Origin of the sequence: Pseudomonas linyingensis (genome assembly GCF_900109175.1) — a bacterium.
GTDB lineage: Bacteria > Pseudomonadota > Gammaproteobacteria > Pseudomonadales > Pseudomonadaceae > Geopseudomonas > Geopseudomonas linyingensis.
In genome coordinates this window covers 112,081-467,980 of record NZ_FNZE01000001.1, presented here as the reverse complement: position 1 = coordinate 467,980, position 355,900 = coordinate 112,081, and the positions used below count along the sequence as shown (strand labels likewise).

The window sequence follows — 355,900 nt, the reverse complement described above, 5'->3', positions numbered from 1 at the left end:
GCGGCGTCACAGCACGTTGGGGCACATCAGCCCGGAGGCCTTCGAGGCCCGGATGAGTGCTTAAACCCGTGTCCACGACTGCTGGGCAAGATCAACCAGTTGATCGACCTGCTGGAGCAGCGCACCGACGTGGCCATCCGCCATGGCGCACTGCGCGACTCGACGCTGCATGCCCGCCCGCTCGGCAGCAGCCGCCTGCGCGTGCAGGCCAGCCCCGACTACCTGCGTCGCCACGGCACGCCGCGCACGCCCGAGGAGCTGGCCGGCCACAGCCTGCTCGGCTTCGTCCAGCCGGAGACGCTCAACCAGTGGCCGCTGCGCCATACCCAGGGCGAACACTGGAGCATCCAACCGGCCCTGCGCGCTTCGAGCGGCGAGACCCTGCGCCAGCTGGCACTGGCCGGTGGCGGGCTGGTCTGCCTGTCCGACTTCATGACCGCCGCCGACCGCGCCGCCGGCGCCCTGGTGCAGGTGCTGGCGGAACACACCGTGGAAGTGCGCCAACCGATCCACGCGGTGTACTACCGCAATACCGCGCTGGCCTCGCGCATCGCCTGCTTCCTCGACTACCTCGGCGAGCGGATCGGTTGAGGCGGCGGAGCCGCTGTTGAAGGGCCTATTCGTGACTTTCGGGCAAATATCTTTGGCCCCTCACCCCATTTTTCCGCACGAGTCGGCGGCGGACACTGCGCGCCATTCCCTCACTCGCGGAGAAATCCATGCCCATTGCCCTGCTCGCGCTCACCTTGAGCGCATTCGCCATCGGCACGACGGAGTTCGTCATCGTCGGCCTGCTTCCCACCATTGCCGCCGATCTCGGCGTCGACCTGCCGTCGGCGGGCCTCCTGGTCAGCCTGTACGCCCTCGGCGTGGCGGTCGGCGCACCGCTGCTCACCGCGCTCACCGGCCGGGTGCCGCGCAAGCTGTTGCTGCTCGGCCTGATGGTGCTGTTCACCGTCGGCAACCTGCTGGCCTGGCAGGCGCCAGGACACGAGTCGCTGATCGTCGCGCGCCTGGTCACCGGCCTGGCCCACGGGGTGTTCTTCTCCATCGGCTCGACCATCGCCACCAGCCTGGTGCCCAAGGACAAGGCGGCCAGCGCCATCGCCATCATGTTCACCGGCCTCACCGTGGCGCTGGTCACCGGCGTGCCGCTGGGCACCTTCATTGGCCAGCACTTCGGCTGGCGCGCGACCTTCCTCGCGGTGTCCGCCCTCGGCGTGATCGCCTTCGTCGGCAGTCTGCTGTTCGTGCCGCGGCAGATCGCCCACGGCACGCCGGCCTCGCTGCTGCAGCAACTCAAGGTGCTCAGGGCGCCGCGCCTGCTGCTGGTGTATGCGATGACCGCGGTGGGCTACGGCGGCTCGTTCGTCGCCTTCACCTTCCTCGCGCCCATCCTGCAAGAGATCAGCGGCTTCAGCGTCGGTGCGGTGAGCCTGGTGCTGCTGGTCTACGGCGTGTCGGTGGCGGTGGGCAACATCTGGGGCGGCAGGCTGGCCGACCGCCGCGGGCCGATCGGCGCGCTGAAGCTGATCTTCCTGCTGCTCGCCGCCGTGCTGCTGACCCTCACCTTCACCGCCGCCAATCCCTGGCTGGCGCTGGGCACGGTGCTGCTGTGGGGCGCGGTGGCCTTCGGCAACGTGCCGGCGCTGCAGGTGTACGTGGTGCGCCAGGCCGAGCGCCACACCCCGCACGCGGTGGACGTGGCCTCGGGGCTGAACATCGCCGCCTTCAACCTCGGCATCGCCGGCGGCGCCTGGGCCGGCGGGCTGATCGTCGCCCACCTCGGCCTGATCCACACCGCCTGGATCGGCGCACTGACCGTGCTGGTGGCGCTGGCGTTGACCGCCTGGAGCGGGCGCCTGGATCGCGGTGAGCCACTGCCGCAGACGGCTGGTGTCGGAGTAGTTGCCGGGCACTGACCGGGGCATCGCGCAATCGCCAATCTGGTGTCATGACCTCCCATCTCTGGACGCGAAGCGTCCCTGGCCGGGTGCCCACGCGGGAGCGTGGGCACCCCAGTTGGGCAATTCAATGCCGATTTCAGCGCGGATATGACTCAAATCGGCATTTAGATGCCTTTCGCCTCACTCCCTCCTCGCCACACCTGCCCCTGTAGGGGCGAATTCATTCGCCAGAAGACCCCGCCAAGGCGAATGAATTCGCCCCTACAAGGACGCGGCCCCTCCCCCGCCGAGTGGTCGACGTCCCACCCTCGAAAAATTCCCCTCAGGATAAAAAAATTCATCACAGGTATGGACGCGGCGATTTTGTTCGCTTATAAAAACACCAGCACGAAAAATATATTCCCAGCAGTCAAAAATATTCAGGGATGAATTCGGGCTTCACCGACAAATTTTCCGCCTTGCAACCGCTGCCTCCACCTCCAGAGGACTCGACATGCAACACGCTCAGAACCAGTACGTGATCAAGATCAGCTGCCCGGCCACTTCCGGCATCGTCGCCAGCGTGACTTCCTTCCTCGCCGACAACGGTTGCTACATCAGCGAGATGGCGCAGTTCGACGACGAGATCAGCGGCACCTTCTTCATGCGCGCCGTGTTCCGCTTCAATGCCGGCTTCGCCGGCGATATCGAGGCGATCAGGCAGGGCTTCGTCGATGTCGCCGGCAAGTTCGACATGAACTGGGAGCTGCACGACGCCGCCAAGCCGATGCGCGTGCTGCTGATGGTCAGCAAGTTCGATCACTGCCTGTCCGACCTGCTGTACCGCCACCAGAAGGGCGAGCTGCACATGCAGATCACCGCCGTGGTTTCCAACCACCTCGACCTGCGGCCGATGGCCGAGCGCGAGGGCATCCGCTTCATCTACCTGCCGGTGACCAAGGACACCAAGGCCCAGCAGGAAGCCGAGCTGATGAAGATCGTCGACGAGACCCAGACCGACCTGGTGGTGCTGGCGCGCTACATGCAGATCCTCTCCAACGATCTGTGCAAGCAACTTTCGGGCCGCGCCATCAACATCCACCACTCGTTCCTGCCCGGCTTCAAGGGCGCCAAGCCCTACCACCAAGCCTTCGAGCGCGGCGTGAAGCTGATCGGCGCCACCGCCCACTACGTCACCGCCGACCTCGACGAAGGCCCGATCATCGAGCAGGAAGTGCAGCGCGTGGACCACAACTACGCACCGGACGCACTGGTCGCGGTCGGCCGCGACACCGAAACCGTGGCCCTGTCCAAGGCGGTCAAGTACCACCTGGAGCACCGCGTGTTCCTCAACCACGACAAGACGGTGATCTTCCGATGAACAGCGCAGCTCCCGGCCAACTGATCGACGGCAAGGCCGTCTCCGCCCAGGTCCTCGCCGAAGTGACCGCCGATGTCGCCGCACTGAAGGCGCAAGGCGTCGAGCCGGCGCTGGCGGTAGTGCTGGTCGGCGACGACCCGGCCAGCCACGTCTACGTGCGCAACAAGGTGCTGCGCGCCGGCGAGGTGGGCATCCGCTCCCTCGAGTACCGCCTGCCGGCCGAAGCCAGCGCCGCCGAGGTGCTGGCGCTGGTCGCCGAGCTGAATGGCGACGCCTCGGTGCACGGCATCCTGGTGCAGCTGCCGCTGCCCAAACACATCGACGAAACCGCGGTGCTGCAGGCCATCGACCCGGCCAAGGACGTCGACGGCTTCCACAGCGAGAACGTCGGCGGCCTCAGCCAGGGCCGCGACGTGCTGGTGCCGTGCACCCCGGCCGGCTGCATGCGCCTGCTGCGCGACACCCTGGGCGATCTGTCCGGCAAGCACGCGGTGGTGATCGGCCGCTCGAACATCGTCGGCAAGCCGATGGCCGCCCTGCTGCTGGGCGCCGACTGCACGGTGACGGTGCTGCACTCGCGCAGCAAGAACGCGCAGGCGCTGTGCCGCAAGGCCGACATCGTGGTCGCCGCCGTCGGTCGGCCGCGGATGATCGACGCCGAGTGGATCAAGCCCGGTGCGGTGGTGATCGACGTCGGCATCAACCGCATCGAGGAAGACGGCAAGAGCCGCCTGGTCGGCGACGTCGACTTCGCCAAGGTGCAGCCGCTGACCGCGGCGATCACCCCGGTGCCGGGCGGCGTCGGGCCGATGACCATCGCCCTGCTGATGCAGAACACCGTGACCGCGGCGCGCCAGCAGCACGGCACGCATCTCTCTGCCGGTACGCCGTTGCAAGCGGTCGCGCAGTAATTTTTCGACGGCCTGCCAAGGCCGTAGCGAGGAGGCAACATGCCTTTCAGTCTTCTTAAATACGGCCTGAGCTCGGAATACCCGGTGGACGTCGATCTGCCGGCGCCGAAGGAGCTGAAGTCGTCCTACGACGTGGTGATCATCGGCGGCGGCGGCCACGGCCTGGCCACTGCCTACTACCTGGCCAAGTACCACGGCATCACCAACGTGGCGGTGCTGGAGAAGGCCTACCTGGGTGGCGGCAACACCGCGCGCAACACCGCGGTGATCCGCTCCAACTACCTCACCTCCGAGGGCGTGAAGTTCTACGCCGAGTCGGTGCGGCTGTTCAAGGAGCTGTCCAACGAGTTCGACTTCAACATCATGTACTCCGAGCGCGGCCAGCTGACCCTGGCGCACACCGACGCCACGGTGCGCGCCTTCCGCCAGCGCGCCGAGGTGAACAAGCACTTCGGCGGCCGTACCGAGATGATCGACCGCCAGCAGATCCGCGAGCTGGTGCCGACCCTCAACCTCGACCCCGGCCACCTGCCGGTGCTCGCCGGCCTGTGGCATATCGACGGCGCCACCGCGCGCCACGATGCGGTGGCCTGGGGCTACGCCAAGCAGGCGGCCAAGCGCGGCGTGGAGATCCACCAGCTCACCGAGGTGCTGGACTTCGTGATGGAGAACGGTCGCGTCGCCGCGGTGAAGACCAACCGCGGCACGGTCAAGTGCGGCTGCGCGGTGCAGGCCATCGCCGGGCACAGCTCGCTGCTGCTCAACAAGCTGGGCATCCGCGCGCCGATTCACAGCTTCCCGCTGCAGGCGATGGTCACCCAGCCATTCAAGCCGTTCCTCGACCCGCTGGTCAGCTCCTCGGCGCTGCACTGCTACGTGCAGCAGACCGGCCGCGGCGAGGTGGTGTTCGGCGGCGGCTCCGACCCCTATCCGCTGTACAACACCCGCTCGACCCTCGACCTCAAGGAAAGCCTGCTGGCCCACGCCATCGAGATGTTCCCCTTCCTGGCCAACGCCAAGCTGATGCGCCAGTGGGCGGGGACCACCGACATGACCCCGGACTACAGCCCGATCATGGGTCGCTCGCCGGTAGACAACTACTACCTCGACGCCGGCTGGGGCACCTGGGGCTTCAAGTCGACGCCGATCTGCGGCAAGACCATGGCCGAACTGGTGGCCAGCGGCGGCAGGACGCCGGAGCTGATCAAGCCGTTCGCCCTGGAGCGTTTCTCGACCTTCCAGCAGGTCAACGAAATGGGCGCCACCGCCGCCAGCCACTGAGGAACCCGCGATGAAGATCATGCCCTGCCCCCTGAACGGTCCGCGCAACATCAGCGAATTCACCTACGGCGGCGAATTCAAGCAGATGCCCGATCCGGCCACCTGCAGCGACGCCGACTGGGCCGACTACGTGTTCAACAGCGACAACCGCGCCGGCCTGGTGGTCGAGTGGTGGATGCACAACGCCTCCAGCTACTGGTTCCTCGCCGAGCGCCACACCGTCACCGACGAGATCGTGCGCACCTTCGATCCCAAGGAAATCTTCACCCGGCGCGTCGACTTCGCCGCGCCCGCCCAAGCCCGGGAGGCCACCGTATGACCGCCTTCAGCCGCCTGCCCGCACCCATGGGCCTGCTGATCGACCGTGATCAGCCGCTTCGCTTCAACTTCGACGGCAAGCCGTACCAGGGCTTCGCGGGCGACAGCATTGCCAGCGCCCTGGCCGCCAACGGCCGCTGGCTGCTGTCGCGCTCGTTCAAGTACCACCGCCCGCGCGGCCCGCTGACCATGGCCGGCCAGGACGCCAACACCCTGGTGCAGTTGCCCAGCGAGCCCAACGTGCTGGCCGACCTGCAGCCGCTGGCCGAAGGCCTGACCGTCACCGGGCAGAACTTCGCAGGCTCCCTGGACAACGACCGCGACGCCCTGCTCGGCAAGTTCTCCAAGTTCATGCCGGTCGGCTTCTACTACCGCTCCTTCTACAAGCCGATGGGCATCTGGAAGGTGTGGGAGCCGATCATCCGCAAGAAGGCCGGCCTCGGCGTGCTGGACCTCAAGTTCCAGCCCGAGTACCACGACAAGGCCTTCCTGTTCGTCGACCTCGCCGTGGTCGGTGCGGGACCTGCCGGCCTGACCGCCGCGCTGCACGCCGCCAACGCCGGCGCCAAGGTGCTGCTGATCGAGCAGCAGGCGTATCTGGGCGGCGCCCTGGCCTGGGCGCGCTTCGACGTTGCCGGCCAGCGCGCCGACGCGCTGCGCCGCGAGCTGGTCGACGCGGTGCAAGGTCACCCGAACATCCAGATCCTCAAGGAGGCCACCTGCAACGCCTGGTTCACCGACAACTTCCTGCCGGTGATCCAGGGCAACCGTCTGTACAAGGTGCGCGCCAAGCAGTGCATCGTCGCGTCCGGCGCCTTCGACCAGCCGGTGGTGTTCCGCAACAACGACCTGCCGGGGGTGATGCTGGCCAGCGCCGCGCAGCGCCTGATCAAGCTGTACGCGGTCAAGCCGGGCCAGCGCGCGGTGGTGCTGACCGGCAACGACGACGGCTATCTCGCCGCCCTCGACCTGTTCGAGGCGGGCGTCGACGTCGCCGCGGTGGTCGACATGCGCGAACTGCCGGCCGATGCCGCCCTCGTCGCCGCGCTGAAGAAGACCGGCATTCCGCTGCACAGCGGCAGTACCGTATACGAGGCGCTGCACGCCAAGGGCATGCGCCACGTCACCGGCGTCGACGTGCGACGCATCGTCGGCAAGGGCCAGGTGGCCGGCAAGGGCATGCAGATCGACTGCGACCTGCTGTGCATGTCCGCCGGCTACATGCCGGTCTACCAGCTGCTCTGCCAGGCCGGCGGCAAACTGAGCTACGACGACACCCAGGCCGCCTTCGCCCTCAGCGGCCTGCCGCAGAACCTCGGCGTGGCCGGCTCGGTCAACGGTCGCCACGACCTCGACAACCTGTTGCGCGAAGCCGCCCAGGTGGCCAACGCCGCCTGCGCCAGCCTCGGCCTGCAGGAGGCAGCCGCGCCGGCGCGCTTCGCCGCCGAGCCGCGGGTCAACTACGACTGGCCAATCTTCCCGCACCCGGACGGCAAGGACTTCGTCGACTTCGACGAGGACCTGCAGGTGCGCGACATCGTCAACGCCACCCGCCACGGTTATCGCGACGTGCAGCTGGTCAAGCGCTTCTCCACCGTCGGTATGGGCCCTTCGCAGGGCCGCCACTCGGCGCTGCCGACCGCGCGCCTTGTGGCCCAGGCCACCAACCGCAGCGTCAGCGAGACCGGCGTGACCACCGCGCGTCCGCCGTTCGTGGCCGAGAAACTGGCCCACGTCGCCGGCCGCGGTTTCGACCCGTACCGGCAGACCGCCATGCACCAGCGGCATGTCGAGCTGGGCGCCAAGATGATGCCGGCCGGCGTCTGGCAGCGCCCGGCCTACTACGGCAAGCCGGAGGAGCGCGAGGCGTGCATGCAGGCCGAGGCCCGCCACGTGCGCGAGAAGGTCGGCCTGATCGACGTCTCCACCTTGGGCGGCCTCGACGTGCGCGGCCCGGACGCCGCCGAACTGCTCAACCGCCTCTACACCTTCGCCTTCGCCAAGCAGCCGGTCGGCCGTTCGCGCTACGCGCTGATGACCAACGAGCACGGCGTGGTGATCGACGACGGCGTGTGCGCGCGCTTCGCCGACCAGCACTTCTACGTCAGCGCCACCACCAGCGGCGTCGACCGCATCTACCAGCAGATGCTCAAGTGGAACGCCCAGTGGCGCCTCAACGTCGACATCACCAACGTCACCGCGGCGATGGCCGCGGTCAATCTGGCCGGGCCACGCGCGCGCAACGTGCTGCGCAAGCTGTGCACCGATGTCGACCTCAGCGCGGAAGACTTCCCCTACCTGGCGGTGCGCCAGGGCACGGTTGCCGGCATCCCGGCGCGCCTGCTGCGGGTCGGCTTCGTCGGCGAGCTGGGCTACGAGATCCACGTGCCGGCGCGCTACGGCGAATACCTGTGGGATGCGCTGATGCAGGCCGGCGCGAAGGACGAGATTCGCCCATTCGGCGTCGAGACCCAGCGCCTGCTGCGCCTGGAGAAGGGCCATGTGATCATCAGCCAGGACACCGACGGCATGACCCATCCGGCGGAGATCGACATGGGCTGGGCCATCGCGCGCAGTAAGCCGTTCTTCGTCGGCAAGCGCTCGGTGGAGATCCTCGAGGCGCAGCCGCTCAAGCGCAAGCTGGTCGGCTTCGTCCTGCCAGCCACCTCGGCCAAGCCGCTGGAAGGCCATCTGGTCCTCAACGGGCCGGACATCAGCGGCAACGTGACCTCCTGCGAGTACTCGCAGACCCTCGGCCAGATCATCGGCCTGGCCTACTGCGCCTTCGAGCAGAGCGCGCCGGGCAGCACGCTGCCGATCCGCGTCGAAGGCGGCGAGGTGGTCCAGGCCACGGTGGTCAAGCTGCCCTTCTTCGATCCCGAAACCCAACGTCAGGAGCTGTGATCATGGCCGCACTGCAAGCCCAGCAATTCATCGAACGCAGCCCGCTGTACCGCCAGCAGGCCGACGCCACCCTCGGCCGCCTGGGCGACAGCGTGATCGTCGCCCACTACGGCGAGCACGACGAAAGCCCGCAACTGCAACGCTGCGCGCTGCTCGACCTGACCAACCTGGCGCGCGTCGGCTTTCGCGGCGCCGCGGCCGCCGAGTACCTGCTAGAGCGCGGCTACCAGTTGCCGGAGGCACCCAACCGGGCGCTGACCCAGAGCGACGGCAGCCACGTGGCGCGCCTGTCGCAGACCGAGTACCTGCTGCTCGGCAGCCTGCGCGACGCCGGCGCGCGCATCGCCGCCGAGGAAGCCGGCTGGCAGTTCTCCGAGACGGCCAACTACCTGCTGCCGCGCCAGGACAGCCACGCCTGGCTGCTGCTCACCGGCGCGCACATCGCCGAGGTGATGGCCAAGCTGTGCGGCGTCGACCTGCGCCCGGAAGCCTTCCCGGTCGGCGCGGTGGCGCAGACCTCGGCGGCGCGGATCAACGTCATCGTCGTCAACCTGCCGGAAGGCGAACTGCCGTGCTTCCAGATCCTCTGCGACCGCGCCTCGGTCGCCTACTTCTGGGACGCGCTGCTGGACGCCATGGCCGAGTTCGGCGGGCAACCGGCGGGGATCGATGCGCTGCTGTGAGCCGCCGCACCAACCGTAGGGTGGGTTAGCCGCACCGCGGCGTAACCCACCATCGATGCCACCCAGCATCGCCATGGCCGGCCTGGCGGCCGGTCGGTGGGTTACGGCCTGCGGCCTAACCCACCCTACGATCCACCTGCCCCGGAGCTTTTCATGACCATCGCCGAAGACCTCGAAACCGGCCGGGACACCGACTACATGGTGCCCGCCCTGCAGCGCGGCTTGAGCATCCTGCAGATGTTCAACGCCCACCAGCGCACCCTTGCCAGCAATGACATCGCCGAGCGCCTCGGCGTCAGCGTCTCGGCGATCTACCGCATCCTGCACACCCTCGACGAGATGGGCTACCTGCGCAAGATCGCCAAGAACACCTGGGAACTCGGCCCGCAGGTGGTCTCCGACGGCTTCAGCTACCTGGCCAGCCGCGACCTGGTCGACCTGGCCCTGCCGCACCTCAACGCCCTGCGCGACCGCACCTCGCTGTCCTGCCACCTGAGCATCCGCGAACACACCGACAGCCTGTACCTGTACCGCGCCTTCGCCGCCCAGCGCCTGTCGGTCAACATCCCCATCGGCACGCGCATCCCCTGCCACTGCACCGCCATGGGCCGCATCCTGCTCAGCGGCCTGACCCCGCCGGTGCTCGACGCCCTGTACCAGTACGTGCGCCTCGACGACTACCCGCCGCCGGCGCCCAAGACCCTGCCCGAGCTGCAGCAGCTGATCGGCGAGGACCGCCAGCGCGGCTGGGTGCTGCACCGCTCCGACTACTCCACCGCCATCGCCACCGGCATCCGCAACCACCTCGGCGAAGTGGTCGCCGCGATCAACCTGTCCGGCCCGGAAGCGGTGATGGACAGCGAGGAGTCGCAGGCGCGCTTTCGCGAGGCACTGCTGCTGACGGCTGAGCGGATTTCGGCGGAGTTGGGCGGCTAACGGGCCTCTCAGTTCCGACACTTTTCCGCGAGGTACCCACGCGCTGGCGGCCAGGCCGGGAGCCAGCGCCCTCCGGCCGTCGCGCTCCTGCCCTTGTCGCCAGGCAGCACTGTGCGATCAAGGTCCGCGAAGGTCATGGGTGCCTCCAGAAAGGGGTTGGTGCAATCACTCCCAATCGCTTAATCGAAATAAACGAAACGACGGGTGGCGGATAGCCACACCATGCCGGTCAGCCCCTCGCCAGATGCCTGTCGATCAACCCCGCCACCTCCGCAGCATGGGTAAAGCCCAGGTCGTGACCGCCGCCGGTGAAGACGTGCAGCTCGGCGCGGGGCAGCAGCTCGGCGAGGCGCTGGCCGACGCGGACGGGGCTGATCGGGTCGGCGTCGCCCCAGAGCAGCAGCACGGGCATGTGCAGCTCGGCCAGCCGGGAAGTGAGATCGGTGCGGTCGTCGACGAACCAGCGCGGCAGGCTCGGGTTGGCGGCGGCGAAGTCCGCGCGCCAGTCCTGCGCGCCCAGGGCGGACATGTCCACCCCGCCCGAGGTGACGGTCAGCACCAGATGGGTGACCCGCTCGGGCCGCTCCAGCGCCGCGCACACCGCGACGATACCGCCCATGGACTGCGCCACCAGCGCGGTAGGCTGGTCGATCTCCGGCAGCACACGGGCCACCAGATCGGCCATGCCGGTCACGCTCGGGTCGGGTGGCGTACTGCCGAAGCCGGGCCAGCCGATGTGGACCTGCTGCGCCGGATGGGCAAGGCACTCGGCGGCCGGGCGCCAGAACTCGGTGTTGCCGGAGGCGCCGGGGAGGAAGAGGAGTTTGGAGGGGGATGTGGTCACGGCTCGATCCTTGAGGATGCTCGATGGCGGATACGCTGCGGGTATCCTGCCCTACTCGCTGAAGCGTCAGGAATCTGCTCGGCGACGCTTTGCCAGGATAACGAAATGGATCGTCGCCGCGATCGGGGCAGCGAATACGAAGCCTACAAGGCTTGCCTGGCCAATGAGCACACCGAGGCAGCAGGCAGCTACCCCCAGCCCAAGGCCGAGCAACTGAGCGGGCTTCCCCGGCCAGTGCCGATCTGCGATCAGGTGGAAAACAAGGTTTGCCACCGAGACCACGCCCCAACTGCCAAACACAATGACAGACGTGCCTAAAAGCCAGTCGCCCCTGCCCAGGCCGCTGCTACTGGCCAGCAGCGTTGGTACCAGAAAGAAAGCCCCGAAGCACAGGGCGGCAATGGCCGGGCCAAACAGGCATACGAACTCAAGCAGTATGAGCGCGCGCTTCATAAGGTGGCCTGCCTGAGGAAGCGGTCAGTCATGGTGCGACTTTGCCAATGCGATTGCGGCCTGAATGGCCGCACGCGCTTGCGGGCTGTTCTTCCAGCAGGTAGAGCCGACGATAGCCGAGGCCTCGGAAACGATGTCCAGCGCATTCGCCTCGCTCAACTGGACAAGCGACGCGAACCCTATCTGCTCAAGGCGGGCCACTACCGTGGGGCCGACGCCCTTCACGCCCAGCAGTGCCTTACGTTCTTCCGGTGAAAATGGCATGAATCTCTCCATAGATACATGACGCTTGAAGGGCGAGGCCGCCCGTGCGGTGGCCTAGTCTATCTCCAGCAGCACACGGGCCACCAGATCGACCATGCCGGTCACGCTCGGGTCGGGCGGTGTGCTCCCGAAGCCGGGCCAGCCGATATGGCGCTCGCTGGCCAAGCGCCTGGACATGACCATGCGCTTCATGGCCGGCCATGTGCGGCAGGCGGTAGACAACTCCAATCCCTTTGCCCTGTGTGCACGAGAAAGACCGTGATTACGTCGGTTTCATTTCCGCGCTCGACACAGTTTCCGCCGGTTTCAGCTACCTGGCCAGCCGCGACCTGGTCGATCTGGCAGTCCGCGCCGCGGGCACTATGCTCCTTGGTAGCAGACCGACCGAGGCGCAGACATGACAGCGAAACGACCATGGGCCTTCCTGCTCGCCGGGCTGCTGGGCGCCGCCCCCGCCATCGCCCAGGCCTGGGAACTGGAGGGGGTGAAGACCCTCACCGCCCACACCCGCGACCAGCAGCGCATCCCCTTGGGCAGCGTGCGCTTCGAGCCGCGCGGCGACGGCTCGGTGGCCTTCACAGTCGCCCTGGACCCGGCGCGCTTCACCGATCACTTCCTGTCCATGAAGGAGTTCAAGTGCCTCGATGGCCAGGGAGAAGTGGTCTGCCACGTGCCCTACCCCTACGCCCAGCCGGGCATCGTCAGCGCCGATGACCTGGCCTGGCTGGAGCACAGCCTGATGTTCCTCTACAAGCTGCCGAGCGAGTTCGGCGCCCGGCTGTCGAACGGGCTGTACTTTGCGCTGCAGCGCACCGATCGGGGTCTGCTGGGCAGGCCGCAGGCCATCGATCTCAACCAGATCAGTGCACCGCCCGACGACCCGGCGCTCGCCCCCTTCACCCCCGACCTGCGCGACGACATCGCCCCCGGCGTGCGCTGGATCGAATCCCTGAGCATCGAGTAGCGCCCGCCCCCCTCTACTGTGGTCAAATCCACGGCCATCCGCCTGAGCCGCCGACCGGGCCGGCCCGACGAAAAACCGGGACACGAAAGAGGGAACCCATGGGCTTCAATCTCCTGCTCGCGCCGCTGCTGGCCGGCGGCGCCTGGCTGGTCTGGCGCGGCAAGCGCAAACGACGGCTGGCCTATATCGAAGGCTACCGCTTCCATCCGGCGATCAAGCGCAAGGTGCAGGAGCGCTATCCGCACCTGAGCGAGGCGCAGGTGGAGCGCGTGTTCGACGCCCTGCGCGACTACTTCCATATCTGCAACCAGGCCGGCCGACGCATGGTGTCGATGCCCTCGCAGGTCGTCGACGTGGCCTGGCACGAGTTCATCCTGTTCACCCGCGCCTACCAGGCGTTCTGCGACCAGGCGCTGGGGCGCTTTCTCCACCACACGCCCACCGAGGCGATGCAGACCCCGACCCTGGCGCAGACCGGCATCAAGCGCGCCTGGCGGCTGGCCTGCGCCCGGGAGGGCATCAGCCCGGCAACGCCCGTGCAGCTGCCCCTGCTGTTCGCCATCGACGCCCTGCTGAGCATCGAGGATGGCTACCGCTATTCGCTGAACTGCCAGGACCGCTCTTCGCCGCTGTACGGCGATGGCTACTGCGCCGGGCATATCGGTTGCGCCTCCGGCTGCGGCGGCGACTCGGGCGGCTCTTGCGACAGCGGGAGCGACTCCGGCGATGGCGGAGGCGGTTGCGGCGGCGATTGAGCGACCTGCCGGGGCTCGTTACTGGCGACCGCCCCTGCCCTTCAGAACACCTGCAGCAGCCGCAGGTTGATCCGGCTTTCTTCACGGAAACCGTTGTCCACCGTCAGGTCGCGGCCGACGGTGGCGGCCAGCTGACTGCCGGGCCGGAAGAACCAGGCGAAGCCCGCCGACCACTTGCCGGTACGCTGGCTGTCGTTCAGCCAGGAGCTCTCCAGACAGTTCTCGCCGCCGTGCTGCCATGACAGCCCCGCGCGCAGGTCGAGGGTGTCGCCGAGCGGGTAGCGCAGGAAGCCCTGGTACTGGTAGCTGGGCTTCTGCTCGTGGTGCCACTTCTGCGATCCATAACTGTCGTTGTCCTCGTAGAAGGTCACGTCTGCCGCCAGGTCGAGCGCCAACTTTTCGCCGATGCCGGTAACGTAGCCAGCCTGCAGAGTCAGCTTCCAGCGGTTCTCGCCGAGGTTGAGCGGCTGGTCGTGATCGTAGCGGCCGGCGGGGATGAACAGGTAGGGGGTGATGGCGAAGAAGCGCCGCCGCTCCGGCTGGTTGAGCAACCACACCGGCATGGCCAGGATCGGATCGGCCAGGCCGCTGCTGTCGCCCAGCGCGTTGCCGTCGTGGCGGCCGTCGAGGCGGCCGAACGGCAGCAGGATCTGCGGCGCGACGCGGTAGCCACCGAGGTCGGCGTAATGCACCAGGCGCAGGATGCCGATCTGCGAATCGAGCCCCGGCGAGCCAGCCACGCGGTGGCCGTCGCGGTACAGATGGTCGCGCTCGGCCTGCTGCAGGTAGAGCAGGCCGAGGGTGGTGCCGGCGGCGGCCGGCACGTAGTCGCCGGCGTCGAGGTCCAGTGCGCTGGCCGGCCGACTGCAGGACAGGCCGGCGCCGAGCAGCAGCAGGCCCCACAGGATGATCCACAGCTGCGCGTCGATGCGCGGCGCACGGTGCAGGCAGGTAAGGCTGGTGGGCAACATGGTGCTTCCTCTCTCTTGTTGTTATTCACAGGCACACAGATAGCCGCGCGGGCGCGTTGCGCGCGGCCGCTGACGGATGCGCAAATGGGGAGCGGGGATTGGCGCCGCGACAGGCCGCAGCGCCTCCGGGATTACTGCGCCGGGAAACGCGGATCCCAGAGCAGGCGGGTGTGCGCCTCCTCGTACTGCATACCCTCGGGGAAGCTGACCAGCTCCAGCTGCAGGCCCCAGGGGGCGAGGAAGTACACCCAGGTCAGGCCGGCGGCCGGGCCGTCGGTGAAGGTGCTCGGCGTGTCGAGCACGGTGACGCCCCGCTCCTTCAGGTAGGCGAGCGCCTGATCCATGTCGTCGACGTAGAAGGCCAGGTGGTGACCGCCGACGTCGCTATTGCGCGGCAGACGGCGGTTCTGGTCCGGCGCGCTGTATTCGAAGATCTCCAGGTTGGTGCCGTTGCCGCAGCGGACCATCTGGAAGTCGCGGATGCTGGCGCGCGGATGTACGTTGAGGTGGCGCTCCATCCAGTCGTCGTCGAACCTGAACTCGCCGAAGGTGAAGTACGGCTCGCAGCCGAGCACCTCGACGAAGAAGGCCACCGCCTCGGCCAGGTTGGGGACGGTGATGCCAATGTGCTGCAGCCCGCGCATGCCGGGCAGGCCGCGCGCTGGGGTCGCGAAAGTCATGTCGATGCTCCTGAAAAACCGTTCTTGTTGTTGGCGTACCCCGCCGATCAGCCGCGGGCGGGGCGCAACTGTCATCGCAGGATGCATGCCAGGCCCGTTCTGAGTGGCCAAGCAGCTGATTTTGAAAGGCTTTCCCCAGATCAGGAGCGGGCCGCGCAGCCGCGGCCGAACGGGCCGGCTGTCAAGCCGACTTACAGCTGTAACTACCGCCGTTACAGGCATTACAGGCTTCGCAGCGACGCCGCGGCGGGGGTAGACTGGCAGTTCGTTGCACACACCGATGGCGCGCCCGCGAGGCGTCGCCGCCACAAGAACAAGATCGACACTGCGGATACCGACGGCCCTTTGCCTGGCCAATGCTGTGCCGGTGATCCGAGGAGGCTGCATGCGAATCACCCTGCCCGGCAGTGCGCACATCGACGCCGTCCTGTCCCACGCCGACGCCACCTCGCCCCTCGCCGGCCCCGGCTTCGACCCGCTGATCTCCCGCTCGTGGAAACGCTGCATCGAGGACTACGGCCTCGACCCGGCCAAGCCGGCGCCGCCGCGCTTCGTGCCGCGCCAGGTGCTGCTCGACCACCAGGACCAGGCCGACGAGCTGCTCAACGTGGCCCGCGCCGGCGTCGAGCAGCTGTACCGGCACATCGCCGAACTGGGCTACGTGGTGCTGCTCACCGACAGCCGCGGCATCACCGTGCAGTTCCTCGGCCACCCCGACGACGAGAGCGCCCATCGCAAGACCGGCCTGTACCTGGGCGCCGACTGGAGCGAGGACCACGCCGGCACCTGCGCGGTGGGAACCTGCATCAAGGAGCAGCAGGCGCTCACCTGCCACCACCGCGACCACTTCAGCGCCCACCACATCAGTCTGACCTGCACCGCGGTGCCGATCTTCAACCCGCAGGGCCAACTGCTCGCCGTGCTGGACATCTCCGCGCTGCACTCGCCGCCCTCCAAGGATTCGCAGACCTTCGCCCTGCAGCTGGTGCGCCAGTACGCGCGGATGATCGAGGACGCCTACTTCCTGCGCCGCTACCGCGACCAGTACATCCTCTGCCTGGACAGCTCGCGCGAGTTCGTCCTGATCAACCGCCACTACCTGCTGGCGATGGCCGAGGACGGCAGCCTGCTGGCGGCCAACACCGCCGGCCGCCAGCTGCTCGCCCAATGCGGCCTGGAGTTGCCGCTACGGCCCTCGGCGCTGGCGCCCAGGGTCGGCGTGGAGCAGCTGTTCGACTGCGAGCTGGCCGATATCCTCGGCATTCCCTACGCCAGCGCCGACCACGTGCGCGCCTTCCGCACCCACCGGCAGAACGCGCTGTATTTCGCCGCGCTGATGGAGCCGCGCCGCGCTGCGCCTACCGCGACGGCCCCCAGCAGCGAGGCACCACGCTGCGCTCTCGACGAGCTGGCCGACGACGACCCGCTGATGCGCAAGATGCTGGCGCGCGCCAAACGCCTGTGCGACGAGCCGCTCAACGTGCTGCTCAACGGCGAGACCGGCACCGGCAAGGAGCGCCTGGCGCGCGCCCTGCACGACAGCAGCCGGCGCGCCAGGGCGCCGTTCGTGGCGATCAACTGCGCCGCCGTGCCCGAGTCGCTGATCGAGAGCGAGTTGTTCGGCTACCAGCCGGGCACCTTCACCGGCGCGCGCAGCAAGGGCATGCGCGGCCTGATCCAGCAGGCCGACGGCGGCACCCTGTTCCTCGACGAGATCGGCGACATGCCGCTGCACCTGCAGACCCGTCTGCTGCGCGTGCTGGCCGAACAGGAAGTGATGCCGCTGGGCGCGGAAAAGCCGGTCAAGGTGGACATCCGGGTGATCGCCGCCAGCCACCGCGACCTGCGCCAGATGATCGACGCCGGGCAGTTCCGCGAGGACCTGTTCTACCGCCTCAACGGCGCCATCCTGCGCCTGCCGGCGCTGCGCGAGCGGGCCGACAAGGGCTACCTGATCGAGAAGGTGTTCGCCGAACTGAGCGAGCAGCGCCAGCGTCCGGCGCGCATCCGCGGCGACGCCATGAGCGCCCTGCTCGGCTACGCCTGGCCGGGCAACATCCGCGAACTGCGCAACGTGCTGCAGTACGCGCTGGCCACCTGCGAAGGAGCGGAAATCACCGCCGCCGACCTGCCCGAGGAATGCCTGCAGGGCGTCGGCGCGCGCCAGCCCGAGGCGCCGGCGCCGGTGCTCGAGGTGGCGACCGGCGACCCTGGCGCGCAGCTGGTGGAAACCCTGCGCCGCCACCGCTGGAACGTCAGCGCCGCCGCCCGCGAACTGGGGCTGTCGCGGCCGACCGTGTATCGCTGGATGAAGGTCTACGACATCGTGCCGCCCAACGCCCAGGGCTGAGGCGGGCGGCAGCACCACGACGGTCACATGGATGGCTTACGGGCCTGCTCAACCCGCTGTAGGGGCGAATTCATTCGCCAAGCAGGCCAATGGCCTGCCCTTGAGGGCTCCGGGGGGCGCTTCGCACCCCTTGGCGAATGAATTCGCCCCTACAGACCGGGAGCTCTCGCTCTATTCCGGTTTCGGCAAGCCCGCCGCCGCCAGGCTGCGCCGGTAGCAGGCATCCAGCCTCTCGGCTACCGCCCAGACCTCGCCGACGCATTCGTCCAGCGCCACGTGGCTGGTCGCCCGGCAGCGGCTGTCCAGCGCGCAGTCGCGGTAGAAGGCGTTGACCACCGCCACCATCTCCTCACGCAGGTTCTCCATGAGGATGGCGCCGTGCGCCAGGGCCACATGGCGGCCGTCGCTGCCGCGCTTGCGCCAGCGCTGCGCGGTGCCGACCAGCTTGCGCTGGCCCAGGGTGACGTTGAAGCGCCCATCGCAGAACGCCCCCTCCACCGCGCCCAGATCCGGCGCCTGGCCCAGTTCGAGCAGCCACTCGCAGAGCGGATCGCACAGGCGTCGATAGGCGTTCTCGATGCGATGCTGTTCGGCCTCGTCGACCGGCACCGCCCAGGCCAGGGCGACGTTGAGCACCGCCGACGACTGCGGCACCGGCTCGCCACCGGTGTCGCGCAGGGCCACCGGCCAGCCCAGCTCGGCGCAGGTCGCCGCCGCGCGGGCGAAGCCGTCCAGCCGCTCGAGGCGGCGCGGCATCACCAGCGCGGCGTCCTGCGGGCGCCACAGCAGCAGCGCGCAGTCGATGTCGCCGGCGTGCACCCGCTCCAGCAGCGCACGCTCGGCATCCAGGCCGGCCTCGACCGGCAGGCGTTGTATCAGGGTCATAGCACCTCACTGTTGTCGATTGGTCGCCACAGCATGCGCGAGGCAGATCCGGGCAGGCTGAAACCCCGAACGCAGGATGCGTGCCATGCTCGGAAAATCCCGCCGCAGCCCCGCCAGCGCTGGCCGATCCAGCGGAGCAGCCCGGCAAACCGGTGCGGCCGATCGCAGCCCGCGCGCCACGCGCAGCAATAAAGCTGTAAAGGCGCTTACAGGTGTAACGCTTCACCGGCGCGTCGAGCGCGGCGGCAAGCCCCGTATTCCGGGCATTTAGCGGCTGGCCCGGCTCTTGCTCATGTCTGGTGAATAACCCAGACACTTCCCCAACCAGCGGAGATCGATGTGGAGTTCCAACACACTGCCGGCAAACAGGCCAAGGTGGCAACCGGCACCAAGTTGCGCGGCGCCGACAAGGTCGCGCGCATTCCGGTGAAGATCATTCCGACCGAGGAGCTGCCGAAGAAACCGGACTGGATCCGCGTGCGCATTCCGGTCACCCCGGAGGTCGAGCGGGTCAAGCAGCTGCTGCGCCAGCACAAGCTGCACAGCGTGTGCGAGGAAGCCTCCTGCCCGAACCTCGGCGAGTGCTTCTCCGGCGGCACCGCCACCTTCATGATCATGGGCGACATCTGCACCCGCCGCTGCCCGTTCTGCGACGTCGGCCACGGCCGGCCGAACGCGCTGGACCCCGACGAGCCGAAGAACCTGGCCGTGGCCATCGCCGACCTGCGCCTGAAGTACGTGGTGATCACCTCGGTGGACCGCGACGACCTGCGCGACGGCGGCGCCCAGCACTTCGCCGACTGCCTGCGCGAGATCCGCGCACTGTCGCCGGGGGTGCAGCTGGAAACCCTGGTGCCGGACTACCGCGGGCGCATGGAAATCGCCCTCGACATCACCGCCAGCGAGCCGCCGGACGTGTTCAACCACAACCTGGAAACCGTGCCGCGCCTGTACAAGTCGTCGCGCCCGGGCTCGGACTTCGAGTGGTCGCTGGACCTCTTGCAGGAGTTCAAGCAGCGCGTCCCCGGCGTGCCGACCAAGTCGGGGCTGATGCTCGGCCTCGGCGAGACCGACGAGGAGGTCATCGAGACCATGCAGCGCATGCGCGAGCACGAAATCGACATGCTGACCCTCGGCCAGTACCTGCAGCCCTCGCGCAACCATCTGCCGGTGCAGCGCTTCGTGCACCCGGACACCTTCGCCTGGTTCGCCGAGCAGGGCGAGCAGATGGGCTTCAAGAACGTCGCCTCCGGTCCGCTGGTGCGCTCGTCCTACCATGCCGACCGGCAGGCCCGCGGGCTGTGAACAACGACGACAACACAGAGGAGAAGCAAGCATGGGTATCTTCGACTGGAAACACTGGCTGGTCATTCTGCTAGTCGTGCTGGTTCTGTTCGGCAGCAAGCGCCTGCGCAGCCTGGGCAGCGATGTAGGCGAGGCGATCAAGGGTTTCCGCGGCTCGGTGGCGGACAGCCCAGACCCGCAGCTGCCCTCCCGCGAAGACCGTTCCTGAACCACCCACGACAGCGCGGCTGCGCCACTCCCGACGCAGCCGCACTGTCCCCCTTCGACGGCAACCGGCGCGGCCGCATCGCCAACCGCGCCGAAGTGCGCCGCAGGTGCCAGCCGCAAACGCAGAGGCCGGCATCCAGATGCCGGCCTCTTATGCAAGGTTATGGACCGCCGCGCCCCTTGCTTAGCGTGGCAGTCCGGTTCGGGATACGCCTCAGGAACCCGCTTCCCCACCGCCCTCGATGCGTTCGCACAGCGCATCAAGAAACGCGGCCGCCGGCCCACCGTTGACCGCGCGGTGGTCGAAGGTCAGCGACAGACCGAGGAAGTCGCACTCCACCAGGCTGCCGTCGGCGCCGCGCTGCAGGCGCTGCTGGATGCCGCCGATGCCGACGATGGCCACCTGCGGCACGTTGAGGATCGGCGTGAAGTAGTGCACCCGCGACAGCCCCAGGTTGGACACGGTGACGGTCGCCCCGGTCAGCTCCTTGACCGACAGCTTGCCGGCCAGCGCCTTGTCGGTCAGCGCGCGGCGCGCCTCGGCGAGACCGTCCGGGTCGAGGCGCTCGGCATCGAACAGCGCCGGCGCCACCAGCAGGTCGTCCGGCAGCGGGATGGCCAGGCCCAGGTGCACCGCCGCATGGCGGGTGATCAGGTTGTCCTGCAGGGTGGCGTTGAGCGCCGGATGCTCGCCCAGGGTCTGCACGATGGCGTGCAGCAGCAGATCCTGCAGCGAGGCCTGACTGCCGGACGCCTTGAGCCGCGCACGGCGCGCCTGCAGCGCGGTCAGCTCGCACTCGGCATGGTGGGTGAGCTGGGCGGCGGTGTGCAGGCTTTCGCTCATCTTCGCCGCGATCATCTTGCGCATGCCCTTGAGCGGCAGGCTGCTGCCGCCCGACTCGGGCGGCGTGTGCATCTGGCCCATGGGCTACTCCACCGCGCCGATGGTCGCGCCCTTGGCGATCACCGCGTCTTCCTGCTCGAGGATCTTCAACACGCCGGCCACCGGGGCCTCGATCTCGAACTGGGCCTTCTCGGACATGATCTCGGCGACCAGGTCACCCGGGGCCACCTCGGCGCCATCGCTGACCAGCCATGAGGTGATCACCGCTTCGGCGTCACCGTCCCACAGGTCATCGGCAATCACGATTGGGGTCGTCATGGGTTACTCCTCGCTCTTCAGGTTCTGGTAGGCGGCCACGATCTTCTCGGCACTGGGCAACGCCCACTGCTCCATGACCGGGGTGAAGGGGATCGGGATGTCGGGGAAGGCCACCCGCTGCGGGCGCGCCTTGAGCATGCCGAGGTCGTGCTCGACCACGCTGGCGATGATCTCGCCGCTGACGCCATAGCTGTGATAGTCCTCGTCGACCACGATCAGCCGGCCGGTCTTGCGCACCGAGGCGATCACATGTTCGCGATCCAGCGGCACCAGGCTGCGCAGGTCGACCACCTCGGCGCTGACGCCGTCCTTGTCCAGCTGCTGGGCAGCGCGCAGGGCGTGGTGCACGCCGGCGCCGAGGCTGACGATGGTCACGTCCGTGCCCTCGCGCACGGTCGCGGCCTTGCCGATCTCGACGGTGTAGGGCTCCTCCGGCACCGCCACGGTGGCGCCCTTCTCGGTGCCCAGCCAGCCCATGCCCTGCAGGGCCTTGTGGAACAGGAAGATCACCGGGTTGTCGTCGCGGATCGCCGCGGTCATCAGGCCCTTGGCGTCGTAGGCGTTGCTCGGCACCACCACCTTCATCCCCGGCAGGTGGGCGAATGTGCCGTACAGGCACTGCGAGTGCTGGCCGGCGTCCGAGTAGCCGGCGCCGGTGGAGGCCATCAGCACCATGGGCACGCGCACGTTGCCGCCGGAGAAGTAGGTGTTCTTCGCCATCAGGTTGTAGATGGCGTCCATGCACACGCCGAAGAAGTCGACGAACATCAGCTCGACGATCGGCCGCATGCCGTCGGAGGCGGCGCCCACCGCGGCGCCGATGAAGGCAGTCTCCGAGATCGGCGTGTCGCGCACCCGCACGCTGCCGAATTCCTCGTGCAGGCCGCGGGTGTTGCCGAACACCCCGCCGAGCTGGCCGATGTCCTCGCCCATCACGAACACGCGCGGGTCGAGGCGCATTTCCTGGGCCACCGCCTCGGCCATGGCGCGGGCGACGGTGAGTTTTCTTTCTTTGATGGCTGCGGACATGTCGCAACTCCTCTGTAAATGGGGGTCAGTGACAGGCAGCGGCAGGCGCGGCGGGCCTGACGATGATCTTCACGTTCTGATCCTTGTTGTTCACCAGTTCCTCGAAACCCTGTTCGAGGATGTGCGCCAGCTCGATCCGTCCGGTGATCAGCGGGGTTACGTCCAGGCGGCCGTCGGCGATCAGCGCGATGACGTCGGCGAACTCGCCGTTGTAGGCCAGGGCGCCGATGATCTGTTTCTCGGTGGCGACGATCTCGAAGAAGTTGAACTCGCTGGGTTCCTCGAAGATGCCGACCATCACGCAGCGGCCGCCCTTGCGGATCACGTCGATGGCCAGCTTGGCGGTGGCCTTGTGGCCGATGCACTCGAAGGACACCGCGGCGCCGTAGCCGTCGGTAAGTTCGCGCACGGCGGCGATGGCGTCGCACTGGCTCGGATCGATGACCTCGCTGGCACCGACTTCCAGCGCCTTGGCCTTGCGCGCCGAGGACATTTCCAGAGCGATGATCCGCGCCGCGCCGGCGGCTCGCGCGCACATGATGGTGCACAGGCCGATGGTGCCGGCGCCGACCACCACCACGGTCTGGCCGAGCAGGCTGCCGGCCTTCTTCACCGCGTGCATGCCCACCGCCAGCGGCTCGATCAGCGCACCGGCCTCGCTGGGGAAGCCATCCGGCAGGCGGTAGAGCAGGTTGGCCGGCACGTTGACCAGCTCGGCGAAGGCGCCGTTGTTCATCAGCCCGGTGAAGGCGAGGTTCTCGCAGAGGTTGTACTGGCCCTGCTCGCAGAACCAGCACTGGCCGCAGTGCTGGCAGGCATCGGCGGCCACCAGCTCGCCGGCCTGGAAACCGCTGACACCTGCGCCGAGGGCGACAATCTCGCCGCTGAATTCATGGCCGAGGATGCACTGGCCCTTGAGGCCGGTGAGCGGATGGGCGCTATCGGTGGGAATGAACACCGGACCGGCCAGGTACTCGTGCAGGTCGGAGCCGCAGATGCCGCACCAGTGCACGCGGATCTGCACCCAGCCGGGCTGCGGGCTGCCCGGCCGGGCGACCTCTTCCAGGCGGATGTCCTTGCGTCCGTGCCATACCGCGGCCTTCATCGTCAGTTTCTGGCTCATCTCGATAACCCTTGTTGTCGTTGTCGTGGCGGCGATCAGACGAACACCTTGTCCATGGCCTCTTCCGGCGCCGGGTAGGCGCTCTCGCGGGCGAACAGCACCGCCTCGTCGACCCGGCCGCGAGCGCGCGCGGCCATCTCGTCGGCCTCGCTCTCGCTCAGCACGCCGTCGGCGAGCAGGCGCTGGCGGTAGGCGGGGATCGGATCCTTCGCCATCAGGGCGTCCTTCTCGCCGGCCGGGCGGTACTGCTCGCCGTCGCCCATGAAGTGGCCGGCCAGGCGCGAGGTCTCGATCTCGATCAGGCTCGGCCCGCCGCCGCTGCGTGCCCGCTCGATGGCCTCACCGGCGGCGGCGAAGATGGCGTCGGCGTCGTTGCCGGGGACGAACACCCCCGGCATGCCGTAGGCCGCCGCGCGCACGTAGTTGCGCTCGATCGGGGTGGAGGACTGCTTGGCCACCGAGATGCCCCAGGCGTTGTCCTCGATGACGAACACCACCGGCAGCTTCCACAGCGCGGCCAGGTTCAGCGTTTCGTGGAAGGCGCCTTGGTTGGCCGCGCCCTCGCCGATGTAGGCCACGGCGACGCCCGGCTTACCCTGCATCTGGCGTGACAGCGCCGCGCCCACCGCCGGCCCCATGCCCTGGGCGATGATCCCCGAGCAGCAGAAGTTCACCCGCGGGTCGAACAGGTGCATGTGCCCGCCGCGCCCGCCGGACAGGCCGCTGGCCTTGCCGAAGATCTCGGCGACCATGGCGTTGAGGTCGACGCCCTTGGCCACGGCGATGTGGTGCGGGCGGTGGGTGGCGGTGACCACGTCCTCGGCGGCGAGGTGCGCGCACACGCCGACGGCGCACGGCTCCTGGCCGTTGGACAGGTGCATCTCGCCGGGGATCGGCCCCTTGGCCATGTTGAAGACCGGGGTCTTGCCTTCCATGTAGATGCGCTCGATGGACTCTTCCAGATAGCGGCTGACGAGCATCTGCTCGAACATCCACAGTCGCTGCGCGTTGCTCGGTACGGTCATGTGATCGGCTCCGTGTGGGGGATCAGAGGGCGCGCTGGCTGATCAGCTTGCCGATGTGGTCGGCCTGGCGCAGGGCCAGGGCGACTATGGTCAGGGTCGGGTTCTGTCCGCCGCTGGTGGTGAACTGGCTGCCGTCGGAGACGAACAGGTTGGGAATGTCGTGGCTTTGCCCCCACTTGTTCACAACGCCGTCGGCGGCCTTGGCGCTCATGCGGTTGGTGCCCATGTTGTGGCTGGCCGGGTAGGACGGCAGGCGGATCACCTCGCTGGCGCCGACCGCCTCGTAGCACTTGCGGGTCTGCTCGACGCCGTGGTCGCGCATGGCGACGTCGAAGGGGTGGTCGTCCTTGTGCACCACCGGTACCGGCAGGCCGTACTGGTCCTTCTCGGTGCCGTGCAGGGTGATACGGTTGCTCTCCACAGGCAGGTCCTCGCCGCACAGCCAGACGCCGGACATGTGGTCGTAGCGCTCCATCTTGGCGGTGAAGCCGCGCCCCCAGCCCTGCGGGGTCGGGTCGAGGAAGGCCGACATGAACGGCAGGCCGAGGGAGAGGATTTCCAGGCGGTAGCCGCCGACGAAGCCGCGCGCGGGGTCGTTGTAGGACTCGTCGGAGATGATCCCGGCGCAGGTGGTGCCGCGGTACATGTGCACCGGCTTGGGCATCACCGCGTAGATCCCGGCGGTGGTATGGCACATGTAGTTGCGCCCGACCTGGCCGGAGGAGTTGGCCAGACCGTCCTTGAAGGTCGACGACTCGGAGTTGAGCAGCAGACGCGGCGACTCGATGGAGTTGCCGGCCACGCACACCACCCGCGCCTTCTGGCGCTGCTGGCGGCCCTCGGCGTCGGCGTAGACCACCGCGTTGACCCGGCCGCGGGCGTCGTGCTCGATGCGCAGCGCCATGCTCTGCGGACGCACCTCGCAGTAGCCGGTGGCTTCGGCGCGCGGGATGTCGGTGTACAGGGTCGACCACTTGGCGCCGATGCGGCAGCCCTGCATGCAGAAGCCGATCTGCTGGCAGCCGGGACGGTTGTCGTAGGGCTGGGTGTTGATCGCCATCGGCCCGGACTGGATCTCCTTGTAACCGATGCGCTGGGCGCCGCTGGCCAGCACCTTGAAGGAGTTGTGCCACTGGTGGTACGGCATGCCGGTGGTAGGCCCGGTCACGCCCATGTGCTGCTCGGCCTTGGCGTACCAGGGCTCCAGCTCCTCGTAATCGAGCGGCCAGTCGAGCAGGTTGGCGCCCTTGATGTCGCCGTTCTCGCTGCGCATGCGGAACTCGAAGTCGCGAAAACGCAGGGCGACGCCCGCCCAGTGCACCGAGCTGCCGCCGACCGCCTTGACGATCCAGGCCGGCAGGTTCGGGTGGTTGCGCGCCACGTCCCAGCTGCCGGTGGCGATGCGCTTGTCCAGCCAGGAGATCTTGTTGAACATCGCCCACTCGTCGTTCTCGATGTCGGACATCTCGTAACGCTTGCCGGCCTCCAGCACCACGCTGCGGATGCCTTGCTTGGCCAGGGCATTGGCCAGGGTGCCGCCGCCGGCGCCCGAACCGATGATGACGACGACATCGCCGTCGTCCTGGGAGAATTTCGCTGCCATGGGGTTATCCCCTCATTGTTGGAGTTGGTGAGCTGCGAACGGGAGAAGCGCTCAGAGCCAGTCGAGGTCGTTGAAACCGCGGTGTACGTAACCGCCTTTCTCGACCGACGAGCCCTCGTAGCCGAACAGGCCGAACAGCGCGGTGTTGTCGTAGAGGCCGAACATCAGCGCGCTGCGCACCTCGCGGAAGAACGGCCCGGTCTCGATGGCGCGCAGCAGGGCGACGCGGTCGTTCTCGGCGAGCGCCTCGAAGGCCTTGCCGTGACGCTCGCGGGCGCTGGCCTGCAGCTCCTTGAGGCCCTGGCTGACCAGCGCGCCCTGCTTGTCGAGCAGCGCGGCCAGCGGCGTGGCGTAGTGCAGATCGTTCAGGCGGTCGTGGGGATAGATGTCGCGGCCCATCTGCAGCAGGCCGGCGGGCAGCTTGGGCAACGCCTCCTGCGGCGCCTCGTCGGCGAGCAGGGTGACCGGGATCAGCTGGGCCGTGACGGCGGTGGCGCCCAGCAGCGCCAGCGACTGGGCGGACAGGGACATGAAACGCCGGCGGCTGAGGCCGGCGTTCGGGACGGAAGAGTCGTGCATGGCAGCGCTCCAGACTGTTGCCGGCGCATCTGCAAGGTGGGGTCAGACATGGCCGGCGCTCATTGTTTTGTTGTCGAGGAGCCTGTTGCGACTCCTTGAACAGTCATGAGCAGCTTGCGTGCCAAAGTCCGAATAGAATGATAAGTCGTTGTTTTAAAAAGACTTTATATTGTGCAAACGATAGAACCGGAAGCGCCGGGACGACTTGCCTGTAAAGTGGATTCCATTACACCTGTAAAACCGTTGTAAGGCGTATTACACGGCTTGCCACCGCTAGTCCCTAACCGGGGACGCCCATGCCTCGGCTGGCCCACCCCATGCATGGTTAGTCGGCAACCCTGATTCCCTTCACTGCGAGAAAGGCATGTTCGAACTCAAGACCCTGGCGCTGTACCTGCTGACCGCCGTCGCCGAAATCCTCGGCTGCTACCTGCCCTGGCTGTGGCTCAAGCAGGACAAGAGCGTCTGGCTGCTGGTGCCGGCCGCGGCGAGCCTCGCCCTGTTCGCCTGGCTGCTGTCGCTGCACCCTACCGCCTCGGGGCGCGTGTATGCCGCCTATGGCGGCGTGTACATCTTCGTCGCCATTCTCTGGCTGTGGGGTGTCGACGGAATCCGGCCGACCGGATGGGACCTGCTGGGCGCCACGGTGGCGCTGAGCGGCATGGCCATCATCATGTTCGCGCCGCGCGCGAGCTGAGGCCGCCCACCCGATCCGCGCGCCGCGCCTATAGTGGCTAAGGCAACCTCGCGCGGAACGCCCCATGCAAATCACTCTCGCCCGTCACGGCAAGCCGGACCTGAAGCTCGACTCCTGGGTCGCGCCGATGGCGATGCCGGACTGGCTGCGCCATTACGACCAGGCGGGGATAGTCGCAGGCGAGGCGCCGGCCACGACCCTGGCGCAGGCAGCGGCCGCCGGGGTGCTGGCGAGCAGCACCCTGCCGCGCTGCGTGCAGTCGGCGCAGCGGCTGGCGCCGGGCCGGGAGTTTCTCCGCGAGGCGCTGTTCTGCGAGGCCGAGCTGCCCTATCCGCACTGGCTGTACCCCAAGCTGCCGCCGCTGGCCTGGGAAGCGCTGTTCCGCCTGGCCTGGTTCTACGGCCTCAGCGCCCTCGCCAGACCGCGCCTGGCCACCGAGCTGCGCGCCCACGAGGCGGCGCAGCGGCTGATCCAGCTGGCCCGCGAGCACGACTCGGTGTTTCTGGTCGGCCACGGTCTGATGATCCTGCTGATCGCCCGCGAACTGCTGGCCCTCGGCTGGCGCGGCCCCAAGCGGCCGGTCAGCGGTTACTGGCAGTGCAGCGTGTACCGCGCGTCGGACTGATCCGCCGCCCGGCACAGCACCGGCTCAACTCGGGCGCTTTTCCGCGATCCAGATGGTGTGGCGGGTGCCCTTGTTGCCGTGGGCGTAGACCTTCACTTCCTCGGCCTTGAAGCCGGCCTTGCTCAGCCTCGCAGAGAACGCGCGGTCGGCGCTGGCCGACCACACGGCGAGGATGCCACGCGGGCGCAACGCCTGGGCACAGGCATGCAGGCCGTCGAGGGAGTACAGCCAGTTGTTGGCTTCTTGGGTCAGCCCTTCGGGGCCGTTGTCGACGTCCAGCATGATCGCATCGAAACCGTGCGGCTCGGCCTGCAGTAGCTTGGCGACGTCCTCGTTGACCACCCGGGCGCGCGGATCGCGCAGCGGATTGCCGGACTTCTCGCCCAGCGGGCCGCGGTTCCACTCGATCACCCCGGGCACCAGTTCGGCCACCACCACTTCGCCGTTGTCGCCCAGGTGCTTGAGCGCGGAGGCGAGGGTGAAGCCCATGCCCAGGCCACCGATCAGCACCCGCGGGTCGGGGCGCGCGGCGACCTTCTTGCAGGGGATCTCGGCCAGGGCATCCTCGGAGCCGTGCATGCGCGTGTTCATCAACTGGCCGCCGTGGCCGCCCTGGATCTTGATGACGAAGTCGTCGCCGTGCTCGAACAGGCACAGGGCACCGCCGTTGTCGGGAATCGGGGCGGTGTCGAGCAGGACAAAACGTTTCATGGCGCATCTCGTGAAGGGGTCGAGCGGGTCGACCGGGATCGGGCTGTGGCCTCGACGATCTTCGGCCGGCAGCGAAAGCCCGCCATTCTAGGCCCTCGCGCGACTGGGCCGGCAATCCATCTTCAATCGCAGGGAAATCCGCCGGGGACGGCCGGCGGATTGCGCACCCTCGCGAACTCAGGCGCGGATCACTTGATCCCCTGGCCGAGCATCACGCCGTTGACCATCTGGCCGTAGAGGTTCACGCCGTCGTTGGCGTGGTACTTGTCGCGGGTCTTTTCGACCGAGCCGTCGATCAGCCGCGGGTCCTGCGGGCGCTCGTGGCTGTTCATGAACGCCGCCACATGCCAGGCCTCCTCGTCGCTGAGGCTGCCGCCCTTGCCCAGCGGCATGTTGTGCTTGATGAAGCCGGCGGCGGTGTTGATCCGGTGCATGCCGGCGCCCCAGTTGTAGGAGTCCTTGCCCCACAGTGGCGGCAGCACGTAGTCGTTCCCCGATTTCTGGCCCTGGCCGTTGTCGCCGTGACAGACCGCGCACTGCGCCGCGTAGATCTGCTCGCCCCTGGCCAGGTCGTAGCCGCCCTTGGGCTCGGCCACCACCGGATACAGGCGCCCCGGCAGCGCCTTGCCGGTGGGTGCGCCGGTGGCCAGCCAGTAGGAGTAGGCGGTCAGCGCATTGATCACATGGCTGTCCACGGCCGGCGCCTTGCCGTTCATGCTGAACTGGAAGCAGCCTTGGATGCGCTCGGCGTAGCTGTTGACCCGATTGTTCTTCTTCCGATAGGCCGGATACATGGGATAGGCACCCCACAGCGGCGCGGAATCGGCCTTGCGACCCTGATCGAGGTGGCAGTTGGTGCAGTTCATGCCGTTGCCGACGTATTCCGCCGCCTGGTTGCGGGTATCGACGAAGATCGCCCGACCATCCTGCACCAGCTGGCCAAAGGCGTCGGCCGGCAGGTCCTGCTCCTGCGGCGGCTGGAACACGCTCGCTGCGGCAGCCGCTGCCGGAACCGGTTGCATCTGCGACTGATCCTCCATCGCGATCTTGGCGGCCTGGACCGGTGCCACGATGGCCAGGGCGAGGAGTGCTGGCATCAAGATTTTCATTGCGCGGCTCCCTGGGGGTTCAGGCTGGCGAAGTAGTCCGACACGGCCGTGACCTCGGCATCGCTCAGCGCGCGGGCGACATGTCCCATCAGATCGGCGGGATCGTTCTTGCGGGTTCCCTGGCGCCAGGCATTGAGCTGGGCGCTCAGGTACTGGGCGGACTGGCCGGCCAGTGGCGGGAAGGTGTCGCCGACGCCTAGGCCACCCGGGCCATGACAGGACACGCATTCGGGGATGTTGCGCTCCCAGGCGCCACGCAGGGCGAGCCTCGCCCCGCTGCCCTCGGCCTTCTCGGCCCGACCGGTGCGCGGATACGCGGGGGCCGGCAGAGCGGCCAGGGTCCGGCTCACGGCGTTGATCTCGTCGTCGCTCAGGGCCGCGGCTATCGGCTGCATGATCGGATTGGCCCGCGTCCCCGAGCGGAAGTCGCCGATCTGCTTGGCCAGGTAGCCGGCCGACAAACCGGCCAGGCGCGGAAATCCCGCCGCCGCCATGCCCATCCCATCGGCGCCGTGGCAACCGGCGCAGGCCATGGCTGCGGGATTGGCGCCGCCTTGCGTGAGGAGTTTCTGTCCATCGGCAGCCTGTACCTGGGCCGCCAACAGCAGCGCACACAGGCCGGCCAGAGGCAAGCGGGAGAAAGTCATAGGGAGCCTCGTCGCGATTATTTTTATCGGAAGGCGACCCGGCCTCTGCGGCAATGACTGCTCGAGTGAGCGAGCTGGCCGTGCGGCAGGATGTCGCGGAGCCAAAAATAGCACAGCCACCCGACGAGCCGACACAGATGGAATATGTATATACCAAAAAGTTCTATGCAATCCACAACGCCCTGCGCGTGCCAGGCAGCCACGGGGCATGCGCCCCGCGACCGCCGCGCCGCAGGCGCCAGACTCAGCGGTCGCTGCGCAGCGGGCCGTACTCCACCGGCACCCAGGCGTAGCCCTCACCCTCGACGCGCACGTGGCCAATGCCGGGGAACGGCAGGTGCGCGCCGGCCACCCACAATTTGTCGAGCGCCGCGTCGGCGAACACACGCTGGCGGGTGGCGATGGCCTGGGCGCTGTCGACGTCAAACTCGATGGAGACCTCCGGGCGGGCGAACTGCACCGCATGGCTGTGCACGATGTCGCCCCACACCAGCAGGCGCTGCTCGCCCGAAGCGAACAGGTAGCCGCTGTGCCCCGGCGTATGGCCGTGGCTGGCCACGCTGGTCACCCCGGCGATGCCCGGGCCCTGCTCGCCATAGCGCTTGAGCTTGTCCGCCGCAGCATAGGGCGCCACCGCGGCCTGGGCCATCTTGAACATGCCCTGGCTGGCCTCCGCCGCCTTGGCCGCCACCTCGGCGCTCAGCCAGTAGTCCGCCTCGGCCTGCGGCACGTGCACGCTGGCGTTGGGGAAGGCCATGCCGCCGTCGGCGTTCAGCAGGCCGCAGGCGTGATCCGGGTGCAGGTGAGTGAGCAGCACCGTGTCGATCTGCTCCGGCGCGTAGCCAGCCGCCTTGATGTTGGCCTGGATCACCCCGAGGGTCGGCCCGAAGCACTGCGCCGCGCCGGCATCCACCAGCACCAGTTGGCTGCCGGTGTTGATCAGGTAGGCGTTGACCGCGGTCTGCACGCCCTTGCTCGACTCGACGAACATCCGCGCCAGCAGCCTCTGGATGTCCTCGGCGCTGGCGCCCTTGAGCACCTGGGTGTCAAGGTCGACATAGCCGTCGTACAGCGCGGTCACCTCGAACTCGCCCAGCGCCATGCGGTAGAAGCCCGGCACCTGGGTCTGCTGCTTGGCCACCGGCGCGGCGCTGGCCGCCAGCGGCAGGGCCGCGGTCGCGGCGGAACCGGCGAGCGCCACGGCGAGCAGGGCATGGCGGGCGATGTTGCGGGATAGAAGCATGCTGCAGATCTCCATTCAGAAGCAGGGGCACGACCGCCCCGGATTGGCGCACTCACTGCGCCGCACGAACCCCGCCCGTTATGCGAAATCGCCGCCGGCTTGTCCAGTGCGTCGGGGCAGTTGCGTAGCCTCGGCGCTCAGCCCGCGGCTCGGCGCAGCAGTTCGCGGGCCGCGGGGCTGCCCGGCTTGGCGTCGACACGCTCGGCGGCGAGGCCGCGGGCCAGCGCCTGCTGGCCGTCGCGCAGGGCTGCCTCGAGCAGGGTCAGGTCGATCAGGTCGCGCTGCGCGTGGCTGCCGCCGAAGCGCTGGGCGATGCCGCGCAGCGGGCGCAGCAGCTCCACGCTGCGCGCCGGGTCGCCTTCGACGAGGGCGAGGATCGCCTTGCACAGCGGCGCGCCGACATCGCGGGTGAACATCGCGTTGTCACCAGCGCCCTGCATCGCCCGCGCCTGGGCGGAAAGCAGGGCCTGGATCGCCTCGCCGCGCTGGGCGCAGGCGAAGGCCATCATCGCGTGGGCGTCGTTGAAGGCGTAGTGGCCGCTGTCGGCGAACGGCAGCCAGCGCTCAGCCACCCCGTTCCAGCGCTCGCCGACATCGACGCCGCGCAGGTACAGGCGCCAGAGCAGCGCCGAGGCGTCCACCAGGTCGAGCGCCAGCGGCGACTCGCTGCCGACGATGGCGCTGTCGAACAGTTCGAGCACCGCGTCGAACTCGCCCAGGTCCAGATGGAACAGCGTGAGGTGCCACCAGTTGTGGATGGCGAAGAAGTTGTCCTCGGCCCACTGCGCCTGGCGGTCGCGCATCCAGGCGATGCCCTCGTGCTGGCGGCCCTGCATTTCCAGCATATGGGTCACCGCATGGTGTGCCCAGGCGTCGCGCGGCTCCAGCAGAAGTGCGGCATGGCCACTGGCAGCCGCGCGAGCATAGGCGCCGGTCTCCTCCAGGCCGAAGGCGTGCATGCCGAGCAGGGCATGGAAACCCGGCATCGCCGGCGACCAGGCGGGAAAGGCTCGCGCGATACGATCGCGCAGCATGCGCGCATCGCCGACGTAGAAGTCGAGCACGTGGCCGGCCAGCAGGCCGAGGCCGTCGAGCGGATAGGCCAGGGTCAGATCCTCCAGCACCCGTCGCGTCGCATGCCAGTTCCCCTCGACCAGCTGCTCGATGGCGGCCAGATGCGCCTGCTCGCGGTCGTTGACCGTCCATTGCCGCGCCAGTTCGAGGTCGGCGCGCGCCACCGGCCAGCCACTCGGCTCGCTGCCGAGCAGATGCAGCCAGGCATGCATCACCCTGGCCATGACGAAATCGGGACGCTCGGCGCAGGCCACCTCGATGGTCGCCAGCGGATCGCCGCAATAGCACTGGAACTGGTGCAGCGCCTGTTCGTAGTGCTGCACGCTGCTCGGCACCGCACCGCTGAGCGGGTTGCCGAGGCTGTCTTTGCTGGTGTTCATCGTCGCCTCCCCGTCGCTGCCAGCCGCTCGCCACACAGCGAACGCGCTGCTTGACGGCGAGCGCAGCGCGGCAGTGAGTTCGCTGCGCGCAGGCAGGACTTTTTTCAAGCGCATTGGGAAGGAAAGTAAAGTCGCTGGGGGCCAGCCGTGCAAGGCGCCCCCGACGCTGGCGCGCCACTTGCATCATGTGAGGCATCCCATCCGACCGGAGGTCCCATGCAAATCCGCCTCGCCACCCCTGCCGACATCCCGGCACTCTGCACACTGCTCGACCAGCTGTTCGCCCAGGAAGCCGAATTCACCCCGGACCGCAGCGCGCAGCAGCGCGGACTGGCGGCGATCATCGACGATCCGGCGGTCGGCGAAATCCTCGTCACCGTCGCGGACACGCGCATCGTCGCCATGGTCAATCTGCTCTACACGGTGTCGACCGCACTGGGTGCGCGGGTGGCGCTGCTGGAGGACATGGTGGTGGACACCGGCGCGCGCGGCGCGGGCATCGGTTCGGCGCTGCTGGAGCAGGCCATCGCCCATGCGCGGGACAGCGGCTGCCGGCGCATCACCCTGCTCACCGACGACGACAACGCGGCGGCGCAACGCTTCTATGGCCACCACGGCTTCACGCGTTCGCCGATGCGCCCGCTGCGACGGGCGCTGTAGCGATCGACTACGCTGCACAGGCTGGCGTGGGCAGGTAACCACGCCGGTCATCCGGCGGAGGAGACGAGCGATGTCCATCAGGTACTGGCTGCTGGCCGGCGCGGTGCTGGCCGTCCAGGGGTGCACCCCGTGGTCCGGCACTGCGCAGGAGCGCCAGATCCTCACCGTGCCCCTCGTGGCGACGAACCACAATGCCGGCAAGATCGCCCAAGCCACCCTGGTGGCCGAGGGCGAGCGCACCGGCATCTCCTTCATCATCGGCGGCGTACCGGACGGCACCAGCCGGCCGGTGCATCTGTACACCTTCATCTACCCCGGCCGCTGCGAGCGCCTCGGCCCCACGCCTGCCTGGGAGATGAACCAGATCGTGCTCGCCGATCGCATCGGCCGCGCCCAGGCCGGCTGGCGGCTGTCGAAGCGGGTGGAGGTGCCGCTGGAACAGCTGCGCAGCGGCGGCTACAGCCTGCTGGTGCGCAACAGCCCCGCCGATGGCAGCTGGGACCTGTTCTGCGGCGAGATCGAATAGCCGGCTGCCACCGTTCAGCCGTCCCCGGCTCGCGCCAGCAGCGGGCCGAGCAGCGCGCACATGTTGCGCCAGTGTGAACCCTCCCAGTAGATGCGCTGACAGGCGTCGCAGCCGAGAAAGCGCGAGTAGAGCCAGGCGGCGCGCGGTGGCACGCGCGCGCGGGCCAGCTCGGTGTCGAGTTCGTGCAGCGGCAGGTTGCAGTGCACGCACAGGGTGAACGGCCGCGCGCTGCGCGCCAGGTCGAGGCGCTCGAACAGTTCGCGCAACTGCAGCGCCGGCTTGAGCGCATGCACGTAGCAGCCGTGACTGACGATGCGCCGCTTGAGCAGTTCGCGGTCGCGGGTCAGCACGATGCGCTGCTGCGCGGCGGCCAGTGAGGCGATCTGGCCGTCCTCGAAGTCGTTGTCGTAGAGGGTGTCGAAGCCGCTCATGCGCAGCAGGCGGGCCAGGCCACCGAGATGGGCGTCGGCGATGAAGCGCAGCGCGCGCAGCGGCTGGGCGCGGACTTTGAGCAGCGGGGTGATGTCCAGCGTCTCGAAGCGCGGGTAGACCGCCACCCGGTCGCCATCGTGGATCGGCCGGGCGAAGTCCACCGACTCGCCGTTGACCAGCACCAGCTCGACCTCGGTGTGCGGCACGCCGAGCGCCTCGATCATGTGCTTGACCGTGGCCGCCTGCGCACACGCGCAGGTAAACGCCTGCCCGCGCCGCTCGGCCGGCAGGAAGTCGTTGAGCTCCTCGTAGAAGCGAAAAGTGGCGCTGACCATGGCGGACAGTATGGCAGGCGCAGAAGGCGCGCGCGGCGTACCTGCATCTGCATCTGCACCTGCACCTGCACCTGCACCTGCACCTGCACGAATGTCGCCGTGCCGGGCACTGCCGAGTGTGCGACCGGGCCGGAACATTCATCGCTGTTCAACACGGGCATGGCAGAATTTCGCCCGTCCATCGTCCATCCCGCACCAGGAGTCCGCATGCCCCACCGAGAATCCCCCGCCGCCGCCAGCGGTGCCGCCCGGGCGTGGGAGGTCTTCCTGATCTTCCTGCGTCTGGGCCTGACCTCCTTCGGCGGGCCGGTTGCGCACCTGGGCTACTTTCGCGAGGAGTTCGTCAGCCGTCGGCAGTGGCTGAGCGAGCGCAGCTACGCCGATCTGGTCGCCCTGTGCCAGTTTCTGCCCGGGCCGGCCAGCAGTCAGGTGGGCATGGCCCTCGGCCTGTCGCGCGCGGGCTATGCCGGCGCGCTGGCGGCGTGGACCGGCTTCACCCTGCCTTCGGCCATCGCCCTGATCCTGTTTGCCCTGGGCCTGGCGAGCTGGGGCGATGCGCTGCCCGGCGGCCTGCTGCACGGGCTCAAGGTGGTCGCCGTGGCGGTGGTGGCGCAGGCGGTGTGGGGCATGGCGCGCACCCTGTGCAGCGACGCCCCGCGCCTCACCCTGATGGCGCTGGCCGCCTGCGTGGTGCTGCTGTGGCCCACCGCGCTGGGCCAGATCGGGGTGATCCTGAGCGCCGCGCTGGTCGGCCTGCTGTGCTTCAGACCCGCACCGGGGACAGCCCACCAACCGCTGCCGATCGCCACCGGGCGACGTGCCGGCGCGCTGTGCCTGGTGCTGTTCCTGGCCTTGCTGCTCGGCCTGCCGCTGCTCGCCGAGCTGTGGCCGCGGCCGGCGGTGCAACTGGTCGATGCCTTCTATCGCGCCGGCGCGCTGGTGTTCGGCGGTGGCCATGTGGTGCTGCCCCTGCTGCAGACGGAAGTGGTGCCGCCCGGCTGGGTCAGCAACGACGTGTTCCTCGCCGGCTACGGCGCCGCACAGGCGGTTCCCGGCCCGCTGTTCACCTTCGCGGCGTTCCTGGGGGCCTCGCTGCACGGCGAGTCCGGCGGCTGGAGCGGCGGCCTGCTGTGCCTGGTCGCCATCTTCGTGCCCTCCTTCCTGCTGGTGGCCGGCGCACTGCCGTTCTGGGAGCGGCTGCGGCGCAGTGCGCACACCCAGGCCGCGCTCGCCGGCGTCAATGCCGCGGTGGTCGGCCTGCTGCTGGCCGCGCTGTATAACCCCGTGTGGACCAGCGCGATCCACGGCCCCGGCCACTTCGGCCTGGCCCTGCTGGCGCTGATCGCGCTGATGGTCTGGAAGCTGCCGCCCTGGCTGGTGGTGCTGCTCGGCGGCGGCGCCGGCTGGCTGCTGAGTCTCGTGGCCTGAAGCTCGTGGCTTGAACCTGGCTCCAGCTGACGCGGTCCGGCCCGTCCGACTGACGGCGCCCTGCTCCGCGCCAACGCCGCCGGTGTGGGCGTGCACAGCGCCTAGACTGGTGGCAGGGTGCCCTGTCTCGAATCTCGGAGGTCGCATGCCCGCCAGTGAGCCCAGCGAACTCCTCGAACTCGAGCGGCTGGTCGACAAGCTCGGCAATCTGCTGCAGGTGCGCGAGCTGTGCCGGGTGGACGTCGGCACGCGCAGTCTGCCGGTGTACGCGATCAGCCTCGGCAATCCTGCGCCGAGCGCGCCGGCGGTCGGCTACTTCGGCGGCGTGCACGGCCTCGAGCGGATCGGCGCGACCGTGGTGCTGTCCTTCCTGCGCAGCGTGACGACGCGCCTGCGCTGGGACAGCCTGCTGCTGCAGCAGCTCGAGCGCATGCGCCTGGTGTTCATGCCGGTGGTCAACCCCGGCGGGCTGTGGCGCGGTACCCGTGCCAATCCGCAGGGCGTCGACCTGATGCGCAACGCGCCGCTGGACGCCGAGCAGCGCGTCGCCTTCCTGGTCGGCGGCCAGCGCCTGAGTTCGCGCCTGCCCTGGTACCGCGGCCCACGCAGCGCGCCGATGCAGGCGGAAAGCCAGGCGCTGTGCCGCGTGGTCGAGGAGGAGCTGCTCAGCCACCGCTTCAGCATCGCGGTGGACTGCCACTCCGGCTTCGGCCTGCACGACCGCATCTGGTTTCCCTACGCCGGTACGCGCCGGCCGATCCCGCATCTGGCGGAAATGCACGCGCTGAGCGAGCTCCTCGACCAGACCCACCGCCATCATCCCTACGTGTTCGAGCCGCAGAGCTGCCAGTACCTGACCCATGGCGACCTCTGGGACCACCTCTACCAGCGCGCCTGCAGCGACCCGACGCGGGTGATGCTACCGCTGACCCTGGAGATGGGCTCCTGGCTGTGGGTGAAGAAGAACCCGCGCCAGCTGCTGTCGCTGCAGGGCCTGTTCAACCCGCTGCTCGGCCACCGCGAGGCGCGCGTGCTGCGCCGCCAGGTGGAATGGCTGGACTTCGTCGGCCGCGCCGCCTGCGGCTACCAGGGCTGGTGCCCGAGTGGCGAGGAACGCGAGCAGCACCGCCAGCAGGCCCTGCGCCGCTGGTATCCGTGGCGCTAGGCGTGGCCACCTGGATCCTGCTGCGCGGCCTGACCCGCGAGAGCGGCCACTGGGGCGCCTTTCCCGCGCAACTGGCGGAGTGTCTGCCGGATGCGCGCATCCTCACCCTCGACCTGCCCGGCAACGGCGCCCTGCACCGCGAAGCCAGCCCGCTGCGCGTCGCCTCCATGGTGGTCGCCTGTCGCACCCAGCTGGCGGCACTGGGCATCGACGGCCCGGTGCACCTGCTGGCCATGTCGCTGGGCGCGATGGTGGCGCTGGCCTGGGCCGCCGCCCATCCGGCGCAGGTCGCCGGCGGCGTGCTGATCAACAGCAGCTTTGCCGGCATCAGCCCGTTCTACCGGCGCCTGCGCCCGACCAGCTACCCGACCCTGCTCGGCGTGCTGGCCCGCGCCGATGCCCATGCCCGCGAGGCGGCGATCCTGCGCCTGACCAGCCGCCGCGCCGATCCGGCGGTGCTGGATGCCTGGGTCGCCCTGCGCCAGCGCCACCCGGTCACACCGCGCAACGCCCTGCGCCAGCTGGCGGCGGCGGCGCGCTTTCGCCTGCCGCAGCAGCGCCCGGCCGTGCCCCTGCTGCTGCTCAGCGGTGCCGGCGACGCGCTGGTCGACCCACGCTGCTCCGCCGATCTGGCCGCACACTGGCAGCTGCCGCACGTCCAGCATCCCGGCGCCGGCCACGACCTGCCACTGGACGACGGCCCCTGGCTGGCCGAGCGGATCGCTACGTGGCTGGCAGGGGACGATGGTGCCGCCCGTGAGCAAGCAGCGTCTGCCGCATCCCTGGCCATCGCGCACCGGGAGTAGCGGAACCTCGCTGCCCAGCTTCGGCAAGGTGGCCACCAGAGCAAAGCCGTCGGAAAATTGTCGCCATAACTGATAAGGAATTGCGTTAACTCAAGGAAACAGCGGTTTTCGCCGTTAAAATCATTCGCGACAGGGACGCTCTGAAAAGCCATTTACCGTCACTCCCTCCAGGGCAGAAACCCAGGTGCCACGGGACTTATGGACTAACACCCGTACAGGAATGACTCCTTCCGCAGCGCTCCCACAAACGAAATCAGGCCGATACCCAACAAAACCTGCCGGCTGTCGTCAAATTCAAGGCGTCAACTTGACTTGCAGGTGATCCGCATCAGACTTGCCCATGTGGTTCCGTGGAATACCGATGCGGATGTTTGAGCGAGTTCTGCCATCGGTCAGTAGTGGGGAGATTCATATGAGTGATGCAACTGCAATTCCCCTCCCGATCCAGCACCCGGCCAACGACATCGCGCGCGCGCGCCGCGCCCGCGATGAAGCCGAGGTCGAACAGGCGATTACCGCGCGCATGGCGCGCTATGAGCACTGGTGCTCGGAGCAGAGGACAATGATTCCCCAGGCGCAGGAAGCCCTGGTCAGACTGTTGAAGACGGCCCTGCACGGCACGGGCGACGGGCAAAGCGAGATCTGCCGAGACTTCCTGCTCGGCCTGCGCAACGGACAAGAGCACCTGTTCAATCTGTCCAGGCTGCGGCGCCTGGAGATCGAGCAATGGCAGGACTGCATGGCGGTGCTGCAACTTCATCACTACTCCCGGTCGCCGCTGCACCTGGCCATCCAGGACGGCGAGCGGATATGGCAGCAGCTCAAGCTCACCGATCTGCCTCGAACACAGCACGGCGACAGCTGACGGCGCTACTGGCGAGCGGTCAGACCCTTCTCCCGCTCCGACTGCATTCCTCCAAACGGGGTCGCTGGCTGCACAGCCGTGCGCGTGCGGCTTCCGCTGTGGCAAAGTTGCGCACTGTCGCATCTTTCCCCACCTTGCGAGGTCGCTACGCCGGCATGGACATCAAGCAGCTGCGTTTTCTCGTCGCCCTCGACGAAACCCGCCACTTCGGCCAGGCGGCGGCGCGCTGCCACGTCACCCAGCCGACCCTGTCGATGCGCCTGCGTAGCCTGGAGGAGGAACTGGGCCTGGAGCTGGTGCGCCGCGGCCAGCGCTTCGAGGGCTTCAGCGCCGAGGGCGAGCGCATCCTCGCCTGGGCGCGCAGTCTGCTCGCCGCGCAGGACGGCCTGTACGCCGAGGCGGCGGCCTGTCGCGGCCAGCTGGTCGGCACCCTGCGCCTGGGCGTGGTGCCGCTGGCCGGTTTCGATCCGTTGCGCCTGGTGCAGCTGTTTGCCCGCGAGCACCCGGAACTGCGTTTCCAGCTGTTCGCCCTGAGCAGCGAGCAGATCCTCGAGCGTCTCGGCCGCAACCAGCTGGACCTGGGGATTTCCTACCTCGACCGTCTCGACCGCGAGCACTTCGCCAGCCTGGAGCTGGCCGAGACGCGCATGGGGCTGCTGCACGACCGCCGGCACTTTCGTTTCGAGCAGGCGTCGCTGCGCTGGGAAGCGCTGGCCAGCCTGCCGCTCGGCCTGCTGTCCAGCGGCATGCACTTTCGTCAGTCCATCGATCATGCCCTGCGCAGTCGCGGTCTCAGCCCTCAGCCACGGCTGGAGACCGACGCCGTGCACCAGTTGCTGCAGGCGGTCAGCGCCGGCCTGTGCTGCGCGATCATGCCGCTCAACGGCGGCCTCGACGAGCTGACAGAACACCTGAGCCTGACGCCCATCGAGGACGCCCACACCCTCGCCCCGCTGGGGCTGATCCTGCGCCGCAGCGCGCCGCGCTCGGCGCTGGCCGAGGCCTGCTTCGCCGAGGCGAGCACGCTGCTGGCGCAGCCCACGGCATAAGGGGACTCTCACCAGCCAGTGCCCCGACGCCGGACTCTGGGCGCCCTACTCCAGCCCGCCGACGAAGCCGTCCAGCGGGTAGGCGATGGTGTAGTCGACGCCGAACTTGGCGCTCTCTCCGGCGGCCAGGGTCTTCTCCCAGGCCACCACGCCGCGACGCTGCTGCCAGGCCTGGATCGTCGGCGCGGGGTCGAAGGCGGCGCGCACGGTGATCTCCTCCGAACCGCTGACCGGCGACGATTCGAGCAGCAGCACCGCTACTGGGCTCTTGTGGGTGTTGGTGAGGGTGAACACCTCGGCGACGCGCTGCTCGCGGCGCTTGTCGAACACCCCGGTGGTGCCCGCCTGGCCCTCGACCTGGTCGACCGCGACACGCAACTGGTCGTCGCGACCGAAGGAAAACACGAAGCGCTCGGCGCTGGCCGGGCTCCAGTACGCGGAGCCGACGTAGCTGCCATCGCGGAACAGCTGGGTATCTCCGGGCAGCCAGACGCCCTCCGGACGTTCGGCCTCGGCGGTCACCACCGCGACCTTTTCGAGACGCGGCGCGATGCGCAGATGGTGCTTGGCTGGCAACGTCTGCCGGGCCAGGCTGACCGACACCTCGCGGCCATCGGCCGGCAGGCTGACCGGCGTCGGCACCACGAACTCGCTGGCGAAGGCGCCATGGTTGACGAAGGTCGGCGGCTGGTAGTCCGCCTCGTCGCTGGGAGCGATGGAGGCCGGTGCGGCGGCGCCGGCCAGTGGACCGAGCGTGCGGGCCTTGGACTCCATCGCCGACATCTGCGCCGGCATCGGCGGCTGCCAGGTCAGCACCCAGGGTTGCGGTTCGGGGCCGGCGGGTGACAGTCGCGGCTGGGTGGTCGACAGGGTCAGTTCGACGTTGTGCCAGTCTTCGCCGGTCCGTTGCGCGACGCTGGCCAGGCGCTCCAGATCCAGGGTGGCAGCCTGGGTATCCAGCGCTGCCCGATAGGCAGGCTTCCAGCCGGCATTGGCCACCTGATAGCTGAGCTTCAGCTCGCCGGCCCGGGCTGCGCTGAGCATCACGGTGACGCTGCGCGAATCGCGGATGCCGCTGCGCAACTGGCCGAGATCGCGCTGCAGCACGTCGATCTGCTTGGCCAGCTCGCGCTTCTGCACCGTCAGGCCCTGAATCTTGGCCAGGGCGGCGCTCGCCCCCTGGCCTATGGCGTCGACCATGCCGGTCAAGGTCTTGGCATCCGTGGGCAGCCCCTGCCCCTCCGTCGGCACGCCGGCTTCGCTGCTGAAGCGCTGGAGATAGCGCTTGACCAGCTCGGCTGCCGCAATCTCGGCATCCAGCGCGGCCTGCTGGTCCTGCAGGGCGAGGATCCGTGCGTCCAGCTCCGCCTCGGCGGGGTTGAGCGCAGCGGCGCCGGCGGCGTCCTGGGTGACGATCTGCCCCACGCGCACGTGCGGACCGGCCTCAGCGCGCAGGGTCTGCGCATCGAAGCGCGCCGGCAGTCCGGAGAACACCACCTGGGTCATGCCCGGCGCCACCTGGGCGGTACGCACCACCGTGGCGCTGCCGGGATGCAGCACCACGGCGGCGATCGGCGTCGCGACCTCGGCCAGCACGCAGGTACTCAGGGTGGCGGGGAACAACAGGGCTACTGTCGCCTTCAGGCGCATGGCGGGACTCCTCCCATGAGTGACGATAAGGGCCGGGGACCTCGGCTCGCAGGAGGGCGACGGGAGTTGCCAGGATTGCTCCGGCCTTCCCTGTCGGCTGTCCCTGTCCCGGCCGACCGAGGCTATGCCAGCGGCGCGGGCCTGTCCATGCGCCAGGTCGCGGCATGCATACACCCCGTGATAAACCCGCCCGATCACCACATCGGTCACAGTGATTGGACGCCTCGCCGGCGAGCGACCTAGGCTGACGAGGTCGAACAGTCGCCGAGGGCTCCGCCCATGCCACGCGCCTCCGCTCTCCCCGTCATCCCGCCGGCCAGCGCCCTGCCGGCGAACGGCTATGCCTACGCCGAACTGGCACAACCCGCCCGGGTGGCCGCCGCCGCGCTGGCCGAGGAGTGCGCGCTGGCGATCAGCTACAACGGCCTCAGCCAGGCGGTGATGATGGTCACCCCGCAGGATCTGCACGACTTCGTGCTCGGTTTCACCCTGAGCAGCGGCCTGATCGACAGCCTCGATGAGCTCTACGACCTGCACATCGATGGCGACGGCGCCGCGCGGCACGCCGAGGTGCAGATCTCCAGCCGCGCGTTCTGGGCGCTCAAGCACCAGCGTCGCCAGCTGGCCGGCAGCAGCGGCTGCGGGCTGTGCGGGGTGGAGGCGCTGGAACAGGCGCTGCCGGCGCTCGACGCCCTGCCGGGCAGCCCGCTGCCACCCGCCGCGCACCTGTCCGGGCTGCGCGAGCGCATCGGCGCGGCGCAGACCCTGGCCCGCCACAGCGGCGCGGTGCATGCCGCGCTGTTCGTCGACAGCGACGGCGCCATCGCCCTGTGCCGCGAGGACATCGGTCGGCACAACGCGCTGGACAAGTTGATCGGCGCGCTGCCCGGCGCGGCCAGCGCGCCCGACGCGGGCTTCGTCGCGGTCACCAGCCGCTGCAGCCTGGAGCTGATCCACAAGGCGGTGCGCGCGCGCATCGCCACCCTGGTGTGCCTGTCGGCGCCCACCGCGCTGACCGTGCAGTGGGCGCGCGCGCACCGCCTCAACCTGATCCATCTGCCCCACCACAGCGCGCCGCGGGTCTATAGCCCGGCGCCCAGCCACTCCTGAGTATCGAGACCGACCATGCCCCGCGCCGACCGCTTCCACCCCGATGCCCGCTTCCAGCCCTACGCCGGCCCGGCCGGCGGCTGGGGCGCCCTGCGCAGCGTGACGCGCGCCTGGCTGGGCAGCGACAACGCCCTGAAGAACATCCGCACCCTGCTGAAGACCAACCAGAACGGCGGCTTCGACTGCCCCGGCTGCGCCTGGGGCGAGGCGCCGGGCAGCCACATGGTCAATTTCTGCGAGAACGGCGCCAAGGCGGTGAACTGGGAAGCCACCCAGCGCGGCATCGGCGCCGAATTCTTCGCCCGCTACAGCGTGCGCCAGCTGCGCGAGCAGAGCGACTACTGGCTGGAATACCAGGGCCGCCTGACCGAGCCGCTGCGCTACGACGCCGCCAGCGATCACTACGTGCCGGTCTCCTGGGACGCCGCCTTCGCGCTGATCGCCAGCGAACTGCAGGCCATGGAGCATCCCGACCAGGTCGAGCTGTACACCTCCGGGCGCGCCAGCAACGAGGCGGCCTTCCTCTACCAGCTGTTCGGCCGCGCGCTGGGCAGCAACAACTTCCCCGACTGCTCGAACCTGTGCCACGAGGCCAGCGGCGTCGGCCTCGGCCAGAGCCTCGGCGTGGGCAAGGGCACCGTCACCTACGCCGACTTCGAACACGCCGACGCCATCTTCGTGATGGGCCAGAACCCCGGCACCAACCACCCGCGCATGCTCGAACCGCTGCGCGAGGCGGTGCAGCGCGGTGCTCAGGTGGTGTGTTTCAACCCGTTGAAGGAGCGCGGCCTGGAGCGCTTCCAGCACCCGCAGAAGGCGCTGGAGATGCTCGCCAACGGCGACGCGCCGACCCACAGCGCCTACTTCCGCCCTAGGCTCGGTGGCGACATGGCCGCCCTGCGTGGCATCGCCAAGTTCCTCCTGCAGTGGGAGCGCGAGGCGCAGCAGCAGGGCCTGCCGGCGGTGTTCGACCACAGCTTCATCGCCGAGCACACGACCGGCATGGACGACTACCTGGCGGCGGTGGACGCCACGCCCTGGGCGCAGATCGAGACGCAGTCGGGCCTCGCCCTGGCCGAGATCGAGCAGGCCGCGCGTATCTACCGCCAGGCCGGGCGGGTGATCGTCTGCTGGGCGATGGGCATCACCCAGCACCGCCATTCGGTGGCGACCATCCAGGAAATCGCCAACCTGCTGCTACTGCGCGGCAACGTCGGCAAACCAGGCGCCGGCGCCTGTCCGGTGCGCGGCCACAGCAACGTGCAGGGCGACCGCACCATGGGCATCAACGAGCACCCGCCGGCGGCGCTGCTCGATGCGCTGGAAAAGCGCTTCGCCTTCGCAGTGCCCCGCCAGCCGGGGCACAACGCAGTGGCGGCGATCAACGCCATGCTCGCCGGTGAGGTGAGGGTGTTCGTCGGCCTGGGCGGCAACTTCGCCCAGGCCACCCCGGACACCCCGCGTACACACCAGGCGCTGCAGCGCTGCGCGCTGACCGTGCAGATCAGCACCAAGCTCAATCGCAGTCATCTCACCACCGGCAAGCAGGCGCTGATCCTGCCCTGCCTGGGGCGCACCGACATCGACCGCCAGGTCGGCGGCCCGCAGGCGGTCACGGTGGAGGACTCGTTCAGCATGGTGCATGCGTCCTGGGGCCAGCTTGAGCCGCTGTCCCGGCAGATGCGCTCGGAGCCGGCAATCGTCGCCGGCATCGCCGCCGCGACGCTGGGCAAGCAGCCGGTGGACTGGTTGTGGCTGGTCGAGGACTACGCGCGCATCCGCGCGCTGATCGGCGACACCATCCCCGGCTTCGCCGACTTCGAGCAGCGCCTGGCCCAGCCGGGCGGCTTCTACCTGGGCAACGCCGCGGCGCGCCGGCAGTGGCATACCGCCAGCGGCCGCGCCGAATTCAAGGACCACGCGCTGCCGGACGATCTGCTGCCGGAAGAGGTGCGCAGCCAGGCGGCCCAGCCGGACCTGATCCTGCAGACCCTGCGCTCCCACGACCAGTACAACACCACCCTGTACGGCCTCGACGACCGCTATCGCGGGGTGAAAGGGATGCGCGAGGTGGTGTTCGTCAATCCGGCGGACATCCAGCGCCTGGGTCTGCAGGCGGGACAGCAGGTCGATCTGCTGTCGCTATGGGACGACGGCATCGAGCGGCGGGTGCGGGGCTTCACCCTGCTCGCCTACGACACCCCGCTCGGCCAGGCCGCGGCCTACTATCCGGAAACCAATCCACTGGTGCCGCTGGACAGCTTCGGCGACGGCAGCCACACGCCGACCTCGAAGTTCGTCGCCATCCGCGTGCTGCCGGCGCGGGCGTCGGGGTTGATCGCCCAGGCGGGTTAAACAGGCGCTGAAGCCGAACGGCGCGTCAGCGCCGCTTGCCGCCGAGCAGCGAGCCCATCAAGCCACGCACCAGCTCGCGACCAATCTGGTTGGCGGCCTGGCGCATGGCGCTCTTCATCGCCTGGCCGACCGCGCCGCCGAGCAGCTCGCCGGCCATGTCGCCGAGCGACTTGTCCTGCTCCGCCGCCTTGCCCCTGGCCACCGCTGCCGGCGCCTCGGCCTGGGCAGCGCGGGAGCTGAGCAGTTCGTAGGCCGACTCGCGGTCCACCGCGCGGTCGTAGCGTCCGGCCAGCGGCGACTGGCGGATCAGTGCGGCGCGCTCGCTCTCGCTCAGCGGGCCGATGCGCGACTGCGGCGGGGCGATGGCCACGCGCTGCACCATCGCCGGGGTGCCCTTGTCCTCCAGGGTGCCGACCAGCGCCTCGCCGATACCCAGTTCGGTGAGCACATCCAACGTCTCGAACTGCGGATTGGGCCGAAAGCCGTCGGCCACCGCACGCAGGGATTTTTGCTCCCTGGCGGTGAAGGCACGCAGGCCGTGCTGGATGCGCAGGCCGAGCTGGGCGAGTACCGCGTCGGGCAGGTCGCCGGGCGACTGGGTAACGAAGTAGACGCCGACGCCCTTGGAGCGGATCAGCCGCACCACCTGTTCGAGGCGCTCCTGCAGAGCCTTGGGGGTGTCGGCGAACAGCAGGTGCGCCTCGTCGAAGAACAGCGCCAGCAGCGGCTGCTCGGCATCGCCGCGCTCGGGCAGCTGCTCGAACAGTTCCGCCAGCAGCCAGAGCAGGAAGGTGGCGTAGACCTTGGGCGCCTCGTGCACCAGGCGGCTGGCGTCGAGCAGGTGGATGCGTCCGCGGCCGTCCGCCGCCGGCTGCAGCAGGTCCTCGAGCTGCAGCGCCGGCTCGCCGAACAGCGCCTCGGCGCCCTGCTGCTCGAGGGTGGCCAGCTTGCGCAGCAGGGCCTGGGAAGATTGCGCCGTGAACAGCGCGCGGTCCTCGCCGAGCACCTCGGGATGCGCCTGCAGGTGGTTGAGCAGGGCCTTGAGGTCCTTGAGATCGAGCAGCAGCAGGCCATCGCGGTCGGCCACCTGGAAGGCGGCGTACAGCGCGGCCTGCTGGCTGTCGGTCAGCTGCAGCAGGGCGCCGAGCAGCAGCGGGCCCATTTCGCTGAGGGTGGTGCGCAGCGGGTGGCCGCTCTCTCCGGCCACGTCCCACAGGGTCACCGGGTAGGCCTGCGGCCGGTGCGCGAGCCAGGGCATGCTGGCGATGCGCTCGGCGATCTTGCCCTTCGGCTCGCCGGCGGCGCCGAGGCCGCACAGATCGCCCTTGATGTCGGCGGCGAACACCGCCACGCCGGCATCGCTGAACAGCTCGGCGAGGCGCTGCAGGGTGACGGTCTTGCCGGTGCCGGTGGCGCCGGCGATCAGCCCGTGGCGGTTGGCCAGGCGCAGCAGGTGGCCGACGGGCTGCCCGGCCGGATCGGCGCCGAGCAGCAGTTGACGATTCTCAGGCATCTTCCATTTCCCCGTTGGTATGGCGGTCACGACCCGCCATCACCCTCGGGCGACCGGCCGCGCCTGCCGGTCGTCGTTCACTCGTTCGGTTGGCCCTTTTCGTGCTGGGCGAACTCCTTGACCGCACGCAGGACGTCGTGACGGCTGATCAGGCCGACCAGGCGGCCATCCTCTAGCACCGGCAGACGCCGGCGCTGGCCGCGCAGGAAGGTCTCCGCAGCGTCGATGATGTCGGCATCGGCGTCGATGGTGTCGACCGCCGGGGTCATGTAACCGCCGACCGAACCGTGGGCGTCGTCGAAGTAGGCGCCAGCGAGAATCGCCCGCAGGCAGTCGCTCTCCGAGAGCATGCCGATCAGATAGCCTTCCGAGTCCACCACCGGCGCACTGGCGAGGGAGTGTTCGAGCAGGCGGTTGATGGCGGTGAACAGGTCCATTTCCGGGCGAAAGGTCACCAGGTGGCGCGTCATGTAGGCGCGGACCTTGATTGACTTGAGCATGGGCTTACTCCTTTGTCCTTGCGTATCGCTAACGACCACGCCAGCGGGCAACACGCCCGCGCGGGTCTTGAGTCATGCCGTTATGGCAACGGTTGCGCCAGCGGCGGCGAATCAGTCGAACACCACGGTCTTGTTGTCATGCACCAGCACCCGGTCCTCCAAGTGATAGCGTAGCCCACGGGCCAGCACCCTCCGTTCCACGTCCTTGCCGATGCGCACCATGTCCTCGGCCTGCTGGCGATGGGTGACCCGCGCCACGTCCTGCTCGATGATCGGGCCGGCGTCCAGCTCCTCGGTGACGTAGTGGCAGGTCGCGCCGATCAGCTTGACGCCGCGCTTGGCGGCCTGGTGGTAGGGCTTGGCGCCGGCGAACGAGGGCAGGAAGCTGTGGTGGATGTTGATCACCCGGCCGGCGTAGTCCTGGCACAGGGTCGGCGGCAGGATCTGCATGTAGCGCGCCAGCACCACGCAGTCGGCCTGGTGCTCGGCGATCAGCCGGCTGACCTCGGCGAAGGCCGGGGTCTTGTCCTGCGGGTCGACCGGCACATGGTGATAGGGAATGCCGTGCCACTCGACCATGCTGCGCAGGTCGTCGTGGTTGGAAATTACGCAGGGAATCTCGCAGTACAGCTCGCCGCTGTGCCAGCGGTGCAGCAGGTCGGCCAGGCAGTGCGACTCGCGGCTGGCCATCAGCACCACGCGCTTCTTCACTGCCGAGTCGTAGACCTGCCAGCGCATGCCGAACTCGCGGGCAATCGGCGCAAAGGCATGGCGAAAACCCTCGAGATCGAACGGCAGGGAGTCTGCACGGATTTCGTGGCGCATGAAGAACCAGCCGTTATCCAGATCCGAATGATGACTCGCCTCGGTGATCCAGCCGTTGTAGGTGGCCAACAGGTTGCTGACCTTGGCCACGATGCCGACGCGGTCGGGGCAGGCGATGACCAGCCGGAAAGTACGCATGGGGTAACTCCGCAAACATCGAAGGGGCCATTCTAGCCAGACGGCGGGAAAACTACAGCAGCGCCGCGGCAGGAAACTGCGGGAAAACTTGCAACATACTGCAGGCGTGCGCCACCACGCGCAATTACCGAAACTCGAATTATTTTCCGGCAAACACTCCGCAAACGGCATCCGGCTATTTACTCGGCATTATCCAGTGCCTATTATTCGTCCACACCTGTATTTCCTGCAGACCTGTTTACCAAGGTAACGACAATGTCCCTGATCAACGAATTCCGCTCGACCGAAGCCGCCATCAAGCAACTGCAGGAGCGCCTGCAGGCCCTCAAGCAGGATGACAAACTGCAGAAGGAGCTGGACTTCGAAGCCAAACTCCGCGAGCTGATGGCCGAATACGGCAAGTCCCTGCCGGATATCCTCGCCCTGCTGGATAGCGAAGGCAAAGTCGTCAAGGCTGGTCGTCAGCCGCGCGCCGCCAAAGTTGAAGCGCCGGTCAAGCGTACCCGCAAGGTCAAGCAGTACAAGAACCCGCACACTGGCGAAGTTATCGAAACCAAGGGCGGCAACCACAAGACCCTGAAAGAGTGGAAAGCCACCTGGGGCGGCGACACCGTTGAAAGCTGGGTGACCCTGCTCGACTGAGTTCGCTCCATTTAGTGCACTGCAATATAAAAAAACGCCAGCCTTGCTGGCGTTTTTTGTTGGCGTATCCGCCGTCAGGCAATAAGTGCACAGTCGCGAAGCGTTTTCCATCCGGAGCCGGGAGGCCGGGACAGCCCCCGCCGGAGTTTCCTGCCCGACCGCCGCTCAGGGCAGCCCGTAGCGCTGGCGCAGCAGTCCGGCATAAGCCTGCCACTCGGCGAGCAGGGCCTGCTGGCGAGTATCGGCGTCCGGCAGCAACTCGGCCAATGCACTGTCGAACTCGGCCAGGGTATTGGGCGCACCGGCACGACTATCACTCAGACGCAGACGACAGAATTCCTGCCAGCGTTGTTGCTCGGCAGCACTCAGGGTTTGCGGAAAGTTGCGCGCCCGATATCGGAACAGCAACTCCTCGAGACGCTCATCAGCAAACAAACCGTGGCGCTCGACCAGTCGTGCTGGATCGCTGTCGCGCACCTGCACACACAAACCGCGATCGCGATCACCGATAAAGCCGTCATACAGGCGCTGCTCCGGATCATCGCTGGCGGTAAAGCCATTGTCCGCAAAGATTGCCGGCAACTTGCCCTTCCACACGGCCTGTCGCTGTTCCAGCAACTGCGCCTGACGCTGGCAGGCCGACATATCCACCCCCAGACGCTGGCAATCTTCCTCGCGCAATACCTTGAGCGGCGCCAATACCGGGCAGCGATTGACCTGGACCAGTTTCAGCGGCACGGGCAGTTCGCCTTCGCCCAGTTCATCGCGACGGGTATACAGGCGCTGGGCGAGAGCTTCAGCCGGCAACTCCAGCAATGGCGCAATATCCGCCTGCAGGTCACAGACAATCAACGCATTGCGATTGCGCGGATGCCAGGCCAGCGGCAATACCACCGCCAGGAAATGCCGCTCTGCGGAAAAACGTCCGGATATATGCACCATGGGTTGCAGCAGGCGGACCTGCTCGAGGACCCGCTGCTTGCTGCGCAACTGATAGCACCAGTCGTACAGCCGCGGCTGACGCTCACGCAACAGGCGCGCCAGGGCGATGGTGGCGCGCACGTCGGCCAGCGCGTCGTGGGCCTGGCCGTGGTCGATACCGTTGGCGGCGGTCAGGCGCTCCAGCTTGAGGGTCACCCGCCCCTCGGCCTGCGGCCACTCGATCCCCTGCGGACGCAGGGCGTAGGCGGTGCGCAGCAGGTCGATCAGGTCCCAGCGGCTGTTGCCGCCCTGCCACTCGCGGGCATAGGGATCGAAGAAGTTGCGGTACAGGCTGTAGCGGGTGACCTCGTCGTCGAAGCGCAGGCTGTTGTAGCCGGCCGTGCAGGTGCCGGGGCGGACCAGTTCGGCGTGCAGACGGGTCATGAACTCGGCTTCACCGAGTCCCTCGCGCGCCAGTCGTCCGGGGTCGATGCCGGTGATCAGGCAGGACATCGGGTGCGGCAGGATGTCGTCGCTGGGCTGGCAATACAGGTTGAGCGGCTCGCCGATCTCGTTGAGCGCCTCGTCGGTACGAATGCCGGCCACCTGCAGCGGCCGGTCGCGACGCGGGTCGATGCCGGTGGTTTCGTAGTCGTACCAGAAGATGCTTGCGGTCACGGTAAGGGCTCCAGAATCAAGGCTGCGGCAGTCTACCCCGAATCGCCCGGCCGCCGGCCTGCCCGCGACAACGCCGACAGTTGCCGCATCGGGCCAGGCCCCGCTAGCATCCATTCTTTCCCCCAATGCAGCCCGCGCCCATGCCACCCGCCACGCCCGCCACCTCGCTGCTGGATACCCGCCTGCGGGTGGAAACCCCGGAGGGGGTCGATCTGCTGCTGAGCCCGGCCAGCGCGCTGACCCGCGCGCGTGCCTTCGCCGTCGACCTGGCGCTGCGCGCGGCCCTGTCGCTGGCGCTACTCGGCGTGCTCGGCCGGCTCGGCGAACTGGGCATCGGCCTGGGCCTGATCCTGCTGTTCCTGCTCAACTGGTGGTACATGGTGCTGTTCGAGGTCCTCAACCAGGGCCGCTCGCCCGGCAAGCAGCTGTTCGGCCTGCGCGTGGTCCACGAGGACGGCACGCCGGTCGGCTGGGGCGCCGCGCTGCTGCGCAACCTGCTGCGCTTCGTCGACATGCTGCCGCTGGGCTACTGCTGCGGCCTGCTCGCCAGCCTGGCCAACCCGCGCTTCCAGCGCCTCGGCGACCTCGCCGCCGGCACCCTGGTGATCCACCAGCCCCGCGCGCCGGCAGCCGTGCAACTGGAGCCGATGACGCCGCTGCCGGCGCCCTTCGCCCTCAGCGCTGCCGAACAGCGTGCCGTGCTGGCCTACGGCGAGCGCCAGCGCCAGCTGTCGCCTGCCCGTCGCGAGGAGCTCGCCGGACTGCTGGCGCCGCTGCTCGGGGTCACCGCCGAGCAGGCGCCGCTGCGCCTGCAACAGATCGCCGCCGACCTGCGAGGGACGCCATGAAACAGGCGCAGTTCGAAACCCGGCACCAGGCCGACTGGCAGGCCCTGGCCGGCCAGCTCAAGCTGCTCGAGCAGGGCCGGCCGCTCGGCGCGCAGGCCGGCGAGTTCGCCGCCGCCTACCGCCGCCTGTGCCAGCAACTGGCGCTGGCGCAAGGCCGCGCCTACAGCACCAGCCTGGTCGAGCGCCTGCAGCTGCTCACCCTGCGCGCCCACCAGCAGCTGTACCGCCCGCGGCAGAACCTCGGCCCGCGCCTGCTCGGCTTCCTCATCCACGGCTTCCCGCGCCAGGTACGCGCGGCCAGGCGCAGCATCCTGCTCGCCAGCCTGCTGTTCTACGGCAGCCTGCTGGGCATGGGCCTGCTGGTCTATCTGTTTCCCGACCTGATCTACAGCCTGCTGTCGCCGCAGCAGGTGGCCCGGATGGAGCTGATGTACGACCCCGACGCCAGCCGTCTCGGCCACTTCAGCGAGCGCGGCAGCAGCGACGACTGGCTGATGTTCGGCTTCTACATCATGAACAACATCGGCATCGCCTTCAAAACCTTCGCCAGCGGCCTGCTGCTGGGCCTCGGCTCCTTGTTCTTCCTGCTGTTCAACGGCCTCAACATCGGCGCCGTCGCCGGCCACCTGCTGCGCATCGGCTATGACCAGACCTTTCTGAGTTTTGTCGTCGGTCATGGCGCTTTCGAGCTGACTGCCATAACCTTCGCCGGCGCCGCCGGCCTGCAGCTGGGCGGCGCCCTGCTCGCCCCCGGCCCGCGCAGTCGCCGGGCCGCCCTGCGCGAGACCGCCAGGGGCTGCGTCGGCCTGGTCTGCGGGGTGATCGGCCTGCTGCTGGTCGCCGCCTTCATCGAGGCCTACTGGTCGTCGGTCACGCAGTTTTCCGCAACGGTCAAATACCTGGTCGGCGCGATGCTCTGGCTGCTGGTCGGCGCCTACTTCCTGCTCGGCGGACGCCAGCGCCAGGCGGCCTAGGAGGGTTGCCGGCGGTTGCCGTGCACCACCGGGCAGGGCGGGACCGTTACCCAACACAGGGAGTCGTCGTGATCGTCGTTGCCTCATCCAGCCGCCCTTGCCGGCCGGCGCCGCGCTGCCGGAGCCACGCATGCCGCTGAGCGATGCCGCGGTGGCCGTGCGCCCGCGCAGCCCGTGGGAAGCCGTCGATCTTGGCGTGCGCCTGGCGCAGCGCCATGCCGGCCTGCTGCTGGCCAGCTGGGCGCTGCTGACCGTGCCGCTGCTGGCCGTGTTCAGCCTGCTGCTGTGGCGCTACCCGAGCGTCGCCCTGCTGCTGTTCTGGTGGCTGAAGCCGGCCTTCGAGCGCCTGCCGCTGCACATCCTCTCGCGCGCCCTGTTCGGCGCCACGCCCACCCTCGGCCAGGCCCTGCGCGCCTGGCCCGGCCTGCTGCGCGGCGAGCTGCTGGCCAGCCTGACCTGGCGCCGCTTCAGCCTGAGCCGCAGCTTCACCCTGCCGCTGCTGCAGCTGGAGAACCTGCGCGGCCAGGCGCGCCGCCAGCGCCTCGATGCGCTAGGCCGGCGCAGCGGCGTGGCGCGCTGGCTGACCCTGCTCGGCATACACATCGAGCTGCTGCTGTGGACGGGCCTGCTGGTGCTGATCTACCTGCTGCTGCCGACCGACTTCGCCAGCGAAAGCAGCTGGCTCGCCCTGCTGCTGCGCCCGCCGGAGGAGTGGCTGTGGCTGGAGCACCTGAGCAACGCCTGCTACGCCCTGGTGCTGGTGGTCTGGGAGCCGATCTACGTCGCCTGCGGCTTCAGTCTGTACCTCAACCGGCGCAGCGAGCTGGAAGCCTGGGACCTCGAACTGGCATTCCGCCGCCTGCTCGAGCGCCTCGGCCAGGCCAGCCTGGTGCTGCTGCTGAGCCTCGGCCTGTGGCTGCCGCACGGCGCCGTCCTGGCGCAGGAAACCGAGCAGACAGCAATGCCCGTCAGCCTGGCCGGCAGCGCCACCTGCCTGCTGCCCAGCGAAGACAACCCCGGACCGCAGGCCCCGCGCCTGACCCACCAGCCGCTCGACAGCCAACAGGCTCGGCGGGAGATCCAGGCCCTGCTGGCGGCGCCGCCGTTCCACCGCGTCGAGGAACGCATCGACTGGGGCTGGAGCGCGGCCGACGAGCCCGACGCGCCGCCGCTGATCCGCACGCCGGCGTGGCTGCAGGGCGCGACCGCGGTGATCGAGGTGCTGCTCTGGGCCCTGCTGGTCGCCGGACTGGCCCTGCTGGCCTGGCGCTACCGCGACTGGCTGCGCCTGTTCGCCGTCCGCGGCCAGACCGCGCGCGAGGCAGACGCGGCGCCGCCCGCCCAGCTGTTCGGCCTGGCCGTCGACCCACGCAGCCTGCCGGACGATCTGCCCGCCAGCGTCGAACAGCTGTGGGCGGTCGATCCGCGCGCCGCCCTTGCCCTGCTCTACCGCGGCCTGCTCAGCCACCTGCTGCACCAGCGCCGGCTGCCGCTCAGGGCGGCGCACACCGAGGGCGAGGTGCTGGTGCTGCTGCAGGGCCTCGACGACCCGGCGCTCGACGCCTTTGCCCGCCGCCTGCTCGACGCCTGGCAGGCGCTGGCCTACGGCAGTCGCCCGCCGCCGGCCGAACTCGGCCCCGAGCTGTGCGACGCCTGGCGCCAACTGGGCCTGAACAGCCGCGCGCAGGCCGGGGTGGCGCCATGAATGCCCGCCAACGCCTGTGGGCAGGACTCGCCGCACTGGCCCTGCTCGCCGCCCTGGCCTTCCTCCTGCTCGCCCAGCTCGACCCGCAGCGGCGCACGGTCGACCTCGGCCCGGCGCCGGAGGCCAAGGCCAATCCCTATCTGGCCGCCGAGCACTTCCTGCGCCAGCGTCAGATCGCGGTCGAGCGCGCCGACAGCCTGGCGCAGATCCTCGCCGACACCCCGGCCGCCGGCCACAGCCTGCTGCTGCTCGGCTCGCGCCAGCAGCTGAGCGCCGCGCAGAGCCAGCGCCTGCTCGACTGGACGGCCGGAGGTGGCCACCTGCTGGTGGTCGCGGAGGCCAACTGGAGCGCACAGCGCCAGCGCAGCGACGACCTGCTCCTCGACCTGCTGCAGATCCGCCGCCTGCCCAGCAGCAGCCTGGACGACGAAGCCCCCGGCGAGCTGACCGAAGTGGGTCTCGAAGGCGAAGTCGAAGATCCCTGGCCCGAACTGACCAAGCTGTACCTGGAGAACGAGGACGCGCCGGCCTACTTCGCCTTCGATACCCGCTACCACCTCGAGGACAGCGGCAACCGCGCCCATGCCTGGGCCAACAGCGCCGAGGCCACCCACCTGCTGCAGCTGGCCCACGGCGATGGCCTGGTCACCGTGCTCAGCGACGGCAAACTGTGGCGCAACAGTCGCATCGGCGAGTACGACCATGCCTGGCTGCTCTGGTACCTGACCCAGGACAGCCGGGTCACCCTGCTGCAGCGTATCGACGGCGAAGCCCTGCCGTGGCTGCTGCTGCGCCACTTCCCCGCGGCGCTCATCGCCCTCGCCGTGCTGCTGGCCCTGCTGCTCTGGCACTTCGGTGTGCGCCACGGACCGCTGCAGGCCGATGCGCCGCCGGCACGCCGCCAGTTGGGCGAGCACCTGCACGCCTGCGCCGAGTTCCTCTGCCGCCAGCAGGGCCACGCCGCCCTGCTCGCCCGCCTGCAGGCCGAGGTGCGCCAGCGCGCCCGCCAGCGCCATCCCGGCTTCGAGCGCCTGCCAGTCACCGAGCAGTGGCAACTGCTCGCCCGCTTCAGTCGCCAGACGCCCAGCCAGATCGGCCAGGCCATGCGCCCGCTCGGCGAGCAGCGCATCCATCCCGCCCAGTTCACCCGCCAGGTCGCCCACCTGCAACGAATCAGGAATGCCCTTTGATGAGCGAAGAATCCAGCCTGCCCCTCGACGGCGAGCCCGCCGCGGCCACCCCCCAGCCCGCTACCGAAACCGCGGCCAGCCAGCTGCAGCGCGCCACGCAACTGGTCCAGGCGCTGCGTGAGGAGCTGGGCAAAGCGCTGATCGGCCAGCAGACGGTGATCGACGACGTGCTCTGTGCCCTGCTCGCCGGCGGCCACGTGCTGATCGAGGGCGTGCCCGGCCTGGGCAAGACCCTGCTGGTGCGCGCCCTGGCGCGCTGCTTCGGCGGCCAGTTCGCGCGCATCCAGTTCACCCCCGACCTGATGCCCAGCGACGTCACCGGCCATGCCGTCTACGACCTGGCCAGCGAGCAGTTCAAGCTGCGCCGCGGCCCGGTGTTCACCAACCTGCTGCTCGCCGACGAGATCAACCGCGCCCCGGCCAAGACCCAGGCGGCGCTGCTCGAGGTGATGCAGGAGCGCCAGGTCACCCTCGAGGGCAATGCCCTGGCGGTGCCGCGGCCGTTCATGGTGCTGGCCACCCAGAACCCCATCGATCAGGAAGGCACCTACCCGCTGCCGGAAGCCGAGCTGGACCGCTTCATGCTCAAGCTGCGCATGGACTATCCGGCGCATGCGGAGGAACTGGAACTCGTCCGCCAGGTGACCCGCTCGGCGCGCAGCGACATGCTCGAGGTGACCGCCCTGCGCCCGCTGCTGCGCGAGCGCGACGTGCCGGTGCTGCAGAAGATCTGCGCCGAGCTGCCGATCGACGCCCAGGTGCTCGACTACGCCGTGCGCCTGGTGCGCGCCACCCGCGACTGGCCGGGCCTGGTGTTCGGCGCCGGGCCGCGCGCCTCGATCGCCCTGGTGCGCTGCGCGCGCGCCCGCGCCCTGCTGCGCGGCGGCGAGTTCGTCACCCCCGACGATCTCAAGGCCTGCGCCCCGGCGGTGCTGCGCCACCGCGTGCGCCTGGCGCCGGAACTGGAGATCGAGGGCCAGGACGTCGACCGGGTGCTCGCCCAACTGCTCGATCAGGTCGCCGCGCCGCGCTCATGAAACCCTCGCCACGCCTGCTCGCCCTCGCCGCCGCCCTGCTGCTGGCCGCCATCCTGCTCGGCGCGCTGCCGCTGCTCGGCATCGCCCTGCCCGCCTGGCTCGACGGCCTGTGGTGGGGCAGCCTGCTGGCCCTGGCCGGCGTGGCGCTGTTCGATGCCCTCTGGCTGCGCCGCCGGCCTTCGCCGACGCTGCAACGCCAGCTGCCCGGCCACCTGGCGCTGGATCGCGGCAGCGAGGTGGTGCTGCGCATCGCCCCCGGCGCGCAGCCGCCGCGCTGGCTGGAACTGTTCGACCACGTGCCGGCCGCGCTGGAGTTCAGCGACCTGCCGCAACGCATCGCCCTGTCGGCCGAGCAGGGTGCCGAGCTGCGCTACCGGGTACGCCCGCGCCAGCGTGGCGACTGCCGGTTCGCGCGCTGCGAGATCGGCCTGCCCTCGCCGCTCGGCCTGTGGCAGGCGCGCCGCTATGTCGAGCTGCCCGGCCACAGCCGCGTCTACCCGGACTTCGCCCGCCTGCACGGCGCGCAACTGATGGCGGTGGACAGCTGGCTCGGCCGTCTCGGCGTGCGCACGCAGCCACGCCGCGGCAGCGGCCAGGAGTTCCACCAGTTGCGCGATTTCCGCAGCGGCGACAGCCTGCGCCAGATCGACTGGAAGGCCACCGCGCGCAAGCACCAGCCGATCGCCCGCGAATACCAGGACGAGCGCGACCAGCAGATCGTCTTCCTGCTCGACAGCGGCCGGCGCATGCGCAGCCAGGACGGCGACCTCAGCCACTTCGACCACGCCCTGAACGCCTGCCTGCTGCTCGCCCACGTCGCCATGCGCCAGGGCGACGCGGTCGGCCTGCTGACCTTCGCCGGCGACACGCCGTGCTACCTGCCGCCGGCCAAGGGCCGCCAGCAGCTCAACGCCCTGCTCAACAGCGTCTATGACCTGCAACCGGGCCAGCTGCCGGGCGACTTCCAGGCCGCCGCCAGCGAGCTGCTCGCCCGCCAGCCGCGCCGCGCGCTGGTGGTGCTGCTCAGCAACCTGCGCGACGAGGACGACCAGCAGCTGCCGCTGGCCGCGGCACAGATCGCCCGTCGCCACCGCCTGCTGATCGCCAGCCTGCGCGAGGAGGTGCTCGACCGCCAGCGCCGGCTGCCGGTGGAAAGCTACAGCGACGCACTGAGCTACTGCGGCACCGTCGACTACGCCGCCGCGCGCACCCGCCTGCACGAGCGCTTTGCCGCCCAGGGCCTGCCGGTACTCGACGTGCGCCCCGGCGAGCTGGGCCCGGAGCTGGTCAATCGCTATCTGCAGTGGAAGGCCGCCGGCACCCTCTGAACCGCCTGTCACGCCCCTGTCACCGGTTTGCATGTGTAGTGGCGCTGGCGCTAGGCTGAACCCATTGAAGCCGACCGCCCCGCGCCTGCGCGCTCACCGGGCATCACCCACTCCGGCCGAGGAATCCGACATGCAATTGCAGCAGCTGCTGGTGGTGATCGATCCCACCCAATCTTCGCAACCGTCGCTCGAGCGCGCCGCCTGGATCGCCCGCCACAGCGGTGCGGCCATCGAGCTGCTGATCTGCGAATACAACGGCGCGCTGGACAGCGGCCTGATGTTCGAGGCGCCCGCCCTGGACAAGGCCCGTCACGCGCTGCTGGCCCAGCGCCGCGACTGGCTCGAGCAACTGGCCACACCGTTGCGCCAGGAAGGTCTGCAGGTCACCAGCGAAGTGCGCTGGGGCAAGCCGCTGCACAAGATGATCATCGCCCGCTGCGCGGAGCTGAAACCCGACCTGCTGCTGAAGACCGCCCACAGTCACGGCCTGCTGCATCGCCTGCTGCTGAGCAATACCTGCTGGCAGCTGATCCGCTACTGCCCGACGCCGCTGTGGCTGGTCAAGCCGCAGGGCGAGTGGCGCGGCCAGCGCCTGGCCGTGGCCCTCGATCCGACCCACAGCGCCGACAAGCCGGCCAGCCTCGACCACCAGCTGATCGACGCGGCGCAGACGCTGGGCCAGACCCTCGGTCTGGAGGATCATTACCTGCACAGTTACGCACCGCTGCCGCGCACCCTGGTGTTCGATGCCGAGCTGGTGGCCGATTACGAGTACTATGTCGAACGGACCGGCGAGCGCCATCGCGAAGCCTTCGAGCAACTGCTCGACGGCCATGCCATCGGCAAGCCACGCACCCACCTGCTGCAGGGCTTCGCCGAGGAAACCCTGCCGCGCTTCGTCGACGAGAATGCCGTCGACCTGCTGCTGATGGGCGCCATCGCCCGCGGCCACCTCGATACCGCCCTGATCGGCCATACCGCCGAGCGGGTGCTCGAAGGCGTCAACTGCGACCTGCTGGTGCTCAAGCCGCAGGGCGTGGCCGCCCACCGAGCCGGATGACCGTCACGGATGACCCTGCCCCGCCGCGCGCGGGGCCACCTGCTGATCGCGCACCCGCCACAAGCGGGGCGCCAGCATTTTTCAGACCTTATCCAGGAGTGCCCTGATGCCCTCACGCCGTACCAAGATCGTCGCCACCCTCGGCCCTTCCAGCAGCTCGCCGCAGGTGCTCGAGCAGCTGATCCTCGCCGGGATGAACGTCGCCCGCCTGAACTTCTCCCACGGCACCCCGGACGAGCACAAGGCGCGCGCCCGGCTGGTCCGGGAACTGGCGGCCAAGCACGATCGCCACGTCGCCCTGCTCGGCGACCTGCAAGGGCCGAAGATCCGTATCGCCAAGTTCGCCAACAAGCGCATCGAACTGCAGGAAGGCGACGCCTTCCGCTTCTCGATCAGCCACCCGCGCGACGCCGGCACCCAGGAAGTGGTCGGTATCGACTACCCGGACCTGGTCAAGGACTGCAAGGTCGGCGACGAGCTGCTGCTCGACGACGGCCGGGTGATCATGGTCGTCGACCAGGTCACCGCCACCGAGCTGATCTGCTCGGTGACCGTCGGCGGCCCGCTGTCCGACCACAAGGGCATCAACCGTCGCGGCGGCGGCCTCACCGCCCCGGCGCTGACCGACAAGGACAAGGCCGACATCAAGCTGGCCGCCGAGATGGAGCTGGACTACCTCGCGGTGTCCTTCCCGCGCGACGCCGCCGACATGGAATACGCCCGCCGCCTGCGCGACGAGGCCGGCAGCGACGCCTGGCTGGTCGCCAAGATCGAGCGTGCCGAAGCGGTAGCCGACGACGAGGCGCTGGACGGCCTGATCCGCGCCAGCGACGGCGTGATGGTCGCCCGCGGCGATCTGGGCGTTGAGATCGGCGATGCCGAGCTGGTCGGCATCCAGAAGAAGATCATTGCCCACGCCCGCCGCCTCAACAAGTTCGTGATCACCGCCACCCAGATGATGGAGTCGATGATCCACAGCCCGATGCCGACCCGCGCCGAGGTTTCCGACGTGGCCAACGCCGCGCTGGACTACACCGACGCGGTGATGCTCTCGGCGGAAAGCGCCGCCGGCGACTACCCGGTGGAAGCGGTCAAGGCCATGGCGCGCGTCTGTGTCGGCGCCGAGAAGCACCCGACCAGCCAGAAGTCCAGCCACCGCATGGGCCGGAGCTTCGAGCGCTGCGACGAGAGCATCGCCCTGGCGGCCATGTACACCGCCAACCACTTCCCCGGCGTCAAGGCGATCATCGCCCTCACCGAAAGCGGCTACACCCCGCTGATCATGTCGCGCATCCGCTCCTCGGTGCCGATCTTCGCCTACTCGCCGCACCGCGCCACCCAGGCGCGCGTGGCGATGTTCCGCGGCGTGCAGACCATCCCCTTCGACGCCGCAGCACTGCCGGCGGAGCAGGTCAGCCAGGCGGCGGTCAACGAGCTGCTCAAGCGCGGAGTGGTCGAGCCGGGCGACTGGGTGATCATGAGCAAGGGCGACAGCTACGACACCATCGGCGGCACCAACACCCTGAAGATCCTCCACGTCGGCGAACCGCTGGCCTGATTGCCTAGGTAATCCAGCCGACCACGAAAGGCCGCTCCCATGAGCGGCCTTTTGCTTTGCCGGCCAACCGCTCCGCCCACGGACTGTTCGCCAATCGACCAAGGTCGACCGCAGGCGGGTGTCCGCACCGCCACCTGCACGCTATACTTCGTCGCCGTTTTTTTGCGCCGCCTGCGGTGGCGCGCCGTGAAGTTCCGCCTGTACAGAGGACCGCGTTCCATGGCCGTGATCAAGCAAGACGACCTGATCCAGAGCGTCGCCGACGCCCTGCAGTTCATCTCCTACTACCACCCCGTCGACTTCATCCAGGCCATGCACGAGGCCTACCTGCGCGAGGAGTCGCCGGCTGCGCGCGACTCCATCGCCCAGATCCTGATCAACTCGCGCATGTGCGCCACCGGCCACCGCCCGATCTGCCAGGACACCGGCATCGTCACCGTGTTCGTCCGCGTCGGCATGGACGTGCAGTGGACCGGCGCGACCATGAGCCTGGACGACATGATCAACGAGGGCGTGCGCCGCGCCTACAACAACCCGGACAACGTCCTGCGCGCCTCGATCCTGGCCGACCCGGCCGGTGCCCGCAAGAACACCAAGGACAACACCCCGGCGGTCATCCACTACTCCATCGTCCCCGGCGACAAGGTGGAAGTGGACGTCGCGGCCAAGGGCGGCGGCTCCGAGAACAAGTCGAAGATGGCCATGCTCAACCCGTCCGACTCGATCGTCGACTGGGTACTGAAGACCGTGCCGGAAATGGGCGCCGGCTGGTGCCCGCCGGGCATGCTCGGCATCGGCATCGGCGGTACCGCCGAGAAGGCCGCGCTGATGGCCAAGGAAGTGTTGATGGAATCCATCGACATCCACGAGCTGAAGGCCCGCGGTCCGCAGAACAAGATCGAGGAAATGCGCCTCGAGCTGTTCGACAAGGTCAACCAGCTGGGCATCGGTGCCCAAGGCCTCGGCGGCCTGACCACCGTGCTCGACGTCAAGATCATGGACTACCCGACCCACGCCGCCTCGCTGCCGGTGTGCATGATCCCCAACTGCGCCGCCACCCGCCACGCCCACTTCGTGCTCGACGGCTCCGGCCCGGCCGAGCTGGAAGCGCCGTCGCTGGACGCCTACCCGGACATCGTCTGGGAAGCCGGCCCGAGCGCCCGCCGCGTGAATCTGGACACCATCACCCCGGAAGAAGTGCAGAGCTGGAAGCCGGGCGAGACCATCCTGCTCAACGGCAAGATGCTCACCGGCCGCGACGCCGCGCACAAGCGCATGGTCGACATGCTCAATGCCGGCGAAGAGCTGCCGGTGGACCTCAAGGGCCGCTTCATCTACTACGTCGGTCCGGTCGATCCGGTGCGTGACGAAGTGGTTGGCCCGGCCGGCCCGACCACCGCAACCCGCATGGACAAGTTCACCCGCCAGATCCTGGAAAGCACCGGCCTGCTGGGCATGATCGGCAAGTCCGAGCGCGGCCCGATCGCCATCGACGCGATCCGCGACAACAAGGCCGTGTACCTGATGGCCGTCGGCGGCGCCGCCTACCTGGTCGCCCAGGCGATCAAGAAGGCCAAGGTGCTGGCCTTCGCCGAACTGGGCATGGAAGCGATCTACGAGTTCGACGTCAAGGATATGCCGGTCACCGTGGCCGTCGACACCAACGGCGAGTCGGTGCACATCACCGGCCCGGCGATCTGGAAGCAGAAGATCGCCGACAGCCTGGCGGTGGAAGTGAAGTAAGCTTCCCAAGGCACAGGAAAACCCCGGACCGGCCCCGCCGCTCCGGGGTTTTCTTTTTTAGCGCCAGCGATCCATCAGATTGACCACCAGCCGATCCAGCCAGCCCCACAGACGCTGCGAGATACGCATCGCCAGTGGCCTGGCGAACCAGTCGTCGAGGGTGATCTCGCGGCTGAGCGCGAAGTCGTTCTCGAAGCTCGCCGCCAGCGCCGTGGTCAGGCCGGGGTCGAGCGCCTCGATGTTGGCTTCCAGGTTGAAGCGCAGGGTCCAGTGGTCGAAGTTGCACGAACCGATGCTGACCCAGTCGTCGACCAGTACCGCCTTGAGGTGCATGAAGCGCGGCTGGTACTCGAAGATGCGCACGCCACTCTTCAGCAGGCGGGGATAGTAGCGCTGGCCGGCGAAGCGCACCGGACCATGGTCGGTCAGCCGGCCACTGAGCAGCAGGCGCACGTCCACCCCGCGCTGCGCCGCCTTGCGCAGGGCCTTGCGCACCCGCCAGCTGGGCAGGAAGTACGGCGTGGCCAGCCAGATGCGCTGGCGGGCATGGCCCAGGTTGCGCAGCAGCGAACGCAGGATGTCACGGTGCTGCTGCGCATCGGCGTAGGCCACCCGGCCGAGGCCCTCGCCAGACAATGGTCTGGCCGGCAGATGGGCAAGCGGGCGGATGAACGGGCGCCAGGCACAGGTGTCGACGCACGCCTCCCACTCGCGCTCGAACAGGATTTGCCAGTCGACTACCGCCGGGCCGGCCACTTCCACCATCAGCTCGTGCCAGCGACTGACCGCCGACGCCGGCAGCCAGAAATCGTCGGTAGCCCCGGCACCGCCGACCCAGGCCAGTTGCTGATCGACCAGCAGCAGCTTGCGATGGTCGCGGTACAGATTACGCACCCCGTGCCGCCAGCTGATCGGGTTGTACAGGCGCAACTGCACGCCCGCCAGGCGCAGCCGCGTACTCAGGCGGCTGCCCAAGCGCCGGCAGCCGAAGGCATCGAACAGGCAGCGCACCGGCACACCGCGGGCGGCGGCACGGCACAGGCAGTCGACCAGCTGCTCGGCGCAGACACCGGCCTCGACCAGATACAGCTCCAGCTCGACCTGGCTGCGGGCCGCATCGATGGCCGCGAGCAGGCGGGGAAAGAACTGCTCGCCATCGATCAACAGCTGGAATCGGTTGCCCCCGCGCCAGGGGAAGACGGTTTGCGGCATGGCGCTAGCGAAACACGGCAAAGGCAGGGAACGGGCTGGGCATCGAATCCTCGCGCGGCAATCGGTTCAGCGCACCATAGCTGGCCGTTCGTCGGGGCTCAAGGAAGCCGCCGGCACAAATGACGACGCCGGCGAGCCCAAGGGCTGCGCCGGCGTCGTCTGCGGGCGAAAGGAACTCAGCGCGGCAGGGTGTAGTCGGCCGGGCCCATCAGGTCGAGGCCGCACTCCAGCTGGCTGATCCAGTCGAGGAAGGTGTTGATCATCGCCGGACCGACGAAGGCGCGACCGTGCTGCGGCACGATCATGCTCACATCCATCTTGCGCACCATGTCGGCCCACAGGCGGCAGACCTTGTTGCTGGCCATGTAGCGGCGGTGGAAGCCTTCCATGCTCGACAGGTGAGCGGCGAAGTCGGTGACCGGCTGGGCGTCGTCGACCAGGGAGGCACCCATGTCGCCGGAGAAGAGGATCTTGCTGATCGGATCGTAGAGCTGGAAGTTGCCCACCGAGTGCAGGAAGTGCGCCGGCACGGCCTTGAGCTGGCTGTTGCCCAGCGGAATGCTCTGGCCACGATCGGGCAGCGCGATGATGCGGTCGTAGGTGGAGATGCCGTGGCTGACCGCCAGGTAGTTGGCGGTCAGGTGCGGCAGGAAGCGGGCCCACAGGCGCGAGCAGATGACCTTGGCCTTGGTGTGCAGCAGCCACTTGTCCAGCGCGGCGATGATGTCCGGGTCCTGGTGCGAGGCGAAGATGTAGGTCAGGTCCTGCACCGGAATGTGCTTGGACAGCTCCAGCGACAGCGGGGTGTAGGTCAGGTCGCCGCCCGGATCGAGCAGCATGTATTGCTCGTTGTCGACGATCAGGAACTGGTTGGTCTGAACACCCTCACCGACGACCAGATTGTCGAAACACAGGCACTGGTGGCTGCCGTTATCAAACAGGACGATGGGCTCGCGACGCATGACTACCTCAATTTCTAAGTTTGACCCAGCTTAACGAGGCCGGGTTTCAAGTTCACTGACGTGCATCAAGCATGCCAGCACCGCCGGCCTCGCCGCCGTTGCGAGCACTGTACGCCGCACGAACGTCCGCACGGTGCGCGCGCGGTCACAGAAGCATCACTGGCGCGTCACCGCGCCGACATCCCGGCTTGCCAGCATGGCCCTGCACACAACATGGAAGCGGCCGCAAACGGCTGCCCGGAGGTTCTGCATGTCCGCCACTGCACTGTCCTGCGAGTCCAGCCCCACCCGCCGCCTGCAGGCCGAACGCCTGCACGGCAGCGAAGCCCTGATCGAAGCCCAGGCCCTGCGTTACCGCGTGTTCGGCGAGGAGTTCGGCGCCCGCCTGGAGGGCGCCGAACTGGGCCTCGACTGCGACGGTTTCGACGTCCACTGCAGCCACCTGGGCGTGCGCGACCTGGCCAGCGGCGCGCTGGTCGCCACCACCCGCCTGCTCGACCACCACACCGCGCGCAAACTGGGACGCTTCTACAGCGAGGACGAGTTCCGCCTGCACGGCCTCGCCAAGCTCGACGGCCCGAGCCTGGAGATCGGCCGCACCTGCGTCGCCGCCGAGTACCGCAACGGCGCCACCATCGCCGTGCTGTGGAGCGCCCTGGCGGAGATCCTCAACGAGGGCGGCTACCGCTACCTGATGGGTTGCGCCAGCATCCCCATGCGCGACGGCGGCATCCAGGCCCGCGCGGTGATGCAGCGCCTGCGCGAGCGCTACCTGTGCACCGAGCACCTGCGCGCCGAGCCTCGCCAGCCGCTGCCGGCCCTCGACGTGCCGGACAACCTCACCGCCGAACTGCCGCCGCTACTCAAGGCCTACATGCGCCTGGGCGCGAAGATCTGCGGCGAGCCGTGCTGGGACCCGGACTTCCAGGTCGCCGACGTGTTCATCCTGCTCAAGCGCGACGAACTCTGCCCGCGCTACGCCCGCCACTTCAAGGCGGTCGGCTGATGCGTCGCTTGCGTTTGTATGCCCGCCTGCTGCGTCTGCTCGCCGTACTCGGCGAAGGCGCGCTGTATTCCGGCTGGGTCGGTCTGCGCGAGCGCCTGGGCGGCGCGCCGATGGAACTGCGCCAGCAGCTGACCTGCCGCTTCATGCGTCACCTGCGCAATACCCTGCCGCTGCAGGTGGAGATCCGCGGCCAGCTGCCGGACGCACCGGCACTCTGGCTGGCCAATCACGTGTCCTGGGTCGATATCGCCGTGCTCGGCGCCCTGCGTCCGCTGTCGTTCCTCGCCAAGGCCGAGGTCGGCCGCTGGCCGCTGGCCGGCTGGCTGGCGCGCCAGGCCGGCACCCTGTTCATCCGTCGCGGCGCCGGCGACAGCCTCGCCATCAGCCGGCAGCTGGCCGAGCAGCTGCAACAGGGCCGCCACCTGGCGATCTTCCCCGAAGGCACCAGCTCCGACGGCAGCGACGTGCTGCGCTTCCACGCCCGCCTGCTGGCCGCAGCGGTGGATAGCGGAGTGGCGGTGCAACCGGTGGCGATCCGCTACCGGCGCGACGGCCAGCGCGATCCGCTGGCGCCCTTCATCGGCGACGACGAATTGCCCGCACACCTGTTGCGTCTGTTCGCAGCCGAGCGGGCGATGGTGGAGATCACCCTGCTCGCGCCGATCGCCAGTCAGGGACTGACGCGCAGCGAGCTGGCCCGCCGCAGTCAGGACGCGATCGCCGCGGTGGTGTGCGCCGAGAAGCAGCCGGCTGCCATTCGCGAGGCCGCCTGAATCAGGCCGACCGCGCCGCCCGGGCAAAGTCGATCAGCTCGGGATAGAAGGCGCGGAAATCCTCCAGCAGCTGCGGGTACAGCCGCTCCAGCTCGACCAGCGCACCGTCCAGGCCCTCGGGTCGCGACAGGCGCCGCTGCATGTTCAGCAGCACCCGCTCGAGCACGATGAACTCGCGGTAGCTGCCCAGCCAGTCCTGCTCGGCCATGCGCGGGGCGATCAGCGCCAGGCGGCCGGGCAGCTGCGCCTCGGCGGCCAGGGTGCGGTACACCCGGTCGGTGAACAGCGCCAGCGGCTCGTCGGCATAGTCGTCCCAGTGGCAGGCCAGGCAGTGGTCGAAGAACAGGTCGAGGAGGATGCCGGCATAGCGCCGCCGCTCGGCAGGAAAGCGCGCCACGGCCACCCGCACTACCGGATGGGCGTCGGTGAACACGTCGATGCGCCGGTGCAGACGGATGGCGGCTTCGATATCCGGCGCGTAGTGCCCCTGCAGCGATCCCTTGACGAAGTCGCCGTACAGACTGCCGAGCAGTTGCCCCGGCTGCGGGCCGCCGAGGTGCAGGTGGGCTAGATAGTTCATGACGCCAGCTTAACGCGGCGCCGAGACGCTCGATAGTTGCGCTGGGCATGAGCAGGTAGATGCTCAGCGCAAATGAATATTTGAATATCGCGAAACACAAATATATATTTCGCTCCATCGCGATAAACCATTACAGCAGCCCCATGTCATTCGATACCGACGAAATCATCAAGGCCCTCGCCCATCCCGTGCGCCGCCAGATCCTCCACTGGTTGAAGGATCCCGAGCAGTACTTCGCCGACCAGGACCATTCGCTGGAGATCGGCGTGTGCGCCGGGATGATCGACCGCCGCACCGGCCTGTCGCAGTCCACCGTGTCGGCGCACCTGGCCACCCTGCAGCGCGCCGGTCTGGTGACCAGCAAGCGGGTCGGCCAGTGGAACTTCTTCAAGCGCAACGAGGAGACCATCCAGGCCTTCCTGCGCCGGCTCGATGACGAACTCTGACCCTCCCTCCTCCACCCCAGGAAACCAACCATGCCGACACTTTTCGACCCCATCCAGATAGGCGATCTGCAACTGCCCAACCGCGTGATCATGGCCCCGCTGACCCGCTGCCGCGCCGAGCCCGGCCGCGTGCCCGGCGCGCTGATGGCCGAGTACTACGTGCAGCGCGCCAGCGCCGGCCTGATCATCAGCGAAGCCACCTCGGTCACGCCGATGGGCGTCGGCTACCCGGACACCCCCGGCATCTGGTCCGCCGAGCAGGTACAGGGCTGGAAGAACGTCACCCAGGCCGTGCACGCCGCAGGCGGGCGGATCGTCCTGCAGCTGTGGCACGTCGGCCGCATCTCCGACCCGAGCTACCTGGACGGCGAGCTGCCGGTGGCGCCCAGCGCGGTGCAGCCCAAGGGCCACGTCAGCCTGATCCGCCCCATGAAGTCCTTCGAGACCCCGCGCGCATTGGAAACGGAAGAGATCGCCGGCATCGTCGAGGCCTACCGCAAGGGTGCGGAGAATGCCAAGGTCGCCGGCTTCGACGGCGTGGAGATCCACGGCGCCAACGGCTACCTGCTCGACCAGTTCCTCCAGGACAGCACCAACCAGCGCAGCGACCAGTACGGCGGCTCGCTGGAAAACCGCGCGCGGCTGATGCTGGAAGTGACCGATGCGGTGGTGTCGGTGTGGGGCGCCGGCCGGGTCGGCATGCACCTGGCGCCGCGCGCCGACGCCCACGACATGGGCGACTCCAACCGCGCGGAAACCTTCGGCTACGTCGCCCGCGAACTGGGCAAGCGCGGCATCGCCTTCATCTGCGCCCGCGAGAAGGAAGGCGAGGACAGCCTCGGCCCGCAGCTCAAGCAGCTGTTCGGCGGCGTGTACATCGCCAACGAACGCTTCACCAAGGAGCAGGCCAACCGCTGGCTCACCGAGGGCAAGGCCGACGCGGTGGCCTTCGGCATCCCGTTCATCGCCAACCCCGACCTGCCGGCCCGCCTGGCCGCCGATGCGCCGCTGAACGAGCCGGACAGCAGCACCTTCTACGCCTCGGGCCCGGTCGGCTACCTGGACTACCCGACCCTGTAATCCCCCGCGACATGAAGAAGCCTCCGCTGCGCGAGCAGTCGGGGGCTTTCATTAATCGATAAAAAATCAGCGCGCGTTGAGCTGCCCCTGCAGATTTCTCACCTGAGCCTGCAGGGTGGTGATGTTGCGGGTTACCTGGGCGCGGAAGGCATCCAGCTCGGCCGTGCCGGTGTTCGCCGGGCGGTTGTCCAGCTGGCTGCGCAGTACCAGCAGATCCGACTCGAGACGGCTGATCGCCTGGTTCGGATCGCCCTGCTTCTTCAGCGCGGCAACCTCGCTGGCGAGGCTGTCCACGCGCCCTTCCAGGTTGGACACCTCGCCCTGCGCTGCCTTCAACGCCGCCTGCTCGCCGGCCAGGCTCTGCAGCCGGCCGTCCAGACCCGCGACGCTACCCTGCTGCTCCTTGAGCGCGGCAGCCAATTGGGCGGCACTGCCCTGCTGGCTCTTCAGTTCGCCGCGCAGCTGCTCCAGCTGGCGACCCTGACTGCCCTGCTGCTCGCTGGTGGTCTGTTGCTGCTTGCCGAGCTGGGCCAGCTTGTTTTCCAGCTGCTTGATGCGCAGCTTGAGCGCCTCGCTCTCGCTGGTGACGCTGGACTCGGTGGCCACCACCTTGCCGGAAATGTCCTTCAGGCGTCCCGCCGCATCCTCGCTGATGCGCGCGAAGCTTTCCTGGGTCGCCACCAGCTGCTGCTCCATGCGGGCGATCTGCTGCTGGCTCCACAGCGCCAGCCCCCCCAGGGCCAGCAGCAAAGCACCGACCAACATGCCCAGCAGCCGACTCGAGCCGCTGCGCGGGGCGACGGCGGCCGGCGCCGCGGCGCGCAACCGCGGGAGCGGCGGCTCGTCGGCCGGCAAGGCGCTGTCACGGCGATCGGAGGTCAGACTGGGCAGATCGTCCAGTTCGTCGAGGGAATCGTTACGCATGCCATCACAACCTGTAAGTGAACCCGTGTGCCCGGGGAGCCTGCGCAGTATACCGGCTGGCCCGTGGGGCAGGCCTGGCGCCTTGCCGCGGTGCAGCGTGCACTGCAACGAGGCCTGTCCCGCACTCAGACCCGCCGCAGCCCGCGCGGTTCGGACTGCAATAGCTGGTATGAGGCTTGCATTACCTGCATCAACCCATGCAGCCCTCAGATTGCATCAAGGAGAAACCCCATGGAACTGAACAAGGCCGTGCTCGATTGCATGCAGAAACTGCGCCGCCGTCTGCGTGAAGAGCTGGGGACCGACATTCACCTCAGCCAGAGCGACGTGATCAGCGCCCTGCTGGCTGCCTGTGCGCACAGCGACTCGCTGCAGACCCACCAGCTCGGCGCAGAGCTGGCCCGCCTGAGTGGCACCGCGCCCAGCGAAGCTCCCCAGCCGGATCCGCGTACGCAACCGCTGTATCGCGGCCAGGTGCCCACGCCGACAACCGCCAGCGCGCCGCCGCCCGGCGGCGAAGAGCGCCAGGTGCGCATCTACCGCGGCCAGCGCATCTACGTCTGAACCTGCGCCTCACGCCCCCGACGGAGCCACCAGCCAGCGTCGGGCCGCGTGCTCCACGTGGCGGGTGAGGCCGTCCAGGCGCTCGCCACCCAGTCGCCAGCTGTGCCAGTACAAGGGCACGTCGACCGGCCGCCCCGGCAACACCTCCTGCAGGCTTCCAGCAGCGATCTGGCCGGCCACCTGCAGCTCGGGAATCAGTCCCCAGCCAAGGCCGGCCTCGGTCATGCGCACGAAACCTTCGGATGACGGGCACAGGTGGTGGAGGAAACCGCCCTCCACGCCCAGCGCGGCCAGATAGCGATGCTGCAGGCGGTCGTCCGGGCCGTAGACGATGGCCGGCACCCGCGCCAGCGCCACACCACTGACCCCGTCGGTCAGGTAGCGGGCGATGAACTGCGGACTGGCCAGCGCCCGATAGCGCATGCTCCCCAGCGCCAGGGCCCGTGCGCCCGCCACCGGCCTGGCAGTGGCGCACAGACAGGCCGCCACCTCACCGGCACGCATGCGCTTGAGCCCCACCGCCTGATCCTCCACCAGCAGATCGAGGAGCAGGCCCGACGCGTGGCAGTAGCTGCTGACCGCCTCCGCCCACCAGGTCGCCAGGCTGTCGGCGTTCAGCGCCACGCGCAGGCGCTCCGGCCGCCCCTCCTCGTCCAGCGCCGGCACCAACTGCTGCAGGTCACCCTCGAGCAGGCGCACCTGCTGCACATGGTTGAGCAGGCGCTGGCCCAGCGCCGTGGGCTGCGGCGGCGTGCTGCGCACCAGCACCGGCTGGCCGAGGCGCATTTCCAGCAGCTTGATGCGCTGCGACACCGCCGACTGCGACAGGCCCAGGCGCTGCGCGGCGCGCTCGAAACCGCCCTGCTCCACCACAGTGGCCAGGGCAGCGAGCAGCTTGTAGTCGAACATATCGATTTACCTAATACCTGATCAGCAACATTCGTTTCGCTTATACAGACCCACTGCCTAGAGTGGCCACTCCTTTCCCCTGCGGAGTTGCCCAGATGTGGCAGAGTTACAGCAACGGCCTGCTGGTCGCGGCCGGCCTGATCATCGCCATCGGCGCACAAAACGCCTTCGTCCTCGCCCAGAGTCTGCGCCGCGAGCACCATCTGAGCGTGGCCGCGCTCTGTGTGCTGTGCGATGCGCTGCTGATGACTGCCGGGGTGTTCGGCCTGGCCAGCGCGCTGGCGCAGAGCCCGCAGCTGCTGGCCATCGTCCGCTGGGGCGGCATCGCCTTCCTGCTCTGGTATGCCGCCCAGGCGCTGCGCCGGGCCTGCTCGCCACAGAGCCTCGCCCAGCCGGAGCAGGACGTGCCGCGTTCCCGCCGCGCGGTGCTGCTCGCCGCCCTCGCCGTGACCCTGCTCAACCCGCACGTCTATCTGGACACGGTGCTGCTGATCGGCTCGCTCGGCGCCCAGCAGGCGGTGCCCGGTGCCTATGCCTTGGGCGCGGCCAGCGCCTCGCTGCTGTGGTTCGCGACCATCGCCATCGGCGCCGCCCGCCTGGCTCCCTGGCTGGCGCGCCCGGGCACCTGGCGGCTGATCGAGCTGGGCGTGGCCGCCATGATGCTCGCCGTTGCCGTGCAGCTGGCGCGCCCGCTGTGGAACGCATAACCCCACGGGTGCTGCGTGGATAAGGTGGGGGGCCGGTGCTATGATCCGAGGTCGACGGCGCGCCTTAGCGCTGCGGCAGTCCCGTAAACACGGAACTGCCAGGCCGGCCCCGTGAGCCGGCTTCGCGCACCTTGCGCTTGCATACACCTGACGATGATAGGGAGATAAACCCATGGCTTTCGAACTGCCGCCGCTGCCTTACGCACAAAACGCCCTCGAGCCGCACATTTCCGCCGAGACCCTGGAATACCACTACGGCAAGCACCACAACGCCTACGTGGTGAACCTGAACAACCTGGTCCCGGGTACCGAGTTCGAAGGCAAGACCCTGGAAGAAATCGTCAAGACCTCCTCCGGCGGTATCTTCAACAACGCCGCCCAGGTGTGGAACCACACCTTCTACTGGAACTGCATGAAGCCGAACGGCGGTGGTCAGCCGACCGGCGCCCTGGCTGATGCCATCAACGCCGCCTTCGGCTCCTTCGACAACTTCAAGGCCGAGTTCAGCAAGGTCGCCATCGGCACCTTCGGTTCCGGCTGGGGCTGGCTGGTGAAGAAGGCCGACGGTTCCCTGGCCCTGGCCAGCACCATCGGCGCCGGCTGCCCGCTGACCAGCGGCGACACCCCGCTGCTGACCTGCGACGTGTGGGAACACGCCTACTACATCGACTACCGCAACCTGCGTCCGAAGTACGTCGAGGCGTTCTGGAACCTGGTCAACTGGGACTTCGTGGCTGCCAACTACGCCGCCTGAGTCGCCTGAACGATCCGCAGAAGCCCGGCCCTTGCCGGGCTTCTGCGTTTACAGACCTTTTCAAGCCCATCCGGCGGCCAGCGGCAATAGTTCGCACCCCGGCCATTCCCCTTTGACGCCTCCTGAGCAACTCCCCAATACTCCGCACCGCTTCGCCGAGCCGGAAGTGCCCTACAAGGAAATGTCCACTTGTCGTCTGACGCCCGGAAAACCCTTTCGCGCCGGTTGCTCGGCGTGGCTCTGCTGGTCGCCATCGTGCTCGACCTGCTGTTCAGCGGCGCGCAGATCGCCTACGACCTGCGGCAGACGCGCCAGGCTATCGAGCGCGACGGCGCGCAGCTCCTCGACATGTTTCGCGCCGCCTCGATCCAGGCGGCCTACCGGCGCGATCAACCCCTGGCCCTGCAGGTGGTGGAAGGTCTCCTCGGTCATCCCGGGGTCCGTCAGGCGCGCATTCAAGACGGCAACGGCGCGCCGCTGGCAGTCCGCGAGCACGCCACGCCCCCAGCGGCGCAAGCCTGGCTGAGCGATCCGCTGTTCGGCCACCAGCAGCAGTTCACCCTGCGTCTGAGCGGCCCGCCGCCTCGCTACGAGCCCTACGGCGAGCTGGCGCTCACCCTCGACGCCGCCTACCGGGGCGGCGAGTTCTTCGCCACCAGCCGCGTCATCCTCGCCACCGCGCTCACCCGCGTGCTGCTGCTCGGCCTGGCGCTGCTCCTGCTCTTCCGCCGGCAGCTGACCCACCCGCTCAGCCGTCTGCTCGAGCACCTCGCCCGCATCGACCCGGAGCGCCCCGACCATAATCCGCTGCCACCGCTCAAGGGCCACGAGCGCGACGAGCTGGGCCGCTGGGCCGACAGCATCAATCGGCTGCTCGCCACCATTGCCCGACACAATCGCCAACGCCGTGAAGCGGAAGGCCACCTGAAGCGCCTGACCCAGTTCGACCTGCTGACCGGCCTGCCCAATCGCCAGCTGCTGCAGCAGCAGCTGGGCCAGATCCTCAGCGATAGCGCCCGCACGCAGGGCCGCGTGGCCGTGCTCTGCCTCGGCCTCGACGACTTCAACCTGATCAACGAGAAGTACGGCTACCAGAGCGGCGATCGCCTGCTGATCGGCGTCGCCGAGCGCCTGCGCGCGCTCGACCCGCGCCTGGGTAGCCTGGCGCGACTGGGCAGCGACCAGTTCGCCCTGGTCCAGATCGCCGTCGAGCAGACCTACGAAGCCGCCGAGCTGGCCCAGCGGGTGCTCGACGACCTGGCCCGACCACTGTTCATCGACAGCCAGCCCATCAGCCTGCGGGCCTCGCTCGGCATCACCCTGTACCCCGAAGACGGCGACAACAGCGAGCGCCTGTTGCAGCGCGCCGAACAGACCATGACCCTGGCCAAACAGGGCGCGCGCAGCCACTACCAGTTCTTCCTCGCCAGCCGCGACCGCGAGATCCGCCGCCGCCGCCAGCTGGAGGACGACTTGCGCCAGGCCCTGCACAACGGTCAGCTGGAGCTGTACTACCAGCCGCAGGTGGCGGCAGCCGACCAGCGCATCGTCGCGGTCGAAGCCCTGCTGCGCTGGCGTCATCCACAGCTGGGCTTCGTTCCGCCGGACCAGTTCATCCCGCTCGCCGAGCAGAACGGCCTGATTCTCGAGATCGGCGACTGGGTGCTGGAGCACGCCTGCCGCCAGCTGCACGACTGGCACGCGCAGGGCCTGGTCGGACTGCGCATGGCGGTCAACCTGTCCACTGCCCAGCTGCGCAGCGACAAGCTGCCACGCCAGGTGACCGGCCTGCTGCAGCGCCACGGCCTGCCGGCGCACAGCCTCGAACTGGAGATCACCGAAACCGGGCTGATGACCGATGTCGCCGCTGCCGCGCAGCAGCTGCACAGCCTGCGTCTGGCCAAGGTACTACTGGCGATCGACGACTTCGGCACCGGCTATTCGTCGCTGAGCTATCTGAAGACCCTGCCGCTGGACAAGATCAAGATCGACCGCAGTTTCGTGCGCGACCTGACCCGCAACGAGGACGACGCCACCCTAGTGCGCACCATCATCCAGCTGGCGCACAACCTGAACATGACGGTGATTGCCGAAGGCGTGGAGACTGCCGAGCAGGAGGCCTACCTGATCGCCCATGGCTGCCAGGAGAGCCAGGGCTACCTGCACTGCCGGCCGCTGCCGGCGCTCGAGGTGACCCGCTTCATGCTCAATGCCGCACGGCGCCAGCGCTCCCACGGCGGCGCGCCGGCGCAGTTCGCCGCCGACTGAGTCGGCTAGACGCCGCGGGTCAGCAGCCAGACCGCCAACGCCCCGCCCAGGCAGAGCAGCGCGCCACCCAGCGCCTGCCAGCGGAAGGCGCGGGCCAGCTCGTCCTCGCCCTTGCAGGAGAGCAGGAACGGCAGCGCCTCCTGCGGACGACGCAGGTGGTTCTGCTCCGGCGCGCCACTCGCCGCCCGGTGGCGGTCCTCGGCCTCCAGCTGCGCAGCCAGGCGCACCAGGTGCCACTCCTGATCGTCGAGCGCGCCGTTGCCATCGCGATCGAAGCGCCCCAGCAGGCCCTGGAAGTCCTGCTTCCACTCGCGCACCACCGCCGCCTGGGCGGCGGCCAGGTCCAGCCCCTGGCGTCCGCCGCCACTGGTGCGGAACTCGCCCAGCGCATACAGCGGGTCGCCGACGTGCAGGCGCTCCTCGATGTAGCGGTAACGCTTGCCCATGCCCAGCAGCTGGCCGAGCAGGCCGTGGCTGTCCTCGCGGCGCGGGTGGCGACGATCGCCGTGCCAGCTCTCGCGGCGGGCCGGGCGCACCTCGGCGCCGACCGGGTTGATCAGGCACTGTCCGGAGCTGTCGGCCAGACTCAGCCAGCCCTCGCTGCTGGCCGACTCGAGCAGCCGCCAGGACTTGCTCTTGCCGCTCTCGCGGTACTCCTCGATGCGGTAGCGCCACCACAGGCACGGCTTGCCGGTCAGCGGCGCGACCAGCGGCTCGCTCGGGCCCTCTTGCAGCACGCCGTACAGCTCGACGTAGCCCTGCGCCGCAGAGCGGATCTTCGAGGTCGGCATGTCCTCCAGCAGGCGCGCCTGGGCCAGGCGGCGCAGGCACCACCAACCACCGCCGACGCTGGCCGTACCGGCCATGCCGAGGCCGACCAACAGGCCCGGATCGACCGCCATCAGCCGAACAGCTGGCGCAGGTCGACGTCGGCCTTTTCCGCCTCGCTGAACTGCAGCAGGTCGGCGGCCTGGAAGGCGAACATGCGGGCGACCAGCACGTCGGGGAACTGTTCGATGCGCACGTTGTTGAGGTTGACCGACTCGTTGTACAGCTCGCGGCGGTCGGCGATGCCGTTCTCCAGGCCGGTGATGCGCTGCTGCAGGTGCTGGAAGCTCTCGTTGGCCTTGAGCTGCGGGTAGTTCTCGACCAGCGCGAACAGCTGGCCGAGCCCGGCGCGCAGGCCGCTCTCAGCGCGACCGAGGGCGGCCATGTCGCCCTGCTCGCGGGCACTGGCCACGGCGCTGCGCGCGGCGGTCACCGCCTCGAGGGTGCCGCGCTCGTGCTGCATGTACTGGCGGCAGGTTTCCACCAGCTTGGGCAGTTCCTCGTGGCGCTGGCGCAGCAGCACGTCGATGTTCGACCAGGCCTTGCCCACCCCGTGCTTGAGGCGCACCAGAGCGTTGTAGATCAGCACGGCGTAGCCGGTCAGCAGGACGATGGCCACCAGAATGGCGACGGTACTCAGACTCATGCGCGAAGCTCCCTGTGAAGTGGCGGCCATTGTAGCGGCACGTCGATGGCGCGGCCGAGCGATAGTGCACAGGCAAAATGCCGCCCACGATGACGCGCGATAGGCCTTCCCTTTGATGCGAATATTTCGCATTATGTTTCGAAAGGCTTTCTCAGCCGTCTCCCATTGCCCACACAAGGATTGCCGCATGCCCCGTTACCCTCTGCTCGCCAGCAGCCTGCTCGCCCTGTCCATTGCGCTCGCCGGCTGCGGCGAGGACAAGAAGGTAGAGGCCCCTGCCCAGACCGCCACTCCGGCAGCCGCCCCGCAGGCGGCACCCGTCGCCCCCGCCACGAACATCGACCCGGCTGCCGCCAAGGCGGTGGTTGGCCACTACGCCACGCTGGTCTCGGCGGTATTCGTCGATGCGCTGAGCACCGCCAAGACCCTGCAGCAGGCCGTCGACGCCCTGCTCGCCGAGCCCAACGAGGCCAACCTCAAGGCCGCCCGCGCCGCCTGGATCGCCGCCCGCGCTCCCTACATGCAGAGCGAGGTGTTCCGCTTCGGCAACCCGGTGGTCGACGACTGGGAAGGCCAGCTCAACGCCTGGCCGCTGGACGAGGGTCTGATCGACTACGTCGCCGCCGACTACCAGCACGCCCTGGGCAACCCCGGCGCCACCGCCAACCTGATCGCCAACACCGAGATTCAGGTCGGCGAGGACAAGCTCGACGCCAGCGCCATCACCGGCGAGTTGCTGGCCAGCCTCAACGAGCTGGGCGGCTCGGAAGCCAACGTAGCCACCGGCTACCACGCCATCGAGTTCCTGCTCTGGGGCCAGGACCTCAACGGCAGCGCCCCCGGTGCCGGCAACCGTCCGGCCAGCGACTACCTGGTCGGCGAAGGCGCCACCGGCGGCCACAATGAGCGCCGTCGCGAATACCTCAAGGCCGCCACCGCCCTGCTGGTCAGCGACCTCGAGTACATGGTCGGTCAGTGGCAGGCCGGGGTGGCCGACAACTACCGGGCCAAGCTGGAAGCCGAGCCGGCAGAGAACGGCCTGCGCAAGATGCTGTTCGGCATGGGCAGCCTGTCGCTGGGCGAGCTGGCCGGCGAGCGCATGAAGGTAGCGCTGGAGGCCAACTCCACCGAGGACGAGCAGGACTGCTTCAGCGACAACACCCACAACTCGCACTTCTACGACGCCCTGGGCATCCGCAACGTCTACCTCGGCGAGTACAAGCGCATCGACGGCAGCCTGCTGAGCGGCCCGAGCCTGTCCGGCCTGGTGGCCAAGGCCGACGCCCAGGCCGATGCCGCGCTCAAGGCCGACCTGTACGCCAGCCAGGCGGCCCTGCAGAAGATGGTCGACAGCGCCGAGAAGGACGGTGTGCACTTTGACCAGTTGATCGCCGCCGACAACGCCGCCGGCCAGCAGATCGTTCGCGACGCCATCGCCGCCCTGGTCAAGCAGACCGCCAGCATCGAACAGGCCGCCGGCAAACTGGGCATCGGCGACCTCAATCCGGACACCGCCGACCACCAGTTCTGAGTGTCCCTGCGCCGGGAGAGCGGGCCTGTACCGCGCTCCCGGTGACGCTGCGGCCCTGCGCCGCAGTTGCCCGGCAAGCCCCGCCCGCCGTGACCTGGTGCCCGTCAGCCACTCGCCGCAAATGAAAAAATTTCTTATTTGCATCGAAACACGCTGTTACACTGCACCCACCTTTCGGCACCCGGGGAAATCCATCGCCATGCCCGTTCCGCCTGTCCTGCGCCTGCTCGGCACACTGGCCCTGAGTCTCGCCCTGGCCGCCTGCGAGCAGTCCGAGACCCCACGCTTCAGCGCCGCCGAGCCCGGCGAGCAGCTGTCCGGCGGTACCGCCACGGTCAACCGGGCCGATCAGAACGCCTACTCCCTGCCCTCGGCCAACCTCTCGCCGACGCGACGTCTGGACTTCAGTGTCGGCAACAGCTTCTTCCGCAACCCCTGGGTGATCGCCCCCGCCACCACCATCGCCCGCGACGGCCTCGGCCCGCTGTTCAACACCAACGCCTGTCAGAACTGCCACATCAAGGACGGTCGCGGCCATCCACCCGGCAGCGCCGCCGATAACGCGGTGTCCAGCCTGGTCCGCCTGTCGATCCCCGCCCAGCCTGGCCAGGAAGCCCTGCTCGAACGCCAGGGGCTGATTCCCGAACCGGTCTACGGCGGCCAGCTGCAGGACATGGCGATTCCCGGCGCGGCCCCGGAAGGCAAGGTGCGAATCAGCTACACCAGCGAGGTGGTCACCTTCAAGGACGGCACCCGCATCGAACTGCAGAAGCCCGAACTGCAGCTCAGCCAGCTCGGCTATGGCGCCCTGCACCCCGACACCCAGTTCTCTCTGCGCGTGGCGCCGCCGATGATCGGCCTGGGTCTGCTCGAGGCGATCCCCGAGGCGGCGCTGCTGGCCAATGCCGATCCGGACGATCGCGATGGCGACGGCATCTCCGGCCGCGCCAACCAGGTCTGGGACCATGCCAGCCAGAGCAGCCGCCTCGGCCGCTTCGGCTGGAAGGCTGGACAGCCGTCGCTCAACCAGCAGAACGCCGATGCCTTCTTCAATGACATGGGCCTGTCCACCCCGCTGATCGCCGGCAGCAGCTGCACCGCCGCCCAACCGGACTGCCTGCAGCTGCCCCACGGCGGCGAGTCCGAGGTCAGCGAGCACATTCTCGCCCAGGTGCTGTTCTACACCCGCAACCTGGCGGTGCCGGCACGCCGCGGGGTCGACGACCCGCAGGTGCTCAAGGGCAAGGGTCTGTTCCATCAGGCCGGCTGCCAGGCTTGCCACACGCCGAGCTTCACAACCAGCCAGGCGGCCGCCGAACCGGAGCTGGCCAACCAGCTGATCCGTCCCTACAGCGACCTACTGCTGCATGACATGGGCGACGGGCTGGCGGACAATCGCCGCGAATTCCAGGCCAGCGGCCGCGAATGGCGCACCCCGCCGTTGTGGGGCATCGGCCTGACCGAGACCGTCAACGGCCACACCCGCTTCCTCCACGACGGCCGCGCGCGCAACCTGCTGGAGGCGATCCTCTGGCACGGCGGCGAAGCCGATGGCGCACGCCAGGCGGTGATGGCCTTCGATGCCGAACAACGCGCCGCCCTGCTGGCCTTCCTCGATTCCCTGTAAAGGAGCACCTCATGCTGCGCCCTGCCCTAGTCTCCCTGGCCCTGCTGGCCACTCTTGCCGGCTGCTCGCCGAGCGAACCGCCCAAGCCAAAGAAGGAACCCTACGCCGCGGCCAGTGCCGCGCTGACCGATGGCGTGCTGCTTCCGGCCTACACCCGCTGGACCGACAGCGACCGCCAACTGGCCGACAGCGCCCGCGCCCTCTGCGCCGGCGAACAGGACCTGGCCAGCGCGCGCCAGACCTACCTTGCCGCCCATGGCGCCTGGGCCGCGCTGCAGCCGCTGGCCGTCGGCCCGCTGAGCGAGGGCAACCTGGCCTGGCAGGTGCAGTTCTGGCCGGACAAGAAGAACCTGGTGGCGCGTCAGGTCAACACCTTGCTGAGCAGCAAGCCGCAGCTCAAGCAGGCCGACCTGGAGCAGGCCAGCGTGGTGGTGCAGGGTCTGACGGCCTACGAATACCTGCTGTTCGATCCGGCTATCGACCTCGCCGACCTCGAACAGAAACGCCGCTACTGCCCGCTACTGCTGGCCATCGGCAGCCACCAGCAGGCGCTCTCGGCCCGCGTGCTGGCGGCCTGGCTGGGTGAACAGGGCATGGCCAGCCAGTTGAAGAGCTTCCCCAACGCCCGCTACGCCGAAGCCCGCGAAGCCGTCGCCGAACTGCTGCGCGTGCAGGTCAGTGCCCTCGACGGCCTGAAGAAGAAACTCGGCACCCCGCTGGCCCGCGGCAAGACCCCGCAGCCCTACCAGGCCGAGGCCTGGCGCAGCGGCGCCTCGCTGGCCAGCCTCGACGCCAGCCTGGCCAGCGCCGAGGCGCTGTGGCGCGGTGCCAACGGCGACGGCGCGCGCAGCCTGCTGGCTGCCGAGCAGGCCGACCTGGCCACCCGCATCGACGCCGCCTACAGCGAAACCCGCCAGCGCATCGCCGCCCTCGGCCAGCCGCTGAACGTGCTGCTCGCCGACGAAGCCGGCCGCGCCAGCCTGGGCCAGCTGTACGACAGCCTCGACACCCTGCACCGCCTGCACGAGGCCGAACTGGCCAAGGCGCTGGGCATCCAGCTGGGCTTCAACGCCCATGACGGTGACTGAGCATGCGACGACGCGTCTTTCTCGGCCTCGGCGGCACCCTGCTTGCCGCCGCCGCCCTCGGTGGCTGGACCCTCGGCCGCAGCGCCGGCCAGGCGCCGCTGCTGCTGTCGGCGCGCAACGATGCCGACGGCAGGCACTATGCGGTCGGCTATCGCCTCGACGGCCAGCGGCAGTTCGCCACCCCGGTCGCCGAGCGCTGCCACGACGTGGTAGCGCACCCGACGCTGCCGCTGGCGCTGTTCGTCGGCCGCCGGCCGAGCCGCGAGAGCTACCTGGTCGACACCCGTGACGGCCGTCTGTTGCAGACCCTCGCCAGCCCGGCGGATCGCCACTTCCAGGGCCACGCGGTGTTCCACCGCGGCGGCGAGTGGCTGTACAGCACCGAGAACGACACCCGCGAACCGGGCCGCGGGTTGGTCGGCGTCTGGCGCCTGAACGGCAACCAGCTGCAGCGGGTCGACGAGCTGTCGAGCCACGGCATCGGCCCGCACCAGCTGCTGTGGCTGCCCGACGGCGAACGCCTGGTGGTGGCCAACGGCGGTATCCGCACCGAGGCCGACAGCCGCGAGAAGATGAACCTCGACGCCATGGAGCCGAGCCTGGTGCTGCTGCAGCGCGACGGCACCCTGCTCAGCAAGGAGCAGCTGCCGGAGCGGATGAACAGCGTGCGCCACCTGGCGGTGGCCGACGACGGCACCGTGGTCAGCGGCCAGCAGTACGAGGGCGATCCCGCCGACGCCGTGCCGCTGGTGGCGATCAAGCGCCCCGGCCAGCCGTTCCAACCCTTCCCGCTGGGCGAGGCGCAGCGTCAGGTCATGCACCAGTACACCGCCAGCGTGGCGATCCACAGCGGCCTGCGCCTGCTGGCGATCACCGCGCCGCGCGGCAACCGGGTGTTCATCTGGGATCTGGACAGCGCCGAATTGCGCCTGGACGCGCCGCTGCCCGACTGCGCTGGCGTCGCCGCCTGCACCGAGGGCTTCGTGGTCAGCTCCGGCCAGGGCCGCTGCCGCCTGTACGACTGCCGCCAGGCGGAAATCCGCATGCAGGCGCTGCAGCTGCCGGCGGGACTCTGGGACAACCACCTGCGCCTGGCCTGACCCCTGGAAACGAACATGGCCGCCCCTTTCATTGGGCGGCCATGTTCGTTCAGCACGCGGGCGACTTCAGCTGCGCATGCCCTGCACCAGGCCGAACAGCACCAGCAGACCCTGCGGATCGCTCTGCCCGCGCGCCTGCTGCGCCTCGGTCGGGCTGCTGTGCGCCAAGGGCTGGTGGGCCAGATCGCTGCTGCGAATCACCGTCAGCCCGGGCTCCCACCAACTGATCGCCGCCTGCGTGGCCACTCCGAACGCTGCAGCCAGGAACAGGCCGCGGACAACGTACGATGTCATGTCCATCCCCTCTCGAGACTGTGGCCGGCAACTTCAACATAACCGTAGTTGAGACTCCACCACTCCCGAGCCCCCCACGACGAATGGCCCGGCCGCACCGGACTCGGAGCTGCCGCCAACATCAGCAACCGCCGACTCATGGCGCTACTGCTTGCCAGGCGAAGCGATAGACCCGCGCTGGCAGTTCGCCGTGACATTGACCGTTGTCTGCGCCGGCACCGACCAGATGCCACGTTTCCCTCGAGGTATAGCCGAGCTGGCGGGCCTGCTCCGGATCGAAGCAGCGGGCCAGCTCCGCCGACGGAATCAGCGCGAAGGCCTGCGGATGGCTGCGCAACCACTCGACCGCACGCTCCACCGAGTCCGGCCGGGCGAAGCCGAAGTGCATGATCGGCTGGCGGGCGTACAGCCAGTGGCCCTCGCGCCAGCTGGTCAGCACCAGATCGGCACCACTGCTCAGCTCGGCGGCCTGCGCCATGATCGCCTCATGGGGATTGGCGCCCTCCTTGAGCGGCTCGATCCAGCCACGGGCGAACCACAGGCAGAACCACAGCACGGCCAGGCCAAGGAAAATCTTGCGGCCCAACGGGTGGCTGGCGAACCAGCGGCGCAGCAACCAGGGCACCAGCGGGGCGACCAGCAGCACCAGCCCCGGCAGCGCCGGATAGATGTACAGCTTGCGCTTGCCGCTGCTCAGCGAGAAGAACAGCAACACCAGCACCACCCAACCGAGCAGGACCAGCACCCGGCCGTCGCGCTTGGCCAGCTGTCGGCGCCAGGCCGGCACCAGCCAGGGCAGCGCGAGGAACATCGGCAGCCAGTACTTGGGGATCACCTCGGCGAAGAAGTACCAGAACGGCTCGCGGTGGTGCCAGGCATCGGCATAGCGCTTGGCGGTCTGCTTGAGGAGGATCTCCTCCATGTAGGCCACGCTCTCCGGATTGCCCTGCAGCGCCACCATCACCGCCAGCGGCAGCAGCCAGACCGCGATGGCCGCCAGCATCGCCGCCAGGCCCAGCCACCAGTGCCGCGTCTGTCCCGGCATCGCCACCACACCCTTCCAGCCCTGGCGCGCCGCATAGAAGTAGGGGATCAGCAGCAGGATCGGCAGGAAGCCGACGCCCTTGCTGATGATGCCGAAGCCCATGGCCGCGCAGGCCAGATAGAACCAGCCCCAGGCCGGTCCCAGCAGCAGGTGGCGCAGCAAGCCGTACACGCCGAGGATGATCCACAGGCAGAGAAAGCCGTCGATCTGTCCGGCGCGCAGGATGCTGTGGGTCTGGTAGGTGGCGAGGAACAGCAGCGCGGCGATGATGCCGATACGCGGGTTCCACAGCCGCCGTCCCAGATCGTACAGGCACAGGGTGGCGACCGCGCCGGCCAGCAGCGCCGGCAGGAACAGCGCCAGGCTGGGCGAGCCGGTGAGCTGGATGAACAGCGCCACCGCCCACATGAACAGCGGCGGCTTGTCCGGGTAGATCTCCGCGGCGCGGTGCGGAATGAACCAAGAGCCGCTCTGCAGCATCTCCAGGGCGACGCCGAGGAAGCGCTCCTCGTCGACACTCAGCGGCTGGCGCAGGCCCAGCCCGGCGCCGAGCATGACTAGCGCCAGCAACAGCAGCCAGAACGGCGCATGCCGCGGCGTGATCGGCAGACGCATGGGCTACTCTCCCTGTTCCTTGTCCTTGTTCCGCGCGATCAGCTGCAGGTTGCGCAGGTAGACGACGAAGCCGAACGACTGGCCGAGGATGAACACCGGGTCCTGGCGATAGATCGCGTAGGCCAGCAGCAGCGCGCTACCAACGATACTCAGGTACCAGAAGCCCACCGGAATGATGCTGCGCTTCTTGTATTCGCTATAAAGCCACTGCAGGGCAAAGCGCCCGGTGAAGGCCAACTGGCCGGCGAAGCCGACCACCAGCCAGAGTGTTTCCCGCCCCATGTCAGCCCTCGACCTCGTGTGCCACCACATCGAGGCGGGTACGCCGGATCAGCCACCATACGCCAAACAGATCGAGGATGCCGACCAGCGCACGGTCCAGGTTCCCGTACTTGGAAACCCCGGCGCCGCGCGGCCGGTGATTGACCGGATGGACGATCATCCGCCCGTGGTGGCGCTTGATCAGCGCCGGGATGAAGCGGTGCATGTGGTCGAAATAGGGCAGTTCCAGGAAGGCTTCGCGCTCGATCAGCTTGATGCCGCAACCGGTATCCGGGGTTTCGTCCTTGAGCAGACGGCCGCGCAGACGGTTGGCGAAGCGCGAGGCCCAGCGCTTGCTGGCGCTGTCGCGGCGGTTGACCCGGTGGCCAGCCACCAGCTTGACCGCATCGGCGCGGCCCTCGGTGCCGCGTACCAGCGCCAGCATGCCGGGCAGGTCGGCCGGATCGTTCTGCCCGTCGCCATCGAGGGTGCCCAGCCAGTGGCCACGGGCGGCCTGGGCGGCGTGGTAAACGGAGGTGCTCTGGCCCAGGGAATGGGTATGGCTGAGGATGCGCAGCTGGCTGAAGCCGCCATTCTTCAACGCCCGCAGGGCCGCGGCGGTATTGTCGGTACTGCCGTCGTCGACCACGATGATCTCGTAGGACTCGCCGGCCAGTGCGCTGCACACTTCCTCCAGCAGGACCGGCAGGTTGTCGGCCTCGTTCTTCGCCGGGATCAACACGGAAACGTAGATGTCGCCCTGCACTGCGGCCGGGGTGGAGCTGTTCTGATGGGTCATGAGTTATACCGCGTAGTAATCCCGATACCAGTTGACGAAGTGGCTCACGCCGGTCTGCAGCGTGGTGGCCGGACGGAAGTCGATCAGTTCGGCCAGCTCGGCGACATCCGCCCAGGTGCGCACCACATCGCCCGGCTGCAAAGGCAGATAGTTCTTCTGTGCGGCGATGCCAACGGCGGCCTCGATGCATTCGACGAAGTCCAGCAGCTTGACCGGCGCGCCAAGACCGATGTTGTACACCTTGCTCGGCACCTGGCGAGTCGTAGTGCCGTCCGCTGCCTGGACCGCTGCCGACGGCGGCAGCGCCTGCAGGCGCAGGATGCCCTCGACGATGTCGTCGATGTAGGTGAAGTCGCGCGACATCTGTCCGTCGTTGTAGATGTCGATGGGCCGGCCATGCAGGATGGCGTCGGTGAACTTGAACAGCGCCATGTCCGGGCGGCCCCAGGGGCCGTAGACGGTGAAAAAGCGCAGCCCGGTGGCCGGTACCCCGTAGAGATGGGCGTAGGTGAAGGCCATCAGCTCATTGGCACGCTTGGTGGCGGCGTACAGCGAAGCCGGCTGATCCACCGCATCGCTGGTGGCAAACGGCAGCTTGTCGTTGAGGCCGTACACCGAACTGCTCGACGCGTAGACCAGGTGCTCCACCGGGAAGTGCCGGCAGGCCTCGAGAACGTTGAGATAGCCGGTCAGGTTGGACTCGGCGTAGACCTCCGGATGGTCCACCGAGTAGCGCACCCCGGCCTGCGCCGCCAGGTGGATGACGCGCTGGAAGCGGTGCTCCTCGAACAGGCGCAGCAGGCCGTCCTTGTCGACGATATCGAGCTTGTGGAAACGGAAGTTGGACAGCCCCGCCAACTGGGCGAGGCGCGCCTCCTTGAGCGCCACGCTGTAGTAGTCGTTGAGGTTGTCGATGCCGACCACCTCGTGCCCTTCAGCGCACAGCCGGCGGGCGGTGTGGAAGCCGATGAAGCCGGCGGCGCCGGTGACCAGGAACTTCATGCCGCCCCCTCGCTGCTGCAGCCGCGGCCGATGCCGTAGTAGGTGATGCCGGCCGCGGCCAGGGTCGCCGGTTCGAACAGATTGCGGCCGTCGAATATCACCCGGTCGGCGACCCGGGCCTTGAATAGCTCGGCATCCAGCACGCGGAAGTCCTGCCACTCGGTGACGATCAGCAGCGCGTCGGCGCCTTCCAGCGCCTCCTCCTTGCTGGCGGTGAGCAGCAGGTCGTCACGCTCGCCGAAGATATGTCGCGCCTCGTCCATCGCCTTGGGGTCGAACGCCTGTACCCGCGCGCCGGCCTGCCACAGTGCGGCCAGCAGCACCCGGCTGGGCGCGTCGCGCATGTCGTCGGTGTTGGGCTTGAACGCCAGCCCCCACAGGGCGAAGGTCTTGCCGGCCAGGTCGCCGTGGTAGTGGGCGCTGACCCTCTCGAACAGGCGCTGCTTCTGCGCGGCGTTGACCTCCTCCACCGCCTGCAGCAGGCGCGGCTGGTAGCCCTCGCTGCGCGCGATGTGCTGCAGGGCCTGGATGTCCTTGGGGAAGCACGAGCCGCCGAAGCCGCAGCCGGCATAGATGAAGTCGTAGCCGATGCGCGAATCCGAGCCGATGCCGCGGCGCACCATCTCGATGTCGGCACCCAGGCGCTCGGCCAGGTTGGCCATCTCGTTGATGAAGGAGATCTTGGTCGCCAGCATGCAGTTGGCGGCGTACTTGGTAAGCTCGGCACTGCGCGCGTCCATGACCATGATCTTCTCGTGATTGCGGCTGAACGGCTGGTACAGCTCGCGCAGCGCGGCGACCAGCGCTGGGCTGTCGGTGCCGATGATGATGCGCTCGGGACGCATGCAGTCGTCCACCGCGCAGCCTTCCTTGAGAAACTCGGGATTGGAGGCGACCTGGAAGTCGTCGGCCCACGGCTTGCCCGCCGCGGCCTGGCGCAGATGCGTGGCGATGCGGTCGACAGTGCCCACCGGCGAGGTGGACTTGTTGACGATCAGCTTGGCCTGTTCGCTGTGCGCGGCGATGCTCTCCACCACCGCGAACACCTGGCGTAGATCGGCGCCGCCGTCATCCAGCGGCGGCGTGCCGACGGCAATGAAGATCAGCTTGGCGAAATGCACGGCGCGGGCGGCATCGACGGTGAACTGCAGACGCCCTGCGGCCAGGTTCTTGGTAATCAGCTCAGCCAGACCCGGTTCGTAGATCGGCGACTGCCCTTCGTTGAGCCGCGCAATGCGCTCGGCATTGATATCCACGCAGCAGACCGAATGGCCCACCTCCGCCAGGCACACCGCCTGGGTCAGGCCGACGTAGCCCGTTCCGAAAACCGTAACTTTCATGCATGTCTCGCACTGTGATGGAAGCTGCGACCGTCAGGTCGCCAATCAGGACGCACAGGAGCCGGAGGTGGTGTTGATTCGAGCAATCCGCTCATCTTCAGTCTTCCTTGCGCAACACATAGACCCACAATGTGGAACAACCTGGCAAAAAACCATAACGCCCGACGATATCGAATCCGACGCGACCGACCTCCTCTTCGATGGTCTCCCGCTTGACGCCGATCCCCCTCCGCCGCCAGCCGTCCAACTGCAAGGAGACGATCAGCGTATCGCGGGTGACCCGACGCAACTCGCGCAGGATGGCCAGGCGCTGATCCGCCTCGGCGAGTAGCGGCAACAGGCCCAGACAGAAGATGCTGTCGACCGCGTTGTCGTGCAGCTGGATGGCAGCCGCGCCCCCCTGAATACCCTTGACCCGGGCTGCCAGCGCGGCGGGCTGGGCGCCCAGCGCGGCACTCAGGCTCTCCGGCGAGGCCGTCGCGGCGAGAATCACCCGATTGCCGTGCTCGGCCAGCACTGGCCAGAAGCTACCCGTTTCGTGCGACAGATCGAGGACCAGGTTCGGTTCGTCAGCCTGGCGCAATGCACGACGGACAAGCCGCGCCTTGCGCCAGCGGTACAGACGCTTGCCCAGGCCGACCAGGATCCCGTCCGGACAGGGCGAGGCGCTCGCGTGATCGGCCGAGCACACGAGTTCCGGCTTGGCGGGGCGGGATCGATCCATACGCAGCGGTCCACGTTGAAAATGACGGGCCACGCTAACCGCCAGGCCATCACGCCAAGGTGAAAAGAATGTGAAAAAAACGTCAAAGGTCGCGGCGCAGCGTGACCTCGAAGCGGCAACCGTGGGGCTCTGCCGGCAGCAGGCGAATCCACCAGCCCTCCTGGGCACAGATGCGCTGCACCAAAGACAGACCGAGGCCAAGGCCGTCGCCGCGCTCGGCACTGCCACGCACGAACGGCTCGAACACCGACTGGCGCAGGGCCTCGGGAATTCCGGCGCCGCTGTCCTCGACGCTGAAGCCCGCGGCCGTGAGATTCAGGCGAATATGCCCGCGTTCGGTGTAGTGCCAGGCGTTGCGCAGCAGGTTGCCCAGCACGGCGCGCAGCAGTGGCGCGTTGTAGCGGGTGGAGGCGTCGTTGCCCGGCAGGTAGTCCAGGCGCAAGCCCTTGGCCTCGATCGGCTCGCGCCAGTGCGCCAGCTGCTCGTCGGCCACCTGACGCAGGGTCGCCTGCGGCGTCCTCTCGGCTTGACCGGACTGCGCCCGCGCCAGTTGCAGGAAGGTCTGCACCAGCTCGCCCATCTCATCCGTGGCACGCGCGATGCGCTGCACCTGGCGCCGCGCCGCTCCATCCAGCGTCGGGCTCTCGAGCAGCAGCTCGCAGGAGCTGGCCAGCACCATCAGCGGCGTGCGCAGCTCGTGGCTGACATCACTGGTGAACAGCTGCTCGCGCTCGAGGGTCTGGCGCAACTGGCTGAGGGTGGCATCGAATGCCACCGCCAGCTGGCCAACCTCATCCGGGGCATAATCCGGAGCCAGCGGCGGAGCCAGCGCCAGCAGCTGGTCACGGTGACGCACCTGGTGGGCCAGACGGATCACCGGCGCCAGCACCTGGCGCGCCAACAGCCAGCCCAGCAGGATCGCCACCAGCACGCTGAGCAGGAAGGCCACCAGCACCACCACATACATCAGATTCTCGCGGCGCTCGAAATCGCTCTGGTCCTGCAGCAGCACGTAGCGGCGGCCGTCCACCAGGCGGACAATGGCGTGATAGGACAGCTCGCCACGGAACAGCTCATGGAACCCCTCGCCCACTCCGGCGACATCCTCGGGCAGGGCGAACTCCTCCTCGCCGCCGCTGAAGTGGAACAGCTGGTCGGCACGCGGCTGCGCACGCCACTCGTCCATGGTTTCCATCTTCAGCAGGCGGTCGAGGTCGCGACCCAGCTGGGCCGTCAGCAGGCGCTCCTCGACCACGTGCACCATGCCCACCATGCCCAGCGCGAAGGCTCCGGCCACCAGCAGGCTCATCAGCGCGAAGGCGATGACGATGCGCTGGGTCAGGCTAGGCTTGAACGCCATCGCCGTTCTCCACCAGACGGTAGCCGACACCATGCACGGTGTGCAGCAGCGGCCGCGGGAACGGCTTGTCGATCACCTGGCGCAGTTGGTGGATGTGGCTGCGCAGGCTGTCGCTGTCCGGGCAGTCGTCGCCCCACAGCGCTTCCTCGAGCGCTTCGCGGCGCAGCACATGGGGGCTCTTCTGCATCAGCAGGGCCAGCAGCTTGAGGCCCAGCGGGTTGAGCTTGAGGCGGCAGCCGGCACGACTCACCTCCAGGGTATCGAGGTCGTAGCTGAGGTCGGCTACCTGCAGCAGGCGCCGGGCGGCACCCTGGCTGCGGCGCAGCACCGCCTCGATGCGCGCAGCCAGCTCGCTGAGGGCGAACGGCTTGATCAGGTAGTCGTCGGCGCCGGCCTTGAAGCCCTGCAGGCGATCGTCGAGCTGGTCGCGGGCGGTGAGCATGATCACCGGCACCGCGCTGCGCGCTTCATCGCGCAGACGCCGGCACAAGCTGTAGCCGTCCAGTCCCGGTAGCATCACGTCGAGCACCAGCAGGTCGTAGTGCCCGCTGGTGGCCAGGTTCAGGCCGGAAAGCCCGTCTTGGGCGCAGTCGACGCTGTAGCCCTTGAGCTCCAGATAGTCGGCCAGATTGGCCAGGATGTCGCGATTGTCTTCGACCAACAGGATACGCATGCAGTCACCTCGTACCCCAAGAGTCGCACGGCAGGTTTAGGAGATTCTTAAGGGGCGCCAAGGTAATCGACGCCACCCCGGTTTGACACTTTTTTCACTGACCATTCACATCGCTGCGACAGTACCGGGCGCAGGCTGCGCGCGTCAAACCGGTCTGGAACTGTCCCATGTCGCTGTTGCGCTCCGCCCCGCTGCGTTATCTGTCACTGCTCCTCGGCTGCTGGCTCGGCCTGTTCACCCTGACCCGCAGCCTGCTGCTGGTCGGCCACTGGTCGGCGGCCGCCGTGCCGCTGTCCGATCTGCCCGGCCTGTATCTGACCGGGCTGGCCTACGACCTCGGCTTCCTCACCTATGCCGCCGTGCCGCTGGGCCTGTACCTGCTGCTGTGCCCCGCCGGACTGTGGCGCCACCGCGGCCACCAGCTGTGGCTATACGGCCTGCTGGCCGTCAGCCTGTTCGCCATGCTGTTCAGCGCCCTGGCCGAATGGCTGTTCTGGGACGAGTTCGGCGTGCGTTTCAACTTCATCGCCGTCGACTACCTGGTCTACTCGGAGGAAGTGATCCACAACATCCTCGAGTCCTACCCGGTGCTCCGTCTGCTCGGCGCCATCGCCGTGCTGGCCATCGGCCTGACGTTCGCCCTGCGCCCGCTGGTGCGCCGCGCCCTGGACGGCGAACTGCCGTTGCTGCGCCAGCGCCTGGTCGGTTTCGCCCTGCTTGCCGCCTGCAGTGGCCTTGGCTTCGCCGCGCTCGACCAGCAGCATCCGCGCGGCCTCGGCGGCAACGCCTACCAGCACGAACTGGCCAGCAACGGCCCTTACCAGTTCTTCGCCGCCTTCCGCAACAACGAGCTGGACTACCAGCAGTTCTACCCGACGCTGGACGAGGCGAAAGTCTCCGCGCTCCTGCGCGAGGAACTGCAGGAACCCAATGCTCGTTTCAATGACGGGGAGCCGCTGGATATCCGCCGGCAGATCGACAACCCCGGCCCGCCGGCCAAGCTCAACGTGGTACTGGTGACCATCGAGAGCCTGTCGGCCAAGTACCTCGGCAGCTTCGGCGACACTCGCGGCCTGACCCCGAACCTCGACCGCCTGCGCCAGCAAAGCCTGTTCTTCAACAACTTCTACGCCACCGGCACCCGTACCGACCGCGGCCTGGAAGCCATCACCCTGTCGATGCCACCGACCCCCGGGCGCTCCATCGTCAAGCGCATCGGACGCGAAAGCGGCTTCGCCAGCCTCGGCCAGCAGCTCGGTGCCCAGGGCTACGACAGCGTGTTCGTCTACGGCGGACGCGGCTACTTCGACAACATGAACGCCTTCTTCGGCGGCAACGGCTACCGCATCGTCGACCAGAGTAGCGTGCCGGAAGAGGACATCCACTTCGCCAACGCCTGGGGTATCGCCGACGAGGACCTCTATACCCAGGCGATGAAGGTCGCCGACGCCGACCATGCCGCCGGCAAGCCGTTCCTGTTGCAGTTGATGACCACCTCCAACCACCGCCCCTACACCTATCCGGACGGACGCATCGACATCGCCTCGGGTGACGGACGCGAAGGCGCAGTGAAGTACACCGACTGGGCGATCGGCGACTTCCTCGCCAAGGCACGCCTGAAGCCCTGGTTCGACGACACCGTATTCGTCTTCGTCGCCGACCACTGCGCCGGCAGCGCCGGGATGGAGGACCTGCCGGTGGCCAACTACCACATTCCGCTGTTCGTCTACGCGCCCAAGTGGATCGACGCCCGCGAGGACGGCCAACTGGCCAGCCAGATCGACCTGGCGCCGACCCTGCTCGGCCTGCTCGGCCTGGACTACCAGTCGACCTTCTTCGGCCGCAATCTGCTGCAGCCCCATAGCACTGCGCCGCGGGTGCTGATCGGCAACTACCAGCATCTGGGCCTGTTCGACGGCCAGAACCTGGCGATCCTCAGCCCGAACCGGCTGATGCGCCGCCACGACGATGCCCTCGGCGCCAGCCGCGAGCACGCCGCCGGACGCGACGACGCCCTGATCGACCGCGACATCGCCTACTACCAGACCGCCAGCTACGGCTTCAGCCACGGCCTGCTGAGCTGGCGCGGCAAAGCGCCGCTCACGACCGCCTTCGGCCTCACCCGCAACGCGGAGGCCGCCAACTGATGTCCCCCTTGACTCGGGATGCCTCGCGCCCCCTGCGCACCTGGCTGGCGGTGGGTCTGCCGCTGGCGCTAATGCTGCTGATGCTGGCGTTCGAGCCGACCCGCTTCGACTTCGCCCTGACCGACCTGTTCTATCAACCCGGCGTCGGCTTTGTCGGCGGACACAGCTACTTCCTCGAAAACCTCCTGCACAACCGCGCCAAGCAGGCCGTGATCCTCATCGGCGTGCTGGCGATCGCCGGCCTGCTGTCCAGCTGGCTGTACCGGCCATGGGCGGCCTGGCGCCGCTCATTCGGCTATCTGGTGCTGGCGATGGCGCTGTCGACTGCGCTGGTCAATCCGGTGAAGACTCTCACCGGCGTGCACTGCCCGTGGAGCCTGACCCAGTATGGCGGCAGCGAAACCTATAGCCCGCTGCTAGGCGAACGCGCCCCGGTGGTGGACAAGGCCGGACGTTGCTGGCCAGGCGGGCATGCCAGCAGCGGCTTCACCCTGTTCGCTCTGTACTTCGTGCTGCGCGACCGCCGTCCGCGCCTGGCGCGCGCCGCGCTGCTGTTCGCGCTGACCCTGGGCTCGGTGTTTTCGCTGGGCCGGGTGATGCAGGGCGCGCACTTCCTCTCGCACAACGTGTGGACCGCGCTGTTCGACTGGCTGATCTGCCTGGGCTGCTATCGCCTGATCCTCTACCGTCAGGCCCAACCAACCCCGCAGCCGGCCCCAGCCACGCGAGCGGTGGAAAACGTGGGCTGACATCCCGACACACCGACTTTGCGCCCGGAGGCAGAAATCCGCCTCATAAAAAAACCCGCGCCAGGCGCGGGTTTTTTCAGCTATGGAGCTGGAGGCCGGTCGGCTTACATCATGCCGCCCATGCCGCCCATGCCACCCATGTCCGGCATCGCCGGACCGGCCTTGTCGTCGACGATGTCGGCAACCATGGCTTCGGTGGTGATCATCAGGCTGCCGATGGAGGCGGCGGCCTGCAGGGCAGTACGGGTGACCTTGGCCGGATCGAGGATACCCATCTCGATCATGTCGCCGTAGACATCGGTAGCGGCGTTGAAGCCGAAGTTGCCGTTGCCTTGCTTGACCTTGTCGACCACCACGCTCGGCTCGCCGCCGGCGTTGGCGACGATCTGGCGCAGCGGCGCTTCGACCGCACGACGCAGCAGGGCGATACCAACGTTCTGGTCTTCGTTGTCACCCTTCAGGGCTTCGATGGCCTGCAGGGCGCGCACCAGGGCAACGCCGCCGCCAGGCACCACGCCTTCTTCCACCGCAGCGCGGGTCGCGTGCAGGGCGTCTTCGACGCGGGCCTTCTTCTCTTTCATCTCGACTTCGGTACCGGCACCGACCTTGATCACGGCAACACCGCCGGCCAGCTTGGCCAGACGCTCTTGCAGCTTTTCCTTGTCGTAGTCGGAAGTGGTGTCTTCGACCTGCTTGCGGATCTGCGCCACACGGGCTTCGATGTCGGCCTGAGCGCCGGCGCCGTCGATGATGGTGGTGTTTTCCTTGTTCAGCACGACGCGCTTGGCGTTGCCCAGGTGCTCCAGACCGGCGCCTTCCAGCGACAAGCCGACTTCCTCGGAGATCACGGTGCCGCCGGTGAGGATGGCGATGTCCTGCAGCATGGCCTTGCGGCGATCGCCGAAGCCCGGCGCCTTGACCGCAGCGACCTTGACGATGCCGCGCATGTTGTTGACCACCAGGGTGGCCAGCGCTTCGCCTTCGACGTCTTCGGCGACGATCAGCAGCGGACGACCGGCCTTGGCGACCGCTTCCAGCACCGGCAGCATTTCGCGGATGTTGGAGATCTTCTTGTCGACCAGCAGCAGCAGCGGGCTGTCCAGCTCGGCCACCATGGTGTCCGGCTTGTTGATGAAGTACGGGGACAGGTAGCCGCGGTCGAACTGCATGCCTTCGACGACCGACAGTTCGTTTTCCAGGCCCGAGCCTTCCTCGACGGTGATCACGCCTTCCTTGCCGACCTTTTCCATGGCTTCGGCGATGATGTCACCGATGGAGTTGTCGGAGTTGGCGGAGATGGTGCCGACCTGGGCGATGGCCTTGGTGTCGGTGCACGGCTTGGACAGGTTCTTCAGCTCGGCGACGATGGCGATGGTCGCCTTGTCGATGCCGCGCTTCAGATCCATCGGGTTCATGCCGGCAGCGACGGCCTTGAGGCCTTCGTTGACGATGGCCTGGGCCAGCACGGTGGCGGTGGTGGTGCCGTCACCGGCCTGGTCGTTGGCCTTGGAGGCCACGTCCTTGACCAGCTGGGCGCCCATGTTCTCGAAGCGATCCTTCAGCTCGATTTCCTTGGCGACGGAAACGCCGTCCTTGGTGATCAGCGGAGCACCGAAGCTCTTTTCCAGCACCACGTTGCGGCCTTTCGGGCCGAGGGTGGCCTTGACGGCGTCAGCCAGGACGTTTACGCCGACCAGCATCTTCTTGCGAGCGGAATCGCCGAACTTAACTTCTTTAGCAGCCATGTTCTCTACCTCAAATGGAATTCAGTGAATGCGGAAAAGGGACGGTGACTCAGGCTTCCAGCACGGCGAGGATTTCGCTCTCGGCCATCACCAGCAGGTCTTCACCGTCGACCTTGATGGTGTTGCTGCCGGAGTACGGGCCGAACACCACCTTGTCACCCACCTTCACTGCCAGCGGACGCACTTCGCCGTTGTCCAGCACGCGACCGGCACCGACCGCGACGACTTCACCCTGGTTCGGCTTCTCGGCAGCGGAGCCCGGCAGCACGATGCCGCCTGCGGTCTTGGTTTCTTCTTCGCTGCGACGAATCACGACGCGGTCATGCAGAGGACGAAGCTTCATTGTCGATCTCTCCTAACAGGTTGTTTCCAGCGTCCGGTGATGCTCACCGGCGGGTTGGTAGATTCCGGCATTGCCGGGGACGACGTGCCAGGCACGTCGTTGAAGTCTGGGCAGCGACTGCGACAGCAATCCTGCGCTGACCGCTACATAAGGGCCGGCAAGGGCATTTCAAGGGGCAATCGAAAAAAAATCAGTCGTCGCGACGTTCCCACTCGCCTTCGATGATCTGCGGACGCGACTGTTTCGGCGCCTCCTGACCAGGCTGGGCAGCTCCGGCGGAGTGATCGGCGTGCGTAGAGGACTGGGCAAAGCGCTGCGCGCGCAGGCCGAGGCGCTTGCGCAGCAGGTGGCGGGTGAACGGCAGCAGGCACAGCACGCCGAGCACGTCGCTGAGAAAGCCCGGCAGCAGCAGCAGGAAGCCGCCGAGAGCCATCAACAGGCCGTCGAGCATCTCCTGCTCCGGCGCCTCGCCGCTGAGCAGGCGGGCGCGGGCACGCCAGGCGGTCGCCGGACCGGCGATGCGCAACAGGAAGCCACCAACCAGTGCGCTGGCGATCACCAGCAGCAGGGTGGTCAGCACGCCGATACTGCTGCCGACCTTGATCAGCAAGGCCAGCTCGAGCAGCGGAAAGAGGATGAAGACGAACAGCAGTACGCGCATCGCGTCGATTTTCCTTGGCGGGCATGACACCCCAATGTGACATGAAATGGCGTCGGCGCTCGACAAATTCAAGACAACGCGCCACCGCCCGTCGCCCAACCATCAGCCGACGCCCCGCAAACGGGTGAATTATTCTTGACCCCCCAGCGCGGACATGCTGCACTGCACAAGACGCTCGAAGCATGCCCCCTCGCAAAGAATCCGTTGCAACGGACAGGCCTTTCCGGATTTCCCGAAACGCCCGCGAGGCCCTAGAACACTCAAGCGGTGGGGATTTCCTCATGCAACTGAAAGACAAAGTCATCATCATTACCGGCGGCGGCCAGGGTCTCGGCCGAGCCATGGCCGAATACCTATCCTGCCGCGGTGCAAAACTGGCACTAATCGATCTCAACCCGGAAAAGCTGGAGCTGGCAGTCAACGCCTGCCAGGCCAACGGTGTCGAGGCGCGCGCCTATATCTGCAACGTCGCCGACGAAGCCCAGGTCGAGCGCATGGTGCAACAGGTAGCCGCCGACTTCGGCGCCATCCACGGCCTGATCAACAACGCCGGCATCCTGCGTGACGGCCTGCTGCTCAAGGTCAAGGACGGCGAGATCCAGAAGCTGCCCCTGGCGCAGTGGCAGGCGGTGATCGACGTCAACCTGACCGGCGTGTTCCTCTGCAGCCGCGAAGTGGCGGCGAAGATGATCGAGCTGAAATGCGCGGGCACGATCGTCAACATCTCCTCGGTCTCGCGCGCCGGCAACATGGGCCAGAGCAACTACAGCGCGGCCAAGGCCGCGGTGGCCTCGCTCACCGTGGTCTGGGCCAAGGAGCTGGCGCGCTACGGCATCCGCGTCGGCGCCATTGCCCCCGGCTTCATCGCCACCGACATGGTGGCCAGCATGAAGCCCGAAGCCTTGGAGAAGCTGGCCTCGGGCATCCCGACCAAGCGTCTGGGAGAGCCGGAGGAGATTGCCAGCGCCGCGGCGTTCATCTTCGAGAACGACTATTTCACCGGTCGCGTGATCGAGGTGGATGGCGGCATCCGCCTGTAAGGCCCAGCCGGAGCGGCGCGCCTGCCCGCTCCGGCTTGCTTACCAGCCGACGCCAAAGCCGACGCTGTAGGTCGACTCGTCGACATCGCCCTGCTCGCCACGCAACTGGTCCCATTCACCCTTGAGGTGCAGGGAAGCCCAGCTGTTGATCTTGTAGCGCAGCCCCAGGTCGCTCTCCAGCTTGTAGTCGATGGCATCGACGAAGGGCGCGCCCAGCTCGCCATGACTGAACAGCTCGAAGCGCTTGCCGAACAGGTAGCGGCTGTAGTCCCACTTGAAGCCCAGCGCGTAGAAGTGCTCGTCGCCGCCGGCAGCGAAGTCCAGGTCGTGACGGTTGAGCAGCGAGACCAGCGAGAAGGCGCCCAGCTCGTTGTCCCAGAACTGGTAACCCGGGCCGCTACCCAGGGTGCGCTGGATCGCCAGCTCGCCGATACGATCGCGCTCGTATTCGAACTTGCCCTGCCAGAACCAGTGCTCGTCGAGGAAGCGGTCGAGGGCGTACTCGGCGCCGATGCTGTCCTCCACCTCCACCTCGTCCTTGGACTCGCGGTCGTAGCTGGCGCTGAGATTGTGCCGCCACAGGCCGTGGCGTGCCTTGGTGCGCAGGTCGACGTCGAACTCCTCGACATCCTTCTCGGCCTGCTCGTACTCGGCAGCAAAGTCGGCGCTGCCGCTCCACACCCAGTCCTCGACCAGCGGCCGCGGCGGCAGGATCTGCTTGACCCGGGCCAGCTCGACGCTGCGCGCCGCGCCATTGACCAGTTCGACCCGGCCATCGGCGGCGCGACGCAGGCCACGGGCATGCTCGCCCTCGCCATCGTCCAGCTTGATCAGCAGCGCCTGGCTACTTTCCAGGCTGGCGACCTGCTGCCAGTCGAGGGTCACGCTGCCGGCGTAGACGGTCTTGAACAACAGCCTGCCGCCGTCGAACAGCTGGATCTGCCCGCTCAGGCGGTCGCCATTCTTCAGCCAGACGGTATCGGCCAGGGCCGGGGTGACGAGGAGGGACAGGATGACGGACAGCAGCAGGGACAACGGACGCATGATGGGCAGAAACGGGCGATGAGACGGGGGCGCATTATGCGGGAGCACGGCGAGTGCGCAAGACGCAGCCGCCATACGGCGGCACTGCACTCTCGGCCGCCAGGGCGTTATGCTGGAGACCTGATCGCTGACGAGCCCCTGCATCATGCCTGCCTCATCCGCCCAGCACCCTGCGGACTGCCGCCGCAGTGCGCTGTATGCCGCGCTGGCCCAGATCCCGCCCGGACGGGTGGTTAGCTATGGCCAGCTCGCCGAACAGGCAGGCCTGGGCCGTGCAGCGCGGTGGGTCGGCCGCTGCCTGAGCCAGCTGCCGGAGGATACCGCCCTGCCCTGGCACCGGGTCATCGCCGCCGGTGGTCGCCTGAGCCTCCCTGCCGGATCGCCGGCCGGTGACGAGCAGCGGCGCCGCCTGGCCGCCGAGGGCATCGCCGTGTCGGGCGGCCGCCTGGACATCCGTCGGCATGGCTGGCATCCCGGTAGCCAGAGCGGTTAAAGTGCCTGCTTTGTCCGCCACCATGCAGCGTTCCATGCCCCGTAGAACCTGGCGCGAAGCCTTCGCCACCTATGCCAGCCCCTCCGCCCTGGCACTCCTGCTGCTCGGCTTCGCCGCCGGCCTGCCGATGGTGCTGGTGTTCTCCACCCTCTCGGTGTGGCTGCGCGAGGCCGGGGTGGCGCGCGAGACCATCGGCTATGCCAGCCTGATCGGTCTGGCCTACGCCTTCAAGTGGGTGTGGTCGCCGCTGCTCGACCAATGGCGCCTGCCCCTGCTGGGCCGCCTCGGCCGCCGCCGCTCCTGGCTGGCGCTGTCACAGCTCCTGGTGGCCGTCGGCCTGGCCGGCATGGCGCTGTTCGACCCGCAGACCCACCTGGCTTGGCTGATCGGCGTGGCGGTGCTGGTCGCCTTCGCCTCGGCCACCCAGGACATCGCCCTCGATGCCTACCGCCTGGAGATCGCCGAGAACACCCAGCAGGCGGCGCTGGCGGCCTGCTACACCACCGGCTACCGGGTGGCCATGCTGCTGGCCACCGCCGGCGCGCTGTTCGTCGCCGAGGGTTTCGGCTCGACCGGCAGCAGCTACCTGTACCCGGCCTGGGCCAGCACTTACCTGCTGTTCGCCCTGCTGATGCTGCCTGGCCTGCTCACCACCCTGTGGATGAAGGAGCCACCGGTGCCGCAGCAGACCCAGCAGGCAGCCGCCCGCTACGGCCTGACCCATCAGCTGGTGTCGGTGCTGGTGCTGATCGTCCTGCTGATCTCGGTGCCGGCGATGTTCACCCAGCTCTACCACAGCGGCGTGGACGGGGTGTTCAGCAGCCAGGTGACCCTGATCGACCTGCTGCTCGACGACCGCGCCTTCCTGCGCTTCACCCTGTACACCGTGCTCACCGTGTTGTGCCTGTCGTCCTTCGGCCGCCGCGGCCTGGCCCCGGTACTGACGCCGATCAGCGACTTCATCCAGCGCTACCGCTGGCAGGCGCTGATCCTCCTCGGCCTGATCGCCACCTATCGCATGTCGGATACGGTGATGGGCGTGATGGCCAACGTGTTCTACGTCGACCTGGGCTTCAGCAAGGACCAGATCGCCAGCGTCAGCAAGCTGTTCGGCCTGGTGATGACCCTGCTCGGCGCCGGGGTCGGCGGCCTGCTGATCGTGCGCTTCGGCATCCTGCCGATCCTGTTCCTCGGCGGCCTGGCCTCCGCGGCGACCAACCTGCTGTTCGCCATGCTCTCCGGCATGGGCCCGAACCTCGAGATGCTGGTGGTCACCATTTCGATGGACAACTTCAGCGGCGGCCTGGCCACCGCGGCTTTCGTCGCCTACCTGTCGAGCCTGACCAACCTGCAGTTCTCCGCCACCCAGTACGCCCTGCTCAGCTCGATCATGCTGCTGCTGCCGCGTCTGATCGGTGGCTACTCCGGAGTCATGGTGGAGTCGCTCGGCTATGCCGACTTCTTCCTGGTCACCGCACTCATCGGCCTGCCGACCCTGCTGCTGATCGGCCTGCAGTGGGGGCGCGAGCGCCGGCAGCCCAACGGCAACCCGGCCGTCCCGCTCGGCGAACCGCCACAGCCCCACTGAGCAGGCAGCCCCGCCGAACGCAAAAGGCCAGTCGCGAGACTGGCCTTTTGCCATTTGACGCCGAAGTCCGCTGTCGCCGCGGGCAATCAGTCGCGGAAATTGTTGAACTGCAGCGGCATGCCCAGTTCCTGGGTGCGCAGCAGGGCGATGGCTTCCTGCAGGTCGTCGCGCTTCTTGCCGGTGACGCGCACCTGCTCGCCCTGAATCGCCGCCTGGACCTTGAGCTTGCCGTCCTTGATCAGCGCGACGATCTTCTTCGCCAGTTCCTTGTCGATGCCTTCGCGCAGGATCACTTCCTGCTTGACCACCTTGCCGGAGGCATAGGGGTCCTTGAACTCCAGGCACTGGACGTCAATCTTGCGCTTGACCAGCGCCAGCTTGAGGATCTCGATCATCTGCTCGAGCATGAAGTCGGCTTCGGCCGTCAGGGTGACGGTCTTCTCCTTGAACTCGAAACTGCCCTTGCCGCGCAGGTCGTAGCGGCGATCCAGATCCTTGATGGCATTGTCGACAGCGTTGGTGACTTCGTGTTTGTCCAGTTCGGACACCACGTCGAACGAGGGCATGGGGACTCTCCAGATGGACGGCGCGACCGGGTTCACGGATGCGTTGCGCCTGACTTGACGGTAAAAAGCGAGTCGTCATTATAACCGACCATCCGACCGGTGCCGCACTCGCGCACCACACCCACTATCCAGCGAGCCCACACCCATGTCCGATCCCAACCTCAGCATCATGGTGGTGGACGATGCCAGGTTCTCCAGCGCGCTGATCGGCCGCGTACTCCAGCAGGCCGGCTATCGCGACATCCGCTACGCCGGCAGCGCCAGTGAAGCACTCGCGGCGCTCGACCAGCGACCGGCCCATGTGCTGCTCGCCGACTGGCTGATGCCGGAAATGAACGGCCTGCAACTGACCACCCAGATTCGCCAGCTCGATGAAAGCGGCGAGCACTACACCTACATCATCCTGCTCACCGGCAGTGACGGTGACAACCTGCTGACCGAAGCCTTCGACTGCGGGGTCGATGACTTCGTCAACAAGGCCGCGGTCAACGAGCAACTGCTCCCGCGGGTGCGCGCCGCCGACCGCCTGTGCGGCAGACTGCAACGCCTGGAGCAGGAAACCCGCCGCCTGGCGCACAACGTCAACAACCTCGAACAGCGCAACGTGATCGACGAGCTGACCGGCCTCGGCAACCTGCGCTTCCTGCGCCAGCATCTGGGCGACGCCCTGCGCCAGCTGGAGTCGCGCGGCGGAGCGCTGTGCTACCTGCTGATCGGGCTGGACGATCCCGCCAACCGGCGCAACCGCGGCGAGGGCCTGCAGCGCGAACTGCTCTACAACGTCGCCTGCCGTCTGCGCAACATGCTGCGCCCCCTCGACGCGCTGGTCCGCCTCGACGACAGCCACTTTGCCGTGGTCGCCATGGTCGACGATCTGCGCGAATGCAGCCACAGCAGCTTTCGCCGCCTGCATGACAGCCTCAACCTCAAGGCCTTGAAGACCAGCGAAGGCTTCATCACCCTGCAGGCCGCGATTGCCCTGGTCGGCGTCGATGCCCGCGACTGCCCGGTGAGCATCGACACGCTGATGCGTCAGGCCGCCGGCCAGTTGGCGGAGGCCCGCAGCAGCGGCCGCATCGCCTGCCAGCGCCTGCAGCAGCCGCAAGCCTCGGCGTCGTGACCTGGCATGTGCTTGGCGCCGGCAGCCTCGGCGGGCTGTGGGCCGCCCGCCTGGCCCGCGCCGGCCAGCCGGTACGCCTGCTGCTGCGCAACCCGCAGCGGCTGGCGCAGTACCATGCCGCCGGCGGCCTGACCCTCGAGGAGAATGGCGTCCGCCAAATCCTGCCGCTGTCCGCCGAAGCGATTACCGATAGCGCACCGATCCATCGCCTGCTGCTGGCCAGCAAGGCCTACGACGCCGCAACCGCCGCCCGCGCCCTGCACGCGCGCCTGGCCCCCGGCGCCGAGGTCATCCTGCTGCAGAACGGCCTAGGCAGCCAGGACCAGGTGGCCTCCCTGCTCCCCCAGGCCCGCTGCATCTTCGCCTCCAGCACCGAAGGCGCCTTCCGCCGCGGCGATTTTCATGTGGTACATGCCGGCGCCGGGCATACCTGGCTCGGCACCGTGCCGCCCTCGCCAGCGCCGGAGTGGCTGGGCGAACTGGCCCAGGCCGGGATTGCCGCCAGCTGGACGGCGGACATTCTCGGCCGGCTGTGGCGCAAGCTGGCGCTGAACTGCGCGATCAACCCGCTCACCGTGCTGTACCACTGTCGCAACGGCGGCCTGCAGGCGCATGGCGAGGAAGTCGCCGCGCTGTGCGCCGAACTGGTCGCGCTGCTGCTCGCCTGCGGTCAGGCCGACGCGGCTGTCGACCTGCAGGCCGAGGTGGAGCGGGTGATCGCCGCCACCGCGGCCAACTATTCCTCCATGTACCAGGACGTCGCCGCCGGCCGGCGTACCGAGATCGGCTACCTGCTCGGCCATGCCTGCCACGAGGCCGCGCAGCGGCAGCTGGCACTGCCGCGCCTGCAGGCCCTCGAGCAGCGTCTGCGCGCCCATCTGGGCGCCCGCGGATTGCCCCAGGACTGAGCGCCCGCTACCCTGCCGACTGCCATCCTCCCCGCAGTCACAGGACACACACCATGGGCTTTCGCCTGTCGAAGATCTATACCCGCACCGGCGATGCCGGCGAAACCGGCCTGGCCGACGGCCGCCGAGTGACCAAGGACCACCCGCGCATCGAGGCGATGGGCGAGGTCGACACGCTGAACAGCCAGCTCGGCCTGCTGCTCACCGAGCTGGCCGAACAGCAGCCCCTGCATTCGGGACTGACGGAAATCCTCGAGCTGCTCGCGCCCTGCCAGCACCGCCTGTTCGACCTCGGCGGCGAACTGGCGATGCCCGAATACCAGGCACTGGACGCCGTGGAGATCACCCGCCTGGAGCAGGCCATCGATGCCTGGAACGAGGAAGTCGGCCCGCTGAAAAACTTCATCCTCCCCGGCGGCTCGCGCCTGGTGGCGCAGGCCCACGTCTGCCGCAGCTTCGCGCGCAGCGCCGAGCGCCGCTGCCAGCACCTCAACGCCGTCGAGCCGCTGCGCGGCGAGTGCCTGGCCTACCTCAATCGCCTTTCCGACCTGCTGTTCGTGGGGGCGCGGCTGATCGCCCGCCGCCAGCAGGTCAACGAGGTGCTGTGGCAGGCCGCGTCGGCACCCGAGGCATGAAGCCCGAGGACCTGCTGCTTCTGGTCAGACGCGAGATGCCGTTCGGCAAGTATCAGGGGCGGCTGATTAGCGACCTGCCCGGCCACTACCTGGCCTGGTTCGCCCGCAGCGGCTTTCCGCCGGGCGAGGTCGGCCGGCTGCTGGCGCTGATGCACGAGATCGACCACAACGGCCTGCGGCCCCTGCTGGAGCCGCTGCGCCGGCGTTGAATCCGCTCAGCCCGGCCAGAACGCGCGGATGCCGGCCACGCCTTGGGCGCCGATCTGCCAGGCGCGCGCCTGCTCGGCCGCCCCCACGCCACCGAGCAGGTAAATCGGCTGGTTGAAAGCGCGGATCAGCTCGGCGGCCGCCTCCCAGCCGAGCGGCGCGGCGTCGGGATGGGTCTGGGTGGCCTGCAGCGGGGACAGGGTGACGAAGTCCACCCCCATCTGCGCCGCCAGCGCCAGTTCCTCGGCGTTGTGGCAGGACGCCGCCAGCCAGCGCTCGGCCGGAAACGGACGGCCCTTGGCGGCGTACTGGCGCAACTGCGCGGCGGTCAGGTGCCAGCCGGCGGCGGGAAAGTCGCCCAGCCACTCCAGCGGCCCCTTGAGCATCAGCTGTGCCTTGCCGGCGCACAGGCCCTGGATGTCCACCGCCAGGTCGCGGTATTCGGCGCTGTACATGTTCGGTGCGCGCAGCTGCAGCAGGCGGATGCCGTCGGCCAGCGCCTGGCGGATACCGCGCAGCAGCTCGGCGGGTTCGAGCTGGTCGGGAGTGATCAGGTACCGCGCCGGCAGGCGGGCCGCGGCGACGATCGGCCGGTTGGCCTCGGGAAACTCGTAGTGCGGCAACTCGCGCGGCGCCACCCAGGCCAGCGGCTGGCCTTCGGCGCCATGAGGCTCGCCGCTGAAGGCGCTGACCTCGTGGACGTCGAGCAGCACGGCGAGGTCGGGATAGTCGTGGCGCACCTGGATCAGCGGTCGGGAGGCCGTCACGCGAATGCCCAGCTCCTCGTGCAGCTCGCGGGCCAGCGCGGCTTCCACCACCTCGCCGGCCTCGACCTTGCCGCCGGGAAACTCCCACAGGCCGCCCTGATGCTTGTGTTCGGGGCGCCGGGCGATCAATACCCGGCCATCGGCACCGCGGATCACCGCCGCGGCTACGTGCAGTCGTTTCATCGACTCGGACTCCATAGCGCGGCGTGCCGCCGGCAGGCCTGAGCCCGGCGGCACGCCTCCCTGGTCAGGAACGGTATTCGGCGTTGATGCGCACGTACTCGTGGGACAGGTCGGTGGTCCAGATCGTCTCGCTGCACGCGCCGCGGCCCAGCTCGATACGGATGCCGATCTCGGCCTGGGCCATCACCGCCGCGCCCTGCTCCTCGGTGTAGGTGGCGGCACGGCCGCCCTGGCTGGCGATGCACACGTCATCGAGGAACACGTCGATCAGGCTGACATCGAGGTTCGGCACGCCGGCATAGCCGACCGCGGCGAGGATGCGCCCCCAGTTGGGGTCGGAGGCGAACAGCGCGGTCTTGATCAGCGGCGAGTGGGCCACGGCGTAGGCCACGTCCAGGCACTCCTGGGCGTTGGCGCCGCCGTTGACCTGCACGGTGACGAACTTGGTGGCACCCTCGCCGTCGCGAACGATGGCCTGGGCCACCTCCATGAACACCTCGAACACCGCCTGCTTGAGCTTCGCGAACAGCTCGCCGCCTTTCTCGGCGATTTCCGGCAGGGTGGCCTGGCCGGTGGCAATCAGCATGCAGCAGTCGTTGGTCGAGGTGTCGCCATCGATGGTGATGCGATTGAACGACTTGTTGGCGGCGTCGCGCACCAGGTCCTGCAGCACGTCGCGGGCCACCTTGGCGTCGGTGGCGATGTAGCCGAGCATGGTGGCCATGTTCGGGCGGATCATCCCGGCGCCCTTGCTGATGCCGGTGACGGTGACGGTCACGCCGTCATGCTGGAACTGCCGACTGGCACCCTTGGGCAGAGTGTCGGTGGTCATGATGCCCTCGGCGGCCTGCGCCCAGTTGTCGACACTGAGGTCGGCCAGCGCGGCGGCCAGGGCGCCCTCGATCTTCTCGACCGGCAGCGGCTCGCCGATCACCCCGGTGGAGAACGGCAGCACCGCGCTCTCGGCCACCCCGGCCAGCTCGGCGAGCTTGGCGCAGGCGCGGCGGGCGCGGACCAGGCCGTCCGGGCCGGTGCCGGCGTTGGCGTTGCCGGTGTTGGTCAGCAGATAGCGAACCTCGCCAGCCAGGCGCTCACGGGTGACCAGCACCGGCGCGGCGCAGAAGGCGTTGGTGGTGGTCACGCCGGCGATGGTCGAACCCTCGGCACAGCGCATCACCACCACGTCCTTGCGCCCGACGCGCTTGATGCCGGCCGAGGCGATACCGAGTTCGAAGCCGGGAACCGGGTGCAGGGTGGGCAGGGGGCCAAGACCGACAGCCATGGGAAAGCTCCTTGAAATGCGCACAGCGCGGGATAGAGGGGGAAACAGTATCAAAAACGCCGCGAGCGGCAAGGCCGGTCGCGGCGCGATCAAGCTAGCCGTCGATCAGTCGATCTGGCCGTGGCAGTGCTTGTACTTCTTGCCGGAGCCGCACGGGCAAGGCTCGTTGCGGCCGATCTTCGGCTCCTGGCGCACCGCGGCAAAGGCCGCTACCTGGGCAGGCTCACCCGCGGGCTCTGCACTTTCCTCGGGCTGGTCCAGCGCCGATACCGCGGCATGCTGGAACTGCATGCGGGCGGCCAGTTCCTCGGCCTCGCGACGCAGGCGCTCCTCCTCCTCGGCGGGATCTTCGCGGCGTACCTGCACGTGCGAAAGCACACGAATCGCATCGCGCTTGATGTTGTCGAGCAGCTCCTGGAACAGGGCGAACGACTCGCGCTTGTACTCCTGCTTGGGGTTCTTCTGCGCATAGCCGCGCAGGTGGATACCGTGACGCAGGTGGTCCATGGTCGACAGATGGTCCTTCCACAGGTCGTCGAGCACGCGCAGGAGGATCTGCTTCTCGAAGCTGCGCAGCGCGTCGCTGCCGGCCAGCTCCTCCTTCTCCGCATAATCCTTGAGCACCTCGGCGTGGATGCGCTCGCGCAGGGTTTCCTCGTAGAGCTTGTCGTCCTCGTCCAGCCACTGCTGCACCGGCAGCTTGAGGCCGAAGTCGCTCTGCAGCGCCGCCTCGAGGCCGCGGACGTCCCATTGCTCGGGCAGTGACTGCGGCGCGATGTGCGCATCGATGACCCGCGCCAGCACTTCGTTGCGGAACTCGGTGATGGTCTCGCCGACGCTGTCGGCGGCCAGCAGGCTGTTGCGCATGTGGTAGATCACCTTGCGCTGCTCGTTGGCCACGTCGTCGAATTCGAGCAGCTGCTTGCGGATGTCGAAGTTACGTCCCTCGACCTTGCGCTGCGCCTTCTCGATGGCGTTGGTCACCATGCGGTGCTCGATGGCCTCGCCGGACTGCATGCCGAGGGCCTTCATGAAGTTCTTCACCCGGTCGGAGGCGAAGATGCGCATCAGGTTGTCTTCCAGCGACAGGTAGAAGCGGCTGGAGCCCGGGTCGCCCTGGCGACCGGCACGGCCACGCAGCTGGTTGTCGATACGCCGCGACTCGTGGCGCTCGGAGGCGATCACGTGCAGGCCGCCGGCCTCGATCACCTGCTGGTGGCGCTTCTGCCAGTCGGCCTTGACCTGGGCGATCTGCTCGTCGGTCGGGTTCTCAAGCGCGGCGACCTCCACCTCCCAGTTGCCGCCGAGAAGGATGTCGGTACCGCGACCGGCCATGTTGGTGGCGATGGTCACCGCGCCGGGACGACCGGCCTGGGCGATGATCTCGGCTTCCTTGTCGTGGTACTTGGCGTTGAGCACCTTGTGTTCCATGCCGGCCTTGTGCAGCAGCTGGGAGAGATACTCGGAACTGTCGATCGAAGCGGTGCCGACCAGCACCGGACGTCCCTCGGTCCGGCAGGCCTTGACGTCCTCGATGACCGCCGCGTACTTCTCTTCCTGGGTCAGGTAGACCAGGTCGTTGAAGTCCTTGCGCGCGATCGGCTTGTTGGTCGGGATCACCACCACATCGAGGCCGTAGATCTGGCGGAACTCGAAGGCCTCGGTATCGGCGGTGCCGGTCATGCCGGCCAGCTTGTTGTACAGGCGGAAGTAGTTCTGGAAGGTGGTCGAGGCCAGGGTCTGGCTCTCGGCCTGGATCTGCACGCCTTCCTTGGCCTCAATGGCCTGGTGCAGGCCTTCGGACAGCCGGCGGCCCTGCATGGTGCGCCCGGTGTGCTCGTCGATCAGCACCACCTGGTTGTTCTGCACGATGTATTCGACGTCGCGATGGAACAGGGTGTGCGCGCGCAGGGCGGCGTAGACGTGGGTCAGCAGGCCGAGGTTGTGCGCCGAATACAGGCTCTCGCCCTCGGCCAGCAGGCCGGCCTCGGTCAGCATGTCCTCGATGAACTGGTGGCCCTGCTCGGTGATTTCGACCTGGCGGGCCTTCTCGTCGATGCTGTAGTGACCTTCCTGCTCGACCACGCCCTCTTCCGCCTCGACCTGGCGCTTGAGCCGCGGGATCAGCTGGTTCATCTGCATGTACAGACGCGAGCTGTCCTCGGCCGGGCCGGAGATGATCAGCGGGGTGCGTGCCTCGTCGATGAGGATCGAGTCCACCTCGTCGACCACGGCGAAGTTCAGTTCGCGCTGGAACTTGTCGTCCAGGCTGAAGGCCATGTTGTCGCGCAGGTAGTCGAAGCCGAATTCGTTGTTGGTGCCGTAGGTGATGTCGGCCGCGTAGGCGGCACGCTTGTCGACCGGGTCCTGGAACGGGCTGACCACGCCGACCGACAGGCCGAGGAATTCGTACAGCGGACGCATCCAGTTGGCGTCGCGGCGGGCCAGGTAGTCGTTGACCGTGACCACGTGCACGCCCTTGCCTTCCAGGGCATTGAGGTACACCGCCAGGGTGCCCACCAGGGTCTTGCCCTCGCCGGTACGCATCTCGGCGATCTTGCCCTCGTGCAGGGTCATGCCGCCGATCAGCTGGACGTCGAAGTGGCGCATGCCCATCACCCGCTTGCCGGCCTCGCGGGCCACGGCAAAGGCTTCCGGCAGCAGCTTGTCGAGGGTTTCGCCCTGGGCCAGGCGCGCCTTGAACTCTTCGGTCTTGCCCCTGAGCTGCTCGTCGCTCAGCGCGACCATCTGCTCTTCCAGGGCGTTGACCGCCTGGACAGCCTTGGCCATGCGCTTGACTTCACGCTCGTTCTTGCTTCCAAAGAGTTTCTTCAACAAAGGCGCAAACATATCGGGAGGGTCTTCCATCTGTGGAAATGGAGGGCACTCCCGGGGAGTGCCCAGTGCCGTCGGCGCGGCAGCGAAGAAGGCATTCTACCCGGAAATGCCGGCGAGAAAAGACGCCTCATTCACCACTGCTGGCACGTGCGACATAGGTGGCCGGATTGACCTGGCGACCGTTTTTCTTTACCTCGAAATGCACATGCGGACCGGTCGAGCGTCCGCTGCTGCCAACCAGGGCGATGACCTGGCCTCGCTGCACGAGGTCACCGACCTTGACCAGGTTGCGCTGGTTGTGGGCATACAGGGTCGAGTAGCCATCGGCATGACCGACCTCGACGGTCCAGCCGTAGCCGGACTTGCGCCCGGCCCAGGTCACCACCCCGGTGGCCACCGCGACGATATCGGTGCCGCGCTTGGCAGCGAAGTCGATGCCCTTGTGATCGCGGGCCCGGCCGTGAAACGGGTCACTGCGCCGACCATAGCCCGAGGACTGGTAGCCACTGAGCACCGGCCGGCCGGCCACCTGGCTCGCGTCCTCGCGCTGGCGCGTTGCCAGCACGTGCTCCATCGCTTCCAGTTGCTGCTCGCGGCTGTCGAGGCGCGCCGCCAACGCATCGAGGCTGCCGAGCACCTCGCTGCCGCGGAACGCTTCGCCGTCCAGCAGTTCGTCCGGCCCGCCCTGCCCCACCGGCTGGGAGAAGTCGAATTCATCGCCATCCAGATCGGCCAGTTCGCTCAGCCGCTCGCCGAGGGCATCGATACGGATCATGCGCGCCTGCAGCTCGGCCAGGTGTACGCCCAACGCGTCCAGCTCGCGCTGGGCGGCGGCGCGTGCCTCGGCCAGCTCCTGCGGCAGAACACCGTTCGTCTCGCTGACCGGCTCGCCGGGAACCACCGGCAAGGGCTCGGGTCTCATCCAGGAGCCCAGTACAATGCCTGCAGCCAGACTGCAGCCCAGCAGGAGAGTGGCAAGCAACAGTCCGTGGCGTGGCGCCAGCGTCAGTGAACGTGCCGCACCGTGGCGACGACTCATGAAGATGATATGCATGGAGCATTCCGCAAGAAGAATCGGTGCGACCGTTCTGCTACGATGGCCACTCGGTTATTTCCAGGCGTCCTGCCATGTCTTTTCGTCCCCTGCCGGCCCGAGCTCCCGCGGCACTGCTGCGGGAGACGAAAACGCTCAAGAGCTTGTTCGGCGAGGCGCAGCGTCTCGCCCATCTGCAACAGCTGCTGGAAAGCCAGCTACAGCCGGCGGCCCGCCCCCACTGTCGGGTGGCGACCTGGCGTGAAGGCTGCCTGCTGTTGATCGTCACCGACGGCCAGTGGGCCACCCACTTGCGTTACCAGCAGAAGCGCCTGCTGCGCCAGCTGCAGAATCTCAAGGAATTCGAGAACTTAACGAAGATCCTGTTCAAGATTCAACCAACAGCTGCCGAAAGGCATGCCACCGGTCGAAATCTGCAACTCTCCGCCAGCGCCGCCGACACCCTGCGCACCGCCGCTAGCAGCATCGACGACCCGCAACTGCGCGCCGCCCTGGAGCGCCTGGCCAGCCACACCCGACCACCGGACTGAAGCGCGCAAAAAACGCGGACAAAAAAAAGGCCACCTGACGGTGGCCTCAAGAGAAAGGGAGAGTCTTGCTTCAGCCGGCAGCTGCCGGGCGCATGTAGGAGATCGGCGCGGTACTGGCGTCTTCAAAGGTCACCAGCTCCCAGGCGTCCTTTTCGGCAAGCAGGGTGCGCAGGAGGCGATTGTTCAGGGCGTGACCGGACTTGTGGCCGCGGAACTCGCCGATCAGGCTGGTGCCGAGCAGGTACAGGTCGCCGATGGCATCGAGGATCTTGTGCTTGACGAACTCGTCCTCGTAGCGCAGGCCGTCTTCGTTGAGCACGCGAAACTCGTCGACCACGATGGCGTTGTCCACGCTGCCACCCAGGGCCAGGTTCTGCGAACGCAGGAACTCAATGTCGCGCATGAAGCCGAAGGTGCGTGCGCGGCTGACTTCCTTGACGAACGAGGTGCTGGAGAAGTCGACGCAGGCATGCTGGGTACGACCGTGGAACACCGGATGATCGAAGTCGATCTCGAAGCTCACCTTGAAACCATCGAACGGCAGGAAGGTGGCGCTCTTGCCATCCTCCTCCACGGTCACCGGGCGCTTGATGCGGATGAACTTCTTCGGCGCTTCCTGCTCCTGCAGACCGGCAGACTGGATGAGGAACACGAAGGGGCCGGCGCTGCCGTCCATGATCGGCACTTCCGATGCCGACAGTTCGATATAGGCGTTGTCGATACCCAGGCCAGCCATGGCCGAAAGCAGGTGCTCAACGGTATCCACCTTGACGTCACCCTTGACCAGCGTGGTCGACAGGGTGGTCTCACCGACGTTCTCGGCCCGAGCCGGAATCTCCACCATGGGGTCGAGATCGGTGCGGCAGAACACGATACCGGTATCCACCGGGGCCGGCTTCAGGGTGAGATAGACCTTCTCCCCCGAGTGCAGGCCGACGCCGGTGGCGCGGATGATGTTCTTCAAAGTGCGTTGTTTGATCATGGCTTTGGCCGTATCTGCACAAGTTGTGAACTGTTCTCAGTAATGGCGGGAATGATATCAGAGCCCGCCTTTACTGAACACCAATCACACCAATACTCCTGATATAGAAACTCAATCAGCCTGCCGGCGCAGGAAGGCCGGAATATCCAGGTAATCGAGGTCTTCCTGGGTACTGAGCTTGACCGCCGGGGCGGCGCCACCGGTACCCTGACTGCTGCGCATCACGGTCGGACGCTCGAGGTCGCGGTAGTTCACCGACGCGCCCTGCGGAGCCGGGGTGGCGGCCGGGGCGTTGTCGACCACCTTGGTCGGCTTCTCCATGCGCGCGCCGAGGCCGGTGGCGACCACGGTGACGTGCAGCTCGTCGCGCATTTCCGGATCGATGACCGCACCGATCTTGACGGTGGCGTGTTCCGAGGTGAACTGCTCGATGATGCTGCCGACTTCGGTGTACTCGCCCAGCGACAGGTCGAGGCCGGCGGTGATGTTCACCAGGATGCCGCGGGCGCCCTGCAGGTTGATGTCTTCCAGCAGCGGGTTGCGGATCGCCGCCTCGGCTGCCTCGCGGGCGCGATTCGGGCCGCTGGCGTGGCCGGTACCCATCATCGCCATGCCCATCTCGCTCATCACGGTGCGCACGTCGGCGAAGTCGACGTTCATCAGGCCGGGGCGCTGCATGATGTCGGAGATGCCGCGCACGGCACCGGCCAGCACGTCGTCGGCCTTGGCGAAGGCGGACAGCAGGCTGGCGTCCTTGCCGAGGATGGTCAGCAGCTTCTCGTTGGGGATGGTGATCAGCGAGTCGACATGCTCGGACAGGGCGCGGATGCCCTCGTCGGCAATCTGCATGCGCCGGCGTCCCTCGAAGGGGAACGGACGGGTGACCACCGCCACGGTGAGGATGCCCATTTCCTTGGCCACCTCGGCGATGATCGGCGCCGCACCGGTGCCGGTGCCGCCGCCCATGCCGGTGGTGATGAACACCATGTTGGCGCCCTGCAGCACCTCGGCAATGCGCTCGCGGTCCTCCAGCGCGGCCTGGCGACCGACGTCGGGATTGGTGCCGGCACCGAGTCCCTTGGTCACGTTCATGCCCAGCTGCAGGATGGTCTTGGCATCGACCTTCTTCAGTGCCTGGGCATCGGTGTTGGCACAGATGAAATCGATGTCGTCGATGTTGCTGCGCAGCATGTGATTGACGGCGTTGCCGCCACCACCGCCGACACCGATGACCTTGATTACCGCATTCGACTCAACGTTATCGACTAATTCGAACATTTTCCCTCTCCTTTCCCTTTTTTCTTGTCCAACCGACCTGACAAAGCTGTGGCCGACGGTCAGAAATTGCCCTGTACCCAGCGCTTCAGGCGCTCGAATACGGGCGGTTTGCTCTCTTCGCTGCTGCCGCCACTGGCGGAATAGCTCGGCGATCCCTGCTTGCGCAGGCCGTACAACAGCAGACCGACCCCTGTCGCATAGGCAGGGTTGCGCACGACATCCTCCAGGCCCCTGACACCTTGCGGCAGGCCCAGACGTACCGGCATGTGAAAGATTTCCTCGGCCAGCTCGACAGCACCTTCCATCTTCGCGGTGCCACCGGTAATCACGATCCCGGCCGGGAGCAGGTCCTCGTAGCCACTGCGGCGCAGTTCGCCCTGCACCAGCGAGAACAACTCCTCGTAGCGCGGCTCGACCACCTCGGCCAGTGCCTGGCGCGACAGCTCGCGCGGCGGACGCTCGCCGACGCTCGGCACCTGGATGGTCTGCCCGGCACCGGCCAGCTTGGCGAGGGCGCAGGCATAGCGAATCTTGATCTCCTCAGCATACTGAGTCGGCGTGCGCAGGGCCATGGCGATATCGTTGGTGACCTGGTCGCCGGCGATCGGGATGACAGCCGTGTGACGGATCGCACCCTCGGTGAAGATGGCGATGTCGGTGGTACCGCCGCCGATGTCCACCAGGCACACCCCCAGCTCCTTCTCGTCGTCGGTCAGCACCGAGTCGGACGAGGCCAGCTGTTCGAGAATGATGTCGTCCACCTCGAGGCCGCAGCGGCGTACGCACTTCTCGATGTTCTGCGCCGCATTCACCGCACAGGTGACCACATGCACCTTGGCTTCCAGACGCACGCCGGACATGCCCAGCGGCTCGCGCACGCCTTCCTGGTTGTCGATCACGTAGTCCTGGGCCAGCGTATGCAGCACCCGCTGGTCGGCCGGGATCGCCACCGCCTGGGCGGCATCCAGCACCCGCTCGATATCGGCGCGATTCACCTCGCGCTCGCGGATGGCGACGATGCCGTGGGAGTTCAGGCTGCGGATATGGCTGCCGGCCACGCCGACGAATGCCGAGTGGATCCGGCAGCCGGCCATCTGCTGCGCCTCGTCGATCGCATGCTGGATGGCCTGTACGGTGGACTCGATGTTGACCACCACGCCCTTCTTCAGCCCCCGCGAGGGATGGGTGCCGATGCCGACGACTTCCAGCTGGCCATCGGCCGCTACCTCGCCGACCAGCGCCACCACCTTGGAGGTGCCAATATCCAGGCCGACGACCATTTTGCCGCTTTGCGCGCTTGCCATGATCCCAGTTCTCTCCTCAAGTCACTGCAGGGCCCCGGTGTTCGCACCGGGAACCGGCGCCGCCGGCATCTCGCGCCACGCCACGGCCAGGCCGTTGGGGTAGCGCAGATCGACGCGCGCGATGTTCGTATTGTGTTCTTTCAGGGTCTTGTCGTAGACGCTGACGAAGCGGCGCATCTTTTCCACCACGTGGTCGCGGCCGAGCAACAGTTCCAGCCCCTGGCCAGTGGTGAGGAACCAGCTGCCGCGCTCGCGCAGCTCCAGACGCGCCACCGTGAAGTCCAGCGGCCGCAGCAACTGGCTGAGCATCTGGTACTGCTGCATGATCTGCTGCTGGGCGCGTCGCGGCCCCCACAGCGTGGGCAACTGCTCGTAGCCACCCAGCTCTCCCGGAGCGAAGGCCACCCCCTGGTTGTTGAGCAACGCCTCGTCGCCCCAGCGCGCCACCGGCAGTTGCTCCTCCAGGCGGATCAGCACCTGATCGGGCCACACCCGCCGCACCTCGGCCTCGGCAATCCAGGGCATCTGCTCCAGCTCGCGGCGCATGCTCGCCAGATCGACACTGAAGAAGCTGGCGTCCACGAAGGGGGCCACCCGCTCCGCCACCGCCTGGCGACTGACATAGTGCAGGTCGCCCTGCACGCTGACCCGCGCGATCGGCTGATCGGCGTAGGGCAGCAGACGCTCGCTCAGCTCATAGGCAGCAAAACCCAGGCCAAGCAACATCAGCGGCCAGGTGAGGCGCTTGAGCCCACTCAGCGACAGCCGTGGCATACGCAGGCGCAGAGGTTCGCGCACCACCATGCGGCTGGCCCCGCGAGGGGCCGGCTTGCGCAGCGGGCCAACCGGGCCCGGACGCTGGTGACGCAGCAGCGCGATCATGAATCAGCTCCTTGCCTCCAGGCTGTCGGCGAGGATCGCCAGCACCAGGTGCTGGAAATCCAGGCCGGCCGCCCGGGCGGCCATCGGGACCAGGCTGTGATCGGTCATTCCCGGAACGGTGTTGACCTCCAGCAGCCAGAATTGCCCACCGGCATCCTGCATCACGTCGGCGCGGGCCCAACCGCGGGTACCGACCGCTTCGCAGGCGCGCGCAGTGAGCGCCTTGAGTTCCTCTTCCTTGTCCACGTCCAGACCGCAGGGGATCTGGTAGCGGGTATCGTCGGCCAGGTACTTGGCCTCGTAGTCGTAGAAGCTGTGGGTAGTGCCCAGGCGGATCGGCGGCAGTACCTCACCGCGCAGCATGGCGATGGTGAACTCCGGCCCGCTGATCCACTGCTCCACCAGCACCTGCGGGTCGTGGCGGCGCGCGTCCTGCCAGGCCGCGAGCAACTGCTCGAAGCTTTCCACCCGCGCCATGCCGATGCTCGAACCCTCGTGGGCCGGCTTGACGATCAGCGGGAAACCCAGCTCCGCGGCCGCCCGCTCGCAATCGGCGGCGCTGGCCAGCACCGCATGGCGCGGCGTGGGCAGACCGAGGCTCTGCCACACCTGCTTGGTGCGCAGCTTGTCCATGGCCAGCGCCGAGGCCAGCACGCCGCTGCCGGTGTAGGGAATGCCCAGGCACTCGAGCAGGCCCTGCATGCTGCCGTCCTCGCCACCGCGGCCGTGCAGGACGATGAAGGCGCGATCGATCTTCTCGCCCGCCAGACGCTGCAGCAGGTCGGCGCCGACATCGATGCCGAAGGCGTCCACGCCGGCGCCCTGCAGGGCCGCCAGCACCGCCGCACCGGACTTCAGCGATACCTCGCGCTCGGCGCTCTTGCCGCCGTACAGCACGGCGACGCGACCAAAAACGGCGGGATCCAGGTTGAGGGACAGGGTGTCGGTCATGCCGGTTTCCTCTCGGCGCCCGCCTCTGGGGCGCTGAACAACGGGTTACTGATCAGTTGTGGAGCGACGCCGCCGATGTCGCCGGCACCCTGGCAGAGCAGGATGTCGCCGGCGCGCAGCAGCGGCTTGAGCAGCGGCGCCAGGTCGGCACCGCGCTCGACGTAGATCGGATCCAGCACGCCGCGCTGGCGGATGCTGTGGCAAAGCTGGCGGCTGTCGGCGCCGGGGATCGGCTCCTCGCCGGCCGGATAGACCTCCAGCAACAGCAGCACGTTGGCCTCGCCGAGCACCTGGACGAAGTCCTCGTAGAGGTCGCGGGTGCGGCTGTAGCGGTGCGGCTGGTAGACCATCACCAGGCGGCGCTCCGGCCAGCCGCCGCGCACGGCCTTGATCACCGCCGCCACTTCGCGCGGGTGGTGGCCGTAGTCGTCGACCAGCATCGCGCTGCCGCCTTCGACCGGCAGTTCGCCGTAGACCTGGAAGCGTCGGCCGACGCCCTGGAAGCCGGACAGGCCGGCGACGATGGCCTCGTCGGCAATGCCCTCGTCGGTGGCGATGGCGATGGTGGCCAGGGCATTCAGCACGTTGTGGTTGCCGGGCATGTTCACCGACACGTCGAGCGGCTCGCGGTCCTTGCGCAGCACGGTGAAGAAGGTGCGCATGCCCTCCTGGCGCACATTGATGGCGCGCAGGTCGGCGCCCTCGTCGAAGCCGTAGGTGACCACCGGTCGGGCCACCTGCGGGAGGACTTCGCGCACCACCGGATCGTCGACGCAGAGCACCGCCAGACCGTAGAACGGCAGGTTGTGCAGGAACTCGACGAAGGTCTTCTTCAGCTTGTTGAAGTCGCCGCCATAGGTGCTCATGTGGTCGGCGTCGATGTTGGTGACCACCGAGACCATCGGCTGCAGGTGCAGGAAGCTGGCGTCGCTCTCGTCGGCCTCGGCGATCAGGTAGCGGCTGGCGCCGAGCTGGGCGTTGGTGCCGGCAGCGTTCAGGCGGCCACCGATCACGAAGGTCGGATCGAGGCCGGCGGCGGCGAACACCGAGGCGAGCAGGCTGGTGGTGGTGGTCTTGCCGTGGGTGCCGGCCACCGCGATGCCGTGGCGGTAGCGCATCAGCTCGGCGAGCATCTCGGCGCGCGGCACCACGGGAATGCGCCGTTCCAGGGCCTGGGCGACTTCCGGGTTGGCCGGATTGATGGCGCTGGACACCACCAGCACGTCAGCCTGGGCGACGTTCTCGGCGCGGTGGCCGAGGAAGATCTGCGCACCGAAGCTTTCCAGCCGGGCGGTCACCGGCGAGGCCTTGAGATCGGAGCCGGACACCTGGTAGCCGAGGTTGAGCAGCACCTCGGCGATGCCGCACATGCCCACCCCGCCGATGCCGACGAAATGGATGCGGCGGATGCGGCGCATGCGGCGCAGCTCCGCCGACGTGTTGAGGGGCGCCTCAGCCATGGGCCACCTCCAGGCAAATGTCCACCACCACGCGGGTGGCGTCGGGCTTGGCCAGGCGGCGGGCGATGGCACCCATGGCCACGAGTTTTTCACTGTGCATCAGGACCTCGGTCAGCTGCGCGGCCAGACCGGCCGCGTCAGTCGCATGTTGCGGCAAAAGCACGGCAGCGCCGGCCTTGGCCAGATATTCGGCATTGCGGGTTTGGTGATCGTCGATCGCATGGGGCAGCGGCACCAGCAGCGACGGCAGACCGGCGGCCGCCAGCTCGCTCACGGTCAGCGCGCCGGCACGGCAGATCACCAGATCGGCCCAGGCGTAGGCGCGGGCCATGTCGCGGATGAACGGCACCACCTCGGCGTCGACGCCGGCCTCTTCGTAGCGCGCACGGGTCAGTTCGGCGTGCTGCTTGCCGGCCTGGTGGTAGACCTGCGGACGCAGCGTCTCGCCCACGAGGGCCAGCGCCGCCGGCAGCAGCTTGTTGAGCGGTTCGGCGCCGAGGCTGCCGCCGAGCACCAGCAGGCGCGCCGGGCGCCCGGCCAGTCCTTGCCGCGGGGTCTCGAGAAACAGCTCCTCGCGCACCGGATTGCCGGTGGTACGGCGCTTGCGACTGGCGGCAAAGGTGTCCGGAAAAGCCTCGCAGACCTGACTGGCGAAGGGCGCCAGGCCACGGTTGGCGGTACCGGCCACGGCATTCTGCTCGTGGATGATCAGCGGCACCCCGGCCAGCCGGGCGGCGATGCCGCCGGGGCCGGTAACGAAGCCGCCCATGCCCAGCACACACACCGGCTGCAGCTCGCGCAGCACCCGGCGCGCCTGCCACAGCGCCTTGACGATCTGCAGCGGCGCCTTGAGCAGGGACAGCGCTCCCTTGCCCCGCAGGCCACTGATCTCGATGCGGTGCAGCGGCAGGCCGGCCTGCGGCACCAGCTCGTTTTCGATGCCGCGCGGCGTGCCCAGCCAATGCACTGTGTAGCCGCGCGCCTGGAACTCGCGGGCGCAGGCCAACGCGGGAAACACGTGGCCACCAGTGCCGCCGGCCATGATCAGGACGTTACCGGGCATGGCGCGGCTCCTCCTCGGCAAAATCCTCTTCGGTAAATTCCATCTCGGCATTTCCCAGCTGGTTGCGCCGCTCCCAGTCGATGCGCAGTAGCAGGGCCAGGCTGATGCAGCAGACCACCAGCGAACTGCCGCCGTAACTGAGGAACGGCAAGGTCAGACCCTTGGTCGGCAGCAGGCCGACGTTCACGCCGATGTTGATCAGGAACTGGCCGATCCAGAGGATCGCCAGACCGTAGGCCACATAGGCGGAGAAATACTGCTGGGCCTTCTCGGCGCACAGGCCGAGGTACAGGGCGCGCAGGGTCACCAGCACGAACAGCGCCACGGTGAGCAGCGCGCCGACCATACCCAGCTCCTCAGCAAGCACGGCGAAGACGAAGTCGGTATGCGCCTCGGGCAGGTAGAACTGCTTCTGCACGCTGTTGCCCAGGCCCACGCCCAGCCATTCGCCGCGTCCGAAGGCGATCAGTGCCTGGCTGAGCTGGTAGCCGGCGCCGAACTGGTCGGCCCAGGGATCGATGAAGTTGGTCAGGCGCTTGAGGCGGTAGGCCTGGCTGGTCATCACCACCACGCCGATCACCACCACGCCAACGACCATCGGCAGGAAGCGCAGCAGGCTGACGCCGCCGAGAAACAACATGGTGATGCCGGCGCCGACCAGCACCACGGTGGCGCCGAAGTCCGGCTCGGAGAGCAGCAGGCCGGCCATCAGGCCGAGCACGATCAGCGGCATGAGCAGACCCTTCCATTTGTGCTGCACGTCCGCCTGCCGGCGTACCAGGTAGCCGGCCAGATAGATCACGGTGAACAGCTTGGCCAGCTCGGAGGGCTGGATGTTGGCGATACCGAAGCCGATCCAGCGCCGCGCGCCGTTGACCTCGCGGCCAATGCCCGGCACCAGCACCAGCACCAACAGGACCAGGGCGGTGACCAGCAGCTTGCCGCCGTTTTTCTGCCAGGAGGACACCGGCACCAGCAGCACCACGCCGGCGGCAGCGAAGCCGATGGCCAGGTAGACCAGGTGGCGGATCATGTAATACAGCGAATTGCCCGACTGCGCCGCCGCTACCTCGGACGAGGCGGAGGAGACCATCACGAAGCCGAGACCGAGCAGCGCCAGGCAACCCGCCAGCAGCGGGAAGTCCAGATCGACGCCGCGGCGACTCAGCAGCGGTGACGGGTTCAGGCGCAGCAGGGCGCGCATCAGGGCAGCTCCTTCACGGCCTGGGCGAACAGGCGGCCGCGCTCTTCGAAGTTCTTGAACATGTCGAGACTGGCGCAGGCCGGCGACAGCAGTACGGCATCACCTGCCTCGGCCAACTCGACGCTGCGCTGCACGGCCTCGTCGAGGCTGTTGACCCGCAGCAGCGGCACCACCGCCTCGCCATCCTCGCCCTTGAGCGCCTCGGCGATCAGCTCGGCATCGCGACCGAGCAGCACCACCGCACGGCAGTACTTCGCCACGCCGGCGCGCAGGGGGGTGAAATCGGCACCCTTGCCGTCGCCACCGGCGATCAGCAGCAGCTTGCCGTCGATCTCCGCACCCAGGCCGTCGATCGCCGCCAGTGCAGCACCGACGTTGGTCGCCTTGGAGTCGTCGTAGAAGGTCACCCCGGCGCGCTCGCGCAGCCACTGGCAACGGTGCGCCAGGCCGGTGAAGCCGCGCAGGGTATCCAGCATCGGCGCCAGCGGCAGGCCGACGGCATGGCCGAGGGCCAGCGCCGCCAGGGCATTGGCCTGGTTGTGGGCACCGCGGATCTTCAGCTCGCGCACCGGCATCAGCCGGGAGAACTGGAAGGCGAGGAACTTCTCGCCCCCCTCCTCGAGGATGCCGAACGACTTGAAGTCCGGCTTGTCGAGGCCGAAGCTCCAGCACGGCACCTGGTCGGCGATCAGCGGCCGCGACAGCGGGTCCTGGCGGTTGATCACCACTTGGCGGGCACCGCGGAACACCCGGTGCTTGGCCAGATGATAGGTCTGCAGGCCGCTGTAGCGATCCATGTGGTCATCGCTGACATTCAGGCAGGTGGCCACCTCGGCGTTCAGCCGTTCGGTGCTTTCCAGCTGGAAGCTGGACAGTTCGAGCACGTACAGCTCGACGTCGTCGGCGAGCAGGTCCAGCGCCGGGGTGCCGAGGTTACCGCCCACCGCCACCTTCTTGCCGGCCGCCGCGGCCATCTCGCCGACCAAGGTGGTCACGGTGCTCTTGGCGTTGGAGCCGGTGATGGCCACGATCGGTGCCTTGGCATGGCGCACGAACAGGTCGATATCGCCGGACAGTTTGACGCCGCGGGCGGCGGCTTCCTGCAGTGCTGTGGTGGCCAGCGGCAGACCGGGACTGACGTACAACTCGCTCGCGCGGCAGAGAAAGTCCACATCGAGCGCGCCGCAGCGCACCTCCACCTGAGGAAACTCGGCCTGCAGGGTGGCCAGTTCCGGCGGGCTGTGGCGAGTGTCGACTACCGCGAAGGGCACGCCCTGGCGGGCCAGGAAGCGCACCAGCGACATGCCGCTCTTGCCGAGGCCGACAACGATGCGGAACTGGTCGGAAGCGATCAGTGTCATCTGCGATTACCTCAGCTTCAGGGTGGACAGGCCGATCAGCACCAGCACCACGGTGATGATCCAGAAACGCACGATCACCCGCGGCTCGGGCCAGCCCTTGAGTTCGAAATGGTGGTGGATCGGCGCCATGCGGAACACCCGCCGGCCGGTCAGCTTGAACGAGGCCACCTGGATCACCACCGATAGGGTTTCCATGACGAACACCCCACCCATGATGAACAGCACCAGTTCCTGACGAACGATCACCGCGATGGTGCCGAGCGCAGCACCAAGGGCCAGCGCACCGACGTCGCCCATGAACACCTGGGCCGGATAGGTGTTGAACCACAGGAAGCCGAGGCCGGCGCCGATAAGCGCGCCGCAGAACACGATCAGTTCGCCGGCGCCCGGCACGTAGGGGATCAGCAGGTATTCGGCAAACCGCACGTTGCCCGCCAGGTAACAGAAGATGCCCAGTGCGCCGCCGACCAGCACGGTCGGCAGGATCGCCAGACCGTCGAGGCCGTCGGTGAGGTTGACCGCGTTGCTCGAACCGACGATGACAAAGTAGGTCAGCACCACGAAGAGGATCCCCAGGGGGATCTCGATGTTCTTCAGCAGCGGCAGAAACAGGGTGGTTTCCACCGGAGTGGTGGCGGTCAGGTAGAGGAACAGCGCGGCGCTGAGGCCGAACACCGACTGCCAGAAATACTTCCAGCGGCTCGGCAGACCGCGGGAGTTCTTCTCGATCACCTTGCGGTAGTCGTCGACCCAGCCGATCGCGCCGAACAGCAGGGTCACCGCCAGCACCACCCACACGTAGCGGTTGGCGAGATCGGCCCACAGCAGGGTGCTGATGGCGATGGAGGACAGGATCAGCGCGCCACCCATGGTCGGCGTGCCCTTCTTCGACAGGTGCGACTGCGGACCGTCGTCGCGCACCGCCTGGCCGATCTGGCGGGTGCGCAGGGTCTTGATCATCCAGGGACCCAGCCACAGCGACAGGGCCAGCGCGGTGAGCACGCCGAGGATCCCGCGCATGGTCAGGTACTGAAAGACCGCGAAGCCTTTGTGGAACTGTTGCAGATACTCGGCCAACAGCAGCAGCATTTAGTGTTCTCCAGCACTGGCACAGAACGCAGCGACGACGTTTTCCATCGCCGCGCTGCGCGAGCCTTTGATCAACAGGGTGGTTTCCGGAGACTGTTCGGCAGCCAGTGCGGCAATCAGTTCAGCCTGATCGGCAAAATGTCGCGCGCCGGTACCGAACTCGCTGACCGCATGGACCATCTGCGGGCCTACGGCATACAACGCCGAGACCTTGCCACGGGCATAGGCGCCCACCTCGCGGTGACTCGCCTCGGCCCAGGCACCCAGTTCGCCCATGTCGCCGAGCACCAGGACGGTGCGTCCGGAAAAGCCGGCCAGTATATCAATCGCCGCCCGGATTGACGCCGGATTGGCGTTGTAACTGTCGTCGATAACCCGCATTCCAGAGGGCGCCAACTGCGCCACGGCACGCCCCTTGACCGGCTGCAGGTTTTCCAGCCCGCTGCGGATCGCCTCCGGCGCCACGCCCAAGGCATGAGCGGCTGCGGATGCGGCCAGGGCGTTGGCCACGTTGTGCTCGCCGAGCAGGTTGAGCTGGATGCGCAGTTCGCCAACGGGGCCGACCAGGGTGAAGGCCGGGCAGCCGCGGGCATCGCGCGCCAGCTCGCGGGCCGTGAAGTCGGCGGCGCCGTGCAGGGCAAAGCTCAGCACCCGGCGCTGGCCGGCGCGCCGCACCCAGACACCGAAGGCCGGATCGTCGCGATTGAGCACTGCCACGCCGTCGGCAGCCAGGCCCTCGAGGATCTCGCCCTTAGCCTCGACGATCTTTTCCGGACCGCCGAATTCGCCCACATGGGCGGTGCCGGCGTTGGTGATGATCGCCACCTGCGGGCGAGTCAGGCCGACGGTGTAGGCAATCTCGCCGACATGCGAGGCGCCCAGCTCGATCACCGCGCTCCGGTGCTGCGGCGCCAGTTCGAGCAGGGTCAGCGGTACGCCGAGGTCGTTGTTGAGGTTGCCACGGGTGGCCAGCACGGCGGCGGCATCGCCAGCATGGTCGGCGCGCAGGATGCTGGCGAGCATCTCCTTGACCGTGGTCTTGCCGCTGGAGCCGGTGACCGCCGCGACCCGGCCGCGGAACGCGGCGCGGTTGAGCGCGCCGAGCCGGCCGAGGGCCAGGCGGGTGTCGGCCACCACCAGCTGGGGCAGCTCGACCGCCTCCTGCTCGCGCTCGACCAGCGCGGCGGCGGCACTCTTGCTGGCCACCTGCTCGAGATAGGCGTGACCGTCGAAGCGCTCGCCGCTGAGGGCGACGAACAACTGGCCCGGCTCGATCGAGCGACTGTCGATGCTCACCCCGTTGAAGAAGGCATCGGCCCCGGCCAGTTTTCCCTTCAGTGCTCCCAGCACACTGCTCAGCATCCAGGCTTCAAGCATCCTGCACCTCGCGAGCGGCCAGCGCAGCGGCGGCCTGGTCGATATCGGAGAACGGGTGACGCACCCCGTCGATTTCCTGGTAGTCCTCGTGGCCCTTGCCGGCCAGCAGGATCACATCGTCGGCCGTGGCCGCCGCAATCAGCTGGGCAATCGCCACGCCGCGACCGGGGGCGAAGTGCACCCGCTCGGGCTGGCGGAAGCCGGCACGGATGTCGGCAATGATCTGCTCGGTCGGCTCCGAGCGCGGATTGTCGTCGGTGACCCACACGCCATCGGCCAGACCCTCGACGGCGGCCGCCATCAGCGGGCGCTTGCCGCGGTCGCGGTCGCCGCCGCAGCCGAACAGGCACAGCAGGCGGCCACGGGTATGCGGGCGCAGGGCCTCGAGGACCTTTTCCAGAGCATCGGGGGTGTGCGCGTAGTCGACCACCACCAGCGGCTGCCTGCCTCCGCCAAGGCGCTGCATGCGCCCGAGCGGCCCCTGCAGCTGCGGCAGCACGTGGAGGATCTCGTCCAGCGGATGGTTGAGGCCCATCAGCGCGCCGACCACCGCCAGCAGGTTGCTCAGGTTGAAGCGGCCAAGCAGCGGACTGACCAGCAGGCCGTCGCCCTGGGCGGTCACCAGACGGGCGCGCACGCCCGCTTCGCTGAACTCGGCTTCGGCGCAATACAGCGTCGCTGCAGGATCGATCAGGCTGTAGCTGATCAGCCGCGACGGCGCCTCGCGGGCGGCCAGTTCGCGACCGAACAGGTCGTCGAGATTGATCACCCGGCAGTACAGGCCCGGCCAGGCAAACAGGCGCGCCTTGGTCTCGCCGTAGGTCGCCATGTCGCCGTGATAGTCGAGATGGTCTCGCGACAGGTTGGTGAACACCGCCACGTCGAAGTCCAGCCCTTCGACCCGACCCTGATCCAGGCCATGGGACGACACCTCCATCGCCACCGCCTTTGCCCCGGCCTGCTTCAGGCGGGCCAGTTGCGCCTGCACCGCCAGCGGGTCGGGCGTAGTGTGGCGACCGCTCTGCAGGTTGTCGTGAAAACCGACCCCCAGGGTGCCGATCAGGCCGCAGCGCTGGCCGAGCAGGTCGAGCGCCTGGGCCAGCAACTGGCTGACGCTGGTCTTGCCATTGGTACCTGTAACTCCAACCAGCTCCAGGCTGCGGCTCGGATCGCCGTAGAAGCGCCCGGCAATCGCCGACAGCTGGGCCGCCAGGCCCTTGACCGGCACCATCACCACCGCTTCGGACGACGGGATATCCACCGCGCCTTCGGCCTCATAGGCAATCGCCGCGGCCCCGCGGGCGATGGCGTCGGCGATGTAGCCTCGACCATCGCTGTGGTGGCCGGGAATGGCCAGAAACAGATCGCCCGGTCGCAGGGCCCGGCTGTCCAGGCTCAGCTCGCGGATCAGCGCGTCACGCCGCGCCTCGGGAAACATCTTCAGCAGACTCATCGGCATCAGCCGCGTCCTCCATTGCCGGGCAACGCACCGGCCTGCTGCTGTTCGGGCAGCGGCGGCGGCAGGTTGTCCGGGGCTATGTTCATCAAGCGCAGGGCGCCGGCCATCACCTTGCTGAATACCGGAGCGGAAACCAGGCCACCGTAATAACCCTCGCCCCCCGGCTCGTCGATCACCACGACGGCGGCGAGACGCGGAGCGCTCGCCGGCCCGAAGCCGGCGAACAGCGAGCGGTAGGCGTTCTGCTGGTAACCCTTGCTGCCCGCGCTGGTCTTGCGCGCGGTACCGCTCTTGCCGGCGACGTGGTAGCCGGGTACCTGGGCGCGGTGGGCGCCGCCGGGGGCCTCGACCACCTGCTGGAGCATGCCCTGCACGGTCTTGGCGACCTCCTCGGGAACTACCTGGGTGGAGTTCGCCGGCTGATCGACCCGGGCCAGACTCAGCGGCACCATGCGGCCATTGTTGGCGATCGTCGCGTAGGCATGCACCAGCTGCATCGCCGTCACCGACAGGCCGTAACCGTAAGAGAGGGTCGCGGTTTCCGCCTGGGGCCACTTGCGGTGGTTGGGCAGATTGCCGACCTGCTCGCCGGGGAAGCCGAGGCCGGTATCCTGACCGAGGCCGACCTGCTGCATGACGCGATAGATCGACTCGCCGCCGATGTCGAAGGCGATCTTGCTGATGCCGACGTTGCTGGAGCGAATCAGGATGCCGGCCAGGTCGAGCACCGGGCCGCCGCCGCGGGACACGTCGCGGATCGTGAAGCGGCCGATGCGCAGGCTGTGGGGGTAGACCTCGACGGTATCGGTGGGCTGCCAGCGCCCGCTCTGCAGCGCCGCCAGCATCGAGATCGGCTTCACCGTCGAGCCTGGCTCGAAGACGTCGATCAGCGCCCGGTTGCGCATCGCCTGGGGCTGCAGGTTGCGCTTGTTGTTGGGGTTGTAGGTGGGGTGGTTGACCATGGCCAGCACTTCGCCGGTCTGTACGTCGAGAATGACCAGGCTGCCGGCCTTGGCCTTGTTCTCCACCAGGGCGTTGCGCAGCTCGCGGTGCGCCAGGTACTGCAGGCGCAGGTCGATGGACAGTGCCAACTCCCTACCCGGCTTGGCGTTGCGCGCCACCCCGACATCCTTGATCAGCCGCCCGCGACGATCCTTGAGCACCTCGCGCTGCCCCGGCACGCCTGCCAGCCACTGCTCGAAGGCCAGCTCGACCCCCTCGCGACCCTGGTCATCGATATCGGTGAAGCCGACCATGTGCGCCGTGACCTCGCCCGCCGGGTAGAACCGGCGAAACTCCTCGAGGCTGTAGACGCCGGGGATCTTGTGGGCGAGCACCGCGTCGCCCTGCTCGGGAGTCAGGCCGCGCGCCAGATAGAGGAACTCGCGCCCGGCATTCTGCTGCAGACGCCGGCTCAGCACTTCGGCATCCTGGCCCAAGGCAGCCGCCAGCGCCGGCCACTGCTGACGCTGGCGCATCAGTTCCTTGGGATTGCCCCACAAGGTGATCACCGGGGTGCTGACCGCCAGCGGCTCGCCGTTGCGGTCGGTGATCAGCCCGCGGTGCGCGGGAATCGGGATGTGCCGCACGCTGCGTGCATCGCCGTGGGCCTTGAGGAAGTCATGGTCGAACACGTGCAGGTCGACGATGCGCCAGGCGATCACGCCGACCATGCCCAGCAGGACCGCGATCACCAGGCGGAAGCGCCAGGGGTAGAGTGCGCCGTCGAGGTTGATCATGGCGCCACCATCCGCACTTCGCCCGGCTCGGGGATGCGCATCTGCAGCTGCTCGCTGGCCAGCGTCTCGATGCGGCTGTGAGCAGTCCAGGTGCTCTGCTCGAGAATCAGCCGCCCCCACTCGGCCTGCGCCTTGTCACGCACGCTGAGTTCGGCGTACAGCTGGTTGAGCAACTGGCGGTTCCAGTGCGCGCTCCACGCCACGGCCACCGCCGAGGCCAACACGAGGCCGAACAGCACCAGCATCAGCAGACTGCCGCTGGGCATGCTGTCGCTGGTGCGCGGGATCATCGCAGTTTCTCCGCCATACGCATGACCGCGCTGCGCGAGCGCGGATTGACCTTGAGTTCGGCAGCCGAGGCGTACTGGGGCTTGCCGAGCAGCTTGAGGCGCGGATCGAACTTCGCCACCTGTACCGGCAGGTCGCGCGGCAGGTTGTCGGCCTCGCCCTTCACCTGGCGACGCATGAACTGCTTGACGATGCGATCCTCCAGCGAGTGGAAGCTGATCACCACCAGGCGCCCCCCCACGGCGAGCGCTTCCAGCGCCGCCTCGAGACCGCGCTCGAGATCACCCAGCTCGTTGTTGATATGGATGCGCAGGCCCTGGAAGGCCCGGGTCGCCGGATTCTTGCCCTTTTCCCAGGCCGGATTGGCCACGGTGATCACCTCGGCCAGATCGGCGGTGCGGGTGAACGGGCGCTCGGCGCGGCGCTGCACGATGGCCCGCGCCATGCGTCGGGAAAAGCGCTCTTCGCCGTATTCGTAGAACACCCGGGCGATTTCTTCCTCGGAAGCCGAGGCGATCCACTCGGCCGCGCTGACCCCGGCATCCGGGTTCATTCGCATGTCCAGCGGACCGTCGTTCATGAAGCTGAAGCCACGCTCGGGATCGTCCAGCTGCGGCGAGGACACACCGAGGTCGAGCAGCACCCCGTCGATCTTGCCCTGCAGGCCGCGGGCCGCCACCTCCTCGCCGAGTTCGGCGAAGCTGCGCTGGACGATCTGGAAGCGACTGTCCTCGGCGGCCAGCTCGAGGCCGGTGGCGATCGCCAGGGGATCCTTGTCGAAGCCCAGCAGGCGTCCGCCCGGGCCCAGTTGACGCAGCACTTCGCGGCTGTGGCCGCCGCGCCCGAAGGTGCCATCCAGGTAGCAGCCCTCCGCGCGCACGGCAAGCGCCTCGACGGCTTCGTGGAGCAGGACGGTTACATGGCTGAAAGTGGCTGCATTCATATCAAAGAGTCAGGTTGAGTAATTCGTCCGGCAGTCCGCCGGGGCTCTTGATGGCCTGGAGATCCTCCGCGCAGCGCGTATCCCAGGCCTCTTCGTCCCACAACTGGAACTTGTTGAGCTGGCCGACCAGCACCGCACGCTTGTCCAGCCCGGCATATTCACGCAGCCGTGGCGGTACCAAAAACCGCCCCGCCGCATCCAGCTCCAGATCCACCGCATTGCCGATCAGCAGGCGCTGCAAACGGCGATTCTCTTCTCGCAGGGATGGCAATTCGCGCAGCTTGGTCTCGATCAGCTCCCATTCGGTCAAGGGATAAACGCTCAGGCAGGGATCGACGGCATCGATGGTCACGATGAGCTGACCGGCACAACGCGCCATGAACTCGTCACGATACCGGCTCGGCATCGTCAGACGACCCTTGGCGTCAAGGCTTATGGCGTTGGCTCCGCGAAACACGACAGTAATTCCCCCAGTGGACAGCCTTATATAGCTGATAAATCCACTTTCACCCACTTTCCCCCACCCTTACACACTATAGGAACCCGCCCTTGACCCAGTCAAGGCGACCCCAACAGGAAAAACCCTTACTGGACCGCAACTTAGAGAAGAGGCCGACAGACGGAAATGGGGATACGGGCAAATCGAGGAATAAAATCAATTCGCGCCAAAGAGCTATGCCAAGAACTTAAAGTTCATCATGAGGAGCAATAGCGTTTTGGAATTAAAAGGCAGGCAATAACATCAATAGCGGAGGGAGAAAAAGGGGAGAGCCGGCCTGTAAGCCGGGTTTTGTCGAGGACAGTCATTCCTCTAGGACCGCCATCACTGACGGCCTCAAGCAACCTACCCGGATCCAGCGCGGGCCACGCCAATGGATCCCTATTTGGTCTTGCTCCGAGTGGGGTTTACCTAGCCACGAACTGTTGCCAGCCGTGCGGTGCGCTCTTACCGCACCTTTTCACCCTTACCGGCGCTTGCGCGCTTAGGCGGTTATTTTCTGTGGCACTTTCCGTAGGCTCGCGCCTCCCAGGCGTTACCTGGCACTCTGCCCTATGGAGCCCGGACTTTCCTCCCCCCTGCAAGCAGGGCGGCGACTGTCCAGCCGACTCTCCGGCGCGCAGGGTACTCACTGCAGGCGCGGATAACAAGCTCAATCCTCGGCTTTCTGTCGCTCCAGCGCCTGCTGGTAGAGCAGATTCTTGCGCACCCCGGTGATTTCCGCAGCCAGCGCCGCCGCCCGCTTGAGCGGCAGCTCGGCCAGCAGCAGATCGAGCACCCGCAGCGCCTCGGCGCTCAGCGTCTCCTCGCCTGCCGGCGCCTGCCAGCCCTCGATCAGCAGCACGCACTCGCCACGCTGCTGGTTGCTGTCGGCCGCCACCCAGTCGTGCAGTTCGCCCAGCGGCGCTCCCTTGATGGTTTCGAAGGTCTTGGTCAGCTCGCGCCCGAGCACCGCCGGGCGCTCGACGCCGAACAGCTCGCGCAGATCGGCCAGGCATTCGAGCAGGCGATGCGGCGCCTCGTAGAAGATCAGCGTACGCGGCTCCTCCACTACGGCCTGCAGACGCTGGCGGCGCGCCGTGCTGCGCGCCGGCAGGAAGCCTTCGAAGACGAAACGATCGGACGGCAGGCCGGAGGCCGACAGGGCCGCAATCAGCGCACAGGCGCCGGGTACCGGCACCACCCGCACACCGGCGGCACGCGCATTGCGCACCAGGTGGTAGCCCGGATCGGAAATCAGTGGCGTGCCGGCATCCGATACCAGGGCCATATCGTCACCACCCAGCAGGCGCTGGATCAGCCGCGAGCCCTGTTCGCGCTCGTTGTGCTCGTGACAGGCGGTCAGCGGCGTATTGATACCGAAGTGCTGCAGCAGACGGGCGCTGTGGCGGGTATCCTCGGCGGCGATCAGCTTGACCTCGCGCAGCACGCGCAGCGCCCGCGCACTGATGTCCTCGAGATTGCCGATCGGCGTGGCCACGACATAAAGGGTACCCGGAGCGTTCACATCACCATCCCGTTGCCAGACAAAGTGCGTCATTGTAACGGGTTTCGCTGCACCAAGATCGCACCCGCTTCGGGGCTTGGGTACAATTGCCCCCTTTCAAGCCTGCGAATCGGAATCCTCCCCATGATCGCCAGACTGCGCCCCCTTTCCGTCCTCTGCCTGGCCGCCCTGCTCAGCGCCTGTGCCGGCAAGCAAACCGCCGGCCTCGGCGAACTGCCGGGCCAGCCCCAGGGCAGCACCGCGCAGCTGCTGCAACAGGCCGCGCAAAGCAAGCCGGAGCAGGCCGCACTGCTGCGCCTGGCCGCCGCCGACCAGGCGCTGGCCCAGCGTGACCTGGCCCAGACCCAGCAGATCCTCGATCTGATCGAGCTGGACAAGCTGCTGCCGGCCCAGCAGATCTTCGCCAGCACCCTGCAAGCCGAACTGGCGCTGGCACGCAACAAGCCCAAGGCCGCCCTGCAGGCCCTGCAGCACCCTAGCTTCGCCCGCCTCGGCGAACTGCCACTCAGCCAGCAGGCCCGTAGCCAGCTGGCCCGCGCCAATGCCCTGCAGGCCGATCAACAGCCGCTGGCCGCCGCCCGCGAGCGCGTGTTCATCGCCCCGCTGCTGGAAGGCCAGGCCGCCGCCAGCAACCACGAAGCGATCTGGGCCCTGGTATCCGGCCTGTCCAGCACTCAGCTGAGCAGCGCCGAGCCAGCCGGCGATGACCTCGCCGGCTGGCTGGAGCTGGCCACCCTCGCCCGCAGTAATGCCACGCCGGCCCAGCAGGTCGCGCGCATTGGCGAGTGGCAGGCCCAGCATCCGCAACACCCGGCCGCCCGCCAGCTGCCGCAGTCCCTGGTTGCTCTGCAGGAAATCGCCGCCCGCCCGCTGACCCGCATCGCCCTGTTGCTGCCGAGCCAGGGCCCCCTCGCCGGCCCAGCCCAGGCGCTGCGCGACGGCTTTCTCGCGGCGCACTACCAGAGCGGCAGCGAAACGCACATCAGCCTGCACGACAGCAGCAACCTGACCGACCTGAACGAGTTCTATCGCCAGGCGCAGGCCGATGGTGTGCAACTGGTGGTCGGTCCACTGGAAAAACCGCTGGTCGGCCAGCTCAGCCAGCAGGAGCAACTGCCGATCCCCACCCTCGCCCTCAACTACAACGAGAGCGGCGCCGAAGGCCCGGCACAGCTGTTCCAGTTCGGCCTGGCCGCCGAGGACGAAGCCCGTGCCGTCGCCGCACGCGCCTGGCAGGATGGCCAGCGCCGTGCCGTGGCCATGGTGCCAAGCGGCGCCTGGGGCAATCGCGTGCTGACCGCCTTCCGCCAGGACTGGGAGGCTCGCGGCGGCAGCCTGATCGCCGCCGAGCACGTCGACCAGCCGGTGCGCCTGGCCCAGCAGATCGCCGACCTGCTGCAGCTGCGCGCCAGCGAAGCACGCGCCAAGCGTCTGCGCGACACCCTGGGCAGCGAGGTCGAGGCCCAGCCGGCCCGTCGCCAGGATGTCGATTTCGTGTTCCTGGCCGCCACCCCGGCGCAGGCGCGACAGATCAAGCCCACCCTGGCCTTCCAGTACGCCGGCGACCTGCCGGTGTATGCCACTTCGCACCTGTACAGCGGCAACAACGAAGCGAGCGAGAGCCTCGACCTTGACGGCATCCGCTTCTGCGAAACCCCCTGGCTGCTCGGCGAGCCCGATCCGCTTCGCGAACAGGTGGTCGGCCAGTGGCCGGCTGCGGCTGGCAGCCTGGGCCGCCTGTACGCCATGGGCGCCGACGCCTACCGCCTGGCACCGCGTCTGGGTCAGCTACAGACCCTGCCGAGCACCCGCCTCGATGGGTTGTCCGGTAGCCTGAGCCTGGCTCCAGGACAGCGCATCGTGCGCGGCCTGCCGTGGGCGGAATACCGCAACGGCCAGGTCTATCGCCTGGAAACCGCCACCCAGTGAGCGACAGCCCGCGCCAGGCCCTTGGCCAGGCCGCCGAAGGCTGGGCGCTGACCCACCTGGAGGAGCACGGCCTGCGCCTGCTGGCGCGCAACTGGCGCTGCCGTCTCGGCGAGCTGGATCTGGTCATGCTCGACGGCGATACCGTAGTATTCGTGGAAGTGCGTTATCGACGCCATAACGCCTGGGGCGGCGCCGAAGCCAGCGTCGACGCGCGCAAGCGTGCCCGCGTCAGCGCCGCCGCCCAGGTTTTCCTGCAACAGCAACCGCGCTGGGCCCGCCGTCCCTGCCGGTTCGATGTAGTCGCGATCGGCCCCGCCGAACGCGCCTCGCCCCCGCGGCTGAACTGGATCCGCAGCGCGTTCGACGCCTGAACAGCCGCCCAACCGAAGGTCACCATGGACATGCAATCCCGTATTCGCCAGCTTTTCCAGGACAGCATCGAAACCAAGCGCCAGGCCATGGAAGTGCTCATTCCGCATATCGAGCAGGCCAGCCAGGTGATGGTCAATGCCCTGCTCAGCGAGGGCAAGATCCTCTCCTGCGGCAACGGCGGCTCGGCCGGCGATGCCCAGCACTTCTCCTCGGAACTGCTCAACCGCTTCGAGCGCGAGCGGCCGAGCCTGCCGGCCGTGGCGCTGACCACCGACAGCTCGACCATCACCTCGATTGCCAACGACTACAGCTACAACGAGATCTTCTCCAAGCAGATCCGCGCCCTCGGCCAGCCCGGCGACGTGCTGCTGGCGATCTCCACCAGCGGCAACTCCGGCAACGTGATCCAGGCCATCCAGGCCGCCCACGACCGCGAGATGACCGTGGTCGCCCTCACCGGGCGCGACGGCGGCGGCATGGCCTCGCTACTGCTGCCTGAGGATGTCGAGATTCGCGTACCGGCGCGCGTCACCGCGCGCATTCAGGAGGTCCACCTGCTGGCCATCCACTGCCTGTGCGACCTGATCGATCGTCAACTGTTCGGGAGTGAAGAATGAAACGATCCCCCCTGCTTCTCGCCACCTTGGCCCTGAGCCTGCTGCTGGCCGGCTGCGGTGCGCGCAGCGTCGGCAACAAGATCGATGACCAGTTCATCCCCGGCCGGGTCGCCAGCGAGATCCGCGCCAGCCACGCTGACCTCAACGACACCACTTCGCACATCGTGGTGACCAGCTACAACGGCGTGGTCCTGCTCGCCGGCCAGACCCCGCGCGCCGACCTGAAGGCCCTCGCCGAACAGGCCGCCCGCCGCGCCCAGGGCGTCAAGCTGGTGCACAACCACCTGCAGGTCCTGCAGCCCTCCTCGCCGCTGGCGCGCAGCACCGACGCGGCACTGACAGCCCAGATCAAGACGGCCATGCTCGCCGACAACACCGTGCCCAGCACCAAGATCAAGGTGGTCACCGAGAACGGCATGGTCTACCTGCTCGGCCTGATCACCCGCGCCGAAGCCAACCGCGCCACCGCCGTGGTCCAGGGCGTCGGCGGCGTACAGGGCATCGTGCGCCTGTTCGAGTACGTCGACTGAGGCGACTGGCGACCCCAACGTAAAACCCGGGCACAAAAAAGGCGATCCGAAGATCGCCTTTTTTGTGCCTGCCGGCAGCCTACTTGACCACCTTCAGGCTGGGCCGGCCGCTCGGACGCGGCGGCTCGTCGTCTCCGGACGGGCCCTCGTCACCCTCGCCCTCCTCCATGCCCTCCAGCACGAAGGACATGCCCTCGCCGTTTTCACGGGCATAGATGGCCTGCACCGCGGCCACCGGGATATACAGGCTCTGCGCCACCCCACCGAAGCGCCCTTCGAAGGTCAGCACCTCGTTGCCCATCTCCAGATAGCGCACCGCACTAGGCGACACGTTGAGCACGATCTGTCCGTCCTTGGCGTAGCCGGCCGGCACCCGGGCTCCGGGATAATCGGCAGCCACCAGCAGATGCGGAGTGCAGTTGTTGTCGACGATCCACTCGTAGAGGGCTCGCAGCAGGTAGGGACGACTCGAATTCATCAGCGGATCCTCAGCGCATCGCGCGCTCGGTAGCGGTCAGGCTGGCCTGGAAGCTGCCACGGGCGAACAGCCGCTCCATGTAGTCCAGCAGCGGTTTGGCCTGGCGCGGCAGCTCGATACCCAGCTGCGGCAGACGCCAGAGAATCGGCAGCAGACAGCAGTCGACCATGCTGAACTCCTCGCTGAGGAAGAACGGCTTGTCGGCAAACAGCGCGGCCACGCCGACCAGACTCTCGCGCAACTCCTTGCGCGCCTGCACGCGGACATTCTCCGCAGTGCGCGCATCCAGAACCTGATCGACCCGCGAACACCAGTCGCGCTGGATGCGGTGCATCAGCAGACGACTGTTGGCCCGCGCCACCGGATAGACCGGCAGCAATGGCGGATGCGGATAGCGTTCGTCCAGATATTCCATCACTACGCCCGGCTCGTACAGAGCCAGGTCTCGGTCCACCAGGGTCGGCAGACTGGTGTAGGGGTTCACCTCAGCCAGCTGCGCGGGACACTGCCCCGGCAGAACCTCGATGATTTCGGCGCTCACACCCTTCTCGGCGAGCACGATGCGCACCCGGTGCGAATAGTGATCGGCGGGATCGGAATAACAGGCCAAGCGGTTGATCGCAGCCATCGGCTCTCCCTCCAGTCAGGATATTTTCATACGGCAGAAACACATGCGCGCCCCGGAGGGCGCGCATGTGTGGAGGCTGGAGCGACGTATCAGTGCACGTCTTTCCAGTACTCGCGCTTCAGCAGGTAGGCGAACACGAAGAAGAACGCCAGGAACAACAGCACGTAGGTACCGATGCGCTGGCTCTCCAGCTTCACCGGGTTGGCCGAGTAGGCCAGGAAGCTGACGAGATTCTTGATCTTCTCGTCGAACTCCGCCTCGCTCAGCTCACCGGTCTTCGGCACGATGGTCAGCTGGTCACAGGCTTCCTCGGTCACCGGGGTGCCGGTCAGCGGATCGAAGACCTTCTTGCTGTCCTCGACCACCTGCACCTGCTTGCAACCGATGACCTGACGGCCCTGCAGGCTGCTCAGCACGTTGGGCATGCCGACGTTCGGGAACACCTTGTTGTTCACGCCGTACGGACGCGCCGGATCTTCATAGAAGGTGCGCAGGTAGGTGTACAGCCAGTCCTCGCCACGCACGCGGGCCACCAGGGTCAGGTCCGGCGGCGCAGCGCCGAACCACACCTTGGCATCACTCGCCTGCATGCCGGTCTTCATGTGCTCGCCGATCTTGGCGCCGGTGAACACCAGGTTCTCCAGCATCAGTTGCTCAGGAATACCAAGATCCTTGGCCACGCGCTCGTAACGCTGGAACTGGGCACCGTGGCAACCCATGCAGTAGTTGGCGAAGGTACGCGCACCATCCTGCAGGGCAGCCTTGTCGGCCAGATCGACGTCCACCTTGTCCAGGTGATACTCGGCACCACCTGAAGCAAAGGAAAAGGCCGGCAGCAGCGCGAAAATCAGTGCAGCAAATTGCTTTTTCATCAGCCAGTCACCCTTTCCGGAACCGGTTTGGTCTTCTCCATCCGGGTGTAGAACGGCATCAGGATGAAGAAGGCGAAGTACAGAATGGTGCAAACCTGGGACAGCAGGGTACGGCCCGGAGTCGGTGCCAGCACGCCCAGCACGCCGAGGATCACGAAGGATACGCAGAACACCAGCAGCCAGATCTTGCTCAGCCAGCCCTTGTAGCGCATCGAACGCACCGGGCTACGGTCCAGCCAGGGCAGCACGAACAGCACGGCGATTGCACCACCCATGGCGATTACGCCGAGCAGCTTGTCCGGAACGGCGCGCAGGATCGCGTAGAACGGGGTGAAGTACCACACCGGAGCGATGTGAGCCGGAGTCTTGAACGGGTTGGCCGTTTCGAAGTTGGGCTTCTCGAGGAAGTAGCCGCCCATTTCCGGGAAGAAGAAGATCACGGTGCAGAACACGAACAGGAACACCACCACGCCGACGATGTCCTTGACGGTGTAGTAGGGGTGGAACGGGATGCCGTCCAGCGGAATGCCGTTCTCGTCCTTCTTCTTCTTGATGTCCACGCCATCCGGGTTGTTCGAACCCACTTCGTGCAGCGCCAGGATGTGCAGGACAACCAGGCCCAGGATCACGATCGGCAGGGCGATCACGTGCAGGGCGAAGAAGCGGTTCAGGGTGATCCCGGAGATCAGGTAGTCACCACGAATCCACTGGGTCAGATCGGCACCGATCACCGGGATCGCACCGAACAGCGAGATGATCACCTGGGCGCCCCAGTAGGACATCTGGCCCCACGGCAGCAGGTAGCCCATGAAGGCTTCGGCCATCAGCGCCAGATAAATCAGCATGCCGAAGATCCACACCAGCTCGCGCGGCTTCTGGTAGGAGCCGTACATCAGGCCGCGGAACATGTGCAGGTACACCACCACGAAGAACGCCGAAGCGCCAGTGGAGTGCATGTAGCGCAGAATCCAGCCGTACTCCACGTCGCGCATGATGTATTCGACGGAGGCGAAAGCCTCCTCGGCGGACGGCGTGAAGCTCATGGTCAGCCAGATACCGGTGAGGATCTGGTTGACCAGCACCAGCAGTGCCAGCGAGCCGAAGAAGTACCAGAAGTTGAAGTTCTTCGGAGCGTAGTACTTGCTCAGATGATCTTCCCACATCTTGGTGGCGGGAAAGCGGGCGTCAACCCATTCCATGAATTTGCTCATCAGGCTTTCTCCTGATCCACACCGATGATGATGACGTCATCGGATTCGTAGGAGTGCGGCGGGACCGGCAGGTTCAGCGGCGCCGGCTGCGCCTTGTACACGCGACCGGCCAGGTCGTAGCGGGAGCCGTGGCAGGGGCAGAAGTAGCCACCCAGCCACTCGCCACCGAGGTCGGCCGGAGCGACTTCGGGACGGAAGGACGGCGAGCAACCCAGGTGGGTGCACAGGCCCTCGAGGACCAGTAGACCAGGCTTGATCGAACGAACCTTGGGGTCCACATAGGTCGGTTGGTCGGAAGCCTTGGACTCCGGATCCGCAACGGCACCCTCGAGCTTGACCAGATTGGCCAGAGTCTCTTCGGTGCGGCGAACGATGAACACCGGCTTGCCGCGCCATTCAGCAATGATCTGCTGACCTGGTTCGATCTTGCCCACGTTCACCTTCACCGGAGCACCGGCTGCCTTGGCCTTGGCACTGGGGAACCATGACCCCACGAACGGGACCGCAGCTCCGACAGCTCCAGCCGCCCCCACCACCGAAGTGGCGGCGACGAGGAACCGACGTCGGCCCACATTCACGCCGTCATTACTCATTCAGTCGTCTCCCATCAGCTTTCTGTGACCTGCCCGGGCAGGCACTCTAGTTAAAACCAGCTGCGCAAAAAATCCGCCAGATGGTAATGAAAAGCCCCTTTTCTGACAAGGCAATAACTGGCAACAAATACCGGCAAGCCCTTGAAACACAAGCCCTTCGCGGCTGCGGCAGACTGTCGCAGACAAATCCTGCGCATAAAAAAACGCCCAGATCCCTGCGGAACCTGGGCGTTTCATTGAAGCTTAGTCGATTAACGCTTCGAGTACTGCGGACGCTTACGCGCCTTGCGCAGACCGATCTTCTTACGCTCGACTTCACGGGCGTCACGAGTGACGTAGCCGGCCTTGCGCAGCGAGCTGCGCAGGGTTTCGTCGTACTCGATCAGAGCGCGGGTGATGCCATGACGAATGGCGCCAGCTTGACCGCTCACGCCACCACCAGCGACGGTGACGTAAATGTCGAACTTCTCGACATTCTCGGTCAGCTCGAGCGGCTGACGAACCACCATGCGGGCAGTTTCACGGCCGAAGAACTGGTCCAGGCTGCGGTTGTTGATGGAGATCTTGCCAGTACCCGGACGCAGGAATACACGCGCGGTAGCGGTCTTGCGACGGCCGGTGCCGTAGTTTTGAGTCGCCGACATTATTGAGCCTACTCCGTTAAATCTTCAGTTCTTGGGGCTGCTGAGCGGTATGCGGGTGGTTGGCACCAGCGTATACCTTCAGCTTGCGATACATGTCGCGACCCAGCGGGTTCTTCGGCAACATGCCCTTGACGGCGGTCTCGAGGACGCGCTCAGGAGCACGGGCGATCAGCTTCTCGAAGTTGATCGACTTGATGCCGCCCGGGAAACCGGAGTGGTGGTAGTACATCTTGTCGGTGGTTTTGGCACCGGTAACACGCACCTGCTCGGCATTGATCACGACGATGTAATCGCCGGTATCGACATGCGGGGTGTACTCAGGCTTGTGCTTGCCACGCAGACGGATAGCGATTTCAGTGGCAAGACGACCCAGGGTCTTGCCAGCAGCGTCGACAACGTACCAGTCGCGCTTAACAGTTTCCGGTTTCGCAGAGAAAGTTTTCATTAGTTATAGCCTCAGGGGCCACCTGAAATATCAAGCAGCAAATCATACTGGACAGTACTTGCCTTTACAACAAGGCAACCGCGGCCAACTGCAGACACTAAATCGGGGGGGGCTCGGGTCAGTGCGTCTGCATTCGGCAAAATCGGCAGGTTAGGCATTCCCACCGAGCAGGACGGGCTAGGCATCCCCGTCACGAAAGCCGGGGAATTTTACCGAGCCGCGCAGAAATTACAAGCCGAATTTGCCCTCTTCGCCAGTGAACCACCTGCCTCAACGCTGACCACGGGTCTGTTGGTAGAGCGGCATGACCCTTGGAATGGCCGCCTTGAGGTTGGCCATGCGGGTGGAGGACGACGGGTGGGTGCTCAGGAACTCGGGCGGCCCGCCGTTGCTGGCACGGGCCATCTTGTTCCACAGGGTGATGGTCGCATTGGGGTCGTAGCCGGCACGCGCCGCCAGCTCAAGGCCGATCAGGTCGGCCTCGTTCTCGTTGCCGCGGCTGTTGGGCAGGGTCATGCCGTACTGCACCGCGGCATCGGCCAGCTGGCCGCCGGCCTGGCCGAGGCCCAGCAGGGCCACCGCAGTCTGCTTGGCCAGTTCGGCGCCGTAGGCCTTGGACATGGCCTCGCGGCTGTGCTCGCGCAGGGCGTGGGCGATCTCGTGGCCGAGCACCGCCGCCAGTTCGTCGTCGGTAAGGTTGAGTTTCTCGATCAGCCCGCTGTAGACGATGATCTTGCCGCCCGGCCCGACGTTGGCATTCAGCTCGTCACTGGCGATCAGGTTGGTTTCCCAGTTCCAGCCGGCGGCATCCGGACGGAATACCGGGGTCTGCGCGATCAGCCGGCGGGTCACGTTACTGACCCGCCGGGCCAGGGCGCTGTTCTTGTCCAGCTTTCCGGCGCTGGCCGCCTTGCTCAGGGTCTGCTGGTAGGACTGCGCATACATCTGGTTCAGCTCTTGACTGGACAGCATGGTGAACATGTACTGCTTGCGCTCGACGCCCACGGCGCCAGCACTGGTGGTATTGACCGCCTGGCAACCGGCCAGCAGCAGCGCGCCAGCCAGACCGGCAAGGCGAAGGACACGATTCATGAAAAACACTCCCGGAAACGCAAGGGTTGCATCGTAGACAGCCGTGTTGTTTCAGACAATCGGCCACGGACCGAGTTCAGGCCGGCGTCAGGCACTGCGGCCCCTCTTCCTGCGGGCTGTTGCCCAGCCCGGCGAGCAGGCGCTCGCGCAGCGGCAGGGGCGGGGCCTGCAGCAGCGCCTGCAGATCCTCGGGGGTGGCCGCCGGATCCAGCCACACGGCCTCGCCGGCGGCGTCCAGCAGCAGTGGCCGGCGCTGCGGCCCGGCCGCCACGGTGACCACCGCGGCGCTCAGGTAGACCCGCTCGCCGGCCGGATAGGCCTCCCACAATGCTGCCATCGACAGCAGCGGTCGCTCCGCCGAGCTCATCCAGAACGGCCGGCGCCGCGGCCCGCGCCACTCGTAGAAGCCGTTGGCCGGCAGCAGACCGCGGCGCTGGGCAAACGCCTCGCGGAACAGCGGCTGCTCGGCCAGGGTTTCCGCGCGCGCCTGCGCCGGCGAGCGGGACAGGTCGCGCAGCCACGCCGGGGTCAGCCCCCAGCGCACCAGCGCGGCCTCGTATCCCGCCACGCCGGCACGCAGCAGCAGCACCTGCTGGGCAGGCGCTATATTCCAGCGCGGCTCCAGCCCGACCGGGAAGCCGGGCAGCGCCGCCAGCGACGGCGACCAGCGAAACAGGGCAAAACGTCCACACATGGAGGGGCTTACCTGCAGCAGAAGGATTCAGCACAACAGCACGCCCGGCTGGCGGCCGGGATCGTCAGCGACCGGAGGCTCCGCCGGCAACGGCTCGGCGGCATTGTACGCAGCTATCAGCGCCCTGGCCCGCGGCACATCCTCGTCGGCCACCAGAATGGCCAGCAGGCCGCTGGCCGGCAGCTCGCCCAGCGCCCCCAGCAGGTGCTGGCCGAGCAGGTGGGCACTGATGCCCTCACTGCCCAGCATGGCGACCAGCAGCTCGCCCTCGCCCAGCCCCGCCGGCTCGTGGATGCGCTGCATCAGTCATCCTCGCGGCGCAGTTCAAGCGTCCAGGCGACGCCATCGGTGCGCAGCTCGAAGACGATCGGCCGGCAGCACACCGGGCAATCCTCGATGTAGCACTGATCGCCCGCGGACAGATCGAGCACGGCCTCGGCCGGCTCGCCACAATACGGACAGTGATAGCGCTCGACTTCCAGCATCCACGCCTCCCGATGGTCTTCGTTTATAATTGTCGCCCCACCGGGCGGAACTTCCAGCCGCCGCACACCAAATCCCTTGGTCAAGAGACACTAATGGGCGAGTTCGAAGCCATCCGACCCTATGCCGACGCGGAAGTCTGCCCCGTCCTCGAGCGCCTGCTCGCCGACGACGCCTTCCTCTCCACCCTCACCCGCTACCGCTTCCCGCGTCTGGCCGGACCGCTCGGCTGGCTGCTCAAGCCGGTCATTGCCCACTACCTGCGCCGCGAAATCCAGGGCGTCGACAGCGTGACCGCCCTGCAGGGCAAGATCGAGCCCTACGTCGACCGCAGCATCGAGCACGCCAGCGACGGCATCAGCTACTCGGGACTGGAGCAATTGCAGAAGGGCCGCCCCTACCTGTTCCTCAGCAACCACCGCGACATCGTCATGGACCCGGCGTTCGTCAACTATGCGCTGTATCACGCCGGACTGCCCACGCCGCGCCTGGCCATCGGCGACAACCTACTGCAGAAGCCCTTCGTCAGCGACCTGATGCGCCTGAACAAGTGCTTCATCGTGCACCGCTCGCTGACCGGGCGGCGCGAGAAGCTGGCGGCCTTCCAGACCCTGTCCGCCTATATCAACCACTCGATCCGCAGCGAAGGCGAGTCGATCTGGATCGCCCAGGCCGAAGGCCGCGCCAAGGACGGCGACGACCGTACCGACTCGGCGATCCTCAAGATGTTCCATATGAGCCGCAAGGACGAGGAGTTCGCCAGCACCCTGCGCGACCTGCACCTGGTGCCGATCTCGATCAGCTACGAATATGACCCCTGCGACCAGGCCAAGGCCCGCGAGCTGTACATCCGCGCAACAACCGGCAGCTACAGCAAGGCACAGGGCGAGGACGACGCCAGCATTGCGCTGGGCATCACCGGCTACAAGGGCCGCGTGCACATCGGCTTCAACCCCGAGGTGCTGGCACCCGACGCCGACGCCAAGCAGCTGGCGCAGCGCATCGACCAGGCGATCCTCGGCAACTACCGCCTGTTCCCGGTGAACTACCTGGCCTACGCCATGTGGGATGGGCGCGACCCGCAGCTGCAAGTGCCGACCGCCAGCGAACTGTTCGATAGCACCGAGCTGGCGCGCGCCGAAGGCGAGTGGCAGCGCCGCCTGGACGCCTGCCCGACCGAGCAGCGCCCGTATCTGATCATGCAGTACGCCAACCCGGTGCGAAACCAGTACCGCAGCCGCGCCGGACTGCTATAGAGAACGATACCCACCCGGCGCGACCCAGTCGCTCCGGGTGACGGCGTTCAGAGCGGCGCAGCGGCCTGCAGGCCGGTGCTCAGCCAGGACAGCAGCAGCGCCGCCAGCAGGCTGGCAGCGCCGAAGGCGTAGAAGAAGCGATTGAGCCGCTCGCTGCGGACATCGCCGCCCAGCCCCGCCTCCTCCAGCGCAGCCAGTTCGCCATCCAGAAGCAGTCGCGCCTGCGCGCGCTGCTCGCGCAGGCGCGTCGCCAGCAGCAGCCAGCCTCCGGCCAGCCCCAGGAACAATGCCAAACCGTTGACCACCTGCGACGGATAGTTCAGGCACATCAACCACAACTGCTGCAATGACATCCACAACCTCCCGACAACGGCCCGGCGGCTCCGCCAGGCAAGAAGCAAGCGATCCGCCGGTGGCACCGGCGCCCCAGAAAAAACGCCCAAGTCTATCCCCCGCCCCGCCCCGTGCTCACCGCCTTTCCGACCGGCGCAGCAACCGCCGGGCAGAAAAAAGGCGGTGGGATCGCCACCGCCCTGCTTCACTGCCGATCGGACTTACTGGTTGTTCAGCAGCTGGCCGATGGTCGGATCCTTGAACACCCGGGTCAGCGCATCGCTGAGCACATCGCTGACCAGCTTGGTGTTGGTCTGCTGGTTCGGCGCCATGCCGAAGCGCTGATTCATGGTCGCGGCATAGCGGCCGCTGTAGCGGCGCGCGCTGTTCTGCACATCGGCGCGGATGCTGGCGCTGATATTGGCCTCGGTGACGTAGCTGCCGTCCTTGGGCGACTGGTACTTCATGTCGGTCAGGGTCAGGGTCAGCTGCGGCGCATTGTAGGCATTCGGCGTCGGGGTGAAGCCGAGCAGGCGCACTGCCGCTTCGGCCTGGCCCTGCAGCTTGGGCACGATGTCCTGGCTGGCCACGCTGATCGCACTGGTTTCCGGATACAGGCCGCCACGGGTGCCGAGCACCGGCGAGGGGCGTCCGTCGACCACGCGCACCACCACCGGCTGGCCCTGGCCGATCGGATTGAGCTGGGCGGTGACCATGGGTTGCAGACTCAGGTGTTGCGGGCTGTGGGCACAGCCGACCAGGGCCAGACTGGCAGCAGCAAGCAGGCCAAACAGCAAACGGGGCAGCATGTTCATCTCTCCGGAGGTTGGACAGCAAATGCGCGGCAGTATACCCAGCCAGGCACGGCGCCGCGACAGAGGGCGCTCATTGCGACCGCTACTGACGAGCGAAGTTTCACACCCTGCAAACGACAAGGGCGCCCGCTCGGGCGCCCTTGCGGGTCACGGCTTGTGCGGCCGGCTGAGGAATTCGTGGGACTGCATCTCCAGCAGGCGGCTGAGGGTGCGCTGGAACTCGAACTCCAGGCGCCCGCCGGTGTACAGATCCTTCAACTCCACTTCGGCGGAGAGGATCAGCTTGACGTTGCGGTCGTAGAACTCGTCCACCAGGTTGATGAAGCGCCGCGCCATGTCGTCCTTGCTCACGCCCATCTGCTCGACGTTGGACACCAGCACGGCGCCGAAGATCTTGCCCAGCTCGATGTAGTCGTTCTGGCTGCGCGGACCGTCGCACAGCGCGCGGAAATCGAACCAGGCCACGTCGTTGGCCACCTTGCGTGCGCGGATCTCGCGATTCTCGATCAGCAGCACCTCGTCGTCCTGCACGTGGCAGTTCTCGGTCAGCAGGCTGCGGAAACTCCGGTCCAGGCTCAGCTCGGCCTCGGCATCCAGCGGGAAGTGGTACAGCTCGGCCTGCTCGAGGGCGCGCAGACGGTAGTCGATGCCGCTGTCGACGTTCACAATCTCGGTGTGCTGCTTGAGCAGGGCGATCGCCGGCAGGAAGCGCGCGCGCTGCAGGCCGTCGCGGTACAGGCCGTCCGGCACGATGTTGGAGGTCGCGACCAGGCTGACGCCGTTCTTGAACAGCTCGTCGAGCAGGGTGGCGAGGATCATCGCGTCGGTGATGTCGGAGACAAAGAACTCGTCGAAGCAGATCACCCGCGCCTCGTCGGCGAAACGCTTGCCAATGATGGTCAACGGGTTCTTCTCGCCCTTGAGGGTCCTCATTTCCTCGTGCACGCGCTTCATGAAGCGGTGGAAGTGGGTGCGCATCTTCTGCTTGAACGGCAGCGCGTCGAAGAAGGTGTCGACCAGGTAGGTCTTGCCACGCCCCACGCCACCCCAGAAGTAGATGCCCTTGATCGGCGCCGGGTTCTTCTTGCGACCGAACAGCTTGCCCAGCAAGCCCGGATCCTGCTGCTCGGCCACCAGGTCGTCGTACAGACGCTGCAGATGGCGCACGGCGTTTTCCTGTGCGGCATCGTGGAAGAAGTCGGGGCGTTTCAGATCAGCCTGGTAGCGTTCGAGCGGGGTCATGACGGCAACATGGTTAAGAAACGGGGCCGCCACTTTAACCACGCACCCCGCTCTTGGCAATTCGCCACTGCCTCCGGCGGCCGCAGGCACGGCCGCCGGGCCGTGTTCAGGCGTCCTGCGGGGCCAGCGCCTCGGCCAGGCGCGCCATCGCCGCCTCGCGCTCGTCGCCAGCGGCGAACGCCGGGCTGTGCGCCACCGGGGCGTCGTCCAGCCACAGGGCGAAGCCGTCACCCTCGGCACGCAGGTCCAGCTCGCCACCCTGCAGGCGCTTGCTGACCGCACCGGCGCTCTTGCCGTCGGCGAAGCTCACCGAGAGCAGCAGCTGGCTGCCGTCGGCATCCAGCAGGCGGAAGCGGAAGCTGCCGTCGTCGTCGCGGAAACTGACGAAGCGCGCGCCCTTGGCAGCCTTCTTCTTCGCCCCAGCGGCCACCTGCACCTCGTTGCGGAACGAGCGCAGGCCGACCGCCTCGCGCAGCTCGCTGAGGAACGGCGTGGCGATCCGCCGCGCCTTGGCGGCGCCAGCGAGGAGGATGTCCTCGAGATCGGCCGGGCGGGCGATCAGCGCGTTGTAGCGCTCGCGGGCCGCGCCCAGCTCACCCTCCAGCAGCTCGGTGAGGCGCAGCTTGGCTTCGCCCCAGCCCAGCCCGCCTTCCAGCGCCGCGCGGAACTCGGCGCTCTGCTCGGTGCTGGCGAAGGCCTGGTACAGGGTGAACAGGTGCGAGTCGTCGGCATCCTTGGGCTCGCCCGGCAGCCGGGAGTCGGTGACGATGCGCGCCACCGCGTCCTTGAGCTGCTTGCTGGTGCCGAACAGCGGGATGGTGTTGTCGTAGCTCTTCGACATTTTGCGCCCGTCGAGGCCCGGCAGGGTCGCCACGCTCTCCTCGATCAGCGCTTCGGGCAGGGTGAACAGCTCGCGCCCCGCACCGAACAGGTGGTTGAAGCGCTGGCCGATGTCGCGGGCCATCTCCACGTGCTGGATCTGGTCGCGACCGACAGGCACCTGGTGGGCGTTGAACATCAGGATGTCGGCGGCCATCAGCACCGGGTAGCTGAACAGGCCCATGGTCACCCCGGCGTCAGGGTCCTCGCCCTTGGCGACGTTCTGGTCGACCGAGGCCTTGTAGGCATGGGCGCGATTGAGCAGGCCCTTGGCCGCCACGCACGTGAGCAGCCAGGTCAGCTCGGGAATCTCGGGGATGTCCGACTGGCGATAGAAGGTCACCCGCTCGGGGTCGAGGCCGCAGGCCAGCCAGGTGGCGGCGATCTCCAGGCGCGAACGCTGGATGCGCTGCGGATCGTCGCACTTGATCAGCGCATGGTAGTCGGCGAGGAAGTAGAAGGAGTCCACGTTGTCCGCACGGCTGGCACGGATCGCCGGACGGATGGCGCCGGCGTAGTTGCCCAGGTGCGGGGTACCGGTGGTGGTGATGCCGGTGAGAATACGGGTGGTCATGGTCGATCGCTTGTCGTACTGCATCAGGATTGGAGGCGCGGCAGAACCAGCGCTTTCAGCTCGTTCAGCCTGCCGTGAAAGAAGTGGCCGCATTCTGCCACTTTGAGCAGCTCATGGGGACGCTCGAGCGCCGCCGACCAGGCATACACCGCCGCAGGGGTGACCACCTCGTCGGCCTCGGGCTGGATCACCGTCAGCGCAGCATGCTGCGGCAGACGGCCGTCGACGCTGAAGCGCTGCACCGGCGGGGCCAGCATGAACAGCCGCTCGATGGCCACCCCCGCGTCTTCCAGGCGCCCGCCCAGGCAAGCCGCCACGCAGGAGCCGAAGGAGAAGCCGAAGAGGGTCAACGGCAGTCCGGGATGCTGGGCCAGCAGCCAGCGCGCCGCGGCTTCGGCGTCATCGATCTCGCCCTCGCCATGGGCGTGCTCGCCCACGCTCTGACCGACGCCGCGGAAGTTGAAGCGCAGGGTGGCGTAGCCGGCATCGCGCGCGGCGCGCTGCAGGGTGGCGACCACCTTGTTGTGCAGGCTGCCGGCATGCAGCGGATGGGGATGGCAGATCAGCGCCAGGCCGCGGGCATCGTCGCGGCCCAGATACAAGGCTTCGAGCGCGCCGCAGGGGCCCTCGAGCAGCAGGGGAATTTCGGTCAATGACACTGGAAGCTCCGTGACCCCAGCAGGGGGAGACTCGTCTAGCACACTGCCAGTGCTATACAGCGCCGGCCTGACCCGCTAACGTAATGCAAATCCCGTGTATAGAGGAAGGATTCGTGGAACAGTCATTTGCTGCCTGGCTGCTGCCAGCCCTGGCCCTGGTGGTCGGGGTTGCCATCGGTTTTCTGCTCGCCCGCCTGCTGCCGGGCGCTGCCCCCGGCGGCGTCCAGAACAAGCTGGACGAAATGCAGGAACGCTTCGAGGCCTATCAGAGCGAAGTGGTCAGCCACTTCAACACCACGGCCAGCCTGGTGCACAAACTCACCCAGAACTATCAGGACATCCAGGAACACCTTTCCGAGGGGGCCAGCCGCCTGGCGCTCGACGAACTGACCCGCCAGCGCCTGCTGGCCGCCCTCAGCGAGAGCAGCCAGCCGACCCGCGAGCGCATCACCGCGCCGGCCAGCACCGAGCCGCCGAAGGACTACGCTCCGGGCAACTCCGGCTCCCTGCACGACGAAGAGGTGCTGAAGAAGGCCTGACACCAGCGCACCCCGCCAAGCCCCGCCCGCTGCGGGGCTTCTTTTTGCCCGCAGGAAAGTCCCGGTGACGTTGCGCCGCCCCACAAACGACAAGGCCCCGGCAGTGCTGCCGGGGCCTTGTCGTTCAGTAGCGCAGGATCAGATCGCGCCGCGCGTGCGCAGCAGCGCCAGCACCTGACGCACGCCCTCTTCCACCGAGACGGACTGGGTATCGATCACCAGATCGGCATCCAGCGGCACGTCATAGGCGAAGGACTCTCCGGGGATGTTGTCCTCGCCGGCCGCGTACAGGCCCTGCGGATCGCGCTCGCGGCAGACCTGCGGCGAGGCCTGCACGTAGACGGTGATCAGTCGCTCGGCACCGATCGCTGTACGGGCCTGCTCGCGCCCTTCGGCATCAGGGGCGACGAAGGCGGCCAGGGTCAGCAGGCCGGCCTCGTTGAACTGCTTGGCCACCTGCGCGGCACGCCGCCAGTTCTCGGTGCGCCCGGCGCGATCCAGCGGCAGCCCCTTGTTGAGGTCATGGCGCAGGTTCTGGCCGTCCAGCACGTAGACCGCCCGGCCGCTGTCGAACAGCTTGCGCTCCACGGCGTAGGCCAGGGTGCTCTTGCCGGCACCGGACAGGCCGCTGAACAGCACGGTGACCGGCTGCTGGCCGAGGCGCGCGGCGCGTTCCTCGGCGCTGACGTGGGCCAGCTGGCCGTGGTGGCCGACGGTGTTCTGCCCGACCAGCGGTTCGGCGATGATCATGCCGGCGCCGACGGTGCCGTTGGTCAGGCGGTCGATGACGATGAAGGCGCCGGTGGTGCGGTTGTGTTCGTAGCCGTCGAGGGCGATCGGCGCATCGAGGCTGACGCGCACCTTGCCGATCTCGTTGAGCTTGAGTTCGCTGGCGGCCAGTTGCTCGAGACTGTTGACGTCGACACGGTGCTCGATGCCGACGATGTTGCCCGGCACGTAGCTGGTGGCGCGCTTGATGTCGTACTTCTTGCCCGGCAGCAGCGGCTCCTCGGCCATCCACACCAGCATGGCGTCGAAGCTATCGGCAACCCGCGGGCGGTTGTCGGCGTGCACCAGCATGTCGCCGCGCGACACGTCGATTTCGTCTTCCAGGGTCAGGGTCACCGCCTGGCCGGGGATCGCCTGCTCCAGCTCGCCGTCGAAGGTGACGATGGAACGCACCTTGCTGGTCTTGCCCGACGGCAGCACGGCGATCTCGTCGCCCTTGTGCACGATGCCGCTGGCCAGGGTGCCGGCGAAACCGCGGAAGTTCAGGTTCGGTCGGTTGACGTACTGCACCGGGAAGCGCATGTCGGTGAGGTTGCGGTCGGCGGCGATCTCGACGCTCTCGAGGATCTCCATCAGCGTCGGCCCCTGATACCAGGGCGCGCGCTCGCACTTGTTGACCACGTTCTCGCCCTTCAGCGCCGACATCGGCACGAAGTGCAGCGAACTGGGCTTCATGCCAATGCGCTCGGCGAACTGCAGGTAGTCAGCCTGGATGGCATCGAACACGCCCTGATCGAAGTCCATCAGGTCCATCTTGTTGACGGCGACCACGATGTGCTTGATGCCCAGCAGGGAGGCGATGAAGCTGTGCCGGCGGGTTTGGGTCTGCACGCCGTAGCGGGCGTCGATCAGGATGATCGCCAGGTCGCAGGTCGACGCACCGGTCGCCATGTTGCGGGTGTACTGCTCATGACCAGGGGTGTCGGCAATGATGAACTTGCGCTTGGTGGTCGAGAAGTAGCGGTAGGCCACGTCGATGGTGATGCCCTGCTCGCGCTCGGCCTGCAGGCCATCGACCAGCAGCGCCAGGTCGACCTCGTCGCCGGTGGTGCCGACCTTCTTGGAGTCGCGGGTGATGGCTTCCAGGTGATCCTCGTAGATCATCTTGGAGTCGTGCAGCAGGCGCCCGATCAGGGTGCTCTTGCCGTCGTCGACGTTGCCGCAGGTGAGGAAGCGCAGCAGTTCCTTGCGTTCGTGCTGGGCCAGGTAGGCGAGGATGTCCTCGCTGATCAGATCAGATTGGTGCGACATGATGCGAAACCCTTAGAAGTAGCCCTGACGTTTCTTTTCTTCCATCGAACCGGCGCCATCGTGGTCGATGACGCGGCCCTGGCGCTCGGAAGTGCGGGTCAGGAGCATTTCCTGGATGATCTCCGGCAGGCTGGTGGCGGTGGACTCCACCGCACCGGTCAGCGGGTAGCAGCCGAGGGTACGGAAGCGCACCATCTTCTTCTGGATGCGTGCCTTCTCCTCGTCGCTGAGGTGCTCGAGGATGCGCGCATCGTCGATCATGATCAGGGTGCCGTTCTTCTCGATCACCTCGCGCTCGGCAGCGAAGTACAGCGGCACGATCGGGATGCCTTCCAGGTAGATGTACTGCCAGATGTCCAGCTCGGTCCAGTTGGACAGCGGGAACACGCGGATCGACTCGCCCTTCTTGACCTTGCCGTTGTAGACGTTCCACAGCTCGGGACGCTGGTTCTTCGGGTCCCAGCGGTGCTTGCTGTCGCGGAACGAGTAGACGCGCTCCTTGGCGCGGGATTTCTCCTCGTCGCGGCGCGCACCACCGAAGGCGGCGTCGAAGCCGTACTTGTCCAGGGCCTGCTTGAGACCCTCGGTCTTCATGATGTCGGTGTGCTTGGCGCTGCCGTGGGTGAAGGGGTTGATGCCCTGCGCCACGCCTTCCGGGTTGACGTGGGTGATCAGGTCCAGGCCCAGCTCGGCGACCATCTGGTCGCGGAAGCGGTACATTTCCTGGAACTTCCACTGGGTGTCGACATGCATCACCGGGAACGGCAGCTTGCCGGGGAAGAACGCCTTGCGGGCGAGATGCAGCATCACCGCGGAGTCCTTGCCGATGGAATACAGCATCACCGGGTTGTCGAATTCGGCGGCCACCTCACGGATGATGTGGATGCTTTCCGCCTCCAGCTGCTTCAGATGCGTCAGTTTGTCGACCATGGCTACTCACATAAGACATACGGATTGCGGCCGGCGGGCCGTGAACGTGCGCGCACGATAGCACGCCCCCCAACTTCTAATAAGGCGACACACTAGAACCAATCATTCTATAAATATGCCCAAGCGCGACCGCTCAGACCGGGTTGTCGCAGTCGATAAAGCGGTGTTCGACAGCGAACCGCTGCGCCAGATACTCGCCCAACGCCTGCACGCCGTAGCGTTCGGTGGCGTGATGACCGGCGGCGAGGAAGCTGATGCCGCTCTCGCGCGCGCTGTGCACGGTGGACTCGGACACCTCGCCGCTCAGGTAGGCATCCGCACCGGCGGCGATCGCCTGCTCGATGTAGCCCTGCGCCGCGCCGGTGCACCAGGCCACCCGGCGAATCGGCCCGCAGCCGGGCACCAGCAGCGGCTCGCGGCCCAGCACCGCAGCCACCTGCGCGGCAAAGGCTGCCGGCGCCAGGGGCTCGGACAGGCTGCCGAGCAGGCCCACCGAGCGCGGATTGCCAGGCTCCAGCGGCCCCTCCACCTGCAGGCCGAGGCGCCGCGCCAGCTGCACGTTGTTGCCCACCTCGGGGTGCAGGTCAAGCGGCAGGTGGTAGGCCAGCAGGCTGATCTCGTGGCTGAGCAGGGTCTTCAGGCGGCGCTGCTTGATGCCAGTGATGCAGGGGTTCTCGTTCTTCCAGAAATAGCCGTGGTGTACCAGCACCACATCGGCCTGCGCCTCAACTGCGGCGTCGAGCAGCGCCTGGCTGGCGGTGACTCCGCTGACGATGCGGCGCACCTCGGCGCGGCCCTCGACCTGCAGGCCGTTGGGACAGTAGTCGGCGATGCGCGCGGCATCCAGGTAGCGACCGCACTCGGCGACCAAGGTATTCAGGGCAATGGCCATGGTGATGCTCCGTAACAGTTGGCGACTGCTTCCCGCGCGCCGGCCTCGTATAATGCCGCCACCTTAATGGCCACCTTCCGCCCTCGCAACCTCAAGGACTCCCGATGCACAAGGCGCTGCGTTTTCTCGGCTGGCCGGTTATCGCCGGCCTCCTGCTGGCCCTGCTGGTGATCCAGCTGTTTCCCCAGTGGGTCGGCCGCGACCAGCAGGATCTCGAACTGCGCCAGGCCCCGGCCCTCGGCCTGCCGACGCTGGGCCCGGTGTCCTATAGCGACGCAGTGGAGCTGGCCGCACCGGCGGTGGCCAACCTGTACACCACCAAGGTGGTGGACAAGCCGAGCCACCCGCTGTTCGACGACCCGCAGTTTCGCCGCTTCTTCGGCGACAACCTGCCGCGCCAGCGGCGCATGGAGTCGAGCCTCGGCTCGGCGGTGATCATGAGCCCCAAGGGCTACCTGCTGACCAACAACCACGTCACCGCCGGCGCCGACCAGATCATCGTCGCCCTCAAGGATGGCCGCGAAACCCTGGCGCGGGTGATCGGCAGTGACCCGGAAACCGACCTGGCGGTGCTCAAGATCGACCTGACCGACCTGCCGGCGATCACTCTCGGCCGCTCCGACAACATCCGCATCGGCGACGTCACCCTGGCCATCGGCAACCCGTTCGGCGTCGGCCAGACGGTGACCATGGGCATCATCAGCGCCACCGGGCGCAACCAGCTCGGCCTCAACACCTACGAGGACTTCATCCAGACCGACGCCGCGATCAATCCCGGCAACTCCGGCGGCGCGCTGATCGACGCCCACGGCAACCTGATCGGCATCAACACCGCGATCTTCTCCCGCTCCGGCGGCTCCCAGGGCATCGGCTTCGCCATTCCGACCAAGCTGGCCCAGGAAGTGATGGAGGCGATCATCGCCCACGGCCAGGTAATCCGCGGCTGGCTCGGCCTCGAGGTGCAGCCGCTGACCGCAGAGCTGGCCGAATCCATCGGTCTGCAGGGCGGGCAGAGCGGCATCATCGTCGCCGGCATCTACCGCGACAGCCCGGCCCTGCGCGCCGGCCTGCAACCGGGCGACGTGATCCTCGCCATCGATGGCGAGCCAGCCAGCGACGGCCGCCGGGCGATGAACCAGGTGGCGCGCAAGCGTCCGGGCGAGAGGATCCGCATCGAGGTCATGCGCGGTGGCGAGACTCAGCAGCTCAGCGCCGAAGTCGGCCTGCGCCCGGCGGTGAGCAGCGAGTAGTCCCGTACCCATTAACGACAACGGCGCCCGTGGGCGCCGTTGTCGTTAATGGGCTGGAATCACTGCACCAGCGGTGTCAGCGCCTCCTGCAGGGCCATGTTCTGCTCGGCGGTGCCGATGGTGATGCGCAGGAACTGGCTGATCCGCGCCTGCTTGAAGTGGCGCACAATCACCCCCTGCTCGCGCAGGGCCGCCGCCAGCTGCGCGGCGTCATGCTGCGGGTGGCGGGCGAAGATGAAGTTGGCCGCCGACGGCAGCACCTCGAAGCCCAGATCCTGCAGCTCGCTGACCAACTGCTCGCGGCTGGCGATCACCGCCTGGCAGGTCTGCTCGAAGTAGTCCTGGTCCTCGAACGCCGCCACCGCCCCGGCCAGCGCCAGGCGATCGAGCGGGTAGGAGTTGAAGCTGTTCTTGATCCGCTCCAGCGCCTCGATCAGCTCGGCATTGCCGACCGCCAGGCCAACGCGCAGGCCGGCCAGCGAGCGCGACTTGGACAGGGTCTGGGTGACCAGCAGGTTGGGATACTGGTCCACCAGGCTGATGGCGCTTTCGCCGCCGAAGTCGACATAGGCCTCGTCGACCACCACCACCGACTCGCGGTTGGCCTCGAGCAGCTGGCGAATCGCCGTCAGCGGCAGCAGGCAGCCGGTCGGCGCATTGGGGTTGGGGAAGATGATGCCGCCGTTGGGGCGCGCGTAGTCCGCCACATTGATGCGGAACTGCTCGTCCAGCGCCACGGTCTCGAACGGGATGTGGTAGAGGCCGCAGTACACCGGATAGAAGCTGTAGCTGATGTCCGGAAACAGCAGCGGCCGGCCGTGCTGGAACAGGCCGTGGAACACGTGCGCCAGCACCTCGTCGGAACCGTTGCCGACGAACACCTGACTGGGCTGCACGCCGTAGTAGCCGGCGATCGCCTGCTTGAGGCGCTCGCCGTTGGGGTCCGGGTACAGCCGCAGGTTGTCGTCCAGCTCGGCACCGATGGCTTCGAGCACCTTCGGCGACGGGCCGTAGGGGTTCTCATTGGTGTTGAGTTTGACCAGCCGCTCCAGCTTGGGCTGCTCACCCGGCACGTAGGGCACCAGGTCCTTGACGAAGGGACTCCAGAATTTGCTCACGCCCTTCTCTCCTCGAATGCGTAGGGTGCGCGGTGCGCACCGAATCGTTCCCGGGGTGCGCACCGCGCACCCGACGTATTACTTGATACGGTACTCGGCGCTGCGCGCGTGGGCGGTCAGCGACTCGCCGCGGGCCAGCACCGAGGCGGTCTTGCCCAGCTCGGAGGCACCGGCGGCCGAACAGAAGATGATCGACGAGCGCTTCTGGAAGTCGTAGACCCCCAGCGGCGAGGAGAAGCGCGCGGTACCGGAGGTCGGCAGCACGTGGTTCGGCCCGGCGCAGTAGTCGCCCAGCGCCTCCGCAGTGTACCTGCCCATGAAGATCGCGCCGGCGTGACGGATCTGCGCCAGCCACTGTTGCGGCTCGGCCACCGACAGCTCGAGGTGTTCCGGGGCGATGCGGTTGGCCACGGCGATGGCCTGCTCCATGTCGGCGACCTGGATCAGCGCGCCGCGGGCCTCCAGCGAGGTGCGGATGATCTCGGCACGCTCCATGGTCGGCAGCAGGCGAGCGATGCTTTCGGCCACCCGGTCGAGGAAGGCGTCGTCCGGGCTGACCAGGATCGACTGGGCGTCCTCGTCATGCTCGGCCTGGGAGAACAGGTCCATGGCGATCCAGTCCGGGTCGGTCTGGCCGTCGCAGACCACGAGGATCTCCGAGGGGCCGGCGATCATGTCGATGCCGACCTGGCCGAACACGTGGCGCTTGGCGGTGGCCACATAGATGTTGCCCGGACCGACCACCTTATCCACCTGCGGCACGCTCTCGGTACCGTAGGCCAGCGCGGCCACGGCCTGGGCGCCGCCGATGGTGAACACGCGGTCGACACCGGCCACGCAGGCGGCGGCCAGCACCAATTCGTTGAGCTCGCCACGCGGGGTCGGCACCACCATCACCACTTCGGCGACACCGGCCACCTTGGCCGGAATGGCGTTCATCAGCACCGACGACGGATAGGCCGCCTTGCCGCCCGGCACATACAGGCCGGCGCGATCCAGCGGGGTGACCTGCTGGCCGAGCACGGTGCCGTCGGCCTCGGTGTAGGTCCAGGAGTCCTGCTTCTGCCGCTCGTGGTAGAGGCGCACGCGCTCGGCGGCCTGCTCCAGCGCCGTGCGCTGCTCGACACTGATGCGGGTCAGGGCCAGCTCCAGGCGCTCGCGCGGCAGGATCAGCTCGGCCATGGAGGTCGCCTCGACGCCGTCGAAGCGCTGGGTGTACTCGACCAGCGCGGCATCGCCGCGCTCGCGCACGCCCTTGATGATGTCCAGCACGCGCTGGTTGACCGCATCGTCGGACACGCTTTCCCAGCTCAGCAGATGATCCAGATGACGGGCAAACTGCGGATCGGCGGCGTCGAGTCGGCGGATGGCGATTGGTGCGGTCATGGCAAAGCCTCTCTGGCGTAAGCGGGGGTCGGGCGCCGCTAGACTAGCAGGCCTTCCGTGCGGGCACCCGGCAATTGTGGCTATGACACGGATAGGCTGTAGCGACCGATGGTCGCGGGCGGAAACAGCAAGTAGTCGCCACCCTACAGGGCAGGACGACGTCGGCGCCGTCCCTGGCGCCGGGGATGACTCACGCTGGCCGGCGTGATTGCACGGCCTGGCGCAGGGTATCGATCAGGGCCTGGATGCGCGCATGCTGCATCTTCATCGAGGCCTTGTTGACCACCAGTCGCGAGCTGACATGGCAGATCAGCTCCTGCGGCTCCAGGCCGTTGGCGCGCAGGGTGTTACCGGTGTCGACCACGTCGATGATCTTGTCGGCCAGGCCCACCAGCGGCGCCAGCTCCATGGAGCCGTACAGCTTGATGATGTCGACCTGGCGACCCTGCTCGGCGTAGTAGCGCTTGGCCACGTTGACGAACTTGGTGGCCACACGCAGGCGGCCCTTGGGCTCAGGCGCGCCAACCTTGCCGGCGGTCATCAGCTTGCACTTGGCGATCTGCAGGTCGAGCGGCTCGTAGAGGCCCTGGCCACCATATTCCAGCAGCACGTCCTTGCCGGCCACGCCGAGATCGGCGGCGCCGTGCTCGACGTAGGTCGGCACGTCGGTGGCACGCACGATCAGCAGGCGCACATCGGCCTGGGTGGTCGGGATGATCAGCTTGCGGCTCTTGTCCGGATTCTCGGTCGGCACGATGCCGGCTGCCGCCAGCAGCGGCAGGGTATCGTCGAGAATGCGGCCCTTGGACAGCGCGATGGTCAGCATGACTTACCCCTAGCCCGGTACACGGCGGATCTTGGCGCCGAGCAGTTGCAGTTTTTCCTCGATGCACTCGTAGCCACGGTCGATGTGGTAGATGCGGTCGATCAGGGTGTCGCCATCGGCGACCAGCGCGGCGATCACCAGGCTGGCCGAGGCACGCAGGTCGGTAGCCATCACCGGGGCAGCCTTGAGGCGCGACACACCGGTGACGATGGCGGTATTGCCCTCGATCTGGATGTGCGCGCCCATGCGCTGCATTTCCTGCACGTGCATGAAGCGGTTCTCGAAGATGGTCTCGATCACCGTGCCGGTACCTTCGGCCACCGCGTTCATGGCGATGAACTGCGCCTGCATGTCGGTGGGGAACGCCGGGTACGGGGCGGTACGCACGTTGACCGCCTTCGGCCGCTTGCCCTTCATGTCCAGCTCGATCCAGTCATCCCCGGTGGTGATCTCGGCGCCGGCTTCCTGCAGCTTGAGCAGCACGGCCTCGAGGATGGTCGGATCGGTATCCTTGAGCTTGACCCGGCCGCGACTGGCGGCGGCGGCGACCAGGAAGGTGCCGGTCTCGATGCGGTCGGGCATCACCGCGTAGCTGCCACCACCCAGACGCTTGACGCCATCGACGGTGATCGTCGAGGTGCCGGCGCCCTGGATCTGCGCGCCCATGGCGATCAGCATGTTGGCCAGGTCGACCACTTCCGGCTCGCGCGCGGCGTTCTCGAGGACGCTGCGACCGTTGGCCAGGGTGGCAGCCATGAGGATGTTCTCGGTGCCGGTCACGCTGACGGTGTCGAAGCAGAAGTGCGCGCCGCGCAGGCCACCTTCCGGAGCGCGGGCCTTGATGTAGCCGCCATCGACGTCGATGATCGCGCCCATCGCCTCGAGGCCGCGGATGTGCAGGTCGACCGGACGGCTGCCGATGGCGCAGCCGCCGGGCAGGGCCACTTCGGCCTGACCGAAGCGGGCGACCATCGGACCGAGCACCAGGATCGAGGCGCGCATGGTCTTGACCAGCTCGTAGGGCGCCACCAGGGTCTTGATGGTGGTGGCATCGACTTCTACGTCGAGCTTCTCGTTGATCACCGGCTCGACGCCCATGCGACCGAACAGCTCGATCATGGTGGTGATGTCGTGCAGGTGCGGCAGGTTGCGCACGGTGACCGGGGTATCGGCCAGCAGGGTCGCGGCGAGGATCGGCAGGGCCGCGTTCTTCGCGCCGGAAATGCGGATTTCCCCGTCGAGCGGGGCGCCACCGGTAATGATCAGTTTATCCATTGGGAATCTCGGTCGCCGGCGCTCAGGCGCGCTCGGCCCAGGCAGCCTGGGTGAAGAATTTCATGGTCACTGCATGGATGCTGCCATCGGCGATCCAGGCATTGAGGTGGGCATAGATCTGCTGCTGGCGCTTGACCGGGCTGAGGGCAGCCAGTTCGTCGCTGATCAGGTTCAGCTGGAAATCGCAGCCCTGCCCTTCGACTTCCACACGGGTGCCGGGCAGCTGCGCTTCCAGATGGCGTTTGACGTCTTCAGCCTGCATAACTCAACCTCGATTGGGGACCGGCACGAACGGGCCGGCCATCATACAAAAAAGCCCCCGACCTGCGAACCCCGCCGGCCGCGTGCCATGGCACGCCGACAGCGCTTCAATCGGCCAGCGGCAGCAGCTCGAGCAGACCGTAGACCTCGGCGATCTGGCGCATGTCGTCCGGCAGGTTGCGCACCTGGAGGATCTTGCCGGTCTCCCGGGCATCGCGCAGCAGGCACAGCAACAGCGACAGCCCGACACTGCTGCTTTGGGTGATGGCCGCACAATCGATCCACACCTCGCGGCTGCGACTGGCGGCGAGCAGGCGACGCCCGGCGTCGCGCAGCTCGGCGCCGACATGCATGTCGATCACGCCATGCAGCGCCAGACCACCGCCCTGCACCTCGCGCAGCGAGCCTCCTCTCATTGCTGGCCGGCCGTCACGTCGGCAGCTTCCTGGGCACGCGCCACGGCGTCACCCCAGGTGGCGATGACCTTGTCCAGGTCGTTGCCGTTGCTGCGCATCGACTCGGCGAACTGGTCGCGGAACAGCTTGCCGATGTTGATGCCGTTGATGATCACGTTGCGCACCTTCCAGGCCCCGCCCTTCTGCTCGAGGGTGTAGGTCAGCGGATAGATGGCGCCGCTGCGACCGACCACTTCCATGTTCACCGAGGCGCGATCAGGCTCGCGGGAGGCGACCGGCGGCAGCATGCGGATCTGCTGGTTGTCGTACTCGAGCAGGGCGCTGCCGTAGAACTTGACCAGACTGCGCTTGAAGCTGGTCTGGAAGGCCTGCATCTGCTCGGGCGAGGCCTGACGACTGTAACGCACGGTCATCACCCCGCGAGCGAAGCCGTCGAAGTCGATCACCGGACCGAGAATGCCGTCGAGCGCCTGATAGAAGGCCTCCGGATCCTGCTTGAACTGCTCGCGCTTGCTGGTCAGCTCGCCCAGCACTTGATCGGTGGTGCTTTGCACCAACTGCTGCGGAGTGGCTGCAGCATGGGCGGTGAAGGGCAGGCAGGCCAGCAGGACCAGCAGGCTGCGACGCAGGATCTTGAGCATGTTTGAGCTTCCCAATGACTTACTTGGCCGGTTCTTTGTTGACGGTATTGAGCAGGAACTTGCCGATCAGGTCTTCCAGCACCAGGGCCGACTGGGTGTCACGAATCACCCCGCCATCGGCCAACACCTCCTCTTCGCCACCGATACTGATGCCGATGTACTTCTCGCCGAGCAGGCCGGCAGTGAGGATCGACGCGGTGGAGTCGGTCGGTAGATTGTCGACACGCTTGTCGAGTTCCATGGTCACGCGTCCCATGAAGCTGTCGTGATCCAGATCGACGGCCACCACCTTGCCGATGGTCACCCCGGCCATGGTCACCTTGGCCCGCGAGCTGACGCCGGCGGTGTTGTCGAAGTAGGCATACAGACGGTAGGTGTCGTCTGCCGCGCCGATGGTCAGGCCGCTGACCCGCAGGGCCAGCAGCAGCAGGGCCAGCAGGCCAACCAGCAGGAACAGACCGACACCGATTTCCAGGGAACGGGATTGCATCAGAAGTCTCCGAACATCAGAGCGGTAAGAATGAAGTCGAGGCCGAGCACGGCCAGCGAGGCGTAGACCACGGTACGCGTGGTGGCACGACTGATGCCCTCGGAGGTCGGCTCGCAGTCGTAGCCCTGGAACACCGCGATCCAGGTCACCACCACGGCGAACACCAGGCTCTTGATCACACCGTTGAGCACATCGCCCTGAAACTCGACGCTACGCTGCATGTTGCCCCAGTAGGAGCCCTCGTAGACGCCGAGCCAGTCGACGGCGACCATCGCCCCACCCCAGATGCCGACCACGGTGAAGATCGCCGAGAGCAGCGGCATCGAGATGAACCCCGCCCACAGGCGCGGCGCGATGATGTACTTGAGCGGGTCGACGCCGATCATTTCCAGGCTGGACAACTGCTCGGTGGATTTCATGTTGCCGATCTCGGCGGTCAGCGCCGAACCGGCACGCCCGGCGAACAGCAGCGCGGTGACCACCGGCCCCAGCTCGCGCAGCAGGGTCAGCGCCACCATCTGGCCGACCGCCTCCTCGGAGGCGAAGTCGACCAGGATGTTGTAGCCCTGCAGCGCCAGCACCATGCCGATGAAGATGCCGGAGACGATGATGATCGCCAGCGACAGCACGCCGACCGCGTACAACTGCTTGACCAGCAGCGGCAGGAAGCTGCCGGCGCCATTGCGACCGACCAGCACATGCAGCAGAAACAGGGTCGAGCGCCCCAGCGCCTCGAGCACATCGAGGCCGGAACGCCCGAGCAGGCGGACCCGCTCGACCAGCGGAGTCTTGCGCATCAGGCGTCTCCCAGCAGGTCGCGGCGATAATCGGCCGCGGGAAAGTGGAAGGGTACCGGGCCGTCGGCGATACCCTGCATGAACTGGCGGATACGCGGATTGTCGGACTCCATCAACTCGGCCGGGGTGCCATGGCCGAGCACCTGGGTATCGCCGACCACGTACAGGTAGTCGGCGATGCTGGCCGTCTCCGCCAGATCGTGGGACACCACGATGCTGGTCAGGCCGAGCGCATCGTTGAGCAGGCGAATCAGGCGCACCAGCACGCCCAGGGCGATCGGGTCCTGACCGACGAACGGTTCGTCGTACATGAGAATCTGCGGATCCAGAGCGATCGCCCGGGCCAGCGCCACACGGCGCTTCATGCCGCCGGACAGCTCGTCGGGCATCAGCTCGATGGCGCCGCGCAGGCCGACCGCCTGCAGCTTCATCAGCACGATGTCGCGGATCATCTCCTCCGGCAGGCTGGTGTGCACCCGCAGCGGAAAGGCGACGTTTTCGAACACATCGAGATCGGTGAACAGGGCGCCACTCTGGAACAGCACGCCCATCTGCTTGCGCATGTCGAACAGTTCGTTGCGCGAAAGATCCGGCAGGTTCTGGCCATTGACGATCACTGCGCCACTGGCCGGACGCAGCTGGGCGCCGATCAGGCGCAGCAGGGTGGTCTTGCCGCAGCCGGAAGGACCCATGATGCCGGTCACCTTGCCGCGCGGAAACGCCAGATCAACCTTGTCGAAGATGGTGCGCGTACCGCGCTTGAAGGTCACACCTTTCAGCTCGACGGCATACGCGTTGTCGCTACTCATCGGAACTCCTTGCGTGCCGGCCTTCCGTGCTGACGCCCGAACCCACGGCTGAGCATCCGGCAGCCAGTGGCCGAATAGCCACGTACTATACACCGTGCCAGCGGGTGCGCCCAAGCGCTCTCCCCGCCCGCCGACGGCAGATGATGAGCCCTCGACACTTTGGCGGTATAATCACCCGCTTCATCAGCCAACCCTGTTTGCGCCCATGCCCCAGACGCCATCCTTCATCCAATCGGCCCAGCGCACCATCCGCCTGGAGCTGGACGCCGTGAGCGATCTGCTGGCCCGGATCAACGGCGACTTCGTCCGCGCCTGCGAGCTGCTGCTGGCCTGCAAGGGCCGCGTGGTGGTGGTCGGCATGGGCAAGTCCGGACATGTCGGCCGCAAAATCGCCGCCACTCTGGCCAGCACCGGCACCACGGCGTTCTTCGTCCATCCGGCCGAGGCCAGCCACGGCGACATGGGCATGATCACCCGCGACGACGTGGTCCTGGCGCTGTCCAACTCCGGCAGCACCGCCGAAATCGTCACCCTGCTGCCGCTGATCAAGCGCCTGGGCATCACCCTGATCAGCATGACCGGCAACCCCGACTCGCCGCTGGCCAAGGCCGCCGAAGTCAACCTGGATGCCAGCGTGGCCCAGGAGGCCTGTCCGCTGAACCTGGCACCCACTTCCTCGACCACCGTCTCGCTGGTGCTCGGCGACGCCCTGGCCATCGCCCTGCTGGAAGCGCGCGGCTTCACCGCCGAAGACTTCGCCTTCTCCCATCCGGGTGGCGCCCTGGGCCGTCGCCTGCTGCTCAAGGTGGAGAACATCATGCACGGCGGCGACCGCCTGCCCTGCGTGCCGCGCGGCACCTCCCTGCGCGAGGCGCTGCTGGAGATGACCCGCCAGGGCCTGGGCATGACCGTGGTCACCGAGGCCGACGGCCGCCTGGCCGGCATCTTCACCGACGGTGACCTGCGCCGCGCCCTGGATCGCGGCGTCGACGTGCGCCATGCGCTGATCGACGAACTGATGACCGCTGGCGGCAAGACCGTGCGCCCCGACATGCTCGCCGCCGAGGCGCTGAAGATCATGGAAGACCACAAGATCAGCGCCCTGGTGGCGATCGACCCGGAGCATCGTGCGGTCGGCGCCCTGAACATGCACGATCTGCTGCGCGCGGGAGTGATGTGAATGAACTGCGACCTGCAGCAACGCGCCGCGGCCATCCGCCTGGCAATCTTCGATGTCGACGGCGTGCTCACCGACGGCAAGCTGTACTTCCTGCCCGAAGGCGGCGAATTCAAGACCTTCAACACCCTCGACGGCCAGGGCATCAAGATGCTGATCAACTCCGGCGTGCGCACCGCGATCATCAGTGGGCGCAAGACCCCGGTAGTCGAGCGCCGGGCGCACAACCTCGGCATCCAGCACCTGTATCAGGGCCGCGAGGACAAGTTGGTGGTGCTCGATGAACTGCTCGCCGAACTGGAACTCTCATATGCACAGGTAGCCTATCTGGGCGACGACCTGCCCGACCTGCCGGTAATCCGCCGGGTCGGCTTGGGCATGGCGGTGGCCAGCGCCGACGCTTTCGTGCGCCAGCACGCCGCCGGCGTCACCCAGGCGCGCGGTGGCGAAGGCGCCGCCCGCGAGTTCTGCGAACTGATCATGCGCGCCCAGGGCACGCTGGAGGCGGCCCAGGCCGCCTACCTCTGACGCCGCCTCCCCTAACGGAACGCCGATGAATCCGACGCTGCGCACCTTCCTGCCGTTCGCCGTGGCCGCCGCCCTGCTGGTGGCCATCGGCTACTGGAACATCCGCCCGGAAAGCTTCATGGAGCCCAGCCGCGCGCCGCAAGCCGACAGCGCCATCGACTTCTATGTCGAGAACGCCCGCAGCGTGCAGTTCCAGACCGACGGCGCCCTGCACTACCGACTGAAGGCCGAACGCCTGGAGCACCTGCAGAGCAGCGACATCACCCTGCTGACCCGTCCGGATCTGCGCCTGCATCGCGGCAGCGACTATCCCTGGCACGTGCAGAGCGCCCGCGGCGAGGTGGCGCCCGGCGGCACCGAGGTCGAACTGCTCGACGCCGTACGCGTGGCGCGCACCGATGCCCGGGGCCGCCCGACCATCCTGACCACCAGCCGACTGACCGTATTCCCCGAACGGGAGTATGCCCAGACCAGCCAACCGGTGCGCATCGAGGCCGCCAACGGCGTCACCACGGCCACCGGTATGCAGGCCTATCTCAAAGACGGCAGGATGCTCCTGCAGTCCAACGTACGAGGACAGCATGAGGTTCGTTAACCCCCTTCCCCTTCTGTTTGGCCTGAGCACCCTGCTGGCCACCCTTCCGGCGTGGGCCCTGCCCACCGACCGCGACCAGCCGATTCGCGTGCAGGCTGACAGCGCCGAACTGGACGACGCCAAGGGCGTGGCGGTATACCGCGGCGGCGTGGTGATCACCCAGGGCACCCTGAAGATCACCGGCGACACCGTGACCATCACCCAGGACGCCAACGGCGACATCGAGGTGTTCACCTCGGTCGGCAAGCCGGCCTACTACGAGCAGCAGCCCGCCGCCGACAAGCCGCTGGTCAAGGCCTACGGCCTGACCATCCAGTACTTCGCGGTCAACGAGCGCATCGTGCTGATCGACCAGGCCAAGGTAGTCCAGGAAGGCAACACCTTCGAAGGCGAGAAGATCGTCTACGACACCCAGCGCCAGATCGTCAACGCCGGGCGCGCCACCGGCAGCAACGTGACCAGCCCGCGTCCACGTGTCGACATGACCATCCAGCCACGCAAGAAGACCGAGCCGGAGCAGAGCACCCCATGAGCACCCTGATCGCTCAGCACCTGGCCAAGAGCTACAAGGGCCGCGAGGTCGTGCGCGACGTCAGCCTGTCGATCGACAGCGGCCAGATCGTCGGCCTGCTCGGCCCCAACGGCGCCGGCAAGACCACCTGCTTCTACATGATCGTCGGCCTGGTGCGCGCCGAGCAGGGCCGCGTGCTGATCGACGAGCAGGACGTCACCCACCTCCCGATGCACGGTCGCGCCCGGGCCGGCATCGGCTATCTGCCCCAGGAAGCCTCGATCTTCCGCAAGCTGACGGTGGCCGACAACATCATGGCGATTCTCGAGACCCGCAAGGATCTCGACCGCGCCGGGCGGCGCGAGGCGCTGGAAGGCCTGCTGCAGGAATTCCACATCAGCCACATCCGCGAGAATCTCGGCATGAGCCTGTCCGGCGGCGAACGGCGGCGGGTGGAGATCGCCCGCGCGCTGGCCAGCGACCCCAAGTTCATCCTACTCGACGAACCCTTCGCCGGCGTCGACCCGATCTCGGTGGGCGACATCAAGCAGATCATCCACCACCTGAAGAATCGCGGCATCGGCGTGCTGATCACCGACCACAACGTGCGCGAGACCCTCGACATCTGCGAGACCGCCTACATCGTTAACGCCGGCCAGCTGATCGCCGAAGGCGATGCCGAGAGCATCCTCGCCAACCAGCTGGTCAAGGAAGTCTATCTCGGCCACGAGTTCCGCCTCTGAGGCGGGCGCGGCCACGACCACGATGTGCCCGCAGGTCGCCGCGCCACTCCCCCTCGGTTGTCACCCCTAGGCAAACGCGCGCTTCTCAGGCATATAATTTGCTAACCAGGGCGCCCCGACGCCCAGCAGTGGACAGCGCACAGGCGCTGGCAGACCCCAAGGTGCCAACTCCCCAGCCATGAAACACTCGCTAGTCCTCAAGATGGGTCAGCAGCTGACGATGACCCCCCAGCTGCAACAGGCCATTCGCCTCCTGCAGCTGTCGACCCTCGATCTGCAGCAGGAAATCCAGGAAGCCCTGGATTCGAATCCCATGCTCGAACGCCAGGAAGATGGCGACGATTTCGACAACAGCGACCCGCTGGCAGAAAGCGAGCCGTCTGCCGCGGTGGGCAGCCACGACAGCACGATCAGCACCAGCAGCGAGCGCGATCCCGACAGCATGGACGATGCCGACCAGTGGGGCGAGCGCATCCCCAGCGAACTGCCGGTGGATACCGCCTGGGAAGACATCTACCAGACCAGTGCCAGCAGCCTGCCGGTCAGCGACGATGACGAGTGGGACTTCACCACCCGCACCTCGGCGGGCGAAAGCCTGCACAGCCACCTGCTCTGGCAGCTCAACCTGGCGCCGATGAGCGACCACGACCGGCTGATCGCCATGTCGATCATCGATGCGATCAACAACGACGGCTATCTCGACGAAAGCCTCGAGGAGATCCTCGAGTCGCTCGATCCCGAACTGGACATCGAGCTGGACGAGGTGGAGATGGTCCTGCACCGCGTGCAACAGTTCGAGCCGCTGGGCATCGGCGCGCGCGACCTCAGCGAGTGCCTGCTGCTGCAACTGCAGCAGCTGCCGGCCAGCACCCCCTGGCTGGAAGAAACCCGCCGCGTGGCGCGTGACCACCTCGACCTGCTCGGCAGCCGCGACTACAGCCAGCTGATGCGCCGCCTGCGGGTCAAGGAAGACGACCTGCGCCAGATCGTCGAACTGATCCAGCGCCTCAACCCGCGCCCCGGCTCGCAGATCGAGACCAGCGAGGCCGAGTACGTGGTCCCCGACGTCATCGTGCGCAAGGACAACGAGCGCTGGCTGGTCGAACTCAATCCCGACGCCATGCCGCGCCTGCGCGTCAACCCGCACTACGCCGGTCTGGTGCGACGTGCCGACTCCAGCGCCGACAACACCTACATGCGCAACCAGCTGCAGGAGGCGCGCTGGTTCATCAAGAGCCTGCTCAGCCGCAACGAGACGCTGATGAAGGTCGCCACCCAGATCGTCGAACTGCAGCGTGGCTTCCTCGAGTACGGCGAGGAGGCGATGAAACCGCTGGTGCTGCACGACATCGCCGAGGCGGTGGGCATGCACGAGTCGACCATCTCGCGGGTCACCACGCAGAAATACATGCACACCCCGCGCGGCATCTACGAACTCAAGTACTTTTTCTCCAGCCACGTCAGCACCGCCGAAGGCGGCGAATGCTCGTCGACGGCGATCCGCGCGATCATCAAGAAACTGGTGGCGGGGGAAAACCCGAAAAAGCCATTGAGTGACAGCAAGATCGCTGGTTTACTGGAGGCACAAGGAATTCAGGTGGCCCGCAGGACCATCGCCAAGTATCGGGAATCCTTGGGCATTGCCCCATCGAGCGAGCGCAAGCGCCTGGTGTGACGCTCGAGTAAAACAACATCGCATTCCAGCCGAGAGGGTATGACCCTGTCGGCATTCGCAGGTAACAAGGAGAAGCAGCATGCAAGTCAACATCAGTGGCCAACACCTGGAAGTGACTGACACTCTGCGCGACTACATCAACGAGAAACTGGAGCGACTGGCGCGCCATTTCGACAAGATCACCAACGTCCAGGTGATCATGCAGGTGGAAAAACTGCAGCAGAAGATCGAGGCGACCCTGCACGTAGCCGGCGGCGAAGTGGTCGCCAACGCCGAGCACACCGATATGTACGCCGCCATCGACCTGCTGGCCGACAAGCTGGACCGCCAGCTGATCAAGCACAAGGAAAAGCAGGTCGAACGTGAACAGGGCGCCGCAGCCCGCTGATCATTCCCCGATGATTCGACTAGAGCACATACTGACCCCCGGCCGTTCCCAGGTGAACGTGCCGGGAGGCAGCAAGAAACGCGTTCTCGAGCAGATCGCCAACCTCGTAGCCCGGGATATTCCCGGGCTCGACGCACATGACATCTTCGAAAGTCTGGTAGCCCGAGAAAAACTCGGCTCCACCGGTTTCGGCAATGGCATCGCGATTCCCCACTGTCGGCTGAGCAGCTGCTCGGTACCGATCAGCGCCTTGCTGCGCCTCGACGCCCCGGTCGACTTCGACGCCCTCGACGGCGCCCCGGTGGACCTGCTGTTCGTCCTCCTGGTCCCCGAAGCCGCCACCGAGGAGCACCTCGAGCTGCTGCGCCAGATCGCCGGCCTGCTCGACCGTGCCGACGTGCGCGAGCGTCTGCGCCAGGCGAAGGACGGCTTCGATCTCTACCAGGTGGTGCTCGACACCGTGGACGGGCGCTGAGCCATGCGCCTGATCATTGTCAGCGGTCGCTCCGGGTCGGGCAAAAGCACGGCCTTGGCGGTGCTCGAGGACAACGGCTTCTACTGCATCGACAACCTGCCGGCCAGCCTGCTGCCGGACCTGAGCGAGCGCGCCCTCCTGCATACCGAGTTGCTGCAGCCGCAGGTCGCCGTGTCGATCGACGCGCGCAACCTGCCCAGCCAGCTCAAGCGCTTTCCCGAGCTACTCGAACAGCTGCGCCTGCGCAACATCCAGTGCGACGTACTGTATCTCGACGCCGACAACGCCACCCTGCTCAAGCGCTTCTCGGAAACCCGCCGCCGCCATCCGCTGACCAGCGAATCCCGCTCGCTGAGCGAGGCGATCAACGACGAAACCCAACTGCTCGCGCCGATCGCCGATCTGGCCGACCTGAAGATCGACACCGCCAACCTCAACCTGTACCAGCTCAGCGACACCATCAAGTTGCGCCTGCTCGACAAACCACAGGCCGGTACCGCCTTCCTGCTCGAATCGTTCGGCTTCAAGCGCGGCATGCCGGTGGACGCCGACCTGGTGTTCGACGTGCGCTGCCTGCCCAACCCCTACTGGAAGCCGGACCTGCGCGAGCACAGCGGCCTGGAACAGGTGGTGTGCGACTACCTGGACGCCCAGCCGGATGTCGAGGAAATGTATCAGGACCTGCTCGCCTACCTGAGCAAATGGCTGCCGCGCTTTGCCGCCAGCAATCGTGCCTACGTCACCGTGGCCATCGGCTGCACCGGCGGCCACCATCGCTCGGTGTATCTGGCCGAGCGGCTGGGCGCCGCGCTGCGCGAGAGCCTCGGCAACCTGCAGATCCGCCACCGCGATCTCGGCTAACCCGACCCCGGTCAACCCAAGGACAGTTCCCACCGCGATGCCAGCCTGCGACGTCACCATCATCAACAAGCTCGGCCTGCATGCCCGCGCCGCCGCCAAGTTCGTCGGCGTAGCCGGCCGCTATCCCTGCCAGGTCAGGGTCGGCCGCTCGGCGGACAGCCTGGTGGATGGCAAGAGCATCATGTCGGTGATGATGCTCGCCGCCGGCAAGGGCACCGCGATCCACCTGTGCACCGAAGGCGAACAGGAACACGAGGCGCTGCAGGCGCTGATCGAACTAATCGGCAACTATTTCGACGAGGGCGAGTAGCCCCCGCCTGCTCGACGAACGGGCAGGAAGCCTCCTGCCCTCCCCCGCAGCCCCTCAGCTGCCGCCCACCATCATCTTGTCGATCAGCACCGAGCCGGTGCGCACATTGCCGCGTAGTTCCAGATCGCTGCCCACGGCGACGATGCCCTGGAATATGTCGCGCAGGTTGCCGGCGATGGTGACTTCCTGCACCGGGAACTGGATCACCCCGTTCTCCACCCAGAAGCCCGCCGCACCGCGCGAATAGTCGCCGGTGACCAGGTTCAGCCCCTGCCCCATCAGCTCGGTGACCAGCAGACCGCGGTCCATGCGGCGGATCAGTGCGGCCTGGTCCTCGCTGCCATGACTGACGAACAGGTTGTGCACGCCGCCGGCATTGGCGGTGCTCGGCATACCCAGCTTGCGTCCCGAGTAGGTACCCAGCGCGTAGGACACCAGTCTGCCGCCCTCGACGAACGGCTTGGCGTAGGTGGCCAGACCGTCGCCGTCGAAACTGGCGCTGCCCATGCCGCGCGGCAGGTGCGGGCGCTCGTCGAGGCTCAGCCAGTCCGGGAACAGCTGCTGACCCAGTGCATCCTCGAGGAAGGACGCCTTGCGGTACAGGTTGCCGCCGGAAATCGCCGCCAGCAGGTGGCCGAACAGCCCGGTGGCCAGCTCGGCGGCGAACAGCACCGGCACCTCGCAGGTCGGCACCGGCCGTGCACCGAGGCGACTGACCGCGCGCTCGGCGGCGCGCCGACCGATCGACTCGCCACTGGCCAGCTCGCTGCCGATGCGACTGACGTCGTACCAGTAGTCGCGCTGCATCTGCCCCTCGCCCTCGGCGATCATCACGCAGCTCAGGCTGTGCCGGCTGGAGGCGTAGCCGCCGACGAAGCCGTGGCTGTTGCCGTACACCCGGCAGCCCAGGTGGGTATTGAGGGTGGTGCCGTCGGCCTTGGTCACCCGCGGGTCCGTGGCGAAGGCCGCCGCCTCGCAGGCCAGCGCCTGCTCGATGGCCTGTTCCGGAGTGATCGCCCACGGATGATAGAGATCCAGATCCGGCAGCTCGCGAGCCATCAGCGCCGCATCGGCAAGGCCTGCGCAGTCATCCTCGGAAGCATGCCGAGCGATGGCCAGCGCCGCCGCCACGGTCTCGCGGATCGCCTCCGCGCCCTGCGCCGAGGTGCTCGCCGAGCCCTTGCGCTGGCCGAGATAGAGGGTGATACCGAAGCCGCGGTCGCGGTTGAACTCCACCGTCTCCACCTCGCCCTGGCGCACGCTGGTGGACAGCCCCTGCTCCAGCGACACCGCCACCTCGCAGGCCGTCGCACCCTGCTGGCGCGCCTCGGCAAGAATCGCCTCGACCTGTTCCTGCAATCCCGGCAGGGCCTGCGGCCCCACGCTTTCCACGGCTGAATTCATGTCCTGCTCCTGTTTTCCCGCCGGCGTGCCGGCCGGGCCGGACAAGCGGCCCCTGAGTGGTTATCATGGCGGCGTTTCCCAGCGGACCCGCCCCATGTCTGAACAATTCGACGACGACTTCTCCGGAGAGAAGAGCAAATCCCAGGTCAAGCGCGAGCTGCATGCGCTGCAGGACTTGGGCGAACGCCTGACCACGCTCAAGGCGGACATGCTCAACCGCCTGCCGCTGAGCGATGCCATGCTCAAGGCGCTGATCGAGGCGCCGAAACACAAGGCGCACGCGGCACGCAAACGCCACCTCCAGTACATCGGCAAGCTGATGCGCGACCAGGACATCGACGCCATCGTCGCCCTCCTCGACCAGATGGATTCCTCCACCCGCCAGTACAACGAACGTTTCCACGCCCTCGAGCGCTGGCGTGACCGCCTGGTCGACGGCACCGACGCCGACCTCGAGGCACTGCTCGGCGAGTACCCCGAGGCCGACGTCCAGCACCTGCGCCAGCTGATCCGTCACGCCCAGTTCGAAGCTGCCCGCGGCAAGCCGCCGGCCGCCTCGCGCAAGGTCTTCAAGTACCTGCGCGAAATGGATGAAATGCGCCGCGGCCTGCGCTGAATCTTCTGTCACAGGAGCGATTCATCTGCGACCGACAGAGGGTCGCGAATGAATTCGCTCCTACAGACCGACCCTTACCCCCCGGTACCACCCACGGTGATCGCCTCGATCTTCAGGGTCGGCTGGCCGACGCCCACCGGCACCGACTGGCCATCCTTGCCGCAGGTGCCGACGCCGCTGTCCAGCGCCAGGTCGTTGCCGACCATCGACACCCGGCTCATCGCTTCCGGACCGTTGCCGATCAGGGTCGCGCCCTTCACCGGCGCGGTGATCCGGCCGTCCTCGATCAGGTAGGCCTCGCTGGTCGAAAACACGAACTTGCCGCTGGTGATGTCCACCTGACCGCCGCCGAGGCTGGCGCAGTACAGGCCGCGCTTCACCGAACGGATGATCTCCTCCGGGTCGCTGGCGCCGGCCAGCATGTAGGTGTTGGTCATGCGCGGCATCGGCAGGTGCGCGTATGACTCGCGGCGACCGTTGCCGGTGGGGCGCACGCCCATCAGGCGGGCGTTGAGCTTGTCCTGCATGTAGCCCTTGAGCACGCCGTTCTCGATCAGCGTGGTGCACTGGGTCGGCGTGCCCTCGTCGTCCAGACTCAGCGAGCCGCGGCGGCCCGGCAGGGTGCCGTCGTCGACGATGGTGCACAGGCTCGAAGCCACCGACTGGCCGACCCGGCCGCTGTAGGCCGAACTGCCCTTGCGGTTGAAATCGCCTTCCAGGCCATGGCCGACTGCCTCGTGCAGCAGCACGCCGCTCCAGCCGTTGCCGAGCACCACCGGCATGCTGCCGGCCGGCGCCGGGATGGCCTCGAGGTTGAGCAGCGCCTGGCGCACCGCCTCGCGGGCGTAGTCCATGGCGCGGTCGTGCTCTAGGAAGTAGCGATAGTCGGTGCGTCCACCGCCGCCGTGGGCGCCGCGCTCGCGGCGACCGTTGTGCTCGACGATCACACTGACGTTGAAGCGCACCAGCGGCCGCACGTCGGCGCCCAGACTGCCGTCGGCGGCGGCCACCAACACCTGCTCCCAGACCCCGGCGAGGCTCACGGTGACCCGCGAGATGCGCGGATCCAGGGCACGGGTGGCCAGGTCGACGCGCTTGAGCAGTTCGACCTTCTCCGCCCGGCAGAGCACCTCCAGCGGATTGTCGGCACCGTACAGGCGCGGCGGCACCTGCACCGCCGGGGTCTGCACGCGGCCCTGCTGGCCGGCACGGGCGATCGAGCGCGCCGCACCGATGGCCTGGCGCAGGGCATGCTCCTCGATGCTATTGCTGTAGGCGAAGCCGGTCTTCTCGCCCGATTGCGCGCGCACGCCGACGCCCTGGTCGAGGTGGAAGCTGCCTTCCTTGACGATGCCGTCCTCGAGCATCCACGACTCGGACACCTGGCTCTGGAAATACAGATCGGCGGCGTCGATGCCGGGGCCGGCCAGCTCGTCGAGCAGCACCGTCAGGCGCTCCAGGCCGAGGCCGCCGGGGGTCAGCAGCTGGCTGCTGACGGATGACAGGGTGTTCATGTGTGCTCCTTGTGCAAGGGTTGCAGCGTGCCCGGGTGCAGACGGCGGTGGGCGCTGACCGGCATGCGTTGACGGATGGCGGCCTGCGCCGGGCGGTCGATGTCCGCCAGCAGCACGGCTTCGCCGCGCGCCTCGCAGGCCAGCGGCTGGCCCCAGGGGTCGACGATCAGCGAATGGCCGAAGGTTTCCCGCGGCCCGGGATGCTGGCCGCCCTGGTTGGCCGCCAGCAGATAGCATTGGGTTTCGATCGCCCGCGCGCGCACCAGCACCTCCCAGTGCGCCGCGCCGGTCACCGCGGTGAACGCGGCCGGCGCGCTGATCAGCTCGGCGCCGGCCTCGCGCAGGGCGCTGTACAGTTCGGCAAAGCGCAGATCGTAACAGACCGTCAGACCCAGGCGCCCCACCGGGGTGTCGGCCAGCACCAGGCGCTCGCCATGGGCGAAGTCGTCGGACTCGCGGTAGCTGCCGCGACTGTCGGCGACCTCGACGTCGAACAGGTGCAGCTTGTCGTAGCGCGCGGCGATTTGCCCGTCGCTGTCGATCAACAGCGAGCAGGCGCAGGGCTTGCCGCCCTGCTGTCCGACGGGCGGCAACGGCAGGGTGCCGGCGACGATCCACAGGCCCAGCTCGCGTGCCGCCGCCTGTAGCCAGGGCAGCAGCGGCCCCTCACCGCTGGCTTCGGCCTGGCCGAGCAACGCCAGATCGCGGCGCCCCATCGCGGCGAAGTTCTCCGGCAGCACCGCCAGGCGGGCTCCCGCCGCCGCGGCCTGCTCGAGCAACGCCCGCGCGCGCGCCAGATTGGCGGTCACGTCGGACTGACTGACCATCTGGATGACTGCCACCATGCCCATCGTTATCTCCCGCAGCGCAATGGCTTCATCCTAACCCGGATGGGCTCAGCGTGCGCCCCCTGACGGCTTGCCGAACAGGCTGATCTGTGGATCCTGCCAGGGGCCAGCGACCCGATATTCGACGCTGGCCACCCTCGACAGGCGATCACCGACCAGCTGATCGACGATGAACAGCGCCCCGGCCACCGGCGCCGCGCCAGCCAGCAGCGCGGCCAGGGGCAGGTTGTTGGACAACGGCAGGGTCACCCGCAGCTTGGCGGCGATGCGGTCATGGGCCATGTCCAACTGGCCATCCAGCTCCAGGCGGGTGGACGGACCGTCCAGCACCAGCGGGCCACGGGTCAGCAGCACGCCGTCGGTGCCGACCAGGTGTCCGTCGATGCGGTCGTAGCTCAGCCCCTTGCCGAGCAGATCGGAGAAGTCCAGGCGCAGACGCCGACCGATGGAGTTGAAGTTGAGCAGGCCGAACACCCGCAGCGCCGTGGCGCTGCCCTCGACCTCGAGCAGCTGGCCCTGGCGCGCCTGGACCGCCAGACTGCCGCTGAAATGCTTGAGGCCGGCCATCGCCGGCGAACCCGGCCAGTTCCCGTCGACCTCGACCTCGAAGCCGCGGCTAGTGATGCTCGGCGTATAACCCCAGGCCATCAGCACGTCGGCCAGGTCCTTGCCGGCCAGGCGACCCCGGTAGTGGCTACGGCTGTCCAGGCCGACGCCCTGCCAGTCCAGGCTGCCGTCCAGGCGCAGGCCCTGGAGATCGAGATCGAGCTGGTCGAAGCGCGCCCCATTGGCGCTGGGCCGGCTGCGGAACTGCCAGCGGCCGAGGCGTTCCTCGCCCAGATACAGGGCATCGATGCTTACGTCCATGGCCGGCAGACTGCGCGGATCGACCTCGGCCAGCGGATCGCTGGCCGCAATGCCGGCCGCCTCGCGCTGCGCCTTCGCCAGCTCCGACTCGCGCGGCGGCAGACGCAGGCGCTCCAGCTCGATGCGCAGCGGCGCAGCACGGTCCTGCGGCAGCACGGCGCTGCCCCTGAGCTGCGGATTGTCCAGCTGCAGGCGCCAGCTCTGCCCGGTGCGGCGCAGGTCAACCCTGAGCTGCTCCAGGCTCAGACTGCCGACGCTGAAGCGGTCAACCCGCAGCGCCAGCGACTGCAGCAGGCCGCCCAAACCCTCTCTCTGGCTGGGGTCGGCATAGCGTGCCTGCGCGGCCTGCCAGGCCGGCCAGTCGAACTCACCGAGCTGGCCACGGATGTGCAGGCCGAGTTCCCGAGGCAACTGTGCGGCTGCGCCGCCAAAACGCAACTCGCCCCGGCCAGCCGCCAGCTGGCCGGGCGGAGCGGCAAAATTCAGGTTGGCCAGGCCCGCATAGCTCAACGAGTAGCGGCGCTCGTCACCACTCAGGGTCATCCGCCAATTGGCACTGCGCGCCTCCTCGGCCGGCTTGCCCAGCGGCGCCGGCAGGTCGATGCGCGTGCCCTGCAGATCCGAGCTGACCCGTAGACGGCTGCTGTCGCCCTGCAGATCCAGCCACAGGCGGTAGGGCAGCTCGCCGCTGGCCGGGACCTGCGCCGGCTGGACGCCCAACCAGCTCGCCAGGCGCTCCACCGCGATGCTGCCGCGGATATCCAGCTGGGTCAGTGGCTTGCCCGCCTGGCCCTGGGCGCGGATCACCCCACGCAACGGGCGCTCGAAGGCACGGCCGCGGATCTCCGCCGCGCTCAGGCCGCGGTCAGTGTCGTAGCGGAACGCGCCCTTGAGCTGCTGCAGCTCCAGGGCCGGTTGCGGCAACTGCAGGCGCGCGCCCTCGGTGGCGAAATCGACCACCGCCCTGACCTCACCCCCAGCGCGGGCCAGCGGGATGTCCAGCTGCAGGCGGCCGTCCAGCGGGCCCTCGCCCTGCCAGCCGGCAAACGTCTGGCTGCGCCCGAGCGGGGTGTCCTGCAGGATCTTCAGGCCGTCGCCGAGGCTGCTGCGCACCTGGCCGTCGACCTCGAGCACAGGCACGCGCTTGCCGCCGTTGAGCTTCACCTGCGCCTGGACGTCCTGCAGGCGACTGTCCAGCACGCGGGCCGAAGGGGCGCGCACGCGCACGCCGCTGTCCTCGACGAACACCTCGCCCTCCAGCTGGCGCAGCGGCGGCCAGTCCGCCTGGTAGGCCAGCTCGGCATCATGCACCTGGAAGTACAGCCCCAGTGCCCGCGCCTGCGCCGGTGCGCCCTTGTTCAGCGAGCCCTGGTAGACGAACATCCCCTGCTTGATCTGGCCGCCCCGGATCGCCGACTTCAGCCATGCGGCCAGCTGCGGACTGAGGCCCGGCGAACGGGTCGGCAGGTAGCGTTCGGTGTAGCGTGCCAGGCCCTGATGCAGACCGACCTGCAGGTCCATGTAGTCCTCGGCGGCCGGGTCGCGGCGCAGGCGGATCAGCATGTTGCCGGCCAGCTCGCCCTCCTCGCCGGACAGGCGCATCAGCGTGCTGGACAGGGTGAAGGCGTCGTGGTCGAGACTCCAGTTCAGCCGCGCCCGCGCCGTGCGGTAGCGCCACGGCGCGGGGAACAGGGTGTCGAGATGGAGCATGAAGTCGTGGGCATCCAGGCGCAGCTCGCCGCCCTCCAGACTGCCGCTGAGGCTGCCGCTGACGTTGGCCAGCGCCGGTACGCCGTGCCAGGCACTGATCCCGACCTGGTCCAGGCGCAGGTTGTACTCGACCTCGGGCATTCCCGCGTCACGCGGGCGAATTTCTGCATTCAGGTCGCGCAGGCGGCCATGCGGCGCCAGGCTGGCAAGAATCTCCGCAGCCTGCGGCGGCAGGGGCGCCAGGGCGCGGGTCAGCGCGGCCAACGGCGCCAGATTGAGGTGCTCGGCCTGCAGGCTCCAATACGGCTGCTCGCCCGCGTGCTGGCGCAGCTGCAACTGGCCGGGATTGAGGCGCTCCTCAGCGAAGCTGCCGGCCAGCTCCTCGACCAGCAGGCGCCAGCCCTGCGTCTCGCGCTGGAAGTGGGCGGTCAGGGCCAGATCGGCGAACTCGGCCGGCGCCTGCGGCGCGTGCACCAGGGTCAGGCGGGGGGCATGCAGGCGGGCCACCGCCCGCTGCGCCTGGCCGGTGGCCCAGTCCAGCCAGACTTCGCCACCGGCCTGCAGGCGGGGCAGCTGCCAGTCGGCCGGCAGACGCTGCGCCAGCCAGGGTGCCCAGTCGCTCTGTGGCAGGCTGAGATACAGCTGCGCGCTGGCCTCACGCCACGCCTCGGCCTGCAGACGAGTCTGCAGCTGCCAGCTCAGCGGCTGGCCATCGGGCAGCAGCAGGCGGCCGTCGAGGCGCTGTTCAGCGCGGCCATTGTCGAGGGTCAGACCAAGGTAGTTGAGGGCGAACACCTCGCCCGTGCGGGTTTCGAGGCTCAGCCGGCTGTCCTGCACCAGCACCTGGCGCGGCGCCAGCAGCAGGCCGAGCAGCCGCGCCGGATCGAGCGGTGGCGCCGCCGGATCGGCGGGGCGCAGGCCCTTGAGGCGCCAGCGACCTTCGGCATCCTCCTGCAGGCCAAGCTGCAGGCCCTGCAGCTCCAGGCGGGCAATGCGCAGGCTGCGCGAACGCAGGCTGGCGAACACGTCCGGGACTAGACGCAGCTGGTCCAGATGCAGCGCCTCGCCGTCCAGCTCCAGCTGCACGTCGCGCAGCAGCAGCAGCGGCGCCAGGCCCTGCCAGCGCCCCTCCAGCGCGCCGACGCGCAGGGGCTGGCCAAGCGCGGCACTGGCCCGACTTTCCAGCTCGCTGCGATACTCGGCCACCAGCGGCACCAGCGCGCGCCCCAAGCTGACGTACAGCGCCGCCAGCAGCAGAACCGCTGCCGTCAGGACGAACAGGCCGTCCAGCAGCCGGGCAAGCAGGCGACCGGCGGCCGCCATGTCAGGCCCCGCCCTCAGAGCAGTACCACATCGTACTGCTCCTGGGAGTACTCGCTTTCCACCTGGAAACGGATCGGCCGGCCGATGAAGGCTTCCAGATCGGCGACGTTGCCCGACTCCTCATCCAGCAGGCGGCCGACCACCTTGTCGTTGGCCAGCACCAGGTAGCCCTCGGCCTGGTAGGCGCGCGCCTCGCGGAGGATCTCGCGGAAGATCTCGTAGCAGACGGTTTCCGCGGTCTTCAGCTGGCCACGGCCCTGGCAGCTCGGGCAGGGCTCGCAGAGCACCTGCTGCAGGCTCTCGCGGGTGCGCTTGCGGGTCATCTGCACCAGGCCCAGCTCGGTGATGCCGATGATGTTGGTCTTGGCGTGGTCGCGCTCGAGGATCTTCTCCAGGGTGCGCAGCACCTGGCGGCGGTGCTCCTCGTCTTCCATGTCGATGAAGTCGATGATGATGATCCCGCCGAGGTTGCGCAGGCGCAGCTGGCGGGCGATCGCCGTGGCCGCCTCGAGGTTGGTCTTGAAGATGGTCTCCTCGAGGTTGCGGTGGCCGACGAAGGCGCCGGTGTTGACGTCGATGGTGGTCATCGCCTCGGCCGGATCGACGATCAGGTATCCGCCGGACTTGAGCAGCACCTTGCGCTCGAGCGCCTTCTGGATCTCGTCCTCGACGCCATACAGGTCGAAGATCGGCCGCTCACCGGGATAGTGCTCGAGGCGATCGGAGACCTCCGGCATCAGCTCGCCGACGAACAGGCCGACCTTCTGGAAGGTCTCCCGCGAGTCGATGCGGATCTTCTCGGTACGCGGGCTGACTAGGTCGCGCAGGGTGCGCAGGGCCAGCGACAGGTCCTCGTAGATCACCGAGGGCGCCGGCGCGCTCTGCGTCTGCGCGCCGATCTGCTCCCACAGGCGGCGCAGGTAGCGGATGTCGGCGAGGATCTCGTCGGCCCCCGCCCCTTCAGCCGCGGTGCGCAGGATGAAGCCGCCCTGGTTCTCGACGCCTTCGGCGGCCACACAGTCGGCGACCACCTGCTTGAGCCGCTCGCGCTCGGCCTCGCCCTCGATCTTCAGCGAGATGCCGACGTGGCGGGTGCGCGGCATGTACACCAGGTAGCGCGAGGGGATCGACAGCTGGGTGGTCAGCCGCGCACCCTTGGTGCCGATCGGGTCCTTGGTCACCTGCACCACCAGACTCTGGCCCTCGTGGACCAGCCCGCTGATGCTTTCCACCGCACTGCCTTCGCGGGTGGAGATTTCCGAGGCATGGATGAAGGCCGCTCGCTCCAGGCCGATGTCGATGAAGGCCGCCTGCATGCCCGGCAGCACGCGGACCACCTTGCCCTTGTAGATGTTGCCGACGATGCCGCGGCGCTGGGTGCGCTCGACGTGCACTTCCTGCAGCACACCGTTTTCCACCACCGCCACACGCGACTCCATGGGGGTGATGTTGATCAGGATCTCTTCGCTCATGTAGTTATCGTTCTCGTGGCGGGGAAACGGCCGGGCAGCACGCTTCAGACGCTGGCCTCGGGCTGCCAGCAGGCAATCCCGAACTCGCCCAGCAGGGCGGCGGTTTCGGCCAGCGGCAGGCCGACTACCGCGGAATAGCTGCCTTCCAGACGGTCGACGAAGATCGCCGCCAGGCCCTGGATGGCGTAGCCGCCGGCCTTGTCCAGCGGCTCACCGGTATTCCAGTATGCCTGCTGTTCGGCCGCGGCGATTGGGCGGAAGTGCACACGGCTGCTCACCACCTGCGCCCGGCAGCGCGCGCCGTCGGCGACGGCGACCGCGGTGAGCACCTCGTGAGTGCGCCCGGACAGCGCCGCGAGCATCGCCATACCGTCGGCGCGATCGAGCGGTTTGCCGAGAATGCGCCCCTCGAGCACCACCGCGGTATCGGCGCCGAGCACGCAGGCATCCTCCAACCCCAGCGCGGCCAGCCCGGCAGCGGCCTTGGCCCGCGCCAGGCGCTCGACATAGGCGGCCGGCGTCTCGCCGGGCAGCACGCTTTCGTCGATGGGCGCGTCGACCCGGCGGTGCGGCACGCCGATCTGCAGCAGCAGTTCGCGGCGGCGCGGCGAAGCGGAAGCGAGGTAGAGCTGGCTCACGTGCGATATCCCTCCCGAAACGTGACAGATGACGGCCCGGAAGGGCTCAGTAGACGTTCAGCCGCAGGCTGAACCAGCGCATGACGGTGAACACCCAGGGCCACAGCAGGGCGCTGACCAGCGCCGGAAAGAGGAACAGCAGGGTCGGCGGACGGTTGCCGGTCAGGGTATTGAGCCACAGCTGGACCAGCTGGGCCAGACCGAACACCACCAGCAACACCAGGCTCTGCTGCCAGACCGGGAACATGCGCAGGCGCTGATGCAGCGACATCAGCATGAACACGATCAGCGCCAGCACCAGGGCATTCTGCCCCAGTGGCGTGCCGTAGAGCACGTCGGCAGCCAGACCGAACAGCCAGACGCGGGTCATGCCGATGCGCTGGGGGGCCGCCAGCGACCAGTAAGCGATCACCAGGGCCAGCCACAGCGGCCGGCCGACGCCCATGAACTCGGGCATCGGAGCCACGCTGAGCAGCAGGCCGAGCAGCAGGCTGAACCAGACAAACCAGCCATTGCGGGAGCGCACGCTACCCACCATCAGTGTGCTCCTTGGGCAGGTGCGGGTTGGGCCGCAGGCTGGACCGGCGGGGCCGTGACGGCCGCTGGCGGCGCGCTCGCCGCAGGAGCCGCAGCGGGGGCGGCGGCGCCTGCCTCGGTAGCCGTGGCGGGGGCTGGGCCGGCCGCGGGTGCGCCGCCGGCGGCCGCCTCGCGATCCGCCGCCTCCTGGGCCAGCGCCGCATCGACGGCGCGCTGCTCGGGGGTGCGGCGATCGCTGAACACCAGCAGCAGGTAACGGCTGCGATTGAGACGGGCGGTGGGCACCGCGCGCACCACGGCGAAGGGCTGGCCGGAGTCGTGGATCACTTCCTTGACCGTGGCCACCGGATAGCCGGCCGGAAAGCGCTGACCGAGGCCGGAGCTGACCAGCAGATCGCCTTCCTTGATGTCGGCGGTATCGGCCACATGGCGCAGCTCGAGCTGTTCGGGGTTGCCGGTACCGGCAGCGATGGCGCGCAGGCCATTGCGATTGACCTGCACGGGAATGCTGTGGGTGGTGTCGGTGAGCAACAGCACGCGCGCGGCGTAGGGCATGACTTCGACCACCTGGCCCATCAGGCCCAGGGCATCGAGCACCGGCTGGCCGAGAAACACGCCATCCTTCTCGCCCTTGTCGATCAGGATGCGGTGGGTGAAGGGATTGGGATCGATGCCGATCAGCTCGCTGACCAGCACTTGCTCGTCGACCAGCGCCGCCGAGTTGAGCAGCTCGCGCAGGCGCACGTTCTGTTCGGTGAGGGTGGCGAGCTTCTGCAGGCGGCGCTGCAGCAGCAGCGCCTCGGCCTTGAGCTTCTCGTTTTCGGCGATCAGCTCGTCACGGCTGCTGAACTGCTGGCTGACGCCCTCCCACAGGCGCAGCGGCCGCTCGGCCAGCCAGTAGAAGGGAGTGAGCACCTGTGCCATGTGGCTGCGCAGCGGCTTGAGCACATCGAAGCGGGCATCCACCACCATCAGCGCAATCGACAGGACGATCAACACCAGCAGGCGGATACCCAGCGCGGGACCCTTGGCAAAAAGCGGTTTGATGGCTCACCCCGGCATCAGGTGCTGCCCACCGATCACTCGGTGGAAAGCAGATCCATGGAGTGACGATCCATCATCTCCAGGGCGCGACCACCGCCCCGGGCGACGCAGGTCAGCGGATCCTCGGCGACGATCACCGGCAGGCCGGTTTCCTGGGCCAGCAGCTTGTCGAGGTCGCGCAGCAGCGCACCACCACCGGTGAGCACCAGGCCGCGCTCGGCGATGTCCGAGGCCAGCTCCGGCGGCGACTGCTCCAGGGCGCTCTTCACCGCCTGGACGATGGCGGCCAGGGATTCCTGCAGCGCTTCCAGCACCTCGTTGGAGTTCAGGGTGAAGCTGCGCGGGACGCCCTCGGCCAGGTTGCGGCCGCGCACGTCGATCTCGCGGACTTCGCTGCTCGGGAAGGCGGCACCGATTTCCTGCTTGATCCGCTCGGCGGTGGCCTCGCCGATCAGGCTGCCGTAGTTGCGGCGCACGTAGGTGACGATGGCTTCGTCGAAGCGGTCGCCGCCGACGCGCACGGATTCGGCGTAGACCACGCCGTTGAGGGAGATCAGCGCGATCTCGGTGGTGCCGCCGCCGATGTCGACGACCATCGAGCCCCGGGCCTCGTCCACCGGCAGGCCGGCACCGATGGCAGCCGCCATCGGCTCCTCGATCAGGAATACTTCGCGGGCACCGGCGCCGAGGGCTGACTCGCGAATGGCGCGGCGCTCGACCTGGGTCGACTTGCACGGCACGCAGATCAGCACGCGCGGGCTCGGCTGCATGAAGCTGTTTTCATGCACCTTGTTGATGAAGTACTGCAGCATCTTCTCGCAGACGCTGAAGTCGGCGATCACCCCATCCTTCATCGGCCGGATGGCGGCGATATTGCCCGGAGTACGGCCCAGCATACGCTTGGCCTCGGTGCCGACGGCGACCACGCTCTTCTGATTGTTGCCGCTGGTGCGGATGGCGACCACGGACGGCTCGTCGAGCACGATGCCGCGCTCGCGCACGTAAATAAGGGTGTTGGCAGTACCCAGGTCGATCGACAGATCGCTGGAAAACATGCCGCGCAGTTTTTTCAACATGGGATAGAAAACCCTGGGGGAACGCGTGGCTAAAAGTGCGGCAGACTCTAACAACGGCAGGGATTTTGGGCAAGGCGCACATATGTTAGATTGCTCGCTTTTCCGGGCCTCCATGGCCCTCAATCGCGGCCTTTGACCGCCATTTGGCGGCTTCTGTTCCCTCCGCCTTGCCTGCCGGTCATTCGTCGCCTTTCCGCTGGAGACACCCGATGGCGCTCGAACGCTCCGACGTGGAAAAGATCGCCCACCTGGCCCGCCTGGGGTTGGCCGAGGTCGAGATTCCGCGCACCACCGAGACCCTCAACAACATCCTCGGCCTGATCGACCAGATGCAGGCCGTCGACACCGACGGCATCGAGCCGCTGGCCCACCCGCTGGAAGCGACCCAGCGCCTGCGCGCCGACGTGGTGACCGAGACCAACCGTCGCGACGCCTACCAGGCCATCGCCCCGGCCGTGGAAAACGGCCTGTATCTGGTTCCCAAGGTAATCGAGTGATGCATCAACTGACTCTGGCGCAAATCGCCCGCGGCCTGGCCGCCAAGGACTTCTCCGCCGTCGAGCTGAGCGCGGCCCTGCTCGCGCGCATCCAGCAGCTCGACCCGCAGCTCAACAGCTTCATCACCGTCACCGCCGACCAGGCGCTGGCCCAGGCCGCCGCCGCCGACGCGCGCCGTGCCGCCGGCGAGAACGGCGCCCTGCTCGGCGCGCCGATCGCCCACAAGGACCTGTTCTGCACCCAGGGCGTGCTGACCACCTGCGCCTCGAAGATCCTCCACAACTTCAAGGCGCCCTACGACGCCACCGTGGTCGACAAGCTGGCCGCCGCCGGCGCCGTCAGCCTCGGCAAGCTGAACATGGACGAGTTCGCCATGGGCTCGTCCAACGAGTCCAGCCACTACGGGGCGGTGAAGAACCCGTGGAACCTCGAGCGCGTACCCGGCGGCTCTTCCGGTGGCTCGGCGGCTGCCGTCGCCGCCCGTCTGATTCCGGCCGCCACCGGCACCGACACCGGCGGCTCGATCCGCCAGCCGGCAGCGCTGACCAACCTCACCGGTCTCAAGCCGACCTATGGCCGCGTGTCGCGCTGGGGCATGATCGCCTACGCCTCCAGCCTCGACCAGGGCGGGCCGATCGCCCGCACCGCCGAGGATTGCGCCCTGCTGCTGACCGGCATGGCCGGCTTCGACGCCAAGGACTCCACCTGCGTCGACGTCCCGGTGGACGACTACCTAGCCGCGCTGAACCAGCCACTGGCCGGCCTGCGCATCGGCCTGCCCAAGGAATACTTCGGTGCCGGCCTCGACGGTCGCATCGCCGACGCGGTGCTGGCGGTGGTCGAGGAGCTGAAGAAGCTCGGCGCCACGGTGAAAGAGATCAGCCTGCCGAACATGCAACAGGCGATCCCCGCCTACTACGTGATCGCCCCGGCCGAGGCCAGCTCCAACCTGTCGCGTTTCGACGGTGTGCGCTTCGGCTATCGCTGCGAGAACCCGCAGAACCTCGAGGACCTGTACAAGCGTTCGCGCGGCGAAGGTTTCGGCGCGGAAGTGCAGCGACGGATCATGGTCGGCACCTACGCGCTGTCCGCCGGCTACTACGACGCCTACTACCTGAAGGCACAGAAGGTCCGCCGCCTGATCAAGAACGACTTCGTCGCCGCGTTCGACGAGGTCGACCTGATCGTCGGCCCGACCACGCCGAACCCGGCATGGAAGCTCGGCGAGAAGAGCAGCGACCCGGTATCCGCCTACCTGGAAGACATCTACACCATCACCGCCAACCTCGCCGGCATCCCCGGCCTGTCCATGCCGGCCGGCTTCGTCGACGGCCTGCCGGTCGGCGTGCAGCTGCTCGCCCCCTACTTCCATGAGGCGCGCCTGCTCAACGTGGCGCACCAGTACCAGCAGGTCACCGACTGGCACACCCGCACCCCGAGCGGATTCTGAGGACGACACACATGCAATGGGAAACCGTGATCGGGCTGGAAATCCACGCACAGCTCGCCACCCAATCGAAGATCTTCTCCGGCAGCGCCACCACCTTCGGCGCCGAGCCGAACACCCAGGCCAGCCTGGTCGACCTCGGCATGCCCGGCACCTTGCCGGTGCTCAACGCCGAAGCGGTGCGCATGGCCTGCAAGTTCGGCCTGGCGATCGACGCCGAGATCGCCGCCAGCAACGTCTTCGCGCGCAAGAACTACTTCTACCCTGACCTGCCCAAGGGCTACCAGACCAGCCAGATGGACCACCCCATCGTCGGCAAGGGCTTCCTCGACATCACTCTGGAAGATGGCAGCAGCAAGCGCATCGGCATCACCCGTGCGCACCTGGAGGAGGACGCCGGCAAGAGTCTGCACGAAGACTTCCACGGCATGACCGGCATCGACCTCAACCGCGCCGGCACGCCGCTGCTGGAGATCGTCTCCGAGCCGGACATCCGCTCGGCCAAGGAAGCGGTCGCCTACGTCAAGGCGATCCACGCCCTGGTCCGCTACCTGGGCATCTGCGACGGCAACATGGCCGAAGGCTCGCTGCGTTGCGACTGCAACGTCTCGGTACGCCCCAAGGGCCAGGCCGCGTTCGGCACCCGCGCCGAGATCAAGAACGTCAACTCGTTCCGCTTCATCGAAAAGGCGATCAACCACGAGGTGCAGCGGCAGATCGAGCTGATCGAGGACGGCGGCACGGTGGTGCAGGAAACCCGCCTGTACGACCCCAACAAGGACGAGACGCGCTCGATGCGCAGCAAGGAGGAAGCCAACGACTACCGCTACTTCCCCTGCCCCGACCTGTTGCCGGTGGTGATCGAGCGCAGCTTCCTCGAGGAAATCCGCGCCGCCCTGCCGGAACTGCCGGTGCAGAAGCGCGAGCGCTTCGAGCGCGAGTTCGCCCTGTCCGCCTACGACGCCAGCGTGCTGTCCGCCAGCCGCGAGCTGGCCGACTACTTCGAGGCCGTGCTCGCGGTCTGCGCCGACGCCAAGCTGGCCGCCAACTGGGTGATGGGCGAGCTATCCAGCCTGCTCAACAAGGACAACCTGGAAATCGACCAGTCGCCGGTGTCCGCCGCGCAGCTGGGCGGCATGATCCTGCGCATCAAGGACAACACCATCTCCGGCAAGATCGCCAAGATGGTGTTCGAGGCCCTGGCCGCCGGCGAGGGTGCCAGCGCCGATGAAGTGATCGAGAAGAAGGGCCTCAAGCAGGTCACCGACTCCGGCGCCATCGAGGCCATGCTCGACGAGGTGCTGGCCGCCAACGCCGAGCAGGTCGAACAGTACCGCGCCAGCGACGAAGCCAAGCGCGGCAAGATGTTCGGCTTCTTCGTCGGCCAGGCGATGAAGGCCTCCAAGGGCAAGGCCAACCCCGGCCAGGTGAACCAATTGCTCAAGCAGAAGCTCGAAGGGTGATCCACCGACAACGCCGGGCTCGCCCGGCGTTGTGCCCTTTACAGGTACCTCTCGATGAAACAGCTGCTCCTCGCCGCCCTGCTCGTCCTGCTGGCCGGCTGCGCCAGCCGCGACCAGGCCTTCGACCCAAGCGGCTATCGCGGCGAAGGCAAGGCCTCCTACTACAGCAGCCGCCACCACGGCCGGCGCACCGCCAGCGGCGAGCGCTTCGACATGCACGCGCTGACCGCCGCCCACCGCAGCCTGCCGTTCGGCAGCCGGGTCCGGGTCACCAACCTGCACAACCAGCGCAGCGTGGTGGTGCGCATCAACGACCGCGGTCCCTACGCCCGCGGACGGATCATCGACCTGTCGCGCGCGGCCGCCGAGCGCCTCGGCATGCTGCGCAGCGGCGTGGCGCCGGTACGGGTCGAGCAGCTGGCGAACTGAGCTGCCCGCCAACGCAGCAAGCGGTAACAAACGACAGCCGGGAAACACTGGCGGCGTAACGATAAATCGTTAAGCTTGCGCAAATTTTTCCCGGAGTCTGCAAACAATGACCCTGATGACCTTCGTCTACCTGATCGCCGGCCTGGTGCTGCTGGTCGCCGGCGCCGAAGTGCTGGTGCGCGGCGCCGCACGTCTGGCCGCGCAGTTCGGCATCCCGCCGCTGATCATCGGCCTGACCGTGGTGGCCTTCGGCACCAGCGCACCGGAAACCGCAGTGAGCGTGCAGGCCGCCCTCAACGGCAGCGGCGACATCGCCATCGGCAACGTGGTCGGCAGCAACATCGCCAACGTCCTGCTGATCCTCGGCCTGTCGGCGCTGGTCGCGCCGCTGATCGTCTCGCGCCAGCTGATCCGCCTCGACGTGCCGCTGATGATCGGTGCCAGCCTGGTGACCTGGGCATTGGCCTTGGACGGCAGCCTTGGCCGCCTGGATGGCGCCCTGCTGTTCGTCGGCGTGGTGGCCTATACCCTGTTCCTGATCATCGGCAGCCGCAAGGACAAGAGCGCCGCCGCGGGTGACGAGTTCGCCGACGAGTTCGGCCTGCACGAAACGCCTAAGCCCTATGCCTGGGCGATCAACCTCGCCCTGCTGGTCGCTGGCCTGGTGCTGCTGGTCGGCGGTTCCAACCTGCTGGTCGAAGGCGCCGTGACGCTGGCCAAGGCGCTGGGTCTGTCGGAGCTGGTGATCGGCCTGACCATCATTGCCGTCGGCACTTCGCTGCCGGAGCTGGCCACCTCGATGATCGCCGCCTTCAAGGGCGAACGCGATATCGCCGTCGGCAACGTGGTCGGCAGCAACCTGTTCAACCTGCTCTGCGTGCTCGGCCTGGCCTCGCTGCTGTCGCCGCTGCCGATCAACGTGTCGGCCAACGCCCTGTCGTTCGACTTCCCGGTGATGATCGCCGTCGCCGTGGCCTGCCTGCCGATCTTCTTCGCCGGCTACTGCATCCGCCGCTGGGAAGGCGCGCTGTTCGTCGCCTACTACGCCATCTACACCGTCTGGCTGATCATGCACAGTACCGACGCCCCCGGCCTGGCCATGTTCAGCCAGGCCATGCTGTGGTTCGTCCTGCCGCTGACCGCCGTCACCCTGCTGGTGATTGGCGGCCGGGCCTGGAAGCTGCAGCGCTGAGGCACCCGCCAAGCGCCGGCGCCTGGGTCCAGGTGGCTCAGGGCGACGGCAAACAGGTGAGCAGCATCCGCCGGGTGCTGCTCGCGGCCGCGCATCAGCCCTCCTGGGCCTGCGGGCGCGGCAGCTCCAGCACCTGCGCCAGCCCCTCCTCGTCACCCAGGCGGTGCAGCTTGCCGTCGACCACGGCGCCATTCTCCATGCTCAGCTGGCGATAGCTGATGTTGCCGCGCACCCGCGCGTTGGAATGCAGCTCGAGCAGGTGCTCGACCCGCAGATCGCCGACGATGGTGCCATCGATCAGCGCGTCATAGCTGCTCACGTTGCCCTCGATGCAGCCCTCCGCGCTCAGCGCCAGCAGGCTGTGGGTGCCCGGCTTGTGGATGATGTTGCCCTTGACCACGCCGCTGACCTTGAGGCCCTCCTCGAACTCCAGGTCGCCCACCAACGACACGTTGCCGGAAATCAGGCTGGAGAACTGATCGATGGTGACCCGTGAAGCCGCTTTCTTCTTGTTGCTGAACATCCCCTTGCTCCCGAATGATTAGTGACGTTTCTTTTGTTGGCGGAAAAAGGCCAGGTCGGTCTGCAGGCGCTTGATCTGCGCCGACAACTGCGCATTGCGCCGCAACAGCTGCTCCTCGGTGGCCTGCGCCTCGCGCTGCTGCAGGCGAGCCTGCTCCAGCGCCGCCGCGAGGCTGCGATTTTCCACGGCAAGGGCCGCCAGCTGCCGCTCACGCGCGCCGCTGTCGTCGAGACGCAGCAGCAGTGCCGCGCCGATCAGGCACAGCACGAGGAACAGCGCCCACTGCCACGGACGACCAGCGCGGGCGAGCTGCAGGCGATGCTCGGCACGCAGCAGCTCGCGGGTGGACGGTTTTCTAGTCCTTGGCCACAGCATCGGCATCACGCGCCATGTCCCCCAGGGCCAGGAAACGCTGCGGATCGGCGAACCCACCGTTGTGCAGCACTTCGAAATGCAGGTGGGGCCCGGTGGAGCGCCCGGTGGAACCGGCCGCGCCGACCCGCTGGCCGGGCGTCACCACCTCGCCAACCCGCACATGAAAACGCGAGAGGTGGGCATAACGGGTCACTAGGCCATTGCCGTGGTCGATCTCCAGCAGATTGCCATAGCCGCCGTTGCGGCCGGCGAAACGGACCCGACCGCCGGCCGCCGCGAGCACATCGGCGCCGGTGGGCAGGGCGAAGTCGACCCCGGAATGAAAGGCCAGGCGCCTGTTGAACGGGTCGACCCGGTTGCCAAAGGCCGAGCCCAGACGGGCCTGTGGCTGCACCGGCCGGCGCGACGGAATCGCCATCAGCGCAGCATTGCGCTGGGCCACACTTTCCATCAGCTGATCGAGCACGCTGCGCAGGCAGCGGGCTGTCGCCTCGCCGTGCTGCAGGTCTTCGAGCGGCGTTGCCTGCGCATGCGGCGACTCGTCGGAGCAGCCGCGAGGCGGCAGCCACAGCCCCCCCTGGCCGCCGCGCACGTCGCCAGGAATATCCGGCACCAGGGCCGGCAACAACGCAGGATCGAGGGCCGACAATTGCCGGGTGAGCGTCTTGTGCTCGCCAAGCATCGTGCGCAGCGAGAACACATCCGCCTCCAGCGACTTCAGGCGTCCGACCAGTGCCCCGACCCGAGCGATGGCGAAGTGGTCCTCCTCACCTGGCGCACTCTCGACCTCGGCAACCGGCGGCAGAGGCTGGCTCAGACCACGACCAACCCAGACGCCACCGACGAACGTCGCCAGGTTCAGCACGAGCAGCACACCCAGAGCAGGGAGCAGCAGACGGCGCAAACTGACGACCCGGATGGCGTCGCGCGTCAGCGAGCGACTCGACGGCGAGAATAACTTCATGATGGATTCCCCAGAAAACAAAGCGGCCTGCCCGGTGGGGGCAAGCCGTTGAGCGTCGCAACAGAATGTGCCGCAAGTGGCAGTTTTTTTCTGAGGCCTGATGGGCGATTGCGAAAATCCCCTGGCTTCCTGGCGAAATAAGCTACCGGCATTCGTCACTCTGCCACCGAGCGGCGGATTGCGCTCTAGATCCAGCCCAGCCAAGTCAGCACGAACAGGCCGAGGTTGATGCTCAACACCGCGCCCAAGGTGGTCAGCACGATGATCGACGCCGCCAGCTGGTGGTTGGCGCCGACCGCGCGGGCCATGACGAAGCTCGCCGCGGCGGTCGGGCTGGCGAAATAGAGAAACAGGATGCCCAGCTCGCGGCCAGCGAAACCGCACAGCCAGGCGCCCAGGGTGCACAGCAGCGGCAGCCAGACCAGCTTGAACAGCGTCGAGCCCAGCGCCAGCCCGCTGCCCTGGCGAATCGAGGCCAGCGACAAGGTGCCGCCGATGCAGATCAGCGCCAGCGGCAGGGTCATCTGCGCGAAGTAGCCGGCGGAGGTCAGCAGCCAGTGCGGCAGGCCGATCTCGAACCCGGCCAGCGGCAGCGCCGCCAACACGCCGATGATCAAAGGATTGCTCAACACGCCCTTGACCAGGCTCCAAGGGTCGGACTTGACGCCCGGACTGTAGAGCGCCAGCACGATCACCGACAGCATGTTGTAGGAGAGGATCACCACCCCGGCCAGCACGCCACCCAGCGACAGGCCGTAGTCGCCGTACAGGCTGGTGGCCAGCGCCAGGCCAACGATCCCGCAGTTGCCGCGAAAGGCGCCCTGGGTGAACACCCCGCGTTCGGCATATGGCACCCGCCACACCGCCCAAGCCCAGCAGAGCAGGAAGCTGCCCAGGGTCGCCAGCACGAAATAGCCGAGCAGCGCCGGCTGCAGGGCCGTGGAGAGATCGGCGCGAAGGATGCCGAGAAACAGCAGGGTCGGCAGGGTGGCCTTGAACACCAGGGCCGAGGCGGTGTTGATGAAGGCTTCGTCGATCCAGCCAAGGCGCTTGAGCAGCACGCCGAGGAACAGCATGGCGAACACCGGCGCGGTGACGCCGAGGGTGGCGTGGAACAGGGCGAGCATGGCGATATCCGGACGACACGAGGGGCGCCATCTTAACAGCCAGCCCGCCCCTGCCCTGCCCTGCCCTGCCCTGCCGACGCAGTGTGGATTTGCCCCCTATCCCGGAGTTACCCCTTCAGCACGCTCAGCGGCGCACCGGACGTTTCTGCAGCTTGCGCTGCAGGGTACGCCGGTGCATGCCCAGCGCGCGGGCGGTGGCGGAGATGTTGCCGTCGTGCTCGGTCAGCACGCGCTGGATGTGCTCCCACTGCAGGCGATCCACCGACATCGGGTTTTCCGGCACCAGGCTGTCGAGGTCGGCGTGCTCGGAGAGCAGCGCCGCCAGCACGTCGTCGGCGTCCGCCGGCTTGCACAGGTAGTTGCAGGCGCCACGTTTGATCGCCTCCACCGCGGTGGCGATGCTCGAGTATCCGGTGAGGATCACCACGCGCATCTCGGCGTCCAGCTCGAGCAGCTTGGGCAGCAGCACCAGGCCGGAGTCACCATCCATCTTCAGGTCGAGCACCGCGTAGTCGGGGATGTCGCGCTCGGCCAGCAGCAAGCCCTGCTCGGCGGAATTGGCCACCGACACGCGCAGGCCACGCCGACTCATGGCGCGCGCCAGCACGCGGGTGAAGGTCTCGTCGTCGTCCACCAGCAGCAGATGCGGCTGTTCTTCCGTATCGAACAGGGCTTCTTCGCTCATTTCATTCCTCGCAAGGCAGGATCGGCGTTCAGGCGACGCCGTAATTGCGCGGCAGTCGCAACTCGGTCAGCGTGCCGCCTTCTTCGTGGTTATACAGCTTCACTGTACCACCGACGCGGGTCACGCTGGCCTGACTGAGGAACAGCCCCAGGCCGAAGCCCTTGCCACGGCTCTTGGTGGTGAAGAACGGCTTGCCGAGCTGCTCGGCAATCGCCAGGGGGACGCCGACGCCATGGTCGCGGATGCTCAGGCAGATCTCCCGCGCATCCCAGTCGAGGCGGATGTCGAGATTGTCCGGACAGGCATCGGCGGCATTGTTGAGCAGGTTGAGCAGCGCCTGACTGAGGTCGGTCGGCGGCATCAGCCGCGGCGGGGTGCCGACGCCCAGGCACTGGTAGCGATAGGTCGCTTCCGGGCGCATCAGGTGCCAGCGCTGCAGCACCGCCTCCAGCCACTCGCGCGCCGTCTGCTCGCTGACCGACTGGCGGCGCTCGGCCTCGGCGGCGCGCACCAGCTGCTGCAGGGTCTCCTTGCACAACTTGACCTGCTCCTGGAGCAGGGCCAGATCCTCCTGCAGCGCCGGCTGGTCACGGTGCTCCTGGCGCAGCTCCTTGAGCAGCACGCTCATGGTCGACAGTGGCGTGCCCAGCTCGTGGGCGGCGCCGGCGGCCTGGGTGGCTACGGCGAGCAGCTGCTGGTCGCGCATGCCCTCCTCGCGACGCTCGGCGCGCAGCTGCTCCTGCCGGCGCAGCCCCTCGGCCATCTTGGCGACGAAGAAGGTGATCATCACCGCTGCCAGGGCGAAGCTCAGCCACATGCCGTAGATCACCAGGCTCTCGCGCGGACCGGCGGGGACCTCCAGCGGGTGCGACCAGAGCAGCAACAGGGTGTAGCTGACCAGCGCCAGGCCGGCGAGGGTCAGGGTATGCAGCCAGGGCAGGGTCGCCGCGGCAATGGTCAGCGGCACCAGGTAGTAGGAGACGAAGGGATTGCTCGAACCGCCGGTGTAGTACAGCAGCACGCTGTGGATCACCAGATCGCAGCCCAGCTGCACCGCATACTCCAGTTCGGTGACCGGCCAGGAGACGCGCAGGCGCAGGGCAGTGAAGACACTGAGCAGCGCCGAAACACCGAGGGTGATGCCCAGCTCGGTCCACGGCAGCTCAAGCTTGCCGGACAGCCAGGCAAAACCGACCGAGCCGGCCTGGGCGGCCAGCACGAGCAGACGGATCAACACCAGTCGGCCGAGGTTCTGCAGACTGGCGGAAAGTAACTGAACGGGCGCTTGCATGAGGGATTCCGGAAACTGGGGCGAGTATAACCACAGCACCGGCCCGCCGGCTGCGGCAAATACGCGCGGCGCTAGCAGCTTCCGGTCCGCCTACCGATCCAAAAAGCTTCGCCCCGAGGTCGGGCCTCCCACAAGAGCAAGCCCAACCCCATACCTGTAGGAGGCGCGACTCGCGGCGAATGCGGGCCGCAGGGCCGCCGGCCGATCCAAAGCGCCGCCCCGAGGCCGGGCCTCCCAAAAGAGCAAGCGCCCCTGCTCGCCATGGAACCCGTGTTCCCACGCCCAGTCCTATCCTCGATTGCCGGCTATCCTTGCCCGGCAACGTCCAGCCCGACAGGAGTCCCCAATGCGCCACCTGCCCCGTCTCGCCGCCCTGCTCGTCCTCGGCAGCAGCCTGTACAGCCTGCCAAGTCACGCCGAGGAGCCACCGCGCTACAACCAGGTCAGCCTGCGTGCCGAGGTCAATCGTGAGGTGGCCCACGACCGCATGCACGTCACCCTCTACAGCGAGGCACAACTCAGCGACCCGACCAAGCTGGCAGCGCAGATCACCGACACGCTCAATCGTGCCGTGACCCGCGCCCGCGCGGTCAAGCCGGTCAGCGTCAGCCTCGGCAGCCGGCACAGCTATCCGGTCTACGAGGAGAAGGGGCGCAAGATCATCGCCTGGCGCGAGCGCGCCGAACTGCGCCTGGAAAGTGCCGACTTCACCGCCCTCGCCCAGCTCAGTGGCGAGCTGCTCGACGAGCTGCAGATGGCCGACATGCACTTCAGCCTGTCCAGCGACAGCCGCCAGCAGCACGAAGACCAGCTGCTCAAGGATGCCGTGGCCGCCTTCAAGGCCCGCGCCCAGCTGGTCAGCGAAGCCATGGGCGCGCGCAGCTACCGGCTGGTGCGCCTCGACCTCAACGCCAGCGGCGCTCCGCGCCCGCCGCTGATGCGTGCCATGGCGATGAAGGACATGAACATGGAAAGCGCGCCGGCGCCGCAGATCGAGGCCGGCAACAGCCAGCTGGCGGTCAATGCCGACGGCGTGATCGAGCTGCAGATGCCCTGAGGGCCAGCTCTCGCGGGCAGACTACGGTAGGCCTGAGGGAGGCGCGACCTCGCGGCGATGCGGACCGCGGGCCCGCCGAAGGGCAAAGAGCTTCGCCCCGAGGTCGGGCCTCCAACAAGCAGATCAGCCGGGCCGCTACAGATGTGCCTCCGCATACTCCGCCAGCACCGAGCGCGGCACGCCCTGCAGGGTGATGTGCACGCCGTGGGGGAAGTCCTTGAAGCGCTCGGTCAGGTAGGTCAGCCCCGAACTGGTGGCCGACAGGTAGGGCGTGTCGATCTGCGCCAGGTTGCCCAGGCAGACCACCTTGGAGCCGTTGCCGGCGCGGGTGATGATGGTCTTCATCTGGTGGGGGGTGAGGTTCTGGCACTCGTCGATGAGGATCAGGCTCTGCTGGAAGCTGCGCCCGCGGATGTAGTTGAGCGATTTGAACTGCAGCGGCACGCGCTGGAGGATGTAGTCGACGCTGCCGTGGGTGCTCTCGTCATCCATGTGCAGGGCTTCCAGGTTGTCGGTGATGGCGCCGAGCCACGGCTCCATCTTTTCCGTCTCGGTACCCGGCAGGAAGCCGATGTCCTCGTCCAGCCCCTGCACGCTGCGGGTGACGATGATGCGCCGGTAGCGCTTGCTGACCATGGTCTGCTCGATGGCCGCGGCCAGCGCCAGGATGGTCTTGCCCGAACCGGCCGCGCCGGTCAGGTTGACCAGATGGATATCCGGGTCGAGCAGCGCGTACAGCGCCAGCGCCTGGTAGATGTCGCGCGGCTTGAGGCCCCAGGCTTCCTGGTGCAGCAGAGGCTCCTGATGCAAGTCGAGCAGCAGCATCTGGCGCTTGTCGACTTCCTTGACCCAGCCGACGAAACCCTGCTCGTCGACGATGAACTCGTTGACGTGCACGTTCGGCAGGCTGCCGTTGAGCTGCACGCGGTGCAGGGTACGACCGATGTCCTGGCGGGTGTCGACCTTGCCGACCTTCTGCCAGAACGACCCGCTGACCTCGTGATAGCCGCGCGGCAGCAGCGCCACGTCGTCCACCAGCTGGTCGGTATGGTAGTCCTCGGCCGCCACGCCACAGGCGCGCGCCTTGAGGCGCATGTTGATGTCCTTGCTGACCAGCACCACCTCGACATCCGGGCGGCGCCCCTGCAACTCCACCAGCTGGTTGATGATCTTGTTGTCGTTGAGGTGTTCCGGCAGGCCGCTGAGGGCGGTGTCCAGCCGGCTCATGAGGATCGACAGGCTGCCGCGCGGTTCGCCCTTGCCACGCTGAATCGGCACGCCCTGCTCGACCTGTTCCGGATTGGCCTCGCCGAGCAGCTGGTCGATCAGGCGGATCGCCTGGCGACACTCGGCCGCCACGCTGTGCTTGCCGGCCTTCAGATGATCGAGCTCCTCGAGCACGGTCATCGGGATGGCCACGTGGTGTTCCTGGAAATTCAGCAGGGCATTCGGATCGTGAATCAGGACATTGGTATCGAGCACATACAGCCGGGGATGCGTGGTTCTACTGGCACTTTTATCCATGGTCGGTCACCTGAATCCTGTCGGTCATGCGACGGAATGCCCGCAGGCGCTCCGCCACCAAGGTCGCCGTCCCGTCGTATCGCGACATTACGCGGCGACCAGTCCCCCACATAGCGTCCCAACGATTACAAGAAAGTTACCACCGCCGAACTGTCGCTCCTCCCTTCAGAAGTGCTACCGATTTGAGTCTAGCCGCCCGCATCGCGCTTCACCCCAGCGCCGGGGCCGCCATGTCATTGACAGCCTACTGCTAGAATCGCCGCACAGCCAGAGGAGACCCGCAATGCTGATGGTGATTTCCCCCGCCAAGACGCTCGACTACACCACCGCGCCGGTGACCGCGCGGCACACCCTGCCCGAGCACCTCGCGCACTCCGCCGAGCTGATCGCCCAGCTGCGCGAACTGACCCCGGCGCAGATCGCCGAGCTGATGCACCTCTCCGACAAGCTTGCCGGCCTCAATGCCGCGCGCTTTGCCCAGTGGTCGCCCGAATTCACCATGGAGAACGCCAAGCAGGCGCTGCTCGCCTTCAAGGGCGACGTCTACACCGGTCTGGATGCGGAAAGCTTCGGCGAGGACGACTTCGACTTCGCCCAGCAGCACCTGCGCATGCTCTCCGGGCTGTACGGCGTGCTGCGCCCGCTCGACCTGATGCAGCCCTACCGCCTGGAAATGGGCACCAAGCTGGCCAACGCTCGCGGCAAGGACCTCTACGCCTTCTGGGGCGAGCGCATCAGCGGTTGGCTCAATGAGGCGCTGGCTGCCCAGGGCGACGACATCCTGCTCAACCTCGCCTCCAACGAGTACTTCGGCGCGGTCAAGCGCAAGGCGCTCAAGGCACGGATCATCGACACCGAATTCAAGGACCTGAAGAACGGTCAGTACAAGATCATCAGCTTCTATGCCAAGAAGGCCCGCGGCCTGATGGCTCGCTACGTGATCCAGAACCGCCTGCTCAACCCCGAAGACCTCAAGGGCTTCGATCTGGCCGGCTACTCTTACGCCCAAGCCCAGTCGAGCCCGGACAAGCTGGTGTTCCTGCGCGACGGCGCCGAGGACTGACATTTGCACGAGGTAGCCCCATGCTGATCGGTGCCCTGCTCACCTTCACCTGGCTGGTCCTGCTGGTCCGCTATCCGAGCCGGGCGCTGGCGATCTCGCTGGCCGCACTGCTCGGCCTGGGGCTGGTGGCGCTGTGGGTGATCTGGCAGGACAGCCGCGAACAGCGCCGCCTCGACCATCTCGAGCTGAGCCTGGCGCTGGACGCCAGCTGCCCCGGCGACCGACCGCTGCGCGCGCAACTGCGCAACGGCAGCGATGCCGTGCTGCACGAACTGCGCTGGCAGGTCGGCGCCTACCAACCCGGCGACAGCATCAACCTCGCCGCCCACCAGCGCTACGACAGCCCGCACTACCGCGTTCCGCAGAACCTGCTGCCCGGCAGCGCCTGGCAGGAGTGCCTGCCACTACCACCGCTGCGTCCCGGCTATCGCGCCAACTCGCTGGAGTTTCGTGCCGAGCGGCTGCGCGGGCGCTTTGACGAGTGAGCCACGCACCGGCTGCCACTCAGGGCTGATCGCCCAGACTCGCCGAATCTCCCACCTTGCTCCGTCCCGGCACATTCGCTGGCGGCGAGGGGAACTTGGTCGAGGCATAGCGCACCACCAGGGTGGCTATCGCCAGCAACAGGATCGCCCCGCAGACCATGACGATGCCCATGTTCGGCTTGTGGTTGTGCTGGATATCGCCGATCAGCAACCGGGTCAGCGCGGTGATCGCCACATAGATCAGGAAGCGCACCGGCATATGGTTGGTCTTGAAGTAGATGCCGACCATCGCACCCAGCTCGAGATAGATGAACAGCAGCAGGATATCGTCGATGGTCGCCTGCCCGCGCTCGAACATGCCGAGGAAGGTGTGCCCCGCCGCCCAAGCCACCGCCCCGCCGATGGCGAACAGGGCGAGGTAATGAAAGCCTTCGACCAGCAGGTTGCCGAGGGCATCGGCCTGGCTGTGCATGGCATGGCGCAGGCGTTCGGCCCAATGGGATTTCATGAGGGGTAACTCCGGTAAACTAAAAGGCGTATCTGGTCATGGAGCGAGTAGCATGGCAAGCCTACTGCACTCGGAAAGGCAGTTCCTCAACCAGACTGCAGCCAACTGCGCCAGAGCAAACTGGAAGGCTGCTCTGGCATTCCTTTCAGCCCGCTGGATCGGATATCGCCTTCGAACCCAGGTCGACCCGCTTATGACGAATCAATTCTCCACCGATGAAAGCACAAGCGATCATCAGATAGGTCATCGGCATGCCGAAATAAAAAATCCCATCGGTAAGCGCAAGGGTGAGCAGCGCAGTCAACAGCGAAACCCCATAAGCGAGCGTCACCGTGGTTTTGCCAGCCTTTGCGGTGACCATATAAAGCTTTCCGCCCTTGAACGACAGCCAGCCGATGATCAACAGGAACAGCGCCGCCCCCGCCGCCCCCCACTCGATCAGCAACTGCATCACGCCGTTATGCGCTTGGCGGATCGGGAAGCCTTCCCACACAGATAAAAAGCCCTCAGCACCCCATCCAAACCATGGTCGCTCGGCAATGAAGGGTACGAGATAAGTCCAGATCCCCAGTCGCCCCGAACTAAGCTGATTGATCGAGCTGGCCTGATCGGAGCGCATGAATGCAGACAGCCAACCGACACCCGACTGATCAACCGGGAACAAAGCAGATACCAGCATGGCCGCCCAGACGGCGAACAGCAACACCAACCAAACGCGCGCACAGCGTCGCAGCGGAAACCCGATCGACAGGGTAAGGATACCAATGCTGGCCGCCAGAAAAGCGCCCCGACTGCCACTCCATAGCATAATGCTCGTCACTAGGCAGAAGGTCAGCATCGCAGCTCCTCGCCATCCGCCCTGCCACGCCAGACTGGCCCAAGCCGCCGTCACCATGCCGATACAGAGGAAATAGGCCAGATGACGAATGTGGCGGAACAACGGTGGCTTATTCATCCAGTCGTGCTGCTCGGGTACCTCCATTCCCACCCAGGCAGTTATCAGGAACATCGCATAGACAGGTACAGCCAACAGGACAGCCTTGGCGACCAGACTCGACACAGGGGCATCACTCAGCAAGAAGCGCAGGAAGACAACCGCAAAAACCAAGTGCAACACCATATGAAACACTCTCGACCAAGATGCCATGGCAACCCCTTCGATGGCTGCCAGTGCATTGGCCAGCACAAAGGTCAAAGCCAGCGCGGACAGCGCTCCGGTGAAAAACCAACTCATTCCTTCCTGCTTCTCAGTGCGGGCGATGGCTAAAACAGCGAAAATAAAGAAAGCCTCCAGTAGCGCGACACTCTGCCCGGCCATCCAGTTCGGCATGAAGTTTACATAAAAAACTCCGCACGCCATGAACATCACAAAAACTCTTGGAAAGTACGACCTCCACCGAGCGAATTCGAGCCCCCCCAAAGTCCTCTCTCGCAATAGAAAAGCAACCAGCAGCAGGTTTGCAATAACGACAAAAAGTGCTGGCCAGATGAGAAACTCACCTCTCACCAAACCAAGGAAAGCCACAAAAACCGCCCCCCCAAAAGCCCCAGCAAGCAGCAAGCAATTTCCAAGCATGCCCCCCTTTGATCTAGAAAAACAAACCATGGCCAACACGAAAATGGCCGCCTGCAAGTTCCCCAGCCACCAGAAATCAGCGAGCAGCCCCACGGAAAAACCAAGAGTCACGGCCATAAGGAAAGCCGGCACTATTTCGTACCGCACGCGCACGCAATCCATTTCTCGCTCAGTCATTCAACCCCCACTCCATCCTTCTGATTACCTGTCACAAACGGCAGTTTCTCACCAGCCCCCAGCATCTACTCCACAACGAAACTCACCCACGGCACCATGCCTTCGGCAAAGACGGCTTTTTCCCCTCGCGTCTTGGTGAGCGGCGGTTCGTGATCCCCCACGACCAACACCGCCGTACCGCGCAGGATTCCCGAGCCAAGCAGCTCACCCAACCCATGAAAGAACTGCGCCTGCAACTTTAAGTTCAGACATTCGCGAGAACCAGAGTCAACATCAAAAAGCCTGCAATCAAAGACATCCTCTCGAATATCTCTCTGATCATAAAATGCATGAGAGTTCAAAGTAAGCCAATACAGAAAACGCTTACCATCCAGCCGCAGAAAATCTCCCACAGTCGCTCGCAGATCGAGATCACACGCCCCCGGAAAGGAATAGCAGCGCTCCGGCCACCTGCTGCTTTCAAAGAAAACTGATTCATCGAAGCCAACTCGGGGATACCAATGCCTGCGATCGTACATCAAGCTGACAGCACCATGAACTGATGCCGTGCGATAACCTTTCCGCCTCAAACGATTTGGCAGACATTCTCCAAAGCCATCCGTCACCGCTGCAAGGTTGAAATTATTAGGCCTCAACTGACATAACTCCCTCAACTCTCCCGCCACGGTAGCCCCGACAAAAGACAAATTGCCTTGCTCAACTTCGCCACGCGACACAGCACGTAGCGGCTGCAACAGCGCCTCCTGAACCTTCGGGTCACGCGGAACTCCCCATGACTCGTTGACGACCAGCAGCAGTTTTTCGGGGAGCGCCTTGCCATCTAAATTACCGATCCACTGAGGGACTGCACCCGCATCAGCACGCAATACTGTAAATGGCTCCCCTTTCAGCTCCGCACTCTTGAGAAACCCACTACTTCGATATCTGACAAAATCAACCACCTGACTGGAAACCAAGGAAACATTGGAAACTCGCCAAAACTTATCCTCCCCACCCCCTCCAACTCCATACACCTTGAACATATACAAAAAAACCAGCAGATTGAAAGCAATAACCCCCCCCACTGGACTGATCCGCCGCCCAAAGAAAAGCAGCACCCAACACTTTGCCAGCACCCCAACAGCAATAACAGAAATTGCCACCTGGTACTGAGCAGACGAAATGAAGGTGAATTTAGCCAAATACAAAAGATCAGAAAAACGAACAAACGGAAACAACTGACCAACCACAACCAAAAGATCAACCAACAAAAGAAACAAAAACAGCAAAGCCCCGCTCCACCTGAATCCCAAGGCCACAACAAATACCGCAACCGCATAGTCCAAGTTCAGGTACGACCGCCCCACCCCAGCCAGCCATGCCATCACGACAAAAAGCAGATTTGGCACGATGACGATCAACAAAAGAGCCCACGAAAAACTCCGCAGACGCAGCTTCCCAGCTTCCGTCAACCGAAAATACGTCCCCATACCCTCACCACCACTCGTGACTGTTCTCGCGACGGTACAATTCGAGGTTCGAGCCGATCGCATTCCCCCGATACTTTCACTGAAAAGCACAACGCCCCGCAGTCGCGGGGCGTTGTGCTTTTCAGACAAACAGTAGGCAAACCTCGGTTTGCCTACTACTCATCAGCTACCTACCGGGCAACCAGCCGGAGCAAAGGAGTCATCCCAGCCAGTGTTGCTGGACGCAGTCACTTCACAGCTCCAGATGCCATCAGCACCACGAGAAACGGTCACGACTCCCCCGTTGACCGCCGAAGCCACGTTGCCGTTCAAAGTGGCGGTAATGGAGGCAGTACCAGCAGAAGCATCCATAGCAACTGCCGCGTTGGAGCTCAGGTTGGAGGCCGTGTAGCCAAGATCAGCAATGGTGTTGGTCGCAGCATTGCGGCTCATGCGCTCTTCAACCGCAGTCTTCAGCGAAGACATCTCACCAACCAAGCGAGTCACCTGGGTACGGGAAACATAGTTCTGGTACTGGGGAATGGCGATGGCGGCCAGAATACCGATGATCGCAACCACGATCATCAGTTCGATGAGAGTAAAGCCTTTCTGCATTTGCGCTTTCATGCGTATTGCTCCTTGAGAAAGTTAGAGGTCTTGCGGACCTAGAGAGACCAAAGCATATAGCGTGCCAATTTCCTAAAGCCTGCATTTCACGGGCCGCGCAGGGCTGCACACCTGGACACCGAACCCAATCGCGCCAGGATCTGCCATTTTTTGTCACACGCATTGCAGGGATTTGGCAGCTTGGTGGCATTGCGTTATAAGGCAGCCACAGGATTAGCAGGTTGCCCTCCCCATGAACGACTCCATCGCCCTCACCGGTCTGGCCCGCCAGCTGGTGTTCGCCGAACTGCTGGACGCCAAGACCGCACAGCAGGCCCAAGCCGAAGCGCTGCGCAACAAGATCCCGCTGGTTAGTCATCTGGTGCAGAACAAGCTGGTCAAGCCACGCGCGCTGGCCGAGATGGCATCCGAGCAGTTCGGCCTGCCGCTGCTGGAGCTGAAGGCGCTGGACAAGGAGGGGCAGCCCAAGGAACTGGTCAGCGAGAAGCTGATTCGCCAGCACCGCGTGCTGCCGCTGCTACGCCGCGGCAACATCCTGTTCGTCGGCGTCTCCGACCCCACCAACCAGCAGGCCATCCGCGACATCCAGTTCAGCACCGGACTGACCGTGGAAACCCTGTTGGTCGAGGACGACAAGCTCGGCGAAGCCATCGACAAGTTCTTCGACAGCGGCGCCACCGGCATGGAAGAGCTTGCCGATGTCGATCTCGACGGCGTGGACCTCGAACAGGGCGGCGAGAAGAAGGAAGAGGCTGCCACTAACGAGGCCGACGACTCGCCGGTGGTCAAGTTCGTCCACAAGATGCTGCTGGACGCCATTCGCGGCGGTGCCTCGGACCTGCACTTCGAACCCTACGAAAAAAGCTATCGCGTGCGTTTCCGTACTGACGGCATTCTCTTCGAGGTCGCCAAGCCTCCACTGCAGCTGGCCAGCCGTATCGCCGCGCGCCTCAAGGTGATGTCGGCCATGGACATCTCCGAGCGGCGCAAGCCGCAGGACGGGCGGATCAAGCTGAAGATCTCCGCCAACAAGGCCATCGACTTCCGGGTCAACACCTGCCCGACCCTGTGGGGCGAGAAGATCGTGATGCGGATTCTCGACCCGACCAGCGCACAGATGGGCATCGACGCTCTCGGTTATGAGGAGGAACAGAAGGCGCTGTACCTCAAGGCGCTGAGCCAGCCGCAGGGCATGATCCTTGTCACCGGCCCCACCGGCTCGGGCAAGACCGTGTCGCTGTACACCGGCCTGAACATCCTCAACACCCCGGACATCAACATTTCCACCGCCGAAGACCCGGTGGAGATCAACCTGGAAGGCATCAACCAAGTCAACGTCAATCCCAAGCAGGGCATGGACTTCACCCAGGCTCTGCGCGCCTTCCTGCGCCAGGACCCCGACGTGATCATGGTCGGCGAGATCCGCGACCTGGAAACCGCCTCGATCGCCGTCAAGGCCGCACAGACCGGCCACATGGTGATGTCCACCCTGCACACCAACAGCGCCGCGGAAACCCTCACCCGCCTGCGCAACATGGGTGTGCCGTCGTTCAACATCGCCACCTCGGTCAACCTGATCATCGCCCAGCGCCTGGCCCGCCGCCTGTGCCCCGCGTGCAAGAAGGTGCACGACATTCCGCGCGAGGCGCTGCTGGAGGAAGGTTTCCCCGCAGAGCAGATCGGCAAGTTCAAGCTCTATCAGCCGGTGGGCTGCGATGCCTGCAAGGGTGGCTACAAGGGCCGTGTCGGTATTTATGAAGTGGTTAAAATCACGCCGGCACTGCAGCGGATTATCATGGAAGAAGGCAATTCCATCGAGATCGCGAGCAAAGCGCGCGAGGAAGGCTTCAACGATCTGCGCACCTCGGGTCTGCTCAAAGCCATGCAAGGCATGACCAGCCTCGCGGAAGTCAACCGTGTGACCAAGGATTAACCATGGCGGCCAAACCGTTACAGAACAGCACCTTCGTCTGGGAGGGCACTGACCGCAAGGGGTCGAAGGTCAAGGGCGAGATCAGCGGCCTGAACCCCAACCTGGTCAAGGCCCAACTGCGCAAGCAGGGCATCAACCCGCTCAAGGTCAAGAAGAAGGCCGGCTCGCTATTTGGCAAGGGCAAGGCGATCAAGCCCATGGATATCGCGCTGTTCACCCGGCAGATGGCGACCATGATGAAGTCCGGCGTGCCGCTGTTGCAGTCGTTCGACATCATTGCCGACGGCGTGGAAAACCAGAACATGCGCGCCCTGGTGCTGGAGGTGAAGCAGGAAGTGGCCGCCGGTAACAGCCTGGCTAACTCTCTGCGCAAGAAACCGCTGTACTTCGACGACCTGTACTGCAACTTGGTGGACTCCGGCGAGCAGGCGGGTGCCTTGGAAACTCTGCTGGATCGGATCGCCACCTACAAGGAAAAAACCGAAGCCCTTAAGGCCAAGGTGAAGAAGGCGATGACCTACCCGATTGCGGTACTGGTGGTGGCGCTGATCGTCTCGGCGATATTGCTGATCAAGGTAGTGCCACAGTTCGAGAGCGTGTTCGAAGGCTTTGGTGCCGAACTACCTGCCTTTACCCAGATGGTGATCGGCCTGTCCGAAGTGGTGCAGGAGTGGTGGTTTGTCGCCCTGATTGGGCTAGTCGGCATAGGCTTCGTCTTCAAGCATGCTTACCGGCGTTCCGAAAAGCTCCGCAACCAAGTGGATAGGACGTTGCTGAAGGTGCCTTTGGTCGGCGATATCACCTACAAGAGCGCCGTAGCGCGCTTCGCGCGCACGCTGTCCACCACCTTCGCTGCTGGCGTGCCGCTGGTCGAGGCGCTGGACTCGGTGGCCGGCGCCGCCGGCAACGTGGTATTTCGCGATGCGGTCAACAAGGTTAAGCAAGATGTCTCCACCGGCATGCAACTGAACTTCTGCATGCGCTCCACCGGAGTGTTCCCAGCCATGGCCATCCAGATGACCTCCATCGGCGAAGAGTCCGGCGCCCTCGACACCATGCTGGACAAGGTGGCCGAGTATTACGAAGCGGAAGTGGACAATATGGTCGACAACCTGACCACGTTGATGGAGCCGATGATCATGGCCGTACTCGGCGTACTGGTCGGCGGCCTGATCATCGCCATGTACCTGCCGATCTTCCAGCTGGGCTCCGTCGTCTGAAGCATGAATATTATCGAATTTCTGGCCAGCAACACGCTGGCAGTGGTTTTTTGCGCCAGCGTGCTCGGCCTGCTGGTCGGCAGCTTCCTCAACGTAGTGGTCTACCGCCTGCCGATCATGATGCAGCGCGACTGGCAATCCCAGGCACGCGAAGTGCTCGAACTGGAGAGCGAGGAGCCGGCCGAGCGCTTCAACCTGCTGCTGCCGGACTCCAGCTGCCCGCACTGCGGGCACCAGATCCGTGCCTGGGAGAACATCCCGATCATTAGCTGGCTGCTGCTGCGCGGGCGCTGCTCGGGCTGCAAGGCGCCGATCAGCAAGCGCTATCCGCTGGTGGAGCTGACCTGCGGCGTGCTTTCGGGCTATGTCGCCTGGCATTTCGGCTTCACCTGGCAGGCCGGTGCAGTGCTACTGCTGAGCTGGGGGCTGCTGGCGATGAGCCTGATCGACGCCGACCATCAGCTGCTGCCGGATGTGCTGGTGCTGCCGCTGCTGTGGCTGGGGCTGATCGTCAACCAGTCGGGGCTGTTCGCCTCGCCGGGCGATGCGTTCTGGGGCGCGGTGGCCGGCTATCTCAGCCTGTGGTCGGTGTACTGGCTGTTCAAGCTGGTGACCGGCAAGGAAGGCATGGGCTACGGCGACTTCAAGCTGCTGGCGATGCTCGGCGCCTGGGGCGGCTGGCAGATCCTGCCGCTGACCATCCTTCTCTCCTCGGTGGTCGGTGCCGTGCTCGGCCTGATCATCCTGCGCCTGCGCAGCGCCGAAAGCGGCACCCCCCTGCCCTTCGGCCCCTACCTGGCCATCGCCGGCTGGATTGCGCTGCTGTGGGGCGATGAGATCACCGGAAGTTATCTGCGCTTTGCCGGGATCAACTGAACTCCCCTGCAACATATCGCCAGCAAGCTGACTCCAACCGTAGGAGCCGGCTTGCTGGCGATCTGCCCCCTCCCCGCCTAATCCGTAACTGGCACCCCGTAGCCGCGACAGGGATAATGTGTCCATAGCAGCAACGGACCTTACCCATGAAACCCTGGATACTCGGCCTCACCGGCGGCATCGGCAGCGGCAAGAGCGCGGCGGCCAACCATTTTGGCAGCCTCGGCGTGCATCTGGTCGATGCCGATCAGGCTGCACGCTGGGTAGTGGAGCCGGGACGGCCGGCGCTTACCCATATCGTCGACCGCTTCGGCGAACAGATCCTCCAGGACGATGGCGTACTGGACCGCGCGGCACTGCGTGCGCGGATCTTCCAGGCGCCGCAGGAGCGCCAGTGGCTGGAGCAGTTGCTGCATCCGCTGATCCGCGAGGAGATGCGCAATGCGCTGGACGAGGCGCGCTCACCCTATGCCATCCTGGTCTCGCCGCTGCTGGTGGAGTCCGCCGCGCAGCGGCAGATGAGCCAGCGCGTGCTGGTGGTGGATGTGCCGGAGCAGGTGCAGATCCAGCGTACCGTGCAGCGCGACAGCGTACCGGAAGAGCAGGTGCGCGCCATCCTGCAGGCCCAGGCCAGCCGCGAGGAGCGCCTGCGCCACGCCCACGACGTGCTGGTCAACGACCGCGACCTCGTCTGGCTGCAGCGCGAGGTGGAGCGCCTGCACGACTTCTATCTGACCCTTCAAGGAGGCCAGTCATGAGCACGAAAAAGCCGCTGACCGTAGCTTGTCCGACCTGCGCCGCTCCGGTGGAATGGACTGCCGACAACCCATACCGACCGTTCTGTTGCGAGCGCTGCAAGTTGATCGACCTCGGCGCCTGGGCGGCCGAGGAGCATGCGATTCCCGGCGACAGCCTCGAGGATGACCTGTTCAGCGGAGAGCTGGACGCCCCGCGGCACTGAGCACGAACACACTCTCTCGGGCGACCTCACGGTCGCATCGCCGCGAGGTCGCGCCTCCTACAGGATTTTCACCCCATCCATGTGCACTCGGGACGTTACAACCACGGCGGCGGCGGTTCCTCGCGTTGCGGTGGGGCGTCTGCGGCTTCCAGCGCCGCCTGGCGGCGTGCCTCGTCGGCCAGTGCGGCGTTGATCTCGCGCATCACCGCATCGACGTCGGCCTCTTCCTCCGGTTCCTCGAACTCGCCGGTCAGCTCGCTGGTCGGGGTCAGCTTGCCTTCCTCGTAGAGCGCCCACATTTCCTTGGCATGCTTGCAGGTCAGCAGTTCGGGCGCGAAGTGGCCGAAATAGGCGTTCATGTTGGCGACATCGCGCTCGAGCATCTTGAACGCATGGTTGTTGCCGGCAGCATCCACCGCCTGTGGCAGGTCGATCACCACCGGGCCGTCCGGGCCAAGCAGTACGTTGAACTCCGACAGGTCGCCATGCACTAGGCCGGCGCAGAGCATCAGCACCACTTGGCGGATCATGAAGGCGTGGTACTCGCGCGCCTGCTCGGGGGTCAGCTCGACGTCGTTGAGGCGCGGTGCGGCATCGCCGTCGACGCCGGCCACCATCTCCATCAGCAGCACGCCGTCGAGAAAGTCGTAGGGCTTGGGCACGCGCACGCCGGCGCTGTCCAGGCGATACAGCGCGGCCACCTCGGCGTTCTGCCAGGCCTCTTCCTGCTCCTTGCGCCCGTGTTTGCTGCCGCGGGCCATCGCTCGTGCGTCGCGGCTGTTGCGCACCTTGCGGCCTTCCTGGTACTGGGCCGCCTGGCGGAAGCTGCGCTTGTTGGCCTCCTTGTAGACCTTGGCGCAGCGCAGCTGATTGCCGCAACGCACCACATACACGGCTGCTTCCTTGCCGCTCATCAGCGGACGCAGCACCTCGTCGATCAGGCCATCCTCGGCCAGTGGCTCAAGGCGTTTTGGTGTTTTCATCAGTTTTTATAGGGCTCGCACTTGCCTGGAAAAATCCCGTCATCTTATACGGCAAACGACCGGCGCGGCGTAGCAATTGCCGGCAGACTTGCTGCATTGCCGACGAAAGCCGAAGCTATGCTCCATCAAGGAGCGCCCATGAACATCGACGAACTGACCCGCCGCCTGCACGCCATCCGCGATCACAACGACTGGCGGCGCTTTCACAGCCCGAAGAACCTGACCATGGCCGCCAGCGTGGAGATGGCCGAGCTGGTGGAAATCTTCCAGTGGCTGAACGAGGACGAGGCGCGCGCCCTGCCGCCCGCCCAGCTGGAACACGCCGGCCAGGAGATCGGCGACGTGGTGCTCTACCTTCTGCTGCTGTGCAGCGAACTGGGCCTGGACCTGGACGCCGTGGTGCGCGCCAAGCTGGCCGACACCGAACGGCGCTATAAGTAATGACTGCACACACTCAACACGACCGCCACTTCGACGAACTGGCCACGCGCTTTGCCGAGAAGATCTACGGCGGCGCCAAGGGCGCGATCCGCCTGGCAGTACTGCAGGCCGACCTCAAGGAAGTGCTGCCCGAACGCCCGCTACGGGTGCTCGACGTCGGCGCCGGGCTCGGCCACATGAGCCTGTGGCTGGCCGAGCACGGCCATCGGGTGACCCTCGCCGAGCCGGCGGCACCGATGCTCGAGGGTGCCCGCGCACGCTTTGCCGAAGCGGGCTGTGCGGCCACCTTCGTCCAGGCCCCCTGGCAGGAGCTGCTCGGCCAGTTCAGCGAGCCCTTCGACCTGGTGCTCTGCCATGCCGTGCTGGAGTGGCTGGCCGAGCCGCCGGCGATCCTGCCGGTGCTGCACCAGCTCACCGCGCCGGATGGCTGGCTGTCGCTGGCCTTCTACAACCGCGACGCGCTGATCTATCGCAACCTGCTCAAGGGCCACTTCCGCAAGCTGCGCCAGGAGCGCTTCGCCGGCGAAGGCCAGAGCCTGACCCCGCAGCGCCCGCTGGACCCACACGAGCTGGCCGGGCAACTCGACGACTGGTTCCGGGTCGAACAGAGCAGCGGCGTGCGGGTATTCCACGACTACATGCCGGCCGACTTCCAGGCCCGCGCCGAGCTGACCGACCTGCTGGAGATGGAGCTGGCGCACCGTCGCCATCCCACCTTCGCCGGCCTCGGCCGCTACCTGCACTGGCTGTGCCGACCACAGCCCTGAACGACGATTGAACGAGGGCGAGCACGGGCGCAAGCTGTGCACTGCGCAACCCGAAATCCGGAGGTGCCGCCATGCCTGTCCGCGCCCCAGCCCTGTTGCTGCTCGCCGTCCTCGCCGGCTGCCAGAGCAGCAATCCCTACACGGCCAGCCGCCTGCCCTATCCGCTGCCGCCAGAGGACCCGGCAACGGCGCGGCAGGCCGATCCCGGCAGCTATCCGCCGGCCACCCGCGACTTCGGTCAGTATCGCCACTGGCAGTGGGCGGAGGAGGTGGACGAGGTGCTGGCCGGCATCGTCAGCGCCGAACTCGACCGCCGCGGCCTGCGCCCGGCCAGCGCGCAGAATCCGGCCACCCTGAGCCTGCGCGTGTCCCAACGCAGCGCCACCCGGCAGCGCCAGGTCTACGACGACCCCTACCTCGGCGCCGGACTGGGCTACTACCACCACCGCTACGGCTACTGGGGCGGCATGCCCTACTACCCACTGGTGCGCACCGTCACCTATCGGGTCGAGGAAGTGCAGCTGGAGTTCTTCGATGCCCGCAGCGGCGAGGCGGTCTGGCAGGCCGCTGGCGAGGCCGAGCACACAGGGCGTGGCGCCGCCGCGGACACCCTGCGCCGGGCGGTCCGCCGGGCGCTGGACGGCTTCCCGCAGCCTTGACCGTAGCCTCTGCCGCGACCACTGTTATCGGTACGACGCCAATCCCGGCGCCCCTCTGCATCCGGGAGCTCTCCATGTTCCAGCGTTTCCTTGTCCTCGCCGCCCTGCTCGGCCTGGCCGCCTGCCAGAGCATCCAGGTCGACAGCGACTACGACCCCCACCGCGACTTCGCCGCCCTGCAGACCTGGGGCTGGCAGGAGCCGGCCGTGCAGTACCGCCCGAACGATCCACGCCTGGCCAGCGGCCTGACCGAACAGCGGGTGATGCAGGCCGTCGAACAGCAACTGGAACAGCGCGGCCTGCGCCAGATCGCGCCCGGGGCGCCGGCCGATATCCACGTGCAGGCATTCCTGATCGTCGACGTCCGCAGCGAGCAGATCGCCACCTACTACGGCAGCGACCTGATGAGCGACCGCTGGGGCGGCCTGTGGGCCTCGCCCGGCTACACCGAGGTGCGCACCCGCGACTACCAGGTCGGCACCCTGCAGCTGGACTTCCTCGACCGCGACGGCAAGCTGATCTGGCGCGGCAGCGGGGCGCAGCTGGTGCGGCGCAACCCGGGCTCGCCGCAGGAGCGCTCCGCGGCGATCCACGAAACCGTGGCGAAGATCCTCAGCCAATACCCGCCACGGCGGCGCTGAGGGATGGGCCAGCGCATCCTGATCCTGGTCGCCAGCGGGCCGAGCACGCCGCAGCGCTGCGCCGCGCCCTTCCACATCGCCACCCTGCTGGCGTGCATGGATGCCGAGGTGACCCTGTTCCTCACCGGCGAGGGCGTGCAGCTGGCGCGGGAGGAGATCGCCGACTCGCTGTGCGCCATCGACGGCGGCGAGCCGGTCCGCCACTTCATCCGCCAGGCCAAGAGCGCCGGCGCGCGCCTGCTGATGTGTCGCGCGCCCGGCGTGCCGCTGCACGAATACCGACTGATCGCGGAGGTCGACGAGCAGGCCAGCGGCGGCGAACTGGCGCAGATGATCCTCGAATACGATCGGGTGCTGACCCTTTGATCCGCTGAGCAAGGAAAGCCATGAGTGAAATCCTCACCCTGCACGGCCTGCCCTTCCCCGCCGAGCTGCTGTATGCGCCGGCGCACAACCTGTGGCTGCGCGAGGAGCCTGACGGCAGCGTCACCCTCGGCCTGAGCGCCTATGGCTGCGCACTGTACGGCGAGATATTCGCCTTTACCGCCAAACGCGCCGGCCTGCACATCGAGGCCGGGCGCAGCTTCGGCGTGATCGAGTTCGCCAAGGCGGCCAGTTCGGCCCGCAGCCCGCTGGCCGGCATGCTGGTTGAGGGCAATCCGCGCGTGCAGGAGCAGCCGGCGCTGATCAACCGCGACTGCTACGGCGAGGGCTGGCTGGTGCGCATCCGCCCCGACGACTGGCCGGCGACGCGCGCCGACTTCGTCAGCGGTGAGCAGGCGCTGGCCGCCTTGGTCGAGCAGATGCGTCTGGACAACTTCGACCCGCAGGCTCCGGGCGTGCAGGCGCTGCAGTGGAAAAGCTGAGGCGGGAAAATGGCGGAAGGCAGTGAGAGTCGAACTCACCCGGGAACGGCTGCCGTCCCCAACCGGGTTTGAAGCCCGGCCGCGCCACCGGGCGCGATTGCCTTCCTTGTCTCGCGGGCGGTGTGCCAGCGGGCACGCCACCTGAACTCATGCCGCGGCCGGTTGGGCCGCCTGGGCCAGGGCGTTGTCGCGGCGCACCTTGCGCTCGTTGCCGCTGCGGCGGGTCAGGCCGATGCGGTCGAAATGCTCGAGGATCTGGATGCAGCGCTTGCGGCCGATGCCGAGGCCGTCGCGAAAATCGATCACCCGGATGATCCCCACGCTCGCCTCCAGCTGCAAGACGATCCGCGCCAGCTGCTGCAGGGTTTCCTGCGGATAGAACAGGTCCTTGACCACCTGCTGCGCCAGCCCGAGGCGCGCCAGCTTGCGCAGCAGCTGGCGCATGGCGTTTTCCTCCACATTCAGTTCGGCGGCCAGCTCGCGTACCCAGGGCGGATCAAAACCACCCTCGAGCAACAGCGGCCAGCACTGGATGCGCAGTTTCTCGTCGGCCTCGCTGAGCTGCACCCGGTGCTCAGGCAGGTGCAACCAGGGTCCGCTGGACTCCACGGCACCCGTCTGCAACGCCTGGTCGAGCAGGGCGATGAACAGCGGGCGCTCCAGCTCGGCGAAGGCGTAGCGGCGCAGGCGATCGCGATCGGGGCCGAGTTCGTCGGGCTGCTCCTGATGAAACCGCGCCAGCGCCGCGACCAGCCGCTCGCCCAGCGCCAGCCAGCGCTCGCCACTCAGCAGCCGGGGGCCGAGACGGGTGGCGATCTCCACCACGTCCGCCGGCACACTCCAGAGCGCCCGCGGACGGTTGAACTGGCGCTCCAGTACACGGGGATCGAGGCCGTCGGCCGCCTCGCCCAGCAGCGCCGGTAGTGCCCGCTCCAGACTTGAGCTACGCAACGCCATCAGCTGCGCCAGCCGCCCCGGCGTGCGCCGCTGGCGCGCCGGCGCGAAGGGATCGAGCACCCGCCCGCCGCCGAGGGTGCGCTGCGCCGACTGGTCGCGCAGCACCAGGGCATCGCCATGCACCGCGTGCAGCGGCGCGTTGAGCAGCAGCTGCGCCAGCATGTTGCCGCCCGGCGTCAGACTGTCGCCTTCGAGCAGGGCGACCCGGCCGGTGACGTCCTGCGCGCCCAGATGCACGTGCAGCGGCGTCCAGTGCTTGAGTTCGCGCGCCTCCCCCGGCAGCAGGCGCAGGTCGATGTCGATGCGGGTGGTCGGCGCGTGCAGCGCCGCGTCGAGCAGCCAGTCGCCGCGGTGGATCAGCTCCACCGTCAGCCGTTCGCCAGCCAGGTTCAGTGCCACCCGCTGCCCAGCATGGGCCTGCTGCGCTTCGCGGTTCTGCGCATGCAGGCCGCGCACCCGCACGCGGCGGCCGGAGGGGCTGAGCAGCAGCTCGTCGTCGACCGCCACCTGGCCGGCCAGCGCTGTACCGGTGACCACCACGCCGGCGCCGGCGACGCTGAAGGCGCGGTCGATGGCCAGGCGAAAATGCCCATCGCTGGCCCGCGCCGCCACCGCGCGGGCCAGCTCGCCCAGCTCAGTACGCAGGGCGTCGATGCCAGCACCGCTGAGGCTGGAGACGGTAAACAGCGGCGCATAGGCAAAGGGGCCGGCGGCCAGCAGACAGGCCACCTGGGCCTCGACCTCGGCCAGGCGCACCGGCTCGACCCGGTCGATCTTGGTCAATGCCACCAGCGCGTGGGGAATGCCCAGCAGTTCGACGATGGCCAGATGCTCGCGGGTCTGCGGCATCACCCCATCGTCGGCGGCCACCACCAGCAGCACGCAATCGATGCCGCCGGCACCGGCCAGCATGTTGTGCACGAAGCGCTCGTGGCCGGGCACGTCGATGAAGCCGGTCAGCTCGCCGTTGCCCAGGTCGGCATAGCAGTAGCCTAGGTCGATGGTGATGCCGCGCTCGCGCTCCTCGCGGCGGCGGTCGCCGTCCACACCGGTCAGCGCGCGCAGCAGCGCGGTCTTGCCGTGGTCGATGTGCCCGGCGGTGCCGATGATCACGGTGCCTCCCCGCGCAACAGCGCCAGCTGGCCGACGAAGGCAGGCTCGTCGTCGAGCTGGCGCAGGTCGAGCCACAGGGCATCGTCGTCGAGCCGGCCGATCACCGGCAGCGGCAGCAGGCGCAACGCCTCCTCCAGCTGGCGCAGGGCGCGGCCGCGCAGGCGCTTGGGCTGCTGCGGGCGCAGGCACAGCGCCGCGCTGGGCAGGCGCGCCACCGGCTGGGCGCCGCTGCCGATCATGCCCAATGCCTCGACCGCGGCGACCTGCCAGCTCGGTCCCAGCGCGGCCTGCAGCGGCGGGGCCAGCCGCTCGGCCTGGGCGCGGATTTCTTCCTGCGGGCGGCTGAGCAGGCGCAGGGTCGGCAGGCGCTCGGCGAGCCGCTCGGGATCGCGGTACAGGCCGAGCACCGCCTCCAGCGCGGCGAGGGTCAGCTTGTCCACGCGCAGGGCGCGCTTGAGCGGGTGCTTCTTGATTCTGGCAATCAGCTCGCGACGACCGACGATGATCCCGGCCTGCGGCCCGCCGAGCAGCTTGTCGCCGCTGAAGGTGACGATGTCGGCGCTGGCGGCCAGCGCCTGCTGCACCGTCGGCTCAGCCGGCAGCCCCCAGCGGGTCAGGTCGACCAGCGTACCGCTGCCTAGGTCCTCCAGCAGCGGCAGACCGTGGGCGTTGGCAATGGCCGCCAAGCGCTCGGTCGCCACACTGGCGGTGAAGCCCTGCACGCTGTAGTTGCTGGTGTGCACGCGCATCACCAGACCGCTGCGCGGGCCGATGGCCGCCTCGTAGTCGTGCGCATGGGTGCGGTTGGTGGTGCCGACCTCGACCAGCTTCACCCCGGCGCGGGCCATGATGTCGGGGATGCGGAAGGCGCCGCCGATCTCGATCAGCTCGCCGCGGGAGATGATGCCTTCCTTGCGCGCACCGAGGGCGGCCAGCGCCAGCAGCACGGCGGCGGCGTTGTTGTTGACCACGGTGACCGCCTCGGCGCCGGTCAGCTCGCGCAGCAGGCCCTCGACCAGATCGTCGCGGTCGCCGCGCCGGCCGCTGGCCAGGTCGTACTCGAGATTGAGCGGGTAGCGCGCAGCCTCGACCACTGCGTCGATGGCCGCCTGCGGCAGCAACGCGCGGCCGAGGTTGGTGTGCAGCACCGTGCCGGTGAGGTTGAACACCCGGCGCACGCGGCTGCGGTGCTGGGCGGCCAGACGTTCGCCGGCACGCCCGGCGAGCACCGCCTCGCTCAATTCGATTTCCGCCAGTTGGCCGTGACGGGCCGGCTCGCGCATCTCGTCGAGCAGGTCGCGCAGGGTGGCGAGCAGGGCCTCTCGGCCGTAGCGACGCTGCAGCGGCTCCACCGCCGGGCAGCGCAGCAGCTTGTCCACCGAGGGCAGACGCAAGGCGGTCATCCCTCGCCTCCCGGCATCATCAGCAGGTTGGGCGCCTGGCGCAGGTAACCTTCACCGTCAAGCAGCAGGTCGAGGTCGAGACTGGCCAGGTCGGCGGACAGCGCCTCGCCGGCCGGCTCCCGCTCCAGGTAGAGCTGCTTGAGGTAGTGGCGGCACTCGGGGCAGGCCTCGGCCCTCACTCCGTGGGGCGAGTGCTCGAGGTGCAGGTAGTCGAGGCGCTTGGTGCTCTTGCAGTGGCTGCACTTCAGGCGCACGTAGTGCCATTCGCAGGCGCACTGCGAGCAGACCAGATAGCGCAGACCGTTGCGCACGCCGTGGCCGTGGACCACCCCGGCCATCGGCAACGCGCCGCAGGCTGGGCAGGTCTGCTGGTCCTCGGCCTCTGCGATGGCGGCGAGGTCCGCAGTCAGCAACCAGTGACTCCACGCCAGCTGCAGGGCAGCGCCGACGAAGGGCGCCACGCCGGCCGGCACACTGGCGTACTGGCCGCTGACCAGCGCCACGCCCCAGGCCTTGCGCTGGCCCATATCGGCGCCGCGCAGTTGCTCCAGCGCCGCGTTGAGCGATGGATTGACCGGAACGGGCGGCACTAAGGCGTCCAGCCAGGCGTCGAGCAGTGCCAGCCAGGCGTCCTCGCGCACAGCGTTGTCGCAGGCCAGCGGCGGCATGCCGTGGGCGATGGCCTGGGCGCAGCGCTGCGGATCGGCGGCGGGAACGGGCGGCGGCGCATCCAGCACCTGCTGCTGGGCGCGGCAGACGGCGGCGAGCAATCCGAGGTAGCCGCCCAGCGCATGTCCTTCGGCCAGGCGAGCGAGGCGCTCGGCACGCAGACCGAACAGGTTGCGCGGCGGCAACTGGAGAAATGCGGGCTTGCTGGCGGCGGCCGCGATCTGGCCGGGCTCGAGAATGGTGCCTGACACGCAGGACTCCTTCTGGGCTTGTTGTCGTTTTTTATGGGCCTGAAGGGAAGGATAGCCGCTGTTTTCGAGTCTGCATGGGCGCCTTATGGGACGCGGAGAGTCCCGGGCGGCGTTCCCACGCGGGTGCGTGGGAACGATCAGGCTGGAAGGCTGCCGTCTACTTGCGGCCGATCTCCTTGAACCAGCCCGGATGATGCTTGCGCGCCCAGGCGCGGCTGACCTTGCCGGTGAGCATGGCATCCACCGAGCCCTTGACCCAGATCGCCGCGTAGATGTGCACGATGATGCTGGTGACCAGCACGAAGGCGGCCAGCGCATGGGCCACGGCGGCCAGGCGGATCAGCCCGACGCCGAACAGCTGGCCGAAGTACTCGCGCCAGATGACGATGCCGCTGGCCAGTAGCACCAGCATGCACAGCACCAGCACCCAGAACAGCAGCTTCTGCCCGGCGTTGTAGCGGCCGACTTCCGGCAGGCGCTCCTCGCGGTTGTTGAGCACGTCGCCCATCTGCCCGAGCCACTGGCGGTCGTTGGCGTTCAGGCGGTTATGCCCGGCGAAGCGGATGGCCATGATCAGGAACAGCACGAACATCGCCACGCCGAGCAACGGGTGCAGGATGCGCGTCCACACGCCGCCGCCGAACAGGCTGCTCAGCCAGAATAGCGCCGGATGGAACAGCGCCAGCCCGGACAGCCCGGCGAGAAAGAACAGGATGGCCACGGCCCAGTGATTGGACCGCTCCGAAGGGGTGTAGCGCTGGATCTCGTGTTTCATGCTTGGCTCCCGGAAGGGGGCGGCGTAATGCCGGCCCCCTCACCCCAGCCCTCTCCCCCGTGGAGAGAGGGGGGGTGGTTGGTGGCTGAGTCGAGCCGCGCTGAGCGGCTCAGGGCTGCTTGTTCGGGTCGACCACATGCACCGACGGATCGACCGTGTGCACCGTCGGCTCGCCGGGGTCCTCCTCCTCGTCCACCCGGTTCGGACCGACCCGCACGTAGTGGAAGAAGCCGGCCAGCACGGTGGCGCCCATGGCCAGCAGCGCCAGTGGTTTGGCGACGCCCTTCCACAGGCTGACCAGCGGGCTAATCGCCGGCGCATCGGGCAGCCCGGCGTACAGTGACGGCTGGTCGGCGTGGTGCAGCACGTACATCACGTGGGTGCCGCCGACGCCGTCCGGGTCGTACAGCCCGGCGTTGGCGAAGCCGCGCTCCTTGAGGTCGACGATGCGTTCCGCGGCATGCACCTGCATGTCCTCCTTGCTGCCGAAGACGATGGCGCCGGTCGGGCAGGTCTTCACGCAAGCCGGCTCCAGGCCTACCGCCACGCGGTCGCTGCACAGGGTGCACTTGTAGGCCTTCTTGTCCTTCTGCGAGATGCGCGGGATGTCGAAGGGGCAGCCGGTGATGCAGTAGCCGCAGCCGATGCACTTGTCCTGGTTGAAGTCGACGATGCCGTTGGCGTACTTGACGATCGCCCCCGGGCTCGGACAGGCCGCGAGGCAGCCGGGCTCGGCACAGTGCATGCAGCCGTCCTTGCGGATCAGCCATTCGAGGTTGCCGCTGTCGGGGTTCTCGTACTCGGCGAAGCGCATCAGCGTCCAGGATTCGGCGCTGAGGTCGTTGGGGTTGTCGTAGGTGCCGGCGTTGCTGCCGACCTCGTCGCGCAGCTCGTTCCATTCCGAGCAGGCCACCTGGCAGGCCTTGCAGCCGATGCACTTGGAGGTATCGATCAGCTTGGCCACCTCGCCGGGCTGACGGACCTGCGGCATCGGCGTGGTGGTGGCGGAGCGGGCGATGATGTCCTGAGTAGCCATTTCACACCTTCTCCACGTTGACGAGGAATGACTTGAACTCCGGCGTCTGCGTGTTGCCGTCGCCGACGAAGGGCGTCAGGGTGTTGGTGATGAAGCCGTTCTTCGCCACCCCGGTGAAGCCCCAGTGGATCGGGATGCCGACGTGGTGCACGGTCTTGCCGTCCACGGTCAGCGGCCGCAGGCGCTTGGTCACCACCGCCACCGCCTTGATGTAGCCACGGTTGGAGGAGACCTTGACGCGATCGCCGGCCTTGATGCCGAGATCCATGGCCAGCGCCTCGCCGATCTCGACGAACTGTTCGGGCTGGGTGATGGCGGCGAGCCGGCAGTGCTTGGTCCAGTAGTGGAAGTGCTCGGTCAGCCGGTAGGTGGTGGCGGCGTAGGGGAACTCCTCCGCCTGGCCGAACACCTCCAGGTCGTTCTTGAACACCCGCGCGGCCGGGTTGCTGATCGCCTGGGCGTTGCCGTGCAGCGGGTTGCGCCCGATCGGCGTCTCGAACGGCTCGTAGTGCTCGGGGAACGGGCCCTCGGCCATCATGCCCACAGCGAACAGCCGCGCCACGCCCTCGGGATTCATGATGAACGGATTCATCCCGGCTTCCGGCGGCGAGTCGGCCTTGAAGTCGGGCACGTCGGTGCCGCCCCAGCTCTTGCCGTTCCACCACACCAGGCGCTTCTTCACCGGGTCCCACGGCTGGCCGGACGGGTCGGCCGAGGCGCGGTTATAGAGGATGCGCCGGTTGGCCGGCCAGGCCCAGGCCCAGCCGAGGGTCTGGCCCATGCCGTAGGGGTCGGCGTTGTCGCGCCGTGCCATCTGGTTGCCGGCCTGGGTCCAGGCGCCGCTGAAGATCCAGCAGCCGCTGGCGGTCGAGCCGTCGGCGCGCAGCTGGGCGAAGCCGGCCAGCTGTTCGCCGGCCTTGGCCAGCACGGCGCCGCTCGCCGGATCGCTGACGTCGGCCAGGGCCTTGCCGCTGAACTCGCGGGCCAGCTCGTCCGGTCCCGGCTCGTCCGGGCGCAGGTAGGGCCAGTCGAGGTTGAGGATCGGCGCGGCGAAAGCCCCGCCCTCCTTCTGGTACAGCGCGCGCAGGCGTTGGAACAACCCGGCCATGATGGCGATGTCGGTGCGCGCCTCGCCGGGCGGCTCGGCGGCCTTCCAGTGCCACTGCAGCCAGCGCCCGCTGTTGACCAGCGAGCCGTCCTCCTCGGCGAAGCAGGTGGTCGGCAGGCGGAATACCGTGGTCTGGATCGCCGCAGTGTCGACGTCGTTGAATTCGCCGGCGTTGCGCCAGAACTCCGAGGTGTCGGTGGCCAGTGGGTCCATGATCACCAAGTACTTGAGACGGGCCAGCGCCGCGCCGACCTTGGCCTTGTTGGGGAAGGCGGCGATCGGGTTGAAGCCCTGGCAGAAGTAGCCGTTGACCTGCCCCTGGAACATCATGTCGAACACCTTGAGCACGTCGTAGCCGGGCACGTCGAGCTTGGGCAGCCAGTCGTAGGCCCAGTTGTTCTCCGCCGTGGCGGCCTTGCCGAACCAGGCCTTCATCAGGCTGACGTGGAACTTCTCGTAGTGCTGCCAGTAGGACAGCTGCCCCGGACGCAGCGGCAGGCTGGTGCGCTTGCCGATGTAGGCGGAGTAGTCCTGCTCGGCATCGCCCGGCAGGGTCAGGTAGCCCGGCAGCAGGTTGGACAGCAGACCGAGGTCGGTGAGGCCCTGGATATTGGAGTGGCCGCGCAGGGCGTTCATCCCGCCGCCGGGCATGCCGATGTTTCCGAGCAGCAGCTGCACCATGGCGCCGGTGCGGATCATCTGAGAGCCCACCGTGTGCTGGGTCCAGCCGAGGGCGTACATGATGGTCATCGCCTTGCCCGGCTGCGCGGTCTCGGCGATGGCGTCCCAGACCTTGAGCATGGTTTCCTGCGGCGTGCCGCAGATGCTGCTGACCAGTTCCGGGGTATAGCGGCTGTAGTGTTTTTTCAGCAGGTTGAACACACAGCGGGGGTGGCTGAGGGTCGGGTCAACCACGGCATAGCCGTCCGCGCCGATCTCGTAGCCCCAGGCGGACTTGTCCGGATAGCTGCGCTTGGCCGCGTCGTAGCCGTTGAACAGGCCATCCTCGAAGCCGAAGCCCTCCTTAACCACGAACGACACGTCGGTGTAGTTGCGCACGTACTCGTGCTGGATCTTGTCGTTGGCGATCAGGTAGTTGATCAACCCGCCGAGGAAGGCGATGTCGGTGCCGGTGCGGATCGGCGCGTAGAGGTCGGCCACCGAGGCGGAACGGTTGAAGCGCGGGTCGACCACGATCAGGCGCGCCTTGTTGTGCGCCTTCGCTTCGGTCACCCACTTGAAGCCGCAGGGGTGGGCTTCAGCGGCGTTGCCGCCCATGATCAGCACCAGGTCCGCATTCTTGATGTCGGACCAGTGATTGGTCATGGCGCCACGGCCAAACGTCGGGGCAAGACCTGCCACCGTCGGGCCGTGTCAGACACGCGCCTGGTTGTCGAACGCCAGCATGCCCAGCGAACGCACCACCTTGTGGGTGAGGTAGCCGGACTCGTTGGAGGACGCCGAGGCGGCGAGGAAGCCGGTGCTCAGCCAGCGGTTGACCGTCTGCCCGGCGGCATTCTTCTCGACGAAGTTGGCGTCGCGGTCGGCCTTCATCAGCTTGGCGATGCTATCGAGCGCCTCGTCCCAGCCGATCCGCTTCCACTCGCCGCTGCCGGCCTCGCGCACTTCCGGATACTTGAGGCGGTTGGGGCTGTGCACGAAGTCCAAGAGGCCCGCGCCCTTCGGGCACAGGGTGCCGCGGTTGACCGGGTGGTCGGCGTCGCCCTCGATGTGGATGATCTCCTGGGCGACGTTCTTGCCGCCGTCGCCCTGGCTGTACATGATCAGGCCGCAGCCAACCGAGCAGTAGGGACAGGTGTTGCGCGTCTCGCGGGTACTGGCCAGCTTGAAGTGGCGGATCGTCTCGGCGTAGGCCGGAGGCGGGGCCATGCCCAGTGCCGCCATGCTCGACGCCCCAAGGCCCACACCGCAGACCTTGAAGAACTGTCGACGGTTCATGTCCATCGTGTCTTCCTCATCAGGGACAGGGAAGCCCATGGCCTGGCACTACCACTGGCGAACCACTCGAACGGCCCGGGCGACTGCATCGCTCTAACCATAGCCCAGTCTGTCTCCCCCGCCAGTACGGCCCGCCCCGCGTCGGTTGCGGCATACTAGCGGCCTGCCCAGTCTCTCGTTTCGCGGAGTCGCACCATGTCCTCGTTCAGCTGGTTCCTGCTCGCCCTGCCCCTGCTCTCCGGGGCCATGATGCCGATGCAGGCCGGCATCAACGGCCAGCTGGCGCGGCACATCGACAGCGTGCTGAGCGCCTCGCTGATCTCCTTTCTGGTCGGCACCCTGCTCCTGCTGGTCATCACCCTGGCTCAGCGCGAACTGCCGAGCAGCCTCGCGCCGTTCAGGGGCCTGAGCTGGTGGCACTGGACCGGCGGCCTGCTCGGCGTGCTGTTCGTGGTCAGCGCCGCCTTCGCCGGCCCGCGCATCGGCGCCCTGCTGTTCATGTCGCTGGTGCTGGCCGGGCAGATGAGCGCCGCGGTGGTGCTCGACCACTACGGCTGGGCCGGCTTTCCCCAGACCTCGGTGACCGCGGGCAAGGTCGCCGGGCTGGTGCTGATCGTCGTCGGGGTGTGGCTGATCCGCCGCGGCTGAGCGCTCAATCGCGACTCAGGCGATAGAACAGGTTCGGCTCGCTGACCAGGTATAGATGGCCCTGCCCGTCGATGGTCATGCCTTCGGCCTGCGGAACACTGCGCTCGAGCCCGGCGAAGCCGCCCTGCAGCGAGCGGAAGCTGACCAGCTGGCCTGCGCCGTTCAGCTCCATCACCAGACGCGACTCGTCGCTGAGCAGCAGCAGATGGCCGCTGCGCTCGTCGAAGTGCACCGAGGACAGGTCGCGGGCGATGACCGCGTCGCGAATCCACGCCTCGCGGTCGATCACCTGCAGGTCGAAGCGGCCGTCCAGGCTGGCACGCAGGCCGCGGATTTCGTAGAGCTTGCGCGGCGTATGCTCCTTGACCACGAACAGCCGGTCGCCGCCGCGATCGTAGCCGAGGCCCTCGAAGCCACTGTTGTCCGTGCCCTGCAGGCCCAGGGTCAGCGCCGGGTAGTCGCCGCGCCGCAGCGCTCCGCCCTGGTCCGGCACCGGCACCACCACCAGCGCGCCGCGGCGCTCCTCGGCCAGCACCAGCAGGTTGTCGCCGAGGTAGGCGATGCCCTCGACATCCTCGAAGCCCTGCAGCGGCCAGCGTCCACGCAGTTCGCCGTCGCGGCTCAGCGCCAGCAGCTCGGGCGGATTATTGACCACCGCCCACAGCTGGTCGCGGCGCTCGTCCCAGGCCAGTCCGGACAGGTTGTCGTCGATGCCGGCCAGCGATCGCGCCTCGACCCGCACCCGGTAGTCCGGCAGCCACAGGCTGCGCGTCTGCCACTCGTCGGCATGACTGCTGGTGCGCAGCCACTGGTAGAGCCGCTGGTCGAGGTGCAGCGCCTGCATCTGCCAGAACAGCGCCACGACGACCAGCAGCAACGCCCAGCGCCAAGGGTTGAACTGCGCCAGCCGCCCCGGTCGGCCCTTGCTTGCAGTGATCAACATGATCGGTTGCTCCCGATTGATGTTGCAGGCAGCCTACCCCAAGCATATTGCAGCCCGGCGACTCCGGCCGACCACCCGTCCGTGGCCGTCGCCACCCTCATCGAGCGCTTGCGTGTGCACGACAAATCCGCGCCGTCGACCACCTTCTGGAGTACTGAACGAGCACCATGAGCAGCCTGTGCGACGCCTGGCGGCACGCCCCCACCCAGCGCCGGGTGTGGGCGCTGGCCGGGCCGATGATCCTTTCCAACCTATCGGTGCCGCTGGTGGCGCTGGTCGACAGCGCGGTGGTCGGCCACCTGCCGCACGCCTACCAGCTCGGCGCCGTTGCGGTGGGCGGCAGCCTGTACAGCCTGCTGGTATGGACCTTCGGCTTCCTGCGCATGGGCACCACCGGCTTCGCCGCCCAGGCCTGCGGGCGCGGCGACGGCGGGGCGCTGCGCCAGCTGCTGGGCCAGGGTCTGCTGCTGGCCGGCGCTCTGGCGCTGCTGTGCGGCCTGCTGGTGGTGCCGCTGCTGCCGGCGCTGCTGACGCTGATGCAGCCGGGCGCCGAGCTGGACGCCCTGGCCCGCGACTACCTGCACATCCGCCTGCTCGGCCTGCCGGCCGCGCTGGCCAGCTATGCGCTGATCGGCTGGCTACTCGGCAGCCAGAATGCCCGCGCGCCGCTGCTCATGCTGCTGACCGCCAACCTGCTCAACGTGGCGCTCGACCTGTGGTTCGTCCTCGGCCTGGAGTGGGGTGTGGCCGGCGCCGCCTGGGCCTCGGTGATCGCCGAGTGGAGCGGCGCGCTGCTCGGCCTGGCGCTGGCCAGCCGGCGTCTGCGCGAATACCTTGGCCGCGCGGACTGGCAAGCGCTGCGCCGCTGGGCCAGCTGGCGACCGCTGCTGGCGGTGAACCGCGACATCTTCATCCGCACCCTGGCGCTGCAGAGCGTGTTCCTGCTGCTCACCGTGCAGGGCACCCGCCTCGGCGACGCCACCGTGGCGGCCAACGCCCTGCTGCTCAACGGCCTGCTGCTCACCGCCCACGCCCTCGACGGCCTAGCCCACGCGCTGGAGGCGCTGTGCGGGCATGCCATCGGTGCGCGCGACCGCCTGGCTCTGCGCCGCAGCCTGTGGGTCGCCGGGATCTGGTCGCTGCTCGCCAGCCTCGGCTTCGCCGCGCTGTTCCTGCTCGGCGGACAGTGGTTCGTCGACCTGCAGACCGACATCGCCGAGGTGCGCGCCATCGCCCATGCCCACCTGCCGTTCCTCGCCGCCCTGCCGCTGCTGGCGGTGTGGAGCTACCTGCTCGACGGCCTGTTCATCGGCGCCACAAGGGCGCGGGAGATGCGCGATGCGATGCTGCTGGCGTTCGCCCTGTGCCTGCCGCTGGCCTGGCTGCTGCAAGGACTCGGCAACGCCGGGCTGTGGCTGGCCTTCCTCGTCTTCATGCTGACCCGCAGCCTTGTTCTCGGCGCCTTCTTCTGGCGCATCGAGCGGCGCGGCGGCTGGGTTCCCGCAGAGCGGTAGGCGGGCCAGCCTCGGCGCGCGGCCTTTGGACTTTTGGCGGGCCTGCCGGCCCGTATCGCCGCGAGGTCGCGCCTCCAACAGAGCTGGCAGGGCTATTGCTTGAAGATGGCATCAAGAGGAAAGCCCTCTGCGTCAGCGCAGGACAGGCAGCTGCTAGAATGCCGCTCCTGTTTTCCAGTCTATCGCCCGCCATGTCCAGCTCCCTGCTTCCCGCTTCCCCCCGCGTCGTCGTCATCGGCGGCGGCCCGGCCGGCCTGATGGCCGCCGAAGTGCTCGCCGCCGGCGGCGCGCAGGTGGAGCTGTTCGACGCCATGCCCTCGCTGGGCCGCAAGTTCCTGCTCGCCGGGGTCGGCGGCATGAACATCACCCATGCCGAGGCCAAGGAGGCCTTCATCCAGCGCTACGCCAGCCGCGCCGGCGAGATCGGCCGCCTGCTCGCGGACTTCGATGCCGACGCCCTGCGCGCCTGGATCCATGCTCTGGGCATCGACACCTTCGTCGGCAGCTCCGGGCGGGTGTTCCCCAGCGACATGAAGGCCGCGCCGCTGCTGCGCGCCTGGCTGCGGCGGCTGCGCGAGAGTGGCGTTGCGCTGCATACCCGTTCGCGCTGGCTGGGCTGGAGCGAGTCCGGCGAGCTGCGTTTCGCCACGGCGGACGGCGAGCGCACGGTCGCCGCCGATGCCGTGGTGCTGGCCCTCGGCGGCGGCAGCTGGGCGCGCCTGGGTTCGGACGGTGCCTGGACGGCGCTGCTGGAGCAGCGCGGCGTCGCCGTGGCGCCGCTGCAGCCGAGCAACTGCGGCTTCGAGGTGGCGGGCTGGAGCGCAATCCTTACCGACAAGTTCGCCGGCGCACCGGTCAAGCCGGTGGCGGTTCGCGTGGACGGCGAGGCGCCGCGTCAGGGTGAGTTCGTGGTGACGGCCAAGGGCGTGGAAGGCAGCTTGATCTACGCGCTGTCGGCGCCGATCCGCGAGCAGATCAACCGGAACGGCCATGCGGTGATCCACCTCGATCTGCTGCCCCAGCGCAGCCGCGAGCAGGTCGCCACGGCGCTCAGCAAGCCGCGCGGCTCGCGTTCGCTGGCCAAGCACCTGGCCAGCCAGCTGGGCATCGACGGCGTGCGCGCCGGGCTGCTGCGCGAGCTGACCGACGCCGACACCTTCAAGGACATGGACCGACTGGCGGCGGCGATCAAGGCGCTGCCATTGACGCTAATGCGCGCCCGCCCGCTGGACGAGGCGATCAGCAGCGCCGGCGGCGTGCCGTTCGACGCGCTGGACGCGCAGCTGATGCTGCGCCAGCTGCCGGGGGTGTTCTGCGCCGGCGAGATGCTCGACTGGGAGGCGCCGACCGGCGGCTACCTGCTCACCGCCTGCTTCGCCAGCGGGCGGGCGGCCGGGTTGGGCGCGCTGCGCTGGTTGGCGCGGCGCTGAGCGGAGCACATCGGGATCCCTCCCGCACGGGCGCGAGGGAACCATCAGTCCACGTCAGCGCTTCATGCAAAACGCCGCTGCCCTCTCGGGCCAGCGGCGTTTTGCATATCAGGACAGAACCTTAGCGGCGCTTGTCCTTCTTCTTCTTTTCGGCCTTCTTGTGGTGGCTCATCAGGCGGCGCTTCTTGTTCACCTGGCGGGTGCTGAGCTCGTTCTTCTTGCCCTCGAAGGGGTTCTCGCCGCCCTTGAACTCGATGCGGATCGGCGTGCCGACCAGCTTGAGCACCCGGCGGTAGGTGTTCTCCAGGTAGCGCGAGTAGGCGCGCGGCACCGCGTCCACCTGGTTGCCGTGGATCACGATCAGCGGCGGGTTGGCGCCACCGAGGTGGGCGTAGCGCAGCTTGATGCGCCGACCGTTGACCAGCGGCGGCTGGTGCACGCTGACTGCGTCCTCGAGGACCTGGGTCAGGTAGCTGGTCGGCCAGCGGGTCACCGCCGAACGGAACGACTCCTGCACCGACTTGTACAGGTTGCCGACGCCGGTGCCGTGCAGGGCGGAGATGAAGTGGATGTCGGCGAAGTCGACGAACTGCAGGCGGCGCTCCAGCTCGGTCTTGACCCGATCGCGCTCGTGGCTGTCCATGCCGTCCCACTTGTTCAGCGCGATCACCAGCGCGCGGCCGGTCTCCAGCACGAAGCCGAGCAGGTTGAGGTCGTGGTCGACCACGCCTTCGCGGGCGTCCATGACGAAGACCACCACGTTGGCGTCCTGGATCGCCTGCAGGGTCTTGACCACCGAGAACTTTTCCACCGCCTCGAAGATCTTGCCGCGGCGGCGCACGCCGGCGGTGTCGATCAGGGTGTACTTGGCGTCGTCGCGCTCGAAGGGGATGTAGATGCTGTCGCGGGTGGTGCCGGCCTGATCGTAGACGATGACCCGCTCTTCGCCGAGCATGCGGTTGACCAGCGTCGACTTGCCGACGTTGGGACGGCCGATGATGGCGATCTTGATCCCGGTGCGTTCGTCCGGACCGGGGAGGCGCTTCTGCGGCGCGGCCGCGGCGGCGCCCTCGGCACCCTCGCCTTCGGCGGCTTCGCCCTCGGGGAACAGCTCTTCCTCGCCCTCGTCCTTGGGGAACGCGCCCAGCGCGGCCTGCAGCAGCGCGGTGATGCCGCGGCCGTGGGCGGCGGCGATCGGCCAGGCGTCGCCGATGGCCAGCGGGCTGAATTCGGCGCGGGCGATGTCCGGGTCGACGGTATCGACCTTGTTGGCCACCAGGAAGGTGCACTTGTTCTTCTTGCGCAGGTGCTCGGCAATCATCTGGTCGGCGGCGGTCATGCCGGCGCGCGAGTCGACCATAAACAGCACGGCATCGGCTTCCTCGATGGCCTGCAGGGACTGCTCGGCCATCTTGGCGTCGATGCCTTCCTCGTCACCGGAGATGCCCCCGGTGTCGATGACGATGTAGGTGCGCCCCTGCCATTTCGCCTCGCCGTACTTGCGGTCGCGGGTCAGGCCGGAATAGTCGGCGACGATGGCGTCGCGGCTGCGGGTCAAGCGGTTGAACAGGGTGGACTTGCCGACGTTCGGCCGTCCTACCAGAGCGATAACGGGAACCATGCGGCTCTCCACGGTAATTCGGAAAAACACAACGGCCGCTGCAGTGTAGATGCAGCGGCCGCGATATGAGCATGAGCCACGCCCCGCGGGGCGGGGCGGGCAATCAGCGCAGGGTGTAGGCCACCAGCTTGCCGCTGTTGCCGTAGGCGTACAGCCAGTCGCCGACCACCAGCGGGCGGGCGCGCAGGCCGTCGCTGTCGACGCGGACGCGGCCGACGAAGCGCCCGTCCACCTGGCTCAGCAGGTGCAGGTAGCCTTCCAGGTCACCCACCGCGACGTTGCTGGAGAACACCGCCGGGCTGGTCAGCTGGCGACGGGCCAGGGCGTCGTTGCTCCACAGTGCCGAAGTCGAGCGCTCGTCGATGCCTTCGACGCTGCCGCTGGCCTGGCTGAGGTAGACGTTGCCGAAACCGGTGGCCACACCGACGTAGCTGGACGCCTGGCGCTGCCACAGCGGACGGCCGCTTTCCAGATCCAGTGCGGCCAGTTGGCCCTGGTAGGTCACCACGTACAGGGTGCCGCCGGAGAGCAGCAGGCCACCGTCGATGTCGACCATGCGCTCAAGCTCGGAACGGCCCTGCGGCATGGCCACGCGCTGCTCCCATACCGGGATGCCGCGCTGCACGTCGACGGCGATCACCTTGCCGCTGGACAGGCCGGCCACCGCCAGGCGGTTGGTCACCACCGGCGCACCGGTGCCGCGCAGGGTCAGCACCGCCGGGGTGCTTTCGTAGCTCCAGCGCTGGTTGCCGTTGGCCGCGTCGAGGCCGACCAGACGGTCGTCCTGGGTCTGCACCACCACCACGTCGCCGTTGCTCACCGGGGCGGCCAACACTTCGCTGCCGACCCGGGCGCGCCACTGCACGTCGCCGCTGGCGCTGTCGAGGGCGATTACTTCGCCCTTGAGGGTGCCGACCAGCACCTGGCCGTAGCCGGCGCCGACGCCGCCGGAAACCGGCTTGTCCAGCTCCTGCTCCCAGAGCACCTTGCCGGTTTCGCGGTTCATCGCCACGACCAGGCCTTCGATGTCGGCGGCGAACAGGCTGTCGCCTTCCGAGGCCAGCTCCAGCTGGTTCCAGGTCTCGCCCTGGCCTTCACCGATGGAGCGGCTCCACTGCTTGTCCAGTTCGACTTCCTCGCTGAATTTCTCCAGCTCGGCCGGGGGCAGTTCCTTCTTGCCATTGCTGCTGCAGCCGACGGCGAGCACCGCGGCCGCCAGCATTACCGCATGAGTCCAGCGCATCATTGGGCTTCTCCGTCGGCCAGGTCATCCAGTTTGATCTGCAGCGTGCCGAGGCCCGCTTCCTGCGGCAATGCCGCGCGCGCCTTCTCGTAGGCCGTGCGCGCCTCGCCACTGCGGCCGAGCTTGACCAGCAGGTCGCCACGCAGCTCCTCGCGACCGGCGACGAAGGCCGGCGCGGCGTCACCGGCCAGCAGGGCCAGGGCTTCCTCGGCCTTGTCCTGGGCGGCCAGCACGCGGGCCAGACGCTGGCGAGCCACTTCGCCCATGGTCGCGTCGACCGGCTTGTCGAGCACCTTGCGCAGCTCGCTGGCCGCTTCGTCGAGGCGCCCGCTGTCCACCGCCACGCGCGCCAGCAGCAGGCTGGCGTACTGGGCGTAGTGGCTGCCGGTGAAGTCCTTGTTCAGCTTGCCGGTCAGCTCGCTGACCTTGCCGGCATCGACCTCGCCAGGGCTGTTGAGGGTGACTTCGACCAGCTGCTGGTAGACCGCCGAGGCGGCGTAGGCCTGATTGCTCTCATGCTTCTGCCAGGCCTGCCAGCCGAGCACGCCAGCCAACGCCAGCACGCCGCCGGTGAGCAGGGGCTTGCCGTTGCGCTGCCACCAGTCCTTGATCGCCGCCAGTTCTTCTTCTTCGGTACGCGAGGTCACCCGGTCACTCCCTTAATTGGTCAGGTTCAGGCTTGCGCCAGGCAAGCCGCGAGATGTGCTGCCAGCACATCCCAGGCAATGGTTTGCTGCTGGCCTTCGCCACGCAGGGGTTTGAGCGCGACCACCTGTTGCGCCAGCTCGTCCTCGCCGAGGATCAGGGCGAACAGCGCGCCGCTCTTGTCGGCCTTCTTCAGCTGGCTCTTGAAGCTGCCGGCACCGGCGTTGACCGCCAGGCGCAGGCCCGGCACCGCGTCGCGCAGCTGTTCGGAGAGCTGAAGCGCGGCCAGTTCGGCGGCTTCGCCGAAGGCGGCGACATAGACGTCGACCTGGCGGGCCAGTTCGGCCGGCACCTTGTCGAGGGTCTCGATCAGCAGCACCAGACGCTCGATACCCATGGCGAAACCGACCGCCGGGGTCGGCTTGCCGCCCAGCTGCTCGACCAGGCCATCGTAGCGGCCGCCGGCGCACACGGTGCCCTGCGAGCCGAGCTGGTCGGTGACCCACTCGAACACGGTCTTGCCGTAGTAGTCGAGGCCGCGCACCAGCTTGGGGTTGAGCACGTAGGGGATGCCGGCGGCGTCCAGACGGGCCTTGAGGCCCTCGAAATGCACGCGCGACTCCTCGCCCAGGTAGTCGGCCAGTTTCGGCGCGTCGACCAGCAGGGCCTGGGTGTCGGGGTTCTTGCTGTCGAGGATGCGCAGCGGGTTGCTGGACAGGCGACGCTGGCTGTCCTCGTCGAGCTGCTCGAAGCGCGCGGAGAGGTACTCGACCAGCGCCTCGCGGTAGCGCGCGCGGTCGTCGCTGCTGCCCAGGCTGTTGAGTTCCAGCTGCACCGCCTCGCGGATGCCGAGCAGGCCCCACAGGCGCCAGGTCAGCACGATCAGCTCGGCGTCGACGTCCGGGCCGTCGAAGTTGAACAGCTCCACGCCGATCTGGTGGAACTGGCGGTAGCGGCCCTTCTGCGGGCGCTCGTGGCGGAACATCGGGCCGATGTACCACAGCTTCTGTGGCTGGCCGCCGCCGATCAGGCCGTGCTCCTGCACCGCGCGCACGCAGGAGGCGGTGCCTTCCGGGCGCAGGGTCAGCGAGTCGCCGTTGCGGTCGTCGAAGGTGTACATCTCCTTCTCGACGATGTCGGTGACCTCGCCGATCGAGCGCTTGAACAGGTCGGTGGACTCGACGATCGGCATGCGGATCTGCCGGTAGCCGTAGCCGTCCAGCAGGCCGGCCACGCTGTTCTCGAGGTAGCGCCAGAGCGGGGTCTGCTCCGGCAGGATGTCGTTCATGCCACGGATGGCCTGGATGTTCTTGCTCACGCGAATTCCTTAACTGCGGACGATCAGGCTGGCGTCGGCGGCGAGCTTCTCGGCCGCCTTGCGGCGGATCAGCTTCTCCAGCTCGTCCACCAGGTTGTCGTTGTCCAGCTTGTGTACCGGCTTGCCGTCGATGTAGACCAGGTTGGGCGTACCGCCGGTGAGGCCGACGTGGGCCTCCTTGGCTTCGCCCGGGCCGTTGACCACGCAGCCGATCACCGCCACGTCGAGCGGCACCAGCAGATCCTCGACGCGCTGCTCCAGCTCGTTCATGGTCTTGACCACATCGAAGTTCTGCCGCGAGCAGCTCGGGCAGGCGATGAAGTTGATGCCGCGCGAACGCAGGCGCAGCGACTTGAGGATGTCGAAGCCGACCTTGATCTCCTCGACCGGATCGGCGGCCAGCGACACGCGGATGGTGTCGCCGATACCCTCGGCGAGCAGCATGCCCAGACCCACCGCCGACTTGACGGTGCCCGAACGCAGGCCGCCGGCCTCGGTGATGCCCAGGTGCAGCGGCTGCTCGATCTGCGCGGCGAGCAGGCGGTAGGCACCGACGGCCATGAACACGTCGCTGGCCTTGACGCTGACCTTGAAGTTCTGGAAGTCCAGGCGGTCGAGATGCTCGACGTGGCGCAGGGCGGATTCGACCAGCGCCTCCGGCGTCGGCTCGCCGTACTTTTTCTGCAGGTCCTTCTCCAAGGAGCCTGCGTTGACGCCGATGCGGATCGGGATGCCCTTGTCGCGGGCGGCATCGACCACCGCACGCACGCGGTCTTCGCGGCCGATGTTGCCGGGGTTGATGCGCAGGCAGTCGACGCCCAGTTCGGCGACGCGCAGGGCGATCCGGTAGTCGAAGTGGATGTCGGCGACCAGCGGCACCTGCACCTGCTGCTTGATGCGGCCGAACGCCTCGGCGGCGTCCATGTCCGGCACCGAGACGCGCACGATGTCGGCGCCGGCGCCTTCCAGGCGACGGATCTGCGCCACGGTGGCGTCAACGTCGCAGGTGTCGGTGTTGGTCATGCTCTGCACCGAGATCGGCGCATCGCCACCCACCGCCACCTTGCCGACGAAGATCTGCCGCGTCTTGCGGCGTTTGATCGGGGATTCGCAATGCATCTTACTGTCCCAGGGTGACGCGGGCGGTACCGCCCGAGGTGACGTTGCGCAGGTTGACCGGCGCGCCGTTGTAGCTCAGCTGCGCGCCGCGGGCAAAGCCCAGGCGCACTTCCAGCGGCGCCTTGCCGGCCACCTGCAGGGTTTCGCCCTGGCGCTTGACCACGCTGACCAGCACCCGGCCATTGGCGTCGGTGACCTGGATCCAGCAGTCGGCGCTGAAAGCGACCTGCACCAGGCCCTCGCCCGCGGCGACGCTCACCGGCTCCGCGGCCGGAGTCGGAGTCGGAGTCGGAGTCGGAGTCGGAGTCGGAGCAGCCTCGGCGACAGGAGCCGGGAGCGCAGCTGCAGCCGGGACCGCAGGCACAGCAGGTTCAGGCGCCGCCGGCGCGCCGAGCAACGGGCTTGGCGTCGCTGTGACGGACGGCACCGGCGGCACAGCCGGGGCAGCACCTTGCGCGGCGATCAGGGCAGGTACCGGCGCCGCGGCGGGATCCGCCACCACGCTGCTGGCCGCATCTTGCGGCTGGCCCGTCACGCTCGGCGCGATTTCCAGCGGAGCCTGCTGGTCGGGCTGCAGCGCCTCGGCCACCGCCTGGTCTTCCGGCTCATCCAGCGGATGGATCTCGGTGGTGCCGTCGGCGCTTTCCACTTCGATGTGCTTGAGGCCAAAGGCGCCCAGATCGGCCAGGCGCTCGGGACGCTCCTGCCACCAGAACCAGGCCAGCGCGAGCAGCAGGATCAGCAGCACGGCACTGGCCAGACGCAGCACGGTACGCGACAGGCGCAGCGGCTCCGGGACATGGCCGAGGCTGTGCACGGTGCTGCCGCTGGCGTCGGTACCGGTGAAGTGATCGTACTGGGCGACCAGCGCGGCTTGATCGAGGCCCAGCAGCTTGGCGTAGGCGCGCACATAGCCACGGGCGAAGGTGTGCCCGGGCAGACGCTCGAACTGCCCGGCCTCCAGCTGGACCAGCGAGTGGGCCGCCAGGTTGAGCTGGCTGGCCACCTCGGCCACTTGCCAGCCCTTCTCCTCGCGGGCCAGACGCAGGGTTTCGCCGGGGTTGTTCCGCGGCTGCGCTGCGGCTGCTTCGGTGTGCGACATGGTCATTTCTGCTCCGCGAGGTATTGCTGATATTCAGGCGTGCCCGGATACAGACGGCGCAGCTGCATGGCGTAGTTGGAAGCCCGGTCGTGGTCCTCGAAGACCTTGGCCAGGCGGATGCCGAGCAGCAGACTGCGGGCGTCCTGGGCGCCCTTGCCGACGGTCAGGAAGCGCTCGTAGTAGCCACGCGACGGCACGTACTGGCGGTCTTCCCAGGACAGCTGAGCCATCTCCAGCAGCACCCGCGGCTGATTGCGATTGAGGCGCAGCGACTTGTCGAAATGCTCCTGCGCCTGCGGGCGCTGCTGCAGTCGGAGCGAGGTCAGGCCGAGGTTCTCGTAGACCCGCGAGCGCTCCGGATACAGGTTGTCCTCGGCGGCCTGCTGGAAGCGTGCGTAGGCCTCGGCGTAGCGCTGCTGCTCGAACAGGAAACTGCCGTAATTGTTAAGGATGCGCGCGTCGCTGCGCGCCGACAGCGCCTTGCGGTAGTGCTCGTCGGCCAGCTTGGGTTCCTTCTCAGTCTGGAACACCAGGGCCAGCGCGGCGTGGGCGTCGGCGTTCGACCCATCCAGCTCCAGGGCCTTCTTCAGCGGCACCTTGGCCTGCTCGGTACTGCCCTTCTGCAGGTAGCCGATACCCAGCTGGATATAGGCGTCGCGGGCGCCATCACGCCCTTCCGAAGTCTTCATCGGATCCTGATGCCCCGTCGATACGCAGGCGCTCAGCAAGCCGCCCAGCAGCAGGAACATCGTGGTTCGCAACAACATGTACACACTCCGTCGTCAGGTTCGGGGTCCGGCAGAACGGGGCTGCTCGCCTTCGCTGTCCAGCTGGCGCACGGCAATGTAGCGCTCGCTGCGGCGCGTGCGGTCCATCACCTGGCCGACCAGCTGGCCGCAGGCGGCATCGATATCCTCGCCGCGCGTGGTGCGCGTGGTGACATTGTGCCCGGCCTGATGCAACAGGTCCTGGAAGCGGCGAATGGCATTGTTGCTCGGCCGTTCGTAACCGGAGTGGGGGAACGGATTAAACGGAATCAGGTTGATCTTGCAAGGAAAATCCTTGAGCAATGCGATCATCTGCGCAGCGTGCTCGGGCTGATCGTTGACATCCTTGAGCAGGGTGTACTCGACGGTGAGCACGCGCTTCTCGCCCAGCCCGGCGACGTAACGCCGGCAGGCGTCCAGCACCACGGCCAGCGGATACTTCTTGTTGATCGGCACCAGCTGGTTGCGCAGCTCGTCGTTGGGCGCGTGCAGCGACAGCGCCAGTGACACGTCGATCACCTTGGCCAGCTCGTCGATCATCGGCGCCACGCCGGAGGTGGACAGGGTCACCTTGCGCTTGGAGATGCCGTAGCCGAGGTCGTCCATCATGAGGTTCATGGCGGCGACCACGTTGTCGAAATTCAGCAGCGGCTCACCCATGCCCATCATCACCACGTTGGTGATGGCGCGGTCGATCTTGGCCGGGACGGTGCCGAAGGATTTGTTGGCGATCCACACCTGGCCGATGATCTCGGCGGCGGTCAGGTCGCTGTTGAAGCCCTGCTTGCCGGTGGAGCAGAAGCTGCAGTCCAGCGCACAGCCGGCCTGCGAGGATACGCACAAGGTGCCGCGGCTGCCCTGCGGGATGTACACGGTCTCGACGCAGCTGCCGGAATTCACGCGCACCACCCACTTGCGGGTGCCGTCGCTGGAAATGTCCTCGCTGACGATCTCGGGACCGCGAATCTCGGCGCAGGCCTTGAGCTTTTCGCGCAAGGCCTTGCCGATATTGCTCATGGCGTCGAAGTCATCCACGCCAAAGTGGTGAATCCATTTCATCACCTGTCCGGCACGGAAGCGCTTCTCGCCGATCGACTCGAAGAACTGTTCCAGTTGCGGCTGGGTCAGGCCCAGCAGGTTCACCTTGCCGGTGTTTGCAGTCATGGATTCACCCTCGCTCATCCGTTGATCAGCGGATGCGCGCGCACACTTCGGTGGCGGCAAAGAAGTAGGCGATTTCGCGGGCAGCGGAAGCCTCGGAGTCGGAACCGTGCACGGCGTTCTCGTCGATGGAAACGGCGAAATCGGCGCGGATGGTGCCGGCAGCAGCTTCCTTCGGGTTGGTGGCGCCCATCAGCTCGCGGTTCTTCAGAACGGCGTCTTCACCTTCCAGCACCTGAACGATGACAGGGCCCGAGGTCATGAAGGCAACCAGGTCCTTGAAGAAGCCACGCTCGCTGTGCTCGGCGTAGAAGCCGGCAGCTTCGCGCTCGGACAGCTGAACCATCTTGGAAGCGACGACGCGCAGGCCGGCCTTCTCGAAACGGGTGGTGATTTCGCCGATCACGTTCTTGGCAACGGCGTCGGGCTTGATGATGGAGAAGGTGCGTTGCAGGGCCATGGAATAACTCCGAAAAGGCAGGGTTGACGGTTAAACCGGAGCGCGCCGCCATCGGCAGGCGAGGCAGCGCGCAGGAAGTCCGATAGATAAAACCCGCGGATTATACGCGGGTTCGGGTGAAATGCGTACCGGCGCGCCGGACGGTGCGGGCGCTCAGTCGGCCTCTTCCATCCAGGCCAGCTGGATGGCTTCGAGCACCTTCTCGCCGCCGCGCTGGGGATCGTCAGCAAACTCCGGCAGGCCGACCACCCAGTTGTGCAGGTCGACGAAATTGACGTAGCGCGGATCGACGTCCGGCTTGCTCTCGGCGAGCTGGATGGCGATCTCCAGCACATCGGTCCATTGCAGGCTCATGTTCGCTCTCCCGGCGGCAGGTCAGTGACGTTCCGACACCTGGTTGATGGTGTAGCGCGGGATCTCCACGACCAGATCCTTGTCGGCCACCTTGGCCTGGCAGGACAGCCGCGACTCCGGCTCCAGACCCCAGGCCTTGTCGAGCATGTCGTCCTCCAGCTCGTCGGACGGCTCGAGGGAGTTGAAGCCCTCGCGCACGATCACGTGGCAGGTGGTGCAGGCGCAGGACATCTCGCAGGCATGCTCGATCTCGATGCCGTTGCGCAGCGCGGCCTCGATGATGGTTTCGCCGGCCTGAGCCTCGACCACCGCGCCTTCCGGGCAGTGGTCGGCGTTGGGCAGAAAGACGATCTGCGGCATGAATTATTCCTCGATTTCGTTGAGCCGGCGCCCGGACAGGGCGGTCTTGACGCTGTCATTCATGCGGCGCGCGGCGAAGGCGTCGGTGACCTGACTGAGGCGACGGACCTGCTGCTCGATGGCCGCGGTGTCGCTGCCAGCCGCGCGTTCGCGCAGTTCCTGCATCTCGTGGTCGATGGCGATACGCTCGTCGGCGTCGAGCAGGCGCTCGCCGTCGACGGCCAGCGCGGCCTGCACGGCCTCGAGCAGGCGCTCGGCCTCGACCTGTTGCTCGCGCAGGGCACGGGCGTACTTGTCGTCGCCGGCATGGGCGAAGGAGTCCTGCAGCATGCGCGCGATCTCCTCGTCGCTCAGGCCGTAGGACGGCTTGACCTGGATGCTCGCCTCGACGCCCGAGCCCAGCTCGCGGGCGGCGACGTTGAGCAGACCGTCGGCGTCGACCTGGAAGGTCACGCGGATCTTCGCCGCACCGGCGACCATCGGCGGAATGCCGCGCAGCTCGAAGCGCGCCAGCGAACGGCAGTCGCTGACCAGCTCGCGCTCGCCCTGCAGCACATGGATCATCATGGCCGTCTGGCCATCCTTGTAGGTGGTGAAGTCCTGGCCGCGCGCCACCGGAATGGTGGTGTTGCGGGCGATGACCTTCTCCATCAGGCCGCCCATGGTCTCCAGTCCCAGGGACAGCGGAATCACGTCGAGCAGCAGCAGCTCCTCGCCCTGCTTGTTGCCGGCCAGGGTATCGGCCTGGATCGCGGCACCGATGGCCACCACCTCGTCGGGATCGATATTGGTCAGCGGGGTACGCCCGAACAGCTCGCCGACCGCGGCGCGCACGCGCGGCACGCGGGTCGAGCCGCCAACCATGACCACCGCCTCGACCTCGTCCAGCTCGATGCCGGCGTCGCGCACGGCGCGGCGGCAGGACTTGAGGCTGCGGGCGATCATCGGCTCGATCAGGGCGTCGAACTGTGCGCGAGTCAGCTCGCCGGACCACTCGCCATGGCTGACGGTCACGCTCTCGGCGTTGCTCAGCGCTTCCTTGGCGGCGCAGGCGCTCTGCAGCAGGCGGCGCTGGGTGCCCGGATCGAGATCGGCGGACAACCCGGCCTGGGCGATGATCCAGCCGGCGATGGCATGGTCGAAGTCGTCGCCACCGAGGGCGCTGTCACCACCGGTGGCCATCACCTCGAACACCCCGCGCGACAGGCGCAGGATGGAAATGTCGAAGGTACCGCCACCCAGGTCGTAGACGGCGATGACGCCCTCGGCGCCCTTGTCCAGACCGTAGGCCACCGCCGCGGCGGTCGGTTCGTTGAGCAGGCGCAGCACGTTGAGGCCGGCCAGACGCGCGGCGTCCTTGGTGGCCTGGCGCTGGGCGTCGTCGAAGTAGGCCGGCACGGTGATCACCGCGCCGACCAGTTCGCCACCCAGGGTGGCTTCGGCACGCTGGCGCAGCACGCGCAGGATGTCGGCGGAGACTTCCACCGGGCTCTTCGCCCCCTGCACGGTGTCGATGAACGGCATCTGCGAGTCGCCACCGACGAAGCGGTACGGCAGTTGCTGGCCGAGCTGTTTGACGTCGGCCAGGCCGCGACCCATCAGCCGCTTGACCGAGATGATGCTGTTGAAGGGATCGCTGGCGGCGGCGGCGACGGCCGCATGCCCCACCTCGATGTCATCGGCCAGGTAGCGGACCGCCGAAGGCAGGATGACCCGCCCCGACGCATCGGGCAGCGGCGCGGTTCGGCCGCTGCGCACGGCAGCGACCAGGGAATTGGTGGTACCGAGGTCGATTCCCACCGCCAGGCGGCGCTGGTGCGGCTGGGGACTGAGCCCCGGTTCGGCAATCTGCAGTAGGGCCATGATCTTCGCGTTATCAGGCGCCGCCTTGGCAGGAGACGCGGGTTAATCGTCGAGGCGCTCTTCCAGTTCGCGCACCTCAAAGGCCAGCTTGTCGAGAAACTGCATGCGGCGCATCAGGCGCTCGGCCCTCTCGCGCTCGCCAGGCTGGTCCCAGCAGGCGGCAAAATCGCCTTCCAGCTCGGCCTGGGCCGCCTTGAGGCGCCGCTTGAAGGCGGCGACACCGGCCAGATCGGCACTGTCCTGCAGCTCTTCCAGCTCCTCGCGCAGCATCATCTGGCGCAGCAGGAACTCGGGGTCCTGCACCGTGGCTTCCAGCGGCAGCGTGTCGCCGCGCAGGCCGAGCAGGTACAGGGCGCGCCGGCTCGGGCTCTTCAGCGTCTGGTAGGCGTCGTTGAGCTGCGCGGCACGCTCCAGCGCCTGGCGCTGCTCGCGCGCCGGGGCATCGGCGAAGCGGTCCGGATGGGTCTCGCGGGCCAGCTCGCGGTAGCGCACCGCGAGCTGCTCGAGGTCGAGGACGAAGGCCGGCTGCAGGTCGAACAGGGCGAAATGACAGGTGCTCACGGCAGCCCTCAGACGTTGAAGCTTTCGCCGCAGCCGCACTCGCCACGCACGTTGGGGTTGTTGAACTTGAAGCCTTCGTTCAACCCCTCGCGGGTGAAGTCCAGTTCGGTGCCGTCCAGATAGGTCAGACTCTTCGGGTCGATGATCACCTTGACCCCGAAGCTCTCGAACACCAGATCCTCGGGCGCCAGCTCGTCGACGAACTCCAGCACGTAGGCCAGTCCGGAGCAGCCGGTGGTGCGTACGCCCAGCCGGATACCCTCACCCTTGCCACGCCCTTCCAGCGAGCGCCGCACGTGCTGTGCAGCGGCTTCGGTCATGCTGATGGCCATTGCGCCTCCCGGATTCTCAGAGCAAGCCTTTCTTCTGCTTGTAGTCGCGCACGGCCGCCTTGATGGCGTCCTCGGCGAGCACCGAGCAGTGGATCTTCACCGGCGGCAGCGCCAGTTCCTCGGCCAGCTGGGTGTTCTTGATGGTCTCGGCCTCGTCCAGGGTCTTGCCCTTCATCCACTCGGTGGCGAGGGAGCTGGAGGCGATCGCCGAACCACAGCCGTAGGTCTTGAACTTGGCGTCTTCGATCACGCCGGCGTCGTTGACCTTGATCTGCAGGCGCATCACGTCGCCGCAGGCCGGCGCGCCGACCATGCCGGTGCCGACATCGGGATCTTCGGCGTCGAGCTTGCCGACGTTGCGCGGGTTTTCGTAGTGGTCGATGACCTTGTCACTGTATGCCATGACGGTATTCCTCGCTGAATCGATAGGGCGTCAGTGCGCCTGCCACTCGACCTTGGACAGGTCGACGCCTTCTTTGAACATGTCCCACAGTGGCGACAGTTCGCGCAGTTTGGTCACCGCCTCGCGCACCTTGGCGGCGGCGTAGTCGACCTCTTCCTCGGTGCTGAAGCGGCCGAAGGTGAAACGGATCGAGCTGTGCGCCAGTTCGTCGTTGCGGCCCAGGGCGCGCAGCACGTAGGACGGCTCCAGGGAAGCCGAGGTGCAGGCCGAGCCGGAGGACACGGCGAGGTCCTTGAGCGCCATGATCAGCGACTCGCCCTCGACGTAGTTGAAGCTGAGGTTGAGGTTGTGCGGCACGCGTGCGGTGGCGCTGCCGTTCAGGTAGACCTCTTCCATGCCTTCCAGGTGCGCCAGGAAGCGCTCGGCCAGCGCCTTGATGCGCAGGCTGTCGGCGGCCATTTCTTCCTTGGCGATGCGGAAGGCCTCGCCCATGCCGACGATCTGGTGGGTGGCCAGGGTGCCCGAGCGCATGCCGCGCTCGTGACCGCCGCCGTGCATCTGCGCCTCGATGCGTACGCGCGGCTTGCGCTGCACGTAGAGGGCGCCGATACCCTTGGGACCGTAGGTCTTGTGGGCGGAGAAGGACATCAGGTCGACCTTCAGCGTTTCCAGGTCGATTTCCACCTTGCCGGTGGACTGCGCCGCGTCGACGTGGAACAGGATGCCGCGGGCACGGGTCAGCTCGCCGATGGCGGCGATGTCGTTGATGGTGCCGATCTCGTTGTTCACATGCATGATCGAGACCAGGATGGTGTCGTCACGCAGCGCCGCCTCGACCATCGCCGGGGTGATGATGCCGTCTTCGCCGGGCTCGAGGTAGGTGACCTCGAAGCCTTCGCGCTCGAGCTGGCGGGTGGTATCCAGCACCGCCTTGTGCTCGATCTTCGAGGTGATCAGGTGCTTGCCCTTGCTGGCGTAGAAGTGCGCGGCACCCTTGATCGCCAGGTTGTTGGACTCGGTGGCACCGGAGGTCCAGACGATCTCGCGCGGGTCGGCGTTGACCAGTTCGGCCACCTGGCGGCGGGCATTCTCCACCGCCTCCTCGGCCTTCCAGCCGAACAGGTGCGAACGCGAGGCCGGGTTGCCGAAGTTGCCGTCCATGGTCAGGCACTCGCACATCTTCTGTGCCGCACGCGGGTCGACCGGTGTGGTCGCGGAATAATCGAGGTAGATCGGCAATTTCATCAAATCTCTCCTGTCAGGCTGGCTTCCGCGGCATCAGTCGATGGCGGACGCTTCGATCTTTTCAAGCAGACTGGGCGACAGCCCCTTGCCATGCTGCTGGCGGCGCTGATCCTGCCGCTGCGCCACGTCCTGCACATCCTGGCGCTGGACCAGATCGGCCAGGCTGATGCCGCTGAGGAATTCGTGAATCCGGTCGCTGAGGCCGCACCACAGATGGTGGGTCAGGCAGACGTCGCCCTCGTGGCAGCCGCCCAGTCCCTGGCAACGGGTGGCGTCGACCGATTCGTTGACGGCGTCGATGACCTGGGCCACGTCGATGCTGGCCATCTCGCGCGACAGCTGATAGCCGCCGCCGGGGCCGCGCACGCTGGTCACCAGACTGCGGCGACGGAGCTTGGCGAACAGCTGCTCGAGATAGGACAGGGAGATGCCCTGCCGCTCGGAAATGTCGGCGAGGGACACCGGCCCGCTCTGCGCATGCAGCGCGAGATCGAGCATGGCTGTCACGGCGTAACGGCCTTTGGTGGTCAGTCGCATGGGCTTGCACCACGATGGTTCGGAAAGTGCCGGCAGTATGCTATTTCCGAGCAAAGCAGTCAACTTTAAGCCTGACCATTTCACTCGGAATAAGGGCACCCAGAACAGGGCGGACGATCTTATAGCAGATCCCCCGCCCACGCACCTCAATCGTGCTGACGCGGCGCCGCGGCCTGGTCAATGGCGGCCGCGCCGACTTCCGGCTTGACCCCGGCGAAGTCCTCGTCGCGCAGCACCGGCAAGTCCTTGGCGCAGTAGTCACTGCCCAGCGCGGTCAGCGCCTTGCACATGCCTTCGAGACGGCCATCGACGGCCTGCAGGTGATCGAGCAACTGGCCGATGGCGCGCGCCACCGGATCGGGCATGTCCTCACTGACGCCGTAGGCATCGAAACCGATCTTCTCGGCCATCGCCTTGCGCCGCGCCTCCTGCTCGTCGTCGGCCTTGGCGATGATTCGCCCGGGGATGCCGACCGCGGTGGCGCCGGCCGGCACCGGGCGGGTGACCACCGCATTGGAGCCGACCTTGGCGCCGGCGCCGACGGTGAACGGACCAAGGATCTTCGCCCCGGCGCCGACGATCACGCCGTCCTCCAGGGTCGGGTGGCGCTTGCCCTTGTTCCAGCTGGTGCCGCCGAGGGTCACACCATGGTAGAGGGTGACGTCGTTGCCGATCTCGGCAGTCTCGCCGATGACGATGCCCATACCGTGGTCGATAAAGAAGCGCCGGCCGATCTTCGCCCCCGGATGGATCTCGATGCCGGTCAGCCAGCGACTGAGGTGCGACACCACCCGCGCCAGCAGCTTCCAGTCGGCGCTCCACAGCCAGTGGGCGACGCGGTGCAGCCACACCGCGTGCAGCCCGGGATAGCAGATGAGCACCTCCAGGGTGTTGCGCGCCGCCGGATCGCGATGGAACACACTCTGGATGTCTTCTCGCATGCGCTCGAACATCAATCGTTTCTCCGCTTGTGGGGCTCGCCACGGGCGGCCTTCTGGGTTTCAGTGAGGATACCGCGCAGGATGTTCATTTCCAGCTTGCTGATGCCGCTGCGTCCGTATAGGCGACGCAGGCGCGACATCAGGTGGCGCGGCTTCTCCGGATCGAGGAAGCCGATCGCCACCAGAGTCTGCTCGAGATGCCCGTAGAACAGCTCCAGCTCCTCGGCGGTGACCGGCACCGTATTGAGCATGGCGGTGGACTCCACCTTGGCCATCTTGGTCGGCTGGCCCTGCTGCGCCAGCCAGGCCATGCGCACCTCGTAGGTCAGCACCTGCACCGCGGTGGCCAGGTTGAGCGAGGAGAACTCCGGGTCGGAGGGAATGTGCACGTGGAACTGGCAGCGCTGCAGCTCCTCGTTGGTCAGCCCGGCGTACTCGCGACCGAACACCAACGCCACCTCGCCGCCCTGCTCCACCTGCGCCAGCGTGGTTTGCCCGCACTCGCGCGGATCCAGCAGCGGCCAGGGGATGCGCCGGTCGCGGGCGCTGGTGCCGAGCACCAGGCTGCAGCCGGCCAGCGCCTCCTCGAGGCTGTCGACCACCTGCGCCGCCTCGAGAATGTCGGTGGCCCCGGAGGCCCGCGCATTGGCTTCGCCGCTGGGAAACTCCTCGGGCTGCACCAGCACCAGGCGCGACAAGCCCATGTTCTTCATGGCCCGCGCCGCACCGCCGATGTTGCCCGGATGACTGGTATTGACCAGCACCACGCGAATCCTGTCGAGCACGACTGCTCTCCCGCCAGTGAAAAAAGAGTCGAATCTTACCCAAGCGTCGGCGCCGGCGCACGCGCCCTTTATGGGCCGGGCTTTTCTGCTAGAATTGTCGGCTTTCTTTAACAGCCCAGGTGACCCTCTCCATGCAGCCCATGCTGAATATCGCGCTGCGCGCGGCCCGCAGTGCCGGCGAACTCATCTTCCGCTCGATCGAACGCCTGGATGCAATCTCGGTCAACGAGAAGGACGCCAAGGACTACGTGACCGAGGTTGACCGCGCCGCCGAGCAGACGATCATCAATGTGCTGCAAAAGGCCTACCCGAACCACGGCATCCTCGCCGAGGAAAGCGGCCTGATCGAGGGCACCGGCGACGGCGCCGACTACCTGTGGATCATCGATCCGCTGGACGGCACCACCAACTTCATCCACGGTCTGCCGCACTTCGCCGTCAGCATCGCCTGCAAGTACCGCGGCCGCATCGAGCACGCCGTGGTCCTCGACCCGGTGCGCCAGGAGGAGTTCACCGCCAGCCGCGGCCGCGGCGCCGCCGTCAACGGCAAGCGCATCCGCGTCAGCAGCCGCAAGAGCCTGGAAGGCGCCCTGCTCGGCACCGGCTTCCCGTTCCGCGACAGCCAGCTCGACCACCTTGACAGCTACCTGGGCATGTTCCGCAGCCTGGTCGGCCAGACCGCTGGCATCCGCCGCGCCGGCGCCGCCAGCCTGGACCTGGCCTACGTCGCCGCCGGCCGCTTCGACGCGTTCTGGGAATTCGGCCTGTCCGAGTGGGACATGGCAGCCGGCGCCCTGCTGGTACAGGAAGCGGGCGGCCTGGCCAGCGACTTCACCGGCGGCCACGACTTCCTCGAGAAGGGCCACATCGTCGCCGGCAACACCAAGTGCTTCAAGGCCGTGCTGACCGCCATCCAGCCGCACCTGCCGCCGGCGCTCAAGCGCTGATCGACTGATTGCCGCACCAGAAACCCGGCCCTCGCGCCGGGTTTTTTATTGCGCGTTAAAAACCGGGCATGAAAAAAGCGCCGCAGGCGCTTTCCTCGTTACAGCCACGAGCCTTACGGCAGCTCGTCGACCTCATCCTCGACCACCGGCGGAATCAGATCCTCGCGGGTCAGCTTCAGCCAGATCAGGAAGATCGCCGCGATGTACACCGACGAGTAGGTGCCCACGCCGACGCCGATGAACAGCGCCAGGGAGAAGCCCCACAGGCTCTCGCCGCCGAACAGCAGCAGCGCACCGACCGCCAGCAGGGTGGACACCGAGGTGGCCATGGTGCGCAGCAGGGTCTGGGTGGTGGAGATGTTGATGTTCTCGATCAGCTCGGTCTTGCGCAGCAGGCGGAAGTTCTCGCGGATACGGTCGAACACCACGATGGTGTCGTTCAGCGAGTAGCCGATGATCGCCAGCACCGCCGCCAGCACGGTCAGATCGAAGGGGATCTGGAAGAAGCTGAACACGCCGAGGGTGACGATCACGTCATGCACCAGCGAGACGATGGCGCCGAAGCCGAACTTCCACTGGAAGCGGAAGGCCACGTAGAGCAGCACCCCGGCCAGGGCCAGCAGCATGCCCAGACCGCCCTGATCGCGCAGTTCCTCACCCACCTGCGGACCGACGAACTCGACGCGCTTGAGGCTGAAGGGCGTCTCGGCACTGACCTGGCGCAACGCGGCCGCCACCTGGTTGCCCAGCTCAGGATCGTCGCCCTGCAGGCGCAGCAGCACGTCGGTGCTGGCGCCGAAGCTCTGCACGATGGCGTCCGGATAGCCGGCCTGGGCCATCTGGCTGCGCACCTTGTCGAGCTGCGCCGGCTGTTCGTAGGCCAGTTCGATCAGGGTACCGCCGGTAAAGTCGAGGCCGAAGTTCAGCCCCTTGACCGCCAGACTCGCGAGCGAGGCCAGGGTCAGCAACACGGTCAATGCGAAGGCCGCATGCCGGATGCCCATGAAATTGATCACGCGTTTCATCGTCCGCAGTCCTCAGATCGACAACTTCTTGATGTTGCGGCCACCGTAGATCAGGTTGACCATGGCGCGGGTGACATAGATCGCGGTAAACATCGAGGTAATGATGCCCAGCGACAGGGTCACGGCGAAGCCCTTGATCGGGCCGGTGCCCATGGCGAACAGGATGGCGCCGACCAGCAGGGTGGTCAGGTTGCCGTCGACAATCGCCGAGAGGGCGCGATCGAAGCCTTCGTGGATGGCGCGCTGGACGGCCATGCCGTTGGTGATTTCCTCGCGGATCCGCGAGAAGATCAGCACGTTGGCGTCCACCGCCATACCCATTGTCAGCACGATACCGGCGATACCCGGCAGGGTCAGGGTGGCGCCGAGCAACGACATCACCGCCACCAGCATGACCATGTTGAAGGACAGGGCGACCGTCGCGAGGATGCCGAAGAACTTGTAGAGCGCGACGATGAACACGGCGACCAGCAGGAAGCCCCACAGCGCCGCCTGCACGCCGAGCTGGATGTTCTCCGCGCCCAGGCTCGGACCGATGGTGCGTTCCTCGGCGAAGTACATCGGCGCGGCCAGACCACCGGCGCGCAGCAGCAGGGCCAGCTCCGAGGACTCGCCCGGACCGTCGAGGCCGGTGATGCGGAAGCTGTTGCCCAGTGCCGACTGGATGGTCGCCAGGCTGATCACCTGCTTTTCTTCCTTGAACGCGGAAACCGCAACTTCCTGCTCCACGCCATCGACCATCTGCTTGACGTAGCGGGTCACCGGCTTCTGCTCGATGAACACCACCGCCATGCTGCGACCGACGTTGTTGCGGGTGGCGCGGTTCATCAACTCGCCGCCGTGACCGTCGAGGCGGATGTTGACCTGCGGCCGGCCGTTCTCGTCGAAGCTGGCCTGGGCATCGGTGACCTGGTCGCCGGTGATGATCACCCCACGCTCCAGTGCCACCGGCGGACGGCCTTCCTCGCGGAAGTCGAAGGACTCGGTGCTGGCGCGCGAGGCATCCAGATCGGCAGCCAGACGGAATTCGAGGTTGGCGGTCTTGCCGAGGATGCGCTTGGCTTCGGCGGTGTCCTGCACGCCCGGCAGCTCGACCACGATGCGGTTGGCACCCTGGCGCTGCACCAGCGGCTCGGCCACGCCCAGCTCGTTGACCCGGTTGCGCACGGTGGTCAGGTTCTGCTTGATCGAGTATTCGCGGATTTCCGCCAGCTTGGCCTGGGTCAGTACCAGACGCAGCACCTGCAGGCCGTTGCGCTCGCCGACCTGTTGTTCGAAATCGGGGAAGTCCTTGCGGATCAGGCGCCCGGCCTGCTCCAACGCCTCGGTATCGTTGAAGCCGAGCTGGATTGCTCCTTCCTGCGGCGGCAGCGAGCGGTAACGCGCACGCTCCTTGCGCAGCAGGCTCTTCACTTCGCCTTCATACACCTTCATCCGCGCACTGACGGCCTTGTCCATGTCCACTTCGAGGAGGAAGTGCACACCACCGGACAGGTCCAGGCCCAGCTTCATCGGGCTGGCGCCCAGGTTGCGCAGCCAGTCGGGGGTGGTCTGCGCCAGGTTCAGCGCCACCACATAGTCGTCGCCGAGGGCGCGGCGCACCACGTCCTTGGCCGACAGCTGGTCTTCCTGGCGGGTCAGGCGCAGCAGCGCGCCCTTGTCACCCAGAGTGCTGCCCTTGACCGCGATGCCGGCGTCCTTGAGGGCCTGCTCGGCGCGCGCGACATCGGCCTGCTCGACCTTCAGTGCGGTACTAGCGCCGGTGACCTGGACGGCCGGATCGTCGGGGTAGAGGTTGGGCGCGGAATAGATGAAGCCGACGCCGATCACCAGCAGGATCAGCAGATATTTCCACAGGGGATACTTGTTGAGCATGACACAGCCCGTTTGCAACGCGGGGCGCATTGCGCGCCCCGTCGGTATGGTGAGTCGGAAACTCAGATGGCCTTCAGAGTGCCCTTGGGCAGCGTGGCGGCGATGGCCATCTTCTGGATCTTCAGCTCGACGGTGTCGGACACCTCGATCACCACGAAGTCGTCGGCGACCTTGACCACCTTGCCGGCGATGCCGCCGGAAGTCACCACTTCGTCACCCTTCTGCAGGCTGCCGAGCAGGTTCTTGTGCTCCTTGGCGCGCTTGGACTGCGGACGCCAGATCATCAGATAGAAGATGACCACGAAACCGGCCAGCATCAAAAACTGCATGTAATCGCCTCCCGGTGCGCCGGCCGGGGCGGCATCGGCGGCATGGGCGGCAGAGATCAGAAAGCTCATGTACTACTCCTGTGGCAAAGTCTTGAAAACGCTCTGGATTCAGCTCAGCGGCGGGACCGGCAGGCCGCGCCGCGCATAGAAGTCCGCGACAAAGGCGGGCAATGTACCCTGCCCGATGGCATCGCGTAAACCGGCCATCAGGCGCTGATAATGTCGCAAGTTGTGAATGGTATTGAGCATGCTGCCCAGCATTTCCCCGCACTTGTCCAGATGGTGCAGGTAGGCGCGGGAGAAATTGCGACAGGTATAGCAGTCGCAGGTCGGATCCAGCGGCGAGTCGTCGTGCTTGTGCACCGCGTTGCGGATCTTGATCACCCCGGTGTCGGTGAACAGGTGGCCGTTGCGCGCGTTGCGGGTCGGCATCACGCAGTCGAACATGTCGATGCCGCGGCGCACGCCCTCGACCAGATCCTCCGGCTTGCCGACGCCCATCAGGTAGCGCGGCTTGTCGGCCGGCAGGTGCGGCGGCAGGAAGTCGAGGATGCGGATCATGTCCTCCTTGGGCTCGCCGACCGACAGGCCGCCGATGGCCAGGCCGTCGAAGCCGATCTCCAGCAGACCCTCCAGCGAGCGCAGGCGCAGTTCCTCGTGCATGCCGCCTTGGACAATGCCGAACAGCGCCGCGGGATTGCCCTCGTGGGCGACCTTCGAGCGCTTGGCCCAGCGCTGCGACAGCTCCATGGAGCGCCTGGCGGTGTCGAAGTCGGCCGGATAGGGGGTGCACTCGTCGAAGATCATCACGATGTCCGAGCCCAGGTCGCGCTGCACCTGCATCGACTCCTCGGGGCCCATGAACACCTTGGCGCCGTCCACCGGCGAGGCGAAGTAGACGCCCTCCTCCTTGATCTTGCGCATCGCGCCGAGGCTGAACACCTGGAAGCCGCCGGAGTCGGTGAGGATCGGTCCCTGCCACTGCATGAAGTCGTGCAGGTCGCCGTGCTTCTTGATCACCTCGGTACCCGGGCGCAGCCACAGGTGGAAGGTGTTGCCGAGGATGATCTGCGCACCGATTTCCTCGATGTCGCGCGGCAGCATGCCCTTGACCGTGCCGTAGGTGCCCACCGGCATGAATGCCGGGGTCTCGACCACCCCGCGCGGGAAGGTCAGGCGGCCGCGACGGGCCTTGCCGTCGGTGGCCAGCAGCTCGAAGGACATATGGCTCATGGGGTTTCCTCGGGGCCGCGCGGGGCGGGATTGCGGGTGATGAACATGGCGTCGCCGTAGCTGAAGAAGCGATAGCCCTCGGCCACCGCGGCGCGGTAGGCGGCCATGGTCTCGGGATAGCCGGCGAAGGCCGAGACCAGCATCAGCAGGGTGGACTCGGGCAGATGGAAGTTGGTGACCAGGGCGTCGACCACATGGAACGGCCGCCCGGGGTAGATAAAGATGTCGGTGTCGCCACTGAACGGCCTGAGCACGCCATCGCGTGCGGCGCTTTCCAGCGAGCGCACGCTGGTGGTGCCGACCGCGACCACCCGACCGCCGCGGGCCTTGCAGGCACTCACCGCGTCGACCACCTCCTGGCCGACCTCCAGCCACTCGCTATGCATGTGGTGGTCCTCGATGCGCTCGACGCGCACCGGCTGGAAGGTTCCGGCGCCGACGTGCAGGGTGACGAAGGCGGTATCCACACCCTTGGCGCGGATCGCCGCCAGCAGCGCGTCGTCGAAGTGCAGCCCGGCGGTCGGTGCAGCCACCGCGCCGGCCTTGGCCTGGTCGGAATAGACGGTCTGGTAGCGCTCGCGGTCGGCGTCCTCGTCGGGGCGGTCGATGTACGGCGGCAGCGGCATGTGGCCGACGCGCTCGAGCAGCGGCAGCACCGGCTCGGCAAAGCGCAGCTCGAACAGCGCAGCGTGGCGCACCACCATCTCGGCCGCGCCGCCACCGTCGATGAGGATCTGCATGCCCGGCTTGGGCGCCTTGCTGGCGCGCACGTGGGCCAGCACCCGATGGCTGTCGAGCACCCGCTCGACGAGGATCTCCAGCTTGCCGCCGGAGGCCTTGTGGCCGAACAGGCGCGCCGGAATCACCCGGGTGTCGTTGAACACCATCAGGTCGCCGGGGCGCAGGTACTCCAGCAGATCGGGAAAGTGGCGGTGGCTCAGCTGGCCGCTCGGGCCATCCAGTACCAGCAGGCGACTGGCGCGCCGCTCGGCCAGCGGATGACGGGCGATCAGCGGATCGGGAAGCTCGAAATGGAAGTCAGCAACACGCATGCGGGGGCTCTCGAAAGGCCGCACAGCTTACCGGAAATGCACTGCAGCCGCCACGCGGGCGGTCCGCCGCAGAGCCGCCAATCCCCCTACTTGTCGCCGATTTTGATTCGACTAAAGAAGAACGGCGGGGGCCAACCCTGCGTGTCAGGATACCTACATCCCTGATCAGTCCATGTTCCACAAGAACGCCGGACACACAAACCATAAAAAGTTAACTCGAGGTGGCCAGCGCGTGCTGCGCGGTCATTTCGCGACAAGTCTTTCAGGAGCCCCCATGTCCGCCCGCAATATTCTGGTCATCAACTGCGGCAGCTCGTCGCTGAAGTTCGCCCTGGTAAACGAAGCGCAAGCGACCTTCCCCCTGCAGGGCCTGGCCGAACGCCTCGGCAGCCCGGAAGCCGTGGTCCACTGGCAGCTGGGTGACGCCAAGGAAAGCCTGAACCTGCCGGGCGCCGACCATCGCGAGATTCTCAACCACGTGCTGCCCCTGGCCCAGGAAGCAGCCGGTGGCCAGCTCGACGGCATCGGCCATCGCGTGGTGCACGGCGGCGAACACTTCACCGCCTCCAGCCTGATCGACGCGAACGTGCTCGAGGGCATCCGTGCCAACGCCCAGCTGGCGCCGCTGCACAACCCGGCCAACCTGGTCGGCATCGAAGCCGCCATGGCACTGTTCCCCGGCCTGCCGCAGGTCAGCGTGTTCGACACCGCCTTCCACCAGAGCATGCCCGAGCACGCCTACCGCTACGCGGTGCCGGACTTCCTCTACAAGGAACACGGCGTGCGCCGCTACGGCTTCCACGGCACCAGCCACCGCTACGTCAGCAAGCGCGCCGCCGAGATGATGAACCTGCCGGTCGAGGACAGCAGCTGGCTGTCCGCCCACCTGGGCAACGGCTGCTCCACCTGCGCCATCGTCAATGGCGAAAGCCGCGACACCAGCATGGGCCTGACCCCGCTGGAAGGCCTGGTGATGGGCACCCGCAGCGGCGACGTCGATCCCAACCTGCACAGCCATCTGGCGCGCACCCTGGGCTGGAGCATCGAACAGGTCGACCGCATGCTCAACCACGACAGCGGCCTGAAGGGCCTGTCCGGCCTGTCCAACGACATGCGCACCCTGTCCGAAGCCCGCCAGGCCGGCCACCCGGGCGCCACCCTGGCCTTCGAGGTGTTCTGCTACCGCCTGGCCAAGTCGCTGGCCGGCATGGCCTGCGGCCTGCAAAAGCTGGACGGCCTGATCTTCACCGGCGGCATCGGCGAGAACTCCGCCGCGGTGCGCGAGCGCACCCTGGACCACCTCAAGCTGCTCGGCTTCCAGCTCGACGGCGAAGCCAACGCCCGCTGCACCCGCGGCGTGGCCGGCGAGATCCAGGTGACCGGCAGCCCGCGCGTGCTGGTGGTGCCGACCAACGAGGAGCGCCAGATCGCCCTGGACGCCCTCGCCCTGCTCGACGCCTGACCGAACCCGCGCCGGCGGGAGTGCCTGTGCCGCGAAACCCGACAGCCCCCTGGGCGTCGGGTTTCGCCTTCTCGGCTCCCGCCTGGCGCCCCGCTTCCTGCAGTCAGCTCCCCAGAAGGAGAACCCATGCACGCTCTGTTCCTCGCTCCCACCGGTTTCGGCGGTGGCCTCAACTCCGTCAGCCTCGGCCTGATCCGCGCCCTGCAGCAGGCCGGCCTCAAGGTCGGCTTCTTCAAGCCGATCGCTCAACCCTTCCCGGTCGACCTCGGCCGCGAACGCTCCTGCCTGATGGTCGAGCGCACCCTGGGCCTTGCCAGCCCCGAGCCGCTGCCGCTCGAACAGGTCGAGCGCCAACTGGCCGACGGCGAACTGGACCTGCTGCTCGAGGACGTGGTCAGCCGCTACCAGCAGGCGGCGGCCGGCAAGGACGTGGTGATCGTCGAAGGCATGGTGCCGACCCGCGGCTCCGACTATGCCGCGCGCATCAACACCCACCTGGCCAAGAGCCTGGATGCCGAGATCATCCTGGTCGCCGCCCAGGGCAGCGACAGCCTCAAGCAGATGGCCGAACGCATCGAGATCCAGGCGCAGATGTTCGGTGGCGCCAAGGACCCCAAGGTACTCGGCACCATCCTCAACAAGGTCAAGAGCGAAGACGACGTGCCGGCCTTCGTCGAGCGCCTGCAGCAGCAGCTGCCGCTGCTCGGCAGCGAGACCTTCCAGCTGCTCGGCGCCGTGCCGTTCGCCGCGGAACTCAACGCCCTGCGCACCCGTGACATCGCCGAAGCCCTCGACGCCAAGGTGTTGAACGCCGGCGAAGCCGAACAGCGCCGGGTGAGCAAGATCATCCTCTGCGCGCGCACCGTGCCGAACATGGTCCAGCTGCTGCAGCCGGGCGTGCTGGTGGTGACCCCGGGCGATCGCGACGACATCATCCTCGCCACCTGCCTGGCCTCACTCAACGGCATCAAGCTGGCCGGCCTGCTGCTGACCGGCGACTTCGGCCCGGACCAGCGCGTGCTCGACCTGTGCAAGGCCGCCCTGGACGGCGGCCTGCCGGTACTCAGCGTGAACAGCGGCTCCTACGAGACCGCCAACAGCCTGTCCGGCCTGAACAAGGAAACCCCGGCCGACGACATCGAGCGCGCCGGCCGCGTCACCGACTTCATCGCCCAGCACCTGCACCCGGAATTCCTGCACACCCGCTGCAGCCTGCCGCGCGAGCTGCGTCTGTCGCCGGCGGCGTTCCGCTACCAGCTGGTCAAGCGCGCCCAGGACGCCGACAAGCGCATCGTCCTGCCCGAAGGCAACGAACCGCGCACCATCCGCGCCGCCGCCATCTGCCAGGAGCGCGGCATCGCCCGCTGCGTGCTGCTGGCCAAGCCGGAAGAAGTGCAGGCCGTGGCCAGGGAGCAGGGCATCATCCTGCCGGCCGGCCTGGAGATCCTCGACCCGGCCAGCATAAGCGAGCAGTACGTCGCGTCGATGTGCGAGATGCGCAAGGCCAAGGGCCTGACGCCCGAGCAGGCGCGCCAGCAACTCGAGGACACCGTGGTGCTCGGCACCATGATGCTGGCCCTCGACGAGGTCGACGGCCTGGTTTCCGGCGCCGTGCACACCACCGCCAACACCATCCGCCCGGCCCTGCAGCTGATCAAGACCGCGCCGGGCTACAACCTGGTGTCCTCGGTGTTCTTCATGCTGCTGCCCGACCAGGTGCTGGTCTACGGCGACTGCGCGGTGAACCCCAATCCGAACGCCACCGAGCTGGCGGAGATCGCCCTGCAGAGCGCCGAGTCCGCCGTGGCCCTGGGCGTCAATCCGCGCGTGGCGATGATCAGCTACTCCACCGGCAGCTCCGGCAGCGGCGCCGAGGTGGAGAAGGTCGCCGAAGCCACCCGCATCGCCCAGGAGCGTCGCCCGGAACTGCCGATCGACGGCCCGCTGCAGTACGACGCCGCCTCGGTGCTCAGCGTCGGCAAGCAGAAGGCGCCGAACAGCAAGGTAGCCGGCCAGGCCACCGTGTTCGTGTTCCCCGACCTGAACACCGGCAACACCACCTACAAGGCCGTGCAGCGCAACGCCAGCTGCATCAGCGTCGGCCCGATGCTGCAAGGTCTGGCCAAGCCGGTGAACGACCTGTCGCGCGGCGCACTGGTGGACGACATCGTCTTCACCATCGCCCTCACCGCCCTGCAGGCCGCCAGCATGGCCGAGCAGAAGCAGAAGGAGCAGGAGCAGGGCCTGCTGATCGAGGCCTGATCCTGCCTTCGGCCGCCGGCAGGATAACGTGACGGTGGCCGAAAGATGGCGCAACGGTCAATTGACCGCACACCGCGCCATCCCTATACTCCGCGACCATTGCCTCGATGGCGGAATCGGTAGACGCAGCGGATTCAAAATCCGCCGCTGGTAACAGCGTAAGAGTTCGAGTCTCTTTCGAGGCACCAAGCAAGTGAACAAACCCGCTCAGGCGGGTTTTTTCATGCCTGTCACTTTTGCATCCGCACAAGCGAGCCCGCCATGTCCAAGCACCAGCTGCGCCCGCAGGGCGATTTTCCTCCCGCCGGACTGGTCCGCCGCCTGGCGGCGATGTTCTACGACTTCCTGCTGTGCATGGCGCTGATGATGGTGATCACCCTGCTCTACCAGCAGGGTCTGCTGCGCCTGATCCATGGCGCCGAACAGCTCAAGGCGCTGGCCGACGCCGGCGCACTGGATCGCGATCCGATCCTCGCCAGCCTGCTGCTGGTCGGTGTATTCGCCTTCTTCGCCAAGTTCTGGACCCACAATGGCCAGACCCTCGGCATGCAGGTGTGGGGCATCCGCATCCAGAACAGGGACGGCAGCGCCATCGACCTGTGGCAGGCCTTGCTGCGCTTCTTCATTGCCATCGGCTCCTGGCTGTGCTGCGGTCTCGGCTACCTGTGGATGCTGTGGGACAAGGACAAGCTGACCTGGCACGACCGCTACTCGGAAAGCGTGGTGGTCCAGCTGCCGAAGAAGCCCAAGCGCTGAACAGCCCGGCTGGCTGAGCGCCAGCCTAGACTGAGCAGGCAGACCCGTCACTGCCTGCCCGCCCGGCGCTTGTGGCGGCAGGCCATCCGAGGCGTCGGCATGAACATAGCGCGAGGCTGGGGGCTTCACCGTGTCGCGACCCGCGCCCTGCCGGTCGCGCTGGGACTGCTCGTGCTGGGCGCCTGCGCTAGCCGTGGGCCGACGCCCGACGCTGCCTGCGCTGCATCCTTCGCCGCGCTGCACGCCGCCACCGCAACCACCCGCGACGCCCAGTACCACCGCCTCGACGACTTTCCCGGCCTGCGCAGCGACCGCGTGCTCGCCGCGCTCGGCGAACATGCCCGCGGCCCGGCGGCGCGCAGGTTGTGGCTGCAGCGCCTGGCGGCACACGACCGCGAGGCCAGTGCCATCGAACGCGGCAACCTGCCACCCGCCCGGCGCCACCGCCTGCCCGCGGTCGCGGGCCTGGAGCACTGCCGGCAACAGCAGATCGAACGCCTGAGCCGCGACCCCGCGGCCTTCCGCCAGGCCGTGCGTGCAGCCCAGGTGCCCTCGGACTACCGGCGCTGGGCCCGCGCCCTGGGCCTCTATCCGCTGGCCAAACCCTTCTACCGCCGGGCCATCGCCGCCTGGCAGCGCGAGGCCGCGGCGCAGCAGGCCCCGGCGGATCACGCCGACTGGCTGAGCTATCGCCCGCCAACCGCGCCACCGGTGAGCGTTGCCCGCCTGCAGGAAGATGCACTCGGCCTGCCGCAGGCCGAGCCGACCCAGCTGGCCGCCCTGTTCGCCCGCCACGCCCCGGAGATCCGCGTCGCCCAGCGTAGCGCGGCCGACCGCCTCGGCTCTCCGCGCTTCGCTCGTAGCGGCGAGCGCCGCTTCGACGCGCAAGACCCGGTGCTCTATCGCCATCACGGTTGGAGCCGCCTGCATGGGCGCTGGCATCTGCAGCTGATCTACCAGTTCTGGTTCCGTGAGCGGCCGCCGGCCGGGCCTGGGGATATCTACGCCGGCGTACTGGACGGCCTGCTGTGGCGGGTGACCCTCGACGCGGACGGCGACGCCCTGCTCTACGACGCCATCCATCCCTGCGGCTGCTGGCATGCCCTGTTCCTGCCGGCCGACTCGCCGCTGCAGTTCCGCCAGCCGGCCGGCGAGGAACAGCGTCTGGCGCGACGCCTGAGCCTGCCCGGCAGTCAGCCGGCCACCCTGTGGCTGCGCGGCGGCGATCACGCCCTGCTGTGGGTCGACGCGCGTCGCGCGTCCCGCCCCGCCAGCCGCTACCGCTTCGCCGACCTCGACGTGCTGCGCCAGCTCGCCCATCCCGACGGCCAGCGCAGCCTCTATGACCAGCGCGGCCTGGTGCCCGGCAGCCAGCGCCTGGAGCGCTGGCTGCTGTGGCCATCGGGGGTGGTCTCGCCAGGTGCGATGCGCCAGTGGGGGCGCCATGCCAGCGCCTTCATCGGCAAGGCGCACCTCGACGATCCGGACCTGCTCGGCCGCTACCTTTATCAGCCGGAATGAACGAGGCCGGCGCAAGCGCCGGCCTCGTCGTTTGCCACGCCGAAGGAATGCCGTCAGCCGGCCCGGCGCAGCAGCCAGACGCCGGCCAGCGCGCAGATCCCCGCCGGCACCAGCACCGCCAGCAAAGGCGAGAAGCCGAACACCAGACTGGACGGACCGAGCAGGTCCTGGGCGATGCGGAACACGAAGCCCACCAGCACGCCGGTGAACACCCGCTGGCCGAGGGTCACCGAGCGCAGCGGGCCGAATATGAAGGAGATCGCCAGCAGCACCAGGGTGGCGGTGACCAGCGGCTGCAGCGACTTGGTCCAGAACGCCAGCCAATAGCGGCTGTTGTTGAGGCCCTGCTCGCCTAGGTAGTGGATGTAGCGCCACAACCCGGTCATCGACAGCGCGTCCGGCTCCAGCACCACGGTGCCGAGCAGCTGCGGGGTCAGCTCGACGTCCCAGCGCTCGCTGGGCGCCTTGACCACTTCGCTGCGATCGGCGTGCAGGACGGTGGTGGCGACGTTCTCCAGCTGCCAGTGATCGTCCTGGTAGCGGGCACGGCGGGCGAAGCTGGCACTGAGCAGCACGCGCTGCTCGTCGAAGCGGTAGCGGGTCACGCCGAGCAGCACGCCGTTGGGCTGCACCGAGTTGATGTGCACGAACTCCTGCCCCTGACGATGCCACAGGCCCCGCCGGGTACTCTGTGCCTCGCCGCCGCCCTGGGCCAGCGAGCGGCCGCTCTGCGCCAGGTTTTCGCTCCATGGCGAGACGTACTCGCCGATCAGCAGGCCGACCAGCATCAGTACCAGCAGCGGCTTCATCACCGCCCAGACGATGCGCCCCAGCGATACGCCGGCGGCACGCATGATGGTCAGCTCGCTGCTGCTGGCCAGGGTGCCGAGGCCGATCAGGCAACCGATCAGCGCCGCCATCGGCAGCAGTTCGTGGATCCGCGTCGGGATGGTCAAGACGATGTAGCGCGCCGCCTCGGCCACGCCGTAGCCGGCCTCGAGGTCGCCCAGCTCGTCGATGAAGGCGAACAGCAGGGCCAGACCGACGATCACCCCCAGCACGGCGAGGATGCTGAACAGCACGCTGGTGCCGATGTAACGATCAAGCCTGACCACGGACGGCCTCCTTCGCGGCAGTGCGGGCCGCCCATTTCAAGCGCAGCGGCTCCCAGTACAGCATCAGCAGGCCGACGGCGAGGAACAGGCCGTGCACCCACCACAGGCCGAGGGCTGCGGGCAGGCGGCCCTTGTCCAACTGGCCGCGCATGGCGATCAACAGGGCCAGGTAGGCCATGTACAGGAGGATCGCCGGCAGCAGCTTGAGGAAGCGTCCCTGGCGCGGATTGACCCTGGACAGCGGCACCGCCAGCACGGTGACCACGAATACCAGCAGCGGCAGCGACAGACGCCACTGCAGCTCGGCCTGGAGGCGCGGATTGTCACTGCCGAACAGCTCGACGGTGGGGATGCCCTCGCGCTCGTTCATCTCGCTGGCCACTTCCGGCTTGGGCAGCAGTACGCCATAGCGGTCGTACTGGATCGCCCGGTAGTCGGCCTGCCCCGGCTTGCCGTCGTAGCGGTAGCCGTTCTCGAGGATCAGGTAGCGACTGCCGTCGGGGCGGATTTCCTGGCGCCCCCGCTCCGCCACCAGCACGCTGATGCCGCGCTGCTTGTCGCCGTCGCGCGACAGGCGCAACTCGGAGATGAACACCCCGCCCAGCTCCTGGCCATCCTCGGTCAGGCGCTCGGTATAGGTCACCCGCGAGCCGCTCTTCAACGCCTGGAAACGCCCCGGCACCAGGGTATCGAACTCGGTCAGTGCGTCCTGGCTGTTGAGCACCTGCTCGACCCGGGCCACTCCCTGCGGCGCCAGGCCGAGGCTCAGCCAGCCGACCAGCAGCGCGACCAGCGCGGCCGGCGCCATGCTGTAGGCGAGCAGACGCTGGCGGCTCATGCCGGCAGCCGACAGCACGCTCATCTCCGACTCGAGATACAGGCGCCCGTAGGCCAGCAGGATGCCGAGGAACAGGCCGAGCGGCAGGATCAGCTGCAGGAAGCCCGGCAGCCGGAAGCCCATGATCATCAGCAACACCCCGGGGTCCAGCAACCCCTGGGCAGCCTGCGCCAGATACTTGATGAAGCGCCCGCTCATGATGATCACCAGCAGCACGGCACTCACCGCACTGAGGGTCACCAGCACTTCACGGGACAAATAACGAAAGATGATCAAACCGGGACTACTCCAGGGTTGTCAGGCTCGGGCGGCAACGCTCAAACTAGCCGCCAGTCGCGCCGGCCGCCGTGGCGTCACGCCCGTTGAATGAAAGTCGGCCGGCATTATCCTGCAATACCGTCTGTTTGTCTTGGGGACCCCCGTCCATGCAATTCCTCGTCAAGAGCGCTCGTCCGGAAACCCTGAAAACCGCCACTCTGGTGCTCGCCGTCGGCGAAGGCCGCAAGCTCGGCGCCGCCGCTCGCGCCGTCGATGCCGCCAGCGAGGGCGCCCTGAGCGCCCTGCTCAAGCGCGGCGACCTGGCCGGCAAGCCGGGCCAGACCCTGCTGTTGCACAACCTGCCGGGGATAAAGGCCGAGCGCGTGCTGCTGGTCGGCTGCGGCAAGGAGCGTGAACTCTCCGACCGCAACTACCGCAAGGTAGTTTCCGCCGCCCTCGCTGTGCTCAAGACCCTCGGCGGCGGCGACGCCGCGCTGACCCTCGGCGAGCTGATGGTCAAGGGCCGCGATCTGTACGCGCGCACCCGCCTGCTGGTGGAAGTGCTGGCCGACGGCCGCTACGTGTTCGACCGCTTCAGGAGCGAAAAGGCCGACACCCCGGCGCTGAAGAAGGTCACCCTGCTGGTCGAAGAAACCGAAGTTGCCGAGACCGAGCGCGGCGCCGCCCACGCCCAGGCCATCGCCAACGGCATGGCCTTCACCCGCGATCTGGGCAACCTGCCGCCGAACCTGTGCCACCCGAGCTTCCTCGCCGACGAGGCCAAGGCGCTGGCCAAGCAGTACAAGAACCTCGAGGTCGAGGTGCTCAACGAGAAGAAGCTCAAGGAGCTGGGCATGGGCGCCTTCCTCGCCGTGGCCCAGGGCAGCGACCAGCCGCCGCGGCTGATCGTGCTCAACTACCAGGGCGGCAAGAAGGACGAGCAGCCCCAGGTGCTGGTCGGCAAGGGCATCACCTTCGACACCGGCGGCATCAGCCTCAAGCCGGGCCTGGGCATGGACGAGATGAAGTACGACATGTGCGGCGCCGCCAGCGTGCTCGGCACCTTCCGCGCCCTGGTCGAGCTGCAGCTGCCGATCAACGTGGTGGGCCTGCTGGCCTGCGCCGAGAACATGCCCAGCGGCGGCGCGACCCGTCCCGGCGACATCGTCACCACCATGAGCGGGCAGACCGTGGAGATCCTCAACACCGACGCCGAAGGCCGTCTGGTGCTGTGCGACACCCTGACCTACGCCGAGCGCTTCAAGCCACAGGCGGTGATCGACGTCGCCACCCTCACCGGCGCCTGCATCGTCGCCCTCGGCAGCCACACCTCAGGCCTGCTGGGCAACAACGACACGCTGATCAAGCAGATCCTCAAGGCTGGCGAGCACGCCGGCGATCGCGCCTGGCAGCTGCCGCTGTTCGACGAGTACCAGGAACAGCTGGACAGCCCGTTCGCCGACATCGCCAACATCGGCGGCCCCAAGGCCGGCACCATCACCGCCGCCTGCTTCCTGTCGCGCTTCGCCAAGCAGTTCCACTGGGCGCACCTGGACATCGCCGGTACCGCCTGGATCAGTGGCGGCAAGGACAAGGGCGCCACCGGTCGCCCGGTGCCGCTGCTGACCCAGTACCTGCTCGAACGCTGCAAGTGAGGCCCATCCGGCCGGCGTACGCGCCGGCCGGAGCCGACCGATGAAGCGCATCGACTTCTACATCCTCCCGGGCAGCGACGCCGGCGCGCGGCTGACCTACGCCTGCCGCTTGGCCGCCAAGGCCTGGCGCGAAGGGCACCGCATCTACCTGCACTGTCAGGACGCGGCGCAGTGCGCGGCGCTGGACGAGCGGCTGTGGAGTTTCAGCGCCGCCAGCTTCGTACCGCACCAGTTGGCCGAGACCGACAACGACGCCCCGCTGCTGCTGGCCTGCGGCGCGGATGCCGGCGGCGAGCAGAGCCTGCTGATCAACCTGGCCAGCAGCGTGCCGCCGTTCTTCGAGCGCTTCGCGCGCATCGCCGAGGTCGTCAACCAGGACCCGCAGACCCGCGAGGCCCTGCGCAGCAGTTACCGCTTCTACCGCGAACGGGGCTATGCTCCCCAGCATCTGAACCTGTGACGCCGCGAGCCGCCGATGGACACTCCGCCGATTCCACCGCACTCCGCCCATCTGCCCGACTGGGCCAGTGACGAACTGCCGCTGCTGACCGAAACGGTCGGCGAGCCGGTCATTCCGCTGCTGCGGGAGCCAGTGGACGTCGTGCCGCTGCTCAGCGAGCAGGTGCCGGCCAACCCGCCAGCCACGCCCCCGGTCACCCCGCCCCCGGCCGTCAGCCGAGCCGTGCCGACCGACAGTGCCAGTGCCAGCGCCATGCCGATGGCGCAGATCGAGCGCGAGCTGCATGCGGCCGCCCAACTGATCATGCAGGAAGTGATCGACGACTACATGCTGCAGATCGAGGCCGAACTGCACCGTCGCCTGGAAGACCACCTGGCCAGCCTGCTGCGCGCCGGCCGGCGCTGATCGGGATCCCAATCCCCCCGGCCCGGAATCCCCCCCAGCCCCCCTTTTGAAAAGGGGGGAGTGGGTGCGGTGCGGTTGCTGAGGTTCTGCTGCCTCCGATGCTCTGCTACTTACACCAGCCAGGCAAACACCACCAAACCATCCCCCCCTTTGCAAAAGGGGGGTTAGGGGGGATTCCTCCCCATCGCCCCGCCCTACGCCCCCGCGCCGATCCCCGTTATACTTCGCGGTTTTCCGATCAGCTGCCGCAAGGGTCCCGCCGCGCATGGACAAGACCTACCAACCCCACGAAATCGAATCCCGCTGGTACGCCGAGTGGGAGGCGAAGAACTACTTCGCGCCGCAAGGTTCCGGCGAGTCCTACACCATCGCCCTGCCGCCACCGAACGTCACCGGCAGCCTGCACATGGGCCACGGCTTCAACAACGCGATCATGGACGCGCTGATCCGCTTCCGCCGCATGCAGGGCCGCAACACCCTGTGGCAGCCGGGCACCGACCACGCCGGCATCGCCACCCAGATGGTGGTGGAGCGCCAACTGGCCGCGCAGAACCTGTCGCGCCACGATCTCGGCCGCGACAAGTTTCTGGAGAAGGTCTGGGAGTGGAAGGAAGAGTCCGGCGGCACCATCACCCGGCAGATCCGTCGCCTCGGCTCCTCGGTGGACTGGTCGCGCGAGCGCTTCACCATGGACGAGGGACTCTCCGAGGCGGTCAAGGAAGCCTTCGTGCGCCTGCACGAGGACGGCCTGATCTACCGCGGCAAGCGCCTGGTCAACTGGGACACCAAGCTGCACACCGCGATCTCCGACTTGGAAGTGGAGAACCACGACGAGAAGGGCTCGCTGTGGAACCTGCGCTACCCGCTGGCCGACGGCGAGAAGACCGCCGAGGGTCAGGGCTACCTGATCGTCGCTACCACCCGTCCGGAAACCATGCTCGGCGACAGCGCCGTGGCGGTGAACCCCAACGACGAGCGCTACCAGGCGCTGATCGGCAAGTTCGTCGAGCTGCCGCTGGTGGGCCGACGCATCCCGATCATCGGCGACGACTACTGCGACCCCGAGTTCGGTACCGGCTGCGTAAAGATCACCCCGGCCCACGACTTCAACGACTACGAAGTCGGCAAGCGCCACAACCTGCCGCTGATCAACATCCTCGACAAGGACGCGGCGATCCTCGCCACCGCCCAGGTATTCAACCTCGACGGCAGCGTCAACGCCGCGTTCGACGCCCGCCTGCCGGCCGAATATGCCGGGTTGGACCGCTTCGAGGCGCGCAAGCAGATCGTCGCCGCCTTCGACGCCTTGGGCCTCCTCGAGAAGATCGACGACCACGCGCTGAAAGTGCCCAAGGGCGACCGCTCCGGCACCATCATCGAGCCGTGGCTGACCGACCAGTGGTACGTCTCCACCAAGCCGCTGGCCGAGAAGGCCATCGCCGCCGTGGAAGACGGCCAGATCCAGTTCGTTCCCAAGCAGTACGAGAACATGTACTTCAGCTGGATGCGCGACATCCAGGACTGGTGCATCAGCCGCCAGCTGTGGTGGGGCCACCGCATCCCGGCCTGGTACGACGAGGCCGGCAACGTCTACGTCGGCCGCGACGAGGCGGAAGTGCGCGCCAAGCACAACCTCGGCGACGCCGTCCTGCGCCAGGACGACGACGTGCTGGACACCTGGTTCAGCTCCGGCCTGTGGACCTTCTCGACCCTCGGCTGGCCGCAGCAGACCGAGTTCCTGAAGACCTTCCACCCCACCGACGTACTGGTCACCGGCTTCGACATCATCTTCTTTTGGGTCGCCCGGATGATCATGATGAGCCTGCACCTGACCGGGCAGATCCCGTTCAAGACCGTCTACGTCCACGGTCTGGTGCGCGACGGCCAGGGCCACAAGATGTCCAAGTCCAAGGGCAACGTGCTCGACCCGCTGGACATCGTCGACGGCATCGACCTGGAAACCCTGGTGGCCAAGCGCACCAGCGGCATGATGCAGCCCAAGCTGGCCGAGAAGATCGCCAAGCAGACCCGCGCCGAGTTTCCCGACGGCATCGCCAGCTACGGCACCGACGCCCTGCGCTTCACCTTCTGCTCGCTGGCCTCCACCGGCCGCGACATCAAGTTCGACATGGGCCGCGTCGAGGGCTACCGCAACTTCTGCAACAAGCTGTGGAACGCCACCAACTTCGTGCTGGAGAACACCGACGGCAAGGACTGCGGCATCAATGATGAACCCGTCGAGCTGTCCTCGGTGGACCGCTGGATCATCTCCGCCCTGCAGCGCTGCGAGCAGGACGTCACCCGCCACCTCGACCAGTTCCGCTTCGACCTCGCCGCGCAGTCGCTCTACGAGTTCGTCTGGGACGAGTACTGCGCCTGGTATCTGGAGCTGGTCAAGCCGGTGTTGTGGGACGAAACCGCCAGCGTCGAGCGCCAGCGCGGCACCCGCCGCACCCTGGTGCGCGTGCTGGAGGTCATCCTGCGCCTGGCCCACCCGTTCATGCCGTTCATCACCGAGGAAATCTGGCAGCGCATCAAGGCGCTGGCCGGCAAGAGCGGCCCGACCCTGATGCTGCAGCCCTGGCCGGTGGCCGACGAGGCGAGGATCGACGCCGCCGCCGAAGGCGACATCGAGTGGGTCAAGCAGCTGATGCTCGGTGTGCGCCAGATCCGCGGCGAGATGAAGATCTCCATGGCCAAGCGCATCGACGTGGTGCTGGCCAACGCCAGCGAGCTGGACCGCCAGCGCCTGGCCGCCAACGAGCCGCTGCTGGCCAAACTGGCCAAGCTGGAATCGATCCGCGTGCTGGCCGCCGGCGAGGAAGCCCCGCTGGCCGCCACCGCGCTGGTCGGCGACATGCAGGTGCTGGTGCCGATGGCCGGGCTGATCGACAAGGACGCCGAGCTGGCGCGCCTGGACAAGGAGCTGCAGCGCCTGGAAGGCGAGGTCAAGCGCGTCGGCGGCAAGCTGGCCAACGAGGGCTTCGTCGCCAAGGCCCCAGCCGAGGTGCTCGACAAGGAGCGCGCCAAGCTGGCCGAGGCCGAACAGGCGCTGGCCAAGCTGGCCGAGCAGCGCGCGAAGATCGCCGCGCTCTAAGTCGCCGCTGTCAGGCACAAAGGCCCGCCACCGCAAGGTGGCGGGCCTTTTTTATGCCCACTGCGACAGAGCGGCGCTTTTCAGCGGCCCCCGAGATCGGGCATGCTCGCCCGCCAGTTGAGAAAACGAAACAACAATCCGTCCACTGACCCACCGGAAGCCCGCCCATGTACGCCTGGATGGCCCTGATCTTTGTCGTCGGCTACCTCTGCATCGCCCTCGAACACCCGCTGAAAATCGACAAGGCCGCCTCGGCCATCCTCACCGCCGTGCTGTGCTGGACCGTGCTGGTCCTCGGCGAAGGCAGCATCCTGCCCGCCGCGGAGGCCGGCCACGGCGTGGTCACCGAACTGCGCCACCACCTGGGCGAGATCTCCGAGATCCTGTTCTTCCTGCTCGGCGCGATGACCATCGTCGAGCTGATCGACTCCCACGAGGGCTTCCGCGCCGTCACCGACCGCATCCAGACCCGCAAGCGCGTGCACCTGCTGTGGATCGTCGGTTTCATCACATTCTTCCTCTCCGCGGTGCTCGACAACCTGACCACCACCATCGTCATGGTCTCGCTGCTGCGCAAACTGGTGCGCGGCCGACCGGAACGCTGGATGTACGTGGGCGTGGTGGTGATCGCCGCCAACGCCGGCGGCGCCTGGTCGCCGATCGGCGACGTGACCACCACCATGCTGTGGATCGGCAACCAGATCAGCGCCTCCGGGGTGATCCGCGGCCTGTTCCTGCCCAGCCTGGTGTGCCTGCTGGTGCCGCTGCTGATCCTCAGCTTCCGCCTCAAGGGCGAGGCGCCGCGCCCGCGCCAGCGGGCCCACCTGGGCGAGGAGCAACGCTGCCCGACCACCGACTTCGAGCGCAACCTGGTGCTGGCCCTCGGCCTCGGTTCGCTGCTGTTCGTACCGGTGTTCAAGACCGTCACCCACCTGCCACCGTACATGGGCATCCTGTTCGGCCTCGGCGTGCTGTGGGTGACCACCGAGGTGATCCACCGCGGCAAGAACGCCGAGGACAAGCACCCGCTGTCCGTGGTCGGCGTGCTGCGCAAGGTCGACACCCCCAGCGTGCTGTTCTTCCTCGGCATCCTGCTCGCCGTGTCCAGCCTGGCCACCGCCGGCCACCTGACCCAGGTCGCCACCCTGCTGCGCGAGGCGCTGGGCAACGTCTACGCCATCAACTACGCCATCGGCCTGCTCTCCGCCGTGGTCGACAACGTGCCGCTGGTGGCCGGGGCGATGAAGATGTACCCGCTGGCCGGCCCCGAGGCAGTCGCCGCAGCCGGCGCCGATGCTGGCTGGCTGCATCATTTCGTGGTGGATGGCACCTTCTGGGAGATGCTCGCCTACTGCGCCGGCACCGGCGGCAGCAGCCTGATCATCGGCTCGGCCGCCGGCGTGGCGGCGATGGGCATGGAGAAGATCAGCTTCGTCTGGTACCTCAAGCGTGTCAGCCTGCTGGCCTTCCTCGGCTACAGCGCCGGCGCCGCCACCTACATGGGCCTGCTGGCCCTCGGCTGATCAAGGAGACGAGACATGGACGTGAGCAAGACCCGCACCAGCTTCTACCGCCGCCTGTACGTGGCCTGGCTGATCGACAGCGCCACGGCCACCAGCGTCCCGGCGCTGATGGCAGCCACCGGCATGCCGCGACGCACCGCCCAGGACACCCTGGCGGCGCTGGCCGAGCTGGATATCGATTGCCGCTTCGAGCAGGACGCCGGCGAGCGCAACAATGCCGGGAGCTACGTGATCCGCGATTGGGGCGCGATCGACAAGCACTGGGTCGGCGCCCACCTGTCGCAGATCAAGGGCGTGCTGGGCTACCCGTAGATCCCGGCCTGCGCATATCGCGCCGCACCCGCGCGGCGACCGCCCCCGAGCTCTGATACTCTCAAGCGGGCAAACGGAGCCAAGGAGGCACAATGGCAATCGAATGGTGGTACTGGGCGATCAGCGGCATCGTCCTGATCCTGCTAGAACTGGCGATCCCGGCGTTCTTCGTGATCTGGTTCGGCCTCGGCGCCCTGCTGGTGGCCGGCGTGCTGCTGGTCGCCGGCGAGCTGTCGCTGACCACCCAGCTGCTGCTGTGGACCCTCGCCTCGCTGGCCATGGTGGTGCTGTGGTTCCGCGTGTTCAGCCCGCTGCGCCAGCGCACCCTGGTCGGTACCGCCGACGGCGAGGTGATCGGCGAGGTCGGCCTGCTGGTCGGCGCCGTGGCGCCCTTCGCCCGCGGCAGGGTACGCTTCCAGCGGCCGATCCTCGGTGCCGAGGAGTGGGCGTGCATGGCCGATTCGAACATTGCCGCCGGCGAGCGGGTCCGCGTGGTATCCATCGAAGGCAGCTATCTGAAGGTCGCCAAGGCCTGAACCATCCGATTCCAAGGAGCAGTACATGAGTGCAGGATTAGCCATCACGATCGCCCTGCTGGTGTTCGTCGTCATCACCGTCGCCCAGGGCGTGCGCCTGGTTTCCCAGGGCGAGGAGTGGGTTGTCGAACGGCTCGGCAAGTACCACAGCACCCTGCGGCCGGGCCTCAACATCCTCATTCCCTACCTAGACAAGGTCGCCTACAAACTGGTGACCAAGGACATCATCCTCGACGTGCAGGAGCAGGAGGTGATCACCCGCGACAACGCGGTGATCGTCACCAACGCCATCGCCTTCATCAAGGTCACCGACCCGGTCAAGGCGGTGTACGGCATCACCGACTTCTCCGAGGCGATCCGCAACCTGATCATGACCACCCTGCGCTCGATCGTCGGCGAGATGGAGCTGGACGAGGCGCTGTCCTCGCGCGACCGGATCAAGACCCGCCTGCGCGAAAGCATCGCCGACGAGGCGGTGGACTGGGGCCTGACCGTCAAGTCGGTGGAGATCCAGGACATCAAGCCGTCGCTGTCCATGCAGGGCGCCATGGAGCTGCAGGCCGCCGCCGAGCGCGAGCGCAAGGCTGCGGTGACCAAGGCGGAGGGCGCCAAGCAGGCGGCCATCCTCGAGGCCGAGGCGCGCCTGGAGTCGGCCAAGCGCGACGCCAACGCCCAGGTGATGCTGGCCGAGGCCTCGGCCGAGGCGATCCGCCGGGTGACCAGCGCGGTCGGCAACGAGCCCGGGCCGATGATGTACCTGCTCGGCGAGAAGTACATCACCTCGCTGGAAAAGCTCGCGGCGAGCGACAACGCCAAGATCGTGCTGATGCCCGCCGACCTGCAGGAAACCCTGCGCGGCATGATCGGCAAGCTGGGCGGACGCGGCTAAGAACAGCCACGACGCCAGGGGCGAATTTATTGGCGATGTGTTTCGGCAAGATCGCGCATGAATCCGCTCCTGGCGCAGCCCGCCGGCTCCGGCCGACAAAACCACCCGCCCGCCGCGCGGCTATGGGAAAATGCCGGCCTTTCCGCCCGACACCGTCCCCAGCATGCACCAGCCGCCGAAACGCCCCGCCCGTCCGCGCCCCAAGCAACCAGCCCCCGCCGCCCAGCCGCGCGCGCCGGTCAGCAAGGGCGAACTGCACCCGCGCAACCGCCACCAGGGCCGCTACGACTTTCCTGCGCTGATCGCCGGCAGTCCGGAGCTGGCGCGCTTCGTGGTGATCAATCCGTACGGCAAGGAGAGCATCGACTTCGCCAACCCCGAGGCGGTCAAGGTGTTCAACCGCGCGCTACTCAAGCAGTTCTACGGCATCGAGCACTGGGACATCCCGCCCGGCTACCTGTGCCCGCCGATTCCCGGCCGCGCCGACTACATCCACGCCCTCGCCGACCTGCTGGCCGCCGACGCCGGCGGCGAGGTCCCGCGCGGCGCGCAGGTCCAGGTGCTCGACATCGGCAGCGGTGCCAACTGCATCTATCCGCTGCTCGGCCAGCGCGAGTACGGCTGGCGCTTCCTCGGCACGGAGATCGACGCCACCGCACTGGCTGCGGCGCGCACCATCGTCCAGGCCAACGGCCTCGAGCGCGCCATCGGGCTGCGCCAGCAGATGGCCGCGAAACACATCTTCCACGGCTTGCTGCAGGCCGACGAGCGCTTCGACCTCAGCCTGTGCAACCCGCCGTTCCACAGCTCGGCCGAAGAAGCCACCCAGGGCAGCCAGCGCAAGTGGAAGAACCTCGGCAAGCTCGACCCCAGGCGCAAGCTGCCGCTGCTCAACTTCGGCGGCCAGTCCAGCGAGCTGTGGTGCGAGGGCGGCGAGATCGCCTTCATCCGCCGGATGATCGCCGAGAGCCGCGAAGTGGCGCAGCAGGTGCTGTGGTTCACCAGCCTGGTCTCCAAGGGCGGCAATCTGCAGCAGATCGAGCGCGCCCTGCACAACAGCGGCGCCGTCGAGGTACGCACGGTGAGCATGAGTCAGGGCCAGAAGCAGAGCCGCTTCGTCGCCTGGACCTTCCACAGCGCCGAGCAGCGCGCCGCCTGGCTCCAGCGCCGCGGCGCCGCCCAGGGCTGAGGCCATGGCCTTCACCCTGCAGGCGCCCGCCGAGTACCGCGAGGAGATCCGCAAGAGCCGCTTCCTCGCCCTCGCCGCGCCGGTGGACAGCCCGCAGGCGGCGCAGGCGTTCATCGAGCAGCACAGCGACCGCGCCGCCTCGCACAACTGCTGGGCGTGGAAGTGCGGCGCGCAGCACCGCTTCAGCGACGACGGCGAACCGGGCGGCACCGCCGGGCGGCCGATCCTCGCCGCCATCGAGGGCCAGGACTGCGACCAGGTGGCGGTGCTGGTGATCCGCTGGTACGGCGGCATCCAGCTCGGCACCGGCGGCCTGGCGCGCGCCTACGGCGGCAGCGCGGCCAAGTGCCTGCAGGGCGGCGCGCGCATCGAACTGGTGGCACGACTGCAGGCGCGCTGCCAGGTGCCGTTCGCCGAACTGGCGCGGGTCAAGGCGCGCCTCGCCGAGTGGCAGGTCGCCATCGAGCGGGAAGACTTCGACGCCAGCGGCGCCCTGCTGCACCTCGCGCTGCCGGTCGGACAACTGGAAGCAGTCCGCCAACAACTCGCCGACCTCAGCCGCGGGCAGCTGCGCCTGATCCCGGCCGAGTGAGGCTCACATCGCCCACTCCTGCACCACCACGTGGGTCTTGATCCGCTGGATGCCGGGGAAGCGCTCGATCTCGGCGCGCACCTCGCTGAGCCGGGCCATGTTCGGCGCCTCGACCAGTACGATCATGTCGGTCTCGCCACTGATCCCGCAGCACTGGCGTACCTCGGCGAAGCCGCGCAGGCGCTCGACGTACTCCTGGCAGCGGCTGTCCTTGTAGAACAGCTCGAGATAGGCCTTGACCCCGGCACCGGCCGGGTCGCTCACCTGGGCGTGATAGCCCTGGATCACCCCGCTCTGCTCCAGCTGGCGCACCCGCTCGCCCACCGCGGAACGCGACAGATTGACCACGCGGGCGATCTGGCTGATGGGGGTGCGCGCATCCTCGCGCAGCAGAGCGATGATCTGGCGATCGAACTTGTCCATGCGGGTATCTCGACAACAGGCAGTTTGACGGGCAATGGCGGCGATGTGCCGGGCAAACACGGCGGTTCGCCAGCGGCGCCGGGGCGGGCGGACGCCTATGATGGCGCCTCTACCAAGGCGTGCGAGCATACCCCATGAGTCGTCTCAACAAGGAGCTGGGCCTGCTGCAGGGCATCGCCCTGCTCAGCACCTCGCTGCTCGGCACCGGCATCTTCGCCGTGCCGGCGCTGGCCGCCACGGCGGCCGGGCCGGCCTCGTTGTGGGCCTGGCTGCTGCTCATCGTGCTGGTGCTGCCGGTGGCCTTCACCTTCGCCCAGCTGGGCCGACACTTCCCGCACGCCGGCGGCGCGCCGCACCTGATCGGCCGCGCCTTCGGTGCGCGGCTGGAGCGGCTGGTGGCCTTCATGTTTCTCGCCGTGCTGCCGGTCGGCCTGCCGGCGGCGCTGCAGATCGCCACCGGCTTCTGGCAGGCGCTGTGGCCGCTCGGTCGCGGCGAGATCCTCGCCATCCAGCTGCTCACCCTCGCCGCCATGCTGGCCCTCGGCCAGCGCCCGGCGCGCGCCTCCAGCCTGGTGCAGGGGCTGATCGCCCTGGCCATCCTCGCCACCGTGGCGCTGATCTGGTGGGCCGGCGAGCTGCCGCGCGCCGACCATCCGCTGCTGCTGCCGCTCGACGAACACTGGCCGCGCATTCCGGCGGCGCTGGCGGTGATGTTCTGGTGCTTCGTCGGCATCGAAGCCTTCACCCACCTGGGCGAGGAGTTCCGCAACCCGCGGCGCGACTTCCCGCTGGCCCTGCTGCTCGGCGTGCTGCTCGCCGGCGGGGTGTACTGGGCCTGCTCGGTGGCGGTGCTGAGCTTCGACGCCTACGGCGACGCCCAGCGCAACGCCACCTCGTTGCCCTGGCTGCTGGAGAACCTGCTCGGCCCGCAGGCCAAGGTGCTGGTGGCGGTGGTCGGCTACCTGGCCTGCTTCGCCTCGATGAACGTCTACGTGCAGGGCTTCGCCCGGCTGATCTGGAGCCTGGCCGACGAGGGCAAGCTGCCCGCCAGCCTGGCCCGCCGCAACCGCCAGGGCATGCCGGGGCCGGCGCTGCTGCTGGTGGTGCTGGCCTGCGCGCTGTGCGCGGTCGGCGCTGCCGTGCTGCAGCTGTCCACCGACGAGCTGATCCGCTACGCCAACGGCAACTTCGTGCTGGTCTACCTGCTCAGCATGGCCGCCGGCGTGGCGCTGCTGCGCGGCGTCTGGCGCTGGGTCGCCGTGCTCAGCAGCCTGCTCTGCGCCACGGTGCTGGCCATGCTCGGCGCGGATGCGCTGTACGCGCTCGGTCTGCTGGCGCTGCTCGCACTGCTCGACGTCGGCCGACGACGCCGCTCGGAGATGGTCTGAGCCGATCCGGCCTGTCCCCGCGACAGCGTCCTTGGTTATGCTGCAGACAGAGCCACGAAAGGAATCCCCATGCGCCGTCTGCTCCAGGATCTGTCCATCATGCTGCGCGCCAACCTGTGGCTGGTACCGGTACTGGCCGCGCTGGGCACCGCGCTGTTCTACTTCGTCGCCCCGCCGCCGCCGATGCAGCTGCGCATGAGCGGCGGCTTCGACGGCGGCGGCTATGCGGCCTTCGCCGAGCAGCTCAAGACCGAGCTGGCGAAGGACGGCTTCGAGCTGATCCTCGAACCCAGCAGTGGCGCGCGGCAGAACCTCGCCCGTCTGCTCGACGCGGACAGCGGCATCCACATCGGCCTGGTGCAGAGCGGCCTCGAGCTGCAACTGGACGAGGCCGAGCGCGCCCGTCTGCACAGCCTCGGCGCGGTGTATCAGGAACCGCTGTGGCTGTTCCAGCGCCGCGAGCTGGCCATCGACGGCCTGCGCGACCTGCTGCCGCTGCGCGTGGCGCTGGGTAGCGCGGGCAGCGGCACCGCCGCGGTGAGCGCCGCGATGCTCGCCGCCAACGGCATCGACGCCGACCAGTATCCCGCGCAGTGGCAGGCCCGCGGCGGCAGCAAGACCGCCGACGCCCTGCTGGCCGGCGAGCTGGATGCGGCGTTCTTCATCGGCCCGGCGGAAAATGCGCTGATCCAGCGCCTGGCCGCCGCGCCCGAGCTGAGCTTGGTGAACTTCCGCCGCGCCGCCGCCTACCAGGCGCGCATGCCCTTCGTGCGCGCCATCGCGGTGGGCGAAGGCCTGCTCGACCTGGCCAACAACAGCCCGCAGCGCGACCTGATCACCCTGGCGCCGGCCGCCTCGCTGGTGGTCAACGACGGTTTCCATCCGGCGCTGACCCCGCTGCTGCTCGCCGCCGCCCGCGAGGTGACCCGCCACGGCAGCCTGCTCGACGCCCCCGGCGCCTACCCCAGCGCCGAGCCAGCGACCTTCGCGCTGCTCGACGAGGCGCGCTACTTCTACAGCAACGGCCTGCCGCTGCTGCAGCGCTTCCTGCCGTTTCGCATCGCTTCGCTGGCCGACCGCTACATCATCCTGGTGATCCCGCTGCTGGTGGTGCTGATCCCGCTGCTCAAGGCGGTCGGCCCGCTGTACCGCTGGCGCATCCGCGCGCGCATCTACCGCTGGTACAAGTACCTGCGCGAGATCGACCGCCAGCTCGACGCCGGCACCCTGCCGCAACGGCTGGACGCGGAAATCGCCCATCTGGAAGGCCTCGAGGAACAGCTGGCGCGGGTCGAGGTGCCGCTGGCCTACTCCAACGAGCTGTACCAGCTGCACCTGCACCTGCGCTACGTGATCGAGCGCCTGCAGGCGCTGCAGCAACGCCAGAACGGCATGCAGTTGCAGTAAAGCGAAAGAGCCTGTTCACGATCTCGCGAGCTAAAGCCAGGCAAGGCGAAATCGGCTGAGGAAGCGGAGTTTGCTGGTTGCAAATGAGCATTCCGAAGCCGATTTCAACGCAGCATGGCCGACGCGCAGCAGATCGTGAATAGGCTCTCAGCAGACGCCCATGCCCTGCATCAGCAGCATAAGCCCGCCCTGCTGCCAGCCCCACCAGGCCAGCGCCAGCAGCGCGCCGAGCAGCAGGGCCGCGGCCAGCCAGGCTAGCGCGCGGCGCATCAGGCCGCTCCCGCCTGCTGCAGGCGCGCCACCGGCTGCTCGCGCACCGGCCAGTTGAGCAGCGCCGCCATCACGCTGAGGCCGATGCAGATCTGCCAGACCAGGTCGTAGCTGCCGGTGCGGTCGTACAGCCAGCCGCCCAGCCAGCCGCCGAGGAAGGAGCCGAGCTGGTGGAACAGGAAGACGATGCCGCCGAGCATCGACAGGTTGCGCACGCCGAACAGGGTCGCCACCGTGCCGTTGGTCAGCGGCACCGTGGACAGCCACAGGAAACCCATCGCCATGCCGAAGGCGTAGGCGCTCCACTCGCTGAGCGGGGCGAAGAAGAACAGCGCAATCACCACGCCGCGGATCGAGTACAGCGCGGTCAGCAGCTTGGGCTTCGAGTAGCAGCTGCCCAGCCAGCCGGCGGTGTAGGTGCCGAACACGTTGAACAGGCCGACCAGCGCCAGCACCGTGGTGCCGACCTGGGCCGGTAGGTGCTGGTCGACCAGGTAGGCCGGCAGGTGCACGCCGATGAACACCACCTGGAAGCCGCAGACGAAGAAGCCCAGCGCCAGCAGCCAGAAGCCGGAATGCCTGGCCGCCTCGCGCAGCGCTGCGCCCAGGGTCTGGCGCTGCTCGGCGACCGCCGGCGGCTGCACCGGCGCGCGCAGCAGCGTCGCCAGCGGCAGGATCAGGGCGATCAGCACGGCCAGCGCCAGCAGCGCGCCCGACCAGCCGAGCCAGGCGATCAGGCCGAGGCTGCCGGGCAGCATGACGAACTGACCGAAGGAGCCGGCCGCCGCCGCGACGCCCATCGCCATGCTGCGTTTTTCCACCGGCGCCGCCTGGCCCACCGCACCGAGCAGCACCGAGAACGAGGTGCCGGACAGGCCGAGGCCGATCAACAGGCCGGCGCTCAGCGACAGCGAGCCCGGAGAGTCGGCGAAGGCCATCAGCGCCAGGCCGGCGACGTAGAGCACGCCGCCGATCAGCACCGTGCGCCTGACGCCGAAGCGGTCGGCGAAGGCGCCGGTGAACGGCTGGATCAGGCCCCACACCAGGTTCTGCAGGGCGATGGCGAAGGCGAACACCTCGCGGCCCCAGCCGAAGTCGGCGCTCATCGGCGCGAGGAACAGGCCGAAGCCATGGCGCACGCCCAGCGACAGGGCGAGGATCAGCGAACTGCCCAGCAGCATCCAGCCGCAGTGGCGCCAAAGCGGGGTCATTTGCAGTCTCCATTCAGGCAAAAGGCGAGCATATCACTCGGATATGTCCTTGCGACCGTCCGACTCCGGTCGCGCACCACGCTTCGGTTACACTGGCGCATCCGAATTGCCCGCCACGAGACCGCCATGCCGATCCGCCACGCCATCGTCCACCTGATCGACAAGAAGCCCGACGGCAGCCCCGCCGTGCTGCACGCCCGCGACAGCGAGCTGGCCGAGTCGCAGGCCATCGACAACCTGCTGGCCGACCTCAACGACAGCTACAACGCCAAGCCCAACAAGGTCTGGGGCTTCTTCCACCCCGAGTCCGGCGCCCACCCGTTCAGCGGCTGGCTCGGCGAATACCTCGACGGCGCCCTGGGCTTCGTCGCCTTCAGCCGCCAGGCGGTGGAGCACCTGCAGAAGCTGATGGAGGAGTCCAACCTGTCCACCGGCGGCCACGTGCTGATCGCCCACTACCAGCAGGGCATGACCGACTACCTGGCCATCGCCCTGCTCCACCACAGCGAGGGCGTGGCGGTCACCGACAGCCTCGACGTTGCGCCGGCCAAGCACCTCGACCTCGGCCAGCTGCACCTCGCCGCGCGCATCAACATCTCCGAGTGGCGCAACAACCAGACCTCCCGGCAGTACATCTCGCTGATCAAGGGCAAGGGTGGCAAGAAGGTTTCCGAGTACTTCCGCGACTTCCTCGGCTGCCAGGAAGGCGTCGATGCGCCGAGCGAGACGCGCACCCTGCTCAAGGCGTTCAGCGACTTCGTCGAGAGCGAGGACCTGGCCGAGGAGCAGGCCCGCGAGAAGACCGCGACGCTGGTCGACTACGCCAGCAGCCAGGCGCGCCGCGGCGAGCCGATCGCCCTCGAGGAGCTCTCCGAACTGATGGACGAGGAGCAGCCGCGCGCCTTCTTCGAGCACATCCGCAACAAGGACTACGGCCTGGCCCCGGAGATCCCCGCGGACAAGCGCACCCTCAACCAGTTCCGCCGCTTCACCGGCCGCGCCGAGGGCCTGTCGATCAGCTTCGAGTCGCACCTGCTGGGTTCGCAGATCGAGTACGACGAGGAACACGACACCCTGACCATCCGCCAGCTGCCGACCCAGCTGAAGGACCAGCTCAAGCGGCGCAAGGACTGATTGGCGGCTATCGTCTAAGTCCTGCAGGAGCGGATTCATTCGCGACCTTTTCCACACCGATCGCCAATGAATCCGCTCCTGCATCGACCGCTTGATTGCCTTGGAAAACCGCATGCCCCGCCTGTCCGACACCCTGCTCGATGCCTGCCTGGGCGATCCGTGCGCGCTGGCGACCGGCGACGCCGAGCGGCTGTGCGGCCTCGACCACGACGGCGCCCGCGCGCAGCTGGCGGCGCTCAAGCCCTGGCTGGTAGAGCAGCAGCGCCTGCTCTGGGCACGCCGGCAGGAGTCCCTGCTGGTCTGGCTGCAGGGCCCGGACTGCGCCGGCAAGGACGGCGCCATCCGCCATGTGTTCGGCGGCCTCGACCCACAGGGCCTGACGGTGCACAGCTTCCGCCAGCCGAACGCCGCGGAGCGCGGCGAAGGCTTTCTGGAGCGCTACCGGCGCTGCCTGCCGGCCGCGGGTGGCATCGCCCTGTTCAACCGCACGCCCTACGAGGGCGTGGCCTGCGACCTGTTCGACGGCTTCATCGCCGCCGTCGACATCCCAGAGCGGCTGGCCCAGCTGGCCGCCTTCGAGGATGAACTGGCCGGACGCGGCATCCGCCTGCTCAAGGTCTACCTGCAGATCTCCCGCGCCGAGCAGAAGGCCCGCCTGCGCAAGCGCCTGCTCGACCCGCGCAAGCACTGGAAGCTGTGCGCCGCCGACCTCGACGACCACCGCCAGTTCGACCGCCAGCAGGCGCACTGGGCCGGCATCCTCGCCGCCAGCCACCGCGCGCAGGCGCCCTGGCAGCTGGTCCCGGCCAACCACAAGTGGCTGCGCGACCTGCTGGTCGCCAGCCTGCTGGCCCGCGAGTTCGAGCGCCTCGACCAGCACTGGCCAAGCCCGCCACCGCCGTTCGGCCTCGACGAACTGGAGCAGGCCTGAGCATCCGCGATTCACACCTGCAGGAGGCCCGACCTCGGGGCGCTGCTCTTGATCCCTGGCGGGGCTGCGCCGCGAGGGCGCGCCCCCGACAAGAACCGGCGCTCGACCGGAAACACCCGCTACAACGCCTCGGCCACCTGCCAGCCCGCCACCAGACGCTCCTTGGCCGGCTTGCCCAGGCGCTTGATCGTCCGCTCGCGCGACAGCGCCGCGCCCTTGCCGGCGCAGGCCTCGACATAGACCAGCGCCACCGCCGGACTGCTATTAAAGAAGCGCGCGCCCCTGCCGCTCTGGTGCACGGCGAAGCGCCGCTGCGGATCGTCGCTGACGCCGCAGTACAGCGCGCCGTTGGCGGCACGCACCAGATAGACGAACCAGGGCTTGGTGGCGACCGTCATCGGGCCACTCCGTCAGGAAAATGGGCCGGCATTATAGGCCGGCCAACGCGCGCCTTTTGCAGCGCGGCGCCAACGGTGATAATCGGGCCTTTGGCCCGCGGCGCTCAGCGGACGGTTCCGGATGCCATCCAGCCCTGCCGCACCGGCCAGGCGCCCGGGAGCCACGCCGCCGGACGTTGCGCCGCCACCTTCTTGATATGGAATCGCCCATGCACGACACCCTGATCCTCGAACCCGCCCAGCCGGCCAGCGCCAGCGTGATCTGGCTGCACGGCCTCGGCGCCGACCGCTTCGACTTCCAGCCGGTGGCCGAGGCGCTGCAGGGCGTGCTGCCCGGCGTGCGCTTCGTGCTGCCGCAGGCGCCGACCCGCCCGGTCACCCTCAACGGTGGCTGGAGCATGCCGTCCTGGTACGACATCATCGCACTGCAGCCCGAGCGCGCCATCGACATGGCCCAGCTGGAGGAATCCGCCGGCCAGGTGCTGACGCTGATCGAGGCGCAGCGCGCTAGCGGCATTCCCGCCGCGCGCATCTTCCTCGCCGGCTTCTCCCAGGGCGGCGCGGTGGTGCTGCACACCGCCTTCCGCCGCTGGGCCGGCGAGCTGGGCGGCGTGCTGGCGCTGTCCACCTACGCGCCGACCTTCAGCGCCGACCAGCAGCTCGGCGCCATCCAGCAGCGCCATCCGGTGCTGTGCCTGCATGGCCGCGACGACGAGGTGGTCCCGCACGCCCTCGGCCGCCGCGCCTACGACTGGCTGGCCGCGCGCGGCGTCGACGTGGCCTGGCGCGACTACCCGATGGGCCACGAGGTGGTGAACGAGGAGCTGCGCGATATCGCCCTGTGGCTGGCCGAGCGACTGGCGGACTGAGCGGGCGCAGCCCCGCTCACCGAGCGTGATGGGAACCGCGCAGAAACCGCGCGGCGGCTTCGCCATACTCCCATCTTGCTTTACACTGCAACCTGTATCTTCAATCCAGATCGAGATGACCGTGCTCAAGGCACTCAAAAAATTCCTCAGCAAGGACGCGGTAGCCCAGGTGGCCCAGCCCGTCACCCCAGCGGCCGCCGACGCCGAAACGCGCAGCAGCGCACCGACCAGCAATGCCACGGCCAGCACTGCCGCGGCGTCGGCTGACCAGCCCCGCAGCGAGCGCGCCGACGGCGGCCGCGCGAAGAAGCCGCGCAGCAACAAGCCCCGTGGCGACAAGCCGCGCGATGACCAGCCTCGCGAAGAGAGCAGTGCCGCAGACCAGCCGGCGCGCAGCGAGCAGCCTGCCGCAAGCCAGCCCAAGGCCGACAAGCCGCGCCGCGAGCGTGCGCCGCGCAAGCCGGTGGTGGACAACTGGAAGCCGGAAGACTTCGTGGTCGAGCCCGCCGAAGGCAAGACCCGCTTCCACGACTTCCGCCTCGCTCCCGAGCTGATGCACGCCATCCACGACCTCGGCTTCCCCTACTGCACGCCGATCCAGGCGCAGGTGCTCGGCTACACCCTCAAGGGCCAGGACGCCATCGGCCGCGCGCAGACCGGCACCGGCAAGACCGCCGCGTTCCTCATCTCCACCATCACCCAGCTGCTGGAAACGCCGCCGCCCAAGGAACGCTACATGGGCGAGCCGCGCGCGCTGATCATCGCGCCGACCCGCGAGCTGGTGGTGCAGATCGCCAACGACGCCCTGGCGCTGACCAAGTACACCAAGCTCAACGTGATGAGCTTCGTCGGCGGCATGGACTTCGACAAGCAGCTCAAGCAGCTCGAATCGCGCTACTGCGACATCCTGGTGGCCACCCCGGGCCGCCTGCTCGACTTCAACCAGCGTGGCGAAGTGCACCTGGACATGGTCGAGGTGATGGTGCTGGACGAGGCAGACCGCATGCTCGACATGGGCTTCATCCCGCAGGTGCGGCAGATCATCCGCCAGACCCCGCCGAAGGGCGAACGGCAGACCCTGCTGTTCTCCGCCACCTTCACCGAAGACGTGATGAACCTGGCCAAGCAGTGGACCACCGAGCCGGCGATCGTCGAGATCGAGCCGGAACACGTCGCCAGCGACACCGTCGAGCAGCACGTCTACGCGGTGGCCGGCAGCGACAAGTACAAGCTGCTGTACAACCTGATCACCCAGAACGACTGGATCCGGGTGATGGTGTTCGCCAACCGCAAGGACGAGGTGCGCCGCATCGAGGAACGCCTGACCCGCGACGGCATCAGCGCGGTGCAGATGTCCGGCGACGTGCCGCAGCACAAGCGCATCAAGGCGCTGGAAGGCTTTCGCGAAGGCAAGATCCGCGTGATGGTCGCCACCGACGTGGCCGGCCGCGGCATCCACGTCGACGCCATCAGCCACGTGATCAACTTCACCCTGCCGGAAGATCCCGACGACTACGTGCACCGCATCGGGCGTACCGGCCGGGCCGGCGCCAGCGGCACCTCGATCAGCTTCGCCGGCGAGGACGATGCCTTCGCCCTGCCGCCGATCGAGGCGCTGATCGGCCGCAAGATCCAGTGCGAGATGCCTCCCGCCGAGCTGCTCAAGCCGGTGCCGCGCAAGCACTGAGTCCTGCCCGCACCCTCTCCCGTCCGCGGGAGAGGGACGCATTTTCTGCTCCCCCCGCCCCGCGTTACCCCCTGCCCATGTCCCGATTGCTGCCGTTTCTGCTGGTTCTGTTGCTTGCCCTGCCCGCCCATGTCCCGCCCGTGCACGCCGAGGGCTTCCTGTCGCGCCTGCTGCACCAGCCGGTGCCCGGCGGCGTGGCGGTGGTCGAACTGGGCGACGGCGCCGCTCGCCCCATCGCCCGCTACCAGGGCAAGCCGGTGCTGGTGGTCAGGGAGGATGGCCGGCGCTGGATCGCCGTGGTCGGCCTGCCGCTGACGGTCAAGGCCGGCCGCGAGCAGCTCGAAGTGGACGACGGCCGCCGCCTGGCCTTCAGCGTCGGCAGCCGCCACTACAAGGAACAGCGCATCACCCTGAAGAACCAGCAGCAGGTCACGCCCAACGCCGCCAACCTGGCGCGCATCGAGCGCGAACTGGCGGTGCAGACCGACGCCTACCGCCAGTTCAGCCCGCGCCAGCCGAGCAACCTGCTGTTCGACAAGCCGGTCGGCGGGCCGCTGTCCAGTCCGTTCGGCCTGCGTCGCTTCTTCAACGGCGAGGAGCGCAACCCGCACTCGGGCCTCGACTTCGCCGTGCCGGCCGGCACGCCGGTCAAGGCGCCGGCGGCAGGCAGGGTGATCCTGGTCGGCGACTACTTCTTCAACGGCCGCACCGTGTTCGTCGACCACGGCCAGGGCCTGATCAGCATGTTCTGCCATCTGTCACAGATCGGCGTCAAAGTCGGCGACGAGCTGGCGCGCGGCGCCGTGCTCGGCAAGGTCGGCGCCACCGGCCGCGCCACCGGACCGCACCTGCACTGGAACGTCAGCCTCAACGACGCCCGGGTCGACCCGAGCATCTTCATCGGTGCGTTCAAGCCCTGAGCACGGAGCCCTGAACCCAAGGCCCGCACGGACGCCCCGCCACTGCCCATCGACGAGGAGTACCCATGCCCGCCGAACTGTCCCCCTGGCTGGAGTGGCTGCAAGGCCAGCCGCTACTGTTCACCACCCTGTGTGTCGTCCTCTTGGCGTTCGTCGCCTGGCTGGCCAACTGGATCGTCAAGCGCCTGCTGGTGCGCGGTATCCATCGCGCCCTCGGCTTCACCAGTATCGGCCACCACGTGGTGGCCGGCGACCAGAGCATCGTCCGCCGCCTGTCCAACATCGTCCCGGCGCTGATCATCTCCGCGGGCATCGGCCTGATCGCCGGCCTGCCGGAGGCGGTGGTCACCGTGGTGCGCAACGTCAGCAGCGCCTTCAGCGTGCTGACCGTGGCGCTGGCCATCGGCGGCCTGCTCAAGGTGGCCAACGCGCTCTACCAGCAGCGCCCGGACGCCCACCTCAAGCCGATCAAGGGCTACCTGCAGGTGGTGCAGATCGTGGTCTACGCGATCGCCGCCATCCTGGTCATCGCCAACCTGATCGACCGCTCGCCGCTGATCCTGCTCTCCGGTCTGGGCGCCATGGCTGCGGTGCTGATGCTGATCTTCCAGGACACCCTGCTCTCCTTGGTGGCCAGCGTACAGATCACCTCCAACGACATCGTCCGCGTCGGTGACTGGGTGGAGATGCCGCAACTCAACGCCGACGGCGACGTGATCGACATCGCCCTGCACACGGTCAAGGTGCAGAACTGGGACAAGACCATCACCAGCATCCCGACCAAGCGCTTCATCAGCGATTCGTTCAAGAACTGGCGCGGCATGCAGGAATCGGGCGGCCGGCGGATCAAGCGCAGCCTGTACCTCGACCAGAACAGCGTGCACTTCCTCGATGGCGCAGAGATCGAGCACCTGGGCGGCTTCGCCCTGCTGCGCAAGTATCTGGACGGCAAACTGGGCGAGCTGGACGAGTGGAACCGCCGCCTGAACGAACAGGGCGCGGCGGCACTGAACCAGCGCCGGGTCACCAACCTCGGCACCTTCCGCGTCTACGTGGAGCAGTACCTGCGCCACGACCCGCGCATCCGTCAGGACATGACCCTGCTGGTGCGCCAGCTCAGCCCCACCGCCGACGGCCTGCCGCTGGAGCTGTACTGCTTCACCAACACCACCGCCTGGGCGCAGTACGAGGCCATCCAGGCGGACCTCTTCGACCATCTGCTGGCGATCCTCCCGGAGTTCGGCCTGCGCGTGTTCCAGCACCCGAGCGGCGCGGACCTGCGCGAGTGGCGCGTGCCGGTCAGCGAGCCGCGCGAGCGGATGCTGGCAGAGGCATAGAACGGGCCTCATCCACACTTGAACGTCCGTCTCGACGACGCTCGGGTCGACCCGAGCGTCTTCAGCGGCGCGCTCAAGCCCTGACAGGCAGCGAGCGCACTGCGCTCACCAGCCCGACCGCGCCGACTAAGCTACACCTGAGTCCTCATCCGGGAGCACCCTTGAAGCGGTGCCTCCCAGCGACCAGGAGAAGCGCATGCCCGGCGAACTTTCTCTCGCCCTCGACTGGCTGCAGACCCGGCCCTACCTGTTCACCACGCTGAGCGCCGCCCTGCTGCTGGGCATCGCCTGGCTGGCCAACTGGATCGTCAAGCACCTGCTGCTGCGCGCCCTGCACCGCAGCCTGGAGGCCACGCCACTGGGCCGGCACCTGCTCAGCTACGAGCAGAGCATCGTCCGCCGCCTGGCCAACATAGTGCCGGCGCTGGTCCTCTCCAGCGGCGTGGATCTGGTTCCCGGCCTGCCCGGCGCGGCGGTGGCCGTGGTGGAAAACGCCTGTCGGGCCTTCATCGTGCTGACCATCGCCATGGCCATCGGCGGCGCGCTCAGGCAGGCCAACCGCCTCTACGAGCAGCGCCCGGACTCCCACCTCAAGCCGATCAAGGGCTACCTGCAGGTGCTGGAGATCGCCGTGTACGCGCTGGCCGCCATCCTGATGCTCGCCACCCTGATCGACCGCTCGCCGCTGATCCTGCTCTCCGGCCTCGGCGCCATGGCCGCGGTGCTGCTGCTGATCTTCCAGCACACCCTGCTCTCGGTGGTCGCCAGCGTGCAGATCTCCTCCAACGACATCCTGCGCGTCGGCGACTGGGTGGAGATTCCCGAGCTGAATGCCGACGGCGACGTGATCGACATCGCCCTGCACACCGTCCGGGTGCAGAACTGGGACAAGACCATCACCAGCATCCCGACCAAGCGCTTCATCAGCGACCCGTTCAAGAACTGGCGCGGTATGCACGAGTCGGGCGGGCGGCGGATCAAGCGCAGCCTGTATCTGGATCAGGACAGTGTGCAGTTCCTCGACACGGCGCAGATCGACTACCTCAGCCGCTTCGCCCTGCTGCACGACTACCTGCGCGGCAAGCGCGACGAACTGGAGGAGTGGAACCGCCGCCTGGCCGAGCAGGGCGTCGCGCCGCTCAACCAGCGCCGCCTGACCAACCTCGGCACCTTCCGCGCCTACATGGTGAACCACCTGCACCAGCACCCGCAGATCCGCCAGGACATGCCCCTGCTGGTGCGCCAGCTCGCCCCCACCGCCACCGGCCTGCCGCTGGAGCTGTACTGCTTCACCGCCACCACCGTATGGGTCGACTACGAGCGCATCCAGGCGGACATCTTCGACCACCTGCTGGCGATCCTGCCGGAGTTCGGCCTGCGCGTGTTCCAGTATCCGAGCGGCGCCGACCTGCGCGAATGGCGCGGGTCGGCAGCCGCGGGGCACGAACAGCCGCCAGCATCCAGCTGAGCGGTACGCCCGTCGCCACGCAGCGGCCTGGCGACGGGCGCAGGGCGGACTCAGAAGCTCAGGTCGACCCGCGTCCAGTAGGTGCGTCCCGGCTCGTTGATGCGCGTCTCGGCGGGGAAGCCGAAACCGGCGTTGCCGGCCAGGTTGAGGTGCTCGCTGTAGGCCTTGTCGAGCAGGTTGTCGACGCCGGCGCTGAACTTGAGGTTCCGGCTCAGGCGATAGGCACCGTTCCACGACAGCACGCCGAAGCCCGAACTCTCGGCGAAGTCCTTGCCGACCACGGTGCCCTGGTTCTCGGCGATGCGGTTCTGCGCCGCCACCACGCGCCACAGGCCGCTGGTGCTCCAGTTGTCACGCTCGTAGGTCAGGCCCAGGCGCGCCTCCAGCGGCGGGATCTGCGGCAGCGCACGGTCGTCCGAGGTGTTCTCGCCCCAGGCGTAGGCCAGGCTGGCGTCGCCCTTCCAGTTCGGCGTGAAGCGGTAGGCCACGCCGGCCTCGGCGCCGGCGATGCGCGCGTCGACGTTGTCGACCATGGTGCGGGTCATGCCGGCCATGATCCCCGGCACGTAGTCGAACAGGATGTAGTCCTCGACCACCCCGGCGTAGGCCGAGGCCCAGGCCTCAAGCGCCCCCTGGCGGTACTGGATGCCCAGGTCGAGCTGGGTGGTCTTCTCCGGCCTGACCGTCTCGAAGGCCTGGATGCTGCCCACCGGGCCGGCGCTGGCGGAGAACAGCTCCCAGTAGTCGGGGAAGCGTTCGCTGTGGCCGAGGCCGATGTAGGTGGTGGCCGGCAGGCGCTGCAGGTCCTCCTCGTAGCGCAGGAAGCCGCTGTACAGGGTGTCGTGGCGCTCCTGGTCGGCGCTGGGGTTGGCCCAGGTCTGGCTCAGCATGGTCATCGGGTTGTGGCTGGTGAAGGTCTGCCGGTAGTCGTGGGCCTCGGCGCGATCCAGGCGCGCACCGCCGATCAGGCGCTGGCCGCGCTCGAACTGCCAGGTCAGCTCACCGAACAGCCCGTAGTTGTGGGTGTCGGCGTCCTTGTTCCAGGCAAACTGGTCGGCGTCGGTGTAGCGGCCAGTCATCATGTTGAAGGTCGAGGCGCGCTTGCGGTGCTCGCTGCGCTGGGCATCCACGCCGCCGACCAACTCGACCTCGTCCCAGCGCCAGGTGCCGGCCAGGCGTCCGCCGAGGGTGCGGCGGTCGACCTCGCTGGCCATCGGATTGCGCATCATCGCCATGCTGGCCGCCGGGTCCGGATCGCGCAGACGGAAGTTGTCCATCACGTGGTCGGCGTAGTTGTAGTAGACGTTGGCGTCGAGGCCGTGGAACACCTCGCCGATGTATTCCTTCTTGAAGCGCAGGCCGAGGCTCTCGCGCTCGAACTGGGTGCCGTCCATGCCGCGCCCGGCGTAGCGCGACTCGCCATCGCCGCGGCCGGCGGTCAGCTCGACCAGGGTGTTGGCGTCCGGGGTCCAGCCCAGCGCCACGTCGCTGTTCCACTTGTCGAAGCGCGACGGCACGGTGTCGCCGTTGCCGTCTTCGTAGTCGTCGGCCTGCGAGCGGTTGGCCAGTACCCGCGCATAGCCGTCCTGGCTGCCGGCGGCGGCGTCGACGCTGCGGTCGAAGCGGCCGTTGGAGCCGGCCAGCAGGCTGGTGTTGAGGCGCCAGTCGGGCCCATCGAACTGCTCCGGCTCGCGCTCGAACAGCACGGTGGCCGCCGAGGCGCCCGGCCCCCACAGCACGGTCTGCGGGCCCTTGATCACGGTCAGGCGGTCGTAGCTCGTCGGGCTGATGTACGAGCTCGGCGAATCCATGCGGTTGGGGCAGGCGCCGAGCATCTCGCCGCCGTTGGTCAGCAGCTTGATCCGCGAGCCGAACATGCCGCGGAACACCGGGTCGCCGTTGACCCCGCCGCTGCGCACGGCGGCGAAGCCGGGGATGGTCTTCAGGTAGTCGGCGCCATCGCTGGCCGGCACCGGCTGGCGCGGCTGGCGGGGATCTGTGACCACGGTCAGCGGCGAGCGGGGCGCCACGGTGGTGATCACCAGCGGCGCAACGTCCTCGCCATCGGCGCTCTCGGTGTTGGCCACCTCGGCGGCGTGCAGCGGCAGCGCCAGGGCGCCGAGCAGCGCGGCATGCGCCGGCCACCAGCGGCGCTGGAACGGACTCAGGGGGAACGGGCGGGACAGGCGCGATTGGGCCAGGGACGGACGAGCGAAAACGGACATGTTGTATTCCACGCAAAAAGACGGACTGCAGGTCGTCAGGCAGGCGCGCACGGGCGCGCACACGGACAGACGGCCGGGTTCAGGACGGTTTCAGGCGTGGAACAAGGGAGGACCGCGCGGCTGGCGGCTGGCCGGCGGCGCCTGGGGCAGGCTCTGCCGCGGCGGCAGGTACTGGTGGACGGCGCTGGACGGCGCCGGCAGGGCCAGCTGCAGGGTAGGCGGCAGCGCCGGCGTGCTGGCCAGCAGGTTGCAGTAGCCGCACTGCTCGAGGCACTGCACCCACTCGGGCGGCCCCGGCTCCGTCGCGGAATGCTCCGGCAGGGCCTGGCCCTCGCCGCAGTGCAGCGCTTCCAGGTCGATGGCGAGCGCCAGCGGCAGGCTGTCCAGCGCCCGCAGCTGCGAGTACAGCGGACCGGCGAACGCCATGAGCATGGCGAACAGGCCAAGCCAGGCTGCCAGACGCATGCGCCCTTGCCGAATCACCCGATGACGTCTCCCTGGAAAATTGCGCGACCGTGGCCGCGGTGTGCGGCCGGGATGATCGCACAGGGCCACGCCGGCGACCTAGTGCGACACGGCGCCGCACAGCCGCGTCGCACGCGGGAGAGATGCCGAAAAACCGCCACGCAAGGAACACCAATAAAGCCGTCAATCCGCGGCACGAAAAATCTCCTGAATCATTGGATTGGTGAAAAATTCCAATTTTCAGACAATGCTTGCCATTCATGCGCAGCGGACGCTAGGGTTGGCGCCATGAACGCTTCCCACACCCTCATCCTGCAACGGCAATACCGCAGCCTGCGCCTGGTCAGTCCACGACTGCGTCGCTGAACTCCGCGCCCGCCCGTCCCGTATTGCCTGCCGCCCTGCGGCCACCCGTTTCGAGGAAATCGCCATGCCCATGCTGAAGAACCCGTCGCAGAAATACCGCGCCTTCCCGCAGATCGACATCCCCGACCGTACCTGGCCGGGCAAGGTGATCGACCAGGCGCCGATCTGGCTGAGCTCCGACCTGCGCGACGGCAACCAGTCGCTGATCGAGCCGATGGATGCCGACAAGAAGCTGCGCATGTTCCAGACCCTGGTGGCGGTCGGCGTCAAGGAAATCGAGGTAGGCTTCCCGTCGGCCTCGCAGACCGACTTCGACTTCGTGCGCGAACTGATCGAGGGCGGCCACATCCCGGACGACACCACCATCCAGGTGCTGACCCAGGCCCGCGAGGACCTGATCACCCGCACCTTCGAGTCGCTGAAAGGGGCGAAGAAGGCCATCGTCCACTACTACAACGCCACCGCGCCGAGCTTCCGCCGCATCGTGTTCAACCAGGACCAGGCCGGGGTGATCCAGATCGCCGTGAATGCCGGACAGATCATCAAGCGCCTGGCCGAGCAGAACCCGGAAACCGAGTGGCGCTTCGAGTACTCGCCGGAGATCTTCAGCTCCACCGAGCCGGAGTTCGCCGTCGAGGTGTGCAACGCGGTGATCGGCGTGTTCCAGCCGACTCCGCAGCAGAAGCTGATCCTCAACCTGCCGGCCACCGTCGAGGCGGCCACGCCGAACGTCTACGCCGACCAGATCGAGTGGTTCTGCCGCCGCATCGACAACCGCGACAGCGTGCTGGTCAGCCTGCACACCCACAACGACCGCGGCACCGGCGTGGCCGCCACCGAGCTGGGCCTCTTGGCCGGCGCCGATCGCGTGGAAGGCTGCCTGTTCGGCAATGGTGAGCGCACCGGCAACGTCGATCTGGTGACCGTGGCGCTGAACATGTACACCCAGGGCGTCGACCCGCAGCTGGACTTCTCCGACATCGACGGCGTGCGCAAGGTGGTCGAGGAGTGCAACCAGCTGCCGGTGCACCCGCGTCACCCCTACGTCGGCGACCTGGTGCACACTGCCTTCTCCGGCTCGCACCAGGACGCGATCCGCAAGGGCTTCGCCCAGCAGGACCCCAAAGGCGTCTGGGAAGTGCCCTACCTGCCGATCGACCCGGCCGACCTCGGCCGCAGCTACGAGGCGGTGATCCGCGTCAACAGCCAGTCCGGCAAAGGCGGCATCACCTTCCTGCTCGAGCAGGAGTACGGCATCAGCCTGCCGCGGCGCATGCAGATCGAGTTCAGCCAGGTGGTGCAGCGCGAGACCGACCGCCACGGCCTGGAGATGAGCGCGCGACAGATCCACGACCTGCTGGTCGAGGAATACCTGCAGGGCCCGGCGACCTTCGCCCTCAAGGGCCATCGCCTGCAGGAAGAAAACGGCGTCACCACGGTGGAAGTGGAGGTCGAGCGCGACGGCGCCGTGCAGACGCTGCGCGGTACCGGCAACGGTCCGCTGGAAGCACTGGTCGCCGCCCTGCCGGTGAGTGTCGAGGTGATGGACTACAGCGAACACGCCATCGGCGGTGGCAGCAACGCCAAGGCCGCGGCCTATATCGAGCTGCGCGTCGACGGCGGCCGTCCGCTGCACGGCGCCGGCATCGACGCCAACCTGACCACCGCCAGCTTCCGCGCCCTGTTCAGCGCGCTGAACCGCGCCCTGCGCCAGAGCGAGGCGCAGGCCGCGTAATGCCCCAGCTCCCGCGGGCCATCCTGGCCCGCGGGACATCATTCCCATCACCGCCACACGCTCGCCGCCGACGCTCCAGGCTGCTAGCCTGCCTGTTCAGGGCCTCTGCCCCCCTATGAAGCAGGCTATATCCATGCGTGAACTCTTCGAACTGTGCGGTGCTGCCCCCGAGCTGGTGTTCTCCCCCTACTGCTGGCGCGTACGCCTGGCGCTGGCCCACAAGGGCCTGGACTTCGTCAGCCGTCCGGTGCGTTTCAGCGACAAGGCCGAGCTGGCCTTCTCCGGGCAGAAGCTGGTGCCGGTGCTGCGCGACGAGTCGACGACCGTCAACGACAGCCTGGCGATCTTCCGCTATCTCGATACCGAGTACTCGCAACACCCCCTGCTCGGCGGCGCGCTGGGCGAAAGCCGTCTGCGCCTGATCGATCAACTGATCGCCCAGGACCTGCGCCCGGCGCTGTTCCGCCTGCTGGTGCTGCGCATCTACGCGCTGATCGACCCGGCCGACCGCGACTACTTCCGCCAGAGCCGCGAGAAGAACCTGGGCATGACCCTGGAGGCCTTCGCAGACCTGCAAGCCGGACAGGCACAGTTTGACCGCGCGCTGCAGCCGCTGAACACGCTGCTCAGCAACCAGCCTTGGCTGGACGGCGCCGAGCCGGCGGCTGCCGACTACCTGATCGGCGGTTTCTTCTTCTGGGCCTGGTGCCTGGGCGAGCAGCCCTGGGCCGAAGACTCGCCGGTCGGCGCTTGGTTCGCCCGCCTGCTGAACCGCTACGAACAGTCCCACGACCCGGTGCGCCGCGCCGCCTGAGGAGGAACGCGCGATGATCGACCTCTATTACTGGACCACCCCCAACGGCCACAAGATCACCATCTTTCTCGAAGAGACCGGGCTCGACTATCACCTGCGCCCGGTCCATATCGGCAAGGGCGAGCAGTTCGCCGCCGATTTCCTGAAGATCGCCCCGAACAACCGGATTCCGGCCATCGTCGACCAGGCCCCGGTCGACGGCGGCGAGCCACTGGCGCTGTTCGAGTCCGGTGCCATCCTCGAATACCTGGCGGACAAGAGCGGGCGCTTCCTGCCCCGCGAGCCACGCCCGCGCTTCCAGGTGCTGCAGTGGCTGTACTGGCAGATGGGCGGGCTGGGGCCGATGGCCGGGCAGAATCACCACTTCGTCCGCTATGCGCCGGAGCCGATCCCCTATGCCATCGAGCGCTACGTCAAGGAGACCGCACGTCTGTACGGAGTCCTCGACCGCCAGTTGCAGGGGCGCGACTACGTGGCGGGCGACTATTCGATCGCCGACATGGCGATCTATCCCTGGGCCAAGTTGTGGGAAGGCCAGCGTCAGCGCCTCGAAGACTTCCCGAACATGGCTGCCTGGCTGGATCGCATCGCCGAGCGGCCGGCAGTACAGCGCGCCTACGCGATGGCCGAGCAGATCAACGCCGATCCCGACGCCCTGCTCACTGCCGAGGCACGTCGCCTGCTATTCGGCCAGGGCAGCTAGCCCCCACGCCCCTGCGTGCCCGGCCCGGCCAAGCCCCCAGGCGAGCCGAGGCCGCGCCATGGCTCGACCGGCACTCAGAAGTCGACCTTGCCGCGCCCGGCCTTGATCGCCCCGCGCTTGCTCTTGCCCTCCAGCCGGCGCTTCTTCGAGCCCAGTGTCGGTTTGGTCGGCCGGCGCGCCTTCTCGACCTTGGCCACGCTGCGGATCAGTTCGGTCAGGCGCGCGAGCGCATCGGCGCGGTTCTGCTCCTGGGTGCGGTACTGCTGCGCCTTGATGACGATCACCCCCTCGCCGGTGATGCGGCTGTCGCGCAGCGCCAGCAGGCGTTCCTTGTAGAACTCCGGCAAGCTTGATGCGGGGATGTCGAAGCGCAGGTGCACCGCACTGGACACCTTGTTGACGTTCTGCCCGCCGGCACCCTGGGCGCGGATCGCGGAGAGTTCGATCTCGCTGTCGGGCAGGTGGACGGCATTGGAGATTTCCAGCATGGCGGGCTCGGCACAGGGAATACCCGTACAGGATACCCCGTGGCGCCACGCGCTGGACGGCCCGCGGCGCCCTGCAGTAGTGTGACCGCGAAGCCGGATCGGCCAGCGGAGACGGATATGCAGCACACGCGCCTGTATGGAGCACTGGGCCTGACGGTACTGGCCGCGCTGATCGTCTCCGGCATCGCCCCCTACGACCGCGCCACCTGGTGGCTGGAAGTCTCGCCGGTGCTGATCGCCGCCCCGCTGCTGCTCGCCACCGCCCGCCGCTTCCCGCTAACCACCCTGCTCTACGTGCTGATCACCCTGCACTGCCTGGTGCTGATTCTCGGCGGTGCCTACACCTATGCGCGGGTGCCGGCGGGCTTCTGGGTGCAGGAGCTGCTGGACCTGGAGCGCAACCCCTACGACAAGCTCGGCCACTTCATGCAGGGCCTGGTGCCGGCGCTGATCGCCCGCGAGATTCTCCTGCGCGGCCGCTTCGTCACCCCCGGCAAGATGCTGGCCTTCCTGGCGCTGTGCGTGGCCATGGCGATCAGCGCCGTCTACGAACTGATCGAATGGTGGGTGGCGCTCCTCGCCGGCGGCGGCGCCATCGAGTTCCTCGGCACCCAGGGCGATCCGTGGGACACCCAGGCGGACATGTTCTGGGCCCTGCTCGGCGCCAGTCTGGGGCTGCTTGCTCTGGCCCGTCTGCAGGACCGGCAGATCGCCGCGCTGGAGACCCGCTAGGGGCGAATTCATTCGCCCGACGCACGCACAAGGCGAATGAATTCGCCCCTACGAACACCAGGCCGCCGCGCTAGAATGCGCCTCCCGCATTGCCTGCCGCTTCCAGCACTTTCCCCGAGAACGCCCGCCCCATGCCCGCCCCAACCCTGCTTTCCCTGCCCCTGCTGGCCCTCGCACTCGGCGGCTTCGTGGTCGGCAGCAGCGAATACATCATCATGGGCCTGCTACCCGAGGTGGCCGGCGACCTCGCCGTCAGCCTGGCCGACGCCGGCCTGCTGGTCAGCGCCTACGCCATGGGCGTGGTGGTCGGTGCTCCGCTGCTCGGCCCGCTGCTCGGCCGTCTGCCGCGCAAGCAGGCGCTGATGTGGCTGATGGGCGCCTACACCCTGGGCAACCTGGGCTGCGCACTGGCGCCGGACTACGCCTGGCTGGTCGCCGCGCGGCTGTTCACCGCGATCAGCCATGCCGGCTTCTTCGGCTGCGCCACCCTGCTCGCCGCGGAGCTGGCCCCGCCGCAGCGGCGCGCCTCGGCCATGGCCCTGGTGCTCAGCGGATTGACCATCGCCAACGTGCTCGGCGTGCCGCTGGGCGCCTGGTTCGGCCAGGCCAGCAGCTGGCGGATGACCTTCCTTGCCGTCGCCGGCTTCGGCCTGTGCACCCTGCTCGCCCAGTGGCTGTGGCTGCCGCGCCGGCAGGAGGCGCCGCGGCACGGCGGCGGCGCCTGGAGCGGCGTGCTGCGCCGCCCGGTGCTGCATGCCCTCGGTGTGTGCTGCCTGTCCTCGGTAGCGCTGTTCAGCGTGTTCACCTACATCAGCCCGCTGCTGCGCGACAGCGGGGGCCTGTCGGCCAACCTGAGCAATACCGGCCTCTTGGTGTTCGGCGTCGGTCTGACCCTCGGCAACCTGCTCGGCGGACGCCTGGCCGACCGCGGCATCCGTCATGCCGTGCCGCTGGCCATGGGCTGCAGCGCCCTGGCCCTGCTCGGTCTGTTCGCCTTCATCGACACCACGCCGGCGACCATGACCCTGCTGCTGTGCTGGGGCATGGCCAGCTTCGCGATCTCCTCGCCGCTGCAGCTGCTGCTGGTGGAGCAGGCCGGCGACTCGGCCGGCCTGGCCGCCACCCTCAGCCACGCCGCCTTCAACCTCGGCAACGCCAGCGGTGCCTGGTTCGGCGGCCTGTGGCTCGGCGCCCAGTTCGGCCTGGCGCAGTTGCCGCTGCTTGGCGTGGCGCTGTTGCTGGCGACCATCGCCGCCGCCTGGCCGCTGCCGCACCTGCGTCCGGCGCGCGAGCGACTGGGGCTGGAGTGACACCGCGCGTCCGACCATCCGCGTCCACTGCCGTGGCTGACCTAACCTTGAACTGTTGACCCGGCTGCAACGGGCGGCCGGCTCCAAGTCACCGACAAGCGGGAGGTGGACAATGGATAGGGCGGCACTCAAGCACTTCGGCACACCGGACGAGGTCCGGGAGTTTCCCAAGGGCCGGCTGGAGCTGGTCACCATCGGCGGTGCCACCGTCGGCCGCGCCATCTTCGAGCCCGGCTGGCGCTGGTCGACCTCGGTGCAGCCGATCGCCAAGACCAAGAGCTGCGAGGCGCCGCACTTCCAGTACCACGTCAGCGGCGTGCTGCACATCCTGATGGACGACGGCAGCGAGTTCGACTGCCGGCCGGGCGACCTGTCGCTGCTGCCCTCGGGCCACGACGCCTGGGTGGTCGGCGACGAACCGGCGGTGGTGGTCGACTTCCAGGGCATGCTCGACTACGCGCGGACGCACTAGGCATGTTCTGGGGCCTGGCTGCCGACGCCATTCTGGTCGTGCACCTGGGCTTCGTGCTGTTCGCGCTGCTCGGCGGACTGCCGGCGGTCTGGTGGCGGGGCTTCCTGCTGCTCCATCCGCCGGCGGCGGTTTGGGCGATCTTCGTCGAGCTGACCGGCCGCGGCTGCCCGCTCACCGCCTGGGAACAGCAGCTGCGCCTGCGCGCCGGCGAGGCCGGCTACAGCGTGGGCTTCGTCGAGCACTACCTGCTGCCGCTGCTCTACCCGGACTGGCTGACCCTGCCGGTGCAGTACGTGCTGGCGGCGTTCGTCCTGCTGGTGAACCTGGCGGTCTATGGCTGGGTGTGGCGACGTCGGCGCCAGCAGCGCTAACGCATCGCCGAGCCGGTCTGTATCTCCTCGCCGGCAATCATGAACCTGCCGTAGCCGCGATGGTGCAGGGTGCGCGGCACCCTCACCGCTGGGTCGTGCCAGGCCTGCACCACCTCGAGGATGAAGAAGTTGTAGCTGCCGACCAGCTGGCGATCCACCACCCGGCACTCCAGGTTCGCCCAGCACTCCTCCACCCGCGGCACCGCCACCTCGGCCGAGGGCACCGCGCTGAGACCGTACTTGGCGAACTTGTCGAGCTGATCGCCGTGGCTGTTGCCGCAGGCCACCAGCTGGTCCAGCAACTCGGCGGCAGGCACGTTGAGCACGCACTCGCCGGTCGCCTCCAGGGCGGCGAAGGAATGGTTGGCCGCGCTGACCACGCAGCCGACCAGCGGCGGCTCGAATTCCAGCATCGTGTGCCAGGACATCGGCATCAGGTTGGCACGGCCGTCCTGCGCGGTGCCGAGCAGCACCACCGGGCCGGGTTCGAGGATGGCGTAGACTTCGGCGAGAGGCAGGAACTCTTTCATCGGGTGGCTCCGGAAAGGAAGACGCTGACCAGATCAACCATAGCCCCGCGGGAGGATCGACGCGTGATCCGCTCGACCGATACCGGCGCGCAGCAGGGCTGCTGGCTGCTCTATCGCATCGACGACAACGGCAACGAGGTGGCAATGCGCCGCTTCGCCAACCGCGCCGACGCGGAGGCCGTCATGCACGACTACGAGGCGCGCGGGCACAAGCAGGCCTACTTGGTGCGCGAGGAGCGCGGCACCCCGGCGCCTTGACAGGGGAGCACCCCCTGCCTAAACCCGTAGATACCCTGTCCGAGCGTACCGAGCGGATGGGTGCCATGTCCGGAGTGACGGAACCCGCCGCGGGCCCTCCGCCAGCCGCCTTCCTCAGTCGCTACCGAGCGCCGGATTGCCCGTAGCCGCCGGCAGCCCTTCCCGGGAGAGGCCCCATGCCCGAACCCATCGATTTGCGCCGCCGCCACCTGCTGGCGGGAACGGCCACCGCCATCGCCGCCGTCAGCCTGTCCGGCCTGCCGTGGCGGGTGCAGGCCCAGGAAGCCATGCCCCTGCCGGACTACGTGAAGTGGAAGACTCCCGAGGCGCTGATCGTGCACAGCGCCAACACGCTGGAAACCCACCGCGATGCCATCGGCACCAGCGTGATCACCGCCAGCAACCGGCTGTTCGTGCGCAACAACCTGCCGGCCCCCGATGCGTCCATCCTCGCCGACCGCGAGGGGTGGACGGTTGCCTTCCAGGGCGTCAAGCAGCCACGCAGCCTAACCCTGGCCGAGCTTAGATCCCTCGGCGTGACAACCGTGGCCAGCGTGCTGCAGTGCTCGGGCAACGGCCGCGCGTTCTTCCCCCACGGCGCCAGCGGCACGCCCTGGACGGTCGGCGCCGCCGGCTGCGTGTTCTGGAGCGGGGTGCCGCTCAAGACAGTCGTAGAAGCGCTTGGCGGGGTTGCCGAGGGCCAGAGCTTCATCACCGCCACCGGTGGCGAAACCCTGCCTGCCAGCCTCGATCCGAAGACCCTGATCGTCGAGCGCTCGGTGCCGCTGCGCGCCCTGGACCAGGCCCTGCTGGCCTGGGAGATGAACGGCGAGCCACTCTCCGTGGCTCATGGCGGCCCGCTGCGCCTGGTGATCCCCGGCTACTTCGGAGTCAACAATATCAAGTACGTCAAGCAGCTGGCCTTCACCGCCGAGCAGACCGACGCCAACATCCAGAAGAGCGGCTACCGCATTCGCCCGGTGGGCGAAAAGGGCGCCCCGGATCAGCCGTCGATGTGGGAGATGAGCGTCAAGTCGTGGATCAGCCAGCCGCTGGAGCAGATGAAGGCCGGGCGGGTACTGATCCAGGGCGTGGCCTTCGGCGGCGCCAAGGCGGTGAAGAGCGTCGAGGTGTCCCTCGACGGCGGGCAGAGCTGGCGACCGGCACCCTTCGTCGGCCCTGACCTCGGTCCCTACGCCTGGCGGCCGTTCGTTCTCGCCGTGGAACTCAAGCCCGGCAACTACAGCCTGGCCAGCCGCGCCACCGACGTCGACGGCAACGTGCAGCCGCGCGAGCGGGTGGACAACGAGCGCGGCTACGGGCACACCGGCTGGGAAGATCACGCGATGAAGGTTGCCGTGGTCTGACGAGCCGTCTCGGAGGTGACGTCATGCCCATGCGCCCTGCCCTGACGCTGCTCGCCCTGCTGCTGGCCTCGACGGCCAGCGCGGATGACACCGATCAGGCCCTGCTCGCCCAGGGTCGCCAGGTGTTCCTCGAACAGGCGCAGCCTTCCTGCAGCCTGTGCCACGCGCTGCGCGAGGCCGGCGCCAGCGGCGCGATCGGTCCCGACCTCGATCAGCTCAAACCCGACGCGGCGCGGGTGGTGGCGGCAGTGAGCAACGGGGTCGGCGTGATGCCGCCGTTCGCCGAAACGCTCAGCGACGAGCAGATCCGCGCCGTGGCGCACTATGTTTCCAGCGTGGCGGGCCGCTAAGCGTCAGATCTTCAGTTCGAAGGCATCGGCATCCCGCCAGGCCGGGAAGCGCGTACGGAACCTGGCCAGCGTCGCCGCCGACAGGGTCACATGGAACACCCCGTCAGCCTCGCCGGCATCCAGCAGGCTGTCGCCCATGAAGTCGAGCACCTGGCTGTCGCCGGCGTGCGGGTAGCCGTTGCCGTCGGCGCCGATGCGGTTGACCGCGGCGACGTAGCACAGGTTCTCGATGCCGCGCGCCGGCAGCAGGCGGTTCCACGGATTGCGCCGCGCCGCCGGCCAGCTGGCGATGTACAGCAGCAGGTCGGTGTCGTGCGGGTCGCGGCTCCACACCGGGAAGCGCAGGTCGTAGCAGACCAGCGGGCGCACGTGCCAGCCCTTCAGCTCCAGCAGCACGCGCTCCTCACCTGGGGCGTAGTGCTCGTGCTCGCCGGCCATGCGGAACAGGTGGCGCTTGTCGTAGTGCGCACAGCTGCCGTCCGGGCGCGCCCAGTACAGGCGGTTGCGGTAGCTGCCGTCGGCCGCCTGAGTAATCACGCTGCCGACCACCACCGCGTTCAGGCGAGCGGCCTGCTCCAGCAGCCAGGCGCGGCTCGGGCCGTCCTCGGCTTCGGCCAGCGCGGCGGCGTCCATGGAGAAGCCGGTGCTGAACATCTCCGGCAGGATCACCAGGTCGGCGCCCTCGGCCTGGTCGAACAGCCGGGCGAAGTGGGCATGGTTGGCGGCCGGGTCCTGCCAGACCGGGGCGGTCTGCACCAGGGCCAGCTTGAGGTCGGGCAAAGTGCTCAGGTCACGCATGGGAGTCTCTCCGAAAATGGTCCATCACACCCGGCACAACTTGTCGGCCGCCTGGCGCAGGGTGTCCTCGCGCTTGGCGAAGCAGAAGCGCACCAGACGCAGGTCCTTGGGCGGAGTCTGGTAGAACACCGACACCGGGATGGTCGCCACGCCGTGCTCGCGGGTCAGCCACAGCGACATTTCCACGTCGTCGAGGTCGTCGCGGATCGCCGAGTAGTCGGCCAGCTGGAAGTAGGTGCCCGGGGTGCGCTTGAAGCTGAAGCGCGAGCCCTGCAGCAGATCGCAGAACAGGTCGCGCTTGGCCTGGTAGAAGGCCGGCAGCTCGTCGACGTGCTCGGGATGGGCGCTCATGTAGTCGGCCAGCGCCCACTGCAGCGGGGTGATGCCGCAGAAGGTGACGAACTGGTGGACCTTGCGCAGCTCGGCAGTCAAGGCCGGCGGCGCCACCACGTAGCCGGTCTTCCAGCCGGTGACGTGGTAGGTCTTGCCGAACGAGCTGACCACGAAGGCGCGCTGGTACAGCTCCTCGTGGGCCAGCACGCTGGCGTGCTGTACGCCGTCGAACACCAGGTGCTCGTAGACCTCGTCGCTGATCAGGTAGATCTCGCGCTCGCGGATCAAGGCGGCCAGCTGGGCCAGCTCCGCAGAGGAAATCAGAGCGCCGCTGGGGTTGTGCGGGCTGTTGAGGATGATCAGGCGGGTGCGCGGGCTGATCGCGTCCTGCAACCGCTGCCAGTCGATGGCGAAGTCCGGCAGCGCCAGCGGCACGTGCACGCAGCGCCCGCCGGCCAGTTCCACCGAGGGCTCGTAGCTGTCGTAGCAGGGATCGAAGACGATCACCTCGTCGCCCGGGCGGACCAGCGCCTGCACCGCGCAGAAGATCGCCTCGGTGGCGCCGGGAGTGATGGTCACCTCGCTGTCCATGTCCACGCTGCGGCCGTAGCTGCGGGAGATCTTCGCCGCCACCTGCTCGCGCAGGGCCGGCAGGCCGGTCATCGGTGCGTACTGGTTGTGCCCGGCCATCACGTGGCGGCCGACCGCCTCGCGCAGCGCCTGCGGGCCGTCGAAGTCGGGAAAGCCCTGGGACAGGTTGAGCGCGCCGGTCTGCGCGGCGAGCTGGGACATGGTGGTGAAGATGGTGGTGCCGACGTTGGGCAGTTTGCTGACGATCATCGGAGTTCCTGAACGAATACGGAGCGCGAAGGCAAGCGGCGAGGATAGCCGATCCGCCGCGGCGCGGCAGCCGGGGGCGCGGCAAATTCGCGCCCGCTTTGCCGGCCGGAACTGTCGGGCGCGCCCCTAACCGGCCGGGCGCGCTGCGCTATGCTGTGGCCCAGTCCAGCGAGAAAGGATGCTCCCATCATGAACAAGGCCCAACGCCGCTCCGAGAAGTTCTTCCGCCTCGCCCTGTGGGCGGTGGCCGTGGTCTTCGCCGGCTTCCTGGTCAACCTCGGCGGCGCCGTGGTGAAGAACCTGCCGCTGGTCGAGCAGCGCTTCAGCGTGGAGGACTTCCTCGACGGCGAAGCGAGCAAGCGCATCGAGGAGGAGATCAAGCGCCAGCGCAACCAGGCCCAGGACGCCCTGGACGCCCTGGAGCAGAGCCGCCTCAAGCTGGAGGCGGCGCGGCAGAACAGCCAGACCGCCCGCGACAGCCTGAGCGCCTGGCTGGCCAGCCGCCAGGTGACCCAGCAGGCGGCGCGCGATGACGAGGTGCTCAAGCGCACCGAGGCGTTGGAGCACCTCAAGCTCGCCGAGCGCCAAGTGCGCAGCGCGGTGGAAACCGAGGAGCAGCGCCTGCTCGACGCCAGGCAGGCGCAGCAGCGCGCCCAGCGGCAGCTCGACGAGTTGCGCAGCGCCGCCTATGAACAGATGTCCGCCGAGCAGAGTCGGCAGGAACTCAAGGTATTCCTCATTCGCCTGGCGCTGACCCTGCCCCTGCTGCTCATCGCCGGCTGGCTGTTCGCCCGCCAGCGCAAGAGCACCTGGTGGCCCTTCGTGTGGGGCTACATCTACTTCGCCCTGTTCGTGTTCTTCGTCGAGCTGGTGCCCTACCTGCCGAGCTACGGCGGTTACGTGCGCAATATCGTCGGCGTGGTGATCACCGTGCTGGTCGGCCGCCAGGCCATCGTCGCGTTCAACCGCTACCGCGAGCGCCAGCAGGCAGCCGAAGCCAAGCCCGACGCCGAACGGCGCAAGGAAATCTCCTACGACACCTCGCTGCTGCGCCTGGCCAAGAAGGTCTGCCCGGGCTGCGAGCGGCCGGTCGAGCTGGACAACCCGCAGATCGACTTCTGCCAGCACTGCGGCCTCAGTCTGTTCGACCACTGCACGCACTGCCAGCAGCGCAAGAGCGCCTTCGCGCGCTTCTGCTTCGCCTGCGGCAGCGACGCGGCCCAGCCATCCGAGCCGCCGGCGGCGTAACGACTACTTCTTGCCGGAGCGCTTGCCGCCGCCCAGGCTGGGCATCTTGCGCACCGCCTTGACCTTGGGCGAACCGCTGTCGATCCAGTTGCCCAGCGGCTTGGCGGCCTTGCCCGGCTTGCCCAGCTCGATCTTCGGCTTCTTGGGTTTCTTCGGCTTTTTCACCACCTGGCCGTCGATGGTGGTCTGCGGCACGCGGTGGTCGGGGATGAAGTCCGGCTCGTCGCGGCGCGGCAACACCTGGCGGATCAGCGCCTCGATGGCGGCGAGCAGCTGCACCTCGTCGGCGCAGACCAGCGAGATCGCCTCGCCGCTGGCGCCGGCGCGGCCGGTGCGGCCGATGCGGTGCACGTAGTCCTCGGCGACGATCGGCAGGTCGAAGTTGACCACCAGCGGCAGGTCATCGATGTCCAGGCCGCGCGCCGCCACGTCGGTGGCCACCAGCACCTGCACCTCGCCGGCCTTGAAGCGCTCCAGCGCGCGCAGGCGCGCCGGCTGCGGCTTGTCGCCGTGGATCGCATCACTGCTGACGCCGAGGCGCTGCAGCTCGGTCGCCAGCTCATCGACGCCCTTGCGGGTCTTGACGAACACCAGCACCTGGCCCCAGCGCCGTGCCTTGAGCAGGTGGCAGAACAGCTCGCTTTTGCGCTTCTTGTCCACCGGGATCAGCCACTGCTTGACCGACTGCGCCGCGGCGTTGCGCGGGCTGACCTCGATGCTCAGCGGATCGCGCAGCAGCACCCGGGACAGCTCGCGGATGGTCTCGGAGAAGGTGGCGGAGAACAGCAGGGTCTGCCGGCGCTGCGGTAGCATGGCGAACAGCTCGTTGAGCTCGCGGGAAAAGCCGAGGTCGAGCATGCGGTCGGCTTCGTCGAGCACCAGGGTCTCTACCTGCTCGAAGCGCACCGCGTTCTGGCGGAACAGGTCGAGCAGGCGGCCGGGGGTGGCCACCAGCACGTCGACGCCCTTGCGCAGGCGCATCATCTGCGGGTTGATGCTCACCCCGCCGTAGGCTGCCAGGGTGCGCAGCGGCAGGTGCTGGCCGTAGACGCGGAAGCTCTCGTGGACCTGCTCGGCCAGCTCGCGGGTCGGCACCAGGATCAGCGCGCGCACCGAGTTGGGTGCCACCTGCCCTGCCATGCTCAGGCGCTGCAGCAGCGGCAGGGCGAAACCGGCGGTCTTGCCGGTGCCGGTCTGCGCCGCCGCCATCAGGTCGCGGCCCTTGAGCACGGCAGGAATCGCCTGGCTCTGCACCGGCGTGGGCGTTTTGTAGTCGAGGGCGTCGAGCGCGCGCAGCAGCGGATCGATCAGGCCGAGGGAGGCGAAGGTCATGGCAGGGGCAACCGGCAGGGAAAACAGGGCGCCAGTTTACCTGCAATCGCTGGCCAGTACGGCCCCGATCAGCCGCGCAGCAGCAGGCTGCCCTCGATCGGCACGTAGCGGTCGGCGGCGCGTACCAGCGACTGCGCGGTAAGCCCCGGCACGCCGTAGACGGTGGCTTCGGTGCCGCCGCGGCGCACCCGTTCGAGCAGCAGGTCGAAGTCGCCGTCGCCGGAGGCCAGCACCACCTCGTCGACCCGCGCCGCGGCGTCGAGCACGTCGATGGTGATGCCGACGTCCCAGTCACCCTTGGCGCTGCCATCGCTGCGCTGGATGTACGGCTTGAGCTTCACGGTGAAGCCGAGCTTGCGCAGGGTCTGCTGGAACTGCTGCTGGCGCGGGTCGCCGCGCTCGATGGCGTAGGCGCAGGCCTCGACGATCTGCCCGCGCGTCGCCAGCTCGGCCCACAGCGCGGCGTAGTTGAAGTGGCAGCCGTGAGCCTGGCGCACGGTGTAGTAGAGGTTCTGCACATCGGCGAACAGGGCGATGGTCTTCAACGGGACTCCTTGGGGCGCCAGCGCGGGACTGGCCGGCAGAGCGATTCTAGCGCGCCTGCGGTTTCAGCCCCGACAGCCGCGGCACCATCACGCGCTCGAACAGCCGAGGGCAGAAGCGCGCCAGCAGCCGCGCGCCCCAGTTGACGTTGGATAGCACCAGCAGGCGCTTGCGCCGCACCGCGCCGCGGTAGATGGCCTCGGCGGTATCCTGCGGCGAGTAGACCTTGCCGAGGAAGGGTAGCGGCTGCGGGGTCACCGAGCCGTCGCCGACCAGCGCGTGCTTGCGGATGTCGGTGGCGGTGAAGCCGGGGCATACCAGCATGACATTCACGCCACTGTCCCTGAGCTCCAGACGCAGGCTCTCGAACAGGCCGTGCAGCGCGTGCTTGCTGGCGTTGTAGGCGCTGCGGTAGAGCATCGGCGCGAACCCGGACAGCGAACTGAGCACGATGATCTGCCCGCGTCGGGCCTGGATGCTCGGCAGCGCCGCCTGGGTGCAGTGCAGGGCGCCGAAGTAGTTGACCGCCATGATCCGCTCGAACACGGCGAGGTCGGTCTCGACGAAGGCGCTGCGGTGGGTGATGCCGGCATTGTTGACCAGCACGTCGATGCCGCCGAAACGCTCCACCGCCAGCGCCACCGCCGCTCGTACCGCCTGGGCGTCGGCCACGTCGCAGCGCAGGGCGAGGGTTTCGGCGTTGTGATGGTCGGCCAGGTGTTGGGCCATACCGTCCAGCGCCGCCTGGTCGAGATCGAGCAGCACCAGCCGCGCGCCACCCTGGGCGAAGCGCACCGCCAGTGCGCGGCCGATGCCGGCGCAGCCGCCGGTTATCAGCACCACCTTGCGGTCGAATACCTTGTTGCGAAATACCTTGCGAATGACTCGGCGCATGCCATTGCCCCGCTGTTGTTTTTGGCTCAGCTTACAGCCGCTGGTGGCTGCCGTCACACAGCGGTGGCGTGCCGGTGTGCTTGCAGCCGCAGAAGTACAGGATCTCGCTGCGCTGGGCATGAAACAGTAACGGAGTGAACTCGCTGCCCTTGTGCGAGCCGTCGCAGAACGGCTGGCTCTGGCTGCGGCCACAGCGGCACCACCAGTAGTCCTTGCCGGCCTCGACCGCGATGCCATAGGGACTGCGCCGGGCAATGTGGGGTTCGCTCATGACGGTCTCTCCGGCTGCTTCACCCTTCCAGCATAGCCGCCTGTCAGGCGCATACCGCTCAGAAGCCGCTCGCCTGCCACAGCAGGCGCAACGCCAGCAGCGTCACTATCCAGGCAAACGCCCGCTTGAAGTGCTCCGCCGGGATCCGATCGAGCAGCTTCAGGCCAAGCCAGCTGCCGGCCACGCCCGCCACGATCATCAGCGCCACCAGCGGCAGCCAGTCCCAGAAGGCGAAGCCCACTGCCGAGAACACGGCCATCTTCAGCAGGTGCTGGGCGCTCATGCAGCTGGCGAAGGTCGCGGTAGTCGCCAGCTTGTCCATGTCGTGGCGATGGATGAAACCGGCCACCAGCGGGCCGCTGGCGCCGACGAACATCGATACCAGGGTGGTCAGGGCCCCGGCCAGCAGCTGCCCGGCGGCACCGAGGCTGTGTCGGCCCGGCTTGGGCCCCCAGACCAGATAGAGGATGAAGGTGGCGACGCTGAACTGGATCCACTGCAGCGGCAGCTGGACGACGATCAGCGAGGCGAGCAGCGCCCCGGCCAGCGCGCCGAGGGCGAAGCGCTTGAGCAAGCCCAGGTCGATGTGCCGACGGGTCATCCAGGCGCGGTTGCCGTTGGAGCCCAGCTGCACCAGCCCGTGCACCGGAATCAGCGCCGCAGCCGGCACGATACCGGCCATGATCGCCAGCAGCAGAACCCCTCCACCGATGCCCATGGCTGCGGTGAGCAGCGAGGTGAAGCCGGCGCTGACGATCAGCACCGCGGCGTCCAGCAGGGAGAGGGAGGCGGGTAGCAGGTCCATGGGCTGGGCTCGGCAGCGAAAAGGAAGGGCCATTTTAGAAGGCCGCAGAGGGGAAAGGGGATGGCGGGGGTGCCTGTCTGCCCTCTCCCGACTCCGGGAGAAGGGTCGGGCCGGCACAGCCCTCTCCCGCAGGCGGGAGAGTGAGCAGCATGGTGCCGCGCTTCAGCGCGGCACCTCAGGTCGCCTTGCGCGGCTTGGCCCGCGCGGTGGGCTCGGCGATCAGCGGATCGTCCGGCCAGTAATGCTTCGGGTACCTGCCCTTCAGATCCTTCTTCACTTCCGAGTAGGTGTTGGCCCAGAAGCTGGCCAGGTCCTGGGTGACCTGCACCGGGCGCTGCGCCGGCGACAGCAGGTGCAGCTTGACGCCGAGGCGCCCGCCGGCGATGCGCGGTGTGGCGGCCAGGCCGAACAGCTCCTGCAGGCGCACCGCCAGCACCGGCGGCTCCTCGCCGTAGTCGAGGCGAATGCGCGAGCCGGACGGCACCTCAAGGGTCTTCGGCGCCAGCTCGTCGAGGCGCTGCGGCAACGGCCAGGGCAGCAGGCCGTGGAGGATCGACGCAAGATCCAGGGCGGCGAAGTGGCTGAGGCGGCTGACCTTGCCCAGATAGGGCAGCAGCCAGTCTTCCAGGCTGGCGAGCAGCGCCGCATCGGACACGTCTGGCCACTCGCTCTCCCCCTTCGCCGCCAGGTCGAGGCGGCGCAGCAGGGCGATGCGCGCCTGCCACTGGCGCAACTCCGCCGTCCACGGCAGCAGCTCCAGGCCCTTGCGGCGCACCAGCGCGACCAACGCGCGGCCACGGGCGCTCTCGTCCAGGCCGCTCAATGCCTCGCTGCTCAGTACCAGCTCGCCGACCTTGCGCTGGCACTCGGCGCGCAGCACGCCCTCGCGCTCGTCCCAGTCGAGCACCTCGTTGACACCGACCTGCTCGGCCAGCGGACCATCGAACAATGCCGGCTCGAGGTCGGTCGCCAGGTAGATGCGCTCCTCGCGCTGGCCCTGCCGGCTGCCGAGGTCGGCGATCACCAGCCACTCATGCTTCATCAGCGCATCCGGCTCACCGAACTGCGCGGCTCGGCCGTTGGCCAGGCGGTAGTCGGCACCACCGGCGCGGCGCTGGCGGGCGATGCGGTCGGGATAGGCGAAGGCCAGCAGGCAGCCCAGCCAGCGCGGGTGCTCGGGATCGCTGACCGCCTGTTCGATCCGCTTCGGCAACAGACTGCGGAACTGGCGGGCCAGCTGGCGCGCGCGCTGCACGCCGCCCTGGGCGGCATTCCGCTGGGCGGCACCCCGCAGGGCGCCTCGCGCGGCGCGGCTCTCGCCGGACAGCAGGGCCAGGCGGCTGTGCAGATCGGCGCCTGCGCCGCGCAGGATATCGCGTTCGGAGAGCAGCGCGGCGAGATCGGCGGCCAGGGAACCGAGGCCCAGCGCCTGGCCGCGCAGCAGCAGGTGGGCGAGGCGTGGATGGGCCGGCAGCGTGGCCATCGCCTGGCCATGGGCGGTCAGCGCCCAGCCGGCGCCGCGCGGCACGAGGGCACCGAGGCGCTGTAGCAGCTCGCGGGCCTGGGCCAGCGCGGCGGCCGGTGGCGGATCGAGCCAGACCAGCTCGCTGACGTCGTCAACGCCCCAGCGTGCCAGCTGCAGGGCCAGACCGGCCAGATCGGCCTGGAGGATTTCCGCACTGGCGTGGGCGGCCAGCTGCTCGTGCTGGCTCTGCGACCACAGCCGGTAGCACACCCCCCGCTCGAGGCGCCCGGCGCGGCCGGCGCGCTGGGTGGCCGAGGCGCGCGAGATGCGCTGGGTGTCCAGGCGGGTCATGCCGCTGGCCGGGTCGAAGCGCGGCACCCGCTCGAGGCCGGCGTCCACCACCACGCGCACACCGTCGATGGTCAGGCTGGTCTCGGCGATGTTGGTGGCCAGCACCACCTTGCGCGTGCCGCTCGGCGCCGGCTCGATGGCGGCGCGCTGGGCGGCCAGATCCAGCTCGCCGTGCAGCGGGCAGAGCAGGATGTCGGCGCGCCCGGCGAGGCTTTCCGCCAGCGCCGCCTGCACCCGGCGGATCTCCGCCTGGCCGGGCAGGAACACCAGCAGGCTGCCACCCTGCTCGGCCAGCGCCTGCAGCACGGTCTGCGTCACCCGCGGTTCCAGCGCCTCGCCGGGCTGGGCGGCGCGGCCCCACTGGATGTCCACCGGATACATGCGCCCCTCGCTGCGCACCACCGGCGCATCGTCGAGCAGCGCGGCCAGACGCTCGCCCTCCAGGGTCGCCGACATCGGCAGCACCTTGAGCGGCGGGCCGTCGCGCAGCAGCTCGCGACCGTTGAGGGCCAGCGCCAGGGCCAGATCGGCATCCTGATTGCGCTCGTGGAACTCGTCGAAGATCACCAGACCGACGCCCTCCAGGCCCGGGTCGTCCTGCAGGCGGCGGGCGAGGATGCCCTCGGTGACCACCTCGATGCGCGTGCGCGGGCCGACCCTGCTGTCCAGGCGAATGCGGTAGCCGACCGTCTCGCCGACCTTCTCGCCAAGCTCGCTGGCCAGGCGCTCGGCGGCGGCGCGGGCGGCCAGCCGGCGCGGTTCGAGCATGACGATGGTCTGCCCGGCCAGCCAGGCTTCGCCGAGCAGCGCCAGCGGCACGCGGGTGGTCTTGCCGGCACCGGGCGGCGCCTCCAGCACCACCTCGTGGCGGCGGGCGAGCGCCTCGCGCAGCGCGGGCAGGACGGCATCGATGGGCAGGGCGGACAGACTCATGGCAGCTCGCAACGGCAGACGGCAAGGGCGGCGATTATAGCGGCGAAGCGCGCGCGCCTTTCGGCTGTCATGGCCGAACGCGTAAACTGTCGCCGCTTCTGGCACGGGTCCTGCACCCTGCCACCCCCGCCGACCCTTTCAAGGAGAAGATGCATGCGTACCCCCCAGCGGATCGTCAGCGGCCTGCTCGCCGCCACCCTGCTCGTCCAACTGAGCGGCTGCGGCACCCTGTTCTACCCCGAGCGCCGCGGCCAGCTGAAGGGCCAGATCGACCCGGCCATCGCCGCCATGGACGCCATCGGCATCCTGTTCTTTGTGATCCCCGGGCTGATCGCCTTCGCCGTCGACTTCGGCACCGGCGCCATCTACCTGCCCGAGGGCCGCTACTCGGTGGCGCCCGAGCGCCTGCAGGATGCCCTCGGCAGCGATGGCCGGGTCGACCACGCCCGCCTGCGCGCCATCCTGCAGCAGGAGCTGGCCCGCGACCTGCCGCTGGACGACCCGCGCCTGATCCACCACAGCGGCAACGCCACCCAGCTGGCCGCCTTCGGCCTGCGCCCGGCCGCCTGAGGAGAGCCGTAATGAATCTGAGCCGCGAACACGGCCGCCTGATGCGCCTGGCCTCGGGCGCCGCCCTGGCCACCGCGCTGCTCCTGATCGCCGCCAAGGCCTTCGCCTGGTGGCTGAGCGGCTCGGTCAGTCTGCTCGCCGGCCTCACCGACTCGCTGCTCGACGCCGCCGCCTCGCTGCTCAACCTGATCGCGGTGCACTATGCGCTGCGCCCGGCCGACGCCGATCATCGCTACGGTCACGGCAAGGCCGAGGCACTGGCCGGCCTGGGCCAGGCGGTATTCATCGCCATCAGTGCGGTGCTGGTCGGCATCCGCGGCTTCGAGCGCCTGCAGGCGCCGCAGGAGATCACCGCCACCGGCATCGGCGTGGCGGTGATGCTGTTGTCGCTGGCGATGACGGCCCTGCTGCTGGCGTTCCAGCGCCACGTAGTCAAGGTCACCGGCTCCACCGCGATCCGCGCCGACTCGCTGCACTACGCCTCCGACCTGCTGCTCAACAGCAGCATCCTGGTCGCGCTGCTGCTTGCCGCCTACGGCTGGCAACGCGCCGATGCGCTGTTCGGCATCGCCATCGCCCTGTACATCTTCTGGAGCGCGCTGACCATCGTCCGCGAGTCGGCCGCGGTGCTGATGGACAAGGAGCTGCCGCTGGAGATCAGCGAACGCATGATGCAACTGGCCCTCGGCATCCCTGGCGTGCTCGACGCCCACGACCTGCGCACGCGCATGTCCGGCACCCGCTGGTTCGTCCAACTGCACCTCGACCTGCCGGCCAGCCTGACCCTGCAGGAGGCCCACGACCTGTGCGAGGCCGCCGAGTTCGCCATCCGCGCCGAATTCCCGCGCGCCGAGGTGCTGGTCCACGCCGACCCCGAGCAGTGAACCGCCGGCAAGAAAAAGGGGCCTTTCGGCCCCTTCAAGATGGTTTCTTGCGGATCTCGGCTGCGGTGACAGCCTGCTCTTCGCAGCACCTTGTGGGTGGTGCGGGCCTGGTGCCGCAACCAGGTTGGTTGCCGGCGGCGCGGTGCCTGATCGGGCTCTGCGCGGGGTGAGCGTCCGGGCCGTGAAACTGATTCAAACTGTACGCGCAGTCGCGCGACAGATGTTTGCGTAAATTGCACAAAAACACCCCTCTTGCGCAATCATTCACTAGCAAGTAAAAGATCATCGCAATACTTACACAGCGAACAGCCTCCATGAGCAAGCTTGACCGCTACGACCTGCGCATCCTCACCGAGCTGCAGCGCGATGCGCGCATCTCCAACCAGGAACTGGCCGAACGCATCGGCCTGTCGCCCTCGCCGTGCTCGCGACGGGTCAAACAGCTAGAGGACGATGGCTACATCCTCCGCCAGGTCGCCCTGCTCGATCGCAAGAAGCTCGGCCTGACCCTCACCGTGTACGTGCTGGTCGGCATGGACCGCCACACCCCGGAGCGCTTCGAACACTTCGAGTCGGTTATCCGCAACTGCCCGCAGGTGCTCGAATGCAGCCTGGTCACCGGCATGGAGGCCGACTACCAGCTCAAGGTGGTGGTGCCGGACATGGATCACTACCAGCAGTTCCTGCTCGGCACCCTAACCCGCATCGAGGGCGTCTCCAGCGTGCGCTCGAGCTTCGTGCTCAACCAGGTGCTGGCCGGCACCGAACTGCCGCTGGAGCATCTGCGCTGAAAGCCGGAGTGACAAAAATGTGACGCTCTCGGGTTTTTGCATTTGCCTGCAACTGATCAGGGTCTATAATTCGCCCGCGTTTTTATGCATGCCTGCGTGGCCGAACACATAACAACATCGCCCGCCCTCTGATCGTCACCCCTATCCTGCAGGAGGGATCGATGGACCCCGAAGTATTCGAGCACTGGATGATGACCGGACTGATTGCCGTCCTGGTCGGCTTCATGGCTTTCATCGTCTGGGACCTGGCGAAAAAATCCAATGCCGGAAAATTCGGCACCATGATTCTCTTCTTGGCCCTCGGTTTGGGCGTACTAGGCTTCGTCATCAAGACCGTGGTGATTGGCAGCCTCGAAGGCGTGTAACCCCAAGCACTCGCAAGCCATACCACAGCCCCCAGCCAGGATGATGCGGGGTTGCGGAGCTTATTTGCCCCCAAGGAAAATCATGACCCCCGCCAACCGTGTGATGCAAAGTTACGGCCGCTGCTGCGCCAGCCCGAGCTTTTTCGACACTTTCTACCAGCACTTCCTCGCCAGTTCGCCGGCGATCCGTGACAAGTTCACCAAGACCGACATGAGCTCCCAGAAGCACCTGCTGCGTGCAGGCATCCTCAACCTGGTGCTCTATGCACGCGGCATGTCCGACACCAAGCTGCGCGCCCTCGGCCAGAGCCACTCGCGGGAAGGCTTCGACATCCGCCCGGAGCTCTACGACCTGTGGCTGGACTCGCTGATGCTGGCGGTCAGGGAACATGACTCGGCAGCCAGCAGCGAAGACATGAGCGCCTGGCGCGAAGTACTGAACAAGGGCATCAACGTGATCAAGTCGTTCTACTGATCCCGCCCGCACTGCCGCCTGATTGGCCGTTGCAGGGGTTGCGCAAGCAGCCGCTCCTCAACGGCCGGCCAGCTCCGCCGGCACCTCCCGCCACTCCCCCGGCGCCAGCCCGTCCAGACTCCAGGGGCCGATGCGCACCCGCACCAGACGCAGGGTCGGCAGCCCCACCGCCGCGGTCATCCGGCGTACCTGACGGTTGCGTCCCTCGCGAATGGTCAGCTCCAGCCAGCTGGTCGGCACGCTCTTGCGAAAGCGCACCGGTGGCTGACGCTCCCACAGTGCCGGCGCGTCGATCTGCCGTGCCTCGGCCGGCAGGGTCGGCCCGTCGTTCAGCTCCACTCCCGCACGCAGACGCGCCAACTGCACCTCGCCCACCTCGCCCTCCACCTGCACCCAGTAGGTCTTCGCCAGCTTGAACTGCGGATCGGCGATGCGCGCCTGCAGGCGGCCGTCGTTGGTCAGCAGCAGCAGGCCTTCGCTGTCGCGATCCAGACGCCCGGCCGGATAGACGCCCGGCACCTTGACGTAATCCTTGAGGGTCGCTCGCCCGTCGGCATCGGCGAACTGGGTCAGCACGTCGAACGGTTTGTTGAGCAGCAGCAGGCGCGGCTCGGCCGGCGGCGCCTTGGCCACGCGGCGCGGCGCCGGCGACTTGGCCGCGCCAGGACGCCCCGCAGCGGCACCCCGCGGGGGGCGGGCGGCGGACGGGCTACGGGGGGGACGCGACATCGGGCACTGCTCCTGCAACAAGGGTGCGCCGCGGCGCTGCGGATAGCCGGCGGTTGAACAACGCAGGCCGCTTTTCAACCGCCCGTCTAGGCTGGAAGCGGCATTCTAGCGGCCCCGCGCAGCTCAGTCGAACGCCTGCAGACGACTGCGCGCCAGCAGCGCCGCCACTTCCACGCCCCGCGGCAGGCAGCCATAGACCTGCTCCCGGGCATCCACCCGCGCGGCGATGAAGGCGTCGCTGACCACCTGCGGCGCGCCGCGCAGCAGCAGGCTGGCCTGCAGCGCCACGGCGATCTCGCCGCACAGCTGGCGCGCACGGTACTCCAGCCCCTCGCGATCGTGCAGGGCATGCTTGAGGCGCAGCACCTGCGCCTTCAGGCGCGCCTCGCCGTGGCCGTCGTCCAGCTCGGCGAGCAGCGCCTCGGCCACCGCCGGGGTCTTCTCCAGGCTGCGCAGCACGTCTAGGCACTGCACGTTGCCCGAACCCTCCCAGATCGAGTTGACCGGTGCCTCGCGGTACAGCCGCGGCAGGATGCTTTCCTCGACGTAGCCGGCGCCGCCCAGGCACTCCTGCGCCTCGCCGATGAACGCCGGTGCGCGCTTGCACACCCAGTACTTGCCGACCGCGGTGAGCAGGCGGGCGAAATGCCGCTCCTGCTCGTCCTCCGGGCGCTCCAGGGCGTGGCCGAGGCGCAGGCTGAGAGCCAGCGCCGCCTCGCTGTCCAGCGCCAGGTCGGCCAGCACGTTCTGCATCAGCGGCTGCGCCTCGAGCGCCCGCCCGCCGACCTGGCGCTGCGCGCAGTGGTGCAGGGCCTGACTGAGCGCCTGGCGCATCAGCGCCGCCGAACCGGTCATGCAGTCGAAGCGGGTCAGCGCGACCATCTCGAGGATGGTGGCGATGCCGCGGCCCTCCTCGCCGACCATCCAGGCCAGGGCGCCGCGATACTCGAGTTCGGCCGAAGCATTGCTGCGGTTGCCCTGCTTGTCCTTGAGGCGCTGGATATAGATGCGGTTGTGACTGCCGTCCGGGCGCAGGCGTGGCAGCAGGAAGCAGCTCAGGCCCTGCTCGCTGTGCGCCAGGGTGAGGAAGGCGTCGGACATCGGCGCCGAGCAGAACCACTTGTGGCCGAGCAGCTCATAGGCCTGCCCCGGCCCCGGCGCACCGACGGCGAAGGCGCGCGTGCTGTTGGCACGCAGGTCGGTGCCACCCTGCTTCTCGGTCAGCGCCATGCCCAGGGCCAGGCCGCGCTTCTCGCCCATCGGCAGCGGCCGCGGGTCGTAGTCGAGACTGAGGATCTTCGGCAGCCAGCTCTCCGCCAGCTCACCCTGGCGGCGCAGCACGGCGACACCGGCATGGGTCATGGTCAGCGGGCAGGCGCTGCCGGCCTCGGCCTGGTTGTGCAGGTAGAACAGCCCGGCGCGCAGCACCTGGGCGCCGGGGCGTGGCTCGCGCCAGGGCAGCGCGTGCAGGCCGTGGGCGATGCCGGCCTGCATCAGCCGGTGCCAGTTCGGATGGAACTCCACCTGGTCGATGCGGTAGCCGTAGCGGTCGTGGGTATGCAGCTCGGGTGGCTGGCGGTTGGCGGCGAAACCTGCCGCCAGCAGCGGCCCGCCGGCCAACTCGCCGTACTCGGCCAGGCGCGCCTCGCCCCAGGCCGCGCCGAAGCGCTGCAGCCATTCCCGCAGCGGCCGGTCGCCGCGGTACAGGTTGCTGCCGTCCAGCGGCGTCGGCTGGTTGGTGACCGTGTGGGTTTCCGCGTATTGCTCCAGACTCATCGTCCACCTCCTGCACACTGCATCTGTTGCAGTGAAGCAGAAGTACGCACCTTCGCCCGCCCGCCCCTCTGGCGGGCCGGTTCGGGCAGCCAGCCGCGCGACTTTGATGTAAGCTCGACAGCCATGAACAGATACCCTTCGCGCCCAGTTGTCCTCTGTCTTTCCGGCCACGATCCCAGTGGTGGTGCCGGCATGCAGGCGGACATCGAAGCCCTGCTCGCCCAGGGCTGCCACGCGGCACCTGCGGTCACCGCGCTGACCGTCCAGGACACCGTAAACGTCACCGACTTTCGCGTGCTCGACCGCGCTTGGGTGCTGGCCCAGGCCCGTGCGGTGATCGCCGATCTGCCGGTCGCCGCGGTCAAGCTGGGCATGCTCGGCTCCGTGGAGATGGTAGATACCGTGGTCGAGATCATGCAGTCGCTGCCCGGCGTGCCGCTGGTCTGCGATCCGGTGCTGCGCGCCGGCGGCGGCGGCGCCCTCGGCAAGGACGAGGTCGGCTACGCCATGCGCGAGCGCCTGCTGCCGCTGTGCCGCATCGCCACGCCGAACCTGCCGGAGGCGCGCATCCTCGCCGAACTGCCCCACGGCAGCGCCGACGAGTGCGCCGCCAGGCTGCTGGAGCACTGCGAGCACCTGCTGATCACCGGCGGCCATGGCGACGAGCACGAGGTGCACAATCGCCTGTACGCGCGCGACGGCAGCCAGCACACCTTCACCTGCGTGCGCCTGCCCGGCAGCTACCACGGCTCCGGCTGTACCCTGGCCAGCACCCTGGCCGGGCGCCTGGCGCTGGGCGAGGAACTGGTCAGCGCGGTGCGCACGGCGCTCGACTACACCTGGCGCACCCTGCGCGATGCCGAACAGCCCGGTCATGGCCAGTACGTGCCGCGCCGCCTGCCGCTGGACTTCTGCTCCTGACCCTTTCTGCCGTGACTTCTTGCCTGGAACAGCGCCGATGAAAACCCTGCGCGGACTCTACGCCATCACCGACAGCCAGCTGCTGGCCGATGGCCGCCTGCTGCCCTACGTCGAAGCCGCGCTCAAGGGCGGGGCGCAACTGCTGCAATATCGCGACAAGTCCGAAGACTCCGCGCGCCGCCTGCGCCAGGCCGAGGCGCTGCGCGAGCTGTGCCTGCGCCATGGCGCGCAGCTGATCATCAACGACGACGCCGAACTGGCCGCGCGCCTGGGCGTCGGCGTGCACCTGGGGCAGAGCGACGGCTCGCTGGCCGCCGCCCGCGCCCTGCTCGGCCGCAACGCGATCATCGGCGCCACCTGCCACGCGCAGGTGGCGCTGGCCGAGCAGGCGCGCCAGGAAGGCGCCAGCTACATCGCCTTCGGCCGCTTCTTCGACTCGCAGACCAAGCCCGGCGCCCCGGCCGCCACGCCCGAACTGCTCGAGCAGGCGCGCGCCCGCTTCCGCCTGCCAATCGTCGCCATCGGCGGCGTGACCCTGGACACCGCACCGCAACTGATCGCCCGCGGCGCCAGCATGGTCGCGGTAATCCACGCCCTGTTCGCCGCCGAGAATGCCGCCGAAGTCGAGCGCCGCGCGCGCGCCTTCAGCCAACTGTTCGCCGACATCTGACCTTTCGAGAGACTTTTCAATGTCCCGTTCCGAGATCCTGTTCCACAACGCCCAGAAACACATCCCCGGCGGCGTCAACTCACCCGTGCGCGCCTTCCGCAGCGTCGGCGGCACCCCGCTGTTCTTCAAGCACGCTGAAGGCGCCTACGTCACCGATGAGGACGACCAGCGCTACGTCGACTACGTCGGCTCCTGGGGGCCGATGATCCTCGGCCACGGCCATCCGGACGTGCTCGATGCGGTGCGCCAGCAGCTGCAGCACGGCCTGTCCTACGGCGCGCCGACCGCCATGGAAACCGAGATGGCCGACCTAGTGTGCAGCCTGGTGCCGTCGATGGAGATGGTGCGCATGGTCAGCTCCGGCACCGAGGCGACCATGAGCGCCATCCGTCTGGCACGCGGCTACACCGGGCGCGACAGCATCATCAAGTTCGAGGGCTGCTACCACGGCCACTCCGACAGTCTGCTGGTCAAGGCCGGCTCCGGCGCCCTGACCCAGGGCGTGCCCAGCTCCGCGGGCGTGCCGGCGGACTTCGCCAAGCACACCCTGACCCTGCCGTTCAACGACCTCGCTGCGGTGGAGCAGACCCTCGGCGAAGTCGGCGGCCAGGTCGCCTGCATCATCGTCGAGCCGGTGGCCGGCAACATGAACTGCGTGCCGCCGGCGCCGGGCTTCCTCGCCGGTCTGCGCGCACTGTGCGACCAACACGGCGTGGTGCTGATCTTCGACGAAGTGATGACCGGCTTCCGCGTCGCCCTCGGCGGCGCCCAAGCGCACTTCGGCGTCACCCCGGACCTGTCGACCTTCGGCAAGATCGTCGGCGGCGGCATGCCGGTGGGCTGCTTCGGCGGCAAGCGCGCGATCATGGAGTGCATCGCCCCGCTCGGCCCGGTCTACCAGGCCGGCACCCTGTCCGGCAACCCGCTGGCGATGGCCGCCGGCCTAACCACCCTCAAGCTGATCAGCCGCCCGGGCTTCCACGCCGAGCTGAGCGACTACACTGCACGCATGCTCGACGGTCTGCAGCAGCGCGCCGATGCCGCAGGTATCCCCTTCGTCACCACCCAGGCGGGTGGCATGTTCGGCCTGTACTTCAGCGGTGCCGACGACATCGTCACCTTCAATGACGTGATGGCCAGCGATGCCGAGCGCTTCAAGCGCTTCTTCCACCTGATGCTGGACGGCGGCGTGTACCTGGCGCCGAGCGCCTTCGAGGCCGGCTTCACCTCCATCGCCCATGGCGACACCGAGCTGAAGATCACCCTGGATGCCGCCGAACGCGCCTTTGCCGAGCTGAGCAAGGGCTGAACCCCGCGCGCGAATACCCCGCCTGGCGGGGTATTCGCGCCACGGATGGCACCGGCCGGCAGGTAGTGGCCAATGGCCGGCAGGAAAAGCCGCCGTTGCCCCTGTCATGACCCGGCCGCTTATTCCATAATGGGAACGCCAGCCCGCCGCGCTGGCCGAGCCTCCGCCCGCCGAACCAGGAGATGTCCGGATCGCCATGAACCGTGCTGGCTGCACCCTGCTGATGGGTTGCCTGTTGTCGATCGCCCCGCTGCTTGGCCATGCCGAGAGCAACTCCCTGCTGATTCCGGCAACCAGCCGCTGCGTGCTCGATACCCGCCCGGAGGATCTCGAGCAGGCGCTGGCCCAGTGCCGCAGCCTGGCGGAGACGGGCGACAGCCAGGCGCAGTATGAGCTGGGCGAATACTTCTACGCTGCCAGCCGTCACCCGCAGGATCTGCCGCAGGCGCTGCACTGGTACGAGCAAGCCTCGCTGCAGGGCCATGCCGAGGCGCAGCTGCGCCTCGGCACGCTGTTCTGGCGCGGCGAAGGCGTGCCGGCCAACAAGGTGCAGGCCTACGTGGTGCTGAAGATGGCGGCGGTCAACGGCGCGGAAGAGGCGATGGACAGTGCCGACCTGGTGGCCGAGGAAATGAGCCGCGAGCAGCTCGAGCAGGCCAACCGCGTGCTCGGCGAGATCTTCCGCAACTACCTGCAGGAACTGCAGGCCAGCGACATGCGCTCGCCGTTCGCGCCACTGCCCTGAGGGGCAACAACCAACTCCCAACTCCGAGCGTGAAGCGTAACGAGCGAAGGCCAGACAAGGCGGAAACTGGCGAGGCAGCGGAGTTTACAAGTTGTAAATGAGCATGCCGAGCCAGTTTTCAACGCAGTATGGACCAGCGCAGTAGCTTCACTCAGCGCTCCGGCATCGGCGGCATGGGGAACGGCATGACATTGCTGCCGCCCTTGGCCTCGCTGATCTTCGCCGTGCCCAGGCGCTCCACCTCGTCGATGCGGATGATCGCGTGCATCGGCACGAAGCTGCGCAGCACGCCGTCGAACTGCGCCTTGAGCTTCTCCTCGCTGGGATCGACCACCACCTGGGTGCGTTCGCCGAAGACGAACTCCTCGATCTCCAGGAAACCCCACAGGTCGCTCTGGTAGATGGCCTTGGCGTACATCTCGTACACCTGACCCTGGTTGAGGAAAATCACCTTGAAGATGGGGGCGGGCTTGCTCATGGCTTGACGAACCGACGGGGACTGCGGGAAAGGCCGCGCATGTTAGCACGTCCTTCCGGCAGCGAAGCCTAGGAAGGCCGGGCGGCGCTCCCTATAATGCGCGGTCCATTGATCCTCCCGACGAGCACCCATGGCCAAGAAGCTTTTCATCGAAACCCACGGCTGCCAGATGAACGAGTACGACAGCTCGCGCATGGCCGACCTGCTGGGCGAACATCAAGCCCTGGAGCTGACCGAGCGCCCGGAAGAGGCCGACGTCATCCTGCTCAACACCTGCTCGATCCGCGAGAAGGCCCAGGAGCGGGTGTTCTCCCAGCTCGGCCGCTGGCGCGAACTGAAACAGCAGAACCCGGCGCTGGTGATCGGTGTCGGCGGCTGCGTGGCCAGCCAGGAAGGCTCGGCGATCCGCGAGCGCGCGCCCTACGTCGACGTGGTGTTCGGCCCGCAGACCCTGCACCGCCTGCCGGAGATGATCGACGCCGCACGCAGCACGAAGAAACCGCAGGTGGACATCTCCTTCCCCGAGATCGAGAAGTTCGACCGCCTGCCCGAGCCGCGTGTCGACGGCCCCAGCGCCTTCGTCTCGGTGATGGAAGGCTGCAGCAAGTACTGCACCTTCTGCGTGGTGCCCTACACCCGCGGCGAGGAAGTCAGCCGGCCACTGGCCGACGTGCTCAGCGAAGTCGTGCACCTGGCCGAGAACGGCGTGCGCGAGGTGAACCTGCTCGGCCAGAACGTCAACGGCTACCGCGGCGATACCGGCGACGGGCGCATCGCCGACTTCGCCGAACTGCTCCACGCGGTGGCGGCGATCGACGGCATCGAGCGCATCCGCTACACCACCAGCCATCCGCTGGAGTTCTCCGACGCCATCATCCAGGCCCACGCCGAGATCCCCCAGCTGGTGAAGTTCGTCCACCTGCCGGTGCAGTCGGGCTCCGACCGCATCCTCGCGGCGATGAAGCGCAACCACACCGCCCTCGAGTACAAGTCGCGCATCCGCAAGCTCAAGGCCGCGGTGCCGGATATCTGCCTCAGCTCGGACTTCATCGTCGGCTTCCCCGGCGAGACCGACCGTGACTTCGAGCAGACCATGAAGCTGATCGAGGAGGTCGGCTTCGACTTCTCCTACTCCTTCGTCTACAGCGCCCGCCCCGGCACCCCGGCCGCGGATCTCGCCGACGACACCCCGGAGGAGGTGAAGAAGCAGCGCCTGGCGATCCTGCAGGCCCGCATCAGCCAGCAGGGCTTCGAGATCAGCCGGCGCATGGTCGGCTCGACCCAGCGCATCCTGGTCAGCGACTACTCGAAGAAGGACCCCGGCCTGCTGCAGGGCCGCACCGAGAACAACCGGGTGGTCAACTTCCGCTCCAGCAATGCGCGCCTGATCGGCCAGTTCGTCGACGTGCATATCGACGAAGCGCTGCCTCACTCGCTGCGCGGCAGCCTGCTCGGCGCGACCGCCGACTGAGCACGGCGCTAGCCCGCGGAGCCGGCAACCTGCCCGGCTCCGCGCGGCCGCGACCATGGCAGCGCTTTCCCCCTCGGGCACCTGCGGTTATTCTTCATCCATCACTCAGCCGAATGGCGGCCAACAGAAGACCTTGAACGCTCCCCTGGAACACCATCGTTTCATCCTGGAACCCTTCGAAGCACGCCGCTTCGCCAACCTCTGCGGACAGTTCGACGAGCATCTGCGCCTGATCGAGCAACGCCTGGCCATCGAGATCCGCAACCGCGGCAACCAGTTCGAACTGGTCGGCGATGTCCAGCGCACCCAGACCGCCGAGCGCCTGCTGCGCCGCCTGTACCGCGAAACCCACAGCGGCACCGAGCTGACCCCGGAGATCGTCCACCTGTTCCTGCAGGAATCCGGCCTCGAAGACATCGCCCTGCCCGGCCAGGTGCCGAGCGTCACGCTGAAGACCCGCAAGGTGCACATCACCCCGCGCGGCACCAACCAGCAACGCTACGTCAAGGCGATCCTCGACAACGACATCAACTTCGGCATCGGCCCGGCCGGTACCGGCAAGACCTACCTGGCGGTGGCCTGCGCGGTGGACGCCCTGGAGCGCGAGCAGGTGCGCCGCATCCTGCTGGTACGCCCGGCGGTGGAGGCTGGCGAGAAGCTCGGCTTCCTGCCTGGCGACCTCGCGCAGAAGATCGACCCCTACCTGCGCCCGCTGTACGACGCCCTCTACGAGATGCTCGGCTTCGAGCAGGTGGCCAAGCTGATCGAGAAGCAGGTGATCGAGATCGCCCCGCTGGCCTACATGCGCGGCCGCACCCTGAACAACAGCTTCATCATTCTCGACGAGAGCCAGAACACCACCCTCGAGCAGATGAAGATGTTCCTCACCCGGATCGGCTTCGGCTCCACCGCGGTGATCACCGGCGACGTCACCCAGGTCGACCTGCCGCGCGGCACCAAGTCGGGCCTCGCCCACGTGGTCGAGGTGCTGCGCGACGTGCCAGGGATCAGCTTCACCCACTTCAAGGCCAAGGACGTGGTGCGCCACCCGCTGGTGCAACGCATCGTCGAAGCCTACGACCGCCACGAGCAGCGCCTGCAGGGCCAGGACGCCAGCGCCGGCGAACGCGAGAGGAACCACCGCGATGCACGTTGAACTGGATTTGCAGCTGGCTACCGAGGCCACCGACCTGCCCAGCGAAGCGCAGCTGCGCCAGTGGTGCGAACTGGCCCTGCGCCAGCGCACCGCCCCCTCGGAGCTGACCATCCGCATCGTCGACGAAGACGAAGGCCGCGAGCTGAACCTCACCTGGCGCGGCAAGGACTACGCCACCAACGTGCTGTCGTTCCCCGCCGAGGTGCCGGAGGGGCCGGGCGGCGTTCCGCTGCTGGATATCCCGCTGCTCGGCGACCTGGTGATCTGCGCCCAGGTGGTCGCGCGCGAGGCTGGCGAACAGGGCAAGAGCCTGGACGCCCACTGGGCGCACCTGACCCTGCATGGCTGCCTGCACCTGCTCGGCTACGACCACATCGACGACGACGAAGCCGAGGAAATGGAGGCGCTGGAACGCCAGCTGCTGGCCGACCTGGGCTATCCCGATCCCTATGCCTGTGACGAAGAGTAAGGACACATGAGCGACGACCGATCGAGCCAGGGGCAGAAGTCCTGGTTGGAAAGAATCACCCAGGCTTTTGCCCATGAACCGAAAAGCCGCCAGGAGCTCCTCGAGGTCCTGCGTGACGCCCATGACAACAAACTGCTCGACACCGAGGCGCTGGCGATCGTCGAGGGCGCCATCCAGGTCTCCGACCTGCAGGTGCGCGACATCATGATCCCGCGCTCGCAGATCATCACCATCAAGGCCAGCCAGAGCCCTCAGGAATTCCTCCCCGCGGTCATCGAGGCCGCCCACTCGCGCTATCCGGTGATCGGCGAGAATCTCGACGAGGTGCTCGGCATCCTGCTCGCCAAGGACCTGCTGCCGCTGCTGCTGCACGGCAACGAGCTGTCCTTCGACCTGCAGAAGATGCTCCGCCCGGCCACCTACGTGCCCGAGTCCAAGCGCCTCAACGTGCTGCTGCGCGAGTTCCGCAGCACCCACAACCACATGGCCATCGTCATCGACGAGTACGGCGGCGTCGCCGGCCTGGTGACCATCGAGGACGTGCTCGAGCAGATCGTCGGCGACATCGAGGACGAGCACGACGTCGAGGAGGACAGCTACATCAAGGCGCTGCCCAGCGGCGACTTCATCGTCAAGGCACTGACCCCGGTGGACGACTTCAACGAGTTCTTCGAGGCCGGCTTCTCCGAGGAGGAGTTCGACACCATCGGCGGCGTGGTGATGAGCGCCTTCGGCCACCTGCCCAAGCGCAACGAGGTGATCGAGCTGGGCGACTTCCGCTGCCGGGTGCTGAATGCCGACAGCCGGCGCATCCATCTGCTGCGCCTGACTCCGCGAGCGCGCTGAGGCGCTGGCAGCAAACCGCTCCCTCTCCCGCTGGCGGGAGAGAGGAGACAGGCGGCACACCTGCCGACCAGAACGCACCGGCGGTATCCTCAAGCCATATGGCGCGATTGCCCTGCTCCGCGTCCAGCTACGGCTACCCGCCCGCGCGCCGCTCCGCTAAGCTGCCCTGCCCCCGCATTCTGCAAGGACTCCCCATGCGCTGGATCTCTCGCCCCGGCTGGCCGGGTCACCTGCTCGCCCTCGCTGCCGGCGCCCTCACCCCGCTGGCTCTGGCGCCCTTCGACCTGTGGCCGCTGGGCCTGCTGTCGCTGGCCCTGTTCCATCTCGGCCTGCGCCAGCTGGACGGCAAGGCCGCAGCCTGGCGCGGCTGGCTGTACGGTTTCGGCGTGTTCGCCGCCGGCAGCAGCTGGGTCTACGTCAGCATCCACGACTACGGCGCCGCCTCCGCACCGCTGGCGGCACTGCTCACCCTGCTGTTCGCCACCGGCCTGGCGCTGTTCTTCGCCCTGTTCGCCTGGGTGTGGGTGAAATGGCTGCGCCGCGAGCGCGCACCGCTGGGCAATGCGCTGGCCTTCGCCGCCCTGTGGCTGGCCCAGGAAGCCCTGCGCGGCTGGATCTTCACCGGCTTCCCCTGGCTGTACATCGGCTACAGCCAGCTGCACGGCCCGCTGGCCGGACTGGCGCCGCTCGGCGGGGTGTGGCTGCTGTCGTTCGCCATGGCGCTGAGCGCTGTCCTGCTGGTCAGCCTGCCGGCGCTGCTGGCGCGCGGGCGCTGCATCCTCGCCGCCGTCCTGTTGCTGGCAGGCCTGTGGGGCAGCGGCCTGTGGTTCCAGGAGCACGCCTGGACCCGGCCTGCCGGCGCGCCGCTGAAGGTTGCCGCCTTCCAGGGCAACGTCGAGCAGAACCTCAAGTGGGATCCCGAGCAGCTCAACGCCCAGCTCGCCCTGTACCGCGACCTGACCTTCGCCGAAGCGCCGGCCGACCTCTACGTCTGGCCGGAAACCGCGGTGCCGGTGCTCAAGGAATACGCCGAGGGCTACCTGGCGGTGATCGGCCGCTTCGCCAGCGAGCGCCATGCCGCGCTGATCACCGGCCTGCCGCTGCGCCAGAGCGATGCCGAGGGCCGGCCGCGCTACTACAACGCCCTGCAGGTGGTCGGCCAGGGCAGCGGCACCTACCTCAAGCAGAAGCTGGTGCCGTTCGGCGAGTACGTGCCGCTGCAGGACCTGCTGCGCGGGGTGATCGCCTTCTTCGACCTGCCGATGTCCGACTTCGCCCGCGGCCCGGCCGAGCAGGCGCTGCTGACCGCCCGCGGCTACCGCATCGCGCCCTACATCTGCTACGAGGTGGTCTATCCGGAGTTCGCCGCCGGCCTCGCCGCGCAGAGCGAACTGCTGCTGACGGTGAGCAACGACGCCTGGTTCGGCACCTCGATCGGTCCGCTGCAGCACCTGCAGATGGCGCAGATGCGCGCCCTGGAAAGCGGCCGCTGGATGATCCGCGCCACCAACAACGGCGTCACCGCGCTGATCGATCCGTTCGGCCGCGTCAGTGCCGAGGTGCCGCAGTTCGAGCGCGCCGTGCTGCGCGGCGAGGTGGTGCCGATGCAGGGCCTGACGCCCTACCTGCAGTGGCGCGCCTGGCCGCTGGCCGGGATGTGCGCCCTGCTGCTCGGCTGGAGCCTGGTCGCCGCCCGGCGCAAGCGCCGGCTGTTTGCCGCGCTGGGCTGAGGCACGCAGAAACAAGAAGGGCGACCCGCGGGTCGCCCTTCTTGTTGGTGGAATGCGCCGGCCGAACACTCGGCCGGGCACAGGCTCGATCAGGCCTTGGTGTGGCCGTGGGCCTGCTGGTCGGCGTGGTAGGAGGAGCGCACCAGCGGACCGGAGGCGACGTTCTTGAAGCCCATCTTCTCACCCTGCTCGGCGAACCAGGCGAAGGTGTCCGGATGGACGAAGCGCTGCACCGGCAGGTGGTTGCGCGACGGCTGCAGGTACTGGCCGAGGGTCAGCATGTCGATCTCGTGCTCGCGCATGCGCTGCATGGTCTCGATCACTTCCTCGTCGGTCTCGCCGAGGCCGAGCATCAGGCCCGACTTGGTCGGCACGCCCGGCACGCGCTTCTTGAACTCCTCCAGCAGGTCCAGCGACCACTCGAAGTCCGAACCCGGACGCGACGACTTGTACAGGCGCGGCACGGTTTCCAGGTTGTGGTTGAACACGTCCGGCGGCTCGCTGGCGGTGATGTCGAGGGCGATTTCCATGCGCCCGCGGTAGTCCGGCACCAGAGTCTCCAGCTGTACGCCCGGGCTGAGCTGGCGAATCTCGCGCAGGCAGTCGGCGAAGTGCTGGGCGCCGCCGTCGCGCAGGTCGTCGCGGTCCACCGAGGTGATCACCACGTACTTCAGGCGCAGGTCGGCGATGGCCACGGCCAGGTTCTTCGGCTCGTCGGGGTCCAGCGCGTTCGGCCGGCCGTGGCCGACGTCGCAGAACGGGCAGCGCCGGGTGCAGATGTCACCCATAATCATGAAGGTGGCGGTGCCGCCGGAGAAACACTCGCCGAGGTTCGGGCAGGAGGCCTCCTCGCACACGCTGTGCAGCTTGTGCTTGCGCAGCAGCTGCTTGATGCGCTCGACCTCCGGGGTGACCGGAATGCGTACGCGGATCCAGTCCGGCTTGCGCGGCAGTTCCTCGGTGGGAATGATCTTCACCGGAATGCGCGCGACCTTCTCGGCACCGCGCAGCTTGACCCCGGCTTCCACCTTGCTCGGGCCCTTGCCCGCCGTGTCCATAGAACTCATATGCTTTCGATTCCGCCCGTCAGGGTCTTCGGTTCAGCGTAGCCGAGCTGGGTCACCAGCTGCGCACGCAGACGCGCACGCACTTCGGCAAATTCGATCGGTTCGCGGGCCTGGTCCTTCAGCTGGGTCATCGCCATGCCGGCATAGCCACAGGGGTTGATGCGCTGGAAGGGCTCCAGGTCCATGTCGACGTTCAGCGCCAGGCCGTGGAAGGAACGGCCATTGCGGATGCGCAGGCCGAGCGAGGCGATCTTCGCCGCGCCGACGTACACGCCGGGGGCATCCGGCTTGGCGTAGGCCGCGACGCCGTAGCTGGCCAGCAGCTCGACCAGGCTGCGTTCCATGCGGCTGACCAGCTCGCGCACGCCCACGCCGGAGCGACGCACGTCGAGCAGCAGGTAGGCGACCAGCTGGCCGGGGCCGTGATAGGTGACCTGGCCGCCACGATCCGCCTGGATCACCGGGATGTCGCCGGGCATCAGCAGGTGCTCGGCCTTGCCGGCCTGGCCCTGGGTGAACACCGGCGGGTGCTCGAGCAGCCAGATCTCGTCGCTGGTGTCGGAGCCGCGCTGGTTGGTGAAGCGCTGCATGGCCTGCCAGGCCTGAGGGTAGTCGACCAGGCCGAACTCGCGCACGCCGAGGACGGCGGGCATCAGAGCACCACGTGCACGCGGCCGGTGGCGCGCAGGTCGACATGCAGCGCCTGCAGCTGCTCGACGCCGGTGGCGCGGATGGCCACCTGCACCGAGACGAAACGGCCATTGCTGCTGTCACGCAGGGTCAGGGTGGTGACATCCAGATCCGGCGCGTGGCGGCGGACGATGTCGAGCACCAGATCGGCAAAACCCTCGCCGGCGTCACCGATCACCTTGATCGGGTAGCCTTCGCAAGGGAATTCGATTTTCGGCGCCTGGATTTCGCTATCGGTCTTGGTATCGGTCATGGTCACTTCGGGCTTGTGGCCCGCCATGCGGACGCCCCCGGTCGGGGCGTCGCGCGCAGGTCAATGGGTCAGTTGAACAAACCATAGAAAAACAGTCGGATACTATCCCACACGCGGCGGAAGATACCACCCTCCTCGACGGCCTCGAGGGCCACCAGCGGCGCGCTGTGCAGGACCTGCTCGCCGAGGCGCACCTCGACCTTGCCGACTTCCTGGCCGGCAGCCACCGGTGCCTCGATCATCGGCTGCAGGGTCATGCTGGCCTGCAGTTTGTCCATCTGGCCGCGTGGCAGGGTCAGGGTCAGGTTCTCGGCCAGGCCGGCCTTGAGCTGACGCTCGGCGCCCTTCCACACCGGCGCCTGGGTCAGTTCGGCGCCCTTGGCGTAGAACTGGCGGGTCTCGAAGAAGCGGAAGCCGTAGGTCAGCAGCTTCTGGGTCTCGGCGGCGCGGGCCTGCTCGCTGTTGGTGCCGAACACCACCGCGATCAGGCGCTGACCTTCGCGCACCGCGGAGGCCACCAGACAGTAGCCGGCTTCGTCGGTGTGGCCGGTCTTCAGGCCGTCGACGGTCTTGTCGCGCCACAGCAGCAGGTTGCGGTTGGGCTGCTTGATGTTGTTCCAGAGGAATTCCTTCTGCGCGTAGATGGCGTAGTGCGCCGGATCCTCGTTGATGATCGCGCGGGCCAGCAGGGCCATGTCGCGGGGCGAGGAATGGTGCTCCGGATGCGGCAGACCGGTGGCGTTCATGAAGTGGCTGTTGGCCATGCCCAGGCGGGCGGCGGTGGTGTTCATCAGGTCGGCGAAGGCGTCCTCGCTGCCGGCGATGTGCTCGGCCACCGCGACGCTGGCGTCGTTGCCGGACTGGATGATGATGCCGTGCAGCAGGTCGCCCAGGGCCACCTGGGTGCCAACCTGGACGAACATCCGCGAGCCGCCGGTGCGCCAGGCGTGCTCGCTGATGGTGACCAGGTCCTTCTCGCTGATCTGGCCCTTGCGGATCTCCAGGGTGGCGATGTAGGCGGTCATCAGCTTGGTCAGGCTGGCCGGCGGCAGGCGCTCGTCGCCGCTCTGCTCGACCAGCACGCTGCCGCTGTCGGCATCCATCAGCAGCCAGGCCTTGGCGGCCAGTTGCGGCGGTGCCGGGACGACCTGCTCGGCCGCCCAGGCGCTGGGCATTGCGGTGAACAGGACTAGCAGGAACAGGCGGTGTACGAAGGTGGTGATGTTCATCCGTCTCTCGAATAGCGAAGTAGGTCAGTCAGGCCCCTGCGGGCATTACCACGAATGCGGCGTCAGTCCGGCCGCACCAGTCTCGGCTGGCCGAGGCTGGCCAGCCGCAAGGTGTCCTGCAGCTGCAGGACCTCATCCTGAGTGTCGATCGGCCCCAGCCGTACGCGGTGCAGCACCTGCTGGTTGTGCACGACCGAGCTGATAAACACCGGGGCAGTCCCCACCAGGCCGTTCAGCTTGGCCTTGAGGAGTTCCGCAGCGTCCGGGTTGGCGAAGGCGCCCACCTGGAGATACAGCCCAGCGGCTGGGACAGAAGCGTTTTTTTTTACCGCCAGCTCGACCGGCAGCACCGCGGCGGCATGCTGCGCCGGCGGTGGAGTATAGGTCTCGAGCGGTGCGGCGAGCGGCTGGGCCTGCGTGCGCACCCCGCCCGGTGCCGGCAGCGTCAGCGGCTTGCTGCTGCGCGGTGCGTTGCTGGCCAGCATCATCGGTACCGGGCGGCCCTGCTGGGCCCACCACTGGTGGGGGTCGATACCCTCGACCTTGACCCGCGCGGTACCGCTTTCGGCATAACCGAGCTTCTTCGCCGCGGCGAAGGACAGGTCGATGATGCGGTCGGAATAGAACGGCCCGCGGTCGTTGACCCGCAGGATCACGCTGCTGCCGTTGTCCAGATTGGTCACCTTGACGTAGCTGGGCAGCGGCAGGGTCTTGTGCGCGGCGGTCATGCCGTACAGGTCGAAGGTCTCGCCGTTGGCGGTGGCCTGGCCGTGGAACTTGGTGCCGTACCAGGAGGCGGTGCCGGTGGCTCGATAGCTGCGCGCATCGCTGATCGGGTAGTACGGCTTGCCGAACACCGTGTAGGGGCTGGCCTTGACCGGGCCGTTGTGCGGCATCGGCACGGCATCGGGGATGCGCGACACGTCGACGTCCCACCAGGGCGCGCCGTCGCGGTGCGGCCGGGCGTAGCTCGCCGGGCCGGAAATCCGTCCGTCGGCAGCGGACGGCTGCGGCGCCTGGGTCGAGCTGCAGCTGGCCAGCAGCAGGCTGGTCAACGCCAGGGCCAGCGGAGCAAGTGCGGTATGGCGCATGCTCAGGGCTCCTGACGCTGGGCCAGCAGCGCGGCAGACAGCTGGTGCACGGCCATGGCGTACATCACGCTGCGGTTGTAGCGGGTGATCACGTAGAAGTTGGGCAGGCCCATCCAGAACTCGTCGCCCTCGGCACCCTCGAGACGGAAGGCGGTCACCGCGTAGTTGTCGTCCACCGCATCCAGCGGCGTCCAGCCGAGCTGGCGCAGGTCGCCGACCGACTTGACCGGCTCCAGGCCCTCGGTCAGGCCGTCGGCGAAGCGGGTGCCGGAGATGCGCGCGCGGGTCACCACCGGGTCGCCGGCGACCCAGCCGTGGCGGTGGAAATAGCTGGCCACGCTGCCGATGGCGTCTACCGGGTTGTTCCAGATGTCGATGTGGCCGTCGCGGTCGAAGTCCACCGCGTAGGCGCGGAAGCTGCTCGGCATGAACTGCGGCAGGCCCATGGCGCCGGCGTAGGAGCCCTTGAGGGCCAGCGGGTCGACCTGCTGCTCGCGGGTCAGCAGGAGGAACTCGCGCAGCTCCTTGCGGAAGAAGTCGGCGCGCGGCGGATAGTCGAAGCCGAGGGTCGCCAGGGCGTCGATCACCCGCCAGTTGCCGGTGTTGCGACCGAAGAAGGTTTCCACGCCGATGATCGCCACGATCACCTGCGCCGGTACGCCGTACTCGCGCTCGGCGCGCGCCAGCGCCTCGGCATGGCGGTTCCAGAACTCCACGCCCTGGGCGATGCGCGCGTCGGTGATGAAGATCGGCCGGTATTCCTTCCACGGTTTGACCCGCTCGGCTGGCCGCGAGATCGCGTCGAGGATCGCCTGCTTGCGCTCGGCCCCGGCGAACATCTCGCGCAGCGAGGCCTCGGCGAAGCCATGCTCGCGGGTCATCTCGGCGATGAAGGCGTCGACCTGCGCCGCATTCTCGTAGGCTCCGGCCAGCCCCGGCGCGGCGCCGATCGCGCCGAGCAGCCCGATGGCCGACAGCCTCACCCACGCTCGCAGTTTGTGCATTGTGCTCTTCACTCTCGGCCTCAAACCTGGGCGATCCATTTGCGGTGCGTATGGATCGCCATCAAAATTCCAAATCCTGACATCAGCGTCACCAGCGAAGTTCCGCCGTAACTGATAAAAGGCAAGGGCACCCCCACCACCGGCAGCAGTCCGCTGACCATGCCGATGTTGACGAACACGTAGACGAAGAAGGTCAGGGTGATGCTGCCCGCCAGCAGTTTGCCGAACAACGTCTGCGCCTGCACGGTGATCACCAAGCCCCGGGCGATCAGCAGCAGGTAGACCAGCAGCAGCAGGCAGACGCCCACCATACCGAACTCTTCACTCAATACGGCAATGATAAAGTCCGTGTGACTTTCCGGCAAAAAGTCCAGGTGCGACTGGGTGCCGAACAGCCAGCCCTTGCCGAACACCCCGCCGGAGCCGATGGCCGCCTTGGACTGGATGATGTTCCAGCCGGTGCCCAGCGGGTCGCTTTCCGGATCGAGGAAGGTCAGCACCCGCTGCTTCTGGTAATCGTGCAGGACGAAGTACCACATGGCCACCGCGGTCGGCACCGCCGCCGCGATCACCCCGCCGATCCACCACCAGCGCAGACCGCCGATATAGAGGACGAAGGCGCCGGAGGCGAGGACCAGCATGGCGGTGCCGAGGTCCGGCTGCTTGAGAATCAGCACGAAGGGCACGCCGATCAGCGCCAGGGCGATGGCCAGGTGCTTGAAGCTGGGCGGCAGGCTGCGCCCGGACAGGTACCAGGCAATGGTGATCGGCATGAGCAGCTTCATAAACTCCGAGGGCTGGAAACGGATCACCCCGGGAATGTTGATCCAGCGCGTGGCGCCCATCGCCGTATAGCCGAAGAACTCCACCGCCAGCAGCAGCAGCACGCCCATGCCGTATGCCAGCGGCGCCCAGCGCGCCATCAAGCGCGGCTCGATCTGGGCGATGACGGTCATCGCCAGCAGGCCGATGCCGAACGAGGTGGCCTGCTTGAACAGCAGCCCCCAGTGCTTGCCGCCGGCCGACCAGAGGATGAACAGGCCGACGGCGCCCAGGGTCAGCAGCAGCAGTAGCAGGGGCCCGTCGATGTGCAGGCGCTGCAACAGGGTCGAGCGCCGGCGCAGCACGTCGTCACTGGATAGGGTGCGATCGAAATTACTGTTCACGGGGCACCTCTGCGGTCTGCGGCAGCGCGAATTCGGCCTTGAGCCGACCCTGCTCGTCGAGCAGCCAGGCATCCAGCACCTGCTTGGCCACCGGGCCGGCCACCCCGGAACCGGACTCGCCGTTCTCCACCATCACCGCCACAGCGATCTTCGGGTCATCGGCCGGGGCGAAGGCGACGAACAGGGCGTGGTCGCGGTGACGTTCGCGAACCTTGTTGCGGTCGTAGCGTTCGCCTTGGCGGATCGCCACCACCTGCGCCGTACCGCTCTTGCCGGCGATCCGGTAGGGCGAGCCGAGGCCGATCTTGCGGGCGGTGCCACGCTCGCCATGCACCACCTCGACCATGCCGTGGGTGACCTGATCCCAGTACCTGGGATCCTTGGCGACGATATTCGGCGGCGTCTCATCCGCCTCCAGCAGTTCTCTGGCTACCAGCTGTTCGGGGGTCATGCCGTCGGCATCCTTGAGCAGGCGCGGGCGCCGCCACTGACCGCGACTGGCGATCAGCGCGGTGGCCTGGGCCAACTGCAGCGGCGTGGTCAGCATGTAGCCCTGGCCGATGCCGGTGATCACCGTCTCGCCGGGATACCAGCCCTGGCGGCGGTTGACGCGCTTCCATTCACGCGAGGGCATCAACCCGGAGGCTTCCTCGAACAGGTCAAGGGACACCCGCTGGCCGAGGCCGAAGGCGCTCATGTAGTGGTGCAGGCGGTCGATGCCGAGCTTGATCGCCAGGTCGTAGAAGTAGGTGTCGTTGGAGCGCGCCAGGGCCAGGTCCAGGCTCACCCAGCCGTCGCCGCTGCGGTTCCAGTTGCGGTATTTGTGGGTGTTACCGGGCAGCTGGTAGAAGCCAGGGTCGTAGACCCGCGACGCCGCGTTGATCACCCCGGCGTCCAGCCCGGCCAGCGCCACCTGCGGCTTGATCGTCGAACCTGGCGGATACAGGCCGCGCAGCACGCGGTTGTACAGCGGCCGGTCAATGGAGTCGCGCAACGCGGCGTACTCCTTGAAGCCGATGCCGGTGACGAACAGGTTGGGGTTGTAGCTGGGCTGGCTGACCATCGCCAGCACCCCTCCGGTGGCCGGCTCGAGGGCGATGATCGCGCCACGCCGGCCGGCCAGCGCCGCCTCGGCGGCCTCCTGCAGCTTGAGATCGAGGTGCAGGGTGATGTCCTTGCCCGGCACCGGATCGGTGTGCTTGAGCACCCGCAACACGCGGCCGCGGGCGTTGGTCTCGACCTCTTCGTAGCCGACCTGGCCGTGCAGCAGGTCCTCGTAGAACTTCTCGGTACCGGTCTTGCCGATATGGTGGGTGCCGCTGTAGTCGACCGGATCGAGTTGCTTGAGCTCGCGCTCGTTGATCCGCCCGACGTAGCCGACCGAATGGGCGAAGTGCTCGCCCTGCGGGTAGTGGCGCACCAGCTGGGCGACCACGTCGACCCCCGGCAGGCGGAACTGGTTGACCGCGATGCGGGCGATCTGCTCCTCGCTCAGCTCGAACAGGATCGGCACCGGCTCGAACGGCCGGCGTCCCTGGCGCAGGCGCTTCTCGAACAGCGCACGCTCCTCCTCGCCCAGCCCCAGCACCTCGACGACGCTGTCGAGCACTTGCGGCCAGTCGCCGGCGCGCTCGCGGCTCACCGTCAGGCTGAAGCTCGGCCGGTTGTCGGCGATGATCACCCCGTTGCGGTCGTAGATCAGCCCGCGGGTCGGCGGCAGCGGCTGCACGTGGATGCGGTTGTTCTCGGCCAGCGTCGAGTGGTGCTCGTACTGGATCACCTGCAGGAAGTACATGCGCGCCACCAGCACACCGGTCAGCAGCAGCACGAAGATCGCGCCGACGACGGCGCGACTGCGCACCAGACGGGCGTCGCGTTCGTGGTCCTTGAGCTGGATCGGCTGCGGCATGGGCGGGGACGGGCGCTACTTGTGGTACGGATGGCCGGACAGCACGGTCCAGGCCCGGTAGATCTGTTCGCCGAGCAGCACGCGCACCAGCGGGTGCGGCAGGGTCAGTGGCGACAGCGACCAGCGCTGCTCGCTGCGCGCGCAGACCTCCGGCGCCAGCCCTTCCGGGCCGCCGACCATCAGGTTGACGGTGCGCGCGTCGAGGCGCCAGCGATCCAGCTCGACGGCCAGCTGCTCGGTGCTCCACGGCTTGCCGTGGACCTCGAGGGTGACCACCCGTTCGCCGGGCTGCACCCGCGCCAGCATCGCCTCGCCCTCCTGACGGATCAGGCGGGCAATGTCGGCGTTCTTGCCGCGGGTACTGAGCGGAATCTCCACCAGCTCGAGGGTCAGCTCCGGCGGCAGGCGCTTGACGTACTCCTGCCAGCCGTCCTCGACCCAGCGCGGCATGCGCGAGCCTACGGCAATCAGTCGGATGCGCATGCCCGCCGCTTACTCGTCAGCGTGCTGGGCGCGGCTCTGCTCGGCGCCCTGCCACAGGCGCTCGAGGTCGTAGAACTGGCGGGTGGCCGGCTGCATGACGTGCACCACCACGTTGCCGAGGTCGAGCAGGCCCCACTCGCCGCTGTCCAGGCCTTCGCTGCCGATCGGCTTGACGCCCTGCGCCTTGACCTTCTCCAGCACGGTGTCGGCCAGCGACTTGACGTGACGGCTGGAGCTACCCGAGGCGATCACCATGAAATCGGTGATGCTGGTCTTGTCGCGCACGTCGATGCTGGTGATGTCGGTGGCTTTCATGTCTTCCAGGGCGGCAATGACCACCTGGACCAGTTGTTCGGATTGCATTGTCAAATGTTCACTCTTGTGTCGAAGGGGTGGCACGGTACAGACCGTGCTCATGGATGTAGGCCAGCACCGCGTCGGGCACCAGAAAACGAACGGAGCGAGCACCGGCCAGGCGCTCGCGGATCTGCGTGGCGGAAATCGCCAGTGGCATCTGCCAGACGAAGGCGATCTGCCCGGCCGGGCCCTTGAGCGCCTGAGGATCGGCCACGCTGCGCGCGGCCAGCAGGTCGCGCAGCATCTCCGGCGCGTCGCTGTCGGCGTCCGGCCGCTGCAGCACCAGAATGTGGCAGTGGTCGAGCAGTTCCTGCCAGCGATGCCAGGTCGGCAGACCGCAGAAGGCGTCCCAGCCGACCAGCAGCAGCAACTGGACGTCGGCGCCCAGCTCGGCGCGCAGCGACTCCAGGGTATCGATGGTCCACGACGGCTTGTCGCGCCACAGCTCGCGGTCATCCACCACCAGCGGCGGAACGCCGTCCACCGCCAGGCGCACCATGTCCAGACGCGCCTGCGCGCTGACCTGCGGCGTACCGCGGTGCGGCGGGCGGGCGCTGGGAATCAGGCGCAGCTCGTCGAGGGCGAACTGTTCGGCCACCTCCAGCGCGGCGCGCAGGTGGCCGATGTGGATGGGGTCGAAGGTGCCACCGAGCAGACCGATGCGTTGGGTCATCAGCCGCGCACGTGACCGTCGCCGATCACCACGTACTTCTCGCAGGTCAGGCCTTCCAGGCCGACCGGACCGCGGGCGTGCAGCTTGTCGGTGGAAATGCCGATCTCGGCACCCAGGCCGTATTCGAAGCCGTCGGCGAAGCAGGTCGGTGCGTTGAGCATCACCGAGCTGGAATCCACCTCGGCGAGGAAGCGCCGGGCCTGGCCCTGGTGTTCGGTGACGATCGCATCGGTGTGGTGCGAGCCGTAGTGGTTGATGTGCTCGATGGCCTGATCCAGGCCGTCGACCACGCGGATCGACAGGATCGCCGCGAGGTATTCGGTGTGCCAGTCTTCCTCGGTCGCTTCCAGCACATCCGCAACGATGGCGCGAGTGCGTGCGCAGCCGCGCAGTTCGACGCCCTTGTCACGGAACTGGGCAGCCATCTTCGGCAGGAATTCGGCGGCCACGCACTGGTCGACCAGCAGGGTCTCCATCGCGCCGCAGATGCCGTAGCGGTGGCACTTGGCGTTGAAGGCCACGCGCTGCGCCTTGTCCAGCTCGGCATGGGCGGCGACGTAGACGTGGCAGATGCCGTCGAGGTGCTTGATCACCGGCACCCGCGCGTCGCGGCTGATGCGCTCGATCAGACCCTTGCCGCCGCGCGGCACGATGACGTCGACGAACTCGGGCATGGCGATCAGCGCGCCGACGGCGGCGCGGTCGGTGGTTTCCACCACCTGCACGCAGGCCGGCGGCAGACCGGCTTCGGCCAGGCCCTGCTGGATGCAGGTGGCGACGGCGCGATTGGAATGGATCGCCTCGGAGCCGCCGCGCAGGATGGTGGCGTTGCCGGACTTCAGGCACAGGCTGGCGGCGTCGATGGTCACGTTGGGCCGCGACTCGTAGATGATGCCGATCACGCCCAGCGGCACGCGCATCTTGCCGACCTGGATGCCGGACGGCCGGTAGCTCATGTCGCGGATCGCGCCGACCGGATCGGGCAAGCTGGCGACCTGGCGCAGGCCCTCGATCATGCCGTCGATGCGCGCCGGGGTCAGCGCCAGACGGTCGAGCAGCGCGGCGTCGAGACCATTGGTGCGGCCATTGGCCAGGTCCTGCTCGTTGGCGGCCAGCAGGGCGGCGCGCGCGGCATCGAGGGCGCGCGCAGCAGCCAGCAGGGCGTTGTTCTTCTGCGCGGTAGTGGCGCGCGCGGTGACGCGCGAAGCTTCGCGTGCGGCGCGACCCAGGCGGGTCATGTAGTCGAGTACGGACTCGGTCATGGTCTCGGCGATCCGGCGTCTGGAAAAAGTCGCTGATTATAGCCCCGCCACCATGGCCACGCCCAGCGCCGCGGACAGCCGGGCGCACCGTCCGCTTGCTATGCTGGCCGAAATTCCCTGTCAGTTGCCCCCATGCCGCCCACCATCTCCCCATCCCGCCTGCCCTGGCCCGGCGCCCGGCCACTGGCGGACGCCTTCTTCGACCGCGACGCCTGCCTGGTCGCCCGCGAACTGCTCGGCAAGGTGATCCGCCACCGGGTCGACGGGCTGTGGCTGAGCGCGCGGATCATCGAGACCGAGGCCTACTACCTGGCCGAACGGGGCAGCCATGCTTCGCTGGGTTACACGGAAAAGCGCCGAGCACTGTTCCTCGATGGCGGGCATATCTACATGTACTACGCCCGCGGCGGCGACTCGCTGAACTTCAGCGCCCACGGCGCGGGCAACGCGGTGCTGATCAAGTCCGCCCTGCCCTGGCAGGATGCGCTCAGCGGCGCCGCCGCGCTGGCGCGCATGCAAGCCAACAACCCCGACCGCCAGGGCCGCCCACGCCCGGCGGAAAAGCTCTGCGCCGGGCAGACCCTGCTGTGCCGCGCCCTCGGCCTCAAGGTGCGCGAGTGGGATGGCCAGCGCTTCGACTGGCAACGGCTGTTCGTCGAGGATGTCGGCGAGCGGCCGGCGCAGATCGTGCAGACCACCCGCTTGGGCATTCCGCTTGGGCGCGACGAGCACCTGCCATACCGCTTCGTCGACGTTGCCTGCGCCCGCCACTGCACGCGCAACCCGCTGCGCCGCGGCCAGCGCGAAGGAACGGACTTCCAGCTGATCGACGTCAAGGAGCAAGACCCATGAGCCAGTGGCTCGATCCCCTCACCGCCTGGCTGGGCACTCATCCCCAGTGGCTGGGCCTGGCCATCTTCCTGATCGCCTGCATCGAATGTCTGACCATCGTCGGCCTGCTGATCCCCGGCGTCGTGCTGCTGTTCGCCGTCGCCGCCCTGGCCGGCGGAGGTGCCCTCGAGCTGTGGCCAACCCTGCTGCTCGGCTACGCTGGCGGTCTGCTCGGCGATGCGCTGTCCTACGCCCTCGGCCGCCGCTTCCATCAGGACATCCGCCGACTGCCCTTCCTGCGCCAGCACCCGGAATGGCTGGCCCAGGCCGAGTTCTACTTCCAGCGCTATGGCGTCGCCAGCCTGTTGGTCGGCCGCTTCATCGGCCCGCTCAGGCCGATGCTGCCGACCGTCGCCGGCATGCTCGACATGCCGCTGCTGCGCTTCATCGCCGTCAGCCTGCTGGCCGCCGCGGCCTGGGCGGTGGCCTACCTGCTGCCCGGCTGGCTGACCGGCGCCGCCCTGCGTCTGCCGCTGCCGGATGGCTTCTGGTGGCAGGCCGGTCTGCTCGGCGGCGCCCTGACGGCACTGCTCGGCCTGACCGCCCAGACCAGTCTGCGCGAGCGGCGGGCGGCGGCACCGCTGGCCGCCGCACTGAGCGCGACCCTGCTGCTCGCCCTGTTCGTCGGCTGGCGTCATTTCGCCGTGCTCGACCAGGCGCTGCTCGAGCTGCTGCAGGGGCTGCGCAGCCTTGAACTGGACGCCTGGATGGCGCAACTGACCCGCCTCGGCGACGTCACCGTGCAGCTCGGTGCCGCCCTGCTGCTCGGCCTGCTGTTGCTGGCGGCCCGCCAGTGGCGCGCGCTGCTGTTCGCCACCCTGTGCCTGGGCGGCAGCGCACTGGCCAATCAGGCGCTCAAGCTGCTGTTCGCCCGCCCCCGTCCGGACATCCTGCTGCAGCCGCTGGACAGCTTCAGCCTGCCCAGCGGCCACAGCTCGGCGGCTTTCGCCTTCTGTCTGGTGCTCGGCGTGCTCGCCGGCCGCGGCGCACTGGCACGCATTCGTCTCGGCTGGCTGCTGCTGGCCAGCCTGCCGGCCATCGCCATCGCCATCTCACGGATCTACCTGGGCGTGCACTGGCCGACCGACGTGCTGGCAGGCGCCCTGCTGGCCGGCAGCATCTGCGCGCTCAGCCTGTTGCTGGTGCAGCGCCACACACCGCTGCCCGCACTTGGCCAGCTCCTGTGGTGGACACTGGCACCACTCCTGCTGCTCGGCGCTCTGTTAGCTGTCCACAGCGCCGCTGGCAGCGTGCTTTATCGCTACTGAAGCGCGCCCGCTCAGGCGACCATGGCCACCACCAGCGGCAGCAGGATCGCCGTGGCGCCGCCCATCAGGCTCATCGCCAGGGCCGAGAAGGCGCCGGTTTCCTCGCCCTCCTGCAGCGCCTGGGCAGTCCCCACCGCGTGGGCGGTGATGCCCAGTGCCATGCCGCGCGCCGCCGGGCTGCGTACGCCGATGCCGGTCAGCAGTCCGGGACCGAAGATCGCCCCGATCACCCCGACGATCAGCACGAACACCGCCGCCAGCGCGGCGATGCCGCCGAGCTGCTCGGCGATCAGCATGGCGATCGGCGAGGTCACCGACTTGGGCAGCACGGTCATCTGCATCACGTGGTCGGCGCCGAACAGCCAGGCGAAACCGATGCCCAGCGCGGTAGCCAGGCTGCCGGCCAGCGCCAGGGTCAGCAGGGTCGGCCAGAGCAGCTGGCGGATGCGCCTGAGGTTGAGGAACAGCGGGATGGCCAGGGCCACCGTGGCCGGACCGAGGAACACCGAAAGCATGCTCACGCTGGCGCGATACTCGGCGTAGTCGATGCCGCACAGCAGCAGCACAGCGACCACCAGGGTCATCGACAGCAGCACCGGCTGCAGGAACACCCAGCGGGTACGTTCGAACAGCGCCAGGGCCAGCTGGTAGGCGCCGAGGGTGATGCCGAAGCCGAACAGTGGATGATCGAGGATCGCCTGCAGGGCTGCAGTCAAAGTGCCACTCATGCCTTGCCCTCCTCGCGGCGCTGCTGGCGGTCGATCAGCCTCTGCATCAGCCAGCCGGCAAACAGCATGGCTAGCAGCGTCGACAGCACCAGGGTGCCGGCCAGCGCCCAGAAATCGGCGGCGATCGCCCCAGCGTAGGCCATCACCCCCACCGCTGGCGGCACCAGCAGCAGCGGCAGGTAGCGCAGCAGGGCACCGCCCGCCTCGCCGACCGGCGCCGGCACCTCGCCGCGCCAGACCAGGAAGGCGAACAGCAGCAGCATGCCGATGATCGGCCCCGGCAGCATCGGCAACAGCAGCACATTCAGCCCCGTGCCCAGCAGCTGGAACAGCACCAGCCAGCTAATACCTCGCAACAGCATCGCAACACCTCCATGAACTCGGCCGCATTATAGAGCCGCCAACACCAATTACACTTGGGTCGACTTGACCACAGCCGATTGCCCATGCTGATCTAGAGACATGAGCGCGCGACCAGCGCGGGCAAGCATAACAAGCAGAACGAGCAGCCCATGCCGCACACCAACAGTCCCCGCAACCTGCTTATTCTCGGCGCCAGTGGTCTGACCGGCGAGCACCTGCTCGACCGTGTGCTCAGCGAACCCACCATCCAGCGGGTACTGGCCCCCAGCCGTCGCCCGCTATCGACGCACCCTCATCTGGAAAACCCGCGCGGCAACCTGCTGGAAATCCTCCAGCAGCTGCAGGGTCCGATCGACACCGTGTTCTGCTGCCTGGGCACCACCCTGCGCCAGGCCGGCTCCGAATCGGCCTTCCGCGCCATCGACCACGACCTGGTGATCGCCTGCGCCCAGCGCGCGCGCGAACTGGGCGCCCGCCACTTCGTGGTGCTCAGCTCGCTGGGCGCCGATCCTCACTCGCGCGTGCTCTACAGCCGGGTCAAGGGCGAGATGGAAGAAGCCCTCAAGGCCCAGAACTGGCCACAACTGACCATCGCCCGCCCCTCGCTGCTGCTCGGCGAGCGCTGCCAGCGGCGCCCGCTCGAACAGGTCACCGCACCACTGGCACGCGTATTGCTTGGAAAGTGGCGTGCCATTTCCGTATGCACGCTGGCGCGGGCCCTTTGGCGCCTGGCACTGGAAGAGGGACAGGGCATACGCATCGTCGAGTCCGACGAACTGCGCCGCCTGGGCCGCTAGAGGCCGCCAGCGCCATCGAGTTGTCACAACCGGCCGCTACTCTGCCCGGCGCAACACCGCAAGCCGCGACTACAGCGGCACATAAAAAGATGGATTCTTACCAAGGGGACACCACATGACCAATTTCACACCCTGGATCGAACAAGGACTGCGCGGTATTGCCGTCATCGAGGCGCAACGCTGCTGGCTGACTCAGCTGGCGGAAACCCTCAGTGCACGCCTGCAGCTGAACAGCGCCCAGCAAGCGGTCGGCGACTGCCTCACGCAGCTGATGAGCGGTCTGCTGCAATCACTGGTCAGCGAGGAGGAAGCCTTTGTCGAGCTGGGCAGCCCGATCGACGACGCCCACCTCGCCGAACACAACGCGCTGTGCCTGGAAGTGCTCGAGATGATCAAGCGCCACGAGCGTGGCGAGCTGGTCGGCCTGCAGCTGCTGCAGCGCCTGCAGGACTGGCTGAGCCAGCACTGCGACGGCACCCCGCACCGCGCCGTCCTGCACTGAGGCGCCGGCCGCCGACGGCGGCAGCGCCCTCGCACTTCCTCACCGACCAACGAGCCCGCGCCACGGGCTCATGGCTGCGCTCAGCGCGCGCCGGGGCGCTTGCCGCTCGGTTTCTTCCTGCCCTTGCTCCACGCCATGCCGCCATTGCTGGCCCGCGGCGGCAGGCCGTTGTACTGGGTCGGCAGCGGCTTGCCGGCGGCCCCGCCAACCTTCTTTCTGCCCAGCGGCCGGCGAAAGCGGGTAGGCCTCTGGCCACTCAGCTGTTCAAAAAACAGCCAACCGAGCGCAGGCCCCGCCGCCTCAAGCCTGCAGCGATCGCCGCACAAGTTGTCCACAGACTGCCGCACCGAAACTGTGTCCAATCGCACGGGTCCTCCGGCGGTCGCCGCTCGAAATTTGCGCAAGCACTGGAAAACCGCGACATGCCAGGGATCCAGGCGGCTGCCGACAAGTTATTCACAGCCCTGTTCACTGCCCATGTGAACAACTTCCACAACCGCCCTGCGGACAACCAAGCAGGGCGAATGCGGACACTTTCGCGTCGAACCTGGACAGTTGTTCCGCGCCGCCGCCACAGACAATCAGCCGCAACCCGCGTCATCGGTTAAGGAGTCCGTCATGGCCATCAGCGTGTTCGACCTGTTCAAGATCGGTATCGGCCCGTCCAGCTCGCATACCGTCGGCCCCATGCGCGCCGCCGCCCTGTTCGTTGGCGCCCTGCGCGAGCGCCGCCTGCTTGAGCGCATCACCCGCGTCGAGGTGCGCCTGTACGGCTCGCTGTCAGCCACCGGCGTCGGCCACGGCAGCGACCGCGCGGTGATCATGGGCCTGATGGGCGAATGGCCCGACCTCATCGATCCGGCCAGCATCGCCCCGCGCATCGACGAACTGCTCGCCTCCGGCGAGCTGATGCTCGGCGGCCAGCAGCCGGTGCCCTTCGACTGGGCGCGCGACATGCGCCTGCTCGACGAGAACCTGCCCTACCATCCCAACGCCATGACCCTGATCGCCTGGGGCGAGGACCGCGAACTGCGCCAGGACACCTACTACTCGGTGGGCGGCGGCTTCGTGGTCGATGCCGAGCAGGCCACCGCCGGCCAGCTCGACCGGGACCAGTCGGTGCTGCCCTACAACTTCTCCAGCGCCGACGAACTGCTGCGGCTGTGCCGCCAGCACGGACTGCGCGTTTCCGAACTGATGCTGGCCAACGAGAAGGTCTGGCGCAGCGAGGCCGAGATCCGCACCGGCCTGCTCAAGCTGTGGAGCGTGATGCAGGAGTGCGTGGCCAACGGCCTCAAGCACGAGGGTCTGCTCCCCGGCGGCCTCAAGGTACTGCGCCGCGCCGCGCGCCTGCACCGCAGCCTGCAGGAGATTGGCAAGCCCAACGTGATCGGCTCGACCCTGTCGGCGATGGAGTGGGTCAACCTTTACGCCCTGGCGGTCAACGAGGAGAACGCCGCTGGCGGGCGCATGGTCACCGCGCCCACCAACGGCGCGGCCGGGATCATCCCGGCGGTGCTGCATTACTACATGCGTTTCAACCCCGAGGCGTGCGAGGACGACGTGGTCAACTACCTGCTCGCTGCAGCGGCAGTGGGCGTCCTGTGCAAGAAGAACGCATCGATCTCCGGTGCCGAGGTCGGCTGCCAGGGCGAGGTCGGTTCGGCCTGCGCGATGGCCGCGGCCGGTCTCGCCGAGGTGCTCGGCGCCACCCCGGGACAGCTGGAAAACGCCGCCGAGATCGGCCTGGAGCACAATCTCGGGCTGACCTGCGACCCGGTCGGCGGGCTGGTGCAGATACCGTGCATCGAACGCAACGCCATCGCCGCAGTGAAGGCGATCAACGCCGCGCAGATGGCCTTGCGCGGCGACGGCGAGCACTTCATCTCGCTGGATCGGGTTATCCGCACCATGCGTGACACCGGTGCCGACATGCACGACAAGTACAAGGAGACTTCGCGCGGCGGCCTGGCGGTCAGCGCCATCGAGTGTTGATGCCCGCGCCCCTGTTCAGGAGAACCGCCCCATGACCGCCATGCCAAACCGGGCGCCCGAGCCACGCCCCCTGGAGTCCATCGCCTTCCTGCTGGTCGAGCACTTCAGCCTGGTCGCCCTGGCGGCAGCGGTCGAGCCGCTGCGAATGGCCAACCAATTGAGCGGCCGCGACCTGTTCCACTGGCACACCCTAACCCTTGACGGTCGCCCGGTGCGCGCCAGCAACGGCATGCTGGTTTCCCCGGACGGCGCCGCGCGCGGCCAGGCTGCGGCAGATGCACTGATCCTCTGCGGCGGCGAGGGCACGGGCGGGCACGACGACCCGGCGCACACCCGCCTGCTGCGCGAGCAGGCCGCCCGCGGTGTGCACCTCGGTGCACTCGGTACAGGCAGCTGGACGCTGGCACACGCCGGCCTGCTCGACGGCTACCACTGCAGCAGCTGGGAGTTCCGACCGGACCTGCACACGGACTTCCCGGCCATCTCCCTCAGCCCGCGGCACTTCGTCCTCGACCGCGACCGCTACACCGCGGTCGGTGGCACCGCCGGGCAGGCGATGATGCTGCAGCTGATCGGACGCAGCCACGGCGCCGAGCTGATGGCGGCGATCGACGAAACCCTGGCCTTCGCCCACTTGCCTGCCGATCCGGCCGACCCACGGCTGGCGCCGGTGCGGCTGCGCGGCATCGGTCATCCCAAGCTCGCGGTAGTGATCCCGCTGATGGAGAACAACCTCGAGAAACCCATCGAACTCGAGCTGTTGGCCGGTTACATCGCGTTGTCGCGACGCCAGCTGGAGCGGCTGTTCCAGAAACACCTGAACTGCTCGCCGTCGCGCTACTACCTCAAGCTACGCCTGCTGCGTGCCCGCCAGCTGCTCAAGCAGACCGACCAGCCCATCATCGCGGTGGCCCGCAGCTGCGGATTCCTCTCGGCGCAGAGCTTTTCGCGCTGCTATCGCGAGCACTTCGGCATCCCGCCCAGCACCGAGCGCCCGACCAGTCCGCACGCGGACCACCCGCTCCTACACTGATCCCGCGTTCACCCACCCTCGGGCCCGCCCGTGCAGACCGCACGGTCCGGGCCTTTTTTTGCAGCGCGCGCCCCGCCCCGGCAGGAAGCCGTACGGACGCCGCATGCTGCACGCCTGTCATCTAGTGGCGAGGGCGCCCTTCCCTGCGCTATACCGACGGCCATTTTTCCGACGCCAAGCATGCCCGCGGGGAAGTCTACCCGCCGGCCAACGACAGCGGATCCGATCAACTTCAGGTCGGAAACGTGCAAAAACCAACCGGTTGGCTCTGTTGCAATGCAATCCAACGGCACGCCAGAACCGGCGCGTCGTCCACACAACGATCACAAGGATTCACGCCATGCAGATGCCCAAAACCATCCGGATCCGGAACGGCGAAAAGGTCAAGTCGACGTTCTCCGTCCAGGAATACGCCAACCGCCAGGCCAAGCTGCGCGCCCATCTGGCGGCGGAAAACCTCGATGCGGCGATCTTCACCTCGTACCACAACATCAACTACTACAGCGACTTCCTGTACTGCTCGTTCGGCCGCCCCTACGCCCTGGTGGTGACCCAGGACGCCGTGGTCAGCATCAGCGCCAACATCGACGGCGGCCAGCCATGGCGCCGCACCCAGGGTACCGACAACATCGTCTACACCGACTGGCAGCGCGATAACTACTTCGTCGCCATCCAGCAGGCGCTGCCCAGGGCCCGCCGCATCGGCATCGAGTTCGACCACCTGAACCTGCAGAACCGCGACAAGCTGGCCGCCCGCTATCCGGACGCCGAGCTGGTCGACGTCGCCGCGCAGTGCATGCGCATGCGCATGATCAAGTCCGCCGAGGAGCACGTGATGATCCGCCACGGCGCGCGCATCGCCGACATCGGCGGTGCCGCGGTGGTCGAGGCGCTGCGTGACCAGGTGCCGGAATACGAAGTGGCCCTGCACGCCACCCAGGCCATGGTCCGCGCCATCGCCGATACCTTCGAGGACGTCGAGCTGATGGACACCTGGACCTGGTTCCAGTCCGGCATCAACACCGACGGCGCGCACAACCCGGTGACCACCCGCAAGGTGAACAAGGGCGACATCCTCAGCCTGAACTGCTTCCCGATGATCGCCGGCTACTACACCGCGCTGGAGCGCACCCTGTTCCTCGATCACTGCTCCGACGACCACCTGCGCCTGTGGCTGGCCAACGTCGAGGTGCACGAGGCCGGCCTCAAGCTGATCAAGCCGGGCATGCGCTGCTGCGACATCGCCAAGGAGCTGAACGAGATCTTCCTCAGCCACGACCTGCTGCAGTACCGCACCTTCGGCTACGGCCACTCCTTCGGTACCCTCAGCCACTACTACGGCCGCGAGGCCGGGCTGGAACTGCGCGAGGACATCGACACCGTGCTGGAACCGGGCATGGTGGTATCCATCGAGCCGATGATCATGCTGCCCGAGGGCCTGCCGGGCGCCGGCGGCTACCGCGAGCACGACATCCTGATCGTCACCGAGAACGGCGCCGAGAACATCACCAAGTTCCCCTACGGCCCGGAGAAAAACATCATCCGCAAGTAACCCACAGAAGCGGCGGGCGCCAGGGTCGGCCTGTCGCCCCGCCGTTACGACCGGCTCGGTCCGGTCGTCTGCGGCACCCCACCCAGAAGGAGAATACACAACAACACTCAGCGGCGACCGCCAGGGCCAGGCCCGACGCCCTCCGCCACACATGAACTACCAGCTGCCGAACAATCCATTACAAAACAACAGAGGTGTGGGCGATGGTCAGGTTAAACTGCAGCACTCTCCGCCACGGAGAGCGCCACGCGACATGTGCAGTGAACGAACAGGGTGACCCGAGGCGGCCACCAGTTGAGGCGACAGGGATCGAAACGGGCCAGCCAGCCTGCGGAGGTGCCCGATGAGCACGCTCAACGATTCCTTGGTCTACGGACAGCCCAGCCGTAGCGAAACCGCAGCCGAACGCAGCACCCTGCGCCGCGCCGCCACCGCCAGCTTCATGGGCAACTTCGTCGAATGGTTCGACTACGCCGCCTACGGCTACCTGGCGGCGGTGATCGCGGTGGTGTTCTTCCCGGCGACCGACAAGACCACCGGCCTGCTGGCCACCTTCGCGGTTTTCGCCATCTCCTTCATCGTCCGCCCGATCGGCGGCATCGTCTGGGGCCACATCGGCGACCGCTACGGCCGGCGCAACGCCCTGTCGCTGTCGATCCTGATCATGTCCGGCTCGACCTTCTGCATCGCCTTTCTGCCCACCTACGCCCAGGTGGGCATGCTCGCCCCGCTGCTGCTCCTGCTGATCCGCCTGGTGCAGGGCTTCTCTGCCTCCGGCGAGTACGCCGGCGCGGCGGCCTTCCTCGCCGAGTACGCCCCGGACCACAAGCGCGGCTTCTACACCTGCCTGGTGCCGGCCAGCACCGCCGCCGGCCTGCTGTTCGGCTCGCTGTTCGCCGCCGGCCTCTACTCCCAGCTCGACAGCGAACAGCTGCACAGCTGGGGCTGGCGCCTGCCGTTCCTGCTCGCCGCACCGCTGGGCCTGATCGGCCGCTACATCCGCCTGCACCTAGAGGACACCCCGAAGTTCCGCGAGATGGAAAAGGCCCTGGAGCACAAGGCGACCAAGCACAGGGCGCCGATCGGCGAGCTGCTCGGCGTGCACCGCAAGCGCGTGCTGGTGGCCATCGGCGTCACCTGTCTCAACGCGGTGGCCTTCTACCTGATCCTCAGCTATATGCCCACCTACCTGTCCACCGAGATGGGCATGACCGAGACCGACTCGTTCCTCGCCTCTACGGTATCGCTGGCCACCTACATCGTCTTCATCTTCCTGATGGGCATGCTGTCCGATCGCTTCGGCCGCAAGACCATGCTGATCGCCGCCTCGCTGCTGTTCCTCGCCGTCACCGTGCCGCTGTTCAGCGCGCTGCAGGACCAGACCTTCGCCTTCATCCTGCTGATCCAGATCGCCTTCGGCTTGATGCTGGCGATGAACGACGGCACCCTGCCGTGCTTCCTCGCCGAGGTGTTCCCCACCCGCGTGCGCTACAGCGGCTTCGCCTTCAGCTTCAATACCGCGAACGCGCTGTTCGGCGGCACCGCGCCATTCATCGCCACCTGGCTGATCAGCCAGACCGGCGACAAGATGGCGCCGGCCTGGATGCTGGTAGCCGCCGCGGGGGTGGCGCTGCTGGCGATGCTGTGCATCCGCGAGACCGCCCACCAGGCGCTGAGCGACTGAAAAACGGGATCCTGCCAACTTCGGGTCGGATTCGTGCAAAAAAACCTAACCGATATCTGCTATCTGGTGCGCAGCCACGCAGCGGGGCTCTCTCCGGAGCCTGCGCTGCCCTGCGAACAGAGGGCACGGGCCCGGTCTCGGGCCTGTCCGCTCCACGGAGAACAACAATGAGCAAGAGCGTTTTCGTTGGCGAACTGACCTGGAAGGAATACGAAGCGCAGGTCGCCCAGGGCGACTGCGTACTGATGCTGCCGGTCGGCGCCTTGGAACAGCACGGCCACCACATGTGCATGAACGTCGACGTGTTGCTGCCCACCGCAGTCTGCCAGCGGGTCGCCGAGCGCATCGGCGCCCTGGTGCTGCCCGGACTGCAATACGGCTACAAGTCGCAGCAGAAGTCCGGCGGCGGCAACCACTTCCCCGGCACCACCAGCCTGGACGGCGCCACCCTCACCGGCATGGTGCAGGACATCATCCGCGAGCTGGCCCGCCATGCCGCGCGCCGCCTGGTGCTGATGAACGGCCACTACGAGAACTCGATGTTCATCGTCGAGGGCATCGACCTGGCCCTGCGCGAGTTGCGCTATGCCGGCATCCACGACTTCAAGGTGGTAGTGCTGTCCTACTGGGACTTCGTCAAGGACCCGGCGGTGATCGAACAGCTCTACCCCGAGGGCTTCCTCGGCTGGGACATCGAGCACGGCGGCGTCTTCGAGACCTCGCTGATGCTCGCTCTCTACCCCGGCCTGGTACACCTGGACAAGGTGGTCGACCACCCGCCAGCCACTTTCCCGCCCTACGACGTCTTCCCGGTCGACCCGGCGCGCACGCCGGCGGCGGGCACCCTGTCGTCGGCGAAGACCGCCAGCCGGGAGAAGGGCGAACTGATCCTCGAGGTGTGCGTCAGCGGCATCGCCGAGGCCATCCGCCAGGAGTTTCCCTAAACCAACCGCGCCCGAGAGGCGCCAAGCCTCGCACTGAACTGCCGATCAGCGACTTCAACAACAAATACAAAAGGATCCTCGCGATCCGAGAGGAAGCTTCAGCTATGTCGAATTCAGACGCACACAAAGAGTACGGTCTCAGCAAGATAGCCCCGCACGAACGCAGCTACGGCTTCATCGACACGGTCTGGCTCTGGTTCGGCTCGGGAGTCAACACCGGCTCCTGGTTCTTCGGCGGCATGGCCGCATCGCTGGGCATGATGTTCGTGCTGCAGTACAGCGTGCTGTGGCTGCCGCTGATGATGATTCCCTGGGCGGCGGTCGCCTACATAGGTTACCGCTACGGCGCCAGCACCGCGGTGGTGGCGCGTCCGTCGCTGGGCACCAAGGGCTCGCGGCTGACCGGCATCGCCCAGTTCCTGGTGCTGATCGGCTGGCCCAGCGTCAACAGCTTCATCGCCGCCATCTCGCTGAGCCACGTGTTCGGCGCTGCCTTCGACTGGCCGGTATTCGGCCAGCCGGGCTCCACGGGACCGATGGTGCTCGGCATCCTGCTGACCGCCGTGGCCCAGGGGGTGATCGCCTTCCTCGGTCATGAGGCGATCCGCTACCTGGAGCGCATCGCCGGCTTCCTGCTGCTGGTGCTGGGCGGCTGGGTCACCTACATCGTCCTGTCGAAGTGGAACCTTGAGCAGATCATGGCCTTCCAGGTCCAGAATCCGACCCACAGCATAGCCTTCTTCATCGACCTGGCGTTCGGCTTCTCCTGGACCTGGGCGCAGGTGGCGGACTTCTCGCGCTTCTCCAAGACCGGCCGGGCGGCCACCGTGGGCAGCTGGCTGGGCCTGAACATCGGCCAAGGCTGGTTCATGCTGATCGGCGCGATCGGCACCATCGGCGTCGCCCTGCAGACCGGCAGCATCGACCCGAACAACTCCGACCCGAGCTCCACCCTGGCCACCCTCGGCCTGGGCATGGTGTCCTTCCTGGTGCTGATCTTCGCCACCGTGAGCACCAACGTCAGCGTGCTCTACGGATCGGGCATGGGCCTGCTCAGCGCCTTCAAGGGTCTGACGCCGAAGAAGGCCCTGGCGATCATCGTGGTGCTGCAGCTGGCGCTGTGCTTCGTGCCGATGGCGTTCGACTCGTTCCTGCACTACTTCGAAACCTTCCTCGGCGTGATCGGCGGCCTGTTCATTCCCCTCTGGACGATCATCCTGATGGACTACTTCGGCGTGCGCGGCAAGCGTCTTTCCGATGCTGACCTGTTCGCCGAGGCCGGTGGGGCCTACTACGGCAGCACGGGATGGAACGCGGCGGGGATCGCGTCGCTGGTACTGGGCTTTGCGGTGTACTTTGTCCTGGCCCACGTATTCAAGGATATTGCCGCCCAGACTACCGCGAGCATCCCGGCGATCATGGTGTCTGGTTTGGCCTACGCGCTGCTAGTGAAGAAGCCTGCCGTGGCGCTTAGCGCGAGCTTCGAGCGAGGCGCCTGACAGCCCCTAGATCTGGATGTTGAAGAATGCCGCTCCCTGAGAAGGGGCGGCATTGTTGTTTTCAGGGGATATGGGTCGCGGGTTGCCCCATCGACTTCGCAGGCACGCTGTCGGAGCTGGATGGTCAGCACGCTGCCCACAAATCGCCATCACGAAGGCTACGCGCCAGCCCCTCAGCTGTGCAGCGGGCTCTGCTGGCGCTCGCCGCGCGGCGAGTGGCCGAAGAAGCGGCTGTAGCACTTGGAGAAGTGCGCCGGCGAGGCGAAGCCGCAGGCCAGGGCAACGTCGCGCACCTGCGACTCGCTGCGCAACAGCAGGTCGCGGGCGCGGCTCAGACGCAGCTGCAGGTAGTACTGGCTCGGCGTGCGGTCCAGATACTTGTGGAATAGCCGCTCCAGCTGACGCACCGACACTTCGTTGAGCTGGGCCAGCTCCTCCAGCTCCAGCGGCTCTTCCAGATTGGCCTCCATGATCGCGACTATCTGGCTCAGCTTGGGCTGGGCGTGGCCGAGCTTCTGGCGCAGCGGCACGCGCTGCTGCTCGCGGGCGCCGCGCATTCGGTCGCAGAGCAGCAGTTCGGCCGCGCGCGTGGCGATCTCCATGCCGTTCGGCTCGCGGGCGATCAGCTGCAGGGTCATGTCCATCGACGCGGTGCCGCCGGAACAGGTGTAGCGGTCGCGGTCCAGCTCGAACAGCTGGTTGGAGATGACGATGTCCGGGAAGCGTTCCTTGACCTGCTCGATATCCTCCCAGTGCAGGGTGCAGCGATAACCGTTGAGCAGACCGGAACAAGCCAGCAGGTGGCTGCCCGTACAGATGCCAGCCAACGGTATGCCGTGCGCGGCCTGGCGGCGCAGCCAGTTGATCAGCCCGCGGGGGTATTTCGCTGGCATGGGGTTGGAGCCGACCACGAAGATCGCGTCCAGCTGCGGTACATCCTCGAGGCAATGGTCGGGCACCACGCGCATGCCGTTGCTGGCCTGTACCGGCTCGAGGTCCTGGGCGATCACCAGGGTACGGTACAGCGGGCGGCGGGCCGCCAGGTTGGTCATGCGCAAGGTCTCGATCGCCGAGGCGAAACCGATGGTGGTGAAGTTGGGGATCAACAGGAAACCGAAGGTCTTGGCCTGCCCGCTGTCCGGGCTGACCGTCGCAGCCAGATTCGCTGCCGTCGACACACGCGCCATTACTGCTACTCCTCACGGGCCGTGCCGCAGCGGACAGGGACTGCCCCGGGCGTTTCGGCCGATTCTTGTTCTTGTTTTCAGGGAGGTCTTCGAGCCTCCGCAACGGATCTTACACCCATTCGCGACATCCTCCAGTGCCGTCGACGACTCCCCCCCGGCATCGACCTGGGACACACGTGCCGCGCTGTGTCGCACGCTACGCACCTGCCCCGCCCTGTCCGTGCAGGTCAGTTTGAGCATTTTCACGTCGCAAATAGGCAAATGGGCCGCCGGGCTATTTCGCACAATCTGCTCAACAAGCTTTCCAGCCGGCTCGCGCCGGCGGCGCCAGCCCTCTCCGGACAAGTGGCGACACGGCTCGGCGAGGCGCCCCACGCAGCTTAGGGGGGCGGAAGGTACGCCCCGATCAACCCGGGCCTGGGCAGCCCGATTCCAACTGGCGACCACGAATGTCGCAGGGAGATCCGAGATGTTCAGCAAGCAAGACCAGATCCTGGGTTACGACAACGAACTGCTCGACGCCATGGACGCCGAAGAGGCGCGCCAAGAGCACCACTTAGAGCTGATCGCCTCGGAGAACTACACCAGCAAGCGCGTCATGCAGGCCCAGGGCAGCGGCCTGACCAACAAGTACGCCGAAGGCTATCCGGGCAAGCGCTACTACGGCGGCTGCGAGCACGTCGACAAGGTCGAGGCGCTGGCCATCGAGCGTGCCAAGCAGCTGTTCGGCGCCGACTACGCCAACGTCCAGCCGCACTCGGGCAGTCAGGCCAACGCCGCGGTCTACCTGGCCCTGCTCAATGCCGGCGACACCATCCTCGGCATGAGCCTGGCCCACGGCGGCCACCTGACCCACGGCGCCAAGGTGTCGTCCTCAGGCAAGCTGTACAACGCCGTGCAGTACGGCCTGAATCCCGAGACCGGGCTGATCGACTACGACGAGATCGAGCGCCTGGCGCTGGAACACAAGCCGAAGATGATCGTCGCCGGCTTCTCCGCCTACTCCAAGACCCTCGATTTCGCCCGTTTCCGCGCGATCGCCGACAAGGTCGGTGCCTACCTGTTCGTCGACATGGCCCACGTCGCCGGCCTGGTCGCCGCCGGTCTGTACCCCAACCCGATCCCCTTCGCCGACGTGGTCACCACCACCACTCACAAGACCCTGCGCGGCCCGCGCGGCGGCCTGATCCTGGCCAAGTCCAACGAGGAGATCGAGAAGAAGCTCAACTCCGCGGTGTTCCCCGGCGCCCAGGGCGGCCCGCTGATGCACGTGATCGCCGCCAAGGCGGTGTGCTTCAAGGAAGCCATGGAGCCCGGGTTCAAGGACTACCAGGCACTGGTGATCAGGAACGCCCAGACCATGGCCCAGGTGTTCATCGAGCGCGGCTACGACGTGGTCTCCGGCGGCACCGACAACCACCTGTTCCTGCTCAGCCTGATCAAGCAGGGCCTGACCGGCAAGGCCGCCGACGCCGCCCTCGGTCGCTGCGGCATCACCGTGAACAAGAATGCTGTGCCCAACGACCCGCAGTCGCCCTTCGTGACCTCGGGCATCCGCATCGGCACCCCGGCGATCACCACCCGCGGCCTCAAGGAAGCGCAGAGCGCCGAACTGGCCAGGTGGATCTGCGACGTCCTCGACCATCTCGGCGATGCCGACGTCGAGGCCCAGGTCGCTCGCCAGGTGGCCGGACTGTGCGCCGACTACCCGGTTTATCGCTGAGTCGTTAGTCCCCGGGGCGATTGAGGGGCATCCCGGCCAGCCCGCGGAGCCCCTCACCCCGACACTCTCCCCACGGAGAGGGTGACAAGTATCAGGAGCCTCCCAGATGCAACAATATTCCGGCTTCGGCCTGTTCAAGCACTCCCTGAGCCACCACGAAAACTGGCAACGCATGTGGCGCAATCCGACGCCGAAGCCGGTCTACGACGTGATCATCGTCGGCGGTGGCGGCCACGGCCTGGCTACCGCCTACTACCTGGCCAAGGAATTCGGCGTGAAGAACGTCGCGGTAGTGGAAAAGGGCTGGCTGGGTGGCGGCAACACCGCGCGCAACACCACCATCGTCCGCTCCAACTACCTGTGGGACGAGGCGGCGCACCTGTACGAGCACGCGATGAAACTGTGGGAAGGCCTGTCCCAGGACCTTAACTACAACGTGATGTTCTCCCAGCGTGGCGTCTACAACCTGTGCCACACCCTGCAGGACATGCGCGACTCGGCGCGCCGGGTCAACGCCAACCGCCTGAACGGTGTGGACGGCGAACTGCTGGACGCCCGCCAGGTGGCCGAGGAGATTCCCTACCTCGACTGCAGCAAGAACACCCGCTACCCGATCATGGGCTCCACCGTTCAGCGTCGCGGCGGCGTGGCCCGTCACGATGCCGTGGCCTGGGGCTACGCCCGTGCCGCCGATGCCCTGGGCGTCGATCTGCTGCAGAACACCGAAGTGATCGGTTTCCGCAAGCAGGATGGCGCGGTGATCGGTGTCGAGACCACGCGCGGCTTCATCGGCGCCAAGCGCGTCGGCGTAGTCACCGCCGGCAACTCCGGCCACATGGCCAAGCTGGCCGGCTTCCGCCTGCCGCTGGAATCCCACCCGCTGCAGGCCCTGGTGTCCGAGCCGATCAAGCCGATCATCCACAGCGTGATCATGTCCAACGCGGTGCACGGTTACATCAGCCAGTCCGACAAGGGCGACCTGGTGATCGGCGCCGGTATCGACGGCTACAACGGTTACGGCCAGCGCGGCTCCTACCCGACCATCGAGCACACTCTGCAGGCCATCGTGGAGATGTTCCCGATCCTCTCCCGGGTACGCATGAACCGTCAGTGGGGTGGCATCGTCGACACCACCCCGGACGCCTGCCCGATCATCTCCAAGACCCCGGTGAAGAACCTGTTCTTCAACTGCGGCTGGGGTACCGGCGGCTTCAAGGCCACCCCAGGCTCGGGTCATGTGTTCGCGGCGAGCCTGGCGCGTGGCGAGATGCACCCGCTGGCCAAACCTTTCTCCATCGACCGTTTCCACACCGGCGCACTGATCGACGAGCACGGCGCAGCAGCCGTGGCTCACTAAGGAGACCCGCCATGTTGCACATCTTCTGCCCCCACTGCGGCGAGCTGCGCTCCGAAGAGGAATTCCATGCCAAGGGTCAGGCGCACATCCCCCGCCCCCTGGAGCCGAATGCCTGCACCGACGAGGAGTGGGGCGACTACATCTTCTTCCGCGACAACCCACGCGGCATCCACCACGAGCTGTGGGTGCACGCCGCCGGTTGCCGCAAGTACTTCAACGCCACGCGCCACACCGTGAGCTACGAAATCCTCGAAACCTACAGGATCGGTGAGAAACCCACCGTCACCGAGGCCACCGTCGGCGAGAAGAAAGCCACGACCGCAGGAGTAACGGCATGAGCCAGGTCAACCGTCTTCCCAAGGGTGGCCGCGTCGATCGCAGCCAACCGCTGACCTTCACCTTCAACGGCGAGAACTACCAGGGCTTCGCCGGTGACACCCTGGCCGCAGCCCTGCTGGCCAACGGCGTCGACATCGTCGGCCGCAGCTTCAAGTACTCCCGTCCGCGCGGCATCGTCGCAGCCGGTGCGGAGGAGCCCAACGCAGTCCTGCAGATCGGCTCCACCGAGTCCGCCCAGGTGCCCAACGTGCGCGCCACCCAGCAGGCGCTGTACGCCGGCCTGGTGGCCAGCAGCACCAACGGCTGGCCGAACGTGAAGAACGATGTCATGGGCATCCTCGGCAAGGTCGGCGGCGGCATGATGCCGCCTGGGTTCTACTACAAGACCTTCATGTATCCGCAGAACCTGTGGCTGACCTATGAGAAGTACATCCGCAAGGCCGCCGGTCTCGGCCGTGCGCCCCTCGAGGTCGACCCGGACATCTACGACCACCTGAACCAGCACTGCGACGTGCTGGTGATCGGCGCCGGCCCGGCTGGCCTGGCCGCTGCCCTGGTCGCTGGCCGCAGCGGTGCCCGCGTGATTCTGGCCGACGAACAGGAAGAGTTCGGCGGCAGCCTGCTGGACACCCGCGAAACCCTGGACGGCAAGCCCGCTACCGAGTGGGTGGCCAAGGTCATCGCCGAGCTGGAAAAAATGCCGGAAGTGACCCTGCTGCCGCGCGCTACCGTGAACGGCTATCACGACCACAACTTCCTCACCATCCACCAGCGCCTGACCGACCACCTGGGCGAGATCGCGCCCCGTGGCCAGGCCCGTCATCGCGTCCATCGCGTCCGCGCCAAGCGCGTGGTACTGGCCGCCGGCGCCCACGAGCGTCCGCTGGTGTATTCGAACAACGACCTACCCGGCAACATGCTCGCCGGCGCCGTCTCCACCTACGTGAACCGCTACGGCGTGGCCCCCGGCCGCCAACTGGTGCTGTCCACCAACAACGACTACGCCTACCGCGTAGTGCTGGACTGGCTGGATGCCGGCCAGCAGGTGGTGGCCGTGGCCGATGCCCGCAGCAACCCGCGTGGTGCCTGGGTGGAAGAGGCCCGTGCCCGTGGCGTGCGCGTCCTTACGGGCAGCGCCGTGGTCGAAGCCCGTGGCAACAAGCGCGTCAGCGGTGCCCGCATCTGCGCCATCGACCTGAAGAACCACAAGGTCACCAGCTCCGGAGAACTGGTCGAGTGCGACCTGATCGTCAGCTCCGGCGGCTACAGTCCGGTGGTGCACCTGGCGTCGCACCTGGGCGGCAAGCCGACCTGGCGTGAAGACATCCTCGCCTTCATCCCCGGCGAAGGCTTCCAGAAGCGCCACTGCGCCGGTGCCGTGAATGGCGTATTCGGCCTGGGCGATGTCCTGGCGGACGGCTTCGAAGCCGGTGCCAAAGCCGCTGCGGGAGCAGGCTGCAAAGTGGTCGAAGGCAGCATGCCGAAAACCGAGAAACGCAAGGAAGAAGCTGCGGTTGCGCTGTTCCAGGTGCCCCACGAGAAGTCCACCTCCCGTGCACCGAAGCAATTCGTCGACCTGCAGAACGACGTGACCTCCGCCGGTATCGAACTGGCTACCCGCGAGGGCTTCGAGTCGGTCGAGCACGTCAAGCGCTATACCGCGCTGGGCTTCGGTACCGACCAGGGCAAGCTCGGCAACATCAACGGCCTGGCCATCGCGGCCAAGTCGATGGGCATCAGCATCGCCGAGATGGGCACCACCATGTTCCGCCCGAACTACACCCCGGTGACCTTCGGCGCCGTGGCCGGCCGTCACTGCGGCCCCCTGTTCGAGCCCAAGCGCTACACCGCCATGCACCGCTGGCACCTGGAGCAGGGCGCGGAATTCGAGGACGTCGGCCAGTGGAAGCGCCCGTGGTACTTCCCCAAGCGCGGCGAAGACATGCACGCTGCGGTGGCCCGCGAATGCAAGGCCGTGCGTGACAGCGTGGGCATCCTCGACGCCTCCACCCTGGGCAAGATCGACATTCAGGGTCCGGATGCGCGCGAGTTCCTCAACCGCGTCTACACCAACGCCTGGACCAAGCTGGATGTGGGCAAGGCCCGCTACGGCCTGATGTGCAAGGAAGACGGCATGGTCTTCGACGATGGCGTGACCGCCTGCGTCGGCGAGAACCACTTCATCATGACCACCACCACCGGCGGTGCCGCCCGGGTGATGGAATGGCTGGAGATCTACCACCAGACCGAATGGCCGGAGCTGAAGGTCTACTTCACCTCGGTCACCGACCACTGGGCGACCATGACCCTGTCCGGCCCCAACAGCCGCAAGCTGCTGGCCGAAGTCACCGACATCGACCTGGACAAGGACGCCTTCCCCTTCATGACCTGGAAGGAAGGCCTGGTCGGCGGCGTACCGGCGCGGGTGTTCCGTATCTCCTTCACCGGCGAGCTGTCCTACGAGGTGAACGTGCAGGCCGACTACGCGCTCGGCGTGTGGGAGAAGATCGTCGAGGCCGGCAAGAAGTACAACCTGACCCCCTACGGCACCGAAACCATGCACGTGCTGCGGGCCGAGAAGGGCTTCATCATCATCGGCCAGGACACCGACGGCTCGGTAACCCCGGACGACCTGAACATGGGCTGGTGCGTCGGGCGCAACAAGCCGTTCTCCTGGATCGGCTGGCGCGGCATGAACCGCGAAGACTGCCTGCGCGAAGACCGCAAGCAACTGGTGGGACTCAAGCCCATCGACCCGAACAAGGTACTGCCGGAAGGCGCCCAGCTGGTGTTCGATCCGAAGCAGTCCATCCCGATGAAGATGGTCGGCCACGTCACCTCCAGCTACATGAGCTCGACCATGGGTTATTCCTTCGCCATGGCCGTGGTCAAGGGCGGCCTCAAGCGCATCGGCGAGCGCGTGTTCGCGCCGCTGACCGATGGCAGCGTGATCGAAGCCGAAATCTGCAGCTCCGTGTTCTATGACCCGAAAGGGGACCGCCAGCATGTCTAACGTGAACGTCTACAAACAGCGTCCTGATGCCGCCCGCGCCGAATCGCCGCTGTTCCATGCCGGCCTCGATGAGCTGGCGCGCAAGGGCAAGAGCAGCGCCGGCGTGATCCTGCGCGAGAAGAAGCTCCTCGGCCACTTGGTGATCCGTGGCGACGCCAAGGACCCGGCCTTTTCCGGCGGTGTGCACAGTGCCCTGGGCCTGGAGCTGCCGGTGGCACTCACCCTGGTGGCCAAGGGCGACACCTCGCTGCAATGGCTCGGCCCGGATGAGTGGCTGTTGATCGTGCCCAGCGGCCAGGAGTTCGAGATCGAACAGCGCCTGCGCAAGGCACTGGACGGCCAGCACATCTCGGTGGTGAACGTCAGCGGTGGCCAGACCATCGTCGAACTCTCCGGCACCAATGCCCGTGACGTGCTGATGAAGTCGACCACCTACGACGTGCACCCGAGCAACTTCCCGGTGGGCAAGGCCGTGGGCAGCACCTTCGCCAAGGCTGGCGCGGTGATCCGCCACACCGGCGAAGACACCTGGGAACTGCTGATCCGTCGCAGCTTCTCCGACTACATCTGGCTCTGGCTGCAGGATGCCAGCGCCGAGTACGGACTGGCGGTGAAAGCCTGACGGCAACATGCCCCCCCTCCCGCTTGCGGGAGAGGGTTGGGTGAGGGAGGCCTAGCTGCATCTGGAGCAGCCCACACCCCCGGCCCCGCCCCAGCAGGAGAGGGCAGACAAAACACCCGAGTACGCATATGAGCCGCACACCCGATACCTGGATTCTCACCGCCCACAGCCCGAGCCTGCTCGGCACGGTGGACGTGATCACCCGCTTCCTGTGCGAACAGGGCTGCTACGTCACCGAGCACCACAGCTTCGACGACCGCCAGGCCTGTCGCTTCTTCATCCGCGCCGAGTTCCGCGCGCCCGCCGGCTTCACCGAGGCGGACTTCCGCGCCGAGCTGGCGCGGCGGGTCGCGCCCTTCGCCATGGAGACCGAGCTGACCCCACCGGGTTACCGGCCCAAGGTGGTGATCATGGTCTCCAAGGCCGACCACTGCCTCAACGACCTGCTCTACCGCCAGCGCATCGGCCAGTTGCCGATGGACATCACCGCGGTGGTGTCCAACCATCCGGACCTCGAGCCGCTGGCCCGCTGGCACGGCATCCCCTACCACCACTTCCCCCTCGACCCGCTGAACAAGTCCGCCCAGGAAGCGCGGGTGCTCGAGGTGATCGAAGGCTGCGGCGCCGAACTGGTGATCCTTGCCCGCTACATGCAGGTGCTCTCCGCCGAGCTGTGCCGTCGTCTCGACGGCCGCGCGATCAACATCCACCACTCGCTGCTGCCCGGCTTCAAGGGTGCCAAGCCCTACCACCAGGCCTACCAGAAGGGGGTCAAGCTGGTCGGCGCCACCGCCCACTTCATCAACAACGACCTCGACGAGGGTCCGATCATCACCCAGGGCGTCGAGCCGGTGGACCATGCCCACTACCCCGAGGACCTGATCGCCAAGGGCCGCGACATCGAGTGCCTGACCCTCGCCAAGGCAGTCGGCTACTTCCTCGAGCGCCGGGTGTTCCTCAATGCCAACCGCACCGTGGTTCTCTGAAAAGCAAAAGGCCGGAGCCATGAACTCCGGCCTTTTGCCGTCTATCGAGTGGGAGGACGCCTCAGCGCGTGCCCGGCCGCTTGCCGGCCGGCTTCTTCTTGCCACGGGCAAACGCCTGCGCCTTGCCTTCCTCGCCCTTGCTCCACGCCTTGCTGCCATCGCTGGCCCGCGGCGGCAGGCCGTTGTGCTGGGTCAGCAGCGGCTTGCCCGAGGCGGCCCCGCCAACCTTCTTGCTGCCCACCGGGGTGGAGTTCTTGCGCCGCGCACTCTGGTAGCCGCCATCGCCGGCCGGCTGGGTGGCCGGAATCAGCTGGTGCTTGCCCGGACCGATCAGATCGCTGCGCCCCAGCTCCTTCAGCGCCTCGCGCAGCAACGGCCAGTTCTTCGGGTCGTGATAGCGCAGGAAGGCCTTGTGCAGGCGGCGCTGGCGCTCGCCCTTGACGATGGTGACGCTCTCGCTCTTGTAGGTGACCTTGCGCAGCGGGTTGCGCCCCGAGTGGTACATGGCGGTGGCGGTAGCCATCGGCGACGGGTAGAAGGCCTGCACCTGATCGGCGCGGAAACCGTTGCGCTTGAGCCACAGGGCGAGGTTCATCATGTCCTCGTCGGTGGTTCCCGGGTGCGCGGCGATGAAGTACGGGATCAGGTACTGCTCCTTGCCCGCCTCCCTGGAGAACTTCTCGAACATCTTCTTGAAGCGGTCGTAGGTGCCGATGCCCGGCTTCATCATCTTGTCCAGCGGACCGCGCTCGGTGTGCTCCGGAGCGATCTTCAGGTAGCCGCCGACATGGTGGGTGACCAGCTCGCGCACGTACTCCGGCGACTCCACGGCGAGGTCGTAGCGCAGGCCGGAGGCGATGAGGATCTTCTTCACCCCGGGCAGCGCGCGGGCGTCGCGGTACAACTGGATCAGCGCCGAGTGGTCGGTATTCAGGTTCTGGCAGATGCCCGGATACACGCACGACGGCTTGCGGCATGCCGCTTCAATCTCCGGGCTCTTGCAGGCGATGCGGTACATGTTGGCGGTCGGCCCGCCCAGGTCGGAGATCACCCCGGTGAAGCCCGGCACCTTGTCGCGGATCTCCTCGATCTCGCGCAGGATCGATTCCTCCGAGCGGTTCTGGATGATCCTGCCTTCGTGCTCGGTGATCGAGCAGAAGGTGCAGCCGCCGAAGCAGCCGCGCATGATGTTGACCGAGAAGCGGATCATCTCGTAGGCCGGGATCTTCTCGCCGTTGTAGGCCGGGTGCGGCACGCGGGCGTAGGGCAGGCCGAAGACGTAGTCCATCTCCTCGGTGGTCAGCGGAATCGGCGGCGCGTTCAGCCACACGTCGCTGTCGCCGTGGCGCTGTACCAGCGCGCGGGCGTTGCCCGGATTGGTCTCCAGGTGCAGCACGCGGTTGGCGTGAGCGTAGAGCACCGCGTCGCTGCGCACCTTCTCGAACGACGGCAGGCGGATCACCGTCCTGTCGCGCTCCAGGTGCGGATGCGGCAGCAGCTCGACCGGCCTGGCCTCATTCGGATCCCCCACCTCGCCACGGTCGGCCGCCCCCTTGCCCTGCTCGATGGCGCAGGCCTCGAGGTCCTGGGTGTTGACGTAGGGGTTGATGATCTTGTCGACCTTGCCCGGGCGGTCGATGCGCGTGGAATCGATCTCGAACCAGCTCTCGGGGGTGTCGCGGCGCACGAAGGCGGTGCCGCGCACGTCGGTGATCGACTGCACCGGCTGACCGGCCGCCAGGCGCTGGGCGACCTCGACGATGGCGCGCTCGGCGTTGCCGTACAGCAGCAGGTCGGCCTTGGCGTCCATCAGGATCGAGTGGCGCACCTTGTCCTGCCAGTAGTCGTAGTGGCCAATGCGGCGCAGCGAGGCCTCGATGCCGCCGAGGATGATCGGCACGCCCTTGTAGGCTTCGCGGCAGCGCTGACTGTAGACCATGCTGGCGCGGTCCGGGCGCTTGCCGGCCATGCCGCCGGCGGTATAGGCGTCGTCCGAACGCGCCTTGCGGTCGGCGGTGTAGCGATTGATCATCGAGTCCATGTTGCCGGCCGCCACGCCGAAGAACAGGTTCGGCTCGCCGAGCTTCATGAAGTCGTCTTTCGACTGCCAGTCCGGCTGGCTGATGATGCCGACGCGGAAGCCCTGGGCCTCGAGCAGACGGCCGATGATCGCCATGCCGAACGACGGGTGATCGACGTAGGCGTCACCGGTGACGATGATGATGTCGCAGGAATCCCAGCCAAGCAGATCCATCTCATCCCGACTCATCGGCAGGAAGGGTGCGGGCCCGAAACACTCGGCCCAGTACTTGGGATAGTCGAACAGCGGCTTGGCGGCGTGCATGGCGATGACCAGGAACTCTCGGAGGGATTTACGCGGGCGCGGAGGATAGCACAAAAAATGAGCAAACCCGACTCAGCAAGTCGGGATTAGCGCCTCAGTAGCGATGCCGGCGCGGCACCCGCGCGGTGACCTTGCTGAGCAGCTCGTAGCCGATGGTGCCGCAGGCCGCGGCCACCTCGTCCACCGGCAGCTGCGCGCCCCACAGCTCGACCGGCGAACCGACCCGGGCTTCGGGCAGCGTGGACAGATCCACGGTGAGCAGGTCCATGGAAACCCGACCGACCAGCGGCACGCGCTGGCCGCAGACCAGCACCGGCGTGCCGGCCGGGGCGCTGCGCGGGTAGCCGTCGGCATAGCCGCAGCTGATGGTGCCGATACGCGTCGGCCGCTCGGCGACCCAGCTGGCGCCGTAACCGACGCTGTCGCCGGCCGGCACCTCGCGCACCGCGATCAGCGCGCCACTGAGAGTCATCACCGGCTTGAGGCCCAGCTCCGCCGCCGAGCGGTCGGCGAACGGGCTGGCGCCATACAGCATGATGCCCGGACGCAGCCAGTCCAGGTGCGCCTCGGGACGGGTAAGGATCGCCGCCGAGTTGGCCAGCGAGCGGTTGGCGAAGGGCAGATCGTCCAGACTGCGATACACGGCCAGCTGCGCGGCATTGAGCGGATGCTCGGGCAGGTCGGCGCAGGCGAAGTGGCTGAGCAGATTGAGTTCGGCCACCTGCTCGGCGCTGCTCAACCGGGCATGCCAGGCACGCAGCTCGGCCGCACTGAAGCCCAGGCGATGCATGCCGCTGTCCAGCTTGAGCCAGACGTTCAGCGGCTGGCCCAGCGCTGCGCCGAGCAGCGCCTCGGCCTGTTCGGCACTCTGCACCACCACGTCCAGCGCCAGGCGCGCCGCCGACTGGTACTCGGCCGCCTCGAAGCAACCCTGCAGCAACAGCAGCCGCGCCTTGCCGTGCAGGCCACGCACCTCGCCGGCCTCCTCCAGGCAGGCGACGACGAAGCCATCGGCCTCCGGCAGGGCGCTGACCACCTCGCGCGCGCCATGCCCGTAGGCATTCGCCTTGACCACCGCGAAGGTCTGCCGCTGCGGCGCACAGGCCTTGGCCAGTGCATAGTTGTAGCGGATGGCGGACAGATCGATGGTGGCAACCAGGGGGCGCATGACGGTTCGGCCTCGAAACGGAAAACGGGCGCCCATCTTACCCGCTGGGCGCCCGCTTTCCTTGATCCGGCTATGGCTTCGCGGTCATTCGTCCTCGAAGTTGTACATCCCCGGCGCCAGGTTCTCGAAGCGCGTGTACTTGCCGAGGAAGGCCAGACGCACGGTACCGATCGGGCCGTTCCGCTGCTTGCCGATGATGATTTCGGCGACGCCCTTGTGCTCTGTTTCCGGGTGATAGACCTCGTCGCGGTAAACGAACATGATCACGTCGGCGTCCTGCTCGATGGCGCCCGACTCGCGCAGGTCGGAGTTGATCGGACGCTTGTTCGGCCGCTGCTCCAACGAGCGGTTGAGCTGCGAGAGCGCAATCACCGGGCAGTTGAATTCCTTGGCCAGGCCCTTCAGCGAGCGGGAGATCTCGGAGATCTCGTTGGTGCGGTTCTCGCCGCCCCCACCGCCGATCTGCATCAGCTGCAGGTAGTCGACCATGATCATCGCCAGATCGCCGTGCTCGCGCACCAGGCGGCGGGTGCGCGCGCGCATTTCCGAAGGAGTGATCCCGGCGGTGTCGTCGATGAACAACTTGCGCTCGTTGAGCAGGTTGACCGCCGAGGTCAGCCGCGGCCAGTCGTCGTCGTCGAGGCGCCCGGAGCGCACCTTGGTCTGATCGATGCGCCCTAGCGAGGACAGCATACGCATCACCAGCGACTCGCCGGGCATCTCCAGCGAGTAGACCATCACCGCCTTGTCGCTGCGCAGCACGGCGTTCTCCACCAGGTTCATGGCGAAGGTGGTCTTGCCCATCGACGGACGGCCGGCAACGATGATCAGGTCGCCGGGCTGCAGACCGCTGGTCTTGTCGTCCAGGTCGGCGAAGCCGGTGGAGATGCCGGTGATCGCCTCGTGGGTGTTGAACAGGGTGTCGATGCGGTCGATGGCCTTGGTCAGCAGCTCGTTGAGGCCAACCGGGCCGCCACTCTTCGGCCGCGCCTCGGCGATCTGGAAGATCTTGCGCTCGGCCTCGTCGAGCACCTCGTCGGCGCCACGCCCCTGCGGGTTGTAGGCGCTGTCGCCGATCTCGTTGCTGATGCCGATCAGCTGACGCAGGGTGGCGCGCTCGCGGATGATCTGCGCGTAGGCCTTGATGTTGGCCACCGAGGGGGTGTTCTTGGCCAGCTCGCCGAGATAGGCCAGACCACCGGTCTGGGCCAGCTGCCCTTCCTTGTCCAGCTGCTCGGACAGGGTGACCACGTCGAACGGCTGGTTGCGTTCGGCCAGCTTGTAGATGGCACGGAAGATCAGCCGATGATCGTGGCGATAGAAGTCGCCATCGGAGACCAGATCCAGCACCCGTTCCCAGGCATTGTTGTCCAGCATCAGGCCACCGATCACGGCCTGCTCGGCCTCGATGGAATGCGGCGGCACCTTGAGGGCGGCGGTTTCCAGATCGTACTGTTCGGGGACGCTGATTTCGTTCATGGGCTCGCGATGTTCTGTGCTGCAGAAAGACAAAGGGCACGCCTGCGAAGACGCAGGACGTGCCCGATGTTAACCGCCCGGCATCATCGATGCACGGGCGCTGGGTGGGTGCCTCAGGCAGCCACCACCACCACGCGAACGGTGGCTTCGACGTCGCTGTGCAGGTGCACGGCCACGTCGTATTCGCCGACCTGACGGATGGTACCGTTGGGCAGGCGGACTTCGCTCTTGGCCACTTCCACGCCGGAGGCGGTCAGGGCGTCGGCGATGTCGTGGGTACCGATGGAACCGAACAGCTTGCCTTCATCGCCAGCGGTGGCGGTGATGGTGACTTCCAGTTCGGCCAGCTCGGCAGCGCGGGATTCGGCGTAGGCCTTCTTCTCGGCAGCCAGCTGTTCCAGCTCGGCACGGCGGGCTTCGAAGGCAGCGACGTTCTCGGCGCTGGCCACGGTGGCCTTGCCCTGCGGCAGCAGGAAGTTACGGCCGTAACCGGCCTTGACGTTCACCTTGTCGCCCAGGTTGCCCAGGTTGGCGATTTTTTCCAGCAGGATGATTTCCATTTGGCTCTAACCTCTTAACTTTTAACCTTCACCGTCCGTGGGACCACTCGCACCATCGCGCGCAGCACGCCCACGGAAATCAAACAGACTGTCGACTACGGCCAACACGACCAACAACGGATACACCAGCTGCATGAACAACAGCAGCGAGACGTACAGCCCCACCAGCCAGAAACGCCCCAAGCGCTGCTGAGCCACCAGCCCGTGCAGCAGGGCCACCCCGGCAAACGCCAGCGGCACGCTGCACAGCGGCGTCAGCATGGCCAGCTCGATGCCCAGACCCGGCAGCAGGAAGATTCCCACCAGCAGAACCACGGCGATCGGCGCCGGAAGTCGTACCGCGCGAAACTCGCGGGCAAAACCACCCGGGTTGTACAGCAGCGCCTGCCAGTAACGTCCCAGCAGCAGGCTGAGCAGACTGAGCAGCTGCAACAGGGCAGCCATCAGGCCGGTCAGCACCGGCGTCAGCAGATTGCCGACCCGCGCCTTCTCGTCCGCACTCATCTGCTGGTAGGCCTCGCCCAGCATCTGCGGCATCAGCTCGAGCAGCTCGGCGGCGTTGCGCTTGACCGTCTCGCCGAATACGGCATCGATGATCACGCCATACAGCACACCGAGCAGCACGCTGGCCAGCAGCACCCGCGTCCAGGAGACGCTGGCACGCAACACCAGGGCCAGGACCAGCGTGCCGAACAGCACCAGCAGCGGCCGCGGCTCGCCGAAGTGCCACCACAGCAGGGTCGGCAGCAGCGCCCAGGCCACGATGCCCAGGGCATCGTGGAGACCGCGGCGCAGCACCACCAGCGAGCCGGCGGCCGCGCTCACCCAGAACAGCAGGGGCAGCGCCGCCGCGATGACCACCGCGAAGGTGGCCTGCAGGCGTCCGCGCATGACGAAGTCAGCCAGTGCCCGCATCTATTGCGTCCGTTGACCTGTCGACGGCCGGGCCTTAACGGCCGTGGCTGTCGGTGTAGGGCAGCAGGGCCAGGTAGCGGGCGCGCTTGATAGCGGTAGCCAGCTGACGCTGATACTTGGCTTTGGTACCGGTGATACGGCTCGGAACGATCTTGCCGGTTTCGGAAACGTAGGCCTTCAGGGTGTTGAGATCCTTGTAATCGATCTCCAGAACACCTTCAGCGGTGAAACGGCAGAACTTGCGACGACGGAAAAAACGTGCCATGAAAGTGGCTCCTCAAAACTGGTTACGAAGATTACTCGTCGGCGCTGTCGCCGTCGCTGCCTTCAGCGGCGCCTTCGGCGCTGTCGCTGCGGTCACGACGCTCGCGGCGCTCGTTGCGGCTTTCTTCGGCCTTGAGCATCTCGGACTGTTCGGTCACGGCTTCGTCGCGACGGATGACCAGGTTGCGGATCACGGCGTCGTTGTAGCGGAAGTTGTCTTCCAGCTCGGCCAGGGCAGCGCCGCTGCACTCGACGTTCATCAGCACGTAGTGAGCCTTGTGGACGTTGTCGATGGCGTAGGCCAGCTGACGACGACCCCAGTCTTCCAGACGGTGGATCTTGCCGCCGTCTTCTTCGATGGTCTTGGTGTAACGCTCGACCATACCGCCAACCTGCTCACTCTGATCCGGGTGAACCAGGAAGACGATTTCGTAATGACGCATAAATGCTCCTTACGGTTATGCAGCCTGCCGCCAGAGCGGTCAGGCAAGGAGTGAATGTTTCGTATGTGCTTGCCGGCCGCGGGCGCGCATGCGCCTGCCAGAACGACAAGGGGTGGCATTGTACGGAGGGCGGCGGCGCCCCGCAAGCGATGCGGGGCGCGATTCAGGCGCCGGTGGACGGCCGGCGCTGACGCACAGCCTCGAACAGGCAGACGCCGGTAGCCACCGAGACGTTGAGACTGCTGACGCTGCCGCCCATCGGCAGCTTTGCCAGGTAGTCGCAGTGCTCGCGGGTCAGCCGGCGCATGCCACTGCCCTCGGCGCCCATCACCAGCACGGTCGGCCCGCGCAGGTCGAGATCATAGATTTCCTGGGTCGCCTCGCCGGCGGTGCCGACGATCCACAGCCCCTGCTGCTGCAGCTTCTCCAGGGTGCGCGCCAGGTTGGTCACCGCCACCAGCGGAATCACTTCGGCAGCGCCACAGGCGACCTTGCGTACCGTGGCGTTGAGGGTGGCCGACTTATCCCTGGGCACGATCACCGCCTGCACGCCGGCGGCATCGGCGGTGCGCAGGCAGGCGCCGAGGTTGTGCGGATCGGTCACCCCGTCGAGCACCAGCAGCAGCGGCACCGACTCCTTGCGCGCCAGCAGCTCCTCGAGGAAGTTCTCGCCCCACACTTGGCTGGGACTGACCTCGGCGACCACGCCCTGGTGCACGCCTTCGGCCCATTCGTCCAGCTCGCGCCGCTCGCGCTGGCCGACCGGCACGCGCGCCGCCCCGGCCAGCTGCACCAGCGCCTGCACACGCGGATCCTGGCGACCCTCGGCCAGCCACAGCTGCTTGACCCGCTTGGGATGATGGCGCAGCAATGCCTCCACGGCATGCACGCCGTAAACCCGTTCCCACTGACTCATTCTTTGACCTTGCGTTTACGTATGGCTCGCCCGCCCGGCGCATCCGCCGCGGGCGTCTTGTCGGTTGCCCCGACCACCTTGCCGGCCTTGCTCGGCTTGGCAATCTTCACCGGGCGGTGGGTGACCTTCTTGCCTGCCGCCTTGCTGGCGCCGACCGCCTTGGCCTTGCCGCCCTTGCCTTCCTTGGCCGCCTTCGCCGGTGCCCGCGATTCGTCGAGCAGCTTTTTCTTCAGCGCGCGACTCTTTTCCACCTCGGTATTGCCCAGCAGCATGTCGGCCTGCTCCAGCAGCTGCGGGGCCACTTCCGGCAGGGCCTGCACCCGCCCGGTCTTGCCCGCCCGAGTGCGCGACACCGGCTCCACCGGCGCCTCGCTCGCCCGCGATGCATCCGCCTGGCGGGTGTCGGACTTGCGTCCGCCCGTCTTGGTCTTGCCTGCCCGGGCCTTGCCCGAGCCGCCCTTGCCCGCAGCCGACTTGCCGCCCTCGCGCTGGCGCGCTGGCGCGGCAGCCGGGACGGCGCCGGCGACTTCGAAGTCGATCTTGCGCTCGTCCAGATCGACCCGCGCCACCAGCACCTCGATGGTGTCGCCCAGCCGATAGCTGCGCCCGGAGCGCTCGCCACTCAGGCGGTGATGGACCGGATCGAAGTGGTAGTAGTCACCCGGCAGCGCGGTCACGTGCACCAGCCCCTCGACGTAGATGTCGGTCAGCTCGACGAACAGACCGAAACCGGTGACCGCGGTAATCACCCCGGGGAAGGTCTCGCCGACGTGCTCGCGCATGTACTCGCACTTCAGCC

354 protein-coding genes, 2 tRNA genes, 1 other RNA gene and 2 pseudogenes (1 of these 359 cut by a window edge) are annotated in these 355,900 nt (G+C 67.6%); 163 read left to right on the top strand and 196 right to left on the bottom strand.

Translation table 11 applies throughout. The features are described 5' to 3' along the window. Positions 1-99 precede the first annotated feature (99 nt). The 9 genes and pseudogenes from BMZ19_RS02355 to BMZ19_RS02315 all read left to right on the top strand — a co-directional run. Positions 100-591: pseudogene (locus BMZ19_RS02355) on the top strand (LysR substrate-binding domain-containing protein); the annotation flags it as partial. Positions 592-719: 128 nt separating this feature from the next. Beyond that, entirely contained in the window at positions 720-1,922 is a 1,203-nt protein-coding gene (locus tag BMZ19_RS02350) for an MFS transporter (RefSeq protein ID WP_090306290.1), read from the top strand. Between the two features lie 478 nt (positions 1,923-2,400). Beyond that, positions 2,401-3,267: a formyltetrahydrofolate deformylase gene (purU, locus tag BMZ19_RS02345; protein WP_090306287.1), complete on the top strand. Its 867-nt coding sequence runs from the start codon at positions 2,401-2,403 to the stop codon at positions 3,265-3,267. Next, entirely contained in the window at positions 3,264-4,178 is a 915-nt protein-coding gene (folD, locus tag BMZ19_RS02340) for a bifunctional methylenetetrahydrofolate dehydrogenase/methenyltetrahydrofolate cyclohydrolase FolD (protein ID WP_090306284.1), read from the top strand. Before purU (BMZ19_RS02345) ends, folD begins: the two co-directional genes overlap by 4 nt. A gap of 39 nt (positions 4,179-4,217) precedes the next feature. Further along, entirely contained in the window at positions 4,218-5,459 is a 1,242-nt protein-coding gene (locus BMZ19_RS02335) for an FAD-dependent oxidoreductase (RefSeq protein WP_090306282.1), read from the top strand. A gap of 10 nt (positions 5,460-5,469) precedes the next feature. Further along, entirely contained in the window at positions 5,470-5,778 is a 309-nt protein-coding gene (locus BMZ19_RS02330; RefSeq protein WP_090306279.1) for a sarcosine oxidase subunit delta, read from the top strand. Then, the gene (locus BMZ19_RS02325; RefSeq protein ID WP_090306276.1) at positions 5,775-8,681 is read left to right on the top strand and encodes an FAD-dependent oxidoreductase; all 2,907 of its coding nucleotides are present in this window, start codon (positions 5,775-5,777) and stop codon (positions 8,679-8,681) included. Before BMZ19_RS02330 ends, BMZ19_RS02325 begins: the two co-directional genes overlap by 4 nt. Positions 8,682-8,683: 2 nt before the next feature. Next, on the top strand, positions 8,684-9,364 hold the full coding sequence (locus BMZ19_RS02320) for a sarcosine oxidase subunit gamma (RefSeq protein WP_090306274.1): 681 nt from the start codon (positions 8,684-8,686) through the stop codon (positions 9,362-9,364). A gap of 153 nt (positions 9,365-9,517) precedes the next feature. After that, complete coding sequence (locus tag BMZ19_RS02315) at positions 9,518-10,300, top strand: IclR family transcriptional regulator (protein WP_090306271.1); 783 nt, start codon at positions 9,518-9,520, stop codon at positions 10,298-10,300. Positions 10,301-10,529: 229 nt separating this feature from the next. Here BMZ19_RS02315 and BMZ19_RS02310 read toward each other — a convergent pair whose 3' ends face one another. The 4 genes from BMZ19_RS02310 to BMZ19_RS22755 all read right to left on the bottom strand — a co-directional run bounded on the left by BMZ19_RS02310 (position 10,530) and on the right by BMZ19_RS22755 (position 12,038). Next, complete coding sequence (locus BMZ19_RS02310) at positions 10,530-11,144, bottom strand: alpha/beta fold hydrolase (RefSeq protein WP_090306268.1); 615 nt, start codon at positions 11,142-11,144, stop codon at positions 10,530-10,532. Positions 11,145-11,210: 66 nt separating this feature from the next. After that, positions 11,211-11,597, bottom strand: coding sequence for a hypothetical protein (locus BMZ19_RS02305; protein ID WP_090306265.1), 387 nt, complete (start codon positions 11,595-11,597; stop codon positions 11,211-11,213). A 24-nt stretch (positions 11,598-11,621) separates the two neighbouring features. Further along, entirely contained in the window at positions 11,622-11,861 is a 240-nt protein-coding gene (locus BMZ19_RS02300) for a Pathogenicity locus (RefSeq protein WP_090306262.1), read from the bottom strand. Positions 11,862-11,915: 54 nt separating this feature from the next. After that, complete coding sequence (locus BMZ19_RS22755; protein ID WP_280142140.1) at positions 11,916-12,038, bottom strand: hypothetical protein; 123 nt, start codon at positions 12,036-12,038, stop codon at positions 11,916-11,918. 220 nt (positions 12,039-12,258) lie between these two features. Here BMZ19_RS22755 and BMZ19_RS02295 point away from each other — a divergent pair, with 220 nt between their 5' ends. Further along, positions 12,259-12,825: a hypothetical protein gene (locus tag BMZ19_RS02295; protein WP_090306260.1), complete on the top strand. Its 567-nt coding sequence runs from the start codon at positions 12,259-12,261 to the stop codon at positions 12,823-12,825. Positions 12,826-12,923: 98 nt separating this feature from the next. Continuing rightward, positions 12,924-13,580 (top strand): glycine-rich domain-containing protein, encoded by a 657-nt coding sequence (locus BMZ19_RS02290; RefSeq protein WP_090306257.1) that lies wholly within the window; start codon positions 12,924-12,926, stop codon positions 13,578-13,580. Between the two features lie 41 nt (positions 13,581-13,621). Here the strand turns inward: BMZ19_RS02290 and BMZ19_RS02285 are convergent, their stop codons facing one another. Next, on the bottom strand, positions 13,622-14,551 hold the full coding sequence (locus tag BMZ19_RS02285; RefSeq protein WP_090306254.1) for a transporter: 930 nt from the start codon (positions 14,549-14,551) through the stop codon (positions 13,622-13,624). Between the two features lie 131 nt (positions 14,552-14,682). After that, a complete protein-coding gene (locus tag BMZ19_RS02280; RefSeq protein WP_090306251.1) occupies positions 14,683-15,231 on the bottom strand; it encodes a VOC family protein in 549 nt (182 codons plus the stop codon). 385 nt (positions 15,232-15,616) lie between these two features. On the opposite strand from BMZ19_RS02280, the gene BMZ19_RS02275 reads away from it, so the two are divergent. Continuing rightward, positions 15,617-17,581 (top strand): sigma-54-dependent Fis family transcriptional regulator, encoded by a 1,965-nt coding sequence (locus BMZ19_RS02275; RefSeq protein WP_090306250.1) that lies wholly within the window; start codon positions 15,617-15,619, stop codon positions 17,579-17,581. Between the two features lie 171 nt (positions 17,582-17,752). Here BMZ19_RS02275 and BMZ19_RS02270 read toward each other — a convergent pair whose 3' ends face one another. After that, positions 17,753-18,466 carry a lipoate--protein ligase family protein gene (locus BMZ19_RS02270; RefSeq protein ID WP_090306247.1) on the bottom strand — a complete coding sequence of 238 codons (714 nt, stop codon included), beginning with the start codon at positions 18,464-18,466 and terminating at the stop codon, positions 17,753-17,755. Positions 18,467-18,805: 339 nt separating this feature from the next. Between BMZ19_RS02270 and lipA (BMZ19_RS02265) the strand changes: the two genes are divergently transcribed. Continuing rightward, a complete protein-coding gene (gene lipA / locus BMZ19_RS02265; RefSeq protein WP_090306244.1) occupies positions 18,806-19,771 on the top strand; it encodes a lipoyl synthase in 966 nt (321 codons plus the stop codon). A gap of 31 nt (positions 19,772-19,802) precedes the next feature. Then, positions 19,803-19,931: pseudogene (gene tatA / locus BMZ19_RS02260) on the top strand (twin-arginine translocase TatA/TatE family subunit); the annotation flags it as partial. 261 nt (positions 19,932-20,192) lie between these two features. Here the strand turns inward: tatA and BMZ19_RS02255 are convergent. Genes BMZ19_RS02255 through BMZ19_RS02225 form a run of 7 tightly spaced genes read right to left on the bottom strand, consistent with a single transcriptional unit; the run spans position 20,193 to position 26,499 of the window. After that, the gene (locus BMZ19_RS02255) at positions 20,193-20,903 is read right to left on the bottom strand and encodes a 2-oxo acid dehydrogenase subunit E2 (RefSeq protein WP_090306238.1); all 711 of its coding nucleotides are present in this window, start codon (positions 20,901-20,903) and stop codon (positions 20,193-20,195) included. 3 nt (positions 20,904-20,906) lie between these two features. Continuing rightward, a complete protein-coding gene (locus BMZ19_RS02250) occupies positions 20,907-21,140 on the bottom strand; it encodes a lipoyl domain-containing protein (RefSeq protein WP_090306235.1) in 234 nt (77 codons plus the stop codon). Between the two features lie 3 nt (positions 21,141-21,143). Further along, the gene (locus tag BMZ19_RS02245) at positions 21,144-22,169 is read right to left on the bottom strand and encodes an alpha-ketoacid dehydrogenase subunit beta (RefSeq protein WP_090306233.1); all 1,026 of its coding nucleotides are present in this window, start codon (positions 22,167-22,169) and stop codon (positions 21,144-21,146) included. A gap of 25 nt (positions 22,170-22,194) precedes the next feature. Continuing rightward, a complete protein-coding gene (locus tag BMZ19_RS02240) occupies positions 22,195-23,274 on the bottom strand; it encodes a 2,3-butanediol dehydrogenase (RefSeq protein WP_090306229.1) in 1,080 nt (359 codons plus the stop codon). 53 nt (positions 23,275-23,327) lie between these two features. After that, positions 23,328-24,317 carry a thiamine pyrophosphate-dependent dehydrogenase E1 component subunit alpha gene (locus BMZ19_RS02235; RefSeq protein ID WP_090306226.1) on the bottom strand — a complete coding sequence of 330 codons (990 nt, stop codon included), beginning with the start codon at positions 24,315-24,317 and terminating at the stop codon, positions 23,328-23,330. Between the two features lie 22 nt (positions 24,318-24,339). Continuing rightward, a complete protein-coding gene (locus tag BMZ19_RS02230) occupies positions 24,340-25,920 on the bottom strand; it encodes a GMC family oxidoreductase (RefSeq protein WP_090306223.1) in 1,581 nt (526 codons plus the stop codon). Between the two features lie 51 nt (positions 25,921-25,971). Beyond that, positions 25,972-26,499, bottom strand: a complete 528-nt coding sequence (locus BMZ19_RS02225) for a gluconate 2-dehydrogenase subunit 3 family protein (RefSeq protein ID WP_090306220.1) — start codon at positions 26,497-26,499, stop codon at positions 25,972-25,974. A 364-nt stretch (positions 26,500-26,863) separates the two neighbouring features. On the opposite strand from BMZ19_RS02225, the gene BMZ19_RS02220 reads away from it, so the two are divergent. Next, the gene (locus tag BMZ19_RS02220; RefSeq protein ID WP_090306218.1) at positions 26,864-27,196 is read left to right on the top strand and encodes a YnfA family protein; all 333 of its coding nucleotides are present in this window, start codon (positions 26,864-26,866) and stop codon (positions 27,194-27,196) included. 64 nt (positions 27,197-27,260) lie between these two features. Next, positions 27,261-27,821, top strand: a complete 561-nt coding sequence (locus tag BMZ19_RS02215) for a histidine phosphatase family protein (RefSeq protein ID WP_090306215.1) — start codon at positions 27,261-27,263, stop codon at positions 27,819-27,821. 24 nt (positions 27,822-27,845) lie between these two features. On the opposite strand, the gene BMZ19_RS02210 is transcribed toward BMZ19_RS02215, so the two are convergent. The 5 genes from BMZ19_RS02210 to BMZ19_RS02190 all read right to left on the bottom strand — a co-directional run bounded on the left by BMZ19_RS02210 (position 27,846) and on the right by BMZ19_RS02190 (position 32,985). Continuing rightward, positions 27,846-28,532, bottom strand: coding sequence for a spermidine synthase (locus BMZ19_RS02210; protein WP_090306212.1), 687 nt, complete (start codon positions 28,530-28,532; stop codon positions 27,846-27,848). Between the two features lie 188 nt (positions 28,533-28,720). Beyond that, positions 28,721-29,641 carry a c-type cytochrome gene (locus BMZ19_RS02205; protein ID WP_090306209.1) on the bottom strand — a complete coding sequence of 307 codons (921 nt, stop codon included), beginning with the start codon at positions 29,639-29,641 and terminating at the stop codon, positions 28,721-28,723. Further along, on the bottom strand, positions 29,638-30,288 hold the full coding sequence (locus BMZ19_RS02200; RefSeq protein WP_090306206.1) for a c-type cytochrome: 651 nt from the start codon (positions 30,286-30,288) through the stop codon (positions 29,638-29,640). The genes BMZ19_RS02205 and BMZ19_RS02200 overlap by 4 nt, the downstream gene beginning before the upstream one ends. Before the next feature lie 244 nt (positions 30,289-30,532). After that, complete coding sequence (locus tag BMZ19_RS02195) at positions 30,533-31,531, bottom strand: MBL fold metallo-hydrolase (protein WP_090306203.1); 999 nt, start codon at positions 31,529-31,531, stop codon at positions 30,533-30,535. 137 nt (positions 31,532-31,668) lie between these two features. After that, positions 31,669-32,985 (bottom strand): tetratricopeptide repeat protein, encoded by a 1,317-nt coding sequence (locus tag BMZ19_RS02190; RefSeq protein WP_090306200.1) that lies wholly within the window; start codon positions 32,983-32,985, stop codon positions 31,669-31,671. Between the two features lie 216 nt (positions 32,986-33,201). Here BMZ19_RS02190 and BMZ19_RS02185 point away from each other — a divergent pair, with 216 nt between their 5' ends. Together BMZ19_RS02185 and BMZ19_RS02180 are read left to right on the top strand one after the other, a co-directional pair. Continuing rightward, on the top strand, positions 33,202-33,645 hold the full coding sequence (locus BMZ19_RS02185; protein ID WP_090306196.1) for a GNAT family N-acetyltransferase: 444 nt from the start codon (positions 33,202-33,204) through the stop codon (positions 33,643-33,645). 70 nt (positions 33,646-33,715) lie between these two features. After that, positions 33,716-34,171, top strand: coding sequence for a hypothetical protein (locus tag BMZ19_RS02180; RefSeq protein WP_090306193.1), 456 nt, complete (start codon positions 33,716-33,718; stop codon positions 34,169-34,171). Between the two features lie 14 nt (positions 34,172-34,185). On the opposite strand, the gene BMZ19_RS02175 is transcribed toward BMZ19_RS02180, so the two are convergent. After that, positions 34,186-34,938: a Mut7-C RNAse domain-containing protein gene (locus BMZ19_RS02175; protein ID WP_090306191.1), complete on the bottom strand. Its 753-nt coding sequence runs from the start codon at positions 34,936-34,938 to the stop codon at positions 34,186-34,188. Between the two features lie 207 nt (positions 34,939-35,145). Between BMZ19_RS02175 and chrA the strand changes: the two genes are divergently transcribed. The 5 genes from chrA (at position 35,146) to BMZ19_RS02150 (ending at position 40,251) form a co-directional block, all read left to right on the top strand. After that, positions 35,146-36,366: a chromate efflux transporter gene (gene chrA, locus BMZ19_RS02170; RefSeq protein ID WP_090306187.1), complete on the top strand. Its 1,221-nt coding sequence runs from the start codon at positions 35,146-35,148 to the stop codon at positions 36,364-36,366. A 145-nt stretch (positions 36,367-36,511) separates the two neighbouring features. After that, a complete protein-coding gene (locus tag BMZ19_RS02165; protein ID WP_090306185.1) occupies positions 36,512-37,531 on the top strand; it encodes a M14 family zinc carboxypeptidase in 1,020 nt (339 codons plus the stop codon). Between the two features lie 2 nt (positions 37,532-37,533). Continuing rightward, entirely contained in the window at positions 37,534-38,337 is an 804-nt protein-coding gene (locus tag BMZ19_RS02160; protein WP_090306182.1) for an alpha/beta fold hydrolase, read from the top strand. Between the two features lie 361 nt (positions 38,338-38,698). Continuing rightward, positions 38,699-39,202 (top strand): DUF7673 family protein, encoded by a 504-nt coding sequence (locus BMZ19_RS02155; RefSeq protein ID WP_090306180.1) that lies wholly within the window; start codon positions 38,699-38,701, stop codon positions 39,200-39,202. 155 nt (positions 39,203-39,357) lie between these two features. Continuing rightward, positions 39,358-40,251: a LysR substrate-binding domain-containing protein gene (locus BMZ19_RS02150; protein ID WP_090306178.1), complete on the top strand. Its 894-nt coding sequence runs from the start codon at positions 39,358-39,360 to the stop codon at positions 40,249-40,251. Positions 40,252-40,296: 45 nt separating this feature from the next. On the opposite strand, the gene BMZ19_RS02145 is transcribed toward BMZ19_RS02150, so the two are convergent. Next, positions 40,297-41,901 carry a DUF4139 domain-containing protein gene (locus BMZ19_RS02145; RefSeq protein ID WP_090306176.1) on the bottom strand — a complete coding sequence of 535 codons (1,605 nt, stop codon included), beginning with the start codon at positions 41,899-41,901 and terminating at the stop codon, positions 40,297-40,299. 279 nt (positions 41,902-42,180) lie between these two features. Between BMZ19_RS02145 and BMZ19_RS02140 the strand changes: the two genes are divergently transcribed. Together BMZ19_RS02140 and BMZ19_RS02135 are read left to right on the top strand one after the other, a co-directional pair. Beyond that, complete coding sequence (locus BMZ19_RS02140; protein WP_090306173.1) at positions 42,181-43,011, top strand: formate dehydrogenase accessory sulfurtransferase FdhD; 831 nt, start codon at positions 42,181-42,183, stop codon at positions 43,009-43,011. A gap of 15 nt (positions 43,012-43,026) precedes the next feature. Continuing rightward, positions 43,027-45,366 carry an FdhF/YdeP family oxidoreductase gene (locus BMZ19_RS02135; RefSeq protein WP_090306168.1) on the top strand — a complete coding sequence of 780 codons (2,340 nt, stop codon included), beginning with the start codon at positions 43,027-43,029 and terminating at the stop codon, positions 45,364-45,366. Between the two features lie 25 nt (positions 45,367-45,391). Here the strand turns inward: BMZ19_RS02135 and BMZ19_RS02130 are convergent, their stop codons facing one another. The 3 genes from BMZ19_RS02130 to purU (BMZ19_RS02120) all read right to left on the bottom strand — a co-directional run bounded on the left by BMZ19_RS02130 (position 45,392) and on the right by purU (BMZ19_RS02120) (position 48,342). Beyond that, the gene (locus BMZ19_RS02130; protein ID WP_090306166.1) at positions 45,392-46,879 is read right to left on the bottom strand and encodes a helicase HerA-like domain-containing protein; all 1,488 of its coding nucleotides are present in this window, start codon (positions 46,877-46,879) and stop codon (positions 45,392-45,394) included. 77 nt (positions 46,880-46,956) lie between these two features. Next, the gene (locus BMZ19_RS02125; RefSeq protein ID WP_090306163.1) at positions 46,957-47,379 is read right to left on the bottom strand and encodes a CBS domain-containing protein; all 423 of its coding nucleotides are present in this window, start codon (positions 47,377-47,379) and stop codon (positions 46,957-46,959) included. Between the two features lie 111 nt (positions 47,380-47,490). Then, positions 47,491-48,342 carry a formyltetrahydrofolate deformylase gene (purU, locus tag BMZ19_RS02120; RefSeq protein ID WP_090306161.1) on the bottom strand — a complete coding sequence of 284 codons (852 nt, stop codon included), beginning with the start codon at positions 48,340-48,342 and terminating at the stop codon, positions 47,491-47,493. A gap of 255 nt (positions 48,343-48,597) precedes the next feature. Here purU (BMZ19_RS02120) and mvaT point away from each other — a divergent pair, with 255 nt between their 5' ends. Continuing rightward, positions 48,598-48,984, top strand: coding sequence for a histone-like nucleoid-structuring protein MvaT (gene mvaT / locus BMZ19_RS02115; protein ID WP_090306159.1), 387 nt, complete (start codon positions 48,598-48,600; stop codon positions 48,982-48,984). 165 nt (positions 48,985-49,149) lie between these two features. On the opposite strand, the gene sbcB is transcribed toward mvaT, so the two are convergent. Next, the gene (gene sbcB, locus BMZ19_RS02110; RefSeq protein ID WP_090306156.1) at positions 49,150-50,583 is read right to left on the bottom strand and encodes an exodeoxyribonuclease I; all 1,434 of its coding nucleotides are present in this window, start codon (positions 50,581-50,583) and stop codon (positions 49,150-49,152) included. A 140-nt stretch (positions 50,584-50,723) separates the two neighbouring features. Here sbcB and BMZ19_RS02105 point away from each other — a divergent pair, with 140 nt between their 5' ends. The 9 genes from BMZ19_RS02105 to BMZ19_RS02065 all read left to right on the top strand — a co-directional run bounded on the left by BMZ19_RS02105 (position 50,724) and on the right by BMZ19_RS02065 (position 62,026). Continuing rightward, positions 50,724-51,431 carry an RDD family protein gene (locus tag BMZ19_RS02105; RefSeq protein ID WP_244517079.1) on the top strand — a complete coding sequence of 236 codons (708 nt, stop codon included), beginning with the start codon at positions 50,724-50,726 and terminating at the stop codon, positions 51,429-51,431. After that, positions 51,428-52,405 (top strand): stage II sporulation protein M, encoded by a 978-nt coding sequence (locus BMZ19_RS02100; RefSeq protein WP_090306150.1) that lies wholly within the window; start codon positions 51,428-51,430, stop codon positions 52,403-52,405. The genes BMZ19_RS02105 and BMZ19_RS02100 overlap by 4 nt, the downstream gene beginning before the upstream one ends. Before the next feature lie 130 nt (positions 52,406-52,535). Next, complete coding sequence (locus tag BMZ19_RS02095; protein ID WP_090306147.1) at positions 52,536-54,110, top strand: DUF4129 domain-containing protein; 1,575 nt, start codon at positions 52,536-52,538, stop codon at positions 54,108-54,110. After that, positions 54,107-55,300 (top strand): DUF4350 domain-containing protein, encoded by a 1,194-nt coding sequence (locus BMZ19_RS02090; RefSeq protein ID WP_090306145.1) that lies wholly within the window; start codon positions 54,107-54,109, stop codon positions 55,298-55,300. The genes BMZ19_RS02095 and BMZ19_RS02090 overlap by 4 nt, the downstream gene beginning before the upstream one ends. Continuing rightward, entirely contained in the window at positions 55,300-56,337 is a 1,038-nt protein-coding gene (locus BMZ19_RS02085; RefSeq protein WP_090306142.1) for an AAA family ATPase, read from the top strand. The genes BMZ19_RS02090 and BMZ19_RS02085 overlap by 1 nt, the downstream gene beginning before the upstream one ends. After that, positions 56,334-57,665, top strand: coding sequence for a DUF58 domain-containing protein (locus tag BMZ19_RS02080; RefSeq protein ID WP_090306140.1), 1,332 nt, complete (start codon positions 56,334-56,336; stop codon positions 57,663-57,665). Before BMZ19_RS02085 ends, BMZ19_RS02080 begins: the two co-directional genes overlap by 4 nt. A gap of 130 nt (positions 57,666-57,795) precedes the next feature. Further along, entirely contained in the window at positions 57,796-58,725 is a 930-nt protein-coding gene (locus BMZ19_RS02075; RefSeq protein ID WP_090306138.1) for a universal stress protein, read from the top strand. A 106-nt stretch (positions 58,726-58,831) separates the two neighbouring features. Continuing rightward, on the top strand, positions 58,832-60,283 hold the full coding sequence (gene pyk, locus BMZ19_RS02070) for a pyruvate kinase (RefSeq protein WP_090306135.1): 1,452 nt from the start codon (positions 58,832-58,834) through the stop codon (positions 60,281-60,283). 219 nt (positions 60,284-60,502) lie between these two features. Further along, positions 60,503-62,026, top strand: a complete 1,524-nt coding sequence (locus BMZ19_RS02065) for a fumarate hydratase (protein WP_090306133.1) — start codon at positions 60,503-60,505, stop codon at positions 62,024-62,026. Positions 62,027-62,083: 57 nt separating this feature from the next. On the opposite strand, the gene BMZ19_RS02060 is transcribed toward BMZ19_RS02065, so the two are convergent. Together BMZ19_RS02060 and BMZ19_RS02055 are read right to left on the bottom strand one after the other, a co-directional pair. Next, positions 62,084-63,238, bottom strand: coding sequence for a phospholipase D-like domain-containing protein (locus BMZ19_RS02060; protein ID WP_090306130.1), 1,155 nt, complete (start codon positions 63,236-63,238; stop codon positions 62,084-62,086). A 176-nt stretch (positions 63,239-63,414) separates the two neighbouring features. Then, entirely contained in the window at positions 63,415-64,200 is a 786-nt protein-coding gene (locus BMZ19_RS02055; RefSeq protein WP_090306128.1) for an oxygen-binding di-iron domain-containing protein, read from the bottom strand. A 250-nt stretch (positions 64,201-64,450) separates the two neighbouring features. Here BMZ19_RS02055 and olsB point away from each other — a divergent pair, with 250 nt between their 5' ends. Continuing rightward, positions 64,451-65,206 carry an L-ornithine N(alpha)-acyltransferase gene (olsB, locus tag BMZ19_RS02050; RefSeq protein ID WP_090306126.1) on the top strand — a complete coding sequence of 252 codons (756 nt, stop codon included), beginning with the start codon at positions 64,451-64,453 and terminating at the stop codon, positions 65,204-65,206. Next, complete coding sequence (locus BMZ19_RS02045; protein WP_090306123.1) at positions 65,206-65,979, top strand: lysophospholipid acyltransferase family protein; 774 nt, start codon at positions 65,206-65,208, stop codon at positions 65,977-65,979. Before olsB ends, BMZ19_RS02045 begins: the two co-directional genes overlap by 1 nt. Before the next feature lies 1 nt (position 65,980). On the opposite strand, the gene BMZ19_RS02040 is transcribed toward BMZ19_RS02045, so the two are convergent. Then, on the bottom strand, positions 65,981-66,559 hold the full coding sequence (locus tag BMZ19_RS02040) for an acyl carrier protein phosphodiesterase (protein WP_090306119.1): 579 nt from the start codon (positions 66,557-66,559) through the stop codon (positions 65,981-65,983). A gap of 143 nt (positions 66,560-66,702) precedes the next feature. Between BMZ19_RS02040 and BMZ19_RS02035 the strand changes: the two genes are divergently transcribed. Together BMZ19_RS02035 and BMZ19_RS02030 are read left to right on the top strand one after the other, a co-directional pair. Beyond that, positions 66,703-67,005, top strand: a complete 303-nt coding sequence (locus BMZ19_RS02035) for an ArsR/SmtB family transcription factor (protein ID WP_090306116.1) — start codon at positions 66,703-66,705, stop codon at positions 67,003-67,005. A gap of 30 nt (positions 67,006-67,035) precedes the next feature. Beyond that, positions 67,036-68,085, top strand: coding sequence for an alkene reductase (locus tag BMZ19_RS02030; protein ID WP_090306114.1), 1,050 nt, complete (start codon positions 67,036-67,038; stop codon positions 68,083-68,085). A gap of 66 nt (positions 68,086-68,151) precedes the next feature. Here the strand turns inward: BMZ19_RS02030 and BMZ19_RS02025 are convergent, their stop codons facing one another. Then, on the bottom strand, positions 68,152-69,009 hold the full coding sequence (locus BMZ19_RS02025; protein ID WP_090306111.1) for an ATPase: 858 nt from the start codon (positions 69,007-69,009) through the stop codon (positions 68,152-68,154). 231 nt (positions 69,010-69,240) lie between these two features. Here BMZ19_RS02025 and BMZ19_RS02020 point away from each other — a divergent pair, with 231 nt between their 5' ends. After that, positions 69,241-69,573, top strand: coding sequence for a hypothetical protein (locus BMZ19_RS02020; RefSeq protein ID WP_090306109.1), 333 nt, complete (start codon positions 69,241-69,243; stop codon positions 69,571-69,573). A gap of 9 nt (positions 69,574-69,582) precedes the next feature. Here BMZ19_RS02020 and BMZ19_RS02015 read toward each other — a convergent pair whose 3' ends face one another. After that, positions 69,583-70,482: a LysR family transcriptional regulator ArgP gene (locus BMZ19_RS02015; protein WP_090306105.1), complete on the bottom strand. Its 900-nt coding sequence runs from the start codon at positions 70,480-70,482 to the stop codon at positions 69,583-69,585. 95 nt (positions 70,483-70,577) lie between these two features. Here BMZ19_RS02015 and BMZ19_RS02010 point away from each other — a divergent pair, with 95 nt between their 5' ends. The 3 genes from BMZ19_RS02010 to BMZ19_RS02000 all read left to right on the top strand — a co-directional run bounded on the left by BMZ19_RS02010 (position 70,578) and on the right by BMZ19_RS02000 (position 74,211). Beyond that, positions 70,578-71,189, top strand: a complete 612-nt coding sequence (locus BMZ19_RS02010) for a LysE/ArgO family amino acid transporter (RefSeq protein WP_090306102.1) — start codon at positions 70,578-70,580, stop codon at positions 71,187-71,189. A gap of 172 nt (positions 71,190-71,361) precedes the next feature. Beyond that, positions 71,362-71,943, top strand: coding sequence for a superoxide dismutase [Fe] (gene sodB, locus BMZ19_RS02005; protein WP_090306099.1), 582 nt, complete (start codon positions 71,362-71,364; stop codon positions 71,941-71,943). A gap of 189 nt (positions 71,944-72,132) precedes the next feature. Beyond that, positions 72,133-74,211 carry a putative bifunctional diguanylate cyclase/phosphodiesterase gene (locus tag BMZ19_RS02000; protein ID WP_090306096.1) on the top strand — a complete coding sequence of 693 codons (2,079 nt, stop codon included), beginning with the start codon at positions 72,133-72,135 and terminating at the stop codon, positions 74,209-74,211. A 5-nt stretch (positions 74,212-74,216) separates the two neighbouring features. Here the strand turns inward: BMZ19_RS02000 and BMZ19_RS01995 are convergent, their stop codons facing one another. After that, complete coding sequence (locus BMZ19_RS01995; RefSeq protein ID WP_090306093.1) at positions 74,217-75,113, bottom strand: GIDE domain-containing protein; 897 nt, start codon at positions 75,111-75,113, stop codon at positions 74,217-74,219. Further along, positions 75,113-75,685 (bottom strand): LemA family protein, encoded by a 573-nt coding sequence (locus tag BMZ19_RS01990; protein ID WP_090306090.1) that lies wholly within the window; start codon positions 75,683-75,685, stop codon positions 75,113-75,115. The genes BMZ19_RS01995 and BMZ19_RS01990 overlap by 1 nt, the downstream gene beginning before the upstream one ends. Positions 75,686-75,872: 187 nt before the next feature. Here BMZ19_RS01990 and BMZ19_RS01985 point away from each other — a divergent pair, with 187 nt between their 5' ends. From BMZ19_RS01985 to BMZ19_RS01970, 4 genes are all read left to right on the top strand, one after another. Then, positions 75,873-77,216: an imelysin family protein gene (locus BMZ19_RS01985; protein WP_090306087.1), complete on the top strand. Its 1,344-nt coding sequence runs from the start codon at positions 75,873-75,875 to the stop codon at positions 77,214-77,216. A 199-nt stretch (positions 77,217-77,415) separates the two neighbouring features. Beyond that, a complete protein-coding gene (locus BMZ19_RS01980; RefSeq protein ID WP_090306084.1) occupies positions 77,416-78,843 on the top strand; it encodes a di-heme oxidoreductase family protein in 1,428 nt (475 codons plus the stop codon). Positions 78,844-78,854: 11 nt separating this feature from the next. Further along, positions 78,855-79,931 (top strand): imelysin family protein, encoded by a 1,077-nt coding sequence (locus BMZ19_RS01975; protein WP_090306081.1) that lies wholly within the window; start codon positions 78,855-78,857, stop codon positions 79,929-79,931. A gap of 2 nt (positions 79,932-79,933) precedes the next feature. After that, on the top strand, positions 79,934-81,031 hold the full coding sequence (locus tag BMZ19_RS01970; RefSeq protein WP_090306077.1) for a DUF1513 domain-containing protein: 1,098 nt from the start codon (positions 79,934-79,936) through the stop codon (positions 81,029-81,031). Between the two features lie 66 nt (positions 81,032-81,097). Here BMZ19_RS01970 and BMZ19_RS01965 read toward each other — a convergent pair whose 3' ends face one another. The 9 genes from BMZ19_RS01965 to BMZ19_RS01925 form a co-directional block, all read right to left on the bottom strand. Beyond that, positions 81,098-81,325, bottom strand: a complete 228-nt coding sequence (locus BMZ19_RS01965; RefSeq protein ID WP_139214629.1) for a hypothetical protein — start codon at positions 81,323-81,325, stop codon at positions 81,098-81,100. 136 nt (positions 81,326-81,461) lie between these two features. Next, positions 81,462-82,985, bottom strand: coding sequence for an ArnT family glycosyltransferase (locus BMZ19_RS01960; RefSeq protein WP_090306072.1), 1,524 nt, complete (start codon positions 82,983-82,985; stop codon positions 81,462-81,464). Between the two features lie 3 nt (positions 82,986-82,988). Next, the gene (locus tag BMZ19_RS01955; RefSeq protein ID WP_090306069.1) at positions 82,989-83,267 is read right to left on the bottom strand and encodes a lipid-A-disaccharide synthase N-terminal domain-containing protein; all 279 of its coding nucleotides are present in this window, start codon (positions 83,265-83,267) and stop codon (positions 82,989-82,991) included. 1 nt (position 83,268) lies between these two features. Next, positions 83,269-84,012 (bottom strand): glycosyltransferase family 2 protein, encoded by a 744-nt coding sequence (locus tag BMZ19_RS01950; RefSeq protein ID WP_090306345.1) that lies wholly within the window; start codon positions 84,010-84,012, stop codon positions 83,269-83,271. Positions 84,013-84,048: 36 nt separating this feature from the next. Next, positions 84,049-85,047 (bottom strand): NAD-dependent epimerase, encoded by a 999-nt coding sequence (locus BMZ19_RS01945; RefSeq protein WP_090306065.1) that lies wholly within the window; start codon positions 85,045-85,047, stop codon positions 84,049-84,051. Beyond that, a complete protein-coding gene (locus tag BMZ19_RS01940) occupies positions 85,044-86,387 on the bottom strand; it encodes a UDP-glucose dehydrogenase family protein (protein WP_090306063.1) in 1,344 nt (447 codons plus the stop codon). The genes BMZ19_RS01945 and BMZ19_RS01940 overlap by 4 nt, the downstream gene beginning before the upstream one ends. A 97-nt stretch (positions 86,388-86,484) precedes the next feature. Further along, the gene (locus BMZ19_RS01935) at positions 86,485-87,111 is read right to left on the bottom strand and encodes a class I SAM-dependent methyltransferase (protein WP_090306059.1); all 627 of its coding nucleotides are present in this window, start codon (positions 87,109-87,111) and stop codon (positions 86,485-86,487) included. 82 nt (positions 87,112-87,193) lie between these two features. Beyond that, positions 87,194-88,471 (bottom strand): sensor histidine kinase, encoded by a 1,278-nt coding sequence (locus tag BMZ19_RS01930; RefSeq protein WP_090306056.1) that lies wholly within the window; start codon positions 88,469-88,471, stop codon positions 87,194-87,196. Further along, positions 88,455-89,144 (bottom strand): response regulator transcription factor, encoded by a 690-nt coding sequence (locus BMZ19_RS01925; RefSeq protein ID WP_090306054.1) that lies wholly within the window; start codon positions 89,142-89,144, stop codon positions 88,455-88,457. Before BMZ19_RS01925 ends, BMZ19_RS01930 begins: the two co-directional genes overlap by 17 nt. Before the next feature lie 167 nt (positions 89,145-89,311). On the opposite strand from BMZ19_RS01925, the gene BMZ19_RS01920 reads away from it, so the two are divergent. Together BMZ19_RS01920 and BMZ19_RS01915 are read left to right on the top strand one after the other, a co-directional pair. Next, the gene (locus BMZ19_RS01920) at positions 89,312-91,291 is read left to right on the top strand and encodes an LTA synthase family protein (RefSeq protein WP_090306051.1); all 1,980 of its coding nucleotides are present in this window, start codon (positions 89,312-89,314) and stop codon (positions 91,289-91,291) included. Beyond that, positions 91,291-92,040, top strand: coding sequence for a phosphatase PAP2 family protein (locus tag BMZ19_RS01915; protein ID WP_090306048.1), 750 nt, complete (start codon positions 91,291-91,293; stop codon positions 92,038-92,040). The genes BMZ19_RS01920 and BMZ19_RS01915 overlap by 1 nt, the downstream gene beginning before the upstream one ends. Positions 92,041-92,144: 104 nt before the next feature. Here BMZ19_RS01915 and groL read toward each other — a convergent pair whose 3' ends face one another. The 3 genes from groL to BMZ19_RS01900 all read right to left on the bottom strand — a co-directional run bounded on the left by groL (position 92,145) and on the right by BMZ19_RS01900 (position 94,789). After that, a complete protein-coding gene (gene groL / locus BMZ19_RS01910) occupies positions 92,145-93,785 on the bottom strand; it encodes a chaperonin GroEL (protein WP_090306045.1) in 1,641 nt (546 codons plus the stop codon). A gap of 49 nt (positions 93,786-93,834) precedes the next feature. Next, positions 93,835-94,128 carry a co-chaperone GroES gene (locus BMZ19_RS01905; RefSeq protein ID WP_090306043.1) on the bottom strand — a complete coding sequence of 98 codons (294 nt, stop codon included), beginning with the start codon at positions 94,126-94,128 and terminating at the stop codon, positions 93,835-93,837. 190 nt (positions 94,129-94,318) lie between these two features. After that, positions 94,319-94,789 (bottom strand): FxsA family protein, encoded by a 471-nt coding sequence (locus tag BMZ19_RS01900; RefSeq protein ID WP_090306040.1) that lies wholly within the window; start codon positions 94,787-94,789, stop codon positions 94,319-94,321. Between the two features lie 281 nt (positions 94,790-95,070). On the opposite strand from BMZ19_RS01900, the gene BMZ19_RS01895 reads away from it, so the two are divergent. After that, positions 95,071-95,829 carry an SDR family oxidoreductase gene (locus tag BMZ19_RS01895; RefSeq protein WP_090306037.1) on the top strand — a complete coding sequence of 253 codons (759 nt, stop codon included), beginning with the start codon at positions 95,071-95,073 and terminating at the stop codon, positions 95,827-95,829. A 39-nt stretch (positions 95,830-95,868) separates the two neighbouring features. Here BMZ19_RS01895 and BMZ19_RS01890 read toward each other — a convergent pair whose 3' ends face one another. After that, complete coding sequence (locus tag BMZ19_RS01890) at positions 95,869-96,873, bottom strand: DUF481 domain-containing protein (protein WP_090306034.1); 1,005 nt, start codon at positions 96,871-96,873, stop codon at positions 95,869-95,871. A gap of 145 nt (positions 96,874-97,018) precedes the next feature. Between BMZ19_RS01890 and BMZ19_RS01885 the strand changes: the two genes are divergently transcribed. Together BMZ19_RS01885 and BMZ19_RS01880 are read left to right on the top strand one after the other, a co-directional pair. Beyond that, positions 97,019-97,366, top strand: coding sequence for an MGMT family protein (locus tag BMZ19_RS01885; protein ID WP_090306031.1), 348 nt, complete (start codon positions 97,019-97,021; stop codon positions 97,364-97,366). A gap of 34 nt (positions 97,367-97,400) precedes the next feature. Next, positions 97,401-98,954 carry an AmpG family muropeptide MFS transporter gene (locus BMZ19_RS01880; RefSeq protein ID WP_090306028.1) on the top strand — a complete coding sequence of 518 codons (1,554 nt, stop codon included), beginning with the start codon at positions 97,401-97,403 and terminating at the stop codon, positions 98,952-98,954. An 86-nt stretch (positions 98,955-99,040) separates the two neighbouring features. Here BMZ19_RS01880 and BMZ19_RS01875 read toward each other — a convergent pair whose 3' ends face one another. Further along, entirely contained in the window at positions 99,041-99,520 is a 480-nt protein-coding gene (locus BMZ19_RS01875; RefSeq protein ID WP_090306026.1) for a YajQ family cyclic di-GMP-binding protein, read from the bottom strand. A 145-nt stretch (positions 99,521-99,665) separates the two neighbouring features. On the opposite strand from BMZ19_RS01875, the gene BMZ19_RS01870 reads away from it, so the two are divergent. Genes BMZ19_RS01870 through BMZ19_RS01855 form a run of 4 tightly spaced genes read left to right on the top strand, consistent with a single transcriptional unit; the run spans position 99,666 to position 102,392 of the window. Then, positions 99,666-100,640: a response regulator gene (locus BMZ19_RS01870; RefSeq protein WP_090306023.1), complete on the top strand. Its 975-nt coding sequence runs from the start codon at positions 99,666-99,668 to the stop codon at positions 100,638-100,640. Then, complete coding sequence (locus BMZ19_RS01865; RefSeq protein WP_170847687.1) at positions 100,637-101,548, top strand: putative 2-dehydropantoate 2-reductase; 912 nt, start codon at positions 100,637-100,639, stop codon at positions 101,546-101,548. The genes BMZ19_RS01870 and BMZ19_RS01865 overlap by 4 nt, the downstream gene beginning before the upstream one ends. Positions 101,549-101,601: 53 nt before the next feature. Further along, positions 101,602-102,183, top strand: coding sequence for a cob(I)yrinic acid a,c-diamide adenosyltransferase (locus BMZ19_RS01860; protein ID WP_090306019.1), 582 nt, complete (start codon positions 101,602-101,604; stop codon positions 102,181-102,183). Further along, positions 102,180-102,392, top strand: coding sequence for a DUF3820 family protein (locus tag BMZ19_RS01855; RefSeq protein WP_090306016.1), 213 nt, complete (start codon positions 102,180-102,182; stop codon positions 102,390-102,392). The genes BMZ19_RS01860 and BMZ19_RS01855 overlap by 4 nt, the downstream gene beginning before the upstream one ends. Before the next feature lie 6 nt (positions 102,393-102,398). Here BMZ19_RS01855 and BMZ19_RS01850 read toward each other — a convergent pair whose 3' ends face one another. From BMZ19_RS01850 to BMZ19_RS01835, 4 genes are all read right to left on the bottom strand, one after another. After that, the gene (locus tag BMZ19_RS01850; protein WP_090306014.1) at positions 102,399-103,340 is read right to left on the bottom strand and encodes a Nudix family hydrolase; all 942 of its coding nucleotides are present in this window, start codon (positions 103,338-103,340) and stop codon (positions 102,399-102,401) included. 64 nt (positions 103,341-103,404) lie between these two features. Then, positions 103,405-104,622 carry a bifunctional glutamate N-acetyltransferase/amino-acid acetyltransferase ArgJ gene (gene argJ / locus BMZ19_RS01845; protein ID WP_090306012.1) on the bottom strand — a complete coding sequence of 406 codons (1,218 nt, stop codon included), beginning with the start codon at positions 104,620-104,622 and terminating at the stop codon, positions 103,405-103,407. A gap of 105 nt (positions 104,623-104,727) precedes the next feature. Then, the gene (gene secA, locus BMZ19_RS01840) at positions 104,728-107,472 is read right to left on the bottom strand and encodes a preprotein translocase subunit SecA (RefSeq protein WP_090306010.1); all 2,745 of its coding nucleotides are present in this window, start codon (positions 107,470-107,472) and stop codon (positions 104,728-104,730) included. 115 nt (positions 107,473-107,587) lie between these two features. Then, positions 107,588-108,514, bottom strand: a complete 927-nt coding sequence (locus tag BMZ19_RS01835; RefSeq protein WP_090306007.1) for a M23 family metallopeptidase — start codon at positions 108,512-108,514, stop codon at positions 107,588-107,590. Between the two features lie 74 nt (positions 108,515-108,588). On the opposite strand from BMZ19_RS01835, the gene BMZ19_RS01830 reads away from it, so the two are divergent. Beyond that, positions 108,589-109,044, top strand: a complete 456-nt coding sequence (locus BMZ19_RS01830) for a DUF721 domain-containing protein (protein WP_090305997.1) — start codon at positions 108,589-108,591, stop codon at positions 109,042-109,044. Between the two features lie 70 nt (positions 109,045-109,114). On the opposite strand, the gene lpxC is transcribed toward BMZ19_RS01830, so the two are convergent. From lpxC to rsmI, 18 genes are all read right to left on the bottom strand, one after another. Continuing rightward, positions 109,115-110,026 carry a UDP-3-O-acyl-N-acetylglucosamine deacetylase gene (lpxC, locus tag BMZ19_RS01825; RefSeq protein ID WP_090305994.1) on the bottom strand — a complete coding sequence of 304 codons (912 nt, stop codon included), beginning with the start codon at positions 110,024-110,026 and terminating at the stop codon, positions 109,115-109,117. Between the two features lie 111 nt (positions 110,027-110,137). Beyond that, complete coding sequence (ftsZ, locus tag BMZ19_RS01820) at positions 110,138-111,304, bottom strand: cell division protein FtsZ (RefSeq protein WP_090305991.1); 1,167 nt, start codon at positions 111,302-111,304, stop codon at positions 110,138-110,140. A gap of 59 nt (positions 111,305-111,363) precedes the next feature. Continuing rightward, on the bottom strand, positions 111,364-112,608 hold the full coding sequence (ftsA, locus tag BMZ19_RS01815; RefSeq protein WP_090305989.1) for a cell division protein FtsA: 1,245 nt from the start codon (positions 112,606-112,608) through the stop codon (positions 111,364-111,366). A gap of 21 nt (positions 112,609-112,629) precedes the next feature. Further along, positions 112,630-113,490 (bottom strand): cell division protein FtsQ/DivIB, encoded by an 861-nt coding sequence (locus BMZ19_RS01810; protein WP_090305986.1) that lies wholly within the window; start codon positions 113,488-113,490, stop codon positions 112,630-112,632. A 3-nt stretch (positions 113,491-113,493) separates the two neighbouring features. Then, complete coding sequence (locus tag BMZ19_RS01805; RefSeq protein ID WP_090305983.1) at positions 113,494-114,441, bottom strand: D-alanine--D-alanine ligase; 948 nt, start codon at positions 114,439-114,441, stop codon at positions 113,494-113,496. Next, positions 114,438-115,901 carry a UDP-N-acetylmuramate--L-alanine ligase gene (murC, locus tag BMZ19_RS01800; RefSeq protein ID WP_090305979.1) on the bottom strand — a complete coding sequence of 488 codons (1,464 nt, stop codon included), beginning with the start codon at positions 115,899-115,901 and terminating at the stop codon, positions 114,438-114,440. The genes BMZ19_RS01805 and murC overlap by 4 nt, the downstream gene beginning before the upstream one ends. After that, entirely contained in the window at positions 115,894-116,964 is a 1,071-nt protein-coding gene (gene murG / locus BMZ19_RS01795; RefSeq protein ID WP_090305976.1) for an undecaprenyldiphospho-muramoylpentapeptide beta-N-acetylglucosaminyltransferase, read from the bottom strand. The genes murC and murG overlap by 8 nt, the downstream gene beginning before the upstream one ends. Continuing rightward, positions 116,954-118,168: a putative lipid II flippase FtsW gene (ftsW, locus tag BMZ19_RS01790; RefSeq protein ID WP_090305973.1), complete on the bottom strand. Its 1,215-nt coding sequence runs from the start codon at positions 118,166-118,168 to the stop codon at positions 116,954-116,956. The genes murG and ftsW overlap by 11 nt, the downstream gene beginning before the upstream one ends. Further along, positions 118,168-119,529: a UDP-N-acetylmuramoyl-L-alanine--D-glutamate ligase gene (gene murD, locus BMZ19_RS01785; RefSeq protein WP_090305970.1), complete on the bottom strand. Its 1,362-nt coding sequence runs from the start codon at positions 119,527-119,529 to the stop codon at positions 118,168-118,170. The genes ftsW and murD overlap by 1 nt, the downstream gene beginning before the upstream one ends. A gap of 6 nt (positions 119,530-119,535) precedes the next feature. Then, complete coding sequence (mraY, locus tag BMZ19_RS01780; protein ID WP_090305966.1) at positions 119,536-120,618, bottom strand: phospho-N-acetylmuramoyl-pentapeptide-transferase; 1,083 nt, start codon at positions 120,616-120,618, stop codon at positions 119,536-119,538. After that, positions 120,619-121,995, bottom strand: a complete 1,377-nt coding sequence (locus BMZ19_RS01775) for a UDP-N-acetylmuramoyl-tripeptide--D-alanyl-D-alanine ligase (RefSeq protein WP_090305963.1) — start codon at positions 121,993-121,995, stop codon at positions 120,619-120,621. Further along, entirely contained in the window at positions 121,988-123,454 is a 1,467-nt protein-coding gene (locus BMZ19_RS01770; protein ID WP_090305960.1) for a UDP-N-acetylmuramoyl-L-alanyl-D-glutamate--2,6-diaminopimelate ligase, read from the bottom strand. Before BMZ19_RS01770 ends, BMZ19_RS01775 begins: the two co-directional genes overlap by 8 nt. Beyond that, positions 123,454-125,193, bottom strand: coding sequence for a peptidoglycan D,D-transpeptidase FtsI family protein (locus tag BMZ19_RS01765; RefSeq protein ID WP_090305958.1), 1,740 nt, complete (start codon positions 125,191-125,193; stop codon positions 123,454-123,456). The genes BMZ19_RS01770 and BMZ19_RS01765 overlap by 1 nt, the downstream gene beginning before the upstream one ends. Further along, on the bottom strand, positions 125,190-125,483 hold the full coding sequence (gene ftsL / locus BMZ19_RS01760) for a cell division protein FtsL (RefSeq protein ID WP_090305955.1): 294 nt from the start codon (positions 125,481-125,483) through the stop codon (positions 125,190-125,192). Before ftsL ends, BMZ19_RS01765 begins: the two co-directional genes overlap by 4 nt. Then, positions 125,480-126,424, bottom strand: a complete 945-nt coding sequence (gene rsmH, locus BMZ19_RS01755; protein ID WP_090305951.1) for a 16S rRNA (cytosine(1402)-N(4))-methyltransferase RsmH — start codon at positions 126,422-126,424, stop codon at positions 125,480-125,482. Before rsmH ends, ftsL begins: the two co-directional genes overlap by 4 nt. Before the next feature lies 1 nt (position 126,425). Further along, positions 126,426-126,881, bottom strand: a complete 456-nt coding sequence (mraZ, locus tag BMZ19_RS01750; protein ID WP_090305945.1) for a division/cell wall cluster transcriptional repressor MraZ — start codon at positions 126,879-126,881, stop codon at positions 126,426-126,428. A 306-nt stretch (positions 126,882-127,187) separates the two neighbouring features. Beyond that, an RNA gene (rnpB, locus tag BMZ19_RS01745) (RNase P RNA component class A) lies at positions 127,188-127,535 on the bottom strand. Positions 127,536-127,575: 40 nt separating this feature from the next. Continuing rightward, complete coding sequence (gene rsmI / locus BMZ19_RS01740) at positions 127,576-128,430, bottom strand: 16S rRNA (cytidine(1402)-2'-O)-methyltransferase (RefSeq protein ID WP_244517078.1); 855 nt, start codon at positions 128,428-128,430, stop codon at positions 127,576-127,578. A gap of 123 nt (positions 128,431-128,553) precedes the next feature. Here rsmI and BMZ19_RS01735 point away from each other — a divergent pair, with 123 nt between their 5' ends. From BMZ19_RS01735 to BMZ19_RS01720, 4 genes are read left to right on the top strand one after another with little or no spacing between them, the layout of a single operon-like run. Continuing rightward, complete coding sequence (locus BMZ19_RS01735) at positions 128,554-130,359, top strand: penicillin-binding protein activator (protein ID WP_090305939.1); 1,806 nt, start codon at positions 128,554-128,556, stop codon at positions 130,357-130,359. Then, the gene (locus tag BMZ19_RS01730) at positions 130,356-130,730 is read left to right on the top strand and encodes a YraN family protein (RefSeq protein WP_090305936.1); all 375 of its coding nucleotides are present in this window, start codon (positions 130,356-130,358) and stop codon (positions 130,728-130,730) included. The genes BMZ19_RS01735 and BMZ19_RS01730 overlap by 4 nt, the downstream gene beginning before the upstream one ends. 24 nt (positions 130,731-130,754) lie before the next feature. Then, positions 130,755-131,348: a phosphoheptose isomerase gene (locus BMZ19_RS01725; RefSeq protein WP_090305933.1), complete on the top strand. Its 594-nt coding sequence runs from the start codon at positions 130,755-130,757 to the stop codon at positions 131,346-131,348. Further along, positions 131,345-131,878: a BON domain-containing protein gene (locus BMZ19_RS01720; protein ID WP_090305930.1), complete on the top strand. Its 534-nt coding sequence runs from the start codon at positions 131,345-131,347 to the stop codon at positions 131,876-131,878. The genes BMZ19_RS01725 and BMZ19_RS01720 overlap by 4 nt, the downstream gene beginning before the upstream one ends. 79 nt (positions 131,879-131,957) lie before the next feature. Here BMZ19_RS01720 and BMZ19_RS01715 read toward each other — a convergent pair whose 3' ends face one another. The 11 genes from BMZ19_RS01715 to BMZ19_RS01665 all read right to left on the bottom strand — a co-directional run bounded on the left by BMZ19_RS01715 (position 131,958) and on the right by BMZ19_RS01665 (position 139,020). Next, positions 131,958-132,356, bottom strand: coding sequence for a ClpXP protease specificity-enhancing factor (locus tag BMZ19_RS01715; protein ID WP_090305928.1), 399 nt, complete (start codon positions 132,354-132,356; stop codon positions 131,958-131,960). 10 nt (positions 132,357-132,366) lie between these two features. Further along, on the bottom strand, positions 132,367-132,984 hold the full coding sequence (locus tag BMZ19_RS01710; protein ID WP_090305925.1) for a glutathione S-transferase N-terminal domain-containing protein: 618 nt from the start codon (positions 132,982-132,984) through the stop codon (positions 132,367-132,369). An 89-nt stretch (positions 132,985-133,073) separates the two neighbouring features. Further along, complete coding sequence (locus BMZ19_RS01705) at positions 133,074-133,856, bottom strand: cytochrome c1 (protein ID WP_090305922.1); 783 nt, start codon at positions 133,854-133,856, stop codon at positions 133,074-133,076. Further along, on the bottom strand, positions 133,856-135,067 hold the full coding sequence (locus BMZ19_RS01700; RefSeq protein WP_090305919.1) for a cytochrome b: 1,212 nt from the start codon (positions 135,065-135,067) through the stop codon (positions 133,856-133,858). The genes BMZ19_RS01705 and BMZ19_RS01700 overlap by 1 nt, the downstream gene beginning before the upstream one ends. Then, positions 135,067-135,660 (bottom strand): ubiquinol-cytochrome c reductase iron-sulfur subunit, encoded by a 594-nt coding sequence (petA, locus tag BMZ19_RS01695; RefSeq protein ID WP_090305916.1) that lies wholly within the window; start codon positions 135,658-135,660, stop codon positions 135,067-135,069. The genes BMZ19_RS01700 and petA overlap by 1 nt, the downstream gene beginning before the upstream one ends. 251 nt (positions 135,661-135,911) lie before the next feature. Further along, positions 135,912-136,304, bottom strand: a complete 393-nt coding sequence (gene rpsI / locus BMZ19_RS01690; protein WP_090305913.1) for a 30S ribosomal protein S9 — start codon at positions 136,302-136,304, stop codon at positions 135,912-135,914. 16 nt (positions 136,305-136,320) lie between these two features. Continuing rightward, positions 136,321-136,749: a 50S ribosomal protein L13 gene (gene rplM / locus BMZ19_RS01685; RefSeq protein WP_090305904.1), complete on the bottom strand. Its 429-nt coding sequence runs from the start codon at positions 136,747-136,749 to the stop codon at positions 136,321-136,323. A gap of 270 nt (positions 136,750-137,019) precedes the next feature. After that, positions 137,020-137,841: a M48 family metallopeptidase gene (locus tag BMZ19_RS01680; RefSeq protein WP_090305902.1), complete on the bottom strand. Its 822-nt coding sequence runs from the start codon at positions 137,839-137,841 to the stop codon at positions 137,020-137,022. Between the two features lie 76 nt (positions 137,842-137,917). Beyond that, positions 137,918-138,535, bottom strand: a complete 618-nt coding sequence (locus BMZ19_RS01675; protein WP_090305896.1) for an SOS response-associated peptidase — start codon at positions 138,533-138,535, stop codon at positions 137,918-137,920. Positions 138,536-138,562: 27 nt separating this feature from the next. Continuing rightward, complete coding sequence (locus BMZ19_RS01670; protein ID WP_090305893.1) at positions 138,563-138,838, bottom strand: putative signal transducing protein; 276 nt, start codon at positions 138,836-138,838, stop codon at positions 138,563-138,565. Then, complete coding sequence (locus BMZ19_RS01665; protein WP_090305890.1) at positions 138,838-139,020, bottom strand: CPXCG motif-containing cysteine-rich protein; 183 nt, start codon at positions 139,018-139,020, stop codon at positions 138,838-138,840. Before BMZ19_RS01665 ends, BMZ19_RS01670 begins: the two co-directional genes overlap by 1 nt. Positions 139,021-139,113: 93 nt before the next feature. Here BMZ19_RS01665 and BMZ19_RS01660 point away from each other — a divergent pair, with 93 nt between their 5' ends. After that, entirely contained in the window at positions 139,114-140,274 is a 1,161-nt protein-coding gene (locus BMZ19_RS01660; protein WP_090305887.1) for a 1-acyl-sn-glycerol-3-phosphate acyltransferase, read from the top strand. A 47-nt stretch (positions 140,275-140,321) separates the two neighbouring features. On the opposite strand, the gene BMZ19_RS01655 is transcribed toward BMZ19_RS01660, so the two are convergent. The 5 genes from BMZ19_RS01655 to BMZ19_RS01635 form a co-directional block, all read right to left on the bottom strand. Next, positions 140,322-140,627 (bottom strand): hypothetical protein, encoded by a 306-nt coding sequence (locus tag BMZ19_RS01655; RefSeq protein WP_090305884.1) that lies wholly within the window; start codon positions 140,625-140,627, stop codon positions 140,322-140,324. 201 nt (positions 140,628-140,828) lie between these two features. Further along, positions 140,829-141,416, bottom strand: a complete 588-nt coding sequence (locus tag BMZ19_RS01650; RefSeq protein ID WP_090305881.1) for a YajG family lipoprotein — start codon at positions 141,414-141,416, stop codon at positions 140,829-140,831. A gap of 153 nt (positions 141,417-141,569) precedes the next feature. After that, a complete protein-coding gene (zapE, locus tag BMZ19_RS01645) occupies positions 141,570-142,664 on the bottom strand; it encodes a cell division protein ZapE (protein ID WP_090305878.1) in 1,095 nt (364 codons plus the stop codon). A gap of 106 nt (positions 142,665-142,770) precedes the next feature. Then, positions 142,771-144,117, bottom strand: coding sequence for a tryptophan--tRNA ligase (locus tag BMZ19_RS01640; protein ID WP_090306338.1), 1,347 nt, complete (start codon positions 144,115-144,117; stop codon positions 142,771-142,773). A gap of 23 nt (positions 144,118-144,140) precedes the next feature. Beyond that, positions 144,141-144,776 carry an alpha/beta hydrolase gene (locus tag BMZ19_RS01635; protein WP_090305874.1) on the bottom strand — a complete coding sequence of 212 codons (636 nt, stop codon included), beginning with the start codon at positions 144,774-144,776 and terminating at the stop codon, positions 144,141-144,143. 113 nt (positions 144,777-144,889) lie between these two features. Between BMZ19_RS01635 and BMZ19_RS01630 the strand changes: the two genes are divergently transcribed. Next, the gene (locus BMZ19_RS01630) at positions 144,890-145,315 is read left to right on the top strand and encodes a Z-ring associated ZapG family protein (protein WP_090305871.1); all 426 of its coding nucleotides are present in this window, start codon (positions 144,890-144,892) and stop codon (positions 145,313-145,315) included. Between the two features lie 138 nt (positions 145,316-145,453). On the opposite strand, the gene cysN is transcribed toward BMZ19_RS01630, so the two are convergent. From cysN to BMZ19_RS01615, 3 genes are all read right to left on the bottom strand, one after another. Continuing rightward, positions 145,454-147,355: a sulfate adenylyltransferase subunit CysN gene (gene cysN / locus BMZ19_RS01625; protein ID WP_090305868.1), complete on the bottom strand. Its 1,902-nt coding sequence runs from the start codon at positions 147,353-147,355 to the stop codon at positions 145,454-145,456. Positions 147,356-147,367: 12 nt separating this feature from the next. Then, complete coding sequence (gene cysD, locus BMZ19_RS01620) at positions 147,368-148,285, bottom strand: sulfate adenylyltransferase subunit CysD (RefSeq protein ID WP_090305865.1); 918 nt, start codon at positions 148,283-148,285, stop codon at positions 147,368-147,370. A gap of 133 nt (positions 148,286-148,418) precedes the next feature. Beyond that, positions 148,419-149,177, bottom strand: coding sequence for a Nif3-like dinuclear metal center hexameric protein (locus BMZ19_RS01615; RefSeq protein ID WP_090305862.1), 759 nt, complete (start codon positions 149,175-149,177; stop codon positions 148,419-148,421). Between the two features lie 104 nt (positions 149,178-149,281). On the opposite strand from BMZ19_RS01615, the gene algW reads away from it, so the two are divergent. Further along, positions 149,282-150,427, top strand: coding sequence for a Do family serine endopeptidase AlgW (gene algW / locus BMZ19_RS01610; RefSeq protein ID WP_090305859.1), 1,146 nt, complete (start codon positions 149,282-149,284; stop codon positions 150,425-150,427). Between the two features lie 59 nt (positions 150,428-150,486). Here algW and hisC read toward each other — a convergent pair whose 3' ends face one another. The 10 genes from hisC to BMZ19_RS01560 all read right to left on the bottom strand — a co-directional run bounded on the left by hisC (position 150,487) and on the right by BMZ19_RS01560 (position 158,446). Beyond that, positions 150,487-151,545 carry a histidinol-phosphate transaminase gene (gene hisC, locus BMZ19_RS01605; protein WP_090305856.1) on the bottom strand — a complete coding sequence of 353 codons (1,059 nt, stop codon included), beginning with the start codon at positions 151,543-151,545 and terminating at the stop codon, positions 150,487-150,489. 78 nt (positions 151,546-151,623) lie between these two features. After that, on the bottom strand, positions 151,624-152,931 hold the full coding sequence (gene hisD, locus BMZ19_RS01600; protein WP_090305853.1) for a histidinol dehydrogenase: 1,308 nt from the start codon (positions 152,929-152,931) through the stop codon (positions 151,624-151,626). 190 nt (positions 152,932-153,121) lie between these two features. Continuing rightward, positions 153,122-153,757, bottom strand: a complete 636-nt coding sequence (hisG, locus tag BMZ19_RS01595) for an ATP phosphoribosyltransferase (RefSeq protein WP_090305850.1) — start codon at positions 153,755-153,757, stop codon at positions 153,122-153,124. Between the two features lie 9 nt (positions 153,758-153,766). Next, complete coding sequence (gene murA / locus BMZ19_RS01590) at positions 153,767-155,032, bottom strand: UDP-N-acetylglucosamine 1-carboxyvinyltransferase (protein WP_090305847.1); 1,266 nt, start codon at positions 155,030-155,032, stop codon at positions 153,767-153,769. 22 nt (positions 155,033-155,054) lie between these two features. Then, a complete protein-coding gene (locus BMZ19_RS01585) occupies positions 155,055-155,294 on the bottom strand; it encodes a BolA family protein (protein ID WP_090305844.1) in 240 nt (79 codons plus the stop codon). A 106-nt stretch (positions 155,295-155,400) separates the two neighbouring features. Further along, positions 155,401-155,709 (bottom strand): STAS domain-containing protein, encoded by a 309-nt coding sequence (locus tag BMZ19_RS01580; RefSeq protein ID WP_090305841.1) that lies wholly within the window; start codon positions 155,707-155,709, stop codon positions 155,401-155,403. After that, positions 155,706-156,350 carry an MlaC/ttg2D family ABC transporter substrate-binding protein gene (locus tag BMZ19_RS01575; RefSeq protein WP_090305838.1) on the bottom strand — a complete coding sequence of 215 codons (645 nt, stop codon included), beginning with the start codon at positions 156,348-156,350 and terminating at the stop codon, positions 155,706-155,708. The genes BMZ19_RS01580 and BMZ19_RS01575 overlap by 4 nt, the downstream gene beginning before the upstream one ends. 19 nt (positions 156,351-156,369) lie before the next feature. Then, on the bottom strand, positions 156,370-156,840 hold the full coding sequence (mlaD, locus tag BMZ19_RS01570) for an outer membrane lipid asymmetry maintenance protein MlaD (protein WP_090305834.1): 471 nt from the start codon (positions 156,838-156,840) through the stop codon (positions 156,370-156,372). Continuing rightward, on the bottom strand, positions 156,840-157,637 hold the full coding sequence (gene mlaE / locus BMZ19_RS01565) for a lipid asymmetry maintenance ABC transporter permease subunit MlaE (protein WP_090305832.1): 798 nt from the start codon (positions 157,635-157,637) through the stop codon (positions 156,840-156,842). The genes mlaD and mlaE overlap by 1 nt, the downstream gene beginning before the upstream one ends. Further along, complete coding sequence (locus tag BMZ19_RS01560) at positions 157,637-158,446, bottom strand: ATP-binding cassette domain-containing protein (RefSeq protein WP_090305829.1); 810 nt, start codon at positions 158,444-158,446, stop codon at positions 157,637-157,639. The genes mlaE and BMZ19_RS01560 overlap by 1 nt, the downstream gene beginning before the upstream one ends. 205 nt (positions 158,447-158,651) lie before the next feature. On the opposite strand from BMZ19_RS01560, the gene BMZ19_RS01555 reads away from it, so the two are divergent. The 10 genes from BMZ19_RS01555 to BMZ19_RS01510 all read left to right on the top strand — a co-directional run bounded on the left by BMZ19_RS01555 (position 158,652) and on the right by BMZ19_RS01510 (position 165,709). Next, a complete protein-coding gene (locus tag BMZ19_RS01555; protein WP_090305826.1) occupies positions 158,652-159,626 on the top strand; it encodes a KpsF/GutQ family sugar-phosphate isomerase in 975 nt (324 codons plus the stop codon). Next, entirely contained in the window at positions 159,627-160,151 is a 525-nt protein-coding gene (locus BMZ19_RS01550; RefSeq protein WP_090305823.1) for a KdsC family phosphatase, read from the top strand. A gap of 25 nt (positions 160,152-160,176) precedes the next feature. Then, a complete protein-coding gene (lptC, locus tag BMZ19_RS01545) occupies positions 160,177-160,746 on the top strand; it encodes an LPS export ABC transporter periplasmic protein LptC (RefSeq protein WP_090305820.1) in 570 nt (189 codons plus the stop codon). Further along, entirely contained in the window at positions 160,733-161,278 is a 546-nt protein-coding gene (gene lptA, locus BMZ19_RS01540) for a lipopolysaccharide transport periplasmic protein LptA (RefSeq protein WP_090305817.1), read from the top strand. Before lptC ends, lptA begins: the two co-directional genes overlap by 14 nt. Continuing rightward, on the top strand, positions 161,275-162,000 hold the full coding sequence (gene lptB / locus BMZ19_RS01535) for an LPS export ABC transporter ATP-binding protein (RefSeq protein ID WP_090305814.1): 726 nt from the start codon (positions 161,275-161,277) through the stop codon (positions 161,998-162,000). The genes lptA and lptB overlap by 4 nt, the downstream gene beginning before the upstream one ends. A 178-nt stretch (positions 162,001-162,178) precedes the next feature. After that, a complete protein-coding gene (locus tag BMZ19_RS01530) occupies positions 162,179-163,675 on the top strand; it encodes an RNA polymerase factor sigma-54 (RefSeq protein WP_090305811.1) in 1,497 nt (498 codons plus the stop codon). Between the two features lie 79 nt (positions 163,676-163,754). Further along, positions 163,755-164,063, top strand: coding sequence for a ribosome hibernation-promoting factor, HPF/YfiA family (gene hpf, locus BMZ19_RS01525; protein ID WP_090305809.1), 309 nt, complete (start codon positions 163,755-163,757; stop codon positions 164,061-164,063). Positions 164,064-164,073: 10 nt separating this feature from the next. Then, positions 164,074-164,538: a PTS IIA-like nitrogen regulatory protein PtsN gene (gene ptsN, locus BMZ19_RS01520; protein ID WP_090305806.1), complete on the top strand. Its 465-nt coding sequence runs from the start codon at positions 164,074-164,076 to the stop codon at positions 164,536-164,538. 3 nt (positions 164,539-164,541) lie between these two features. Continuing rightward, the gene (rapZ, locus tag BMZ19_RS01515; protein WP_090305804.1) at positions 164,542-165,399 is read left to right on the top strand and encodes an RNase adapter RapZ; all 858 of its coding nucleotides are present in this window, start codon (positions 164,542-164,544) and stop codon (positions 165,397-165,399) included. A 37-nt stretch (positions 165,400-165,436) separates the two neighbouring features. Then, positions 165,437-165,709, top strand: a complete 273-nt coding sequence (locus BMZ19_RS01510; RefSeq protein ID WP_090305800.1) for an HPr family phosphocarrier protein — start codon at positions 165,437-165,439, stop codon at positions 165,707-165,709. A 54-nt stretch (positions 165,710-165,763) separates the two neighbouring features. On the opposite strand, the gene pmbA is transcribed toward BMZ19_RS01510, so the two are convergent. Continuing rightward, positions 165,764-167,113: a metalloprotease PmbA gene (gene pmbA / locus BMZ19_RS01505; protein WP_090305797.1), complete on the bottom strand. Its 1,350-nt coding sequence runs from the start codon at positions 167,111-167,113 to the stop codon at positions 165,764-165,766. 94 nt (positions 167,114-167,207) lie between these two features. Between pmbA and yjgA the strand changes: the two genes are divergently transcribed. Beyond that, positions 167,208-167,729 carry a ribosome biogenesis factor YjgA gene (gene yjgA, locus BMZ19_RS01500; RefSeq protein ID WP_090305794.1) on the top strand — a complete coding sequence of 174 codons (522 nt, stop codon included), beginning with the start codon at positions 167,208-167,210 and terminating at the stop codon, positions 167,727-167,729. 74 nt (positions 167,730-167,803) lie between these two features. On the opposite strand, the gene tldD is transcribed toward yjgA, so the two are convergent. From tldD to mreB, 8 genes are all read right to left on the bottom strand, one after another. Continuing rightward, on the bottom strand, positions 167,804-169,243 hold the full coding sequence (gene tldD, locus BMZ19_RS01495; RefSeq protein WP_090305790.1) for a metalloprotease TldD: 1,440 nt from the start codon (positions 169,241-169,243) through the stop codon (positions 167,804-167,806). Further along, the gene (locus BMZ19_RS01490) at positions 169,240-170,088 is read right to left on the bottom strand and encodes a carbon-nitrogen hydrolase family protein (RefSeq protein WP_090306335.1); all 849 of its coding nucleotides are present in this window, start codon (positions 170,086-170,088) and stop codon (positions 169,240-169,242) included. Before BMZ19_RS01490 ends, tldD begins: the two co-directional genes overlap by 4 nt. A 51-nt stretch (positions 170,089-170,139) precedes the next feature. After that, positions 170,140-173,991: a YhdP family protein gene (locus tag BMZ19_RS01485; protein WP_090305787.1), complete on the bottom strand. Its 3,852-nt coding sequence runs from the start codon at positions 173,989-173,991 to the stop codon at positions 170,140-170,142. A gap of 14 nt (positions 173,992-174,005) precedes the next feature. Then, a complete protein-coding gene (gene rng, locus BMZ19_RS01480) occupies positions 174,006-175,463 on the bottom strand; it encodes a ribonuclease G (RefSeq protein ID WP_090305784.1) in 1,458 nt (485 codons plus the stop codon). 44 nt (positions 175,464-175,507) lie between these two features. Continuing rightward, a complete protein-coding gene (locus BMZ19_RS01475; RefSeq protein ID WP_090305781.1) occupies positions 175,508-176,101 on the bottom strand; it encodes a Maf family protein in 594 nt (197 codons plus the stop codon). Between the two features lie 46 nt (positions 176,102-176,147). Continuing rightward, positions 176,148-176,639: a rod shape-determining protein MreD gene (gene mreD, locus BMZ19_RS01470; RefSeq protein WP_090305778.1), complete on the bottom strand. Its 492-nt coding sequence runs from the start codon at positions 176,637-176,639 to the stop codon at positions 176,148-176,150. After that, positions 176,639-177,637, bottom strand: coding sequence for a rod shape-determining protein MreC (gene mreC / locus BMZ19_RS01465; protein ID WP_244517077.1), 999 nt, complete (start codon positions 177,635-177,637; stop codon positions 176,639-176,641). The genes mreD and mreC overlap by 1 nt, the downstream gene beginning before the upstream one ends. Before the next feature lie 80 nt (positions 177,638-177,717). Continuing rightward, positions 177,718-178,758, bottom strand: coding sequence for a rod shape-determining protein MreB (mreB, locus tag BMZ19_RS01460; protein WP_090305772.1), 1,041 nt, complete (start codon positions 178,756-178,758; stop codon positions 177,718-177,720). 209 nt (positions 178,759-178,967) lie between these two features. Between mreB and gatC the strand changes: the two genes are divergently transcribed. The 5 genes from gatC (at position 178,968) to BMZ19_RS01435 (ending at position 183,787) form a co-directional block, all read left to right on the top strand. Further along, the gene (gatC, locus tag BMZ19_RS01455; protein ID WP_090305770.1) at positions 178,968-179,255 is read left to right on the top strand and encodes an Asp-tRNA(Asn)/Glu-tRNA(Gln) amidotransferase subunit GatC; all 288 of its coding nucleotides are present in this window, start codon (positions 178,968-178,970) and stop codon (positions 179,253-179,255) included. Continuing rightward, positions 179,252-180,706 carry an Asp-tRNA(Asn)/Glu-tRNA(Gln) amidotransferase subunit GatA gene (gene gatA / locus BMZ19_RS01450; protein ID WP_170847686.1) on the top strand — a complete coding sequence of 485 codons (1,455 nt, stop codon included), beginning with the start codon at positions 179,252-179,254 and terminating at the stop codon, positions 180,704-180,706. The genes gatC and gatA overlap by 4 nt, the downstream gene beginning before the upstream one ends. A gap of 11 nt (positions 180,707-180,717) precedes the next feature. After that, a complete protein-coding gene (gene gatB, locus BMZ19_RS01445) occupies positions 180,718-182,166 on the top strand; it encodes an Asp-tRNA(Asn)/Glu-tRNA(Gln) amidotransferase subunit GatB (protein WP_090305764.1) in 1,449 nt (482 codons plus the stop codon). Between the two features lie 54 nt (positions 182,167-182,220). Next, complete coding sequence (locus BMZ19_RS01440; RefSeq protein ID WP_090305761.1) at positions 182,221-182,595, top strand: septal ring lytic transglycosylase RlpA family protein; 375 nt, start codon at positions 182,221-182,223, stop codon at positions 182,593-182,595. Positions 182,596-182,701: 106 nt separating this feature from the next. Then, complete coding sequence (locus BMZ19_RS01435) at positions 182,702-183,787, top strand: calcium/sodium antiporter (protein ID WP_090305758.1); 1,086 nt, start codon at positions 182,702-182,704, stop codon at positions 183,785-183,787. Positions 183,788-183,881: 94 nt separating this feature from the next. Here BMZ19_RS01435 and BMZ19_RS01430 read toward each other — a convergent pair whose 3' ends face one another. From BMZ19_RS01430 to BMZ19_RS01405, 6 genes are all read right to left on the bottom strand, one after another. Further along, positions 183,882-184,310, bottom strand: coding sequence for a bactofilin family protein (locus BMZ19_RS01430; RefSeq protein ID WP_090305755.1), 429 nt, complete (start codon positions 184,308-184,310; stop codon positions 183,882-183,884). 18 nt (positions 184,311-184,328) lie between these two features. Beyond that, positions 184,329-184,691, bottom strand: coding sequence for a hypothetical protein (locus BMZ19_RS01425; protein WP_244517084.1), 363 nt, complete (start codon positions 184,689-184,691; stop codon positions 184,329-184,331). Next, on the bottom strand, positions 184,666-185,649 hold the full coding sequence (locus tag BMZ19_RS01420; protein WP_090305752.1) for a M23 family metallopeptidase: 984 nt from the start codon (positions 185,647-185,649) through the stop codon (positions 184,666-184,668). Before BMZ19_RS01420 ends, BMZ19_RS01425 begins: the two co-directional genes overlap by 26 nt. Positions 185,650-185,834: 185 nt before the next feature. Further along, positions 185,835-186,776: an AEC family transporter gene (locus BMZ19_RS01415; RefSeq protein ID WP_090305749.1), complete on the bottom strand. Its 942-nt coding sequence runs from the start codon at positions 186,774-186,776 to the stop codon at positions 185,835-185,837. A gap of 124 nt (positions 186,777-186,900) precedes the next feature. Next, positions 186,901-187,461: a response regulator transcription factor gene (locus BMZ19_RS01410; RefSeq protein WP_090305746.1), complete on the bottom strand. Its 561-nt coding sequence runs from the start codon at positions 187,459-187,461 to the stop codon at positions 186,901-186,903. Positions 187,462-187,489: 28 nt separating this feature from the next. Further along, positions 187,490-188,752, bottom strand: coding sequence for an ATP-binding protein (locus BMZ19_RS01405; RefSeq protein WP_090305743.1), 1,263 nt, complete (start codon positions 188,750-188,752; stop codon positions 187,490-187,492). 346 nt (positions 188,753-189,098) lie between these two features. Between BMZ19_RS01405 and BMZ19_RS01400 the strand changes: the two genes are divergently transcribed. Further along, positions 189,099-189,809, top strand: coding sequence for an SIMPL domain-containing protein (locus BMZ19_RS01400; protein ID WP_090305740.1), 711 nt, complete (start codon positions 189,099-189,101; stop codon positions 189,807-189,809). 135 nt (positions 189,810-189,944) lie between these two features. Here the strand turns inward: BMZ19_RS01400 and BMZ19_RS01395 are convergent, their stop codons facing one another. Continuing rightward, the gene (locus BMZ19_RS01395; RefSeq protein WP_090305739.1) at positions 189,945-191,333 is read right to left on the bottom strand and encodes a PhoH family protein; all 1,389 of its coding nucleotides are present in this window, start codon (positions 191,331-191,333) and stop codon (positions 189,945-189,947) included. 283 nt (positions 191,334-191,616) lie between these two features. Between BMZ19_RS01395 and yaaA the strand changes: the two genes are divergently transcribed. Together yaaA and BMZ19_RS01385 are read left to right on the top strand one after the other, a co-directional pair. Beyond that, entirely contained in the window at positions 191,617-192,396 is a 780-nt protein-coding gene (yaaA, locus tag BMZ19_RS01390; protein ID WP_090305736.1) for a peroxide stress protein YaaA, read from the top strand. 20 nt (positions 192,397-192,416) lie between these two features. After that, entirely contained in the window at positions 192,417-192,881 is a 465-nt protein-coding gene (locus BMZ19_RS01385) for a multidrug transporter (RefSeq protein ID WP_090305733.1), read from the top strand. A gap of 19 nt (positions 192,882-192,900) precedes the next feature. On the opposite strand, the gene BMZ19_RS01380 is transcribed toward BMZ19_RS01385, so the two are convergent. The 4 genes from BMZ19_RS01380 to BMZ19_RS01365 all read right to left on the bottom strand — a co-directional run bounded on the left by BMZ19_RS01380 (position 192,901) and on the right by BMZ19_RS01365 (position 197,217). Further along, positions 192,901-193,389, bottom strand: coding sequence for a phosphate-starvation-inducible protein PsiE (locus BMZ19_RS01380; protein ID WP_090305730.1), 489 nt, complete (start codon positions 193,387-193,389; stop codon positions 192,901-192,903). 145 nt (positions 193,390-193,534) lie between these two features. Continuing rightward, the gene (locus BMZ19_RS01375) at positions 193,535-195,142 is read right to left on the bottom strand and encodes an O-antigen ligase family protein (protein WP_090305727.1); all 1,608 of its coding nucleotides are present in this window, start codon (positions 195,140-195,142) and stop codon (positions 193,535-193,537) included. A gap of 65 nt (positions 195,143-195,207) precedes the next feature. After that, a complete protein-coding gene (locus BMZ19_RS01370; RefSeq protein WP_139214627.1) occupies positions 195,208-196,542 on the bottom strand; it encodes a sulfatase-like hydrolase/transferase in 1,335 nt (444 codons plus the stop codon). Positions 196,543-196,773: 231 nt separating this feature from the next. Next, a complete protein-coding gene (locus BMZ19_RS01365) occupies positions 196,774-197,217 on the bottom strand; it encodes a pilin (RefSeq protein WP_090305721.1) in 444 nt (147 codons plus the stop codon). Positions 197,218-197,449: 232 nt separating this feature from the next. Between BMZ19_RS01365 and pilB the strand changes: the two genes are divergently transcribed. The 5 genes from pilB (at position 197,450) to yacG (ending at position 202,207) form a co-directional block, all read left to right on the top strand. Further along, positions 197,450-199,150 carry a type IV-A pilus assembly ATPase PilB gene (gene pilB / locus BMZ19_RS01360; RefSeq protein WP_090305718.1) on the top strand — a complete coding sequence of 567 codons (1,701 nt, stop codon included), beginning with the start codon at positions 197,450-197,452 and terminating at the stop codon, positions 199,148-199,150. Between the two features lie 2 nt (positions 199,151-199,152). Then, positions 199,153-200,370 carry a type II secretion system F family protein gene (locus BMZ19_RS01355; RefSeq protein WP_090305716.1) on the top strand — a complete coding sequence of 406 codons (1,218 nt, stop codon included), beginning with the start codon at positions 199,153-199,155 and terminating at the stop codon, positions 200,368-200,370. Between the two features lie 3 nt (positions 200,371-200,373). Beyond that, on the top strand, positions 200,374-201,246 hold the full coding sequence (locus BMZ19_RS01350; RefSeq protein WP_090305712.1) for a prepilin peptidase: 873 nt from the start codon (positions 200,374-200,376) through the stop codon (positions 201,244-201,246). A 146-nt stretch (positions 201,247-201,392) separates the two neighbouring features. Next, positions 201,393-202,004, top strand: coding sequence for a dephospho-CoA kinase (coaE, locus tag BMZ19_RS01345; protein WP_090305710.1), 612 nt, complete (start codon positions 201,393-201,395; stop codon positions 202,002-202,004). After that, positions 202,001-202,207, top strand: a complete 207-nt coding sequence (gene yacG, locus BMZ19_RS01340) for a DNA gyrase inhibitor YacG (RefSeq protein WP_090305707.1) — start codon at positions 202,001-202,003, stop codon at positions 202,205-202,207. Before coaE ends, yacG begins: the two co-directional genes overlap by 4 nt. 95 nt (positions 202,208-202,302) lie before the next feature. On the opposite strand, the gene BMZ19_RS01335 is transcribed toward yacG, so the two are convergent. Further along, a complete protein-coding gene (locus tag BMZ19_RS01335) occupies positions 202,303-203,190 on the bottom strand; it encodes a PA4780 family RIO1-like protein kinase (protein ID WP_090305705.1) in 888 nt (295 codons plus the stop codon). A gap of 138 nt (positions 203,191-203,328) precedes the next feature. Here BMZ19_RS01335 and BMZ19_RS01330 point away from each other — a divergent pair, with 138 nt between their 5' ends. The 6 genes from BMZ19_RS01330 (at position 203,329) to BMZ19_RS01305 (ending at position 206,564) form a co-directional block, all read left to right on the top strand. Beyond that, the gene (locus BMZ19_RS01330) at positions 203,329-203,631 is read left to right on the top strand and encodes a MazG-like family protein (protein ID WP_090305702.1); all 303 of its coding nucleotides are present in this window, start codon (positions 203,329-203,331) and stop codon (positions 203,629-203,631) included. Next, positions 203,631-204,398 (top strand): methyltransferase domain-containing protein, encoded by a 768-nt coding sequence (locus tag BMZ19_RS01325; protein ID WP_090305697.1) that lies wholly within the window; start codon positions 203,631-203,633, stop codon positions 204,396-204,398. Before BMZ19_RS01330 ends, BMZ19_RS01325 begins: the two co-directional genes overlap by 1 nt. A 71-nt stretch (positions 204,399-204,469) precedes the next feature. Then, positions 204,470-205,057 carry a DUF4136 domain-containing protein gene (locus BMZ19_RS01320; RefSeq protein WP_090305695.1) on the top strand — a complete coding sequence of 196 codons (588 nt, stop codon included), beginning with the start codon at positions 204,470-204,472 and terminating at the stop codon, positions 205,055-205,057. A 74-nt stretch (positions 205,058-205,131) separates the two neighbouring features. Beyond that, complete coding sequence (locus BMZ19_RS01315; protein ID WP_090305690.1) at positions 205,132-205,698, top strand: DUF4136 domain-containing protein; 567 nt, start codon at positions 205,132-205,134, stop codon at positions 205,696-205,698. Positions 205,699-205,701: 3 nt separating this feature from the next. Then, a complete protein-coding gene (locus BMZ19_RS01310; protein WP_090305687.1) occupies positions 205,702-206,064 on the top strand; it encodes a DsrE family protein in 363 nt (120 codons plus the stop codon). Positions 206,065-206,084: 20 nt separating this feature from the next. Beyond that, positions 206,085-206,564, top strand: coding sequence for a glycine cleavage system protein H (locus BMZ19_RS01305; RefSeq protein ID WP_090305685.1), 480 nt, complete (start codon positions 206,085-206,087; stop codon positions 206,562-206,564). A gap of 10 nt (positions 206,565-206,574) precedes the next feature. Here BMZ19_RS01305 and BMZ19_RS01300 read toward each other — a convergent pair. The 7 genes from BMZ19_RS01300 to fdnG all read right to left on the bottom strand — a co-directional run bounded on the left by BMZ19_RS01300 (position 206,575) and on the right by fdnG (position 215,841). After that, positions 206,575-206,670: transfer RNA gene (locus tag BMZ19_RS01300), tRNA-Sec, on the bottom strand. A 41-nt stretch (positions 206,671-206,711) separates the two neighbouring features. After that, entirely contained in the window at positions 206,712-208,634 is a 1,923-nt protein-coding gene (gene selB / locus BMZ19_RS01295) for a selenocysteine-specific translation elongation factor (protein WP_090305682.1), read from the bottom strand. After that, positions 208,631-210,037: an L-seryl-tRNA(Sec) selenium transferase gene (gene selA, locus BMZ19_RS01290; RefSeq protein ID WP_090305679.1), complete on the bottom strand. Its 1,407-nt coding sequence runs from the start codon at positions 210,035-210,037 to the stop codon at positions 208,631-208,633. Before selA ends, selB begins: the two co-directional genes overlap by 4 nt. Then, the gene (gene fdhE / locus BMZ19_RS01285) at positions 210,034-210,957 is read right to left on the bottom strand and encodes a formate dehydrogenase accessory protein FdhE (RefSeq protein WP_090305673.1); all 924 of its coding nucleotides are present in this window, start codon (positions 210,955-210,957) and stop codon (positions 210,034-210,036) included. Before fdhE ends, selA begins: the two co-directional genes overlap by 4 nt. 157 nt (positions 210,958-211,114) lie before the next feature. Beyond that, entirely contained in the window at positions 211,115-211,732 is a 618-nt protein-coding gene (locus BMZ19_RS01280; protein ID WP_090305670.1) for a formate dehydrogenase subunit gamma, read from the bottom strand. A 109-nt stretch (positions 211,733-211,841) separates the two neighbouring features. Continuing rightward, positions 211,842-212,768 (bottom strand): formate dehydrogenase subunit beta, encoded by a 927-nt coding sequence (fdxH, locus tag BMZ19_RS01275; RefSeq protein WP_090305667.1) that lies wholly within the window; start codon positions 212,766-212,768, stop codon positions 211,842-211,844. Between the two features lies 1 nt (position 212,769). Continuing rightward, positions 212,770-215,841 (bottom strand): formate dehydrogenase-N subunit alpha, encoded by a 3,072-nt coding sequence (fdnG, locus tag BMZ19_RS01270; RefSeq protein ID WP_139214626.1) that lies wholly within the window; start codon positions 215,839-215,841, stop codon positions 212,770-212,772. Between the two features lie 189 nt (positions 215,842-216,030). On the opposite strand from fdnG, the gene BMZ19_RS01260 reads away from it, so the two are divergent. Continuing rightward, a complete protein-coding gene (locus tag BMZ19_RS01260) occupies positions 216,031-216,483 on the top strand; it encodes a DMT family transporter (protein WP_090305658.1) in 453 nt (150 codons plus the stop codon). A 4-nt stretch (positions 216,484-216,487) separates the two neighbouring features. Here the strand turns inward: BMZ19_RS01260 and BMZ19_RS01255 are convergent, their stop codons facing one another. Further along, positions 216,488-217,426 (bottom strand): SdiA-regulated domain-containing protein, encoded by a 939-nt coding sequence (locus BMZ19_RS01255; RefSeq protein WP_090305655.1) that lies wholly within the window; start codon positions 217,424-217,426, stop codon positions 216,488-216,490. Positions 217,427-217,593: 167 nt separating this feature from the next. Between BMZ19_RS01255 and BMZ19_RS01250 the strand changes: the two genes are divergently transcribed. Next, the gene (locus BMZ19_RS01250; protein ID WP_090305652.1) at positions 217,594-218,940 is read left to right on the top strand and encodes an MATE family efflux transporter; all 1,347 of its coding nucleotides are present in this window, start codon (positions 217,594-217,596) and stop codon (positions 218,938-218,940) included. A gap of 191 nt (positions 218,941-219,131) precedes the next feature. After that, on the top strand, positions 219,132-220,370 hold the full coding sequence (locus BMZ19_RS01245; RefSeq protein WP_244517076.1) for a TIGR03862 family flavoprotein: 1,239 nt from the start codon (positions 219,132-219,134) through the stop codon (positions 220,368-220,370). Positions 220,371-220,491: 121 nt separating this feature from the next. Here BMZ19_RS01245 and der read toward each other — a convergent pair whose 3' ends face one another. From der to trmJ, 19 genes are all read right to left on the bottom strand, one after another. Beyond that, complete coding sequence (der, locus tag BMZ19_RS01240) at positions 220,492-221,991, bottom strand: ribosome biogenesis GTPase Der (protein WP_090305647.1); 1,500 nt, start codon at positions 221,989-221,991, stop codon at positions 220,492-220,494. Between the two features lie 103 nt (positions 221,992-222,094). Beyond that, the gene (gene bamB / locus BMZ19_RS01235) at positions 222,095-223,237 is read right to left on the bottom strand and encodes an outer membrane protein assembly factor BamB (protein ID WP_244517075.1); all 1,143 of its coding nucleotides are present in this window, start codon (positions 223,235-223,237) and stop codon (positions 222,095-222,097) included. Continuing rightward, on the bottom strand, positions 223,234-223,881 hold the full coding sequence (locus BMZ19_RS01230) for a YfgM family protein (protein ID WP_090305644.1): 648 nt from the start codon (positions 223,879-223,881) through the stop codon (positions 223,234-223,236). The genes bamB and BMZ19_RS01230 overlap by 4 nt, the downstream gene beginning before the upstream one ends. Before the next feature lie 26 nt (positions 223,882-223,907). Continuing rightward, positions 223,908-225,197 carry a histidine--tRNA ligase gene (hisS, locus tag BMZ19_RS01225; RefSeq protein WP_090305640.1) on the bottom strand — a complete coding sequence of 430 codons (1,290 nt, stop codon included), beginning with the start codon at positions 225,195-225,197 and terminating at the stop codon, positions 223,908-223,910. Between the two features lie 9 nt (positions 225,198-225,206). Continuing rightward, entirely contained in the window at positions 225,207-226,316 is a 1,110-nt protein-coding gene (gene ispG, locus BMZ19_RS01220) for a flavodoxin-dependent (E)-4-hydroxy-3-methylbut-2-enyl-diphosphate synthase (protein ID WP_090305635.1), read from the bottom strand. A 1-nt stretch (position 226,317) separates the two neighbouring features. Then, on the bottom strand, positions 226,318-227,424 hold the full coding sequence (locus BMZ19_RS01215) for a RodZ domain-containing protein (protein ID WP_090305632.1): 1,107 nt from the start codon (positions 227,422-227,424) through the stop codon (positions 226,318-226,320). Continuing rightward, the gene (pilW, locus tag BMZ19_RS01210) at positions 227,421-228,185 is read right to left on the bottom strand and encodes a type IV pilus biogenesis/stability protein PilW (protein WP_090305629.1); all 765 of its coding nucleotides are present in this window, start codon (positions 228,183-228,185) and stop codon (positions 227,421-227,423) included. The genes BMZ19_RS01215 and pilW overlap by 4 nt, the downstream gene beginning before the upstream one ends. A 15-nt stretch (positions 228,186-228,200) precedes the next feature. After that, positions 228,201-229,349 carry a dual-specificity RNA methyltransferase RlmN gene (gene rlmN, locus BMZ19_RS01205; RefSeq protein WP_090306326.1) on the bottom strand — a complete coding sequence of 383 codons (1,149 nt, stop codon included), beginning with the start codon at positions 229,347-229,349 and terminating at the stop codon, positions 228,201-228,203. A 25-nt stretch (positions 229,350-229,374) separates the two neighbouring features. Beyond that, on the bottom strand, positions 229,375-229,806 hold the full coding sequence (gene ndk, locus BMZ19_RS01200) for a nucleoside-diphosphate kinase (RefSeq protein WP_090305627.1): 432 nt from the start codon (positions 229,804-229,806) through the stop codon (positions 229,375-229,377). A gap of 153 nt (positions 229,807-229,959) precedes the next feature. Further along, positions 229,960-230,160, bottom strand: a complete 201-nt coding sequence (gene iscX, locus BMZ19_RS01195) for a Fe-S cluster assembly protein IscX (protein ID WP_090305625.1) — start codon at positions 230,158-230,160, stop codon at positions 229,960-229,962. A gap of 21 nt (positions 230,161-230,181) precedes the next feature. Beyond that, positions 230,182-230,520, bottom strand: coding sequence for an ISC system 2Fe-2S type ferredoxin (fdx, locus tag BMZ19_RS01190; protein WP_090305621.1), 339 nt, complete (start codon positions 230,518-230,520; stop codon positions 230,182-230,184). 3 nt (positions 230,521-230,523) lie between these two features. Continuing rightward, positions 230,524-232,383 carry a Fe-S protein assembly chaperone HscA gene (gene hscA / locus BMZ19_RS01185; protein ID WP_090305618.1) on the bottom strand — a complete coding sequence of 620 codons (1,860 nt, stop codon included), beginning with the start codon at positions 232,381-232,383 and terminating at the stop codon, positions 230,524-230,526. A 42-nt stretch (positions 232,384-232,425) separates the two neighbouring features. Continuing rightward, complete coding sequence (gene hscB, locus BMZ19_RS01180) at positions 232,426-232,944, bottom strand: co-chaperone HscB (RefSeq protein WP_090305615.1); 519 nt, start codon at positions 232,942-232,944, stop codon at positions 232,426-232,428. Between the two features lie 8 nt (positions 232,945-232,952). Then, positions 232,953-233,276 (bottom strand): iron-sulfur cluster assembly protein IscA, encoded by a 324-nt coding sequence (iscA, locus tag BMZ19_RS01175; protein ID WP_090305612.1) that lies wholly within the window; start codon positions 233,274-233,276, stop codon positions 232,953-232,955. Between the two features lie 16 nt (positions 233,277-233,292). Next, positions 233,293-233,679 carry a Fe-S cluster assembly scaffold IscU gene (gene iscU, locus BMZ19_RS01170; RefSeq protein ID WP_090305609.1) on the bottom strand — a complete coding sequence of 129 codons (387 nt, stop codon included), beginning with the start codon at positions 233,677-233,679 and terminating at the stop codon, positions 233,293-233,295. Between the two features lie 30 nt (positions 233,680-233,709). After that, entirely contained in the window at positions 233,710-234,924 is a 1,215-nt protein-coding gene (locus BMZ19_RS01165) for an IscS subfamily cysteine desulfurase (protein WP_090305608.1), read from the bottom strand. Between the two features lie 33 nt (positions 234,925-234,957). After that, entirely contained in the window at positions 234,958-235,461 is a 504-nt protein-coding gene (gene iscR, locus BMZ19_RS01160; RefSeq protein ID WP_090305605.1) for a Fe-S cluster assembly transcriptional regulator IscR, read from the bottom strand. Positions 235,462-235,607: 146 nt separating this feature from the next. After that, complete coding sequence (cysE, locus tag BMZ19_RS01155) at positions 235,608-236,414, bottom strand: serine O-acetyltransferase (RefSeq protein ID WP_090305602.1); 807 nt, start codon at positions 236,412-236,414, stop codon at positions 235,608-235,610. Further along, entirely contained in the window at positions 236,414-237,187 is a 774-nt protein-coding gene (gene trmJ / locus BMZ19_RS01150) for a tRNA (cytosine(32)/uridine(32)-2'-O)-methyltransferase TrmJ (RefSeq protein WP_090305599.1), read from the bottom strand. The genes cysE and trmJ overlap by 1 nt, the downstream gene beginning before the upstream one ends. Positions 237,188-237,318: 131 nt before the next feature. Between trmJ and suhB the strand changes: the two genes are divergently transcribed. Further along, positions 237,319-238,134 (top strand): type III secretion system regulator SuhB, encoded by an 816-nt coding sequence (gene suhB / locus BMZ19_RS01145; RefSeq protein ID WP_090305596.1) that lies wholly within the window; start codon positions 237,319-237,321, stop codon positions 238,132-238,134. 113 nt (positions 238,135-238,247) lie between these two features. Here the strand turns inward: suhB and secF are convergent, their stop codons facing one another. From secF to queA, 5 genes are all read right to left on the bottom strand, one after another. Further along, the gene (gene secF / locus BMZ19_RS01140; protein WP_090305592.1) at positions 238,248-239,159 is read right to left on the bottom strand and encodes a protein translocase subunit SecF; all 912 of its coding nucleotides are present in this window, start codon (positions 239,157-239,159) and stop codon (positions 238,248-238,250) included. A 12-nt stretch (positions 239,160-239,171) separates the two neighbouring features. Beyond that, positions 239,172-241,034: a protein translocase subunit SecD gene (secD, locus tag BMZ19_RS01135; protein ID WP_090305588.1), complete on the bottom strand. Its 1,863-nt coding sequence runs from the start codon at positions 241,032-241,034 to the stop codon at positions 239,172-239,174. Positions 241,035-241,096: 62 nt separating this feature from the next. Further along, complete coding sequence (gene yajC / locus BMZ19_RS01130; protein WP_090305585.1) at positions 241,097-241,432, bottom strand: preprotein translocase subunit YajC; 336 nt, start codon at positions 241,430-241,432, stop codon at positions 241,097-241,099. Positions 241,433-241,471: 39 nt separating this feature from the next. Next, positions 241,472-242,587, bottom strand: coding sequence for a tRNA guanosine(34) transglycosylase Tgt (gene tgt, locus BMZ19_RS01125; protein WP_090306323.1), 1,116 nt, complete (start codon positions 242,585-242,587; stop codon positions 241,472-241,474). Between the two features lie 5 nt (positions 242,588-242,592). Further along, on the bottom strand, positions 242,593-243,648 hold the full coding sequence (gene queA / locus BMZ19_RS01120) for a tRNA preQ1(34) S-adenosylmethionine ribosyltransferase-isomerase QueA (protein WP_090305582.1): 1,056 nt from the start codon (positions 243,646-243,648) through the stop codon (positions 242,593-242,595). A 274-nt stretch (positions 243,649-243,922) separates the two neighbouring features. Here queA and BMZ19_RS01115 point away from each other — a divergent pair, with 274 nt between their 5' ends. From BMZ19_RS01115 to BMZ19_RS01095, 5 genes are all read left to right on the top strand, one after another. Continuing rightward, a complete protein-coding gene (locus BMZ19_RS01115) occupies positions 243,923-245,110 on the top strand; it encodes an acetate kinase (RefSeq protein WP_090305578.1) in 1,188 nt (395 codons plus the stop codon). A gap of 126 nt (positions 245,111-245,236) precedes the next feature. Then, complete coding sequence (gene pta / locus BMZ19_RS01110; protein WP_090305576.1) at positions 245,237-247,372, top strand: phosphate acetyltransferase; 2,136 nt, start codon at positions 245,237-245,239, stop codon at positions 247,370-247,372. Between the two features lie 101 nt (positions 247,373-247,473). Then, a tRNA-Leu gene (locus BMZ19_RS01105) sits at positions 247,474-247,560 on the top strand. Between the two features lie 73 nt (positions 247,561-247,633). Then, a complete protein-coding gene (locus BMZ19_RS01100) occupies positions 247,634-248,128 on the top strand; it encodes an RDD family protein (protein WP_090305573.1) in 495 nt (164 codons plus the stop codon). Between the two features lie 99 nt (positions 248,129-248,227). After that, entirely contained in the window at positions 248,228-249,649 is a 1,422-nt protein-coding gene (locus tag BMZ19_RS01095) for a hypothetical protein (protein WP_090305570.1), read from the top strand. Positions 249,650-249,702: 53 nt separating this feature from the next. Here BMZ19_RS01095 and lptG read toward each other — a convergent pair whose 3' ends face one another. Together lptG and lptF are read right to left on the bottom strand one after the other, a co-directional pair. Next, a complete protein-coding gene (lptG, locus tag BMZ19_RS01090) occupies positions 249,703-250,764 on the bottom strand; it encodes an LPS export ABC transporter permease LptG (protein ID WP_090305567.1) in 1,062 nt (353 codons plus the stop codon). After that, positions 250,751-251,878, bottom strand: a complete 1,128-nt coding sequence (gene lptF, locus BMZ19_RS01085; RefSeq protein ID WP_090305562.1) for an LPS export ABC transporter permease LptF — start codon at positions 251,876-251,878, stop codon at positions 250,751-250,753. Before lptF ends, lptG begins: the two co-directional genes overlap by 14 nt. Before the next feature lie 149 nt (positions 251,879-252,027). On the opposite strand from lptF, the gene BMZ19_RS01080 reads away from it, so the two are divergent. The 10 genes from BMZ19_RS01080 to BMZ19_RS01035 all read left to right on the top strand — a co-directional run bounded on the left by BMZ19_RS01080 (position 252,028) and on the right by BMZ19_RS01035 (position 262,518). Further along, entirely contained in the window at positions 252,028-253,515 is a 1,488-nt protein-coding gene (locus BMZ19_RS01080; protein WP_090305560.1) for a leucyl aminopeptidase, read from the top strand. 40 nt (positions 253,516-253,555) lie between these two features. Continuing rightward, positions 253,556-253,975: a DNA polymerase III subunit chi gene (locus BMZ19_RS01075; protein ID WP_090305558.1), complete on the top strand. Its 420-nt coding sequence runs from the start codon at positions 253,556-253,558 to the stop codon at positions 253,973-253,975. Positions 253,976-253,990: 15 nt separating this feature from the next. Next, positions 253,991-254,380: a hypothetical protein gene (locus BMZ19_RS01070; protein ID WP_090305556.1), complete on the top strand. Its 390-nt coding sequence runs from the start codon at positions 253,991-253,993 to the stop codon at positions 254,378-254,380. Positions 254,381-254,645: 265 nt separating this feature from the next. After that, positions 254,646-257,477: a valine--tRNA ligase gene (locus BMZ19_RS01065; protein ID WP_090305554.1), complete on the top strand. Its 2,832-nt coding sequence runs from the start codon at positions 254,646-254,648 to the stop codon at positions 257,475-257,477. 167 nt (positions 257,478-257,644) lie between these two features. Continuing rightward, the gene (nhaD, locus tag BMZ19_RS01060) at positions 257,645-259,000 is read left to right on the top strand and encodes a sodium:proton antiporter NhaD (RefSeq protein ID WP_090305551.1); all 1,356 of its coding nucleotides are present in this window, start codon (positions 257,645-257,647) and stop codon (positions 258,998-259,000) included. Positions 259,001-259,015: 15 nt separating this feature from the next. After that, the gene (locus tag BMZ19_RS01055) at positions 259,016-259,312 is read left to right on the top strand and encodes a winged helix-turn-helix domain-containing protein (RefSeq protein WP_090305548.1); all 297 of its coding nucleotides are present in this window, start codon (positions 259,016-259,018) and stop codon (positions 259,310-259,312) included. Positions 259,313-259,404: 92 nt separating this feature from the next. Continuing rightward, positions 259,405-259,848, top strand: a complete 444-nt coding sequence (locus BMZ19_RS01050) for an NfeD family protein (RefSeq protein WP_090305545.1) — start codon at positions 259,405-259,407, stop codon at positions 259,846-259,848. A gap of 25 nt (positions 259,849-259,873) precedes the next feature. Then, entirely contained in the window at positions 259,874-260,737 is an 864-nt protein-coding gene (locus tag BMZ19_RS01045; RefSeq protein ID WP_090305542.1) for an SPFH domain-containing protein, read from the top strand. 163 nt (positions 260,738-260,900) lie between these two features. Continuing rightward, positions 260,901-261,926 (top strand): 23S rRNA (adenine(1618)-N(6))-methyltransferase RlmF, encoded by a 1,026-nt coding sequence (gene rlmF / locus BMZ19_RS01040; protein WP_090306319.1) that lies wholly within the window; start codon positions 260,901-260,903, stop codon positions 261,924-261,926. A gap of 4 nt (positions 261,927-261,930) precedes the next feature. Further along, positions 261,931-262,518, top strand: a complete 588-nt coding sequence (locus BMZ19_RS01035) for an IMPACT family protein (protein WP_090305539.1) — start codon at positions 261,931-261,933, stop codon at positions 262,516-262,518. Between the two features lie 3 nt (positions 262,519-262,521). Here the strand turns inward: BMZ19_RS01035 and BMZ19_RS01030 are convergent, their stop codons facing one another. Continuing rightward, entirely contained in the window at positions 262,522-262,941 is a 420-nt protein-coding gene (locus BMZ19_RS01030; RefSeq protein WP_090305536.1) for an Lrp/AsnC family transcriptional regulator, read from the bottom strand. 134 nt (positions 262,942-263,075) lie between these two features. Between BMZ19_RS01030 and yjeH the strand changes: the two genes are divergently transcribed. Next, positions 263,076-264,329 carry an L-methionine/branched-chain amino acid transporter gene (yjeH, locus tag BMZ19_RS01025; RefSeq protein ID WP_090305533.1) on the top strand — a complete coding sequence of 418 codons (1,254 nt, stop codon included), beginning with the start codon at positions 263,076-263,078 and terminating at the stop codon, positions 264,327-264,329. Positions 264,330-264,398: 69 nt separating this feature from the next. After that, on the top strand, positions 264,399-265,736 hold the full coding sequence (locus BMZ19_RS01020) for a TAXI family TRAP transporter solute-binding subunit (protein WP_090305530.1): 1,338 nt from the start codon (positions 264,399-264,401) through the stop codon (positions 265,734-265,736). A 147-nt stretch (positions 265,737-265,883) separates the two neighbouring features. Here the strand turns inward: BMZ19_RS01020 and BMZ19_RS22750 are convergent, their stop codons facing one another. Both BMZ19_RS22750 and BMZ19_RS01015 read right to left on the bottom strand, forming a co-directional pair. Next, positions 265,884-266,006: a hypothetical protein gene (locus BMZ19_RS22750; RefSeq protein WP_280142137.1), complete on the bottom strand. Its 123-nt coding sequence runs from the start codon at positions 266,004-266,006 to the stop codon at positions 265,884-265,886. Next, positions 266,006-267,217 carry an MFS transporter gene (locus BMZ19_RS01015; protein ID WP_090305527.1) on the bottom strand — a complete coding sequence of 404 codons (1,212 nt, stop codon included), beginning with the start codon at positions 267,215-267,217 and terminating at the stop codon, positions 266,006-266,008. The genes BMZ19_RS22750 and BMZ19_RS01015 overlap by 1 nt, the downstream gene beginning before the upstream one ends. Positions 267,218-267,343: 126 nt before the next feature. On the opposite strand from BMZ19_RS01015, the gene yejK reads away from it, so the two are divergent. Together yejK and BMZ19_RS01005 are read left to right on the top strand one after the other, a co-directional pair. Then, the gene (gene yejK, locus BMZ19_RS01010; RefSeq protein WP_090305523.1) at positions 267,344-268,351 is read left to right on the top strand and encodes a nucleoid-associated protein YejK; all 1,008 of its coding nucleotides are present in this window, start codon (positions 267,344-267,346) and stop codon (positions 268,349-268,351) included. A 112-nt stretch (positions 268,352-268,463) separates the two neighbouring features. Next, on the top strand, positions 268,464-269,282 hold the full coding sequence (locus BMZ19_RS01005) for a polyphosphate kinase 2 family protein (RefSeq protein ID WP_090305520.1): 819 nt from the start codon (positions 268,464-268,466) through the stop codon (positions 269,280-269,282). Positions 269,283-269,401: 119 nt separating this feature from the next. Here the strand turns inward: BMZ19_RS01005 and BMZ19_RS01000 are convergent, their stop codons facing one another. Beyond that, the gene (locus tag BMZ19_RS01000) at positions 269,402-269,680 is read right to left on the bottom strand and encodes a GIY-YIG nuclease family protein (protein WP_090305517.1); all 279 of its coding nucleotides are present in this window, start codon (positions 269,678-269,680) and stop codon (positions 269,402-269,404) included. 209 nt (positions 269,681-269,889) lie between these two features. On the opposite strand from BMZ19_RS01000, the gene BMZ19_RS00995 reads away from it, so the two are divergent. From BMZ19_RS00995 to BMZ19_RS00975, 5 genes are all read left to right on the top strand, one after another. Then, a complete protein-coding gene (locus BMZ19_RS00995) occupies positions 269,890-270,549 on the top strand; it encodes an alpha/beta hydrolase (protein ID WP_090305514.1) in 660 nt (219 codons plus the stop codon). A gap of 121 nt (positions 270,550-270,670) precedes the next feature. Beyond that, a complete protein-coding gene (gene rhlB / locus BMZ19_RS00990) occupies positions 270,671-272,236 on the top strand; it encodes an ATP-dependent RNA helicase RhlB (RefSeq protein ID WP_170847685.1) in 1,566 nt (521 codons plus the stop codon). Positions 272,237-272,313: 77 nt separating this feature from the next. Next, a complete protein-coding gene (locus BMZ19_RS00985; RefSeq protein ID WP_090305506.1) occupies positions 272,314-273,156 on the top strand; it encodes a M23 family metallopeptidase in 843 nt (280 codons plus the stop codon). A 65-nt stretch (positions 273,157-273,221) separates the two neighbouring features. Further along, a complete protein-coding gene (locus tag BMZ19_RS00980) occupies positions 273,222-274,493 on the top strand; it encodes a mechanosensitive ion channel family protein (RefSeq protein WP_090305504.1) in 1,272 nt (423 codons plus the stop codon). 196 nt (positions 274,494-274,689) lie between these two features. After that, on the top strand, positions 274,690-275,961 hold the full coding sequence (locus BMZ19_RS00975; RefSeq protein ID WP_090305501.1) for a mechanosensitive ion channel family protein: 1,272 nt from the start codon (positions 274,690-274,692) through the stop codon (positions 275,959-275,961). A 50-nt stretch (positions 275,962-276,011) separates the two neighbouring features. Here BMZ19_RS00975 and BMZ19_RS00970 read toward each other — a convergent pair whose 3' ends face one another. Together BMZ19_RS00970 and BMZ19_RS00965 are read right to left on the bottom strand one after the other, a co-directional pair. After that, entirely contained in the window at positions 276,012-278,186 is a 2,175-nt protein-coding gene (locus BMZ19_RS00970; RefSeq protein ID WP_090305496.1) for a TonB-dependent copper receptor, read from the bottom strand. Between the two features lie 90 nt (positions 278,187-278,276). After that, positions 278,277-278,651 carry a DUF2946 domain-containing protein gene (locus tag BMZ19_RS00965; RefSeq protein ID WP_090305493.1) on the bottom strand — a complete coding sequence of 125 codons (375 nt, stop codon included), beginning with the start codon at positions 278,649-278,651 and terminating at the stop codon, positions 278,277-278,279. 430 nt (positions 278,652-279,081) lie between these two features. On the opposite strand from BMZ19_RS00965, the gene leuA reads away from it, so the two are divergent. The 3 genes from leuA (at position 279,082) to BMZ19_RS00950 (ending at position 282,269) form a co-directional block, all read left to right on the top strand. After that, a complete protein-coding gene (gene leuA / locus BMZ19_RS00960; RefSeq protein WP_090305491.1) occupies positions 279,082-280,752 on the top strand; it encodes a 2-isopropylmalate synthase in 1,671 nt (556 codons plus the stop codon). A 133-nt stretch (positions 280,753-280,885) separates the two neighbouring features. Further along, positions 280,886-281,566, top strand: a complete 681-nt coding sequence (locus BMZ19_RS00955) for a glutathione S-transferase N-terminal domain-containing protein (RefSeq protein ID WP_170847684.1) — start codon at positions 280,886-280,888, stop codon at positions 281,564-281,566. A 13-nt stretch (positions 281,567-281,579) separates the two neighbouring features. Continuing rightward, on the top strand, positions 281,580-282,269 hold the full coding sequence (locus BMZ19_RS00950; protein ID WP_090305488.1) for a glutathione S-transferase N-terminal domain-containing protein: 690 nt from the start codon (positions 281,580-281,582) through the stop codon (positions 282,267-282,269). A gap of 74 nt (positions 282,270-282,343) precedes the next feature. On the opposite strand, the gene arfB is transcribed toward BMZ19_RS00950, so the two are convergent. Further along, the gene (arfB, locus tag BMZ19_RS00945) at positions 282,344-282,757 is read right to left on the bottom strand and encodes an alternative ribosome rescue aminoacyl-tRNA hydrolase ArfB (RefSeq protein ID WP_090305485.1); all 414 of its coding nucleotides are present in this window, start codon (positions 282,755-282,757) and stop codon (positions 282,344-282,346) included. A gap of 117 nt (positions 282,758-282,874) precedes the next feature. Between arfB and BMZ19_RS00940 the strand changes: the two genes are divergently transcribed. From BMZ19_RS00940 to BMZ19_RS00925, 4 genes are all read left to right on the top strand, one after another. Then, positions 282,875-283,489: a DUF2238 domain-containing protein gene (locus BMZ19_RS00940; RefSeq protein WP_090305483.1), complete on the top strand. Its 615-nt coding sequence runs from the start codon at positions 282,875-282,877 to the stop codon at positions 283,487-283,489. Positions 283,490-283,620: 131 nt separating this feature from the next. Further along, the gene (locus tag BMZ19_RS00935; RefSeq protein WP_090305481.1) at positions 283,621-284,799 is read left to right on the top strand and encodes an MFS transporter; all 1,179 of its coding nucleotides are present in this window, start codon (positions 283,621-283,623) and stop codon (positions 284,797-284,799) included. Between the two features lie 112 nt (positions 284,800-284,911). After that, complete coding sequence (locus BMZ19_RS00930) at positions 284,912-285,271, top strand: cupin domain-containing protein (protein WP_090305478.1); 360 nt, start codon at positions 284,912-284,914, stop codon at positions 285,269-285,271. Between the two features lie 2 nt (positions 285,272-285,273). Next, positions 285,274-285,642 carry a DUF2784 domain-containing protein gene (locus tag BMZ19_RS00925; RefSeq protein WP_090305475.1) on the top strand — a complete coding sequence of 123 codons (369 nt, stop codon included), beginning with the start codon at positions 285,274-285,276 and terminating at the stop codon, positions 285,640-285,642. Here the strand turns inward: BMZ19_RS00925 and BMZ19_RS00920 are convergent. Continuing rightward, entirely contained in the window at positions 285,639-286,172 is a 534-nt protein-coding gene (locus tag BMZ19_RS00920; RefSeq protein ID WP_090305472.1) for a flavin reductase family protein, read from the bottom strand. The two genes, BMZ19_RS00925 and BMZ19_RS00920, sit on opposite strands and share 4 nt — an antisense overlap. 66 nt (positions 286,173-286,238) lie before the next feature. Between BMZ19_RS00920 and BMZ19_RS00915 the strand changes: the two genes are divergently transcribed. The 3 genes from BMZ19_RS00915 to sorU all read left to right on the top strand — a co-directional run bounded on the left by BMZ19_RS00915 (position 286,239) and on the right by sorU (position 288,147). After that, a complete protein-coding gene (locus tag BMZ19_RS00915; RefSeq protein WP_090306313.1) occupies positions 286,239-286,430 on the top strand; it encodes a hypothetical protein in 192 nt (63 codons plus the stop codon). A gap of 176 nt (positions 286,431-286,606) precedes the next feature. Beyond that, entirely contained in the window at positions 286,607-287,797 is a 1,191-nt protein-coding gene (gene sorT, locus BMZ19_RS00910; protein WP_090305468.1) for a SorT family sulfite dehydrogenase catalytic subunit, read from the top strand. 23 nt (positions 287,798-287,820) lie between these two features. Next, the gene (gene sorU / locus BMZ19_RS00905) at positions 287,821-288,147 is read left to right on the top strand and encodes a SorU family sulfite dehydrogenase c-type cytochrome subunit (protein ID WP_212633191.1); all 327 of its coding nucleotides are present in this window, start codon (positions 287,821-287,823) and stop codon (positions 288,145-288,147) included. Positions 288,148-288,150: 3 nt separating this feature from the next. Here the strand turns inward: sorU and BMZ19_RS00900 are convergent, their stop codons facing one another. Continuing rightward, the gene (locus BMZ19_RS00900; RefSeq protein WP_090305464.1) at positions 288,151-288,945 is read right to left on the bottom strand and encodes an amidohydrolase; all 795 of its coding nucleotides are present in this window, start codon (positions 288,943-288,945) and stop codon (positions 288,151-288,153) included. A gap of 24 nt (positions 288,946-288,969) precedes the next feature. Continuing rightward, positions 288,970-290,118 (bottom strand): pyridoxal phosphate-dependent aminotransferase, encoded by a 1,149-nt coding sequence (locus tag BMZ19_RS00895; protein ID WP_090305461.1) that lies wholly within the window; start codon positions 290,116-290,118, stop codon positions 288,970-288,972. Positions 290,119-290,307: 189 nt separating this feature from the next. Here BMZ19_RS00895 and BMZ19_RS00890 point away from each other — a divergent pair, with 189 nt between their 5' ends. Then, positions 290,308-291,366 (top strand): double zinc ribbon domain-containing protein, encoded by a 1,059-nt coding sequence (locus BMZ19_RS00890; protein WP_090305458.1) that lies wholly within the window; start codon positions 290,308-290,310, stop codon positions 291,364-291,366. A gap of 3 nt (positions 291,367-291,369) precedes the next feature. Here the strand turns inward: BMZ19_RS00890 and rhlE1 are convergent, their stop codons facing one another. The 6 genes from rhlE1 to hrpB form a co-directional block, all read right to left on the bottom strand. Further along, positions 291,370-292,698 carry an RNA helicase RhlE1 gene (rhlE1, locus tag BMZ19_RS00885; protein ID WP_090305455.1) on the bottom strand — a complete coding sequence of 443 codons (1,329 nt, stop codon included), beginning with the start codon at positions 292,696-292,698 and terminating at the stop codon, positions 291,370-291,372. 68 nt (positions 292,699-292,766) lie between these two features. Beyond that, positions 292,767-293,243, bottom strand: coding sequence for a LabA-like NYN domain-containing protein (locus BMZ19_RS00880; RefSeq protein WP_090305452.1), 477 nt, complete (start codon positions 293,241-293,243; stop codon positions 292,767-292,769). Positions 293,244-293,289: 46 nt separating this feature from the next. Continuing rightward, the gene (locus BMZ19_RS00875; RefSeq protein WP_090305449.1) at positions 293,290-294,135 is read right to left on the bottom strand and encodes an SDR family oxidoreductase; all 846 of its coding nucleotides are present in this window, start codon (positions 294,133-294,135) and stop codon (positions 293,290-293,292) included. 31 nt (positions 294,136-294,166) lie between these two features. Beyond that, positions 294,167-294,406, bottom strand: a complete 240-nt coding sequence (locus BMZ19_RS00870) for a CDGSH iron-sulfur domain-containing protein (protein WP_090305446.1) — start codon at positions 294,404-294,406, stop codon at positions 294,167-294,169. A gap of 58 nt (positions 294,407-294,464) precedes the next feature. Beyond that, positions 294,465-295,211, bottom strand: a complete 747-nt coding sequence (locus BMZ19_RS00865; protein WP_090305443.1) for a sulfite exporter TauE/SafE family protein — start codon at positions 295,209-295,211, stop codon at positions 294,465-294,467. Positions 295,212-295,386: 175 nt separating this feature from the next. Then, positions 295,387-297,954, bottom strand: a complete 2,568-nt coding sequence (gene hrpB, locus BMZ19_RS00860; RefSeq protein ID WP_090306307.1) for an ATP-dependent helicase HrpB — start codon at positions 297,952-297,954, stop codon at positions 295,387-295,389. Positions 297,955-298,113: 159 nt separating this feature from the next. On the opposite strand from hrpB, the gene BMZ19_RS00855 reads away from it, so the two are divergent. The 5 genes from BMZ19_RS00855 (at position 298,114) to BMZ19_RS00835 (ending at position 301,045) form a co-directional block, all read left to right on the top strand. Next, positions 298,114-298,530, top strand: a complete 417-nt coding sequence (locus BMZ19_RS00855) for a polyribonucleotide nucleotidyltransferase (protein ID WP_090305441.1) — start codon at positions 298,114-298,116, stop codon at positions 298,528-298,530. 11 nt (positions 298,531-298,541) lie between these two features. Further along, a complete protein-coding gene (locus BMZ19_RS00850; RefSeq protein ID WP_090305438.1) occupies positions 298,542-299,414 on the top strand; it encodes a cation diffusion facilitator family transporter in 873 nt (290 codons plus the stop codon). A 314-nt stretch (positions 299,415-299,728) separates the two neighbouring features. After that, positions 299,729-300,205 carry an Lrp/AsnC family transcriptional regulator gene (locus BMZ19_RS00845; RefSeq protein WP_090305435.1) on the top strand — a complete coding sequence of 159 codons (477 nt, stop codon included), beginning with the start codon at positions 299,729-299,731 and terminating at the stop codon, positions 300,203-300,205. Positions 300,206-300,366: 161 nt separating this feature from the next. Next, positions 300,367-300,570 (top strand): DUF2788 domain-containing protein, encoded by a 204-nt coding sequence (locus BMZ19_RS00840; protein ID WP_090305430.1) that lies wholly within the window; start codon positions 300,367-300,369, stop codon positions 300,568-300,570. Between the two features lie 82 nt (positions 300,571-300,652). Continuing rightward, the gene (locus BMZ19_RS00835; protein ID WP_090305426.1) at positions 300,653-301,045 is read left to right on the top strand and encodes a globin; all 393 of its coding nucleotides are present in this window, start codon (positions 300,653-300,655) and stop codon (positions 301,043-301,045) included. Positions 301,046-301,102: 57 nt separating this feature from the next. Here the strand turns inward: BMZ19_RS00835 and BMZ19_RS00830 are convergent, their stop codons facing one another. Together BMZ19_RS00830 and BMZ19_RS00825 are read right to left on the bottom strand one after the other, a co-directional pair. After that, on the bottom strand, positions 301,103-301,678 hold the full coding sequence (locus BMZ19_RS00830) for a pseudouridine synthase (protein WP_170847692.1): 576 nt from the start codon (positions 301,676-301,678) through the stop codon (positions 301,103-301,105). A 219-nt stretch (positions 301,679-301,897) separates the two neighbouring features. Further along, the gene (locus BMZ19_RS00825; protein WP_090305420.1) at positions 301,898-303,550 is read right to left on the bottom strand and encodes an isovaleryl-CoA dehydrogenase; all 1,653 of its coding nucleotides are present in this window, start codon (positions 303,548-303,550) and stop codon (positions 301,898-301,900) included. Between the two features lie 123 nt (positions 303,551-303,673). Here BMZ19_RS00825 and BMZ19_RS00820 point away from each other — a divergent pair, with 123 nt between their 5' ends. The 4 genes from BMZ19_RS00820 (at position 303,674) to BMZ19_RS00805 (ending at position 307,195) form a co-directional block, all read left to right on the top strand. After that, a complete protein-coding gene (locus tag BMZ19_RS00820; RefSeq protein WP_090305417.1) occupies positions 303,674-304,471 on the top strand; it encodes a hydroxymethylpyrimidine/phosphomethylpyrimidine kinase in 798 nt (265 codons plus the stop codon). A 37-nt stretch (positions 304,472-304,508) separates the two neighbouring features. Continuing rightward, a complete protein-coding gene (thiE, locus tag BMZ19_RS00815; protein WP_090305414.1) occupies positions 304,509-305,141 on the top strand; it encodes a thiamine phosphate synthase in 633 nt (210 codons plus the stop codon). A 19-nt stretch (positions 305,142-305,160) separates the two neighbouring features. Continuing rightward, positions 305,161-306,450 (top strand): glutamate-1-semialdehyde 2,1-aminomutase, encoded by a 1,290-nt coding sequence (gene hemL / locus BMZ19_RS00810; protein WP_090305410.1) that lies wholly within the window; start codon positions 305,161-305,163, stop codon positions 306,448-306,450. A 196-nt stretch (positions 306,451-306,646) separates the two neighbouring features. Continuing rightward, complete coding sequence (locus BMZ19_RS00805) at positions 306,647-307,195, top strand: tetratricopeptide repeat protein (RefSeq protein ID WP_090305405.1); 549 nt, start codon at positions 306,647-306,649, stop codon at positions 307,193-307,195. A gap of 151 nt (positions 307,196-307,346) precedes the next feature. Here BMZ19_RS00805 and BMZ19_RS00800 read toward each other — a convergent pair whose 3' ends face one another. Continuing rightward, positions 307,347-307,673 (bottom strand): DUF1820 family protein, encoded by a 327-nt coding sequence (locus BMZ19_RS00800; protein WP_090305403.1) that lies wholly within the window; start codon positions 307,671-307,673, stop codon positions 307,347-307,349. Between the two features lie 130 nt (positions 307,674-307,803). On the opposite strand from BMZ19_RS00800, the gene miaB reads away from it, so the two are divergent. The 5 genes from miaB (at position 307,804) to lnt (ending at position 313,345) form a co-directional block, all read left to right on the top strand. Then, a complete protein-coding gene (gene miaB, locus BMZ19_RS00795) occupies positions 307,804-309,144 on the top strand; it encodes a tRNA (N6-isopentenyl adenosine(37)-C2)-methylthiotransferase MiaB (RefSeq protein WP_090305400.1) in 1,341 nt (446 codons plus the stop codon). Positions 309,145-309,277: 133 nt separating this feature from the next. Further along, positions 309,278-310,300 (top strand): PhoH family protein, encoded by a 1,023-nt coding sequence (locus BMZ19_RS00790; RefSeq protein ID WP_090305397.1) that lies wholly within the window; start codon positions 309,278-309,280, stop codon positions 310,298-310,300. Continuing rightward, a complete protein-coding gene (ybeY, locus tag BMZ19_RS00785) occupies positions 310,290-310,769 on the top strand; it encodes an rRNA maturation RNase YbeY (RefSeq protein WP_090305394.1) in 480 nt (159 codons plus the stop codon). Before BMZ19_RS00790 ends, ybeY begins: the two co-directional genes overlap by 11 nt. Before the next feature lie 6 nt (positions 310,770-310,775). Then, a complete protein-coding gene (locus tag BMZ19_RS00780; protein ID WP_090305391.1) occupies positions 310,776-311,615 on the top strand; it encodes a CorC family transporter in 840 nt (279 codons plus the stop codon). 194 nt (positions 311,616-311,809) lie between these two features. Further along, a complete protein-coding gene (gene lnt, locus BMZ19_RS00775) occupies positions 311,810-313,345 on the top strand; it encodes an apolipoprotein N-acyltransferase (RefSeq protein ID WP_090305388.1) in 1,536 nt (511 codons plus the stop codon). 89 nt (positions 313,346-313,434) lie between these two features. Here lnt and lipA (BMZ19_RS00770) read toward each other — a convergent pair whose 3' ends face one another. The 12 genes from lipA (BMZ19_RS00770) to BMZ19_RS00715 form a co-directional block, all read right to left on the bottom strand. Next, the gene (gene lipA, locus BMZ19_RS00770; RefSeq protein ID WP_090305385.1) at positions 313,435-314,412 is read right to left on the bottom strand and encodes a lipoyl synthase; all 978 of its coding nucleotides are present in this window, start codon (positions 314,410-314,412) and stop codon (positions 313,435-313,437) included. Beyond that, a complete protein-coding gene (gene lipB, locus BMZ19_RS00765) occupies positions 314,409-315,065 on the bottom strand; it encodes a lipoyl(octanoyl) transferase LipB (RefSeq protein ID WP_090305382.1) in 657 nt (218 codons plus the stop codon). Before lipB ends, lipA (BMZ19_RS00770) begins: the two co-directional genes overlap by 4 nt. Continuing rightward, positions 315,065-315,355: a DUF493 domain-containing protein gene (locus BMZ19_RS00760; RefSeq protein WP_090306304.1), complete on the bottom strand. Its 291-nt coding sequence runs from the start codon at positions 315,353-315,355 to the stop codon at positions 315,065-315,067. The genes lipB and BMZ19_RS00760 overlap by 1 nt, the downstream gene beginning before the upstream one ends. A 68-nt stretch (positions 315,356-315,423) precedes the next feature. Next, positions 315,424-316,584: a D-alanyl-D-alanine carboxypeptidase family protein gene (locus BMZ19_RS00755; protein WP_090305379.1), complete on the bottom strand. Its 1,161-nt coding sequence runs from the start codon at positions 316,582-316,584 to the stop codon at positions 315,424-315,426. A gap of 62 nt (positions 316,585-316,646) precedes the next feature. Further along, a complete protein-coding gene (locus BMZ19_RS00750) occupies positions 316,647-317,675 on the bottom strand; it encodes a septal ring lytic transglycosylase RlpA family protein (protein ID WP_090305376.1) in 1,029 nt (342 codons plus the stop codon). 2 nt (positions 317,676-317,677) lie between these two features. After that, complete coding sequence (gene mltB, locus BMZ19_RS00745) at positions 317,678-318,679, bottom strand: lytic murein transglycosylase B (protein WP_212633190.1); 1,002 nt, start codon at positions 318,677-318,679, stop codon at positions 317,678-317,680. 20 nt (positions 318,680-318,699) lie between these two features. Further along, positions 318,700-319,803 carry a rod shape-determining protein RodA gene (gene rodA / locus BMZ19_RS00740; protein WP_170847691.1) on the bottom strand — a complete coding sequence of 368 codons (1,104 nt, stop codon included), beginning with the start codon at positions 319,801-319,803 and terminating at the stop codon, positions 318,700-318,702. Positions 319,804-319,834: 31 nt separating this feature from the next. Beyond that, entirely contained in the window at positions 319,835-321,754 is a 1,920-nt protein-coding gene (gene mrdA / locus BMZ19_RS00735; RefSeq protein ID WP_090305367.1) for a penicillin-binding protein 2, read from the bottom strand. Positions 321,755-321,769: 15 nt separating this feature from the next. Further along, the gene (gene rlmH, locus BMZ19_RS00730; RefSeq protein WP_090305363.1) at positions 321,770-322,237 is read right to left on the bottom strand and encodes a 23S rRNA (pseudouridine(1915)-N(3))-methyltransferase RlmH; all 468 of its coding nucleotides are present in this window, start codon (positions 322,235-322,237) and stop codon (positions 321,770-321,772) included. Positions 322,238-322,246: 9 nt separating this feature from the next. Beyond that, positions 322,247-322,600, bottom strand: coding sequence for a ribosome silencing factor (gene rsfS / locus BMZ19_RS00725; RefSeq protein WP_090305359.1), 354 nt, complete (start codon positions 322,598-322,600; stop codon positions 322,247-322,249). A gap of 10 nt (positions 322,601-322,610) precedes the next feature. Continuing rightward, positions 322,611-323,267 (bottom strand): nicotinate-nucleotide adenylyltransferase, encoded by a 657-nt coding sequence (nadD, locus tag BMZ19_RS00720; RefSeq protein WP_090305356.1) that lies wholly within the window; start codon positions 323,265-323,267, stop codon positions 322,611-322,613. After that, positions 323,267-324,529, bottom strand: coding sequence for a glutamate-5-semialdehyde dehydrogenase (locus BMZ19_RS00715; RefSeq protein WP_090305353.1), 1,263 nt, complete (start codon positions 324,527-324,529; stop codon positions 323,267-323,269). The genes nadD and BMZ19_RS00715 overlap by 1 nt, the downstream gene beginning before the upstream one ends. A 132-nt stretch (positions 324,530-324,661) precedes the next feature. On the opposite strand from BMZ19_RS00715, the gene BMZ19_RS00710 reads away from it, so the two are divergent. Together BMZ19_RS00710 and BMZ19_RS00705 are read left to right on the top strand one after the other, a co-directional pair. Then, positions 324,662-325,381 (top strand): DNA-3-methyladenine glycosylase, encoded by a 720-nt coding sequence (locus BMZ19_RS00710; protein WP_090305350.1) that lies wholly within the window; start codon positions 324,662-324,664, stop codon positions 325,379-325,381. Further along, positions 325,378-326,688, top strand: coding sequence for a bifunctional DedA family/phosphatase PAP2 family protein (locus BMZ19_RS00705; RefSeq protein WP_090305347.1), 1,311 nt, complete (start codon positions 325,378-325,380; stop codon positions 326,686-326,688). Before BMZ19_RS00710 ends, BMZ19_RS00705 begins: the two co-directional genes overlap by 4 nt. 11 nt (positions 326,689-326,699) lie before the next feature. On the opposite strand, the gene BMZ19_RS00700 is transcribed toward BMZ19_RS00705, so the two are convergent. Both BMZ19_RS00700 and BMZ19_RS00695 read right to left on the bottom strand, forming a co-directional pair. After that, positions 326,700-327,416, bottom strand: a complete 717-nt coding sequence (locus BMZ19_RS00700) for an LrgB family protein (RefSeq protein WP_090305344.1) — start codon at positions 327,414-327,416, stop codon at positions 326,700-326,702. Then, entirely contained in the window at positions 327,413-327,778 is a 366-nt protein-coding gene (locus BMZ19_RS00695; RefSeq protein ID WP_090305341.1) for a CidA/LrgA family protein, read from the bottom strand. Before BMZ19_RS00695 ends, BMZ19_RS00700 begins: the two co-directional genes overlap by 4 nt. A 150-nt stretch (positions 327,779-327,928) precedes the next feature. Here BMZ19_RS00695 and BMZ19_RS00690 point away from each other — a divergent pair, with 150 nt between their 5' ends. Both BMZ19_RS00690 and BMZ19_RS00685 read left to right on the top strand, forming a co-directional pair. Next, complete coding sequence (locus BMZ19_RS00690) at positions 327,929-328,576, top strand: oxidoreductase (protein WP_090305338.1); 648 nt, start codon at positions 327,929-327,931, stop codon at positions 328,574-328,576. 115 nt (positions 328,577-328,691) lie between these two features. Next, on the top strand, positions 328,692-329,078 hold the full coding sequence (locus tag BMZ19_RS00685; RefSeq protein ID WP_090305335.1) for a hypothetical protein: 387 nt from the start codon (positions 328,692-328,694) through the stop codon (positions 329,076-329,078). Between the two features lie 80 nt (positions 329,079-329,158). Here the strand turns inward: BMZ19_RS00685 and BMZ19_RS22320 are convergent, their stop codons facing one another. After that, a complete protein-coding gene (locus BMZ19_RS22320; RefSeq protein WP_170847683.1) occupies positions 329,159-329,440 on the bottom strand; it encodes a hypothetical protein in 282 nt (93 codons plus the stop codon). A gap of 256 nt (positions 329,441-329,696) precedes the next feature. Here BMZ19_RS22320 and BMZ19_RS00675 point away from each other — a divergent pair, with 256 nt between their 5' ends. The 6 genes from BMZ19_RS00675 to BMZ19_RS00650 all read left to right on the top strand — a co-directional run bounded on the left by BMZ19_RS00675 (position 329,697) and on the right by BMZ19_RS00650 (position 337,785). After that, positions 329,697-331,073, top strand: a complete 1,377-nt coding sequence (locus tag BMZ19_RS00675; protein WP_090305329.1) for an L-serine ammonia-lyase — start codon at positions 329,697-329,699, stop codon at positions 331,071-331,073. Positions 331,074-331,104: 31 nt separating this feature from the next. Then, the gene (locus tag BMZ19_RS00670) at positions 331,105-332,106 is read left to right on the top strand and encodes a GlxA family transcriptional regulator (protein ID WP_090305326.1); all 1,002 of its coding nucleotides are present in this window, start codon (positions 331,105-331,107) and stop codon (positions 332,104-332,106) included. Between the two features lie 340 nt (positions 332,107-332,446). Then, on the top strand, positions 332,447-333,658 hold the full coding sequence (locus BMZ19_RS00665) for a M24 family metallopeptidase (protein WP_090305323.1): 1,212 nt from the start codon (positions 332,447-332,449) through the stop codon (positions 333,656-333,658). Between the two features lie 343 nt (positions 333,659-334,001). Next, a complete protein-coding gene (locus tag BMZ19_RS00660; protein ID WP_090305318.1) occupies positions 334,002-335,342 on the top strand; it encodes an MFS transporter in 1,341 nt (446 codons plus the stop codon). 167 nt (positions 335,343-335,509) lie between these two features. Further along, positions 335,510-336,286, top strand: coding sequence for a creatininase (locus BMZ19_RS00655; RefSeq protein WP_090305315.1), 777 nt, complete (start codon positions 335,510-335,512; stop codon positions 336,284-336,286). A 104-nt stretch (positions 336,287-336,390) separates the two neighbouring features. Continuing rightward, entirely contained in the window at positions 336,391-337,785 is a 1,395-nt protein-coding gene (locus BMZ19_RS00650; RefSeq protein WP_090305312.1) for a purine-cytosine permease family protein, read from the top strand. Between the two features lie 173 nt (positions 337,786-337,958). Here BMZ19_RS00650 and BMZ19_RS00645 read toward each other — a convergent pair whose 3' ends face one another. Beyond that, positions 337,959-338,972 (bottom strand): GlxA family transcriptional regulator, encoded by a 1,014-nt coding sequence (locus BMZ19_RS00645; RefSeq protein ID WP_090305309.1) that lies wholly within the window; start codon positions 338,970-338,972, stop codon positions 337,959-337,961. Positions 338,973-339,441: 469 nt separating this feature from the next. Between BMZ19_RS00645 and glyA the strand changes: the two genes are divergently transcribed. The 6 genes from glyA to purU (BMZ19_RS00615) all read left to right on the top strand — a co-directional run bounded on the left by glyA (position 339,442) and on the right by purU (BMZ19_RS00615) (position 347,012). Continuing rightward, entirely contained in the window at positions 339,442-340,695 is a 1,254-nt protein-coding gene (gene glyA, locus BMZ19_RS00640; RefSeq protein WP_090305307.1) for a serine hydroxymethyltransferase, read from the top strand. A gap of 106 nt (positions 340,696-340,801) precedes the next feature. Beyond that, complete coding sequence (locus BMZ19_RS00635) at positions 340,802-342,052, top strand: sarcosine oxidase subunit beta (protein WP_090305305.1); 1,251 nt, start codon at positions 340,802-340,804, stop codon at positions 342,050-342,052. 11 nt (positions 342,053-342,063) lie between these two features. Beyond that, positions 342,064-342,390, top strand: coding sequence for a sarcosine oxidase subunit delta (locus BMZ19_RS00630; protein WP_090305302.1), 327 nt, complete (start codon positions 342,064-342,066; stop codon positions 342,388-342,390). Beyond that, positions 342,387-345,404 (top strand): sarcosine oxidase subunit alpha, encoded by a 3,018-nt coding sequence (locus BMZ19_RS00625; RefSeq protein ID WP_090305299.1) that lies wholly within the window; start codon positions 342,387-342,389, stop codon positions 345,402-345,404. Before BMZ19_RS00630 ends, BMZ19_RS00625 begins: the two co-directional genes overlap by 4 nt. Then, positions 345,397-346,026: a sarcosine oxidase subunit gamma gene (locus BMZ19_RS00620; RefSeq protein ID WP_090305296.1), complete on the top strand. Its 630-nt coding sequence runs from the start codon at positions 345,397-345,399 to the stop codon at positions 346,024-346,026. Before BMZ19_RS00625 ends, BMZ19_RS00620 begins: the two co-directional genes overlap by 8 nt. Positions 346,027-346,154: 128 nt before the next feature. Beyond that, positions 346,155-347,012, top strand: coding sequence for a formyltetrahydrofolate deformylase (gene purU / locus BMZ19_RS00615; protein WP_090305293.1), 858 nt, complete (start codon positions 346,155-346,157; stop codon positions 347,010-347,012). Positions 347,013-347,073: 61 nt separating this feature from the next. Here the strand turns inward: purU (BMZ19_RS00615) and BMZ19_RS00610 are convergent, their stop codons facing one another. The 9 genes from BMZ19_RS00610 to rnr all read right to left on the bottom strand — a co-directional run. Then, entirely contained in the window at positions 347,074-349,356 is a 2,283-nt protein-coding gene (locus BMZ19_RS00610; protein WP_090305290.1) for a YgiQ family radical SAM protein, read from the bottom strand. Positions 349,357-349,450: 94 nt separating this feature from the next. Beyond that, positions 349,451-350,524 (bottom strand): alanine racemase, encoded by a 1,074-nt coding sequence (alr, locus tag BMZ19_RS00605; protein WP_090305287.1) that lies wholly within the window; start codon positions 350,522-350,524, stop codon positions 349,451-349,453. A gap of 84 nt (positions 350,525-350,608) precedes the next feature. Next, positions 350,609-352,003, bottom strand: coding sequence for a replicative DNA helicase (gene dnaB / locus BMZ19_RS00600; RefSeq protein WP_090305284.1), 1,395 nt, complete (start codon positions 352,001-352,003; stop codon positions 350,609-350,611). Between the two features lie 113 nt (positions 352,004-352,116). Then, positions 352,117-352,563 (bottom strand): 50S ribosomal protein L9, encoded by a 447-nt coding sequence (gene rplI / locus BMZ19_RS00595; protein ID WP_090305281.1) that lies wholly within the window; start codon positions 352,561-352,563, stop codon positions 352,117-352,119. Between the two features lie 21 nt (positions 352,564-352,584). Next, a complete protein-coding gene (locus BMZ19_RS00590) occupies positions 352,585-353,478 on the bottom strand; it encodes a YybS family protein (protein WP_090305279.1) in 894 nt (297 codons plus the stop codon). Positions 353,479-353,512: 34 nt separating this feature from the next. After that, on the bottom strand, positions 353,513-353,743 hold the full coding sequence (rpsR, locus tag BMZ19_RS00585; protein WP_090213622.1) for a 30S ribosomal protein S18: 231 nt from the start codon (positions 353,741-353,743) through the stop codon (positions 353,513-353,515). 31 nt (positions 353,744-353,774) lie between these two features. Then, positions 353,775-354,185 carry a 30S ribosomal protein S6 gene (gene rpsF / locus BMZ19_RS00580; RefSeq protein WP_090305276.1) on the bottom strand — a complete coding sequence of 137 codons (411 nt, stop codon included), beginning with the start codon at positions 354,183-354,185 and terminating at the stop codon, positions 353,775-353,777. 163 nt (positions 354,186-354,348) lie between these two features. Then, complete coding sequence (rlmB, locus tag BMZ19_RS00570) at positions 354,349-355,101, bottom strand: 23S rRNA (guanosine(2251)-2'-O)-methyltransferase RlmB (RefSeq protein WP_090305270.1); 753 nt, start codon at positions 355,099-355,101, stop codon at positions 354,349-354,351. Then, positions 355,098-355,900, bottom strand: the final stretch of a protein-coding gene (rnr, locus tag BMZ19_RS00565) for a ribonuclease R (protein WP_090305268.1). It continues 1,951 nt past the right edge of the window; only the last 803 of its 2,754 coding nucleotides appear in the window; its start codon lies off the right edge, out of view — the gene reads right to left on this strand; the stop codon is at positions 355,098-355,100. The genes rlmB and rnr overlap by 4 nt, the downstream gene beginning before the upstream one ends.

Excerpts from the sequence above, each read along its gene's own strand:
- BMZ19_RS02350 (WP_090306290.1), top strand. The coding sequence starts at position 720 with ATGCCCATTGCCCTGCTCGCGCTCACCTTGAGCGCATTCGCCATCGGC.
- purU (WP_090306287.1), top strand. The coding sequence starts at position 2,401 with ATGCAACACGCTCAGAACCAGTACGTGATCAAGATCAGCTGCCCGGCC.
- folD (WP_090306284.1), top strand. The coding sequence starts at position 3,264 with ATGAACAGCGCAGCTCCCGGCCAACTGATCGACGGCAAGGCCGTCTCC.
- BMZ19_RS02335 (WP_090306282.1), top strand. The coding sequence starts at position 4,218 with ATGCCTTTCAGTCTTCTTAAATACGGCCTGAGCTCGGAATACCCGGTG.
- BMZ19_RS02330 (WP_090306279.1), top strand. The coding sequence starts at position 5,470 with ATGAAGATCATGCCCTGCCCCCTGAACGGTCCGCGCAACATCAGCGAA.
- BMZ19_RS02325 (WP_090306276.1), top strand. The coding sequence starts at position 5,775 with ATGACCGCCTTCAGCCGCCTGCCCGCACCCATGGGCCTGCTGATCGAC.
- BMZ19_RS02320 (WP_090306274.1), top strand. The coding sequence starts at position 8,684 with ATGGCCGCACTGCAAGCCCAGCAATTCATCGAACGCAGCCCGCTGTAC.
- BMZ19_RS02315 (WP_090306271.1), top strand. The coding sequence starts at position 9,518 with ATGACCATCGCCGAAGACCTCGAAACCGGCCGGGACACCGACTACATG.
- BMZ19_RS02305 (WP_090306265.1), bottom strand. The coding sequence starts at position 11,597 with ATGAAGCGCGCGCTCATACTGCTTGAGTTCGTATGCCTGTTTGGCCCG.
- BMZ19_RS02300 (WP_090306262.1), bottom strand. The coding sequence starts at position 11,861 with ATGCCATTTTCACCGGAAGAACGTAAGGCACTGCTGGGCGTGAAGGGC.
- BMZ19_RS22755 (WP_280142140.1), bottom strand. The coding sequence starts at position 12,038 with ATGTCCAGGCGCTTGGCCAGCGAGCGCCATATCGGCTGGCCCGGCTTC.
- BMZ19_RS02295 (WP_090306260.1), top strand. The coding sequence starts at position 12,259 with ATGACAGCGAAACGACCATGGGCCTTCCTGCTCGCCGGGCTGCTGGGC.
- BMZ19_RS02290 (WP_090306257.1), top strand. The coding sequence starts at position 12,924 with ATGGGCTTCAATCTCCTGCTCGCGCCGCTGCTGGCCGGCGGCGCCTGG.
- BMZ19_RS02285 (WP_090306254.1), bottom strand. The coding sequence starts at position 14,551 with ATGTTGCCCACCAGCCTTACCTGCCTGCACCGTGCGCCGCGCATCGAC.
- BMZ19_RS02280 (WP_090306251.1), bottom strand. The coding sequence starts at position 15,231 with ATGACTTTCGCGACCCCAGCGCGCGGCCTGCCCGGCATGCGCGGGCTG.
- BMZ19_RS02275 (WP_090306250.1), top strand. The coding sequence starts at position 15,617 with ATGCGAATCACCCTGCCCGGCAGTGCGCACATCGACGCCGTCCTGTCC.
- BMZ19_RS02270 (WP_090306247.1), bottom strand. The coding sequence starts at position 18,466 with ATGACCCTGATACAACGCCTGCCGGTCGAGGCCGGCCTGGATGCCGAG.
- BMZ19_RS02255 (WP_090306238.1), bottom strand. The coding sequence starts at position 20,903 with ATGGGCCAGATGCACACGCCGCCCGAGTCGGGCGGCAGCAGCCTGCCG.
- BMZ19_RS02250 (WP_090306235.1), bottom strand. The coding sequence starts at position 21,140 with ATGACGACCCCAATCGTGATTGCCGATGACCTGTGGGACGGTGACGCC.
- BMZ19_RS02245 (WP_090306233.1), bottom strand. The coding sequence starts at position 22,169 with ATGTCCGCAGCCATCAAAGAAAGAAAACTCACCGTCGCCCGCGCCATG.
- BMZ19_RS02240 (WP_090306229.1), bottom strand. The coding sequence starts at position 23,274 with ATGAAGGCCGCGGTATGGCACGGACGCAAGGACATCCGCCTGGAAGAG.
- BMZ19_RS02235 (WP_090306226.1), bottom strand. The coding sequence starts at position 24,317 with ATGACCGTACCGAGCAACGCGCAGCGACTGTGGATGTTCGAGCAGATG.
- BMZ19_RS02230 (WP_090306223.1), bottom strand. The coding sequence starts at position 25,920 with ATGGCAGCGAAATTCTCCCAGGACGACGGCGATGTCGTCGTCATCATC.
- BMZ19_RS02225 (WP_090306220.1), bottom strand. The coding sequence starts at position 26,499 with ATGCACGACTCTTCCGTCCCGAACGCCGGCCTCAGCCGCCGGCGTTTC.
- BMZ19_RS02220 (WP_090306218.1), top strand. The coding sequence starts at position 26,864 with ATGTTCGAACTCAAGACCCTGGCGCTGTACCTGCTGACCGCCGTCGCC.
- BMZ19_RS02215 (WP_090306215.1), top strand. The coding sequence starts at position 27,261 with ATGCAAATCACTCTCGCCCGTCACGGCAAGCCGGACCTGAAGCTCGAC.
- BMZ19_RS02210 (WP_090306212.1), bottom strand. The coding sequence starts at position 28,532 with ATGAAACGTTTTGTCCTGCTCGACACCGCCCCGATTCCCGACAACGGC.
- BMZ19_RS02205 (WP_090306209.1), bottom strand. The coding sequence starts at position 29,641 with ATGAAAATCTTGATGCCAGCACTCCTCGCCCTGGCCATCGTGGCACCG.
- BMZ19_RS02200 (WP_090306206.1), bottom strand. The coding sequence starts at position 30,288 with ATGACTTTCTCCCGCTTGCCTCTGGCCGGCCTGTGTGCGCTGCTGTTG.
- BMZ19_RS02195 (WP_090306203.1), bottom strand. The coding sequence starts at position 31,531 with ATGCTTCTATCCCGCAACATCGCCCGCCATGCCCTGCTCGCCGTGGCG.
- BMZ19_RS02190 (WP_090306200.1), bottom strand. The coding sequence starts at position 32,985 with ATGAACACCAGCAAAGACAGCCTCGGCAACCCGCTCAGCGGTGCGGTG.
- BMZ19_RS02185 (WP_090306196.1), top strand. The coding sequence starts at position 33,202 with ATGCAAATCCGCCTCGCCACCCCTGCCGACATCCCGGCACTCTGCACA.
- BMZ19_RS02180 (WP_090306193.1), top strand. The coding sequence starts at position 33,716 with ATGTCCATCAGGTACTGGCTGCTGGCCGGCGCGGTGCTGGCCGTCCAG.
- BMZ19_RS02175 (WP_090306191.1), bottom strand. The coding sequence starts at position 34,938 with ATGGTCAGCGCCACTTTTCGCTTCTACGAGGAGCTCAACGACTTCCTG.
- chrA (WP_090306187.1), top strand. The coding sequence starts at position 35,146 with ATGCCCCACCGAGAATCCCCCGCCGCCGCCAGCGGTGCCGCCCGGGCG.
- BMZ19_RS02165 (WP_090306185.1), top strand. The coding sequence starts at position 36,512 with ATGCCCGCCAGTGAGCCCAGCGAACTCCTCGAACTCGAGCGGCTGGTC.
- BMZ19_RS02155 (WP_090306180.1), top strand. The coding sequence starts at position 38,699 with ATGCGGATGTTTGAGCGAGTTCTGCCATCGGTCAGTAGTGGGGAGATT.
- BMZ19_RS02150 (WP_090306178.1), top strand. The coding sequence starts at position 39,358 with ATGGACATCAAGCAGCTGCGTTTTCTCGTCGCCCTCGACGAAACCCGC.
- BMZ19_RS02145 (WP_090306176.1), bottom strand. The coding sequence starts at position 41,901 with ATGCGCCTGAAGGCGACAGTAGCCCTGTTGTTCCCCGCCACCCTGAGT.
- BMZ19_RS02140 (WP_090306173.1), top strand. The coding sequence starts at position 42,181 with ATGCCACGCGCCTCCGCTCTCCCCGTCATCCCGCCGGCCAGCGCCCTG.
- BMZ19_RS02135 (WP_090306168.1), top strand. The coding sequence starts at position 43,027 with ATGCCCCGCGCCGACCGCTTCCACCCCGATGCCCGCTTCCAGCCCTAC.
- BMZ19_RS02130 (WP_090306166.1), bottom strand. The coding sequence starts at position 46,879 with ATGCCTGAGAATCGTCAACTGCTGCTCGGCGCCGATCCGGCCGGGCAG.
- BMZ19_RS02125 (WP_090306163.1), bottom strand. The coding sequence starts at position 47,379 with ATGCTCAAGTCAATCAAGGTCCGCGCCTACATGACGCGCCACCTGGTG.
- purU (WP_090306161.1), bottom strand. The coding sequence starts at position 48,342 with ATGCGTACTTTCCGGCTGGTCATCGCCTGCCCCGACCGCGTCGGCATC.
- mvaT (WP_090306159.1), top strand. The coding sequence starts at position 48,598 with ATGTCCCTGATCAACGAATTCCGCTCGACCGAAGCCGCCATCAAGCAA.
- BMZ19_RS02105 (WP_244517079.1), top strand. The coding sequence starts at position 50,724 with ATGCCACCCGCCACGCCCGCCACCTCGCTGCTGGATACCCGCCTGCGG.
- BMZ19_RS02100 (WP_090306150.1), top strand. The coding sequence starts at position 51,428 with ATGAAACAGGCGCAGTTCGAAACCCGGCACCAGGCCGACTGGCAGGCC.
- BMZ19_RS02095 (WP_090306147.1), top strand. The coding sequence starts at position 52,536 with ATGCCGCTGAGCGATGCCGCGGTGGCCGTGCGCCCGCGCAGCCCGTGG.
- BMZ19_RS02090 (WP_090306145.1), top strand. The coding sequence starts at position 54,107 with ATGAATGCCCGCCAACGCCTGTGGGCAGGACTCGCCGCACTGGCCCTG.
- BMZ19_RS02085 (WP_090306142.1), top strand. The coding sequence starts at position 55,300 with ATGAGCGAAGAATCCAGCCTGCCCCTCGACGGCGAGCCCGCCGCGGCC.
- BMZ19_RS02080 (WP_090306140.1), top strand. The coding sequence starts at position 56,334 with ATGAAACCCTCGCCACGCCTGCTCGCCCTCGCCGCCGCCCTGCTGCTG.
- BMZ19_RS02075 (WP_090306138.1), top strand. The coding sequence starts at position 57,796 with ATGCAATTGCAGCAGCTGCTGGTGGTGATCGATCCCACCCAATCTTCG.
- pyk (WP_090306135.1), top strand. The coding sequence starts at position 58,832 with ATGCCCTCACGCCGTACCAAGATCGTCGCCACCCTCGGCCCTTCCAGC.
- BMZ19_RS02065 (WP_090306133.1), top strand. The coding sequence starts at position 60,503 with ATGGCCGTGATCAAGCAAGACGACCTGATCCAGAGCGTCGCCGACGCC.
- BMZ19_RS02060 (WP_090306130.1), bottom strand. The coding sequence starts at position 63,238 with ATGCCGCAAACCGTCTTCCCCTGGCGCGGGGGCAACCGATTCCAGCTG.
- BMZ19_RS02055 (WP_090306128.1), bottom strand. The coding sequence starts at position 64,200 with ATGCGTCGCGAGCCCATCGTCCTGTTTGATAACGGCAGCCACCAGTGC.
- olsB (WP_090306126.1), top strand. The coding sequence starts at position 64,451 with ATGTCCGCCACTGCACTGTCCTGCGAGTCCAGCCCCACCCGCCGCCTG.
- BMZ19_RS02045 (WP_090306123.1), top strand. The coding sequence starts at position 65,206 with ATGCGTCGCTTGCGTTTGTATGCCCGCCTGCTGCGTCTGCTCGCCGTA.
- BMZ19_RS02040 (WP_090306119.1), bottom strand. The coding sequence starts at position 66,559 with ATGAACTATCTAGCCCACCTGCACCTCGGCGGCCCGCAGCCGGGGCAA.
- BMZ19_RS02035 (WP_090306116.1), top strand. The coding sequence starts at position 66,703 with ATGTCATTCGATACCGACGAAATCATCAAGGCCCTCGCCCATCCCGTG.
- BMZ19_RS02030 (WP_090306114.1), top strand. The coding sequence starts at position 67,036 with ATGCCGACACTTTTCGACCCCATCCAGATAGGCGATCTGCAACTGCCC.
- BMZ19_RS02025 (WP_090306111.1), bottom strand. The coding sequence starts at position 69,009 with ATGCGTAACGATTCCCTCGACGAACTGGACGATCTGCCCAGTCTGACC.
- BMZ19_RS02020 (WP_090306109.1), top strand. The coding sequence starts at position 69,241 with ATGGAACTGAACAAGGCCGTGCTCGATTGCATGCAGAAACTGCGCCGC.
- BMZ19_RS02015 (WP_090306105.1), bottom strand. The coding sequence starts at position 70,482 with ATGTTCGACTACAAGCTGCTCGCTGCCCTGGCCACTGTGGTGGAGCAG.
- BMZ19_RS02010 (WP_090306102.1), top strand. The coding sequence starts at position 70,578 with ATGTGGCAGAGTTACAGCAACGGCCTGCTGGTCGCGGCCGGCCTGATC.
- sodB (WP_090306099.1), top strand. The coding sequence starts at position 71,362 with ATGGCTTTCGAACTGCCGCCGCTGCCTTACGCACAAAACGCCCTCGAG.
- BMZ19_RS01995 (WP_090306093.1), bottom strand. The coding sequence starts at position 75,113 with ATGGCGGTCGATCCGGGCCTGTTGGTCGGCCTCGGCATGGCCGGTACG.
- BMZ19_RS01990 (WP_090306090.1), bottom strand. The coding sequence starts at position 75,685 with ATGAGTCTGAGTACCGTCGCCATTCTGGTGGCCATCGTCCTGCTGACC.
- BMZ19_RS01985 (WP_090306087.1), top strand. The coding sequence starts at position 75,873 with ATGCCCCGTTACCCTCTGCTCGCCAGCAGCCTGCTCGCCCTGTCCATT.
- BMZ19_RS01980 (WP_090306084.1), top strand. The coding sequence starts at position 77,416 with ATGCCCGTTCCGCCTGTCCTGCGCCTGCTCGGCACACTGGCCCTGAGT.
- BMZ19_RS01975 (WP_090306081.1), top strand. The coding sequence starts at position 78,855 with ATGCTGCGCCCTGCCCTAGTCTCCCTGGCCCTGCTGGCCACTCTTGCC.
- BMZ19_RS01970 (WP_090306077.1), top strand. The coding sequence starts at position 79,934 with ATGCGACGACGCGTCTTTCTCGGCCTCGGCGGCACCCTGCTTGCCGCC.
- BMZ19_RS01965 (WP_139214629.1), bottom strand. The coding sequence starts at position 81,325 with ATGACATCGTACGTTGTCCGCGGCCTGTTCCTGGCTGCAGCGTTCGGA.
- BMZ19_RS01960 (WP_090306072.1), bottom strand. The coding sequence starts at position 82,985 with ATGCGTCTGCCGATCACGCCGCGGCATGCGCCGTTCTGGCTGCTGTTG.
- BMZ19_RS01955 (WP_090306069.1), bottom strand. The coding sequence starts at position 83,267 with ATGGGGCGGGAAACACTCTGGCTGGTGGTCGGCTTCGCCGGCCAGTTG.
- BMZ19_RS01945 (WP_090306065.1), bottom strand. The coding sequence starts at position 85,047 with ATGAAGTTCCTGGTCACCGGCGCCGCCGGCTTCATCGGCTTCCACACC.
- BMZ19_RS01940 (WP_090306063.1), bottom strand. The coding sequence starts at position 86,387 with ATGAAAGTTACGGTTTTCGGAACGGGCTACGTCGGCCTGACCCAGGCG.
- BMZ19_RS01935 (WP_090306059.1), bottom strand. The coding sequence starts at position 87,111 with ATGGATCGATCCCGCCCCGCCAAGCCGGAACTCGTGTGCTCGGCCGAT.
- BMZ19_RS01930 (WP_090306056.1), bottom strand. The coding sequence starts at position 88,471 with ATGGCGTTCAAGCCTAGCCTGACCCAGCGCATCGTCATCGCCTTCGCG.
- BMZ19_RS01925 (WP_090306054.1), bottom strand. The coding sequence starts at position 89,144 with ATGCGTATCCTGTTGGTCGAAGACAATCGCGACATCCTGGCCAATCTG.
- BMZ19_RS01920 (WP_090306051.1), top strand. The coding sequence starts at position 89,312 with ATGTCGCTGTTGCGCTCCGCCCCGCTGCGTTATCTGTCACTGCTCCTC.
- BMZ19_RS01915 (WP_090306048.1), top strand. The coding sequence starts at position 91,291 with ATGTCCCCCTTGACTCGGGATGCCTCGCGCCCCCTGCGCACCTGGCTG.
- groL (WP_090306045.1), bottom strand. The coding sequence starts at position 93,785 with ATGGCTGCTAAAGAAGTTAAGTTCGGCGATTCCGCTCGCAAGAAGATG.
- BMZ19_RS01905 (WP_090306043.1), bottom strand. The coding sequence starts at position 94,128 with ATGAAGCTTCGTCCTCTGCATGACCGCGTCGTGATTCGTCGCAGCGAA.
- BMZ19_RS01900 (WP_090306040.1), bottom strand. The coding sequence starts at position 94,789 with ATGCGCGTACTGCTGTTCGTCTTCATCCTCTTTCCGCTGCTCGAGCTG.
- BMZ19_RS01895 (WP_090306037.1), top strand. The coding sequence starts at position 95,071 with ATGCAACTGAAAGACAAAGTCATCATCATTACCGGCGGCGGCCAGGGT.
- BMZ19_RS01890 (WP_090306034.1), bottom strand. The coding sequence starts at position 96,873 with ATGCGTCCGTTGTCCCTGCTGCTGTCCGTCATCCTGTCCCTCCTCGTC.
- BMZ19_RS01885 (WP_090306031.1), top strand. The coding sequence starts at position 97,019 with ATGCCTGCCTCATCCGCCCAGCACCCTGCGGACTGCCGCCGCAGTGCG.
- BMZ19_RS01880 (WP_090306028.1), top strand. The coding sequence starts at position 97,401 with ATGCCCCGTAGAACCTGGCGCGAAGCCTTCGCCACCTATGCCAGCCCC.
- BMZ19_RS01875 (WP_090306026.1), bottom strand. The coding sequence starts at position 99,520 with ATGCCCTCGTTCGACGTGGTGTCCGAACTGGACAAACACGAAGTCACC.
- BMZ19_RS01870 (WP_090306023.1), top strand. The coding sequence starts at position 99,666 with ATGTCCGATCCCAACCTCAGCATCATGGTGGTGGACGATGCCAGGTTC.
- BMZ19_RS01860 (WP_090306019.1), top strand. The coding sequence starts at position 101,602 with ATGGGCTTTCGCCTGTCGAAGATCTATACCCGCACCGGCGATGCCGGC.
- BMZ19_RS01855 (WP_090306016.1), top strand. The coding sequence starts at position 102,180 with ATGAAGCCCGAGGACCTGCTGCTTCTGGTCAGACGCGAGATGCCGTTC.
- BMZ19_RS01850 (WP_090306014.1), bottom strand. The coding sequence starts at position 103,340 with ATGAAACGACTGCACGTAGCCGCGGCGGTGATCCGCGGTGCCGATGGC.
- argJ (WP_090306012.1), bottom strand. The coding sequence starts at position 104,622 with ATGGCTGTCGGTCTTGGCCCCCTGCCCACCCTGCACCCGGTTCCCGGC.
- secA (WP_090306010.1), bottom strand. The coding sequence starts at position 107,472 with ATGTTTGCGCCTTTGTTGAAGAAACTCTTTGGAAGCAAGAACGAGCGT.
- BMZ19_RS01835 (WP_090306007.1), bottom strand. The coding sequence starts at position 108,514 with ATGCATATCATCTTCATGAGTCGTCGCCACGGTGCGGCACGTTCACTG.
- BMZ19_RS01830 (WP_090305997.1), top strand. The coding sequence starts at position 108,589 with ATGTCTTTTCGTCCCCTGCCGGCCCGAGCTCCCGCGGCACTGCTGCGG.
- lpxC (WP_090305994.1), bottom strand. The coding sequence starts at position 110,026 with ATGATCAAACAACGCACTTTGAAGAACATCATCCGCGCCACCGGCGTC.
- ftsZ (WP_090305991.1), bottom strand. The coding sequence starts at position 111,304 with ATGTTCGAATTAGTCGATAACGTTGAGTCGAATGCGGTAATCAAGGTC.
- ftsA (WP_090305989.1), bottom strand. The coding sequence starts at position 112,608 with ATGGCAAGCGCGCAAAGCGGCAAAATGGTCGTCGGCCTGGATATTGGC.
- BMZ19_RS01810 (WP_090305986.1), bottom strand. The coding sequence starts at position 113,490 with ATGATCGCGCTGCTGCGTCACCAGCGTCCGGGCCCGGTTGGCCCGCTG.
- BMZ19_RS01805 (WP_090305983.1), bottom strand. The coding sequence starts at position 114,441 with ATGACCGACACCCTGTCCCTCAACCTGGATCCCGCCGTTTTTGGTCGC.
- murC (WP_090305979.1), bottom strand. The coding sequence starts at position 115,901 with ATGGCTGAGGCGCCCCTCAACACGTCGGCGGAGCTGCGCCGCATGCGC.
- murG (WP_090305976.1), bottom strand. The coding sequence starts at position 116,964 with ATGCCCGGTAACGTCCTGATCATGGCCGGCGGCACTGGTGGCCACGTG.
- ftsW (WP_090305973.1), bottom strand. The coding sequence starts at position 118,168 with ATGCGCGCCCTGCTGCGCCTGAACCCGTCACCGCTGCTGAGTCGCCGC.
- murD (WP_090305970.1), bottom strand. The coding sequence starts at position 119,529 with ATGACACTGATCGCTTCCGACCAGTTCCGCATCGTTGTCGGCCTCGGC.
- mraY (WP_090305966.1), bottom strand. The coding sequence starts at position 120,618 with ATGCTGCTGCTGTTGGCCGAGTATCTGCAACAGTTCCACAAAGGCTTC.
- BMZ19_RS01775 (WP_090305963.1), bottom strand. The coding sequence starts at position 121,995 with ATGCTTGAAGCCTGGATGCTGAGCAGTGTGCTGGGAGCACTGAAGGGA.
- BMZ19_RS01770 (WP_090305960.1), bottom strand. The coding sequence starts at position 123,454 with ATGCCGATGAGTCTGCTGAAGATGTTTCCCGAGGCGCGGCGTGACGCG.
- BMZ19_RS01765 (WP_090305958.1), bottom strand. The coding sequence starts at position 125,193 with ATGATCAACCTCGACGGCGCACTCTACCCCTGGCGCTTCCGCCTGGTG.
- ftsL (WP_090305955.1), bottom strand. The coding sequence starts at position 125,483 with ATGATCCCGCGCACCAGCGACAGCATGCCCAGCGGCAGTCTGCTGATG.
- rsmH (WP_090305951.1), bottom strand. The coding sequence starts at position 126,424 with ATGAATGCAGCCACTTTCAGCCATGTAACCGTCCTGCTCCACGAAGCC.
- BMZ19_RS01735 (WP_090305939.1), top strand. The coding sequence starts at position 128,554 with ATGATCGCCAGACTGCGCCCCCTTTCCGTCCTCTGCCTGGCCGCCCTG.
- BMZ19_RS01725 (WP_090305933.1), top strand. The coding sequence starts at position 130,755 with ATGGACATGCAATCCCGTATTCGCCAGCTTTTCCAGGACAGCATCGAA.
- BMZ19_RS01720 (WP_090305930.1), top strand. The coding sequence starts at position 131,345 with ATGAAACGATCCCCCCTGCTTCTCGCCACCTTGGCCCTGAGCCTGCTG.
- BMZ19_RS01715 (WP_090305928.1), bottom strand. The coding sequence starts at position 132,356 with ATGAATTCGAGTCGTCCCTACCTGCTGCGAGCCCTCTACGAGTGGATC.
- BMZ19_RS01710 (WP_090305925.1), bottom strand. The coding sequence starts at position 132,984 with ATGGCTGCGATCAACCGCTTGGCCTGTTATTCCGATCCCGCCGATCAC.
- BMZ19_RS01705 (WP_090305922.1), bottom strand. The coding sequence starts at position 133,856 with ATGAAAAAGCAATTTGCTGCACTGATTTTCGCGCTGCTGCCGGCCTTT.
- BMZ19_RS01700 (WP_090305919.1), bottom strand. The coding sequence starts at position 135,067 with ATGAGCAAATTCATGGAATGGGTTGACGCCCGCTTTCCCGCCACCAAG.
- petA (WP_090305916.1), bottom strand. The coding sequence starts at position 135,660 with ATGAGTAATGACGGCGTGAATGTGGGCCGACGTCGGTTCCTCGTCGCC.
- rpsI (WP_090305913.1), bottom strand. The coding sequence starts at position 136,304 with ATGTCGGCGACTCAAAACTACGGCACCGGCCGTCGCAAGACCGCTACC.
- rplM (WP_090305904.1), bottom strand. The coding sequence starts at position 136,749 with ATGAAAACTTTCTCTGCGAAACCGGAAACTGTTAAGCGCGACTGGTAC.
- BMZ19_RS01680 (WP_090305902.1), bottom strand. The coding sequence starts at position 137,841 with ATGAATCGTGTCCTTCGCCTTGCCGGTCTGGCTGGCGCGCTGCTGCTG.
- BMZ19_RS01675 (WP_090305896.1), bottom strand. The coding sequence starts at position 138,535 with ATGTGTGGACGTTTTGCCCTGTTTCGCTGGTCGCCGTCGCTGGCGGCG.
- BMZ19_RS01670 (WP_090305893.1), bottom strand. The coding sequence starts at position 138,838 with ATGCAGCGCATCCACGAGCCGGCGGGGCTGGGCGAGGGCGAGCTGCTG.
- BMZ19_RS01665 (WP_090305890.1), bottom strand. The coding sequence starts at position 139,020 with ATGCTGGAAGTCGAGCGCTATCACTGTCCGTATTGTGGCGAGCCGGCC.
- BMZ19_RS01660 (WP_090305887.1), top strand. The coding sequence starts at position 139,114 with ATGGGCGAGTTCGAAGCCATCCGACCCTATGCCGACGCGGAAGTCTGC.
- BMZ19_RS01655 (WP_090305884.1), bottom strand. The coding sequence starts at position 140,627 with ATGTCATTGCAGCAGTTGTGGTTGATGTGCCTGAACTATCCGTCGCAG.
- BMZ19_RS01650 (WP_090305881.1), bottom strand. The coding sequence starts at position 141,416 with ATGCTGCCCCGTTTGCTGTTTGGCCTGCTTGCTGCTGCCAGTCTGGCC.
- zapE (WP_090305878.1), bottom strand. The coding sequence starts at position 142,664 with ATGACCCCGCTCGAACGCTACCAGGCTGATCTGAAACGCCCCGACTTC.
- BMZ19_RS01640 (WP_090306338.1), bottom strand. The coding sequence starts at position 144,117 with ATGACCACCCGTATTCTCACCGGCATCACCACCACCGGTACCCCGCAC.
- cysN (WP_090305868.1), bottom strand. The coding sequence starts at position 147,355 with ATGTCGCACCAATCTGATCTGATCAGCGAGGACATCCTCGCCTACCTG.
- cysD (WP_090305865.1), bottom strand. The coding sequence starts at position 148,285 with ATGGTCGACAAACTGACGCATCTGAAGCAGCTGGAGGCGGAAAGCATC.
- BMZ19_RS01615 (WP_090305862.1), bottom strand. The coding sequence starts at position 149,177 with ATGGCCATTGCCCTGAATACCTTGGTCGCCGAGTGCGGTCGCTACCTG.
- algW (WP_090305859.1), top strand. The coding sequence starts at position 149,282 with ATGCACAAGGCGCTGCGTTTTCTCGGCTGGCCGGTTATCGCCGGCCTC.
- hisD (WP_090305853.1), bottom strand. The coding sequence starts at position 152,931 with ATGACCGCACCAATCGCCATCCGCCGACTCGACGCCGCCGATCCGCAG.
- hisG (WP_090305850.1), bottom strand. The coding sequence starts at position 153,757 with ATGCTGACCATCGCGCTGTCCAAGGGCCGCATTCTCGACGATACCCTG.
- murA (WP_090305847.1), bottom strand. The coding sequence starts at position 155,032 with ATGGATAAACTGATCATTACCGGTGGCGCCCCGCTCGACGGGGAAATC.
- BMZ19_RS01585 (WP_090305844.1), bottom strand. The coding sequence starts at position 155,294 with ATGCAGGCTGAAGACGTCAAACGCCATCTGGAAGCGCAGCTGCCCGGC.
- BMZ19_RS01580 (WP_090305841.1), bottom strand. The coding sequence starts at position 155,709 with ATGAGAGGAGGCTCGCTGCGCGAGGTGCAGGGCGGTGGTCTGGCGCTG.
- BMZ19_RS01575 (WP_090305838.1), bottom strand. The coding sequence starts at position 156,350 with ATGCTCAAGATCCTGCGTCGCAGCCTGCTGGTCCTGCTGGCCTGCCTG.
- mlaD (WP_090305834.1), bottom strand. The coding sequence starts at position 156,840 with ATGCAATCCCGTTCCCTGGAAATCGGTGTCGGTCTGTTCCTGCTGGTT.
- mlaE (WP_090305832.1), bottom strand. The coding sequence starts at position 157,637 with ATGCGCAAGACTCCGCTGGTCGAGCGGGTCCGCCTGCTCGGGCGTTCC.
- BMZ19_RS01560 (WP_090305829.1), bottom strand. The coding sequence starts at position 158,446 with ATGAGTAGCGACAACGCGTATGCCGTCGAGCTGAAAGGTGTGACCTTC.
- BMZ19_RS01555 (WP_090305826.1), top strand. The coding sequence starts at position 158,652 with ATGCCCCAGACGCCATCCTTCATCCAATCGGCCCAGCGCACCATCCGC.
- BMZ19_RS01550 (WP_090305823.1), top strand. The coding sequence starts at position 159,627 with ATGAACTGCGACCTGCAGCAACGCGCCGCGGCCATCCGCCTGGCAATC.
- lptC (WP_090305820.1), top strand. The coding sequence starts at position 160,177 with ATGAATCCGACGCTGCGCACCTTCCTGCCGTTCGCCGTGGCCGCCGCC.
- lptA (WP_090305817.1), top strand. The coding sequence starts at position 160,733 with ATGAGGTTCGTTAACCCCCTTCCCCTTCTGTTTGGCCTGAGCACCCTG.
- lptB (WP_090305814.1), top strand. The coding sequence starts at position 161,275 with ATGAGCACCCTGATCGCTCAGCACCTGGCCAAGAGCTACAAGGGCCGC.
- BMZ19_RS01530 (WP_090305811.1), top strand. The coding sequence starts at position 162,179 with ATGAAACACTCGCTAGTCCTCAAGATGGGTCAGCAGCTGACGATGACC.
- hpf (WP_090305809.1), top strand. The coding sequence starts at position 163,755 with ATGCAAGTCAACATCAGTGGCCAACACCTGGAAGTGACTGACACTCTG.
- ptsN (WP_090305806.1), top strand. The coding sequence starts at position 164,074 with ATGATTCGACTAGAGCACATACTGACCCCCGGCCGTTCCCAGGTGAAC.
- rapZ (WP_090305804.1), top strand. The coding sequence starts at position 164,542 with ATGCGCCTGATCATTGTCAGCGGTCGCTCCGGGTCGGGCAAAAGCACG.
- BMZ19_RS01510 (WP_090305800.1), top strand. The coding sequence starts at position 165,437 with ATGCCAGCCTGCGACGTCACCATCATCAACAAGCTCGGCCTGCATGCC.
- pmbA (WP_090305797.1), bottom strand. The coding sequence starts at position 167,113 with ATGAATTCAGCCGTGGAAAGCGTGGGGCCGCAGGCCCTGCCGGGATTG.
- yjgA (WP_090305794.1), top strand. The coding sequence starts at position 167,208 with ATGTCTGAACAATTCGACGACGACTTCTCCGGAGAGAAGAGCAAATCC.
- tldD (WP_090305790.1), bottom strand. The coding sequence starts at position 169,243 with ATGAACACCCTGTCATCCGTCAGCAGCCAGCTGCTGACCCCCGGCGGC.
- BMZ19_RS01490 (WP_090306335.1), bottom strand. The coding sequence starts at position 170,088 with ATGGTGGCAGTCATCCAGATGGTCAGTCAGTCCGACGTGACCGCCAAT.
- BMZ19_RS01485 (WP_090305787.1), bottom strand. The coding sequence starts at position 173,991 with ATGGCGGCCGCCGGTCGCCTGCTTGCCCGGCTGCTGGACGGCCTGTTC.
- rng (WP_090305784.1), bottom strand. The coding sequence starts at position 175,463 with ATGAGCGAAGAGATCCTGATCAACATCACCCCCATGGAGTCGCGTGTG.
- mreD (WP_090305778.1), bottom strand. The coding sequence starts at position 176,639 with ATGGTGGGTAGCGTGCGCTCCCGCAATGGCTGGTTTGTCTGGTTCAGC.
- mreB (WP_090305772.1), bottom strand. The coding sequence starts at position 178,758 with ATGTTGAAAAAACTGCGCGGCATGTTTTCCAGCGATCTGTCGATCGAC.
- gatC (WP_090305770.1), top strand. The coding sequence starts at position 178,968 with ATGGCGCTCGAACGCTCCGACGTGGAAAAGATCGCCCACCTGGCCCGC.
- gatB (WP_090305764.1), top strand. The coding sequence starts at position 180,718 with ATGCAATGGGAAACCGTGATCGGGCTGGAAATCCACGCACAGCTCGCC.
- BMZ19_RS01440 (WP_090305761.1), top strand. The coding sequence starts at position 182,221 with ATGAAACAGCTGCTCCTCGCCGCCCTGCTCGTCCTGCTGGCCGGCTGC.
- BMZ19_RS01435 (WP_090305758.1), top strand. The coding sequence starts at position 182,702 with ATGACCCTGATGACCTTCGTCTACCTGATCGCCGGCCTGGTGCTGCTG.
- BMZ19_RS01430 (WP_090305755.1), bottom strand. The coding sequence starts at position 184,310 with ATGTTCAGCAACAAGAAGAAAGCGGCTTCACGGGTCACCATCGATCAG.
- BMZ19_RS01425 (WP_244517084.1), bottom strand. The coding sequence starts at position 184,691 with ATGCCGATGCTGTGGCCAAGGACTAGAAAACCGTCCACCCGCGAGCTG.
- BMZ19_RS01420 (WP_090305752.1), bottom strand. The coding sequence starts at position 185,649 with ATGAAGTTATTCTCGCCGTCGAGTCGCTCGCTGACGCGCGACGCCATC.
- BMZ19_RS01415 (WP_090305749.1), bottom strand. The coding sequence starts at position 186,776 with ATGCTCGCCCTGTTCCACGCCACCCTCGGCGTCACCGCGCCGGTGTTC.
- BMZ19_RS01410 (WP_090305746.1), bottom strand. The coding sequence starts at position 187,461 with ATGAGCGAAGAAGCCCTGTTCGATACGGAAGAACAGCCGCATCTGCTG.
- BMZ19_RS01405 (WP_090305743.1), bottom strand. The coding sequence starts at position 188,752 with ATGCAAGCGCCCGTTCAGTTACTTTCCGCCAGTCTGCAGAACCTCGGC.
- BMZ19_RS01400 (WP_090305740.1), top strand. The coding sequence starts at position 189,099 with ATGCGCCACCTGCCCCGTCTCGCCGCCCTGCTCGTCCTCGGCAGCAGC.
- BMZ19_RS01395 (WP_090305739.1), bottom strand. The coding sequence starts at position 191,333 with ATGGATAAAAGTGCCAGTAGAACCACGCATCCCCGGCTGTATGTGCTC.
- yaaA (WP_090305736.1), top strand. The coding sequence starts at position 191,617 with ATGCTGATGGTGATTTCCCCCGCCAAGACGCTCGACTACACCACCGCG.
- BMZ19_RS01385 (WP_090305733.1), top strand. The coding sequence starts at position 192,417 with ATGCTGATCGGTGCCCTGCTCACCTTCACCTGGCTGGTCCTGCTGGTC.
- BMZ19_RS01380 (WP_090305730.1), bottom strand. The coding sequence starts at position 193,389 with ATGAAATCCCATTGGGCCGAACGCCTGCGCCATGCCATGCACAGCCAG.
- BMZ19_RS01375 (WP_090305727.1), bottom strand. The coding sequence starts at position 195,142 with ATGACTGAGCGAGAAATGGATTGCGTGCGCGTGCGGTACGAAATAGTG.
- BMZ19_RS01365 (WP_090305721.1), bottom strand. The coding sequence starts at position 197,217 with ATGAAAGCGCAAATGCAGAAAGGCTTTACTCTCATCGAACTGATGATC.
- pilB (WP_090305718.1), top strand. The coding sequence starts at position 197,450 with ATGAACGACTCCATCGCCCTCACCGGTCTGGCCCGCCAGCTGGTGTTC.
- BMZ19_RS01355 (WP_090305716.1), top strand. The coding sequence starts at position 199,153 with ATGGCGGCCAAACCGTTACAGAACAGCACCTTCGTCTGGGAGGGCACT.
- BMZ19_RS01350 (WP_090305712.1), top strand. The coding sequence starts at position 200,374 with ATGAATATTATCGAATTTCTGGCCAGCAACACGCTGGCAGTGGTTTTT.
- coaE (WP_090305710.1), top strand. The coding sequence starts at position 201,393 with ATGAAACCCTGGATACTCGGCCTCACCGGCGGCATCGGCAGCGGCAAG.
- yacG (WP_090305707.1), top strand. The coding sequence starts at position 202,001 with ATGAGCACGAAAAAGCCGCTGACCGTAGCTTGTCCGACCTGCGCCGCT.
- BMZ19_RS01335 (WP_090305705.1), bottom strand. The coding sequence starts at position 203,190 with ATGAAAACACCAAAACGCCTTGAGCCACTGGCCGAGGATGGCCTGATC.
- BMZ19_RS01330 (WP_090305702.1), top strand. The coding sequence starts at position 203,329 with ATGAACATCGACGAACTGACCCGCCGCCTGCACGCCATCCGCGATCAC.
- BMZ19_RS01325 (WP_090305697.1), top strand. The coding sequence starts at position 203,631 with ATGACTGCACACACTCAACACGACCGCCACTTCGACGAACTGGCCACG.
- BMZ19_RS01320 (WP_090305695.1), top strand. The coding sequence starts at position 204,470 with ATGCCTGTCCGCGCCCCAGCCCTGTTGCTGCTCGCCGTCCTCGCCGGC.
- BMZ19_RS01315 (WP_090305690.1), top strand. The coding sequence starts at position 205,132 with ATGTTCCAGCGTTTCCTTGTCCTCGCCGCCCTGCTCGGCCTGGCCGCC.
- BMZ19_RS01310 (WP_090305687.1), top strand. The coding sequence starts at position 205,702 with ATGGGCCAGCGCATCCTGATCCTGGTCGCCAGCGGGCCGAGCACGCCG.
- BMZ19_RS01305 (WP_090305685.1), top strand. The coding sequence starts at position 206,085 with ATGAGTGAAATCCTCACCCTGCACGGCCTGCCCTTCCCCGCCGAGCTG.
- selA (WP_090305679.1), bottom strand. The coding sequence starts at position 210,037 with ATGACCGCCTTGCGTCTGCCCTCGGTGGACAAGCTGCTGCGCTGCCCG.
- BMZ19_RS01280 (WP_090305670.1), bottom strand. The coding sequence starts at position 211,732 with ATGAAACACGAGATCCAGCGCTACACCCCTTCGGAGCGGTCCAATCAC.
- fdxH (WP_090305667.1), bottom strand. The coding sequence starts at position 212,768 with ATGGCTACTCAGGACATCATCGCCCGCTCCGCCACCACCACGCCGATG.
- BMZ19_RS01260 (WP_090305658.1), top strand. The coding sequence starts at position 216,031 with ATGTCCTCGTTCAGCTGGTTCCTGCTCGCCCTGCCCCTGCTCTCCGGG.
- BMZ19_RS01255 (WP_090305655.1), bottom strand. The coding sequence starts at position 217,426 with ATGTTGATCACTGCAAGCAAGGGCCGACCGGGGCGGCTGGCGCAGTTC.
- BMZ19_RS01250 (WP_090305652.1), top strand. The coding sequence starts at position 217,594 with ATGAGCAGCCTGTGCGACGCCTGGCGGCACGCCCCCACCCAGCGCCGG.
- BMZ19_RS01245 (WP_244517076.1), top strand. The coding sequence starts at position 219,132 with ATGTCCAGCTCCCTGCTTCCCGCTTCCCCCCGCGTCGTCGTCATCGGC.
- der (WP_090305647.1), bottom strand. The coding sequence starts at position 221,991 with ATGGTTCCCGTTATCGCTCTGGTAGGACGGCCGAACGTCGGCAAGTCC.
- bamB (WP_244517075.1), bottom strand. The coding sequence starts at position 223,237 with ATGATGCGCTGGACTCATGCGGTAATGCTGGCGGCCGCGGTGCTCGCC.
- ispG (WP_090305635.1), bottom strand. The coding sequence starts at position 226,316 with ATGCATTGCGAATCCCCGATCAAACGCCGCAAGACGCGGCAGATCTTC.
- BMZ19_RS01215 (WP_090305632.1), bottom strand. The coding sequence starts at position 227,424 with ATGACCATGTCGCACACCGAAGCAGCCGCAGCGCAGCCGCGGAACAAC.
- pilW (WP_090305629.1), bottom strand. The coding sequence starts at position 228,185 with ATGTTGTTGCGAACCACGATGTTCCTGCTGCTGGGCGGCTTGCTGAGC.
- rlmN (WP_090306326.1), bottom strand. The coding sequence starts at position 229,349 with ATGACTGCAAACACCGGCAAGGTGAACCTGCTGGGCCTGACCCAGCCG.
- ndk (WP_090305627.1), bottom strand. The coding sequence starts at position 229,806 with ATGGCCCTGCAACGCACCTTCTCCATCATCAAGCCCGACGCCGTTGCC.
- iscX (WP_090305625.1), bottom strand. The coding sequence starts at position 230,160 with ATGAGCCTGCAATGGACCGATGTGCTGGAGATCGCCATCCAGCTCGCC.
- fdx (WP_090305621.1), bottom strand. The coding sequence starts at position 230,520 with ATGCCGCAGATCGTCTTTCTGCCCAACGCCGACCACTGCCCGGAAGGC.
- hscA (WP_090305618.1), bottom strand. The coding sequence starts at position 232,383 with ATGGCCCTACTGCAGATTGCCGAACCGGGGCTCAGTCCCCAGCCGCAC.
- iscA (WP_090305612.1), bottom strand. The coding sequence starts at position 233,276 with ATGGCCATCAGCATGACCGAAGCCGCTGCACAGCACGTGCGGCGCTCG.
- iscU (WP_090305609.1), bottom strand. The coding sequence starts at position 233,679 with ATGGCATACAGTGACAAGGTCATCGACCACTACGAAAACCCGCGCAAC.
- BMZ19_RS01165 (WP_090305608.1), bottom strand. The coding sequence starts at position 234,924 with ATGAAATTGCCGATCTACCTCGATTATTCCGCGACCACACCGGTCGAC.
- iscR (WP_090305605.1), bottom strand. The coding sequence starts at position 235,461 with ATGCGACTGACCACCAAAGGCCGTTACGCCGTGACAGCCATGCTCGAT.
- cysE (WP_090305602.1), bottom strand. The coding sequence starts at position 236,414 with ATGTTCGAGCGCATGCGAGAAGACATCCAGAGTGTGTTCCATCGCGAT.
- suhB (WP_090305596.1), top strand. The coding sequence starts at position 237,319 with ATGCAGCCCATGCTGAATATCGCGCTGCGCGCGGCCCGCAGTGCCGGC.
- secF (WP_090305592.1), bottom strand. The coding sequence starts at position 239,159 with ATGAAACGCGTGATCAATTTCATGGGCATCCGGCATGCGGCCTTCGCA.
- secD (WP_090305588.1), bottom strand. The coding sequence starts at position 241,034 with ATGCTCAACAAGTATCCCCTGTGGAAATATCTGCTGATCCTGCTGGTG.
- yajC (WP_090305585.1), bottom strand. The coding sequence starts at position 241,432 with ATGAGCTTTCTGATCTCTGCCGCCCATGCCGCCGATGCCGCCCCGGCC.
- tgt (WP_090306323.1), bottom strand. The coding sequence starts at position 242,587 with ATGTCCTTCGAGCTGCTGGCCACCGACGGCAAGGCCCGTCGCGGCCGC.
- queA (WP_090305582.1), bottom strand. The coding sequence starts at position 243,648 with ATGCGTGTTGCTGACTTCCATTTCGAGCTTCCCGATCCGCTGATCGCC.
- BMZ19_RS01115 (WP_090305578.1), top strand. The coding sequence starts at position 243,923 with ATGTCCGCCCGCAATATTCTGGTCATCAACTGCGGCAGCTCGTCGCTG.
- pta (WP_090305576.1), top strand. The coding sequence starts at position 245,237 with ATGCACGCTCTGTTCCTCGCTCCCACCGGTTTCGGCGGTGGCCTCAAC.
- BMZ19_RS01100 (WP_090305573.1), top strand. The coding sequence starts at position 247,634 with ATGTCCAAGCACCAGCTGCGCCCGCAGGGCGATTTTCCTCCCGCCGGA.
- BMZ19_RS01095 (WP_090305570.1), top strand. The coding sequence starts at position 248,228 with ATGAACATAGCGCGAGGCTGGGGGCTTCACCGTGTCGCGACCCGCGCC.
- BMZ19_RS01080 (WP_090305560.1), top strand. The coding sequence starts at position 252,028 with ATGCAATTCCTCGTCAAGAGCGCTCGTCCGGAAACCCTGAAAACCGCC.
- BMZ19_RS01075 (WP_090305558.1), top strand. The coding sequence starts at position 253,556 with ATGAAGCGCATCGACTTCTACATCCTCCCGGGCAGCGACGCCGGCGCG.
- BMZ19_RS01070 (WP_090305556.1), top strand. The coding sequence starts at position 253,991 with ATGGACACTCCGCCGATTCCACCGCACTCCGCCCATCTGCCCGACTGG.
- BMZ19_RS01065 (WP_090305554.1), top strand. The coding sequence starts at position 254,646 with ATGGACAAGACCTACCAACCCCACGAAATCGAATCCCGCTGGTACGCC.
- nhaD (WP_090305551.1), top strand. The coding sequence starts at position 257,645 with ATGTACGCCTGGATGGCCCTGATCTTTGTCGTCGGCTACCTCTGCATC.
- BMZ19_RS01055 (WP_090305548.1), top strand. The coding sequence starts at position 259,016 with ATGGACGTGAGCAAGACCCGCACCAGCTTCTACCGCCGCCTGTACGTG.
- BMZ19_RS01050 (WP_090305545.1), top strand. The coding sequence starts at position 259,405 with ATGGCAATCGAATGGTGGTACTGGGCGATCAGCGGCATCGTCCTGATC.
- BMZ19_RS01045 (WP_090305542.1), top strand. The coding sequence starts at position 259,874 with ATGAGTGCAGGATTAGCCATCACGATCGCCCTGCTGGTGTTCGTCGTC.
- rlmF (WP_090306319.1), top strand. The coding sequence starts at position 260,901 with ATGCACCAGCCGCCGAAACGCCCCGCCCGTCCGCGCCCCAAGCAACCA.
- BMZ19_RS01035 (WP_090305539.1), top strand. The coding sequence starts at position 261,931 with ATGGCCTTCACCCTGCAGGCGCCCGCCGAGTACCGCGAGGAGATCCGC.
- BMZ19_RS01030 (WP_090305536.1), bottom strand. The coding sequence starts at position 262,941 with ATGGACAAGTTCGATCGCCAGATCATCGCTCTGCTGCGCGAGGATGCG.
- yjeH (WP_090305533.1), top strand. The coding sequence starts at position 263,076 with ATGAGTCGTCTCAACAAGGAGCTGGGCCTGCTGCAGGGCATCGCCCTG.
- BMZ19_RS01020 (WP_090305530.1), top strand. The coding sequence starts at position 264,399 with ATGCGCCGTCTGCTCCAGGATCTGTCCATCATGCTGCGCGCCAACCTG.
- BMZ19_RS22750 (WP_280142137.1), bottom strand. The coding sequence starts at position 266,006 with ATGCGCCGCGCGCTAGCCTGGCTGGCCGCGGCCCTGCTGCTCGGCGCG.
- BMZ19_RS01015 (WP_090305527.1), bottom strand. The coding sequence starts at position 267,217 with ATGACCCCGCTTTGGCGCCACTGCGGCTGGATGCTGCTGGGCAGTTCG.
- yejK (WP_090305523.1), top strand. The coding sequence starts at position 267,344 with ATGCCGATCCGCCACGCCATCGTCCACCTGATCGACAAGAAGCCCGAC.
- BMZ19_RS01005 (WP_090305520.1), top strand. The coding sequence starts at position 268,464 with ATGCCCCGCCTGTCCGACACCCTGCTCGATGCCTGCCTGGGCGATCCG.
- BMZ19_RS01000 (WP_090305517.1), bottom strand. The coding sequence starts at position 269,680 with ATGACGGTCGCCACCAAGCCCTGGTTCGTCTATCTGGTGCGTGCCGCC.
- BMZ19_RS00995 (WP_090305514.1), top strand. The coding sequence starts at position 269,890 with ATGCACGACACCCTGATCCTCGAACCCGCCCAGCCGGCCAGCGCCAGC.
- BMZ19_RS00985 (WP_090305506.1), top strand. The coding sequence starts at position 272,314 with ATGTCCCGATTGCTGCCGTTTCTGCTGGTTCTGTTGCTTGCCCTGCCC.
- BMZ19_RS00980 (WP_090305504.1), top strand. The coding sequence starts at position 273,222 with ATGCCCGCCGAACTGTCCCCCTGGCTGGAGTGGCTGCAAGGCCAGCCG.
- BMZ19_RS00975 (WP_090305501.1), top strand. The coding sequence starts at position 274,690 with ATGCCCGGCGAACTTTCTCTCGCCCTCGACTGGCTGCAGACCCGGCCC.
- BMZ19_RS00970 (WP_090305496.1), bottom strand. The coding sequence starts at position 278,186 with ATGTCCGTTTTCGCTCGTCCGTCCCTGGCCCAATCGCGCCTGTCCCGC.
- BMZ19_RS00965 (WP_090305493.1), bottom strand. The coding sequence starts at position 278,651 with ATGCGTCTGGCAGCCTGGCTTGGCCTGTTCGCCATGCTCATGGCGTTC.
- leuA (WP_090305491.1), top strand. The coding sequence starts at position 279,082 with ATGCCCATGCTGAAGAACCCGTCGCAGAAATACCGCGCCTTCCCGCAG.
- BMZ19_RS00955 (WP_170847684.1), top strand. The coding sequence starts at position 280,886 with ATGCGTGAACTCTTCGAACTGTGCGGTGCTGCCCCCGAGCTGGTGTTC.
- BMZ19_RS00950 (WP_090305488.1), top strand. The coding sequence starts at position 281,580 with ATGATCGACCTCTATTACTGGACCACCCCCAACGGCCACAAGATCACC.
- arfB (WP_090305485.1), bottom strand. The coding sequence starts at position 282,757 with ATGCTGGAAATCTCCAATGCCGTCCACCTGCCCGACAGCGAGATCGAA.
- BMZ19_RS00940 (WP_090305483.1), top strand. The coding sequence starts at position 282,875 with ATGCAGCACACGCGCCTGTATGGAGCACTGGGCCTGACGGTACTGGCC.
- BMZ19_RS00935 (WP_090305481.1), top strand. The coding sequence starts at position 283,621 with ATGCCCGCCCCAACCCTGCTTTCCCTGCCCCTGCTGGCCCTCGCACTC.
- BMZ19_RS00930 (WP_090305478.1), top strand. The coding sequence starts at position 284,912 with ATGGATAGGGCGGCACTCAAGCACTTCGGCACACCGGACGAGGTCCGG.
- BMZ19_RS00925 (WP_090305475.1), top strand. The coding sequence starts at position 285,274 with ATGTTCTGGGGCCTGGCTGCCGACGCCATTCTGGTCGTGCACCTGGGC.
- BMZ19_RS00920 (WP_090305472.1), bottom strand. The coding sequence starts at position 286,172 with ATGAAAGAGTTCCTGCCTCTCGCCGAAGTCTACGCCATCCTCGAACCC.
- sorT (WP_090305468.1), top strand. The coding sequence starts at position 286,607 with ATGCCCGAACCCATCGATTTGCGCCGCCGCCACCTGCTGGCGGGAACG.
- sorU (WP_212633191.1), top strand. The coding sequence starts at position 287,821 with ATGCCCATGCGCCCTGCCCTGACGCTGCTCGCCCTGCTGCTGGCCTCG.
- BMZ19_RS00900 (WP_090305464.1), bottom strand. The coding sequence starts at position 288,945 with ATGCGTGACCTGAGCACTTTGCCCGACCTCAAGCTGGCCCTGGTGCAG.
- BMZ19_RS00895 (WP_090305461.1), bottom strand. The coding sequence starts at position 290,118 with ATGATCGTCAGCAAACTGCCCAACGTCGGCACCACCATCTTCACCACC.
- BMZ19_RS00890 (WP_090305458.1), top strand. The coding sequence starts at position 290,308 with ATGAACAAGGCCCAACGCCGCTCCGAGAAGTTCTTCCGCCTCGCCCTG.
- rhlE1 (WP_090305455.1), bottom strand. The coding sequence starts at position 292,698 with ATGACCTTCGCCTCCCTCGGCCTGATCGATCCGCTGCTGCGCGCGCTC.
- BMZ19_RS00875 (WP_090305449.1), bottom strand. The coding sequence starts at position 294,135 with ATGCGCCGAGTCATTCGCAAGGTATTTCGCAACAAGGTATTCGACCGC.
- BMZ19_RS00870 (WP_090305446.1), bottom strand. The coding sequence starts at position 294,406 with ATGAGCGAACCCCACATTGCCCGGCGCAGTCCCTATGGCATCGCGGTC.
- BMZ19_RS00865 (WP_090305443.1), bottom strand. The coding sequence starts at position 295,211 with ATGGACCTGCTACCCGCCTCCCTCTCCCTGCTGGACGCCGCGGTGCTG.
- BMZ19_RS00855 (WP_090305441.1), top strand. The coding sequence starts at position 298,114 with ATGCGTACCCCCCAGCGGATCGTCAGCGGCCTGCTCGCCGCCACCCTG.
- BMZ19_RS00850 (WP_090305438.1), top strand. The coding sequence starts at position 298,542 with ATGAATCTGAGCCGCGAACACGGCCGCCTGATGCGCCTGGCCTCGGGC.
- BMZ19_RS00845 (WP_090305435.1), top strand. The coding sequence starts at position 299,729 with ATGAGCAAGCTTGACCGCTACGACCTGCGCATCCTCACCGAGCTGCAG.
- BMZ19_RS00840 (WP_090305430.1), top strand. The coding sequence starts at position 300,367 with ATGGACCCCGAAGTATTCGAGCACTGGATGATGACCGGACTGATTGCC.
- BMZ19_RS00835 (WP_090305426.1), top strand. The coding sequence starts at position 300,653 with ATGACCCCCGCCAACCGTGTGATGCAAAGTTACGGCCGCTGCTGCGCC.
- BMZ19_RS00825 (WP_090305420.1), bottom strand. The coding sequence starts at position 303,550 with ATGAGTCTGGAGCAATACGCGGAAACCCACACGGTCACCAACCAGCCG.
- BMZ19_RS00820 (WP_090305417.1), top strand. The coding sequence starts at position 303,674 with ATGAACAGATACCCTTCGCGCCCAGTTGTCCTCTGTCTTTCCGGCCAC.
- thiE (WP_090305414.1), top strand. The coding sequence starts at position 304,509 with ATGAAAACCCTGCGCGGACTCTACGCCATCACCGACAGCCAGCTGCTG.
- hemL (WP_090305410.1), top strand. The coding sequence starts at position 305,161 with ATGTCCCGTTCCGAGATCCTGTTCCACAACGCCCAGAAACACATCCCC.
- BMZ19_RS00805 (WP_090305405.1), top strand. The coding sequence starts at position 306,647 with ATGAACCGTGCTGGCTGCACCCTGCTGATGGGTTGCCTGTTGTCGATC.
- BMZ19_RS00800 (WP_090305403.1), bottom strand. The coding sequence starts at position 307,673 with ATGAGCAAGCCCGCCCCCATCTTCAAGGTGATTTTCCTCAACCAGGGT.
- miaB (WP_090305400.1), top strand. The coding sequence starts at position 307,804 with ATGGCCAAGAAGCTTTTCATCGAAACCCACGGCTGCCAGATGAACGAG.
- ybeY (WP_090305394.1), top strand. The coding sequence starts at position 310,290 with ATGCACGTTGAACTGGATTTGCAGCTGGCTACCGAGGCCACCGACCTG.
- BMZ19_RS00780 (WP_090305391.1), top strand. The coding sequence starts at position 310,776 with ATGAGCGACGACCGATCGAGCCAGGGGCAGAAGTCCTGGTTGGAAAGA.
- lnt (WP_090305388.1), top strand. The coding sequence starts at position 311,810 with ATGCGCTGGATCTCTCGCCCCGGCTGGCCGGGTCACCTGCTCGCCCTC.
- lipA (WP_090305385.1), bottom strand. The coding sequence starts at position 314,412 with ATGAGTTCTATGGACACGGCGGGCAAGGGCCCGAGCAAGGTGGAAGCC.
- lipB (WP_090305382.1), bottom strand. The coding sequence starts at position 315,065 with ATGCCCGCCGTCCTCGGCGTGCGCGAGTTCGGCCTGGTCGACTACCCT.
- BMZ19_RS00760 (WP_090306304.1), bottom strand. The coding sequence starts at position 315,355 with ATGACCGATACCAAGACCGATAGCGAAATCCAGGCGCCGAAAATCGAA.
- BMZ19_RS00755 (WP_090305379.1), bottom strand. The coding sequence starts at position 316,584 with ATGAACATCACCACCTTCGTACACCGCCTGTTCCTGCTAGTCCTGTTC.
- BMZ19_RS00750 (WP_090305376.1), bottom strand. The coding sequence starts at position 317,675 with ATGCGCCATACCGCACTTGCTCCGCTGGCCCTGGCGTTGACCAGCCTG.
- mltB (WP_212633190.1), bottom strand. The coding sequence starts at position 318,679 with ATGCACAAACTGCGAGCGTGGGTGAGGCTGTCGGCCATCGGGCTGCTC.
- mrdA (WP_090305367.1), bottom strand. The coding sequence starts at position 321,754 with ATGCCGCAGCCGATCCAGCTCAAGGACCACGAACGCGACGCCCGTCTG.
- rlmH (WP_090305363.1), bottom strand. The coding sequence starts at position 322,237 with ATGCGCATCCGACTGATTGCCGTAGGCTCGCGCATGCCGCGCTGGGTC.
- rsfS (WP_090305359.1), bottom strand. The coding sequence starts at position 322,600 with ATGCAATCCGAACAACTGGTCCAGGTGGTCATTGCCGCCCTGGAAGAC.
- nadD (WP_090305356.1), bottom strand. The coding sequence starts at position 323,267 with ATGACCCAACGCATCGGTCTGCTCGGTGGCACCTTCGACCCCATCCAC.
- BMZ19_RS00715 (WP_090305353.1), bottom strand. The coding sequence starts at position 324,529 with ATGACCGAGTCCGTACTCGACTACATGACCCGCCTGGGTCGCGCCGCA.
- BMZ19_RS00710 (WP_090305350.1), top strand. The coding sequence starts at position 324,662 with ATGCCGCCCACCATCTCCCCATCCCGCCTGCCCTGGCCCGGCGCCCGG.
- BMZ19_RS00705 (WP_090305347.1), top strand. The coding sequence starts at position 325,378 with ATGAGCCAGTGGCTCGATCCCCTCACCGCCTGGCTGGGCACTCATCCC.
- BMZ19_RS00700 (WP_090305344.1), bottom strand. The coding sequence starts at position 327,416 with ATGAGTGGCACTTTGACTGCAGCCCTGCAGGCGATCCTCGATCATCCA.
- BMZ19_RS00695 (WP_090305341.1), bottom strand. The coding sequence starts at position 327,778 with ATGCTGTTGCGAGGTATTAGCTGGCTGGTGCTGTTCCAGCTGCTGGGC.
- BMZ19_RS00690 (WP_090305338.1), top strand. The coding sequence starts at position 327,929 with ATGCCGCACACCAACAGTCCCCGCAACCTGCTTATTCTCGGCGCCAGT.
- BMZ19_RS00685 (WP_090305335.1), top strand. The coding sequence starts at position 328,692 with ATGACCAATTTCACACCCTGGATCGAACAAGGACTGCGCGGTATTGCC.
- BMZ19_RS00675 (WP_090305329.1), top strand. The coding sequence starts at position 329,697 with ATGGCCATCAGCGTGTTCGACCTGTTCAAGATCGGTATCGGCCCGTCC.
- BMZ19_RS00670 (WP_090305326.1), top strand. The coding sequence starts at position 331,105 with ATGACCGCCATGCCAAACCGGGCGCCCGAGCCACGCCCCCTGGAGTCC.
- BMZ19_RS00665 (WP_090305323.1), top strand. The coding sequence starts at position 332,447 with ATGCAGATGCCCAAAACCATCCGGATCCGGAACGGCGAAAAGGTCAAG.
- BMZ19_RS00660 (WP_090305318.1), top strand. The coding sequence starts at position 334,002 with ATGAGCACGCTCAACGATTCCTTGGTCTACGGACAGCCCAGCCGTAGC.
- BMZ19_RS00655 (WP_090305315.1), top strand. The coding sequence starts at position 335,510 with ATGAGCAAGAGCGTTTTCGTTGGCGAACTGACCTGGAAGGAATACGAA.
- BMZ19_RS00650 (WP_090305312.1), top strand. The coding sequence starts at position 336,391 with ATGTCGAATTCAGACGCACACAAAGAGTACGGTCTCAGCAAGATAGCC.
- BMZ19_RS00645 (WP_090305309.1), bottom strand. The coding sequence starts at position 338,972 with ATGGCGCGTGTGTCGACGGCAGCGAATCTGGCTGCGACGGTCAGCCCG.
- glyA (WP_090305307.1), top strand. The coding sequence starts at position 339,442 with ATGTTCAGCAAGCAAGACCAGATCCTGGGTTACGACAACGAACTGCTC.
- BMZ19_RS00635 (WP_090305305.1), top strand. The coding sequence starts at position 340,802 with ATGCAACAATATTCCGGCTTCGGCCTGTTCAAGCACTCCCTGAGCCAC.
- BMZ19_RS00630 (WP_090305302.1), top strand. The coding sequence starts at position 342,064 with ATGTTGCACATCTTCTGCCCCCACTGCGGCGAGCTGCGCTCCGAAGAG.
- BMZ19_RS00625 (WP_090305299.1), top strand. The coding sequence starts at position 342,387 with ATGAGCCAGGTCAACCGTCTTCCCAAGGGTGGCCGCGTCGATCGCAGC.
- BMZ19_RS00620 (WP_090305296.1), top strand. The coding sequence starts at position 345,397 with ATGTCTAACGTGAACGTCTACAAACAGCGTCCTGATGCCGCCCGCGCC.
- purU (WP_090305293.1), top strand. The coding sequence starts at position 346,155 with ATGAGCCGCACACCCGATACCTGGATTCTCACCGCCCACAGCCCGAGC.
- BMZ19_RS00610 (WP_090305290.1), bottom strand. The coding sequence starts at position 349,356 with ATGCACGCCGCCAAGCCGCTGTTCGACTATCCCAAGTACTGGGCCGAG.
- alr (WP_090305287.1), bottom strand. The coding sequence starts at position 350,524 with ATGCGCCCCCTGGTTGCCACCATCGATCTGTCCGCCATCCGCTACAAC.
- dnaB (WP_090305284.1), bottom strand. The coding sequence starts at position 352,003 with ATGAACGAAATCAGCGTCCCCGAACAGTACGATCTGGAAACCGCCGCC.
- rplI (WP_090305281.1), bottom strand. The coding sequence starts at position 352,563 with ATGGAAATCATCCTGCTGGAAAAAATCGCCAACCTGGGCAACCTGGGC.
- BMZ19_RS00590 (WP_090305279.1), bottom strand. The coding sequence starts at position 353,478 with ATGCGGGCACTGGCTGACTTCGTCATGCGCGGACGCCTGCAGGCCACC.
- rpsR (WP_090213622.1), bottom strand. The coding sequence starts at position 353,743 with ATGGCACGTTTTTTCCGTCGTCGCAAGTTCTGCCGTTTCACCGCTGAA.
- rpsF (WP_090305276.1), bottom strand. The coding sequence starts at position 354,185 with ATGCGTCATTACGAAATCGTCTTCCTGGTTCACCCGGATCAGAGTGAG.
- rlmB (WP_090305270.1), bottom strand. The coding sequence starts at position 355,101 with ATGAGTCAGTGGGAACGGGTTTACGGCGTGCATGCCGTGGAGGCATTG.